At 59.5% G+C, this 457,564-nt stretch carries 426 protein-coding genes, 4 tRNA genes, 2 pseudogenes and 1 riboswitch (2 of these 433 only partly in view); of the genes and pseudogenes, 202 read left to right on the top strand and 230 right to left on the bottom strand.

Translation table 11 applies throughout. The annotated features are described in order from the left end of the window. From flgK to ACA055_RS07540, 7 genes are all read right to left on the bottom strand, one after another. Positions 1-1,996, bottom strand: partial view of a flagellar hook-associated protein FlgK gene (gene flgK / locus ACA055_RS07570; protein WP_497683064.1) — the 5' portion only. It extends 65 nt beyond the left edge of the window; the window shows 1,996 of its 2,061 coding nt (coding positions 1-1,996); the start codon lies at positions 1,994-1,996; its stop codon lies beyond the left edge, outside the window. Between the two features lie 23 nt (positions 1,997-2,019). Then, complete coding sequence (gene flgJ, locus ACA055_RS07565; RefSeq protein ID WP_497683063.1) at positions 2,020-3,318, bottom strand: flagellar assembly peptidoglycan hydrolase FlgJ; 1,299 nt, start codon at positions 3,316-3,318, stop codon at positions 2,020-2,022. An 11-nt stretch (positions 3,319-3,329) separates the two neighbouring features. Continuing rightward, positions 3,330-4,403 (bottom strand): flagellar basal body P-ring protein FlgI, encoded by a 1,074-nt coding sequence (locus tag ACA055_RS07560; protein WP_497684367.1) that lies wholly within the window; start codon positions 4,401-4,403, stop codon positions 3,330-3,332. Positions 4,404-4,445: 42 nt separating this feature from the next. After that, complete coding sequence (gene flgH, locus ACA055_RS07555) at positions 4,446-5,141, bottom strand: flagellar basal body L-ring protein FlgH (RefSeq protein ID WP_497683062.1); 696 nt, start codon at positions 5,139-5,141, stop codon at positions 4,446-4,448. 52 nt (positions 5,142-5,193) lie between these two features. Next, positions 5,194-5,979, bottom strand: a complete 786-nt coding sequence (gene flgG, locus ACA055_RS07550; RefSeq protein ID WP_497683061.1) for a flagellar basal-body rod protein FlgG — start codon at positions 5,977-5,979, stop codon at positions 5,194-5,196. A gap of 45 nt (positions 5,980-6,024) precedes the next feature. Then, positions 6,025-6,765 carry a flagellar basal body rod protein FlgF gene (locus ACA055_RS07545; RefSeq protein ID WP_497683060.1) on the bottom strand — a complete coding sequence of 247 codons (741 nt, stop codon included), beginning with the start codon at positions 6,763-6,765 and terminating at the stop codon, positions 6,025-6,027. A 320-nt stretch (positions 6,766-7,085) separates the two neighbouring features. After that, the gene (locus tag ACA055_RS07540; RefSeq protein WP_497683059.1) at positions 7,086-8,645 is read right to left on the bottom strand and encodes a sigma-54-dependent transcriptional regulator; all 1,560 of its coding nucleotides are present in this window, start codon (positions 8,643-8,645) and stop codon (positions 7,086-7,088) included. Positions 8,646-8,925: 280 nt separating this feature from the next. Here ACA055_RS07540 and phhA point away from each other — a divergent pair, with 280 nt between their 5' ends. From phhA to ACA055_RS07510, 6 genes are all read left to right on the top strand, one after another. Next, positions 8,926-9,717 carry a phenylalanine 4-monooxygenase gene (gene phhA, locus ACA055_RS07535; protein WP_497683058.1) on the top strand — a complete coding sequence of 264 codons (792 nt, stop codon included), beginning with the start codon at positions 8,926-8,928 and terminating at the stop codon, positions 9,715-9,717. Positions 9,718-9,821: 104 nt separating this feature from the next. Continuing rightward, entirely contained in the window at positions 9,822-10,178 is a 357-nt protein-coding gene (locus ACA055_RS07530) for a 4a-hydroxytetrahydrobiopterin dehydratase (protein WP_008030478.1), read from the top strand. After that, positions 10,178-11,371 carry an amino acid aminotransferase gene (locus ACA055_RS07525; RefSeq protein ID WP_497683057.1) on the top strand — a complete coding sequence of 398 codons (1,194 nt, stop codon included), beginning with the start codon at positions 10,178-10,180 and terminating at the stop codon, positions 11,369-11,371. The genes ACA055_RS07530 and ACA055_RS07525 overlap by 1 nt, the downstream gene beginning before the upstream one ends. Before the next feature lie 277 nt (positions 11,372-11,648). After that, a complete protein-coding gene (locus ACA055_RS07520) occupies positions 11,649-11,780 on the top strand; it encodes a hypothetical protein (RefSeq protein ID WP_010461912.1) in 132 nt (43 codons plus the stop codon). A gap of 77 nt (positions 11,781-11,857) precedes the next feature. Next, positions 11,858-12,055 (top strand): hypothetical protein, encoded by a 198-nt coding sequence (locus tag ACA055_RS07515; protein ID WP_497683056.1) that lies wholly within the window; start codon positions 11,858-11,860, stop codon positions 12,053-12,055. Positions 12,056-12,159: 104 nt separating this feature from the next. Then, positions 12,160-13,374, top strand: a complete 1,215-nt coding sequence (locus ACA055_RS07510) for an MFS transporter (RefSeq protein WP_497683055.1) — start codon at positions 12,160-12,162, stop codon at positions 13,372-13,374. Here the strand turns inward: ACA055_RS07510 and arfB are convergent. From arfB to ACA055_RS07490, 4 genes are all read right to left on the bottom strand, one after another. After that, positions 13,371-13,784 (bottom strand): alternative ribosome rescue aminoacyl-tRNA hydrolase ArfB, encoded by a 414-nt coding sequence (gene arfB / locus ACA055_RS07505; protein ID WP_008010994.1) that lies wholly within the window; start codon positions 13,782-13,784, stop codon positions 13,371-13,373. The two genes, ACA055_RS07510 and arfB, sit on opposite strands and share 4 nt — an antisense overlap. 428 nt (positions 13,785-14,212) lie before the next feature. Beyond that, the gene (locus tag ACA055_RS07500) at positions 14,213-14,911 is read right to left on the bottom strand and encodes a DUF4225 domain-containing protein (RefSeq protein ID WP_497683054.1); all 699 of its coding nucleotides are present in this window, start codon (positions 14,909-14,911) and stop codon (positions 14,213-14,215) included. Further along, complete coding sequence (locus tag ACA055_RS07495; protein ID WP_497683053.1) at positions 14,904-15,404, bottom strand: Hcp family type VI secretion system effector; 501 nt, start codon at positions 15,402-15,404, stop codon at positions 14,904-14,906. Before ACA055_RS07495 ends, ACA055_RS07500 begins: the two co-directional genes overlap by 8 nt. Before the next feature lie 232 nt (positions 15,405-15,636). Continuing rightward, complete coding sequence (locus ACA055_RS07490; RefSeq protein ID WP_497683052.1) at positions 15,637-17,049, bottom strand: amino acid permease; 1,413 nt, start codon at positions 17,047-17,049, stop codon at positions 15,637-15,639. A gap of 930 nt (positions 17,050-17,979) precedes the next feature. On the opposite strand from ACA055_RS07490, the gene ACA055_RS07485 reads away from it, so the two are divergent. Continuing rightward, a complete protein-coding gene (locus tag ACA055_RS07485) occupies positions 17,980-18,117 on the top strand; it encodes a hypothetical protein (protein ID WP_010461921.1) in 138 nt (45 codons plus the stop codon). A 68-nt stretch (positions 18,118-18,185) separates the two neighbouring features. Further along, positions 18,186-19,151 (top strand): M29 family metallopeptidase, encoded by a 966-nt coding sequence (locus ACA055_RS07480; protein ID WP_497683051.1) that lies wholly within the window; start codon positions 18,186-18,188, stop codon positions 19,149-19,151. Positions 19,152-19,346: 195 nt separating this feature from the next. Here the strand turns inward: ACA055_RS07480 and rluB are convergent, their stop codons facing one another. From rluB to ACA055_RS07450, 6 genes are all read right to left on the bottom strand, one after another. Then, on the bottom strand, positions 19,347-20,615 hold the full coding sequence (gene rluB / locus ACA055_RS07475; RefSeq protein WP_497683050.1) for a 23S rRNA pseudouridine(2605) synthase RluB: 1,269 nt from the start codon (positions 20,613-20,615) through the stop codon (positions 19,347-19,349). Positions 20,616-20,758: 143 nt separating this feature from the next. Then, positions 20,759-20,950: a DUF1289 domain-containing protein gene (locus tag ACA055_RS07470; RefSeq protein WP_497683049.1), complete on the bottom strand. Its 192-nt coding sequence runs from the start codon at positions 20,948-20,950 to the stop codon at positions 20,759-20,761. A 150-nt stretch (positions 20,951-21,100) separates the two neighbouring features. Then, positions 21,101-22,087: an SMC-Scp complex subunit ScpB gene (gene scpB, locus ACA055_RS07465; protein WP_497683048.1), complete on the bottom strand. Its 987-nt coding sequence runs from the start codon at positions 22,085-22,087 to the stop codon at positions 21,101-21,103. 11 nt (positions 22,088-22,098) lie between these two features. Further along, the gene (locus ACA055_RS07460) at positions 22,099-22,917 is read right to left on the bottom strand and encodes a segregation and condensation protein A (RefSeq protein WP_497683047.1); all 819 of its coding nucleotides are present in this window, start codon (positions 22,915-22,917) and stop codon (positions 22,099-22,101) included. Continuing rightward, the gene (locus ACA055_RS07455; RefSeq protein ID WP_461951362.1) at positions 22,918-23,547 is read right to left on the bottom strand and encodes an L-threonylcarbamoyladenylate synthase; all 630 of its coding nucleotides are present in this window, start codon (positions 23,545-23,547) and stop codon (positions 22,918-22,920) included. A gap of 13 nt (positions 23,548-23,560) precedes the next feature. Then, a complete protein-coding gene (locus ACA055_RS07450; RefSeq protein WP_497683046.1) occupies positions 23,561-24,424 on the bottom strand; it encodes a PHP domain-containing protein in 864 nt (287 codons plus the stop codon). A gap of 87 nt (positions 24,425-24,511) precedes the next feature. On the opposite strand from ACA055_RS07450, the gene ACA055_RS07445 reads away from it, so the two are divergent. From ACA055_RS07445 to ACA055_RS07420, 6 genes are all read left to right on the top strand, one after another. Beyond that, positions 24,512-25,108, top strand: coding sequence for a septation protein A (locus tag ACA055_RS07445; protein WP_497683045.1), 597 nt, complete (start codon positions 24,512-24,514; stop codon positions 25,106-25,108). 1 nt (position 25,109) lies between these two features. After that, a complete protein-coding gene (locus ACA055_RS07440; RefSeq protein WP_128871749.1) occupies positions 25,110-25,409 on the top strand; it encodes a YciI family protein in 300 nt (99 codons plus the stop codon). Positions 25,410-25,520: 111 nt separating this feature from the next. Continuing rightward, positions 25,521-25,934 (top strand): SH3 domain-containing protein, encoded by a 414-nt coding sequence (locus ACA055_RS07435; protein WP_497683044.1) that lies wholly within the window; start codon positions 25,521-25,523, stop codon positions 25,932-25,934. 7 nt (positions 25,935-25,941) lie between these two features. Next, on the top strand, positions 25,942-26,619 hold the full coding sequence (locus tag ACA055_RS07430; protein ID WP_497683043.1) for a response regulator transcription factor: 678 nt from the start codon (positions 25,942-25,944) through the stop codon (positions 26,617-26,619). 125 nt (positions 26,620-26,744) lie between these two features. Next, a complete protein-coding gene (locus tag ACA055_RS07425) occupies positions 26,745-27,191 on the top strand; it encodes a Spy/CpxP family protein refolding chaperone (RefSeq protein ID WP_497683042.1) in 447 nt (148 codons plus the stop codon). A gap of 175 nt (positions 27,192-27,366) precedes the next feature. Further along, positions 27,367-28,707: a sensor histidine kinase gene (locus tag ACA055_RS07420; protein ID WP_497683041.1), complete on the top strand. Its 1,341-nt coding sequence runs from the start codon at positions 27,367-27,369 to the stop codon at positions 28,705-28,707. Positions 28,708-28,816: 109 nt separating this feature from the next. Here the strand turns inward: ACA055_RS07420 and ACA055_RS07415 are convergent, their stop codons facing one another. Beyond that, positions 28,817-29,383 carry an NAD(P)H nitroreductase gene (locus ACA055_RS07415; protein WP_497683040.1) on the bottom strand — a complete coding sequence of 189 codons (567 nt, stop codon included), beginning with the start codon at positions 29,381-29,383 and terminating at the stop codon, positions 28,817-28,819. Positions 29,384-29,505: 122 nt separating this feature from the next. Here ACA055_RS07415 and ACA055_RS07410 point away from each other — a divergent pair, with 122 nt between their 5' ends. Beyond that, entirely contained in the window at positions 29,506-30,960 is a 1,455-nt protein-coding gene (locus ACA055_RS07410) for a TrkH family potassium uptake protein (protein ID WP_497683039.1), read from the top strand. Here the strand turns inward: ACA055_RS07410 and ACA055_RS07405 are convergent. Next, entirely contained in the window at positions 30,917-31,978 is a 1,062-nt protein-coding gene (locus tag ACA055_RS07405; protein WP_497683038.1) for an AraC family transcriptional regulator, read from the bottom strand. The genes ACA055_RS07410 and ACA055_RS07405 overlap by 44 nt on opposite strands. 160 nt (positions 31,979-32,138) lie before the next feature. Here ACA055_RS07405 and ACA055_RS07400 point away from each other — a divergent pair, with 160 nt between their 5' ends. Both ACA055_RS07400 and ACA055_RS07395 read left to right on the top strand, forming a co-directional pair. Next, positions 32,139-32,450 (top strand): Mpo1-like protein, encoded by a 312-nt coding sequence (locus ACA055_RS07400; protein ID WP_497683037.1) that lies wholly within the window; start codon positions 32,139-32,141, stop codon positions 32,448-32,450. Positions 32,451-32,549: 99 nt separating this feature from the next. Beyond that, on the top strand, positions 32,550-33,140 hold the full coding sequence (locus tag ACA055_RS07395) for an HD domain-containing protein (RefSeq protein ID WP_497683036.1): 591 nt from the start codon (positions 32,550-32,552) through the stop codon (positions 33,138-33,140). A 65-nt stretch (positions 33,141-33,205) separates the two neighbouring features. Here the strand turns inward: ACA055_RS07395 and ACA055_RS07390 are convergent, their stop codons facing one another. Beyond that, complete coding sequence (locus tag ACA055_RS07390) at positions 33,206-34,021, bottom strand: UDP-2,3-diacylglucosamine diphosphatase (protein WP_497683035.1); 816 nt, start codon at positions 34,019-34,021, stop codon at positions 33,206-33,208. Positions 34,022-34,156: 135 nt separating this feature from the next. Here ACA055_RS07390 and ACA055_RS07385 point away from each other — a divergent pair, with 135 nt between their 5' ends. Together ACA055_RS07385 and ACA055_RS07380 are read left to right on the top strand one after the other, a co-directional pair. Then, positions 34,157-34,915 (top strand): helix-turn-helix transcriptional regulator, encoded by a 759-nt coding sequence (locus ACA055_RS07385; protein ID WP_497683034.1) that lies wholly within the window; start codon positions 34,157-34,159, stop codon positions 34,913-34,915. A 78-nt stretch (positions 34,916-34,993) separates the two neighbouring features. After that, complete coding sequence (locus tag ACA055_RS07380; protein WP_497683033.1) at positions 34,994-35,887, top strand: DMT family transporter; 894 nt, start codon at positions 34,994-34,996, stop codon at positions 35,885-35,887. Here the strand turns inward: ACA055_RS07380 and ACA055_RS07375 are convergent. The 4 genes from ACA055_RS07375 to recQ form a co-directional block, all read right to left on the bottom strand. After that, positions 35,881-36,168, bottom strand: coding sequence for an Rdx family protein (locus ACA055_RS07375; protein ID WP_497683032.1), 288 nt, complete (start codon positions 36,166-36,168; stop codon positions 35,881-35,883). The two genes, ACA055_RS07380 and ACA055_RS07375, sit on opposite strands and share 7 nt — an antisense overlap. 178 nt (positions 36,169-36,346) lie before the next feature. Beyond that, positions 36,347-38,107, bottom strand: a complete 1,761-nt coding sequence (locus tag ACA055_RS07370; protein ID WP_497683031.1) for a motility hub landmark protein FimV — start codon at positions 38,105-38,107, stop codon at positions 36,347-36,349. 127 nt (positions 38,108-38,234) lie between these two features. Further along, positions 38,235-38,669 (bottom strand): MarR family transcriptional regulator, encoded by a 435-nt coding sequence (locus ACA055_RS07365; RefSeq protein WP_497683030.1) that lies wholly within the window; start codon positions 38,667-38,669, stop codon positions 38,235-38,237. A 119-nt stretch (positions 38,670-38,788) separates the two neighbouring features. Then, a complete protein-coding gene (recQ, locus tag ACA055_RS07360) occupies positions 38,789-40,915 on the bottom strand; it encodes a DNA helicase RecQ (RefSeq protein ID WP_497683029.1) in 2,127 nt (708 codons plus the stop codon). Between the two features lie 400 nt (positions 40,916-41,315). Here recQ and ACA055_RS07355 point away from each other — a divergent pair, with 400 nt between their 5' ends. The 4 genes from ACA055_RS07355 to lapD all read left to right on the top strand — a co-directional run bounded on the left by ACA055_RS07355 (position 41,316) and on the right by lapD (position 45,053). After that, positions 41,316-41,903 carry a UPF0149 family protein gene (locus ACA055_RS07355; protein ID WP_038979493.1) on the top strand — a complete coding sequence of 196 codons (588 nt, stop codon included), beginning with the start codon at positions 41,316-41,318 and terminating at the stop codon, positions 41,901-41,903. 10 nt (positions 41,904-41,913) lie between these two features. Then, on the top strand, positions 41,914-42,300 hold the full coding sequence (locus ACA055_RS07350; protein ID WP_497683028.1) for a YbaN family protein: 387 nt from the start codon (positions 41,914-41,916) through the stop codon (positions 42,298-42,300). A gap of 85 nt (positions 42,301-42,385) precedes the next feature. After that, positions 42,386-43,093: a cysteine protease LapG gene (gene lapG / locus ACA055_RS07345; protein ID WP_497683027.1), complete on the top strand. Its 708-nt coding sequence runs from the start codon at positions 42,386-42,388 to the stop codon at positions 43,091-43,093. Between the two features lie 19 nt (positions 43,094-43,112). Next, a complete protein-coding gene (lapD, locus tag ACA055_RS07340) occupies positions 43,113-45,053 on the top strand; it encodes a cyclic di-GMP receptor LapD (protein WP_497683026.1) in 1,941 nt (646 codons plus the stop codon). A 226-nt stretch (positions 45,054-45,279) separates the two neighbouring features. Here the strand turns inward: lapD and ACA055_RS07335 are convergent, their stop codons facing one another. Then, positions 45,280-52,434, bottom strand: a complete 7,155-nt coding sequence (locus ACA055_RS07335) for a retention module-containing protein (protein ID WP_497683025.1) — start codon at positions 52,432-52,434, stop codon at positions 45,280-45,282. Between the two features lie 594 nt (positions 52,435-53,028). On the opposite strand from ACA055_RS07335, the gene ACA055_RS07330 reads away from it, so the two are divergent. Genes ACA055_RS07330 through ACA055_RS07320 form a run of 3 tightly spaced genes read left to right on the top strand, consistent with a single transcriptional unit; the run spans position 53,029 to position 57,931 of the window. Beyond that, entirely contained in the window at positions 53,029-54,387 is a 1,359-nt protein-coding gene (locus ACA055_RS07330; RefSeq protein ID WP_497683024.1) for a TolC family outer membrane protein, read from the top strand. Positions 54,388-54,406: 19 nt separating this feature from the next. Further along, positions 54,407-56,566, top strand: a complete 2,160-nt coding sequence (locus ACA055_RS07325; protein ID WP_497683023.1) for a type I secretion system permease/ATPase — start codon at positions 54,407-54,409, stop codon at positions 56,564-56,566. Between the two features lie 9 nt (positions 56,567-56,575). After that, positions 56,576-57,931, top strand: a complete 1,356-nt coding sequence (locus tag ACA055_RS07320) for an HlyD family type I secretion periplasmic adaptor subunit (RefSeq protein WP_497683022.1) — start codon at positions 56,576-56,578, stop codon at positions 57,929-57,931. 147 nt (positions 57,932-58,078) lie between these two features. Here the strand turns inward: ACA055_RS07320 and ACA055_RS07315 are convergent, their stop codons facing one another. Then, positions 58,079-58,675, bottom strand: coding sequence for a tRNA-uridine aminocarboxypropyltransferase (locus tag ACA055_RS07315; RefSeq protein WP_497683021.1), 597 nt, complete (start codon positions 58,673-58,675; stop codon positions 58,079-58,081). Positions 58,676-58,689: 14 nt separating this feature from the next. Continuing rightward, entirely contained in the window at positions 58,690-59,586 is an 897-nt protein-coding gene (locus ACA055_RS07310; protein WP_497683020.1) for a LysR family transcriptional regulator, read from the bottom strand. A 366-nt stretch (positions 59,587-59,952) separates the two neighbouring features. On the opposite strand from ACA055_RS07310, the gene speB reads away from it, so the two are divergent. From speB to ACA055_RS07280, 6 genes are all read left to right on the top strand, one after another. Continuing rightward, a complete protein-coding gene (gene speB / locus ACA055_RS07305; protein ID WP_497683019.1) occupies positions 59,953-60,903 on the top strand; it encodes an agmatinase in 951 nt (316 codons plus the stop codon). A 9-nt stretch (positions 60,904-60,912) separates the two neighbouring features. After that, positions 60,913-61,335 carry a YybH family protein gene (locus tag ACA055_RS07300; RefSeq protein WP_497683018.1) on the top strand — a complete coding sequence of 141 codons (423 nt, stop codon included), beginning with the start codon at positions 60,913-60,915 and terminating at the stop codon, positions 61,333-61,335. A gap of 54 nt (positions 61,336-61,389) precedes the next feature. Further along, on the top strand, positions 61,390-62,901 hold the full coding sequence (locus ACA055_RS07295) for a purine-cytosine permease family protein (protein ID WP_497683017.1): 1,512 nt from the start codon (positions 61,390-61,392) through the stop codon (positions 62,899-62,901). A 153-nt stretch (positions 62,902-63,054) separates the two neighbouring features. Then, positions 63,055-64,434: a sodium:solute symporter family protein gene (locus ACA055_RS07290; RefSeq protein ID WP_497683016.1), complete on the top strand. Its 1,380-nt coding sequence runs from the start codon at positions 63,055-63,057 to the stop codon at positions 64,432-64,434. An 85-nt stretch (positions 64,435-64,519) separates the two neighbouring features. Further along, positions 64,520-65,245, top strand: a complete 726-nt coding sequence (locus ACA055_RS07285; RefSeq protein ID WP_497683015.1) for an MBL fold metallo-hydrolase — start codon at positions 64,520-64,522, stop codon at positions 65,243-65,245. Between the two features lie 50 nt (positions 65,246-65,295). Further along, positions 65,296-65,547, top strand: coding sequence for an acyl carrier protein (locus ACA055_RS07280; protein WP_497683014.1), 252 nt, complete (start codon positions 65,296-65,298; stop codon positions 65,545-65,547). Positions 65,548-65,708: 161 nt separating this feature from the next. Here ACA055_RS07280 and ACA055_RS07275 read toward each other — a convergent pair whose 3' ends face one another. Both ACA055_RS07275 and ptrR read right to left on the bottom strand, forming a co-directional pair. After that, complete coding sequence (locus ACA055_RS07275) at positions 65,709-65,837, bottom strand: PA1414 family protein (RefSeq protein WP_007914492.1); 129 nt, start codon at positions 65,835-65,837, stop codon at positions 65,709-65,711. A 139-nt stretch (positions 65,838-65,976) separates the two neighbouring features. Continuing rightward, a complete protein-coding gene (ptrR, locus tag ACA055_RS07270; RefSeq protein WP_497683013.1) occupies positions 65,977-66,870 on the bottom strand; it encodes a putrescine utilization regulator PtrR in 894 nt (297 codons plus the stop codon). A gap of 103 nt (positions 66,871-66,973) precedes the next feature. Here ptrR and ACA055_RS07265 point away from each other — a divergent pair, with 103 nt between their 5' ends. Beyond that, positions 66,974-68,155 carry an MFS transporter gene (locus tag ACA055_RS07265; protein WP_497683012.1) on the top strand — a complete coding sequence of 394 codons (1,182 nt, stop codon included), beginning with the start codon at positions 66,974-66,976 and terminating at the stop codon, positions 68,153-68,155. Here the strand turns inward: ACA055_RS07265 and ACA055_RS07260 are convergent. Further along, complete coding sequence (locus ACA055_RS07260; RefSeq protein WP_497683011.1) at positions 68,100-69,032, bottom strand: DMT family transporter; 933 nt, start codon at positions 69,030-69,032, stop codon at positions 68,100-68,102. The genes ACA055_RS07265 and ACA055_RS07260 overlap by 56 nt on opposite strands. A gap of 199 nt (positions 69,033-69,231) precedes the next feature. Then, positions 69,232-70,068, bottom strand: a complete 837-nt coding sequence (locus ACA055_RS07255) for a CvfB family protein (protein ID WP_497683010.1) — start codon at positions 70,066-70,068, stop codon at positions 69,232-69,234. A gap of 352 nt (positions 70,069-70,420) precedes the next feature. Between ACA055_RS07255 and ACA055_RS07250 the strand changes: the two genes are divergently transcribed. From ACA055_RS07250 to ACA055_RS07240, 3 genes are all read left to right on the top strand, one after another. Continuing rightward, on the top strand, positions 70,421-70,609 hold the full coding sequence (locus tag ACA055_RS07250) for a PFL_1563 family small protein (RefSeq protein ID WP_017337097.1): 189 nt from the start codon (positions 70,421-70,423) through the stop codon (positions 70,607-70,609). Positions 70,610-70,826: 217 nt separating this feature from the next. Further along, entirely contained in the window at positions 70,827-71,543 is a 717-nt protein-coding gene (locus tag ACA055_RS07245) for a TorF family putative porin (protein WP_497683009.1), read from the top strand. Between the two features lie 66 nt (positions 71,544-71,609). After that, on the top strand, positions 71,610-72,476 hold the full coding sequence (locus ACA055_RS07240) for a DUF6279 family lipoprotein (protein WP_497683008.1): 867 nt from the start codon (positions 71,610-71,612) through the stop codon (positions 72,474-72,476). Between the two features lie 127 nt (positions 72,477-72,603). Here the strand turns inward: ACA055_RS07240 and ACA055_RS07235 are convergent, their stop codons facing one another. Next, complete coding sequence (locus ACA055_RS07235; RefSeq protein WP_497683007.1) at positions 72,604-72,993, bottom strand: transcriptional regulator; 390 nt, start codon at positions 72,991-72,993, stop codon at positions 72,604-72,606. A gap of 176 nt (positions 72,994-73,169) precedes the next feature. On the opposite strand from ACA055_RS07235, the gene ACA055_RS07230 reads away from it, so the two are divergent. Together ACA055_RS07230 and ACA055_RS07225 are read left to right on the top strand one after the other, a co-directional pair. Further along, positions 73,170-73,904, top strand: a complete 735-nt coding sequence (locus tag ACA055_RS07230; protein WP_497683006.1) for a DUF899 domain-containing protein — start codon at positions 73,170-73,172, stop codon at positions 73,902-73,904. Between the two features lie 686 nt (positions 73,905-74,590). Beyond that, positions 74,591-74,866 carry a hypothetical protein gene (locus tag ACA055_RS07225; protein WP_497683005.1) on the top strand — a complete coding sequence of 92 codons (276 nt, stop codon included), beginning with the start codon at positions 74,591-74,593 and terminating at the stop codon, positions 74,864-74,866. A gap of 73 nt (positions 74,867-74,939) precedes the next feature. Here ACA055_RS07225 and ACA055_RS07220 read toward each other — a convergent pair whose 3' ends face one another. After that, complete coding sequence (locus ACA055_RS07220; RefSeq protein ID WP_150745821.1) at positions 74,940-76,286, bottom strand: DEAD/DEAH box helicase; 1,347 nt, start codon at positions 76,284-76,286, stop codon at positions 74,940-74,942. A 193-nt stretch (positions 76,287-76,479) separates the two neighbouring features. Here ACA055_RS07220 and ACA055_RS07215 point away from each other — a divergent pair, with 193 nt between their 5' ends. Next, on the top strand, positions 76,480-77,778 hold the full coding sequence (locus ACA055_RS07215) for a mechanosensitive ion channel family protein (protein ID WP_497683004.1): 1,299 nt from the start codon (positions 76,480-76,482) through the stop codon (positions 77,776-77,778). Between the two features lie 110 nt (positions 77,779-77,888). On the opposite strand, the gene ACA055_RS07210 is transcribed toward ACA055_RS07215, so the two are convergent. The 3 genes from ACA055_RS07210 to ACA055_RS07200 form a co-directional block, all read right to left on the bottom strand. Further along, positions 77,889-78,755 carry a carboxylate/amino acid/amine transporter gene (locus tag ACA055_RS07210; RefSeq protein ID WP_497683003.1) on the bottom strand — a complete coding sequence of 289 codons (867 nt, stop codon included), beginning with the start codon at positions 78,753-78,755 and terminating at the stop codon, positions 77,889-77,891. Between the two features lie 262 nt (positions 78,756-79,017). Then, positions 79,018-79,617 carry an FMN-dependent NADH-azoreductase gene (locus ACA055_RS07205; RefSeq protein ID WP_497683002.1) on the bottom strand — a complete coding sequence of 200 codons (600 nt, stop codon included), beginning with the start codon at positions 79,615-79,617 and terminating at the stop codon, positions 79,018-79,020. Between the two features lie 229 nt (positions 79,618-79,846). Beyond that, positions 79,847-80,161, bottom strand: a complete 315-nt coding sequence (locus tag ACA055_RS07200; protein ID WP_497683001.1) for a 3-phosphoglycerate kinase — start codon at positions 80,159-80,161, stop codon at positions 79,847-79,849. A gap of 48 nt (positions 80,162-80,209) precedes the next feature. On the opposite strand from ACA055_RS07200, the gene ACA055_RS07195 reads away from it, so the two are divergent. The 4 genes from ACA055_RS07195 to ACA055_RS07180 all read left to right on the top strand — a co-directional run bounded on the left by ACA055_RS07195 (position 80,210) and on the right by ACA055_RS07180 (position 84,438). Next, complete coding sequence (locus ACA055_RS07195; RefSeq protein ID WP_258697054.1) at positions 80,210-81,133, top strand: PA3225 family LysR-type transcriptional regulator; 924 nt, start codon at positions 80,210-80,212, stop codon at positions 81,131-81,133. Between the two features lie 14 nt (positions 81,134-81,147). Beyond that, entirely contained in the window at positions 81,148-81,951 is an 804-nt protein-coding gene (locus ACA055_RS07190; RefSeq protein ID WP_497683000.1) for an alpha/beta fold hydrolase, read from the top strand. Between the two features lie 3 nt (positions 81,952-81,954). Further along, the gene (locus ACA055_RS07185; protein WP_497682999.1) at positions 81,955-82,512 is read left to right on the top strand and encodes a peptidylprolyl isomerase; all 558 of its coding nucleotides are present in this window, start codon (positions 81,955-81,957) and stop codon (positions 82,510-82,512) included. Between the two features lie 93 nt (positions 82,513-82,605). Continuing rightward, entirely contained in the window at positions 82,606-84,438 is a 1,833-nt protein-coding gene (locus ACA055_RS07180) for an ABC transporter ATP-binding protein (RefSeq protein ID WP_497682998.1), read from the top strand. 126 nt (positions 84,439-84,564) lie between these two features. Here ACA055_RS07180 and ACA055_RS07175 read toward each other — a convergent pair whose 3' ends face one another. Then, positions 84,565-85,689, bottom strand: coding sequence for a GNAT family N-acetyltransferase (locus tag ACA055_RS07175; RefSeq protein ID WP_497682997.1), 1,125 nt, complete (start codon positions 85,687-85,689; stop codon positions 84,565-84,567). 283 nt (positions 85,690-85,972) lie between these two features. On the opposite strand from ACA055_RS07175, the gene ACA055_RS07170 reads away from it, so the two are divergent. Further along, entirely contained in the window at positions 85,973-87,262 is a 1,290-nt protein-coding gene (locus ACA055_RS07170; protein WP_497682996.1) for a putative porin, read from the top strand. 151 nt (positions 87,263-87,413) lie between these two features. On the opposite strand, the gene ACA055_RS07165 is transcribed toward ACA055_RS07170, so the two are convergent. From ACA055_RS07165 to aceK, 3 genes are all read right to left on the bottom strand, one after another. Further along, the gene (locus ACA055_RS07165) at positions 87,414-88,535 is read right to left on the bottom strand and encodes a beta-ketoacyl-ACP synthase III (protein WP_497682995.1); all 1,122 of its coding nucleotides are present in this window, start codon (positions 88,533-88,535) and stop codon (positions 87,414-87,416) included. A gap of 311 nt (positions 88,536-88,846) precedes the next feature. Then, a complete protein-coding gene (gene hrpA, locus ACA055_RS07160) occupies positions 88,847-92,758 on the bottom strand; it encodes an ATP-dependent RNA helicase HrpA (protein ID WP_497682994.1) in 3,912 nt (1,303 codons plus the stop codon). Positions 92,759-92,944: 186 nt separating this feature from the next. Next, on the bottom strand, positions 92,945-94,663 hold the full coding sequence (gene aceK, locus ACA055_RS07155) for a bifunctional isocitrate dehydrogenase kinase/phosphatase (protein ID WP_497682993.1): 1,719 nt from the start codon (positions 94,661-94,663) through the stop codon (positions 92,945-92,947). Positions 94,664-95,243: 580 nt separating this feature from the next. Between aceK and ACA055_RS07150 the strand changes: the two genes are divergently transcribed. Next, entirely contained in the window at positions 95,244-96,419 is a 1,176-nt protein-coding gene (locus tag ACA055_RS07150; protein WP_497682992.1) for a polymorphic toxin type 44 domain-containing protein, read from the top strand. A 523-nt stretch (positions 96,420-96,942) separates the two neighbouring features. Beyond that, a complete protein-coding gene (locus tag ACA055_RS07145) occupies positions 96,943-97,851 on the top strand; it encodes a DMT family transporter (protein ID WP_497682991.1) in 909 nt (302 codons plus the stop codon). Positions 97,852-97,974: 123 nt separating this feature from the next. Here the strand turns inward: ACA055_RS07145 and ACA055_RS07140 are convergent, their stop codons facing one another. The 6 genes from ACA055_RS07140 to ACA055_RS07115 all read right to left on the bottom strand — a co-directional run bounded on the left by ACA055_RS07140 (position 97,975) and on the right by ACA055_RS07115 (position 105,439). Continuing rightward, entirely contained in the window at positions 97,975-99,555 is a 1,581-nt protein-coding gene (locus ACA055_RS07140) for an aldehyde dehydrogenase (NADP(+)) (RefSeq protein ID WP_497682990.1), read from the bottom strand. A 42-nt stretch (positions 99,556-99,597) separates the two neighbouring features. Further along, positions 99,598-100,593, bottom strand: coding sequence for an AraD1 family protein (araD1, locus tag ACA055_RS07135; RefSeq protein ID WP_497682989.1), 996 nt, complete (start codon positions 100,591-100,593; stop codon positions 99,598-99,600). Between the two features lie 51 nt (positions 100,594-100,644). Next, positions 100,645-101,820 carry an L-rhamnonate dehydratase gene (locus ACA055_RS07130; RefSeq protein ID WP_497682988.1) on the bottom strand — a complete coding sequence of 392 codons (1,176 nt, stop codon included), beginning with the start codon at positions 101,818-101,820 and terminating at the stop codon, positions 100,645-100,647. A 313-nt stretch (positions 101,821-102,133) separates the two neighbouring features. Further along, complete coding sequence (locus tag ACA055_RS07125) at positions 102,134-103,138, bottom strand: 4-hydroxythreonine-4-phosphate dehydrogenase PdxA (RefSeq protein ID WP_497682987.1); 1,005 nt, start codon at positions 103,136-103,138, stop codon at positions 102,134-102,136. Further along, positions 103,135-104,106 (bottom strand): amidohydrolase family protein, encoded by a 972-nt coding sequence (locus ACA055_RS07120; RefSeq protein WP_497682986.1) that lies wholly within the window; start codon positions 104,104-104,106, stop codon positions 103,135-103,137. Before ACA055_RS07120 ends, ACA055_RS07125 begins: the two co-directional genes overlap by 4 nt. Beyond that, positions 104,099-105,439 (bottom strand): MFS transporter, encoded by a 1,341-nt coding sequence (locus tag ACA055_RS07115; RefSeq protein ID WP_497682985.1) that lies wholly within the window; start codon positions 105,437-105,439, stop codon positions 104,099-104,101. The genes ACA055_RS07120 and ACA055_RS07115 overlap by 8 nt, the downstream gene beginning before the upstream one ends. 391 nt (positions 105,440-105,830) lie before the next feature. Here ACA055_RS07115 and ACA055_RS07110 point away from each other — a divergent pair, with 391 nt between their 5' ends. The 4 genes from ACA055_RS07110 (at position 105,831) to ACA055_RS07095 (ending at position 109,968) form a co-directional block, all read left to right on the top strand. Further along, on the top strand, positions 105,831-106,844 hold the full coding sequence (locus tag ACA055_RS07110) for a Bug family tripartite tricarboxylate transporter substrate binding protein (protein ID WP_497682984.1): 1,014 nt from the start codon (positions 105,831-105,833) through the stop codon (positions 106,842-106,844). A 53-nt stretch (positions 106,845-106,897) separates the two neighbouring features. After that, entirely contained in the window at positions 106,898-107,431 is a 534-nt protein-coding gene (locus tag ACA055_RS07105; RefSeq protein WP_497682983.1) for a tripartite tricarboxylate transporter TctB family protein, read from the top strand. Continuing rightward, complete coding sequence (locus ACA055_RS07100) at positions 107,428-108,957, top strand: tripartite tricarboxylate transporter permease (protein WP_497682982.1); 1,530 nt, start codon at positions 107,428-107,430, stop codon at positions 108,955-108,957. The genes ACA055_RS07105 and ACA055_RS07100 overlap by 4 nt, the downstream gene beginning before the upstream one ends. Before the next feature lie 69 nt (positions 108,958-109,026). Then, the gene (locus ACA055_RS07095; RefSeq protein ID WP_497682981.1) at positions 109,027-109,968 is read left to right on the top strand and encodes a LysR family transcriptional regulator; all 942 of its coding nucleotides are present in this window, start codon (positions 109,027-109,029) and stop codon (positions 109,966-109,968) included. A 36-nt stretch (positions 109,969-110,004) separates the two neighbouring features. Here the strand turns inward: ACA055_RS07095 and ACA055_RS07090 are convergent, their stop codons facing one another. The 3 genes from ACA055_RS07090 to cysK form a co-directional block, all read right to left on the bottom strand. Next, a complete protein-coding gene (locus ACA055_RS07090; protein WP_497682980.1) occupies positions 110,005-110,868 on the bottom strand; it encodes a DMT family transporter in 864 nt (287 codons plus the stop codon). 654 nt (positions 110,869-111,522) lie between these two features. Next, positions 111,523-112,461: an aspartyl/asparaginyl beta-hydroxylase domain-containing protein gene (locus ACA055_RS07085; RefSeq protein ID WP_497682979.1), complete on the bottom strand. Its 939-nt coding sequence runs from the start codon at positions 112,459-112,461 to the stop codon at positions 111,523-111,525. A 206-nt stretch (positions 112,462-112,667) separates the two neighbouring features. Beyond that, entirely contained in the window at positions 112,668-113,645 is a 978-nt protein-coding gene (gene cysK / locus ACA055_RS07080) for a cysteine synthase A (RefSeq protein WP_497682978.1), read from the bottom strand. Positions 113,646-113,772: 127 nt separating this feature from the next. Between cysK and ACA055_RS07075 the strand changes: the two genes are divergently transcribed. After that, a complete protein-coding gene (locus tag ACA055_RS07075; RefSeq protein WP_497682977.1) occupies positions 113,773-114,849 on the top strand; it encodes a DUF748 domain-containing protein in 1,077 nt (358 codons plus the stop codon). Here ACA055_RS07075 and ACA055_RS07070 read toward each other — a convergent pair. Beyond that, the gene (locus ACA055_RS07070) at positions 114,846-115,349 is read right to left on the bottom strand and encodes a DUF2442 domain-containing protein (RefSeq protein ID WP_497682976.1); all 504 of its coding nucleotides are present in this window, start codon (positions 115,347-115,349) and stop codon (positions 114,846-114,848) included. The two genes, ACA055_RS07075 and ACA055_RS07070, sit on opposite strands and share 4 nt — an antisense overlap. Next, positions 115,337-115,567 carry a DUF4160 domain-containing protein gene (locus tag ACA055_RS07065; protein ID WP_497682975.1) on the bottom strand — a complete coding sequence of 77 codons (231 nt, stop codon included), beginning with the start codon at positions 115,565-115,567 and terminating at the stop codon, positions 115,337-115,339. Before ACA055_RS07065 ends, ACA055_RS07070 begins: the two co-directional genes overlap by 13 nt. A gap of 202 nt (positions 115,568-115,769) precedes the next feature. On the opposite strand from ACA055_RS07065, the gene ACA055_RS07060 reads away from it, so the two are divergent. Beyond that, positions 115,770-116,615, top strand: a complete 846-nt coding sequence (locus tag ACA055_RS07060; protein ID WP_007984829.1) for an AAA family ATPase — start codon at positions 115,770-115,772, stop codon at positions 116,613-116,615. Between the two features lie 11 nt (positions 116,616-116,626). Next, the gene (locus ACA055_RS07055) at positions 116,627-117,805 is read left to right on the top strand and encodes a vWA domain-containing protein (RefSeq protein ID WP_497682974.1); all 1,179 of its coding nucleotides are present in this window, start codon (positions 116,627-116,629) and stop codon (positions 117,803-117,805) included. 105 nt (positions 117,806-117,910) lie between these two features. Here the strand turns inward: ACA055_RS07055 and ACA055_RS07050 are convergent, their stop codons facing one another. The 4 genes from ACA055_RS07050 to ACA055_RS07035 form a co-directional block, all read right to left on the bottom strand. Next, positions 117,911-118,837, bottom strand: a complete 927-nt coding sequence (locus tag ACA055_RS07050; protein ID WP_497682973.1) for a 5-oxoprolinase subunit C family protein — start codon at positions 118,835-118,837, stop codon at positions 117,911-117,913. Then, the gene (gene pxpB, locus ACA055_RS07045; protein ID WP_497682972.1) at positions 118,834-119,538 is read right to left on the bottom strand and encodes a 5-oxoprolinase subunit PxpB; all 705 of its coding nucleotides are present in this window, start codon (positions 119,536-119,538) and stop codon (positions 118,834-118,836) included. The genes ACA055_RS07050 and pxpB overlap by 4 nt, the downstream gene beginning before the upstream one ends. After that, entirely contained in the window at positions 119,535-120,287 is a 753-nt protein-coding gene (locus tag ACA055_RS07040; RefSeq protein WP_497682971.1) for a 5-oxoprolinase subunit PxpA, read from the bottom strand. The genes pxpB and ACA055_RS07040 overlap by 4 nt, the downstream gene beginning before the upstream one ends. Before the next feature lie 65 nt (positions 120,288-120,352). Further along, entirely contained in the window at positions 120,353-121,639 is a 1,287-nt protein-coding gene (locus ACA055_RS07035; protein ID WP_497682970.1) for an MFS transporter, read from the bottom strand. Positions 121,640-121,799: 160 nt separating this feature from the next. On the opposite strand from ACA055_RS07035, the gene ACA055_RS07030 reads away from it, so the two are divergent. Further along, entirely contained in the window at positions 121,800-122,735 is a 936-nt protein-coding gene (locus tag ACA055_RS07030) for a LysR family transcriptional regulator (RefSeq protein ID WP_497682969.1), read from the top strand. Positions 122,736-122,877: 142 nt separating this feature from the next. Here ACA055_RS07030 and ACA055_RS07025 read toward each other — a convergent pair whose 3' ends face one another. Genes ACA055_RS07025 through ACA055_RS07015 form a run of 3 tightly spaced genes read right to left on the bottom strand, consistent with a single transcriptional unit; the run spans position 122,878 to position 124,736 of the window. Then, positions 122,878-123,420, bottom strand: coding sequence for a DUF2937 family protein (locus ACA055_RS07025; RefSeq protein ID WP_497682968.1), 543 nt, complete (start codon positions 123,418-123,420; stop codon positions 122,878-122,880). 12 nt (positions 123,421-123,432) lie between these two features. Further along, a complete protein-coding gene (locus tag ACA055_RS07020) occupies positions 123,433-124,209 on the bottom strand; it encodes a class II glutamine amidotransferase (protein WP_497682967.1) in 777 nt (258 codons plus the stop codon). A gap of 29 nt (positions 124,210-124,238) precedes the next feature. Next, positions 124,239-124,736, bottom strand: a complete 498-nt coding sequence (locus ACA055_RS07015; RefSeq protein WP_497682966.1) for an MFS transporter — start codon at positions 124,734-124,736, stop codon at positions 124,239-124,241. A gap of 216 nt (positions 124,737-124,952) precedes the next feature. Here ACA055_RS07015 and ACA055_RS07010 point away from each other — a divergent pair, with 216 nt between their 5' ends. Then, positions 124,953-127,007 (top strand): S9 family peptidase, encoded by a 2,055-nt coding sequence (locus tag ACA055_RS07010; protein ID WP_497682965.1) that lies wholly within the window; start codon positions 124,953-124,955, stop codon positions 127,005-127,007. Positions 127,008-127,224: 217 nt separating this feature from the next. Further along, complete coding sequence (locus ACA055_RS07005; protein WP_497682964.1) at positions 127,225-127,698, top strand: cyclic nucleotide-binding domain-containing protein; 474 nt, start codon at positions 127,225-127,227, stop codon at positions 127,696-127,698. Here ACA055_RS07005 and ACA055_RS07000 read toward each other — a convergent pair. Continuing rightward, the gene (locus ACA055_RS07000) at positions 127,695-127,985 is read right to left on the bottom strand and encodes a hypothetical protein (protein WP_497682963.1); all 291 of its coding nucleotides are present in this window, start codon (positions 127,983-127,985) and stop codon (positions 127,695-127,697) included. The two genes, ACA055_RS07005 and ACA055_RS07000, sit on opposite strands and share 4 nt — an antisense overlap. 93 nt (positions 127,986-128,078) lie before the next feature. Here ACA055_RS07000 and ACA055_RS06995 point away from each other — a divergent pair, with 93 nt between their 5' ends. The 4 genes from ACA055_RS06995 (at position 128,079) to ACA055_RS06980 (ending at position 130,333) form a co-directional block, all read left to right on the top strand. Continuing rightward, positions 128,079-128,765: a spermidine synthase gene (locus tag ACA055_RS06995; RefSeq protein ID WP_497682962.1), complete on the top strand. Its 687-nt coding sequence runs from the start codon at positions 128,079-128,081 to the stop codon at positions 128,763-128,765. Positions 128,766-128,811: 46 nt separating this feature from the next. Then, positions 128,812-129,186: a YajD family HNH nuclease gene (locus ACA055_RS06990; protein WP_462002359.1), complete on the top strand. Its 375-nt coding sequence runs from the start codon at positions 128,812-128,814 to the stop codon at positions 129,184-129,186. A gap of 207 nt (positions 129,187-129,393) precedes the next feature. Continuing rightward, a complete protein-coding gene (locus tag ACA055_RS06985; protein WP_497682961.1) occupies positions 129,394-129,864 on the top strand; it encodes an RNA methyltransferase in 471 nt (156 codons plus the stop codon). Between the two features lie 91 nt (positions 129,865-129,955). After that, positions 129,956-130,333: a YgaP family membrane protein gene (locus ACA055_RS06980; RefSeq protein ID WP_497682960.1), complete on the top strand. Its 378-nt coding sequence runs from the start codon at positions 129,956-129,958 to the stop codon at positions 130,331-130,333. 132 nt (positions 130,334-130,465) lie between these two features. Here ACA055_RS06980 and ACA055_RS06975 read toward each other — a convergent pair whose 3' ends face one another. Together ACA055_RS06975 and ACA055_RS06970 are read right to left on the bottom strand one after the other, a co-directional pair. Then, entirely contained in the window at positions 130,466-131,695 is a 1,230-nt protein-coding gene (locus ACA055_RS06975) for a hypothetical protein (RefSeq protein ID WP_497682959.1), read from the bottom strand. Positions 131,696-131,713: 18 nt separating this feature from the next. Further along, positions 131,714-132,163, bottom strand: coding sequence for a YcgN family cysteine cluster protein (locus ACA055_RS06970; protein ID WP_497682958.1), 450 nt, complete (start codon positions 132,161-132,163; stop codon positions 131,714-131,716). A 278-nt stretch (positions 132,164-132,441) separates the two neighbouring features. Here ACA055_RS06970 and ACA055_RS06965 point away from each other — a divergent pair, with 278 nt between their 5' ends. After that, the gene (locus ACA055_RS06965; RefSeq protein WP_497682957.1) at positions 132,442-133,035 is read left to right on the top strand and encodes a nitroreductase family protein; all 594 of its coding nucleotides are present in this window, start codon (positions 132,442-132,444) and stop codon (positions 133,033-133,035) included. A 126-nt stretch (positions 133,036-133,161) separates the two neighbouring features. On the opposite strand, the gene ACA055_RS06960 is transcribed toward ACA055_RS06965, so the two are convergent. The 6 genes from ACA055_RS06960 to ACA055_RS06935 form a co-directional block, all read right to left on the bottom strand. Beyond that, the gene (locus tag ACA055_RS06960) at positions 133,162-134,094 is read right to left on the bottom strand and encodes a D-2-hydroxyacid dehydrogenase (RefSeq protein WP_497682956.1); all 933 of its coding nucleotides are present in this window, start codon (positions 134,092-134,094) and stop codon (positions 133,162-133,164) included. A gap of 120 nt (positions 134,095-134,214) precedes the next feature. After that, positions 134,215-134,508: a YcgL domain-containing protein gene (locus ACA055_RS06955; protein ID WP_007898694.1), complete on the bottom strand. Its 294-nt coding sequence runs from the start codon at positions 134,506-134,508 to the stop codon at positions 134,215-134,217. Further along, on the bottom strand, positions 134,505-135,638 hold the full coding sequence (gene rnd / locus ACA055_RS06950; RefSeq protein ID WP_497682955.1) for a ribonuclease D: 1,134 nt from the start codon (positions 135,636-135,638) through the stop codon (positions 134,505-134,507). The genes ACA055_RS06955 and rnd overlap by 4 nt, the downstream gene beginning before the upstream one ends. 123 nt (positions 135,639-135,761) lie before the next feature. Then, entirely contained in the window at positions 135,762-136,415 is a 654-nt protein-coding gene (locus ACA055_RS06945) for a class I SAM-dependent methyltransferase (RefSeq protein WP_497682954.1), read from the bottom strand. Positions 136,416-136,489: 74 nt separating this feature from the next. Then, positions 136,490-138,139 (bottom strand): phosphoethanolamine transferase, encoded by a 1,650-nt coding sequence (locus ACA055_RS06940; protein ID WP_497682953.1) that lies wholly within the window; start codon positions 138,137-138,139, stop codon positions 136,490-136,492. 167 nt (positions 138,140-138,306) lie between these two features. Beyond that, positions 138,307-139,689 (bottom strand): glutamine synthetase family protein, encoded by a 1,383-nt coding sequence (locus ACA055_RS06935; protein WP_497682952.1) that lies wholly within the window; start codon positions 139,687-139,689, stop codon positions 138,307-138,309. Between the two features lie 511 nt (positions 139,690-140,200). Here ACA055_RS06935 and ACA055_RS06930 point away from each other — a divergent pair. The 3 genes from ACA055_RS06930 to ACA055_RS06920 all read left to right on the top strand — a co-directional run bounded on the left by ACA055_RS06930 (position 140,201) and on the right by ACA055_RS06920 (position 143,386). After that, the gene (locus ACA055_RS06930; RefSeq protein ID WP_497682951.1) at positions 140,201-141,385 is read left to right on the top strand and encodes a cyanate transporter; all 1,185 of its coding nucleotides are present in this window, start codon (positions 140,201-140,203) and stop codon (positions 141,383-141,385) included. 15 nt (positions 141,386-141,400) lie between these two features. Next, positions 141,401-142,318 (top strand): DMT family transporter, encoded by a 918-nt coding sequence (locus tag ACA055_RS06925; RefSeq protein WP_497682950.1) that lies wholly within the window; start codon positions 141,401-141,403, stop codon positions 142,316-142,318. A 132-nt stretch (positions 142,319-142,450) separates the two neighbouring features. Further along, positions 142,451-143,386: a LysR family transcriptional regulator gene (locus ACA055_RS06920; protein WP_497682949.1), complete on the top strand. Its 936-nt coding sequence runs from the start codon at positions 142,451-142,453 to the stop codon at positions 143,384-143,386. A 3-nt stretch (positions 143,387-143,389) separates the two neighbouring features. Here ACA055_RS06920 and ACA055_RS06915 read toward each other — a convergent pair whose 3' ends face one another. The 8 genes from ACA055_RS06915 to dapA all read right to left on the bottom strand — a co-directional run bounded on the left by ACA055_RS06915 (position 143,390) and on the right by dapA (position 149,073). Next, a complete protein-coding gene (locus tag ACA055_RS06915) occupies positions 143,390-143,755 on the bottom strand; it encodes a 5-carboxymethyl-2-hydroxymuconate Delta-isomerase (RefSeq protein ID WP_497682948.1) in 366 nt (121 codons plus the stop codon). A 57-nt stretch (positions 143,756-143,812) separates the two neighbouring features. Further along, positions 143,813-144,739, bottom strand: coding sequence for a LysR family transcriptional regulator (locus ACA055_RS06910; RefSeq protein WP_497682947.1), 927 nt, complete (start codon positions 144,737-144,739; stop codon positions 143,813-143,815). A 114-nt stretch (positions 144,740-144,853) separates the two neighbouring features. Next, entirely contained in the window at positions 144,854-145,045 is a 192-nt protein-coding gene (locus ACA055_RS06905) for a YegP family protein (RefSeq protein ID WP_497682946.1), read from the bottom strand. 338 nt (positions 145,046-145,383) lie between these two features. Beyond that, positions 145,384-145,473 (bottom strand) — tRNA-Ser (locus ACA055_RS06900). Between the two features lie 83 nt (positions 145,474-145,556). Continuing rightward, the gene (purC, locus tag ACA055_RS06895) at positions 145,557-146,270 is read right to left on the bottom strand and encodes a phosphoribosylaminoimidazolesuccinocarboxamide synthase (RefSeq protein WP_497682945.1); all 714 of its coding nucleotides are present in this window, start codon (positions 146,268-146,270) and stop codon (positions 145,557-145,559) included. Between the two features lie 28 nt (positions 146,271-146,298). Continuing rightward, the gene (locus tag ACA055_RS06890) at positions 146,299-147,057 is read right to left on the bottom strand and encodes an MBL fold metallo-hydrolase (protein WP_497682944.1); all 759 of its coding nucleotides are present in this window, start codon (positions 147,055-147,057) and stop codon (positions 146,299-146,301) included. 4 nt (positions 147,058-147,061) lie between these two features. After that, a complete protein-coding gene (gene bamC / locus ACA055_RS06885) occupies positions 147,062-148,177 on the bottom strand; it encodes an NlpB/DapX family lipoprotein (protein ID WP_497682943.1) in 1,116 nt (371 codons plus the stop codon). 17 nt (positions 148,178-148,194) lie between these two features. Further along, a complete protein-coding gene (dapA, locus tag ACA055_RS06880; protein ID WP_497682942.1) occupies positions 148,195-149,073 on the bottom strand; it encodes a 4-hydroxy-tetrahydrodipicolinate synthase in 879 nt (292 codons plus the stop codon). Between the two features lie 329 nt (positions 149,074-149,402). On the opposite strand from dapA, the gene ACA055_RS06875 reads away from it, so the two are divergent. Both ACA055_RS06875 and ACA055_RS06870 read left to right on the top strand, forming a co-directional pair. Further along, positions 149,403-149,963 carry a glycine cleavage system transcriptional repressor gene (locus tag ACA055_RS06875; protein ID WP_150579860.1) on the top strand — a complete coding sequence of 187 codons (561 nt, stop codon included), beginning with the start codon at positions 149,403-149,405 and terminating at the stop codon, positions 149,961-149,963. A 10-nt stretch (positions 149,964-149,973) separates the two neighbouring features. Beyond that, positions 149,974-150,447: a peroxiredoxin gene (locus tag ACA055_RS06870; protein ID WP_497682941.1), complete on the top strand. Its 474-nt coding sequence runs from the start codon at positions 149,974-149,976 to the stop codon at positions 150,445-150,447. Positions 150,448-150,588: 141 nt separating this feature from the next. On the opposite strand, the gene ACA055_RS06865 is transcribed toward ACA055_RS06870, so the two are convergent. Both ACA055_RS06865 and ACA055_RS06860 read right to left on the bottom strand, forming a co-directional pair. Then, positions 150,589-151,659 (bottom strand): AI-2E family transporter, encoded by a 1,071-nt coding sequence (locus ACA055_RS06865; protein WP_497682940.1) that lies wholly within the window; start codon positions 151,657-151,659, stop codon positions 150,589-150,591. Positions 151,660-151,690: 31 nt separating this feature from the next. Beyond that, a complete protein-coding gene (locus tag ACA055_RS06860; RefSeq protein ID WP_028621876.1) occupies positions 151,691-151,930 on the bottom strand; it encodes a sulfurtransferase TusA family protein in 240 nt (79 codons plus the stop codon). 98 nt (positions 151,931-152,028) lie between these two features. Between ACA055_RS06860 and ACA055_RS06855 the strand changes: the two genes are divergently transcribed. Then, complete coding sequence (locus tag ACA055_RS06855; protein WP_497682939.1) at positions 152,029-153,462, top strand: M48 family metalloprotease; 1,434 nt, start codon at positions 152,029-152,031, stop codon at positions 153,460-153,462. Positions 153,463-153,554: 92 nt separating this feature from the next. Here ACA055_RS06855 and ACA055_RS06850 read toward each other — a convergent pair whose 3' ends face one another. The 4 genes from ACA055_RS06850 to rpoE form a co-directional block, all read right to left on the bottom strand. Beyond that, complete coding sequence (locus tag ACA055_RS06850) at positions 153,555-154,982, bottom strand: DegQ family serine endoprotease (RefSeq protein ID WP_497682938.1); 1,428 nt, start codon at positions 154,980-154,982, stop codon at positions 153,555-153,557. Positions 154,983-155,189: 207 nt separating this feature from the next. After that, positions 155,190-156,152: a MucB/RseB C-terminal domain-containing protein gene (locus tag ACA055_RS06845; protein ID WP_497682937.1), complete on the bottom strand. Its 963-nt coding sequence runs from the start codon at positions 156,150-156,152 to the stop codon at positions 155,190-155,192. A gap of 8 nt (positions 156,153-156,160) precedes the next feature. Continuing rightward, positions 156,161-156,748 carry a sigma-E factor negative regulatory protein gene (locus tag ACA055_RS06840; protein WP_497682936.1) on the bottom strand — a complete coding sequence of 196 codons (588 nt, stop codon included), beginning with the start codon at positions 156,746-156,748 and terminating at the stop codon, positions 156,161-156,163. A 30-nt stretch (positions 156,749-156,778) separates the two neighbouring features. Continuing rightward, a complete protein-coding gene (rpoE, locus tag ACA055_RS06835) occupies positions 156,779-157,360 on the bottom strand; it encodes an RNA polymerase sigma factor RpoE/AlgU (protein ID WP_007944079.1) in 582 nt (193 codons plus the stop codon). A 566-nt stretch (positions 157,361-157,926) separates the two neighbouring features. Here rpoE and nadB point away from each other — a divergent pair. Then, complete coding sequence (gene nadB / locus ACA055_RS06830) at positions 157,927-159,543, top strand: L-aspartate oxidase (RefSeq protein WP_497682935.1); 1,617 nt, start codon at positions 157,927-157,929, stop codon at positions 159,541-159,543. Here the strand turns inward: nadB and ACA055_RS06825 are convergent. Together ACA055_RS06825 and ACA055_RS06820 are read right to left on the bottom strand one after the other, a co-directional pair. Continuing rightward, positions 159,512-159,964: a protein YgfX gene (locus tag ACA055_RS06825; protein ID WP_497682934.1), complete on the bottom strand. Its 453-nt coding sequence runs from the start codon at positions 159,962-159,964 to the stop codon at positions 159,512-159,514. The genes nadB and ACA055_RS06825 overlap by 32 nt on opposite strands. Then, a complete protein-coding gene (locus ACA055_RS06820; RefSeq protein ID WP_007944081.1) occupies positions 159,948-160,202 on the bottom strand; it encodes an FAD assembly factor SdhE in 255 nt (84 codons plus the stop codon). Before ACA055_RS06820 ends, ACA055_RS06825 begins: the two co-directional genes overlap by 17 nt. Before the next feature lie 149 nt (positions 160,203-160,351). On the opposite strand from ACA055_RS06820, the gene ygfZ reads away from it, so the two are divergent. Both ygfZ and ACA055_RS06810 read left to right on the top strand, forming a co-directional pair. After that, positions 160,352-161,293: a CAF17-like 4Fe-4S cluster assembly/insertion protein YgfZ gene (gene ygfZ / locus ACA055_RS06815; RefSeq protein WP_497682933.1), complete on the top strand. Its 942-nt coding sequence runs from the start codon at positions 160,352-160,354 to the stop codon at positions 161,291-161,293. Between the two features lie 34 nt (positions 161,294-161,327). Next, a complete protein-coding gene (locus ACA055_RS06810) occupies positions 161,328-162,149 on the top strand; it encodes an HDOD domain-containing protein (RefSeq protein WP_497682932.1) in 822 nt (273 codons plus the stop codon). A gap of 120 nt (positions 162,150-162,269) precedes the next feature. Here the strand turns inward: ACA055_RS06810 and ACA055_RS06805 are convergent, their stop codons facing one another. Both ACA055_RS06805 and ACA055_RS06800 read right to left on the bottom strand, forming a co-directional pair. After that, positions 162,270-163,658 (bottom strand): sensor histidine kinase, encoded by a 1,389-nt coding sequence (locus tag ACA055_RS06805; protein ID WP_497682931.1) that lies wholly within the window; start codon positions 163,656-163,658, stop codon positions 162,270-162,272. Then, the gene (locus ACA055_RS06800) at positions 163,651-164,322 is read right to left on the bottom strand and encodes a response regulator (protein WP_497682930.1); all 672 of its coding nucleotides are present in this window, start codon (positions 164,320-164,322) and stop codon (positions 163,651-163,653) included. Before ACA055_RS06800 ends, ACA055_RS06805 begins: the two co-directional genes overlap by 8 nt. Positions 164,323-164,728: 406 nt before the next feature. Between ACA055_RS06800 and ACA055_RS06795 the strand changes: the two genes are divergently transcribed. The 4 genes from ACA055_RS06795 to ACA055_RS06780 are packed head-to-tail and all read left to right on the top strand — an operon-like array spanning position 164,729 to position 168,773. Further along, positions 164,729-165,706: a Bug family tripartite tricarboxylate transporter substrate binding protein gene (locus ACA055_RS06795; protein WP_497682929.1), complete on the top strand. Its 978-nt coding sequence runs from the start codon at positions 164,729-164,731 to the stop codon at positions 165,704-165,706. Between the two features lie 59 nt (positions 165,707-165,765). Further along, positions 165,766-166,224: a tripartite tricarboxylate transporter TctB family protein gene (locus ACA055_RS06790; RefSeq protein WP_497682928.1), complete on the top strand. Its 459-nt coding sequence runs from the start codon at positions 165,766-165,768 to the stop codon at positions 166,222-166,224. A 1-nt stretch (position 166,225) separates the two neighbouring features. Then, positions 166,226-167,740 (top strand): tripartite tricarboxylate transporter permease, encoded by a 1,515-nt coding sequence (locus tag ACA055_RS06785; RefSeq protein ID WP_497682927.1) that lies wholly within the window; start codon positions 166,226-166,228, stop codon positions 167,738-167,740. Further along, complete coding sequence (locus tag ACA055_RS06780; protein WP_497682926.1) at positions 167,733-168,773, top strand: AbrB family transcriptional regulator; 1,041 nt, start codon at positions 167,733-167,735, stop codon at positions 168,771-168,773. The genes ACA055_RS06785 and ACA055_RS06780 overlap by 8 nt, the downstream gene beginning before the upstream one ends. A 101-nt stretch (positions 168,774-168,874) precedes the next feature. Here ACA055_RS06780 and ung read toward each other — a convergent pair whose 3' ends face one another. Next, positions 168,875-169,567 carry a uracil-DNA glycosylase gene (ung, locus tag ACA055_RS06775; protein ID WP_497682925.1) on the bottom strand — a complete coding sequence of 231 codons (693 nt, stop codon included), beginning with the start codon at positions 169,565-169,567 and terminating at the stop codon, positions 168,875-168,877. A gap of 132 nt (positions 169,568-169,699) precedes the next feature. Here ung and dspII point away from each other — a divergent pair, with 132 nt between their 5' ends. Then, on the top strand, positions 169,700-170,812 hold the full coding sequence (gene dspII / locus ACA055_RS06770) for an enoyl-CoA hydratase/isomerase DspII (protein WP_497682924.1): 1,113 nt from the start codon (positions 169,700-169,702) through the stop codon (positions 170,810-170,812). Between the two features lie 119 nt (positions 170,813-170,931). Here dspII and ACA055_RS06765 read toward each other — a convergent pair whose 3' ends face one another. After that, a complete protein-coding gene (locus ACA055_RS06765; RefSeq protein WP_497682923.1) occupies positions 170,932-171,384 on the bottom strand; it encodes a hypothetical protein in 453 nt (150 codons plus the stop codon). A 326-nt stretch (positions 171,385-171,710) separates the two neighbouring features. Next, positions 171,711-171,811: riboswitch (guanidine-I (ykkC/yxkD leader) on the top strand. A 62-nt stretch (positions 171,812-171,873) separates the two neighbouring features. Here ACA055_RS06765 and ACA055_RS06760 point away from each other — a divergent pair. The 16 genes and pseudogenes from ACA055_RS06760 to ACA055_RS06685 all read left to right on the top strand — a co-directional run bounded on the left by ACA055_RS06760 (position 171,874) and on the right by ACA055_RS06685 (position 187,871). Beyond that, positions 171,874-172,941, top strand: coding sequence for a putative urea ABC transporter substrate-binding protein (locus ACA055_RS06760; RefSeq protein ID WP_497682922.1), 1,068 nt, complete (start codon positions 171,874-171,876; stop codon positions 172,939-172,941). A 17-nt stretch (positions 172,942-172,958) separates the two neighbouring features. After that, positions 172,959-173,774: an ABC transporter permease gene (locus tag ACA055_RS06755; RefSeq protein WP_497682921.1), complete on the top strand. Its 816-nt coding sequence runs from the start codon at positions 172,959-172,961 to the stop codon at positions 173,772-173,774. Next, complete coding sequence (locus tag ACA055_RS06750; protein ID WP_497682920.1) at positions 173,771-174,559, top strand: ABC transporter ATP-binding protein; 789 nt, start codon at positions 173,771-173,773, stop codon at positions 174,557-174,559. The genes ACA055_RS06755 and ACA055_RS06750 overlap by 4 nt, the downstream gene beginning before the upstream one ends. 13 nt (positions 174,560-174,572) lie before the next feature. After that, the gene (locus tag ACA055_RS06745; RefSeq protein WP_497682919.1) at positions 174,573-175,298 is read left to right on the top strand and encodes an urea amidolyase associated protein UAAP1; all 726 of its coding nucleotides are present in this window, start codon (positions 174,573-174,575) and stop codon (positions 175,296-175,298) included. Between the two features lie 11 nt (positions 175,299-175,309). Further along, on the top strand, positions 175,310-175,951 hold the full coding sequence (locus ACA055_RS06740) for an urea amidolyase associated protein UAAP2 (protein ID WP_034150081.1): 642 nt from the start codon (positions 175,310-175,312) through the stop codon (positions 175,949-175,951). 306 nt (positions 175,952-176,257) lie between these two features. Further along, positions 176,258-179,902 carry an urea carboxylase gene (gene uca, locus ACA055_RS06735; RefSeq protein WP_497682918.1) on the top strand — a complete coding sequence of 1,215 codons (3,645 nt, stop codon included), beginning with the start codon at positions 176,258-176,260 and terminating at the stop codon, positions 179,900-179,902. 25 nt (positions 179,903-179,927) lie between these two features. Beyond that, positions 179,928-181,706 (top strand): allophanate hydrolase, encoded by a 1,779-nt coding sequence (atzF, locus tag ACA055_RS06730; RefSeq protein ID WP_497682917.1) that lies wholly within the window; start codon positions 179,928-179,930, stop codon positions 181,704-181,706. 190 nt (positions 181,707-181,896) lie between these two features. Continuing rightward, complete coding sequence (locus ACA055_RS06725) at positions 181,897-183,384, top strand: sensor domain-containing diguanylate cyclase (RefSeq protein ID WP_497682916.1); 1,488 nt, start codon at positions 181,897-181,899, stop codon at positions 183,382-183,384. Positions 183,385-183,390: 6 nt separating this feature from the next. Beyond that, positions 183,391-183,609, top strand: a complete 219-nt coding sequence (locus ACA055_RS06720) for a cysteine-rich CWC family protein (protein ID WP_497682915.1) — start codon at positions 183,391-183,393, stop codon at positions 183,607-183,609. 33 nt (positions 183,610-183,642) lie between these two features. Beyond that, positions 183,643-184,335, top strand: coding sequence for a pseudouridine synthase (locus ACA055_RS06715; RefSeq protein WP_497682914.1), 693 nt, complete (start codon positions 183,643-183,645; stop codon positions 184,333-184,335). Between the two features lie 312 nt (positions 184,336-184,647). After that, on the top strand, positions 184,648-185,532 hold the full coding sequence (locus ACA055_RS06710; RefSeq protein WP_497682913.1) for an alpha/beta fold hydrolase: 885 nt from the start codon (positions 184,648-184,650) through the stop codon (positions 185,530-185,532). 183 nt (positions 185,533-185,715) lie between these two features. Then, positions 185,716-185,789 (top strand) — tRNA-Gly (locus tag ACA055_RS06705). Between the two features lie 405 nt (positions 185,790-186,194). Beyond that, complete coding sequence (locus ACA055_RS06700) at positions 186,195-186,374, top strand: type II toxin-antitoxin system HicA family toxin (protein WP_497682912.1); 180 nt, start codon at positions 186,195-186,197, stop codon at positions 186,372-186,374. A 36-nt stretch (positions 186,375-186,410) separates the two neighbouring features. Then, positions 186,411-186,818 carry a type II toxin-antitoxin system HicB family antitoxin gene (locus tag ACA055_RS06695; RefSeq protein ID WP_149417810.1) on the top strand — a complete coding sequence of 136 codons (408 nt, stop codon included), beginning with the start codon at positions 186,411-186,413 and terminating at the stop codon, positions 186,816-186,818. A gap of 21 nt (positions 186,819-186,839) precedes the next feature. Next, positions 186,840-186,943 (top strand): annotated as a pseudogene (locus ACA055_RS06690) (short-chain dehydrogenase); the annotation flags it as partial. Positions 186,944-187,142: 199 nt separating this feature from the next. After that, a complete protein-coding gene (locus ACA055_RS06685; RefSeq protein WP_497682911.1) occupies positions 187,143-187,871 on the top strand; it encodes a class I SAM-dependent methyltransferase in 729 nt (242 codons plus the stop codon). A gap of 29 nt (positions 187,872-187,900) precedes the next feature. Here ACA055_RS06685 and tam read toward each other — a convergent pair whose 3' ends face one another. The 3 genes from tam to ACA055_RS06670 all read right to left on the bottom strand — a co-directional run bounded on the left by tam (position 187,901) and on the right by ACA055_RS06670 (position 190,239). Then, entirely contained in the window at positions 187,901-188,671 is a 771-nt protein-coding gene (tam, locus tag ACA055_RS06680) for a trans-aconitate 2-methyltransferase (RefSeq protein WP_497682910.1), read from the bottom strand. A gap of 169 nt (positions 188,672-188,840) precedes the next feature. Continuing rightward, entirely contained in the window at positions 188,841-189,926 is a 1,086-nt protein-coding gene (locus tag ACA055_RS06675; protein ID WP_497682909.1) for a type I restriction endonuclease, read from the bottom strand. 172 nt (positions 189,927-190,098) lie between these two features. Continuing rightward, a complete protein-coding gene (locus ACA055_RS06670) occupies positions 190,099-190,239 on the bottom strand; it encodes a hypothetical protein (RefSeq protein WP_497682908.1) in 141 nt (46 codons plus the stop codon). A 180-nt stretch (positions 190,240-190,419) separates the two neighbouring features. Here ACA055_RS06670 and ACA055_RS06665 point away from each other — a divergent pair, with 180 nt between their 5' ends. After that, positions 190,420-190,830 carry a low affinity iron permease family protein gene (locus ACA055_RS06665; protein ID WP_497682907.1) on the top strand — a complete coding sequence of 137 codons (411 nt, stop codon included), beginning with the start codon at positions 190,420-190,422 and terminating at the stop codon, positions 190,828-190,830. A gap of 66 nt (positions 190,831-190,896) precedes the next feature. Here ACA055_RS06665 and ACA055_RS06660 read toward each other — a convergent pair whose 3' ends face one another. From ACA055_RS06660 to ACA055_RS06640, 5 genes are all read right to left on the bottom strand, one after another. Then, entirely contained in the window at positions 190,897-191,400 is a 504-nt protein-coding gene (locus tag ACA055_RS06660; RefSeq protein WP_497682906.1) for a DUF4142 domain-containing protein, read from the bottom strand. 75 nt (positions 191,401-191,475) lie between these two features. Then, entirely contained in the window at positions 191,476-191,634 is a 159-nt protein-coding gene (locus ACA055_RS06655) for a KGG domain-containing protein (RefSeq protein WP_429529210.1), read from the bottom strand. A gap of 116 nt (positions 191,635-191,750) precedes the next feature. After that, positions 191,751-193,100 (bottom strand): sensor domain-containing protein, encoded by a 1,350-nt coding sequence (locus ACA055_RS06650; RefSeq protein ID WP_497682905.1) that lies wholly within the window; start codon positions 193,098-193,100, stop codon positions 191,751-191,753. Between the two features lie 85 nt (positions 193,101-193,185). After that, the gene (locus tag ACA055_RS06645; protein ID WP_497682904.1) at positions 193,186-193,824 is read right to left on the bottom strand and encodes a LysE family translocator; all 639 of its coding nucleotides are present in this window, start codon (positions 193,822-193,824) and stop codon (positions 193,186-193,188) included. Positions 193,825-193,939: 115 nt separating this feature from the next. Next, positions 193,940-194,839, bottom strand: a complete 900-nt coding sequence (locus ACA055_RS06640; RefSeq protein WP_497682903.1) for a LysR substrate-binding domain-containing protein — start codon at positions 194,837-194,839, stop codon at positions 193,940-193,942. Positions 194,840-194,916: 77 nt separating this feature from the next. Between ACA055_RS06640 and ACA055_RS06635 the strand changes: the two genes are divergently transcribed. Beyond that, on the top strand, positions 194,917-195,405 hold the full coding sequence (locus tag ACA055_RS06635; protein ID WP_497682902.1) for a DMT family transporter: 489 nt from the start codon (positions 194,917-194,919) through the stop codon (positions 195,403-195,405). 210 nt (positions 195,406-195,615) lie between these two features. On the opposite strand, the gene ACA055_RS06630 is transcribed toward ACA055_RS06635, so the two are convergent. The 4 genes from ACA055_RS06630 to ACA055_RS06615 all read right to left on the bottom strand — a co-directional run bounded on the left by ACA055_RS06630 (position 195,616) and on the right by ACA055_RS06615 (position 200,400). Beyond that, on the bottom strand, positions 195,616-196,947 hold the full coding sequence (locus ACA055_RS06630; RefSeq protein ID WP_497682901.1) for an MFS transporter: 1,332 nt from the start codon (positions 196,945-196,947) through the stop codon (positions 195,616-195,618). 187 nt (positions 196,948-197,134) lie between these two features. Then, on the bottom strand, positions 197,135-198,061 hold the full coding sequence (locus ACA055_RS06625; RefSeq protein ID WP_497682900.1) for a hydroxymethylglutaryl-CoA lyase: 927 nt from the start codon (positions 198,059-198,061) through the stop codon (positions 197,135-197,137). Further along, a complete protein-coding gene (locus ACA055_RS06620; protein ID WP_497682899.1) occupies positions 198,058-199,251 on the bottom strand; it encodes a CaiB/BaiF CoA transferase family protein in 1,194 nt (397 codons plus the stop codon). The genes ACA055_RS06625 and ACA055_RS06620 overlap by 4 nt, the downstream gene beginning before the upstream one ends. Positions 199,252-199,491: 240 nt before the next feature. After that, complete coding sequence (locus ACA055_RS06615) at positions 199,492-200,400, bottom strand: LysR family transcriptional regulator (protein WP_497682898.1); 909 nt, start codon at positions 200,398-200,400, stop codon at positions 199,492-199,494. Positions 200,401-200,639: 239 nt separating this feature from the next. On the opposite strand from ACA055_RS06615, the gene ACA055_RS06610 reads away from it, so the two are divergent. Both ACA055_RS06610 and ACA055_RS06605 read left to right on the top strand, forming a co-directional pair. Next, a complete protein-coding gene (locus ACA055_RS06610; protein WP_497684366.1) occupies positions 200,640-201,875 on the top strand; it encodes an aminotransferase class I/II-fold pyridoxal phosphate-dependent enzyme in 1,236 nt (411 codons plus the stop codon). Between the two features lie 16 nt (positions 201,876-201,891). Next, complete coding sequence (locus ACA055_RS06605; protein WP_497682897.1) at positions 201,892-203,058, top strand: MFS transporter; 1,167 nt, start codon at positions 201,892-201,894, stop codon at positions 203,056-203,058. Here ACA055_RS06605 and yiaY read toward each other — a convergent pair. After that, positions 203,055-204,203 (bottom strand): L-threonine dehydrogenase, encoded by a 1,149-nt coding sequence (gene yiaY, locus ACA055_RS06600; protein WP_497682896.1) that lies wholly within the window; start codon positions 204,201-204,203, stop codon positions 203,055-203,057. The two genes, ACA055_RS06605 and yiaY, sit on opposite strands and share 4 nt — an antisense overlap. 156 nt (positions 204,204-204,359) lie before the next feature. Here yiaY and ACA055_RS06595 point away from each other — a divergent pair, with 156 nt between their 5' ends. Further along, positions 204,360-205,379 carry a DUF4917 family protein gene (locus tag ACA055_RS06595; RefSeq protein WP_497682895.1) on the top strand — a complete coding sequence of 340 codons (1,020 nt, stop codon included), beginning with the start codon at positions 204,360-204,362 and terminating at the stop codon, positions 205,377-205,379. A gap of 110 nt (positions 205,380-205,489) precedes the next feature. On the opposite strand, the gene ACA055_RS06590 is transcribed toward ACA055_RS06595, so the two are convergent. Further along, on the bottom strand, positions 205,490-206,032 hold the full coding sequence (locus ACA055_RS06590; RefSeq protein ID WP_497682894.1) for a helix-turn-helix domain-containing protein: 543 nt from the start codon (positions 206,030-206,032) through the stop codon (positions 205,490-205,492). Between the two features lie 159 nt (positions 206,033-206,191). On the opposite strand from ACA055_RS06590, the gene ACA055_RS06585 reads away from it, so the two are divergent. Beyond that, a complete protein-coding gene (locus ACA055_RS06585) occupies positions 206,192-206,974 on the top strand; it encodes an aldolase (RefSeq protein WP_497682893.1) in 783 nt (260 codons plus the stop codon). Positions 206,975-207,003: 29 nt separating this feature from the next. Continuing rightward, on the top strand, positions 207,004-207,891 hold the full coding sequence (locus tag ACA055_RS06580; RefSeq protein ID WP_497682892.1) for a dihydrodipicolinate synthase family protein: 888 nt from the start codon (positions 207,004-207,006) through the stop codon (positions 207,889-207,891). A 135-nt stretch (positions 207,892-208,026) separates the two neighbouring features. Here ACA055_RS06580 and ACA055_RS06575 read toward each other — a convergent pair whose 3' ends face one another. From ACA055_RS06575 to ACA055_RS06555, 5 genes are all read right to left on the bottom strand, one after another. Continuing rightward, positions 208,027-208,548: a hypothetical protein gene (locus tag ACA055_RS06575; RefSeq protein WP_497682891.1), complete on the bottom strand. Its 522-nt coding sequence runs from the start codon at positions 208,546-208,548 to the stop codon at positions 208,027-208,029. Next, positions 208,548-209,192 carry a hypothetical protein gene (locus ACA055_RS06570; protein ID WP_497682890.1) on the bottom strand — a complete coding sequence of 215 codons (645 nt, stop codon included), beginning with the start codon at positions 209,190-209,192 and terminating at the stop codon, positions 208,548-208,550. The genes ACA055_RS06575 and ACA055_RS06570 overlap by 1 nt, the downstream gene beginning before the upstream one ends. 151 nt (positions 209,193-209,343) lie before the next feature. Continuing rightward, the gene (locus ACA055_RS06565; protein WP_497682889.1) at positions 209,344-209,688 is read right to left on the bottom strand and encodes a YegP family protein; all 345 of its coding nucleotides are present in this window, start codon (positions 209,686-209,688) and stop codon (positions 209,344-209,346) included. A gap of 173 nt (positions 209,689-209,861) precedes the next feature. Beyond that, complete coding sequence (locus tag ACA055_RS06560) at positions 209,862-210,167, bottom strand: ribbon-helix-helix domain-containing protein (protein ID WP_226298756.1); 306 nt, start codon at positions 210,165-210,167, stop codon at positions 209,862-209,864. A 14-nt stretch (positions 210,168-210,181) separates the two neighbouring features. Further along, the gene (locus ACA055_RS06555; RefSeq protein ID WP_497682888.1) at positions 210,182-210,763 is read right to left on the bottom strand and encodes a DJ-1/PfpI family protein; all 582 of its coding nucleotides are present in this window, start codon (positions 210,761-210,763) and stop codon (positions 210,182-210,184) included. 275 nt (positions 210,764-211,038) lie between these two features. On the opposite strand from ACA055_RS06555, the gene ACA055_RS06550 reads away from it, so the two are divergent. Beyond that, positions 211,039-212,013 carry a DMT family transporter gene (locus ACA055_RS06550; protein WP_497682887.1) on the top strand — a complete coding sequence of 325 codons (975 nt, stop codon included), beginning with the start codon at positions 211,039-211,041 and terminating at the stop codon, positions 212,011-212,013. Here ACA055_RS06550 and ACA055_RS06545 read toward each other — a convergent pair. The 3 genes from ACA055_RS06545 to ACA055_RS06535 all read right to left on the bottom strand — a co-directional run bounded on the left by ACA055_RS06545 (position 212,004) and on the right by ACA055_RS06535 (position 213,994). Then, entirely contained in the window at positions 212,004-213,218 is a 1,215-nt protein-coding gene (locus tag ACA055_RS06545; RefSeq protein ID WP_497682886.1) for a class I SAM-dependent methyltransferase, read from the bottom strand. The genes ACA055_RS06550 and ACA055_RS06545 overlap by 10 nt on opposite strands. Before the next feature lie 131 nt (positions 213,219-213,349). Then, positions 213,350-213,712, bottom strand: coding sequence for a hypothetical protein (locus ACA055_RS06540; protein ID WP_497682885.1), 363 nt, complete (start codon positions 213,710-213,712; stop codon positions 213,350-213,352). Positions 213,713-213,715: 3 nt separating this feature from the next. Beyond that, positions 213,716-213,994 (bottom strand): Ogr/Delta-like zinc finger protein, encoded by a 279-nt coding sequence (locus tag ACA055_RS06535; protein ID WP_497682884.1) that lies wholly within the window; start codon positions 213,992-213,994, stop codon positions 213,716-213,718. Positions 213,995-214,294: 300 nt separating this feature from the next. Between ACA055_RS06535 and ACA055_RS06530 the strand changes: the two genes are divergently transcribed. Continuing rightward, positions 214,295-214,720, top strand: a complete 426-nt coding sequence (locus ACA055_RS06530; protein ID WP_497682883.1) for a helix-turn-helix domain-containing protein — start codon at positions 214,295-214,297, stop codon at positions 214,718-214,720. Between the two features lie 24 nt (positions 214,721-214,744). Here the strand turns inward: ACA055_RS06530 and ACA055_RS06525 are convergent, their stop codons facing one another. The 6 genes from ACA055_RS06525 to ACA055_RS06500 form a co-directional block, all read right to left on the bottom strand. Then, complete coding sequence (locus tag ACA055_RS06525; protein ID WP_497682882.1) at positions 214,745-215,011, bottom strand: phage holin family protein; 267 nt, start codon at positions 215,009-215,011, stop codon at positions 214,745-214,747. 11 nt (positions 215,012-215,022) lie between these two features. Then, on the bottom strand, positions 215,023-215,379 hold the full coding sequence (locus ACA055_RS06520; protein WP_497682881.1) for a putative holin: 357 nt from the start codon (positions 215,377-215,379) through the stop codon (positions 215,023-215,025). Next, complete coding sequence (locus ACA055_RS06515; protein WP_497682880.1) at positions 215,366-215,656, bottom strand: response regulator transcription factor; 291 nt, start codon at positions 215,654-215,656, stop codon at positions 215,366-215,368. The genes ACA055_RS06520 and ACA055_RS06515 overlap by 14 nt, the downstream gene beginning before the upstream one ends. Before the next feature lie 133 nt (positions 215,657-215,789). After that, a complete protein-coding gene (locus ACA055_RS06510) occupies positions 215,790-216,407 on the bottom strand; it encodes a TPM domain-containing protein (protein WP_497682879.1) in 618 nt (205 codons plus the stop codon). A 42-nt stretch (positions 216,408-216,449) separates the two neighbouring features. Further along, positions 216,450-217,205, bottom strand: a complete 756-nt coding sequence (locus ACA055_RS06505; protein ID WP_497682878.1) for a TPM domain-containing protein — start codon at positions 217,203-217,205, stop codon at positions 216,450-216,452. Between the two features lie 43 nt (positions 217,206-217,248). Further along, positions 217,249-217,860, bottom strand: coding sequence for a LemA family protein (locus tag ACA055_RS06500; RefSeq protein ID WP_497682877.1), 612 nt, complete (start codon positions 217,858-217,860; stop codon positions 217,249-217,251). Between the two features lie 268 nt (positions 217,861-218,128). Here ACA055_RS06500 and bglX point away from each other — a divergent pair, with 268 nt between their 5' ends. Further along, positions 218,129-220,420, top strand: a complete 2,292-nt coding sequence (gene bglX / locus ACA055_RS06495; protein ID WP_497682876.1) for a beta-glucosidase BglX — start codon at positions 218,129-218,131, stop codon at positions 220,418-220,420. Positions 220,421-220,560: 140 nt separating this feature from the next. Here the strand turns inward: bglX and ACA055_RS06490 are convergent, their stop codons facing one another. From ACA055_RS06490 to ACA055_RS06470, 5 genes are all read right to left on the bottom strand, one after another. Beyond that, positions 220,561-221,718, bottom strand: a complete 1,158-nt coding sequence (locus tag ACA055_RS06490) for a phospholipase D-like domain-containing protein (RefSeq protein ID WP_497682875.1) — start codon at positions 221,716-221,718, stop codon at positions 220,561-220,563. A gap of 1 nt (position 221,719) precedes the next feature. Continuing rightward, entirely contained in the window at positions 221,720-222,310 is a 591-nt protein-coding gene (locus ACA055_RS06485) for a YceI family protein (protein WP_497682874.1), read from the bottom strand. Between the two features lie 78 nt (positions 222,311-222,388). Next, a complete protein-coding gene (locus tag ACA055_RS06480; RefSeq protein ID WP_497682873.1) occupies positions 222,389-222,718 on the bottom strand; it encodes an amidase in 330 nt (109 codons plus the stop codon). Next, the gene (locus ACA055_RS06475) at positions 222,715-223,809 is read right to left on the bottom strand and encodes a serine hydrolase domain-containing protein (RefSeq protein ID WP_497682872.1); all 1,095 of its coding nucleotides are present in this window, start codon (positions 223,807-223,809) and stop codon (positions 222,715-222,717) included. The genes ACA055_RS06480 and ACA055_RS06475 overlap by 4 nt, the downstream gene beginning before the upstream one ends. A 172-nt stretch (positions 223,810-223,981) precedes the next feature. After that, positions 223,982-224,869, bottom strand: a complete 888-nt coding sequence (locus tag ACA055_RS06470) for an acyl-CoA dehydrogenase middle domain-containing protein (RefSeq protein WP_497682871.1) — start codon at positions 224,867-224,869, stop codon at positions 223,982-223,984. 154 nt (positions 224,870-225,023) lie between these two features. Between ACA055_RS06470 and olsB the strand changes: the two genes are divergently transcribed. Both olsB and ACA055_RS06460 read left to right on the top strand, forming a co-directional pair. Further along, the gene (olsB, locus tag ACA055_RS06465) at positions 225,024-225,779 is read left to right on the top strand and encodes an L-ornithine N(alpha)-acyltransferase (protein ID WP_497682870.1); all 756 of its coding nucleotides are present in this window, start codon (positions 225,024-225,026) and stop codon (positions 225,777-225,779) included. After that, positions 225,776-226,567, top strand: a complete 792-nt coding sequence (locus ACA055_RS06460; RefSeq protein ID WP_497682869.1) for a lysophospholipid acyltransferase family protein — start codon at positions 225,776-225,778, stop codon at positions 226,565-226,567. The genes olsB and ACA055_RS06460 overlap by 4 nt, the downstream gene beginning before the upstream one ends. A gap of 101 nt (positions 226,568-226,668) precedes the next feature. On the opposite strand, the gene ACA055_RS06455 is transcribed toward ACA055_RS06460, so the two are convergent. Continuing rightward, positions 226,669-227,244, bottom strand: coding sequence for an acyl carrier protein phosphodiesterase (locus ACA055_RS06455; RefSeq protein WP_497682868.1), 576 nt, complete (start codon positions 227,242-227,244; stop codon positions 226,669-226,671). Between the two features lie 169 nt (positions 227,245-227,413). Between ACA055_RS06455 and ACA055_RS06450 the strand changes: the two genes are divergently transcribed. The 3 genes from ACA055_RS06450 to ACA055_RS06440 are packed head-to-tail and all read left to right on the top strand — an operon-like array spanning position 227,414 to position 229,976. Then, the gene (locus ACA055_RS06450; RefSeq protein ID WP_497682867.1) at positions 227,414-227,734 is read left to right on the top strand and encodes an ArsR/SmtB family transcription factor; all 321 of its coding nucleotides are present in this window, start codon (positions 227,414-227,416) and stop codon (positions 227,732-227,734) included. A gap of 3 nt (positions 227,735-227,737) precedes the next feature. After that, the gene (locus ACA055_RS06445; protein WP_497682866.1) at positions 227,738-228,904 is read left to right on the top strand and encodes an MFS transporter; all 1,167 of its coding nucleotides are present in this window, start codon (positions 227,738-227,740) and stop codon (positions 228,902-228,904) included. 22 nt (positions 228,905-228,926) lie between these two features. After that, positions 228,927-229,976, top strand: coding sequence for an alkene reductase (locus tag ACA055_RS06440; protein ID WP_497682865.1), 1,050 nt, complete (start codon positions 228,927-228,929; stop codon positions 229,974-229,976). A gap of 241 nt (positions 229,977-230,217) precedes the next feature. Here ACA055_RS06440 and emhR read toward each other — a convergent pair whose 3' ends face one another. After that, positions 230,218-230,850 (bottom strand): efflux system transcriptional repressor EmhR, encoded by a 633-nt coding sequence (gene emhR, locus ACA055_RS06435; protein ID WP_497682864.1) that lies wholly within the window; start codon positions 230,848-230,850, stop codon positions 230,218-230,220. Positions 230,851-231,115: 265 nt separating this feature from the next. Here emhR and ACA055_RS06430 point away from each other — a divergent pair, with 265 nt between their 5' ends. The 4 genes from ACA055_RS06430 (at position 231,116) to ACA055_RS06415 (ending at position 238,587) form a co-directional block, all read left to right on the top strand. Then, entirely contained in the window at positions 231,116-232,273 is a 1,158-nt protein-coding gene (locus tag ACA055_RS06430; protein ID WP_497682863.1) for an efflux RND transporter periplasmic adaptor subunit, read from the top strand. Between the two features lie 3 nt (positions 232,274-232,276). Continuing rightward, on the top strand, positions 232,277-235,438 hold the full coding sequence (gene emhB, locus ACA055_RS06425; protein ID WP_497682862.1) for an efflux RND transporter permease subunit EmhB: 3,162 nt from the start codon (positions 232,277-232,279) through the stop codon (positions 235,436-235,438). Next, positions 235,438-236,898, top strand: a complete 1,461-nt coding sequence (emhC, locus tag ACA055_RS06420; RefSeq protein WP_497682861.1) for an efflux RND transporter outer membrane subunit EmhC — start codon at positions 235,438-235,440, stop codon at positions 236,896-236,898. The genes emhB and emhC overlap by 1 nt, the downstream gene beginning before the upstream one ends. 429 nt (positions 236,899-237,327) lie before the next feature. Beyond that, positions 237,328-238,587: an OprD family porin gene (locus ACA055_RS06415; RefSeq protein WP_497682860.1), complete on the top strand. Its 1,260-nt coding sequence runs from the start codon at positions 237,328-237,330 to the stop codon at positions 238,585-238,587. A 142-nt stretch (positions 238,588-238,729) separates the two neighbouring features. On the opposite strand, the gene pcaC is transcribed toward ACA055_RS06415, so the two are convergent. From pcaC to pcaR, 11 genes are all read right to left on the bottom strand, one after another. Next, positions 238,730-239,122, bottom strand: coding sequence for a 4-carboxymuconolactone decarboxylase (gene pcaC / locus ACA055_RS06410; RefSeq protein ID WP_497682859.1), 393 nt, complete (start codon positions 239,120-239,122; stop codon positions 238,730-238,732). A gap of 10 nt (positions 239,123-239,132) precedes the next feature. Beyond that, the gene (gene pcaD, locus ACA055_RS06405) at positions 239,133-239,924 is read right to left on the bottom strand and encodes a 3-oxoadipate enol-lactonase (protein WP_497682858.1); all 792 of its coding nucleotides are present in this window, start codon (positions 239,922-239,924) and stop codon (positions 239,133-239,135) included. Between the two features lie 11 nt (positions 239,925-239,935). Further along, complete coding sequence (locus tag ACA055_RS06400; protein WP_497682857.1) at positions 239,936-241,300, bottom strand: 3-carboxy-cis,cis-muconate cycloisomerase; 1,365 nt, start codon at positions 241,298-241,300, stop codon at positions 239,936-239,938. 45 nt (positions 241,301-241,345) lie between these two features. Continuing rightward, on the bottom strand, positions 241,346-242,647 hold the full coding sequence (locus tag ACA055_RS06395; protein WP_497682856.1) for an MFS family transporter: 1,302 nt from the start codon (positions 242,645-242,647) through the stop codon (positions 241,346-241,348). 207 nt (positions 242,648-242,854) lie between these two features. Beyond that, a complete protein-coding gene (gene pcaG, locus ACA055_RS06390) occupies positions 242,855-243,421 on the bottom strand; it encodes a protocatechuate 3,4-dioxygenase subunit alpha (protein WP_497682855.1) in 567 nt (188 codons plus the stop codon). Position 243,422: 1 nt separating this feature from the next. After that, positions 243,423-244,127 (bottom strand): protocatechuate 3,4-dioxygenase subunit beta, encoded by a 705-nt coding sequence (gene pcaH / locus ACA055_RS06385; protein ID WP_497682854.1) that lies wholly within the window; start codon positions 244,125-244,127, stop codon positions 243,423-243,425. A gap of 34 nt (positions 244,128-244,161) precedes the next feature. Then, on the bottom strand, positions 244,162-245,367 hold the full coding sequence (pcaF, locus tag ACA055_RS06380; protein WP_497682853.1) for a 3-oxoadipyl-CoA thiolase: 1,206 nt from the start codon (positions 245,365-245,367) through the stop codon (positions 244,162-244,164). After that, positions 245,364-246,143 (bottom strand): CoA-transferase subunit beta, encoded by a 780-nt coding sequence (locus tag ACA055_RS06375; protein WP_497682852.1) that lies wholly within the window; start codon positions 246,141-246,143, stop codon positions 245,364-245,366. The genes pcaF and ACA055_RS06375 overlap by 4 nt, the downstream gene beginning before the upstream one ends. Next, positions 246,143-247,000, bottom strand: coding sequence for a CoA transferase subunit A (locus ACA055_RS06370; RefSeq protein WP_149417863.1), 858 nt, complete (start codon positions 246,998-247,000; stop codon positions 246,143-246,145). The genes ACA055_RS06375 and ACA055_RS06370 overlap by 1 nt, the downstream gene beginning before the upstream one ends. 271 nt (positions 247,001-247,271) lie before the next feature. Beyond that, the gene (gene pcaK, locus ACA055_RS06365; RefSeq protein WP_497682851.1) at positions 247,272-248,618 is read right to left on the bottom strand and encodes a 4-hydroxybenzoate transporter PcaK; all 1,347 of its coding nucleotides are present in this window, start codon (positions 248,616-248,618) and stop codon (positions 247,272-247,274) included. Positions 248,619-248,908: 290 nt separating this feature from the next. After that, on the bottom strand, positions 248,909-249,751 hold the full coding sequence (gene pcaR, locus ACA055_RS06360; protein ID WP_497682850.1) for a pca regulon transcriptional regulator PcaR: 843 nt from the start codon (positions 249,749-249,751) through the stop codon (positions 248,909-248,911). A 681-nt stretch (positions 249,752-250,432) separates the two neighbouring features. Here pcaR and ACA055_RS06355 point away from each other — a divergent pair. Then, positions 250,433-250,633: a hypothetical protein gene (locus tag ACA055_RS06355; RefSeq protein ID WP_007935837.1), complete on the top strand. Its 201-nt coding sequence runs from the start codon at positions 250,433-250,435 to the stop codon at positions 250,631-250,633. Between the two features lie 378 nt (positions 250,634-251,011). Continuing rightward, the gene (locus ACA055_RS06350) at positions 251,012-252,487 is read left to right on the top strand and encodes an inorganic phosphate transporter (RefSeq protein ID WP_497682849.1); all 1,476 of its coding nucleotides are present in this window, start codon (positions 251,012-251,014) and stop codon (positions 252,485-252,487) included. Between the two features lie 269 nt (positions 252,488-252,756). On the opposite strand, the gene ccoM is transcribed toward ACA055_RS06350, so the two are convergent. Both ccoM and ACA055_RS06340 read right to left on the bottom strand, forming a co-directional pair. Beyond that, a complete protein-coding gene (gene ccoM, locus ACA055_RS06345; protein ID WP_497682848.1) occupies positions 252,757-252,867 on the bottom strand; it encodes a cytochrome c oxidase subunit CcoM in 111 nt (36 codons plus the stop codon). Between the two features lie 145 nt (positions 252,868-253,012). Continuing rightward, positions 253,013-253,174: a hypothetical protein gene (locus tag ACA055_RS06340; protein WP_167355728.1), complete on the bottom strand. Its 162-nt coding sequence runs from the start codon at positions 253,172-253,174 to the stop codon at positions 253,013-253,015. Positions 253,175-253,358: 184 nt separating this feature from the next. On the opposite strand from ACA055_RS06340, the gene ACA055_RS06335 reads away from it, so the two are divergent. Continuing rightward, a complete protein-coding gene (locus ACA055_RS06335; protein ID WP_497682847.1) occupies positions 253,359-254,231 on the top strand; it encodes a LysR substrate-binding domain-containing protein in 873 nt (290 codons plus the stop codon). 88 nt (positions 254,232-254,319) lie between these two features. Then, the gene (locus ACA055_RS06330; RefSeq protein WP_497682846.1) at positions 254,320-254,790 is read left to right on the top strand and encodes a RidA family protein; all 471 of its coding nucleotides are present in this window, start codon (positions 254,320-254,322) and stop codon (positions 254,788-254,790) included. A gap of 28 nt (positions 254,791-254,818) precedes the next feature. Here ACA055_RS06330 and ACA055_RS06325 read toward each other — a convergent pair whose 3' ends face one another. Beyond that, positions 254,819-255,160 carry an aspartate-semialdehyde dehydrogenase gene (locus ACA055_RS06325; RefSeq protein ID WP_497682845.1) on the bottom strand — a complete coding sequence of 114 codons (342 nt, stop codon included), beginning with the start codon at positions 255,158-255,160 and terminating at the stop codon, positions 254,819-254,821. A gap of 218 nt (positions 255,161-255,378) precedes the next feature. On the opposite strand from ACA055_RS06325, the gene rapA reads away from it, so the two are divergent. The 3 genes from rapA (at position 255,379) to ACA055_RS06310 (ending at position 259,948) form a co-directional block, all read left to right on the top strand. Then, positions 255,379-258,225, top strand: a complete 2,847-nt coding sequence (rapA, locus tag ACA055_RS06320; protein WP_497682844.1) for an RNA polymerase-associated protein RapA — start codon at positions 255,379-255,381, stop codon at positions 258,223-258,225. Between the two features lie 366 nt (positions 258,226-258,591). Continuing rightward, positions 258,592-259,422 (top strand): lipid II-degrading bacteriocin, encoded by an 831-nt coding sequence (locus tag ACA055_RS06315; protein ID WP_497682843.1) that lies wholly within the window; start codon positions 258,592-258,594, stop codon positions 259,420-259,422. Between the two features lie 103 nt (positions 259,423-259,525). Continuing rightward, positions 259,526-259,948 (top strand): hypothetical protein, encoded by a 423-nt coding sequence (locus ACA055_RS06310; protein WP_497682842.1) that lies wholly within the window; start codon positions 259,526-259,528, stop codon positions 259,946-259,948. An 18-nt stretch (positions 259,949-259,966) separates the two neighbouring features. Here the strand turns inward: ACA055_RS06310 and ACA055_RS06305 are convergent, their stop codons facing one another. Further along, complete coding sequence (locus tag ACA055_RS06305) at positions 259,967-261,316, bottom strand: spinster family MFS transporter (RefSeq protein ID WP_497682841.1); 1,350 nt, start codon at positions 261,314-261,316, stop codon at positions 259,967-259,969. Positions 261,317-261,591: 275 nt separating this feature from the next. Here ACA055_RS06305 and ACA055_RS06300 point away from each other — a divergent pair, with 275 nt between their 5' ends. After that, positions 261,592-263,874 carry a putative bifunctional diguanylate cyclase/phosphodiesterase gene (locus ACA055_RS06300; protein ID WP_497682840.1) on the top strand — a complete coding sequence of 761 codons (2,283 nt, stop codon included), beginning with the start codon at positions 261,592-261,594 and terminating at the stop codon, positions 263,872-263,874. Here the strand turns inward: ACA055_RS06300 and ACA055_RS06295 are convergent. Then, complete coding sequence (locus ACA055_RS06295; protein ID WP_497682839.1) at positions 263,765-264,661, bottom strand: NAD(P)-dependent oxidoreductase; 897 nt, start codon at positions 264,659-264,661, stop codon at positions 263,765-263,767. The two genes, ACA055_RS06300 and ACA055_RS06295, sit on opposite strands and share 110 nt — an antisense overlap. A 198-nt stretch (positions 264,662-264,859) precedes the next feature. On the opposite strand from ACA055_RS06295, the gene ACA055_RS06290 reads away from it, so the two are divergent. Next, on the top strand, positions 264,860-267,055 hold the full coding sequence (locus tag ACA055_RS06290) for a hypothetical protein (RefSeq protein WP_497682838.1): 2,196 nt from the start codon (positions 264,860-264,862) through the stop codon (positions 267,053-267,055). A 307-nt stretch (positions 267,056-267,362) separates the two neighbouring features. Here the strand turns inward: ACA055_RS06290 and ACA055_RS06285 are convergent, their stop codons facing one another. Continuing rightward, positions 267,363-267,668, bottom strand: a complete 306-nt coding sequence (locus tag ACA055_RS06285; RefSeq protein WP_497682837.1) for a DUF2288 domain-containing protein — start codon at positions 267,666-267,668, stop codon at positions 267,363-267,365. Between the two features lie 338 nt (positions 267,669-268,006). Between ACA055_RS06285 and ACA055_RS06280 the strand changes: the two genes are divergently transcribed. The 5 genes from ACA055_RS06280 (at position 268,007) to ACA055_RS06260 (ending at position 273,010) form a co-directional block, all read left to right on the top strand. Next, entirely contained in the window at positions 268,007-269,134 is a 1,128-nt protein-coding gene (locus tag ACA055_RS06280; RefSeq protein WP_497682836.1) for a branched-chain amino acid ABC transporter substrate-binding protein, read from the top strand. Positions 269,135-269,367: 233 nt separating this feature from the next. Then, positions 269,368-270,291 carry a high-affinity branched-chain amino acid ABC transporter permease LivH gene (livH, locus tag ACA055_RS06275; RefSeq protein WP_497682835.1) on the top strand — a complete coding sequence of 308 codons (924 nt, stop codon included), beginning with the start codon at positions 269,368-269,370 and terminating at the stop codon, positions 270,289-270,291. Next, positions 270,288-271,544, top strand: a complete 1,257-nt coding sequence (locus ACA055_RS06270) for a high-affinity branched-chain amino acid ABC transporter permease LivM (protein ID WP_497682834.1) — start codon at positions 270,288-270,290, stop codon at positions 271,542-271,544. Before livH ends, ACA055_RS06270 begins: the two co-directional genes overlap by 4 nt. Next, positions 271,541-272,308 carry a high-affinity branched-chain amino acid ABC transporter ATP-binding protein LivG gene (livG, locus tag ACA055_RS06265; RefSeq protein ID WP_497682833.1) on the top strand — a complete coding sequence of 256 codons (768 nt, stop codon included), beginning with the start codon at positions 271,541-271,543 and terminating at the stop codon, positions 272,306-272,308. Before ACA055_RS06270 ends, livG begins: the two co-directional genes overlap by 4 nt. After that, positions 272,309-273,010: an ABC transporter ATP-binding protein gene (locus tag ACA055_RS06260; protein ID WP_497682832.1), complete on the top strand. Its 702-nt coding sequence runs from the start codon at positions 272,309-272,311 to the stop codon at positions 273,008-273,010. A gap of 185 nt (positions 273,011-273,195) precedes the next feature. Here ACA055_RS06260 and ACA055_RS06255 read toward each other — a convergent pair whose 3' ends face one another. After that, entirely contained in the window at positions 273,196-274,104 is a 909-nt protein-coding gene (locus tag ACA055_RS06255; protein ID WP_497682831.1) for a LysR family transcriptional regulator, read from the bottom strand. Between the two features lie 105 nt (positions 274,105-274,209). Here ACA055_RS06255 and ACA055_RS06250 point away from each other — a divergent pair, with 105 nt between their 5' ends. From ACA055_RS06250 to ACA055_RS06240, 3 genes are all read left to right on the top strand, one after another. Beyond that, on the top strand, positions 274,210-274,809 hold the full coding sequence (locus tag ACA055_RS06250; protein WP_497682830.1) for a short chain dehydrogenase: 600 nt from the start codon (positions 274,210-274,212) through the stop codon (positions 274,807-274,809). 59 nt (positions 274,810-274,868) lie between these two features. Further along, a complete protein-coding gene (locus ACA055_RS06245) occupies positions 274,869-275,534 on the top strand; it encodes a COG3650 family protein (protein WP_497682829.1) in 666 nt (221 codons plus the stop codon). 113 nt (positions 275,535-275,647) lie between these two features. After that, complete coding sequence (locus tag ACA055_RS06240) at positions 275,648-277,261, top strand: NAD(P)/FAD-dependent oxidoreductase (protein ID WP_497682828.1); 1,614 nt, start codon at positions 275,648-275,650, stop codon at positions 277,259-277,261. 116 nt (positions 277,262-277,377) lie between these two features. On the opposite strand, the gene ACA055_RS06235 is transcribed toward ACA055_RS06240, so the two are convergent. Next, positions 277,378-278,472: a PLP-dependent cysteine synthase family protein gene (locus tag ACA055_RS06235; RefSeq protein ID WP_497682827.1), complete on the bottom strand. Its 1,095-nt coding sequence runs from the start codon at positions 278,470-278,472 to the stop codon at positions 277,378-277,380. Between the two features lie 250 nt (positions 278,473-278,722). Here ACA055_RS06235 and nhaA point away from each other — a divergent pair, with 250 nt between their 5' ends. Then, entirely contained in the window at positions 278,723-279,910 is a 1,188-nt protein-coding gene (gene nhaA, locus ACA055_RS06230) for a Na+/H+ antiporter NhaA (RefSeq protein WP_497682826.1), read from the top strand. Between the two features lie 746 nt (positions 279,911-280,656). On the opposite strand, the gene ACA055_RS06225 is transcribed toward nhaA, so the two are convergent. Beyond that, positions 280,657-281,121 (bottom strand): outer membrane lipoprotein, encoded by a 465-nt coding sequence (locus ACA055_RS06225; RefSeq protein ID WP_064676178.1) that lies wholly within the window; start codon positions 281,119-281,121, stop codon positions 280,657-280,659. 170 nt (positions 281,122-281,291) lie between these two features. On the opposite strand from ACA055_RS06225, the gene ACA055_RS06220 reads away from it, so the two are divergent. Beyond that, complete coding sequence (locus ACA055_RS06220; protein ID WP_497682825.1) at positions 281,292-281,528, top strand: hypothetical protein; 237 nt, start codon at positions 281,292-281,294, stop codon at positions 281,526-281,528. Positions 281,529-281,533: 5 nt separating this feature from the next. On the opposite strand, the gene pdxH is transcribed toward ACA055_RS06220, so the two are convergent. From pdxH to dinG, 5 genes are all read right to left on the bottom strand, one after another. Further along, positions 281,534-282,181, bottom strand: a complete 648-nt coding sequence (gene pdxH, locus ACA055_RS06215) for a pyridoxamine 5'-phosphate oxidase (RefSeq protein ID WP_497682824.1) — start codon at positions 282,179-282,181, stop codon at positions 281,534-281,536. 24 nt (positions 282,182-282,205) lie between these two features. Continuing rightward, positions 282,206-283,336 (bottom strand): OmpA family protein, encoded by a 1,131-nt coding sequence (locus tag ACA055_RS06210; protein ID WP_497682823.1) that lies wholly within the window; start codon positions 283,334-283,336, stop codon positions 282,206-282,208. A gap of 116 nt (positions 283,337-283,452) precedes the next feature. Next, a complete protein-coding gene (locus tag ACA055_RS06205; RefSeq protein WP_497682822.1) occupies positions 283,453-284,598 on the bottom strand; it encodes a serine hydrolase domain-containing protein in 1,146 nt (381 codons plus the stop codon). Positions 284,599-284,834: 236 nt separating this feature from the next. Next, positions 284,835-287,300, bottom strand: a complete 2,466-nt coding sequence (locus tag ACA055_RS06200) for a beta-galactosidase (RefSeq protein ID WP_497682821.1) — start codon at positions 287,298-287,300, stop codon at positions 284,835-284,837. A 96-nt stretch (positions 287,301-287,396) separates the two neighbouring features. Continuing rightward, the gene (gene dinG, locus ACA055_RS06195; RefSeq protein ID WP_497682820.1) at positions 287,397-289,541 is read right to left on the bottom strand and encodes an ATP-dependent DNA helicase DinG; all 2,145 of its coding nucleotides are present in this window, start codon (positions 289,539-289,541) and stop codon (positions 287,397-287,399) included. Positions 289,542-289,639: 98 nt separating this feature from the next. Between dinG and ACA055_RS06190 the strand changes: the two genes are divergently transcribed. Continuing rightward, positions 289,640-290,104: a CopD family protein gene (locus tag ACA055_RS06190; protein WP_497682819.1), complete on the top strand. Its 465-nt coding sequence runs from the start codon at positions 289,640-289,642 to the stop codon at positions 290,102-290,104. A gap of 106 nt (positions 290,105-290,210) precedes the next feature. On the opposite strand, the gene ACA055_RS06185 is transcribed toward ACA055_RS06190, so the two are convergent. The 4 genes from ACA055_RS06185 to ACA055_RS06170 form a co-directional block, all read right to left on the bottom strand. Further along, a complete protein-coding gene (locus ACA055_RS06185) occupies positions 290,211-290,969 on the bottom strand; it encodes a collagen-like triple helix repeat-containing protein (RefSeq protein ID WP_497682818.1) in 759 nt (252 codons plus the stop codon). After that, on the bottom strand, positions 290,962-291,240 hold the full coding sequence (locus ACA055_RS06180) for a DUF1145 domain-containing protein (RefSeq protein WP_497682817.1): 279 nt from the start codon (positions 291,238-291,240) through the stop codon (positions 290,962-290,964). Before ACA055_RS06180 ends, ACA055_RS06185 begins: the two co-directional genes overlap by 8 nt. 147 nt (positions 291,241-291,387) lie before the next feature. Beyond that, a complete protein-coding gene (locus ACA055_RS06175) occupies positions 291,388-292,101 on the bottom strand; it encodes a PA1041 family peptidoglycan-binding anchor lipoprotein (protein ID WP_497682816.1) in 714 nt (237 codons plus the stop codon). A 90-nt stretch (positions 292,102-292,191) separates the two neighbouring features. After that, positions 292,192-292,887, bottom strand: a complete 696-nt coding sequence (locus ACA055_RS06170; RefSeq protein ID WP_497682815.1) for a PA1041 family peptidoglycan-binding anchor lipoprotein — start codon at positions 292,885-292,887, stop codon at positions 292,192-292,194. Between the two features lie 189 nt (positions 292,888-293,076). On the opposite strand from ACA055_RS06170, the gene ACA055_RS06165 reads away from it, so the two are divergent. The 4 genes from ACA055_RS06165 to ACA055_RS06150 all read left to right on the top strand — a co-directional run bounded on the left by ACA055_RS06165 (position 293,077) and on the right by ACA055_RS06150 (position 294,817). Further along, complete coding sequence (locus tag ACA055_RS06165; protein WP_497682814.1) at positions 293,077-293,574, top strand: DUF6231 family protein; 498 nt, start codon at positions 293,077-293,079, stop codon at positions 293,572-293,574. A gap of 4 nt (positions 293,575-293,578) precedes the next feature. Then, a complete protein-coding gene (locus ACA055_RS06160; RefSeq protein WP_497682813.1) occupies positions 293,579-294,055 on the top strand; it encodes a YchJ family protein in 477 nt (158 codons plus the stop codon). Between the two features lie 61 nt (positions 294,056-294,116). Then, on the top strand, positions 294,117-294,611 hold the full coding sequence (locus ACA055_RS06155; protein WP_497682812.1) for an LEA/WHy family protein: 495 nt from the start codon (positions 294,117-294,119) through the stop codon (positions 294,609-294,611). After that, a complete protein-coding gene (locus ACA055_RS06150) occupies positions 294,608-294,817 on the top strand; it encodes an SEC-C metal-binding domain-containing protein (RefSeq protein WP_064676164.1) in 210 nt (69 codons plus the stop codon). Before ACA055_RS06155 ends, ACA055_RS06150 begins: the two co-directional genes overlap by 4 nt. A 202-nt stretch (positions 294,818-295,019) precedes the next feature. Here the strand turns inward: ACA055_RS06150 and ACA055_RS06145 are convergent, their stop codons facing one another. After that, positions 295,020-295,577 (bottom strand): cysteine hydrolase family protein, encoded by a 558-nt coding sequence (locus ACA055_RS06145; RefSeq protein ID WP_497682811.1) that lies wholly within the window; start codon positions 295,575-295,577, stop codon positions 295,020-295,022. 146 nt (positions 295,578-295,723) lie between these two features. Here ACA055_RS06145 and ACA055_RS06140 point away from each other — a divergent pair, with 146 nt between their 5' ends. From ACA055_RS06140 to pdeM, 11 genes are all read left to right on the top strand, one after another. Next, a complete protein-coding gene (locus ACA055_RS06140) occupies positions 295,724-296,368 on the top strand; it encodes a glutathione S-transferase N-terminal domain-containing protein (RefSeq protein WP_497682810.1) in 645 nt (214 codons plus the stop codon). Between the two features lie 147 nt (positions 296,369-296,515). Then, positions 296,516-298,966: a penicillin acylase family protein gene (locus tag ACA055_RS06135; protein ID WP_497682809.1), complete on the top strand. Its 2,451-nt coding sequence runs from the start codon at positions 296,516-296,518 to the stop codon at positions 298,964-298,966. A gap of 199 nt (positions 298,967-299,165) precedes the next feature. After that, entirely contained in the window at positions 299,166-300,200 is a 1,035-nt protein-coding gene (locus ACA055_RS06130; RefSeq protein ID WP_497682808.1) for a ligase-associated DNA damage response exonuclease, read from the top strand. Further along, positions 300,197-301,885: an ATP-dependent DNA ligase gene (locus ACA055_RS06125; RefSeq protein WP_497682807.1), complete on the top strand. Its 1,689-nt coding sequence runs from the start codon at positions 300,197-300,199 to the stop codon at positions 301,883-301,885. Before ACA055_RS06130 ends, ACA055_RS06125 begins: the two co-directional genes overlap by 4 nt. A gap of 310 nt (positions 301,886-302,195) precedes the next feature. Beyond that, positions 302,196-302,978 (top strand): transporter substrate-binding domain-containing protein, encoded by a 783-nt coding sequence (locus ACA055_RS06120; RefSeq protein WP_497682806.1) that lies wholly within the window; start codon positions 302,196-302,198, stop codon positions 302,976-302,978. Between the two features lie 56 nt (positions 302,979-303,034). Beyond that, entirely contained in the window at positions 303,035-303,763 is a 729-nt protein-coding gene (locus ACA055_RS06115; protein WP_497682805.1) for an ABC transporter permease, read from the top strand. Beyond that, positions 303,760-304,470: an ABC transporter permease gene (locus ACA055_RS06110; protein WP_497682804.1), complete on the top strand. Its 711-nt coding sequence runs from the start codon at positions 303,760-303,762 to the stop codon at positions 304,468-304,470. Before ACA055_RS06115 ends, ACA055_RS06110 begins: the two co-directional genes overlap by 4 nt. Before the next feature lie 12 nt (positions 304,471-304,482). Next, positions 304,483-305,601: a succinylglutamate desuccinylase/aspartoacylase family protein gene (locus tag ACA055_RS06105; RefSeq protein ID WP_497682803.1), complete on the top strand. Its 1,119-nt coding sequence runs from the start codon at positions 304,483-304,485 to the stop codon at positions 305,599-305,601. A gap of 13 nt (positions 305,602-305,614) precedes the next feature. Beyond that, positions 305,615-306,379 carry an ABC transporter ATP-binding protein gene (locus ACA055_RS06100; RefSeq protein WP_497682802.1) on the top strand — a complete coding sequence of 255 codons (765 nt, stop codon included), beginning with the start codon at positions 305,615-305,617 and terminating at the stop codon, positions 306,377-306,379. A gap of 174 nt (positions 306,380-306,553) precedes the next feature. Further along, positions 306,554-309,043 carry a ligase-associated DNA damage response DEXH box helicase gene (locus ACA055_RS06095; protein ID WP_497682801.1) on the top strand — a complete coding sequence of 830 codons (2,490 nt, stop codon included), beginning with the start codon at positions 306,554-306,556 and terminating at the stop codon, positions 309,041-309,043. Further along, positions 309,040-309,696 (top strand): ligase-associated DNA damage response endonuclease PdeM, encoded by a 657-nt coding sequence (pdeM, locus tag ACA055_RS06090; RefSeq protein WP_497682800.1) that lies wholly within the window; start codon positions 309,040-309,042, stop codon positions 309,694-309,696. Before ACA055_RS06095 ends, pdeM begins: the two co-directional genes overlap by 4 nt. A gap of 49 nt (positions 309,697-309,745) precedes the next feature. Here pdeM and ACA055_RS06085 read toward each other — a convergent pair whose 3' ends face one another. Beyond that, entirely contained in the window at positions 309,746-309,955 is a 210-nt protein-coding gene (locus ACA055_RS06085) for a hypothetical protein (protein ID WP_150630745.1), read from the bottom strand. A gap of 105 nt (positions 309,956-310,060) precedes the next feature. Beyond that, complete coding sequence (gene dcd, locus ACA055_RS06080) at positions 310,061-310,627, bottom strand: dCTP deaminase (protein WP_028622498.1); 567 nt, start codon at positions 310,625-310,627, stop codon at positions 310,061-310,063. 354 nt (positions 310,628-310,981) lie between these two features. Between dcd and ACA055_RS06075 the strand changes: the two genes are divergently transcribed. Next, positions 310,982-311,191, top strand: coding sequence for a cold-shock protein (locus tag ACA055_RS06075; RefSeq protein WP_002554837.1), 210 nt, complete (start codon positions 310,982-310,984; stop codon positions 311,189-311,191). Positions 311,192-311,303: 112 nt separating this feature from the next. Here ACA055_RS06075 and ACA055_RS06070 read toward each other — a convergent pair whose 3' ends face one another. Then, positions 311,304-312,311, bottom strand: a complete 1,008-nt coding sequence (locus ACA055_RS06070) for a DUF481 domain-containing protein (RefSeq protein WP_497682799.1) — start codon at positions 312,309-312,311, stop codon at positions 311,304-311,306. A gap of 135 nt (positions 312,312-312,446) precedes the next feature. On the opposite strand from ACA055_RS06070, the gene ACA055_RS06065 reads away from it, so the two are divergent. From ACA055_RS06065 to ACA055_RS06050, 4 genes are all read left to right on the top strand, one after another. Continuing rightward, positions 312,447-312,827, top strand: coding sequence for an MGMT family protein (locus ACA055_RS06065; RefSeq protein WP_497682798.1), 381 nt, complete (start codon positions 312,447-312,449; stop codon positions 312,825-312,827). Between the two features lie 44 nt (positions 312,828-312,871). Next, positions 312,872-314,431 carry an AmpG family muropeptide MFS transporter gene (locus tag ACA055_RS06060; protein ID WP_497682797.1) on the top strand — a complete coding sequence of 520 codons (1,560 nt, stop codon included), beginning with the start codon at positions 312,872-312,874 and terminating at the stop codon, positions 314,429-314,431. A 141-nt stretch (positions 314,432-314,572) separates the two neighbouring features. Beyond that, positions 314,573-316,288: a proline--tRNA ligase gene (locus ACA055_RS06055; RefSeq protein ID WP_497682796.1), complete on the top strand. Its 1,716-nt coding sequence runs from the start codon at positions 314,573-314,575 to the stop codon at positions 316,286-316,288. 17 nt (positions 316,289-316,305) lie between these two features. Further along, positions 316,306-317,259, top strand: a complete 954-nt coding sequence (locus tag ACA055_RS06050; RefSeq protein ID WP_497682795.1) for a hypothetical protein — start codon at positions 316,306-316,308, stop codon at positions 317,257-317,259. A 113-nt stretch (positions 317,260-317,372) separates the two neighbouring features. Here ACA055_RS06050 and dinB read toward each other — a convergent pair whose 3' ends face one another. Continuing rightward, entirely contained in the window at positions 317,373-318,434 is a 1,062-nt protein-coding gene (gene dinB / locus ACA055_RS06045) for a DNA polymerase IV (RefSeq protein ID WP_497462735.1), read from the bottom strand. A gap of 302 nt (positions 318,435-318,736) precedes the next feature. Between dinB and ACA055_RS06040 the strand changes: the two genes are divergently transcribed. The 4 genes from ACA055_RS06040 to ACA055_RS06025 all read left to right on the top strand — a co-directional run bounded on the left by ACA055_RS06040 (position 318,737) and on the right by ACA055_RS06025 (position 323,319). After that, positions 318,737-318,813: transfer RNA gene (locus tag ACA055_RS06040), tRNA-Met, on the top strand. Between the two features lie 219 nt (positions 318,814-319,032). Further along, positions 319,033-319,109 (top strand) — tRNA-Met (locus ACA055_RS06035). A 278-nt stretch (positions 319,110-319,387) separates the two neighbouring features. Further along, positions 319,388-322,030 carry a bifunctional lysylphosphatidylglycerol flippase/synthetase MprF gene (mprF, locus tag ACA055_RS06030; protein ID WP_497682794.1) on the top strand — a complete coding sequence of 881 codons (2,643 nt, stop codon included), beginning with the start codon at positions 319,388-319,390 and terminating at the stop codon, positions 322,028-322,030. Continuing rightward, positions 322,030-323,319, top strand: coding sequence for a virulence factor family protein (locus ACA055_RS06025; RefSeq protein ID WP_497682793.1), 1,290 nt, complete (start codon positions 322,030-322,032; stop codon positions 323,317-323,319). Before mprF ends, ACA055_RS06025 begins: the two co-directional genes overlap by 1 nt. A gap of 62 nt (positions 323,320-323,381) precedes the next feature. On the opposite strand, the gene ACA055_RS06020 is transcribed toward ACA055_RS06025, so the two are convergent. Next, the gene (locus ACA055_RS06020; protein WP_497682792.1) at positions 323,382-325,283 is read right to left on the bottom strand and encodes a potassium transporter Kup; all 1,902 of its coding nucleotides are present in this window, start codon (positions 325,281-325,283) and stop codon (positions 323,382-323,384) included. A 444-nt stretch (positions 325,284-325,727) separates the two neighbouring features. On the opposite strand from ACA055_RS06020, the gene rimO reads away from it, so the two are divergent. The 6 genes from rimO to tsaA all read left to right on the top strand — a co-directional run bounded on the left by rimO (position 325,728) and on the right by tsaA (position 330,876). Beyond that, positions 325,728-327,065 carry a 30S ribosomal protein S12 methylthiotransferase RimO gene (rimO, locus tag ACA055_RS06015; RefSeq protein WP_497682791.1) on the top strand — a complete coding sequence of 446 codons (1,338 nt, stop codon included), beginning with the start codon at positions 325,728-325,730 and terminating at the stop codon, positions 327,063-327,065. 124 nt (positions 327,066-327,189) lie between these two features. After that, positions 327,190-327,663: a GNAT family N-acetyltransferase gene (locus ACA055_RS06010; protein WP_497682790.1), complete on the top strand. Its 474-nt coding sequence runs from the start codon at positions 327,190-327,192 to the stop codon at positions 327,661-327,663. 180 nt (positions 327,664-327,843) lie between these two features. Then, positions 327,844-328,554: an rRNA pseudouridine synthase gene (locus tag ACA055_RS06005; RefSeq protein ID WP_497682789.1), complete on the top strand. Its 711-nt coding sequence runs from the start codon at positions 327,844-327,846 to the stop codon at positions 328,552-328,554. Between the two features lie 76 nt (positions 328,555-328,630). Continuing rightward, positions 328,631-329,101 (top strand): YehS family protein, encoded by a 471-nt coding sequence (locus tag ACA055_RS06000; RefSeq protein ID WP_083374900.1) that lies wholly within the window; start codon positions 328,631-328,633, stop codon positions 329,099-329,101. Between the two features lie 136 nt (positions 329,102-329,237). Further along, a complete protein-coding gene (locus ACA055_RS05995; RefSeq protein WP_497682788.1) occupies positions 329,238-330,008 on the top strand; it encodes an SDR family oxidoreductase in 771 nt (256 codons plus the stop codon). A 169-nt stretch (positions 330,009-330,177) separates the two neighbouring features. After that, positions 330,178-330,876 (top strand): tRNA (N6-threonylcarbamoyladenosine(37)-N6)-methyltransferase TrmO, encoded by a 699-nt coding sequence (tsaA, locus tag ACA055_RS05990; protein ID WP_497682787.1) that lies wholly within the window; start codon positions 330,178-330,180, stop codon positions 330,874-330,876. 175 nt (positions 330,877-331,051) lie between these two features. On the opposite strand, the gene fpr is transcribed toward tsaA, so the two are convergent. Further along, positions 331,052-331,831, bottom strand: a complete 780-nt coding sequence (gene fpr / locus ACA055_RS05985) for a ferredoxin-NADP reductase (RefSeq protein WP_007947184.1) — start codon at positions 331,829-331,831, stop codon at positions 331,052-331,054. A 151-nt stretch (positions 331,832-331,982) separates the two neighbouring features. On the opposite strand from fpr, the gene ACA055_RS05980 reads away from it, so the two are divergent. Continuing rightward, positions 331,983-332,909, top strand: coding sequence for a LysR family transcriptional regulator (locus ACA055_RS05980; protein WP_497682786.1), 927 nt, complete (start codon positions 331,983-331,985; stop codon positions 332,907-332,909). Here the strand turns inward: ACA055_RS05980 and ACA055_RS05975 are convergent. From ACA055_RS05975 to ACA055_RS05965, 3 genes are all read right to left on the bottom strand, one after another. Beyond that, positions 332,906-333,268 carry a diacylglycerol kinase gene (locus ACA055_RS05975; protein ID WP_008030027.1) on the bottom strand — a complete coding sequence of 121 codons (363 nt, stop codon included), beginning with the start codon at positions 333,266-333,268 and terminating at the stop codon, positions 332,906-332,908. The genes ACA055_RS05980 and ACA055_RS05975 overlap by 4 nt on opposite strands. A 77-nt stretch (positions 333,269-333,345) precedes the next feature. Then, on the bottom strand, positions 333,346-333,996 hold the full coding sequence (erdR, locus tag ACA055_RS05970) for a response regulator transcription factor ErdR (RefSeq protein ID WP_497682785.1): 651 nt from the start codon (positions 333,994-333,996) through the stop codon (positions 333,346-333,348). A gap of 210 nt (positions 333,997-334,206) precedes the next feature. Continuing rightward, positions 334,207-334,965, bottom strand: coding sequence for a tRNA-uridine aminocarboxypropyltransferase (locus ACA055_RS05965; RefSeq protein ID WP_497682784.1), 759 nt, complete (start codon positions 334,963-334,965; stop codon positions 334,207-334,209). A gap of 189 nt (positions 334,966-335,154) precedes the next feature. Here ACA055_RS05965 and ACA055_RS05960 point away from each other — a divergent pair, with 189 nt between their 5' ends. Next, the gene (locus ACA055_RS05960) at positions 335,155-335,580 is read left to right on the top strand and encodes a PA3611 family quorum-sensing-regulated virulence factor (protein ID WP_497682783.1); all 426 of its coding nucleotides are present in this window, start codon (positions 335,155-335,157) and stop codon (positions 335,578-335,580) included. Here ACA055_RS05960 and ACA055_RS05955 read toward each other — a convergent pair whose 3' ends face one another. Beyond that, a complete protein-coding gene (locus ACA055_RS05955) occupies positions 335,581-335,775 on the bottom strand; it encodes a hypothetical protein (RefSeq protein ID WP_497682782.1) in 195 nt (64 codons plus the stop codon). Between the two features lie 485 nt (positions 335,776-336,260). On the opposite strand from ACA055_RS05955, the gene ACA055_RS05950 reads away from it, so the two are divergent. Beyond that, a complete protein-coding gene (locus tag ACA055_RS05950; protein ID WP_497682781.1) occupies positions 336,261-337,379 on the top strand; it encodes an LOG family protein in 1,119 nt (372 codons plus the stop codon). Between the two features lie 44 nt (positions 337,380-337,423). Here the strand turns inward: ACA055_RS05950 and recX are convergent, their stop codons facing one another. The 5 genes from recX to ACA055_RS05925 all read right to left on the bottom strand — a co-directional run bounded on the left by recX (position 337,424) and on the right by ACA055_RS05925 (position 340,973). Then, complete coding sequence (gene recX / locus ACA055_RS05945) at positions 337,424-337,891, bottom strand: recombination regulator RecX (RefSeq protein ID WP_258620344.1); 468 nt, start codon at positions 337,889-337,891, stop codon at positions 337,424-337,426. A gap of 8 nt (positions 337,892-337,899) precedes the next feature. Continuing rightward, a complete protein-coding gene (gene recA / locus ACA055_RS05940) occupies positions 337,900-338,952 on the bottom strand; it encodes a recombinase RecA (RefSeq protein ID WP_007947175.1) in 1,053 nt (350 codons plus the stop codon). Positions 338,953-339,035: 83 nt separating this feature from the next. After that, positions 339,036-339,536, bottom strand: coding sequence for a CinA family protein (locus ACA055_RS05935; protein ID WP_497682780.1), 501 nt, complete (start codon positions 339,534-339,536; stop codon positions 339,036-339,038). Positions 339,537-339,661: 125 nt separating this feature from the next. After that, the gene (locus ACA055_RS05930) at positions 339,662-340,009 is read right to left on the bottom strand and encodes a phage holin family protein (RefSeq protein WP_497682779.1); all 348 of its coding nucleotides are present in this window, start codon (positions 340,007-340,009) and stop codon (positions 339,662-339,664) included. A 229-nt stretch (positions 340,010-340,238) separates the two neighbouring features. Continuing rightward, positions 340,239-340,973 (bottom strand): LexA family transcriptional regulator, encoded by a 735-nt coding sequence (locus ACA055_RS05925; RefSeq protein ID WP_497684365.1) that lies wholly within the window; start codon positions 340,971-340,973, stop codon positions 340,239-340,241. A gap of 201 nt (positions 340,974-341,174) precedes the next feature. Between ACA055_RS05925 and mutS the strand changes: the two genes are divergently transcribed. Then, a complete protein-coding gene (gene mutS, locus ACA055_RS05920; RefSeq protein WP_497682778.1) occupies positions 341,175-343,754 on the top strand; it encodes a DNA mismatch repair protein MutS in 2,580 nt (859 codons plus the stop codon). 142 nt (positions 343,755-343,896) lie between these two features. Beyond that, positions 343,897-344,220, top strand: a complete 324-nt coding sequence (fdxA, locus tag ACA055_RS05915) for a ferredoxin FdxA (RefSeq protein ID WP_007908827.1) — start codon at positions 343,897-343,899, stop codon at positions 344,218-344,220. 485 nt (positions 344,221-344,705) lie between these two features. Here fdxA and rpoS read toward each other — a convergent pair whose 3' ends face one another. The 8 genes from rpoS to ACA055_RS05875 form a co-directional block, all read right to left on the bottom strand. Then, a complete protein-coding gene (gene rpoS, locus ACA055_RS05910; protein WP_008154012.1) occupies positions 344,706-345,713 on the bottom strand; it encodes an RNA polymerase sigma factor RpoS in 1,008 nt (335 codons plus the stop codon). 105 nt (positions 345,714-345,818) lie between these two features. Beyond that, positions 345,819-346,673 carry a peptidoglycan DD-metalloendopeptidase family protein gene (locus ACA055_RS05905; protein WP_497682777.1) on the bottom strand — a complete coding sequence of 285 codons (855 nt, stop codon included), beginning with the start codon at positions 346,671-346,673 and terminating at the stop codon, positions 345,819-345,821. A 211-nt stretch (positions 346,674-346,884) separates the two neighbouring features. Beyond that, positions 346,885-347,520, bottom strand: coding sequence for a protein-L-isoaspartate(D-aspartate) O-methyltransferase (locus ACA055_RS05900; protein WP_497684364.1), 636 nt, complete (start codon positions 347,518-347,520; stop codon positions 346,885-346,887). A 41-nt stretch (positions 347,521-347,561) separates the two neighbouring features. Next, complete coding sequence (gene surE / locus ACA055_RS05895) at positions 347,562-348,311, bottom strand: 5'/3'-nucleotidase SurE (protein ID WP_497682776.1); 750 nt, start codon at positions 348,309-348,311, stop codon at positions 347,562-347,564. Next, the gene (gene truD, locus ACA055_RS05890; protein ID WP_497682775.1) at positions 348,299-349,357 is read right to left on the bottom strand and encodes a tRNA pseudouridine(13) synthase TruD; all 1,059 of its coding nucleotides are present in this window, start codon (positions 349,355-349,357) and stop codon (positions 348,299-348,301) included. The genes surE and truD overlap by 13 nt, the downstream gene beginning before the upstream one ends. Next, entirely contained in the window at positions 349,354-349,827 is a 474-nt protein-coding gene (ispF, locus tag ACA055_RS05885; protein ID WP_137808032.1) for a 2-C-methyl-D-erythritol 2,4-cyclodiphosphate synthase, read from the bottom strand. The genes truD and ispF overlap by 4 nt, the downstream gene beginning before the upstream one ends. A gap of 43 nt (positions 349,828-349,870) precedes the next feature. Beyond that, positions 349,871-350,716 carry an S-formylglutathione hydrolase gene (fghA, locus tag ACA055_RS05880; protein WP_497682774.1) on the bottom strand — a complete coding sequence of 282 codons (846 nt, stop codon included), beginning with the start codon at positions 350,714-350,716 and terminating at the stop codon, positions 349,871-349,873. Between the two features lie 8 nt (positions 350,717-350,724). Then, positions 350,725-351,837: an S-(hydroxymethyl)glutathione dehydrogenase/class III alcohol dehydrogenase gene (locus ACA055_RS05875; RefSeq protein WP_497682773.1), complete on the bottom strand. Its 1,113-nt coding sequence runs from the start codon at positions 351,835-351,837 to the stop codon at positions 350,725-350,727. A 107-nt stretch (positions 351,838-351,944) separates the two neighbouring features. On the opposite strand from ACA055_RS05875, the gene ACA055_RS05870 reads away from it, so the two are divergent. Then, positions 351,945-352,841, top strand: coding sequence for a LysR family transcriptional regulator (locus ACA055_RS05870; protein ID WP_497682772.1), 897 nt, complete (start codon positions 351,945-351,947; stop codon positions 352,839-352,841). Positions 352,842-352,998: 157 nt separating this feature from the next. Here the strand turns inward: ACA055_RS05870 and ispD are convergent, their stop codons facing one another. From ispD to rpsB, 23 genes are all read right to left on the bottom strand, one after another. Beyond that, the gene (gene ispD / locus ACA055_RS05865) at positions 352,999-353,706 is read right to left on the bottom strand and encodes a 2-C-methyl-D-erythritol 4-phosphate cytidylyltransferase (RefSeq protein ID WP_497682771.1); all 708 of its coding nucleotides are present in this window, start codon (positions 353,704-353,706) and stop codon (positions 352,999-353,001) included. Next, a complete protein-coding gene (ftsB, locus tag ACA055_RS05860) occupies positions 353,703-353,981 on the bottom strand; it encodes a cell division protein FtsB (protein ID WP_008028992.1) in 279 nt (92 codons plus the stop codon). The genes ispD and ftsB overlap by 4 nt, the downstream gene beginning before the upstream one ends. A gap of 170 nt (positions 353,982-354,151) precedes the next feature. Continuing rightward, positions 354,152-355,441, bottom strand: a complete 1,290-nt coding sequence (eno, locus tag ACA055_RS05855) for a phosphopyruvate hydratase (RefSeq protein ID WP_497682770.1) — start codon at positions 355,439-355,441, stop codon at positions 354,152-354,154. 156 nt (positions 355,442-355,597) lie between these two features. Then, positions 355,598-356,443, bottom strand: a complete 846-nt coding sequence (kdsA, locus tag ACA055_RS05850) for a 3-deoxy-8-phosphooctulonate synthase (protein ID WP_046054578.1) — start codon at positions 356,441-356,443, stop codon at positions 355,598-355,600. Between the two features lie 5 nt (positions 356,444-356,448). Next, positions 356,449-358,080: a CTP synthase gene (pyrG, locus tag ACA055_RS05845; RefSeq protein WP_497682769.1), complete on the bottom strand. Its 1,632-nt coding sequence runs from the start codon at positions 358,078-358,080 to the stop codon at positions 356,449-356,451. 274 nt (positions 358,081-358,354) lie between these two features. After that, on the bottom strand, positions 358,355-359,683 hold the full coding sequence (gene tilS / locus ACA055_RS05840) for a tRNA lysidine(34) synthetase TilS (protein WP_497682768.1): 1,329 nt from the start codon (positions 359,681-359,683) through the stop codon (positions 358,355-358,357). Between the two features lie 130 nt (positions 359,684-359,813). Then, on the bottom strand, positions 359,814-360,761 hold the full coding sequence (locus ACA055_RS05835; protein ID WP_497682767.1) for an acetyl-CoA carboxylase carboxyltransferase subunit alpha: 948 nt from the start codon (positions 360,759-360,761) through the stop codon (positions 359,814-359,816). 140 nt (positions 360,762-360,901) lie between these two features. After that, positions 360,902-364,423 carry a DNA polymerase III subunit alpha gene (gene dnaE, locus ACA055_RS05830; protein WP_497682766.1) on the bottom strand — a complete coding sequence of 1,174 codons (3,522 nt, stop codon included), beginning with the start codon at positions 364,421-364,423 and terminating at the stop codon, positions 360,902-360,904. A 216-nt stretch (positions 364,424-364,639) separates the two neighbouring features. After that, complete coding sequence (rnhB, locus tag ACA055_RS05825) at positions 364,640-365,266, bottom strand: ribonuclease HII (protein ID WP_033056287.1); 627 nt, start codon at positions 365,264-365,266, stop codon at positions 364,640-364,642. A gap of 11 nt (positions 365,267-365,277) precedes the next feature. Then, complete coding sequence (lpxB, locus tag ACA055_RS05820) at positions 365,278-366,408, bottom strand: lipid-A-disaccharide synthase (RefSeq protein ID WP_497682765.1); 1,131 nt, start codon at positions 366,406-366,408, stop codon at positions 365,278-365,280. Between the two features lie 2 nt (positions 366,409-366,410). Next, entirely contained in the window at positions 366,411-367,187 is a 777-nt protein-coding gene (gene lpxA, locus ACA055_RS05815; RefSeq protein ID WP_497682764.1) for an acyl-ACP--UDP-N-acetylglucosamine O-acyltransferase, read from the bottom strand. After that, positions 367,184-367,624, bottom strand: coding sequence for a 3-hydroxyacyl-ACP dehydratase FabZ (fabZ, locus tag ACA055_RS05810; protein ID WP_007907157.1), 441 nt, complete (start codon positions 367,622-367,624; stop codon positions 367,184-367,186). Before fabZ ends, lpxA begins: the two co-directional genes overlap by 4 nt. 108 nt (positions 367,625-367,732) lie before the next feature. Further along, positions 367,733-368,788 (bottom strand): UDP-3-O-(3-hydroxymyristoyl)glucosamine N-acyltransferase, encoded by a 1,056-nt coding sequence (lpxD, locus tag ACA055_RS05805; RefSeq protein ID WP_497682763.1) that lies wholly within the window; start codon positions 368,786-368,788, stop codon positions 367,733-367,735. Positions 368,789-368,791: 3 nt separating this feature from the next. Then, the gene (locus tag ACA055_RS05800; RefSeq protein ID WP_010462812.1) at positions 368,792-369,295 is read right to left on the bottom strand and encodes an OmpH/Skp family outer membrane protein; all 504 of its coding nucleotides are present in this window, start codon (positions 369,293-369,295) and stop codon (positions 368,792-368,794) included. Positions 369,296-369,340: 45 nt separating this feature from the next. After that, on the bottom strand, positions 369,341-371,716 hold the full coding sequence (gene bamA / locus ACA055_RS05795; protein ID WP_497682762.1) for an outer membrane protein assembly factor BamA: 2,376 nt from the start codon (positions 371,714-371,716) through the stop codon (positions 369,341-369,343). Between the two features lie 74 nt (positions 371,717-371,790). Next, positions 371,791-373,143, bottom strand: a complete 1,353-nt coding sequence (gene rseP, locus ACA055_RS05790; protein WP_497682761.1) for a sigma E protease regulator RseP — start codon at positions 373,141-373,143, stop codon at positions 371,791-371,793. 54 nt (positions 373,144-373,197) lie between these two features. After that, the gene (ispC, locus tag ACA055_RS05785) at positions 373,198-374,388 is read right to left on the bottom strand and encodes a 1-deoxy-D-xylulose-5-phosphate reductoisomerase (protein WP_497682760.1); all 1,191 of its coding nucleotides are present in this window, start codon (positions 374,386-374,388) and stop codon (positions 373,198-373,200) included. Further along, positions 374,385-375,191, bottom strand: a complete 807-nt coding sequence (locus ACA055_RS05780) for a phosphatidate cytidylyltransferase (RefSeq protein ID WP_497682759.1) — start codon at positions 375,189-375,191, stop codon at positions 374,385-374,387. Before ACA055_RS05780 ends, ispC begins: the two co-directional genes overlap by 4 nt. Then, positions 375,191-375,946: a polyprenyl diphosphate synthase gene (uppS, locus tag ACA055_RS05775; RefSeq protein WP_497682758.1), complete on the bottom strand. Its 756-nt coding sequence runs from the start codon at positions 375,944-375,946 to the stop codon at positions 375,191-375,193. The genes ACA055_RS05780 and uppS overlap by 1 nt, the downstream gene beginning before the upstream one ends. 13 nt (positions 375,947-375,959) lie before the next feature. Next, positions 375,960-376,517, bottom strand: a complete 558-nt coding sequence (gene frr / locus ACA055_RS05770; RefSeq protein WP_008028968.1) for a ribosome recycling factor — start codon at positions 376,515-376,517, stop codon at positions 375,960-375,962. Next, positions 376,514-377,257 (bottom strand): UMP kinase, encoded by a 744-nt coding sequence (pyrH, locus tag ACA055_RS05765; protein ID WP_003172271.1) that lies wholly within the window; start codon positions 377,255-377,257, stop codon positions 376,514-376,516. The genes frr and pyrH overlap by 4 nt, the downstream gene beginning before the upstream one ends. A 211-nt stretch (positions 377,258-377,468) precedes the next feature. After that, the gene (tsf, locus tag ACA055_RS05760) at positions 377,469-378,332 is read right to left on the bottom strand and encodes a translation elongation factor Ts (RefSeq protein WP_497682757.1); all 864 of its coding nucleotides are present in this window, start codon (positions 378,330-378,332) and stop codon (positions 377,469-377,471) included. Between the two features lie 191 nt (positions 378,333-378,523). Continuing rightward, complete coding sequence (gene rpsB / locus ACA055_RS05755; RefSeq protein WP_007907989.1) at positions 378,524-379,261, bottom strand: 30S ribosomal protein S2; 738 nt, start codon at positions 379,259-379,261, stop codon at positions 378,524-378,526. A gap of 373 nt (positions 379,262-379,634) precedes the next feature. On the opposite strand from rpsB, the gene map reads away from it, so the two are divergent. The 7 genes from map (at position 379,635) to ACA055_RS05720 (ending at position 387,985) form a co-directional block, all read left to right on the top strand. Continuing rightward, positions 379,635-380,417 (top strand): type I methionyl aminopeptidase, encoded by a 783-nt coding sequence (gene map / locus ACA055_RS05750; protein WP_497682756.1) that lies wholly within the window; start codon positions 379,635-379,637, stop codon positions 380,415-380,417. Between the two features lie 45 nt (positions 380,418-380,462). Next, positions 380,463-383,165, top strand: a complete 2,703-nt coding sequence (locus ACA055_RS05745) for a [protein-PII] uridylyltransferase (RefSeq protein ID WP_497682755.1) — start codon at positions 380,463-380,465, stop codon at positions 383,163-383,165. 121 nt (positions 383,166-383,286) lie between these two features. Continuing rightward, on the top strand, positions 383,287-384,486 hold the full coding sequence (gene dapC / locus ACA055_RS05740) for a succinyldiaminopimelate transaminase (RefSeq protein WP_497682754.1): 1,200 nt from the start codon (positions 383,287-383,289) through the stop codon (positions 384,484-384,486). A gap of 323 nt (positions 384,487-384,809) precedes the next feature. Continuing rightward, complete coding sequence (locus ACA055_RS05735) at positions 384,810-385,172, top strand: ArsC family reductase (RefSeq protein ID WP_007949322.1); 363 nt, start codon at positions 384,810-384,812, stop codon at positions 385,170-385,172. Between the two features lie 32 nt (positions 385,173-385,204). After that, positions 385,205-386,239, top strand: coding sequence for a 2,3,4,5-tetrahydropyridine-2,6-dicarboxylate N-succinyltransferase (gene dapD / locus ACA055_RS05730; protein WP_497682753.1), 1,035 nt, complete (start codon positions 385,205-385,207; stop codon positions 386,237-386,239). A 139-nt stretch (positions 386,240-386,378) separates the two neighbouring features. After that, positions 386,379-387,584 carry an aminotransferase class V-fold PLP-dependent enzyme gene (locus ACA055_RS05725; RefSeq protein ID WP_497682752.1) on the top strand — a complete coding sequence of 402 codons (1,206 nt, stop codon included), beginning with the start codon at positions 386,379-386,381 and terminating at the stop codon, positions 387,582-387,584. Continuing rightward, positions 387,581-387,985, top strand: a complete 405-nt coding sequence (locus ACA055_RS05720) for a SufE family protein (RefSeq protein WP_497682751.1) — start codon at positions 387,581-387,583, stop codon at positions 387,983-387,985. The genes ACA055_RS05725 and ACA055_RS05720 overlap by 4 nt, the downstream gene beginning before the upstream one ends. An 86-nt stretch (positions 387,986-388,071) precedes the next feature. Here the strand turns inward: ACA055_RS05720 and tcdA are convergent, their stop codons facing one another. After that, entirely contained in the window at positions 388,072-388,884 is an 813-nt protein-coding gene (gene tcdA, locus ACA055_RS05715; RefSeq protein ID WP_497682750.1) for a tRNA cyclic N6-threonylcarbamoyladenosine(37) synthase TcdA, read from the bottom strand. 287 nt (positions 388,885-389,171) lie between these two features. Between tcdA and ACA055_RS05710 the strand changes: the two genes are divergently transcribed. The 4 genes from ACA055_RS05710 to ACA055_RS05695 all read left to right on the top strand — a co-directional run bounded on the left by ACA055_RS05710 (position 389,172) and on the right by ACA055_RS05695 (position 394,432). Next, entirely contained in the window at positions 389,172-391,763 is a 2,592-nt protein-coding gene (locus ACA055_RS05710; protein ID WP_497682749.1) for a glycosyltransferase, read from the top strand. A 240-nt stretch (positions 391,764-392,003) separates the two neighbouring features. Continuing rightward, positions 392,004-393,155 (top strand): succinyl-diaminopimelate desuccinylase, encoded by a 1,152-nt coding sequence (dapE, locus tag ACA055_RS05705; protein WP_497682748.1) that lies wholly within the window; start codon positions 392,004-392,006, stop codon positions 393,153-393,155. After that, the gene (locus tag ACA055_RS05700; protein WP_497682747.1) at positions 393,155-393,964 is read left to right on the top strand and encodes a putative RNA methyltransferase; all 810 of its coding nucleotides are present in this window, start codon (positions 393,155-393,157) and stop codon (positions 393,962-393,964) included. The genes dapE and ACA055_RS05700 overlap by 1 nt, the downstream gene beginning before the upstream one ends. An 84-nt stretch (positions 393,965-394,048) precedes the next feature. Further along, positions 394,049-394,432 (top strand): hypothetical protein, encoded by a 384-nt coding sequence (locus ACA055_RS05695; protein ID WP_497682746.1) that lies wholly within the window; start codon positions 394,049-394,051, stop codon positions 394,430-394,432. A gap of 135 nt (positions 394,433-394,567) precedes the next feature. Here ACA055_RS05695 and ACA055_RS05690 read toward each other — a convergent pair whose 3' ends face one another. Next, positions 394,568-394,777, bottom strand: a complete 210-nt coding sequence (locus tag ACA055_RS05690) for a cold-shock protein (protein WP_010462862.1) — start codon at positions 394,775-394,777, stop codon at positions 394,568-394,570. 165 nt (positions 394,778-394,942) lie between these two features. Here ACA055_RS05690 and plsB point away from each other — a divergent pair, with 165 nt between their 5' ends. The 4 genes from plsB to ACA055_RS05670 all read left to right on the top strand — a co-directional run bounded on the left by plsB (position 394,943) and on the right by ACA055_RS05670 (position 399,402). Beyond that, the gene (gene plsB, locus ACA055_RS05685; protein ID WP_497682745.1) at positions 394,943-397,426 is read left to right on the top strand and encodes a glycerol-3-phosphate 1-O-acyltransferase PlsB; all 2,484 of its coding nucleotides are present in this window, start codon (positions 394,943-394,945) and stop codon (positions 397,424-397,426) included. A 115-nt stretch (positions 397,427-397,541) separates the two neighbouring features. Then, entirely contained in the window at positions 397,542-398,144 is a 603-nt protein-coding gene (locus ACA055_RS05680) for a hypothetical protein (RefSeq protein WP_497682744.1), read from the top strand. Positions 398,145-398,286: 142 nt separating this feature from the next. Beyond that, positions 398,287-398,685 (top strand): YbaY family lipoprotein, encoded by a 399-nt coding sequence (locus ACA055_RS05675; RefSeq protein WP_497682743.1) that lies wholly within the window; start codon positions 398,287-398,289, stop codon positions 398,683-398,685. Between the two features lie 27 nt (positions 398,686-398,712). After that, positions 398,713-399,402, top strand: a complete 690-nt coding sequence (locus ACA055_RS05670; RefSeq protein WP_497682742.1) for a DUF4197 domain-containing protein — start codon at positions 398,713-398,715, stop codon at positions 399,400-399,402. A 14-nt stretch (positions 399,403-399,416) separates the two neighbouring features. Here the strand turns inward: ACA055_RS05670 and ACA055_RS05665 are convergent. The 3 genes and pseudogenes from ACA055_RS05665 to ACA055_RS05655 all read right to left on the bottom strand — a co-directional run. Further along, positions 399,417-399,575 (bottom strand): annotated as a pseudogene (locus ACA055_RS05665) (Fic family protein); the annotation flags it as partial. Between the two features lie 168 nt (positions 399,576-399,743). After that, entirely contained in the window at positions 399,744-402,815 is a 3,072-nt protein-coding gene (locus ACA055_RS05660; RefSeq protein WP_497682741.1) for an efflux RND transporter permease subunit, read from the bottom strand. A gap of 6 nt (positions 402,816-402,821) precedes the next feature. Then, positions 402,822-403,922 carry an efflux RND transporter periplasmic adaptor subunit gene (locus tag ACA055_RS05655; RefSeq protein ID WP_497682740.1) on the bottom strand — a complete coding sequence of 367 codons (1,101 nt, stop codon included), beginning with the start codon at positions 403,920-403,922 and terminating at the stop codon, positions 402,822-402,824. A gap of 93 nt (positions 403,923-404,015) precedes the next feature. Here ACA055_RS05655 and ACA055_RS05650 point away from each other — a divergent pair, with 93 nt between their 5' ends. Further along, positions 404,016-404,651 (top strand): TetR/AcrR family transcriptional regulator, encoded by a 636-nt coding sequence (locus tag ACA055_RS05650; protein WP_497682739.1) that lies wholly within the window; start codon positions 404,016-404,018, stop codon positions 404,649-404,651. Positions 404,652-404,795: 144 nt separating this feature from the next. On the opposite strand, the gene ACA055_RS05645 is transcribed toward ACA055_RS05650, so the two are convergent. Next, on the bottom strand, positions 404,796-405,578 hold the full coding sequence (locus tag ACA055_RS05645; RefSeq protein WP_497682738.1) for a class I SAM-dependent methyltransferase: 783 nt from the start codon (positions 405,576-405,578) through the stop codon (positions 404,796-404,798). A 93-nt stretch (positions 405,579-405,671) separates the two neighbouring features. Here ACA055_RS05645 and ACA055_RS05640 point away from each other — a divergent pair, with 93 nt between their 5' ends. Further along, positions 405,672-406,292: an energy transducer TonB gene (locus ACA055_RS05640; protein ID WP_497682737.1), complete on the top strand. Its 621-nt coding sequence runs from the start codon at positions 405,672-405,674 to the stop codon at positions 406,290-406,292. Positions 406,293-406,295: 3 nt separating this feature from the next. Here ACA055_RS05640 and ACA055_RS05635 read toward each other — a convergent pair whose 3' ends face one another. The 7 genes from ACA055_RS05635 to ppc all read right to left on the bottom strand — a co-directional run bounded on the left by ACA055_RS05635 (position 406,296) and on the right by ppc (position 413,571). Next, the gene (locus ACA055_RS05635; protein WP_497682736.1) at positions 406,296-406,991 is read right to left on the bottom strand and encodes an extensin-like domain-containing protein; all 696 of its coding nucleotides are present in this window, start codon (positions 406,989-406,991) and stop codon (positions 406,296-406,298) included. A 2-nt stretch (positions 406,992-406,993) separates the two neighbouring features. Beyond that, positions 406,994-407,815, bottom strand: a complete 822-nt coding sequence (locus tag ACA055_RS05630; protein ID WP_497682735.1) for an isocitrate lyase/PEP mutase family protein — start codon at positions 407,813-407,815, stop codon at positions 406,994-406,996. Positions 407,816-407,848: 33 nt separating this feature from the next. After that, entirely contained in the window at positions 407,849-408,709 is an 861-nt protein-coding gene (locus tag ACA055_RS05625) for a DUF72 domain-containing protein (protein WP_497682734.1), read from the bottom strand. Next, entirely contained in the window at positions 408,709-409,014 is a 306-nt protein-coding gene (locus ACA055_RS05620) for a hypothetical protein (RefSeq protein ID WP_497682733.1), read from the bottom strand. Before ACA055_RS05620 ends, ACA055_RS05625 begins: the two co-directional genes overlap by 1 nt. A 217-nt stretch (positions 409,015-409,231) precedes the next feature. Next, the gene (tsaB, locus tag ACA055_RS05615) at positions 409,232-409,906 is read right to left on the bottom strand and encodes a tRNA (adenosine(37)-N6)-threonylcarbamoyltransferase complex dimerization subunit type 1 TsaB (RefSeq protein ID WP_497682732.1); all 675 of its coding nucleotides are present in this window, start codon (positions 409,904-409,906) and stop codon (positions 409,232-409,234) included. Positions 409,907-410,000: 94 nt separating this feature from the next. Next, positions 410,001-410,651 carry an adenylate kinase gene (gene adk, locus ACA055_RS05610; RefSeq protein ID WP_497682731.1) on the bottom strand — a complete coding sequence of 217 codons (651 nt, stop codon included), beginning with the start codon at positions 410,649-410,651 and terminating at the stop codon, positions 410,001-410,003. Positions 410,652-410,940: 289 nt separating this feature from the next. Beyond that, complete coding sequence (gene ppc / locus ACA055_RS05605; RefSeq protein WP_497682730.1) at positions 410,941-413,571, bottom strand: phosphoenolpyruvate carboxylase; 2,631 nt, start codon at positions 413,569-413,571, stop codon at positions 410,941-410,943. A 201-nt stretch (positions 413,572-413,772) separates the two neighbouring features. On the opposite strand from ppc, the gene ACA055_RS05600 reads away from it, so the two are divergent. The 3 genes from ACA055_RS05600 to lptF all read left to right on the top strand — a co-directional run bounded on the left by ACA055_RS05600 (position 413,773) and on the right by lptF (position 415,643). Beyond that, entirely contained in the window at positions 413,773-414,117 is a 345-nt protein-coding gene (locus ACA055_RS05600; protein WP_497682729.1) for a pilin assembly protein, read from the top strand. A 274-nt stretch (positions 414,118-414,391) separates the two neighbouring features. Next, positions 414,392-414,805 (top strand): DUF4398 domain-containing protein, encoded by a 414-nt coding sequence (locus ACA055_RS05595; RefSeq protein WP_010462902.1) that lies wholly within the window; start codon positions 414,392-414,394, stop codon positions 414,803-414,805. A gap of 49 nt (positions 414,806-414,854) precedes the next feature. After that, positions 414,855-415,643: a lipotoxin F family OmpA-related lipoprotein LptF gene (lptF, locus tag ACA055_RS05590; protein ID WP_497684363.1), complete on the top strand. Its 789-nt coding sequence runs from the start codon at positions 414,855-414,857 to the stop codon at positions 415,641-415,643. Between the two features lie 177 nt (positions 415,644-415,820). Here the strand turns inward: lptF and ACA055_RS05585 are convergent, their stop codons facing one another. The 15 genes from ACA055_RS05585 to ACA055_RS05515 form a co-directional block, all read right to left on the bottom strand. After that, complete coding sequence (locus ACA055_RS05585; protein ID WP_497682728.1) at positions 415,821-416,150, bottom strand: PA3694 family proteiin; 330 nt, start codon at positions 416,148-416,150, stop codon at positions 415,821-415,823. Then, complete coding sequence (locus tag ACA055_RS05580; RefSeq protein WP_497682727.1) at positions 416,147-417,061, bottom strand: alpha/beta hydrolase; 915 nt, start codon at positions 417,059-417,061, stop codon at positions 416,147-416,149. Before ACA055_RS05580 ends, ACA055_RS05585 begins: the two co-directional genes overlap by 4 nt. Positions 417,062-417,207: 146 nt before the next feature. After that, complete coding sequence (locus tag ACA055_RS05575; protein ID WP_497682726.1) at positions 417,208-418,485, bottom strand: flavohemoglobin expression-modulating QEGLA motif protein; 1,278 nt, start codon at positions 418,483-418,485, stop codon at positions 417,208-417,210. A 36-nt stretch (positions 418,486-418,521) separates the two neighbouring features. Continuing rightward, positions 418,522-419,076: a hypothetical protein gene (locus tag ACA055_RS05570; RefSeq protein ID WP_497682725.1), complete on the bottom strand. Its 555-nt coding sequence runs from the start codon at positions 419,074-419,076 to the stop codon at positions 418,522-418,524. A 148-nt stretch (positions 419,077-419,224) separates the two neighbouring features. Next, positions 419,225-419,941, bottom strand: a complete 717-nt coding sequence (locus ACA055_RS05565) for a TetR/AcrR family transcriptional regulator (RefSeq protein ID WP_497682724.1) — start codon at positions 419,939-419,941, stop codon at positions 419,225-419,227. Between the two features lie 102 nt (positions 419,942-420,043). Then, positions 420,044-421,546, bottom strand: coding sequence for a lysine--tRNA ligase (lysS, locus tag ACA055_RS05560; RefSeq protein ID WP_497682723.1), 1,503 nt, complete (start codon positions 421,544-421,546; stop codon positions 420,044-420,046). A 112-nt stretch (positions 421,547-421,658) separates the two neighbouring features. After that, a protein-coding gene (gene prfB, locus ACA055_RS05555) for a peptide chain release factor 2 (RefSeq protein ID WP_401360828.1) occupies positions 421,659-422,754 on the bottom strand; the annotation gives its coding sequence in 2 pieces (ribosomal slippage) (positions 421,659-422,681 and positions 422,683-422,754; 1,095 coding nt in all). A 139-nt stretch (positions 422,755-422,893) separates the two neighbouring features. Next, positions 422,894-423,895 (bottom strand): diguanylate cyclase domain-containing protein, encoded by a 1,002-nt coding sequence (locus ACA055_RS05550; protein WP_497682722.1) that lies wholly within the window; start codon positions 423,893-423,895, stop codon positions 422,894-422,896. Between the two features lie 49 nt (positions 423,896-423,944). After that, the gene (locus ACA055_RS05545; protein ID WP_497682721.1) at positions 423,945-424,955 is read right to left on the bottom strand and encodes a chemotaxis response regulator protein-glutamate methylesterase; all 1,011 of its coding nucleotides are present in this window, start codon (positions 424,953-424,955) and stop codon (positions 423,945-423,947) included. Next, positions 424,952-427,249 (bottom strand): hybrid sensor histidine kinase/response regulator, encoded by a 2,298-nt coding sequence (locus tag ACA055_RS05540; RefSeq protein WP_497682720.1) that lies wholly within the window; start codon positions 427,247-427,249, stop codon positions 424,952-424,954. The genes ACA055_RS05545 and ACA055_RS05540 overlap by 4 nt, the downstream gene beginning before the upstream one ends. Beyond that, the gene (locus ACA055_RS05535) at positions 427,246-427,929 is read right to left on the bottom strand and encodes a chemotaxis protein CheW (protein WP_497682719.1); all 684 of its coding nucleotides are present in this window, start codon (positions 427,927-427,929) and stop codon (positions 427,246-427,248) included. Before ACA055_RS05535 ends, ACA055_RS05540 begins: the two co-directional genes overlap by 4 nt. Further along, positions 427,926-429,191, bottom strand: coding sequence for a CheR family methyltransferase (locus ACA055_RS05530; RefSeq protein ID WP_497682718.1), 1,266 nt, complete (start codon positions 429,189-429,191; stop codon positions 427,926-427,928). The genes ACA055_RS05535 and ACA055_RS05530 overlap by 4 nt, the downstream gene beginning before the upstream one ends. Next, complete coding sequence (locus tag ACA055_RS05525) at positions 429,188-429,724, bottom strand: chemotaxis protein CheW (RefSeq protein WP_497682717.1); 537 nt, start codon at positions 429,722-429,724, stop codon at positions 429,188-429,190. The genes ACA055_RS05530 and ACA055_RS05525 overlap by 4 nt, the downstream gene beginning before the upstream one ends. Further along, positions 429,724-431,346 (bottom strand): methyl-accepting chemotaxis protein, encoded by a 1,623-nt coding sequence (locus tag ACA055_RS05520; protein ID WP_497682716.1) that lies wholly within the window; start codon positions 431,344-431,346, stop codon positions 429,724-429,726. The genes ACA055_RS05525 and ACA055_RS05520 overlap by 1 nt, the downstream gene beginning before the upstream one ends. Positions 431,347-431,619: 273 nt before the next feature. Continuing rightward, positions 431,620-432,342: a tellurite resistance TerB family protein gene (locus tag ACA055_RS05515; protein ID WP_497682715.1), complete on the bottom strand. Its 723-nt coding sequence runs from the start codon at positions 432,340-432,342 to the stop codon at positions 431,620-431,622. 194 nt (positions 432,343-432,536) lie between these two features. Here ACA055_RS05515 and ACA055_RS05510 point away from each other — a divergent pair, with 194 nt between their 5' ends. From ACA055_RS05510 to ACA055_RS05475, 8 genes are all read left to right on the top strand, one after another. Next, entirely contained in the window at positions 432,537-433,451 is a 915-nt protein-coding gene (locus tag ACA055_RS05510) for a LysR family transcriptional regulator (protein ID WP_192228470.1), read from the top strand. A gap of 129 nt (positions 433,452-433,580) precedes the next feature. Further along, entirely contained in the window at positions 433,581-435,038 is a 1,458-nt protein-coding gene (locus ACA055_RS05505) for a gamma-aminobutyraldehyde dehydrogenase (RefSeq protein WP_497684362.1), read from the top strand. Positions 435,039-435,121: 83 nt separating this feature from the next. Beyond that, the gene (ydcS, locus tag ACA055_RS05500; RefSeq protein ID WP_497682714.1) at positions 435,122-436,273 is read left to right on the top strand and encodes a putative ABC transporter substrate-binding protein YdcS; all 1,152 of its coding nucleotides are present in this window, start codon (positions 435,122-435,124) and stop codon (positions 436,271-436,273) included. Positions 436,274-436,504: 231 nt separating this feature from the next. Beyond that, entirely contained in the window at positions 436,505-437,542 is a 1,038-nt protein-coding gene (locus tag ACA055_RS05495) for an ABC transporter ATP-binding protein (protein WP_497682713.1), read from the top strand. 1 nt (position 437,543) lies between these two features. After that, positions 437,544-438,491, top strand: a complete 948-nt coding sequence (locus tag ACA055_RS05490; protein ID WP_497682712.1) for an ABC transporter permease — start codon at positions 437,544-437,546, stop codon at positions 438,489-438,491. Then, complete coding sequence (locus ACA055_RS05485) at positions 438,481-439,308, top strand: ABC transporter permease (protein ID WP_497682711.1); 828 nt, start codon at positions 438,481-438,483, stop codon at positions 439,306-439,308. The genes ACA055_RS05490 and ACA055_RS05485 overlap by 11 nt, the downstream gene beginning before the upstream one ends. A gap of 188 nt (positions 439,309-439,496) precedes the next feature. Continuing rightward, a complete protein-coding gene (locus tag ACA055_RS05480) occupies positions 439,497-440,921 on the top strand; it encodes a gamma-aminobutyraldehyde dehydrogenase (protein ID WP_497682710.1) in 1,425 nt (474 codons plus the stop codon). A gap of 617 nt (positions 440,922-441,538) precedes the next feature. After that, the gene (locus tag ACA055_RS05475; protein ID WP_497682709.1) at positions 441,539-442,024 is read left to right on the top strand and encodes a BRO-N domain-containing protein; all 486 of its coding nucleotides are present in this window, start codon (positions 441,539-441,541) and stop codon (positions 442,022-442,024) included. Positions 442,025-442,119: 95 nt separating this feature from the next. On the opposite strand, the gene ACA055_RS05470 is transcribed toward ACA055_RS05475, so the two are convergent. Next, positions 442,120-442,281: a hypothetical protein gene (locus tag ACA055_RS05470; protein WP_497682708.1), complete on the bottom strand. Its 162-nt coding sequence runs from the start codon at positions 442,279-442,281 to the stop codon at positions 442,120-442,122. A 98-nt stretch (positions 442,282-442,379) separates the two neighbouring features. Further along, entirely contained in the window at positions 442,380-442,565 is a 186-nt protein-coding gene (locus tag ACA055_RS05465; RefSeq protein ID WP_497682707.1) for a hypothetical protein, read from the bottom strand. Positions 442,566-442,982: 417 nt separating this feature from the next. On the opposite strand from ACA055_RS05465, the gene ACA055_RS05460 reads away from it, so the two are divergent. The 7 genes from ACA055_RS05460 (at position 442,983) to aauR (ending at position 451,531) form a co-directional block, all read left to right on the top strand. Then, positions 442,983-444,608, top strand: coding sequence for a glucan biosynthesis protein D (locus ACA055_RS05460; protein ID WP_497682706.1), 1,626 nt, complete (start codon positions 442,983-442,985; stop codon positions 444,606-444,608). A gap of 277 nt (positions 444,609-444,885) precedes the next feature. Next, the gene (locus tag ACA055_RS05455; protein ID WP_497682705.1) at positions 444,886-445,800 is read left to right on the top strand and encodes a glutamate/aspartate ABC transporter substrate-binding protein; all 915 of its coding nucleotides are present in this window, start codon (positions 444,886-444,888) and stop codon (positions 445,798-445,800) included. A gap of 193 nt (positions 445,801-445,993) precedes the next feature. Then, on the top strand, positions 445,994-446,740 hold the full coding sequence (locus ACA055_RS05450; RefSeq protein WP_497682704.1) for an amino acid ABC transporter permease: 747 nt from the start codon (positions 445,994-445,996) through the stop codon (positions 446,738-446,740). Then, on the top strand, positions 446,740-447,411 hold the full coding sequence (locus ACA055_RS05445; protein WP_149419884.1) for an amino acid ABC transporter permease: 672 nt from the start codon (positions 446,740-446,742) through the stop codon (positions 447,409-447,411). The genes ACA055_RS05450 and ACA055_RS05445 overlap by 1 nt, the downstream gene beginning before the upstream one ends. Continuing rightward, positions 447,408-448,142: an amino acid ABC transporter ATP-binding protein gene (locus ACA055_RS05440; RefSeq protein ID WP_497682703.1), complete on the top strand. Its 735-nt coding sequence runs from the start codon at positions 447,408-447,410 to the stop codon at positions 448,140-448,142. The genes ACA055_RS05445 and ACA055_RS05440 overlap by 4 nt, the downstream gene beginning before the upstream one ends. A 162-nt stretch (positions 448,143-448,304) precedes the next feature. Continuing rightward, the gene (gene aauS, locus ACA055_RS05435; protein WP_497682702.1) at positions 448,305-450,206 is read left to right on the top strand and encodes a two-component sensor histidine kinase AauS; all 1,902 of its coding nucleotides are present in this window, start codon (positions 448,305-448,307) and stop codon (positions 450,204-450,206) included. Continuing rightward, positions 450,203-451,531: a two-component response regulator AauR gene (gene aauR / locus ACA055_RS05430; protein ID WP_497682701.1), complete on the top strand. Its 1,329-nt coding sequence runs from the start codon at positions 450,203-450,205 to the stop codon at positions 451,529-451,531. Before aauS ends, aauR begins: the two co-directional genes overlap by 4 nt. Positions 451,532-451,703: 172 nt before the next feature. Here the strand turns inward: aauR and ACA055_RS05425 are convergent, their stop codons facing one another. Together ACA055_RS05425 and ACA055_RS05420 are read right to left on the bottom strand one after the other, a co-directional pair. Then, positions 451,704-452,369 (bottom strand): DsbA family oxidoreductase, encoded by a 666-nt coding sequence (locus ACA055_RS05425; RefSeq protein ID WP_497682700.1) that lies wholly within the window; start codon positions 452,367-452,369, stop codon positions 451,704-451,706. A gap of 244 nt (positions 452,370-452,613) precedes the next feature. Further along, positions 452,614-453,633, bottom strand: a complete 1,020-nt coding sequence (locus ACA055_RS05420) for an alpha/beta fold hydrolase (RefSeq protein WP_497682699.1) — start codon at positions 453,631-453,633, stop codon at positions 452,614-452,616. A 226-nt stretch (positions 453,634-453,859) separates the two neighbouring features. Here ACA055_RS05420 and ACA055_RS05415 point away from each other — a divergent pair, with 226 nt between their 5' ends. Continuing rightward, positions 453,860-457,564 carry the 5' portion of a dermonecrotic toxin domain-containing protein gene (locus ACA055_RS05415; RefSeq protein WP_497682698.1) on the top strand. The gene runs 1,494 nt beyond the window's last position, so 3,705 of the gene's 5,199 nt are visible here — the first part of the coding sequence; its start codon is at positions 453,860-453,862; its stop codon lies beyond the right edge, outside the window.

The raw sequence follows: 457,564 nt of genomic DNA, 5'->3' as shown, positions 1-457,564 counted from the left end.
TGTAGTACTGCTGATATTTGACCAGGTTGCCGGTTTCCTCATCGAGGTCGACCCCCGACAGCGAATCGCGAGCCCCTTTGGCGTTGGCCAGAATCGCAGTGGTCGCGGCGCTGTCGAGCTTGCCTTGAGCCGCCTTGGAACCGACGCCCTCGACCAGTTTGCCGTAGGCATCGGTCAGGGAAATGCCTTTGCTGGCGGAACCGGTGTCCACGGTCTGCTTGGTCTGCAGGTCGGCCAGTACGGTGCCGTTGCGGTTGTCCAGCGTGCCCGGTTGACTGAGCGAGACATTGATCGCCGTCGACGTGCCCGGCGAGCCCGCGACGGTCATTTCGAACGCTGCGGTACGCTGCACCGCAGGCGGGCCGGGGTCCATGATCGGTGCACCGGTGCCATCCACCAGCGGGATGCTCAGGGACATCGTATTGTTCTGGCCCGGCACGATGGTGCCGCTGCTGAGCGCGTTGCCCTGGGCATCGAGCATCTGGTAAGTCTGGGTCGCACCGCCCGCCGCACCGAACACAATTTTGACCGGGGTCGAAGTCTTCAGGCCGTTCTGAATGGCCAGGGTGGTGGCCGAGTCGTAGATATCCAGCGGCGTCTTGAGCGTCGGCTGACCGCTGGCCGGAATCGTCAGCGTGCCGCTGCCGCCCGGTGCGATGGCCGCACCCAGTGGCGCCGCGATAGCCAGACGCTTGGAGTCGGTCATCTCGGTCTTGATGTTGGTCGCCGCGTTGCGGGTCGGGGTGATCTTGAAGGTATCACCCGCCGCCGCGGTACCACCGCTGAGTTTCAACGAGAAACCATCGATCACCGGCGGCGGCGTGGTCAGCGTGCTGAAACTCCCCATCGCGGTGTTATCCGGCAAGCGCTGAACGGTGTAGTCGGTGGCGCTGGTAAACGTCACCTTGTAATCGTTAATGGTCAGCTTGCCGGTGTCTTTGATGCTCACATCGAAGTTGCCGGAGCCGACGCTGTTGCTGGTGGAAGCGATGCTGCGCTGAGCCATCTGGGCAGCACTGTTGATGCTGTTGAACAGGTTCGAACCGAAGTCACCGTTCTTGTCGATGCCTTGGGCCTGAATGCGGTTCATCTGGTCAGCGACAACCAGTGCGACCCGACCCAACTCGTTCATGGCCGGGTCCAGGACGGTGCTGCGATAACGCAGCAGACCACCGATCTCGCCACCGGTCATGATCGACGTGATTTCGATGGTGCTCGAACCACGGTTGAGCTGCAGCGACAAGCGTCCCGGATCGTCTTTGCCCGGAACCACTTCCAGTTTGTTGACGGTATTACCCATCACCAGCGGCTGACCGCTGCCCAGATAGATGTCGATGTTGCCTTCGCGTTCGACGATCTGCGCGCCGGTAAAGGTCGAGAGCTGGCGAACCGTCTCGTTACGGGCGTCAAGCAGCTCGTTCGGCATGCCGCCGGCGCTGGAGATCTCGGCAATCTTCTGGTTCAACTGCGCCACGGTGGCGGCCAGTTTATTGACCTGATCGGCCATGTTCGTCAGGTTGCCGTTGATGGTCGCGTTCTGCGCATTCAACTGGCTGGACACTGAATTGAAACGATTGCTCAGGGCCTGGGCATCGCTGAGCAGCAACTGGCGGGAAGCGTCGTCACCGGGTTTGGCATTGACGTTCTGCACCGAGGCGAAAAACTTGGTCAGGGCGCCGTTAAGGCCGGTGCCGCTGTCCGACAGCATTTTATCAAGTGGCGTGACCTGGCCCAGATACGCCGCCGAATCGCTGTTGAGCGAAGTGGTGGTCTGCAGTTGGGCATCCAGGTAGCTGTTGTACACCCGGCGCACATCGGCCAGGGTCGTGCCGGTACCGATGAAGACATTGCCGAACTGCTGCGAGGCTTTGGTGCCCTGCACGGTTTGCTGACGCGAGTAACCTGCGGTATCGGCGTTAGCGATGTTGTTACCCGTAGTCATCAACGACGCTTGGCTGGAGGACAGCCCTGACATCCCGATATTGAGCAAACTCATGGTTCAGACCTTATAGCTTATGCCTATAAAGGCGTGGTGGAAGCGCCCGCCGCAGCGTAGTTCTGGTAACTCGTCATCTGCTTGGCTATCTGCGAAATCTTGCTTGCGTAGTCCGGGTCGGTTGCGTAACCGGCCTTTTGCAACTCGCGCACAAACTGTTCTGGGTTATCGGCCGACTTCACAACATCTTGATAGCGATTGTTGGTTTGCAGCAGCGTCACAAGGTCATGGAAGCTGTCCTTGTAAGAGGCATAGGAACGGAACTCAGCCGCCTCCTTGACCATCTCGCCATTTCTGAATTCGCTGGTGATCGCGCGCGCCGAATCGCCCTTCCAACTGCTGCTGGCCTTGATGCCGAACAGGTTGTGGCTACTGCTGCCATCCTGAGCGCGCATGACGGATTTGCCCCAGCCGGTTTCGAGGGCGGCCTGGGCCACCAGATAACGCGGGTCGACACCAATGCGATCCGCTGCTTCCTTGGCCATGGGCAGCATGGCGCTGACGAACTCGTCGGCGGAACTGAAGGCTTTCTTCGGCGGTGCCAGGGGGATCTGCGCCATCGAACGACCATGAATCTGCATGCCCCCGCCGCTAGCCGAGGCTTGCGCATTCGCCAGCCAGTCGCCATTGAACAGAGGCCCTGAACCGGTCACGACAGGCGTGGTGCGCTCTGGCAATTGAGTCTTGTTGACCGTCGCAGCGGTTGTCGGAGCGGAAGGCACCAGGCCGGCCAGCAAGCGATCCGCCAATTTCGGCGGCAACGCCAGGCGCCGCTGATTGATCAGCGCCATGTCATTGCGGTGCACGCCCTCACCCGCCGACTGCGGCGCATTGATCGAGCGCGAAGCCCACAATGGACGCTGACCGTTCAGGCGCGACAACGGCCCATTAGTGGCCACCGTACCGGCGGCCACCGGCGTTTCCACAGCCGCTTTCGCGGCGGCTTGCTTGGCCGCCGAAGCAGCAGCGGCTTCGCCCGGCGCCAGCGGTTTGTTCTTCGACATCTGCCGCATCAGCACGTCGGCCAGACCGATACCGCCGCCCTCACGGGACATGGAAACCGCCAACTGCTGGTCGTACATTTCCTGGTATTGCTTGGCGGCCGGCGTGTTGAGCGGATTGTCCTGGCCCAACGCGTCGGTGGCCGAACGCATGGACTTGAGCATTTCACCGAGGAACAGCGACTCGAATTCCTGCGCGACTTTGCGCATGTTGCCGTCACTGTCCTTGTCGCCGACCTTGAGCTGGTTCAAGCGATTTAAGTCCGAATAGGAACCCGAATCGTTGCTGCTGACACCCAAGCCGCCCTTGCGCATATCCATGGTCGCCGTCCTCAGATCACGATCAGGTCGGCTTGCAACGCGCCGGCCTGTTTCAGTGCTTCGAGGATGGCCATCAAGTCACCCGGCGCCGCGCCGACCTGGTTCACCGCACGGACGATTTCGTCGAGGGTGGTACCCGGGCCGAACTTGAACATCGGCTTGGCTTCTTGCTGGGCGTTGACCCGCGAACGCGGCACGACCGCCGTCTGACCATTGGACAGAGGACCGGGCTGGCTGACGATCGGGTCTTCGGTGATGGTCACGGTCAGGCTGCCGTGGGTCACGGCGGCCGGGGACACCTTGACGTTCTGGCCGATCACGATAGTGCCGGTGCGGGAGTTGATGATGACTTTCGCCACCGCCTGGCCCGGATCGACTTCAAGGTTTTCGAGGATCGACAGGTAGTCGACCCGTTGGCTCGGATCGAGTGGCGCACTGACGCGAATCGAACCGCCGTCGATGGCCTGGGCAACGCCAGGGCCGAGCATGTTGTTGATCTTGTCGACGATGCGCTTGGCAGTGGTGAAGTCGGAACGGTTGAGGTTCAGGGTCAGGCTGTTGCCCTGGTTGAAACCGCTCGGCACCGAACGCTCCACCGATGCGCCGCCAGGGATGCGACCGGCCGACGGAACGTTGACAGTGATCTTCGAACCATCGCGACCTTCGGCATCAAAACCGCCGACCACCAGGTTGCCCTGGGCGACGGCGTAGACGTTGCCGTCGATACCCTTGAGCGGCGTCAGCAGCAAGGTGCCGCCGCGCAGACTCTTGGAGTTACCGATGGACGAAACGGTGATGTCGACCTGCTGACCCGGCTTCGCGAACGCCGGCAAGTCGGCACTGATCGATACGGCGGCGACGTTCTTCAACTGCACGTTGCCCGAACCCGGCGGCACCTTGATACCGAACTGCGAGAGCATGTTGTTGAAGGTCTGCAGGGTGAACGGCGTCTGGGTCGTCTGGTCACCGGTACCATTAAGCCCGACCACCAGGCCGTAGCCGATCAATTGGTTGGACCGCACGCCGGAGATACTGGCGATGTCCTTCAGCCGCTCGGCTTGAGCATTGAAGGCTGCGGACAGCATCAGGGCGGCCACCAGAAGGTGCTTAAGATTCAACGTGACCACCTAGAAAGGGAACAGCGGGCTGAGGAAGAAACGGTCGAACCAGCCTGGCTGACTCGCATCGGCAAAGGCACCGGTGCCCGAATAGGTGATGCGCGCATCGGCGACACGGGTCGACGAAACGGTGTTGTCGGTGGCGATGTCATCAGCACGAACGAGCCCGGCAATCCGCACCAGTTCATCACCGGTATTGAGGGTCAGCCACTTCTCGCCACGCACGGCGATGATGCCGTTGGGCAACACGTCGGCGACGGTCACCGTGATCGAGCCGGTCAGGCTGTTGCTCTGGCCGGACTTGCTGTCGCCCTTGGTCGCGCGATCGCCTTCATAACCGACGTCCAGGCTCAGGTCGCCACCGCCCACCGGGTTATTGGTGCTCAGGCCACCACCAAAAAACGAGCTCAGGCCAATGTCGGCCTTGCTGTTCTTGGCCACTTGCGAGTTGGCGTTTTTGCTGGCCTGGGTCCGCTCGTTCAGGGTGATGGTGATGATGTCACCGACCCGGAACGCCTTGCGGTCGCTGTACAGGTTCTGTTCGAAACCGGCCTGGTAGATCGAGCCGTTATTGGCGGCAGCCGGCAGCGGCGTGCGCGGCAACACCGGGGCGTAGTAAGGGTCATTGGGCTTGGGCGTCGGGGCGACGCAGCCCGCGAGTGCAGTGATGCCACTCAGTGCCAGAACAGATACAAAGCGATTCATGACCCTACCTCACGGTGTTGCAGGCGGCCTCATGGCCGCCTCATAGACTTGATTACAGATTCTGCGTTACGAACGAGAGCATCTGGTCGGCGGTGGAGATCACCTTGGAGTTCATCTCGTAGGCGCGCTGAGTGGTGATCATGTTGACCATCTCCTCAACGGTGCTGACGTTGGAAGTTTCCAGGGTGTTCTGCAGCGTGGTGCCGAACCCGGCCAGGCCTGGCGTGCCGACTTGCGGCGCACCACTGGCAGCGGTTTCCAGGAACAGGTTGTTACCCACCGCTTGCAGGCCGGCCGGGTTGATGAAGTCGGCGGTTTGCAGGTTGCCGATCACCTGGGCGGCCGGGTTGCCGGCAACGGTGACGGACACGGTGCCGTCGCGACCGACCGTGAAGGTCTGGGCGTCGTTCGGGATGACAATGGCCGGTTCCAGGGCGAAGCCGCTGGCGTTCACGATCTGACCGTTGGAGTCGAGGTGGAACGTACCGTCACGGGTGTAGGACGTGGTACCGTCCGGCTGCAGAATCTGGAAGAAACCGCGACCGTCGATGGCCATGTCCAGCGGCTGTTCGGTGGTTTGCAGGCTGCCGGCGGTGAAGTTTTTCTGGGTGCCGACAATGCGCACACCGGTACCCAATTGCAGACCCGACGGCAGTTCGCTGTCCTGGGTCGACTGGGCGCCTGGCTGGCGCTTGATCTGGTAGAGCAAGTCCTGGAACTCGGCGCGATCACGTTTGAAACCCGTGGTCGACACGTTGGCCAGGTTGTTGGAAATAGTCGTCAGGTTGGTGTCCTGGGCGGACAGACCTGTTTTGGCAACCCATAGAGCCGGAAGCATTCGATTCTCCTCGTGCGCCTGTTTTACGGCGCGACGTTCTGATAATTAGCTGATCTGCAAGACCCGAGCCATGGCCTGGTCGTCTTCTTTGGCGGTGTTCATCATCTTGATGTGCAGCTCGAACTGCTTGGCCAGGGCCAGCACCGAGGTCATCTCTTCCACGGCATTGACGTTGCTCGACTCGAGGAACCCGGACACCAGCTTGACGTTGGCATCGGCTTGCGCCGGCTTGCCGTCCTTGGTGTGGATCGAACCGTCCAGGCCTTTGGTCATGTTCCTGAAGTCAGGGTTGACCAGTTTGATGCGGTCGACTTCCGCCATCACGCGAGGACCTTCGCCCATCGCACGAATGCTGATGGTGCCGTCCTCGCCCACTTCGATTTGCTGCTCGGGTGGCACGGCAATCGGCCCGCCATTGCCCAGCACCGGCATACCGTTGCCGGCCCGTAGCACGCCGAGGGCGTCAACGTTCAGGCTGCCGGTACGCACGTAGCTTTCACCGCCGTCAGGGTTCTGTAGCGCGATCCAACCGTTGCCCTGCACCGCGACATCCAGATCACGGCCGGTTTCCACCAGCGCGCCAGGAGAGAAGTCGGTGGCCGGGCGTTCGGACATGGCAAACGCACGCGCCGGAAAGCTGTCACCGAACACCGGCATCGAACGCGCCTGCTCCAGGTCTTTCTGGAAACCGTTGGTGGAGATGTTCGCCAGGTTGTTGGCATGAGCCTTCTGCGCCAGTGCATTCTGGCTGGCGCCGGTCATTGCCACATAAAGGTACTTGTCCACGCTCTTTCCTCTGCATGCCGGACGTTTGCCGCCCACCGCTTTACTGCTGAGCCACAAGCAATTTGCAGACCAACTTTTTTCTGGCGACGCGGGGCCCGGCAAACAAAGGACTTGAGGGGTTCAGAGGGGGATTGGGGATTGTGTCGAAGACGAAAAACCGGCGGTGTTATGCCGGTAAGTGGCAACGGCTGACGTTGAGGTGGACTGGACTACCGCCTTCGCGAGCAAGCCCGCTCCCACATTTGATCGAGCCAAACACAAATTAAATGTGGGAGCGGGCTTGCTCGCGAAGGGTCCATCACAGGCAAAACAGCTATCGGCTATGACTCGCTCTTGCCGACTTCATACTCACGCAACTTATTGGCAATAGTCGTATGCGAAACCCCCAACCGCTTACCCAATTGCCGACTGCTCGGATGCTCGGAATACAAGCGCTCCAGCACAGCTTTCTCGAAGCGCCCAACAATCGCATCCAACCCACCCTCGAGCGAGAAGTCGCCAAGGGGCTGACGCACGCCGTAATCCGGCAGACGAATATGCTCGGCCTTGACCGTCCCGCCTTCGCACAGGGAAACCGCCTGGAACAGCACGTTTTCCAGCTGTCGCACATTGCCCGGCCAATGGTAGTGACTGAGCCGCTCCATCGCCGCCGGTGCCAGCTTCGGCAGCGGGCAACCAATCTGCCGACTGGCCTGATCGAGGAAGTGTTCCACCAGCGGCGTCAAACCATCGAGGCACTCGCGCAGTGGCGGAATGTGCAAGGACAACACGTTCAAGCGGTGATACAGATCCTGACGAAACTCACCGCGCGCGCACAGCTCGGAAAGATCGACCTGCGTTGCGCAGATCACCCGTACGTCCAGATAAACCTCTTCATCGCTGCCTACACGCCGGAAGCAACCGTCCTGCAAAAAGCGCAGCAATTTCACCTGCAAGCGCGGGCTCATTTCCCCGACGCCATCGAGAAACAGCGTACCGCCCGCCGTCAGCTCCAGCAGCCCAAGCTTGCCTTCGGCCCGCGCGCCTTCGAAGGCGCCGGGGCCATAGCCGAACAGTTCGGTCTCGGCCATCGACTCCGGCAGACCAGCGCAGTTGAGTGCCATCAATGGCGACTGCCCCCGCGGACTCGCCAGGTGACAGGCTCGCGCCAACAACTCTTTACCGGTGCCGGTTTCGCCTTCTATCAATAGCGGCGCATCCAGCGGCGCCATGCGCCGGGCTTCGCGCACCACCGCGGCCATTACCTTCGAGCTCTGGAAGATGCTGTCGAACCCGCGCAATTCCTGCTTGCGCACGTTATAGATGCGCTCCCCCACCCGATCGGCGCGGTGCAACGTCAATACGGCACCGGCCATGGCCTCACTGTCGTCATGCTCCGATTGCAGCGGCGCGATGTCGGCGAGAAACACATCACCCTTGACCTTGACCCGCAACCCGTTGATCCGCGACTTGTTGGCGCGCACCAGTTCCGGCAAGTCGAAATCCTCGGCGTAGCGCGACAACGGAATGCCCGGCACCTCATCGACCCGCACCCCGAGCAACTGCGCCGCCGCGCGGTTGGCCGCAACGATCGAGCCGCCCATGTCGATCGACAGCACCGGGAACTCCAGCGCACCGAGCAAGGCATTCAGCTCCATGTGCCGACGCTCGCTGGGCATCAGCCCTACGCGCTTGACGCCGAAGACCCCGGCAATTGATTCGAATTTCGGACGCAACGCCTGGAACTGAATGTTGATCAGGTTCGGGCAGTGCAGGTAGATGGCATTGCCATGTTCACCGCCGACCTCGCCGCGAGCGACGTTGATTCCGTACTCCACCAGCAGGTTGAGAATGTCGCGCAGGATGCCGATGCGGTTCTGGCAGTGAACTTTGATACGCATATAAAAGCCCGAAACAGGAGTGATCGAGGTCCTGAGCACGGATTTTTCTGCGCAGGCGCCAAGTTAGTCGTCAAGATTATGTGACACCTGCCAGGCATTTCAAACCTGTGAATCTCAATCCCTGCGCCACAGCCGCCAATCCGTAACGAATACTTTACGAAAAACGCAGAATTTTCCTACGAGCGGCGTGATCCACCTGCTGCAACGTCGCACACCTTGGGGTATTCCTAGGTCCATAGCAGGACATAACAAGAACGAAATCCCCTAGCAGGAGAGCAGCATGAAGCAGACGCAATACGTGGCTCGCGAGCCCGATGCGCAAGGTTTTATCGACTACCCCGCCGAAGAACACGCGGTGTGGAACACGCTGATCACTCGCCAACTGAAAGTGATCGAAGGGCGTGCGTGCCAGGAATACCTGGACGGTATCGAAAAACTCGGTCTGCCCCACGACCGCATCCCGCAACTCGGTGAGATCAACAAGGTCCTCGGTGAAACCACCGGCTGGCAAGTTGCCCGGGTTCCCGCACTGATCCCCTTCCAGACCTTTTTCGAATTGCTCGCCAGTAAACAGTTTCCGGTGGCGACGTTTATTCGTACCCGCGAAGAGCTGGATTACCTGCAAGAACCGGACATTTTCCACGAGATCTTTGGCCATTGTCCGCTGCTGACCAACCCTTGGTTTGCCGAATTCACCCACACCTACGGCAAACTCGGCCTACAGGCTTCCAAGGAAGAACGCGTGTACCTGGCGCGTCTGTACTGGATGACCATCGAGTTCGGCCTGGTGGATACCCCTGAAGGCCAGCGCATCTACGGCGGCGGCATTTTGTCCTCGCCGAAAGAAACCGTTTATTGCCTATCGGACGAACCTGAGCATCAGGCTTTCGATCCGCTGGAATGCATGCGTACGCCGTACCGCATCGACATTCTGCAGCCGCTGTACTTTGTCTTGCCGAACCTCAAGCGCCTGTTCGACCTGGCTCATGAAGACATCATGGGCATGGTCAAGCAAGGCATGCAGTTGGGTCTGCACGCTCCGAAGTTTCCGCCAAAACCAAAAGCTGCGTGATCCGCGACTTTTACGATCAAGTGAATCTGTCAGGAACCGACGCTTTGCTTTAGCGTGGTGACACTGACAGCCGATTTTCAATCATTCGATTTCAGGAACCCATCATGTCCACATTGAACCAAGCCCACTGCGAAGCCTGCCGCGCCGATGCCCCGCAAGTCAGCGACGAAGAACTGCCGGTATTGATCAAGCAGATCCCGGACTGGAACATCGAAGTACGCGACAGCGTGATGCAGCTGGAAAAAGTTTTCCTGTTCAAGAACTTCAAACACGCCCTGGCGTTCACCAACGCCGTCGGTGAAATCTCCGAAGCTGAAGGTCACCACCCGGGCCTGCTGACTGAATGGGGCAAAGTCACCGTGACCTGGTGGAGCCACTCCATCAAGGGCCTGCACCGCAACGACTTCATCATGGCCGCGCGCACTGACGAAGTGGCCAAGGACGCCGAGGGCCGCAAATAATGCATTTCGACGCCATAGGTCGAGTACCCGGCGACCCGATTCTCGGCCTGATGGAGGCCTATGCGCAGGACCCCAACCCGCGCAAATTCGACCTCGGCGTGGGCGTCTATAAAGATGCCTTTGGCCTGACGCCGATTCCTCAAGCGGTGAAACTCGCCGAAGCGCGGCTAGCGGAACGTCAGACCACCAAGACCTACATCGGTGGCCACGGCGAACCGGCGTTCGGCAAAGTCATCAATGAGCTGGTGCTGGGCGCCGATTCTTCGCTGATCGCCGAACAACGGGCTGGCGTCACCCAGACCCCGGGCGGCACCGGTGCGCTGCGCTTGAGCGCGGACTTCATCGCCCAGTGCCTGCCGGGCCGTGGCGTGTGGCTGAGCAACCCGACCTGGCCAATTCACGAAACCATCTTCGCGGCGGCCGGGGTCAAGGTCAGTCACTACCCTTACGTGGGCAGCGACAATCGCCTTGACGTCGAAGCGATGCTGGCGGTGCTCAATGAAGCGCCAAAAGGCGATGTGGTTCTGCTGCACGCCTGCTGCCACAACCCGACCGGTTTCGATCTGTCCCATGACGACTGGCGTCGGGTGCTGGACGTGGTGCGCAAGCGTGACCTGCTGCCGCTGATTGATTTTGCCTACCAGGGCTTCGGCGACGGGCTGGAACAGGACGCCTGGTCCACCCGGCTGTTCGCCGCCGAGCTGCCGGAAGTGCTGATCACCAGCTCCTGCTCGAAGAACTTCGGCTTGTACCGCGACCGCACGGGTGCGCTGATTGTCTGCGCGAAAACCGCTGACAAGCTGGTGGATATCCGCAGCCAATTGGCGAACATCGCCCGTAACCTGTGGTCGACACCACCGGATCACGGTGCCGCTGTTGTCGCGACCATCCTTGGCGATCCGGAGCTGAAAAGCCTCTGGGCCGACGAAGTGGAAGCCATGCGTTTGCGGATCGCCCAACTGCGCAGTGGTCTGGTGGAAGCCCTTGAGCCCCATGGCTTGCGCGAACGTTTTGCGCACATTGGCGTGCAACGCGGAATGTTTTCCTACACCGGTTTGACGCCGGAGCAGGTTAAACAACTGCGTGATCACCATAGCGTTTACATGGTCGGTACTGGCCGGGCGAACGTTGCCGGGATTGATGCAACGCGTCTGGATCTGTTGGCCGAAGCCATCGCCGACGTCTGCAAATAACCATCAAGCACTGCGATTCCCCTGTGGGAGCGGGCTTGCTCGCGAATGCGGAGTATCAGTCGACATCAACATCGACTGACACACCGCATTCGCGAGCAAGCCCGCACCCCCATTTCATTGGTGCTGCGCGCTCTTCCAGTCCTGTCTAGACAACCCCATCCGTCGCAACAAATGGATATAAAAGTCTATTTGTCATTTCTCCTGCTGTATCCTGCCCAGGCTTTTTTGAAAGCGCGGATCTACCAGATCTATCAACAGACTTTGCGAGGAGCGCGATATGCACGAGATCCCTAATCTCCCCTTCCCAAGCCTGCACGAAACTGAGCAGACGACCACGCAACAAGCCGGTGCCCAACAGCCCGAGCCGAAAGAAGCCACTGAACGCCGCCAGGCCGACAGCGAAGACTGAAACACCTGCAATGCCAGACCGTGTGGAAAGCGCTAACATGCGCTTTCCACACCGCCTGAACCCTTGAGTTGCACACCATGACCGATGACTTCAGTCCTACTTTTAACGAAGAGCAGCAGGCCAGCGTTCTGATCGGCACCGCCGAGAAAATGATCGAGATCTGGAATCGCCTGTCCCCCGAGAAACAAGCCGCTTTGCTCGCCCGCTTCGGCAGTGAAGAAAATGCGCTGGCCGCCCTGGTCACCACGCAACTGGTCGCCCCCGCCAAGCCCTGATTCACCTCGTCCGGCAAATAGTTTTACTTTTTCCACGACCCACGGCCGCTCACGCCGCTATCATAAGCAGCCTATCTATCCTGCTTTCCCGTGGACTTTTACCCATGCCTGAAAACCAGCGCCCCCTGGCGGTCACGCTGCAAGTCGTTTCCATCGTCCTCTTCACCTTCATCGGCTACCTCAACATCGGCATTCCCCTGGCCGTGTTGCCGGGTTACGTCCACAGTGACCTGGGCTTCGGCGCGGTGATCGCCGGCCTGGTCATCAGCGTGCAATACCTGGCCACCCTCCTCAGCCGTCCTTACGCCGGGAAAATCATCGACAACAAGGGCAGCAAACTGGCGGTGATGTACGGCCTCGCCGGCTGCGGTTTGAGTGGCGTATTCATGCTGATTTCCGCCTGGACCCAAAGCCTGCCGACCTTGAGCCTGATCAGTTTGTTGATCGGCCGCCTGGTGCTCGGCAGCGCGGAAAGCCTGGTGGGCTCCGGTTCGATCGGCTGGGGCATCGGCCGGGTTGGCGCGGCGAACACCGCCAAGGTCATCTCCTGGAACGGCATCGCCAGTTACGGCGCACTGGCCGTCGGCGCACCGCTGGGGGTGTTGTTGGTGAGTCAATTCGGGTTGTGGAGCATGGGCGTGAGCATCGTGTTGCTGGCCGTTCTCGGTCTTTTGCTGGCCTGGCCGAAAACCGCTGCACCGATCGTTGCCGGTGAACGCTTGCCGTTCATGCATGTGCTGGGGCGCGTGTTGCCGCATGGGTGCGGCCTGGCGCTGGGCTCCATCGGTTTCGGCACCATCGCCACTTTCATCACGCTGTATTACGCGACGCAACACTGGGAAAACGCGGTGCTGTGCCTGAGCCTGTTCGGCGCCAGCTTCATCGGTGCGCGACTGCTGTTCGGCAACCTGATCAACCGCTTGGGCGGCTTTCGCGTGGCGATTGCTTGCCTGTCGGTTGAAACGCTCGGCTTGCTGTTGCTGTGGTTGGCACCGGATGCCAACTGGGCGCTGGCGGGCGCGGCGTTGAGCGGGTTTGGGTTTTCGCTGGTATTCCCGGCGCTGGGCGTGGAAGCGGTCAACCTGGTGCCGGCCTCCAGCCGTGGCGCGGCGGTCGGGGCTTATTCGCTGTTCATCGATTTGTCGCTGGGGATTACCGGACCGCTGGCCGGTGCGATTGCGGCGGGATTCGGTTTTGCTTCGATCTTCCTGTTCGCCGCACTGGCCGCGTTGAGCGGTTTGGCACTGAGCGTTTATTTGTACCGGCAGGCGCCAAGGCACCTTAATGAAAAGTATCGTGAAGAACGCAACACCCGCTAAAAGTCGACCTTGCCGCGCCCGGCCTTGATGCTGCCGCGTTTGGTCTTGGATTCGAGACGACGTTTCTTCGAACCAAGAGTCGGCTTGGTCGGGCGGCGTTTCTTTTCTACTTTAGTGGCGCTGAGGATCAGCTCGGTCAAACGCTCCAACGCATCAGCGCGATTGGCCTCCTGCGTGCGGTATTGCTGAGCCTTGATGATCAACACCCCTTCGCTGGTGATGCGACTGTCCCGTAGCGCCAGCAGCCGTTCCTTGTAAAACTCGGGCAAGGACGAGGCCGGGATGTCGAAACGCAAGTGCACGGCGCTGGAGACCTTGTTGACATTCTGCCCACCGGCGCCTTGGGCGCGAATGGCCGTCAATTCGATCTCGGCATCCGGCAGATGCACGTTGTTGGAAATCACCAGCATGGAAAAGCGTCCGGGTTCGGGGGCGTTCAGGATACCGCGAATATTGGTCTGAATAGCAGGTACTCACTGAAACAGACCAGATCAAGAAGATATGCCAGACTTTTCTTACAGCGTGTTCGTATTCGCAATATCGAGAGTTGCTTTGCTTTGAACGGCTATATTAATCTCAGATCTCACACCAACGAGATACATCATTTTATGTCATTTGAAAACATTCGATACCATTTGGCAGTGACCTGCTTGGTTTTAGGCTGTTCAATCCCTATTATGGGAGCCGTTGTCTGGGCAATAACCGAAGTAATACCACTAGAAGGACGCGCCTTAAATATTGCCTACATAGCAACGTATATACCTATTGCATTATTTGGATTGCGCTTTTACATCCCAAGACTGCGAGGAATTGCATAACGTCGTTATGCCGCACAATATCAATTGCCACGCGCCATCGACTGCCCCTCCTTAATCATTGAATTTAAAGTTATAGAATCAACCAAACTCTCAAAAAACAAAGCTAGAATACCCGATTGCTGATAAGCCCGTTCATTACTTATAGGATCATACCTAAAAAGTTGCGAAGAGCCGGGCTTGCGTACTGTCCTAAACATGCCATACCCAGACAAAAGCAAATCGGTCGAGTAATACGCCATATTACCTTTATAACTACCCCTAAAAAGTGCTTGATAGCCGCGCCTAATAGGACCTTTAGCACTAGGCGCATCGGGACCATTATAAATATTCGCCACCCCTTCAGCGATGTTATTTGCCCCATGACCGATTAGCAGCATACCTGGCACGACTCCGATCCCCCATGACGTACCCGTAATCGCGATGCCAACTTCAATTTGCATCCCGCCTGCCAAAACACCAATACCGTTTTGAGTATAAAAAAACGCCTTCGACAATAGCTCTTCGTGCTCGGCTCTTAATTCCTGCAGGCCCTGCCACGCGCTTATGAGACCCTCATCAACGGCCTGAATAACCTCATTGGCAAAGGATGAAATTATCGAACTGAAGCGAAGACGGGTAATACCATCAGGAAGATGAGTCATGCCGATGCTGCATCCCGTCGCAACGAGGTCGGAGGCGGCCTTAGTCACATCATGAATATCGCACGATGTTTCATTCATCCTCATTACCCCAAGTACTATAGGCACTCGTTGCCCCAGGAACATGCGCCCAGGCAATCTCTTTATAACGAATGGACACCAGCTCTTGCGGCTCCGCATCGTTCATACGAATAGCGTGAGGAACTTGTTGACTGATATGCGCAATACGCGCCCCAGTAAGATGGATTGAATAATATCGCTCTTGCCCCCCAGCCGAAGCAGTACGGTAGAGATTGATAATACACTCCACCTCTTCACGCTCATGCAATGCACTCGCCAACAGAGGTGATGATTTATCGATACTTTTGGTAATCACGATAGGCAAGTGCCTGCCGCGCCCCCCGACGACGCTGCCTTCATTACCCGTCACCATATCGTGCGAGTAAGCCAACACCATGATTTCGTCCTGGTGACCAAACTGGCATTTATTACCAATAGAGCTATGACCGGAACAGCCCGCAGAAATCAAACCTTGCCGCTTACCGGTAATAGTCATGTAGCTGTGACTGGCCATAGATGCCACTCCTGATGTATTGGGAGCGCCAGCCTATGACAAAAATAACCAGTAAGGTTGTAGTCCGCTTCTGAAATAACGAGCCTGTTTCTGCTTATATAAAAATTCCGAAATCACTGTAGTAAACAAAGACTGTCCATGTAGGAACTAGACTTCAGCACATTTGCAGAGTTAGCGCTTCAAAAACAACAAACCCGGCACATGGCCGGGTTTGTTGTTTCTGCGTTCTGCGTTATTTTACGGCAGCTTGAAGTGCATGCTGCGCGCTGCGCTTGTTCTTGATGCCGTAGCAGATCCACATGAACGCGACCCACACCGGAATCGCGTACACCGAGATCTGAATCCCCGGTATCAGCAGCATCACGCCGAGAATGAACACCACGAACGCCAGGCAGACATAGTTCCCGTACGGGTACCACAGAGCCTTGAACAGCGGCGTTTGCTTGGTTTTGTTCATGTGCTGGCGGAACTTGAAGTGCGAGAAGCTGATCATCGCCCAGTTGATCACCAGGGTAGCCACCACCAGCGACATCAACAATTCCAGCGCGTTTTGCGGGATCAGGTAGTTCAACAGCACCGCGATTAGCGTCACCGCCGCCGAGGCGAGGATCGAACGCACCGGCACGCCGCGTTTGTCGATCTTCGACAAAGCCTTCGGCGCATCGCCCTGCTCGGCCATGCCCAGCAGCATGCGGCTGTTGCAGTAAGTACCGCTGTTGTACACCGACAACGCCGCGGTCAGGACCACGAAGTTGAGGATGTGCGCGGCGGTGTTGCTGCCGAGCATCGAGAACACTTGCACGAATGGGCTGCCGCTGTAGGAATCACCCGACGCGTTCAGGGTCGCCAACAGGCTGTCCCATGGCGTCAACGACAGCAGAATGACCAAGGCACCGATGTAGAAAATCAGGATCCGGTAGATCACCTGGTTGATGGCTTTAGGGATCACGGTTTTCGGCTTGTCCGCTTCAGCTGCGGTGAAACCGAGCATTTCCAGGCCGCCGAAGGAGAACATGATGATCGCCATGGCCATCACCAAGCCACTGACACCGTTCGGGAAGAAGCCGCCGTGGGCCCACAGGTTGGTCACCGACGCTTGCGGGCCACCGTTGCCACTGACCAGCAGGTAGCTGCCCAGGGCAATCATGCCGACGATGGCGACGACCTTGATGATCGCGAACCAGAACTCGGCCTCACCGAAGACTTTGACGTTGGCCAGGTTGATCAGGTTGATCAGCACGAAGAACCCGGCGGCCGATACCCAAGTCGGAATGTCCGGCGCCCAGTAGTGGATGTATTTGCCGACCGCGGTCAGCTCCGACATGCCCACCAGGATATAAAGAATCCAGCAGTTCCAGCCCGACAGGAAGCCCGCGAACCCGCCCCAGTATTTGTGGGCGAAGTGGCTGAAGGAACCGGCCACCGGCTCTTCGACGATCATCTCGCCGAGCTGGCGCATGATCATGAAGGCAATGAAGCCGCAGATGGCGTAGCCGAGGATCATCGACGGGCCGGCGGATTTCAGGACGCCGGCAGAGCCGAGAAACAGCCCGGTACCGATCGCGCCACCGAGGGCGATCAGTTGAATGTGGCGATTTTTCAGGCCGCGTTGAAGCGTACCGGAATGCGAGTTTTGTCCACTCATAAAAAGGGTCTCACGCAAGGTTTGATGATGTTCTGTAGACGTAGCTGCTCGGTTGCGATTTCAAGCAGCGCCGATCAAACCCCAGCGCAGGCACCAGGAGTTCAGCGTATTTGCAACGGTCATGCGTCACCTGTTTGTTTTTATCTGTGACGAAATCGAACCCGACACGCTCGTGACGCGGCGGAGTGAACAAGGCGGATAGCCTTGAGGTTTGCGCAGATGCGCAGGAGGTCACAGTTAAAACGCGGCGCATTGTACACCTGTAACCCCCTGCTGCCAGACACCACTGGATCAGCGTGTCGGTTGCCGGGATAGCCTGTGTCCGCCTCGAGGGTCTCGGGCGGCTGCAAAAAAGGAGTCAGACCTTTGCGGGTCTTCGACGGGGGCGGCGGAAAAACCACCCTTTGGGGAGAGATGGAGATAAGTCACGGCGTACATTGCGCCTCCTTCTTGTTATGCACCTGCACGACAGGCATGGCGCGCATCTCACCCTTCATGGGCGACTGAAACAAGCGCGCCAGAGCCTTGCGCCTGACTTGAAGGACTCATTGACGGCAGGTTTTCCTTACATCCTTTACGCAAGCGTCAATCCATAGGCTTTTAGGGCGGATTTCGTCAGCATTTCTTTACAAGCCGTAACGTAAATTTTCCGAATCAGATCAGGTTGCAGGCTGCCTGCAAATTGACGGTAGTTCGCTTGCTAACGAAAAAATCGGGCTAGTTTTTTGTTTTTTATTAAAAAATTCGTTCTCAAAAAACAGAATAAATAGTTCAAATAAATCTTATTTAATTATTTTTTTGCATTCTAAAAACCCTTGAACTAGGTTTTCAGCGACTTGCCGAACTGCATCGACCGGCAAGCCAGTGTTGTATTCACTGATTGAAAACAACACCGCTGCACTTACCGAAAAGTCATCTAGGAGATTCACAATGCAAGCACTTGAAAAAGACTTGGAAACTGAACTGCAACTGGACGATTGGTTTGAAGCCCCCACCCATGAAGCCGCCGTGGAAATGATGCAAGCCGATGCGGTTGTTCCGTTCGGCACGGCGATGTGGCCTTTGTAAGACATCCCGGCAGGCACGATCCGGCCGGTCGTGCCTGCCACTTTTTCCGGTTTGTCAGGGAGGACCGCATGGATAAGCCACGCGCCATTTCGCATTTCCTTTACTACCTCGAACATCACCCAGCCCTTGTCGGGATCAACCCGGCGAAGGTCCTGCTCGGCCACACCGCTGATTACGAGGCACTGACCGGCGCTATCGCCGAGCAGGCAGGTCTAAGCCAACGGTTCAGCTTCAGCGCGATGCGCCTGGATCTGGAACCCACCGATTTGCTGGCCCAGGCGATTGCCGACAGCGATCTGTACATTTTCTTCTACGACTCTTCCACCCTGCCCAACCCACGCCCCGACGGCCCGGAGTTTGTCCGTGCGCTGCAAGGCGTCATGGCCGAGAACTGGAAGAAGTCGCTGCTGTTCAAGGATTACGGCGATTATTTCTACGACACCTTCAGTGTCACCCCGCAGCGGATTGCCGGGTTGAACAGCCACCTGATCCAGCGCATGTCCCACGCCACAACCTTGAGTTTCAAGGATGATCACGGCTCCTGGTTTGAAACACCGTTGAGCAGTATCAAGAAGTGGACCGACATCAACGGCGTCGGCAACTTCGACCTGGCGCCCGGGGAAATCGCGACCCACAGCGAGGCCATCAATGGCCGGGTCAGTTTTGTCGGGACTTTTCTCAGTACGATTCCCTTCGCCCGCAAATATGGCGTGCTGGAATCACCGCTGGAGTTGTGGATCGAGAACTCGACCATCAGCAAAATCGCCACCGAAGTGCCGGGGCTGGAACATGACTTCAACAAGTACCTGGAGGCCAATCCGTCTAATCGGCGGATCGAGGAACTGGGCATCGGCACCAACGAAGGCGTGAAAGCGTTGTATGCGCGCAATGCCGGATTCGAGGAGCGCCACTGCGGGCTGCACCTCGGGTTGGGAGGTGGCGCCAAGGGCAGCCATCATTTGGACCTGATCTTCTCCAGCGGGGTGTTGGCGCTGGATGATGAGCCGGTGTTTGATGGGCGGTTTGTGTTTTAGCCCTTACCTGCAGTGATGCGACTGGCGCCTTCGCGAGCAAGCCCGCTCCCACAGGTGACTGGGCTCTATCAGAGGAATGCGATCCAATGTGGGAACGGGCTCGCGAAGGGGACCTCAAAAACACCCCATCACTAGAGCCAGACCAAAAAAAACGCCAACCCGAAGGTTGGCGTTTTTTTATTTAGCGCTTACCGATTACTCAGGCTTGCGACGACCAAAGCCAGGACGCTGGCCGGAACCGGCTGGCGCACCGCGGCGTTTGCCCGATGGCGCATCCTTGTCGACCAGGACGATGCCTGGACGTTTTTTCGGCGCTGGCTTGGCCGGGCGCTTGGTATCGGAAGGACGGTCAGCCACTGGCGTACCGCGACCGGCTGGAGCACCGCGATCGCTGCGACCACCACTTGGCGCACCGCGACCTTCGCCGCGCTCGGTGCGGCCATTGGCCGGACGCGGCGTGCGTGGACCGCGCTCGCCATCAGCACGTGGCGCTGCTGGCTTGCGGGCTGGACGCTCGCCTTCGATCTGCGGCTCACGCGGTGCGCGTGGACCGGCAGCCGGAGCAGCGGCGGCTGGACGCAGGGTGCGAACGCGCTCGGTCTTGCCCACCGGACGGGACGATTTGCGCTGCATACGCTCGAGCTTGTCTTTGCTCTTGGCGTTCATCTGCGGCATGGCCACCGGAGTCAGGCCCACTTCAGCACTCAGAATGTCGACTTCGTACTGGCTCATTTCGCGCCAGCGGCCCATCGGCAGGTCGGAGTTGAGGAACACCGGACCAAAACGCACGCGCTTCAGACGGCTGACCACCAGGCCCTGGGATTCCCACAGACGACGGACTTCGCGGTTGCGACCTTCCATCACCACGCAGTGGTACCAGTGGTTGAAACCTTCGCCGCCCGGAGCCTGCTTGATGTCGGTGAACTTGGCCGGGCCGTCTTCAAGAACAACGCCAGCTTTCAGACGCTCGATCATCTCGTCATCGACTTCGCCACGCACACGTACCGCGTATTCGCGGTCCATTTCGTAGGAAGGGTGCATCAGACGGTTGGCCAGTTCACCGTCGGTGGTGAACATCAGCAGACCGGTGGTGTTGATGTCCAGACGACCGATGTTGATCCAGCGACCTTCTTTCGGGCGCGGCATCTTGTCGAACACGGTCGGACGGCCTTCAGGGTCGTCACGGGTGCAGATTTCACCGTCGGGTTTGTTGTACATGATCACGCGGCGTACCGACTCGGCGGCTTCTTCGCGCTTGATCACCTTGCCATCGATGGTGATGGCGTCATGCAGGTCGACGCGCAGGCCGAGGGTGGCGTCTTTGCCATTGACCTTGATGCGGCCGTGGCTGATCCAGGCTTCTACGTCACGGCGCGAGCCGACGCCGATACGGGCGAGGACTTTCTGCAGTTTTTCGCCTGCTGGGCCGATTTCCTGGTCGTCTTTCTGGTCTTTGATACTCATCTGGGCACCTCCCGGTGTGGTCTGTTCAGGCTATGCCTGAAGCGATGTAAATCTGGTCACTTGGCGTAGGGATCGCCGAAGGGTCGCGAATCATACGCTCATGAGAGCATTCGCGCATCAGAGACTAGCTGATCAGTCGCGGCTTATTTGCTTTTCCGCCGACCGGTGGCGCCCAGCTTGATCAACCGCAGCGCCGCTTCGGCCAGCACCGTGCGCTTGTCGACCTTGTCGAGCTTCTTCCAGGCCTTGATCTCGCGCTTGCTGCGACCGCAGCCGACGCAGATGTCGTCGCTGAATTTGCAGACGCTGATGCAGGGGTCTTTGGTTGAGCTCATTACCAACTCCAGGAAACACCACAAACCTTTGTGGGAGCGGGCATGCTCGCGAATGCGGTGGATCAGACAGCAGTGATGTCGGCTGACACGACGCCTTCGCGAGCAAGCCCGCTCCCACAGGGGATCTAACAGATTGCCCACAGGTCCGGGTCAGTCGTCGAACTCGCGGCGTTCGGCCTCAATCGCTTCGGCGAGGGCCCGGGCTTCGGCTTCTTCGTCACTCAGTTCAGGTTCGGGTTTCGACTGTTCAAGAGCAGCGACGGCAGCCAGGAGTTTCTCGCGTGCTTCGGCAACGCCAAGCACGTCGTCTTCCTGCTCTTCTTCCTGCTCTTCTTCGACTGTGGCTTCGGGCTCGACCTGAAGTTCAACTTCGATCTCAGGCTCGAGCTGATCCTGAATCTCGTCGCCCTCAGTCATCGCGCCATCGCGCAGAATGTCGTCGAAATCGGTCTTGAGCCCCTCTTCCATGGTGTCCAGTTCCAGCAACAGCGTGTGGAAACTGGTTTCTTCCTTCGGTTCTTCCGGCTCGGCACTGGCATCCGCCAACTCTTGCAACCCGGCCGGCACGGGTGCGTCGTCAAAGTCGAGCACCGGATCAGGCTCCAACTCACGCAGTTCGGCGAGCGGCGGCAAATCGTCGAGGTTCTTCAGGTTGAAGTGATCGAGAAAGGCCTTGGTGGTGGCAAACATCGCGGGTTTGCCGGGGACGTCGCGGTAGCCGACGATGCGAATCCACTCCCGTTCCAGCAAGGTCTTGACGATGTGGCTGTTGACCGCCACGCCACGCACGTCTTCGATTTCGCCCCGGGTGATCGGCTGGCGATAGGCGATCAGCGCCATGGTTTCGAGCATGGCGCGGGAATAGCGCTGCGGGCGCTCTTCCCACAAACGTCCTACCCACGGCGAGAACTTTTCGCGGATCTGCAGGCGATACCCCGAGGCGACTTCCTTCAGTTCAAAGGCCCGACCGTCGCAGGATTTGGCCAGAATCGTCAGCGCTTTCTTGAAGACCGGCGGCTCCGGCCGCTCGCCCTCTTCGAAGAGTTCGAACAGGCGTTCCAGAGATTGCGGTTTTCCCGAGGCCAACAGAAAGGCTTCAAGCAGTGGCGCCAGCTCGCGGGGTTCAGTCAGGTTCATGATTCAACTCGTTATTCGGCTCGGGCCCGCACGTGGATCGCTGCGAACGGCTCATTCTGCACCAGCTCGACCAAAGATTCCTTGACCAGTTCGAGGACAGCCATAAAGGTCACAACCACGCCCAGACGTCCTTCTTCGGCGGTGAACAGCTCGACGAAGGGCACGAATCCACCGCCCTTGAGCCGTTCCAGCACATCGCTCATGCGTTCGCGGGTGGACAGCGCCTCGCGGCTGACCTGATGGCTTTCGAACATGTCGCCACGGCGCAACACCTCGGCCATAGACATCAGCAACTCTTCCAGGCTCACGTCCGGCAACAGCTTGCGCGCTCGGGCTTCCGGCGCATCGAGCTTGGGCACCACCACATCGCGACCGACGCGGCTCAGGCCATCGATGCCTTCGGCGGCGGCCTTGAAGCGTTCGTACTCCTGCAAGCGGCGGATCAATTCGGCGCGCGGGTCGTCTTCTTCGTCTTCGATCGTTTCGGCACGCGGCAGCAGCATCCGCGACTTGATCTCGGCCAGCATCGCGGCCATCACCAGGTACTCGGCGGCCAGCTCCAGTCGCACCGATTGCATCAACTCGACATAGCCCATGTATTGGCGAGTGATTTCCGCCACCGGGATGTCGAGGATGTTGATGTTCTGTTTGCGGATCAGGTACAGCAGCAGGTCGAGGGGGCCTTCGAAGGCTTCGAGAAACACCTCGAGCGCGTCCGGCGGGATGTACAGGTCCAGCGGCATTTCCATGACCGCCTGGCCATAGACCATGGCGAAGGGCAGCTCTTGCTGGGCTCCGGCCTGACTGTCGACGGGTTCTACTGCGGACATCTAGGCCTCGGCCATGAACGGCGTTGGGTCGCCGCAACCGACGCGGATCACTTCTGGCTCACCGTCGGCGAGGCTGATCACGGTGGACGCCTTGATCCCGCCGAAACCGCCGTCGATGATCAGATCGACCTGATGCTCGAGCAATTGGCGCATTTCGTAAGGGTCGGTCAACGGATCGGTGTCGCCCGGCATGATCAGCGTCACGCTCATCAGCGGCTCGCCGAGTTCTTCCAGCAACGCCAGGGCAATCGGATGGCTTGGCACCCGCAGGCCGATGGTGCGTTTTTTCGGATGCAACAACAGCCGCGGGACTTCGCGGGTGGCGTTGAGAATGAACGTGTAAGGCCCTGGCAGGTGGGCTTTGAGCAAGCGGAAGGTGCCGGTGTCGATCTTGGCAAACAGCCCCAGTTGCGACAGGTCGCTGCAAATCAGCGCGAAGTTGTGCTTTTCATCCAGCTGTCTCAACCGGCGCACGCGCTCCACGGCATTCTTGTCGCCGATCTGGCAACCAATGGCGTAGGACGAGTCTGTGGGATAAATCACCACCCCGCCGCTGCGGATGATCTCTACAGCCTGTTTTATCAGGCGCGCTTGCGGGTTTTCCGGATGAATCTGGAAAAATTGACTCACATTCTCTACCTGTTCAGACGGCGGCAATAATTGGGTCATGTTTGAATCGACACCACAGTGGTGGCAGATCCTCCGGGAGCGGGCGGTATTCGCCGATCTCGGACCAGCCTCCAGGGCCATGAAAATCACTGCCGGCGCTGACCAGCAGACCGAACTCGCGGGCAAGAATGGCCAGGCTGCCCACTTGCTCGGCGGGCTGATGACCATTGACCACTTCGATAGCGTGGCCCCCAGCTTGAATATAGTCGGCAATCAGCCGACGACGTTTGCTGCGAGTGAAATCGTAGTGCCAAGGATGCGCCAGACTGATCCAGGCACCCGCTGCGCGCAGGGTTTCGACCGTGTCTTCCAGGGTTGGCCAGTGTTGTTTGACGTCCCCCAGTTTGCCGGCGCCCAGCCATTTGCGGAATGCTTCGGCGCGATCCTTGACGAAACCTTCACGCACCATCCAGTCGGCGAAGTGCGGACGGGCTGGCGCGTTGCCGCTGTCGCCCAGTTCCTGCTGAATCGCCCGAGCGCCTTCCAACGCCCCCGGCATGCCTTTCAACGCCAGCTTGCGGCTTATTTCTTCGGACCGTAGCCAGCGGCCATCGTGCAATCGGGCGATCGCCTCGACCAATGGCGCAGCATTGACGTCGAAACCGTAGCCCAACACATGAATGGTCGCGCCGCCCCAAGTGCAGGACAATTCGACGCCGTTGACCAGTTGCATCCCCAGCGCGGTCGCCGCGTTGCGGGCCTCGTCGAGGCCCTCGAGGGTGTCATGATCGGTCAAGGCCAGGACTCGCACGCCTTTCTCGAACGCACGCGCAACCAGAACCGCAGGCGCCAGGGCGCCATCGGAGGCCGTGCTATGGCAGTGCAAATCAACATTCACGGGGATGTGTTACCTCAAATCAGCTGGCGCTATCGCGCGCCCATATGTTTGTTATTATGCCGCCACATCCTGCTTCTGGCTGCCACTGTGAAACAATTCATCGATTTCATCCCGCTTCTGCTGTTTTTCATTGTCTTCAAAATCGATCCACGGGTCGTCGACATCGCCGGTCATCAACTGACTGTAGGCGGCATCTACAGCGCCACGGCGATGCTGATCATCAGTTCCCTGGTGGTGTACGGCACGCTCTATATCAAGCAGCGCAAGCTGGAGAAGAGCCAGTGGCTGACCCTCGTCGCCTGCCTGGTCTTTGGTAGCCTGACCCTGGCGTTCCACAGCGAGACCTTCCTGAAATGGAAAGCCCCGGTGGTCAACTGGCTGTTCGCCCTCGCGTTCATCGGCAGCCACTTCGTCGGTGAGCAATTGCTGATCAAGCGCATCATGGGCCACGCGCTGACTCTTCCGGACCCGGTCTGGACGCGTCTGAACATCGCCTGGATCGCATTTTTCCTGTTTTGCGGTGCCGCCAACCTGTTCGTCGCGTTCACCTTCCAGGAGTACTGGGTCGACTTCAAGGTCTTCGGTAGCCTGGGCATGACTGTGCTGTTCCTGATTGCCCAGGGCATCTACTTGTCCCGTCACCTGCACGACGCCGATACCACAACACCAAAAACCGAGGACTGACATGCTTTACGCAATCATTGCCACAGACGTCGCCAACTCCCTGGAAGCCCGCCTGGCTGCACGTCCTGCGCACCTTGAGCGCCTGCAAGTGCTCAAAGGCGAAGGTCGCATCGTATTGGCCGGTCCACACCCGGCGGTCGACAGCAATGATCCGGGTGCCGCGGGTTTCACCGGCAGCCTGATCGTCGCCGAATTCGATTCCCTGGGCGCCGCGCAGGCCTGGGCCGACGCTGATCCGTATATCGCCGCAGGCGTCTACGCCAACGTTTCGGTCAAGCCGTTCAAGCAAGTCCTGCCCTAGTGTCCTGTCTCTCACGATGAACCTTCCCGGTTCATCGTGCTCTCATCGCTCATTATTCTCGTTTACCGGCCGACAACCTGCCCAATACTCGTATTGGAATCAGGAGTTGCGATGCGCAAAGGTCCGTTGTGTCTGATGTTGGTCACGTTGTCGATCGTGGCGCCCGCCCACGGTGAAGAAAGCGCCGATGGCGGGCATTCGACCCCGCTGTCCTTGAGCGCCGGCGGCCAGATCACCGAGTTGCAGCAGCGTTTGAAAGAGAGCGAACGGCAACGAGAAGAACTGGGCAAACAATTGCAAAGTGCCGATAGCGAACGCGAAAGCGCCCAGCTGAGCCGGTTGCGCCAGGAGAATCAGCGTCTCAAGCTGCAACTCAAGGAAGCCCAGGCCAGCAGCCCGCTACCGCGTCTGTTGACCGATCAGCAACAATGGTTCGTCATCGGCGCCGGAGTAGCGCTATTGGCCCTGCTCTGCGGTATCTTTGCCAGCGGTGCAAGCAGAAAACGTCGGCAATGGCTAAATTGAGTGATTCATGAGCGAGCTGTTACTAATTGATGATGACCAGGAGCTGTGCGAGCTCCTGAGCAGTTGGTTGAGCCAGGAAGGCTTCCACGTCCGCGCCTGCCACAATGGCCAGAGCGCCCGTCGTGCGTTGGCTGAAACCTCGCCGGCGGCCGTGGTGCTGGATGTCATGCTGCCGGACGGCAGCGGTCTGGAACTGCTCAAGCAACTGCGCAGCGATCACCCGGACTTGCCAGTGCTGATGCTTTCGGCCCGCGGTGAACCGCTGGACCGCATCCTCGGCCTGGAACTCGGTGCCGATGATTACCTGGCCAAACCCTGCGATCCACGGGAACTGACAGCCCGCCTGCGCGCGGTCCTGCGCCGCAGTCATCCGACTGCGGTGTCCAGCCAGCTGGAACTGGGCGACCTGTGTTTCAGCCCGGTGCGCGGTGTCGTCAGCATTGACGAACAGGAATTCACCCTCACCGTTTCTGAAAGCCGTCTGTTGGAGGCCTTGCTCAAGCAACCCGGCGAGCCGCTGGACAAACAGGATCTGGCGCAGATCGCCCTCGGTCGCAAGCTGACGCTGTACGACCGCAGCCTGGACATGCACGTCAGCAACCTGCGCAAAAAGATCGGCCCGCACCCCGACGGCCGCCCGCGCATCGTGGCCCTGCGTAGCCGCGGCTATTACTACAGCCTGTAAGTTTTGTCAGGTCGCCAAGAAATCGTCTTTACCCAAGCTTTACGCTCCGCTGACCGCCGCTGACCTTGATCTCCGTAATCTGTACTCATCCGGAACGTACCGGGAACGAGACAAGGAGATTCACCATGCGCAAGACTCTTATCGCTCTGATGTTCGCTGCCGCCCTGCCGACCGTTGCCATGGCCATGCCTGAAGGCGCCGGCCCTATGGGACCGATGGACGGCTCGCGCCACGGCGGTCAGATGCACGGCATGCACGGTAAAGGCCCGTACAGCCAACTGGACCTGAGCCGCGAACAGCGCGAGCAGATCCGCAAGATCATGGGCGAGCAGATGCATTCGCGTAAGCAAGTGGTCGACAAGTACCTGGAGAAACTCTCGCCAGCCGACCAGAAGGCCATGAAAGACGAAATGGCGGCCAACCACAAAAAAGCTGAAGCCGATGTGCGCGCCTTGCTGAAACCGGATCAACAGAAGCAATTCGACGAGATCCAGAAGAAAAAGGCTGAGCGTCGCGCAGAATGGGCCGAGTTCAAGGCCTGGAAAGCGCAACAACCGCAAAAAGCGCAATAATGCGCTAACTCCGGACCCAACGGCTGACACCGTTGGGTCTGATGCCACTCAGTCTAATGTGGGAGCGGGCTTGCTCGCGAAGGCGGTGTGTCAGGTAAAGCATTTGCTGACTGACACACCGCCTTCGCGAGCAAGCCCGCTCCCACAGGAATTTGTGTTTGTTTGAGGATTTTCTGTGCGCTCATTGTTCTGGCGTATTCTGGCCAGCTTCTGGCTGGCCATCACTCTGGTTGCAGGGCTTTCCATTCTCCTTGGGCACATGCTCAACCAGGACGCGTGGATTCTCAGTCGCCATCCGGGCCTCAACACCCTGGCCGAACAGTGGACGCAAACCTACGAAGCCCAGGGTGAAGAAGCCGCCCAGGACATTCTGGAACAGCGCAAGCGCCAGTACCACATCGACGTTCAGGTACTCAACGAGAGCGGCGATCCGGTGGTGCGCGGCACCTTCCCACGCCGGGCGGCTGCCTTCGAAGCGCGGCAGAACAATGACGATCGGCGCCTGCCATGGCGTCGTCTGACAGATGAGTACACCAGCGCAAAAACCGGCGACACCTACCTGCTGATCTACCGTATTCCGCACCCGGAACTGGACGCCTGGCACCGCGAAAGCCTGCTCTGGCCATTGAGTGCGCTGGGGATCGCGCTGGTGGTGCTGACTCTGTTCAGCTTGCTGGTAACCTTTTCCATCACCCGCCCCCTCAGCCGTTTGCGTGGCGCAGTGCATGACCTGGGGCAAACCACCTACCAACAAAACAGCCTGGTCAAACTGGCCAACCGCCGCGATGAGTTCGGTGTGCTGGCCAACGACTTCAACCGCATGGGCGCACGTCTGCAAAGCTTGATCGGCAGTCAGCGGCAACTGCTGCGCGATGTATCCCACGAATTGCGTTCTCCACTGGCGCGGCTACGCATTGCGCTGGCACTGGCTGAGCGGGCCAATCCTGAAGAGAGGGAAAAACTCTGGCCGCGCCTGACTCGTGAATGCGACCGCCTGGAAGCATTGATCAGCGAAATTCTGGTCCTGGCGCGAGTCGATGCCGACAACGCCAGCGCCGAAGAGGTTGATCTCAATGCCTTGCTCAACACCCTGCAAAAGGATGCTCAATTGGGTTCACCGGAGCAGAACGTCTGCCTTGAGGTTGAGCCGCAACTGAACCTCAAAGGCTGGCCGACCATGATCGAGCGCGCCGTGGACAATTTGTTGCGCAACGCCCAACGCTTCAACCCGGTGGGGCAGCCGATTGAAATGCAGGCGTCGCGTCAGGGCGAGCGGATTGTGGTCAGCGTGCGTGACCATGGGCCCGGTGTAGAGACCGAGCATTTGAATCAGTTGGGCGAGCCGTTCTATCGGGCACCGGGACAGACAGCGGCCGGGCATGGTTTGGGATTGGCCATTGCGCGGCGTGCGGCGGAACGGCATGGCGGGAGCCTGGTGCTGGCCAATCACCCGCAAGGCGGGTTTGTTGCCAGCCTGGAATTGCCGTTGGTGCCGGGGGCGGTGGTCCAGCCTTGAACCCAGTGTGGGAGCGGGCTTGCTCGCGAAGGCGTCGGCACAACCAGCATCGCAGCGCCTGATACTCCGCTTTCGCGAGCAAGCCCGCTCCCACATTTGATCGGCGGTGTCAGGCCTTTCCGGGCCAGGCGCTGACGAACTCGGCCAATTCAACCTTCTCCGCCACACGGGGCTCCTTCTGCGGAGTGCCCAGGTAGAGGAACGCAATCACCTCTTCCCCTTCAGCCAAGCCCAACCCTTTGGCCACATGCGCCGAATAGGCCAGCTCACCTGTGCGCCATACCGCGCCAATCCCTTGCGCATACGCCGCCAGTAAAATTCCGTGAGCCGCGCACCCCGCCGCGAGCAGTTGCTCGGACTTAGGATATTTGACGTGATCCTGCAAACGAGCAATCACCACCACAACCAGTGGCGCGCGCAGCGGGCCGTTGCGCGCCTTGTCCAGCGCGGCTTCAGATACCTCGCTGTCCTGCAGCTTCGCGGCTTCGGCCAGCAGCTCGCCCATTTGCTCACGCGCCGCGCCTTCGACTGTCAGAAAGCGCCAAGGCTGCAAGTGACCGTGGTCCGGTGCACGCATCGCGGCGGCAAACAGCACTTCGCGCTGCTCTGCGGTGGGTGCCGGTTCGAGCAGTCGTGGAACGGAAACACGGTTGAGCAAAGCGTCGAGAGCCTGCATCGGCCACCTCCTGAAAAAAATGTTTGGCTATTCTAGCTGCAAGTGCCATAGAGGTGCCGGTTTACATGCCCTGCCCCACAGGTAGAATGGCGCCCTTCCCACTATCAGCCCGAGCGGACTTCATGGCGTTGCCGACCTTACGTCTCATTGGTTTTATCATCGGCATCTTCCTGATAACCCTGGCTATCGCCATGGTCGTGCCCATGGCCACACTGGTAATCTTCGACCGCACCGGCGACCTGCCGTCGTTCCTTTGGGCGAGCATGATCACCTTTGTCGCGGGCCTGGCCCTGGTCATCCCCGGTCGCCCCGAGCACGTGCACCTGCGCCCGCGGGACATGTACCTGCTGACTGTCAGCAGTTGGCTGGTGGTGTGCATCTTCGCCGCGCTGCCGTTCCTGCTGACCCAGCACATCAGCTACACCGACTCGTTCTTCGAGAGCATGTCCGGCATTACCGCCACCGGTTCGACGGTACTCAACCGCCTGGACGACATGTCCCCCGGCATCCTGATGTGGCGCTCATTGCTGCACTGGATCGGTGGTATCGGTTTTATCGGCATGGCGGTAGCGATTCTGCCACTGCTGCGCATCGGTGGCATGCGGCTGTTTCAGACCGAGTCGTCGGACCGTTCCGAAAAGGTCATGCCCCGTTCGCATATGGTGGCGCGTTTGATCGTTGCGGCCTACGTCGGCATCACCATTTTCGGCAGCCTGGCGTTCTGGTGGGCCGGAATGAGCCCGTTCGATGCGATCAACCATGCGATGTCAGCGATTTCCACCGGCGGTTTCTCCACTTCCGATCTGTCGCTGGCCAAGTGGCAGCAACCGGCGGTGCACTGGGTGGCGATCGTCATCATGATTCTCGGCAGCCTGCCGTTCACCCTTTACGTAGCGACCTTGCGCGGTAACCGTAAGGCCCTGATCAAAGATCAACAGGTTCAAGGCTTGCTCGGCATGTTACTGGTGACCTGGCTGGTGCTAGGCACCTGGTACTGGTGGACCACCCAGCTGCATTGGCTGGAAGCACTGCGGCATGTGGCGCTGAACGTGACCTCGATCGTGACCACCACCGGTTTTGCGCTCGGGGACTACAGCCTGTGGGGCAATTTCTCGCTGATGCTGTTCTTTTATCTGGGCTTTATCGGTGGCTGCTCAGGATCGACCGCCGGCGGGATCAAGATTTTCCGCTTCCAGGTCGCCTACATCCTGCTCAAGGCCAACCTTAACCAGTTGATTCACCCGCGCGCGGTGATCAAGCAGAAATACAACGGTCACCGTCTCGACGAAGAAATCGTGCGTTCGATTCTGACTTTTTCGTTCTTCTTTGCCATCACCATCTGTGTGATTGCGCTGTTGCTGTCTTTGCTTGGTGTGGACTGGATGACGGCCCTGACCGGCGCGGCCAGCACCGTCTCCGGTGTCGGTCCGGGATTGGGCGAGACCATCGGCCCGGCGGGTAACTTCGCCTCGCTCCCGGATGCTGCCAAATGGATTCTTTCATTCGGCATGCTATTGGGCCGACTGGAGATCATTACGGTGTTCGTTCTGTGTATTCCGGCGTTCTGGCGTCACTGACAAGCGCCGGCGCCGCCATCAGCCGCACCCGGTACTCGCCGGGCGTGGCGTCGAACCAGCGTCGGAAGGCGCGGAAGAAGTTGCTCGGATCAGCGAACCCCAGCAAGTAGGCAATTTCCAGCAGGGTCATGCTCGGCTGCGCCAGATACTGCTCGGCCAGTTCGCGCCGGGTGTCGTCGAGCAACGTCTGAAAACTCGTGCCCTCTTCCTGCAAACGTCGCTGCAAGGTGCGTTGTGACAGGTGCAACGTCTGCGCCACGGTATCGCGCTTGGGTTCGCCCTGGGGCAGCAAACGGCACAGCACCTGCCGCGCCTTGTGGGTCACGCGGCTTTCGGAAAACCGCGCCAGGTATTCGCCGGCAAACCGGTCATGCAGCAGCGCCATTGCTTCGTTGGCGGTCGGCAGCGGCGCCTCCATGTCGGCTCGCTCGAAGATCAACGCGTCATACGGTGCGTTGAACACCAGCGGTGCATGGAAGGCTTGTTTGTAGGGTTCGAGATTGGCGGGCTGATCGCCCTGCAGCAGTACCTTGCGCGGGTGCAGCATCCGCCCGGTCAACCAGCCGCACAGTGCCAGCGCACAGGCCAGCGACGCTTCGGCACTCTGTCGGGTCGGTGGCAGGTGATCGCCATGGACCGTCAGAATCAGTGCGTAATCCTCATCCAGCAATCGGAAACTCAGGTCAGCACTTTCGGCAATGATCCGCTGATAACGCACCAGTCGTTGAAAGCCTTCGGCCAGCGTTCGGCTGGACATCAAGGCGTACCCGGCCACATGGAAGGAAGCCGGCCGCACCACCTTGCCCATGTTCAGGCCGATCGCCGGGTTGCCGGACAGCTCGACCGCGCGCTGCCAGAGTCGTGTCATGGAATCTTGCGGGAACCGCGCATCCGGATCATCCAGTGCCGCGTAGTCGAGCCCCAGCTGCTTGAACAGTACCCGGCAATCCAGGCCGTCCATTTCCAGTGCTTTGACAATCCCCATCGCCCAGCTTGCAGAAGTCGTTCGTTCGCTCATGGCGTTTACTTATTTGTTGAGCCGTCTACCGCGGCAAATTTGCGAAGGATACTAAAGTGGCGCCTATTGTCACTGGCTGATGCCAATGATCACTCTAGACTTAAATAAGCTGCCCGCAGAACAACTTGCAGTCAGAACAATAACCACAGAGATCGCAGTCGTGGAAAACACCAAGCGTTTCAATAGCTTCGCTGAGTTTTACCCGTATTACCTCAGCGAACACAGCAACAGCACCTGCAGACGATTGCACTTCATCGGTACGACGCTGGTTATTTTCATTCTGGCCCTGACCATCGGCAAAGGCGCGTGGCTACTGTTGCTGGCCCTTCCCCTGGCCGGTTACAGCTTCGCCTGGGCCGGGCATTTCTTCTTCGAGAAGAATCGTCCTGCAACCTTTCAACATCCGTTTTACAGCCTGCTCGGTGATTTCGTCATGTATCGCGACATGATTCTGGGCCGCGTGCCGTTCTAGGCTCGATTCGTCATAAAAGCGTCCTGCGCAGCCAGTGCGCTCATGGCTCCAAGCCCTACACTCAAAAAATCCCTTTCGATAAGAACAAGAGGATAGCCGATGAATGCCAATGCCCGTTTCACCCACATGCAGGACGGCACGCAGGAAGACTGGGCGATCATTGCCGCAGACTTCAGTGCCTACGCGAGGCAATTGCCGACACGGATTGTGGCGCACCTGAAGTTACTGGAGGGTGATTTTGGCGGCTTCCCGGTGGATCGCCTGACCCACTCCCTGCAAACCGCCAGCCGCGCCTGGCGCGATGGCCGCGACGAAGAATATGTGGTCTGTGCGCTGCTGCACGACATTGGCGATACCTTGGGTTCCTACAACCATCCGGACATCGCCGCGGCCATCCTCAAACCGTTCGTCAGCGACGAGAACCTGTGGATGGTGGAGAAGCACGGGATTTTCCAGGGTTACTACTTCTTCCATCATCTGGGCATGGATCGGCATTTGCGCGAGCAATTCAAGGGCCATCCGCAGTATCTGGCGACTATCGAATTCTGCGCAAAGTATGACGCGGCGGCGTTTGATCCGGCGTATGACACGCTGCCGCTGAGCTTCTTCGAGCCGATGATGGAGCGGCTGTTTGCGCAGCCTAAGAATTCAATTTACAAGGCGGCGATGCAAGAACACGCGCCCGCCTGAAGATCCAAGAGACTTTGTGGGAGCGGGCTTGCTCGCGAAGAGGCCGCCCCAGACACCGTATCTGTTTACGCCGGCTCTGGGATTTTCACCGCCTTCAACTCCGCCTCCCGCGCCTGGGCATCCGCCAACCGGTACAACTCGATCGAACCGTCCCAATGTTCGATCAACGCCGTGCACGACTCCACCCAATCCCCACAATTGAGGTAATCCACCTCGCCGACCTTGCGAATTTCGGCATGGTGAATGTGCCCGCACACCACCCCATGCAACCCGCGCTTGACGCATTCATGGGCGATGGCTTCTTCGAAGTCGCTGATAAAACTGACGGCGGTTTTCACCTTGTGCTTGAGGTACGCCGACAGTGACCAGTAGCCATAGCCATACCGGGCACGCCAGTGATTGAGCCAGCGGTTGAGCGTCAGGGTGAATTCGTAGGCCGAGTCGCCGAGAAAGGCCAGCCAGCGGTGATACCGGGTGATCACATCGAACTGGTCGCCGTGGATCACCAACAAATGACGACCATCGGCGGTCACGTGCACCGCTTCATCCACCAGTTGGATATTGCCCAGAATCAGCTTCGAGTAGCGGCGCAGGAATTCGTCATGGTTGCCGGTGACGTAGATCACTTCTGTGCCGCGCTTGCTCATGGTCAACAGGCGCCGAATCACATTCGTGTGTGCCTGGGGCCAGTACATGCCGCCGCGCAGTTTCCAGCCGTCAATGATGTCGCCGACCAGGTAAATCCTGTCGGCGTGGTAGCCCTTGAGAAACTGCGACAGGTGTTCGGCCTGGCAATCCCGGGTGCCCAGATGCACGTCGGAAATCCATAAGGTCCGCACACGTTGCTTACGACTGGGTTTGGCGAGCTCGGCGCTGGTCATGGGCAACCCTCTGGAAAAGTTTTCGCAAGCTTGCGCCGGCCCGGTTAATGGCCCATGACAAAGGCAAGTCAGTCCTGTGACAACGCTGGCGAGTTCCCGAGGTGTAGACTGACGGCCTTAACTGGGAGACCTGCGATGAGACCGATCCTCACGCTACGCCAATACACTCGCGACCTGATCGTCCACAGCCACGACCACGCGCAACTGGTGTTCGGGCTGTCGGGCGCGCTGGATTTCGAGGTCGACGGGCGTGGCAGTCAGGTGATTCAGCAGAGTTTCGTGGTGGTGCCGTCCGGTTTCCATCATGCCTGCGGCAGTAGCAATGGCAGCCGTTGCCTGGTGCTGGATGTGCCGAGCGATCAATGGGTTTCTCAATCCCTTGGCGACCACGCCGAAGCCAGCCGTCGCTTGCTCGACAACGCCGGGCGCCTGCCGCTCGATGCCGGGCAAAGCCAATTGGTGAGTTGGCTGGCGGGCAGCCAGGTCAGTGATCCGCTGATTGCCCAGCAAGGCGCGGTGCTGTTGCTGGCCAGCCTCAACAACGCCAAACCGCAGGTCGTGGGCGGTCGACGTCTGCCGTATGCCGCGCTCAATGCACACATTGATCAGCACGCGGCCTACCCGCTGCAAGTCGCTGATCTGGCGCGCATCGCCGGATTGTCCAGCGCCCGGCTGCACGCGCGGTTCGTTGCCGAATGCGGACAAACACCGATGGACTACATCCGCAGCCGACGCCTGCACATGGCCGTGGGCATGTTGCGCAATTCGGCGTTGCCCATCGGCGAGATTGCCAGTCGGGTCGGTTACAGCTCTCAGAGTGCATTTGCCGCGGCGGTATTGCGCGAGTTTGGCACCTCGCCCGGCACATTGCGGCGCGAGGCTGGCAACAAATGACGCGAGTCTGGCGACAGACATAGGCGGCGCTACACGGTTCAATGTAGGCCTCTGTTCGTTTGGTTGTTAAGGATTGCAATGACTCCCCGTACCGCCCTTGGCGCCCTGCATATCGGCGCACTGATGTTTGGCCTGACCGGCGTGTTCGGCAAACTCGCCGCCGCCTCCCCCGCCATCATCGTTTTCGGGCGTGCCGCGTTTGCGGTGCTGGCACTGGCGTTTTTTGCGCGGTTCGCCAGCAACACTCGCTGGTACAAACTCGAAGCCGTGGACTGGCGTCGGCTGCTGCTCAGCGGCTTGCTGCTGGCCGGGCACTGGGTGAGTTTCTTCATTGCGGTGAAAGTCGCGGGGGTGGCAATCGCGACCCTGGGCTTTGCCAGCTTCCCAGCGTTTACCGTGATCCTCGAAGGGCTGATCTTTCGCGAGCGAATCCGCGCCAACGAAATCCTGTTGGTGGTGCTGGTGAGTATCGGACTGGTACTGGTCACCCCGGACTTTGATCTGGCCAGCGGCGCCACCATTGGCCTGCTCTGGGCGGTGGGTTCCGGTTTGTTGTTCGCCCTGTTGTCCCTGACCAACCGCGCCAGCTCCGGGCGTATTCCACCCGTGCAGGCAGCGCTGTGTCAGAACATCGTGGTTGCGCTGTGCCTGCTGCCGGTGGCGGCACCGCAGTTGAGCGAAGTGCGCGCCCTCGACTGGCTGTGGATCGGCTTGCTTGGCGTGTTCTGCACTGGTGTCGCTCACAGTCTGTTTGTCGCCAGCCTGGCAGTGATCAAGGCACGGACTGCGGCGGTGGTGTTTGCCCTGGAACCGGTTTACGGGATCACGGTGGCCTGGCTGCTGTTCGATGAGAATCCGACCCCGCGCATGTTGATCGGCGGCGCGTTGATCATCGTGGCGATCGTGGTCTCCAGCCGCCTCTCGGGCGGTTCAAGCAAGAAGACCGTGGCGGCAGAAGCGGCGTCTCACTGAGTGCGGTCGTTGTGTCCCAGGTCGCGGTCCGGATCGATCTGATCGCGGACCCGTTGCTTGAGCACCTTGGCCTCGGGAAAACCGCCGTCCGCCTTGCGTTCCCATATCTGCACATCGTCACAGAAAATGTGGAAGACCCCACCGGTGCCGGGCACCAGCGACACTTTGCCCAGGTCGTCGCCGAAGGTACTGAGCAGTTCCTGGGCCAGCCAGGCAGCGCGCAACAACCACTGACACTGCGTGCAATAAGTGATGACGATTTCGGGTTTGCGTGTGGTCATGTTGAGCAACATTCCTGAGACAGAGGGGCGTCGCTATCATAGCCGTCTTTTTTGGCTCGACCTGCCAAATGTGGGAGCGGGCTTGCTCGTGAAGAGGGAGTGTCAGTCGACATAAAAGTCGCCTGATACACCGCTTTCGCGAGCAAGCCCGCTCCCACACTGAATTGTCGGTGCAGTACTATCGGATTCCGGCCAATAGACTTCGGGCCGTTTGCTTAAGCGGTTCGTCGCCATCCTTGAGCAACTCGTTGAGCAACTCGATGGCGCTGTCGAGATCACCGTCATCGATGCAGGTCTGGGCCTGTTCCAGTTTGCCTGCCGAGGTTGATTCGGCCGGCTCCAGGCTCAGCGGTTCATCCAGCGACAGGTCGGAGTCGCTGAACTCATTGAGGAAAGCGTCATCCAGAGGCTGTGAGTCAGGTTCGGCAACCCATTCAAGTTCCGGTTCGTCCAACGTCGGGTCGTCGGGCATTTCGAAGACGTCCGGCAGTACGTGCAGGTTCGAGGTAAATGGCGATTCGGTCGACTCGGGTTCGCTCGGCGGTTTGGCGGCGGATGGTGCGTTGTCGAAGGGGCTGATCAGATCCCAATTCGAATCCATCGACAAGTCATCCAGGTTCAGCTGAAATTCATCGTCGGGCGCTGCCGTCTGAGCCGCTGCAGCGGTCGACGGAATAACGACTGCTGCGGCCGACACCGGTGCAGCGCTGGTCAATTTCGGGTGGCGCGCACGGATATCCTGAAGCTTTTGCTCATCGAACCCGGCTTCGCGCAGACTGTTTTCCTGCGTTTCATAGGCCGGCACGTCGCCCTGTTTACCCAGGACTTCCAGCAGTTGCACGGCCAGATCCGTACGTTGCGGCTCCTTGATCAGCGCCTCTCGCAGCAAACCGGCCGCTTCGGAAAAACGACCATAGGTCAAATAGATACCAACCCCTTCAAGCACATCGCCGGCTGGAGTCTCTTCACGCGGTTCGCTGGCGGGTTGTAGCTGCGTAACCGTTTTCAGGGCCGGCTCCTGGCGCGATGGCAACACAGGCAAAGGCTCGGGCAATGCCTGAACCTGCTGTCGTTGACGGCGAACAAACAGCCCCAGCAACACCAACGCCACCAGTGCCAGCACCCCAAAGATCAGCGGCCAGTGGCTAGCCTCGGGCTCTTCCACCACCACTGGCGCAGGCGCCACGGCAGCTGGAGCAACTGGTTCCGCTGGTGCCTCTTTGACTTCTGCCAATCGGGTCTGCAGTTCAGTCACCTGCTTTTTCTGGCCGGCGATCTGCTCGTCCTGAGCCTGAAGCTTCGCCTGCAGCTCATCGAGGGTGGTTTGCAACTGCTGGTTTTGCAGCACGCTGGCGGCCAGTTGTTCGGCAACGGGATCAATTGCAGGTGCAGCGGCAGGTTGATCGACACGGGGCTTTGGCGGCTTCTTGGCCGGTGGCGGCGCAATGGCCGGCTCGACCGTCGGGAATGGAGAAGTCCAGGCCTCGGCAGCAGGCTCATCACTGACCGGAACAATCCCCGGTGAACCGGGCGGATCGATCAGTACCGTGTATTCGCGCAGCAAACGACCGTTGGGCTGTTTGAGCTGCACCAGGAAATTCAGGAAAGGTTCGTTGACCGGTTTGTTGGAACTCACCCGAATCAGGCTGCGGTTGCCCCGCAGGATCGGCGTGAACTTCAGGTCATTGAGGAAAAACACACGCTCGACGCCGGCGCGGCTGAACTCGTCCGCCGTCGCCAGGCTGATGAAGAGGTCGCCCTCTTCCAGACCAGCGGCGTCCACCAGGGCAATATCGGCGCGCAGCGGCTGATTCAGCGCCGAATGGAGGGTAATCTCACCCAGGCCCAACGCGGGCGCCAATGCCGAGTAAGTGACAGCACCACCGACCAGAAGCAGCCTGGCGCCACACCGCAAAACGAATTGCCAACTCTCGAGCATGAGCATCCCTTAGATAAGCAGAACCAACTTGTACGTATTCGCACATCCGGTACGAACACGATATTGCCGAGTAGTTCTTATAGTCAGCCCAACGCGTTTTCTCAAAAGCCTGGCGTGCGGTTATGCCTCAAGATTTTTCAAGGTTGGCCAGAATATGCCCGTGGACACGCATGCAGACCTTCAAATCCGCCTCATCGACGCCGTCGAACAGTTCGTGGCGCAATTGGGTGGCAATGGTTTCAATTTGTTCGATCAGGGGGCGGGCCGGAGCACAGAGAACGATTTTTTTCGCCCGACGGTCTTCCAGCACCGATTGGCGCTGGACCAGGCCTTGGCTCTCCAGGCTGTCGAGCAGCCGGGCCAGGGTCGGCCCTTCGACGCCGACGCTTTGCGCCAGTTCACGTTGGGTCGGGGCCTCGTCGAAACGTGCCAGATGCAGCAGCACCAGCCAGCGCGCCTGGGACAGCCCGAGACCGGCCAAACGGCGGTCCAGTTCGGCACGCCAGCCGCGCGACATCTGGGCCAGTTGCATGCCAAAGCGGTGTTGATCGGTTAACGGCATAAAAAACTCATGATTAGACTGAAATAGAGAAAAACTAATTATTAGTCAGCTAAGCATGACCCTTGGCTGGAGGCAAGGCTTGCTCTGTACTGAATCGTTACATCTATGCGATCGATCACTCAAATCTCGAATTCGGACTGCAGCGCCGCCCGAACACAGTACAAAACCCCTTCCGGCACGCGACCGGCGAACAGTGCGGCAATCTCCGCCACGGGTGGCAATTCGCCTTCGCCGTCGAGGAACGCATCCTGGACTTCGCCCATCAAGTCTTCGGGAAGATCCAGCGCCTGCTCCAGAGACAACTGCTGCTTGCCAATGGCTTCGGCGAGCATGGTGTAGACGTTCTTTTCCGAGCATTGCAGCTGGCCGGCGATCTGCAGCGGCGTCATGCCCGCGCGCGCCAGGGTGATCAGTTCGTGGCGCACGTCGGCCACCACTTTCGGCGCTTCGACCTGCCCACCTAGGACTTCCAGGAAGGCCTCGCCGTAACGTTCCAGTTTGCGCGCGCCGACGCCGCTGACCGTGGCCATTTCCGCCAGCGAGGTCGGCTGGCTGCGGAGCATTTCCAGCAAGGTCGAATCGGGGAAAATGACGTACGGCGGCACGCCATGTTCTTCGGCGAGCTTGCGACGCAGGGCGCGCAAGGCTTCCCATTGTTCGCGCTCTTCGCCACGGACCAGTTGGCTCGCCTGGCTTTTGCTGCTTTTCGCCGTGGTTTGCGGCTTGAGGTCGCGGCGCAGTTCGAGGGTCACTTCACCCTTGAGCAGCGGTCTGCACGTATCGCTCAGGCGCAAGCCGCCGTAGCCTTCGAGGTCGATGTCTGCCAGACCGCGAGCAACAAGCTGTCGGAACAAGGAGCGCCATTCGCCCTCGGCCATCGCTTTGCCTACACCGTATACCGACAGATGCTGATGGCCGAAGCTGCGGACCTTTTCGTTGTCCTTGCCCAGCAACACGTCCACCAGATGCCCGACGCCGTAGCGCTGGCCGGTGCGGTAGATCGCCGAGAGTGCCTGACGGGCCGGCTCGGTGGCGTCCCAGGTCTGTACGCCGTCGACGCAGTTGTCGCAATGACCGCACGGCTCGGGCATGTCTTCATCGAAATAGGCCAGCAGTGTCTGGCGGCGGCAGCGGGTTTCTTCGCAGAGCGAGAGCATGGCGTCGAGTTTGTGCTGCTCCAGACGCTTGTGGCGCTCGTCGCCTTCGGAGTTTTGCAGCATCTGCTTGAGCATCACCACGTCTTGCAGGCCGTAGGCCATCCAGGCATCGGCCGGCAGACCATCACGGCCGCCGCGACCGGTTTCCTGGTAATACGCTTCGAGGGATTTCGGCAAGTCGAGGTGCGCGACAAAACGAACGTTGGGTTTGTCGATGCCCATGCCGAACGCCACGGTGGCGACCATGATCAGGCCTTCTTCGTTGAGGAAGCGCTTCTGGTGATGGGCCCGGGTGTCGTTAGGCAGGCCGGCGTGGTACGGCAACGCCGGGAAGCCTTGTTCGCTGAGGAACACCGCCACTTCGTCGACTTTCTTGCGCGACAGGCAGTAAACGATGCCGGCATCGCTGCGTCGTTCCGCGAGGAACGCCAGCAACTGCTTGCGCGGCTGCTCCTTGGGCACGATGCGATAGAAAATGTTCGGTCGGTCGAAGCTCGACAGGAAACGCTCGGCATCCTGCAGATGCAGGCGATCGACGATTTCTTCCCGGGTGCGCTTGTCGGCGGTGGCGGTCAGGGCGATACGCGGGACGTTGGGGAACAGTTCCGCCAACTGGCCCAGTTGCAGGTATTCGCGGCGGAAGTCATGCCCCCATTGGGATACGCAGTGAGCTTCGTCGATGGCGAACAGGGCGATTTCCAGGCTTTGCAGGAAAGCCAGCATGCGGGGCTGAACCAGACGCTCGGGGGCGAGGTAAAGCATTTTCACTTCACCGCGCTTGATCCGCGCCGCCAGATCGCGCTGCTGCTCGGCGCTAAGCGTCGAATTCAACGCCGCCGCGGCGACGCCCAGCTCTTCGAGGGTGGCGACCTGGTCGTCCATCAAAGCGATCAACGGCGACACAACCACTGCCAGGCCTTCACGCAACAGCGCAGGCACCTGGAAGCACAAGGATTTGCCACCACCGGTAGGCATCAGCACCAAGGCGTCGCCGCCACTGGCCACGCGCTCAATGATTGCACCCTGACGGCCACGGAAACTGTCGTAGCCGAAGATGTCCTTGAGAACGCGTTGAGCCTGTTCGAGCATAAAAACTCCAAAAATCACCGAAACATCCCTGCAAGGCTGGTTCAGAACCCTGCAGGCTGCACCGACAAATCGTAAGTGCGCATTGCATGACGCTTCACATTTCAGCCGTGACGCCAGCAGGGCATCACAAAACGCGCGAGTATACCCGACCCCTGTGCGGCAAAGGGTGCCGCTGAGAAGACACACGAGAACCAACCTGTGGGAGCGGGCTTGCTCGCGAAGACGGTGTACCAGGTAAACCGATACCGACTGACACACCGCTTTCGCGAGCAAGCCCGCTCCCACAAGGATTGCGCTGTTCTGTGAAGTCACAACGGCGCAAATATGCCGCGCGGCTGGCCTGAGTGCTCAAGAAGGCCTAGAATTCCCGCATCTGTTTAATTCCCAAGGTAGCCCTTTAATGTCCTTCGCTGAGCAACTAACCCGCCTGCAAGTCTTCCTCGACGCCGATGAACTGCATGACGAGGCGCTGGACTACGTGGCCGCCCACGGCTACCTCACCGCGCTGTCGATCTGCTCCGAAAGCGTTCCCGACCGTGAATGGATCGACGCTCTTTTCGCCGAAGAGCCGCATTACGCCGACGACACCGAGCGTGAAGCGATCGAATCCACCCTGCTGCTGCTCAAGGCTCACATCGCCCGCCAACTGGCGTCCGACGAAGAATTCGAGCTGCCATGCGACCTGGACTTGGGCGAAGAGCCGGATGATTCCGATCTGCGCGGCTGGTGCATCGGCTTCATGGAAGGCGTATTCCTGCGCGAAGCGGCCTGGTTCGAAACCGCCGAAGACGAAGTCAGCGAAATGCTGCTGCCGATCATGGTCGGTTCCGGTCTGTTCGACGAACAGCCAGAGTTCGAAGACATCGCCAAAGATGCCAACCTGATGGACGACATGATCGTACAGATCCCGGAAGCCCTGACCGCGCTGTACCTGCTGTGCCAGGCGCCAGACGAAAAACCGGCGATCCTCAAGCCACGTCACCACTAAGGTTTTGCCTATGGACAACCCCATAGGCAACCGCTCCCTGATGTTGCGCTACGTGCTGCTGGCCATCGGCTGGCTGAGCGTAGCGCTGGGGGTGATCGGGATTTTCCTGCCGGTATTGCCCACCACACCCTTCCTGCTGCTGGCGGCCGCCTGTTTCGCCCGCAGTTCGCCACGTTTTTATCAATGGCTGGTGGGGCACCCACGGCTTGGACCGTGGATTCGCGACTACCTCGACGGCAACGGCATCCCGCTCAAGGGCAAGGTCTACGCCATCGGGCTGATGTGGGCGAGCATCCTGCTTTCCTGCTACCTGGTGCCGCTGCCTTGGGCACGCGGGTTCATGCTCACCAGCGCGGTGCTGGTGACGATCTATATCCTCCGACAGAAAACCCTGTAGCACGTCCGCGTACCGTCCGACGACTTGTCCTCCCTCGCCGAAAACACCGCCTAGACTTCAGGCATCTGCATGTGAGCAGCCAGACATGTCCCGTCGTCCGCGTAGTCCAGGATGGTCAACGCTCCGACGTCGGCTCGGCAGGTGGCTGCTGCCGACGGGTTTGCTGCTGAGCGGGTTGGGCAGTGTCTGGGCCGACTGGGACTTCACGCAGATTGTGCAAGCCGCTGAAAACCGCTACGGCCCGCTCGGCCCGGCTCAGGGACGGATCGAGGCCTGGAGCCGGATGCTGCGAAGCGAAGCCGACGCGCCTGCAAGCGAGCAACTCAACGCGGTCAATCGCTTCTTCAATCAGCACTTAAGCTTTCAGGACGACACCCGCATCTGGCGGCAAACCGATTACTGGGCCACGCCCGTCGAATCCCTGATCAAGGGCGCCGCCGACTGCGAGGACTACGCCCTGGCCAAATATTTCAGCCTGCGCCACCTCGGGATTCCCAGCGAGAAACTGCGCATCACCTACGTCAAAGCCCTGAACCAGGATCAGGCGCACATGGTGTTGACCTTCTACAGCAACCCCACCGCCGAGCCGCTGGTGCTGGACAATTTGATCGGCGACATCCGCCCCGCCTCCCAACGCAAAGACCTGCTGCCGGTGTACGCCTTCAACGCCGAAGGCCTGTACTTGCCAGGCGCCAAGGGTGGCACACGCAGCAGCGACTCGAAAAAGCTGTCGCGCTGGCAAGACGTACTGAAAAAAATGCAGGCCGAAGGGTTTGCCGTGGGCGAAGGCTAGCCACAGCAAGGAGCGATTCATGTCACTGCGCAAACAGTTGTTTCTCGCCATTTGCCTGTTTTTGCTGGTGGCGTTCAGCGGCAGTTTTTTTGTCAGCCTGGAAAGCTCTCGCGAGCAGATGCTCGGCCAGTTACGCTCCCACGCCCAGGACGCGGCCACTGCACTGGGCTTGTCGTTGACGGCGCAAATCGATGATCCGACGATGATCGAATTGATGGTCAGCTCGATTTTCGACAGTGGCTACTTCAACAGCATCCGGGTCATCACGATCGTGGATGAGCAACTGCTGGTGGAGCGTCGTGCGCCAGGGCAAATCGAAGGTGTTCCCGGTTGGTTTGTGAGCCTGGTCAACCTGCATCCGCAAAGTGGCGAAGCGCTGATCATGCGCGGCTGGGAGCAAGTCGCTCGCGTCGAAGTGCTGAGCAATCCGCAGTTCGCCGTGGCGAAACTCTGGGACAGCACCGTCGGCAGCCTGATCTGGCTGGTGCTGTGCGGCCTGCTCAGTGCAGTGTTCGGAGGCTGGTTGTTGCGCCGGCAACTTCGTCCGCTCGAGAGCATGGTCAGACAGGCCGAAGCCATCAGCAAACGCGAGTTTTCCAGCCTGCCGAAACTGCCGCGCACACCGGAATTGAAACGGGTGGTGCTGGCCATGAACCAGATGGTCGAGAAGCTCAAAGCGCTGTTCGCCGAAGAAGCTGCGCGCAGTGAGCAACTGCGGGCAGACTCGTATCAGGACAGCCTGACAGGCTTGGCGAACCGGCGTTTGCTGGATGAACAACTGGCCGATCAATTGCTGGTCTGCGAGCAGAGCAGCGATGGCCATTTGCTGATGCTGCGGATCAACGACCTCGTCGGCCTCAACCAACGCCTGGGCGGCCAACGCACCGATGACTTGATCAGCGCGGTCGGCGAATTACTCAAGCGCCTGACCCAACCGCCGGAGCGTCGCACCTGGCTCGCGGCGCGCAATCGCGGCGGCGAATTCAGCCTGCTGACGCCCGGCCTGGACAGTCAGGACGCCGAGCGCCTGGCCGCCGAAATCAGCGCCACCCTGGAAAACATGCGCCTGACCGGTGCCAGCGATTGCATGCCGGTCGCCCATTTGGGCGTCGTCGCTTACCATCCCGGCGAGCCGGCCAGTGATGTGCTGATGCGACTGGATCAGGCGTTGGCGCAAGCCCGGCAACACCCGGAACGGCCGTGGATTCATTTGAGCGGCTGCGACCTGGCGCCGAACCAGTCCCCGCACGACTGGCGAACCTGGATCGACGAGGCCCTGACCGAGGGCAAGATGCAGCTGTATTTTCAGCCGGTGGTGCAATGCGCCGACACCAGCCAGGTGCTGCATCACAAAGTGCTCGCGCGCTTGCTCGACCCTCAGGGCGAAGCGATTGCCGCCGGGCATTTTCTGCCGTGGATCGAGCGACTTGGCTGGGCCGCGCGGTTCGATCTGGCCATGCTCGAGGCTACCCTCGACTACCTCGTGGTCAATCGTTGGCCGCTGGCATTGAGCCTGTCGGGCAGCACCTTGCGCGATGAGGCGCAGCTGCAACACATCCTCGACATGCTTGACTCCCTGCCCGACCTGGCTCCCCTGCTGACCCTGGAAATCGACGAACGCCAACTGCCGCCTCCGGAACTACTGCAACGCCTGAGCCGCAGCCTGCTCGACACCGGTTACCGCATCGGCCTGCAACATTTTGGCGGCAGCTTCAGCCAGATCGGCAACCTGACTCAGCTCGGCTTGGCTTACTTGAAAATAGATGGCGCCTACATACGGGGTATCGATGAGCAGAGTGACAAGCGTCTGTTCATCGAGGCGATTTTCCGCGCCACCAACAGCATTGATTTGCCGTTGATTGCGGAGATGGTCGAGACCCAGGGAGAGTTGGAGGTGATCAGGGCATTGGGATTGTTTGGGGTGATGGGACGATTGATCGGGCCGCCGGAGCCGATGTGAGTTTGCTCGATGGACCGCGTTATCGTTCTTCGCGAGCAAGCCCGCTCCCACATTGGACCTGCCTCAATCACACAATCAAGTAGACCAAAGATCCCCCTGTGGGAGCGGGTTTGCTCGCGAAAGCGCCAGAACCGGCAACAGATCACGAACGTTCAGCCACCTAACAACAGACAACAAAAAACCCGCCATCTCTTTTCTCAGAGATGGCGGGTTTTGTCGTTTTAGATCAAACGGTATCCACCTTCAACGAATGGTCATTGAGCATCCCGTTGATGATGGTCGCCGTGTCGTGGCCACCGGCAACCACACCACCCGCCCCTGGCGTCACACCGTAATGACTGGCGAGGTTCACACCCGCCAGGTCAATGGTCTGGTTCGGCGCCGCGCCGGCCATGCCGCTGACGTCGATGCTGGTGATCAGTGAGTCGCCACTGCCAGAGATTTTGAAGTGCAGGTAGTCATCCAGCGAGGCCGCGGTGCCGTTTTCCCCTTGCAGCAGTTGCGACAGGTCGAGTTTGTCGGTGCCCGGCGTGAAGTCGGTGACCACGTCATGACCGCTGTTGCCTTTGAGCCACTGGAAGGTGTCCGAGCCGCTGCCACCGGTGAGGGTGTTGTTGCCCAGGCCGCCGATCAGGAAATCATCGCCGTCCCCACCATTGAGCACGTCATTGCCCAGACCGCCGTTGATGATGTTGCTGTGGCCGTCACCGGTGAGGCTGTCGTTGAAGTTCGAGCCCGTGAGGTTTTCGATCGCGGTCAGGGTGTCGGTGCCTGCGCCGAGGGTGTTTTGCGGAGTAAGCAGGCTCAGGTCGACTTTGACGCCGGCCGTGGCGTGAGCGTAGCTGGCGGTATCGTTGCCGGTGCCGCCGTCGAGCAGGTCGTTGCCCGCGCCACTGAAAAGCAAGTCATTACCGGCGTCGCCGTGCAGGGTGTTGTTGCCCGAACCTGCAGTGAGCACGTCGTTGCCGTCGCCGGCATTGATGATGTTGTCGCCAGTGCCCGCCACCAACACGTCGTCTCCCGCTGTGCCGGTGAGGGTGTGGCCTTCCTGATAACTGATGGTCACTGCCGCACTGTCGCTGCCGCCGTGGCTATCGTTGGCGGTGTAAGTACCGTGGTGGTCCGGGGCGAAGTCGTGGGCGCCGCTGTAGTTGACGGTCATGGTCAGCTTGTAGCTTTCCGCGTTGTTGACGCCGCTGCCGCTGGGGTTGGTGATATTGGTTACGTGGATCTGGTATGTGCCGTCCGATGTCGCGGTAATGGTCTGGCCGTCGGCGATGGCAATGAAGGCGCCACCGTTGATGGAGTACTCCATGGCGATGTGACCGGCCGCCAGGTTGTGATCCAGGTTGAGGGTTTCACCCTGCTTGAGGTTGACGGTGATGCGGTCCTCATCATTGCCATTGGCGTTGTCGACTTTGCCCAGATAACCGCTGACGACCAGCACGGCCGTCATGGTTGCCGCGTTCGCGGTAAAGGCGCTACGCACATTGGCCAACGTCTGGTTCGCCGCGTTGTTGCCGGTACCGGAGAAGTTGATCTTCCCGCTGCCGGTAAAGTCCGCGCCTTTGGGCATCCAACCGGTATTGAAGGTGGTCGGCGAGGCCGTGAGCGGATCGCCATTGGGGTCGGTGTCGTTAGCCAGCAGCAGCTCGCCCGGTATCACGACGCTACCCGATAGCACGTTGGTGATGACATGGTCATCGACCGCCACCGGTGGCGCGTTGGGAATGACCTTGACCACCAGCGTGGAGCTGGCCAGGTCGCCATCGTTGTCGCTGACCGTGAAGCCGATGTTTTCGGTGATCACCACGGCGGTGGTTTTCTGCGAGACGTAGCTGAACTCGCCGGTGTCGAGGTTCACCAGCAGGGTGCCTTTGTTATCGGTGGCGATGCTCAGGGTGTTGTTGGCCGTGTTGAACGTGCCGTGGTTGATACCGCCGCTGAAGTTCAGCGAGCCCTGGTTGCTGTTGCCTTTGGGGTCATAGGTGTAAGTGGTGCCGTCGACCGTGATGGTTTTGATGAAACCACCATCGGCACCGAACGTACCGCCCTCGCCCAGCAGCGAGCCGGTGACCGGCGCACCGATCACGGTGCCTGACAGCACCGAGTTGAGTTGCCCAAGGTCGGTCACGATCACGGCGTTGGTGTTGGTGTGGGAACTGCCGTCATAGGCCAGTGGGTCGAGGTTGGCATTGCTGACGTTACTGCCCAGGCCAATCGCGTAGTTCTTGATGCCATTGGCGTCGAGGAACGCTTTCCAGGCCACCTCGTCCGACGTACCGATCGCTCCTTCGTTGGGTTTGCCGTCGGAGAAGAAGTAGCCGACGTTCTGCGCCCCCGTCAGTTTGCCGCTGGTGTTGAACGCGGTTTGCGCGACGTTCACAGCCGCGTCGTAGTTGGTGCCGCCGCCCGCCGTGAGACCGGCGATGATCGACTTGGCTGTCGCCACATCCACCCAGACCGAGGTCTTGTCGGAGGCGTTGCTGCTGAAGGTGACAATCTGCACTTTCACGTCGCCCAGATCGTCGTATTTGTCGAGCAAGGCGCTGATCGCCTGTTTGGCCAGCCCGAGTCGTGACAGTCCACCCACGCCGGAACCGTCGGCCATGCTGCCGGACACGTCGATTACCAGCAGCAGGTTTGAATCGATCTCCACGGCGGCCACCGAACGGTCCGAGGCGACGGCTTTGGGCACGTCATCGACGATGTTGACCAGGATGGTGCTGGTGGTGCTGTTACCCAACGCATCAGTGGCTTTGTAGGTGAAGCTTTCGCTCAGGGTATTGGGCCCGTCGTTGGCGTTGGGCGCAGTTTTCGGCGCCGATGTCAGCGTGTAGGTGTAGGTGCCGTTGGGGTTGAGCAGGATTTGCCCGTAGGTTCCGGTGGCGCTGCCGACCAGGGTGTACGTGACCGCGCCACTGGCACCGCTGACCGATCCAACCAGCGTACCGGACGCGGTTTCGCCAGTGTTGCCGGGCTCGCTGCCGGTGACGCTGCCCGCCGCCAGATCCTGACCTCCCTTGCTCAAGTCCAGGGCTTTTTCGTAGACGGTCACGTCGCTGTCGGTGACCGCTTTGATGCAGCTGTTGTTGACGTCGATGGTGATGGTGGTGGTGCTTTGATCGCCATCGGCATCACGTATGGTGTAGGTGAAGGTGTCCGTGGCCCCCGGCGCGCCCACCGAGTTCGGGTTGCTGTGATAGACCGCGTTGCCGTTGGCATCCAGGGTCAGATAACCGTAGGTGCCGTTGATGTGCGAACCCAGGCCGCCAATGGCCGAAGTCGAGGTGTCCGAGCCTGCGCGCACGCCGACCACCGCGCCACCGGCTGCCGGACCATCGGCGCCGCGGATGTCGTTGTCCAGCACGTTGCCGCTGACCGTACCGCCCTCCACCACCGAAGCCATGTCGGCTTTGGCGGTCGGCAAGTCATCGACAATGTTGACGTTGATCTGCCCCGAGGCCGTGCTGCCATCACTGTCGGTAGCGACCACATTGATGTTGTCGCTGATGCTGTTGGCACCATTGGCATTGGGGTGGGTTTCGTTATCCACCAAGGTGTAGCTGTAGCTGACGACGCCGGTGGCCGGGTTGAAACCGGTGATGGTCAGCGTACTGCCCAACGGGGTGACGATCGATTGCGGGAAGCCAGCAGCCACGCCACCGCTGATGATCGCAATACCCCCCACGGTCAGGGTTTGCAGTCCGTCGAGGGCGGTGACCGTGAAGGTGCCGCTCTGGGTCAAGGCCGGCGCGTTGGGGTTGGTGCCGTCGCTGAGATTTTTCTCGTAGACCGTCAGCTCGCCGCAATCGATGTCCAGCCCCTTGATGATGACCGGATCATTGTTGTTGTGGATATTCAGCACCAAGGTGGCGGTGCTGGTATCGCCGTCCGAATCGGTGAGGGTGTAGGTGAAGTTTTCCGTGCCGTTACCGCCACCGTGCAAGGCTTTGAAGTCTGCGTCGCTGGTGTTCAGGGTGTAGGTGTAGGTGCCGTTGGCATTCAATACCAATGTGCCGTAAGTACCGGTGAACGTGCCGGGCGTGACCGGGCCGGAGCTGGGTCCTGTCGGCACACGGTCCGCACCTTGCACGTCGTTGGTCAGCACGTTGCCGTTGAGGGTCAGCAGGGTTTCCGAGGCGGTGTGGACGTTGTTGTCGTTCACGGCTTTGGGCACGTCATCGACGATGTTCACCACGATGGTGCTGGTGGTGCTGTTGCCCAGCGCATCAGTGGCTTTGTAGGTGAAGCTTTCGCTCAGGGTATTGGCACCGTCGTCGGCATGGGGCGTCGTGCCCGGCGCCGACGTCAGGGTGTAGGTGTAAGTGCCGTTGGGGTTGAGCAGGATCTGCCCGTAGGTTCCGGTGGCACTGCCAACCAAGGTGTAAGTGATCGCGCCAGTGGCGCCGGTGACCGAACCGACCAAGGTGCCGGAGGCGGTTTCGCCGGTGCTGCCAGGCTGGCTGCCGGTGACAGTACCTGGCGCCAGGTCCTGGCCATCCTTGATCAGGTCCAGGGCTTTTTCATAAACGGTCACGTCGGTATCGCTGACCGCTTTGATGCCGCTGTTGAACACGTCGATGGTGATGGTGGTGGTGCTTTCATCACCATCGGCGTCGCGCACGGTGTAGGTGAAAACGTCGATCGCACCGGGACCGCTCACGGCGTTCGGGTTGCTGTGATAGACCGCGTTGCCGTTGGCATCCAGGGTCAGGTAACCGTAGGTGCCGTTGATGTTCGAACCCAGGCCGCCAATGGCCGAGGTCGAGGTGTCCGAGCCTGCGCGCACGCCGACCACTGCGCCACTGAGCGCCGGCCCATCGGCGCCGCCGATGTCGTTGTCCAGCACGTTGCCGCTGACTGTCCCGCCTTCGGCCACACTGGCCGAATCCGGTTTGGCGGTGGGCAAGTCGTCGACGATGTTGACGTTGATCTGCCCCGACGCGGTGCTGCCGTCAGTGTCAGTCGCCACCACGTTGAAGTTCTCGGTGATGCTGTTGGCACCGTTGGCATTCGGATGGGTTTCGTTGTCCGCCAGGGTGTAGGTGTAACTGACCACGCCGGTTGTCGCGTTGTACCCGGTGATGGTCAGGGTGCTGCCCAACGGCGTCACGATCGATTGCGGGAAACCGGCGGCCACGCCACCCGTGACCACGGCGATACCACCGATGGTCAGGGTTTGCAGGCCATCGAGGGCGGTGACGGTGAAGGTGCCGCTTTGCGTCAGGGCCGGTGCGTTGGGGTTGGTGCCGTCGCTGAGGTTTGCTTCGTGGACGGTGAGTTCGCCGCCGCTCACATTGAGGCCGTCGATAGTGACCTGGTCATCGTTGTTGTGGATGTTCAGCACCAGGGTCGCGGTGCTGGTATCGCCGTCGGCATCGGTGATGGTGTAGACAAAGTTTTCCGTGCCGTTGCCATTGCCGTGCAAGGCTTTGAAGTCAGCATCGCTGGTGTTCAGGGTGTAGGTGTACGTGCCGTTGGCGTTGAGTACCAACGTGCCGTAAGTCCCGACGAACGTACCGGGGGTGATCGGGCCGGCACTCGGGCCGGTCGGCACGCGGTCGGCGCCTTGCACGTCGTTGGTCAGCACGTTGCCGTTGAGCGTGAGCAAGGTTTCAGACGCGGTTCCGGCGTTACTGTCGTCCACGCCTTGAGGCTGGTCGTCGACGATGTTCACGTCCAGGTTGCCATTGGCCGTGGTGCCGTTGTCATCGACCACGGTCACTGCAAACTGCTCGGAAATGCTGTTGGCGCCATTGGCGTTCGGATGCGTTTCGTTATCGGCCAGCGTGTAGCTGTAACTGACCACGCCCGTCGCGCTGTCGAACCCGGTGATGGTCAGGGTGCTGCCCAGTGGCGTAACGATCGATTGCGGGAACCCGGCGCTCACGCCGCCAACCACCACGTTGATACCGCCGACGCTCAGGGTTTGCACGCCGTCGAGGGCGGTGATGGTGAAGGTGCCGCTTTGGGTCAGCGCAGTAGAATTCGGCGCACTGCCGTCACCGAGGTTTTTCTCGTAGACCGTCAGCTCACCGCCTTCGGCGTTCAGCCCACCGATGATGACCGGGTCATCGTTGTTATGGATTTGCAGCACCAGGTTCGCGGTGCTGGTGTCGCCATCGGCATCCGTCAGGGTGTAGGTGAAGGTTTCGGTGCCGCTGCCGCCGCCGTGCAAGGCTTTGAAATCGGCGTCGCTGGTGTTAAGGGTGTAGGTGTACGTGCCGTTGGGATTGAGCACCAGGGTGCCGTAAGTACCGGTGAAGGTGCCGCCGATCACGGGCCCGCTGTTGGGGCCGACAGGAATGCGATCAGCGCCCTGGCTGTCGTTGGGCAGCACGCTGCCGGTCAGGGTCAGCAGGGTTTCCGAGGCGGTGTTGGCGTTGCTGTCATCGACTGCTTTGGGCACGTCGTCGGTGATGTTGACGTCCAGCGTACCGGTGGCGGTATCGCCATTGCTGTCGCTGGCCACCACGGTGAACTGTTCGCTGAGGTTGTTGATGCCGTCACCGGCCGAATGGGTTTCGTTGCCGTTGAGGGTGTAGCTGTAACTCACCACGCCCGTGGCCGGGTTGTAGCCCGTGATGGTCAGGGTGTTGCCCAACTGGGTGGTGATCGATTGCGGGAAGCCTGCGGCCACGCCGCCGCTGATCACGTTGATCCCGCCGATGCTCAGGCTGGTCAGGCCGTCGGGGGCGTTCACCGTGAACGTGCTGTTCTGGGTCAACGCAGCGGTGTTGCTGGCGGAGCCATCGCTCAGGTTCGCTTCATTGAGCTTCAGCTCCCCCCCTTGCACGGACAGGCCGTCGAGGGTAACCGGATTGTCCGCCGCCGGAGGCACCGGCACGCCCAGATCGTCATCACCGTTATCCGGATCACCGGCCAAACGCTCCAGGGGAAACTCGGGAATGCCGTTAAACCCTGCAGTGGGGAAACCAATGATCGGATCGACCCGCCCGCCGACTTCCTCCAGCAGCACAAACGAGTGACCGCCACCCCCATCGGATGCACCAGGCGAATTCGGACCGGCTGCAGTGGCTTCCGCTGTTTGGGTCGGGTCATCGCCGGCAGCAATTGCTTTTTGCAGTTTCTCGACATCAGTCAGCTGCGCCTGGCTCGGCGTCACGGCTTCAGCGGTGTCCACATGGGGCACCTGATTCGCCAGCAGCTGAGGCGTCATTTGCAGACTGCTGCCACGCCCGAGGGTCAGTTCCTGGCCATTTTGCAAATGCACCGCCACCGCGCCTTCAGCCCCGGTGACTAATTGATCGCCGGCGAACAACCGGTCTCCCTCGATCAGTGCACGTCGTGTGCCGTCGCTCGCGACCGCAAACACCTGACCAATAACCTTACTGACGATACCGATGAGCGTAGCCATGTGCACTTCCTCCGCTGCCAACCACTGTCGGCGCCCTGTGTGTGCGAAGAACTGCAAAAGGCTCAGGGAGGTCATCTGACGGATTGTCTGCCGGGACAGTGGCTACCGAAAAGTAAGCCGCTGCCCCGGCGACAGTCTCGCCAAGCGTGTCGCTCGCGGGGCGAAGTGTCCGGTTCTGGATAAAGCCCATGCAATCAATGACATGGGGATCCATTTGCGCAACACCCTGCCCATTGAGCGATGCGTAACAGTAATGAAGCACTAGAGTGACAAAAAACCGTCGCCTCCAGACTGTCACGCTTCCCTCCCCTCCAGCACTTCCCCGCCCTATATCGATAAGTGGATTGGAACTTTCCTTGCGCCCTGAAGAGCTCCCTAAGGCTCATAAATCAAGGGCTTTCGCAGTGAACAATGTGCTGGATTTTTCAGAGCGCATAAGTTTTTTTTGGCATAGCGATTATGAGAAATACTTCTTAGGTTCTCTCCAGAATGTTCTTAGCTCTGTTGTTACAAGCATGAAACGGTTTTACCTATAAATGCCGTCAAATATTTGGCGACTGATAAGCACCATAAGGACTTCAGGGAGATGTACCCATGCGCGTTTTAACCCCTTTATGCAGCGCAATTCTTTTGGCCATGGCCTGCTCATCTCAGGCTCAAGCCATGTCATTGACCGAAGCGATCCAGAGCACCATCGCGACTCACCCGGAGCTGGCGTCGCGGGTGGACAGCCGTCTGTCGGCCGATGAAGATGTGAAAGTCGCCAAAGGGGGCTTTTATCCATCAGTTGATCTGAATGCCGCCTACGGGCGCGGGTACAGCGACAACACCAACACTCGGGCCTTCGGCAATCACCACACCGAAATCCTCACCTACACCCAATCGGAACTGCGTCTGCGCCAGATGCTCTTCGATGGTTTCAACACCGCCAATGAAGTCGAACGCACCAAAGGCGTGGTCAACTCCCGGGCCTATTACGCTCAGGGCACCGCTCAAGACCTGGCCCTGCGCACCATCGAGGTCTACCTCGAAGTGCTCAAGCGCCGGGAACTGGTGACGCTGGCCAAGAACAACCTGCAAGCCCACCTGCGGGTCAACGACCAGATCGGCCTGCGTACCCAACGGGGCATCGGTAGCAACGCCGACGCCGATCAGTCGACCGCTCGTCGGGCACTGGCGGAAAACAACCTCGACACCGCCGAAGTCGACCTGGCCGATGCCGAATCGAACTTCTTCGCCGTCGTGGGGCGCATGCCCGATGAACTCGAAACGCTGCCATCGATTCGCGGCGAATTGCCCGCCAGCCTGCCGGAAGCCCAGCAGAGCATGGTGGACAACAACCCATACCTGAAATCGGCCCAGGCCGACGTGCAATCGGCCGAGAGCCAGTACGAAGTTTCCAAGTCGCCGTTCTACCCGCGCTTCGACGCCGAAGCCGCGGTGGGTGCGAACAACAACGTGCAAGGCGAGGAAGGTCACGACAACGAATGGCGCGTTGGGATCGTGATGAACTACAACCTGTTCCGCGGCGGCAGCGACAAGGCCCGTCTTGCCGGCAACGCGCACCGGATCAACCAGGCGATGGACATCCGCAACAACGCCCTGCGCCAGCTCAACGAGAACATCCACCTGGCCTGGAACGCCATGGTCAACGCCAAGAAACAAACCCCGACCGCCCGCGAATACGCTGAAACCACCACCCGCGTGCGTGCCGCCTACCAGGATCAATTCGGCCTCGGTCAACGGACCCTGCTCGACGTGCTGGACAGTGAAAACGAACTCTATAACGCCAACCGCCGCTACACCGAAGTGCGCTACGTCGAGGAGTACTCGATGTACCGGGTGCTGGCGAACATGGGCCAATTGCTGAGCAAACAACGGGTGGTGCTGCCCGCCGATGCGATTGCCCAAACCGAAGTGAAAAACGAAGCCCGTCTGCCTGAACTGAGGTAATACAACTGGAGCGATCAATGTGACCAGCATGGAACCCGGCAACATCGGTGTCGATCCTCGGCTGAGCTTCGATGACCCGCTTCTGGACGGTCTGTTGATTCTCTGCAAACTTCATGGCGCGACGGTCAGTCGTGCCAGCCTGAGTGCCGGGCTGCCAATGGCACACCAACGCATGAGCCTGGACCTGCTGCCGCGCGCAGCGGCCCGGGCCAGCTTGCAGGCGCGCTTGCTGCGCCGCGACCTAGCGGATATTTCCGCCCTCAACCTGCCCGTACTGTTGATCCTGAACGACGGCCGCACCGCCGTTCTGCGCCGCTTCGGCGATGACGGCAAGGCGCTGATTCTGCCCAGCGAAGCCGATGGCGGCGAGCAATGGGTCAGCCGTGAAGAGCTGGCCGAAAACTACAGCGGCCAGGCCTTGTTCGCCCGGCCACGCCACGAACTCGAAGACTTGCGCTCGCCTCTGGTGCCGCGTGTGGAGGCGTGGTTTCGCGACACGTTGAAGCTGTCGAAATGGCTGTACAGCGATGCGATCCTGGCGAGTTTCCTGATCAACCTGCTGGGGCTGATGGTGCCGCTGTTCGTGATGCAGACTTACGACCGCGTGGTGCCGAACCAAGCCACGTCGACCTTGTGGGTATTGTCCATCGGCCTGCTGATCGGCACGGGGTTCGAACTGGTGCTGCGGGTGGTTCGCGCCCATTTGCTGGACACCGCCGGGAGGAAAACCGACGTGATCCTTTCCGCCACCCTTTTCGAACGCATCACCGGCATGTCGATGAAAGCGCGGCCGGCAACCATTGGTGGTTTCGCCCAGAGCATCCATGACTTCCAGGGCCTGCGGGAGTTTCTCACCGCCGTCACGTTGACCAGCCTCATCGACTTGCCCTTCGCTGTGTTGATGCTGGTGGTGATCGGTCTGCTCGGTGGCTGGCTGGTGGTGATTCCGCTGCTGGCGTTTCCGATCACGATCATTTTTGCGATGGTGATTCAGTCCCGTTTGCGCGACACCGTGCAAAAAAGTCTGAGCCTCGGCGCCGAACGCCAGGCCCTGCTGATCGAAACCCTCGGCGGCCTGGAAACCCTCAAGGCCTGCAGCGCCGAAAGCGAACGCCAGCACAAATGGGAAAGCACCCACGGCGCCCTCACCCGCCTCGACAGCCATGCACGCAACCTGTCGGCGCTGGCCACCAACGGCACGTTGTTCATCCAACAATTCTCCGGCATGGCAACGATCATCGCCGGGGTCTACAGCATCATCGCCGGCAACCTCAGCGTCGGCGCGCTGGTGGCGACCTACATGCTCGGCAGCCGTGTGCTCGCGCCGCTGGGGCAGATTGCCGGTTTGATCACGCGCTACCAGCAAGCGCAACTGACGATGAAAAGCACCGATGCGCTGATGTCCTTGCCCCAGGAACGCGATGCCAAACAACGGCCGCTGGAACGCACTCAACTGCAAGGCGCGCTCGACGTCAACGGCGTGACGTTCCACTACAACGGCCAGAATGCTCCGGCGCTGGCCAACGTCAGCTTCAGCGTGAAACCCGGCGAGCGGATCGGCATCATCGGGCGCAGCGGCTCGGGCAAAAGCACGCTGGCGCGGCTGGTGATGGGGTTTTATGCACCGGAAGAAGGCCAGCTACTGCTCGATGGCCTGGATCTGCGGCAACTGGACGTCGCCGACTTGCGCCAACAGATCGGTTATGTCGCCCACGACCTGCCGCTGCTGGCCGGCAGCCTGCGTGACAACCTGACCCTCGGCGCACGTTACATCAGCGACTCACGAATGCTCGAAGTGGCGGAACTCACCGGCGTCACCGAGCTGGCCCGTCAGCATCCTCAGGGCTTCGATCGTCCCGTGGGCGAACGCGGGCAGTTGCTGTCCGGCGGCCAACGTCAGGCGGTATTGCTGGCCCGCGCCTTGTTGCTCGACCCGCCGATCATGCTGCTCGACGAACCCACCAGCGCCATGGACAACAGCAGCGAAGACGTCCTGCGGCAAAAACTCCACGGCTGGGTCCAGGGCAAAACCCTGCTGCTGGTCACCCATCGCACCTCAATGCTCAGCCTGGTGGATCGGCTGGTGGTGCTGGACAACGGGCGGATCGTCGCCGACGGTCCGAAAGAAGCGGTCATCGATGCATTGCGCAAGGGCCGTGTCGGCTCTGCGACCGTCTAGGAGTCGCTTATGTCTGCTTCACAAGGTTCACGCGGCTACTTCGACAGTTTCAGCAAAAGCGCCGAAAGCGAATTCATGCCGGAAACCGCCGGCGCCGCGTTACAGGATTCCCCTCGCTGGTCGCGCATCACCGTGTGGCTGGCCGCTGCGCTGATCATTACGGCAGTGGTCTGGGCCAAATTCGCGGTGCTGCAGGAAGTCACCATGGGTGAAGGCAAGGCAATTCCGTCGAGCAAGGTTCAGGTCATCCAGAACCTGGAGGGCGGCATCGTCACCGAGATCTTCGTGCGTGAAGGGCAAATGGTAAACAAGGGCGATACGCTGCTGCGCCTGGATGACACGCGATTCCTCTCGAACAAGGGCGAAAGCGAGGCGGATCGTTATGCGTTGACCGCCCAGGTCGAACGGCTTTCCGCCGAAGCCGAAGGGCGGCCGTTCAAGCTGTCCGCCGAAGTGATCGCCAAGTCACCGCAAGTGGCCGAAGACGAACGCTCACTCTACGAACAACGGCAACGTCGACTGGCCAGCGAGCAGCGCACCCTGTCCGAGCAACTTCGGCAAAAAACCCAGGAACTGGCAGAGTTCCGCTCCAAACAGGGCCAATACAGCTCAAGCCTGGCGTTGCTGCAACAAGAAATGAACATGTCGGCGCCCCTGGTGGGCACCGGGGCGGTTTCGCCGGTGGAAATCCTGCGGCTCAAACGCAGCGCGGTGGAAATTCGCGGTTCGCTGAATGCCACGACCCTGGCGATTCCCCGTGCCGAATCGGCGATCAACGAAATCAAAAGCAAGATCGACGAGTCGGAACAATCCTTTCGCTCGGACGCTGCGAAAGAGCTGAATGAGAAACGCACCGACCTGTCGAAAATCACCGCATCGAGCATCGCCATCGACGACCGCGTCACCCGAACCACAGTGGTATCACCGGTGCATGGCATTATCAAATTGCTGAAGGTCAACACCATCGGCGGCGTGGTTCAGCCGGGTAGCGACATGGTGGAAATCGTGCCGATTGAAGACAACCTGCTGATCGAAGCCAAGGTCCGGCCACAGGATGTGGCGTTCCTGCATCCGGGCCAGAAAGCCATGGTCAAGTTCAGTGCTTACGACTACACGATTTACGGCGGATTGAGCGCCAAACTTGAGTTGATCGGCGCCGACACGACCACTGACGACAAAGGCAACAGCTTTTATCTGATTCAGGTACGGACCGATAAGAACCACTTGGGCGGGGATTTGAAACCGTTGCTGATCATTCCGGGGATGGTGGCGACGGTGGACATCATTACCGGGGAGAAGAGCGTGTTGGATTACTTGCTTAAGCCGGTTCTGAAAGCGCGGACTGAGGCGATGCGCGAGCGCTAGACATCCTCCCAAGTCTGCGGTGTTTGATGCTCCGCCTTCGCGGGCAAGCCCGCTCCCACAGGGATCTGCGTCGTACACAAATAATGTGAACACCACGAAACACTGTGGGAGCGGGCTTGCTCGCGAAGAGGCCCTTACAGACAACAACTATTTCGGCCCGTGATTCCGCAGGAAAATCTCCTCCCCCATCGCCGTAATCTGCCCCTCGATCAACGCTTCGAACGGCCGTAACAAAAGCTCGAAAGAGGTCGGTGCCTCGAGGGTCTGCAACGCCTGGACAATCGCCTCCACCGTCGACAACGCCCCAGGCCCCGGCGCCTTGCGCAAGCGGTAACGGGACACGCCTCCATCAACCAGCGTCACCCTCGGTAACGCCGCCAACAGCGGGTTGAGGTGCAGCATCTTGCGCGCCTTGCGCCAGGTTCCGTCCGGAACCACCAGCAGCAGTGGTTCATCGGTTTCGGTGTAAGCCCGCATCGGTTGCGCATCCTCGGCAGGAAACAACAAGCGCGCCCGATAACCTGGCTGATTCAACAGGGCCGGCAAATCCTCGAACACCTCGCCCACGATCAACTCGGCATTCTTCAACCCCAGCGCCGCCAAACGCGCGGTGTTCAACGCGTGATTCACTTCACTCGGATGCTGCAACAACAGCACCCGGGTGCGGCTGTCGAGGTTCGGTATCAGTGGGCACAGGCAATGGGTTTGCGGGCGCAGGCAGCGGGGACACTGGATTCTGGACATCGCTTCTTTTTCCTTTAAGCCGCCTGGTTCAGTTGCGCTTTGAGCAGGTCGCGGAAGGTCTGGATCAGCGGCTCGCGGCTTCGGCCCCGGCGCACGATCATCGAAAACGGCGCCTGATAACCGAAGGTCGCCGGCAGTAGCACCCGCAAATCACCCTTGTCGGCCCATGCTTGGGCGTAGTGCTCCGGCAAATATCCGATGTAGGCGCCCGACAGCACCAAAATCAGCTGGGCTTCCATACTTTCCACGGTGGCGGCGCTGTGTTTGAAGCCATGACGGGCCAGTTCAGCCTGGCTCCAGTAACCGCGACCGACCATGCGCTGCTGGGTGATCACTTGCTCGGGGATGCGCCGCTCGGTGAACAGCGGATGCCGGCTGCTGCAATACAACCAATGTTGCTCGCGGTACAGCGGCATATAGACCAGCCCGCTCATGCGCGTGGAAAACGCACCGATGGCCAGGTCGAGGCGGTTGTCCTGCACACCGAGTTGCAGTTCGTAGGGGCTCATGACCGACAGGTGCAAATGCACCGCCGGGTGTTCCTGGCTGTAGGCGCCGATGGCTTCGGCGAAGGGCAAGGCCTTGTCGCTGACGGTGGAGTCGATCACCCCAAGGTTGAGTGTGCCGCGCAACTCCCCCTTCAGCGCCGCAGCGTACTGCTCGAACCCTTCGAGCTCACCAAGCAGGCGCAGGGTTTCCTGATGGAACAGCTCGCCCTTGCTGGTCAGGCTGAAACCACCGCGACCGCGATGGCACAGCACCAGGCCGAGGGCGCCTTCGAGCTGGCTCATGTAAGTGCTGATGGCCGACGTCGAGAGGTTGAGTTCCTGCTGGGCGTTGGCGAATCCCTGATGGCGGACCACGCTGACGAAGATGCGCAACAGTTTCAGGTCGGGTAAAGCGTTGGCCATGATTGCTCCGATGACAAAGTAACGCGCGGTGCTTCTGTGGAAACACACTCCTTGTGGGAGCGGGATTGCTCGCGAAAGCGCTGTGTCAGGCAACATTGCCATGGACTGACACGACGCCTTCGCGAGCAATCCCGCTCCCACATGGGTTGCGGTGTCTGGCCTCTGAATGCCAGCCATCAGCGATTCCGTACAGAACGGGAAGTCTATCGCTGCACCGGCCATTAGTTTAGAAAAATCTGAACTAAGTATTTGCCCGTAGCGATTCTTCCCGGCCACTACATTTCGCAGAATCGGCCCACAGCGGTGCCCGCCTCTCCCCGAGCGGTCAACCGACATAAATAAAACAACGACGATGAGGCCTTACCCGTGGACAAGATTCTTCACCAACCACTGGGCGGCAACGAAATGCCGCGCTTCGGCGGCATCGCCACCATGATGCGACTCCCCCATTTGCCAACCGCTGCCGGCCTGGACGCTGCTTTTGTCGGCGTGCCGCTGGACATCGGTACTTCCCTGCGCCCCGGCACCCGTTTCGGGCCTCGTGAAATTCGCGCTGAATCGGTGATGATCCGCCCGTACAACATGGCCACCGGCGCTGCACCGTTCGACTCGCTGTCAGTTGCCGATATCGGCGACGTGGCGATCAACACGTTCAACCTGCTGGACGCCGTACGGATCATCGAAGAGTCCTACCACGCCATCCTCGAACACAATGTGATCCCGCTGACCCTCGGCGGCGATCACACCATCACCCTGCCGATTCTGCGTGCCATCCATAAAAAGCACGGCAAGGTCGGCCTGGTGCACATCGACGCCCACGCCGATGTGAACGATCACATGTTTGGCGAGAAAATCGCCCACGGCACCACCTTCCGTCGCGCCGTTGAAGAAGGTCTTCTGGACAGCGACCGCGTGGTGCAAATTGGCTTGCGCGCCCAGGGTTACACCGCTGACGACTTCAACTGGAGCCGCAATCAAGGCTTCCGTGTGGTTCAGGCCGAAGAGTGCTGGCACAAATCCCTGGCCCCGCTGATGGCCGAAGTTCGCGAGAAAGTCGGCGGTGGTCCGGTGTACCTGAGTTTCGACATCGACGGTATTGATCCAGCCTGGGCGCCAGGTACGGGCACCCCGGAAATCGGTGGTCTGACGACCATTCAGGCGATTGAAATCGTTCGTGGCTGCCAAGGCCTCGACCTGGTCGGTTGCGATCTGGTAGAAGTCTCGCCCGCCTACGACACCACCGGCAATACCTCGCTGCTGGCCGCCAACCTGCTGTACGAAATGCTCTGCGTACTGCCTGGCGTGGTCCACCGCTGAGGATCGGTCATGAACGAACGTGACCAGGTATTAAAAGCCGCCGCCGATCTGGTGACAGCCTTTGCCCGTAACGATCGCGAAGCCTACTTCGGCGCGTTCAGCACCGATGCCAGTTTCGTGTTCTACACCCTCGAGCAGCCTCTGCTGTCGCGCGATGCCTATCAGGCGTTGTGGGACACCTGGCGTGCCGAGGATGGCTTCGAGGTGCTCTCGTGCACCTCAAGCAACGCCTTCGTCAGCCTGCAGGGTGACGTGGCGATTTTCATCCATGACGTGGCCACCGAGCTGCGCATGCAAGGGGAGCAACACTTCAGCCAGGAGCGCGAGACGATTGTTTTCAAGAAACAAGCGTCTGGCCAAGAACAACAAGGCCTATGGCTGGCCTGCCACGAACATTTGTCCGCGATGCCGGAAGGGCTGCCACCCCCTTAGCCAAACAGGTGACGCTCACACACGATGAGCGCGCCTATATGATCGGAGCAGATCATGAATAACAACAACAAAGAAAAAAGCCTTAGCAGCATTGAAACAAACGGGGTCGAACAGATCCCGGATCATGAGCGCGACGCCAAACCCAGCGACCTGTTTCGCTTGATCTTCGGCGGCGCCAATACCTTTGCCACAGCGGTGCTCGGCAGTTTTCCCGTGCTGTTCGGCCTGTCTTTCCAGGCGGGCGTGTGGGCGATTGTGCTGGGCGTAGTGCTCGGCGCGCTGATCCTTGCGCCGATGGGCCTGTTCGGTCCACTCAACGGCACCAACAACGCCGTGTCCTCTGGTGCGCATTTTGGTGTGCATGGGCGGATTGTCGGTTCGTTCCTGTCGCTGCTGACCGCCATCGCCTTTTTCTCACTGTCGGTGTGGAGTTCGGGTGATGCGCTGATCGGTGGTGCCAAACGCCTGATCGGTCTGCCGGAAACCGATCTGACTTTGGGCCTGGCCTACGGACTGTTCGCGATCCTCGTGCTGACCGTATGCATCTACGGCTTCCGCTTCATGTTGTGGGTCAATCGCATCGCGGTGTGGGCCGCCAGCCTGCTGTTCCTGCTCGGCATCTTCGCGTTCGCCCCGACCTTCGACAGTCAGTTCGCCGGCACCGTCGCCGTGGGTCAGGCCGGTTTCTGGGCTGCCTTCATCGGCGCCGCGCTGGTCGCCATGAGCAACCCGATTTCCTTCGGCGCGTTCCTGGGCGACTGGTCGCGATACATCCCGCGTGAAACGCCGAAGGGTCGCATCATGCTGGCGGTGATTGCCGCGCAAATCGCAACGTTGATCCCGTTCCTGTTCGGCCTCGCCACCGCCACCATCGTGGCGATCAAGGCACCGGACTACATCGCGGCCAATAACTACGTCGGCGGTCTGCTGGCGGTCTCGCCGAGCTGGTTCTTCCTGCCGGTGTGCCTGATCGCGGTGATTGGCGGCATGTCCACCGGCACCACCTCGCTGTATGGCACCGGGCTGGACATGTCCAGCGTGTTTCCACGGGTGCTGTCGCGGGTCAAGGCGACGCTGCTGATCGGCGTGATGTCGATTGCCTTCATCTTCATCGGACGCTTTGCGGCGAATCTGGTGCAGAGCGTGTCGACCTTCGCCGTGCTGATCATCACCTGCACCACCCCGTGGATGGTGATCATGATCATCGGTCTGCTGGTGCGTCGCGGCTTCTACTGCCCGGATGACCTGCAAGTCTTCACCCGTGGCGAGAAAGGTGGTCGCTACTGGTTCACCCACGGCTGGAACTGGCGTGGGCTGGGTGCCTGGATCCCGAGTGCGCTGGTGGGTTTGTGCTTTGTGAACCTGCCGGGGCAGTTTGTCGGCGTGCTGGGCGATCTGGCGGGCGGCATCGATATCAGCCTGCCGGTCACCCTCGGCCTGGCGTCGCTGGTGTACCTGGCGCTGCTGAGCCTGTTCCCGGAACCGGCCGCGGTGTTCGGCCCCAACGATCCACGCAGCAAGAGCACGGACCCGCTCGCTAAACCGGCGCTGAGAACAGCCGCCTGATTAAACGCATTACCTGTAGGAGCGGGCTTGCTCGCGAAGAACGATGACGCGGTTTATCTGACAGATCGCAGCGCCTGATTCGCGAGCAAACCCGGCTCCCACAGGGATTGATTTCAGCCTCACCATAAAAAAGACAATCGGAGACACGCCATCATGGCTTTGGATTTATTCGTCGTACTCATATACGCCGCCGCGATGCTGGTACTCGGCTACTTCGGCATGCGCAAGGCCAAGACCAACGAAGACTACTTGGTCGCCGGTCGTAACCTCGGCCCGACCCTGTACATGGGCACCATGGCCGCCACCGTTCTGGGCGGCGCTTCCACCGTCGGCACCGTGCGCCTGGGCTATGTCCATGGCATCTCCGGTTTCTGGCTCTGCGCTGCACTGGGTTGCGGGATCGTGGCGCTGAACCTGTTCCTCGCCAAACCGCTGCTGAAACTGAAAATCTACACCGTCACCCAGGTACTGGAAAAACGCTACAACCCGATGGCCCGCTCCGCGAGCGCGGCGATCATGCTGGCGTACGCGCTGATGATCGGCGTGACCTCGATCCTGGCAATCGGCACCGTGCTGCAAGTGCTGTTCGGCCTGCCGTTCTGGATCTCGGTCCTGCTCGGCGGTGGCGTGGTGGTGGTCTATTCGGCCATCGGCGGCATGTGGTCCCTGACCCTGACCGACATCGTCCAGTTTGTGATCAAGACCGTTGGCCTGATGTTCATCCTGTTGCCGATCTGCCTGTACCGCGTCGGCGGCTGGGATGAGTTGGTGATGAAACTGCCGGAAGCCGCTTTCAGCTTCACCACCATCGGCTGGGACACCATCATCACCTACTTCATGATCTACTTCTTCGGGATCCTGATTGGTCAAGACATCTGGCAACGGGTGTTCACCGTCAAGAGCGCCAAAGTCGCGCAGTACGCCGGTACTTTCGCGGGTCTCTACTGCATCCTCTATGGCCTGGCCTGCGCCCTGATCGGCATGGCGGCTCACGTGCTGATCCCGGATCTGGACAACGTCAACAACGCCTTCGCCGCCATCGTCAAACTGTCCCTGCCGGACGGTATCCGTGGCTTGGTGATCGCCGCTGCACTGGCCGCCATGATGTCCACCGCCAGCGCCGGTCTGCTCGCCGCTTCCACCACCCTGACCGAAGACCTGCTGCCGAAACTGCGCAGCGGTAAACAGTCGAGCCTGGGCATCAACCGCCTGTTCACCCTGCTGACCGGCATCGCCGTACTCGGCATCGCGCTGGTCGTCAACGACGTGATCAGTGCGCTGACCCTGGCCTACAACCTGTTGGTGGGCGGCATGCTGATCCCGCTGATCGGTGCAATCTTCTGGAAACGCGCCACCACCGCCGGCGCCATCGCCAGCATGGGCCTGGGCTTTGCCACCGCGCTGGTGTTCATGATCAAAGATGGTATGGACGCCAACACCCCGATCTACTACAGCCTTGGTGTTGGTCTGGTGAGTTTCGTTCTGGTGAGTTTGCTGTCCCGTCGCCCGGCACCGATGGCGAGCGCGATCTAAGCTTTCTATAACGACTTGATGCTTTCTTCGACGAGTGTGGCGTCGGTTGCCACACTCGTTTTTTTTCGCCTGAAGGAAACTGCTTATGAAGATCGTCAGCCGCGACCAGTGGTTCGAGGTCCGACAGCTCAGTGACGGCATCCGATTGATTCACGAGCCTTACATCCGTCCCTTCTACCGCTGCAACCTCTGGCACATTCAGGGCCGCGACAAAGACTTGCTGCTGGACAGCGGCTCGGGGCTGGTAAGCCTGCGCGAGCAACTGCCGTGGATCACCGAGCGGCCGTTGGTGGCGGTGGCCAGTCACTGCCATTTCGACCACATCGCCGGCCATCACGAATTCCCCGAACGCCTGGTGCACCCGGCCGAGGCTGACATCCTTGCGGCACCTGACGGTGATAACGATTTAAGCCGGGCATTCGTCGGCGACGATATGTTCGAAGCTCACCCCGATTGCCCGTTGTGCTACGCCGAATACCGGGTCAAAGCCGCGCCGGCCACCGGGCTGATTGAAGAAGGCGACGTGCTGGACCTGGGCAACCGCGTCCTGCAAGTGCTGCACACGCCGGGGCATTCACCGGGCGGCATCAGCCTGTTTGAAGCCGCGACCGAAACCTTGTTCAGCGGCGACATCATCTACGACGGACCGCTGATCGAAGACGCCTACCACTCCAACCTCGACGACTACGCCCGCAGCCTGCAGCGCTTGCGCGCGCTGCCGATCCGCACGGTGCATGGCGGGCATTTCGGTAGTTTCTCTGGGGAATATTTACGCACGATGATTGACGAGTGGCAGCGCTCACACGGCTGAAGCCTGCTGTACTCAGCGCAGGGACAAAATAACGCCCTCGAAGAACAACCATGAAAAAAGCCGACGTTCGCGCCACCGTGCATCGCTTCATCAGTCGCCTGCTGGAGGGTCGTGAGGACTTCGACGACAACACAAGCCTGGCGCAGCTGGGATTGGATAAAGAAGAAATCGAAGAGCTGATCTTCCATCTGGAGGATGAGCTGGGTTTGACGGCGTTTACCGCCGAGGAAGACCGGATGCTCAAGACAGCCAGGACGGCGAATGACTTGAGTCGGTTTTTGATGGAGATCGGGCGGCATTGAGGCAAGGAAGCTTGCCCTCGTTGGGCCGCGAAGCGGCCCCAAAACCAATTATCCGAACTGTATCAGGCAGATCGCACCAGCCGTTTCACGACTGCTGCGCACTCGAACGGGGGTAAACCCCCTCGCCATAGCAAGCCCGCCATTGGCCGCGTGCCGGTCGTTTACCGGCGGCGCTGCTGGCGTCGACGTTGTTCGTCGTCAGTGCGAATAGGCACAGGTTGCAGAGGCGGTTCGATCAAACCGAGTGCAACACCCAGGTCATGCAGCCAGTTTTGGATTTTCTCTTTCATGGTGCCCCCTTCAGGGTAGTGCCGAGCGGCTGAAATTCTGTAGCCCCTTCGCACTGATAATAGTCCGAAGTCCTACGCATTGCTCGCCCAAAGTCGCAATGATCTGTTACTGAATGGATCAAAATACCTGACCGATAGTTCAAGCAATCGCCTGGGCCTGAATCGGAGCCGAGGGAAATACCGTCTGTTGCTGCTCGATCCACGCATTCAGATTGGCCCCGACCATACCCTTGCGCCACATCAGCCACGTTGTTGCGCTGGCAAACGGTTCGGCCAACGGGTGCACCGCAACGCTTTCGCGTCCAGGCAGGCTGGCGAGCATCGATTCCGACATCAGAGCCACGCCCGAGCCGGCAATCACACAAGCGAGCATTCCCGGATAGGACTCGATTTCCATCGCCCGGCCCATGGCCGCGTGGTCGTGGGCGAACCAGGCCTCCAGGCGCATCCGGTAGGAACACCCCTGGCGGAAGGTGAATACCGACCGTCCTTCCACATCGAGTGCACTGCGCACAGGAGGGTGATCGGCCTCGCTGATCAATACCAGCCGTTCGTCGCACAACGGCACGCCGTCGAGCCCGGCCAGTTCCAGCGGCCCGTCCACCAGCGCCGCATCGAGTCGGCCGGTGAGCAGGCCTTCCAGCAATTCGCCGCTGGGCCCGGACTGCACTTGCAGGTTCACCGCAGGGTAGCTGCGGTGATAACGCGCCAGCAGTCCCGGCAAATGGATCGCCGCCGTGCTGTACATGGTCCCCAGTACAAAATCGCCTGCCGGCTGTCCGCCCTGCACCGCCGCCTGGGCTTCGTCGTGCAGATTGAACAGCTTGGCGGTGTAGTCCAAAAGGACTTTTCCCGCAGGCGACAACTGCAAACGCTGACGCTCGCGTACGAAGAGTTCTACACCGAGTTGTTCTTCAAGTTGTTTAAGCCGCGTCGACAGGTTCGATGGCACCCGGTGCAAACGTTCGGCAGCACGGGTGATCGAACCCTCCTGCGCTACTGCCTGGAAGATCCGCAATTGGCTGAATTCCACGCCATTCTCCAAACAAGAACAAGTTACTCACTATTATTCATTTTTAAAGAAAGTCAATCAGCCCTAGCCTGACGGTCATTGATCCTCTGCCGGAACTCAGACCATGTCCCCTCTGATTCGCTTACTCGCCAGCTTTATTGCCCTGATGATGGCCATGGGCATCGGGCGTTTCGCCCTCACCCCGCAACTGCCGCACCTGCTCAGTGAAGGTCAGATTGACCTGACCGCCGCCGGTCTGATTGCCGCTGCCAACTACCTCGGCTACTTCGTCGGTGCCGTCGACGCGATGTTTTCCCGCCGGCCCGAGCAGGTTCGCCGTCGCCTGCTGGGTGGTTTGTGGCTCTGTGTGTTGTTGACCCTGGCATCGTTCTGGGCCAACGGCTTCTGGTCGCATCTGCTGCTGCGTTTCGGCACCGGAGTGGCCAGCGCCTGGGTGTTGGTGATGATCACTGCGCTGAGCCAGCCGTTGGCAGCGGCAGCGGGTCGTCCGCGACTCGGTGCCCTGGTATTTGCCGGACCGGGCCTGGGGATTTTTCTGACAGGGTTATTGGCCTTGGGCTCGAACCTGCTGGGTCAGACCTCCGCCACCTTGTGGCTGGTGTATGCCGTCGTAGGCCTGGTGATGCTGCTGGGGATTCTGCCGTTCCTGCCGCAACCGGCCACGACCGTGACCGTCGCGCCCAGCGCCGCTGGTTCGGGCAACAAAGGCATTGGCCGTTTAGGCCTGATTTATGGGTTGTACGGTTTGGGCTACATCATCCCGGCCACTTTCCTCTCGCAAATGGCCAACGCACAGTTCCATGGCCAATGGCAGGCTGATCTGTTCTGGCCGTGCTTTGGCTTGGCGTCGGCCATCGGGGTGGTGCTGGTGAGTTTGCGTCGACAACGCCTGAATGGCACTCGCTATTGGCTGACGGCGACGTTGTGGCTGCAAGCCGCCGGTGTGTTCGCCTGCCTGTTGGGCAGCGGTCCGGGACTGGCATTGGGGGTGATTCTTTGCGGCACGCCGTTCCTGGCCTGCATGCAACTGGTGATGCAACGCTCCCGTGAACTGGCGCCCCACGCGACCCAGCGCAATGCCGGTCTGCTGACGGCGTGCTTTGCCGTGGGTCAACTCAGCGGGCCGTTGCTGGCAGCACTGAGCAGCCATTTCAGTGGTGGTTTGCAGCCAGCGCTGGTGTTCGCCGGCAGTGGCTTGCTGATTGCGGGCGGTTTGCTGCTCAGTCCGGTCAGGGCTGCCCGAGGGCTTTGCGCAAACGACGGCGCACCCACTGTTCAGCGCTGACAAAGGTGATGCCCAACAGCACCAGCACGGCGCCGATGACGAAGTTGAGGCTCAGCGCCTCCCCCAGCAACACCACGCCGAACGTGACGCCGAACAGCGGCGTCATGAACGAAAATACCGCCAGGTTCGCCGCCAGATAACGGCGCAACAGCCAGAACCAGGTCAGGTAACTGAAGAACGACACCACCAGTCCCTGGAACAGCACGCTGGCCACCGCAACGGTGGTCAGGCTGACATGGGTGACCTGGCCGCTGAGCATCGCAATCAGCAGCAGGCCGACGAAACCGACGATCAATTGGTAGAACAGAGTCAAGGTCACTGGGGCCTCCGACAGACGCGAAGCGCGCACCACCACCGTCGTCGCCCCCCAAGAGGCACCGGCCAGTACGCCCAAGGCATCACCCATCAACATGCGTCGGTCAAGATTGTCCCAGGACACCCCGCCGGCAAATGCGATGGCAATGCCGACGAAGGCGAGGAAGATGCCCAGCCATTGGACGGGCCTCAAACGTTCGCTCGGCAACAGCCAGTGCACGCCTAACGCAGTGAAGATCGGCGCGGTGTAGAGGAACACCGACATGTGCGCCGCCGTGGTCAGTTGCAGGCCTTCGGAAATGAAGAAGAACTCCAGGCCAAACAATGCACCGGCCAGTAGTCCACCGCGCCAGGTATGACTGACTTGATCCCAGCCACCCTTCCAACAGATCAACAATCCTACGAGCAACGCGGAAATACCCGACCGCCCCGCCGCTTGCATGACCGGCGCTATGTCGGGCGCCGCCCACTTGATCATGACCTGTTGAATCCCCCAGATCAGGCACAACCCGATCATCACTTGCAGGGCAAACCCATCGGCGCTGCGCCGGGTAGCGCTCACCGGAACACCTCGACAACACAAAACATGGCAGTGACTCGACAGTAAAAGCAAAGCCCCGGCCTTCGTGCTGAACAGAAAGCGCCGGGGCGAAAAATGATGCTGTCGATTATTAACCAGATGGACAGAAAATGCCGCTTGGCAGAGACCTTTAACTTCCCGGTTGCGTCATCCCTCCGTGGGCAGCGCAGCCGGATGCCCGTCAGCTTAGTTCAATGCGATCGGCATGAATCACGATCTGGCCGTTCTTGTACAACGCACCAATGGCCTTTTTGAAGTTGCCCTTGCTGACACCGAACATACTGCTGATCACCGTTGGGTCGCTCTTATCGCTCACCGGCAGGGTGCCGTTGTTATCGCGCAACTTGGCGAGAATCTTCGAGTTCAGGCTGGTCGCAGCCTCTTCGCCCACCGGCTGCAGGCTCAGGCTGATCTTGCCGTCGGCGCGGACTTCTTTGATAAAGCCCTTCTCTTCTTTACCGGCGCGCATGAACTTGAAGATTTCGTTCTTGTGGATCAAGCCCCAATGCTTGTTGTTGATGATCGCCTTGAAGCCCATATCGGTGGCTTCGGCAACCAGCAAATCAACTTCCTGGCCTGGGGTGTAGCTGGCCGGGGTCTTGTCCAGGTAGCGGTCCAGACGTGCAGTCGCGGTGATGCGGCGGGTGTGCTTGTCGAGGTAGACGTGCACCACGACATATTCGCCGGCGGTCATCTGGCGTTTTTCTTCGGAGTACGGCAGCAACAGATCCTTCGGCAAACCCCAATCCAGGAAAACACCGATGCTGTTGACTTCAACCACTTTCAAACTGGCGAATTCACCGACTTGAACTTTCGGCTTTTCGGTAGTTGCGATGAGTTTGTCATCGCTGTCCAGATAAATAAAAACGTTGAGCCAATCTTCATCTTCGCTGGGAATATCTTTGGGAATATAACGATTAGGCAGGAGGATTTCGCCATCCGCGCCACCGTCAAGATATAAACCGAAGTTAGTGTGTTTAACCACTTGCAAACTGTTGTAACGCCCGACTAAAGCCATTTCCAATACCCTCATTGCGTGGGCGGCATTCTACCCGGTTTTGCAGGCGGTGTTCGGCGGCCAGTCGGGTGGCGATCGAAAATCCTCTGAAGGCCTTAATTTTCCTGGATTTTATCGACCCGCTCCTGGCCGCTCGTCAGACCAATCCAGCTACCCGAGCCAGCACATGCCGAACCGGCCGCGCTTTTTACCGTCCCATGTTCTTAGTTAAAACAGCAGCTTAGCCGGATAATTCGAACAATAACTTGTAAATAATCGAGTGACGGCCTCGATGATTTCAGGAGGATATTTACCAAGCAATTGTCAAGTATTTCCTGTACGATGCCTGGCCAAGTTAATTTTCTACAGGTTAATGGCCGCCATGCGTGTAAAAGCATCCAACAGCAAAGCAAAGCCAGCTCCAGCCGTTGAAACCAGCGAATCGATCAACAACCAGATTGCTGCGTTCCTCAAGTCCGGTGGAGAGATCCAGCAAATTGCCAAAGGCGTCAGCGGCCAGACGTTCGGCCCGTCCAAGCAGATCACCCTGGGCAAGAAGTAACACCCCCAAGACCTGCCGCATCACCTGGTCCGTAAGCGCTTTGAGCTTCGAAGCGCTTGGACTGGAACCCTCTCGCAACACCCACTAAACCATCAATATCTCATAAATCGACGAACGGCCCTCAATGCCGAGCATTCGCCGGTATGCTTGCACACGTCTAGATCAAGCGTTCCAGCAGGTTTTTGCTTCCTGCTCCTCGCTGTTCATGGAGTGACGCATGCTCAAGCCCCTTCTTTTCCTGCTCGCCAGCCTGCTGTCGTGCTCGGTTGCCAATGCGCAAATCTTTCAGCGTGAACTGGGCGACTTCGACCTCAAACTCGGCACCACCCCCAGCCGTAGCATGGCCCAAGGGCTGGTCAAACCTTCCAGCACCGGTTCATTCCACGGCGGTCTCGACTTAAGCCATGACAGCGGCTTCTACGTGGGTCAATGGTCACCGAGCGTAGGGTTGAGTCCAGGGAGCAATCTTGAAGTCGATTCCTACATCGGCTTTAAACAGCCGTTCGATCACACCCTCGGTTATGAAGTCGGCATGATCCATTACAGCTATCCGAAAGTGGACACCCTCGACACTCAGGAACTGTTCGGTGGTTTGACCTTTCTGGGCAGCCGTTTCGGCGCTGCGTTCAGCAACGACCCGGATAAACAGAACAGCACCCTGTTCGCCGACCTGAGCGGCAATCAGCCGTTCGGCATCGGGATCAGCATGAAATACACCACACACCAGCTCAATGCTCCGGTGTCCGTTGATGGCGGCTATGTAGGCAGTTTCACCGATTGGTCAGTGACATTTTCCCGACCGTTCATGGGCATCGACCTGGACCTGATCTACAGCGATTCGAGCCTCAGCGGCAGCGACTGCTCCGCCTATTCCGGGCACAACAGCCAGTGCGACGGCCTGGTAACCTTGAAGGCAGAACGCGCCTTCTATTGATCGGCTGAACTGCCGGGCTCATCCTGCGTTCCACATGAGAACCTACGCTTTCGCAAGGACTCGCCCATGTCGCGCTGGTTGAAATGTATTGCCATCGTTATCACCCTAAGTCTGGCGCTCGGTGCGTGCAGCCGCGTAGGGCTGGCCTATCGCAATCTCGACGTGATCATTCCGTGGACGCTCAGTGATTACCTGGAAATGAACGGCGAGCAGAAAGGCTGGTTCAACGAACGCCTCAAGGAGCACCTGAGCTGGCACTGCACCACGCAATTGCCGGGCTACCTCGACTGGCTGGACCGCTTGCAGGTCATGGTCGAGACCAATCAGGTCACCGACGCCGAACTGCAAGCGCGCACTGCTGAAGCCAAGGAAGCCATCGCCCAGACCGCCCGGGAAATCACCCCGTCGGCCATCGAGTTGTTGCAGGGGCTGGATGACAAGCAAGTGGCGGAAATGAACGACGCCTTCGCCAAGGACCAGCGCAAACGCCAGGAGCAATATCTCAAACCGTCTCTCGATCAGCAGATCAAGCAGCGTAGCGAACGCATGGAAAAACGCATGAATGACTGGCTCGGCCCACTTAGCCCGCCCCAGCAACAACGCGTGGTCGCATGGTCGAATGCCCTGGGTGACCAGAATAAACAATGGATCGCCAATCGCGCCCACTGGCAGAAGCAGTTCAGTGCGGCAATCGAGCAGCGCCAGAGTCCGGAATTCCCACAGCGCATCGAGACGCTTCTGGTGAATCGCGAGAGTTTGTGGACTCCCGACTATCGCCAGGCTTTCGCCCGCACCGAAGCTCAGGCTCGTGGACTGTTTGTGGATTTGATGGCGGAAAGTACACCGGTCCAGCGTCAGCGATTGCTGAAGAAAATCGAAGGGGTGCGCAAGGACTTTAACGATTTGAAGTGCCTGAAAGCAGCGCAGAGTTAATCCAAATGTGGGAGCGGGCTTGCTCGCGAATGCGGAGTGTCAGGCGACGAAAATGTCGACTATTCCACCGCATTCGCGAGCAAGTCGGATCGCCGCGCCGCCGCTCCCACAAGGGAAATGCGTGACTTCAGGCTATCTGCGCCTTCGACGCCACTTCATCAAATGTCACCTCATCCAGCGCATCTTCCTGCTCATCCAGCACCTGCCGCGGATGGTCATTACCCGGAATGCTGCTGTCGATCAGGCTCAATAAACTCGAGCCCCGAGGTGTCAAAATGTAATTCGAGCCGGTGCCACCCTGTTCCTCAGGACGAGGCTCGATATAGCCGCGCTCAAGCAGTAACTTTTCGTACTCACCCGCCACCGCTTTCAGGTGGTCCAGGTTTTCCGTCTCCTCGCCCTCCGTAGCTTTCTCCGCCGCATACTGCTCGGCATAGGGCCGTGGCGTGAAGCTGGCTTCACCGTGCTGCACTTCGTGGAGCAAGCGTTCAATCAAATCCCAGTTATAAGTCGTCATCCTGATCAACCTCCAGTGCCTGTGAGTGAGATGGCCTTCATAAGTTGTGACCCGCAGCGGCCACAGCCGTTCAGCCGAGGTTTTGAACAGCACCGACCGGCGGTATGTCGAATTCGACGAAGGTCAAACGACTAGGTTGTGTAAGTCACCTCCCAGCACTCAGCAGGAGAAATCCAATGAACATTCAGAATCATCCCGTCGTGTCCCGGGAAGAATGGCTCGCCGCCCGCAAACAACACCTGGCCCACGAAAAAGCTTTCACCCGTGAACGGGACAAACTCAGCGCCGAACGCCGCGCCCTGCCCTGGGTGAAAATCGACAAGGGTTACCGCTTCCAAGGCCCGAACGGCGAACTGAAGCTGGCCGACCTGTTCGGCGGTCGCAGCCAATTAGTCATCTACCACTTCATGTTCGCCGACGGTTGGGACGAGGGCTGCTCCGGTTGCTCGTTCCTCTCCGACCACATCGACGGGGCCAACCAGCATCTGGCCCACCATGACGTAGCTGTGGTCGCGGTTTCCCACGCACCGTTCGCCGAATTCCAGGCATTCAAACGGCGCATGGGCTGGAAATTCGATTGGGTGTCATCGGCAGGTTGCGACTTCAACTACGACTTTGGCGTCTCCGCCCGAGCTGAAGACGTCACCGCCGGCAAAGCCACCTACAACTACGAAAAATCCGACGGCGCCGAAGAGGAACTCCCTGGCCTCAGCGTGTTTTATCGCAACGAAGCTGGTGAGATTTTTCACACTTATTCAACCTATGCCCGGGGTCTGGACATGTTGGTCGGTGCGTATAACTACCTCGATCTAACGCCCAAGGGGCGTAATGAAGAGGAAATCATGGAATGGGTGAAGCATCACGACCGGTATGGAGAGGAAGCCTCGGCCAGTTGCTGCCATGGGGGATAGACTGCAGAGAACTCTTTCATGGGGCACAGTATCCTGAACACCACCAATCCCATGTGAGAGCGAGCTTGTTCGCGAAGACTGACTAACATTCAACATGGATGTCGACGGACCAACCGCTTTCCGCGAGCAAACCCGCTCCCACATTAGCTCAGTGGTGCTATGAAAATTGCATTCAACCATCCGACTGCAATAGTGCCTTTGTGTCGCCCGTTTGATGTAGTAAGCAATAGATAAATTCCTTTCACACACCAGGTACGCTCGTCACGGGAACACGCCGTGGAGGCTGGGTGACATCGTAAACATGTTGCTCACAGCGCTCACCAATAAACTGGAATTCCATCAGATAGACCTTGCTTCGTTCTGGCGTAAAGGTGCTTTTCAGCGGGCCGCAGCGATAGGGGAAAAAAGTGGACAGATTTATTTTCTGCCCTCTTCATCGATAGCCAAATAAATAAATCCGCCCCCCTTCCCCCCTTACCCCTGACTGCCACGCGGTGCCAGTCAACATCGCCTCGCTGTTCGGCCTCTTTCAATTGACAGAAACGTCTTGAAGGAATGCGGGAATAGACGTGTGCAAGTAGGACGCTTCCGAACGCCCTCGTTCACCGTGCTTGTGCACAAGTGAACTTTCGCATTAACGCGGCCTCAACCGATTAACCGCCCGACACGGAACCGAGGCCCGACCGATGAAAACCCTAATGAAACTCACCCTCGCCGCCACCCTCGCCTGCGCCCTTCCCGCTTGGGCCTGCACACCCGAGGAAGCCACCATCAAGCGCGAACAATTGGCCAGGGAAGTCACCAAACTCACCGAGCAGAACCCGGCCAAGGCAAAAGAGATCAACGCAGAGTTGCAGAAAATGGATTTAGGCACGGCCAGCGCCGATCTGCCGGACAAGTGCCAGTTGATCGATCAGCGATTGAAGGAGTTGGGAGCGGCGGAGAAGAAAGCCGACAGTTGAGAGGTTTCGGCAAATCCCGAACATAAAAAAACCGGACACGTGTCCGGTTTTTTATTGGGCAAACTACGGTGCTTTATTCAGCTGCCGGTGCTTCTGGCTTGCGGCGCTTGAGCGGGGCCATGCCGTCCTTGCTGACCAGCGACAGGGCGTCGGTCTTCGGGCGGTTGGCGATCTTGCGCTTGGTCGGTGCCTTGGCGCCGGTTTTCTTCTTGTCGCCTTTGGCGTCGACCTTTTTCTTCTTCACGCCAACGGCTTTGCCCGAGGCCTTGACCTTTTTCGGTCCGCCGTAGGTGCCTTTGACTTCCTTGATGGTGCGGCGCTCGAAGCTTTGCTTGAGGTAGCGCTCGACGCTCGACATCAGGTTCCAGTCGCCGTGGCAGATCAGCGAGATCGCCAGGCCGTCGTTGCCGGCGCGGCCGGTACGACCGATGCGGTGAACGTATTCGTCGCCGCTGCGCGGCATGTCGAAGTTGATCACCAGATCCAGGCCGTCCACGTCCAGGCCGCGAGCGGCCACGTCGGTGGCCACCAGGATTTTCACACCGCCCTGCTTCAGGCGGTCGATGGCCAGTTTGCGGTCCTTCTGGTCTTTGTCACCGTGCAGCACGAACGCTTTGTATTCCTGCGCCACCAGACGGCCGTAGATACGGTCGGCCATGGCCCGGGTGTTGGTGAACACGATGGCCTTCTGGTAGGTCTCGTTGGCCAGCAGCCAGTTCACGATCTGTTCTTTGTGCTGGTTGTGGTCAGCGGTGATGATCTGCTGACGGGTGGTGGCGTTCAGGTCGCTGACGTTGTTGAGCTGCAGGTGCTCAGGGTTGTTCAGCACCTTGGCAACCATCTCGCGCAGGCCCGAACCGCCGGTAGTGGCGGAGAACAACATGGTCTGCTGACGGTTGGTGCACTCTTCCACCAGTCGCTGGACGTCTTCGGCAAAGCCCATGTCGAGCATGCGGTCGGCTTCGTCGAGCACCAGCACTTCAACTTCTTTCAAGTCGAGATTGCCGGCGTTCAGTTGCTCGATCATCCGGCCCGGCGTACCGATCAGGATGTCCGGCACCTTGCGCAGCATGGCGGCCTGGACCTTGAAATCTTCCCCGCCGGTGATCAGGCCGGACTTGATGAAGGTGAACTGGGCGAAGCGCTCGACTTCCTTGATGGTCTGCTGAGCCAGCTCGCGGGTCGGCAGCAGGATCAGGGTCTTGATGCTGACGCGGACTTTGGCCGGGCCGATCAGACGGTTGAGGATCGGCAAAACGAAGGCCGCGGTTTTACCGCTACCGGTTTGCGCTGTCACCCGCAGGTCACGCCCTTGGAGCGCCAGCGGAATAGCCGCTGCTTGCACAGGCGTTGGCTCGACAAATTTAAGCTCGGCCACGGCTTTGAGCAGGCGTTCGTGCAGGGCGAATTGGGAAAACACGGGTGCTACCTCGAAGAAATACAAAAAAACAGCTGCATAGGGTAACGGTTTCGAGCGCGAAGGCCGAGTTTCTTTATACAAACGGCGCTAAAGAGTGGTTTTTTTGTTGCGTCTTTTGTCCTCAAACGTCATCCAAAGCGTCTTAAATGCTCTAATCGCCCCGTCGCGTCCTACAGAAGAACCGTTTTTACCCATGGATATCAAACAGCTCTGGCTCAACGTCCAAGACCTCTGGGGAGCGCTCGATCAGCATCCGCTCCTGCATTCCAGCCTGGCGCTGATGGTGTTGCTGGTGATTGCGCTGGTCCTCGGACGAGTGGCGCGTTACCTGATTCTGCACGTCAGCAAAATCCTCGGCCGTCAGCCGGCGTTGCACTGGATCAACGACTTCCGCCACAACAAGGTGTTTCAGCGTCTGGCGCAAATGACGCCGTCCCTGGTGATCCAGTTCGGCCTGCACCTGGTGCCGGAACTGAACAAGACCAGTCTGATCTTCCTCGGCAACGTAGCGTTGGCGTTCACCATTCTGTTCCTGGTGCTGGCGATCAGCGCCCTGCTCAATGCGCTGCTGGACATCTACGCGCGCACCGAACATGCCCGCACCCGCTCGATCAAAGGCTACGTGCAACTGGCGAAGATGGTCTTGTACGTGTTCGGCGCGATCATCATTGTCGCCACCCTGATCGACCGTTCGCCGCTGTTGCTGCTGTCGGGCCTGGGCGCCATGTCGGCGGTGATTCTGTTGGTCTACAAGGACACCCTGCTGTCGTTCGTCGCCAGCGTGCAGCTGACCAGCAACGACATGTTGCGAGTCGGCGACTGGATCGAGATGCCGCAAGTGGGCGCCGATGGCGATGTGGTGGACATCACCCTGCACACGGTCAAAGTGCAGAACTTCGATAAAACCATCGTTTCGATTCCTACCTGGCGCCTGATGTCCGAGTCGTTCAAGAACTGGCGCGGCATGCAGCAGTCCGGAGGAAGACGGATCAAGCGCAGCCTGTTCATCGACGCCAGTGGCGTGCGGTTCATACGCGATGACGAAGAGCAGAAGCTGTCCCAGGTTCATCTGCTGACCGATTACATCGGTCGCAAGCAGGCCGAACTCAAAGCCTGGAACGAAGCCCAGGGCAACGTCGCGGCGATGTCGGCCAACCGGCGACGGATGACCAATATCGGGACGTTTCGCGCCTATGCACTGGCGTACTTGAAGAGCCACCCGGAAGTCCAGCCGAACATGACCTGCATGGTCCGCCAGATGCAGACCACCGGCCAGGGCATTCCGCTGGAAATCTACTGCTTCACCCGCACCACCGCGTGGGCCGACTACGAGCGGATCCAGGGGGATATTTTCGATTACCTGCTGGCGGTGTTGCCGGAGTTTGGGTTAAGCCTGTATCAGCAGCCCAGCGGAACGGATCTACGCGCCGGGTTGCTGCCGGCGGTGCTCGGTGCAAGCCACATCTCCGAGCCCGAGAAACAAATCATGTAACACCGCCTATCCCTTGTGGGAGCGGGCTTGCTCGCGAAGAGGGCGTGTCAGGCAACATTGTTGTCGACTGACACTCCGCCTTCGCGAGCAAGCCCGCTCCCACAGGGAGGTTAGTGTGCGACTGCAGGTTGGCGTATACCCAACCGACTGATCCACACCGCCGCCAGAATCACCATCCCGCCAAAGAACAACCGCCCCAACTCCTCATGCTGATTCCAGATCAGCAGGTTGATCAGCAACCCTACCGGCACATGCAGGTTGTTCATCACCGCCAGAGTCCCGCCATTGACCAGGCACGCGCCTTTGTTCCACCAGTACAGTCCCAGCGCAGTCGAGACCAGGCCGAGGAAGACCAGCACGCCCCATTGCAGTGGTGCTTCGGGCAGGAAGTTTTGTTTTCCGAACAGCATGAACGCCGGCAACGCCACCGCCAATGCGCCGAGATAGAAGTAACCGAATCGTCGGTAATGCGGCAGATCGCTCGGATGGCGAGCCACCAGATGTTTATAGAGCACCTGCCCGGCGGCGTAGGTGAAGTTGGCCAGTTGCAGCAGCAAAAATCCCATGAAGAAGTCCGGGTTGATCCGGTCGTAGCGAATCACTGCCGCGCCGAGCACCGCCACCAATGCCGCGATCAGCGCCCACGGATTGAAGCGCCGGTTCAGCGCGTCTTCGATCAGGGTCACGTGCAGCGGAGTGAGGATGGTGAACAGCAACACCTCCGGCACCGTCAGCACCCGAAAGCTCAAATACAGACAAACGTAGGTCACGCCAAACTGCAACGCGCCGATCACCAGCATGCCGCGCATGAACGCCGGTTCGACCGAACGCCAACGCGTCAGTGGAATAAACACCAGCCCCGCCAGCAGCACGCGCACCAGCACCGCGAAGTAACTGTCGACATGACCGGCCAGGTATTCCCCGATCAGACTGAAGGAAAACGCCTGGATCAGCGTGACAAAAAGTAGGTAGCCCATGGTCGCCTCGTATCGAATGGCGGCGACGATAGCGGTTTTTGCCCGTTATCAACAGTCGGTCAATACGCAAAAGCTTGTGGGAAAACTGTGGGAGCGGGCCATCGACAAATCCCAGGCAAAAAAAAGCCCGATCTCGCTAAAGCGTTCAATCGGGCTACAGCACTCAGGAGCAACAAGTGCAAAGGGAGGTCGATGCGCGTACTGGCTTGAAGGGTTGCGCCAGGTCACTAGACCATCCAGCGATTATCTGGCGATTAACGGGTCAGGCGACCTGGGAAAGCTTGGCGTTCGCCTGGTTCAAGCCTTTCTCCTGGAAGTCACCACCCAGGTTCATGCCTTCGGCATGGATGAACGTCACGTCATGGATACCGATGAAGCCCATGACCTGGCGCAGGTACGGTTCCTGATGATCCGTCGGGCTGCCGGCGTAAATACCGCCGCGAGCCGTCAGCACGTATGCGCGCTTGCCACTGAGCAAACCTTGAGGACCGGTTTCGGTGTACTTGAAGGTCACGCCGGCACGCAGCACGTGGTCGAGCCAGGCTTTAAGGGTGCTCGGGATGGCGAAGTTGTACATGGGCGCTGCCATGACCAGCACATCGGCGGCCAGCAGTTCGTCGGTCAACTGGTTGGAGCGATCCAGGGAAACCTGTTCGATATCGTTGCGCTGTTCGGCGGGTTTCATCCAGCCGCCCAGCAGATTGATGTCCAAGTGCGGCACCGGGTTGACGGCCAGGTCACGCACGGTGATCTGGTCGTTCGGGTGAGCCGCTTTCCACTGGCTGATGAAGGTCTGGGTCAGTTGACGGGAAACCGAGTCTTGCTGACGGGCACTGCTTTCGATGATCAGAACGCGTGACATGGGATGTAGCCTCCATCTGAGAATGCTGTAAGTCGATGGAGTGAAGGTTAAACAGAGTCATATCGATGAAAAAGCGCAAATAACTGCTACAACCCATCAATAAATTCGTTTATAAGCTGAGCATCCCTTATGGGAGCGGGCTTGCTCGCGAAAGCGGTGCTTCATTCAACATTGATGTCGACTGACACACCGCTTTCGCGAGCAAGCCCGCCTCCCACAGGGTTGTTTCTCATTTCGGGGTGCAATTCAGCTTGATACGCATCTTGATGATGGTCCGGGTGAACTTGGCAGTGGCATTTGTGTGCTTGCCGGCGGGCACTTCGATGGTGCGGGTGCGCGGCGCTTCCGGGCCATTGTTGAAAACCACCTTACAGATCGCATCGGTGGTGCCGTAGTTGTTCACCTGAATGGAGGCGATGTCGCTGTCCGTGTCATAGGCGTTGTAGTCGATCTTCAATCCGTTGAGGTCTTTCTGCACGTCGATCGGGTAAGCAAACGCCGTCAACGGCAGCAGCGCCAACACCACACAACAGAATTTTTTCATTCAGCAGTCTCCAATAAGGACTGCCAGCTTAGACAAGAGGAGCTATTCATGAAAGCGCCCCGCGTGACCCTTGATCAATGGCGAACGTTACAGGCCGTGGTCGACCACGGCGGTTTCGCCCAGGCCGCCGAAGCGCTGCACCGCTCGCAATCGTCGGTGAGCTACACCGTGGCGCGCATGCAGGACCAGCTCGGCGTGCCGCTGCTGCGCATCGACGGCCGTAAAGCGGTGCTGACCGAAGCCGGCGGCGTGCTGCTGCGCCGCTCGCGGCAATTGGTGAAACAGGCCAGCCAACTGGAAGACCTGGCCCATCACATGGAACAAGGCTGGGAAGCGGAAGTGCGGCTGGTGGTTGACGCCGCTTACCCGAGCGCCCGCCTCGTGCGCGCCTTGACGGCGTTCATGCCACAGAGCCGTGGCTGCCGCGTGCGCCTACGCGAGGAAGTGTTGTCGGGCGTGGAAGAAGTGTTGCTCGAAGGCGTGGCCGATCTGGCCATCACCGGTTTCAGCATTCCCGGGTATCTGGGGGCGGAATTGAGCGACGTCGAATTCGTCGCGGTCGCCCACCCGGAGCATGCCCTGCATCGCCTGAACCGCGAATTGAGTTTCCAGGACCTGGAAAGCCAGATGCAAGTCGTCATCCGCGACTCCGGTCGCCAGCAACCACGGGACGTCGGTTGGCTTGGCGCCGAACAGCGCTGGACCGTCGGCAGCCTGGCCACTGCGGCGACCTTCGTCAGCAGTGGCCTGGGTTTCGCCTGGTTGCCCCGGCACATGATTGAACGGGAATTGAAGGAAGGCACGCTCAAGCTGCTACCGTTGGACCAGGGCGGCAGTCGCAACCCGAGCTTTTATCTGTATTCGAACAAGGACAAACCGCTGGGGCCGGCAACGCAGATTCTCATCGAACTGCTCCGCACCTTCGACACCGCGCCGCTGGATGCGCCTTTCGCCGCCCCTGAACAAGCCTGACACGGAGTAAATGCATGGCCTATTTCGAACACGAAGGTTGCAACCTGCACTATGAGGAATATGGTCACGGTACGCCGTTGCTGCTGGTCCACGGTTTGGGTTCCAGTACCCTTGACTGGGAAAAACAGATCCCGGCCCTGTCCGCCCACTATCGGGTGATCGTCCCGGATGTTCGCGGCCACGGCCGTTCCGATAAACCCCGCGAGCGCTACAGCATCGCCGGCTTCAGCGCCGACCTGATCGCGCTGATGGAGCATTTGAACCTCGGCCCGACCCACTTTGTAGGGCTTTCCATGGGCGGGATGATCGGCTTTCAACTCGGCGTGGATCAGCCTCAACTGTTCAAAAGCCTGTGCATCGTCAACAGCGGGCCCGAGGTCAAACTGCGCAGTCGCGATGATTACTGGCAGTGGTTCAAGCGCTGGAGTTTGATGCGCGTCCTCAGCCTGGGCGCCATCGGCAAGGCCTTGGGCGCCAAGCTGTTCCCTAAACCCGAGCAGGCTGATTTGCGACAAAAAATGGCCGAGCGCTGGGCAAAAAACGACAAACATGCTTATCTCGCCAGCTTCGATGCGATCGTTGGTTGGGGGGTTCTGGAACGACTATCGAAGGTGTCCTGTCCAACCCTCATCGTCAGCGCCGACCGTGACTACACACCGGTCTCGCTGAAAGAGGCCTATGTAAAACTGCTGCCCGATGCGCGGCTGGTGGTGATCGCCGATTCACGCCACGCCACCCCGCTGGATCAACCCGAACGCTTCAATCAAACCCTGCTTGAGTTTCTCACCGCAGTCGACACCACCACTCAGGATCATTGACCCATGCTGAAAAAAATCGCCCTCGTCGCTGGCTCCGTTCTGTTTGCCGCCAACCTGATGGCCGCCACGCCTGCCAAGGCGCCGCACGTGCTGCTGGAAACTACCAATGGCCAGATCGAAATCGAACTGGACGCGGTCAAGGCCCCGATCAGTACCAAGAACTTCCTTGAGTACGTGGACAGCGGCTTCTACAACAACACGATTTTCCACCGCGTGATTCCGGGCTTCATGGTCCAGGGCGGTGGTTTCACTAAAGAAATGAAGCAAAAAGACACCAAGGCGCCGATTACGAACGAATCGAAAAACGGCCTGCATAACGTCCGTGGCACCTTGTCGATGGCCCGCACCTCTAACCCGAACTCGGCCACCAGCCAGTTCTTCATCAACGTCAAGGACAACGACTTCCTCGACCAGGGTGACGGTTATGCGGTGTTCGGCAAAGTCGTCAAAGGCATGGACGTGGTGGACATTATCGTCAACTCGCAAACCACCACCCGCGGCGGCATGAAGGACGTGCCGGCCGATCCGGTGTTCATCAAGTCGGCCAAGCGCATCGACTGAGACTAAGCTGGACAGGGATGTCAGAGCCGTTGCCGGTGATGCCGGCAACGCTCAAACCGTTTAAAGGAGAACCCGTGCGCGGGTGAAAAACCAATGCTTTATCGCCGTTTTGAAAAACTGATCGACATATTCCGTGATGCCCCGACGGCAGCGCCGCCGAGCCAGGTTCTTTCCTTCTATACCTATTACCTGAAGCAGGTCTGGCCGATCTTCGCCGTTTTGTTGATCGTCGGCCTGTTTGGTGCGCTGATCGAAGTGGCGCTGTTCAGCTATCTGAGTCGCATCATCGACTTGACCCAGGGCACACCCAACGTCGACTTCTTCAAGATCCACGGCGTAGAACTGGCCTGGATGGCCGTGGTCGCGCTGGTCCTGCGGCCGCTGTTTCTCGCGCTGCATGACATGCTGGTGCACCAGACCCTGAGCCCCAGCATGACCAGCATGATCCGCTGGCAGAATCACAGTTACGTGCTCAAACAGAGCCTGAATTTTTTCCAGAACGACTTCGCCGGGCGCATCGCCCAACGCATCATGCAAACCGGCAACTCGCTGCGCGACTCAGCGGTGCAAGCCGTCGACGCGCTGTGGCACGTGCTGATCTATGCGATCAGTTCGCTGGTGCTGTTTGCCGAAGCCGACTGGCGCCTGATGATCCCGCTGCTGACGTGGATTGCAGCGTATATCGGCGCCCTCTGCTACTTCGTGCCACGGGTGAAAGAGCGCTCGGTGGTGTCATCCGATGCGCGCTCCAAGCTCATGGGGCGGATCGTCGATGGCTACACCAACATCACCACCCTGAAGCTGTTCGCCCACACCAATTTCGAGCAGCAGTACGCCAAGGAAGCGATCGAAGAACAGACGGTAAAAGCCCAACTGGCCGGCCGCGTGGTCACCAGCATGGACGTGGTCATTACCAGCATGAACGGCCTGCTGATTGTCGGCACCACCGGCCTGGCGCTGTGGCTGTGGACGCAATCGCTGATCACCGTGGGCGCCATTGCCCTGGCGACTGGCCTGGTGATCCGCATCGTCAACATGTCCGGCTGGATCATGTGGGTGGTCACCGGTATTTTCGAAAACATCGGCATGGTTCAGGACGGTTTGCAGACTATCGCGCAACCGGTCGGCGTCACTGACCGCGAGCAGGCCAAACCTCTGGCGGTAGCCCGTGGCGAAGTGCGTTTCGAGCACGTGGATTTTCACTACGGCAAGAAGAGCGGGATCATCGGCGACCTCAACCTGACCATCAAGCCAGGCGAGAAAATCGGCCTGATCGGCCCGTCCGGCGCTGGCAAATCGACCCTGGTCAATTTGCTGCTGCGCCTCTATGACGTGCAAAGCGGGCGAATCCTCATCGATGGCCAGAACATCGCCGAAGTCGGCCAGGAAAGCCTGCGCGAGCGCATCGGCATGATCACCCAGGACACGTCCCTGCTGCATCGCTCGATCCGCGACAATTTGCTGTACGGCAAACCCGACGCCACCGACGCAGAACTCTGGGAGGCGGTGCACAAGGCCCGCGCCGACGAGTTCATCCCGTTGCTGTCGGACTCCGAAGGCCGAACCGGTTTCGATGCGCATGTCGGGGAGCGCGGGGTAAAACTCTCCGGCGGCCAGCGTCAGCGGATCGCCATCGCCCGAGTGCTGCTCAAGGACGCGCCGATCCTGATCATGGACGAAGCCACTTCGGCGCTGGATTCGGAAGTCGAAGCGGCGATCCAGGAAAGTCTGGAAACCCTGATGCAGGGCAAAACCGTGATCGCCATCGCCCACCGGCTCTCGACCATCGCCCGGATGGACCGGCTGGTGGTGCTGGAAAAAGGCAAGATTGCTGAAACCGGCAGCCACGCCGAACTGCTGGCCCATGGCGGTTTGTACGCACGGTTGTGGCAACACCAGACGGGCGGGTTTGTCGGCATCGATTGACGCCTGAACACCACTGACCCTGTGGGAGCGGGCTTGCTCGCGAAGAGGGAGTGTCAGTCAGCATCGTTGCTGCCTGAATCCCCGATTTCGCGAGCAAGCCCGCTCCCACATTTCATATCCAAAAAATCAGTCTTGCCGGTAGGGCAACGCGGTCCTCGCTTCCTCGGCATACGCCAGTACGCCAACGCGTTCCTGGTGCAGGAAGTCTTTGACGGCGGCTTTCAGTCCGGGATGGCGCAAGTAGTGCCAGGAATGAGTAATCACCGGTTCGAAGCCACGAATCAGCTTGTGCTCGCCTTGAGCTCCGGCATCGAATCGCTGGAAGCCGTTGGCAATCGCGTAGTCCATGCCTTGATAGAAACAGGTCTCGAAGTGCAGACGGTCGAACTCCGCCAGGCACCCCCAATATCGCCCGTAAAAGCTGTCACCGCCGACCAGGCTGAACGCCATCGCCACCGGCCGTGAACCCTGTTTGGCCAGCACCACACGAATCGATTCCGGCATGCGCTCGGCCAACAGGCTGAAAAAATCCCGCGTCAGATAGGGTCGTTGCCGACGCACTGCGTAGGTATTGGCATAGCAGGCGTAGACAAAATCCCACTGTGCCTGATCCAGTTGCCTGCCTTCAAGCCACTCGAACTCAATTCCCTGCCCTGCCACTTGCTCGCGCTCCTTGCGCATCTGCTTGCGTTTGCGCGAACTGAGGACGTCGAGGAAGTCCTGAAAATCCCGATACCCACGGTTCTGCCAGTGGTACTGACAACCGACTCTCTGCAACCAACCGGGCTGTTCGGCCAACGCTGCGTCGGTGAACGGGTCGGTGAAGTTGATATGGGCACTGGAGAGGTCTTCGATTTCCAGGTAACCCGGCAGGCTTTTCAGTAACTCGAAGCCGTCTTCCACTCGGGCCGCCAGCAATCGCGGCCCAGTGACCGGGCTGAACGGCACGGCGCTTAGCAACTTGGGGTAGTAATCAATATCGGCACGCTCGCAGGCATCGGCCCAGGCGTGATCGAACACGTACTCGCCGTAGGAATGCCACTTGCGGTAAGCGGGCAATGCGGCGATCAGCCGACCGCCCTCAATGTGCAACAAATGTTCGGGCTGCCAGCCGGAATGAGGGCTGACACTGCCACTGTCCTCCAGCGCACTGAGAAAGGCATGGCGCAGAAACGGCTGAGCATCCGGAACCAAGGCATCCCAGGTGTGCGGACCGATATCGGACAGACTTTCCAGACGTTGCAGCGGCATCAACTTCCTCCCCACTTCTTTGCGTGAACGCCCTGCGAGTATCGCTTATCACCGTGTGCTCCACACGCTCTATCCGACCGCAGCGCTCTGCAAAAGGGTGTTGACGTTGATTTGTATCGTCATCGAGACGCCATCACTTTGCCACTGCTCTGTCATAAACCATCGCGATACTGGCGCCAGTTTTTAGAGCGCTGGGTTCTAGCCCGGCCACTGTTTTCCGTCCGTCAACGGTCGGTTGTGCCCTGGATGGCTCAGTCATCCCCTCTCATCTTCGGAGATTGATATGCGTCTTGCTTCCACGAAAACTGCGGCGGCCCTGTGTGGTGGCCTGCTTCTGGCCATGAGTGTTCCGGCCAGCGCCGCAGTCGACGCCAAACTGCTCGACATGCTCAAGGCGAACGGCTCGATTACCAACGCGCAGTACAGCGAACTGCAAGCCGAGCTGGCGAGGGATCAGAAAGAGCAGCAAATCGCCCGTCAGGCTCAGCAAGAAACCAACGAGCAAATCGCGGCGACTGCGAAGAAAACCAATGAGCTGAGCACCTTCGACCAGAAACTGGCGTGGGCTGCCAAGACCCAGTTCAAGGGCGACGTTCGTTTCCGCCAGGAAACGGTCAAGAACGATGGTGTTTCCAACACCGGCGACCAGGATCGTCAACGTATTCGTGTCCGCCTGGGTGCCTACACCGAAATCAACCCGCAAGTGGACACCGGCATTCGTATCGCCACTGGCAGCGACAACGATCCTCGCTCCACCAACCAGAGTCTGGACAACAACTTCACCAAGAAGGACATCTGGCTGGACCAGGGCTACGTGGACTACCACCCGACTGCCATCAAGGATCTGCACTTGATCGGCGGCAAGATGCCGCAACCCTGGGTGAGCACCGGCGACATCATCTGGGATAGCGACATCAGCCCGGAAGGTCTGGCAGCGACTTACAAGCATTCGCTGGGCGGCGTCGAGCTGTTCGGCAGCGCCGGTCACTACACGCTCAAGGACAACGTTGACGGCGAAGGCAAGCAGTTCCGTCATGACCTGCGCCTGTACGCTGGCCAGTTGGGCGCGCGCTTCGCTCTCACCGATAACCTGAAAATGACGCTGGGTGGCAGTGTCTACGGTTATGACAACGACAACGACACCACCACCCTGGCCGTCAACGGTAACAGCGCGGGCGAAGAGTTCAAACTGTACGAAGGCTTCGGTCAGCTCGACATCGGCGGCCTGCCAATGCCGCTGTCGCTGTACGGCCAAGTCGTCAACAACGACGATGCCAGCAACGATCAGGACATGGGCTGGCTGGCCGGCGTCAAGACCAAGGTCTTTGGCTTCGGCGTGGACTACAACTATCGCGACGTACAGCGTAACGCGGTGGTCGGCGCCTTCACCGACTCCGACTTCGCCAACGGTTTCACCGGCTCGCGCGGCAGCAAGTTGAAAGTCAGCTACGAGTTGGACAAGAACTTCGCCCTCGGCGCGACGTACTTCATGGCTGACTCCGACTACACCAACGCCACCTTGCGCGACTCGAAGATCAACACCCTGCAACTGGATGCAGAAGCCAAGTTCTGATCCCCGCTACACGGCTCGGGCAAGGAAGCCCGAGCTGCATTTACACACTCGCGTTGGTGTATCGGTCCCCATCATCCGTCCGATACAGCAACGCGAGTTTTTTTGTGCAAAAAAAAAGATCGTCCGAACCCGGACGATCTTTTAGGCGAACTCAGCGCTTGCGCAGAATCACACTACCAATCGAGTAACCCGCGCCGAACGAGCTGAGCACCGCCAGCGAACCGGCCGCCAGATCATCCTGATGCTTGTGAAACGCAATCACCGAACCCGCAGAGCTGGTGTTGGCGTAGGTGTCGAGAATCACCGGGGCTTCTTCTTCGGTGGCTTCGCGACCCAGCAATTTCTTGACGATCAATTGGTTCATGCTGAGGTTGGCCTGGTGCAACCAGAAGCGCTTCACGTCACCGACGTTGAGCTGATTTTCTTCCAGGTGCGTAGCGACCAGTTCGGCAACCATCGGGCACACATCGCGGAACACTTTGCGACCTTCCTGGACGAACAGTTTGTCCTTGGCGCCGATGCCCTCTTCCGCCGCGCGGTTGAGGAAGCCGAAGTTGTTACGGATGTTGTTGGAGAACTTGGTCAGCAGTTTGGTGCTGACGATGTCGAACTGGTAGTTGGAAGTCGCCAGGTCAGCGCGTTCAATGATCACAGCAGTGGCGGCGTCGCCGAAGATGAAGTGACTGTCGCGGTCGCGGAAGTTCAGGTGACCGGTGCAGACTTCCGGGTTGACCATCAGGATCGCCCGGGCCTGGCCTAGTTGCACGCTGTTGGCGGCGGTCTGAATGCCGAAGGTCGCCGAGGAGCAGGCGACGTTCATATCAAAACCGAAACCCTGGATGCCCAGCGCTTCCTGGACTTCAATGGCGATAGCCGGGTAGGCACGTTGCAAGTTGGAGCAAGCGACGATCACGCCGTCGATGTCCGCGGCGGTCTTGCCGGCGCGCTGCAAGGCTTGTTCGGCTGCCCCGATGGCCATCTGGCAGAGCACCGACCATTCGTCGTTGGAACGCTCCGGCAAGCGTGGCGCCATGCGTTGCGGGTCGAGGATGCCGTCCTTGTCCATGACAAAACGGCTTTTGATGCCCGATGCTTTTTCGATAAACGCCGCGTTGGACTCGGTCAACGCTTCGATTTCGCCGCGCGCGATAGCGTCGGCATTGTCGGCGTTGAACTGCGTCACGTAAGCATTGAAAGATTGCACCAGCTCTTCATTGGAGATGCTGTTGGCCGGGGTGTACAGGCCGGTGCCGCTGATGACGACGTTATGCATGGTCGTTTCTCTAATCTGTTCAGGCAGAAAGCGTTGGTACCGACGTACCAACGCACAAAGGGATCTATTCCCGTCACGGGAAGCAAATCCTGGCATCGCTTTATTCCGATCCGCCCGAACCTGTAGAGGCTCAAAACCGCGGGGCCGGCGTTTATAGGCGCGAAGTTTGCCATAAACGTTAGGTTTTGGCGCCTTTTGCGAGCGCTGCGGCGTACCTGATGTGAGCGGGCTGGCTCGCGAATGGGCCGTCAGCTTCAACATTAATGTTGACTGACACGACGCCTTCGCGAGCAAGCCCGCTCCCGCAGGGTTTATGGCTCGACTTGCGTCCATTGTTTGTTCAGGCGCTTGTCGGAGATGGGCACCCTGGTCCCCAACTGCTGGGCGAACAGCGAAACCCGGTATTCCTCCAGCCACCAGCGGTAGAGTTCCAGCTGCGGATCGCGCTTGCCTTCCTGAGCATGCTTGTTGGCACGGGTCTGGTATTGACTCCAGAGACCGGACAATTCGCCACTCCAGACCCGATCCCTCTGCACCTGAGCACCGATTTTTTCGAAGCGCTGCTCGACTGCTTTCAGATAGCGCGGCAGTTCCTTGAGCCACTGCATCGGCGTTTCGCGCACGAAACCCGGATAGACCAGATGACTGAGCTGCTGCTTGATGTCGTTCAGCGCCACGGCTTGCGCCAGGTCGATCTTGCCCTTGAAGCGCTTTTGCAGGCCGTGCCAGAGCTTGAGAATCTCCAGCGTCAGCTTCGCCAGCCGCTCGGCATGTTCGGTCCAGCCGCCACGCTTGCGCTCGGCCAGTGATGCCAACCCGGCGCCATCGCGCGGCAACGGGTCTTCGCCATCGAGGATGCAGCTGTCGAGACTGGCCAGCAGAATGTCCTCCACCAGAGCATCAATACGCCCCAGCTCGCGATACATCAGGCCCAGTTCGGTCAGCCCCGGCAACTTGCCGCGCAGGAACTTCGCCGGTTCGGCCAGTTGCTGCATCAGCAGACGCTGCAAGGCGCGCCGATGCTGGAACTCGGCTTCGGCCGGGGTCGAGAAACGCCCTTCCTTGACCGTACCGCTCTCTTCCACCAGCGCCGGATAAACCGTCATCGACAGCCCGGCGATCTTCTGTTGAGTTTTCTCGGCGACGGCGGCAAAGACTTTCGGCTCGACCGGCTGCTGGTTTTTCGCAGTTTGCGGAACAGCCAACGCCGCTTGGCTGGCCTCGGCAAAGCGTGCGGTCAGTTCCGCCAGATCTCGTCCTTCGCCAAGGAACTTGCCTTGGCCGTCAACGATTTCCAGGTTCATCCGCAAATGACTTTCGACCTGCTGCGCCGCTTCGGCCCAGGCTTCGTCGCTGACCCGCGCCCCCGTCATGCGCAGCAACTCGCGGCCCAACGCCTGAGGCAATGAGCCCTCGGCAAAGGTCATGCGCTGCAACGCCGCTTTGACGAAGTCCGGCACCGGCACAAAATTCTTGCGCAGGGCCTTGGGCAGGTTACGGACCAACGCGATGCACTTGGCCTCGATCACGCCGGGCACCAGCCATTCCAGACGTTCCGGCGGCAGCATCGGCAACAACGGCGCCGGCACGCGCAAGGTCACGCCGTCGCGCGGGTGATTCGGCTCGAAGTGATAGCTCAGCACCAACTCCAGATCACCGATGTGCAAGGTGTCCGGGTAATGCAGAGCGGTGACTTCACTGGCCTCGCGGGCCAGCACGTCTTCTTCGCGCATGATCAGCAGCTGCGGGTCTTTCTGGCTGTTGACCCGGTACCAGCTGTCGAAGGTCGCAGTCTGGTGGATTTCCGCCGGCAGTCGCGCGTCGTAGAAGGCGAACAGGGTTTCTTCGTCGGCGAGGATGTCGCGACGACGGGCCTTGGCTTCCAGTTCGTCGAGCTGCTCCAACAACTGCGCATTGGCCGACAAACATTTGGCTTTGGATTGAATCTCGCCGCGCACCAAACCTTCGCGAATGAAAAATTCACGAGACACCACCGGATCAATCGGCCCGTAATGCACCGGCCGGCGACCGACCACGATCAGCCCGAACAGGGTGATCTGCTCGAACGCCACGACCTGGCCGCGCTTCTTCTCCCAATGGGGTTCGAAGTGGTTTTTCTTGATCAGGTGCCCGGCCAGCGGCTCGATCCAGTCGGCGTCGATCTTGGCGACCATGCGCGCATAAAGCTTGGTGGTTTCCACCAGCTCGGCAGCCATCAGCCATTGCGGACGCTTCTTGCCGAGGCCCGATGACGGATGAATCCAGAAGCGCCGCTGACGGGCGCCGAGGTAATCACCGTCTTCGGTTTTCTGGCCGATCTGACTCAGCAGCCCCGACAGCACGGCTTTGTGCAGTTTCGGGTAATCCGCCGGCTCTTTATTGAGGCTCAGCTGCATGTCGCGGCAGATCAGGCTCAACTGGCGATGGGAGTCGCGCCACTCGCGTAAACGCAGGTAATTGAGGAAGTTCTTGCGGCACCAGTTGCGCAATGGACTCGCCGTCAGCGCCTGGCGCTGTTCTTCGAAACCCCGCCACAGATTGACCAGCCCGGCGAAGTCCGAGTCCACGTCCTTCCACTGCGCGTGGGCCTGATCGGCGGCTTGCTGACGCTCCGGCGGGCGCTCGCGCGGGTCTTGAATCGACATGGCGCTGGCGACGATCAGCACTTCCTGCAAGCTGCCGAGTTTCGCCGCTTCCAGCAGCATGCGGCCCATGCGCGGGTCCACCGGCAGCCGCGCCAACTGGCGACCGAGCGGGGTCAGTTGACTGTTGCGATCCACTGCCGAGAGTTCTTGCAGCAGGTTGAAACCGTCGCTGATGGCCTTGCCATCCGGCGGCTCGATAAACGGAAAATCGGTGATCTCGCCCAGGCGCAGATGCAGCATCTGCAAAATCACCGCCGCGAGGTTGGTACGCAGGATTTCCGGGTCGGTAAATTCCGGGCGACCGATGAAGTCTTCTTCGCCGTAAAGACGGATGCAAATGCCCGGCTCGACCCGTCCGCAACGGCCTTTACGTTGGTTGGCGCTGGCTTGGGAAATGGCTTCGATGGGCAGGCGCTGGACCTTGGCGCGGTAGCTGTAGCGACTGATGCGCGCGGTGCCGCTGTCGATTACATAACGAATGCCCGGCACCGTCAGCGAGGTTTCCGCGACGTTGGTCGCCAGTACCACACGGCGTCCTGGGTGCGACTGGAAAATCCGCTGCTGTTCCGCCGGCGACAATCGCGCGTACAGCGGCAGGATTTCGGTGTGCTTGAGCTGGGCCTTGCGCAGCATGTCGGCGGCGTCGCGAATCTCGCGCTCGCCAGGCAGGAACACCAGCACATCGCCGGGGCTCTTGCGCTCGCTGCGCTCGAACGCGGCGATTTCGTCGAGGGTGGCGAGGATCGCCTGATCCACAGTCAAGTCGTCCTCGACGCGGTTGCCCTCTTCGTCCTGCTCCAGGGTCAGCGGGCGGTACCAGGTTTCCACCGGGAAGGTGCGACCGGAGACTTCGACAATCGGCGCGTCATCGAAATGCTTGGAGAAACGCTCCAGGTCGATGGTCGCCGAGGTGATGATGACTTTCAGGTCCGGGCGACGCGGCAGCAGGGTTTTCAGGTAGCCGAGCAGGAAGTCGATGTTGAGGCTGCGCTCGTGGGCTTCGTCGACGATGATCGTGTCGTAGCGTTCGAGGTAGCGGTCATTCTGGGTTTCCGCCAGCAGGATGCCGTCGGTCATCAGTTTGATCAGCGTGTTGGAATCGCTCTGATCCTCGAACCGCACCTGATAGCCGACCAGCGCGCCCAGCGGCGTCGCCAGTTCTTCAGCGACCCGGCTCGCCACGCTGCGGGCGGCGATTCGACGGGGCTGGGTGTGGCCGATCAAGCCATGCTGGCCGCGACCGATTTCCAGGCAGATCTTCGGCAACTGGGTGGTTTTACCCGAGCCGGTTTCGCCAGCAATGATCAGCACCTGATGCTTGAGCAGCGCTGCTTTGATTTCGTCGCGCTTGGCGGCGATCGGCAGGCTGTCATCGTAACGAATCACCGGCAGGCTGGCCCGCCGCGCCAGCACCTGATCACAGGACGCCTGCATGCGCGTCACCCACTGGGCCAGTTTGGCCTCGTCAGGTTTTTTGCGCAGCTCAAGCAACTGCCGCCGCAGCCGGTGGCGGTCGGCGAGCATGGCGTGATCGAGGTTTTTCAGCAGTTTGTCGATGGAAGGCGATTCGTCAGTCATCAGGTACGCAAAAGTCGTTTAGTGGCGCAGGGGGCGGATTGTCGCAGATTTTACGACCGCTGCGCGGCCGATCGCGGGCAAGCCCGCTCCCACAGGGTTTTCGGTTGCTCACAAAACTGTGGTTCACACAGGTCCACTGTAGGAGCGGGTTTGCCCGCGAATCGATTGCGCAGCAATCGCAGAGAACTACTCGTTGTCGAGGCCCTTGCGCCGATACGGGAACACATCAATCACCTTCCCCTCCCGAATCGCCTCTTGCAGGCTTTTCCAATAATCAGCGTTGTACAACTCACCATGCAACTGATCGAACAACTTGCGCTGCCCGGAATCGGCAAACAGGAACGGCGGGAATTCCTCGGGGAACACATCCAGCGGCCCGATCGAGTACCACGGCTCGGAGGCCATTTCGTCTTCCGGCGTGCGCGGCTGCGGGATGTGGCGGAAGTTGGCTTCGGTCAGGAAGCAGATTTCGTCGTAGTCATAAAACACCACGCGCCCGTGACGGGTAACGCCGAAGTTCTTCAGCAGCATGTCGCCGGGAAAGATGTTCGCCGCCGCCAGTTGCTTGATCGCCAGGCCGTAATCTTCCAGCGCCTCGCGAACCTGCGCGTCGTTGGCGTTTTCCAGGTACAGGTTCAATGGCGTCATCCGCCGTTCGGTCCAACAGTGGCGGATCAGCACCGTGTCGTCCTCCACCGAGACCGTGGACGCGGCCACTTCCAGCAGCTCCTCCAGGCACGCCGGGTCGAACTTGCTCAACGGGAAGCGGAAATCGGCGAACTCCTGGGTATCGGCCATGCGCCCGACGCGGTCGACGCTCTTCACCAACCGGTACTTCTCGATCACCGTGGCGCGGTCGACGTTTTTCGACGGCGAGAAACGGTCCTTGATGATTTTGAATACGGTGTTGAAACCCGGCAGGGTGAACACGCTCATGACCATGCCGCGCACACCGGGGGCCATGATGAACTGGTCATCGGTGTTGGCCAGGTGATTGATCAGTGCGCGGTAGAACTCGGACTTGCCGTGTTTGTAAAAGCCGATTGAGGTGTACAGCTCAGCAATGTGCTTGCCCGGCAGGATGCGCCTGAGGAAACCGATGAACTCCGCCGGCACCGGCACATCCACCATGAAATACGAACGGGTGAACGAGAAGATGATCGACACATCCGCTTCATCGGTAATCAGCGCATCGATCTGAATCCCGCGCCCTTCGCGGTGCAGCAGCGGAATCACCAGTGGCCATTGTTCGTCCTGGGTGTAGATGCGCCCCACCAGGTACGCGCCCTTGTTGCGGTAGAGCACCGAGGAAAACAGTTCGACACTCAGCTCCGGGTCCTTGCAGACCCAATCCGGCAGGTTTTCGCGCAATTGGGCTTCGAGGCGGCGCAGGTCGCCGGCCAGGTCGGCGTAATCCTCGCTGAAGCGATAGTCGGAAAAAATGCTCGCAAGCATGCCGGACAACTGGCCCTGAGGCTTATACGTGCGGGTTTGCGCAGCGCGAGCCCGGCGCAGGCTTGGCCGGGTGGTGTGGATGAACATGCAGCCGTCGCTGATCAGGTCATGGCTGAACAGCCCGCAGAAGATCGAGTTGTACCAGGTTTCGGACAGTTCATCGTCGAAGCGCAGGTCGATCAGCGTGATGTACGCGCTTTTGACCAGCGGCCAGCAGCTGACGTCCAGCGTTTCGGTGTCAAACGCGATGCGCAGGCGCTCCACCGTTTCGCTGACTTTTTCTTCGTACAGATTGATCCGCGCGGCCGACGCGATTTGCGTCTCCTGCCACTTGGCCTGTTCGAAACGGGCCCGGGCACCGTCGGTGATCTGACGGAAATGCTCGCGGTAATCGTCAAAGCCATCGAGGATCAGTCGGGCGATATCGGCGGCTGGCCATTGCTGCGGCATAGGTGAGACCTCAACGGGAATTCCGGAAGGCCTGAGCTTAGCCAGTGAACCGGGTGCAGGAGAAGCGTAATTTTGCGCCGATGCTGCATCACAGCAGCCACATGAAAACAGGAAAGCGGAGCACTGCAATTCGGAATCGCCCTACAGCCGCTCATTAAACCTCCCGTTAGGGTGCGTTTTCTCGACGAATGTATGGACGCATTTATCATGTGTGGTTGCCCCGCCTGTACTCCCCGCAAACCGACCGCCGAAGACCTGCGCCGTCAAGCGACCGACATACTCCGGTATGAACAAGGGCTGGCCCGCGACGAAGCCCGACGCAACGAACACCGCCCGCAGCCCGTACCAAAGCCCGACACCAAGGGTTGTGTGTTCGCCAAGAGCGGCTCGTTGCCAGACGGCTTAATCAATAACAGCAACCCCGGAGGATTCATCCCCGTAGAGTTGCTGACACAGTACGGAGCCTTTGCAGTGTTGGGCAGCGGTTCAGCGATGCCTGCGGCTGACACGCCGTTAACGTGGATAGGTGGGTCTGGCAGCGCCACGGCACTAACCAGCCGTTTGGGGGGGCACTTTGGCGATGGCCCCGCCGAATCTGAATATCCTCGCCGCTGTACTCATACCGAACACGACCTCACCCGACCGCGCGCTTTATACACTCGATCAATTCGCCATGCTCACCACTGCCAAAACACGGGTGCGGGTTCACGTTGAACACCTCCCAAACGATTCTGTTCGCGCTTACGGGTTCTACACCGGCAAGAACAAAGATTGGGAAAACGTGCCGGTCGTCGCGGCTACGGCAGACGGTGAAAGATTTGTCGTCGAGCTGGTTCAAGGCATCAAACTGATCTGGACACCCGCAACTGAATCAAGCGCCACGGCGAAAATAACCGCCCTGAAAGACGCGCCAACGCTTCCGCCTGTGTGGGTGTACCCGCCAACTGAAACCGCCAACAAGATTCTGGTTAACCCGGTGCATCCGCCGGAGTATCAAGACATGATTGTCTGGTTCCCTGAAACCGCAATCCCGCCGTTCTATATCGCCTTTCGAAAGACTCAAAAGGTCTGCCCTCATCCAGACATGATGGAAGAGTTGGCGAGTTACATTGCTGGGGAGATGAATCGAAACATCCATGATCCGGCTGTTCTGGAGATGAGAAAGTTGATTGACTACGATCCCCGCGCGGCGGCGAAAGAGTATACGGAGTTACCGTTGCTCGCACGCATGAGTGGACCACCGAACTTCGCCAGCATTGCAAAAGCGAAGAAAGTTGCAGCGGCGGCGATATGGACCAAAAAAGTTGGCCAGGACCAAGTGTGGGATCACAAGCCGAAGCTCCGTCGGCTATTCCCCGGTGTGCGTCATAAGCAGGGGCAGTACGATTATTACTACGACATCTGGTTGAACGTCCATTACGGATACGTCGGGATCATCGGTGGGCTTTCAGAAAGTGTGCTACTGGATGGTGCCGAGGCTGAACAGATTGCGTCTGACATCCTGAGAAAAATTGAGGAATTAAAAAATAAACGGAAAGCGGAAAGGACACTTCCCGGCCCTCATCCTTCGGCTAGCCCATGGACCGCTTTGCGATCATGGGACGATGTCGCTGATAGGGTATCGATCAGCATAGGTGTGAAGCTCGCTAACAAATACCCAAACGGCGGAATAACACCAAAAATGGTGATGGATGAAGTGTTGGCAGTAGGACCAAATGATTGGGGAGACGGCGTCAGTGTCCACGACTGCAAATAAAATGAGAAATCAATTTAGATGGTGGTTATTGGTTCCATTGCTGCCTCTGGTAGGGATTGCCATGTGGCAGAGCGTACTACCCACTGTAACCGTCCACTATCCCAAGGAAGGGCGGGAAGAACTGCGATACGTCTGGAACGTCAAGGATCGGATCTACAGGGGGCGCATGCCACCAGGAAGTTCCGTAAGTGACAACGGATATCTATTTCCCAATAGCCAGTTCTTCATGGAATTTTCCTGGAAAAGCGAACTAGGCCGTTGGCATTGCATTAGCGTCACGCCAGAGTGGCCCGAGACACACGTATACCTAGACAAAAACGGCGATATCAAAACCCGAAATGGCACTGACAATGATCGGTTGAAACAATGCGAGTGGGATTTAGCGAGGCCATAGACAGCTTGTAAATACCACGTCCTAAAACCTCAACTTAAGATCGAGCTTGTGGTTTCAATGCCCAGTTAGCGGTTGCGATCGCCAGAACTCTCGGCAACACTCTCGGCCCCATAAAGAAAGGAGTGCACCGTGAACCCCGTCGATATTTTTCGATTGCTGTCGCTGGCGGCGATCTGGGGCGCGAGTTTCTTGTTCATGCGCATCATCGCCCCAGTGATTGGCACAATCCCCACCGCGTTTTTCCGGGTGTCGATTGCGGCGGTCGGGTTGCTGGTGATCCTCGGGCTGATGCGCATCAGCTGGGATTTCAAAGGCAAACTCAAAACCGTGATGCTGCTCGGGGTGATCAACTCCGGGATTCCGGCGACTCTGTATTCAGTCGCCGCGCAAGTGCTGCCGGCCGGCTATTCGGCGATTTTCAACGCCACCACGCCGCTGATGGGGGTGTTGATCGGCGGTCTGTTCTTCCATGAAAAACTCACGGGCGCCAAGCTGGGCGGGGTGTTTCTCGGGCTGTTTGGCGTCGGCATCCTGACGCGTGCCGGTCCGGTGGCGTTCGACATGGAACTGCTGATGGGCGCCCTTGCCTGCTTGCTCGCCACGACCTGCTACGGTTTTGCCGGGTTCCTGGCTCGTCGCTGGCTCGATCACGCGGGAGGTCTCGACAGTCGTCTTTCGGCGGTGGGCAGTATGCTCGGGGCGACTTTGTTTTTGTTGCCATTGTTCGGTTACAGCGTGATCAGCCAGCCGCCGGCGAGCTGGGGCGGCTGGAATGTCTGGTTATCGTTGCTGGGGTTGGGATTGGTGTGTACGGCCTTGGCGTACATTATTTACTTCCGTCTGCTCAGCTCGGTCGGGCCGGTGAAGTCGATGACTACGACCTTCCTGATCCCGCCGTTCGGGGTGTTGTGGGGGGCGCTGTTGCTGGATGAGCCGCTGTCGATGGCGCACATCTATGGCGGGGTGTTGATTGCGGTGGCGCTGTGGTTGGTGTTGAAGCCTGCAGCGGTGAAGTCGGCTGAGGTGTCTGCGCGGTAGTGTTGTGGTGTGGCTGACGGCCCCTTCGCGAGCAAGCCCGCTCCCACATTGGATCTTCGTCGTGACACAGATCCAATGTGGGAGCGGGCTTGCTCGCGAAGGCAATAGTCCAGACACCAAAAATCACAAAGCCTGGTCACTCACCTCCCCATCCAACAACCGCCGAATCCCCAGCGGATTAGCGTTCTGCAACGCCTCAGGCAACAACCCATCCGGATAATTCTGGAAGCACACCGGCCGCAGGAAGCGATCGATAGCCAACGTTCCGACCGACGTCCCCCGCGAATCCGAAGTCGCCGGGTACGGCCCGCCATGCACCATCGCCTCGCACACCTCGACCCCGGTCGGATAGCCGTTGAGCAGAATCCGGCCGACCTTTTCCTGCAACGCCTCCGCCAGCCAACGGTATTCCAACAACTCCTCGGCCTCGCCAATCAACGTCGCCGTCAGTTGCCCGCGCAAGCCGTGCAACGCCGCCGCCAGCTGCGCCTGATCCTCGACTTCAATCACGATGGTGGTCGGCCCGAACACTTCTTCCTGAAGCAGTTCATCGCCCTTGAGCAACAGACTGACGTCAGCCTGGAACACCTGTGGCTGGGCTTGATTGCCCTGTTGCGGTTTGCCCGCCAGGTGCGTCAGCCCCGGATGTTCATGCAGTTCGCCCAGGCCTTTGCTGTAACTGAGCAACGCGCCGGCGTTGAGCATGGTCTGCGCCGGTTGCTGGTTCATGCTGGCGCAAAACGTTTCCAGAAACAGGCTGAACTGCGGTGAACGCAGGCCAATGACCAGACCCGGATTGGTACAGAACTGACCGCAACCCAGCGTCACCGAACCGGCCAGTTGCGCGGCGATCTGCTCGCCCCGCTCCGCGAGAGCTTTGGGCAGCAGGAACACCGGGTTGATGCTCGACATCTCGGCAAACACCGGGATCGGCTGCGGGCGGGTCGCGGCCATGTGGCTCAGGGCATTGCCGCCCTTGAGCGAACCGGTGAAGCCCACCGCCTGAATCGCCGGGTGCTTGACCAGCCACTCACCGACCCCGCCGCCGTAAATCATGTTGAATACGCCGGCCGGCATCTCAGTGCGCTCGGCAGCGCGGATGATCGCGTCCGCCACCCACTCGGCCGTCGCCATGTGTCCGCTGTGTGCCTTGAATACCACCGGGCAACCGGCGGCCAGTGCCGATGCCGTGTCGCCGCCAGCAGTGGAAAACGCCAGCGGAAAGTTGCTGGCGCCGAACACTGCGACAGGTCCCAGGCCGATGCGGTACTGACGCAGATCCGGACGCGGCAACGGTTGGCGGTCCGGCAACGCCCGATCAATCCGCGCCCCGTAGAAATCACCGCGACGCAGAACCTTGGCGAACAGACGCATCTGGCCGCTGGTGCGACCGCGTTCGCCCTGGATACGGCCGGCCGGCAATGCGGTTTCGCGGCACACCGTTGCGACGAAGTCATCGCCCAAGGCATCGATTTCATCAGCGATGGCGTCGAGAAACTGCGCGCGTTTCTCGGCACTCAGGTTGCGGTAGATCGGGTACGCAGCGGCAGCCGCGTTGGCGGCAGCGTCCACTTCCGCCTCAGTGGCCTGGAAGAAACTGCCGGGCAATGGTTCGCCGGTTGTGGCATCCAGGCTTTGCAGTTGCAGCGTTCCGTTGGCGCTGCGACGACCGCCGATGTAGTTGTGTCCAAGTGGCAATGTCATGAGTGATTCCTTGACCGGCCAACATCGCCGGTAATTGAAGGCTTAGAGCGCACGAACCTGGCCGATGGCCAACGGCTGGGCGCTTTCGCCAATACCGTTTTCCAGCGGTGCACCGAACTCATCGAGGCTGATCTGAAAACGATCCCCCGGCTGGGTTTTCACGCCGTCGGCAAACGACAATGTGGCAGTGCCGAAGTAATGCACGTGAACATCGCCCGGACGCAAAAACTGCGCGTACTTGAAGTGATGAAATTCGAGGTTGGCAAGGCTGTGGCACATGTTGTCTTCGCCGCTGAGAAACTCCTTTTCCCAGATCGTTTCGCCGTTGCGTTTGATCCGGCTGGTGCCGGCCAGGTGCTTGGGCAATTCGCCGACACGCAGCTCCGGGCCGTAGGCGCAGAAGCGCAGTTTCGAGTGCGCGAGGTACAGGTAATTGCGTCGCTCCATCACATGGTCGGAGAACTCGTTGCCCAAGGCATAGCCGACGCGGTATGGCTGGCCGTCGTCGCCGATCACATAGAGGCCGGTGAGTTCCGGTTCTTCCCCGGCGTCTTCGGCAAACGGTGGTACCGGGAAGTCCGCGCCGGGGCGCACGACGATGCTGCCGTCACCCTTGTAGAACCATTCCGGTTGCGCTCCGACCTGCCCGGCCGCAGGTTTGCCGCCCTCCAGGCCCCACTTGAAGATGCGCATGGTGTCGGTCATGCCAGCTTCGACCGCGCCATCCTGCTGGTGCATTTTGTCCCGCGCCGATGCGCTGCCCAGGTGAGTCAGGCCGGTGCCGCTGATCAGGCAATGGGCCGGATCTTCGTGATCCAGCGGCGGCAGGACTTGGCCCTGCTGCAACAGTTGCGCGTAGTCCGGGCCTGGCTCGGTGCCGCGTTGCGCGACTTCTTCTTGCAGGCTGCGCTGGGCGCGGATCGCCGCGAGTGCCAGTTCACGGGTGCTGCGAGTGTCGCGCAGCACCTGGACCTGTGGACCCTCGACGAGACCGACCTGGCGCTCCCCGGCAGCGTTTTCGAATTGAATCAGGCGCATGTCAGCCCTCCAGAAAGTCGTGGATGGCGCCGCCCGCGCGGCGCCTGAACATCATTCGATGATGTTGAAGTCGCTCAGGTATTCATCGGAGATTTCCAGGCCCAGGCCCGGCTTGTCATCGTCGAGCTGGATGTAGCCGTTGACTGGTTGCGGCTCGCCCTTGAACACGTAGTAGAAAAGCTCGTTGCCGACCTCGACGTCGAACACCGGGAAGAACTCGGCCATCGGCGAGGCGGTGGTGGACATGGTCAGGTGATAGTTGTGCATCTGCCCGGCGTGCGGGATCACTGGCACCGACCAGGCTTCGGCCATGGCGTTGATCTTGCGCGCGGCGGTGATGCCGCCGACGCGGTTGGTGTCGTACTGGATCACGTCGATAGCGCGGCGTTCCAGCAGATCCTTGAAGCCGTAGGAGGTGAATTCATGCTCGCCGCCGGAGATCGGCATGATCCCCATTTTCTTCAGCTCGATGTAGCCTTCGATGTCGTCGGCGATCACCGGTTCTTCGAGCCAGCGCGGTTCGAAATCGGCGAGTTTGGGCAACATGCGGCGCGCATATTCCAGGGTCCAGCCCATGTAGCACTCGAGCATGATGTCGATGTCGGGGCCAGCCAGATTGCGCAGGGCGCGTACTTGCTCGATGTTCTTGCGCATGCCCGCCGGGCCGTCTTTCGGACCGTAGCCGAAACGCATTTTCAACGCGGTGAAACCCTGGTTCAGATAACCCTGGGCTTCTTCGAGGAACAGGTCGAGGTTATCGTTGGCGTAGAGCTTGGAGGCGTAGGTCCAGATTTTTTCCTTGGTGCGGCCGCCGAGCAGCTTGAACACCGGCTTGTTGACCGCTTTACCCATGATGTCCCAGATGGCGATGTCGATCGCCGAGATCGCCGCCATGCCAATGCCTTTGCGCCCCCAGGCGTGGCTCTGGCGATACATTTTCTGCCAGATGTATTCGTTGTCGAACGGGTCCTCGCCAATGGCGATCGGCGCCAGATAGGTGTCGATAATTTCCTTGGCCACACGCGGCGCCAGGGCGCAGTTACCGATGCCGACAAGACCGGTGTCGGTCTCGACTTCCACCACCAGCCAGCCGTGGAAGCGGAACGAGCCCATGGCATCGCCGCGCTCGAACAGGATGTCGCTGGCGTTGGTGCAGAAGTGCGCCTGAGGTGGAACGACTTTGCCTTTCCACTCGAAAACGCGGGTACGGATCGCTTTGATTTTCATGAATACAGTTCCTTGTGCTGCCGGCTTCTTGTAGTTGTTGAGTCGCTGCGCAGAACCGATCGTGTGGCCGGTTGCGGGCATTCGATGGAGCGACTTTAGCCAGCGCAAAGGGGTGGCGGATAATCACTTATGCGTATCCGGCGATAACCTGGGGTGATAGGAAAAATGGATTAATGGGTAGATAGGGTTATCAGGCTTCACACAAAAAAATGTGGGAGCGGGCTTGCTCGCGAAGGCGGCCCGACAGTCACCTTTGCAGTGACTGAAAGACTGCTTTCGCGAGCAAGCCCGCTCCCACAGGAATAGTGTTGTGTCAGTAGCTGTTGGCGCCCATCCGGCAGGCGATTTCGAACGCTTGGCGAATCGCGCCGACATTTGCCTTGCCCTGCCCCGAGATGTCGAACGCAGTGCCATGGGCCGGGGTGGTAATCGGAATCGGCAACCCGCCCTGCACCGTCACCCCTCGCGAGAAGCCCATCAACTTGATCGCGATCTGCCCCTGGTCGTGATACATCGTCACCACCGCATCGAAGGCACTGGCGTCGCCCTGCACCTTGAGGAAAATCGTGTCCCCCGGATACGGTCCTTCGGCCGCGATCCCCAGCGCCTGCGCCGAGCGCACCGCCGGGCCGATGATGTCCAGTTCTTCGCGGCCGAACGAGCCGTTGTCACCGTTATGCGGGTTCAAGCCACACACGCCAATGCGCGGTTTTTCCAGGCCGTTGCGCTTGAGGGCGGTATCGATCAGTTGAATCGCTTCCACCACCCGCGTCTGGCTGAGCATGCCCGGCACGTCGGCCAGGGCCACGTGGGACGTCACCCGTGAAGTCCACAGATTGTCGAGCACGTTGAATTCGCAGAACGGCCCATGGAAATCCAGCAGTTCGGCAAACCAGTGCAGTTCGTCGCTGTGGGCCATGCCGGCCATGTGCAGCGAGGTCTTGTTCAACGGCCCGAAGAGCACCGCATCAGTGGTGCCGATCTCGGTCAGGCGCAGGGCTTTTTCCAGGGTGTCGAGGCTGTAGCGACCGCCGATGACGCTGGCTTCACTGCGGGGGAATTCGCCAATGGTGTCGCCGCGAAAATCGTAGAACAGCGGCGTGTCATCGCGGAAATCCAGCTGATCCAGAGACTCCACACGACGATAAGGAAACTCCGTCCCGGCGATGCGCATGCCGCGGCGCATTTCCGCCTCATCGGCGATCAAAATCACGTTGGCCTGACGGCGCACGTCGGGCTCGGCGAGCAGGCGTGCGATCAGTTCCGGGCCGATGCCTGCCGGGTCACCCAGGACCATGGCGATGGTTGTCTTGTTCATGCTTCACTCCTCAAGGGTTCAGGCCAGGTTCGGTCAATGGCGCAAGGCTCGCAGCGATAAACCCGCTGCGCGTTGCTGTAGAACAGTCGCTCCTGATCGGCCTCTGGCAAATCAGCAACGATGGATTTGAAACCGCTGTAAATGTCGTCGAACGAGCCGCACAGGCTGTCCACGGGGAAGTTGCTGGCGAACATCGCCCGGTCGCTGCCGAATATCGCGATCACTTCGCGCACGATCCAGGCGTTGTTTCTGGCGCGCCACGGCTGACCGCCCTGTCCCAGGCCAGAAATTTTCACCTGCACGTTCGGCCACTCGGCCAGCCGCGCCATCGCCAAACGCCAACCCGCCAGGCCTTCGGCACTGCGATCATTCGGCAGCCCGGCGTGATTGAGAATCAGCGTGGTGCCGGGAAAGTCCCGGGCCAGCCGTTCGGCCTCGTGCAGGTTCCACCAGGGTGTCTGCAAATCGAAATGCAACCCCAGCCCTTGCAGTGAGGCAAAACTGCGGCGCCAGTGTTCGTCGCTCATCAGGCTGCGTACATGGCCAACTTGGGCAGGCGTGGTCGGCCCGCCGGGTTTGTGGCGAACGCTGCGCACATGCTTGAAGCGCGCTTGTTCGGTGAGCACCGCGATGGCGTCCGGGTGATCGAGCCAGGCTTGCGCGACCACTGCATTCGGTACGCCGTATCGCGCCGCCAGTTGTTCGATGAAACGGGTTTCGCCAATCGGATCCTGCGGGTTCCATTCGGTCTCGACGTACACCGTTTGCACCACCCGGTGTTCACCCGCATCGGCGAAGTAATCCTCGGGAAAATAGCGGCGCTTGATCGCGCTGTAATCGCCGTAACGGAACGGGATGTTGGCGTCGGAAGCCAGCCAGGGGTGGTCGTTGATGGCCGGGTCCCAAAAGTGATGATGAGCATCGATGATCGGGCCGTTCCATGCCTTACCGGATAAGCGTTCAGTCATAACGCACCTCATCGAGACTGATGAACAACGTGGCCAGAACAAACACCGCCGAGCACGCCGCGAAGAAGCCCAACACCGGCGCAAAACCACCGGTCATTTGCAGAATGATCCCCACCAGAATCGGCACCGCAATGCCACCGGTACTGCCGGCCATGTTCATCACGCCACCGATCAACCCGACTCGCGCGGGTGCCGCCAGCAACGCCGGGAAGCTCCAGTAGAGGCTGCCCCACATCAAGAAAAACGCGGTCATGGCCAACAACGCCACGGCCGCAAAAGGATCGCTCAGGGTCGGCAGCAACAGGAACGCGCCGAGGGCCACCAGACCGGAAAACGCCAGCAGGCTCTTGACGGCTACACCGCGACTGACGCCTTTGCGGATCAACCCGTCGCAGAGGAAACCGCCGGTCAACGAACCCAGCGCACCGCAGACGAAGATCACGAACGTCGCCGCGCCGATGCCCTTGATATCGAAGCCACGTGCCTGGGCCAGATAACTCGGGCCCCAGGTCAGTAGGCCGAAGTAAACCATCGCCCAACTGGCACGACCGATCAGCAAACCCGTCAGGGAACGTGCGGCAATGCCCAGGCCTTTGACCGGCGCGCGGGCGGCTTCGGCAGCAGGTGTGGCACGTCCGGCGTTGATTTTCTCCAGTTCCGCCGCATTCACCTGCGGGTGGCTGGCCGGATCATCACGCAGATAACGCCGCGCCAGCCAGGCCAGCACCAATGTCGCGATGCCGGCGATCACGAACGCCAGGCGCCACGAATCCAGCGAAGCAATCAAATAAGCAATGATCAACCCGCCAAGCGCCACGCCCAACGGGCTGCCGCTGTCCATCAGCACCGCGCCGCGACTGCGCTCACTCGGGGCCAGCCACAGGGAAATCAGCTTGCCGCCGGAGGGAAACAACGGCGCCTCGGCCGCACCGAGAGCAACCCGCGCAAACAGCAACGACAAGCCGCCGGTCGCAAACGCCGCCAGCACCTGAAACGTGCCCCACAATCCGGTAGACCAGCTGATGACCCGGTGCGGGCCAAAGCGATCAATCATCCAGCCGCCAGGGATCTGCAACAGCGCATACGCCCAGAAGAAGCTGCTGAGAATCAGCCCTTGCGTGCTGGGCGACAGGGAAAACTCATGGGCAATGGTCGGCATCGCGATAGACAGCGAGACCCGGTCGATCAGGTTGACCATGGTCAACGCGAAGATGATCGCAAAGATTCGCCAGCGTACGCTGCTGGCCTTGGTGGCGCCGGTCAGCGGGGTTGCCGCTTCCGCTGGCTGAACATCTGCGCCGGGCAGATGCAGGGAAGCACTGGGACGAGCCATGGTGCGTACCTCTTTTATTATTGTTGTCGATGCAGCTTTCTATGTTTGGAGCAGTGCCGCTCCCTGGCGCCGCTGGTAAGCACTATCGAAGGCTCAGTGATAACCGTCTAATCAAAACTTGAAATAAGGCGATAGCCTCGGGTTATGGCATGCCCTGCTTTCAGGGCGCTTTCAATGGATCGCGTTAACCCGACTTTCCTCGCAAAAGGCTCTGGCGCAAAGCCTTGAGCGATAAGCGTCGTTTTGCCTGTCGCGACCTATAACCCCAGGCTATCGGTGTATGTATTGTTTTGACTAGACGCGGCGCGTGGTCCTTCCCACACTCAATCCAGACTTGCGGCTTTCGAGCGCAGACAAGTCACTCATAACAACTACAAAAACGAGGCCTTCCATGCGAAATGCATTCGTCCGTCGCACATCCCGTCTGTTTCTCGGCTGTACCCTGGTCGCCGCCGGTGCCCTTCCGGCCCTCGCTCACGCCTGGCAACCGGACAAGAACGTCGAAATCGTGGTTGCCGGCGGCCCCGGTGGCGGCACCGACCAGCTTGGCCGGCTGATCCAGTCGATCATCACCACTCACAAATTCCTCGACGTGAATACCATCGTCCTGAACAAGGGCGGCGGCAACGGCGCCGAAGCCTTTCTCGACCTGAAAATGAACAAGGGCGATCCGGAAAAACTGGTGATCGGCACCAACAACATCTACCTGTTGCCGCTGGTGTCCAAGCTCGGTTATCAATGGCAGGAACTGACCCCCGTTGCCGCCGTGGCCGAAGATGACTTCATTCTCTGGAGCTACAAGGGTGCCCCGTGGAAAGACGCCAAAAGCTTCTACGAAGCGGCCAAGGCTGACCCGTCGAAACTGCGCATGGGTGGCAGCCAATCCAAGGACGTCGACCAGACCCTGACCCTGCTGCTCAACCAGACCAACAACAGCAAATTGGTGTACATCCCGTTCAAGAGCGGCAGCGAAGCCGCGACGCAACTGGCGGGCAAACACATCGCCGCCAACGTCAACAACCCCAGCGAAAGCATCAGCCAATGGCGCGGTGACCAGGTCGAACCGCTTTGCGTGTTCAGTAAAGAGCGCATGACCTACACCGAGAAAGTCGCCGGTGACAAATCCTGGGCCGACGTACCGACCTGTCACGAACAAGGCCTGGGCATCGATCAGTATCGGTTCCCGCGCACCGTGTTCATGCCCGGCGAAGTCACCGCCGAACAACGGGCGTTTTATGTCGAGCTGATGCGCAAAGTTACCGAGACTCCGGAGTTCAAGGCCTACGTCAAGCAGAACGCGCTGGTGCCTACCTTCCTCGAAGGCGAGCCGCTGACCGCCTACATTGAAAAGGACACCGCCCGCGTCACGCCGGTGTTCAAGGAAGCCGGCTGGCTGAAAAACTGAGTTGCCTGCGGCCGTTCGCCTGCGTACGGCCGTCACCTTCTGGAGGTTTTTTCATGTCCCATTCTTCGGATTCTCCCACGCTGGTCGGCACCCGCTGGGTCGAACTCGGCCTGACACTCTTCACCACGCTCATCGGCGTGGTGGTGATGTTCGGCAGCATCGAACAAGGTATCGGCTGGGGCGATTCCGGCCCCGAGCCGGGTTACTTTCCCTTCTACATCGGTTTGATGCTGAGCGCCGCAAGCGTGGCCAATGGCGTATTGACCGTGGTGCGCTGGCAAGCGCTGAGCGTTGCGTTCGTCAGCCGCAGTGCGTTCAAGCAGGTGTTGTCGGTGTTCATCCCGATTGCGCTGTTCGTCGCGGCCATGCCGTTTACCGGCATCTATGTGGCCTCGGCGGTGTTCATCGCTTGGTTCATGTGGCGTGACACGGTCCGCGCCAAACCTTACGGCAAGTGGATGATCGGCACCGTGTCCCTGGGCGCAGTGCTGGCCAGCTACCTGATTTTCGCATTGTGGTTCAAGGTCCCGCTGGATGCCGGCCCGATGGGCGACTGGATTACTCTGGCCGGGAGAAGTTTCAAATGAGCGAGTTCGATTCCCTGCTGCAAGGCATGAACCTGATCCTGACCCCGGGCCATATCGGCCTGATGGTGATCGGCGTGCTGCTGGGCATCCTGGTCGGCGTATTGCCCGGCCTCGGCGCCCCCAATGGCGTGGCATTGTTGCTGCCGCTGACGTTCACCATGTCGCCGGTGTCGGCGATCATTCTGTTGTCGTGCATGTATTGGGGCGCGCTGTTCGGCGGCTCGATCACCTCGATTCTGTTCAACATTCCCGGCGAGCCCTCATCGGTGGCGACCACCTTCGACGGCTACCCGATGGCCCGCGAAGGTCGCGCCGCCGAAGCCCTCACCGCCGCGTTCAGCTCGGCGCTGATCGGTGCGTTGGCCGGTGTGCTGTTGCTGACATTCCTGTCGACAAAGATTGCCGCGTTTGCCATGTCTTTCAGTTCACCGGAGTTCTTCGCGGTGTACTTGCTGGCGTTCTGCACGTTCATCGGCATGAGCAAAAATCCGCCACTGAAAACCGTGGTGGCGATGATGATCGGCTTCGCCATGGCCGCCGTTGGCATGGACACCGTGTCCGGCAACCTGCGCCTGACCTTCGACCAGCCAGCCCTGATGACCGGCATCAGCTTTGAAGTCGCGGTGATCGGCCTGTTCGGCATTGGCGAAATCCTCTGCACCGTGGAAGAAGGCCTGGTGTTCCGTGGCGAGCATGCGCGCATCACACCGATGATCATCCTGCGTACCTGGGCCAAACTGCCGCGCTACTGGTGGACCATTGTGCGCAGCACCCTGGTCGGTTGCTGGATGGGCATCACGCCCGGCGGTCCGACTGCGGCATCGTTCATGAGCTACAGCCTGGCGCGACGCTTCTCGAAGAACCGCGAGAACTTCGGCAAGGGTGAACTCGAAGGCGTGATCGCCCCGGAAACCGCCGACCACGCTGCCGGCACCAGCGCCCTGCTGCCGATGCTGACCCTGGGCATCCCCGGCTCGGCCACGGCGGCGGTGATGCTTGGCGGGTTGATGATCTGGGGCCTGCATCCCGGGCCGACGCTGTTCGTCGAACAGCATGATTTTGTCTGGGGCCTGATCGCCAGCATGTATTTGGGCAACGTGGTGAGCCTGATCGTGGTGTTGGCCACCGTGCCGTTGTTCGCGTCGATCCTGCGCATTCCGTTCTCGATCATCGCGCCGATTATCATCATGGTCTGCGCCATCGGCGCGTACTCGGTGCACAACTCGTTCTTCGACGTAGTGCTGATGCTGGGCTTCGGCGCGCTGGGTTATCTGTTCAAGAAACTCGGCTACCCGATTGCTCCGCTGGTACTGGCGGCGGTGTTGGGTGACAAGGCGGAAGATGCGTTCCGTCAGTCAATGCTGTTCTCCGACGGGCAACTGGGAATCTTCTGGTCCAACCCATTGGTGGGCAGCCTGACCACGGCGGCGCTGCTGATGCTGTTCTGGCCGCTGATTTCCAAGGCGTTGCAAACCTTGATGGGCCTGCGCAAACCCCACGTCGCCAAGCCAAAATCGGTGCTGTGACACAGCAATGCTGGCAACGCCTGACATTTATTGTCAGGCTTGCCGCAGTCCTTTTTGCGAGTGCGGCCCATGACCCGAATTCCTGATGCCAATGTGATCCACAGTCGACTGCGTCTGCGCCAACTGCGGCTGATGCTGGCGCTGCAGGAATTCGGCTCGTTGCGCCGCGCCGCCGACCACATCGGCATGACCCAACCGGCGGCGACCAAGATGCTGCACGAAGCCGAGGACCTGCTCGGCGTCGAACTCTTCGAGCGCTTGCCCCGCGGCATGCGCTCTACCCCATTCGGGGAAACCGTTATTTATTACGCGCGCATGGTGTTCGCCGAACTCAGCGGCATGCGTGAGGAACTGGTAGCGCTCGAATCCGGCAACCTTGGTCGGGTGGCGGTCGGTGCGATTCCGGCACTGGCCTCGGGGTTGTTGACCCGGACCATCGCGACCTTGAAACAAAGCCATCCACGGTTGTCGATGAGCATCCAGGTCGATACCAGCGACGTGCTGGTGCAGGCGCTGTTGCAGGATCAACTGGATATCGTTTTGGGGCGGATTCCACCCGGTGCGCGGGCCGAAGAGTTGCTGTTCGATAGCCTCGGTGAAGAAGCCCTGTGCGTGATCGCCGGCGCGCAAAATCCACTGGCGCAGGAGAAGCAGTTGAGCTGGGCGGAATTGCAGCACATGACCTGGGTGCTGCAACAACATCCAAGCCCGATGCGCGCGATCATCAATCAGGTGTTCCACAACGCTCGGGTCGACATCCCCAGCAGTATTGTCGAAACCACCTCGATCATGACGTTGCTTTCGTTGGTGCAGCAAACCGACATGCTCGGTGTCACGCCGGTGTCAGTGGTCGAGGATTATCCCGGCCGCGACCTGCTGGCGGTGTTACCGATCAAGTTCGAAGCACGACTGCCGCCGTTCGGACTGATCACCCGGCGTCATCGCATTCAATCGTCGGCGATGCAGGCGTTCATGAATTCGGTGCGGGCCGAGCATGCGCTGACCCAATGAAAAAGGCCCGGAGCAATGCTCCGGGCCTTTTCGGGTTCAAGCGGTTTTACGGAATACGAATACCAGGCCGACGATGATCAGCAGCATCCCGAGCATGCTCAGTGCCGCCAATCGGTTGCCAAAAATCAGGTAGTCCATGATCGCTGTGACCGCGGGCACCAGGTAGAACAGACTGGTGACATTCACCAGATTGCCCCGGGCGATCAAGCGATACAGCAACAAGGTCGCCAGTACCGACACCACCAGTCCCATCCACAACACCGGCACGATAAAACCGGTGCCGTGTTCAAAATGAAACGGCTGGAACGGCACGAAAATCCCGCAGAGCAACAACCCCGCCAGGTATTGAACCGGCAGTGTGCCGAGGGGATTGTCGGTGATGCGCTTCTGCATGATCGAGCCGAACGTCATGCTCGCCAGCGCCAGCAAACCGAAGAGCATTCCAGCCAACGACATGCCGGCCAGACCGATACCCTGGTAAACCACCATGATCAACCCGGCCAGGCCCAGGGCCAGACCGAACATTCTGCTGATTGATCGCTGACGCTCCATGATCACCACGGTGAGAATCGGCTGCACGCCCATGATGGTTGCCATCACCCCCGGCGTGACCTTCAGATCCAGGGCCAGCAGATAGAAAATCTGATAAGCCCCCAGCAGCACCACGCCCGTGGCCATTGCAAACAACATCGGCCTGCCGCCCTTGGGCAACTTCAGCTTGAGCAACGGTACCAATAACACCAGACCGCACAGTGCGATGGCAAAGCGAAACAGCAAAAACGCAAAGGGTGACGCATGGGCCAGCCCCCATTTTGAGAAGATCGCCCCGCTGCTCCACAGCAGGACGAACAGGCTCGTGGACGCCGCCGCGAGTGCGGACTTTTTCGAAAGGACAAACATGAATACCACCTGTAGTCAGGCAAAAAGCCAACTCAGCCGAAGCTGAAATTCAGTAGTTTTTTCAAGCGGGCGTTTTTCAGACGGGCATGGGAACAGCAGAAAAACGCTGATCAGCCCGAGAAGCCAACGCTTGGCGGTGATACGACTGCGCACACCGGCGTGCTACTGACAGGTGGGGGGTAATGACTGATCTGCACAGGCTGCTGATTCCCGCACGGCACGACGCCAGCGTTGACCGCTGAATCGACTACCGCTTTGATGAGGGAAGCTGGCATGGGCTGATCTTTATACGAGGGATAAAAAAGCGAATCCTGAAACTCACTGTGCGCCGACTATAACCAGCGCTCGACATGGATTGCAATGACTTGGTCAAAGGGCCAGTAACGACAGGCTGAGTTCAGATGCCTAGGCTTGGGAGAAACTGCAACGCCCGCTGTAGGGGACATGGAATGCAAGAGATCGTATGCCAAGGGAACGGACGTATCTTCGGTATCAACTGTATAGGTCAAAGGCTAGAAAGCTTGCTGGCGTCAGCATTGCCCAGCTACGAGATGAACTGGAAGAGCTCTGATCAATAGCGGAGGAAAGATGGGTAAATCAATGAAAAAGTCCCCTAAAAAAAAACTCCGAAGAGCGGTTTTTTGTTGCCGACAATCACCCAAATAACCAATACCCCAACAACACTAACACCACCACCGCCAGCACCGGCCGCATCACGCGGTAGGCTTTGGGATTGCGACGCTTCCACCGTTTGATCACATCGGTGAACCTGTCACTGGAGTTCTTGCTCCAGGCATAGGCCCGGTTGATCCCGCCCACACGTTCGTCATCAAGGTTCTGGGGCGCGGTGGCGCGGCCCAAAAAAGCGCTGATCCAACGGTTGATGCGAGTCATGAAGCAGTTGCTCAGCGGTCGTTCGACGTCGCAGAACAGGATGACCCGGGTCTTCTCTGTTTCGTTCTTGACCCAGTGCACGTAGGTTTCATCGAACATGACGTCTTCGCCATCGCGCCAGGCATAAACCTGGCCGTCGACGAAGATGCGGCAATCGTCAGAGTTGGGTGTCGACAGCCCCAGGTGATAACGCAGGGAACCGGCGAATGGGTCGCGGTGCGGGTTGAGGTGACTGCCGCCAGGCAGCAACGCGAACATCGCGCCTTTGATGTTGGGAATGCTGCTGACCAAGGCCACGGTTTTCGGGCACAGGGCTTCAGCCGATGGCAGGGGTTGGTCGTACCACTTGAGGTAGAAACGCTTCCAGCCCTTCTTGAAGAACGAGCCAAAACCGGCGTCATTGTTCTTTTGCGCGGCGCAGATGTAACCCTCGTCAAACAAGTGCATCGCTTCGTCGCGAATGACTTGCCAGTTGTCCCTGAGCACATCAAGTTCGGGAAACCTGCTGCGGTCCAGATAGGGTTTGGACGGCACGCTGGAGAACAGGTACATCAAGGCGTTATAGGGGGCGAACAGTGCCGAATGGTTGACGAATTGACGCAGGACGGGCAAACGCGCCTTGCCGCGCAGGTGCACATAAAGTGTACTGCCGAGAAACAGCAGCAATAGCGACGCCTTCGCGACTAAGGAAAAGGTCATCAACAGCTCCTTGAAAAAAAACAACTCTGCACAACGCCATTTACCCGACGTGGCAGCCGGCATGATAAACATTGCCGGCTACGGGAATAACCCGCAGTTCTCACATTCAGTGTTAAGGATCGCGCAATAAAGCACTTCTTAACATAAGGTTCCTGAACAGGGGCTGACCTGAGTCAACCCACTGTCCCAGCCCGGTCCAGAGCTTGTTATTGCTGGTTCTCCTGGTCGGTAAACAGATCACTGAACAGCATGCTCGACAGGTAGCGTTCACCGGAGTCAGGCAGGATCACCACGATGGTCTTGCCCTGCATTTCCGGCGTTTCCGCCAAGCGCACCGCCACAGCCATCGCGGCGCCGCAGGAGATGCCGCACAAAATCCCTTCCTCCTGCATCAAACGCAGGGCCATGGCCTTGGACTCGTCGTCGCTGACCAACTCGACCCGGTCGACCATCGACAGGTCCAGATTCTTCGGCACGAAACCGGCGCCGATACCCTGGATCTTGTGCGGGGCGAGCGGTTTGATCTCTTCCCCGGCCCGCGCCTGGGTGATCACCGGCGAAGAAACCGGCTCCACCGCCACCGAGAGAATCGGTTTGCCCTGGGTATTCTTGATATACCGCGAAACCCCGGTAATGGTTCCGCCTGTTCCGACGCCTGCCACCAAGACGTCGACCGCACCGTCGGTATCGTTCCAGATCTCCGGACCCGTGGTTTTTTCATGGATGGCCGGGTTGGCCGGGTTATCGAACTGCGCCGGCATGAAGTAGGCTGACGGGTTGCTGGCGACGATTTCGCCGGCCTTTTCAATCGCGCCTTTCATTCCTTTGGTCGGCTCCGTCAGAACGAGTTCGGCGCCGAGCGCCTTCAGCACTTTGCGTCGTTCAATACTCATGGACGCCGGCATGGTCAGCATCAGTTTGTAACCACGGGCAGCCGCCACGAAGGCCAGTCCGATGCCGGTGTTGCCGGAGGTGGGTTCGACGATGGTCATTCCCGGCTTGAGTTTGCCGGTGCTTTCGGCGTCCCAGATCATGTTCGCGCCAATCCGGCACTTGACCGAATATCCGGGGTTTCGCCCTTCGATCTTGGCCAGGATGGTCACACCGCGGGGGGCGATCCGGTTGATCTGCACCAGCGGCGTATTGCCGATGGAATGGGCGTTGTCAGCGAAAATACGGCTCATGGCTGGGTCCTTATACAGCGTTGAATAAGCCCTCCAAGGTATGCCTGTTGCCGGTAGTCGTCCAGTCAGGTCGAACGTCCGGTTGTCAGCGCAGTCAATGGCTTTACATCGCCTGAGATTTGCCATCATGAAACGTAGATACAGTTGGCCTCTTTGGATTTTCGCCGGCGTCGCTGTGCTGCTGATTGCGCTGCACATCGCCCTGCCTTACATCGTGCGCGACTACTTGAACGACAAACTGGCGGACATGGGTGACTACCGCGGCCAGATCACCGACGTTGACCTGGCCCTGTGGCGCGGCGCCTACAAAATCAACGGACTGAAAATCGTCAAGGTCGATGGCAAGGTCCCGGTGCCTTTCGTCAATGCGCCACTGATCGACCTCTCGGTCAGTTGGCATTCGCTCTGGTACGACCACGCGGTGGTGGCCGAGGCGCAGTTCATCAACCCCGAAGTGAACTTCGTCGACGGTGGTGCCAACAAGCAAAACTCCCAAACGGGTGAAGGCACCGACTGGCGGGCTCAGTTAAGCAAACTGGCACCGATCACCTTCAATGAAATACGCATTCATGAGGGCAAGATCAGTTTTCGAAACTTCAATTCCAAGCCTCCCGTCAACATGAACGCCACCCAGGTCAACGCGAGCATTTACAACCTGACCAATGTGGTCGACACCGAAGGCAAGCGTGATGCCCGGTTCGAAGGCAAGGCACTGCTGCTTGGGCATGCGCCACTGGAAACCACGGCCACCTTCGATCCGCTGAGCAACTTCGAAGACTTCGAGTTCCGGCTGCGGGCCAGGGACATCGAACTCAAACGCATGAACGACTTCGCCTCGGCCTACGGCAAGTTCGACTTCAATGCCGGCCATGGCGACGTGGTGATCGAGGCCGAAGCCAACAAGGGACAACTCAAGGGCTATATCAAACCCTTGCTGAAGGACGTCGACGTGTTCAATTGGCAACAAGATGTGGAGAACGAGAAGAAAGGACTTTTCCGCTCCGTCTGGGAGGCCCTCGTCGGCGGCACCGAGACGGTGCTCAAGAACCAGCAGAAAAACCAGTTCGCAACGCGCGTGGAACTGAGCGGCAACGTGCACCAGCAAGATATCAGCGCGTTCCAGGCGTTTTTGCAGATTTTACGCAACGGTTTCATCCAGGCGTTCAATGCCCGCTATGAACGGCCCAAGCCGGATGCCGGTTAACGTTTGCGTGTGACGGTATAGCGACCGGATTCTTCAGCCGCCCGGCAGGAACCCGACTGCTGCTGCAGGAAGTCCCAACCCAGGCAGGCCAATGCCAGCGATCGGGGCACCACTTCACGGCCACTGCTGTAGCGGGTGATGCTGCGGGCACTGACCCCCAGAGCCTCGGCGGCCTTATTGAGCGGCAACCCGGTGCGCGCACGCCAGTCGATGAAGATCCGGGTGTTTTCGTCCGATGCATTTTGCGCGAGCGCATCCAGATAAAGCGTGTCTGCGCCAATCTGGATATCCGGCTCAGGCCATTCAACACTCCAGCCATCATCGCCCAGGGTTGCACCTTCAAACGCGCGCCCTTCCAGCAATGGCTGCAACCCGGGAAAGGCCTGCACATCGCGACTCAAATCCAGGGTCAGTTGCTGGCCATCGATGAAGGTCAGCGCCAGATGGAAATCCGGCAGCGCCTGCACGGCTGATAGCCGTGGTCGTTTCATGGGTAACATCGTTTCCAATCCTCCAGCAATTGCACTTGATGGGCCCTGACCCACGCCAGTGCTTCCTTGATAATCAGCGGTGGTGCCTTGCCCGCCATTACTTCGACGGTTTCCAGGCAGAGCATGACGTCCAGCCCGCCACCGGTCAGGTGGACATGAGGCGGCGGATGATCCTTCTCGTGCAACTGAATGCGGTATGTATCGCGAAATCGATATTCAGTAGACATGCTCGGCAAGCTATCGCCAATATGGCGATAGCTAAATACTGGCCAACCGCTGAGACTGAGTCAAGATGTGACGCCCCATTCAGAGACTGAATAAGCCGTCTGCGTTCACAGTCGACCGGCCTGCGCGTTATAGTCGGGCATCACACTTATTGCGCCCCGCCCTGCCTCGTTCAGGTCGGCATTACCGTTCGAGGATTAGCAGATGAAGTTCGAAGGCACCCAGGCCTATGTCGCCACCGATGACCTGAAGCTGGCAGTCAATGCCGCCATCACCCTGGAGCGTCCGCTGCTGGTCAAGGGCGAGCCGGGCACAGGTAAAACCATGCTTGCCGAGCAACTGGCCGAGTCCTTTGGTGCCAAGCTGATCACCTGGCACATCAAGTCCACCACCAAGGCGCATCAAGGCCTGTACGAGTACGACGCGGTCAGCCGCCTGCGTGACTCGCAGCTGGGCACGGAAAAGGTCCACGACGTTCGCAACTACCTGAAAAAAGGCAAGCTGTGGGAAGCCTTCGAGTCCGAAGAGCGGGTGATCCTGCTGATCGACGAAATCGACAAGGCCGACATCGAGTTCCCTAACGACTTGCTGCAAGAACTCGACAAGATGGAGTTCTACGTTTACGAGATCGACGAGACCATCAAGGCCAAGAAGCGCCCGATCATCATCATTACCTCCAACAACGAGAAAGAGCTGCCGGACGCCTTCCTTCGCCGCTGCTTCTTCCACTACATCGCCTTCCCGGATCGCGTCACGATGCAGAGGATCGTCGACGTGCACTACCCGGACATCAAGAAAGACCTGGTCAGCGAAGCGCTGGACGTGTTCTTCGACGTGCGCAAAGTGCCGGGCCTGAAGAAGAAGCCATCAACTTCCGAGCTGGTGGACTGGCTGAAATTGCTGATGGCCGACAACATCGGCGAAGCGGTACTGCGCGAACGCGATCCGACCAAGGCCATTCCGCCGCTGGCCGGTGCCCTGGTGAAGAACGAACAGGACGTGCAATTGCTTGAGCGTCTGGCGTTCATGAGCCGTCGCGGCACTCGATAAGGGCAAACGCCATGCTGCTCAACCTGTTCAATGAAATGCGTGCAGCCAAGGTGCCGGTCTCGGTACGCGAGCTGCTGGACCTGATCAACGCGCTGAAACAGCGCGTAACCTTCGCCGACATGGACGAGTTCTACTACCTGTCCCGAACGATTCTGGTGAAGGACGAACGGCATTTCGACAAGTTCGACCGGGCGTTCAGTGCTTACTTCAATGGCCTGGAAAAACTCGACGATCATCTCCAGGCGTTGATCCCGGAAGACTGGCTGCGCAAGGAATTCGAGCGTTCCCTGACGGATGAAGAGCGGGCCGCGATCCAGTCTCTCGGAGGCCTGGACAAGCTGATCGAAGAGTTCAAGAAACGCCTGGAAGAACAGAAGGAACGCCATGCCGGCGGCAACAAATGGATCGGCACCGGCGGCACCAGCCCGTTCGGCTCCGGCGGCTTCAACCCGGAAGGCATTCGGGTCGGGGATGCCGGCAAGCGCCAGGGCAAAGCGGCCAAGGTCTGGGATCAGCGCGAGTACAAGAACCTCGACGATTCGGTCGAACTGGGCACGCGTAACATCAAGGTCGCCCTACGCCGGTTGCGTAAATTTGCCCGCCAGGGTGCGGCGGAAGAGCTGGACATCGATGGCACCATCGACCACACCGCTCGCGATGCCGGCCTGCTGAACATTCAGATGCGGCCGGAGCGGCGCAACACCGTCAAGCTGTTGCTGCTGTTCGACATCGGCGGCTCGATGGACGCCCACGTGAAGATCTGCGAAGAACTGTTCTCGGCCTGCAAGACCGAGTTCAAGCATCTTGAGTATTTCTACTTCCACAACTTCGTTTATGAATCGGTGTGGAAGAACAACATGCGCCGCACGTCCGAGCGCACCTCCACCCAGGACCTGCTGCACAAGTACGGCGCCGACTATAAAGTGATCTTCATCGGCGATGCCGCCATGGCGCCCTACGAAATCACCCAGGCCGGCGGTAGCGTCGAGCACTGGAACGAAGAAGCCGGTTACGTATGGATGCAGCGTTTCATGGAGAAATACAAGAAAGTCATCTGGATCAACCCGTATCCGAAAGACACTTGGGGCTACACCTCGTCGACCAACATCGTGCGGGATTTGATCAATGACCAGATGTACCCGCTGACGTTGCGGGGGTTGGAGGAAGGGATGCGGTTTCTTTCCAAGTAGAGATCTTTGTTGCCTGTGATGCCGTCTTCGCGAGCAAGCCCGCTCCCACATTGAATCTCTGTCGTACACAGATCCAATGTGGGAGCGGGCTTGCTCGCGAAGCTTTTAGCGAACTGAAAGTCGCCGCAAATACTCAACCTGTTCGCGATGCGCCACGTCCTGCACCACCGGCCTCAACCGTACCTGCGCCCCCGGCAGGCATTGCGCCAGCCGCGCCAGCGCCAACGGCGTCAATGCCCCCAATCGCGGATAACCGCCAATGGTCTGCCGATCATTGAGCAACACAATCGGCTGCCCGTCCGGCGGCACCTGCACCGCGCCCAACGGGATGCCTTCGGAAATCATCGGTTTACCCTGGTACTCCAACGCCGTTCCCAGCAGACGAATCCCCATGCGATCGGCACGACTGTCGAGGGTCCAGGCATTGTTGAACGCGTCGAACAAACTCTGCCCGCTGAACTCACCAATCTGCGCGCCCAACACCAGTTCCAGCGGCGGATTGAATTGGAGATCCGGCACCTGATCACGGGATAACTCACGCAGCAGTAGCAGCGAACTCCCCGAGTAGTTCAACGACGCACCTTTGGCTAACGCCCGGCCCATGCCATCCAGACCACCGAGTTCCTCGCGGACCACCGTCGCACTGCTCCCCAACACCTTCGGCGCGTCGAATCCGCCCGGTGCAGCGAGATAAGCCCGAGCCCCGAGCAGCGGCTGATTGAATTGCAATCGCTGACCTTTATGCAGCCTGAAACTGCGCCACGGTGCCAACGCTTCGCCATCCACGTGCGCGCCAAGATTCGCCCCGGTCAGGGCCAGTACGCAATCGTCCTCGGCAACGACGGTGAACCCGCCGAGGGTGATTTCGATCACCGGCGCATCCAGCCCGTTGCCCAACAGCCAATTGGCCCACGACATCGATCGCCAATCCGCTGCCCCGCCCTGGGTCACGCCCAAATGTCTTACGCCGAAACGGCCTGCGTCCTGCAACAGGCACAGCGGTGTACTGGCTTCAATCGATAGACGGCTCATACCTGCGCCTCCAACGGCGTGTCGTCACCGCCCAGGTTGATGAACTCGGCATGGTCGACCGCTTCGAAGCGCACGGTGTCGCCCGGCTGCATCAGGCTGTAGCCGTCGCGATTGCGGTCGAACAATTTGGCCGGGGTGCGGCCGATCAGATTCCAGCCACCGGGGGACACCACCGGATAAGCGGCTGTCTGCCGCTCGGCGATGCCGACACTGCCGGCGGCGACTTTTTTGCGCGGGGTGTTCAGACGCGGGGCGGCGAGCACTTCTTCCACCAGCCCCATGAAGGCGAATCCCGGCGCAAAGCCCAGGGCGAACACCTGATACTCGCGCTCGCTGTGACGACGAATCACGTCATCCACCGTCAGTCCGCTGCGTTGCGACAACAGGCTCAGTTCCGGGCCGACGCTCAAGTCGTACCACACCGGCAGCACATGGCATTTGCCGCCGGTACGGGCGTTGGGCGACAAATCGATAAAGGCTTCGGCGATCAATTCTCGCGCTTGCGCCGGGTTCAGTGCGGTCAGATCGTAATGCACCATCAACGTTGTATAAGACGGCACCAGATCGATCAGATGCGAACCGAATGCTTCCCGCAGGCGTTCGCTGGCAGCGAGCATCCACGGCATGTTGGCCTCGGCAATCTCATCGAACAGACGCACCATCAGGCAATCCAGCGCGACCACTTCCACCCGAAGCTTCATGGTGCGCTCTGCCGATTCAAGGCGTCACGAATGCGCCGCACAGCGGCCACCGAACTGGCATTGTCGCCGTGTACGCACAAGGTGTTGGCCTGCAAGTGCAAGGCACTGCCGTCGCTGGCGATGAGGTCGCCGCCCCGGGCAATGGTCAGCGCCTGTTCGATGATTGTCTCGGGATCGTGATGCACCGCCCCCGGCAATCGGCGCGAGACCAGCATACCGGCGTTGTCGTAGGCGCGATCGGCGAAGGCTTCGAACCACAGGGTCACACCGTATTCATCACCCAACTGCTGGGCGGCGCTGTTGTCTCGCGTGGCCATCAGCATCAACGGCAGTTGTCGGTCATAGGACGCCACCGCCTGAAGCACGGCGCGCAACTGCGCCGGGTTGGCCATCATGTCGTTGTACATCGCGCCGTGAGGTTTAACGTAACTCAGGCTCCCGCCCTGGGCCCGGCAGATGCCGTCGAGGGCGCCGATCTGGTAGTGCAGAATGTCCTGAAGTTCCTCGGCGCTGTAGGCCATGGAACGGCGGCCGAACCCCACCAGGTCCTGATAGGCCGGGTGGGCACCGATCTGCACGCCGTGGCTCAGGGCCAGGCTGACAGTCTTGCGCATGATGCTCGGGTCGCCGGCATGGAAACCGCAGGCGATGTTGGCGCAATCGATGAAGGGCATGACCTCGGCGTCCAGACCCATGGTCCAGTTGCCGAAACTCTCGCCGATGTCGCAGTTCAATAGCAGGCGGTTCACGGTGAACACTCCTGTAGGTTTTGTTCTTTTTTAACTGAAGGACATTTTGCCCCGCAGATTATCAGTTACTCGGCGACGAGTTGCTTGCCACGGGTTTCCGGCAGGCTCAGGGCTGCAAGGATCACCACCCCGTAGGACACCGCCGCAAAGGCACCGATACCTACGCTCAAAGGCACCTTCTGGCTGAGCAAACCGATGAACAAGGGGAACAATGCCGCCAGCGCCCGGCCGATGTTGTAGCAAAAACCCTGGCCCGAACCACGAATCCGCGTTGGAAACAGCTCGGTCAGAAACGCCCCCATGCCGCTGAAGATGCCCGAGGCGAAGAAGCCTAGCGGGAAGCCCAGCCACAGCATCACGCCGTTGCTGACCGGCAATTGGGTGTAGAGCAGCACAATGGTGAACGAGCCGACCGCAAACAGGATGAAGTTCTTTTTACGCCCGAGGATGTCAGTCAAATACGCGCTGATGACGTAGCCGACGTAGGAACCGACGATCACCATCGCCAGATAACCGCCCGTGCCGAGTACGCTCAAACCGCGTTCATTCTTCAGAAAAGTCGGCAACCAGGAGGTGATTGCGTAGTAGCCACCCAGTGCGCCTGTGGTCAGTATCGACGCGCGAATCGTGGTGAAGAGAATGCCGGGAGCGAAGATCTCGTAAAACTTCGCCGGGTTGCTTGGCTCTTGCTTGGCTTTGGCTTCGCGGTAGATTTCCGGGTCCTTGACCAGTCGACGGACGAAAATCACGAAAATCGCCGGCACGATGCCAAGGATAAACAGCGCACGCCAGGCGTCTTCCGGCGGCAATACCGAGAACAGCAGCGCATACAGAATCGCCGTCATCCCCCAACCCAGCGCCCAGCCCGATTGCACCATGCCCACGGCCTTGCCGCGGTCCTTGGCGCGAATCACTTCGCCCATCAGCACGGCACCGGCGGTCCATTCACCACCAAAACCGAAGCCCATCAGCGTGCGGCTGATCAGCAGTTGTTCGTAATTCTGGGCGAAGCCGCAAAGGAAGGTGAAGAAGGCGAACCACAGCACTGTCAGTTGCAGCGTGCGCACGCGACCGATGCGGTCGGAGAGAATCCCCGCCACCCAACCACCGATGGCCGAAGCGATCAGCGTACTGGTGTGAATCAGCCCGGCCTCACCGGTGGTAATGCCCCACATGGCAATCAGGGTCGGCACCACGAAGCTGAGCATCTGGGTGTCCATGCCGTCCAGGCCATAGCCGATCTTGCAGCTCCAGAAGGTGCGACGTTCTTGCTGATTGATGTTGCGGTACCAGTCGAAAGGTCCCGGGCGGGTCGTGGCTTTGGGGATGTCGAGCGTGTCGGGCGCACTCATGGCAAATCTCCGCGCTAATTTTATTGGTATTGTTCTGAGCCCCGACGACGCCTATCGTGGGAACCGGATGGCCTGATTTTTAGGCCGCGGCCCCCGCTACGTCCAACTAATAAAAACCCGGCCTAGACATAAGAAAAATTTTTATCCCAGAGCAGATTCCATGAACCTGAAGTTTCTCGAGACCTTTGTCTGGGTCGCCCGACTCAAGAGTTTTCGCCTGACGGCCGACAAGCTCTTCACCACCCAGGCGTCGATATCCAGCCGTATCGCCGTGCTCGAAAGCGAGCTCGGGGTGAAGCTGTTCCTGCGGGATTCGCGCGGCGTGAGCCTCACGCCGGAAGGATTGAAAGTGCTCGACTATGCCGAGCAGATGATGGACACGATGCAGGCGCTCAAACAGTCGATCGAGACCCGTTCGAGCAAGGTTGGGCGCGTGCGGATCGGCGTGATGGACACGGTGATCCATACCTGGCTAAGCCCCTTGGTGGCGCAGATGATGGATCACTACCCGCTGGTAGAAATCGAGCTGGTGGCCGATACCTCGCTCAACCTCTGCGATCAACTGCAAAAAGGCTTTCTCGACCTGATCCTGCAAACCGATCTGCTGCGCCAGGAAAGCGTGCGCAGCCTGGAGCTGGCCAGTCATCCCATGGGCTGGATCGTGGCCAGCAATTCCCTCTACAACCGTGAGTATTCGGGCATCGCCGATCTGGCGCGGGAACGGATCATTACCTACTCGAAAAACTCACATCCGCATCAGGACATCTTGAGTTTGATGCAGGCCAACGGCGTCATGGCGCCACGGCTCAATTGCGTGAATTCGGTGTCGGCGATTACCCGCTTGCTGCGGGACGGCTTCGGCATCGGCGCGTTACCGCCGGTGCTGGTAGCCGAGGAACTGGCGCGGGGCGAATTGACTTTGCTGGCCATCGATCAACGACCACCGAATCTGCAGGTGGTGGTGTCGTGGCGGATTGGCGTGGAATGGGTCGAGGAGATCGTGGCGTTGTGTCAGCAGGTGTTGGAGGGGTATGCGCGCAAGGTGGGTGAACACTACATCGTCCTCAGCAAGGCGGGTTTCGGTGGCCAGGCCTGAAACTCGCACGGCCTGACAGAACGCCTTCGCGGTGCAAGCCCGCTCCCACATGGGATCTCCTGTGAACACATAATGAGTGAACATCCCGGATCAAATGTGGGAGCGGGCTTGCTCGCGAAGCCGCCGTTGGCCTAACCCTTATTTACAACCCACGCACATCCCGGTCTTCAATCGGCCGGCTCTGGCGCAAACGCTTGCCGCCCAACACCACCCAGTCGATCAGTCGGAACAGGCATTCAATGCCGAACGACAGCAGCAATGCGCCGCTCATGCCCCAGATCATCGCTTCGGGCGTCAGCAGAATCTGGTAGCTGTAGCCATTCCAGGTTTCCTTGCGGATATCCGGGTCGGCGGCCAACACCACTTGCAGCAAGCGGATGTACCACGGGCCTTGCATGGCCTGGTGTTGTTTATCGAGGGCGATCTGGCGGGTGAGCAAGGTGTTCAGGCTGTCGGCATCGCTGCGAAAGATCGGGTCTTCGCTGGCACGGTAATGAGCGACCAGCGCCTGCATATCACCTTTGAAAAACTGATTGGCCGTGCCCTGAAAACCGCTCAGACCGGTCTGCGCCTCAATCAGATGCGCTTCGACCCGCTGGGCGTAATCGTTGATGAACCCCGGCACCTGGACACCGATCAACAGGCCCGCCGCAAACAACACCAGCCGTAGATAACTGAGCAACATGGGGGAGAATCCTTATTCGGTCTTGCCCTGGCTGACGCATTCACCGCGTCGCCACAGGCTCCATTGGCCCGGTTCGTAGCGGGTCCAGGTTTCGTTTTCGGTCAAGGGTTCGGTGGCGATCACCGTGACCACGTCGTTGGGCGTGGTTTCAGCCTGGAAGTCGACAATCACATCGACATCCTTCAAGCGCGCCGGGCCAAACGGTGCGCGACGGGTGATCTGCGCCAGTTTGGTCGAGCAATAACAGAACAGCCAGTCGCCATCACTGAGCAGGCAGTTGAACACGCCTTTGCTGCGGTATTCGGCGCAGGCGGCCACCAGGTCCGGCAGCAGTTCTTCGACCTCGACCGGCTCGGGAAACGCCGCACGCACCCGGTTGAGCAAATCGCAGAACGCCGCTTCGCTGTCGGTATCGCCCACAGGACGGTAAAAGCTGGTGATCGGTTGAAAGTCCGCGAGCTGGCCGTTGTGGGCGAAACACCAGTTGCGCCCCCACAGCTCGCGCACGAACGGATGAGTATTGGACAGGCAGACTTTTCCGACGTTGGCCTGGCGGATGTGGCCGATCACCACTTCACTCTTGATCGGATAGCGCTGCACCAGGTTGGCCACTTCGGACTCGCTGCTGGCCGCCGGGTCCTGAAACAGGCGCAGGCCTCGGCCCTCATAGAAGGCGATGCCCCAACCATCACGGTGCGGACCAGTGCGACCACCCCGTTGCATCAGCCCGGTGAAGCTGAACACGATATCGGTCGGGACATTGGCGCTCATGCCCAATAACTCACACATGCTCGGACTCTCGCTGAATTGCAGGGGCGTTACAGACGCGGCTCGACTCGCAGCCGCTGAGGGTTGCTCGGGACGGGCGGACGACCGTAACGGTCATCACCGGCACCGCCAAAAGGTTGATCGTGTTCCGGTTCGTCAGCCATGGCCGCAGCCTTGGCGGCGGCAGCCTGTTCCTTGCGAGCCTTGGACGCGCGCTCGATCGGGAAACGGATCGCCACGAAAACCAGGTAGATGCCGAAGACGATCAGGCCGTACATGAACAAATCGGAAACCGCCCGCCAGGCGTTGTTGCCGACCTTGAACAGCAAATCCAGGGCGGTAATGGCGATGGCCGGGGCAACCTTTTCCTTCACCGGATCGATGATGGTCGGGCTGAAAAGCAGCACAGCCACCAATAGCCGCAACGGCTCGCGCAGCCAGCGCCACATCCAGCGAGTCATGCGCATCCATACCAACAGGCAGCCTAAAGCGGCAAAGGCGTAAAGGCCCCAAGCGATCAGATAGTCGTTCTCGGTCATGGTGTCCATGGCAAGGCAGGCAAAGAGGCGCTTATAGTAACGACTTTTCGCACATCAGGCTTGCCCCAATACCAGTCAGCCAAGCACACCCCCTGTGGGAGCGGGCTTGCTCGCGAAAGCGATGTGTCGGCCAACAGAGATGTTGAATAGGCTGGCCTTTTCGCGAGCAAGCCCGCTGCCACAGGTTGCGAACCCCCTAATCCCTACATTGTTCGAGAGCCATTCATGCCCTTATCCGCCAACATCACCAGCGCCCCGATTGCCCACAAGGCTGAAGGTTCTGACCCGTATGCCTGGCTGCAAGAGCGCGACACCGCTGCAGTGCTCGACTACCTGAAGGCTGAAAACCGCTACCAGGAGGCGCAAACCGCCGATCAGGCTGAACTGCGCGAGACCCTGTTCGAAGAGATCAAGGGCCGGATTCTGGAAACCGACTTGTCCTTGCCCTCCCCTTGGGGCCCGTACCTGTATTACACGCGCACCACCGCCGGCGATGAATACGCCCGTCACTACCGTTGCCCGCGACCGGCCGATGACAGCCTGCAACTTGACGAGAGCCGTGAAGAACTGCTGCTGGACCCAAATGAGCTGGCCAAGGGTGGTTTCTTCTCCCTCGGCGCTTTCAGCATCAGCCCCGACCACCAGCGCCTGGCCTACAGCCTCGACACCACGGGCGATGAGATTTACACGCTGTTCGTGAAGGAATTGTCCGACGGCCGGGTCAGCGAACTGGAGTTCCAGGACTGCGACGGCAGCATGACCTGGGCCAACGACAGCCTGACGCTGTTCTTCGGTGAACTGGACGACACCCATCGCCCGCACAAACTATTCCGCTATCGGCTGGACGGCACGGCGGCCGAAGAAGTGTTCCATGAGACGGATGGCCGATTCTTCATGCACTGCTACCGCTCAAGCTCCGAGCAGCAATTGCTGCTGTCCCTGGGCAGCAAGACCACCAGCGAAGTCTGGGTGCTTGATGCTTTCCAGCCGCATCAGGCGTTTACCTGCATCGCGCCGAGGGTTGAAGACCATGAGTACGACGTCGACCACGGCGCGCTCGACGGCCAATGGACCTGGTTCATCCGCACCAACCGCGACGGCATCAACTTCGCCCTGTACACGGCTGTCGATACGGGCGTAGCCCCAAGCGAAGCCGACTGGCAAAACCTGATCCCCCACAGCGACACGGTGATGATCGAAGGCATGAGCCTGAACGCCGGGGCCATGACCCTGAGCCTGCGAGAGGGGGGATTGCCGATCATCCAGGTTCACCCGCAAGACCTGCCGAGCTACCGCGTGCAACTGCCGGATGCGGCCTACAGCCTGCACGTGCAGAACAGCCTGGAGTTCGTCAGCGACAGGATCCGCCTGCGTTATGAGGCGTTGAACCGTCCGGCGCAAATCCGCCAACTGGAACTGGCCAGCGGCGAACAAAAAGTTCTCAAGGAAACCCCGGTACTCGGCCCGTTCGATGCCGATGCCTACGTCAGCCAGCGTCTTTGGGCGACGGCACCGGACGGTACGAAAGTGCCGATCAGCCTCGTGGTCAAACGCGAAGCGCTGGGTAAGCCGACGCCACTTTATCTGTACGGTTACGGCGCTTACGGCGAAAGTCTCGACCCGTGGTTCTCCCACGCACGCCTGAGCCTGCTGGATCGCGGCGTGGCGTTTGCCATCGCTCATGTGCGCGGTGGCGGTGAACTGGGTGAAGCCTGGTATCGCGCCGGCAAACAGGAGCACAAGCACAACACCTTCAGCGACTTCATTGCCTGCGCCGAACACCTGATCGGCAACGGCTTCACGACTGCGCCGCAACTGGCGATCAGCGGCGGCAGTGCCGGTGGCCTGTTGATCGGCGCGGTGCTCAATCAGCGTCCGGAGCTGTTCGGCGCAGCGATTGCCGAAGTGCCGTTCGTCGACGTACTTAACACCATGCTCGACCCGGACCTGCCGTTGACCGTCACCGAATACGACGAGTGGGGTAATCCTGAAGAACCGGACGTCCATGATCGGATCAAGGCCTACGCCCCGTACGAAAACGTCACCGCGCAAGCCTATCCGGCGATGCTGGTGATCGCCGGCTACAACGACAGTCGCGTGCAGTACTGGGAAGCGGCCAAGTGGGTGGCGAAATTGCGTGCGACCAAAACCGATACCCGTCCCTTGCTGCTCAAGACCGAATTGGGCGCCGGCCACGGCGGGATGAGCGGTCGTTATCAGGGATTGCGTGACGTAGCACTCGAATACGCATTTTTGTTCAAGGTTTTAGGCATCGCCTGAGGAACTTGGCCCGGCGTCCCGGTCTTAACACCTGACGCCGGGGGCCAATACACCACATTTCCCCTGTGGGAGCGGGCTTGCTCGCGAAAGCGATTGATCATTCAACATTGATGTTGGCTGATACACCGCTTTCGCGAGCAAGCCCGCTCCCACAAGGGATTTGCGATGATTCCAGGTCCGAAACAGCAACAGACCACAAGAAAAAGACCGTTACGACATGTCAGAACCGACCTTACTGAACAACGAAATTCGCGACTGGCTGATGGACTGCGGCCTGTTCGACCAACTGCTGCCAGCGGACTTCGCTGCAGCCTCGGGTTACTTCAGCATCAGCACGATTGCCCAGGGCGAAGAGATTTTCCATGAGGGTGATGCCGGCAGCTTCATGTGCATCATCCACACCGGCCAGGTGGCCGTGCAGAAGACCAACGCTGACGGGCAACGGGTGACCATTGCCACGTTGCGCAGTGGTCGGGCGTTCGGCGAAATGGCCGTGCTCGACGGCGAACGGCGCTCGGCCAGTTGCGTGGCCGCGAGCAACTGCCAGTTGCTCAACCTGGGCAAGGATTCGCTGGAAAAGATGCTCAACGACGCGCCGAAAATCGCCGCCAAGATTATTCGCGCCCTCGCGGTCTCCCTCTCCAAACGCTTGCGCATGGCCGATGGGCAACTGCTTTCGCAGCAGGTCTAACCGCCCGGCGATTTGATTTTCGTGCTGTTCGGCTCAAGGCCCGGCAGGGGCTGGTCCTTGGTCGGTGGGCTAGGCATTTCGATGGGCACCAATGGAGGACCGCCACTGCCGGGGCCGACTTTAGGCAATGGCGCAGGGCTGATTTGCGGGTACGGCGTTGGCGTCGCGGTGCCAGGTGAACCGGGCAGCGGCCCCGGGCTGGTGGGAATGGTGGGTTGATCCTGGGCCTGCACTGCAGTTATCGAGAGCGCGGCCAGGACAATGACCGTTAGAATGGTGCGCTTCATCAATGCCTCCGTTGGCCTTGTTGTCATTTTTGCAGGCTACTCCCAACTGCGTCTGTTTGCCCCCCTTATGCCCATTCTTCTCAAGAGAGCTCCATGAAACGTTTCGTTCTGCTCGACACCACTCCTATTCCTGAAAACGGCGGTGCCCTGTGCCTGTTCGAATACGGTGAGGATTTCGTCATCAAGATCCAGGGCGGCGACGGTGGGCAGCTGATGAACACCCGCATGCACGGCTCCGAAGATGCATTGGCCGAGATTCCCTGCCGCAAAGTCGCCGGGCGACCGGACTCGCGCGTATTGATTGGCGGCCTGGGCATGGGCTTCACCCTCGCCTCGGCGCTCAAACACTTGGGCAAGACCGCCGAAGTGGTCGTCGCCGAACTGGTGCCGGGCGTCGTGGAGTGGAACCGTGGACCGCTGGGTGAAAAAGCCGGGAACCCGTTGCTCGACAAACGCACGGTGATCCGCATGGAAGACGTGGCCAAGGTCCTGCAAGCCGAACCGCAAGGTTTCGATGCGATCATGCTCGACGTCGACAACGGCCCCGAAGGCCTGACCCAGAAGGCCAACAGCTGGCTCTACTCCGCTGGGGGCCTGAGCGCTTGCGCCAAAGCCCTGCGGCCAAAAGGCGTGCTGGCGGTGTGGTCGGCCAGTGCCGACCGGCAGTTTTCCGACAAACTGAAAAAGGCCGGTTTCAAGGCCGAAGAGGTGCAAGTCTTCGCCCACGGCAACAAAGGCACCCGCCACACCATCTGGATTGCCGAGAAGCTCAAGGGCTGAGCTAAACTGCGTTTAACCGTCATTAGTCTTTTACAAAGGTGAACCCATGAGTTCGTCAACGCCTCCGTCCAACACGTCGAAACTGGACCGCATCCTTGCCGACAACCAGCGCGACAAGGAAATGGGTTACCGCGACAAGGCCCTGAAAATGTACCCGCACGTGTGCGGCCGCTGCGCCCGTGAATTCTCCGGCAAGCGCCTGAGCGAACTGACCGTGCACCACCGCGATCACAACCACGACAACAACCCGCAGGACGGTTCGAACTGGGAACTGTTGTGCCTGTATTGCCACGATAACGAACACTCGCGCTATACCGATCAGCAGTATTTTGGTGAGGGCTCTCTGAGTTCGCCAAAAATTGCCAAGGCGACGCACAACCCGTTTGCGGCGTTGGCGGGGCTGATGAAGAAGGACGAGTAACCTCTTCAGCGCCTGATGCGGCCCCTTCGCGAGCAAGTCGGATCGCCGCACCGCCGCTCCCACATTAGATTTCGGGTGTTCTCAAATCCAATGTGGGAGCGGGCTTGCTCGCGAAGGCGATCGACCAGTCACCACCAATCCCCAAACTGAACACCCCTCCCCCAATCCCCGTATAATCGCCGTTTTTTCCCCGAAGGCACCCCGCTCGTGGCAGACAAACGGTACAGCTGCATTGGTTTGTATAACCCCAAATCACCGGAAAACGTCGGCTCGGTGATGCGCGCCGCCGGCTGTTATGGCGTGGCGTCCGTGTTCTACACCGGCAAACGTTATGAACGCGCCGCCGACTTTGTCACCGACACCAAGCGAGTCCACTACGACATTCCGCTGATCGGCATCGACGACCTGAAAAAAATCCTGCCCCTGGGCTGTGTACCGGTCGCCGTGGAGCTGGTCGAGGGCGCCCGCTCGCTGCCGGAGTACACCCACCCGGATCGCGCGCTGTACATCTTCGGCCCGGAAGACGGTTCGTTGGATAAAGAGATCCGCGACTGGTGCGAAGACGTGGTCTACATCCCGACCACCGGCTGCATGAACCTCGCTGCCACCGTCAACGTCGTGCTCTACGACCGGATGGCCAAAGGCAACAACACCCGGTCGGGGCCGAAATTCCGCTGAATCACCGCACATCCGATGGAACAAGCCGCCCGCCTCGGCAGTCAGCTTAATATCTATTGTTGAAGCAGCCATCCCAGTCAGGAGACAGATCATGAGCGAACTCAAACGCGTAGAGCGCATTGAATCCACCCCATTCCAGACTCATACCGAACAGAACGTCCAGGGTTGGGAGCGCATCGGCTCACTGGCCGGTGGTGTGGTGATGGTCGGCAAGGGCCTGCGTCGTGGCGGTGTGTTCGGTTTGATTCAAATAGCGATCGGCGGCGTGGCCCTGGCCCGTGGCATCACCGGACACAGCTCGGCCAAGAGCCTGCTGGAGAAAAGCCGTCAGGACATGAACAACGTGCGGGCGAAGATTCAGCGAGCAGGTGAGGAATTGAACCGGCTGAAGGCGAATGCCGAGGCGGCGACCAACACCGCTACCGTCACTGGCAATGATTCTTTGAAGTCGCCAAAAACCGGGGTTTGATCCGGAATATGTACCGGGGCTGAAGGCCTCTTCGCGAGCAAGCCCGCTCCCACATTGGATCTTCGGTGTTTCACAAATAGTGTGCTCACAGAAGATCCAATGTGGGAGCGGGCTTGCTCGCGAATGGCGGTGTTACTGAAGCAACCCGGTATCAAGGACCTTGGAAGACTCGCCAATCACGCTCTCACTGAGCTGCACAAACTCCTTGGTATCGACACTCTCCAAGCGCATCGCCCCAACCAACACATCATCCAGCGAACGCTTGTTACGGGTCTTCAAGCGAATCTCGCGATCCAGTTCCTGTAGCAACACCACCGCTTTGGCCACCTGCGCCGGGCTGACCTGTTCACCGCGCAAGGTCGTGACTTTCTGGCTGTCCTTGGCCAACTTGCCCTGCAAACTCTCATAACGTTCATCGCTCATGCCACCGGCACGGCGCATCAGTTCGATGGCGTAATACTCGGCCAGACCTTCGCCGATCCAGTCGCTGCGCTGTTGGTCGTTGATCCGTCCGAATACCTGGACCAACTCACGCACCAGTGCACTGGTGCCGCTTTCGCTGACCAGCGGCAGGCGGCTGTTCAGATAGATCGATTCCCGCGCAGCGAGGCTGCCGCGCCACATCGGGTCGTTGGCGCCGACGATCAGCAATTTGCCGGGATGACGGGGGAACACAGCTTGTACTTGCGGCCAGACAAACGTCAGCAGCGTCAACACATCCATGCGGCGCATGCCCTGGCCCTGAGGCGAAGTGACGGTGACTTCGGTTTCCCCCAGCCGCGTACGTCGGCTACCAAGGTGGCCGGCGAGCATCCAGCCCGTTGGCCGGTCAAACAGGCGAGAGACATTATCGATGCGGAATTTGTTCTTGCCGATCCGTGGCCAGGCGGTTTCGACGCTTTTCCAACCACTGGGCAATTCGAACTCAAGACGTGAAACCAGCTCGATGCCATCCTGCTGATCAAGTCTGGCGGGCGGCACGAGATCGTCGCCACGCATCAACGCCCACGTCGGGGTCATGCGGGTGTCGAAGCTGCCGCTCTTGCGCCCGTGGCTGATGCGCACGCGGTAGGTCAGGCTGGCCTTGTCGGCGGCCGGACGCCAAACACCGCGGGCCTGCTTGCCCGGTGTGAGTTGCCATTGGCCGTCGGCCTTGAAATCGCTGTAGTGACTGCCATCACCGAGGTCGAAATCCAGGCTGCGCACCGCCGAGCCCTGGGCCAGGGTCAGGCGCACTTCAGCCTGATCGCTTTGCGGCAACAGGCGCACGTGGTAATCCAGATCGACTTTCTTCGCCGCCCACACGGGCGCACTCAAGGCCAGCAGCCCGATGGCCAACGCCCGCCGCAATCCCCCAGCCATACACACTCCTTGGTGAAACTAACCTGCCCGGAAAATCAGATGATCTTCCCAATCATCTTCGGCGACGCTGCCCTCGGCCAGCATGCGCCCGGATTGGGAAATACGTTCGTGGTGCACCGCATCGCGATCGCCGCACACCAGGTGATGCCAGAGCGGCAGATCCTTGCCTTCGCTGACCAGCCGATAACCGCAGGTCGGAGGCAGCCACTTGAACTCATCGGCCTTGCCCGGTGTGAGCTGGATGCAGTCCGGTACGAACTCGCGACGGTTGGGGTAATCGGTGCACTGACAGGTTTTCAGGTCCAGCAGTTTGCAGGCGATGCGCGTGTAATAGACGCTGTTGTCGTCTTCATCTTCGAGTTTTTGCAGGCAGCACAGGCCACAGCCGTCGCACAGCGATTCCCATTCCTGCGGATCAAGTTGATCGAGGGTTTTGCGTATCCAGAACGGTTCGACTTTGGCGGCCATGGTTCAGCATCGACATCAGGTGGTGAAAAGGCCGCCAGTCTAGTGTGCACAGCCCCGCGGGCCAAGCATTGGCGACTGCCGGTAGAACAGCACTTGTCAGTTTATGCGCCGCCAAGTAGCTTTGCCGTCGCAAGGAGCCAGACCTGCGTGCCATTAACGCTCAACCGCGTTGCATTCCGGTGAACTGCCCAGGCTCTCGAAAAACCTCATCGCTCAGCCCAACTGCGCCCGCAGGTTTCAGACGACCCTCACTTTCAAACGTAGCAAGGAATCTATTGATGAGTGCAAATGAACGCGTTGCCGACTATGCCATCCACCCTCAGTTCACCGAGCGCTGGTCGCCCCGCGCCTTCACCGGCGAACCCATCGCCATCGAGACCCTGCTGAGCTTCTTCGAAGCCGCACGCTGGGCGCCTTCGGCGTACAACTCGCAGCCTTGGCGGTTTCTGTACGCGCGTCGCGACACGCCGAACTGGGAGCGTTACCTCGGCCTGCTGAACGAATTCAACCGCAGCTGGGCGCAACACGCCTCGGCGCTGGTGATCGTGGTATCGAAAACCACCTTCGCGGTGCCTGGCACCACCGAAGAAACCCCGGCCCTGTGGCACACCTTCGACACCGGTTCCGCCTGGGGCCATCTGGCGTTGCAAGCCAGCATCAGCGGCTGGCACACCCACGGCATGGCCGGTTTCGACCAGGAACTGACCCGCAAGGAGCTGAACATTCCTGAAGGCTACGCGCTGCATGCAGCCGTCGCGGTCGGCAAGTTGGGCGACAAAGCGACGCTGGCGGACTACCTGCAAGCCCGTGAAGCACCAAGCCCGCGTCGTCCGCTGAGTGAGTTGGCCGCCGAAGGCGACTTCACCCTCTAAGCCACACTGCAAAACCCAATGTGGGAGCGGGCTTGCTCGCGAATACGGTGTGTCAGTCGATGCATAGGCTGACTGATATACCGAATTCGCGAGCAAGCCCGCCCCCACATTTTTATTGCGGCGTCCTTAATACCCGCGACTGAAATCCACTTCCCCGCGCAACGCCTCACCCGCCTGATACGCCCGCAGGTTCTGGACAAACAGGTTCACCATCATCGAGGGCGAAGTCGGTGCCGAGCTGTGGCCGGTCAGCAGCAAGCCCCAGGCGGTCCAGAACGGATGGCGCTGCGGCAGCGGTTCCTGACGGCAGACGTCGATCACCGCGCCCGCCAGATGCCCTTCTTTCAAGGCTTCCACCAGGTCCGCATCGACCACCGCGACGCCGCGCCCGACATTCATGAACAGGCCGGTCGGCTTGAATTGCTTGAACAGCGCTGCGTCGTACAGGTCGTGGGTATTCGGCGTGTTCGGCAGCAGATTGATCACGTAATCCACTTCACCAACCAGACGCGGCAAGTCGGCCAGCACGCCGACTTCCACAAACGGGGCCTGCTGGCGAGCTTCACTGGCGATGCCATACAACTCGACGCCAAATGGCACGAGGAACTGCGCCACGGTCTGACCGATGTCACCGGTGCCGACAATCAACACCTTGCGACCCGACAGGCTTTGACCCTGGCGGTTATCCCATTTGCGCTCGACCTGGCTGACCAGGCGCGGCAACACCTCGCGCTCGTGACCGAGCATGTAGGTCAGTACGTACTCGGCCATGACCTGACCGAAAATACCCACCGCCCGGGTCAGGCGATAGTGGCGTGGCAAGCCGTCGGCCAGCAGCGGCGTAATGCCCGCCCAGGTCGATTGCAGCCATTGTGGCTCGTGGCCCTGACGCAGCAGGGTCGCCAGCAAATCCGGCTGACCGAGCCAGATCGGGCAGTCAGCGGCATGGCTGGCCAGTTCGGCAGAATCACCACTGGTCAGCACTTCCAGATCAGGCGCCGCCTGACGCAACAATTGGGCATACACAGGGTGGTCGTGTTCAGCAATCAGAACGCGCATGGTTCAAACCTTTCAAAAGCAGTGCAGACGATCGCGGACGGAGTATCGCTCCATCGTCGCGGCCATCGCCAAAAATCAATTCCAGTGTTTCAAGGAGGCTCCGGACAGAGCCCCTTCCGATCACATCGGGTCGTTGCGACGCAGCAATTCTTCCGGCAAGTGTTCGATGTATTCGTCTTCGGCCGGCGGCATTTGCAAGTGGTAACCCTGCTTCTCAAGGTTTTCCAGCACCACGGTAATGTCCTCGCGCGACAGTTTGCGCTCGGGGGTCAGCACCAGGTCGAAGGCGTGATGGGGTTTGCCGAAGGCGGCCATCAGACTTTCCGGAACGCGCTCCAGTGCATCGCTTTTGAGCACATAGAGGTACATCTCGTTTTTCTTCAGGCTTCGGTAGATGGAGCAAATACGTTTCAAGGCTGTTCTCCGGCGGTGGCCAGGCTGTCGAGCAGCGCCTGGCCCATCAATTCGCGGCGCCAGCCACGCAGCGAATCAGGCAATTGGTAAGGACCATTGGGGTAGCCGCTCTTGAGCAGCGCTTCCAGGGTTTTCTTGCGCAGCATCAGCTCGGGCGCGATGTTCAGGCGCTCGGCCTCGGCCTGGCCGATCGCTCGTAGCTGCTTGACCAGCGTGGCGGCGTCCACCGGCAACGGCTCCGGCACGGCAGGCGGCCATTGATCTGGCGACACACTGCCAGAGCGCTTGATCAGATCAAGCAGAAATTCGCCGTCCTGACGCACGGTACGCGGGTGCATGTCTTCGATTTTCGCCAACGCACCGAGGTTGTCCGGCTGGGTCCGCGCCAGCGGCCACAGGGAATGCTCACGAACGATACGGTTGCGCGGCAGATCACGGGCGCGGGCTTCGCGCTCGCGCCAGGCGCACAGCTCACGCAGCACCGCAAGTTGAGCGCGGGAGAGTTTCCAGGCCAGCTTGGCGTCGCGATAGACCTCGTACGGGTCGACCTCCCGGCGCAGGTTGGCCACCAGTTCGGCGCCATCTTCCAGAACCCAGGCGTACTTGTCGTCAGAAAGCTTCGGACGCAGCTGTACGAAAACTTCCGCAAGATGCAGAGCATCTTCGGCGGCATAGCTGATCTGGGTGTCGGATAGCGGACGTTGCAGCCAGTCGGAACGGGTCTCGCCCTTGGGCAGGTCAATGCCGAGAACTTCCTGCACCAGCCGCGAATACCCCATGGAGAAACCCAGGTTCAGGTAAGCGGCGGCCAGTTGCGTATCGAACAGCGGCGCTGGCAGGCTGCCGGTCAGGCGCAGCAGGACTTCGAGGTCTTCACTGCACGCATGCAGAACTTTGACCACGGCCGGGTTTTCCAGCAACGCAGCCAGGGGCTGCCAGTTGTCGATGGTCAGTGGGTCTATCAGGTAAGCGCGTACGCCATCGCCGATCTGCAGCAGGCCGGCGATCGGGTAAAAGGTGTCGACCCGCATGAATTCGGTGTCGAGGGCAACGAATGGCAGCTGCTGCCACTCGGCGCAAAACTGACCGAGGCTATCGTTGTCGCGAATCCAGTGAATATCGATGGCCACACGGCTCTCCCTTGAAGAATGGCGCGCAGTATATATCGCCACCGGCAATTTCCGCGCATCCACTGAACAAGAGCTTTAGCGAAATTACCCGCCAGATAGCAAGAATTGTCTGACAAAGGGAGGTTATCCAGCCTTACGCAGCACATAGACCCGCAGCCGCGCGCAACCGGGCAGGAAGTCCTGATGACTGAGCAAACGGAAACCCGCTTGCCTGAACTCGGCCTCAACCTCAGCCTTGCGGGTCAGCTGCGGGCCATGAGCACCGGGTGACCGGATCTTGAAATGAGCATCGACCCGTACCGCCACAATCACCGTATCGCGACTGACCCGGTGGAATTCGCCAAGCATCGCCAAACGATGCTCGGGGCTTGGGATGTATTGAAACAGTTGCATGCAAAAAATGCAGTCCACTGCATTGGCTGACAAACCGATGGTGAACGCGGAACTCTGAAAGGTCTTGATCCGTTCCAACAGGTTCTGCGGATGATGGGTGCGGGCATGATCGAGGATGTCCTGGGACGGGTCGGCCGCGAGGATCACCCGGTTCGCATGCTCGGCCAATACCGGCCAGAAGCGCCCGACACCGCACGCCACATTGAGAATCAGGCCCGGCTCGCCGGCGATCTTCAACGCATTGCGCACCAACTGCTCGTCACGCCAGAACGTCAGGCGCCTGGCCAGGCCACGGGGTCGCGGCTGAAGGCAGACCCGGGCGTGTTCCTGGTCGTAGCGCCGGGCGAACTCAAGTTCGATGGCCGATGGGGGTTGGGCGGACATTTCAATGGCTCTTGTAGGAAAATATACCGGCCGCGCAGGTTAGCGGCAGGTACGTGAAAAAAAGGTCGAAGGATTCACTGTTTGGCCAACACGCCGTCGATCACGGCACCGCGGCAGCCGGCAAACAGGTCCAGATCCTGGTTATAGACCTTGCTGTTGACCTCCAGCAGACCGAGCATCGAATGGAACAGATTGTCCTGGCTCAACGGTTTGTCACGGCTCAACTGCAGGCAATGGGTGTCCACCGAGAACGACTTTTGATAGCTGTCGGAAAACCACGCCAGCATGGCGACGTGCTTCTGCTGTTCCGGCGCCAGCATGTAGGGCGTGCCATGGAGGAACAGGTTGTATTCGCCCAAGGATTCGCCGTGATCCGACAAATAGAGCATGGCGGTATCGACTTTGTCCTGATTGCTGCGTAACAGGTCGATCAGGGTCGAGAGCACATGGTCGGTGTACACCAGCGTGTTGTCGTAGCCGTTGACGATGCTTTCCCGACTGCAGTTATTCAGCGCGTTGCTTTCACAGACCGGTGTGAAGTGCTCGTACTCTTTCGGATAGCGTTTGAAGTATTCCGGGCCGTGACTGCCCATCTGGTGCAGAACCAGCACGGTGTCTTTATCCAGGGTGTCGATAAAGTGCTGCAAACCCTGCAGCAGAATTTCATCGCGGCATTCGCTGTTAGCGCACAGTGCCGGGTCTTTCAAGTTACTGACGTCGTCGAGGGTGACCCGATCGCAAGTACCTTTGCAGCCCGACTGATTGTCACGCCAGATCACCTCAAGGCCCGCGCGCTTGAGCACGTCCAACAGGCCTTCTTCATTCTTTGCCGTGCTGGCGTTGTAATCCTTGCGGCCCATGTTCGAGAACATGCACGGCACCGATACCGCCGTTTCGGTGCCGCAGGAATGTACATCGGTGAATGCGATCAGGCCGGCTTCTTTATCCAGTGTTGGCGTGGTATCGCGGTCGTAACCGAGGATGCCGAAATTCTCGGCCCGGGCGCTTTCGCCCACTACCAGCACCGTCAGGGATTTACGACCGTGGGTTTGCCAGGCTGGGTTTCGCTGGGCGTCTTCTCCGAGTTTGACGAAGGGTTGCTGCGCCGACACGACCTGCTCATGCAAGTAGCTGGCGGAGGCACCAATGTAGTTGCTCGGCACTACCATCAGGCGTAACTCATGGTGATTGCGAAACAACGAAGACAGGCCTTGATAGTTCATCAGGGCAATACCACCGACCAGCGCAACAGTCACAACACTCACGACAACTTTGCTGAGTAACTCACGGTGCCAGCGACGGTAATTAACGGGCGTCGCCCACAATAACCATGACGGCAGAATACCGAGCAGAACAATATAAACAAATAACTTTAGCGAGAGTAAGTCGCGCACTTCCGTGACATTAGTTTCGGCGAAGTTACGCAACATGCCAGCGTCGATCAAAACACCGTATTGACTCATGAAGTAAGCAACACCGGCACTGACCATAAAGAGCAGCGTCAAGAGCGGTTTCATCACGGGCCGGAACGCCAGCAGGGTCAGCACCAGGTTGAAGGCCGCAAGCAGCATCACCCCGAACGCCACGCGCATGACCATGCCTTTGGCGTCAGACGCCGTGATGGCGAACAGGTGTTGCCAGAGAACAAAATTGAAGCCTGTTAATAAAAAGACGCTGGCAATCAGTGTCACCCACTCTGGGCGCACGGCTTTAATCTTCAACATGATGATCAACTGTTCCTGTAAAGAAGTGCCTGCGGCAAATGTGAAATTTCATTTACCGCGACAACACTAACTTTAGGCAGCCAACCATCAATTTTTTGTGAAAAAGAAGCCAACGATTAGTTGGCTCCTGACACTAGGTCGTCACTATTAACTTATTTGAGAATGGTTCAGGCCTGGTTCAGGTACCAGCGCCAATCCTGCTCACCGACCTCACCCATGAACTGTCGGTATTCCGCGCGTTTGACCGCCAGGTACACACCGAGAAATTCATCGCCGAACGCCTCACGCGCCCAACTCGAACCTTCCAGCGCCCGCAACGTGGTCAACCAGTCAGTCGGCAGCAGCTCCGTGGCCTGGGCGTAACCATTGCCCTCCACCGGCGCGCCAGGGTCAAGTTGTTCGCGAATACCACGATGAATACCGGCCAGGATCGCCGCAGCCGCCAGATACGGGTTGGCGTCGGCGCCGCAGATGCGGTGTTCGATATGCCGCGAAAACGCCGGCCCACCCGGCACGCGCAAACTCACGGTACGGTTGTCCACACCCCAGGTGGCCGCCAAGGGTGCGTAACTATTGGTCTGAAAGCGGCGGTAAGAGTTGGCGTTCGGACAGAACAGCAGCAACGAATCGAGCAAGGTGTTGAGCATTCCGCCGACCGCATGCTTGAGCAGCGGCGTGCCGTCCGGGGCTTCGCTGGCGAACAGGTTGTTACCGTCCTTGTCCGCCAGGCTGACGTGCATGTGCATCCCGGTGCCCGCCAGGTCATCGAAGGGCTTGGCCATGAAGCACGCGGTCATCCCGTGTTTGTGGGCGACGCCTTTGACCAGCCGTTTGTAGCGCACCGCTTCGTCCATCGCCTGCAACGCATCAGTGCGGTGTTCGAGGGTGATTTCCACCTGCCCCGGCGCGTATTCGGAAATCGCCGTGCGCGCCGGAATGCCCTGGAGTTTGCAGGCACTGTAGAGATCAGCCAGAAATGGTTCGATCTGCTCCAGCTCACGCAAGCCGTAGACCTGAGTCCCACGCGGGCGCCCACCATCGACATCTCGTGCCGGCTGCGGTCGACCGTTGCTGTCGCGCTGCTGATCCAGCAGGTAAAACTCCAACTCCGCCGCCATGACCGGGTAATAACCCTCGGCCTGCAAGCCTTCGATGACGTTGGCCAACAGATGCCGTGGGTCGGCGATGGTCGCGGGCATGCCTTCCTGAGGGTGCATGCTGACTTGTACCGCCGCCGTAGGAATCAATCGCCAAGGCATGCGCGTCAAACTGCCGCTGATCGGGTAAGCCCGGCAATCGATATCGCCCACATCCCAGACCAGCCCCGAGTTTTCCACGTCATCGCCGTTGATGGTCAAGCCGAGAATCGTACTCGGCAATGGCCGCCCGCTTTCGTACACCGCCAGCAACTCGTCGCGATGCAATAACTTGCCCCGAGGTACGCCGTTGTTATCGAGGATGAACAACTCGAACATCTCGATATCCGGGTTCTGTTCAAGAAAAGTCAGGGCTTCTTGCTTCGCGGCGAAAGCGGTCGTGGCAAAACTCATGGGAATTCTCTTATTTTCGCGTCAGGCAAACGCACAGGCGCTGCCACTTTGATCCCCACGCACAGCGCGGGACCTGTAAGAACAATCAACGGAAAATGCAGGAATCCGGTGGGCGTGCGTGACGACAATGCCACAACGCCCAGAAGGCGAGCTCGGAAGGAAGTGCAGCAGGCCAACCGTCCATAGAGAAAACCGCAGAAAACAGATGAGCAGCAGCGTCACACGGGAGGTTAAGTCGTTAAATCTGGATTTGAAGAACCTTGGTTGTGGTTTGGCTAAACATTCTTTAACGCACACTGGTTCTAATGTGGGAACGGGCTTGCTCGCGAAAGCGGCGCAACAGTCACCATGAATGTTGAATGTGCATCCGCTTTCGCGAGCAAGCCCGCTCCCACAGGGTTCTGTATCGCGGCAGAAGTATTTAATTTCTAAATACCACGCCGGATTTTCTGATTTGCGGCCTCCGAACCTCACGCATCTAATCGAGCCCTTGTCACTCAAGGTCCGATTGATGGAAAACGTTCGCGCCACCGCCCGCCCTGCTCTCTGGCTGATGTTCAGCATTATTCTCGTCGCCCTGAACCTGCGCCCCTCCATGGCTGCTGTCGGTCCTTTGCTGTCGGCCATTCGTGGCGACATCCCGCTGAGTTTCAGCCTGGCTTCGTTACTGACCATGCTGCCAGTGATGGCGATGGGGTTGGCGATGTTCGTGGGACTCAGCGTCAGCCAACGTCTCGGCGAGCAGCGCACGGTGGTGCTTTCACTGCTGATCATCGGCCTGGCTACGGTGTCGCGCCTGTTCCTCGATTCGGCCGCTGGGCTGATCCTCAGCGCAGTTTTGGCGGGTATTGGTATCGCGCTGATCCAGGCATTGATGCCGGTGCTGATCAAGTCCCGCTTCAGCGATAACGTTTCCGTGTACATGGGGATCTACGTCACGTCGATCATGGGAGGCGCGGCGATCGCCGCTTCGTTTTCGCCGCTGGTGATGATCCGCACCGGTAGTTGGCGCACAGGCCTGGCGATCTGGGCGGTGCTTGCGCTGATGGCGTTGCTGTTCTGGTGCGCGCAGCGCTCGGGGATGCCGACACAGGTTTCGAAATCATCACGTAACGAATCCTTCTTCACCAATTCCCGCGCCTGGTTACTTGCGATCTTCTTCGGCCTGGGCACCGCGTCCTACACCTGTGTCCTGGCCTGGCTCGCGCCGTACTACGTCGAAAAGGGCTGGAGCGAACAAAACGCCGGGTTGTTGCTGGGCTTCTTGACCGCCATGGAAGTGTTGTCCGGCCTGGTGACACCCGCAATCGCCAACCGTAGTCGTGACCGACGGCTGGTGCTGGTGGTGTTGCTGGTACTGATCATGGCCGGTTTCTGCGGGCTGATTCTCAGCCCGCAACACCTGAACCTGTTGTGGCCGTGCCTGCTGGGGCTGGGTATCGGCGGATTGTTCCCGATGAGCCTGATCGTGTCGCTGGATCACCTGGACAATCCCCGGCGGGCCGGCGGACTGACCGCATTTGTACAGGGCATCGGTTATCTGATCGCCGGACTCTCGCCACTGATTGCTGGGATGATCCGTGATCAGCTCGGCAGCTTCGAGTGGGCCTGGTGGTCCCTCACGGGGGTCATGGCACTGATGATCCTGATGGTCCTGCGCTTCAATCCGCAGCACTACGCCAAACACATTCACTGACCCGGAAACCCCATCATGAAACACACCGGTTTCACTGCCGCCCATGTCGGCATGCTGCTTTGGGCACTGTTGATTGCCGCCTCGTTTTCCGCGGCGGCACAGGTCAGTCAGGCCATCGACCCGATCCTGCTGACCGGTTTGCGCCTGCTGTTTTGCGCCCTGGTTTTCTTACCTCTGCTGCTGCTCAAGGGCGATACCGCCATGACCGCTCGCGGGTTGCTCGGCCATGCCGTACTCGGCTTGTTGCTGGCGGTGTATTTCGGCTCGTTGTTCGAGGCACTGCGCTACACCTCGGCCGTCAACACCGGGACGATGTTCACGTTGGTGCCCTTGCTCACACTGCTTTTCGAAGCCGTGTTGATGCCCGACAGCAGCCTGAAACAACGGGTGTTGCCGATGTTGATTGCCGCTGCCGGCGCCGTGTTGCTGGTCCTGAAAGGCGCAGGCCTCGGTGAACTGCCATCGCTGTATGCCGTCTCGGTGTATGGGCTCGGTTGCCTGGCGATGGCGCTCTATTCGCCTCTGAGTCAACGACTCAAGGCCCACAGCTTCAAGGGTCGCGGCCCGGTGGGCATGACTTTCTGGAACATGCTGTTCGGAGCGCTGTTTTTATTGGCGTTCTCTGGGTTCAGTGGCGGCTGGCGATCGGCGTCATTGCTGACTCTGAATGACTTTTGGTGGCTGATCTACTTGGCGCTTTTCGCCACGCTGGCCACCTTCTGGCTATTGCACCGGGCCATCGGCGTCATCGCCCCGTCCTCAGTCATTTCCTACATTTACCTGAGCACGCTGTTCATCACGTTGTTTCACTGGATGTGGTTACGCCAGCCGCCGCAGCTCCTGGAAATCATCGGCGCACTGCTGGTGGGCGTCGGTATGTTGGCGTTGCTGATGTCCAGCCGCCGCGCGCTACCTGCAGCGGTTCAGAGCTGAAGGACTTCGGCATTGCCTCACAACTTTCTACGAAAATTCCTACGAGGCATTCTCCTGGCACCATCGTTCCGTTAGGATCGATCGCACAAGTTTGCGCACAGTCAGCGCAAGGAGCACAGCGAGACGGAATGGATGCTGAACAGTAACTTGCTTAGAAAGCTCGATATGCAGGACCTCATGGTGTTTATCGCCGTGTATGAGCAAAGCAGTGTCACCGGTGTATCCGAGGCGCTCTGCGTCAGCCAGTCCACCGTGAGTTACTGCCTGAAAAAGCTGCGCAACAGTTTCGAAGACGAGCTGTTCATCAATACTCGCGCGGGTATGCGCCCCACCTACAAAGCCAGCACCATGTACACCCATGTGCTGAAGATCCTCGAACACATCAACCTGTGTCACGCCGGCGCCCAGGCCTTCGACCCGACCTTGCAAGCGGTTACGTTCAATATCTGCGCGCCCGAATATTTCGAGCAACTGATCTTGCCGCGCCTGTTGAAGCGTTTCGATTTCGCCGACCTGCCAGTGATGGTCAATATGCACAAGTTCGAAACCGACATCCCGGCCGAAGAACTGCGCGACGGCAGCCTCGACCTGGTGATCTGCTTCGGCCCGAACTTTCACCGCCACCACGGCGACTTCAAATCCCGGATGCTGCTGGAGGATGACCTGGTCTGTGTCTTCGATAAACGCGCCACCCCACTGGAGCCGCGCTTAAGCCTGCAAGCCTTCGTCGAACGTCGGCATGTGTTTCCGACACCCTGGACATCCAACACCAACATGGTCGACGGTTGGCTCGCACAACAGGCGCAAAAACGGCAGATCGTCGCCCGCTCCAACAGCTACAGCGCCGCACTGAAGATGATCACCGGCACCGATTTTATCGTGACGTTGCCCCGGCGCATCCAGCAACTGCTGGCCAATGAGGCGATCTTCAATCACTGCGAAGCACCAAACGGCTTGCCCGGTTTCACCCTCGATATGCAGTGGAGTCAACGTGTCGACCAGGACAGCGCCAATACCTGGTTGCGCGAGCAAGTGATCAAGGCCTGCACGGAACAGGAAATGGCCTGAGACTCAGTGGCTGATAGCAATCTTGGTGTAAGACTCTCGATCGATGTCTAGGATTTCCACGGCCAGTTGGACTTCAACGTCAGCCGGCCATTCACACAGCTCTTTCACGACCGCCAGAAGGTTCTCGGACAATTGCTTCTTGATTTCTGGCGAGCGGCCGCTCAACAACGCCAGTTTCACATGCACAAACCCCCGCTCACCCAACGCAGTACCAACCTTGAAGGTTTCGACCTTCACCGCACGGCTCTTGATGTCAGATTCGGCAGCAAACTGACCGGAAGCCACCAGCGTATTGTTGAGCCGGATCAACGCCACGTCGGCATTCAGACCGGGCAGATTGGCGGTGTATTCCATGTGCAGGTGGGGCATGAGGTTTCTCCTGAAGGTGGATGGAGGGGTTGTACATATAACACAGGGTGGTCTTGCTCACGGGGACAGCGGCAGTGAATTGCGCTCACTCATGAACGTCTCAAGTCGCGAGCGTAACCAGCGTTCAGCGGGGTCGCTGTCGACATGGCTGAGCCAGACCATGGACAGATCCAGGGTCGGTGTCTTGAACGGGAACGGTTCCTTGAACAATAGACCGGACGCTGCCATAGCCTCCGCAGCGTAGTCCGGCAGGCTGGCGATCAGATCCGTTCCGGCGAGCAAGGCTGGCAATGAACTGTACTGCGGCACCGAAAGAACTACCTGACGCGTACGACCGATTTCTGCCAGCCACTCATCGGCAAAGCCACTGATGTTAGCGCTATGGGACACCAGCACATGTGGTCGCGAACAATATTCATCGAGAGTCAGCGGTGTGTCAGAGGCATCTGCACGCAACACGCTGGGCTGGATGTGCCGCAACAACTTGCGCTTGGCATTGGCCGGCAATCCGCGCGTTTGACTGATACCGACCGTAATATCGCCAGATGCCAGCAAGTCGGGAATCCGCCAGTAATCGACATGCTGCACCACGAACACCACATTCGGTGCTTCCTGGCGCAAGGCTCGCAGCAATGGCGGCAGCAGGCCAAACTCGACATCGTCCGACAGCCCGATACGAAACGTCATGGTGCTGTTGGCGGGGTCGAAATCATGGGTCAGGCTCAACGCCACCGACAACGAATCCAGCGCTGGCGACAGATGCCGAATAATTTCCTCGGCCCGCGCCGTCGGTTCCATGCGATGGCCGACACGAATGAACAGCGGATCGTTGAACATCGCACGCAAACGGTTGAGCGCCGAACTGATGGTTGGCTGTCCGAGAAACAACTTCTTCGCCACCCGAGTGACATTGCGCTCGAGCATCAGCGTTTCAAACACCACCATCAAGTTAATATCGGCCTTGCGTAGTTCGTTGCGATTCATCCACTGCCCCCACTTCCCAAATCTGCCGACAGTGTAGGTAGGTGTCGCAATCGGCGTCTATGCGACCAGGTTAAAACGAAGCTGCTCCGACCGAGCAGCTTCACAGCCTGGAGCCTAGATTTCCTTGATTGGGGTCTGATCGCGAGTCCCCTTGATCAAACTGATCGCATGCACGCAATCAGCCTTGTTCACGTACGCCTCCCCACTGGCAATCGTTTCATTGTTCCCCGCCCTCAACCGCCACCGCCATTGGCCTTTGCCAGTCTGCGGAGTGCCACGGGTTTGTCTGTAAATCTCAAAATACATTGATCGCTCCTTGCGATTGATGGTTACGGCAGATTGGTGATCTGCGAAAGCCAGAGTAGATGAGGATTTTTTGCGGCGAAGTCTTTCAATGTCAGGGGATATTTCGGGGACAAACCCTTGATTCGCGGCGCGGCCAATGGATATGGGAGTGGGTAAATAGAGAGACTCTGTTGAGTAACTTTTCGCGTGAAGAGGCATATTTTTCTTACGCTTCGATATTGCTTCATCCGACGTCAAAAACTCAGAGCACAGGTAGGATGGATTTCAATCTCCCAGCGTAAATGCTGCGAAAACAAAAAAGCCCCGTAGCTTATTCAGCTACGGGGCTTTCATTTGTATGGCGGAGAGATAGGGATTCGAACCCTAGGTACCGGTGAAGGTACAACGGATTTCGAATCCGTCCCATTCGGCCACTCTGGCATCTCTCCAACGGCGCGCATCATAACAACACTTTTGCGGGAAGCGAACCCCCTAAGCGAAATTTTTCCGTGCTATCAGATGCTTGCGTCGGTTAAAGCGGTACGCCCAGACGATTGGCAACTTCTTCATAGGCTTCGATGACGTCACCGAGGCCTTGGCGGAAGCGGTCTTTGTCCATTTTCTTACCGGTCGCCTTGTCCCACAGACGGCAGCCGTCCGGGCTGAATTCGTCGCCCAGGACGATGGTGCCGTCGGAGAAAACGCCGAACTCAAGCTTGAAGTCGACCAGCAGCAGGCCGGCGTCGTCGAACAGTTTGCTCAGGACTTCGTTGACCTTGAGCGACAGTTCTTTCATGCGAACCAGCTGCTCGGCGGTGCCCCAACCGAATGCCACGACGTGGGATTCGTTGATGAACGGGTCGCCCTTGGCGTCGTCCTTCAGGAACAGTTCGAAAGTGTAAGGGTTGAGCTTCATGCCCTCTTCGACACCCAGGCGCTTGACCAGGCTGCCGGCAGCGTAGTTACGCACGACGCACTCGACCGGGATCATGTCGAGTTTTTTCACCAGGCATTCGTTGTCGCCCAGCAGTTTGTCGAATTGGGTCGGCACGCCGGCTTCTTCGAGTTTCTGCATGATGAAGGCGTTGAACTTGTTGTTCACCATGCCTTTGCGGTCGAGCTGCTCGATGCGCTTGCCGTCGAACGCCGAGGTGTCGTTGCGAAACAGCAGGATCAAGCGGTCAGCGTCGTCGGTCTTGAAAACCGATTTGGCTTTGCCGCGGTAGAGTTCTTCACGTTTTTCCATGATGGGCTCCGCTTGCTAAGTAGGTGGGCTAGGCGATGTGTCGCCAGTCGAGCCCTGAATCTTGATCGGCCAGTTGCAGCCAGTCCGGGTCGCACCCGAGGGTGTCGACAAAACATTGCCGGGCCAGCTGCGGCAGGTTGTTCTTGCTGCTCAGATGGGCCAGGACCAGGTGTTGCAGGCCTTGCCAGCCCAACTCGGCCACCAGGAATGCCGCCTGATGGTTGTTCAAATGTCCCAATTCACCGCCTACCCGCTGCTTGAGAAAGTACGGATAGTGACCGCGAGCCAGCATGTCACGGCAATGGTTGGACTCGATCATCAACGCATCGAGGTCCCGATAGCCGTCCAGCACCTTGTTGCAATACGACCCCAGGTCAGTCAACAGGCCGAAACGCCGCTCACCGTCACTGAAGACGTATTGCGTCGGTTCCTGTGCATCGTGGGCCACGGCAATGACGCCGATGCTCAAGTCGCCGATCTGCAGTTGCTCGCCGCCAGCCAGAAGGCCCGCGGGTTCAATGGGTTTGCGCATCCCGCGCAAGGTACCGCGACTGAGGTAGACAGGCAGATTGTAGCGCCGAGACAGCAAACCCACGCCATGCACGTGGTCGGCATGTTCGTGGGTCACGAGTATCGCGCTCAACTGCGCAGGGTTCACACCCAGACGCAGCAAGCGTTTTTCGGTTTCCCGCAGGGAGAAACCACAATCCACCAGCACATACGTGTCAGCGCTGGCTATCAGCGTGCCGTTCCCTTGGCTACCGCTGCCGAGAACGGCAAAACGCATGTGATCAGCCCAGGTTGTCCTGAATCACGCTCAACACTTTGCGCGCCACATCTGCTGGCGCCACGGTATTGATGTTTTTCTCGACGGTGACCTGGACGCTGTCGCCCACCTTGCTCAGGCGAACCTGATAACGCTCGGCACGAGCTTCAACTGCTTCCTTGTCCGGCGCACTGCCAAACAGGCTGCTGAAGAAACCTGGCTTCTCGTCTTTCTTCTCGGCTTTTTCAGCGAGGTTGATGTAGTACAGGCCCAGGCTGCGGTTGATGTCTTCAACGCGCCATTCACCCTGCTCCAGCGCACGACCGACGCTCGACCAGGCACGATCCAGGTCCGCACCGACGTTCAGTACCGGGTTGCCGCTGCCGTCTTCGCTCAGGCTGACACGACTTGGGGCATCGGAATCACGCGAAGCCAACATGGAGACCGAACCGCCCTTCTCCGAGATACGGCTCATGCTCGCAAGCATGTCGTCGACCAGTGCCGCGTCCAGGCCAGTGTTGACCGAACGGTTGGTGAAGGCGACGTCGGCGGTGCTGCCGGCAGGACGCTCGGCGGTGACCACATAGACTTCACTGGTGTTGCGCTGCACGCCTGGCTCGATGCGGACCCGCACGCGGGTTTCACTGTCGGTGCTGACACCTGCCGCGCTCAGGCGCTTGGCCATCGCTGCGGACAGTTCGTCGGAATGCTGCCAGGTGGTGGTGAATTCACCGGTTTGCGGGCGTTGTTCGTCCAGACGGAAACCGTTGTCCTGGAAGAACTGCACAGCCACTGGCCAGACTTCGGCCGGCGGGTTCTGCGCCACGATCCAGCGCGTATCACCGCTCTTCTGCAGCGAATAGGCGCTGACGTCGGCACCTGCGGTCAGCGGTTGCGGACGAGGCACGATGTACTCGCCCTTGACGGTGTCATCGGCCACGTTACGTGGGATCGGCAACAGCGGGTCCAGACGTTTGGCGGTGCTTACATCTGTTGGCAGTTGCATCGGTGCAGTCTGTTGCGCTTCCAGGTAATCGCTACCACGGTCACGGAAGTAACCTTCCGGGCCCCAGATCCATCCGCAGCCACTGGTGCTGGAGATAATCAAGGCAAGTGCGGAAAGTCCGGCCATTCGCTTCATGCGTAGTACTTCCTCAATTAAACCAGGACGCCGGACTGGCGCAGGGCCTGCCGCAGCGGTTCGTGACAGGCAGCACTGAGCCAGGTGAGCGGCAGACGGATACCGTCCGGCATCAAGCCCATTTCATGCAGTGCCCATTTCACGGGGATAGGGTTGGATTCGATAAACAGGGTTTTATTGAGCGGCATCAGCTTTTCATGAATCGCGCGGGCCGTGACGGCGTCGCCTTTCAGAGCAGCGTTGCACAGGTCGGCCATATCGCGCGGGGCAACGTTGGCGGTCACCGAGATGTTGCCTTTGCCGCCGAGCAGCATCAGCTCGACCGCAGTGGCGTCGTCACCGGAGATCACCAGGAAGTCTTTGCTGACGCCATCGATGATGGCTTTGGCACGGCTCAGGTCGCCGGTGGCTTCCTTGATGCCGATGATGTTTTTCACGGTCGACAGGCGGATCACGGTTTCGGCCAGCATGTCGCATGCGGTGCGGCCGGGCACGTTATAAAGGATCTGCGGGATGTCGACGGCTTCGGCGATGGCCTTGAAGTGCTGGTACAGGCCTTCCTGGGTCGGCTTGTTGTAGTACGGCGTCACCAGCAGGCAGGCATCGGCGCCGGCGATCTTCGCATTGGTGGTCAGCTCGATGGCTTCGCGCGTCGAGTTGGCGCCGGTACCGGCGATCACCGGGATCCGCCCTGCAACCTGCTTGACCACGTAACGAATCACTTCGATGTGCTCGTTCACGTCAAGGGTGGCCGATTCACCTGTGGTGCCGACCGCCACGATGGCGTGGGTGCCGTTTTGCAGGTGAAAGTCCACCAGTTTGCTCAGGCTGTCCCAGTCGAGACGACCTTGTGCATCCATGGGTGTGACCAGTGCCACCATACTGCCCGCAATCATGCAACCGCTCCTGCCGGAAAAAGAGAGCGGTAATGGTACTGGCGCCAAGATGCTTGTACAAGCGAAGTACTGCGCTGCTGCCATTCCCCTTGGCGCTGCTTTTCGCTACCCTTCAGACTTTGATCGGTACTGATAAGCTCGTACGCCGGGTTCCAGCCTCCATTTTCGGCATCACAAGCCCCGATCCAGCGTTGCCACCCCTCGCTCTTGCCACTCTGGAGCACGTTGCAACCTTGCGGCTCGGGTTTTCTGAATTCGCATCCGCAGGCTCGCTCCCGGCAAAAAAAGCCCGTAGAAGTATCGACCGCTCATCGCTTTAGGAATGCTGCATGTCCACCCCCACAGTTCGCGAACAATTCCTTGTCATCAGTGCCCTCGGCGCCAACCCCATGGAGCTGACTAACGTCCTGTGCCGCGCCAGCCATGAAAACCGCTGCGCCGTGGTCACCTCTCGCCTGACCCGTCATGGCGAGTGCAGTGCGCTGGTCCTCGAGATCTCCGGTAGCTGGGACGCCCTGGCGCGCCTGGAAGGCAGTCTGCCGACCCTCGCCAAGAAGCACGCCTTCACGGTCAACGTGGTGCGCAGCGCAGCCTTGGAGAACCGTCCCCAGGCCCTGCCTTACGTCGCCTATGTCAGTTCGGCTTACCGCTCGGACATCATCAACGAGCTTTGCCAGTTCTTCATGGACCACAACGTCGAGCTGGAAAACCTGACCTGCGACACCTATCAGGCGCCACAAACTGGCGGCACCATGCTCAATGCCACGTTTACCGTGACCTTGCCGGCCGGCGTGCAGATCAGTTGGCTGCGCGATCAATTCCTCGATTTCGCTGACGCGCTGAACCTGGATGCCCTGATCGAACCGTGGCGCCCACAAAACCCAATGTAAGGAAGCTTTCATGGCCGTTGCCATCGACCAACCGGTTGCCGACTTCGAAGCACCCGCCACCAGTGGGCAGACCGTCAGCCTCGCGAGCCTCAAAGGCAAGCAGGTGGTGATCTACTTTTATCCGAAGGACAGCACACCGGGCTGCACCACGCAGGGCCAGGGTTTTCGCGATCAGCTTGAAGCTTTTAAAGCCGCTGACACTGAGGTCTTCGGCGTGTCCCGAGACAGCTTGAAATCCCACGAAAACTTCAAGGCCAAGCAGGCGTTCACCTTCGAGCTGATCAGCGACAAGGAAGAAGCACTGTGCCAGCTGTTCGACGTGATCAAGCTGAAAAAGCTCTACGGCAAGGAATACATGGGCGTTGATCGCAGCACGTTCCTGATCGACAAGAACGGTGTGTTGCGTCAGGAATGGCGCGGCGTGAAGGTGCCGGGGCATGTTGATGCTGTTTTAGCTGCGGCTCAGGCGTTGAACAAGGCCTGATTCTTGAGGCGTCTGTTCTGACGCCTTCGCGGGCAAGCCCGCTCCCACAGTTGACCGAATTGTCCCGACGGACGCGGTCTAACGTGGGAGCGGGCTTGCTCGCGAAGAGGCTCTCTGCTCGCTAAGTAATCTGGCCTGACATTAAAGCAGCGGCGCTACCACCGGCTCCTTGCGCGGCCACGCATCCAGCACGGCTTTGAACAACGTCGCCAGCGGAATCGCAAAGAACACGCCCCAGAACCCCCACAACCCGCCAAACAACAGCACCGCGCAGATGATCGCCACCGGGTGCAGGTTGACTGCTTCCGAGAACAACAACGGCACCAGCACATTGCCGTCCAGCGTCTGGATGATCCCGTAGACCGCCATCAAATAGATGAACTGATCGCTCCAGCCCCACTGGAACAACGCAATCAGCAGCACCGGCACGGTCACCACCACGGCTCCGACGTATGGCACTACCACCGAAATCCCCACCAGCAAGGCCAACAGCGCCGAGTAGTTGAGCCCCAGCGCGACGAAAGCGATGTAGGTGACGCCACCGCAAATGAAGATCTCGATGACCTTACCGCGAATGTAATTGGCAATCTGCCGGTTCATTTCCTGAGCGACACGAGTAAGCAGTCCACGTTCGCGCGGCAGGTAACCACTCACCCACTGGCCGATCATTTCCCGATCCTTGAGAAAGAAGAACACCAGAATCGGCACCAAAACCAGGTAGATCATGATGTTCACCAGCAACGGCAAACTCGACAGCGAGAACGTCAACGCCCACTGCCCGAACTTGCCGATCTCGCCCCGCGCCACTTCGATGGCCCGCAGCACCTGCTCGTCGGACACCAGATGCGGGTAGCGCTCGGGCAGCAACAGCAGCAGCGACTGCCATTTGGCGAGCATGCCCGGCAACTCGTTGAACAACGTGATCAGCTGATGCCAGAGCAACGGGACCACGACGACGATGAACACCAGCAAAAGCCCCATGAACAAGGCGAAGACCAGCCCCACTGCCGCCCCGCCTGGCATGCGCAAGCGTTCGAGGGTGACCACCAGCCCCTGCATCAGATACGCCAACACCATCCCGGCGAGTACCGGCGCCAGCATGCCGCCCAGCGTAAGCACGGCGGTAAACGCCAGAAACAGCAAGACCGCCAGCACCACGGCTTCTTCATCGGAGAAGTAGCGCTGAATCCAGTCGCGTAACACTTTGAACATCAATAATCCTTAAAAACGAACGCAGCAGGTTTCAGGCTTTTTTCAACCAGTAGCGGTAAACGCCCGCTTCATCTTCTTCGCGAAGCAGCGTATGACCGGCCAATCGGGCAAAGGTGCGGAAGTCGCGCTGTGAGCCCGCATCGGTGGCGATCACCTTGAGCACCGCGCCGCTGGCCATTCGGTTGAGTTCCAGCTTGGCCTTGAGCAATGGCAACGGGCAATTCAGGCCGCTGGCGTCAAGTTCGGCGTCATGGGCTACAGCGTCGGTCATTACGTCACTCCGGGTCAGGTGGTTGAGCGGCTTAGAATATCTGGTCCCAAGCGTAGTGTCCGGCTACAGTAAGGTCTTTGTCGACTAAGGCTTTGTGCATGACTTTTTTGCGCCCTACCCTGCTGACGCTCGCTTGCCTGCTCGCCTCACCGGGCTTCGCCGACGACCTGCCGTCACTCGGCGACGCCAGTTCTGCCATCGTCTCGCCGCAACAGGAACATCAATTGGGCCGAGCGTGGCTGGCGCTGTTGCGCAGCCAGGTTTCTCAGCTCAACGATCCGCAGCTCAAGGACTACGTCGAATCCAGCGTCTACCGACTGGTAGAGACCAGCCAGGTCAATGACCGACGCCTGGAGTTCATCCTGATCAACAGTCCGCAGCTCAACGCCTTCGCCGCACCCGGCGGGATTGTCGGGGTCAACGGCGGTTTGTTCCTCAATGCCCAGACCGAGGGTGAATATGCTTCGGTGCTGGCTCACGAATTGGCTCACTTGTCGCAGCGCCACTTCGCCCGTGGCGTTGAAGCCCAACAGCGTATGCAAGTGCCAATGATGGCTGCACTGCTGGCCGGGATCGTTATTGCCGCGGCGGGCGCCGGCGATGCCGGGATCGCGGCTATTGCCGGTACGCAGGCGGCGGCCATTCAGGAACAACGGCGGTTCTCTCGCCAGAACGAACAGGAAGCCGACCGCATCGGCATCCTCAATCTGGAAAAAGCCGGTTACGACCCGCGCTCGATGCCGACCATGTTCGAGCGGTTGTCGCGTCAATATCGCTTCGACGCCAAGCCACCGGAATTTCTGCTGACTCACCCGGTTACCGAATCGCGGATCGCTGACACCCGCAACCGTGCCGAGCAAGCCAAACAGGGCGGCATCGAAGACACCATGCGGTACCAGCTGATTCGTGCGCGGGTCCAACTGATCTACGAAGAAACTCCAGGGTTGGGCGCCAAACGCTTTCGCGCCCAGCTTGATGAAAATCCGAAAAACGATGTCGCCCGCTATGGCCTGGCCATCGCTCAAATCAAGGGTGGTCAGCTGAACGAGGCACGGGAAAACCTCAAGTTGCTGCTGGCCAAGTCGCCGAATGAGATCATCTACAACCTGGCGCAGATCGATCTGGACATCACCAACAACCGTCTGCCGGACGCGCAGACTCGGGTCGACCGGATGCTGACGCAGTATCCGGGCAACTACCCCCTCAATCAGGTGCGTGTCGATCTGCTGCTCAAGCAGAACCGTGCACCTGAAGCGGAAAAGGCGCTGGAGAATTTACTCAAAAGCCGTCCGGATGATCCTGACGTCTGGTACATGGTGGCCGAAACCCGTGGCCTGTCAGGCAATATCATTGGTCTGCACCAGGCTCGCGCGGAATATTTCGCGCTGGTTGGAGACTACCGCCAGGCCATCCAGCAACTGGACTTTGCCAAGCGCAAGGCCGGTACCAATTTCCCGCTGTCTTCGCGGATCGACGCGCGGCAACGTGAGTTGATGGAACAGGAACGCATGATCAAGGACATGATGGGCTGACGCCTATCAGACAAAAAAGCTCGGAAACAAAAAATCCGGGCACAAAAAAACCGCCTCTTTCGAGGCGGTTTTTTATTCAGCCAACAACCGGATTATTCAGCCAGTTTGAAGGTGATGAAGCTGGCGCGATTTTGACGTAGAACCCGCATCGACACCGAGCGGTTCTTCGGCAGTGCCTTGGCGATATCCGTGAACTCCTTGGCGGAACCGATCGCCTGATTGTTCAAGTGAGTGATCACATCACCTGGCTGCAAACCGATCAGGGAAGCAGGGCCGTCCTGGACCTCCTTGATAACCACGCCGCCTTTGAGGTCGTAGGTTTTCTTCTGCTCGTCGGTCAGCTCGGCCACCGAAACGCCCAGGCGGTTGCTGCTGCGCTCGACACTGGACTTCGGCAAGGCATCCAGCTCTTTGCCTTCTTCCGGGATAGCGCCAACCGTCAGCTCGACATTCTTGCGCTTGCCTTCACGGATCACTTCCAGATCAGCTTTCGAGCCGGCCTTCAGTGCGCCGACCAGATGTGGCAGATCGGCGGACATGACAATCGGTTGACCGTTCATGGTCAGGATCACGTCGCCCACTTGCAGGCCACCCTTGGCAGCTGGGCCGTCATCCTGGATCTGGGCCACCAGCGCACCGGCCGGCTTCTCAAGACCGAACGACTCGGCCAGATCCTTGTTCACTTCCTGGATGACTACACCCAGCCAGCCACGACTGACTTTGCCGCCGCTTTTCAACTGATTGGAAACGTCCATCGCTACATCGATCGGGATTGCGAACGACACACCCATGAAGCCCCCGGAACGGGTGTAGATCTGCGAGTTGATCCCGACCACTTCCCCAGCCAGGTTGAACAGCGGACCGCCGGAGTTACCCGGGTTGATCGGCACGTCGGTCTGGATGAACGGCACATAGTTTTCGTTCGGCAGGCTGCGACCGATAGCGCTGACGATGCCTTGGGTCACAGTATGGTCGAAACCGAACGGCGAGCCGATGGCCACGACCCATTGGCCGGCCTTAAGGTCCTGGGACTTGCCGAGCTTGAGCACCGGCAGATCCTTGCCTTCGATTTTCAGCAGCGCAACATCGGAACGTGGATCGGTGCCGACCAGCTTGGCCTTCAATTCGCTACGGTCGGCGAGACGCACGAGGATTTCGTCGGCATCTGCGATCACATGGTTGTTGGTCAGAATGTAGCCGTCAGGCGAGATAATGAAACCCGAACCCAAGGATTGGGCTTCACGCTGACGATCACCACGAGGCGTACGCGGCTGTGGCGGCATGCCGCGCTCAAAGAACTCGCGCAACATGGGCGGCAAGCCTTCAAGGTCTGGCATCTGCTGGTTCACTTTGCGATCCGGCAGCTTCTGCGTGGTGCTGATGTTCACCACCGCAGGCGAGGCCTGCTCGACCAGTTGCGTGAAATCAGGCAGTTCGACCGCTTGTGCAGGAACAGCCTGACCCAGCACCAGTACGGTGGCAAAAACGGAAAGATAAGACTTCAAACTGAGTATCGACATACAGCTCCCATTACGACGAGCAGGGTTAAGCGATATGGAGCAAGGAACACCGGGAACAATACGCCGGCATTTTTGTTCCGGGAACAACAAACAAGGCCAGAGCCGAGACGCTCTGACCTATAAAAAATTTTCGGGATATTTGCAAATGAAAATGCTCAGCAAACATTTCGACGTCTCGACGACGAGTTGGGAATGGCTGAAATCAGCTCATTGCTTGCTGGTTGCAGCGCCATCGTTGCGCATGGACAGTGCAATCCGTTCGGCGGTACCGATTGGAATCTCGCCGACCACCGTCACCATCATCTCGCCCTGGGGAGTAGTCAACCGACGGGAAACCGCCGCGGTTGGCCCCAACTGGGTACGGGTATCGGTTACTTTTGCGCCATTCAACGGCTCGAGGAATACCGAGAAACGGGCCAGCCCATCGTCATACATCAGACTATTGACCTGGGCTTTAGTCTCTGGATCCTTGCGTGAGGTACTGCTTGTCAGTTCAAAGCCTGCTGGCAACCAATCCGAATGCCAGGTTTGAGCCACCTTGGCTGCAGAAGCCTTGTCGCTATCGAGGGCGAGGGTCTTGCAATCATCACCTGGCTGCAAGTCTGCATCCGATGGCACACCGGTAGTATTCAGCTGCGTGAACTGGAATCGCTCCAGCAACTGCCCTTTCTCATTAAGCAGCAATGACTTGAGGGGCAAGCCGGTTTCTTTATCCAGATGCAATTCAAAACCGTAGCGATGCTGATCGCGGGGCGTCAGTGACACAATCACTGCCGAACGACCAGCCACACGTGACTTGCCGATAACGGCAAGGTCGTACCAATTCTTGAGTTTTTGCGGATCAAGTGCACGAGCAGCGGAATTGGGGGAGTCCCCAAGCCCTGCTATCAGGGTGCCGCTGACGCATTGAGTATGCCCATCAATGCGCACGACTTCCTGTGCCGAGCCGTCGAGCTGGAGTAAACGCTCGCGGACCTTGCCATCCTGGACACGGTGCCAGATGTTGTGGGTAGAAAAACTACCGTTACGCTCGTAGACAAAAGTACCGTGAAAGCTTTGCTGTTGCTCGGCCTGGCCAAGACGTGTCAACCAGTCCTGGGCTTCATCGGCATGGGCTGGAACAACGAACCAGCCACCGAGCAGAAGCGTGAGTAGAGGTATGGCGCGCATGATCCTCCTTAGCGGTTTTCCAGGCTTGCTGCACGAGCGTAAGGCAGAGCGCTCTCAGTACCTTTCAGTGCAGCCTGTTGAGCATGTTGGCGCAAGTAGCTTGGCAGACGCTGATCGTGCCAGCCCGGCTGACCTTGCAATACGCCGTTGGCCATAGGACCAGTGGCTTCCGAACTCTCATTGTAGCCTGCCAATACAGCTGGACCCTTGACCTGAGGAACGGCGAGAGTCGATTGACCGGCTTGCTGTGCCAGTTCGACACCAGCGATTTCGTCCTGATTGTACAGACGAACACCCGCCAGTACGGCAACGGTTACCGAAGCGGCAACTGCCAGACGACCCAGGCTGCGCCATGGACCACGGGAAGCTTTTGCCGGTACGGCTTCGTCAGCCAGCGCAGCAGAGACTGCCGCAGCGATGTCCAGACGTGGAAGCAGAAGATCCTTGTGCATCACTGCCCGAGCGATCTGATAACGAGCCCAGGTTTCACGGGTTTCAACATCGTCGAAGGCATTCAACACCCGACGCAATTCCAATTCGTCCGCTTCGTTATCCATCACTGCGGACAGCGATTCCTGCAGGGCTTCACGACTCATGGCGTTCCTCTCTTGGCTGTCGCCGCTGTCTCAGTTTTCCTGCAACAACGGCTGCAGGGCTTTATCGATGGCCTCCCGGGCGCGGAAGATCCGGGAGCGCACGGTACCCACCGGACATTGCATGACGGCCGCAATGTCCTCGTAACTCAGACCATCGAATTCACGTAAAGTTAAAGCCGTACGCAAATCTTCTGGCAGTTGCTGAATGGTTCGATGGACGGTGCCTTCGATCTCATCCCGCAGCAATGCACGTTCTGGCGACTCGAGATCCTTGAGGCCATGATCGCCATCGTAGAACTCTGCATCCTCGGAACTGACATCGCTATCCGGCGGCCGACGGCCGCGTGAAACCAGATAGTTTTTCGCCGTGTTAATGGCGATGCGGTAAAGCCACGTATAAAACGCGCTGTCTCCGCGAAAATTTCCAAGTGCACGGTACGCCTTGATAAAGGCTTCCTGCGCCACATCCTGGGCTTCATGGGTGTCGTGCACGAAACGCACGATCAACCCGAGAATTTTGTGCTGATATTTCAGCACTAGCAGATCAAAGGCTCGCTTATCGCCGCGTTGAACGCGTTCGACCAGCTGCTGATCCTCTTCCTGGGTTAGCATGAACACTCCTCGATAAGCTCGGAGGAGGCTTGCATAACTAAACGACCAGGCTTGCAAACATAGACTCGGGCTTTTCGCAAAAGTTCTCCCCCTCCAGGCAAGTTTCCTGCGGGCTCTGATTTGGCACGCACGAAAAGCGCAGCGCGGGTTGACCCGGCTGCGCGAATAATCTTGTCATCGGATTCGACAGCAAGGATCAAACCGCAATCCTGCACTGAAACCGACACTGTCCCTTGATTCAAGCAACGGTCTATTGATCTTGGGCCTTTGGCAAAAGTTCCAAATATTTATAGCTGCGCGAAACCGACATTGTGCAACTGTAGGCGCAAAAAGACTGTTAAATCCACGATACAGTCTCCTTGTCGCCGAACCGGTGGAAAAAACTTCCGACGAAGCGTCCGGTCTTTTCCGTCACAGTAGTTTCACAATGCCATATAGGCCCGGCTATTGTGCCGATCCACCCCTCTATATACTAGTGGGCTGTGTGGCTGCCTGACTCGCCGATCTCGCCGATCCAGGTGTCTTGCGCCAACCCCGTCCCGGGTCGCTTTGAGCGGAATCCTGAAATGAGCCAACAGTTTCAACACGATGTTCTGGTAATTGGCAGCGGTGCTGCCGGCTTGAGCCTTGCGCTGACCTTGCCCGGTCATTTGCGCATCGCCGTACTGAGCAAAGGCGACCTCGCCAACGGCTCGACTTTCTGGGCCCAGGGCGGCGTCGCGGCCGTCCTGGATGACACCGACACCGTTGAATCCCACGTCGATGACACCCTCAATGCCGGCGGCGGCCTGTGTCATGAAGACGCCGTGCGCTTTACCGTCGAACACAGTAAAGAGGCCATTCAATGGCTGATCGACCAAGGCGTGCCGTTTACCCGCGATGAACAGTCCGGAACCGAAGACGGTGGATTCGAGTTCCACTTGACCCGTGAAGGCGGCCACAGCCATCGGCGCATCATTCACGCCGCCGATGCCACAGGCGCTGCAATTTTCAGGACCTTGCTCGACAAGGCCAGACAAAGACCCAATATCGAACTGCTGGAACAGCGGGTTGCGATCGATCTGATCACCGAGAAACGCCTGGGCCTTGAAGGCGATCGCTGCCTCGGTGCTTATGTGCTCAATCGCAGCACCGGTGAAGTCGACACCTACGGCGCCCGCTTTGTGATCCTCGCGTCCGGTGGCGCCGCCAAGGTCTACCTCTATACCAGCAACCCCGACGGTGCTTGCGGCGATGGCATCGCGATGGCCTGGCGTTCGGGCTGCCGGGTGGCGAACCTGGAGTTCAACCAGTTCCACCCGACCTGCCTGTATCACCCGCAAGCCAAGAGTTTCCTGGTCACCGAAGCCCTGCGCGGCGAAGGCGCGCACCTGAAGCTGCCGAACGGCGAACGGTTCATGCAGCGCTTCGACCCGCGAGCCGAACTGGCGCCACGGGACATCGTCGCCCGGGCCATCGACCATGAAATGAAACGCCTGGGTGTCGACTGCGTCTACCTGGACATCAGCCACAAGCCGGAAGAGTTCATCAAGACTCACTTCCCGACGGTGTATGAACGCTGCCTTGAGTTTTCCATCGACATCACCAAGCAACCGATTCCGGTGGTTCCGGCGGCGCACTACACCTGCGGCGGCGTGATGGTCGATCAGCACGGCCGCACCGACGTACCGGGTCTTTACGCCATTGGCGAAACCAGCTTCACCGGCCTGCACGGCGCCAACCGCATGGCCAGTAACTCGTTGCTGGAGTGTTTCGTTTACGCGCGCTCGGCGGCAGCGGACATTCTGCAACAGCTGCCTCAGGTTTCGATCCCGATCGCCCTGCCCGTCTGGGATGCGAGCCAGGTCACCGACTCCGATGAAGACGTGATCATTGCGCACAACTGGGATGAACTGCGGCGATTCATGTGGGACTACGTCGGCATCGTGCGCACGAACAAGCGCCTGCAACGTGCACAGCATCGCGTGCGGCTGTTGCTGGACGAAATCGACGAGTTCTACAGCAACTACAAGGTCAGTCGGGATTTGATCGAATTGCGCAACCTGGCCCAGGTGGCCGAGCTGATGATCCAGTCAGCCATGGAGCGCAAGGAAAGTCGCGGCCTGCATTACACCCTCGACTACCCGAACATGCTGCCGGTCGCGCTGGACACTATTCTGGTGCCGCCCACCTACGCCGACTGAACGTGAGCCGAACTCGCAGGCGACGGTGCAGATCCGCCGCCTGCGAATCCCGGGGAACACAAATCGCCCGGACCCGTCGCTCGCCCAGCAACCGAAATCGCAGCACCACGACCAGCGGTAGCGCCAGGCTGTCTGGTCGCAGCTGCACCGGTTGCCAGCCCTGCGCCTGATTCCACAACTGCCAGCCATCGGCATCGCGTCGCAAGCCGCGGAATGCCTTCGGGTGCCTCAGCAGAATGTGTCGCGGCAGCGCCCAAACGCCGTGAGCCAGGCAGCAAGAAGCGCCCAGCAGACTGGCCCAGACCGGTATAGAAAGAAGAAACAAAGAACCCAGCGCGAACAGCTGGGCCAAAAGATACACCGCCAGCAACTGCCGTGAGGCATGCCAGCGGCATTCAAATGCATTACTTGGGCTGGACACGATCCAGGATCATGCGAACCATGCGCTGCAGTTCCGGATCTTCCGATTCGGCGCGTTCCATGAACCAGCCGAACATGTCCTGATCCTCGCACTCGAGCAGCTTGCGGTAGCAGTCGCGGTCGACATCATTGAGGTGCGGATAGACCTCTTTCACGAACGGCACCAGCAATACGTCAAGCTCAAGCATGCCGCGGCGGCTGTGCCAGTAGAGGCGATTCAGTTCAACATCTTCGACCATGGAGCGCTCCTCAAATAGGCGGCAAGTATACAGCCCCAGGCCTGGTCGAACACTCGGCTTTGGTCGGGCAATCCCGATCCTTTGTGAACTACCCATTTCATGGGCGCCCCCTTATGATGTCCCCCAGACTCTTTTACCTGCGATGACCCATGGCCGATTCTGCTTTTTTCTGCACCCTGATTCACGAAGGCGTTCTCGCGGTCCGCGGCGCGGATGCCAGCAAATTCCTGCAAGGCCAATTGACCTGCAACCTTAATTACCTGAGCGATACCCAGGCCAGCCTCGGCGCCCGCTGTACGCAGAAAGGCCGGATGCAGTCGAGTTTCCGCATCCTGCTGCAAGGTGACGGTGTTTTGATGGCCATGGCCACCGAACTGCTGGAGCCACAACTGGCGGACCTGAAAAAATACGCGGTGTTCTCCAAATCCAAATTGACTGATGAAAGCGCCGCGTGGGTCCGCTTCGGCATCGCGCATGGCGATGCTGCATTGATCAGCCTCGGGCTCGAGTTGCCGGCAGACACCGACAGCGTTGCACGCAATGACGACCTGATTGCCATCCGCGTTTCGCCGGACCGCGCCGAACTCTGGGCCGCCGCCGATCAAGCCGAATCCATCAAGGGCAAGTTGTCCGCCCTGTTGGCCGAAGGCGATCTCAATCAATGGCTGCTGGGCCAGATCCGCGCAGGGATCGGCCAGGTCATGCCGAGCACCCGCGAGTTATTCATCCCGCAGATGCTCAACCTGCAAGCCGTCGGTGGCGTGAGCTTCAAAAAGGGTTGCTACACCGGCCAGGAAATCGTCGCGCGCATGCAGTACCTGGGCAAACTCAAGCGTCGCTTGTATCGCCTGAAACTGGATGCCAGCGAATTGCCGGAGCCCGGCACACCGTTGTTTTCCCCAACCCACGGCAGTTCCATCGGCGAAGTGGTGCTTGCTGCCCGCAGCGAGCAAAACATTGAACTGTTGGCCGTGCTGCAAGCCGAAGCTGCTGAGGGTGGCGATATCCATCTGGGCACGCTCGAAGGGCCTGCCCTGCACCTGCTCGACCTGCCTTATCAACTGGATCGCGATCGCGAAATCCAGCGTTGACAGCAGCACTTGTCGCAACACCTAGAGATACGAAATGAGCGAGCTGGCGGATAAGGTCCAACAGGATTTGGTTGAGGCCATCGATAACGATGACCTGGTTCTGCCAACGTTACCGGAAGTGGCCCTGCAGATTCGCAAGGCCGCCGAAGACCCGGAAATCAGTGTCAGCACCCTGAGCAAAGTGATCGGCCGTGATACCGCGCTGTCGGCGCGCCTGATCAAAGTGGTCAATAGCCCGCTGCTGCGCGCGACCCAGGAAGTCACCGACCTGCACACGGCAATCACTCGCCTGGGCGTCAATTACAGCAGCAACCTGGCCATCGGTCTGGTCATGGAACAGATTTTCCATGCCCGCTCCGAAGTGGTGGAACACAAAATGCGCGATGTCTGGCGCAAAAGCCTGGAAATTGCCGGTATCAGCTATGCGTTGTGCCGCAGTTACACGCAACTCAAGCCCGATCAGGCAGCCCTTGGCGGGCTGGTGCATCAGATCGGCGTGCTGCCGATCCTGACCTATGCCGAAGATCACTATGAACTGCTGTCTGACCCGGTCAGCCTCAACCATGTGATCGACCAGATTCATCCGCTGATCGGCGACAAACTGCTCAGGGTCTGGGAATTTCCGGAAATGCTGGTGCAGTTGCCGGGCCTGTATCTGGACTTTAAGCGTGAGTCCGAACGTGTCGACTATGTCGATGTGGTGCAGGTGGCCAGCCTGTATTGCCACAAGGACACCGACCATCCCCTCGGCCGTATTGACGCGTTCAGCGTGCCGGCTTTCAAGAAACTGGGGATTGATCCGCAGAACGAGGTGATGTGTCGTGATCTGGAAGAATCGCGGTCGATGTTTTACTGATCAAGACCGCATCGTTCCATTCGCGAGCAAGCCCGCTCCCACACCTGACCGAGTTCGTCCTGGAGAAACGCGATCAAGTGTGAGAGCGGGCTTGCTCGCGAATAGGCCGGCACGGACACATCACTCTCCGGCAATAAAACTCACCCGCACCTTCAACCCCGCCTGCTCGCCATCGTGCAGGCTGATTTGCGCCAGGTGCGCGCGGCAGATTTCGCCGACAATCGCCAATCCCAATCCCGAGCCGGCGACCTGCTGGTTGCGCCGGTAAAAACGCTCGAACACCCGATCGCGCTCTTCAAGGGGAATCCCCGGGCCGTCGTCCTCGACCTCCAGCACCGCCGGCGCCGTGACGCGCAGAATGACGTTGCCACCGGACGGCGTGTGGGCCAACGCGTTATCCACCAGATTGCTTAGCAGTTCGTTCAACAGCGTCGGCTCACCGCGCAGCCACACCGGTTCGTCCGCTTCCAGCGCCAGTGCCACGCCACGTTTGTGAGCCAGCGGCGCCATGGCCATGCCGAGTTCTCGGGCCAACTGGCTCAGATCGAGCAACTGCGCCCCGCCCTCGGCGATGGCCCGAGCGCCGTTTTCGACGCGTGCCAGGGAAAGCAATTGATTGGCCAGATGGGTCAAGCGATCCGTGCCCTGGGCGGCAGTTTCCAGGGTGCTGCGCCAGGTGTCGGGTTCGGTTGAGCGCAAGCCAAGTTCGAGTCGTGCCTTGAGCGCCGCCAATGGCGTACGCAGTTCATGGGCTGCGTCGGCGATGAATTGCGCCTGACGCTCGAACTGCCCACGCAAGCGCTCGGTAAAGTGATTGAGCGCGCGCACCAAGGGCCACAATTCGTGCTGCACTTCTACCAGCGGCAACGGCCGCAAATCGTCGGACTGCCGCTCTTCCACCGCTGTGCGCAAGCGCTCCAGCGGGCGCAGCGCCGCGCTGACCGCAAACCACACCATCAACAACGCACCCACCGCCAGCATGCCCAGGCGTAACAACGTGTCCGCTGCCAGGCTGCGGGCCATGCTGACCCGCGCTTCATCGGTTTCCGCCACGCGAATTTCCGCCATGCCGTTCATGTTCGGCTCGCTCACGGGCTTGAGCAGGCTGACCACCCGCACGTTCTGCCCCTGATACGTCGCGTTATAAAAACGCGCCAGCGCCGGATAATCATCGGTGCGTGGCGTTCCCGGTGGTGGTGGCGGAAGATTTTCGTAACCAGAAATCAGCTTCTGATTGATGTCGTTGACCAGATAGAAAATCCGCCCGGCGCTGTCGTACGCGAAGGTATCGAGGGCCACGTAAGGCACATCCGCGCTCAGCGAGCCGTCGCGCTGGGAGACACCCGCCGCGATGGTTCGGGCCGAGGCCAGCAAGGTCCGGTCATAGGCAGTGTCGGCGGCTTCGCGACCGTTCCAATACGCGCTCAATCCACTGGCCAGCATCAACACCACCAGCAACAGCGCCAGGTTCCACAGCAACCGCCAGCGCAGGCTGCTGGGCTTATGCATCGCGGCTTTCCAGCAAGTACCCGAGACCACGGAAAGTCACGATGGCGACCGGCTGGCCATCGAGCTTCTTGCGCAGGCGGTGGACGTAGATTTCGATGGCGTCGGGGCTGGCTTCTTCATCCAGGCCGAAGACCTGGGAGGCCAGTTGTTCCTTGCTCATCACCCGACCGGGGCGAGCGATCAGCGCTTCGAGTACGGCCTGTTCGCGGGAGGTCAGGGTCAGCAATTCTTCACCGAGGGTGAAGCGTCGGGTGTCCAGATCGTAAGCCAGTACGCCGCAGGTCTGCAGGCGTTCACCGCCGAGCACACTGCGGCGCAACAAAGCTTTGACCCGGGCTTCGAGTTCGGTCAGTTCGAAAGGTTTGGCCAGGTAGTCGTCGGCGCCGAGATTGAGGCCGTGGACCCGGTCCTTGACGTCGCTGCGGGCGGTCAACATCAACACCGGCAGGTTCTTGCCCCGCGCCCGCAATCGCGCGAGCACTTCGAAACCATCCATGCGCGGCAGGCCGACGTCGAGGATCGCCATGGCGTATTCCTCGCTGCCCAAGGCCAGGTCGGCCGCCACACCATCGTGCAGCACATCCACGGTCAGACCGGTGCTCTTGAGCGCCTGGGCGACACTTTCGGCAAGCTGCAGATGGTCTTCGACGAGCAGAACACGCATGGATCTTTACCTCATTTCAGGGATGGTCGACGCCATTCTTTGGCGCGGAGTTTACAGCCGCTTGTGCCGCTGTGAAGCCCGAAAACCGTGAAAGTCCGCTGAAAGGTTAGTGAAAGGTTCGACCGTTAGAGTCTGCCCACGGATGGTTTCGACTGCAGACCATTCAATCGTAGTTTGAAAAACGGCTTGAACCGTAGTTACCGAAAAACGCCTTGAAGCGTTTTCGCCAATAAGAACAATAAATCGAGGTACTGCACCATGCTGTCCACACAGCTTCAGGCTTGCCCGCACCACCCCTTCTTCCGATTCCCATCGTTTACGCTTGCCAGCGCCAATGCCGGCTGCATGACGCGAAACCGTCGCACCTGAAACATCCCCAACAACAAAAACTCCCGTGGAGACAACAATGAATCGATCACTGCGCCGCTTCGCCCTTGCCGCCGGCTGTGTACTGTTTGCCGGTCAACTGATGGCCGAACCAAAACGCCCGGAATGCATCGCCCCAGCCTCCCCAGGCGGCGGTTTCGACCTGACCTGCAAACTGGTGCAAAGCGCGCTGGTGAATGAAAAACTGCTGACCAAACCGATGCGCGTGACCTACATGCCCGGCGGTGTCGGCGCGGTGGCGTACAACGCGGTGGTCGCTCAGCGTCCGGCCGATGCAGGCACGCTGGTAGCGTGGTCCAGCGGTTCGCTGTTGAACCTGGCCCAAGGCAAGTTCGGTCGTTTCGATGAAAACGCCGTGCGCTGGCTGGCGGCCGTTGGCACCAGCTACGGCGCCATCGCGGTGAAAAGCGATTCGCCTTACAAAACCCTGGACGATCTGGTCAAGGCGCTGAAGAAAGATCCGAGCTCCGTGGTCATCGGTTCCGGCGGCACCGTCGGCAGCCAGGACTGGATGCAAACCGCCCTGATCGCCAAGGCTGCCGGGATCAACCCGCGTGACCTGCGTTACGTCGCCCTCGAAGGCGGCGGCGAGATCGCCACCGCACTGCTTGGCGGCCACATCCAGGTCGGCAGCACTGACATCTCTGACTCCATGCCGCACATCCAGAGCGGTGACATGCGCCTGCTGGCGGTGTTCTCCGAGAAGCGCCTGGAAGAGCCGGAAATGAAAGACATTCCGACGGCCAAAGAGCAAGGCTACGACATCGTCTGGCCAGTGGTTCGCGGTTTCTACCTCGGGCCAAAGGTCAGCGACGAAGACTATGCCTGGTGGAAAGACTCATTCGACAAACTGCTGGCTTCCGAAGAGTTCGCCAAGCTGCGCGATCAGCGTGAACTGTTTCCGTTCGCCATGACCGGCCCGGAACTGGACACCTACGTGAAGAAGCAGGTCGCGGACTACAAAGTGCTGGCCAAAGAGTTCGGCCTGATCCAGTGATCGTCTCTGTCTAGCGGCTGTGGTCCCGCGCTCGCGGGGCCGTGGCACAGGAGTTTTCCATGCTCTTACAACGCATTTTCGCTTCGGTGCTGTTGCTGGCCTGTATCGGCCTGACACTGATGGCGTGGCCGTATCAAGCGGCTTTTTCCTACGAACCGGTCGGCCCCCGAGCCTTTCCGCTGTTGATGCTCGGCCTGATGGGCCTTGGTCTGCTGTACATGGTGTTTCGTCCGACGCCGATTGTGCACAGTGACGATGACCCGAAACTCGACCGCGAAACCCTAACCAAAATCGGCCTCTGCGTGCTGCTGTTGCTGGTGTTCGCCGGGAGCTTCGAACCCCTTGGTTTCATCGTCGCCAGCATTCTGATTGGAATCCCTATGGCACGCCTGTATGGCGGCCGCTGGCTACCCAGCACGGTGATCATCAGCCTGATGGCTATCGGTCTTTATCTGCTGTTCGACAAGGTGATGGACGTGCCACTGCCGCTGGGCGTGCTCGACGTTCTGGAGAACTGATATGGATACTCTTGGCTATTTGGGTCAGGGCTTCGGCGTCGCGCTGAGCCCGTACAACCTGGTGACCGCGCTGTGCGGCACCCTGATCGGCACCGTCGTCGGGCTGTTGCCAGGCTTGGGGCCGATCAACGGCGTGGCGTTGCTGATTCCGATTGCGTTCGCCCTCGGCCTGCCGCCGGAGTCGGCGCTGATCCTGTTGGCGGCGGTGTACCTGGGTTGCGAATACGGCGGCCGGATCAGCTCGATCCTGCTGAACATTCCGGGCGAAGCCTCCACCGTAATGACTACCCTCGACGGCTACCCGATGGCTCGCAAAGGCTTGGCCGGTGTGGCGTTGTCGCTGTCCGCCTGGAGCTCGTTCATCGGCGCGTTCATCGCCACGTGCGGCATGGTGCTGTTCGCCCCGCTGCTGGCGAAATGGGCGATTGCCTTCGGACCGGCGGAATATTTCGTGTTGATGGTGTTTGCGATTGTCTGTCTAGGCGGCATGGCCGGTGATCGCCCGCTGAAGACGTTTATCGCGGCGCTGATCGGTCTGTTTCTGTCGACCGTCGGGATCGATGCCAACAGCGGCGTGTACCGTTTCACCGGGGACAACATCCATTTGACTGACGGCATTCAGTTCGTCGTGTTGGTGTTGGGTCTGTTTTCCATCAGCGAAATTCTCCTGCTGCTGGAGAAAACCCATCGCGGCCAGGAAGCGGTGAAAGCCACCGGCCGCATGATGTTCAACTTCAAGGAAGCGTCTTCGGTGTTCGTGGTGAACATCCGTTGCGGCCTGCTCGGTTTCATCATGGGCGTTCTGCCGGGTGCCGGCGCAACACTGGCCAGTGCCGTGGCCTACATGACCGAAAAACGTATCGCCGGCGCCAATGGCACGTTCGGACAAGGCGACATGCGTGGCCTCGCGGCGCCGGAAACCGCCATCGGCGGCGCAGCCTGCGGTGCCCTGGTGCCGATGCTGACGCTCGGCGTTCCGGGTTCCGGTACCACGGCGGTGATGATCGGCGCGCTCTCGCTGTACAACATCACCCCCGGTCCGCTGTTGTTCCAACAGCAACCAGACATTGTCTGGGGCCTGATCGCTTCGTTGTTCGTCGCCAACATCATGCTGGTGATTCTCAACATCCCGATGATCCGCATCTTCACGCGCATCCTCGCCGTGCCTAACTGGGCGCTGGTGCCGGTGATCGCAATCATTACCGGGATCGGCGTCTACGCGGTGCATGCCACCACCTTCGACCTGTTCCTGATGATCGGCATTGGCATCTTCGGCTACATCCTGCGCAAGCTGGATTTCCCTTTGTCGCCGGTTCTGTTGGGCTTCATCCTTGGTGGCCTGATGGAGCAAAACCTGCGTCGCGCCCTGTCGATTTCCAACGGTGCGCTGGAAATCCTCTGGTCGAGCCCGATCACCTTCGGTGTCTGGGTACTGACCGCAATCATGTTGCTATTGCCGATCCTGCGGATCTGGCGCAAACGTTCGGTCGCCCAACGCGCCATCGCCGATGTCTGATCGAACACCGTTCAAAGACTGGTGGGGAACTCCGCTGGTCGGTCTGCTGGGCGGTTACCTCGCCAGCCAGATCGGCTGGCCACTGCCGTGGATGGTCGGCTCGTTGCTGGCGATCATCCTCGTGCGCTGCTTGACCCCCTGGCAATTGGCGGAAATCCCTGGCGGCCGCAAGTGCGGCCAGTGGATTGTCGGCATCGGCATCGGCCTGCACTTCACTCCGGTGGTGATGGAGCAGGTACTGAGCCACTTCGGTCTGATCTTCTTCGGTGCGTTGGTCACCAGCCTGTCCGCAGTGGTCGGGGTCTGGTTGATGCGACGTACCGGCGAGGATCGCGCCACCGCATTTTTCTCCAGCATGCCCGGCGGTTCCGGGGAGATGGTCAACCTCGGCGCGCGTAATGGCGCGGTGCTCAGTCGCGTGGCGGCGGGGCAAAGTCTGCGGGTGTTGGTGGTGGTGCTCTGTGTGCCGGCGGCATTCAAGTATTTACTGGGCGACGGAGCGCCGGTTTTTCATCCTTCGGCCGTCAACTGGTGGTGGCTGGCCCTTCTATTCCCGGCGGGCGCCTTGGCGGCGTGGCTCTGGGAACGTCTTCGTCAACCCAATCCATGGTTGTTCGGGCCGCTGCTGGTGAGTGCGGCGGTGAGCATCGGTTGGGATCTGCACATCGGTTTGCCCAATGGCGGCAGCCAGATCGGTCAATGGTTGATCGGCAGCGGGTTGGGCTGTCATTTCAATCGGCAGTTTTTCCGTCGCGCCCCGTCGTTCATGGGCCGGACCTTGATCGGGACGGTGTTGACCATGCTGATAGCAACGGCGGCGGCGTTGGGGTTAAGTGCGCTGACCCATCTGGATTTGCGTTCGCTGACGCTGGGCATGATGCCTGGCGGGATTGCGGAGATGAGCCTGACGGCTGAGACCCTGCAATTGTCGGTGCCGCTGGTGACGGCAATGCAGGTGATGCGGTTGTTGTTTGTGTTGTTTCTGGCGGAGCCGTTGTTCAAGTATTGGAATCGAAATCCGGATTCTGTCTGATAGACCGAGGCGACTGCTTCGCGAGCAAGCCCGCTCCCACAGGGTTCGCGTGATCCTTGTGGGAGCGGGCTTGCTCGCGAAGGGGCCCTACCGGTAACCCATCACACCGGCGGCAACCGCCACTCGATCGGCGTCTCGCCATTCTGCTCAAGAAACTTGTTGGTCCGGCTGAAATGCCCGCACCCGAGAAAACCGCGATAAGCAGACAACGGCGACGGATGCACCGACGTCAGCACCAGATGCTTGGTGGCGTCGATCAGTTTCTGTTTGCTCTGCGCATGAGCGCCCCACAGCATGAACACCAGATGCGGTTGCTGTTCACTGACCACTTGAATGATTCGATCCGTGAAAAACTGCCAGCCCTTGTCCTTGTGCGCATTGGCATTGGCGCGCTCCACCGTCATGGTGGTGTTGATCATCAGCACACCCTGGTCGGCCCAGCTTTGCAGGTAGCCGTGACTCGGGATGTCGATGTTCAGGTCGCGTTTCAACTCTTTATAGATGTTCACCAGCGACGGCGGCGCCGGCACCCCCGGTTGCACCGAGAAGCACAAGCCGTGGGCCTGGCCCGGGCCGTGATACGGGTCCTGGCCGAGAATGACGACTTTGACCTTATCCAGCGGCGTGGAATTGAGCGCGTTGAAAATCATTGGTCCCGGCGGATATATTTCCTTTCCCGCAGCGCGCTCCTCTTGCAGGAAGTTGCGCAACTCTGCCATGTAGGGCTGGTCGAATTCGGCACGCAGTGCCTCCTTCCAGCTCGGTTCGAGTTTGATACGGTCGTCAGCAGTCATGGTTACATCCGGCAAAAACAATGGGGCGAACCCTAGGAAAGCTGGCCATGCTTGTCAATTGATCTGACGCAGATCCGGCACTTTCCTGCATAGCGATCATACTGAACGCTCAAATTCCCGATCGAGGTCACGATGAATCTGCACTTCGAAGAACTCACTGGCACCGATGGCGCACGCATCGGCGTCGCCAGCCTGGATGCCGAAAAGTCCCTCAACGCCCTCTCCTTGCCGATGATCAACGCCCTGCGCGATCAACTGGACGTGTGGGCCAAAGAGCCGCAAATCGTTTGTGTGGTGTTGCGCGGTAACGGTGCCAAGGCTTTTTGTGCCGGCGGCGAAGTGCGCAGCCTGGTCGAAGCCTGTCGCGCTCATCCGGGCGAAGTACCGCCCTTGGCCGCGCACTTCTTTGCGGCGGAATATCGCCTGGACTTCAATCTGCACACCTACCCGAAACCGTTGATCTGCTGGGGGCATGGTTATGTGCTGGGCGGAGGCATGGGGCTGCTGCAAGGGGCGAGCATCCGGATTGTCACGCCGAGCAGCCGTTTGGCGATGCCGGAGATCAGCATTGGTCTGTATCCGGATGTCGGCGCCAGTTGGTTTTTGTCGCGGTTGCCCGGCAAGCTCGGAATGTTCCTCGGACTGACCGGCGCCCATATGAACGGTCGCGATGCGATCGATCTGGACCTGGCCGACCGCTTCCTGCTCGATGAACAGCAAGAAGAGCTGATCGAAGGCTTGTTGCAGTTGAACTGGCAGGAACAGACGGCGATGCAGCTCAACAGTCTGCTCAAGGCCTTGCAGCAGGAAGCCGTCGCGCAGATGCCCGAAGCGCAGTGGCTGCCGCGACGCCAGCAAATCGACGAGCTGCTGGATGTCAGTGATGTGCGCTGCGCCTGGAAGGCCATCAGTCAGCTGCGCGACAACACGGATCTGCTACTCAGCCGTGCCGCGAAAACCATGAGCGAAGGCTCGCCCGTGACCGCTCATCTGGTGTGGGAACAAATCATCCGCGCCCGGCACCTGTCGCTCGCACAAGTCTTTCAGATGGAATACACCATTAGCCTCAATTGCTGTCGTCACCCGGAGTTCAGCGAAGGGGTGCGTGCGCGGTTGATCGACAAGGACCAGAAACCCCGCTGGCACTGGCCGGACATCAACAACGTGCCGGACGCCGTGGTGGAGGCGCATTTCCACAAGGTCTGGGAAGGTCGGCATCCGCTGGCTGATCTGTCGGAATACTGAACAAAACTGTGGGAGCGGGCTTGCTCGCGAAAAGGGCGTGTCAGGCGACATAACGTTGTCTGACACGCCCTCTTCGCGAGCAAGCCCGCTCCCACATGATTTAGCTTTATTGATTGGTTTTAGCGGTGGCCGCCTCGGCCATTGTTATCGCCACGACCGTTGTGGTCGCCTCGTCCGCCATGATTGTTGCGTCCACCTCGATAGTCTTTGTTCCCACCGTTACGGTTACGACTGTCCCAACTGCCACGGCTATGACCATCCCAACCGCGATTCTGATGGGCCCGGTAGTCGGCTCGTGGCGACGGCTGGTAGTAACGCGGGGCCGGTTGATAAACCCGCGGCTGGTGGTAATACCGCGGCGTTGGCTGGTAATACCGGGCAGGTGGCGAGTAATACCTGCGCGGCGCCGTGTAATAACCGCCATCGGAGTAATAAGACCCGCCACCGGAGTAGTACGGCGCAGGGGATGTGTAAACGTCGGAACGGTAGTAACTGGCTCCTCCATCGGAATAGGGCACGCACGCACCAAGAGACAATCCCAATACAGCAATCAGAAGAATTCGACAGAGCATGGCGGCCTCCTGGACCGCGAGTGAGCCACACCAGCGACGCTGGCAGGCGACAGTCAATTATTCGGTGACTGTCGAAAGATCAGACATCGATTTCGAAATCTGGTGCGCCCTCGCAACAAGTTGAAACATGTAGCCGATGAAAGGTTTTTCATCTTTCTCACGTCCCATTGCGGTGCACTTGCGCACCACGACAAGGCAACCGCGCCGCCCCTTCTCCTCGAACCAAACCCGCAACCCCTATGCCAGAGCGCTCCGGGAGACTTGGCACGGCTCTCGCTTTAACAAAGTCGTGCAGGAGTCATCACAGGTTCGCGGCACCACAATTTGCAATGGCTGACTAGGGTTCCGGCTCGCTAAGGCGAGTGGCTGGTCCGAGAGTTGGCGACCTCCAGTTGAGGTTACACGGCGGGACAAAAGCCCGGGAGACAAGCCACCGTTCGCGGTGCCGCGTTGACTCCTGCCCGCCCTTGATCAACTGGAGAACCACCCATGCTCAAGCTTCGTTTACCCGCCCTGCTCGCCGCTGCTTTCGCAGCCTTCGTAAGCGTCTCATCCCAAGCCGCCCAGAAAGACCACTTCAGCGTCTGCTGGACCATCTACGCCGGTTGGATGCCGTGGGAATACGCCGGCAGCCAAGGCATCGTCGACAAATGGGCGAAGAAGTACGGCATCACAATTGATGTGGTGCAGCTCAATGACTACGTCGAATCCATCAACCAATACACCGCCGGCCAGTTCGACGGTTGCACCATGACCAACATGGATGCGCTGACCATTCCGGCGGCCGGTGGCGTCGACAGTACCGCGCTGATCGTCAGCGACTTCTCCAACGGCAATGACGGCATCGTGCTCAAGGGCGCAGGCAAGAAAGTCACCGACCTGAAAGGCATGGACGTCAATCTGGTGGAGCTGTCGGTTTCCCATTACCTGCTGGCCCGCGCCCTGGATTCGGTGGACCTCACCGAGAAAGACCTGAAAGTGGTCAACACCTCCGACGCCGATATCTCGGCGGCCTTCAACACCGATCAGGTCAATGCTGTCACCACCTGGAACCCGATGCTCTCGGACATCAAGGCCAAGCCTGCCGTGACCGAAGTGTTCAACTCCAGCCAGATCCCCGGCGAAATCATGGACATGATGGTGGTTAACAGCGCCACCCTCAAAGACAACCCGGCCCTGGGCAAAGCGCTGACCGGTGCGTGGTTCGAAGTGGTCGAGTTGATGAACGCGAAAAACGCCGCGAGCAAAGCCGCCCTGGAACACATGGCCAAAGCTTCTGGCACCGATCTGGCCGGTTTCCAGGCGCAACTGGATACCACCAAACTGTTCGCCACCCCCAAGGAAGCCCTGGCGTTCTCCACCAGCAAGCAACTGCCGGAAACCATGCGCAAAGTCGCCGAGTTCTCGTTCCAGCACGGCTTGCTGGGCGAAGGCGCCAAGGACACCAGCGCCGTCGGCATGGCCTTCGCCAATGGCGTGACCAGCGGCGACAAGAACAACCTCAAGCTGCGCTTCGACCCAAGCTACGTGCAGATGGCTGCCGACTCCACGTTGTAACAACGGAGGACCAGGACATGCGCCTGATCAATCGCCACCCGGATCGCCCGAGTCGCCTGCTGTTGGTGATCCTGCCATTTGCCTTGGTGCTGTTGGCCTATTTCATGGGTTCGGCCGAACGGCTGACGGAAAACCCAAACGACAAGCTGCTGCCGAGCGCCGTGCAGATGACCGACGCGGTGAAACGCCTGGCCTTCAACGCCGACAGTCGCACCGGCGAATACCTGCTCTGGCAAGACACCGCATCCAGCCTGCGACGCTTGGCCATTGGCCTGGGCATCAGCGCGTTGGCCGGGCTGTGCCTGGGCATGGCCGCTGGCACCCTGCCGCTGTTCGGTGCGCCGTTGTCGCCGCTGCTGACGGTACTGTCGATGGTGCCGCCGCTGGCGATCCTGCCGATTCTGTTCATCGTGTTCGGGCTGGGGGAATTGTCGAAGGTGATGCTGATCGTGATCGGCATCACCCCGTGCCTGGCCCGCGATCTGGAACAACGCGCCCGGGAAATACCGGTCGAGTTGCTGATCAAGGCCCAGACCCTCGGCGCGTCGACCTGGACGTTGATGCTGCGTGTGGTATTGCCGCAATTGCTGCCGCGTCTGCTGATCTCGCTGCGGCTGATGCTCGGCTCGGCGTGGTTGTTCCTGATTGCCGCCGAGGCTATCGCTTCCACCGACGGCCTCGGTTACCGGATCTTCCTCGTGCGCCGCTACCTGGCGATGGACGTGATCTTGCCATACGTGGTGTGGATCACCCTGCTCGCCTGGTTGATGGACTGGGGTCTCAAGCGCCTGACCCAACGGGCCTTTCCTTGGTACGAAGGAGCCCGCGCATGAGCTTCATTACGGTTAAAAACGTCTGGCAGCAATACGCCGACCAGGTGGTGCTCGAAGGCCTGAATCTGAACGTCAACGAAGGTGAGTTTTGTACCTTGGTCGGCGCGTCGGGTTGCGGCAAGTCGACCTTCCTGCGCCTGTTGCTCGGCCAGGAACGGGCCAGTCGCGGTGAGATTCTGCTCGACGGCCAAGCCTTGGCCGGCGAACCGGATTCCAGCCGTGGCGTGGTGTTCCAGCGCTACTCGGTGTTCCCGCACCTGACCGTGCTGGATAACGTCGCCCTCGGCCTCGAACTGCCCCGCTCGCCGCTGCTTGGACGGTTGTTCGGCAGCGCCAAACGCGAGGCACGGGAACAGGCTTCGGTGCTGCTGCACAAAGTCGGTCTGGGCCACTCGCTGGACAAGTACCCGGCGCAACTCTCCGGCGGCATGCAGCAACGACTGGCCATCGCCCAGGCGTTGATCATGAAGCCGCGAGTATTGCTGCTCGACGAACCGTTCGGCGCGCTCGATCCGGGCATCCGCAAGGACATGCACGGCTTGTTGCTGGAGCTGTGGCGCGAGACGCAACTGACGGTGTTCATGGTCACCCACGACCTGTCCGAAGGTTTCAGCCTCGGCACGCGTCTGCTGGTGTTCGACAAAGTCCGCGTCGACCCGCACGCCCCCGGCGCCTATGGCGCCCGCATCACCTACGACATCCCTTTGAACAGCGACCGCCGCGCCCACCGTGCCGCCGTCGATGCCTTGCCGGCTCAGCTGGCAGGCACGCTTCGCACCGCTTAAGAGGATTTTGCACATGACTGATTCGATCCAATTGTTCCCGCCCTTCGCCGAAGAAATGCTCCCCGGCGGCGGTCATCGTTCCTTCGTTTTGAAACGCGGCCAATTGCTGCGCCTGACCGACCTGCGCGGTGGCGCCAACGTCAGCCTGACGCTGCTCAACGCCAATGAAAAAACCGAACGCCTGAACCTGCCCGACAGCCTCAAATGCCAACACACCGCCAAGCTCACCAGCGGCCATTGCCTGTACTCGGACATGGGCCGGGTGCTGGCGGCAATCACCGCCGACACCTGCGGCTGGAGCGACAGCCTTGGCGGTGTGCTCTGCGCTGAAGAAGTCGCGGAAAAATACGGCGCAGGCCGCTACCAGGAACTGCGTAACGGCTTCTTCCGCAACGGCACCGACAACCTGTTGGTGGAACTGGGCAAGTGGAGTTTGGGCCTGTCGGATTTGCTGATGACCCTGAACCTGTTCAGTCGGGTGAACGTCGATGAGGCCGGGCGGTTCCACTTCGTCGAAGGCAATTCCAGGGCCGGTGATTACATCGAACTTTACGCACCGATGGACACGCTGGTGGTGCTCACCGCCCTTCAACATCCGATGGACCCGTCGCCGGAATACGCACCCAAACCCCTGAAGCTCAGCTGGATGAACGCCGACGCCAGCGTCGCCGAACACTGCCGCACATCGCGCCCGGAAAACGAGCGCGGCTTCATCAACACCGACCGTTTGTTCGCCTGAGGATCGCTGCCATGTCACTCGCAATCGTCACTGCTGAAAAGCAGCCAGAAACCGCGATCTACCGCGCCACCATTCCCGCCGGCGAACCCTGGCTGATGGAGGTCAAGGCCGGCCAGACCCTGCGCATCCTCGATCTCGAAGGCAACCAGGCCGTCGATACCTTGTTCTACAGCGTCGCCAACCCGAAGGAACGCTATGACGTGCAACGCACCTTGCGTCGGCAGAACAGCGTGTACCTGAGCACCGGCAGCGTGCTGTATTCCAACCTCGGCAAACCGATGCTGACCATCGTCGCCGACACCTGCGGCCGTCACGACACCCTCGGCGGCGCCTGCGCCCAAGAGAGCAACACCGTGCGCTACGCCCTGGAGAAACGCTACATGCACAGCTGCCGCGACAACTACCTGCGCGCCTGCGTCCACGACGGACGACTGGGCAAAGGAGACATCGGGCCGAACATCAATTTCTTCATGAATGTGCCGGTCACCGCTGACGGCGGGCTGACCTTCGAAGACGGGATTTCCGCGCCGGGCAAATACGTGGATCTGCGGGCCGAGATGGACGTGATCGTGCTGATCTCCAACTGCCCGCAACTGAACAACCCGTGCAACGCCTACAACCCAACTCCTGCGGAGCTGCTGGTATGGAACTGAAATTTTCGCGGTTGCGTAGATGGTTATTTGCCCTGTGCCAGGCCCGTTCAGGCCAGTGCCTCAAAAAGTAAAAACACCACAATCCAATGTGGGAGCGGGCTTGCTCGCGAAGAGGCCGTCACATCCAGCATTGATGTCGACTGACACTCCGCTTTCGCGAGCAAGCCCGCTCCCACAGGGGTTCAGTGGTGTTCTGAAGTGAACTGATTTTGCCGCCCGGGACGACCTCGGCGCCTATCGAAAAACTGCGGGACGGCCCGCATCCCAGGTCGAGGCTGATGCGCTATCGCCTCCGGGGGTTATGCCATGTTTGAAAAAGTCCTGATTGCCAACCGTGGCGCCATCGCCTGCCGCATCCTGCGCACCTTGCGCGAGTTGCAGGTCAAGGGCGTCGCCGTTTACTCCGAAGCCGACGCCGCCAGTTTGCACATCCTGCAGGCCGATGAAGCCCACAGCCTCGGTGAAGGCGCAGCCGCCGGCACCTATCTGGCGGTGGAGAAAATCCTCGCCATCGCCAAAGCCACCGGCGCCACGGCGATTCATCCCGGCTACGGTTTCCTCTCGGAAAACGCCGCGTTCGCCGAAGCCTGCGAAGCTGCCGGTATTGCCTTCATCGGCCCGACGCCGCAGCAGTTGCGCGTGTTCGGCCTCAAGCACACCGCGCGGGCCCTGGCCAAGCAACACGGCGTGCCGATGCTCGAAGGCACCGAACTGCTCGACAGCCTCGACGCAGCGCTGATCGCCGGCGAACAGGTCGGCTACCCGGTGATGCTCAAAAGCACCGCTGGCGGTGGCGGTATCGGCATGCGCGTATGCCGCAGCGCGGCCGAGCTGAGCGAATCCTTTGAAGCGGTCAAACGCCTGGGCCAGAACAATTTCAGCGACGCCGGTGTGTTCATCGAGAAGTACATCCAGCGCGCGCGACATCTGGAAGTGCAGGTGTTCGGTGACGGCCAGGGGGAAGTGATTGCCCTCGGCGTGCGCGACTGCTCGGTGCAGCGCCGCAACCAGAAAGTCCTCGAGGAAACTCCGGCGCCGAACCTGCCCGACGGCATGGCCGAAGCCCTCTGTGCAGCGGCGATCAAACTGGCCAAAGCGGTGAATTATCGCAGCGCCGGGACCGTTGAATTCGTCTTCGACAGCGACGCCCAGCGGTTCTACTTTCTTGAAGTGAACACCCGTTTGCAGGTGGAGCACGGCGTCACCGAACAAGTGTGGGGCGTGGATCTGGTGCGCTGGATGATCGAGTTGGCGGCGGGTGATTTACCGCCGTTGAGTGAGTTGCGCCAAGGACTGAAAGCCGACGGTCATGCGATTCAGGCGCGGTTATACGCTGAAGATCCGGGTCGGGATTTTCAGCCGAGCCCCGGCCTGCTCACCGCTGTCAATTTCCCCGTCGCCGATGGCAAACACCTGCGTATCGACACCTGGGTCGAGGCCGGTTGCGAGATCCCGCCGTACTTCGATCCGATGATCGCCAAGGTCATCAGTTGGGCGCCGACTCGCGAAGAGGCCGCTGCCGATCTGCATCAGGCCCTGGGCGACAGCGTGCTCTATGGGGTGGAAACCAACCGCGACTATCTGCGCCAGATTCTGCTCGATGCGCCTTTCGCAAACGGCCAGCCATGGACCCGCTGCCTCGAAGGTCTGGTCTATCGCGCCAACACTTTTGAAGTGCTCAGCGCCGGCACCCAGACCAGCGTTCAGGATTATCCCGGACGCCTCGGTTATTGGGCGGTGGGCGTGCCGCCGTCGGGACCGATGGACAGCCGCGCATTGCGTCTGGGCAATCGACTGCTGGGTAACGACGAGGGTGCGGCGGCGCTGGAAATCACCATGAGCGGACCGTTGTTGCGCTTCAATTGCGATGCGGTTGTGGCCGTGACCGGTGCGGTGATTCCGCTGACGTTGAACGGTGAAGTGGTGCCGATGAACACCGCGTTGCTGATAACGGCGGGCGCTACTTTGAGTTTCGGCACGATTGCCGGGGCAGGCGCCCGCAGCTATCTGTGCCTGCGCGGAGGCCTGCAAGTGCCGGATTATCTGGGCAGCAAAAGCACCTTCACCCTTGGCCAGTTTGGCGGTCATGGTGGTCGTGCCTTGCGGGCCGGGGATGTGCTGCATGTGCCGGCCTTGAGTGACCGTAGCGTTGGTGTAGAACTGTCTAAGGTTCAGGTCACCGAGTTGCCCGATGTTCGGCAGATCCGGGTGATCTACGGTCCCCATGGCGCGCCGGAATACTTCACCGAAAACTACATGGGCACCTTCTTCGCCACCCAGTGGGAAGTGCATTTCAATTCCAGCCGCACCGGCGTGCGACTGATCGGGCCAAAACCGGAATGGGTGCGCGCGGATGGCGGCGAGGCCGGGCTGCATCCGTCGAATATTCATGACAATCCGTATGCCATCGGCGCGGTGGATTTCACCGGCGACATGCCGGTGATCCTCGGCCCGGATGGCCCGAGCCTGGGTGGGTTTGTGTGCCCGGTGACGGTGATCGAGGCGGATCTTTGGCAGCTTGGGCAACTCAAGGCTGGGGACAAAGTTCAGTTCCTTCCAGTCAATCTGAAAACTGCCCGACATCTCGCCCTGAAATGGGATCAATGTGGGAGCGGGCTTGCTCACGAAAGCGATGCGTCAAACACAGCAATACCGACTGACACGCCCTCTTCGCAAGCAAGCCCGCTCCCACAGGGGATAGTGTCGCCGGTGGTGTTGGATATCGGGCAGGGAGATACGCGCCTGGTGGCGAGATTGTCGGGGGACACTCACCTGCTCCTGGAAATCGGCGCCCCTGAACTGGACCTGGTCCTGCGCTTTCGCGCCCACGCATTGATGCAGGCGCTGGAAAGCAAAAATCTGCACGGCGTGATCGACCTGACACCGGGCATCCGCTCGCTGCAGGTGCACTACCAACCCGAGCAACTGCCGCTAGCCGATCTGCTCGGTATCGTCGCCGGTGAATGGGACGCCGTGTGTGCCGCCAAAGACCTGCAAGTGCCTTCGCGCATCGTGCATCTGCCGCTGTCCTGGGACGATCCGGCGTGTCAGTTGGCAATCGAAAAATACATGACCACCGTGCGCAAAGACGCGCCGTGGTGCCCGAGTAATCTGGAGTTCATCCGCCGCATCAACGACCTGCCGAACCTCGACGAAGTGCAGCGCACGGTGTTCGACGCCAGCTACCTGGTGATGGGCTTGGGTGACGTCTACCTCGGCGCACCGGTCGCCACCCCGCTCGACCCGCGCCATCGTCTCGTGACCACCAAGTACAACCCGGCGCGCACCTGGACCGCCGAAAATTCGGTGGGGATCGGCGGCGCTTATATGTGTGTGTACGGCATGGAAGGCCCCGGGGGTTATCAGTTCGTCGGGCGCACTCTGCAGATGTGGAATCGCTACCGCGAAGTCGCTGCGTTCGACGGCAAACCGTGGCTGCTGCGCTTCTTCGACCAGATCCGTTTCTACCCGGTAAGCGCCGATGAACTGCTGCGCATTCGCCGGGATTTCCCGCTCGGACGCTTCGATCTGAACATCGAGCACAGCCAGTTGAACCTGGCGGATTACCAGGCGTTCCTGACGAAAGAAGCCGAGACCATTGCTGCGTTTCGCGCCCAGCAAAACGGCGCGTTCAACGCCGAACGCGAGCGTTGGATTGCCAGCGGCCAGGCGCATTTCGACAGCGAAGAACCGGCCCCGGAAGCGACCGAAGACGCGCCGCTGGCCAGCGGTCAACAGAGCGTCGACAGCCACATCGCCGGCAACCTCTGGCAGGTTCAGGTGGAGACCGGAAGTCGGGTGGCCGCTGGTGATGTGCTGGTGATTCTGGAATCGATGAAGATGGAAATCCCGCTGCTCGCGCCCACGGCCGGCGTGGTGCGGGAGATTCGCGTGCAGCCGGGTTCGGCGGTGCGTGCCGGACAGCGCGTCGTGGTGCTGGAACTCGAGTGAACCCATTTCAACAAGGATTAACGCCATGAACATCAATCTGCAACTCGACGCCCTGCGCAGTGCTTACCGCGACGGCAGCATCACGCCCCGACAACTGCTGCTGAACCTGCGGGATAAAGCCGCGGCGCTGAACCCGGACTATCACCTGTTTATCCATTTGCTCAGCGTCGAGGAAATGGAACCGTACCTCGTCGCATTGGACGGTCGCGATCTCGACAGCCTGCCGTTGTACGGCGTGCCGTTCGCGATCAAGGACAATATCGATCTGGCGGGTATTCCCACTACGGCGGCGTGCCCGACGTTTGCCTATGTGCCGCAGCGTTCGGCAACCATCGTTGAACAACTGTTGGCGCTGGGTGCGATTCCACTGGGCAAGACCAACCTCGACCAGTTCGCCACCGGTCTCAACGGCAGCCGCTCACCGTATGGCGCTTGCCCGAACAGCGTGTTACCGGAATATCCGTCGGGCGGCTCCAGCGCCGGGTCTTCGCTGGCGGTGGCGCTGGGGGTGGCAAGTTTTTCGCTGGGCACCGACACCGCGGGCTCCGGGCGCGTGCCGGCGGCGCTGAACAATCTGGTCGGGTTGAAGGCCAGCAAAGGCTTGATCTCCACGGCAGGCGTGGTGCCGGCCTGCCGCACACTGGATTGCGTGACCACCTTTACCGCGACCGCTCGGGAAGCCAGTCAGTTGCTGGCACTGACGGCGCACCTCGATCCACGGGACGAATACAGTCGCAGCAATCCGCTGTGGAATGACGGCGCGGCGTTTGGCGCACCGCGTCCCTTCCGTTTCGGCGTGCCTCGGGCCCAGGACCTGGAGTTCTTCGGCTGCCCTGAAGGCCCGTTGTTGTTCGGCGATGCTATCGACCGGCTCAAAGCCTTGGGCGGCGAAGCCGTGGAACTGGATATGTCGCCGTTCCTTGAAGCGGCACGCTTACTCTATGAAGGCCCGTGGGTGGCCGAGCGCTACAGCGTGGCCGGCGAGTTGATGGAGCAAAATCCCGAAGCCGTGCTGCCGGTGATTCGCGCTGTACTGGCCAAGGCCCCGGCTGTCAGCGGCGTGCAGACCTTCCGCGCGCAATACCGGCTGCAAGCCCTGAAAGCCCTGTGCGACACCGCGCTGGAAGGGCTGGATTGCGTCGTCACGCCCACCCTCGGCCGCCCTGTGACATTGGCGGAACTGGAGGCCGAACCGGTGCTGCGCAATTCGGAACTGGGCTACTACACCAACTTCATGAACCTGCTCGATTACGCCGCCGTCGCCGTGCCCAGCGGTTTCATGGGCAATGGCCTGCCGTGGGGCGTGACGCTGTTTGGCCGGGTTTTTACGGATCAGTACTTGTTGAGCGTGGCGGATGCCTTGCAACGCCAGCAAGGTTTGGCGACGCCTGAGCCGACGACTGTTGCGCGCAATGACCGGGCGCGATTGGTGGTTTGTGGGGCGCACCTGGATGGGCTGGCGCTCAACTGGCAACTCAAGCGACGCGGGGCCCGGCTGGTCGAGTCGACGTTTAGCTCACCTGACTATCAACTGCATGCACTGGCCGGCGGGCCACCGTTTCGTCCCGGGATGGTTCGGGTGAAGGAAGGTGGTGTGTCGATCGCTGTTGAAGTGTGGGAACTGCCGAGCAGTGAACTGGGTTCGTTCCTGACCGGAATTCCGGCGCCGCTGGGGTTGGGCAAGGTGCAGCTGGCGGATGGGCGTTGGGAGAGCGGGTTTATCTGCGAGGGGTATGGGTTGGAGGGTGCGGTGGATATCAGTCATTTGGGCGGATGGCGGGCGTACCTGAAAACTCTGGGGTGATCTCTCGATTCGCGAGCAAGCCCGCTCCCACAAGGTCCGCGCATGACAAGTGGGAGCGGCTTGCTCGCGAAGGCGTCGCCCCAAACGCTACTGACCTCAATCCTTGCCGATTCACCCCACAAATGCCGCAGTTATTTCCCCGCCATGCCACTAGAATGCTTGCCATCGGATTACTGCCAACGGAATCGTCATGCCGCTTCGCTCGCCGCTGTATTCGCAACGTTCGTTGGTCCTCACGCTCATCGCATTGCTGGGTGCAGGCTTCCTCGCCACGTCCTTCCTCAGTTACTACGCCTCGCGAGCGTCGATCCGTGACAGCATCGTCAATACCGAACTGCCGCTGACATCGGACACGGTCTACTCGGAAATCCAGAAAGATCTCGTCAGACCGATCCTGATTTCCTCAATGATGTCCCGCGACACCTTCATGCGTGACTGGGTGGTAAACGGCGAACAGAACCCCGAGCAAATGACCCGATATCTCAACGAGGTCATGACCCACTACGGTGCCTACACCGCGTTTTTCGTCTCCAATGGAACGCTGACCTATTACCACGCCAAAGGCGTTCTCAAACAGGTCAAGATCGACGAACCCCGCGATGCCTGGTATTTCCGCGTGCGTGACATGGCCGAGCCCTACGAGATCAACGTCGACCCGGACATGGCCAACAAGGACAACCTGACTTTCTTCATCAACTACAAGGTCTACGACTACGACAACCGTTTCATCGGCGCGGCGGGCGTCGGGCTGAAGGTCGATGCGGTGATCAAGCTGATCGACAAGTACCAGCAGCGCTACCAGCGCAGCGTGTATTTCGTCGACAACTTCGGGCGCCTGGTGCTCACCGGTGCCGAGGGCGGCCCGCAAGGCGCGCGGGTCGGGCAGAGCCTTAGCGAACTCGAGAGCATGAAAACCCTGGTCAGCCAGCTGCCCAAACCCCACAGCGGCAGCTACGAATATTCCGTCCAGGGCCAGGGACATTTCCTCAACGTGCGGTACATTCCGGAGCTGAATTGGTACCTGTTTGTGGATAAACGCGAAGACGGTGCCCTCAGTGAAATCCGCCAGTCGCTGTACCTCAACCTGCTGATCTGCCTGATCGTCACGCTGATCGTGCTGGCCTTGCTCAACCGGGAGATCAAACGCTACCAGGGCAAGATCCAGGCCCAGGCCACCCTCGACAGCCTGACCGAATTGCCGAACCGTCGCGGCTTCGACCTGCTGGCCGCACAAGCCATGCATGAAGCCCAACGAGAGCCCAAACCGCTGACCGCGCTGCTGCTGGATCTGGACCACTTCAAGGTCTTGAATGACACCTACGGTCACCTGGCCGGCGATCAGGTGCTGATCGGCTTCGCCCGGGATCTGGAGAGCTGTTTGCGGCATTCCGACATCGTCTGCCGTTGGGGCGGTGAAGAATTCATCGTGCTGCTCAAGGACACCGATGGTGAGACCGGCCAGATGATCGCCGAGAAAATTCGTCAGCATGTGGAGCAACAGCGTTATGCCTACAACGGAAATGCATTGCAGCTGACCGTGAGCATCGGCGTTACCACGCTACAAGCCGAAGACACCTTGCATACACTGCTCTCGCGGGCTGATCATGCGATGTATCGCGCCAAGCAATCCGGCCGCAACCGCACCTGCATGGAAATGCCTCACTCCAGTTATGCATGACCCTTCATGAAAAAGCCTGACTTCTGCCCGGCCTGCGGCGCACCCAACGACTGCACCCTGGCCGACCCGCGAACCGTCGATCGCGCCTGCTGGTGCTACGGCGTCAGTATCGATCCGGCGGTGCTCGAAGCGCTGCCCGCGGAACTGCGCGACAAATCCTGCCTGTGCCCACGCTGCGCGCAGGTCGAGGCGCAGTTGCAAGCAGCGGCCCGGCCGATCACGTAAGATACGCGGCCCTTTTCTCTCTGATCCCTAGCCATGCGCGTTGACCGTTTCCTCAGCAACCTGCCCTGCTTCAACCGCAAGCAGGTGCGTCTGTTGCTGGTGGAAAAGCGCGTCAGCGTCGACGGAAAAATCGTCAGCGACCCTCACACCGAAGTCAGAGAATTCAGCCGCGTCGAAGTCGACGACGAAGTGTTGCAAGTCGGTAAACAGATTCGCCATTTCATGCTGCACAAGCCCGCCGGTTACGTCAGCGCCACCCGTGATCCGCAGCACCCGACCGTCCTCGACCTGATCCATGAACCGGACAAGGACGAGCTGCACATCGCCGGTCGGCTGGATTTCAACACCACCGGTCTGATGCTGATCACCAACGACGGCAGCTGGTCGCGACGCCTGACCCAGCCGCAGACCAAATTGCCCAAGGTCTATTACGTCGAAACCGAGCAAGACATCGGCCCCGAATATGCAACCACGTTCACGGAAGGGCTGTACTTTGCCTTCGAAGACCTCACCACCCAACCCGCCGAGCTTGTGGTGCTCGGGCCGAAAGCCGCGCGCCTGAGTATCGTCGAGGGTCGTTATCACCAGGTGAAGCGAATGTTCGGCCACTTCGACAACAAGGTGCTGCGCCTGCACCGCGAACGCATGGGCCCACTGGTGCTCGATAGTGCGCTAAAACCGGGCGAGTACCGTGCGTTGCGCACCGAAGAGATCCAATTGATCTAAGCAGGCGACCGCTCAGCAGAAGTTGTCGAACAATTTACGAATGACACTTGCGCGAAGACGTGACCCCTGCTTGAATCAGGACGTCGGCCGAAATGTGACCGACGAGTCACAATATACTTCTAAGAAACTTTTTGCCGGTAGAGAACCCTCAGGTTCCGCTTTCCCCCGGCAGACTGCCCGCCAATAACAATACCCGTCGACCGGACTGTTTGGATCGACATGGGCCTCTCAAATTCCAGGCGTATGCCTACCTGTCACAAAGCTCGTGCAATCTCATTTGCGCGCATACCCGCTTGCTTGGAGTCTTATGACATGAGGCCAGAAATCGCTGTGCTGGATATACAGGGTCAGTATCGGGTTTACACGGAGTTCTATCGCGCAGACGCCGCAGAGAAGACCATTATTCTGGTCAACGGCTCGATGGCCACGACTGCGTCGTTTGCACAAACCGTGAAAAACCTTCACCCGCAATTCAACGTGGTTTGCTACGACCAGCCCTACGCGGGCAAGTCAAAAGCTCACAACCTGCATGAGAAATTGCTGACCAAGGAAGTAGAAGGGCAGATCCTACTGGAGCTGATCGACCACTTCGCCGCCGAACACGTGCTGTCGTTTTCCTGGGGTGGCGCCGCGACCCTGGTCGCCCTGGCCCATCAGCCACGGCGCATCGAAAAAGCCGTGATCAGCTCGTTCTCCCCGGAGATCAACATGCACATGCGCGACTATCTCGAACGCGGTGTCGATTACCTCGGCAGCCGGGACGGCGACCGGGTCGGCAACCTGGTGAACAGCACCATCGGCAAACACCTGCCGACCCTGTTCAAGCGCTTCAACTATCGGCACGTCAGCAGCCTGGCCGATCATGAATACGGGCAGATGCACTTCCACATCAGCGACCTGCTGCACAGTGATCGCCAGTGCTTCCTGAAGGCAGCGGAGAAAATCAAAGTACCGGTGCTGTTCATGAACGGCGAATGGGACGAATACACCGCCGCCGATGGCGCCCGGTTGTTCGCCAACCACGTGCAGGACGCCACCTTCAGCACCCTGCAGGCCACCGGCCACTTTCTCGACATGGAACACAAAGCCGCCTGCCGAGACAGCCGCAACGCTCTGCTGGGCTTCCTGAAACCGGCGCAACACGCCAGCCGACCGCGTTACCACTACGTCCAGGACCAACATGCATTGGCCATCTGAAACAGAGTCATCGCGAGCAAGCCCCGCCCTACAACGTTAAATGCATTCCTGTAGGAACGAGGCTTGCCCGCGATAGACCGCCATGCGGTCCCATTTCAGTGATGCCGTGCGAGCTAAACCCGTCGCACGTAAAGAAAAACTTCAAATCCATGCGCACATCTGGTACAAAGTCAGCCGCTCTGAGCGGGTGTCGTATAATGGCATTACTCCAGCTTCCCAAGCTGATAACGAGGGTTCGATTCCCTTCACCCGCTCCAATCGAATTTTCAGTCTCTCGTGGTTTTTTGACGGGGGATGCAGGAAAAGAAAAAACCGGCCTTGATGGCCGGTTTTTTTGTGTCTGGGGTTTGGCTTCCTGAGGCAATGACTTCCGTTAGCGTTTTACTTGCAAAACCCGGATTTATTATCAAATTTCTTCCCGGATTAACGTTTTTTATACCTATGAACACACGAGCGTGGCGAGCTGAGTGCTGTCGGAAAAACCTCGCAATACACAAAACACTTCAATTCAAGCCTGCTAAGCCATCGCCGCAGCGCCCTCCTAGACTCGTCGCCTATCGCCTATCGCCTATCGTCATCGAACCTGGAAGGTTTTGGTGGTTATAGTGTTGATTACAAAATATCAGTAGGTATAGTAACCACAAGCACACCACACGGAGGTGATGAGTAGCCGATTTTTGATAAGCAAAATTATTGCGGACGGTTGGTATCTGGTGCGTATCAGAGGCAGCCATCATCACTTCAAGCATCCGATCAAGCCGGGGCTAGTGACGGTCCCTCATCCGAAAAAAGATCTGCTCAAGAAAACGGCCATCAGTATTTTGCAACAAGCGCTGCTCTAACGAGCCGATGCGCTGAGTCCTCGGAGGACCACGAACATGCTTTACCCGATAGCGATTTCAATGGGCGACGACGAGCACGCCTGGGGCGTGGAAGTCCCCGACATTCCGGGATGCTTTTCCGCCGGGGAAGATCTGGATGATGCGATGGCCATGGCCCGAGAGGCTATTGAAGGCCACTTCGAGATTCTGGCCGAAGACGGTTCACCCATTCCGCCCGCTAACAAAGTGACCTTGCATGCAGCCAATCCAAAGTACGCGGGTTGTGCTTGGGCACTGGTGGACATCGACGTTACCAAATACCTGGGCAAAGCCCAGAAGCTGAACATCACATTGCCTGGCTACCTGCTCAACCGGATTGATGAGTACGTGCTGCATCACCCGGAGGAGAAAAGCCGTTCGGGTTTTCTGGCCTCGGCAGCGCTCAAGGTGCTGCAGCAGAGCTGATGACGTTGTTTTAGCGATGTATCAGTCATCCTCAGCGACTTCGCATTACTCTGCTGTATCCCCTTGCGCGCTGGCTGCGACGTACTGATGTCATCGCTCGGCGCATGGATGCAGAACCGTCCTGACGTTACTGTGGGAGCGAGCTTACAAACCCACAACGTACAACTCATTTCCCCTCATCGCCCGACCCGCTAGCATTTCCCTCATCTTCAACCACCCTCCACCGCGCGGCCATCAACGAAAACGCGCTACCACTCTTCGAGGGAGCCCAAACGGCGCACATCCGGAGCCGCCAATGAACGATCCAAACAGAGCACCTCGCCCATGACTCAAAACATCTACGACGATCCGGAATTTTTCCAGGGCTACAGCCAAATGGGACGCTCCATTGACGGGCTCGACGCAGCACCCGAATGGCCTGCACTCAAGGCAATGCTGCCACCCATGAAAGGTCTGAAGGTGGTGGACCTCGGCTGCGGGTATGGCTGGTTCTGTCGCTGGGCTGGTGAACAAGGCGCCGATAGCGTGCTCGGTCTGGACGTCTCGGAAAAGATGCTGGAACAGGCTCGCAAAACAGCGACGATTTCTAACATTCAATATGCCCCTGCCGACCTGGAACACCTCGACCTGCCCGCCGACTGTTTCGACCTGGCCTATAGCTCCCTGGCGCTGCACTACATCAAAGATTTGCCGGGGCTGTTCGCCAAGGTCCATATGGCGCTGACACCCGGTTCACGTTTCGTGTTCTCCATCGAGCATCCGATATTCATGGCACCGCGTAATCCGGGCTGGCTGATCGATAGCGAAGGAAACAAGCGCTGGCCGGTGGACAGCTATCAACTGGAAGGTGAGCGGGTGACTAACTGGTTGGTCGAAGGCGTGATCAAGCAGCACCGCACCATCGGCACTTTGCTCAATATGTTGATTGCCGCAGGGTTCAGCATCCAGCATGTGAACGAATGGGGGCCGACCGATGCAGAGGTGATGGCGCAACCGGCGTTGGCGGAAGAGCGGGAACGGCCGATGATGATGTTGGTGGGGGTTAAGCGCTGACGCCAGACCAGCGCTTCCCCCTTTTTGCACTAGCGCGTCGCGACGATAAACAACCGCGGAAACGGCAGCAACACCGAACCATCGGCCAGTGTCGGATACGCCCGCTCGATGGCCGCCTGATACTGCTTAAGATACTGAGCGCGCTCAGGCTCATCCAGCGGATCGAGAAACGGCCGCAAACCACTGCCCTTGAACCACTCGACCACCCCGGATGCGCCGCCCGCGAGCGGATGATGGTAAGTCGTGCGCCATACGTCGACACGGGAACAGTGAGCACGCAGCATCGAGTAATAGCCGCTGGCACTCTCCATTTCCGTTCGCTGCCCGGCGGCACCCGCCAGTTTGCCGACCCAAGGTCCATCGGCTGCCACTTCGCGCATCAAGCGGTGCGACGGTTCGTTGAGGTTGTCCGGCATCTGGATCGCGAGGCTGCCACCGGGCGAAAGCTTGCTCGCCAGTGCCGGCAGCAACGTCGCGTGGTCAGGCAGCCACTGCAACACCGCGTTGGCGAAAATCACATCGAACGGGCCGCTCTCGTCCCAGGTATCAATGTCAGCCGTATCGAATTGCACCTGAGGTAAACGCTTGCGGGCGGCTTCGATCATGTCGGTCGAACTGTCCAACCCACGCACCTTGGCGCTGGCGAAGCGCTCCACCAGCAACTCGGTCGAGTTACCGGGGCCACAACCGATATCGATGGCCGAGCGCACGTCTGTGCCGGGAATGGCAGCCAGCAAGTCACGGGCCGGGCGCGTGCGTTCATCTTCAAAAGCGACGTATTGTTTGGCGGACCAACTCATTGCGTTCTCCTGTCGGTGCGTTGTCGTGATGCGGACAAGCGGTTCGCTACGATACCTCGACAGGTTGACTCTGCCCTATCCCGACATTTGGTGCAGAACGTTAGCGAGCCCTCCAGCCCAGAAAAAACCGGCTTTATTGGCCGGTTTTTTTCGTCGCGACGATTACTCTCTATTCGTAATATCCAACGGTCTTCTTCAGATGATCTGAATAGTCGTAGATGTCGTCTATCGAATTTATTGCATGCCGGGTTTCATTCTTCTCTTCGTCGAAAATACCGATGTACTTCTGTGAACGATTGAAGTGCAGACGGCAGATTGGTTTACGGTTGTTGTCGTCGAGCAAAATACCGAAATAACTTTGGGTGTCACGTTGAACAATCCGCTTCGCATCGACAACAGATCGAACCACGGCACGGACGATGTGATACCCCTCTAGCTCTTCCAATGTCGTCAGTACTTTGTCTTCTAATTCATCCCGCACATCTGCTGGTTGAGCACCGCCAGAAGACACCGGCAAAGACGCTAACGCAGGCTGGATGGTTCCGCTCATCGCCGACTTGAGCCGATCATTGATTTGATCGTTGAGAAACTGCACGACAGCTTTCCTCGTCAACTCATGAAACTGCTCGCGGACTTTCTGCGTTATGACGCCGTCGTACACCCGGGAAGCGAATACTTTGACGAAGTCGTCATCGGGTTTACTGACCTGCGAAGCAATGACCTTTTTGATTTGGCTGACGTACTTCAACTCACCCGCGGCGCTGATGATCGAATCCACGTCGAATGCAGATTTGGTGAGCTTCACCAGTTCAGGGACGGAGTACTCGTCGATATCGAGAAGATCGAGTTCAAGAAACGGCTTCTCGTCCATTTTATTGGGTGCATCCAGGTCAGTGAAAAACTTGTAGACCTGGCCGTTGGTGAGAATGGAGATTCGGGCGCTGGTGACATGAAAATAGCGAAACAACTGAGAGGCATGATTGATGTGCAGCGGCTCACCTATTTTTTTGCACTCGATGAGGATCTGAACCTCTCCTCCTTTCATGATTGCGTAATCGATTTTTTCTCCCTTTTTCGTTCCGATATCGCAAACAAATTCCGGGGTCACTTCGGTTGGATCAAAGACATCGTAGCCCAGCACAGTGCTGATAAAAGGCATGACAAACGCGTTCTTGGTCGCTTCTTCCGTTTGAATTGCAGCGCTCTGCAAACGAACTTTGGCGGCTAAGCTTGCTAACTTTTCGAAGAATTCCATGAGTGGCCTCTTATCTGGTTTCGATCCGTGTGTTTGCATGCTGGCAAATTGACTGCCATAGATACTAGTCACAAACCGTCACAAAGATAGATTCACGGCAAAGAATCAGAAACCAATCGGCGCCCCTCGCAAATTGGGGCGCCGACCACTCAATAACCCGCGTTCACGACCACTACTTATCTCCCTTCTCCTGCATCTGCACCGAAGACTTGGTGCCATCCGTATTGTCCTTGGTTTCGTTATCCGAATTGTCGAAGCAGCCTTGCAGCGTGAAAAAGCAGCAGCAAAGGCAAAGTGTGCGGGCAAGGTTCATGTCGTTCTCCGGGTGCTCAGGGGCTTGATGTAGTGACCCGCCCCCGCCGAGTTGGTGCCATTGATCGCACCTGTCGCGACGAGCGTGGATGGCCCGCCGAGGCGATTTGAAATGTAAGCAGAATTTTCATCATGCCCGCGCTGTCACAAAATCAGGCGCATCTCTAGAAGGAACACGGCAATGAAATTCGCAAAAATCTCGCAGAAGCTCGCTCTGTGGGCAGGGAGTCCCAAGACGTTTATGAGCGCGTTGATTCTGATTGGTCTGTGGGGTCTGAGTGGGCCGATTTTTGGTTACAACGATACCTGGCAACTGATTATCAACACCTCGACCACCATCATCACCTTCCTGATGGTGTTTTTGATCCAGAATACGCAGAACCGCGATACCGACATTCTGCATCTGAAAATCGATGAACTGCTGCGGGTTAACAAGGAGGCGAGGAACGCGATGTTGGGCCTCGAATTGCTGGATCTCAAGCAGCTGGAAGCCTTGCGCAAACATTATCGCGCCATGGGCGAAAATGAAGTGTTCGAACTTGAAGGCCTCGTATCCAAGGGCAAGCACAAACAAAAGTGGGATGAATGCTGAGCCATAAAAAACGGCGCGTAACCTGAGTTACGCGCCGTTTTCATTGCACACCGTTAAACGCTTGGTCTAGCGACTGGCTTGCAGTTCCCTGGCCATTTGCAGGTGGTTCTGCAGTTTGGGCAGGTTTTCTTCAGCGAAGGCTTTGATTTCCGGCACATCTGTCGTTTGCGCTACCTGTTGAAGCTGTTCGATGGCTTCCTGGGTGGTTTTGATCTGGCTGGCCGTGTAGGCCTGGTCGAAGGTTTCGTCGTCCTTTACCTCAGGCATCAAAGCTTTGGCCTTGTCGACCACTTCTTCCCGTGGGGCCACCGGCAAATCGAGCTGTTTGGCGATTTTCGCCAGATGCTGGTTGGCGGTGGTGCGGTCGTTGATAACGACGATGGTGTAATCCTTGACCTGTTTGGATTCGGATTTCTGGTGCGCCAGGCGACTGGCTTCGATTTCGGCCATGCCTTTGGCCGATGCATCGTTGATGAATTCGGCGGGCGACTGGGCAAAGGCACTGCTGGCGCACAGGCCCAGTAACATGGCAAAACTGGCATTGCGTAATCGGGTGGCCATCCGGCTCATGGTCGCGCCCTCCTTAAAATAAAATTCAAACGGGAGCTTTCGCTCCCGCCTCTCGATCAAAACTACCTGCACCCACTACTTGGATTTCTGACCACCTTTGCGGCCCATATCGGGTTTTGCTGGGTCTTTATCGACAGTCGTGGTGGTAGTTTTCCCACCTTTGCGACCTGTTTCCGACGCCTTCGTTCGATCGTTGGCGAAGTTTCCCGAGTTCGAGTTTCTTGAATTAGGCATGATTCTCTACCTCTTGGTGATGATCGCGGCGAGCAGGAGCCCGCATAGAATCTGAATTTCGATCCCTGCAAAGGTTTAGAAAAATTAGGATCGCCACGACGAACGGTGGCGAACGCTCAGACCCCGAGTCGCAGGTGATGCTGGCGTTTGGCGGTGTACATCGCCTCATCGGCGTGTCTGAACAACTGGTTTTCTTCGGTACCGTGTTCGGGGTAACGCGCAACGCCAATACTTGGCTGGATATGCAGGCTGTGCCCGTCCAGGCGCAGAGGCTGAGCCAAAACCTGACGGATTTTTCCCGCCACGCTATCGGCATCTTCCGACGAATGGATGCTGTGTAACAACACCACAAACTCATCCCCGCCGATACGCGCCACGGTGTCGGTTTCGCGCACGCAGCCCTTGAGCCGATTAGCGACCGCTTGCAGCAGCATGTCGCCGACCGCATGGCCGTGGGTGTCGTTGACTTGTTTGAAGCGGTCGAGGTCGACGTAGAGCAGCGCCATATGGCCGCTTTGCGCACGAGCCAGCGTCAGCGAGGCTTTGAGCCGGTCACGCAGTAGCTCGCGATTGGGAAGTTGCGTCAGCTGGTCGTACTGCGCCATGCGTTGCAGGCGCGCGTGCAATTGCTTGCGCTCGATCGCGGTCGCGACTTGTGCGCAGACATACTGCAGCAGTTCCTTGTCCTGTTCGGTGTAGCGTTCACCGCCGGCAACGCTTTTAACGATCAGCGCGCCGATGGTGCCGTTTTGCGAGTTCAATGGCACACCCAGCCAGCAGGGTGAATGCTGGCCCGCGACCAGCAATTCGAACCCGGCCGGCGGATTGTCCTGATCCGGGGTGAGCAGAATAGGCTGGCCGCTGCGAATCACTTCGGCACACAGACGTCCGGTGACCGTCCCGGGCTGCTCCGGTTGCGGCTCATGGTCGTCGACGTGATAGGGAAAATTCAGTTGTGCGCAGTGTTCGTCATATAACGCGACGGAAAAATTCAGGGCCGGTAGCCATTCACCGATGATCAGGTGGATGCGTTTGAACAGTGCCAGTAAATCTTCCGCGGCGTGGGCGGCTTCGGAGATCGCATACAGCGCCGCTTGCCGGGACTCGGCCTGCTTGCGTTCGGTGATGTCGCGGGCCACGGCGATACGCAACTGATCGACCTCCGACCAGCGCGCCGACCAGAGGATGTGCACCACCTGGCCGTCCTTGCGCAGGTATCGGTTTTCGAAGTTGAGCTTGGGCTCGCCCCCCATGATTTCCCGTGCGGCGTCGAGGGTGCGCTGGCGATCGGCGGGGTGCACCAGATCGATCATGGGCTGGCCGATCAGTTCGTCCGGTGTGTAACCGAAAACGCGCTCGCAGGCCGCGCTGACAAAGACGAAGCGACCTTGCTTGTCGACCGCACACACGGCGTCCAGCAACAGATCGATGTAACTCGCCAACGGTGCGGAATTTCTGGTGGCCATAGTGCGGTGAGCGTGTCCGGACAATGCAGCAATAAAAAACCATCCCTGACCGACCCGTACAACCGACGCATCCTTGCAATCAGCCTCAAGCCTTGTTCGTCACCAACCCTGGCAAAGCATGCGCCAGGGCGTTGATGGCGAAACCGATGAACATGACGCCACACAGCCGGGTGATCGCCAGCTCATGCCGTTGATACAACGTGCGCACCTGCCGCGCCCCCACAATGCCAATGAGGATAGCGTAGGCCATAAGGCCGCCGACAAAGCTCAGGACGATCAGCCAGGGCAACATTGACCAATGCAACAATTCCGCGCGACTGGACAACAGCGCGGTAAAGGTTGCCACCGCCACGGGATAAGCCTTCGGATTGGTCAGGCCAAACAGGATGCCGTGCCAGAACGGCTGCCGCGCCGGGCCCTGAGGCGCCTCGGCACTGCTGCGTTTAGCCCGTATTGCGCGCAAACCAAGCCAGAACAAATACAGCCCGCTTATGACACCCAACACATCGAATGCGGTGCTGCCGATTTCCCGAGCACCGACAATCGCGATCAGCGCCGTGCTGCACCAGACCACGTCCCCCAGCAAATGCCCGCAAAGAAACCCCGCCCCGGCCCGCCGACCACGGGCCGCGCCGATCCCGAACACTGCCAGCACACCCGGCCCCGGTGTAATGCCATAAATGAAGCCCGAGGCGAGAACGGCCATTAGCAGCGATGGGGTCATTGGAGGTCCTTTTTAACGACTGGGTGAAAGCACGCAAGTCTATCTCAGCTCCCCGGACATAGGCCTACTGATCGTCGAACAACTTCATCCCCGCATACGGCCGTTGCCGACAGCTCTATCCCCTCCCAATCCGCCCATTCAACCAGTTCAACGCCTGATCCCCGCCCCGCCGTTTATGCCAGGCCAACACAAAGTTGAACGAAGGAATGTGGAACGGCGGCGGGACCACGATCAATGACGGCTCGTCAATGTTGCGCAAACCTCGGGAAGCGACGGTGAGGATCAGGTCGGTGCCGCTGATGAGTTCCGGGGCGACGCTCCAGTGAGGCAGGCTGATGGCGACGCGGCGGCGTTCGCGCAGGGCTGTCAGGGCCCGTTCGATTTCCGGGGTGCCGCTGCCGCGCATTTCCAGCAGGACGTGGGGGCGGGCCAGGTACGTCGGCAGGTCGAGGACGCCATCGGCGGACAGGCTGTTGCGGTCCACCAGACAGGCGTAGTGCTCTTCGAATAAAGGCGTGCTGCGCAACTCGTGGGGCAACTCCGGAAATACCCCCGCCGCGATATCGATATCGCCGTTGAGGATACCGTCCAACATGCCCTCGCGACTGGCGTGGCTGATTTGCAGGTCGATGCCCGGTGCTTCACGGCGCAACGTACGGATCAGCCCCGGCAAGACGATTGCCGCGCCGTAATCGGACATCGCCAGGCGGAACGTGCGCTTGGCGGTCGCCGGATCAAAGGTATTCGGCGCCAGCAGCGATTGCACCTGGGCGAGGGCTTCGGCCAAGGGTGAAATCAATTCCAGCGCTCGCGGTGTGGGTACGAGACTGGCGCCAGCGCGCACCAGCAATGGATCATTGAGCAGGTCGCGCAAACGCGCCAGCGCATGACTAACGGCCGGTTGACTCAGGTGCAAGCGCTCGGCCGCACGGGTCACGTGTTGCTCGCTGAGCAAGGCGTCGAGGATCACCAGCAAGTTAAGGTCGATGCGCCGTAGATCATTCATCTGATGCATGTTCTGGATAGCAATTCGGAATTTAAATCTGCGCGACGAATACTCTAGAGTCCAGCAAAACCTGTTGGAGAACGATCATGAGTACATTGCATTGGGCCGGCCTGTTGTTGCTGGCCGTGATTGCCGGGGCGGTGGTGCCTTTTCAAAGCGCGATCAACGCCAACCTCACGCGTGGGTTGGGCCATCCGTTGTGGGCGACCCTGGCGTCGTTGCTGGTGAGTATTCTGGTGTTGCTGCCGATCATGTTGGCGATGCGACTGCCGCTGCCGTCACTGGACTTCATCACGAAGGCGCCGTTGTGGATGTGGGCAGGCGGGGCGTTCGGGGTGTGTTTTATTTCGTTGGCGCTGATGCTGTTGCCCAAGCTGGGGGCCTCGGGGTTTATTGCGCTGGCGTTAGCGGGGCAAGTGGTTGCATCGCTAGTGTTGGATCACTTCGGGTTGTTTGGGTTGGTGGAGCGGCAGATGACGATGCCGCGGGTATTTGGGGCTTTGTTGTTAGTGGCAGGCGTGGTGCTGATTCAGTTCAGTGCCACACCGGCCAAGACTTTGGTGACGATGGGTTGAGGTACAACCGACAGTGCTTTGGCGAGTGTCAGTCCGTCTTCGCGAGCAAGCCCGCTCCCACACTGGATCTTCAGTGCAACACAGATCCAATGTGGGAGCGGGCTTGCTCGCGAAAGCGGTCTGTCCAGCGCCACAGATTCAGATCACAGCCTTCGCCAGCCCCTGCAGGGATGCGTGGTCGATGCAGGAGCTGGCGGAGCCCGCGAACCTTTAGAACTTGTCGAGGGTGCGCAGCTTCTGCGGCAACCCCCACATCAGCAGCGCAACGGCGATCAGCGCGCAGATGCCAATGACGTACAGCGCCGGTGTGGTGCTGCCGGTCAGGTCTTTGATCCGGCCGACCATCACCGGGCTGACGATGCCGCCGAACTGGCCGAGGGTGTTGATCACCGCGATTCCGCCTGCCGCCCCTGCACCTGCCCCGGCCAGCAGTTTCGGTGGCAAGGTCCAGAAGCTCGGGATGGACGCGATGATGCCGGCACCGAGCAAGCCCAGGGCGACGATCAGGAAGGTCGTGTGGGTGGCGAAGATCCCCGCGCAGAAGAACCCTACCGCGCCCACCGCAACCAGGCCGGCGACAAACTTGCGTCGCTCGCCGGTCGAGTCCGACAACCGCCCGATCACTACCATACTGATCGCACCGCAGATGTAGGGAATCGCCGTCAGCAAACCAATCATCACCGGGCTCTCGGTACCGGCGCTGCGGATCAGCTGCGGTGCCCAGAAATTCAAGCCGTAGGACGCGACCTGAATCAGGAAGTAGATCAGCCCGAGCGTCAGGAAACCCGGGATGCGCAGCGCGGCGAGCAACGAGCCGCCACTCTTGTGCGGTTCATGGTGCGCGATACGGCTGGCCAGCAGCGTCTTCTCCGACGGCGTCAGCCAATGGGCATCTTCGATGCGGTCCTTGAGCAACGTCAGCACCAGCAAACCGAGGCCGATGCAGGGCACACCGCCGAGCAGAAACAGCCAGTGCCAGCCGCGCATGTCCATAAAGCCGTCGAGGTGTTGCAGCACCAGCCCGGAGAACGGTGCCCCGACCAGGCCGGCAAACGCCGACGCGAGAAACAGCATTGAGGTGATACGCCCACGATAGTGCTGCGGGAACCACAGCGTCAGGTAATACAGCACGCCCGGGGCGAAACCCGCTTCCATCGCGCCGATCACGAAGCGCAGCGCGTAGAACTGCCATTCGCTGTTGACGAAGACCATGGCGGCCGTCGCAAGGCCCCAGGACATCATGATCCGGGCGATCCAGCGCCGCGCGCCGACCTTGTACAGCATCATGTTGCTGGGCACTTCGAAGATCACATAGCCGACCACGAACAGGCCGGCGCCGAGGCCGTAAGCGGTGTCGCTCAGGCTCAGGTCAGTCTGCAGCTGGAACTTGGCGAAGCTGATGTTGATGCGGTCAAAAAACGCGAACAGGTAGCAGACCATGATCAGCGGCATCAACCGCCAGGCAACTTTGCTGACCAGGGCTTTTTCTTCGTCGTGGTTAACGGACGGGCTCGCGCCCGCCTCCAGTACATTAAGGCTCATAGTGTTTCTCCAGGCGGACTTCCCGTGGGGTGTCCGATTGTTTTTGTTGTCTGGTTGAGATGATCGTTGTGAATGTTTTTATTGTGGGAGCGAGCTTGTTCGCGAAGGCGGTCTGACATTCATCAATGATGTCGACTGACACTCCGTCTTCGCGAGCAAGCCCGCTCCCACACGGTGTTCGGTGTGGTCAGGAAGGGCTCGGGTGCAGATCGCAATTGCGTCCGGCTTTGGCCAGCTGGCCGGGGACTTCATGGCCCAGCAGCGTAGGCAGTCCTCGGGACAACTTCAGCAACAGCGGCAAATCGATGCCGGTGTGAATGCCGATTTCATCGCACAGGTTGACCAGGTCTTCGGTGCAGATATTGCCCGAGGCACCCGGTGCAAACGGACACCCACCGAGCCCGCCCAGCGCCGCGTCGAAGCGTCGGGCACCGGCCTCGTAGGCGGCCAGCACGTTGCACAGACCGAGGCCGCGAGTGTTGTGGAAATGCAGGGTCAGGTCCGCTGGCGAAACCCGCTGCAACACCCTTCGCACCAGCCGATCAACCTGTCGCGGATTGGCCATGCCGGTGGTGTCGGCCAAGGTGATGCCTTGAATCCCGAGTTCCTGATAGGCCTCGACAATCTCTAGCACGCGGTCCTCATCGATCTTGCCTTCGAACGGGCAACCGAAGGTGGTGGCGATGCTGCCGTTGAGTCGCACCTGAGTACCGCGGGTGAATTGTACGATCTCGCCGAACGCCGCCAGCGAGGCTTCGCAACGCATGCGCATGTTTGCCAGATTGTGGGTCTGGCTGGCGGACATCACCAGGTTCAGCTCGTCGGCCCCCGTCGCCAGCGCCCGTTGCGCGCCTTTCAGGTTGGGGATCAACGCAACGTAGATCACCCCCGGTTGCCGGGCGATGCCTTTGAACACCAGCTCACCATCGCGCAGCGCCGGAATGGCTTTGGGCGACACGAACGAACCCGCTTCGATGCGACTGAAACCGGCCAGCGACAGCTGGTCGATCAGGGCAATTTTGTCGACGGTTTCGACCCAGGTCGGCTCGATCTGCAAGCCGTCACGGGGGGAGACTTCCTGAACGATCAGGGTCTGGGAGTAATCAGTGATCATTGCACTACCCCTTCGGTTTTCAGCCGTTCGATGTCCGAACCGGTCAGGCCCAGCTCCGCGAGAATACTGTCGGTGTGCTGGCCCAACGCAGGTCCCGACCAGTTCACCCCGCCGGGGGTTTCGGAGAGTTTTGGCACGATGCCCGGCATCTTCACTGTGGTGCCGCCGGGCAGGTCGGCACTGAGCAGCATGTCCCGCGCCTGATAGTGCGGATCGGCGACGATGTCGGCCACGGAATAGATGCGCCCGGCCGGCACTTCGGCGGCTTCCAGCGCTGCCAGCACGTCGTCGATCGGCAGGCTGCTGGTCCAGTGAGTGATGGCCGCGTCGAGCACATTGCTCTTGGCGGCGCGACCGTCGTTATGGGCAAATTCCGGGGCTTCGGCCAAGTCACTGCGACCGATCACTTCCATCAAACGCTTGTAAATCGGATCACTATTACCGGCGATCACCACGTAAGCGCCATCGGCGGTCAGGTAAGTGTTGGAGGGGGCGATACCCGGCAATGCGCCGCCGCTGCGTTCACGAACATGGCCGAGCAGGTCGTATTCCGGCACCAGGCTTTCCATGACATTGAACACGCTTTCGGCCAACGACACGTCGACCACTTGTCCACCACCCTGGCCGGTCTTGACCCGCAACAGCGACATCAGCGCACCGATCACCGCGTGCAGCGAAGCGAGGGAATCGCCGAGGCTGACGCCGACCCGGGCCGGTGGCGAACCGGGGGTGCCGGTGGTGTAGCGAATCCCGCCCATGGCTTCGCCGATGGCGCCGAAACCCGGACGATCGCGGTACGGGCCGGTCTGGCCATAACCGGAAATCCGTACCAGGGTCAGGTTGGGATTGAGGGCGTGCAACACGTCCCAGCCCAGACCGAGTTTCTCCAAGGCACCCGGGCGCAGGTTCTCGATCAGCACATCGGCGCTGGTCGCCAGTTGCTTGACCAGCTCGATGCCTTCGGCGGATTTCAGATTCAGCGCCAGGGACTTCTTGTTTCGCGATTGCAGGTACCACCACAGCGAAGTGCCTTCGTGCAGTTTGCGCCACTTGCGCAGGGGATCGCCCTGGCCCATGGCTTCGATCTTGATCACCTCGGCGCCAAACTCGGCGAGCATACGGGCGGCGAACGGCGCGGCTATCAGTGTGCCGATCTCGATCACCTTGATTGCACTCAGGGGGGCAGTCATCGCGGGGTACCTCTGTTGTTCTTGGAATATGAGAAGGCTAGAGGACCGGTGGCTAAGGAATCCAACCTTCAGTTGGCAACGGGCGTTCGCGAAATGCGAACGGCCGGTGGGAGAATGGGCGCGGCCTCAGGTCAGTCATCGCGGGCAAGCCCGCTCCCACACTGGATCTTCAGTGCAACACAGATCCAATGTGGGAGCGGGCTTGCTCGCGAAGAGGCCGGCCCATTCAATCGAGAATAATCAGACCTGACCACGCAACTGCTCAAACAACATCCGGCTCACCGGCGACAACGCCGCTTCATCGCGCACCACCAGAATCAGCGCACGATCAGACCAGTCATCGGTCAACGGCACCGCATGCAAACCCAGCGCCCGGCCAAACAGTTCATAGGCCTTTTGCGGCAGGATGCCGATGCCCATGTTGGCCTGGACCATCCGGCACATGGCGTCGAAGCCTGGTACATGAATGCGCAACCGCAACACCTTGCCAGCCTTGCGCGCCGCGGCGTGGGTGCGCATGTTGATCGAACTGGCGGAATGCAGGCCGACGTAATCGCTGTCCAGCGTGTCGGCAAAGGCCAGGCTGGATCGAATCGCCAGCGGATGATTGGCGGGCATCAGCACCACCAGTTTGTCCTGTCGGTAAAGCACGCTGTGCAAACCCTTGGCGTCACTGTCGATGGAGCAGATGCCCAAGTCCGCCACGCCATCGAGCACCCCCTGAATCACCCCGCTGCTGGGACGTTCTTCGAGGTCGGTCTTGACCTGGGGATGACGCTCGGAAAAATCCCGCAGATCTTCAGGCAGAAACTGAATGATCGCCGACAGGTTGGCGAGCATTCGCACATAACCGCGAATGCCGTGGCTGTGTTCGCCGAGCTCAAGGCCCATTTTCTCGACGTTGAACAACATCTGCCGGGCATGGTGCAACAGGGTTTCACCGGCCGGCGTCAGGGTCATGCCCTTGGCCTGGCGCACGAACAGACTGATGCCGAACGCTTCTTCCAACTCCATCAGCCGCTTGCTTGCCGCCGACACCGCGATCGCTTCGCGGGTGGCGGCCCGGGTCAATGTGCCCTCTTCGTGGACGGCCACGAACAGTTGCAACGTGATCAGGTCGAGGCGGCGGATCAAGCTTTTTTGCAGCATGGGAGGGCTCGATGACTGGGGGTCGATTGAATCGGCAGGATAGCCCGGTTTCTACAAGACCTGGCAAAGCAAATACCCCACAACGCCACAAGCATCGCCCTACACACATATCTCTTGTAACACTCAGCCTTACCAGAAACAGCCGATTCAAGACCCGCACCGTACGCTGTAAAGTCTGGCAACACACACGGATTGCTACACACCAATGGAACGCTTCACTCAGGGAAAGACATTTACAGATGGATCAGACAACGTGCGCTGCAAACACCTACACCAACTATCGCAAAGTCATCTCGCTGGCCGACCACGACTGGGAGACCGCTGAAACCGGAAAAATCGCCGGCCTCAATGTCGAGATCAAAAGCGCAAACCGGATGGCCGACCAATACGGACGTGCATTCCATCACTTCTGCACCACCTCATACCTGGGACTGGATCATCATCCCGCTCTTCTTGACGGTGCCATGAACACCTTGTGGGAAATCGGCTCGCTGCGTATTCCAAACTCGAAGAACCGCTGCAAACTGGCGATTCTTGAACAGTACGAAACTGAATTGTCCGCGTTGTTCGAGGCCAGTTGCCTCAGCACGTTGTCGTGCAGCGCAGCCAGTGCCGGGATTCTGCCTTTGTTGGCCAGCGGCGTGTTCACGCAGAACCGTCCGCCCGTGATGGCTTTCGACAGGCTGGCGCATTACTCGATGAACCACCTCAAAGCCGCCTGCGCAGATGAAACCCGGGTAGTGACGTGCCCCCACAACGACATGGCTTACCTTGAATACTTGTGTAAAAAACACGCCAGAGTTGCCTATGTTGCCGACGGTGCCTACAGCATGGGTGGCGTCGCCGACATCGACAGCTTGCTGTATCTCAAACAGCGTTATGGGCTGTTTCTCTATCTGGATGATTCCCACGCGCTTTCCGCGGTAGGAAATTCCGGCGCCGGACTTGTCCGCCCCCGACTGCGCGCACTGGACGAAGACACCTTGATCGTTGCCTCGCTGGCCAAATCATTCGGCGCCAGTGGCGGGCTTGTCATGTTGGGCTGCGAGCGGCAGAAAAAACTCGTTGAACGTTACGGAGGTCCCAGCAACTGGTCGCAAAGCCTCAACAGTGCGGCCATCGGCGCTGGCAGAGCCTCCATACAGCTGCATCGCACACCGGAATTTGCTGCGTTGCAGGAAAAACTTCAGGCTAATATCCGGCTCTTTGACAGCCTCATACGAACCGAACAACACAACAGCAACATGGCCATTCGGCTGATCAGCTGCGGCAAGGCAACGCTTGCCAACCGCATCGCCATCGAACTGGCCAACCAGGGTTTCTTCACGTCGGCGGTGTTTTTCCCGGTGGTCGCGCAAGGCAAGGCGGCTATCAGAATCACCTTGCGTGCCGATATGGAACCGGTGCTAATTCGCCACTTTTGTGAACTCACCACCGAACTTTTACGCACACACGGCCAGGACGTCGGCTGCTGAAATCCAGGAAGATTCAATGAAAAGCAGCACCACCCTCCTCGTCACCTGCAGCACGGTTTTTCTCGCCCAATTGGGCATGAGCATTTACCTGCCGGCACTGCCGGAAATGGCCAGGGATCTGTCCGCCAACGCGTCGCAGGTGTCATGGGGGCTGGCGGTGTATCTGATTGGCATGGCGTTGCCGATGTTGTTCTGGGGCAGCCTCGGCCAGCGCATCGGCCGTAAGCCGGTGTTGCTCGCGGCGCTTGGTATCTATGGGGTGGGCAACCTCGCGCTGCCACTGGGCCAGACGCTTGAATCATTCCTGGTTTTTCGCCTGGTTCAGGGAATTGGTGCCAGTGGAGTTTCAGTCATGGCCCGGGTGTTGATTCGCGACAGTTTCCGTGGTGACCTGCTGGCTAAGGCGTTGTCCTGGATATCGATTTCCTTTGTGGTGGCGCTGGGTATCGGCCAGTACCTGGGATCGCTCATTCAGATAGCGCTGGGCTGGCCGGCGATCTTTTACGGGTTGGGGGGTGTGAGCCTGTTGATGGCAATGGTCGTGGCGCGAATCACGTTCCCGCTGCTGGTCGAGGAGCATGTTCAGTCGGCCGCCTGGCCGAGCTACTGGCGCATTCTGCGGCATCGAGCCTTTCTGTTACCGGCCCTCACCGGTGGCCTTGGTTACGGGGTGATCGTCGCGTTCAACACCGCGGCGCCGCTGATTCTGCAAGGGCCGTTCAACTGGTCGGCAGTGGAATACGGTTTATTGGGCTGGCCCATCAGCGCTGCATATTTTCTGGGGGCATTGGCGGTCAATGGTTTGGTGCTGCGCACCGGTCAACGCGGGTTGATGACCGCAGGCGTGGGGTTGGTGCTGGCCGGCAGCACAGTCATGTTATTGGGTAGCGCCGCTGGCACTTCGATCGCGTTGCTGTTCTGGTTGCCCTATTGCGGTGCGGTGTTCGGCCAGTCTCTGAACTACCCCATCAGCCTGTCCCTGGCCAACGACGGTTCGCCCGTCGGCGGTGCTTACGCCATGGCGTTGAGCGGTTTCATTCACCAACTGATGGCCGCGGCCATTGGTGGGGTGGCCAGCTTGATAGCCAGCCACCAGGCCTGGCCCTTGTCGCTGTTATGCACCTTGCTGGCGGTGGGCGCGATGCTGTGCGTGATGCTCGCGCCGGGTCGTAGTACCGATTAAAACGCGTTGCGAAAAATCTCCTCGATTTGCCGCTGATCCGCCCGCCGTGGATTAGTCAGGCCACACGCATCTTTCAAGGCGTTGGTGGCGAGGATCGGGATGTCGTTGAGCTTGGCGCCGAGCTCACGCAAACCGGCGGGAATTTCCACGTCTTTGGACAGGCTGCGGATCGCCGCGATGGCCGCTTGGGCGCCCTTTTCCGGGCTGAACCCGCGGATGTCGGCGCCCATGGCAAGTGCCACGTCGCACAGGCGATCGGCGCAAACCAGGGCATTGAAGCTCTGCACGTGGGGCAGCAGCACGGCGTTGCACACGCCATGGGGCAAGTCATAGAAACCGCCCAACTGGTGGGCCATGGCATGAACGAAACCCAGGGACGCATTGTTGAACGCCATGCCCGCGAGGAACTGCGCGTAAGCCATGTTTTCCCGTGCAGACATGTCGCCGCCGTCGCGCACGGCCAAGCGCAGGTTGTTGCTGATCAAAGTAATGGCCTTCAGCGCGCAGGCATCGGTGATTGGATTGGCAGCGGTGGACACGTAGGCTTCGATGGCGTGGGTCAGCGCGTCCATGCCGGTGGCAGCGGTCAGGCTGTTGGGCATGGCGACCATCAGCGCCGGGTCGTTGACCGACAGCAGCGGCGTGACATTGCGGTCGACGATGGCCATTTTCACGTGCCGCGATTCGTCGGTGATGATGCAGAAACGGGTCATCTCGCTGGCGGTGCCGGCAGTGGTGTTGATGGCGATCAGCGGCAATTGCGGCTTGGTCGATTGATCGACGCCTTCGTAGTCACGAATCTGCCCGCCGTTGGTCGCGCACAAGGCGATGCCCTTGGCGCAGTCGTGGGGCGAACCGCCACCCAGGGACACCACGAAATCACAGCGACTTTCCTTGAGCAGGCCCAGTCCAAGCTCGACGTTGGCAATGCTCGGGTTCGGTTTGGCGCCATCGAAGATCACCGAGTCGATGTCCTGCATCGCCAGTTTCTCGGCAATCATCTTCGCTACACCCGCCTTGGCCAGTCCAGCATCGGTGACGATCAGTGCCTTGCGAAAACCGTACTTGCCGATCGCGTCCATGGCTTCGTCCAGGCAGCCGATGCCCATGATGTTCACGGCGGGGATGAAAAACGTGCTGCTCATGAGCGGATCTCCTGACGGGAGCCGAATCAGCGGTGCCGATCCAGCGGGTACCCACAGGATCGACCCATCAGTCGTGCGGTAACTTGATCTGGCTCAAGTCCGTGTCGTGATAAAGTCGCCGCCCATCAGACCTTTTGCTTTGAGACGACGAACGCAATGACCGATTTCCAGGATGTCGATGCCCAACTTGAAGACTGGAACGCCTTGCGCACCACCGCTTCGTTCAGCGGCCTGCTGGTCGGTAACGGCGCCAGCCGCGCGGTGTGGGACGACTTCGGCTACGACTCGCTGTTCGAAAACGCCCGCACCGTCGAAGAGAAACCCTTGAGCCAGTCCGAGCTGAGCGTGTTCGACGCCATGCAGACGCGCAGTTTCGAGCAGGTGCTCAGCGCGCTGAAAATCACCAGTCGCGTGAACAAAGCCATGGCCGTCAGCTCCGCGGCCCCGCGCAATCGCTACTACGCGATCAAGGAAGCGCTGATCAACACCGTGCACGCAGTGCATATTCCGTGGCGGCTGGTTGAAGCGCCGACCCTGGCGACAATCAATCAGGAACTCGGCTGCTACCGGACGGTGTTTACCACCAACTATGACCTGCTCAACTATTGGGCGATCCAGCATAAGCCTGACGCGATCACCGACCTGTTCCACGGCGCCGAACCCAGCTTCGACCTGAGCGCCACGGCGACCGATAAAACCCGGCTGCTGTACCTGCACGGTGGCCTGCATCTGGTACGCAATCAGGACGGCACGGCGCGCAAACTGATGTCGACCGAGGGCACGTTGCTTGGCAGTTTCGCCATCAACAACACGATCAAGACCCTCGACGACGTGCCACTGTTCGTCAACGAAGGTCCGGCCCAGGACAAGCTCAAGACCATTCGCAGCTCGGATTACCTGTCGTTCTGCTACGACCAGTTATTGGGTCATGGCGATGGGTTGTGCCTCTTTGGTCATGCGCTGGGCGATCAGGACAGTCACATCATCCATGCCTTGCGCCTGGCGAAACCGAAGACGGTGGCGATCTCGATTTACCCGCGCAGCAAGGCGTTCATCCAGCATCAGAAGCGGCATTACGCGAAGGTGTTTGAGGGAACGGGGGTTGAGTTGCGGTTTTTTGATTCGAAGACGCATGCGTTGGGAGCCCCGAAGCTCACTGTTCCTGTCGAGGTTTAGCGGCGACGGGGCTGACGTCTTCGCGAGCAAGCCCGCCCCCACAGGGGATTTTCAGCGCGACAAAGATCCAATGTGGCAGCGGGTTTGCTCGCGAAGCTTTTGCAGTCAACTCACTCTTCCGCGCTATGGACCACCACCAGCAACTGCGCCTGAACCTCCCCCACTGACCGAATCCGGTGGGGTTTCTGCGCATTGAAATGCAGCGCATCCCCACGATTGAGCAGCACTCGCTCGTTCATGAAGTCCACTTCCACCTGCCCTTCGTGGACGAACAAAAACTCTTCCCCCAAGTGTTCCTTGAAGGCTTTGTCGGTGAACTCCTTCGGCGGATAAATGATGAACGGCAGCAAACTGCGCTCACTGACCTGATGGGCCAGCACTGCATAGCCGGGACTCTGGTCATTGGCGGCCAGGGACTGGCGTTCGTCACTGCGCACCAGGCTGTAGCTGTCGAGGCCGACATTGTCTTCGGAGAACAACTCCTCGACCTTCACGTTCAACGCCTTGGCCAGTTTCAGCGCAGCCGCGATCGACGGCGTGTTCAGCCCACGCTCGACTTTTGACAGATAACTCTTGGTCATGCCGGACTTTTCGGCCAAGCCTTCCAGCGTCACGCCAAGTTTTTTCCTGAGTAATTTCAAACGGATAGACATTTAGAGCGATTAATCCATCAATGAGGCGACGATTCGCGCTTGCCAATGACACCTTGTGTCATATAGTCTTTTTTGTGTCATTTGCATTCACCCAAGACCTTGCGAGCAACAGGTGACCGGCAAACCTGACGCCTGTTGTACGAACCAGAGGACACCGATATGGCGAAGACATTAGCACTACCCAAAGACCAACTGGTCAAGCAAGCGCTGACCCAGATGCAAAACACCCTGGCGGATAATACGTGGACCGATCGGCAAAAGCTGGCCCTGACTTGCCGCATTCTGTTCGAGAACGGCCACGACTCCGGCCTGGCGGGGCAAATCACCGCCCGCGGCCCGCAGCCCGGCACCTACTACACTCAACAATTGGGCCTGGGTTTCGACGAGATCACGGCCAGCAATCTGCTGCTGGTCAACGAAGACCTGGAAGTACTTGAAGGCCACGGCATGCCCAACCCGGCCAACCGCTTCCACAGTTGGGTGTACCGCGCCCGGCCGGATGTGAACTGCATCATTCACACGCACCCGACCCACATCGCGGCCCTATCGATGCTCGAAGTGCCGCTGCAGATTTCCCACATGGACCTCTGCCCGCTCTATGACGACTGCGCATTTCTCGAAGGCTGGCCAGGTGTGCCAGTCGGTAATGAAGAAGGCGATCTGATTGCCGGCGCCTTGGGTGACAAACGCGCGGTCCTGCTTTCTCACCATGGCCAATTGTCCACCGGCACCACCATCGAGGAAGCGTGTGTCATTGCGCAACTGATCGAGCGCGCCGCGAAACTGCAACTGCTGGCGATGAGCGCCGGGACCATCAAGCCGATCCTCCCGGAGCTGGGCCGTGAAGCCCACGACTGGATTGCCAGGCCAAAACGTCACGCCGCCGCTTTCAACTACTACGCTCGGCAAAACCTGCGTCAACACGCCGATTGCCTGAACTGAACCCACTCATTCCTTATAGGAGAGACAGCATGTCTACCCCAACCATTCACGGCATCATCGGTTACACCATCACCCCTTTCACCGCCAATGGCGAAGGCGTTGATCTCGACGCGCTCGGGCAATCCATCGACCGACTGATCGACAGCGGCGTGCACTCCATTGCGCCCTTGGGCAGCACCGGCGAAGGCGCTTACCTGAGCGACGCGGAATGGGATCAGGTCAGCGAATTCAGCATCAAACATGTGGCCAAACGCGTACCGACCATCGTCAGCGTGTCCGACCTGACCACCGCCAAGGCAGTGCGCCGCGCACGTTTCGCCGAAGCCCACGGCGCCGACGTGGTGATGGTGCTGCCGACGTCCTACTGGAAACTCAGCGAAGCGGAAATCCTCGCTCACTACCGCGCCATCGGCGACAGCATCGGCGTGCCGGTCATGCTCTACAACAACCCGGCCACCAGCGGCACCGACATGTCGGTGGACTTGATCCTGCGGATCGTCAACTCCGTAGAGAACGTGACCATGGTCAAGGAGAGCACAGGCGACATCCAGCGCATGCACCAACTGCAACGGCTCAGCGAAGGTCAGGTGCCGTTCTACAACGGCTGCAATCCATTGGCGCTGGAAGCCTTTGCGGCAGGTGCGAAAGGCTGGTGCACGGCGGCGCCGAACCTGATCCCGCAGCTCAACCTCGATCTGTACGAAGCGGTATTGGCCAACGATTTGAGCAAGGCCCGTGAACTGTTCTACCGCCAGTTGCCGTTGCTGGACTTCATTCTCAAGGGTGGCTTGCCGGCGACCATCAAGGCCGGCTTGCGTTTGACCGGGCTGGAAGTGGGTGATCCACGCTTGCCGGTGTTTCCGTTGGGCGAGGCTGGTTGCAGCCAGCTGCAAACGTTGATCAGCGCATTACGTTAAGGCGAAAATTCAAGCTCGATGCGGAACCTGTGGGAGCGGGCTTGCTCGCGAAGAGGGAGTGTCAGTAGGCGAAGTTGTCGCCTGGCACCCCGCTTTCGCGAGCAAGCCCGCTCCCACATTTTTTATCCGCGACAGTTACAGTTTTGCTGCTTTTTTCATCGCTTCACGGTGGAACGGCTGATCCTTCAATACCTGCGCAATAAAGGTGTCTGCAATCAACTGCACGTGCTCGAACTGACCACCGGATGAGTTGAACGCGCCGCGCCAGGATTCGCTGTGGTTGCGCACGGTATAGACACCCAGCACCTCTTTGCCATGGCTGAGGCTGAAGATCACCGTACTGTCCCAACTCACTGGCACCGGAACCAGAAACAGCGTGAAGGCACTCAAGAACAGCTGCGGCTGCAACCCGCCGATGTCGCTGTTGGCAATCACCAGCACGTTATAGCCGTCTTCGCTTCGACCAGCCTTTACCTCGTCAAACGTACCGCGACGGCGCAGTTCGTCGCGCAGCATCCAGCTCGGCAGTCCGAGGACGCTGACGTTGATTGCCGGCAGTTGCTGGTTGTAATCAACCTCGGGGGCCTTGAGCGTATGGGTGGCCTGACAGCCGCCGAGCAGCAGGGTCAGCCATAGAAACAGTACCTTGACGCGCATTAAAGTTTTCCTGAAAGCATGGATTTGTAAACGGACGCACTCGCTCCGCTCTCTTCGCGGATAAAGGGTGTTGCCGTGTACAGGTTTGGCAGGTCCAGCCGTTGCAGACCCGGTACTTGTGGGTATTTCGCCCGAACCAACGCCGCGTCGCGCTCAAGGTGATCGCTGTGCAGAAAGAGGCACGTGGAGTCTCCGGGGGTCACGCAGCCGGCGCGGAAATCACCGATGTAGTAAGCCTTGCCGGCCTCAATCTGGAGGGGAATGGTGAAATCTTCGCGGCTCCAGGACACCGAAGACCCGCGATCGAAGCGCAGGTTGTAGAGCTCGTAACGTCCGGGTTTGAGTGGCATGACGAACAGTGTGCCGATGCCGCGCCCGGTCTCGCGTACGTCTCGCGGCGTGCGGGCATAAAACTCGTTGTGCAGACGCGCCGTGGCAAAGTTGTCGCTGCCACGCTGGCGAATCATCAGCATTTGTTCCTGGGCGGTGTTGACTGCCTTGGGCCAGATACCGACCACGCCCACCAGATACGCCACGCCGGAATCGGCTGTTGGGGTGAGTTCGTCGTCGATGTGAATCGGGGACATGCTGTGGCAACCGCTCAGGCAGAGCAGCAGCGTCAGTAGGGCAAAGCAACGGAGCATGGGAAGGAATTCTCTTCGGTGAATACGTCACGAAAGAGGTCTTGGGCAACCACTTCCATGTAGTGGCCGCGGAGAATAATCGAAATGATGGCACTTGGCCAGAATTCGGTCGCCAATGATTTGGCGACCGCTTAAGAAGGGGCGTTCAGATTCAAAGTACCGGCAAAGTCTTGTCCTTGATCACTTTGCTCGGGCCGTTCGCCTTCACACTGGCGATGCCTTTTTCCATTGCAGCCGCCGAGGCGTATGACTCGCTGCTGCCGATCACTTCGTGGTTACCCGCCTTGAGGTTGAAGTAGGGGTGACCATCCTTGGTGGTTTTCTTCTCGTAGCGCTCATCCAGCGGGCTGTTGGTCTGGACCGAAGCGATGCCGTTGTCGGCGGCGCTGCGGGAGGTGTACAGCTCGCTGGTCAGAATGGTTTCGGCGTTGGCGGCCTTCAGCACAAACCGGAACTGACCGCTGCTGCTTTTACTCACTTCGTACCATCCGGACATGCTCGTTCTCCTTGGCAATTGAGAGGTTTCGCGCTTCAGAGTAAAGACCACCCTACTGTTTCTGTCGCCTGTGCCCGCGCCTTCGCGAGCAAGCCCGCTCCCACAACGGAACGCATTCCAATGTGAGAGCGGGCTTGCTCGCGAAGAGGCCGGTCGGGTTAACACAAACCTGTCTACTTCACCGCCGCACGCACCACCGACAACTCCGGCGTCTGCACCCGTCGCTGGCTCAAATACCGGGTACAACTCACCCGCAAGAACGAAGCAAAATTCACCACTTCGCCGCGGTAATCCATCACCTCTTCATACAACTTGGCGATCAACTGGTTGGTGGTCATGCCGTCGACCTCGGCGATTTCGCTGAGGATGTCCCAGAACTGATTCTCCAGCCGCAGGGTGGTCACCACCCCGCAGATGCGCAGCGAGCGGGAGCGCGATTCGTAGAGAATCGGATCGGCTTTGACGTAGAGCTCGCACATGGACAGGTCCCTCGTTACAGCGTGATTTTGGTGCCCAGCAATCCAAGGAAACCGGCCAGCCAGCTCGGGTGGGCCGGCCAGGCTGGAGCCGTGGCCAGATTGCCTTGAACGTGACCTTGCGTCACCGGGATATCGATGAACGTACCGCCCGCCAGACGCACTTCCGGGGCGCAGGCCGGGTAGGCGCTGCACTCGCGACCTTCGAGAATGCCCGCGGCTGCCAGCAATTGCGCACCGTGGCACACGGCGGCGATCGGTTTGCCGGCCTTGTCGAATGCTCGCACTAACTCCAGGACTTTTTCGTTCAGCCGCAGGTACTCAGGTGCCCGACCGCCCGGCACCAGCAGCGCGTCGTAGTCCGCGGCATCGACGTTGGCGAAATCGAAGTTCAGGGCAAACAGGTGGCCAGGTTTTTCGCTATAGGTCTGGTCGCCTTCAAAGTCATGGATTGCCGTGCGCACGGTCTGGCCAGCGGTCTTGTCCGGGCAAACGGCGTGCACCGTGTGACCCACCATCAGCAGTGCCTGAAACGGCACCATCACTTCGTAGTCTTCGACGTAATCGCCGACCAGCATCAGAATTTTTTTAGCTGCCATGGGGAGGACTCCTCTGGGAAATACGTGGGCATGCAGGAGTATTCAAGGTAGTCCTTATCTGCAGGGGTGGGTAATAACCAGCTACTACGGCGTCATCGTTCTTCGCGAGCAAGCCCGCTCATACAGGGGAACGCATTCCAATGTGGGAGCGGGCTTGCTCGCGAAGAGGCCCTCAAACTGTACGGATAACTCTGCACCTAGCTGTAACAGCGCCATCGCGCTGATTTATGGCTAGATAAAGACTCTTCCCGCCACCCTCGATTCTGGTTGCCATCATGTCCTCGCGCGAAAACACCGGCATGGCCCTCGGCCTGCTCGGCGTTGTGATCTTCAGCCTCACCCTGCCCTTCACGCGAATCGTCGTGCAGGAACTGCATCCGCTGCTCAACGGCCTGGGCCGTGCGCTGTTCGCGGCGGTGCCGGCGGCGATGTTGTTGCTGTGGCGTCGAGAAAAATGGCCCACCTGGAAACAAGTCAAAGGCCTGACGCTGGTGATTGCCGGGGTGATCCTTGGCTTCCCGGTGTTGTCCGCCTGGGCCATGCAAACCTTGCCGGCGTCCCACGGCGCACTGGTCAACGGTTTGCAGCCGCTGTGCGTGGCGCTCTATGCCGCCTGGTTGTCCCATGAGCGACCGTCGAAAGCTTTCTGGGCCTGCGCCGCGTTGGGCAGCGCCCTGGTGCTCGGTTATGCGTTGATCAGCGGGGCCGGCAGTGTTCAGGCCGGTGACTTGCTGATGCTCGGGGCAATTGCCGTGGGTGGCCTGGGTTACGCCGAGGGCGGCCGATTGGCCAAGGAGATGGGCGGCTGGCAGGTGATCTGCTGGGCGCTGGTGTTGTCGACGCCGCTGCTGATCGGGCCAGTGGTTTACCTGGCGCTGCAACATCAGGGAGAGATTTCGGCCAAGACCTGGTGGGCGTTCAGTTACGTCTCGCTGTTCTCGCAGTTCATCGGGTTCTTCGCCTGGTACGCCGGGCTGGCCATGGGTGGCATCGCTCGGGTCAGCCAGATCCAGTTGCTGCAGATCTTCTTCACCATCGCCTTTTCAGCGTTGTTCTTCGGTGAACACGTCGAGCCGATCACCTGGCTGTTTGCCGCCGGGGTGATCGTCACGGTGATGTTGGGGCGCAAGACTGCGATCAATCCCAATGTGGGAGCGGGCTTGCTCGCGAAGGCGGCTTCACATTCAACAGAGATGTTGGCTGAACCAACGCCTTCGCGAGCAAGCCCGCTCCCACAGGATCAGAGGTAGCCGTCAGCTCGGAGCAGGGTTTCCAGGCAATGTTCGCTGATGTGGTAGAAATCCTTCAGTTCCTGAATCTTCACCAGCAGCCGGGCCGGATCAACCGGTTCGGCGCGTTTGACCGCCAGGATCATCTTGTTCTTGTTGGTGTGGTCCAGCGAGATGAACTCAAAGACCTTGGTCTCGTAACCACACGCTTCCAGGAACAACGCACGCAAACTGTCGGTGACCATTTCCGCCTGCTGCCCGAGGTGCAAACCGTATTGCAGCATCGGCTTGAGCAGTGCCGGGCTCTGGATTTGCAGACGGATCTGTTTGTGGCAGCACGGCGAGCACATGATGATCGAAGCGCCGGAACGGATACCGGTGTGAATCGCATAATCGGTGGCGATGTCGCAGGCGTGCAGGGCGATCATCACGTCCAGTTCACTCGGCGCCACACTGCGCACATCCCCGCACTTGAACACCAGCCCCGGATGCTCAAGTTTTGCGGCAGCGGCATTACACAGGTTGACCATCTCTTCACGCAGTTCGACACCGGTGACCTCGCCCTCGGCTTTCAAGGTATTGCGCAGGTAATCGTGGATGGCGAAAGTCAGGTAACCCTTGCCCGAACCGAAATCCGCAACGCGCACCGGTTTGTCCAGGGCCAGCGGTGACGAGGTCAGCGCATGGCTGAAGACTTCGATGAATTTGTTGATCTGCTTCCACTTGCGCGACATCGCCGGGATCAGCTCGTGCTGCTTGTTGGTCACGCCGAGGTCGGCGAGAAACGGCCGGCTCAAGTCGAGGAAGCGGTTTTTCTCGCGGTTGTGCTCGGCGGACGGCACTTCGCGCAATTGCTGAGGTTTGCTCTTGAACAGCGACGGCTTGCCCTTTTTGCTGTATTCGAGCTGGGCTTCGTCGGTCAGCGACAATAAATGCGCATTTTTGAATGACGTCGGTAACAGCCCGGCGATGGTCGCCACGCCTTCGGCAAGCGGCAGGTTCTTGGTGATGTCCCGCGTCTTGTAGCGATAAACGAAAGACAGGCAAGGCTGATCCTTCACCGTCAGCTGCTTGATAATCAGCCGTTGCAGGTCCGCCTCGGTGCCGACGTACTTGGCCAGCACCAGTTTGATGAAAGCGTTTTGATCAAGACTCGATTGCAGCAGATCAATGAACTGGGCGTGGTGATCCGGCGCGAGGCTGGCGGGAGTGGCGGTGACGGACATGGAAAAACGGCCTCGGGCGGTGCGAAACGGGAATGACCGGTATTTTAGGGGGGATGAGGGTTTCGGGCACGGAGTTATTTTGTGACAGGTCCCGGTCACGCCACCCAAGACCTGAAATCACCCACTCAAACCTAAGGTTCCACCAGTCGAAGTTTACGATTGGTCGGTGAATTAATGACGTATTTGACAATCAGCCCCACCGGCACTGCCCAGGTCAGGCCGTTGGCCGGGTCAGTGACCACGGCGACGGTTTCGGAACTCGCAGCGATGTCCAGACGCCGGCGATCGTGGCTGGATTTGAGTATTCCATAGGCATGGCTGACCAGCCGTTCCGCCATGTGCATCGGTACATCAATACCTTGCAAATGCTTCACTGCGCGACAGAACAGCACCTGATCATCCATCGCCCCATCGCTGTCATGACGGAAAAGAAACGCCTCGGCGATGGCCAATAGCTCCTCATTCAATTCCTGGTTCTCATCGACTCCTTTCATACTTCACGACTCCAGTGGTGTTTGCGTCGATGAGTCACTCACCGCAACAGGGCGGGCGGCGCGACGCAGGTCGGGGCTGGCGCAAGGCAAGTGCACGGCCGGGTTGGGCATGCCACTGGGCGAAAGTTCATGGGTCATTTCGAACTCGGCCCGCACCGACCAGCCGCAGGCTTCCGATGTGCACTGCAAATACGCCACCCGCAGGAAAATATGACGGCCCTCGCTGGTGCGAATGCGCATCCGGTTCAGGCAGTGCGGACACACCATTTTGTAAGTACTCATGCTTGATTCCCGGCGGTGATCTGGTGGTAATCGACTTGATCAAACGCAATACTGCTTGACGCGTTGATCGCCCCGGTCCGGTCTTGCGAAAAACGTCTGCCAGACAGAAGGAAGTGCAACAGGCAGCCGCGTAATGGGTAAGAACCAAGCTCGTAGGAAATCACCCTGATACCATTAGGAAGTTTCGACATCGTATTCTTCTGATTCATAGTTGACGATTGATTACTCACAAGAAAAAAAATACTCATTTCGCATACATTAAGCACTCAAAAAGCATATGTCAAAAGGAAGAGGCTCAAATTGCGTAGCAAAAAATCACAAGCTGTTCTGGCGCGTCTAAAGCAGATCACCGGTACAAAAACCGATGCCTCCTTGTCTTCCGCGCTGCAGATCAGCCCCCAAACCCTCAGCAGCTGGAAAGGCCGCGACAGCACGCCATACTCATTATGCGTAGACATTGCACAAGCGCGTGGCATCTCGCTTGATTGGTTGCTGCTGGGTGAAGGGCCGATCCTGCGGCATACACCTGACGAATCCCCAGAAGACAATCAAGAAAGCACAACACGGGAAAACACGATTCTCGCGCTGTGGAGATTGCTCAACGAAAGTGATCGCAGTGCCATACAACACGCATTGGAGGAAAAGAAGCGATTGCGCGACATGGAACTTAAACTTGCGGAAATGACCTCTATCCTGGCAACACTTCAACACTCGAATGACACATGAATGTGTATGTAATTCGAAGTTTCGTTACTTCAATGCATGCCACAAGAACATGATGTTGCCGCCGCTGCGAATAATCAGTGCACATGACAATGCACTCACGACCGCATGCCATGGACTCACCGGCACAAATGTCAGCAATACATCCATGCCGGCCAGGCAAAACACCCCTCCGCACAGGCTGGTCAATAGTCCGTCACGCCAACAATGATGTGCCTCGTCACGCTGATAACAGGCAAGCCTGAACGCACTGAGCAAATGAGCAACACCCGTTATCAAGACCAGCGCGATCATTTCATTCCCCATCATCCCCGCCCCCTCAGGTGTCGAACGATTTCGCCCAGGCCGGCACCGTCAATCCACTGCATGAGTTTGATGCTGACGGGAATGACGATCAGCGCGCAGAGAAAAGCGGTCACGCCTGCGGTCAGGAAAGGCGCCAGCGGCAACGCAACCGGGGTAAACAGATAGCCCACGCCCGCCGACAGTATCCAGGAGCCGATCCGCTGCCAGGCCTTGTAGTTCGTGCGAGTGGTCGTGACGAGCCACGCCCCGAGCGCGGCACCGAACAGTGCCTCGCCATCTATCGCGGGTAGCGTCGAGATACCCAGCCCTAGCAAAAGTCCGCCGATGCTGTTGTAAGTCGAATCAGTCAGGCTCATGGGCGCCCTCTCCTACCGAAATGACGCCCATCTCAATGGCTTTGAGCAAGGCAGCACTGCGGGATCTGACGTCGAATTTGCGCCGGATGTTGGAGAAGTGAAAATTGATCGTGGCTTCCGAGCAATTCTGAATTCTGGCGATTTCCCAGGACGTTTTGCCTTGTGAACACCACGTCAGGGTTTGTATCTCCTTCGCCGTCAGCCGCGCCGACGGTGTATTTGCCCCGCCACTACGCGCGGCACAAGCAAAAGAGTCGAGCGTTTGATGCGTTGACATAAGAACTCCCTCTTCGTCAGAACGCCCGTCGCAGGCGCTCGCTGTTAGAGAGAGATGTTGAACAGAGGCCCGCACTCAGACAATGCGCGGCAGTTGTAGCGTCGAGGGATACATAATCGGCCCAGGACCGCGCTTAGCCGAGCACCACCAACCGGTTCGGCAATTCATTGCGCACATGCGTCACCGGCACATGCACCTTGAGCAACTCACCGCACGCCTCGACGCAACTGACAAATCCCTGCAAGGTCTGGCCCTGTTTCACCTGCTGTGTGAACGCCGCGACGATCGCATCCCAGTTCTTGTTATCCAGGCGCTTGGAAATGCCCTCATCCACCAGAATCTCCACATAGCGCTCGGCCTCGGAGACGAAAATCAGCATGCCGGTGCTGCCGACGGTGTGGTGCAGGTTCTGCTCCAGAAACTGCCGACGTGCCAGGTTCGACGCACGCCAGTGACGCACCGAGCGCGGGATCAGGTGGGTGGTGACTTTCGGAATCCGGAACACCAGGCACAACACGATGAAGGTGATCCATTGCACCAGCAGCAGGCTGTGCATGGTCAGCCAACCGGTGAGGTAATGCACGATACCCGGCACCACCAGCGCCAGCAGACTGGCCCAGAGTAGCGGGATGTACGCATAGTCGTCGGCGCGGGCCGCCAGCACCGTCACCAGTTCGGCGTCGGTGTCACGCTCGACCCGGGCAATCGCCTCGGCGACTTTGCGTTGTTCGTGTTCAGTCAGTAATGCCATGTTTATGAATGCCTGCTCGCTATTGTTTTTACCTGCACATTCTCACCAGCCGCCCGAGGAACCGCCGCCCCCGAAACTGCCCCCGCCGCCGCTGAAGCCCCCGCCTCCACCGCCACCAAAACCGCCACCGCCGAAACCACCGCCCGAACCGCCGCGACTGCTACCGCCGCCGCTGGGCAGGATGCCGAGCATCTGGCAGACGAAAATCGTCAGGATGAACAGCATCACCAGAAACACGAACAATCCGGGATGGCGCGAAAAGAAGTCATCTTCCTGATTACCGCCGGAGTCATACACCGTGGACGGCTCGTCCAGCGGATTGCCGCCCAGCACCACCAGCATCGCTGCGACGCCGTCGCTGATGCCCTTGCTGAAATTGCCGGCCTTGAATGCCGGGGTGATCACTTGATTAATGATCACCGAGCTCTGCGCATCGGTCAGGCGATCCTCCAGACCATAACCGACTTCGATCCGCAGCTTGCGATCATCGCGCGCGACGATCAGTAAAGCGCCGGTGTTCTTGTCTTTCTGGCCAATGCCCCAGTGGCGCCCCAACTGATAACCGAAGTCGGCGATGTCGTTGCCCTGCAAATCCGGCAACGTGACCACCACGAGCTGCTCGCCGGTGGCTTTTTCGTGGGCCTGGAGTTGCTGCGTCAGCTGCTCGCGCACGGCAGGCTCGATCATCTGGGCGTTATCCACCACCCGTCCGGTCAGCTCCGGAAACTTCAACTCGGCCTGGGCTGCCAGGGCAAACACCCAGAACATCAGCACCAGGCCCACTTTCAACACGCGCATTGGCAACCTCATCCGTGGTGACGCTTCAAACTCGTCCCGCTGCTTACTTGAACTTCACTTCTGGCGCTTTTTCCGCATCGGGACTGGTGGCCTCGAAGGTTTCGCGGATCGGCAGATCGCTGTACATCACCGTGTGCCACAGGCGGCCGGGGAATGTACGGATTTCGGTGTTGTACTTCTGCACCGCGAGAATGAAGTCACGACGCGCCACGGCGATGCGGTTCTCAGTGCCTTCGAGCTGCGATTGCAACGCCAGGAAATTCTGATTGGCCTTGAGGTCCGGGTAACGCTCGGAGACCACCATCAAACGGCTCAAGGCACCGGTCAATTGATTCTGGGCCTGCTCGAACTGCTTGAGTTTTTCCGGATTGTCCAGGGTGCTGGCATCCACTTGAATCGACGTTGCCTTGGCCCGTGCTTCGATCACCGCCGTCAGGGTTTCTTGCTCATGCTGGGCGTAGCCCTTGACGGTTTCCACCAGGTTGGGAATCAGGTCGGCACGGCGCTGGTATTGGTTCTGCACCTGGCCCCAGGCGCCCTTGGCCTGTTCGTCGAGGGTTGGAATATTGTTGATGCCGCAGCCGGCCAGCAGTGAGGTCAGCCACATCAAGGCTGCAACCTGCAGGCTCGACCGATAATGGTGTCGTACATTCATTTGGTTGATGCTCCCTTGCACATTCCGTTGAAAAACAACCTGCGACCCTTTGACCGGACTCTTGGGGCATAATCTGCCGCCGCCCACTGGATTGCATCGAGCCGATGGGCTAAAAGATGCCCCAGCGTTGAAACATGATTCAGAACTACTGACTCACAAGCATGAATGCAGAAGTTTGCTGCATTTACCTGAACAACAATAGTCGCTCCCTAAATTTTGGCTGACCGGCGCGTATTCACTGCCGTTTAGGCCTTTGAGAAAACTATTCATGAAGAAGCTGTGTTTGCTGGGCCTGCTCGTCAGCCTGGCCAGTCATAACGTACTGGCCGCCACGACGCCCGCACCTCTGGAAAACAAGGACGCCTTCATCAGCAACCTGATGAAGCAGATGACCCTCGATGAAAAGATCGGCCAACTGCGCCTGATCAGCATCGGCCCGGAAATGCCTCGCGAGCTGATTCGCAAGGAAATCGCGGCCGGCAACATCGGCGGCACGTTCAACTCGATCACCCGCCCGGAAAACCGTCCGATGCAGGACGCGGCCATGCGCAGCCGGTTGAAGATCCCGATGTTCTTCGCCTATGACGTGATCCACGGCCACCGCACCATTTTCCCGATTCCCCTGGCCCTGGCCTCGAGTTGGGACATGAACGCCATCGGTCTGTCCGGGCGCATCGCCGCCAAGGAAGCCGCGGCGGACAGCCTCGACATCACTTTCGCGCCGATGGTCGATATTTCCCGCGACCCACGCTGGGGCCGCACGTCCGAAGGTTTCGGCGAAGATACCTATCTGGTGTCGCGCATCGCCGGCGTGATGGTCAAGGCCCTTCAGGGCACGGGCGCGAACACGGCCGACAGCATCATGGCCAGCGTCAAGCACTTTGCCTTGTACGGTGCAGTGGAAGGCGGTCGCGACTACAACGTGGTCGACATGAGCCCGGTCAAGATGTACCAGGACTACTTGCCGCCGTACCGCGCCGCCATCGACGCCGGTGCTGGCGGGGTGATGGTCGCGCTGAATTCCATCAACGGCGTGCCGGCCACCGCCAACACCTGGCTGATGAACGACCTGCTGCGCAAGGAATGGGGTTTCAAGGGCCTGGCGGTCAGCGACCACGGGGCGATTTTCGAGCTGATCAAACATGGCGTCGCACACGACGGTCGCGAAGCGGCGAAGCTGGCGATCAAGGCCGGCATCCACATGAGCATGAACGACACCCTGTACGGCAAGGAGCTGCCAGGGCTGCTGAAGGCCGGTGAAATCGAGCAGAGCGACATCGACAACGCCGTGCGTGCCGTGCTGGACGCCAAGTACGACATGGGCCTGTTCAAGGACCCGTACCTGCGAATCGGCAAGGCCGAGGATGACCCGGTCGACACCTACGCCGAGAGCCGCCTGCACCGCGCCGAGGCCCGCGATGTCGCGCGTCGCAGCCTGGTGTTGCTAAAAAACCAGAACGAAACCCTGCCACTGAAGAAAACCGCGAAAATCGCCCTGGTCGGCCCGCTGGCCAAGGCGCCGATCGACATGATGGGCAGCTGGGCTGCCGCTGGCCGACCGGCACAATCGGTGACCCTGTTCGACGGCATGACCCATGCGCTGGGAGATAAATCGACACTGATCTACGCCCGTGGCGCCAACATCACCAGCGACAAGAAAATCCTCGATTACCTGAACTTCCTCAACTTCGATGCACCGGAAGTGGTGGACGATCCGCGTTCGGCCCAAGTGCTGATCGACGAGGCGGTGAAAGCCGCCAAACAGGCCGATGTGGTGGTGGCCGCTGTGGGCGAGTCCCGTGGCATGTCCCACGAATCGTCGAGCCGCACCGACCTGAACATCCCGGCCAACCAGCGCGACTTGATCAAGGCCTTGAAAGCCACCGGCAAACCGCTGGTACTGGTGTTGATGAACGGCCGTCCGCTGTCGATTCTCGAAGAGAAGGAACAGGCTGACGCGATCCTGGAAACCTGGTTCAGCGGCACCGAAGGCGGCAACGCCATCGCCGACGTGCTGTTCGGCGACTACAACCCGTCGGGCAAACTGCCGATCACCTTCCCGCGTTCGGTGGGCCAGATTCCGACCTACTACAACCACCTGAGCATTGGCCGGCCGTTCACGCCGGGCAAGCCGGGCAACTACACCTCGCAGTATTTCGACGACACGACCGGGCCGCTTTACCCGTTCGGTTTCGGCCTGAGCTACACCGATTTCAGCCTGAGCGACATGGCGTTGTCATCGACCACGCTGAACAAGACCGGCAAGCTCGACGCCAGCGTCATGCTCAAAAACACCGGCAAGCGTGACGGCGAAACCGTGGTGCAGCTGTACATCCAGGACGAGACCGGTTCGATGATCCGCCCGATCAAGGAACTGAAGAACTTCCAGAAAATCATGCTCAAGGCAGGTGAACAGAAAGTCGTGCACTTCACCATCACCGAAGACGACCTGAAGTTTTTCAACGCCCAGCTCAAGTACGGCGCAGAACCGGGCAAGTTCAATGTGCAGATCGGCCTGGATTCCCAGGACGTGACGCAGCAGAGCTTTGAATTGCTGTAACTTTTCAGGCAACACAAAAACCTGTGGGAGCGGGCTTGCTCGCGAAGAGGGAGTGTCAGTCATCGATGATGTGACTGACAGACCGCCTTCGCGAGCAAGCCCGCTCCCACATTGGGTTTGCGGTGTTTGAAAAGTCGGGTTCAGCCCCGCCGATCCAGCAGATTCACCACCAGCCGATCCACCCAGCCCCACACCCTTTGCTTGACCCGTCGCCACAGCGGGCGGCGTTGCCATGCCTCGAGGCTGACTTCCTGGCTCAAGGCAAAGTCCTTGTCGAAACTCGCCACCACCGCCTGGGTCAGTCCCTCGTCCAGCGCTTCCAGATTGGCTTCCAGGTTGAAGCGCAAATTCCAGTGATCGAAGTTGCACGAGCCGATGCTCACCCAGTCATCGACCAGGACCATTTTCAGGTGCAGGAAACACGGTTTGTACTCGAAGATCTTCACCCCGGCCTTGAGCAGTCGCGGGTAGTAGCGATGCCCGGCGTAACGTACGGAGGGATGATCGGTGCGTGGCCCGGTCAGCAACAAGCGCACGTCAACGCCTCGGGAGGCCGCGCGGCGCAGTGAGCGACGGACTTTCCAGGTCGGCAGGAAATACGGCGTGGCCAGCCAGATCCGCCGCTGGCCGCTGTTCAATGCACGAATCAGCGATTGCAGAATGTCCCGGTGCTGACGGGCGTCGGCGTAGGCCACCCGGCCCATGCCTTCGCCCATGGACGGCACGCGCGGCAGACGCGGCAAGCCGAAATGCGACGCGGGTTTCCAGGCGCGCCGATGGCGGTTGGCGATCCATTGGCGGTCGAACAACAACTGCCAGTCGATGACCAAAGGGCCGGTGATTTCCACCATCACTTCGTGCCATTCGCTGGTGTCTTCGCCCGGCGTCCAGAATTCATCTGTGACCCCGGTGCCGCCAACCACTGCCATGCACTGATCCACCAGCAACAGCTTGCGGTGATCGCGGTAAAAGTTGCCCACCCAGCGCCGCCAGCTCAGGCGATTGTAGAAACGCAGTTCGACACCGGCGGCCATCAAGCGCTGGCGCAGGGTCAGGGTGAACGCCAGGCTGCCGTAATCATCGAACAGGCAACGCACGCGCACACCACGCTCGGCGGCCTGGACCAATGCCTGAACCATGGCCTCGGCGCAGGCGCCCGCCTCCACCAGATACAGCTCCAGCTCGACCTGTTCCTCGGCGCGAGCAATCGCGACCAGCATCCGCGGGAAGAACTCCGGGCCGTCAATCAGCAGTTCAAAGCGGTTGCCTTCACGCCAGGGAAAGATCGCACCGGCCATGTCAGCGCGCCGTGAAAATCAGTACCGCACCCACCGGCACCGACAGACTGATCGCCGATAACCCGGCGACCTTGCGCAAATTTTCCAGACCAGGTGCCAAGTCGAAATCCGCGGCATTGATCACCACCGGCTCGAGCGTCACCACTTGAAAGCGTCGATCATCCAGACGGGTCGCCAGCAATTCGGCGTTGTATTGGTGTTGCTTGCCATGGAGGTTGACGGTCAGCGGCAGGCGCAACTCCAGTTGCGCACCGGGCGCGAGGTCGTTGATCGGGCGCAGATCGATTTGCGCGGTGATCAACGCTTCGGGAAATGTCTGGATCTCGAACAGGTCCTTGCGCATGCGCTCGTCGCGCAAAGGGATGCCGCTGTTCACCGACTCCAGCTCGACTTCCACCTCAGCCAGGCCCTTGGAACTGACCTTGCCGTGCAGCACCAGAAAGCGCTGCACTTCGGAAATGTTGGTGTCTTTGGTGCTGATAAACGACAGCCGAGAGGACTCGCCGTCCAGATACCAATTGGCCTGGGCCGGCAGTGTGGCGCCAGCCAAGAGCACGAGGGCGAGGGTTTTGCAGAGGGAGCGGTTGAACATAGAAACTCGTGGGGGCAGATAAACCTGAGCGAACCTTAACCGTCCGTGAGTCAATTGCAAACTTGTAGCCGCTGGCGCTCAGGGAATCAGGCGACATCCCTGGCGCTCGCCGACCCACACGGCGCTGTTGCTGCGCCCCACGCCACTGACCATTACGCGTTTGGTCGCGACGTCATCGGTAAAACCGCTGGTGGGCAGCCACTGCTTCACGTAGCTGTGACAATACTCGGCGTCGTTATTCATCACGTAGCGGCACGAGCAATACTCCTTGGCGGTGTAGGCACTGATGATGTCCGGAAACGCCCACAGCGCCACCCGCTCGTGCCAGCCCCAGCCGAGCAAGGCGATCAGCAGAATCAACAGCAGCGTGCTGAACGGTCGGCGACGAACAAAACTTCGACGGGTCATGGTTGCACCTTCGCGGCGAACGTCTTGAGCGCAAGGTTGAGCAGCTGGTTGTGTTTATAGGTGCCGTCGCGGTCATCGCCATAGCGGACGATCACCAGGTTTTCGCTGGGGATCACGTACATCGCCTGCCCCCAATGACCCAGCGCGGCGAAGGTATCGGCGGGCGCATCGGGCCAGGGTTGTGCCGCCTCATCCACCGTGCGATTGAGCCACCAGTGCCCCCCAGGCACCGCGTCGTCCTGGTTGGCTTGATAGCGGGCGAATGGCTCACGAGTGAGGGCGACCCAGTCCTTTGGCAGCAATTGGCGCTCGCCCCAACGCCCCTCGCGGGCCATCAACAGGCCGATTCGTGCCAGGTCCCTGGCAGTCAGGTAGGCGTAGGAGGACGCGACGAAAGTGCCCGTGGCATCGGTTTCCCAGACGGCGCGGCGAATGCCCAAAGGGTCGAACAACGCCGTCCATGGATAGTCTGGATAGCGACTTGGGCCGACGATGGTTTTCAGCGCTGCGGATAACAAATTGGTGTCGCCGCTGGAATAACGGAATGCCTGACCGGGCTTGGCGTAATCGTCATGGCCTGCGGTAAATGCAGCCATGTCCTGGTGACCTCGGGTGTAAAGCATGGCCACCACCGAGGACTTCAACGGTGCGTATTCGTAGTCTTCCTGCCAGTCCAGGCCCGAGGCCCAGTGCAGCAGATTGGCCATGGTCAGGGACGGGTGTTTTTCCAGCGGTGGATAAAATTTCCGCACCGGGTCCTGGAGCTTGAACAGGCCTTCGCCATAGGCCACGCCCAGGACTGTGGCCATCAGGCTTTTGCTGATCGACCAGGTCAGGTGCGGCGTGTTGGCAGTGGTTGGGCCGGCGTAGCGTTCGTAGATCAACTGCCCGTCGCGGATCACCAACAAGGCATCGGTGCGGATGCCTTGGCGGGTGGTGTCATCACGGGGTGGGAAGGCGTAGCTCTCCAAGGCTTGAAGCGCCGGCCCGGTGATGGTCGGGCCGGTAGACCATTGCTCGGCGGGCCAGTGTTCGGCGTGGGCTGTGAGGCTCAGCAGCAGGATGAAAATCGGGGACCAGCCTTTGAACATGGTGGAGGCTCTTGGGGATTAACCTGCAGAGCCTAGTCGAGCTTCATGACAGTTTTGGAATGGGTGTCGCTCATGACGACGCCTTCGCGAGCAAACCCGCTCCCACATTTGATTGCATTCTTTCTGGAGGCACTCGGTTAAATGTGGGAGCGGGTGCCCGCGAAGAGGCCCGTCAATTCAGTGAAGATCCAGAAAGTGCCTTGGCCAGCCGCTTGCCCCGCGCGCCCGCCGCTAAATCCATCACCGCCTGATCCCGCGTCCACATCGCCGCCCAGTGCGGCGGTCCGCCGGCCAATGCCTCACTCACCTCGGTCTTGAGCCCATCGAACTGCGCAAACAATCCCCCCAGCAACACATGCCCGGCCGGGTTATTCGGCGCCTGCCGACTGACTTCCGAACACCCGGCCAGCAGCGCCAGCAAGCGCAGTTGCAAAGATTGCGGCCAGTCGCTGTCCTCACCGACGCCATACAGCCAGGCCGTCATGGCGCTCAGCACATAGATGTCTTCCAGCGTGCGGAACGGTTTGACGTAAGCATCCCAGCCGTCCCCCGCCAGCAATTCGCATAACGCGCCATCGAGAAACAGCCGGCCGTGGCTGATGTCCGGCATCAACGGGATCGCCGGCGTTTTCTCCACACGCACGCCCGGTTCATCGGGAAAGACCACCGCCAGACTCAGGCGCGGGGTCTCGCCGGGTTCTTCACTGCGGGCCGCGATCAGCAGCCAGTCGGCAGCATCGCCGGCGGTGACGAAATCCTTGCGCCCGCTCAGGCGCAAACCACTCAGGCGAGTCTGCATATCCGCCACCCGCAGGCTGCGCTGCTCGGTGGCGCACAAGGCGCCGAGGCTCAGTGGCGCGCTCGGCCAGAGCATGCGCAACGCCGCCTGATACCCCACCAGAAACGCCAGCCCCGGTGTTGCCATCAACCGTCCACCGAGCACTGCCAGCTCAAACGGCGTGACCGTGCCTATCTGGTGCAGCAAGGTCGCGAATCCTTCGCCCAGGTCCGGGTTGGCGGGCAGGCGATCACGGCGGTTCAACAGGGTTTGCCAGGGCATTAGAGGCTCCTTGTGGGCTGTCATATAAGCATCACCAAAGCTTCATGGCGATGACACCGGGGCTACATAGCCTGACTTTGCACAACACGGCTGCATAAAGAAAGTCGATCGGCTGCAACCCAAGGCGGGTGAACGGCCCGCACGGAGATTCGCAATGACTCAGATCGCCCGCATCAGCGACACCGGCAACGAACGCCGCCTGCAAGCCGAACGCCTGGTGGGCGCCGAGGCCTTGCAGGAAGCCCAGGCCCTGCGCTTCAACGTGTTCAGCGGCGAATTCAACGCCAAACTGAAAGGCGCGGAGCTGGGTCTGGACATGGACGACTATGATGTTCACTGCGCCCACATCGGCGTGCGTGACTTGAACACCGGGAGGCTGGTGGCGACCACCCGTTTGCTCGATCACACGGCGGCCAGCAGCCTGGGCAAGTTCTACAGCGAAGAAGAATTCAGCCTGCATGGCCTGGTCCACCTCAAAGGCCCGATCCTGGAAATCGGCCGCACCTGCGTCGACCCGGCCTACCGCAATGGCGGCACCATCGCCGTGCTCTGGGGTGAACTGGCCGACGTGCTGAACCAGGGTGGCTACAGCTATTTGATGGGGTGCGCGAGCATCCCGATGCAGGACGGCGGGATCCAGGCTCACGCAATCATGCAGCGCCTGCGCGAACGCTACTTGTGCACCGAACACCTGCGGGCGGAACCGAAAACACCGCTACCGACCCTCGACATCCCGTCCAACGTCATCGCCGAAATGCCACCGCTGCTCAAGGCCTACATGCGCCTGGGTGCGAAGATCTGCGGCGAGCCGTGCTGGGATGAAGACTTCCAGGTCGCCGATGTGTTCATCCTGCTCAAGCGCGACGAACTCTGCCCGCGTTATGCCAAACACTTCAAGGCGGCCGTATGAGCCGTTTGCGGGTGTACGCGCGGATTGCGCGAGTGCTTTTCGTCGTTGCGCTGGGCTTGACCATGGCCGGTGTGTTCGGGCTGTTCGAACGCTTGGGGATTGCCCATTCGATGGTCCGACGCCAGCGCTGGTCGCGATTTTTCATGGCACGCCTGAGCAATGCCCTGCCCTTTCGCGTGACGGTGCGTGGTGAATTGCCGAAGACGCCGATGCTGTGGGTCAGCAACCACGTGTCCTGGACCGACATCCCGCTGCTGGGCATGCTCACGCCGCTGTCGTTCCTGTCCAAGGCCGAAGTGCGCACCTGGCCGGTAGCGGGCTGGTTGGCGGCGAAGGCCGGCAGCCTGTTCATCCGTCGCGGGTCGGGCGACAGCCAGTTGATCCGCAAACAGATGACCCGCCATCTGGAGCAGGAACATCCGCTGCTGATGTTCCCGGAAGGCACCACCACCGACGGCCGTTCGTTGCGCACCTTTCATGGGCGCTTGCTGTCAGCGGCGATCGATTCGGAAGTGGCGCTGCAACCGGTGGCGATTCGTTATCTGCGTGACGGTGAACTCGATTCACTGGCGCCGTTCATTGGCGATGATGATTTGCTCTCGCACCTGATGCGCCTGTTCGCCAATGATCGGGGTGAGGTGGAGATTCATCTGCTCAAGCCGATCGCTTGTGAAGGTCGCGAACGTGCCGCACTGGCGTTCGACGCGCAGCAAGCGGTGCAGAAGGCGTTGTTTGGCGCGATTCCGGAAACACAGCAAGCGCCAATGCGTCCGGCGATTGCAGCTTAAACACATTTCCCTGTGGGAGCGGGCTTGCTCGCGAAAGCGGTGTATCAGCCAGAATCAATGGTGACTGACAGACCGCTTTCGCGAGCAAGCCCGCTCCCACATTAGATTCGCGGCGTTGCAGCGAACGTCTGCAACTGCGGATAAAACAACCGAAAATCCTCGCTCAACGGTTCATACAACACCCGCAATTCCTGCATCGCCGCCGCCAATTCCTCTGGCCGGGTCAACCGGCGAGAAATCCCCCCCAGTACCTGCTCCAGCACCGCGAATTCCCGGTAAGAACCCAACCAGTCGTTGGCCACCATGTGCGGCGCAATTCGCGCCAGGCGTTCCGGCAGCTGTGGCTCCGTGGACAGCACCCGGTACACATCCGTGGTGAACTGTTCAAGCGGTCGATCCGAGTACAGCGTCCAGTCCCGGGCCAGGCAGTGATCGAAAAACACGTCGAGCACAATCCCGGCATAACGCCTGCGCGTCAGGGAAAACCGCGACAACGAGACATCCACCAACGGATGGCGGTCGGTAAACACGTCGATGCTGCGATGCAGCTGGATGGCCGCTTCGATTTCCGGTTCGAACTGCCCTTGCAGCCGCCCTTTGACGAAATCGCCATACAGACTGCCGAGCAATTGACCGGGGCGCTGGCCACCGAGGTGCAGATGTGCGAGATAGTTCATGGGCGCAGCTTAGCACTGCACCTTTGTATCTTTACAATCACATATCGTTATAACCCGATATACCGATTTATCCGGTCGTCAGACCAAAATCATATTGGTATATCGCGAAGTACCGATTTAAAGTTCGCCTCATCGCGATATAGCGTTTTACTCATCACGAGCCCAAACCATGACCCTTGACCTCGACGAAATAATAAAAGCCCTGGCTCACCCAGTACGCCGAGACATTCTCATCTGGCTGAAAGACCCGAAAACCCAGTTCCCGGAACAACTCCACAACCACGAGTACGGCATTTGCGCCGGACAGATCGATCAACGCTGCGGCCTGTCGCAGTCGACCGTGTCCGCTCACTTGGCGACTTTGCAACGTGCGGGACTGATCAGCAGCCAGAAGGCCGGTCAATGGCACTTCTTCAAGCGCAACGAGGACGTGATTCAGGCGTTCCTCGACGCCATCGTCAAGGAGCTCAGCGCTCCGACAAGGAATTAAACAATGCCCCTCTCGCTACTCATATTGGCCTTGAGCGCCTTCGCCATCGGCACCACCGAATTCGTCATCATGGGCCTGTTGCCCGATGTGGCGGCCGACCTCGGTGTGTCAATCCCTGGCGCCGGCTGGCTGGTGACCGGTTACGCCCTGGGCGTGGCCATCGGTGCGCCGTTCATGGCACTGGCCACCGCCAGACTGCCGCACAAGGCTGCATTAGTAGCGTTGATGGGGATTTTCATCATCGGCAACCTGCTTTGCGCACTGGCCAGTGACTACAACGTGCTGATGTTCGCCCGTGTGGTGACGGCTCTTTGCCACGGCGCATTCTTCGGTATCGGTTCGGTGGCGGCGGCCGGCCTCGTGCCAGCCAACAAACGCGCCTCGGCCGTGGCCCTGATGTTCACCGGTCTGACCCTGGCCAACGTCCTCGGTGTGCCGCTGGGCACCGCGCTCGGTCAACAAGCCGGCTGGCGTTCGACCTTCTGGGCAGTGACCGTGATCGGTGTGATCGCGCTGATCGGCCTGATCCGCTTCCTGCCGGCCAAGCGTGATGAAGAAAAACTCGACATGCGCGCCGAACTGCGCGCCCTCAAAGGCGCCGGGATCTGGCTGTCGCTCAGCATGACTGCATTGTTCGCCGCCTCGGTCTTCACCTTGTTCACCTATGTCGCGCCGCTGTTGGGCGAGGTCACGGGTGTCTCGCCGCGCGGCGTCACCTGGACCCTGATGCTCATCGGCCTGGGCCTGACAGTCGGCAACATCATCGGCGGCAAGCTGGCCGACAAAGGCATGGCGGCGACGCTGATCGGCGTGTTCATCACCATGGCAGTGGTTTCCACCGTGCTGACCTGGACCAGCGTTGCCGTGATCCCCACCGAAATCACCCTGTTCCTCTGGGCCACCGCGTGTTTTGCCGCCGTCCCTGCCCTGCAAGTCAATGTGGTGACCTTCGGCAAAGCGGCACCGAACCTGGTATCGACCCTGAATATCGGCGCTTTCAACGTCGGCAACGCACTCGGTGCCTGGGTCGGCGGCAGCGTCATCGCCCATGGCTTCGGCTTGACCAGCGTGCCGCTCGCAGCCGCTGTACTGGCGGTACTCGCCCTGCTGGTGACCCTGATTACTTTCCGTCAGGGCGGCAATGCCGAACTGGCCCCTGCTACTCACTGATCTTTAACGAGGGTTGTATTTCATGACGACTATTTTTGATCCGATCAAACTGGGCGACCTCGAGTTGGCCAACCGCATCATCATGGCTCCACTGACTCGCTGCCGCGCCGACGAAGGCCGTGTGCCGAACGCGCTGATGGCCGAGTACTACGTGCAGCGCGCCTCTGCCGGCCTGATCCTCAGCGAGGCCACTTCGGTCACGCCGATGGGCGTCGGCTACCCGGACACTCCGGGCATCTGGTCCAACGACCAAGTGCGTGGCTGGAGCAACGTGACCAAAGCGATCCACGGCGCGGGCGGCAAGATCTTCCTGCAATTGTGGCACGTCGGCCGGGTTTCCCACGGGTTGTACCTGAACGGTGAAGCGCCGGTCGCACCGAGCGCCATCCAGCAAAAAGGCCACGTCAGCCTGGTTCGTCCACTGGCCGACTACCCAACCCCGCGCGCCCTGGAAACCGCTGAAATCGCCGACATCGTCGACGCGTATCGCACCGGTGCCGAGAACGCCAAGGCCGCCGGTTTCGACGGCGTGGAAATCCACGGCGCCAACGGTTACCTGCTCGACCAGTTCCTGCAAAGCAGCACCAACCTGCGCACCGACAACTACGGCGGCTCCCTGGAAAACCGTGCTCGCCTGCTGCTGGAAGTGACCGATGCCGCGATCGAAGTCTGGGGCGCCGGCCGCGTTGGCGTGCATCTGTCACCACGCGCGGACTTGCATGACATGGGCGACGACAACCTGTCCGAGACGTTTACCTACGTCGCTCGCGAACTGGGCAAACGTGGCATCGCCTTCATCTGCTCACGCGAGAAAGAAGGCGGTGACAGCCTCGGCCCACAACTCAAGGAAGCCTTCGGCGGCCCGTACATTGCCAACGAACGTTTCACCAAGGACAGCGCCAACGCCTGGCTGGCCAGCGGCAAGGCCGACGCAGTCGCCTTCGGCGTGCCGTTCATTGCCAACCCGGACTTGCCTGCGCGCTTGAAGGCCGACGCGCCGCTTAACGAGGCGCGTCCTGAACTGTTCTACGCCAAGGGGCCGGTCGGCTATATCGACTACCCCATGTTGTAAGCATCATCCGTTGAAACGCAAAAGCCCCGACTCGAAAGAGCCGGGGCTTTTTGTTGCGCCGGGATTGGTTAACACACCTTCACGTTGCGAAACAAAATCCCTACAAAATACTGTAGTTCACTACCTATCAACCTGGCCGTCGCACGTATATAAAAGCACCCCATTGCAACAACGAGCGCGAAAAAGGGATTTCGCCCCTGGCTCAAGTGTTGACATGACCGGACCCTATACGCATGTTGTTTCATTTGCGCAGGCTGGGGCTGAAGCGCAGCAGATCCAACCCTGTATCGACCCAACGCTCGGCTTCGGTGTGCAGTTCAAAACTGTCCGGAGCCAACAACCACTGATACAGGATGCCATCGATGTAAGCATGCAGGCTGATGGCCGCGCGGGCCGTGTCGAGGTTTTCCGGCAATTGCCCCCGATTCACCGCGTTACGCAGGGCCAGGGCGATCCGCACATTGCAATCGAGGCTGACCTCTCGGCGTTGTTGGCGCAGGTCGCACATTTCATCGGTGAATTCGCACTTATGAAACAGAATCTCATTGATGCGTCGGGTTTTCGGGTCCAAGGCAACTTGGTGAAACAAATGAACCAGCAGCTTGCGCATGCACCCCAGCGGGTCGAGTTCGTCTTCGCTCTCACTGGCCTTGGCCATTTCATCCAGCGGCTCCTGCAACGTATCGAGCATGGCCTGCACCAGGTCCGCCTTGTTGCTGAAATGCCAGTAAATGGCCCCGCGAGTGACGCCGGCCAGGGTAGCGATATCCGCCAGCGTCGTGCGGGCTACGCCCCGCTCGTAAAAGGCTTTTTCTGCCGCTTCGAGTATCTGGCTGCGGGTTTCTTGAGCTTCCTCTTTTGTACGACGGACCATGGCAGTACAACCTCAATCAGGATGCTTCAGCGATGGCTGAACATCCGCTGAATAAAAGTGGAGCGAACGCTCTTGGGCGTCGTCCCCGGCTTACAATTCAAACCTTTCAATGGCTTTTGTAACGAAGTGGGTACGCAGCCAAGGTGTTTACAAACAACCATGAACGTAAGTATATTCCTTAGCAAGCTACTTATCCACTCAGCGCACATTTTTTACCCTTCCACATTTCGAGTGCGCATTTTGCGCGCCTGACCCGAGGATCTTCATGCAATTCAAGCCAGCTGTTACCGCTCTGGTCACTGCCCTCGCCTTGGCATCGCTGCTCAGCGGATGCAAAAAGGAAGAGGCAGCACCTGCCGCACCACCCCCTCAGGTCGGCGTCGTAACCCTGCAACCTCAAGCCTTTACCCTGACGTCCGAGCTTCCAGGCCGTACCAGTGCGTACCGCATCGCCGAGGTTCGCCCACAGGTCAACGGCATCATTCTCAAGCGTCAGTTCAAGGAAGGCGGTGACGTCAAGGCCGGCCAGCAGCTGTATCAGATCGATCCGGCCGTTTATGAAGCCACCCTGAAAAGCGCTGAAGCCAACCTGCAACAGACCAAGTCGATCTCGGATCGCTACAAGCAACTGGTCAACGAACAGGCGGTGAGTCGTCAGGAATACGACACAGCCCTGGCCAACCGGTTGCAATCGGAAGCCACCCTGCAAACCGCCCAGATCAACGTGCGCTACACCAAGGTTTACGCGCCGATTTCCGGGCGTATCGGTCGTTCCAACGTGACCGAAGGCGCGCTGGTCACCAGCGGCCAGGCGGATGCCATGGCGGTGATTCAGCAACTCGATCCCATCTACGTTGACGTGACTCAGTCGTCGGTCGATCTGCTCAAGCTGCGCCGCGAACTGGAAAGCGGCCGCCTGCAAAAGGCTGGCGAAACCGCAGCCGCGGTCAAGCTGACCCTCGAAGACGGCAGCGAATACAAGCAACCCGGCAAGTTGGAATTCTCCGAAGTGTCAGTTGATCAGACCACCGGTTCCGTCACCCTGCGTGCCGTGTTCCCGAACCCTGACCACACGCTTCTGCCGGGCATGTTCGTTCACGCCCAGTTGCAGGCTGGTGTCAACGCCGCCGCGATCCTGGCCCCGCAACAAGGCGTGACCCGCGATCTCAAAGGCACGCCGACCGCACTGGTCGTCGGCCCGGACAACAAGGTTGAACTGCGTCAGCTCAAGGCCAGCCGCACCGTCGGCAGCCAGTGGCTGATCGAAGACGGCCTCAAAGCCGGCGATCGCCTGATCACCGAAGGACTGCAATTCGTGAAACCTGGCATCGAAGTCAAGGCCAGTGAAGCGACTAATGTTGGCGCAAAGAACCCGGCCCCCGCACAGGCAGCCACTAAGGCTTCCAGCGGCAAAGGGGAGTAAACCATGTCGAAATTTTTTATCGACCGTCCGATTTTCGCCTGGGTAATAGCCCTGGTGATCATGCTGGTCGGGGCACTCTCGATTCTCAAACTCCCGATCAACCAATACCCGAGCATTGCGCCTCCGGCCATTGCGATCCAGGTGACTTATCCAGGCGCGTCCGCACAAACCGTGCAGGACACCGTGGTGCAAGTGATCGAACAACAGCTCAACGGTATCGATAACCTGCGTTATGTCTCCTCGGAAAGTAACTCCGACGGCAGCATGACCATTACCGCGACCTTCGAGCAGGGCACCAACTCCGATACCGCGCAGGTTCAGGTCCAGAACAAACTGAACCTGGCCACCCCGCTGCTGCCGCAAGAAGTGCAGCAACAGGGTATCCGCGTGACCAAGGCAGTGAAAAACTTCCTGATGGTGATCGGCGTGGTCTCGCGTGACGGCAGCATGTCCAAGGACGACCTGTCCAACTACATCGTGTCGAACATGCAGGACCCGATCTCCCGGACCGCCGGTGTCGGTGACTTCCAGGTCTTCGGTGCCCAGTACGCGATGCGGATCTGGCTCGATCCGGCCAAGTTGAACAACTTCAACCTGACCCCGGTGGACGTGAAAACCGCCATCTCGGCGCAGAACGTCCAGGTCTCGTCCGGTCAACTCGGCGGCTTGCCTGCTGTGCAAGGCCAGCAACTGAACGCGACGATCATCGGCAAGACCCGTCTGCAAACGGCTGAGCAGTTCAAGGCGATCTTGCTCAAGGTCAACAAGGACGGCTCGCAAGTGCGCGTCGGTGATGTGGCCGATGTTGCCCTTGGTGGCGAGAACTACGCCATCAGCGCCCAGTTCAACGGCAGCCCGGCGTCCGGTCTGGCGGTGAAACTGGCCAACGGTGCCAACGCCCTCGACACCGCAAAAGCCCTGCGCACCACCATCAACAACCTCAAGCCTTTCTTCCCGCAAGGGATGGAAGTGGTGTTCCCGTACGACACCACGCCGGTGGTGACCGAATCGATCAAGGGTGTGGTTGAAACCCTGGTCGAAGCGGTCGTGCTGGTGTTCCTGGTGATGTTCCTGTTCCTGCAGAACTTCCGCGCCACCGTCATCACCACGATGACCGTGCCGGTGGTATTGCTGGGTACGTTCGGCATCCTCGCGGCGTTTGGTTTCAGCATCAACACCCTGACCATGTTCGGCATGGTGTTGGCCATCGGCTTGCTGGTGGACGATGCCATTGTCGTGGTGGAAAACGTCGAACGGGTCATGAGCGAAGAAGGCCTGTCACCCAAGGAGGCCACCCGGAAATCCATGGGGCAGATCCAGGGTGCGCTGGTCGGTATTGCCCTGGTGTTGTCGGCGGTACTGCTGCCGATGGCGTTCTTCGGGGGTTCTACCGGTGTGATCTACAAGCAGTTCTCGATCACCATCGTCTCGGCCATGGCCCTGTCGGTGCTGGTGGCGCTGATCTTCACCCCGGCGCTGTGCGCCACCATGCTCAAACCCATTCCCAAAGGTGAGCACGGCGTCCCGAAACGTGGATTCTTCGGTTGGTTCAACCGCAGCTTCGACCGTAGCGTGAAAAGCTACGAACGTGGCGTCGGCAATATCCTGCGCAACAAGGCACCGTACCTGCTGGCCTACGTGATTATCGTCGTCGGCATGATCTGGTTGTTCATGCGTATTCCATCCTCGTTCCTGCCTGAAGAAGACCAGGGTGTTCTTTTCGCCCAGGTGCAGACACCGGCCGGTTCCAGTGCCCAGCGCACCCAGGTGGTCGTGGACCAGATGCGGGAATTCCTGCTGCGTCCAGGCGCGGATGGCGGTGAAGGCGATGCGGTGAATTCGGTGTTTACCGTGACCGGCTTCAACTTCGCCGGCCGTGGCCAGAGTTCGGGTATGGCGTTCATCATGCTCAAACCGTGGGACGAACGTAACGCCGACAACAGCGTGTTCAAAGTTGCGGCCCGGGCCCAGCAGCATTTCTTCACCTTCCGTGACGCCATGGTGTTCGCCTTCGCGCCACCGGCGGTACTGGAACTGGGTAACGCCACCGGTTTCGACGTGTTCCTGCAAGACCGTGCCGGTATCGGTCACGACGCGCTGATGGCTGCCCGTAATCAGTTCCTCGGCCTGGCGGCGGAGAGCAAAGTGCTGTCGCAGGTGCGTCCGAACGGTCTGAACGACGAACCGCAATACCAACTGGAAATCGATGACGAGAAGGCCAGTGCCCTGGGCATTACCATCGCGGACATCAACAACACCCTGTCGATTGCCCTGGGCAGCAGCTACGTCAACGACTTCATCGACCGCGGTCGGGTGAAGAAGGTTTACGTGCAAGGCCAGCCGGGTGCTCGCATGAGCCCTGAAGACGTCAAGAAATGGTACGTGCGCAACAGCGCCGGCACGATGGTTCCCTTCTCCGCGTTCGCCAAGGGTGAGTGGATCTACGGTGCGCCGAAGCTGTCCCGTTACAACGGCGTAGAAGCGATGGAAATCCTCGGCGCCCCGGCACCGGGTTATTCCACGGGTGAAGCCATGGCCGAAGTCGAAGCCCTGGCGCAGAAACTGCCGGCCGGTGTCGGTATTTCCTGGACCGGCCTGTCGTATGAAGAACGACTGGCAGGCTCCCAGGCGCCGGCGCTGTTTGCGCTGTCGATCCTGATGGTGTTCCTGTGTCTGGCGGCGTTGTATGAAAGCTGGTCGATTCCGATTGCCGTCGTGCTCGTGGTGCCGCTGGGGATTATCGGTGCACTGATGGCGACCAGCCTGCGCGGTCTGTCCAACGACGTGTACTTCCTGGTGGGTCTGTTGACCACCATCGGTCTGGCGGCGAAAAACGCCATTCTGATCGTCGAGTTCGCCAAGGATCTGCATGAACAAGGCAAGAGCTTGCAGGAGGCTGCCATCGAGGCTTGCCGTATGCGTTTGCGGCCGATCATCATGACCTCCCTGGCGTTTATCCTCGGCGTTGTGCCCCTGGCGATTTCCAGCGGCGCCGGCTCGGGCAGTCAACACGCCATCGGTACAGTGGTAATCGGCGGTATGATCACCGCCACCGTCCTGGCGATCTTCTGGGTCCCGCTGTTTTTCGTCACCGTGTCGGCCATGGGTCAGCGTAAAAACGTCGACCAGGATGACGCTCTTGAACCTTCTAAAGAGGCTGGCTAATGAGCAAGTCGCTACTCTCCATCGCAGTCGCCGTGTTCGTGTTGAGCGGCTGCTCGCTGATACCCGATTATCAGCAGCCTGAAGCACCGGTGGCGGGCCAATACCCGCAAGGCCCGGCGTATTCGCCGGCCCAGGCGCCTGCGCAGGCTGCCGCCGAACAAGGCTGGAAGCAGTTTTTCCATGACCCGGCGCTGCAACAGCTGATCCAGGTCGCCCTGGAAAACAACCGTGACCTGCGCGTCGCGGCCCTGAACATCGATGCGTTCGCGGCTCAATACCGCATCCAGCGTGCCGACCTGTTCCCGGCCGTATCGGCCAATGGCACCGGCAGCCGCCAGCGAGTCCCGGCTCGGGCCTCGCAGACCGGTGAAGCGGGCATCACCAGTTCCTATTCAGCCACCGTCGGCATCAGTGCGTATGAACTCGACCTCTTCGGCCGAGTTCGCAGCCTGAGCGAACAAGCGCTGCAGCAATACTTCGCCACTGAAGAAGGGCGTCGCAGCACCCAGATCAGCCTGGTGGCCAGCGTGGCCAATGCCTACCTGACCTGGCAGGCCGACAAAGAGTTGCTGAAACTGACCCAGGACACCCTCGGTGCGTTCGAGGAGAGCTTCAAGCTCACCGCGCGCAGCAACGAAGTAGGTGTCGCTTCGGCCCTGGACCTGGCCCAGTCGCGTACCTCGGTGGAAAACGCCCGTGCGCAAATGGCCCGTTACACCCGTCAGGTCGCCCAGGATGAAAACAGCCTGGTGCTGCTGCTCGGCACTGGCATCCCGGCCAACCTGCAAGCCGCCAAGCCGCTGGCGGACGATCTGCTGAGCGAAGTGCCGGCCGGCCTGCCATCGGACTTGCTGCAACGTCGTCCGGACATCCTTCAGGCCGAATACAACCTCAAGGCTGCCAACGCCAACATCGGCGCCGCACGGGCTGCGTTCTTCCCGAGCATCAGCCTGACGGCCAACGCCGGCTCCCTGAGCCCGGACCTGTCCGGTCTGTTCAAGGGCGGTTCGGGGACCTGGTTGTTCCAGCCGCAGATCAACCTGCCGATTTTCAACGCCGGCAGTCTGCGCGCCAGCCTGGATTACTCGAAGATCCAGAAAGACATCGGCGTGGCGAATTACGAGAAGTCCATTCAAACGGCCTTCCAGGAAGTCGCCGACGGCCTGGCCGCCCGCCAGACCTACACCGATCAGTTGCAGGCTCAGCGTGATTTCGTTACCGCCAACCAGGACTACTACCGTCTGGCCGAGCGTCGTTACCGCATTGGTGTCGACAGCAACCTGACCTTCCTCGATGCCCAGCGTCAGCTGTTCAGTGCCCAACAGGTGCTGATCACCGATCGTTTGGCGCAGCTGGTCAGCCAGGTCAATCTGTACAAGGCACTCGGTGGTGGCTGGAACGAACAGACCGCGAAAAACGAACCGCAGAAAGAAGAAGCGCCGAAGATGAAGTTGTTCTGATAGCGCTGTAAACAAGAAGCCCACCTTTTGGTGGGCTTTTTGTTGTCTGCAGGGAAAGGTGCGTTGCCAGTTCCAGCCTCTTCGCGAGCAAGCCCGCTCCCACATTCGACCGCATTCTGTCTGGAAGAACTTGATCGAATGTGGGAGCGGGCTTGCTCGCGAAGGGGCCCACACAGTCAGCATAAAACCCAATCCAATCTTACGTTCGATAATCGCCCAAAACCCGCTTTTACCAATTGAACCATCCGGTCCATTCCCCGCACCATTCGTCGCACAAGACCAATAACAACAGGTTCGACACCATGCCCCCGCGCCCTGCCCTGTCCGGTTGATCCCACCCCGTTTGTTTTGAATTCGAATCTTTTGTCTGCGACGTCAAGTTGCGGCATCGCACCGTTGCATCCCCAAGAATTAGAGAGACCCCAGCCCATGACGCCTTCCACCGCGCAGTATTTTTTCCCCAGCCTGATCACCATCGCTCTGGCCGGCGCGGCCCTGCCCGCCATGGCCGAGGAATCGGGTTTTGTCGAAGGCGCCAAGGTCAACCTGAACCTGCGTAATTTCTACATCAACCGCAACTTCACCAACCCGACCAAAGCTCAGGGCAAGGCTGAAGAATGGACACAAAGCTTCATCCTCGACGCCAAGTCCGGGTTCACCCAGGGCACGGTCGGGTTCGGCATGGATGTGCTCGGGTTGTACTCGGTGAAACTCGATGGCGGTAAAGGCACGGGAGGAACGCAGTTGCTGCCGTTGGATAGCGACGGCCGCCCAGCGGACAACTTCGGTCGCACCAACGTGGCGTTCAAGGCCAAGCTGTCCCAGACCGAAGTCAAGGTCGGTGAATGGATGCCGGTGTTGCCGATCCTGCGTTCGGACGATGGTCGTTCGCTGCCGCAAACCTTCCGTGGTGGCCAGATCACCTCGAAGGAAATCGCCGGCCTGACGCTCTACGGCGGCCAGTTCCGCGCCAACAGCCCGCGAGACGACAGCAGCATGAGCGACATGTCGATGACCGGCAGACCGACGTTCACTTCCGACCGTTTCAACTTCCAGGGCGGCGAATACGTCTTCAACGACAAGCGCACCCAGATTGGCCTGTGGAACGCCGAACTCAAGGACATCTACAGCCAGCAATACGTGAATCTGGTGCACAGCCAGCCCATCGGCGACTGGACCCTGGGCGCCAACCTCGGTTTCTTCTACGGCAAGGATGACGGCAGCGCCCGGGCCGGCGAGTTGGACAACAAGACCTGGTCAGGCATGTTCTCGGCAAAATACGGCGGCCATACCTTCTACGTCGGCCTGCAAAAGCTCACCGGCGACAGCGCCTGGATGCGGGTCAATGGCACCAGCGGCGGCACCCTGGCCAACGACAGTTACAACGCCAGCTATGACAACGCGAAAGAAAAATCCTGGCAGCTGCGCCACGACTACAACTTCATCGCCCTCGGCGTACCGGGCCTGACCCTGATGAACCGCTACATCAGCGGCGACAACGTGCACACTGGCACCATCACCGATGGCAAGGAATGGGGCCGCGAAAGCGAATTGGGCTACACCGTACAGAGCGGCGCGTTCAAGGACCTGAACGTGAAATGGCGCAACTCGACCATCCGCAGGGACTTCAGCAACAACGAGTTCGACGAAAACCGGCTGATCGTCAGCTATCCGATCAGCCTGTTGTAAATTTCACCACCGCCTTCGCGAGCAAGCCCGCTCCCACATTGGATCGGCTGTGAACACATAATTTGTGAGCACCACCGATCAACTGTGGGAGCGGGCTTGCCCGCGAATGCGTCAGTTCAGTCGCCGCAGATATACCGAGGGGTTACTCCCGCGATTCAACCCCCAACTCATCCCACACCGACTCGGCCAGGTGGAACGTCGCATTGGCCGCCGGAATGCCGCAGTAGATCGCGCTTTGCATGATCACTTCCTTGATCTCGCCACGGGTCACGCCGTTGTTGGCGGCGGCACGCAGGTGCAGTTTGAGTTCATCGTTGCGGTTCATGCCGATCAGCATGGCCATGGTAATCAGGCTGCGGGTATGGCGTGGCAGACCAGGGCGGGTCCAGATGTCACCCCAGGCGTGGCGGGTGATCATTTCCTGGAACTCCGAGTTGAACTCGGTCAGGGCGTTCAGGCTGCGGTCGACATGGGCGTCGCCGAGTACCGCGCGACGGACTTCCAGGCCCTCGTCGTAGCGTTGTTTCTCGTCCACAACAACCTCCTTAACGAGCTGATAAAAACGCCAGCACCCGCTCGCTGAACGCGCTGCCGGCCTGAACGTTGGACAAATGCGCGGCGTAGAACTCGGCGTACTCGGCGCCCTGCACGTGCTCCCGAATAAAGTGACCACCGGACGGCGGCGTGACCGCGTCTTCGGTGCCGGCGATCACCAGCAGCGGCACGTTGATCGAGGACAACTGATCGCGGAAATCGGCATCGCGCACGGCCGCGCAATTGGCCGCATAACCTTCAGGCGACGTGGCCGCGAGCATGTCGGTAATCCGCTTCGCCGCCGCCGGATTGGCTTCGGCAAAGTCGGGGGTGAACCAGCGCGCAATCGACGCATCGCGCAGGGCGACCATGGCAGCCGAACCGTCGCGCAGCACGGTTTCGATGCGCGGGTTCCACACCGACGGATCGCCGATTTTCGCTGCGGTGTTGCACACCACCAGTTTGATCAATCGATGACCGGCGTTGATCCCCAGCCACTGGCCGATCAAGCCGCCCATGGACAAACCACAGAAATGTGCACGCTCAATGTGCAACGCATCCAGCAGCGCCAGCACGTCGTGGCCCAGTTGCTCGATGCTGTACGGGCCCGGCGTCACCAGCGACTTGCCGTGACCCCGGGTGTCAAATCGCAGCACCCGGAAATGCTCGGTGAACGCCGCAATCTGCGCGTCCCACATATGCAGGTCGGTGCCCAGCGAGTTGGACAGCACCAGCACCGGCGCCTCGGCAGGACCATCGAGTTGGTAATGCAGTTCGCCCTCGGCGAGTTGTACGAATGCCACAGCAATCTCCTTCAGGCAGATAACGCAGAATGTTCGGCCACCGCTCGCTCGACCCAGGTATGGGCCTGACCGAGATAATGGGCGGGGTCCAGCAGACGATCGAGTTCGGTATCGGAAAGCTCGGCGGTCACTTGCGGCTCGTCGCCGAGCACCGCTCGCAAATGGCGCTGTTCGGCCACTGCGCGTTTGCAGCATTGCTCCAGCAGATGATGCGCGGTATCACGGCCGACCCGTTGCGCCAGCACGATGCTCACTGCTTCGGCCAGCACCAGGCCTTGGGTCAGGTCGAGGTTGCGGGTCATGCGATCCGCATCCACTTCCAGGCCATCCGCCACCAGCAGCGCTTGCTGCAGGCTGCCGGACACCAGGCAGCAAATCTCCGGCAGGGTTTCCCACTCGGCATGCCACAAACCGAGGCTGCGCTCGTGTTCCTGCGGCATGGCGCTGAACAGCGTCGACAGCAGCCCCGGCACGCGAGTCGCCGCACCGATCAGCACCGCCGCGCCCACCGGGTTGCGCTTGTGCGGCATGGTCGAGGAACCGCCCTTGCCCGGCGCCGACGGTTCGAACACCTCGCCGGCTTCCGTCTGCATCAGCAGGCTGATGTCGCGACCGAGCTTGCCGAGGCTGCCGGCGATCAATCCAAGGACCGAGCCGAACTCCACGAGGCGATCACGCTGGGTGTGCCAGGGTTGATCGGGCAAGCTCAGTTGCAGCTCCTCGGCCAGCGCGTGGGCAACGGGCATCGCCTGCTCGCCAAGGGCGGCCAGGGTTCCGGAGGCACCGCCAAATTGCAGCACCAGCAGTCGAGGTTTGAGTTCACGCAGGCGCTGTCGGCTGCGAGTAACCGCGCCGAGCCAACCGGCGATCTTCATGCCGAGGGTGACTGGTGTCGCGTGTTGCAACCAGGTACGGCCGGCCAGCGGCGTGGAGACGTAGCGTAACGCCTGAGTCGCCAGGGTTTCCCCCAACTGCGCCAGATCACTTTCGATCAGCGCCAGTGCGTGGCGCAGTTGCAGCACCAGGCCGCTGTCCATCACGTCCTGACTGGTCGCGCCCAGATGCACATAACGCTCGGCTTCGGCATCGTTCTTTGCGATCTGCTTGCCCAGCGCCTTGACCAGCGGAATTGCCGAATTACCCGCCGTGGCAATCGCCTCGCCGAGGGCAGCGAAATCGTAATGCCCGGCCCGACAAGCCGCTTCGATCGGTGCGACAGCCGTCTGCGGAATCAACCCGACCCGCGCTTCGGCCCGAGCCAGTGCCGCTTCGAAATCAAGCATGGCCTGAACCCGGCCCTGATCACAGAACACGTCACGCATGTCGCGGGCGGTGAAATAGGCATCGAACAATTGATTGCCCGGTCGCTGGTTCATAAACAATCCCTGAAGGCGTGGGCCGGTCAGGCCCACGGGTAAAGATCAAAGGTCGTGGTGCAAATACTTCGCCTGCTTCGGCAGACGCAGGCTGAACAGGAACGCTACCGCCATCATCACCGTCACGTACCAATAGAAGGAGTTTTCCATGCCCACGGCTTTGAGGCTCAAGGCTACATACTCCGCCGAACCACCGAAGATCGCATTCGCCACCGCGTAAGCCAGGCCGACACCCAATGCACGCACCTGCGGCGGGAACATTTCGGCTTTCACCAGGCCGCTGATGGAGGTATAGAAACTCACGATCGCCAGCGCCAGGGTAATCAGCACAAACGCCAGGAACGGACTGGTGACGCTTTTCAGGCTCAACAGAATCGGCACGGTGAACAACGTACCAAGGGCGCCGAACCAGAGCATCGAGTTACGTCGGCCGATCTTGTCCGCGAGCATGCCGAAGAATGGCTGCATGCACATATAAAGGAACAACGCGCCGGTCATGATGTAACTGGCGGTCTTGGCGTGCATGCCGGCGGTGTTCACCAGGTACTTCTGCATGTAGGTGGTGAAGGTGTAGAAAATCAGCGAGCCACCGGCGGTGTAACCGAGCACGGTGATGAACGCGGCTTTATGGTCGCGGAACAGCGCCAGGATGCTGCCGGCGTCTTTGTTTTCGCGCATTTCCTTGCTGCTGGTTTCCTTGAGCGAGCGGCGCAGCAACAACGAAATCACCGCGGCAGCCGCGCCGACCACGAACGGAATCCGCCAGCCGTAAGCGCGCAGTTCGTCTTCATTGAGGAACTGTTGCAGGATCACCACCAGCGACACCGCCAGCAACTGCCCGCCGATCAACGTCACGTACTGGAACGAGGCGAAGAAACCGCGCTGGCCCTTGAGCGCGACTTCGCTCATGTAGGTCGCGGTGGTGCCGTACTCCCCACCCACCGACAGGCCCTGGAGCAAGCGCGCGAACAGCAGCATGATTGGCGCCCAGACTCCAATGTCCTTGTAGGTCGGCAGGCAGGCGATGAGCAACGAGCCGAAGCACATCATCAGCACCGAAATCATCATCGAATTCTTGCGCCCGTGCTTGTCCGCGACGCGGCCAAAGATCCAGCCGCCAATCGGTCGCATCAGAAACCCGGCGGCGAACACCCCGGCCGTGTTTACAAGTTGCACCGTTGGGTTGTCGGACGGGAAAAACGCAGGGGCGAAATAGATCGCGCAAAAGGCGTAGACGTAGAAGTCGAACCATTCGACGAGATTGCCGGACGAGGCGCCGACAATCGCAAAGATGCGTTTGCTGCGCTCTTCACCGGTGTAGTGAGAGGTGAGGGTTGTCGTTGTCATCGTTGTTCACTCTTTGGGGAATGTCAGAGTCTAGACACACTTTGCAACAATCCCGTTCCGCAGATACATCAGCAATACGAATCCCTGTGGGAGCGAGCTTGCTCGCGAAGGCGTCGTGTCAGTCGACATCAATATCGCCTGACACACCGCTTTCGCGAGCAAGTCGGATCGCCGCACCGCCGCTCCCACAGGTTTTGTGGCGCTCAATCAGTAATCGAAAAACACCGTCTCGGCATCCGTCCCCTGCAGAATTACATTCCACTGGTAAACACCCGCCGCATCCTTCTTGGCCAGCAACGTACTGCGGCGCTCGGCTGGCACGCATTCGAGCAGCGGATCGGCCACGTTGGCCGGCTCGCCGTCAAAGTAGATGCGTGTCAGCAAGTGCTTCACCAACCCACGGGCGAACACCAGCACCACCAAGTGCGGCGCCTGGGTCGTGCCGCTCAGGCCTTCCACCGTGCCCGGCTTGATCGTGGTGAAACGGAAGCGCCCTTCGGCATCCACTGGCACCCGGCCAAACCCTTCGAAGTTCGGGTCCAGAGGCTTGTCCTGGTCGTCTTCGGGGTGGTCATACTTGCCGGCGGCGTTCGCTTGCCAGACTTCCAGCATGGCGTCGTTGACGAAGTCGCCATTGCCATCGACGACTTGACCGGTGATCGCCACGCGCTCGCCGAGGGTTTGTTCGACGGTCAGGTCTTCGCGGTTCAGCCAGGTCAGGCCAATGTGGTAATACGGCCCGACGGTGTGGGACGTGGTCGCGTTCAGCGTCATCTTATTTCTCCATCGGCGTGGCTTCACGGCCGCGCAAGACGATGTCCCAGCGATAACCGAGGGCGTAGGAAGGGATGGTTTTTTCCAGGTCGAAACTGGCGATCAACCGCTCTTTGGCACTCGTATCCGGCACGCAGTTGTAAATCGGGTCGTAGGCCAGCAGCGGGTCGCCCGGGAAATACATCTGCGTGACCAGCCGCGTCAGAATACTCGGCCCGAACAGTGAGAAATGGATATGCGCCGGGCGCCAGGCGTTGTGGTGGTTGCCCCACGGATACGCACCGGGCTTGATGGTCTGGAACTGGTACCAGCCATCGGCGTCGGTCACGGTGCGGCCGGTGCCGGTGAAGTTCGGGTCCAGCGGCGCGTCGTGCAGGTCACGATCATGGTTGTAACGACCGGCGGCATTGGCCTGCCAGATCTCCACCAGAATCCCCGGCACCGGCAAGCCGTCTTCATCCAGCACGCGACCATGAATGATGATGCGCTCACCCAACGGTTCACCCGTGTGCTGGGCCGTCAGGTCGTTGTCCTGCTCTTTAATGCGCTCGGCGCCGACGGTCGGGCCGGTAATTTCCGACAACGAATGAGGCAAAAACACCAACGGCTTGGACGGCGCGCGACGGTTGGTGGATTGATAGGCAGGGTGCAGGTATTCCGGCTGAGTGCCCTCCTGGGGGCGACGGTAACCAGGCTTGTCAGTCATTGCGCTTTCCTCTGTTCTTATTTGTCTGCGGCTGTCAGACGCGTTCGATCGCCAAGGCCAGACCTTGGCCGACGCCCACGCACATGGTCGCCAGACCTTTCTTGCCGCCGGTCTTTTCCAGTTGATGCAAAGCCGTCAGCACCAGACGCGCCCCGCTCATGCCCAATGGATGACCCAAGGCAATGGCGCCCCCGTTCGGGTTGACCTGGGCCGCGTCGTCCGCCAGCCCCAGTTCACGCAACACCGCCAGACCCTGGCTGGCGAAGGCTTCGTTGAGTTCGATCACGTCGAAATCGCTGACCGCCAGACCGAGGCGTTCGGTCAGTTTGCGCACCGCCGGAACCGGGCCGATGCCCATGACCCGAGGTGCGACACCGGCGCTGGACATGCCCAGCACTTTGGCGCGAGCCGTCAGGCCGTGTTTTTTCACCGCCTCGCCGGAGGCCAGAATCAACGCCGCCGCACCGTCGTTCACACCGGAAGCATTACCGGCGGTGACGGTTTTATCTGGACCGTTGACCGGTTTGAGTCTGGCCAGGGTTTCCAAAGTCGTGTCCGCACGAGGATGTTCATCCTGGCTGACGACACTTTCCCCTTTCTTGTGGGCAATGCGCACTTCAACGATTTCTTCGGCGAAAAATCCTGCGGCCTGCGCGGCTGCGGTCCTTTGCTGACTGCGCAGTGCGAAAGCATCCTGGTCTTCGCGAGAAACTTCGTAATCGTCGGCCACGTTGTCGGCGGTCTGCGGCATCGCATCCACGCCGTACTGGGCTTTCATCAACGGGTTGATAAAACGCCAGCCGATGGTGGTGTCTTCGAGTTTCATGTTGCGCGAGAACGCCGCGTCGGCCTTGCCCATCACGAACGGGGCGCGGGACATCGACTCGACGCCGCCGGCAATCGCCAGCTCCATTTCACCACTGGCGATGGCGCGGAAGGCCGTGCCAATGGCGTCCATACCCGAAGCGCAGAGGCGATTGAGGGTCACGCCGGGAATGGTTTCCGGCAGCCCCGCCAGCAGCAGCGCCATGCGCGCCACGTTGCGGTTATCTTCGCCGGCCTGGTTGGCGCAACCGAGAAACACCTCGTCTACCGCGTTCCAGTCCACCGAGGGGTTGCGCGCCATCAAGGCTTTGATCGGCACGGCGGCCAGGTCGTCGGCCCGAACCGCCGACAAGCCACCGCCGAAACGGCCGATGGGGGTGCGAATCGCGTCGCAGATATAAACGTCACGCATCACGCTTCTCCGGGGGCTTGGCCGTGGGCTGCGGCGGTGCGGGCTTCCAGATCACGCAGCGCGGTCAGCTCGACGTCGGTCGGCTCGGCGGTGTGCTCAACATGGTCGGCGAAGCGAATCGCCCAACCGGTGGCGGCGATCACTTGCTCGCGGGTCACGCCAGGGTGCAGCGCGGTGACCACGAACTCATGGGTGTCCGCTTCCGGCTCCATGATGCACAGGTCGGTGATGATGCCGACCGGACCGGCGCCCGGCAGGCCGAGACGCTTGCGCGAATCACCGCCCTCGCCATGGCCGACCGAGGTGATGAAGTCGAGCTTGTCGACAAACGAACGCGCCGATTGCTTGAGGATGATCAACACGCTTTTGGCCGAGCCCGCGATCTCTGGCGCACCACCGGCGCCCGGCAGGCGGACTTTTGGCAGATGGTAGTCACCGACCACGGTGGTGTTGATGTTGCCGAAGCGGTCGACTTGCGCGGCGCCGAGGAAACCGACGTCGATGCGCCCGCCCTGCAGCCAGTAGCGAAAAATCTCACCGGTCGGGACGACGGTGTCAGCGGTTTCCGCCAGCTCGCCGTCACCAATCGATAGCGGCAGTACGCTCGGCTTGGCACCGATCGGACCCGATTCGTAGATCAGGACTACATCCGGCGAGGAAGTCAGCCGCGCCAGGTTGGCCGCTTTCGACGGCAGGCCGATGCCCACGAAACACACCGAACCGTTTTTCAAACGGCGGGCAGCGGCGACGGTCATCATTTCATTGGTGGTGTAAGTCATTACTTCGCCTCCGAAGCAGCGGCCAGCTTGGCCTGGAACTCGCTGAAGTCAGCGCAGCCGTGGATGTACTCGTTGATCCACGCGGTGAAGGTTTCACGGTCGCGGGCAATTGGGTCCCACGCCTGGTAGAAACGGTTATCACGCTCGTTGTAACCGTGAGCGTAGGACGGATGCGCGCCACCAGGAACGTGGCAGACCGCGCTCAAGGCCCAGGTCGGCAGAACACAGGAGTTCATCGGTGCATTGAGGTCGTCGACAATTTCTTCGACGGTAACGATGCAACGCTTGGCCGCGAGCGCGGCTTCTTTTTGCACGCCGAGAATGCCCCAGAGCAGCACGTTGCCTTTACGGTCGGCTTTCTGTGCGTGAATCACGGTGATGTCCGGGCGCACCGAAGGCACGGCGGCCAATACTTCGCCGGTAAACGGGCAGGTGACGGTTTTGATCAGCGGATTGACCTTTGGCAAGTCAGAACCGGCGTAGGCACGCAGCACCGCAAACGGTAGGCCGGAAGCGCCAGCGACGTAGGCATTGGCCAGGTCGGCATGGCTGTGCTCTTCGATTTCCAGTGCGTGCGGCCACTGTTTTTCCACGGCATCACGCAGACGGTGCAACGAACCGACACCCGGGTTACCGCCCCAGGAGAAAATCAGCTTGCGGGCACAACCGGCACCGATCAATTGGTCGTAAACCAGGTCAGGCGTCATCCGCACCAGAGTCAGATCTTTCTTGCCCTGGCGAATGATTTCATGACCCGCCGCCGTAGGAATCAGGTGAGTGAAGCCTTCGAGCGCGACCGTATCGCCGTCGTTAACGAATTGCTTCACCGCGTCGTGCAGCGAAAGGATTTCAGCCATGGGGCAGGCTCCCGTTTTGTTGTGAACCGACAGTGGTAGAAAAAGGCGCCGATGCGCAGCGCCGGAATGACTGAAGAGTAAGCCCCTGAAAAACCCCAAACAATCCGATAATCGACTGAGTGTTCGTTTATCGAACACATTGTTGTCTCCCTACCGACCTCAAAAAAGCTTCGCGAGCAAGCTCGCTCCCCAGGAATCACGCAATCACCTGTGGGAGCGGGCTTGCCCGCGAAGAGGCCATCGAACGCGCTGAAAAATCGGGATCATGTCCTCAGGTCGCATCCGCATGACTGACCATGCCCTTGATCACCACCGCCGTCGTCGCCAAGGCCGCCGGAATCACCAGCGCCGTCAGCACTTGTTCGAAGTTCCAGCCCAGGCCCAGCAGCGTTGCGCCCATCCAAGCACCAAGGATCGCGCCGAAGCGGCCGATCCCGAGCATCCACGACACACCTGTCGCCCGGCCCTGGGTCGGATAGAACCGCGCCGCCAGTGAAGGCATCGCCGATTGCGCGCCGTTGACGCACATCCCGGCCACCAATACCAGGGTCGCCAAAAGGGTGATGTTGCCCAAGCTCTGCCCTACCGCGTAGGCAAACACCCCGGCCAACAGGTAGAAAATGCCGATGACCTTGTGAGGATTGAACCGGTCCATCGCCCAGCCCACCCCCACTGCGCTCAACACCCCGCCGAACTGAAACAATGCGCCGATGAACGCCGACTGCTCCATGCTCGCGCCGCTGTCGCGCATCAGCGTCGGCAGCCAACTGGTCAACAGGTAAACAATCACCAGGCCCATGAAGTAGGTCAGCCACAGCAACAAGGTGCCGGCGCTGTAGGTGCCGGAGAAGATCACCGCGAACACGTTGCGTGCCTTCACGGTTTTCTGTTCCGGCACGCTGAAGCTGGAAGCCTGGGCCACGACAAGCGGATCAATCGGTGCCAGGGTCTTGCGCACCTTGTCGGTGCCGCGATTACGGACTACGAGGTAACGCGCCGATTCCGGCAGCCAGAACAGCAGGACGACGGCAAGGATCAACGGCAGAATCCCACCGATCAGCAGCAGACTGTGCCAGCCGAACGCCGGAATCAGTTTGGCCGAGATGAATCCACCGCCGGCCATGCCGAGGTTGAAGCCACAGAACATGCTGGTCACCAGCAAGGATTTTTTGCGCTCCGGGGTGTATTCGGACAGCAGCGTCGTGGCGTTCGGCATTCCGGCGCCAAGTCCCAGGCCGGTCAGAAAACGCAGCACCAGCAACTGGTCGACGTTGGTGCTGTAGGCCGACGCCAGGCTGAAAGCGCCGAACAACAGCACCGCACCCACCAGTACGACTTTTCGCCCAAAGCGGTCAGCCAATGGGCCGGAACCCAGTGCGCCGAACACCATGCCGATCAACGCCGCACTCATCACCGGGCCGAGACTGGCGCGGTCGATGCCCCAATCCTGGGACAGGGCCGGCGCAATGAAACCCATCGCGGCGGTGTCGAGGCCATCAAGGAAGACAATCAGGAAGCACAGGATCACTACTCGCCATTGGTAGCGCGAAATGGGTTGAGCGTTGATGAAGGACTGCACATCGAGGCAGTTCCCTACAGCAGACTGAGGCTGGTTCATTATTTTTATTCCATGCAAAGAATGCAGGCGAACAGGTGTCAGACAAAGCTGACGCTGTCACAGGAAAGAGTGATCGGGATCAAGCGAGCCGGGTTCGGCAGGAAAACCGGTGGGAGCAGCGACAGTCGGGAAACGTACGCATGGGGGCGCCTCTTCTCATTATTATTGGGGGCGTCGTCCGGCGACGATTAGCACCGGATGACGCTGCCGCGACATTAATGAGCCGGGGGAAAGAGCGTCAATTCGATAAACGCGACTCTGTGCGTTTATCGAACAGCTTAGGTAAATGCCTAGGCGAAGAGTTGTGCGCTGAGGTCGCGGCTGGCACTTAGAAGACCAGGCAGGAAACGCTGTTCCAGCTCGTTGCGGCTGACCCGACCGGCATGGGTACTGACGTTCAGCGCCGCCACCACTTGCCCGGAAGCGTCGTACACCGGAACGGCAATCGAGCGCAGGCCCTGCTCCAGTTCCTGATCGACGATGCACCACCCTTGCTGTCGCACCTCTTGCAGGCATTCGAGCAACGCCTCGGGGGTATGCAGGGTGCGACTGGTTTTGGCTTGCAACTCCGCGTGGTCGAGGTATTCGCGCAGCGAAGTGTCGTCCAGTGCAGCGAGAAGAATCCTGCCCATCGAGGTGCAATAGGCTGGCAGACGTCCGCCCACCGACAGGTCGACGGAAATCAGCCGTTGGGTGGTGGCCGAGCGGGCGATGTACAAAATGTCATCGCCTTCCAGGGTGGCCATGTTGCAGGCCTCATGGAGTTGCTCGCTCATGCGGTCCAGGTACGGCTGTGCTGAAACAGCCAACGGCGTCGAGGATAAATAGGCATGGCCCAGGGTCAGCACTTTGGGCAGCAACGAATAGGTGCGGCCGTCAGTCGTGGCATAGCCCAGCTTGATCAGGGTGTGCAGGCAACGTCGCACAGCGGCGCGAGGAATTTCCGTACGGTGGCTGATCTGAGCGATGGTCAGGTGCCGTTTACGCTCCTGGAAGGCTTGCACCACGGCCAGGCCACGGGCCAGGGACGTCATGAAATCCGGATCGCCGGTCATCGCCTGGATCCGCTTGGCGGGCGATGCGACGATCGGCGGCGCCACTGAAGCGAAGGAATTGCGCATTTGATCGTTCATATCAGGTCCTTTTCCACACGGATCAGCGGCTATTACAAGCGGCAGCCGGTTCGCATACAAGCCCGGGCAGCCAAGATCGGGCGATTATCGAACCATCGACCGATAATCGCAATTGACTGCCTCCAATGCCATCCGGCTATTGGAAGGGCTTGGCAGACCGTTACGTCTTTTTTCAGATTGGATGGGACACAGAATGAAATGGCGATGTAGTTGCCAACTTGTGCGACTTAATGACGTCAGAAAGACATCGCTGCAAAGTGGTGTCACCGTGCGCCATAGTTAGCGGTAAAGTTGCGAGTACCAAAACAATCACACATTCAGCTCCACTTTTAACTCTTTGGAGATAGTGTTCTTCGGCTCGCCCGCTATAATGCAATTGAGTGGCGGCCGGTTTTTTTACTTGCCGTTTCCGTCACCCGGTAGCGAGATGTTCAATCGCCGCTGCCCTCAGCAAACGCCTGACGCTCATTTCATATGCTTCGCCAACGCGCGCGCTGAAACAGGAAACTGATGCTACGTCAGCTGTTTTTCTCTGGTGCCGTGGCCGCCTGCAACATGGAAGTATTGATCGCACTGCCGCAAAAGCGAAGCCTTTACGGGTTTTGTCCTTTCGACGCGTGCGGTCAATGATTTGTGCAGCGCGTTTCACCAGAATTTATCTCAACTCAAACAGGTAGCACTGTGACGAAAGACGAACTGCGCGCGGAACTTGAGCGCCAGGAACAACGTTACAAGGAAGTTTACGGCGGGGAAGTCACCACCTACGCCGCTCAGCCCGAACCGGAACGCAAACCCTGGCGTAAACGCGCCACCGTTCAGGATCAGGCATTCACCCAGGAATTGCAGAAGATGGAAAAGGAACTCAAAGCCGAAGAGCCATGATCGCCTCGGCCTGAATCCTTTCCATGGGCCTGCGTCGGCACTCGTTAAAAGCGGGGTGCTCTGATGTTGCCATTCGCGCCCGCTACGAGCGGGCAGCGGCCACCTCACGCACCGTGATGAGGTAAATGGCTTGTTTCCGGCCCTCTTCTCAGAAATTTCACACAAGCGTTCGAGCCTCTCGCCTTCACGAGAGAAACCCTTGTGGCCACGGCTTTTCAAAGAAATTCAATGACTTGTAAAACCCGGTAAAAACCTCGGGCTTTGGGTACGGCTGCCAATTAATTCGTTGAAGAATGTTACCGATGAGCAGCAGGTGCATCGATTTTCAGTCTTTTCTGGCATAATCGCGCCCCCTTACGACCGGGTCAGAAAACCTTCATGATCGATTTATTCAGCGGACTTGATGCTTGGGTGCTTGTGAGCCTCTTGCTCGCCCTGGCCTTTGTCCTCGCCTTCGAGTTCATCAACGGCTTTCATGACACCGCAAACGCGGTGGCCACTGTTATCTACACCAAAGCCATGCCGCCCCATCTGGCGGTGTTCTTTTCCGGTGTGTTCAACTTTCTTGGCGTGCTGCTGGGCGGTGTTGGCGTGGCGTACGCCATCGTCCACCTGTTGCCGGTAGAGCTGCTGATTAATGTGAACACCGGTCACGGACTGGCCATGGTGTTCTCGCTGCTTGCCGCCGCCATCACCTGGAACCTGGGCACCTGGTACTTCGGTATCCCGGCTTCCAGTTCCCACACGCTGATCGGTTCGATCCTCGGCGTAGGCCTGGCCAATGCGTTGATCAACGACATCCCGTTGGGCGATGGCGTGAACTGGCAGAAGGCAATCGATATCGGTGCCTCCCTGGTGTTCTCGCCGATGGCCGGCTTCCTGGTCGCCGCCCTGATACTGATCGGCCTGAAATGGTGGCGTCCACTGTCGAAGATGCACAAGACACCGGAACAGCGCCGCAAGATCGACGACAAGAAGCATCCACCTTTCTGGAACCGCCTGGTGCTGGTGATCTCGGCCATGGCCGTGAGCTTCGTGCACGGTTCCAACGATGGCCAGAAAGGTATCGGCCTGATCATGCTGGTACTGATCGGTATCGTGCCGGCACAGTTCGTACTTGACCTGAGCAGCACCACCTACCAGATCGAACGGACTCGCGATGCGACCCTGCACCTGAGCCAGTTCTACAAGCGCAACGCCGATACGCTGGGCGAGTTCCTGGCCTTGGGCAAAAGCGTGGAAGGTGATCTGCCGGAGAAATTCCGTTGCAACCCGCAACAGACCGAACCGACCATTACCGCCCTGCTCGGCACGCTTAAGGGTGTAGCTGACTACCATTCGCTGCCGTCGGAAAGCCGAATCGAAGTACGTCGCTACCTGCTCTGCCTGGACGACACGGCCAAGAAAGTCGGCAAGTTGCCAGGCCTCGCTGCCCGTGAAAAGGCTGATCTGGACAAACTGCGCAAAGACCTGACCGCCACCACCGAATACGCTCCGTTCTGGGTGATTCTGGCGGTTGCGCTGGCACTGGGCCTGGGCACCATGGTCGGCTGGAAACGCGTGGTACTGACCATCGGCGAGAAGATCGGCAAGCAAGGCATGACTTACTCCCAAGGCATGTCGGCACAGATCACTACCGCGAGCCTGATCGGCATGGCCAACATCTTCAGCCTGCCGGTGTCCACCACCCACGTACTGTCCTCGGGCGTTGCCGGCACCATGGTCGCCAACAAAAGCGGCCTGCAAGGCGGTACCGTCAGAACCATCCTGCTAGCCTGGGTCCTGACCCTGCCAGCGACCGTGGCCCTGTCGGCCGGCCTGTTCTGGCTGGCTTCCAAGGCACTGGCCAGCTGATACACAGCTGCAACGAAAAAGGCGCGCCTCGTTAGAGCCGCGCCTTTTTCATGCCTACGTATTTCCGAACACCACAAATCCGCTGTGGGAGCGGGCTTGCTCGCGAAGGCGGAGTGTCAGTCAATATTGATGCTAGCTGTCACACCGCTTTCGCGAGCAAGCCCGCCCCAACGTGATTCGGTGTACTCCTCAAGAATCGGGCAAAAAAAAAGGCAACCGAAGTTGCCCAAAATGCCTTGCGTGCTCATTGCTTCCAGAAAGACTTACGGCTATTTCCGCTTATGCGAATCCTTCCAGATAAAAAATCCAAACCCTGCGAAAAACAGAACCATGAGGCCGACTGTCAGCACTCCGGCGATCACCACGTTGTCGATGAACATGACGGCTCTCCTGCACTTGCCCTGTTGCGATGGGGCTAAGTTAACCAATCAGGCAGGAGAAAAAATTGACCGGGATCAATGTCGCCCGAGACTGGGCGTAAAGGAGGGAAATAACTGACCTGCATCAAGGGATGCAGGGGGGGTATCAACGCTTTTTCGGTTTGCTTTTCGGCTTTTTCTTCGCTTTCCCCAACGGCATGGCTTGTTCAAATGCCTGGCGCACTTCATTCAGGCGCTTTTCGTTGAGGTCATGAACACGTTTGGCGCGTTCGGTATTGAGGTCGATCAGTTTGTCGTCTTGGCTCATGGCGTTCAGTGCATCGCGTGAATGAAATTGAGGTGCCGCATCGCTCGGCAGGATTGCGTCAATAATGCGGTCTGGCGCCAGCGCTGACCAGTCACCCGCGCAACGACGCCTCAACAAAACATGTGCTCAAGCCGGTTTTTCACCGCACAATCGCGACTTTGCGATGGACCAAAGGACCCGCGCCGTGGAATTGCACCAGGATCTGCCACCCTTGATGGCCCTGCGCGCCTTCGAGGCCGTGGCGCGTCATTTGAGTTTCATCAAGGCCGCCGATGAGCTGTCAGTGACCCAAAGCGCAATCAGTCATCAGGTGCAGAAACTTGAGCAGTTCCTGAACCAGCGGCTGTTTATCCGTCGCACACGGGCCATCGATCTGACGCCAGCCGGCGAAACTTACTACCGCAAGATTCAACCCGCCCTGGAATCCATTGCCCTGGCCACCCGCGAACTGCGCGGCAATGAACAGCAGGAAACCACCCTGCGCATCGGCCTCCTCGCTTCATTCGCCACCCTGTGGCTAGCACCGCGCCTGGCCGGTTTCAATGCGCGCTACCCACACATCCATGTGGAACTGTTGCCTTCGGTGCAACTGGCCGATGTCGGCGGTGGCGAAGTGGACCTGGCGATCCGTTACGGCAAGGGTGGCTGGCCCAAGGTCCAGGCCCGGCGCTTCATGGTGGAAAAACTGACGCCCGTTTGCAGCCCGGCCTTCAAAAACCAAGGCGTCGGCAACGGCCCGCTGCTCATGGCCAAGTCCTATCAACCGTTCGAGTGGGCAGACTGGAGCGCGCACAACGGCATCGAACTTGCCCATTACCCCAGCGTGATGCTCCACGACTACAACATCGTCGTCGAAGCTGCCGTGGCCGGCCAAGGCATCGCCATGGGCCGTCATCACTTGATTGAACGCCGGTTCAAGGAAGGTGCGCTGGTGGAAGCCTTCGATACTCCGCTGTTCATGAGCGACATCGGTTATTGGCTGGTCACTCCCGACCGTCCGCTAAACCACGCAGCAGAATGTTTTAGTCAGTGGCTGAATGAAATCGCCAACGCATGAATTATTTGAATACGTCGGATTAAATCTATCCGTTTGTCGCGCTATTGAGAGCACACCAAGCTGAACCCTTCATTCAGGAGGATTCACCATGACCGACTCACTCGTCCACCGCGTCCAGCAACTGGGTTTGATTCTGCCGACTCCGAGCCAGCCGATCGCCAATTACGTGAACCACGTGGTCAGCCAAAACCAACTGTTCATTTCCGGGCAGATCCCGATGCTGGAGGGTAAACCGGTGTTTATCGGTCGCCTAGGCGAGTCGATCTCCGAGGAAGAAGGCGCCAACGCCGCCGAAATCGCCGCTCTGGGTCTGCTTGCGCAATTGAGCAATGCCCTGGGTGATGACCTGTCGAAACTGGTGCGCATCATCCGCCTCGGCGTGTTTATCGCCAGCACCCCGGACTTCCAGCGCCAGGGCGCGGTCGCCAATGGCGCATCCAATCTGCTGGTCAACGCCCTCGGCGAGAAAGGCCGGCATGTGCGCACGGCTGTCGGCGTGTCGAGCCTGCCGGGTGGCGTGGCGGTGGAGATTGATGCGATTTTCGAACTGAAGGCATGAATCTCGGCGAGCAAGCCAACAGCCAGGACTAAATCTCGATATCGACCCAAAGCCCCTGGCGTGGCTGATCTTCCATCAGCGGCGCCACCGGCACGGTGTTGTCAGCATTGAGCTCGTCACCGGGAATCGCCAGGTGGGCTTCGGGATCTTCATCAGCTTCACGACGACGCTTGTCCCGTTGCTGCTGTCGGCGCTGTTCCTCGCGCAGCTGCAGGGCCGCTTCTTCGGGATCACGCTTTTGCAGGTCGATGGTGCTTTCGTTGGAGCTGTCCTGCACAGGCACCACGGGCGGAATATCCGGGCGCTGGCGGATCGGGTCATGCTGTGAGGTGATCGGTACGGCACTCAAGGGGAGCATCGGGGGCAGCATAATTATTAGTCTCCTGTCAGCAGGCTGTCGGCTGCGCGGATGGCGACTTGAGCCATCGGTCGCAAACTGTGACCCGGTTGGCACTTACAAGTGCCCCGACCAACATCCTGTACATCGTTGGACTAACGTAATTCTGCGAGTTTTTATGAGAGTCCTTTGGCCCTGAAGGCCTCATTCCGTTAAGATAGCCCGCTTTTTCAAGGTGGGAGTCAGGCAGCATGGCGCAGCAGTATCAACCGGGGCAACGCTGGATTAGTGACAGCGAAGCCGAGCTGGGTTTGGGCACCGTTCTGGCACAGGACGGCCGCTTGTTGACCGTGCTCTATCCGGCCACTGGCGACACTCGCCAGTACGCGCTACGGAATGCGCCCCTCACTCGTGTGCGGTTTTCGCCGGGTGACTCGATCACTCACTTCGAAGGCTGGAAACTGACCGTGCGTGAAGTCGACGATGTCGACGGCTTGCTGGTCTACCACGGCCTCAACGCGCAGAACGAAGTGGTCACCCTGCCGGAAACCCAACTGTCGAACTTCATCCAGTTCCGTCTGGCCAGCGACCGTCTGTTCGCCGGGCAGATCGACCCGCTGGCCTGGTTCTCCCTGCGTTATCACACCCTGGAACACACCAGCCGCCAGTTGCAATCCGCGCTCTGGGGCCTGGGCGGCGTGCGTGCGCAACCGATCGCACACCAGTTGCACATCGCCCGTGAAGTCGCCGACCGCATTGCGCCGCGGGTTCTGCTGGCGGACGAAGTGGGTCTGGGCAAGACCATCGAAGCCGGCCTGGTGATCCATCGCCAACTGCTCTCGGGCCGCGCCAACCGTGTGCTGATCCTGGTTCCTGAGAACCTGCAGCACCAATGGCTGGTGGAGATGCGCCGCCGCTTCAACTTGCAAGTCGCGCTGTTCGACGAAGAACGCTTCATCGAAAGCGATGCCGCCAACCCGTTCGAAGACACCCAGCTCGCACTGGTTGCACTGGAGTGGCTGGTGGAAGACGAGAAAGCCCAGGACGCGCTGTTTGCGGCGGGCTGGGACATGATGGTCGTCGACGAAGCGCACCACCTGGTGTGGCACGAAGAAAAGGCCAGCCCCGAGTACTCGCTGGTGGAGCAACTGGCCGAAGTCATTCCCGGCGTATTGCTGCTGACCGCAACCCCGGAACAACTGGGCCAGGACAGCCACTTCGCCCGTCTGCGCCTGCTCGACCCGAACCGTTTTCATGACCTGCACGCCTTCCGCGCCGAGAGCGAAAACTATCGCCCGGTGGCCGAAGCCGTTCAGGAATTGCTGGACAAGGGGCGCCTCTCGCCGGAAGCGCACAAGACTATTCATGGTTTCCTTGGCAACGAAGGCGAAGCGCTGCTGGCCGCGGTCAACGATGGCGACACCGAAGCTGCCGCCCGTCTGGTCCGCGAACTGCTTGACCGCCACGGCACCGGCCGCGTGCTGTTCCGCAACACCCGTGCCGCCGTGCAGGGTTTTCCGGAGCGCAAACTGCACCCATACCCGCTGCCGTGCCCGGACGAATACCTCGAACTGCCGCTGGGCGATCACGCCGAGCTGTACCCGGAAGTCAGCTTCCAGGCCCAGCCGGACGCCAACGAAGAAGAGCGCTGGTGGAAATTCGACCCGCGCGTCGAGTGGCTGATCGATACGCTGAAGATGCTCAAGCGCACCAAAGTCCTGGTGATCTGCGCCCATGCCGAAACCGCCATGGACCTGGAAGACGCCCTGCGCGTGCGTTCCGGCATCCCGGCCACGGTGTTCCACGAAGGCATGAACATCCTCGAACGTGACCGCGCCGCTGCCTACTTCGCCGACGAAGAATTTGGCGCGCAAGTGCTGATCTGTTCGGAAATCGGCAGTGAAGGTCGCAACTTCCAGTTCTCCCACCACCTGGTGCTGTTCGACCTGCCGTCCCACCCGGACCTGCTGGAACAACGGATCGGTCGTCTGGACCGGATCGGCCAGAAGCACATCATCGAACTGCACGTGCCGTACCTGGAAACCAGCCCGCAAGAGCGCCTGTTCCAGTGGTACCACGAAGCGCTGAACGCATTCCTCAACACCTGCCCGACCGGCAACGCCTTGCAGCATCAGTTCGGTTCGCGCCTGCTGCCGCTGCTGGAAAACGCCGACGACGGCGAGTGGCAAGCGCTGATCGACGAAGCCCGCGGCGAGCGTGAGCGTCTGGAAGCCGAGCTGCACACCGGCCGCGACCGTTTGCTGGAGCTCAACTCCGGCGGCGCCGGCGAAGGCGATGCGCTGGTCGAGGACATCCTCGAGCAAGACGATCAGTTCGCGCTGCCGATCTACATGGAAACCCTGTTCGACGCCTTTGGCATCGACAGCGAAGACCATTCGGAAAACGCCCTGATCCTCAAGCCGAGTGAAAAAATGCTCGACGCCAGCTTCCCGCTGGGCGACGACGAAGGCGTGACCATCACTTACGACCGCAACCAGGCGCTGTCTCGCGAAGACATGCAGTTCATCACCTGGGAGCACCCGATGGTTCAGGGCGGCATGGACCTGGTCTTGTCCGGTTCCATGGGCAACACCGCCGTGGCGCTGATCAAGAACAAGGCCCTCAAGCCTGGCACCGTGCTGCTGGAACTGCTTTACGTCAGCGAAGTGGTTGCCCCGCGCTCCCTGCAACTGGGCCGTTACCTGCCACCGGCCGCCCTGCGCTGCCTGCTCGATGCCAATGGCAACGACCTGTCGTCCCGGGTGTCGTTCGAAACCCTGAACGATCAATTGGAAAGTGTGCCGCGTGCCAGCGCCAACAAGTTCATCCAGGCCCAGCGCGATCAACTGACGCCACGGATCAACGCCGGCGAAGAGAAGATCTTCCCGCGTCACGCCGAGCGTGTTGCCGAGGCGCAGCGTCGCCTGGCCGCCGACACCGACGAAGAACTGGCGCGCCTGACCGCATTGCAAGCGGTCAACCCGACCGTACGCGACAGCGAACTGGTTGCCCTGCGCAAACAACGCGAGCAAGGCCTGGCCATGCTCGACAAGGCTGCGCTGCGACTGGAAGCGATTCGGGTGTTGGTGGCGGGTTAAGTCCCCTGCTCCACCCCTGAAACAAAAAAGGCCCGCAGCGATGCGGGCCTTTTTTATTGGATAAGTGATTGATACAAGCATGCATAGGGGTTACCAAGCCAATGCGCAGGATATTTCCGACAGTTGCATAGGAGACTTCGGCAACTTGCACACCACAGTAGCAATTATATTTTATTTCGGCTTTTTCCTACTTTCGAAAAGAGATTTCCGACTCAGCTCTCAGACGCACTCCGTCAATTAATCAATTAGCATGGAAATGCGGAAAACATACCACCTCCAAGGCCAACGATCTCCAAGGAAGAAAATACAGCCCTGTGAGCGAATGAAACTCAGCTCCCCACAGTAACAACTACAAGGAATTTACCTATGAGTAATGGAATTACGCTACCACCTCTTAAAGTTACCACTACAGCACCTGGTTACTCTCCACCATCAGGCGGCGGTGCTTGGCCAGCCCCGAATCCTGCAATGATTTTTATTGCACAGCAACAAGAGCGAAATGAATTCTACGGCCAAGGACTATGGCGAGAGATGATCATAAAGATCACCAATGAGCAACAAGCCTCTATTAGAAACGGGGTCGCCTTGGGCATTGTTCAATCCATAGTGCGAGATATGCAGGCGATCCCTTTCGCTGACAACTATATTTGTTTGAACCCAAACATGTCTCCGGCGCAAGCACTAAACTATACCTCACGCAACTTCAAAGCGGGGTCTGTTCCGGAATCTACTGGCCTGTCTGGCGGCACTTTAACTCCACTTGCTGCATTTGGTCATTTTCTTTATGGGAAAGGTGCTACTGCAGAGACGAACATCAATAGCTTGGGCTTAAACCTGTCCAGCACGCCAATTCCGATGCTGGAGTCGGCGCTTGCTCGTGCTCCCCTAGGTTGGACAACAATTGCTTTGGATAAAGTCCCGTACAACACAGGCTCGAACTCCTGGTTGACCGAAGTTTGGCTTGGCAATATCACTCTAAAAATCGAAGGCACAATCACGAAGCATGAAAACGGAAAATTATCTTTCAATGGCGGGGCACGAGCCTACAACGATATATATGATGCAAATGCGGGCACATGGCGCTCCGTAATAGGCGAGAGTTCCACCAGCGTACTCGCAGCCGTTGAGAAATATTTAAACGCCCAACCCTATCAAATCGCCATCACAGGCACTAACGTGATAACTATAGAACGCTAATTTTCACTTATACTGATCTACGATTTACTGCATTAGACCATTCATATCAATTGGTCGCGCACACACTGGCGACCAACCCATTTCATCAGGACAAATACTACTTATGCGCCCGCACCTACGCCTACTGGCTTCTATTGTACCGTTCATCGCGGCTTGGTTCTGTTTGCTTTATGCAGCGGCCCAGCTTCCAATCAACTCGGAAGACCTTTCTGACACCGAAGGTTTATCTATCGTAGTGATACTGACGGTAGCCTTACAGGCCATAGGTATTGCAGCCATTGCACTTACAATTTTGGGTATGTTTTTGTCAACCATGATGAAAGCCAAGTCGTTTGTTATAAGACTGTCTATTTTCTTTATATCCAACTTTCTTTTATTGCTTGCCTCACTTTTGGGGATACTTCTGATTTGTGCATTTGTGCTCGATACATTACTCAGTATCGCTGGCATCATCCTTTATATAGGTGTGATCGGCTTGGTACTGTCTGCCACCCCAAAGCGGGCAGCAGACAAAAACCAGAAATAATCATTCCTTCAAGGTCACTCACGCCGACGCCGCAGCAACCCCAGGCTCAACCACCGCCACCAGCCCTTCCTTCATTCGTTTGGCATCCCTCACAAAACACCGCGACGCCAGGACCAGGAACACCATGGTGAAAAACAGTGCCACCGGGATCAGGTACATCGCGTCATGCAAGCCAACCGCCTTGAATGCCTCGGTCATCTGCCCGGCACCGGCCGCCAGCATCGCTGCATGAGCAAAGTGATCGGACAGAGCGCCCACCACAACTGGCCCCAGACCACCGCCCAACAAATACAACCCGGCAAAGAACAGCGCCATGGCCGTGGCCCGCAAGCGCGGTTCGACCACGTCCTGAATCGCCGTGTAAACGCAGGTGTAGAAGTTGTAGGCAAACAGCCAACCCAAGCTGAATACCGCCACGAACACGCCGATTTCGATCCGCCCCGAATGCAGCGCCCATGCTGTGCACACGGTCGAAATGATCAGGCTGAACGCCGCAAACAGCAGACGGCCGTTGGCCACTCGCTGGTGAATCTTGTCCGCGACCCAACCGCCCAGTGTCAGGCCGAACAGCCCGGTCACGCCAACAATCACCCCGGTCGCCACCGCTGCGTCCTGCAACGGCATCAGGAAATAACGCTGCAGCATGGGCACCAGGAATGAGTTGCAGGCATACGTCGCGAAGTTGAAGCACAGCCCCGCCATCACCAGCCACAGGAAGGTTGGCACTGCCAACACCCGACGGATCGGCCGGTCCACGCGTTCTTGCGAGACTTGCACACTTTCCGCCGCGCCGCGCTTGGGTTCCTTGATGTAGAACATGAAGACCGCCAGGATCAGCCCCGGCACCGCTGCGATGAAGAACGGCGCACGCCAGCTGTCGAACACCTTGACCATCCAGCCGATGGTGAAGAACGCCAGCAGCAGCCCCAACGGCAGACCCAGCATGAAAATGCCCATGGCCCGCGCCCGACGGTGGGCCGGAAACAGATCGCCAATCAGCGAGTTGGCCGCCGGTGCGTAACTGGCTTCACCGATGCCAATGCCCATGCGCACGATCAGGAAACTCCAGAAACTGCCCACCAAGCCATTGACCGCCGTCAGTCCGCTCCACGCCGCCAGGCCCCAGCCCATCAATTTGCTGCGCGAACCGGTATCGGCCATCCGCCCCAAGGGCAGACCGGCAATCGCGTAGACGATAGTGAAAGCTGTACCGATGATCCCCAGCTGAAAGTCGCTGAGGTGCCATTCCATGCGGATCGGCTCGATGATGATGGCGGGGATGGTGCGGTCGAAGAAGTTGAACAGGTTGGCCAGGAACAGCAGGAACAAAATGCGCCAGGCATTCGCCGCTTGGGTCGAGTTCTGCATGGGTCCGTCTCTTTTATTGTTATGAGGCCTCACTGCCCCCGGAACCTGCAATCTAGTCAGGGCCGCAAGAGCTGTCTGTAATTATTCGTAAAGCTGATACCCCCCCATGGAAGCTGGCGCTGCCGGTGCAACAATTTATTTCTAAAGAAGCCAATGTTCATTCCAAAATGATTGACGTCAATGTGCCACTATTTCTTGCGCTCTGTACATGACCTCTATACTCCAATGCATTCGCCAGGGTTTATGGCGTCGGGATGACAAAGACGGGGCATGCTATGGAGTGGCTTGGTTTGCATTTCATTACCGAGCTTCCAAAAAGCGGGCAGGTAATACTCAATTGTGCACATGACCCTTTCCTGGTGTTGCTGGCGTATGTAGTCGCGTGTGTCGGCGGCTTTGCCACACTGGACATGGCCGAACGGGTCGGTAATGCAGAAAAGTCCGCCTCCCAGCGGCTCTGGCGCCTGGTCGGTGCCGCGTGCCTGGCGGGCGGGATCTGGGCCATGCACTTCATCAGCATGCTTGCGTTCCAGGCGCCGATCGAGATCCATTACGAACTGCCTGTCACGCTCCTTTCGCTGTTGATCGCCCTGCTCGCCTCGTGGCTGGCAATGCACACCCTCAGTCACCCTCGACTGAGTTTCCGGCAGTACCTTCAAGCTTCGATCTGCATTGGCCTGGGCATTGCCTGCATGCATTACACCGGCATGGCCGCCATGCGTTCGAATGCAATCACCTACTACCACCCCGCGCTGTTCACCCTCTCCATTGTTATCGCTATTGGTGCCAGCCTCGCAGCCCTATTGATATCGAGCCATCTGCGCGACGGCGCCGGTCTGGCCCATCAGTTGCTCAAATACATCGCCAGCCTGGTGCTGGGGGCGGGCATCGTCAGCATGCATTTCACCGGCATGGCCGCCCTCAATCTGGTGCTGCCCGACGGCGCACTGCAGACGCTGCCCGGCGACAACAATCACCTGCAACTGGGGCTGGCGGTGGCGGTTATCACGCTGCTGATCATCGGCAGCAGCATCAGCGCGGCACTGGCGGACAAGAAGCTGCAAATCAAGGAGCGCGACCTGCAACGGGTCAACGCCCTGCTCAGTCAACTGGACCAGGCGCGCATGTCACTGCAGCAAGTGGCGCACCACGACGCCTTGACCAACCTGCTCAACCGCCGAGGCTTCAATCAACTCTTTGCCGAAAAGCTCATCGAGAAGACCAACGAAGGCGGCATGTTGGCGGTGCTGTTCCTGGACATCGACCATTTCAAGCGCATCAACGACAGCCTCGGCCATGATGCCGGCGACGAATTGCTCAAAGTCCTCGCCAGCCACATCAAGGGATCGGTGCGCAGTCATGAAGATGTGGTGGCACGCTTCGGCGGCGACGAATTCTGCATCCTCATCGGCCTGCACGATCGTGAAGAAGCGCGGCACATGGCCCAGCGCATCATGTTGAAAATGAAGGAGCCCATCGAGCTGTCCGGGCGGCACATGGTGATGACCACCAGCATTGGCATCAGCCTGTTTCCCGAAGATGGCAAGACGTGCGAGGAGCTGCTGAAAAACGCCGACCTGGCGCTGTATCAGTCCAAGGGCAACGGCCGCAACAGCCTGAATTTTTTCAGTGAGAACCTGAAAACCCGCGCCACGCTGGAGCTGCAACTGGAAGAAGAACTGCGTCATGCCCTGCGCGAAGACACCGGGCTGATGCTCTATTACCAACCGATCTACGAACTGAAAACCGGCAAGGTCAGCAAGCTTGAAGCGCTGATTCGCTGGCAACATCCGGTGCACGGATTGCTGGCACCGGATCGCTTCATCGCCATTGCCGAGGCCAACGGCCTGATCACCGAACTGGACAATTGGGTGCTGCGCAAGGCCTGTGACGACCTGGGTGAGTTATCACACCATGGCTGCGAAGAACTCAAGATCGCCGTGAACTGCTCGCCCCTGAGCATGGCGCGCGCAGAGCTGGTCGATGAAATCGAACACGCGCTGCGAATCTCCGGGGTGGCGCCGCAGCGGCTGGAACTGGAAGTGACCGAGAATGCGGTGATGAACAACATCGCCAATTCGCTGGTGTTGCTGCGCCAGATTCGCGCCCTCGGGGTTTCTCTGTCGATCGATGACTTCGGCACCGGTTACTCATCCCTGGCTTACCTCAAGCGCCTGCCGCTCAACACGTTGAAGATCGACCGCTCGTTCATCCAGGACATTCCCAAGGCCACCCAGGACATGGAGATAGTCCAGGCGATTATCGTCATGGCCCATACCCTGCACTTGCAGGTGGTGACCGAAGGTGTGGAAACCTTCGAGCAATACGAATTTCTCGAACGCAATGGCTGCGACTTCGTCCAGGGCTACCTGCTCAGTCGTCCGGTGCCGCTGACCGAATTGCGTCCGGTGCTGAACGAAATCAATCAGCGCAAGCACTCGCGTTGCATCAGTCCTTTCGGTCTGGCGCTCGGTACAGCTGCACTAACGTCGACGGATCTTTTTCCAGGAAACCCTGGCCCCCATGCAGCCGCATCAGCTGTGCGGCCAATCCACTGATCGGTGTGGCTGAACCCTGTTCACGGGAAAACTTCACGGCCGTGTCCAGATCCTTGAGCAACGTGCGTACGTGCCATTTCACCGGTTCGAAACGACTCTCGGCCATTTGCGGGGCGAGAATCTGCAACGGTTTTGAATCAGCAAAACCACCGGCCAGGGCCTCGGCAATCAGACTGGCGTCGACACCGGAACGCTCGGCCAAGGCCACCACTTCGGCAATCACCAGCGCGTTGCAGGCAACGATCATCTGGTTACACGCCTTGGTCACCTGGCCTGCCCCGACAGCGCCCATATGGGTCACGCGCTGACCAAGACTCAGTAGAACCGGTTTGACACGCTCAAGGTCCGCCGCGTCGCCCCCCACCATAATCGCCAGGCTGCCCGCCTCGGCGCCGACCACTCCGCCGGACACCGGTGCATCCAGCCATTTCATAGCGCTTTTGCTGGCCAGCTCTGTCGCCATTTCCCGCGTGGCGGTGGGTTCCAGGCTGGAAAAATCCACCAGCAATTGACCACTTTTCGCACCCTCGGCAACCCCGGCCGGACCAAAAACCACCTCGCGTACCACCGATGTGTCCGCCAGACACAACATCACTACATCGGCGTGCTGGCACAACTCGACAGGCGTAGCGACTTGCCGGGCGCCGGCCTCAACCAGAGGCGCGCACTTGGCCGGATTGCGGTTCCACACGGTCAGCGGGTAACCCGAAGCCAGCAAGCGCCGGCACATGGGTAACCCCATCAAACCGATTCCGGCAAACCCGAGCGAAGGTAGCGTTGCCATCATTTAGCCTCCTTTTGATTAAAGATCGTCGAATATTGGCCGATTCATCATGACTTAGGAAAGGATTCCCCCGAGCGATGCTCAGGCCAAGGCTCTGACGCTTGGGCCTAATACGCGCTGCAAAAAGACGCGAGTTCCCATTCCGTGATGGTTTGACGACAGCCTGTCGCCCAACCAACCAGTTCAGGTATATGGCGCACAATGACTTCTAAAAACAATCCGGCCACTGCGATATCCGATCTGACGCTGAGCCCCGCGGCGAACAGCCCCGCGCCGTCGAAGTCATCGACGCCGTCGCGCCCGCTGGCGACTCAGCAATACCTGTACTTCACCGAAACCAACACCGACCGCATCCTCGATAACCTCGACGGTCTACGCGACATGGTGTTCCCGCGCCCGCCGCATCTGGAAGGCGACAACGAACAGCACAACGACCAGGAATTCCCGTCGGTGTGCTTGATCGGCCTGGGTCGCTGCGGTTCGAACATCGCGCTGGACGTCGCGGAACTGGTGTACAACGCCCGCAAGTTTTACCTCAACGAATTCAATAACGAAGACCGCCTGTCACCGGACAAGCGCTATGCCGAAAAGGGCTACAGCCCGGCACAGTGGATTCGCAATAACCTGCGCCTGGGGCCGAACAAATCTTCAAAACCCGTGTTCCTGGTGGAACCGCTGGTGATGCTCGGCGACCTGGACAAAGACATCGCCGGGCGTATCCGCTTCTCGCGCAAGGGCGAAAAAAGCGGCTTCCTGCGCGACTACAGCAAAATGAAAATCATGGACCTGTCGGAAGTCCATGCCGGTGGCGCCGGTAACGCGCCGATCCTCGGACAGTACCTGGCCAAGATCATCCTGAACAAGGACACCCAGCGATTCTCCAGCCCCGACTGGAAGATGATTCACTCGTACCTGATCGACAGCTGCGGCATCAAGGCCAACCAGTCGCGCCTGTATTTCTCGATCTTCAGTGCCGGCGGCGGTACCGGTTCGGGCATGGCTTCGGAGTTCGGCCTGGCCCAGCAGCACTCGTACATGAACAAGACGTTCGACACCAAGCCGATGGATGAACACGACGGCAAGAGCGGTCATTCCTTCGTTTTCGAGCCGATTTTCACCAGCGGCATTTGTGTACTGCCGAACATTTCCGATCACCGCAGTGAAATGTCCGAGGCGCTGCACATCAACGCCGGTCGCCTGCTGTGCAAATACCTGTCGGAAGAGTGGGACTTCTCTTACAACTTCGCCAACGAAGACAGCAGCGAAGCCAGCGTCATGGGACGTATCCGCCCATGGAACGCAATGATGCTGATCTCTAACGACATCATGCGTTACGCCGAAGAAAGCGATGACGGCAACATCCAGAACATCGATGTCAACGCGATGGAAAAACACGCCAACCAGTACATCTCGCAGCAGATCTTCAACATTCTTACGGCGCAGGCGGTTACGACTGACTACGACCAGAACTATTTCCGTCGTGCGGGCATCGACATCGGCGAAACCATTCGCCTCGACGCCAACGACTTGTTCATGAGTCTGGCCGGCCCGGTGGCGATTGCCTACGCCGAGTCCGTGGTGCCGGAAACCCCGCCGCCAAGCAACGACAAGTTCAAGGTGTTCGAGAAAGAGCCGCAGCGGCTGAATATCGACGATCTGTTCTTCCGCTCCATCGACCTGCCGCACTTCAACAAGGTCACTCAGGCAATCGAAGGCATCAGCCTGTTGCCGATCGAGTCCAAGCGCTATCGCGCTTCGCTGGAGCAGTACAAGAATTCGGGTTATGACGCGGCAGCCCTGCACGACCTGCACTTCTTCAAGAACTGCTCGTCGGTGGTGTCGATCGTTTCGTTGCCCAAGGACTACAAGCTGTCCTACATGGACCTGAACCGGTTGAAGACACACCTCAACAGCCTGTTCCCCAACACCACGCTCAAGCGTTACGCGCTGGTGATCGGCGCCTCGGCCAACCTGTCGTTGACCACGCTGATCGCCAAGAGCCCGTGCCTGTCGGACGACTTCTTGACGCTGATCGTGGCCTTTATCAAGCGTTGCTTTGCGAAGAACCCGTATCGTTTTGATGACACCCTGGACAACTCGATCCTGGACTTCATCATCAACGAAGAATTCGACGAAGACCTGATCGACGACCTGCTCAACGAGTTCGAGAACCCGGCGAAGATTCTCGATACCAACTGGTATGCGATCAAACCGATGTACGAGAAGAAGTACCGCGAGTTGATCAACGACAAAGACAAGTTCGTCTCGATCAACGACATTCGCCTGTCCCGGGACTGCGTGAAGAAGGCAATCAAGTACCTGCGCGAGATCTACCGTCACCGGATTGGCAAGACCAAGGTTATTTCCTTGAATAACCATACGGGTAAAACCGCTTAATCAGCGGCGCCCCCTTCGCGAGCAAGCCCGCTCCCACTTTTTGATCGCATTTCTTCTGGAAATACTCGATCGAGTGTGGGAGCGGGCTTGCTCGCGGAAGCGGCCTGACATTCACCTCAAAACCTACCGTCCCTCATAATCAGAAACAATTAAGCAGCCAATCGGCTGCTCATAAAACTGTTCCCGTTACGTTTACGTCACCCTCGCCAAGACCCTTCTGTGGCCTTTCTCTACGGCAACATGCCATCACGCTACTCGGCTACACACTTTTTCTGGACAACGCCAAGCACCAAATCGGTGCATGACTTTAGGCCTGCGCCCTTTCCTGGATCAAAATCCATGGCGAAACAACCACTGCCCACAGCTCCGGATCCCGTTCGAATAGATCCAGCGCCCGCGTTTCAGACAGCTTGGCGAGCTTGTCCGCGGCCAGCCAGGCAGCCACTTTCTCGCCTTCATCCGTGGCCACGGCTTCGGCTGCAGCGATCAAATCCAGACCCGGGTCGACCCATAACAGGGCACCCTTGGCGAAGAACGGCTCCAGCTCCTTCCAAGTAATAGATGCGGTTTCACCAAGCAGCTTGGCATAGAGGGTGCTAGGTTCTTGAGTCATGGGTCCTGTCCGGAAAAGAAATCGACGTCATCATAACGTTGGTGGTCTGGCAGAAAAACCCGGATGCAATTGAGTTACCGAACGAAAAGAGCAGGAAAGCCAAGGATTGCTGATAGTTCAGCTATAACCCCCGCCGCGATTCTGTCTTTTTCTTTCAATAAAGCGACACCCTCAGGTTTTGCCCCCTGGCGCCAGCTTCCCAGGCTAACAATCGGCGCTCTACACTGTACCGGTACAGTTGCCGGGGGCATTTTCCGGAGGATATCGAAGATATCTGACCCGGTTCTGCTGCTACGGCGCCAGGACTATAAAAACTACAACAGTAAGAGTGGAGCACTATGACTAAGGCTACTAAGCAGATTTCCAAACTGTTTGCCGCTATGGTTCTGGCCGGGGTTGCCAGCCATTCGTTCGCAGCTGACACCATCAAGATCGGCATCGCCGGCCCCAAGACCGGCCCTGTAGCCCAATACGGCGACATGCAGTTCAGTGGCGCCAAAATGGCCATCGAACAAATCAACGCCAAGGGCGGCGTAGACGGCAAGAAACTCGAAGCCGTCGAATACGATGACGCCTGTGATCCAAAACAAGCGGTAGCGGTCGCGAACAAAGTCGTCAACGACGGCGTCAAGTTCGTGATTGGTCACCTGTGCTCCAGCTCCACCCAACCGGCTTCGGACATCTACGAAGACGAAGGCGTGATCATGATCACCCCGGCTGCCACCAGCCCGGACATCACTTCCCGTGGTTACAAAATGGTGTTCCGCACCATCGGTCTGGACAGCGCCCAGGGCCCTGCCGCCGGTAACTACATTGCCGACTTCGTAAAACCGAAAATCGTTGCCGTTCTGCACGACAAACAGCAATACGGTGAAGGCATCGCCACCGCCGTGAAAAAAACCCTGGAAGGCAAAAACGTCAAGGTTGCCGTGTTCGAAGGCATCAACGCCGGCGACAAAGACTTCTCGTCGATGATCGCCAAGCTCAAGCAAGCCAACGTCGACTTCGTCTACTACGGCGGCTACCACCCGGAGCTGGGCCTGATCCTGCGTCAAGCCAGTGAAAAAGGCCTGAAAGCCAAGTTCATGGGTCCGGAAGGCGTGGGTAACGACTCTATTTCGCAGATCGCCAAAGATGCTTCCGAAGGTCTGCTGGTGACCCTGCCGAAATCCTTCGACCAGGATCCAGCCAACATCGCCCTGGCTGATGCGTTCAAAGCCAAGAAAGAAGACCCGAGCGGTCCGTTCGTGTTCCCGGCCTACTCGGCTGTGACCGTGATCGCCGACGGTATCAAGGCTGCCAAGAGCGAAGACACTGCCAAAGTGGCTGAAGCTATCCACGCTGGCACGTTCAAAACCCCGACTGGTGACCTGAGCTTCGACGCCAAGGGCGATCTGAAAGACTTCAAATTTGTGGTTTACGAGTGGCACTTCGGCAAACCTAAAACTGAAGCAAAACCTCAGTAAGGCGTTGCCTGACTGACTGCCAACAAAGCCCACGGCGTGCCGTGGGCTTTGTTTTACGAACGTAATTGGGCCGCGCTGGCGTGATCCGCCAGTCTCCCCACCTGAAAATCTCAAAACCGTCATCAGCGGTTCGCTGGCAAACCTCGCGTTCGAAGTGGGTGCAGATCCACGGGGCTCGAGCGGGAAAATGACTCCACCAGTGAAATGCGTATCAGGTTTTTAGGAGCGCTGTAATGCCTGACATCTATCACTTCTTCCAGCAGCTGGTTAATGGTCTGACCATTGGCAGCACGTATGCCCTGATCGCCATCGGCTATACGATGGTTTACGGCATCATTGGAATGATCAACTTCGCCCACGGCGAGGTGTACATGATCGGCTCTTACGTGGCGTTCATCGCCATCGCCGGGCTGGCAATGATGGGACTCGACAGTGTTCCACTGTTGATGACCGCCGCTTTCATCGCGACCATCGTCGTGACCAGTGCCTACGGTTACAGCATTGAACGGATCGCCTACCGCCCATTGCGCGGCAGCAACCGTCTGATTCCGCTGATTTCCGCTATCGGCATGTCGATCTTCCTGCAGAATACGGTTCTGCTGGCGCAAGACTCCAAGGACAAATCCATCCCCAACCTGATCCCCGGTAACTTTTCCTTCGGACCAGGTGGCGCACAAGAAGTGCTGATTTCTTATATGCAAATCGTGGTGTTCGTGGTGACGCTCGTCGCCATGCTCGGCCTGACGCTGTTCATCTCCCGCTCTCGCCTGGGTCGCGCCTGCCGCGCCTGTGCCGAAGACATCAAGATGGCCAACCTGCTGGGTATCAACACCAACAACATCATCGCCCTGACCTTCGTCATCGGTGCCGCACTGGCGGCCATCGCGGCCGTGCTGCTGAGCATGCAATACGGCGTGATCAACCCCAACGCCGGTTTCCTTGTCGGCCTCAAAGCCTTCACCGCAGCAGTACTGGGCGGTATCGGCAGCATCCCTGGAGCCATGCTCGGCGGGATCGTGCTTGGGGTGGCAGAAGCCTTTGGTGCCGATATCTTCGGCGACCAGTACAAGGACGTCGTGGCGTTCGGTCTATTGGTCCTGGTGTTGTTGTTCCGGCCAACCGGCCTGTTGGGCCGTCCGGAGGTTGAGAAAGTATGACTAGGAATCTTAAACAGGCGTTGTTCAGCGCCTTGCTGGTGTGGGCCGTTGCCTACCCGGTACTGGGTCTGAAACTGACCATCGTCGGCATCAACCTCGAAGTCCATGGCACCAGTGACGCCACACTGATCACCATCGCCGTTTGCTCGGTGCTGATGTTCCTGCGGGTGCTGTTCGACCAGCAGATCAGCTCGGCCTGGCGCTCCTCGCCAAACATGCCGCTGATTCCGGCCAAGGCCAGTAACTTCCTGACCCTGCCGAACACTCAGCGCTGGATCATCATTGCGTTGATCGCCGGTGCGCTGGTCTGGCCGTTTTTCGGTTCTCGCGGGGCGGTGGATATCGCAACGTTGGTGCTGATCTATGTGATGCTCGGCCTGGGCTTGAACATCGTGGTCGGCCTGGCCGGTCTGCTGGACCTGGGTTATGTCGGCTTCTACGCCGTCGGCGCCTACAGTTATGCGTTGCTGTCGCATTACTACGGCCTGAGCTTCTGGATCTGCCTGCCGATCGCCGGTCTGATGGCGGCCACTTTCGGCTTCCTGCTCGGGTTCCCGGTGCTGCGTCTGCGTGGCGACTACCTGGCGATCGTGACGTTGGGCTTCGGTGAAATCATCCGTCTGTTCCTGCGTAACCTGACCGGCCTTACGGGCGGTCCGAACGGCATCAGCAACATCGAGAAACCAACTTTCTTCGGCCTGACCTTCGAACGTAAAGCCGCCGAAGGCATGCAAACCTTCCACGAGTACTTCGGCCTGGCCTACAACTCGATCAACAAGGTGATTTTCCTTTACCTGGTTGCGTTGTTCCTGGCACTGGCGGCACTGTTTGTCATCAACCGCTTGCTGCGCATGCCATTGGGCCGCGCGTGGGAAGCGTTGCGTGAAGACGAAATCGCCTGCCGTGCCTTGGGTCTCAATCCTACGGTCATCAAGCTGTCGGCCTTCACCCTGGGCGCCAGCTTCGCCGGCTTTGCCGGCAGCTTCTTCGCCGCCCGCCAGGGTCTGGTGACACCGGAGTCCTTCACCTTCATCGAGTCGGCGATCATTCTCGCTATCGTGGTGTTGGGTGGCATGGGCTCGCAGCTGGGCGTGATCCTGGCGGCCGTGGTGATGATCCTGCTGCCGGAAATGATGCGTGAGTTCAGTGAGTACCGCATGTTGATGTTCGGCGCCTTGATGGTGCTGATGATGATCTGGCGCCCTCAGGGTCTGCTGCCCATGCAACGTCCTCACATGGAGCTGCGCAAATGAGCCGCGAGATCCTTAAAGTAGAAAATCTGAGCATGCGCTTCGGCGGCTTGCTGGCGGTCAACGGCGTAGCCCTGAGCGTAAAAGAAAAACAGGTCGTGGCATTGATCGGCCCCAACGGCGCCGGCAAGACCACCGTGTTCAACTGCCTGACCGGTTTCTACAAACCGAGCGGCGGCAGCATCCTGCTGGACGGCGAAGCGATCGAGGGCCTGCCCGGCCACAAGATCGCTCTCAAAGGCGTGGTGCGGACCTTCCAGAACGTGCGGCTGTTCAAGGACATGACCGCGGTCGAGAACCTCTTGATCGCCCAGCACCGTCACCTGAACACCAACTTCCTGGCGGGCCTGTTCAAGACGCCGGGGTTCCGCAAGAGCGAGCGCGAGGCGATGGAATTCGCCGAGTACTGGCTGGACAAGGTCAACCTCACGGCGTTTGCCAACCGTCCGGCCGGCACCCTGGCCTACGGTCAGCAGCGTCGCCTGGAAATTGCTCGCTGCATGATGACCCGCCCGCGGATCCTCATGCTCGACGAACCGGCCGCCGGCCTGAACCCGAAGGAAACCGAGGACCTCAAGGCGCTGATCAGCATGCTGCGTGAAGAGCACAACGTGACTGTGCTGCTGATCGAACATGACATGAAACTGGTCATGAGCATTTCCGACCATATCGTCGTGATCAACCAGGGCACGCCCCTGGCCGACGGCACGCCGGAACAGATCCGCGACAATCCTGAAGTGATCAAAGCCTACCTGGGGGAAGCGTAAATGCTGCAATTCGAAAACGTTTCCACCTTCTACGGCAAGATCCAGGCCCTGCACAGCGTCAACGTGGAAATCCGTCAGGGTGAAATCGTCACCCTGATCGGTGCCAACGGCGCGGGCAAATCCACCCTGCTGATGACGCTTTGCGGCTCGCCGCAAGCCCACAGCGGCAGCATCAAGTACATGGGTGAAGAGCTCGTCGGGCAGACCTCGGCGCAGATCATGCGCAAGAGCATCGCCGTAGTGCCGGAAGGTCGTCGGGTGTTTGCCCGTCTGACCGTGGAAGAAAACCTTTCCATGGGCGGTTTCTTCACCGAAAAGGGCGATTATCAGGAACAGATGGACAAGGTTCTCGGACTTTTCCCACGCCTGAAAGAACGCTTCAACCAACGCGGCGGCACCATGTCCGGTGGCGAACAGCAAATGCTCGCCATCGCCCGCGCGTTGATGAGCAAGCCCAAGCTGTTGCTGCTCGACGAGCCTTCGCTGGGTCTGGCGCCGATCATCATCCAGCAGATCTTCGACATCATCGAACAGCTGCGCAAGGATGGGGTGACGGTGTTCCTCGTGGAGCAGAACGCTAACCAGGCGCTGAAAATCGCTGACCGTGCGTACGTTCTGGAGAACGGCCGCGTCGTGATGCAAGGCACCGGTGAAGCACTGCTGACCGATCCGAAAGTGCGTGAAGCGTACCTCGGTGGTTGAGCCTTAGCGGTAACAAAAAAACGGCCTGCGGGCCGTTTTTTTATGCCTGGCCCCACTTCAACAACAATGAAGATCCAATGTGGGAGCGGACTTGCTCGCGAATGCAGATTATCAGCCGGCATCAATGTTGAATGTGAAACCGCCATCGCGAGCAAGCCCGCTCCCACTGGGGTTTATGTGATCAGTTAAAGCCTGTCCAACGCCTCACCACTACGCTTGAACCAGCCAATCAAATAATCCGCCAACACTTGGGTGCGCTTCGGCAACCCACCCTGATAAGGATGCACGAGGTACATCGGCATAGTACGGGTCTGATAATCACGCAGGAGCCAGCGCAAACGCCCGTCAGCCAATTCCGCCTGCAGCAAGTAAGACGGCAGCCGTGCAATGCCGGCCCCGGCCAATGCAGCTTTTTTCAACAGGCTGTAATGATTGCTGGCAAACGGTCCCGATACCCGCACCCGCAGCAGTTCATGTTGCTGGTGATACAGCCATTCTTCGCGGCCGCTGTAATGACTGTTGAGCAGACACCGATGCTCAGCCAGCTCATGGGGCGACAGCGGTTCGCCGTACTGCTCAAGGTAAGCCGGGCTGGCACAGGTCATTTCGTGCCATGCCAGTAGCGGACGCGCGACCAACCGCTGGTCGTTGGCCACTTCGGAACGAACGGCCAGGTCAAAACCGTCGCGGGACAAATCCCGATAGCTGTTGCTCAGGTCGAGCTCAATCTGCACCTGCGGATACTGGCCAGAGAACTCCAGCAGCAAACCATCGAAGAAGGTTTCCCCCAGCGAAACCGGAACCGTCATACGCACCGGGCCGGCCATGTCGTCCTTCAACCGCGCCAATGCCTGACGCGCCCTCTCCACTTGAACTACAAGCGCCTGGGCCTGCGGCAGCAATGCAGCGCCTGCCGCCGTCAGGCTCAAGCGCCGCGTCGTGCGTTGCAATAGGACCACGGAAAACCGCGTTTCCAGCAGGCTGATGCGCTTGGACAACTGGCCTTTGCTGCAACCCAATTGCTGCGCCGCCAAGGTGAAACTCCCCGCTTCGATCAACACCGCGAACGCCGCCAGATCATCCATCTCGCTCATGGACTGTTTCCATTTGAAAACCAAAGGTTGCCTATTAGCGCGCTTATCAGCAGAAAAAACCACTCTAGACTGAAGCCTCATTCATTCCACCCGAGGATCAGCAGCATGAAAGTTCTTTTGATAGGCGCAGGCGGCACCATTGGTTCGGCGGTCGACAAGGAGCTGTCCGAACGTCACGAGGTCATTCGTATTGGCCGCAACAGCGGTGATTTTCATGTGGATATCAGCGACAGCGCCTCGATACGCAAACTGTTCGAGCAGACCGGTAAGTTCGACGCGCTGGTTTGCGCCGCCGGCAACGTGACCTTCGCGCCGTTGAGCGAAATGACAGAAGACAGTTTTGCCCTGGGCCTGAAAGACAAACTGATGGGCCAGGTCAACCTGCTGCTGATCGGCCGCGAATTCGCCAATGACGGCGCCTCGTTCACCTTCACCACCGGCGTGCTCAGCCACGACCCGATTCGCAGCGGTGCCTCGGCAGCGCTGGTCAACGGCGCCCTCGACAGTTTCGTCCGCTCGGCGGCCATCGAACTGACCCGCGGCCTGCGGGTGAACTCGGTCAGCCCGAACGTACTGGTCGAAGCCATGGGCAGCTATGCGCCGTACTTCCGTGGCTACAAACCCGTTCCAGCGGCTGATGTGGCATTGGCCTACGCAAAAAGTGTGGAAGGCTTGCAGACAGGTCAGACCTTTCACGTGGGCTAAACCCTTGTGATGAACGGTCAGGCTGCGTAACGTGGCGACACTTGTCAGGAGACCCAAAGATGCGTGTTGCCCGTTCCTTAGTCCTTGTTGCCCTGCTGCCGTTGTTCGCCGCCTGCCAGTTGCTCGATGGCCCCCGGGAAAATGCCTCCCACGTGGGCCAGACCCGCATGCAGGGCCAGTTGACGGCGGCTGACGGCAAGCTGCTGTTCCAGCCGTGCAATGAACAGCGCAGTTATGTGGTCAACGACACCGGCGGCACCAGCGTCCTGCAAGAGGCCGCGACCCTGGCGGATGCCCAAGGCAAGCTGTTCGCCGACGTCCGTGGCCGCATCGTTGCCAGTGGTGCCGATAGCCGACTCGATCTTGCGCAGTTGTACCGCGTCGAGCGCTCTGGCATTGCGTGCAACGATCCCATTTTTAAACAGCTGATCCTGCGCGCCGCCGGGCATGGGCCGGAGTGGAGTGTCAAAGTCAGCGGCAAAGGCATGGTCATCGACCGCGCCGGTCAGCCACCCTTGGCCCTGCCCTACGTCGAAGAGCAACTGGGTGATGGCCGTTTCAACCTCAGCACCGAAGCCAATAACCAGCGCATCGAACTGTGGGTCGCGCCACAACGTTGCGTCGACAGCACCACCGGCAGCGTCCAGCACATGAGCGCCGAACTGCGCATCGACGGCCAGGTTCAGCGCGGCTGCGGGTATTTCGGCGGGTCGCGTGACGACTGATCGTTTTAGCCTCACGGACATCCGTCTTTGGGGCTTATAATCGCCGGTTTGTGCTCTTGTCTGTACACCTTCCGCCCTGGCGCAGTTGTGCGCCCCGCGAACCGGATCCCGTCATGTTACGAATCACCGAACTCAAGTTGCCGATCGACCATCCCGAAGAAGACCTGCGCCCTGCCATCGTGCAGCGCCTGGGCATCGCCAGCGATGACCTGCTCGATTTCACCTTGTTCAAGCGCAGCTACGATGCGCGCAAAAAGTCCTCCGAACTGTGCTTCATCTACACCATCGACCTCAACGTTCGCGATGAAGCTTTGGTCCTGCATAAGTTCGCCGATGACCGTAACGTCAACGTGGCGCCGGATGTCAGCTACAAAGTGGTCGGCCAGGCGCCGGCCGATCTGGAACAACGGCCTGTGGTCGTCGGTTTCGGTCCATGCGGGATTTTCGCTGGCCTGCTGCTGGCGCAAATGGGCTTCAAGCCGATCATTCTCGAACGCGGCACCGAAGTGCGTCAGCGCACCAAGGACACCTGGGGCCTGTGGCGTAAAAGCGTGCTCAACCCCGAATCCAATGTGCAATTTGGTGAAGGCGGCGCGGGGACGTTCTCCGACGGCAAGCTCTACAGCCAGATCAAGGACCCGAAGTTCATCGGGCGCAAAGTCCTGCATGAGTTCGTCAAGGCCGGCGCGCCGGAAGAAATCCTCTACGTCAGCAAGCCGCACATCGGTACGTTCCGCCTGACCGGCGTGGTGGAGAACATGCGTGAGCAGATTCGCGCGCTCGGCGGCGAAGTGCGCTTCCAGCAGCGGGTCACCGACGTGTTGATCGAAGACGGCCAACTGGTCGGCGTCGAACTCAACGGCGGCGAACAAATTCATTCGAAACACGTGATTCTTGCCTTGGGCCACAGCGCCCGGGACACTTTCCGCATGCTCCACGGCCGTGGTGTGTTCATGGAAGCCAAGCCGTTCTCGGTGGGTTTCCGCATCGAACACCCGCAGTCGCTGATCGACCGCGCGCGCCTGGGCAAGTACGCCGGCCACCCGAAACTGGGTGCCGCCGATTACAAACTGGTGCACCACGCCAGCAACGGACGTTCGGTCTACAGCTTCTGCATGTGCCCGGGCGGCACCGTGGTGGCGGCGACTTCCGAGCCGGGCCGCGTGGTCACCAACGGCATGAGCCAGTACTCGCGTAACGAACGCAACGCCAACTCCGGGATCGTCGTCGGGATCACCCCGGAAGTCGATTACCCGGGCGGCCCGCTGGCTGGCATCGAGTTGCAGGAACGCCTGGAATCCCACGCCTATGTGCTCGGCGGCAGCAACTACGAGGCACCGGCGCAGCTGGTCGGCGACTTCATTGCAGGCAAGCCGTCCACTGAGTTGGGCAGTGTTGAGCCGTCCTACAAACCGGGGGTTGCCTTGGGCGATCTGGCGCTGGCCTTGCCGGCGTTTGCCATCGAAGCGATTCGCGAAGCCTTGCCGGCGTTCGAGAAACAGATTCGTGGTTACTCGCTGCACGATGCGGTGTTGACCGGGATCGAAACGCGCACATCGTCGCCGCTGCGTATTACCCGCGATGAGTCGATGCAGAGCCTGAACGTGAAAGGCTTGTTCCCGGCCGGTGAAGGCGCAGGTTATGCGGGCGGGATTCTGTCGGCAGGTGTGGACGGGATTCGAATTGCTGAAGCGGTAGCCCGAGATATCCTCGGCCTCAAAGACTGACGCAAATCCCCCTTGTGGGAGCGGGCTTGCTCGCGAAGGCGGCTTAACCTTCAACAGAAATGTTGGCTGGCCTACCGCTTTCGCGAGCAAGCCCGCTCCCACATTTGATGTCGGTGTCAGATATTGGCGCGCAACACCGTATCCGGCAGCGGCTCGCCACGCTCGGCACTCGCCGCAACGGCATCAATCAAACCACTCAGCTCATACCCTTGGGCTTTGAGCCAGGCCTGATCGTAATAGCTGGTTTCATAGCGCTCGCCGCCGTCACACAGAATCGCCACGATTGACCCCGATTCCCCCGCCGCCACCATCTGCAGGGCCGCCATCAAGGCGCCGATCAAGTTGGTCCCGCTCGATCCGCCCACCCGCCGGCCCAAATGCTGCGCCAGGTAATGCATGGCCGCCAGCGACAACGCGTCCGGCACTTTGACCATCGCATCAATCACCTTGGGCAGGAACGACGCCTCAACCCGTGGCCGACCAATGCCCTCAATCCGCGAGCCGTGGTCCAGACGCAGGCTGGCATCGCCGGTCTGGTAGTAATCGAAGAACACCGAGCGCTCGGCATCGGCACAAAGCACGCGGGTGCAATGCTGGCGATAACGCACATATCGACCGAGGGTTGCGGTGGTGCCGCCGGTGCCGGGGCTGGAAATCAGCCAGCTCGGCTCGGGGTGCTGTTCAAAGCGCATCTGTTGGAAGATCGATTCGGCGATGTTGTTGTTCGCTCGCCAGTCGGTGGCGCGCTCAGCGTAAGTGAACTGGTCGATGAAGTGACCATCATGCTCGCGAGCCAGACGTTCGGATTCGGCGTAAATCTGCGTCGGATCATCTACCAGGTGACTCTTGCCGCCGTAGAACGCGATCTGCGCGATCTTCTCTTTGGAGGTACTCGCCGGCATCACCGCAATGAACGGCAGGCCCAGCAACCGGGCGAAGTACGCCTCAGAAATCGCCGTCGAACCGCTGGACGCTTCAATCACCGGCGCACCAGGCTTGAGCCAGCCATTACACAGCGCATAGAGGAACAATGAGCGGGCCAGCCGATGCTTGAGGCTGCCGGTGGGGTGGCTGGACTCATCCTTGAAATACAACTCGATACCCGGCAAACCTGGCAGCGGCAAGGGAATCAGGTGGGTGTCGGCGCTGCGCTGGAAGTCGGCTTCGATAATCCGGATGGCTTCGCGGGCCCACTGTCGATTGTCGCTCATGGTGGTTTTCTCGTTGAATCAGGCAAGAGTCGGCCTTATCGCAAGGCTCAATTCACAAGCTTAGGAAAAAACCTACATCACGCACAGGTACAGCTGAGGTTCAATACGTCCGGCAACTGCTAGGCTCTGCTCCGTGGTGGGCGCTGGCGTCGTAATGGCATATAACAAAAAAGAATATAACTTTTGTTTTAACAACTAACGGTACGGGTTAGGGTGTGCCACCTTTTGAACTCATCGATGGAGAGCGACCTTGCCTCTGCGTAGCACTTTCACGCGTTTCTTTCAGTTGGAAGCTGCCAGCGGTCTGTTACTGATCGCCGCTGCAGCCCTGGCTTTGATCATCAACAATTCCCCGCTGGCATGGCTCTACAACGGCCTGCTGGACACGCCCGTCGTCACCCAGATCGGCGCGCTGCAGATCGCCAAACCTTTGCTGCTGTGGATCAACGACGGCCTGATGGCGTTGTTCTTCCTGCTGATCGGCCTGGAAGTGAAGCGTGAAGTCCTCGACGGTCAGCTGTCCAAGCCTTCGCAGATCGTCCTGCCCGGCGCGGCTGCCATTGGCGGCATGGTGGTGCCGGCGCTGCTGTATTGGTTCTTGAACCGCGATGATCCGACAGCTTTGAGTGGCTGGGCCATTCCGATGGCCACGGACATCGCGTTCGCCCTCGGCGTGCTGGCCCTGCTCGGCAAGCGCGTGCCCGTCTCGTTGAAGTTGTTCCTGATGACCCTGGCGATCATCGACGACCTCGGTGCCATCATCGTTATTGCGATCTTCTACTCCGGCGCGTTGTCGACCCTGTCCCTGGCGCTCGCCGCGGCCTGCATCGTGGCGCTGATCGCGATGAACCGGCTGGGCGTGGTCAAGCTCGGGCCGTACATGATCATTGGGTTGATTCTTTGGGTTTGCGTACTCAAGAGCGGTGTCCACGCGACATTGGCCGGCGTGACCCTGGCCTTCTGCATCCCGCTGCGTACCAAAAACGCCGAGCCGTCACCTTTGCTGACCCTGGAGCACGCCCTGCATCCGTGGGTGGCCTACGGCATCCTGCCGCTGTTCGCCTTCGCCAATGCGGGCCTGTCCCTCAGCGGCGTCACCCTCGAAAGCTTTACCCACCACGTACCGATGGGCATCGCGGTCGGCTTGCTGCTGGGCAAGACCCTCGGTGTCTTCGGCCTGACCTGGCTGGCGGTAAAAATCGGCATCGCCGCCCTGCCCCAAGGCGCCAACTGGGGCCAGGTGCTGGGTGTGGCCATCCTTTGCGGCATCGGCTTCACCATGAGTCTGTTTGTCGGCTCCCTGGCGTTTGTGCCGGGCGCCAGTGAATATGCCGGGATGGATCGAATGGGGATTTTGACTGGATCGATACTGGCGGCGTTGATCGGTTATGCGGTGACGGCGGTGGCGAGTCGCAAGAGTATTAGCTCGGCGGTTTAGTTTTGATCGTGTACATATCCGTTGCTTCGGTAACGGCTGCTGGCGGTTTCGCTTTTACAGCGAGTCACTTGGAAGAGCCCCAAGTAACCAAGGGCTTTTGCCCCTTTCGTTCGGCCCTTCGCCTAGGCTCAGGGTGCCCTCGCTCCGGTCCTGCTCCGTGGGCCCGCCGCCATCGGCCATCCATGGCCGGGGGCGGGTAACCCGGCATCCATGCCGGGTTGCCCACTGCGCAGAACCTCCACTCTGTCTCTCGAGGGGGCGTGCACCGCAAAAGCGAGGCGGCCTACCGGCCGGCCTGATCTTTCAAGCGCACGCGTTCCCCTGTGGGAGCGGGCTTGCTCGCGAAGCTGTTGATCTTGATCTTGCCGTTGCCATTGCCGTTGCTTTGCTTCGGCTTCAGATCTGCCGCCCCTTTCCCAGAGGCCGAACGCAGGCGTTGCGCAGGGGGCACCGCGGCAGGGATGCCGCGGTAGCCGCCCCCGGCCATGGATGGCCGATGGCGGCGGGCCCCCGGAGCAATGCCTTCGTTACGGCATGCCGAGCCTGGGCGAGGCACCGAATGGCGGGGCAAAAGCGCTTTGGTTACTTTCGCGCTTTTCGAAAGTGACTCGCTGTAAAAGCGAAACCGTCAGCAGCCATTACCGCAGAAACGGATATGCCCCCCCAGTCAGGCTCCATCTCTCACTGCATGCGAAAAAAAACCCCGACCAGTCACCTGATCGGGGTTTTCTTTTACCCGCTTGCGCTTAGTGCGATACGCGGCTCGTGCCATCAACCGTAGCAATCCGCACCCGCTCGCCAACACGGAAAACTTCGTTTTCCTGAACCTGTTGTACATAGGCGCGCATGCTGCCGTCGTCCTCGCGGACGGTGATTTCCACGCCCTGGGTGCGGGTCAGGCCTTCTTCGGTGGCCGAACCCAGCAGGCCGCCGGCGACTGCGCCGATGACCGCTGCGACGATGCTGCCGCGACCGCCGCCGATGGCGCTACCGCCGACACCACCAACCACAGCACCTGCGGCGCCGCCGATCGGGGTTTTGGTACCTTCGATTTTTACCGGACGCAACGCTTCGATGGTGCCCATGCGAATCGTCTGTACGCGACGCGCTTCGTCACGGGAGTAGGAGTCACCGGTCAGGTTCGATTGGCAGCCAGTGAGCAACATCGCCATGGTGGAAAAGGAAGCAACCAACAGAACAGACTTACGCATAGCATCAACTCCAAAAGGACAGGTATTCATTAAACTCCGCAGCTTGACGCCTGTCACGGCATCGCCCGGATAAAATTGGTTTCATTCAGTTCCGGTACAGGCCGCCTTCACGAACTCACCACACAGTAGCGTCATATTCCGGAATCTGCGCCGCTGACCCAAGGATTCTCATGGATTACTTCATCATTGTCGTCACCACTGTCGCCGGTCTGTACTTCCACGGGTGGTTGTACGTGCGCATCAAACGCTGGATGGACCGCGACCTGGCGTTAGCCCTGGCGGGTAACGACGAGCACAAGAAGGCCTTCATGCTCCAGCAACTGGCGAACGCTCAAGCGCAGAAGATTAAGCGTCGGGACCTGCCGCAGTGGCTGGAGGCCGCTGCGGCAGGCTATCCCGGTCGGTAGACTGCCTAGGGTGCCAGACGTTCAAGAAACCAATCGGCGCCCTGCAAGCGGTAGTTGAGGCGATCGTGCAGACGGCTCGGACGGCCCTGCCAGAATTCGATGCGCTCAGGCAGCAGACGATATCCGCCCCAATGTTCTGGGCAGTGCGGCTGGGTATCGCTGAAGCGTTGCTCGGTGTTCTTGAGCAGCCCTTCCAACTCGGCGCGATCGGCGATCACCCGGCTCTGGGGCGAAGCCCAGGCACCGAGGCGGCTGCCCAGTGGCCGGACTTGAAAGTAGGCGTCGGATTCCTCCGGCGTGACCTTCACCACCCGCCCTTCGATGCGCACCTGGCGCTCCAGGGCGGGCCAGAAAAAGGTCATGGCCGCGAACGGATTCGCGGCCAGGTGCTGGCCCTTGGCGCTGTCGTAATTGGTGAAGAAAGTGAAGCCCTGCTCGTCCAGCCCCTTGAGCAACAGAATGCGGCAATGCGGTCGACCGTCCTGATCGACGGTGGCCAGGGTCATGGCATTGGCTTCCACCGGTGCCTGCTCGGTTTTTACCGCGTCGGCAAACCACTGATGGAACAGCCCGAACGGTTCGGCCGGGGCTTGTGCCTCGGTCAGGCCATCTCGGGTGTAATCGCGACGCATATCAGCCAGGCCCTGGGTCATGGCGCATTCCTTTTGGTTAACGAATCACTTCTTTGCGGCATCGTCTGCGACGGCGACTTTTTTCGAGTCAGCAGCGGCTTTGGCCGGAGCAGTCTTTTTCGCCGGGGTGGCGGTTTTAGCTGGGGCTTTCTTGGCTGGAGCCTTGGCGGCTTTCTTGGCCGGGGCCTTCTTCGCCGCAGGTACATCGGCTTTCTTCGCGGCGGGTGCCGGGGTAACTGGCTTGGCCACTGGCTTGACGTCCTGGGCAGCAACCAATTTGACTGGCGCCGGAGCCGGCATGTTGTACTTGCTCAGCAACGCAACCATGGTGTTTTGCGGGGTGACCAACAGTTCCACACGACGGTTCAAGGCACGGCCTTCATTGCTGTCGTTGGCTGCACGCGGGGCTTCGCCACCCATGCCGCGCAGCATCAGGCGATCACGCTGCAGACCGCTGAGACGGAAGATCGCCGCGACCGACTGCGCTCGTTCCTGGCTCAATTTCACGTTGGCCGGCACGGCGCCCGAGGTATCGCTGTGACCGAGCACCAGTACGGCAGTTTTCGGATCGACTTCGAGGATTTTCGCGACGCGGGTGAACGGACCGAGAACGACCGGCAACAACATGGCCGGACGATCCGGGTTGAAAGAACCTTCTACCGGCGCAGTGACTACCAATACGTTTTCACGGCGTTCAAGTTGCAGATTGCTGCCCTTGATCGCCTCGCGCAGGCGCGGCTCGTAGTCGTCGAGCCAGGCCTGGGTGACTTTGGGGTCAGGCATTGGCACGGCTTTGGCGGTGCTCTGCTCCTTGCCACCGAACGGCCACCACCATTTGCCACCGGCTTCTGCCTCAGCCTTGGCCACTTCGACGGGCTTGGCTTCAGGCTTGGCTTCAGCCTTTACCTCTGGTTTTTTGTCGAGGACTTCCTCGGAGCCGAACGGCCAGTACCAAGGGCTGGAGCTTTCAGTCTTGGCTACCGGTGCGGTGGCGGCAGGCTTGAGAGGTGCTGGAGCCGGAGCTGGAGTTGAGCCTTTAGCCGGGTCTTTGGCCGCGACTTTGTCGGAGGAACCGAACGGCCACCAGCTGCCGCCGTCTGCGTCATTTTTTGGGGTTTGTGCGCAACCGGTGATAGCGAAGCACAGTGCCAAAGCGAGGGTTTGTTTGGTTGACATTGGATATCCACAAAAAATGAAGAAATGAAAAAATCAGACCGGGCTGGCCCGCATAAACAGACGCTTTGAAACCGAAAAGGCTTTCAGGTTCCGGTTCTGGAACCCTTGAGCGGGTTTTACAGACAAGTGGCCAGTACGCGCACCAGCCTTTGTGCGCGCGGATCCATCAAGACGTACGGCCCCAGGGTGTTTGTCACAAAGCCGAAGGCCACATCGTGTTCCGGGTCAGCAAAACCGATGGAACCGCCGGCGCCGGGATGGCCGAACGCACGAGGGCCGAGGCCGTAGGTCGCGTTGGGCACGTCCGGTTGATCGAGCATGCAACCCAGGCCAAAACGGGTCCGGGTCAGTAAAGTCTTGTCTTCGCCGATGCTGTGTTCACGGGTCAGCTCGTCGAGCATTTCGCCTTCCAGCAAGCTACCGTCGAGCAGTCCGGCATAGAACCCGGCCAGGCTGCGGGCATTGCCGTGGCCATTGGCGGCGGGTTGCTGCATCCGGCGCCACTCGGGTTTGTTGGTGCTGGTCATGATCGACGGCGGGTTGGTGAAGGCCCGGGTGCTCATGGCCGTCGGCTCGCGCATGGTCACTTGCAGCAAGCGCTGGGCGGCGGCATCGCCGACATTGCCCTTGCCACGGGCGATGTGCGCCACACGATGGAACTCTTCTTTGGCCAGGCCGACATGAAAATCGAGCCCCAAGGGCTTGGCTACCCGTGCCACGATGGATTCACCTGGCCCGCGACCGTCGACCCGACGCAGTAACTCACCGACCAGCCAGCCGTAGGTAATCGCCGCATAACCGTGGCCTTGACCGGGCGTCCACCACGGTTCTTCGGCGGCCAGGGCGTCCACCATGGTTTGCCAGTCGTAAAGCGCTTCCGGAGCCAGCAACTCGCGCAGCGCCGGCAGACCGGCTTGATGGCAGAGCAATTGGCGCAGGGTCACGGAGCCTTTGCCGGCGGCGGCGAACTCGGGCCAGTAGCGAGCAACGGGTGCATCCAGTTGCAGCTTGCCTTCGGCCACCAGCTGCAGGGCAGTGACGGCGGTGAAGGTCTTGGTGCAGGAGAACAGGTTGGCGATGGTGTCGCTGTGCCAGGCTTCAAAGCCATCCTTGTCGGCGGTACCGGCCCAAAGGTCGACAACCGTTTCGCCGCCGATCCGGATGCACAACGCTGCGCCACGTTCCTGAGGATCGTCGAACAACGCCGTGAAAGCCTCACGCACCGCTTCGAACTTCAGCTCGTAATAACCCTGAATCTGCACCCGCCACTCCCCTGGATATATGCACTAAGTGGCCCGCATTGTTCCAGCCCTTGAGGGTTTTGGGAACAGGGGCGGGCTGGGCGGTCGCCCGGTTATCCGCTGGAAACCAGCGGTGATGCTGCTGATGCCTTCGCGAGCAAGCCCGCTCCAACATTGAACCAGCGTCCGTCTGGACACCTCGGTCAACTGTGGGAGGGGGCTTGCTCGCGAAGAACGATAACGCGGTCCGTCAGGACTCAGTGGCCATTACCGGCATCACCTTTTTTGCCGCCCGCTGCGTCATGGCTGGCTTTCTCCGCATTGGCCTGAACCTTCCCGGCCTCTTTGCCCAACTGATCGACAGTCGCCAGGTTGCTCTTGCGCACGCTGTCGACAAAGCCCTGGAACGGCAGATCCGTAATGCCCACCAGCCCGAAGTGTCCGTTCTCACCATCCAGCAGGCGCCCGGTCACAGGCTGATCGAGATACTGGAACCAGTGCACCCCGACAATCGACGGTTCGCTCAGCGCTTGTTTGAGAAAATTCGCATAGGCCGGGCCGCGGTCTTCTTCCTTGGCCAATTGCGTCACGCCGCCCCAGAACGGACCGCGATCCTTAGATCCGAAGTTGAATTCGGTGATCAACACCGGTTTGTCGAGGCTGCGCAGTTTGGCGAAGTCGTATCCGTCCTGCGGTTGCAGGGTGTACATGTTGAAGCTCACCACGTCGCAATACTGCGCACAGGACTCAACCGCTTCCGGGGTGCTGATGGCAAACCGGCCGCCCAGCAACAGCTGGTTTGGCGCGTGCCACTTGAGCGAGTCGGAAATGGTTTTGAAGTACGTGTCGGCGAAAACCTTCTGGAAATATTTGAAGTCGGCTTCGATTTCCGGGTATTCGGCGCTTGGCAGCGGCGGCACGAAGCCTGGGTCTTCCATCAACTCCCAGGCCGGCAGATCAATGCCCCAGGCTTTCGACAGACCGGCCTGATTGCGATATTTGTCCCGCAGTTGCTTGAGGAACGCACGCTTGGCCGGCACGTCAGTGGTCATTTTCAACGTGCCATACGCCAAGGCGTAGCGGGCCTTCGGGTCATCACCGGGTCCGGCCCAGGCCAGTTCGTTATCGGCGAAGTAACCGATCACCCACGGATCGTCACGATGATCCCGAGCGGCAATGGCCACGGCGCGTTCGGTGGCCATGGCGAAGCGCGGGTCAAACGGGTCGGGCATGCCCCCCCACCAATCGGTGCCAGTGCTGATGCTGGCGTAATCGCCGACGATCGACAACGGCAAGGTGTAGGGCACGCGGTCAGCTTTGCTCAGCGCCGGAGCGCTCCAGTTGCCAAGGGTGTTGAAGCCCCAGGCTTGCAGGCGATCGAGGGTATGGCTGGCCCAACGTTGTTCATCAAACACCGCTTTGCAGGGTTCGGCTGCTGGCTGTTCAGCCGTTTTCGCGACCGTCGCCTGGGCTGCGTCGGTCCTGGCGGCTTCAGCGACGCCGGATTCGGCCGTCGAAGGAACAACAGGCGGTTCAGCGGCCTTATCGGCCGTTGCCTCGACAGCGTCGGCCTTGGCTGCTTCGGCGACTCCGGCCTTGGTGTCGCTGCCCAGGGTGCAAGGTTCGCCATACAAACGCTGCAAGTTGGCGCCATAGAAATCGTACCAGCGACCGGCGTTAAAGCCTCGGCCCCGATCGGCACCGTTGCCGCCACGGTTGTCGCCTTCGCCGTAATGGCTGGCCAGAGGCTCGTCAGGGGTTGGCAGGGACTGGAACATCCATTCGCGACCGGCAATGTAGGTCTGGTTGACGTCCGGGGTCACGGTGTTGACGCCCAGGGAATAGAACGGATGCCCTTCCGGGGTCACCAGGTACCAGCGACCGTCACGTTTCTCGGTGCGGAAAAAACCGCTGGCCTTGAAGGTCGGGCCTTTGTTCAAGCCACCGAACTTGTCCAGGGACGACTTCCCGCGCTCGGCCAGCCAGGTTTTCAGTTGTTGCTGTTCTTTGGCGGCGGCAGATTTCAGCTGGTCGTCGTTGCTGACTTTCTCCGGCCATTTCGCGCGGGTCGATTGACCGTAAGCGTCCACCAGACCGCCATAGACCACTTTGCTCACAGCCTCGCCGTCCTGCACGCCAAAGCGCTCCAGCAGGATGCTCTGGGCGACTTTCGGCTGATCCATCGACAAGGTCACCGACACCACCTGGCTGCGATCCAGTTCCCCGGCACTGCTGGCCAGCAATACGCGCTGACCGTCGACATTCATCGGCATCGGCGGGCCGGCTTTCATGCCCTGGCTCAACGGCGAACTGGCGACCAACGGCACCAACAGGGTTTGCGCCGGGCCAGCGGGCAGATCCACGCGACTGATCAGGGTTTTGCCGTCGTTGCTCTGGATTTTCACATACAGGGTCAAGGCCCAATTCATCGCGCTCTGGATCCGCAGGCTCATGACGCCTGACTGCGACCAGTCCCAGGCACCGGTTTGCGGGGTCAAGCGCAACGTCGGCTGGGCCACCGGATTGAAGGTCACCCGACGCAACACTTCGCCTTCGGCCGTTTGTTCGGCATTGGATTGCGGCAGGCTGGCGTCCTGAGTCGCCACCTGGACCACGTCGGCGGGGCGCACAAAGTTGAATAGCGTCTGTTGGCTGGCAGGCGCCGCCAGCAAAGGGGCCGCGAACATCAGAGCAAATACAGCGGGCAGCGAACGGCGAATCATGAGAACGAAATTCTCCCTAACGACCATCAATGGGCCAGTGGAAAAGCGGTGGCTGTGAGATAGACAACGGGGCGGGCAAAAATGCCCAGCCCTGTTTCAGGAAATTTCACGACGGAATGGAGGCAACGCATTGAGGATCGCTTTGCCGTAACGCTGAGTGACCAGGCGCCGGTCGAGCAAGGTGATGGTGCCGCGGTCTTCTTCGGTGCGCAGCAAGCGACCGCAGGCCTGGACCAGTTTCAGCGAGGCATCCGGCACCGAGATTTCCATGAACGGATTGCCGCCCCGGGCTTCGATCCATTCGGCCAGGGCCGCCTCGACCGGATCATCGGGCACAGAGAACGGAATCTTGGCGATCACCACGTGTTCGCAATACGCACCTGGCAAATCGACACCTTCGGCGAAACTCGCCAGGCCGAACAGCACGCTGGAATCCCCGCCATCGACCCGCGCCTTGTGCTTGTTCAGGGTTTCCTGTTTCGACAGGTTGCCTTGAATGAACACTTGCTTGCGCCAGTCGCGATCCAGGCCGTCGAACACGTCCTGCATCTGTTTACGCGAAGAAAACAGCACCAGCGTACCGCGCGAGCCTTCCACCAGTTGCGGCAGGTCGCGGATGATTGCGGCGGTGTGTGCCGGCGCATCACGGGGATCGGCTTTCAGGTCCGGCACCCGCAGCACACCGGCGTCGGCGTGATGGAACGGGCTCGGGACCACGGCGGTCACGGCTTTTTTCGGCAGCCCGGCGCGCATGCGGAAGCGGTCGAACGTGCCGAGAGCCGTCAACGTGGCCGAAGTCACCAATGCCCCGTAAGCCACGTTCCACAGATTGCGCCGGAGCATTTCCGCCGCGAGGATCGGGCTGGCGTTGACCTCGATGTCGAACAGCGAACCGCTTTCTGCCAGGGTCAGCCAGCGGGCCATGGGCGGGTTGTCTTCCGGGTCTTCAGCGGTGAACGCGCCCCACAACTCCCAATTGCCCGAAGATCGGGACAACAGGCTGCCGAACAGCGGATACCACTCTTCGGCCTGGTTACTGGCGATGCCGATGTTGACCTCGCCGTCCATGCCTTCCTTGAGCAATTCAGTGAGCCGGGTGAACAGGTCGGTCAGACGGGCAAAGCCTTTCTTCAACTCGATGCCCATTTCACGCATGTGCTCGGGAATCACCCCGCCGACGAAACGGTGACGCGGTCGCTCGCGACCTTCGACGTCTTCGCCGGGTTTGAAATCGGCGACCTGTTCGCAGGCGGTGAACATGAACTGCTGCTGGGTCTTGATCTCCCGTGCCAGCTCCGGCACCTGTTCGATCAACTTGCCCAGGTCCCCCGGCAGCGGGTGTTGGGCCAGCAGTTTGGTGAGGTTCTTGGCGGTGGTTTCCAGCCAGTCGGCGGTGGAACGCAGGCGCGTGTAGTGAGCGAAGTGGCCGATGGCCTTGTCCGGCAGGTGGTGGCCTTCGTCGAACACGTAGATGGTGTCGCGCGGGTCCGGCAGGACCGCGCCGCCACCCAATGCCAGATCGGCCAGAACCATGTCGTGGTTGGTGACGATCACGTCGACCTTGCCCATGCCTTCGCGGGCCTTGTAGAAGGCGCACTGGCCGAAGTTCGGGCAATGGCGGTTGGTGCACTGGCTGTGATCGGTGGTCAGGCGCGCCCAATCGGCGTCTTCCAGGGCGGTGGACCAACTGTCGCGGTCGCCGTCCCATTTATTGCCGGCCAGCTTCTCGATCATGCTGGTAAACAGCTTCTGGCTGGCCTCATCGACTTCGATCTTGAAACCTTCTTCTTCGAACAACTGCGCCGTGGCGGTTTGCGCGTGACCTTCCTGGAGCAGCATGTCGAGCTTGGACAGGCACATGTAGCGCCCGCGCCCCTTGGCCAGGGCAAAGCTGAAATTCAGCCCGCTGTTGCGCATCAGGTCGGGCAAGTCCTTGTAGACGATCTGCTCTTGCAGGGCCACGGTGGCCGTGGCGATCACCAGGCGTTTGCCCGCGGCCTTTGCAGTGGGGATCGCTGCCAGGCTGTAGGCCACGGTTTTACCGGTACCGGTGCCGGCTTCCACCGCGACAATCGCGGGGTCGCCACTGCGCCGGCCTTCGTCGTCGGTGTCGATGGCACCGAGGACTTTGGCAATTTCGGCAATCATCAGGCGTTGGCCGTAGCGCGGCTTGAGGCTCTTGGCTTCGAGAAAACGCGAGTAGGCGCCCTGGATCGTGGTTTTGAGTTCGGTGCTGATCATGGATTGTCGGCGCAAAAAACGCTGGATAAATTTTCAGTGGTTCGGATCGGCCGCTATCATACCCCGCTAATTAATCCCGCGCAGAACGGAGTATCTCAATGACACCTTTTGGCCTTGTTTACACCCTGCATGTCCTGTCCGCCCTGGTGTGGGTCGGCGGCATGTTTTTCGCTTGGATGGTCTTGCGCCCCGCAGCAATGAAGGCTCTGGAAGGCCCTGCACGATTGAAGCTGTGGGTAGAAGTGTTTCAAGGTTTTTTCCGTTGGGTCTGGATCGCGGTGGTGCTTTTGCCGATCAGCGGCGTGGGCATGATTCATCTGCAATACACCGGTTTTGAAACCGCGCCGAATTACGTGCAGGTGATGATGGGGTTGTACGTGGTGATGACGGCGCTGTTTATCCGGATTCAGGCATTGATGTTGCCGGAATTGCGCACGGCGGTGGCGGCGCAGGATTGGCCGACCGGTGCTGCGGTGCTGGGGAGAATTCGCAAGTTGGTGGGGGTCAATCTGATTGTCGGGATGGTGCTGGTGGCGATTGCTGCTGCTCGGCCTATGTTCTAAAAGCTTCGCGGGCAAGCCCGCTCCCACAATGGATCATTGAAACCCTGTGGGAGCGGGGCTTGCCCGCGAAGACAATCGACTAGACGACACATATTTCAGAAGCTGATTACAACCGCTGAACAGTCACCGAACCCGTTGCACCCGCTGGCCCCGGCTGGCCATCGGTGCCAGGGCGCCCGCTCTTGCCGCCATCAGCCTTGTACACGAAGCAGCCCTTGGCCTTGCCGCCCGCCCCCGGTTTACCGCCAGGCCCGGCCACGCCACCAGCACCGCCGGCCACTTGGACCTTGATCTGTTCTGCCGGGTAATCCCGCGGCACTTCCAATCGAACCAGCGCACCGGGCGCACCCGGCTGTCCGTCGCTGCCATTACTGCCATCGGCACCGCGACCGGCCTGGCCCCAGGTACAACCGGGGGCCTGACCGTTGGCGCCGTCGAGACCGACAAAACCCGGTGCGCCCGCGCCACCGCGAGCATCTACCGACAATTGCGGCGCGTTCAGTGTCTTGATCTGCAAATTCAGGTTACGGCCGGAACGGGCGGCCTTGAGATAAGTCCCCGGCGCACCGCGCGCGGTAATCTGGCTGCCTTCGGACAATTCGGCACGGCTGACCTTCAGCTCCAGCGCCTGTTCGCTGGGCACGATGGCGATCCGCGCTTCACGGCCAAGGTGCAATTCGCCGACCGTCACTTCAGTCACGTTCGAGGGAATCAACAAAGTGCCGTAGTCGGCGACTTCCAGGCGTTCCAGCTGCAAGGTGCTGGCGGTGTTGGGCAAGCGCATCAAGGAGTTGGTTTCGACACTCACCACCTGCGCGCAGGCCAATGGGCTGATAAATGCAGCGAGCAGACAGAGTTTACGCATGGGAAGCCTTCGATGCGGTCGGAGCCGGGATGGTTTGCAGGTGATAAACGCCGAAAAACAGGATCTTCAAGCGATCACGCCAAGGGTGAGCGCGGCCTCTGAGGCTACGGAAGCAGAACACCGCCTCAAGAAGATGGATAAACGCCAGCAAGGCGCCGGCCAGATCGACCAACAGATGCAGAGGATTGATAAACGGCATGAGCTGATTGGCCAGCACCACCAGCCAGAACAGCAGGGTCAACAGCTTCCAGAACCCCCAAAACACCTTCATACGCCCCCCGATGAGAATTATTCTTTGCGCGCACAGTACCGGCATCCACGCGGGATAAGCCAGAGGGCAACTGAAAATTCTTCATGAAGATCGCCGAATAGCCGCCAGAACAACCGAAATCGTTGCCCGACGGCTCTATCTCGCGACTCAGCGATTGACGTGCAACTCCACGCGACGGTTTTGCGCGCGCCCTTCCTCTGTATCGTTTTCGGTCACCGGCTCACTCTCACCCCTGCCTTCACTGGTGAGTTTGTCGGGCGCCAGGCCCCGGCGCAACAGATAGGCCGCCACGCTGCTGGCGCGTCGTTCCGACAATGCCTGGTTATAAGCGTCGTCGCCCACGCTGTCGGTATGGCCGATCACCTTGATGCCCACCACATCGGCGCTTTGCAGTTTGGCCATCATCGAATCCAGCTGACTCTGCGCGGCGGGACTCAGTTCGTACTTATTGAAGGCAAACAGCACGTCGCTGGACAGGGTGATGACTTCGGGTTGCGCAGGTACGACAGGGCTTACGCTGGGCGGGTACTGCGGCAGCGGGCAACCGTGATGTTCGACGGGGGTATTGGCGGGCGTGTCTGGGCAACGATCACGTCGATCGAAGACGCCATCGTCGTCTTCGTCGCCGTCCTGGGCGTAACAGATCAAGCCACCGGTCAAGATTCCGAGCGCTGCTCCGCCGGCCGCCCAACCGCTACTCTGGATCGCGCCAAGGCCTCCACCGACCAGCCCGCCGATTACGCTGCAGATCGGCCAGGTTCGTTGATTGAGAGGAGCAGTGCCATCGCTGTGGGTAGCGCAACCGGTCAACACGCTGCCAAGCAGCAGAACCGGCAAGACGGTCCGTGTGAGAACGCTCATGGTGAAACCTCCTGTGTTACCGGCCAATGCCGGTTACACAGGAGTAAAGACCCGACTCCGCGACTGCACAAGCCGCAGAGTGCGAGGGGCCTAGCGGTTGATTTTGATTTCCGTGCGACGGTTCAACGCACGGCCGTCAGCGGTTTTGTTATCCGCCACTGGCTGGCTTTCACCGGCACCGGCGACAGACACGAAGCTGCTGCGTGGCACGCCTTGGGAAATCAGGTACTCGACCACCGAGTGCGCACGACGGTCCGACAGTTTCTGGTTATAGGCATCACTGCCCACGCTGTCGGTGTGACCGGTCACGGCCAATTGGGCGGTGCTGGATTCCTGTTTCAGGCGAGTGGCGATTGTGTTGAGTACATCTTTATCGGAAGGGGTCAGTGTGGCTTTGTCGAACTGGAAGTGCACATCGCGGATAACAATGACTTCTTCCTTGACCACCACGACCTCTTCGACAACAGGTGCAGGCACCGGTGGAGGGCAACCATCGGCATCGACCCTCACGCCTTTAGGCGTGCCCGGGCACTTGTCGCGACTGTCCGGCACGCCATCGCCGTCTTCATCGCCATCACCGTGAACCCAGCAATAGGCCGCAGCCGTGCCGCCGACGAGCAGCGCGCCATACCCCGCCCATGACGAGGCCTCGGTAGCGCCAAGCCCTGCACCCACGACACCACCGACTGCCGCACAGGTCGGCCAGTCGGTTTTCTGCAAACCTGCGCAACCAGTCAACACACTGGTTAGCAGAACCAAGGGTAATGCTGTCCGAACTATGCTCATCTAGTTTTCTCCTGAGGGATCGGCTTGAAACCGATTCAGGTAGTAAAGACCCGAGTTTTAATCTCCGCCAGCAATAGGCCATTGCTGTTTCGTCCTGTGTTCGCGGGAGTTCGCTGCATTTTGCGGTAAGACGCTCTAGGCCCGAACCTGCGAGCAGGCTAGTCTTGGCGCTCTGATTGAGGATCTTCGATGATTGCAGGTATTTCTTCTCGCACGCCCCAGCAGGCGCTGGCCGCTTTGCTGGACCGTTACGCACCCGCGCGTTTGTTGCTGATCGGTGCCAGTGAGTTTCCGGCACTGGAGGCGTTCAAGCTGGCTCACCCCGACACCTGTGTCGCTCACGCGGCACCCGGGCCGCTGCCTGCCGAACTGGCGGCACGCCGGTTCGATCTGGCGCTGGTGGTCGATTGCCTGGAACATTTACCCAAGCGCGATGGCCTTAACCTGTTAGGCGGGATTCGAAACCTGAATGCCAGTCGCATCGCGGTGCTGGCGGACTTGCCGGCCAGCGGCTGGCAGGAGACTGATTTTTTCTCCCTGGCCCTGCAAGCCAGCGAACGTTTCCAGCGCGATGAACAGGTGCTGACCCTATTCACCTATGATCTGCTTGACTACAAACAGGTACCCGACTGGCTCAACTCGCGTTTCTGGGCCAATCCGGAAAACTTCGGGAAATACTGGTGGTAATGCAATGAGTACATCCATTTGCCCGTGCGGCAGCGGCACCCTGCTCGAGGCCTGCTGTGGTCATTACCATTCGGGGCATCCAGCCCCCTGCGCCGAAGCGTTGATGCGTTCGCGCTACAGCGCTTATGTGCTGGGCCTGATCGACTATCTGGTGGCGACCACCCTGCCCGCGCAACAGGCCGGCCTTGATCGTCAGTCCCTCAGTGACTGGAGCGCCCAAAGCACTTGGCTGGGTCTTGACGTGGAAAGCTCCGAAGTCTTGGGAGGTCAGCCGGAACACGCCTTCGTGACCTTCACCGCGCGCTGGCACGACGGCAGCGGCGAACACAGCCACCGCGAGCGTTCGTCGTTCGTGCAGAACGCCGGCCACTGGTATTTCATTGACCCCACCGTACCCCTCAAGGCCGGGCGCAACGATGCCTGCCCGTGCGCCAGCGGACAGAAATTCAAGAAGTGTTGCGCGGGGTATTTCGGCAGTTGAGTGACCTGTAGCAGCTGCCAAACGCAGGCTTTGCCAGCTGCTATAAGGGAGGAACATCACCATGGCCACCCAGCGGCGTGCCTTGCAGATGCTGACCCTGCTCCTGTTTCTCGGGCTCGGCGGCTGTGTGTCATGGTTCAGCAACGATCAGCCCGACCCCGCAGTCCATCTGGTCAGGGTCGAAGTCGTCCAGGCCAAGTTGCTGGAGCAGAAATTCCTGCTGCACTTTCGCGTCGACAACCCCAACGACAGCGAGCTGACGGTGCGCGGTCTCGAATACCGGATTCACCTCGGCGACCTGCTGCTGACCGAAGGCGAGCACGAACACTGGTTCTCGGTCGGTCCCAACCGCAGCGCCTACTTCAAGGTGCCGATCCGCACTAACCTGTGGCCCAAGGTACGGGATCTGGTGAAGATGCTGAAAAAACCTGACCAACCCATTCCCTATCGTCTGGAAGGTGAACTGGAAACCGGTTTATTCATCGCGCACTACGTGCACCTGGCGCGTAATGGCGTGATAATCCCCGCCGATTTAATTCCGGAGCAAACCCGATGACACAGCAACCCCATGTCCATGGCCCTGACTGCAACCACGATCATGACCATCACGAGCACCATGATCACGACCATGGCCATGTCCACGGCCCGAACTGCGGCCACGCCCATCAGGAACCGGTGCGCAACGCCCTGAAAGACGTCGGTCGCAACGACCCTTGCCCGTGCGGCAACGGCAAGAAATTCAAGAAGTGCCACGGCGCTTGATGCTGCGGGCGGAGAACTTCTTCGTCTGTTGAATCGAATTCGCGAGCAAGCCCGCTCCCACACTCGATCTGTGCCAGACATACATTTTGTGTCTACAGCAGATCCAATGTGGGAGCGGGCTTGCTCGCGAATACGGTCTGACATCCACTGTTAATGTCGACTGACACACCGCCTTCACGAGCAAGCCCGCTCCCACGGGATTTCAGTCGGCCTTCAATATCTGCGCGCAGCTGATGACAGTGGCGTACTCGCCATGCAAATTACCCAAAGACATCGCGTGCACTTCCTCGGCCGAATGCGCGTTGCCGAAGTAATCGGCCTTGTCGAAGGTAAAGCACGCATCCTCCACCACCCACGCTTCAAACCCCAGATTGCCGGCCGTGCGCGCCGTGGATTCCACCGAGTTGTGAGTCGCCACACCGACAATGATCAACTGCTCGATCCCCGCCCCTCGCAATCGCTGCTCCAGCCCCGTCGAACAAAACGCATCCGGCACCTGCTTCTGAATCAGTTGTTCGCCAGCCATTGGTTGGAATCGCTGTTGAAACTCCACCCCTGATTGCTCTGGCCAAAACACCGAGTCTGGGGAACGAGACAGATGCTGCACGTGGATCACCGGGCGCCCGGTGCCACGCCAATGCCCCAGCAACTCCAGCATGCGCGCCTCGGCCTGGGGATTATTTCGGCGACCGAGCCTGGGATGCAGGATGCCTTTTTGTTGATCGATGATGATCAGCGCCGCGTTCGTCTTGAGCTCCATGCCGACTTTTCTCATGCTGTGTCATTGAATTTCACTCACTTCAGCATCACCTCTTCCTACAGGCAAGCTATCGAACGCAAACAGGACGACCTGATGCCGGCGTTTGCTGTCCGCAAGTAACGACGTCTCTTGATTTGGAGTACTCCATGATCGACCTGTATTACTGGACCACCCCCAACGGCCACAAAATCTCGATATTCCTGGAAGAAGCCGGCCTGCCGTACAACGTGTACCCGATCAACATCAGCCAGAACGACCAGTTCAAACCCGAATTCCTGAAAATCTCCCCCAACAACAAGATCCCGGCCATCGTCGATCATGAGCCGGTCGATAACGGCGAACCGCTGGCACTGTTCGAGTCCGGAGCCATCTTGCTGTACCTGGCGGAGAAAACCGGCAAGTTCCTGCCCAAGGACCTGCGTGGTCGCCAGCAAGCGCTGCAATGGTTGTTCTGGCAAATGGGTGGCCTGGGGCCGATGGCCGGGCAGAATCATCACTTCAGCCAGTTTGCCCCGGAGAAAATTCCCTACGCGATCAAGCGCTACATCGACGAGACCGCGCGTCTGTATGGAGTGCTCGACAAACAATTGGCCAACAACGAGTTTGTCGCCGGCAGCGAATACAGCATTGCCGACATGGCGATCTACCCGTGGATCGTTTCCCACAAGTGGCAGAGCCAGAACCTGGAAGACTTCCCCAACGTGCTGCGCTGGTTCAACCACATCCAGAACCGCCCGGCGACGGTGAAGGCGTATGCGCTGGTGGATAAGATCAACCCGCCGAAATCCTGACCCTCACCGCTGATCGTTCCCACGCAGAGCGTAGGAACGATCAGCGACAGACAAAATCCTGAAATAACCCGATACCCCGCTTGCGCACCCACCTCCTGCTCACTAACGTAGCGCCTTTACTGACGCTACCCCCGCAGGAGCTTTGCCATGGCCTCGCCAGCCCTCACACATTTTCTTCCCCGGTTCGGCGTTGCCGCAGCAGTGGCCGGTGTTTTGAGCCTGACCGGTTGTCAGACCTGGAACACCCAGGACACCCTCCCGCCGACCTCCGGTGTGCAGCCGCTCAAGGGACTGGCGCAGAACGTTTCCATTCGCCGAAATGCCATGGGCATGCCGCTGATCGAAAGCAACAGCTTCCACGACGCACTGTTCGCCCTCGGCTACGTGCACGCCAGCGACCGCATCACGCAAATGGTTACCTTGCGTCTGCTGGCCCAGGGCCGTTTGGCGGAAATGTCCGGCGCCGACCTGCTGGACGCCGACCGCTACATGCGAGCGGTCAACCTGAAGAAAAACGCCGGCGAGCTGTACAAGGCGTCTTCGCCACGCCTCAAGCGCTTTTTCGAAGTCTATGCGCGCGGGGTCAACGCCTACCTGTTCCGCTTCCGCGACAAATTGCCGGCAGACCTCGTCGCCAGCGGCTACAAGCCTGAATACTGGAAGCCGGAAGATTCGGCGCTGATTTTCTGCCTGTTGAATTTCAGCCAGTCGGCCAACTTGCCGGAAGAAATTGCTTCGCTGGTGCTGGCCCAGACCGTCACCACCGACAAACTCCCGTGGCTGACGCCGTCCACTCCCGACGAAAAATTGCCAGTGGCCGAAGCCGAGAAACTTCAGGGCATCAAGCTTGCCGGGCAAATCCCGGGGCTGACCGAAATCAGCAAAGCCACTGGTCAACTGTCCGATCTGAATCTGTTGGGCGCCACGTCCTCGAACAACTGGGCAATCGCCCCGCAGCGCAGCCGCAGCGGTAAAAGCCTGCTCGCCAGCGACAGCCACGGGCCAATGGGCGTGCCTTCGCTGTTCAGTTACGTGCAGATTCGCGCGCCGAAATACCAAGCCTCCGGCGTCACCATTGCCGGTTTGCCGATGGTGCTGGGCGGTTTCAACGGCAAAGTGGCGTGGAGCATGACGTCGGTCATGGGCGATAACCAGGACCTGTTCCTGGAAAAAATCAAACGTCAGGGCAACGGTCTTTCCTACGAAACGGGCGGCAAATGGCAGCCAGCCATCGTCCGTAATGAAACCTACTTCGTCAAAGGCCAGCGGCCGATTCGCGAAGTGGTGTACGAAACTCGCCACGGGCCGCTGCTCAACAGCGCCCAGGGCATGACCATGGCCAATGGTTTCGGCCTAGCCTTGCAGACGCCGAACTTCACCGACGACAAGACCCTGGACGCGTTTTTCGACCTGTCCCGGGCGCAGAACGTCGAGAAAGCTTCGGATGCCAGTCGGGAAATCCGCGCGATTACGCTGAATCTGGTTTTTGCCGACGCCAGCAACATTGGCTGGCAGGTTACCGGTCGCTATCCCAATCGTCGCGAAGGCGAAGGCCTGCTGCCGTCGCCGGGCTGGGAAGGTCGCTACGATTGGGATGGTTACGCCGACCCGATGCTCCACCCCTATGACCAGGACCCGGCCCAAGGCTGGCTCGGCACCGCCAACCAGCGGGTCATTCCCGATGGTTACGGCATGCAGCTGTCGAATTCCTGGTCGGCACCGGAACGTGGCGAACGCATGGCGGAACTGGCCAGCGTGGGCAAACACGACACGCGCAGCCTGATCGCCATGCAGTACGACCAGACCACCACCTTCGCCGCCAAACTGAAGAAAATGTTCGAAGCGCCGGGCATGTCCCAGCCACTCAAAAAAGCCATCGAAGCGCTGCCCGAGGCTGATCGTGGCAAGGCGCGCGAGGCTTACACGCGTTTGATGGCCTTCGACGGCAAACTCAGCCCGACCTCCGCCGACGCAGCTATTTACGAACTGTTCCTGCAGCAAAGCACCCGGCAGATTTTCCTCGATGAACTCGGCCCGGAAAGCAGCCCGGCGTGGAAAGCCTTTATCGCCAACGGTAAGTTGTCCTACGCCGCACAGGCTGATCACCTGCTGGGCCGTGAGGACAGCCCGTTCTGGGATGACGCGCGCACGCCGCAAAAAGAAGACAAACCGGCGATCATCGCCCGTAGCCTGGCAGCGGCGATCAGTGCTGGCGACAGCCAGTTGGGCGGCGATCACAAGGCCTGGCAGTGGGGCAAACTGCACCGCTATGAGTGGAAGAATGCCAGCGGCCAGACCGTGCGCGGTCCGCTGCCGGCGGGCGGCGATCACACCACGCTGAACACCGCGGCGTTCGCCTGGGGCCAGGACTTCAACACCACGCTGGCGCCGGCGATGCGCTTTATCGTCGACTTCGGCCAGGCTGAACCGCTGATGGGCCAGAACGGCACCGGCCAGTCCGGCAACCCGGCCAGCCCGAACTATCTGGACAGCGTCGATCCGTGGCTCAAGGGTCAGTACATGAGCTTGCCGATGCAGCCGCAGAACTTTGACAAGGTCTACGGCAAGACGCGCTTGACCCTGACACCGGGCAAGTAAGGGCTCAACACCACCCTATGTGGGAGCGGGCTTGCTCGCGAAGACGGCGACACATTCACAATTAATGTGTCAGTTAAACCGCTTTCGCGAGCAAGCCCGCTCCCACATTTGCATGGCGTTTTTTTCTATAAAAATCGATAGAACTTCTCGCCTCGCGCAAACCTCATAGCTAACAAGTACCCCCATTTTGGTAACAAACATGGACCTTGTTATCGCTCGTCCCGAAGGTTTGTACTGCCCTGCCGGGGATTTCTATATTGACCCCTGGCAACCCGTCGAGCGCGCGGTGATCACCCACGCCCACGGCGATCATGCGCGCACCGGCAACCGGCACTACCTGGCAGCCGCACCCGGCGCGGGCATCCTGCGCTCTCGCCTGGGCGCGGACATCAACCTGCAAACCCTGCCTTACGGGCAGACGATGACCCATCAGGGTGTCACCCTGAGTTTTCATCCTGCCGGTCATGTCCTTGGCTCGGCCCAGGTGCGGCTGGAATATGGCGGTGAAATCTGGGTGGCCTCGGGGGATTACAAGATCGAACCCGACGGCACCTGCGCGCCTTTCGAACCGGTGCGTTGTCACACTTTCATCACCGAATCGACCTTCGGCCTGCCGATTTATCGCTGGCAGCCCCAGGCGCAGGTGTTTGCCGAGATCAACCAGTGGTGGCAAGCCAATGCCGCTGTCGATAAAACCAGCGTGCTGTTCTGCTATTCGTTCGGCAAGGCACAGCGAATTCTCCACGGCATCGACGCCAGCCTCGGCCCCATTCTGGTGCATGGCGCCGTTGAACCGCTCAACCGGGTGTATCGCGAGGCAGGCATTTATTTACCGCCAACGATCTATGCCGGCGACATCCAAAAGAGTGACCCCATGATGCGCAGAGCGTTGGTCCTGGCCCCTCCTTCGGCTGGCGGCAGCACCTGGATGCGGCGCTTCGGCGACTACAGCGATGGCTTCGCCAGCGGCTGGATGCGATTGCGCGGCACGCGACGGCGGCGCGGGGTGGACCGTGGCTTCGTGCTGTCCGACCATGCCGACTGGCCAGGTTTGCTCTGGGCCATCGGACAGACCGGCGCCGAACGAGTAATCGTCACCCATGGCTCAGTCGGAATATTAGTGCGCCACCTGCGCGAACAAGGTCTCGATGCCATGAGTTTCAGCACCGAATACGGTGACGATGAAGAAGAAATTCCAGCCGTCGAACCTGAAAGCGCCGAGGTGCTGCCATGAAGGCCTTCGCCGAGTTGTACGCCGAACTCGACGCGACGACCTCAAGCAACGCCAAACTGGCGGCGATGCAACACTACTTCACCGAGGCTGCGCCGGAAGACGCCGCGTGGGCGGTGTACTTTTTGTCCGGCGGGCGACCTCGGCAATTGGTCCCCGTGCGCATCCTGCGCGAGCTCGCCGTGGAGTTTTCCGGGCTGTCGCCATGGTTGTTCGAAGAAAGTTATCAGGCCATCGGCGATCTGGCGGAAACCATTTCGCTGGTACTGCCCGAAACGCCTCATACCTCCAGCGACGGACTCGCGGCGTGGATCGAAGACAAACTGCTGCCACTGCGTGGCGAATCCCCTGAAGTACTCGCCGAACGGCTGCCCAAACTGTGGTCGCAACTGGACCGCCCCAGCTTGATGCTGTGCATCAAACTGATCACCGGCAGTTTCCGCGTCGGGGTTTCCAAATTGTTGGTGACCCGCGCATTGGCTTCCATGGCGCACCTGGACAGCAAACGCGTGGCCCAGCGGCTGGTGGGTTATACCGATCTGTCTAACCGCCCGAGTGCGGCCAGTTATTTGAAGCTGATCGCCGCCGAATCGTCCGATGAACATGCCCAACGCGGCGGCCAGCCTTATCCGTTTTTTCTCGCCCACGCGCTGTCGCAACCGGTTGAACAGTTCGAAGCCTTGCTCGGCCCGGCCAGCCACTGGCAAGTGGAATGGAAGTGGGACGGCATTCGCGCCCAAGTGGTCAAGCGCGGCGGGCGTCTGTGGATCTGGTCGCGAGGTGAAGAACTGGTCACCGAGCGCTTTCCCGAACTCGAGAGCCTGGTTCACTGTTTGCCCGACGGCACGGTCATCGACGGCGAAATCGTTGCATGGAAAGCCGCCCGCCCCGAAACAGCGGACGCCTTCAATCCACAATCGCCTGCCGCACCGTCGGTGAAACCGTTCGCCCTGCTGCAACAGCGCATTGGTCGTAAAACCCTCGACAAGAAGATCCTCGATGAGGTGCCGGTGGTTGTCCTCGCCTACGACCTGCTGGAATGGCACGGCGAAGACTGGCGCAACCAGCCTCAGGCCACGCGGCGCGCGCAGCTGGAACAGGTGATTGCCACCTGCGCAAACCCGGTGTTACTGCCCTCGCCGGTATTGACCGGTGAAGATTGGTTCGACCTTGCCCGCCAACGGGAAGCGTCTCGCCGACTGGGTGTCGAAGGCATGATGCTCAAGGCCCGGGACGCGCTGTACGGCGTCGGGCGGACCAAGGACATGGGCGTCTGGTGGAAATGGAAAGTCGACCCGTTCAGCGTCGACGCAGTGTTGATCTATGCGCAACGTGGCCATGGTCGCCGGGCCAGTCTCTACAGCGATTACACCTTCGCCGTCTGGGACGCCCCGCCCGACGCCAGCGAACGGACGCTGGTGCCGTTCGCCAAGGCCTATTCCGGGCTCACCGATGAAGAAATGCGCCAGGTCGACAGCATCGTGCGCAAGACCACCGTCGAAAAATTCGGCCCGGTCAGCAGTGTGAAACCGAGCCTGGTGTTTGAACTGGGGTTTGAAGGCATTGCACTGTCCAAACGGCACAAGAGCGGGATTGCGGTACGGTTTCCGCGGATGTTGCGCTGGCGGCAGGACAAGTCGGTCGAAGAGGCTGACAACCTGGGAACGCTGCAGGATTTGTTGGGCTAACCCGATCTCCTTGTGGGAGCGGGCTTGCTCGCGAAGAGGCCGTGTCAGTCGATATAAATATTCCTGACCCACCGCTTTCGCGAGCAAGCCCGCTCCCACAGGAATTTGTGCCACTCTGAACCGAATTGGTGCGGTCTTTTCACCCTGCCCGTTTTCGTGCATAAATCCCGCTCAGCCATTTCTTGAATCACCTTTTAAACGCTTGTTCGGCACTCTGGTTCGGAAATTGCTACTTTCATTAGGTCTTACGCTTTCCAGTAACAATAATTCTGCGCCACAAGCGCTCATATTGGTTTTTAGGGATTGAATAATGAAAAAAGCATTGCTGACCCTTTCTGCACTGGCGTTGTGCATGGCTGCCGGCTCCGCGCTGGCCAAGGAATACAAAGAATTGCGTTTTGGCGTTGACCCTTCCTACGCTCCATTCGAGTCCAAAGCGGCCGACGGTAGCCTGGTAGGTTTCGACATCGATCTGGGTAACGCAATTTGTGCCGAGCTGAAGGTCAAGTGCAAATGGGTCGAAAGCGATTTCGACGGCATGATTCCGGGCCTGAAGGCCAATAAATTCGACGGTGTGATCTCTTCGATGACCGTCACCCCGGCTCGCGAAAAAGTCATCGATTTCTCTGACGAGCTGTTCTCCGGCCCAACCGCCTACGTATTCAAGAAAGGTTCCGGCCTGACCGCAGACCCCGCTTCGCTGAAGGGCAAAACTGTCGGTTACGAGCAAGGCACCATTCAGGAAGCCTACGCCAAAGCCGTGCTGGACAAGGCTGGCGTGAAAACCCAGGCCTATCAGAACCAGGATCAGGTGTATTCCGACCTGATGTCCGGCCGACTCGACGCGGCAATCCAAGACATGCTGCAAGCCGAACTGGGCTTCCTGAAGTCGCCAAAAGGCGAAGGCTACGAAGTCAGCAAGCCGGTCGACAGCGAATTGCTGCCGTCCAAAACAGCTATCGGTATCTCTAAAGGTAACAACGACCTCAAGGCCCTTTTGAATAAAGGTATCAAAGCGTTACACGACGATGGCACCTACGCCACCATTCAGAAGAAACACTTTGGCGATCTGAATCTGTACAGCGGCAAATAATGCCCGGCGCCCATCTCGCGATGGGCGCTTTTTTCATCCGATCAGGTTGCTGATTTATGTTCGAAAACCTACTACAAAATCTGGGGCTCTCAGCCTTCAGCCTCAAGGGCTTCGGTCCGTTGCTGATGGAAGGCACCTGGATGACCATCAAATTATCGGTGTTGTCACTGTTGCTGGCCGTTTTGCTCGGCTTGCTCGGTGCCAGTGCCAAGCTGTCAAAAGTCAAACTGGTACGGATCCCGGCCCAGCTTTACACCACGCTGATCCGCGGCGTGCCGGACCTGGTGCTGATGCTGTTGATCTTCTACAGCCTGCAAACCTGGTTGACGACCTTTACCGATTTCATGGAATGGGAATACATCGAGATCAACCCGTTCAGCGCCGGGGTCATCACCCTGGGCTTCATTTATGGTGCGTATTTCACCGAAACCTTCCGTGGCGCGATCCTCGCAGTACCACGAGGCCAGGTCGAAGCCGCCACTGCTTATGGCCTCAAGCGCGGTCAACGTTTTCGAATCGTGGTGTTCCCGCAGATGATGCGTTTTGCCCTGCCGGGTATCGGCAACAACTGGATGGTGATGCTCAAGGCCACCGCGCTGGTGTCGATCATCGGCCTCGCCGACCTGGTCAAGGCTGCCCAGGACGCCGGTAAAAGCACCTACCAACTGTTTTACTTCCTGGTGCTGGCCGCGCTGATTTACCTGTTGATCACCAGTGCGTCCAACGTCGTTCTGCGCTGGCTCGAACGCCGCTACGCCGCCGGATCCCGGGAGGCCGTACGATGATTGAGCTCTTGCAGGAATACTGGAGACCCTTCCTTTATACCGACGGCTACAACATCACCGGCCTGGCCATGACCATGTGGCTGCTCAGCGCGTCGATCTTTATCGGTTTTCTGGTGTCGATTCCGCTGTCCATTGCCCGGGTTTCGCCGACCTTCTATATCCGTTGGCCGGTGCAGTTCTACACCTACCTGTTTCGCGGAACGCCGCTCTATATTCAGCTGCTGATCTGTTACACCGGGATCTACAGCCTGGCCGCCGTACGCGCCCAACCTGTACTTGATGCGTTCTTTCGCGATGCGATGAACTGCACCATCCTGGCTTTCGCCCTGAACACCTGCGCGTACACCACGGAGATTTTCGCCGGGGCGATTCGCAGCATGGCCCATGGTGAAGTCGAGGCAGCCAAGGCTTATGGTCTGACAGGCTGGAAGCTTTATGCCTACGTGATCATGCCTTCGGCCCTGCGTCGCTCGTTGCCTTATTACAGCAACGAAGTGATTCTGATGCTGCACTCGACCACCGTGGCGTTCACCGCGACCATCCCGGATGTCCTGAAAGTCGCTCGGGACGCCAACTCGGCGACCTTCCTGACCTTTCAGTCGTTCGGCATCGCCGCGCTGATCTACCTGACCATTACCTTTGCGCTGGTCGGCCTGTTCCGTCTCGCCGAACACCGATGGCTGGCCTTCCTCGGGCCGACCCACTAGGACATTTTGCAAATGCGCCACCAGATACATGACCTGCTGGCCCCGCTGCCGGGGACCGCACGACAGATCCACAGCTTCCACTTCGGGCCGACGTCGGCCCAAGGCAAGATCTACATCCAGGCTTCCCTGCACGCCGATGAAATGCCCGGCATGCTGGTGGCCTGGCATCTCAAGCAACGTCTGGCAGAGCTGGAAGCCGCCGGCCGCCTGCGCAGCGAAATCGTGCTGGTGCCGGTGGCCAACCCGGTCGGCCTGGAACAGGTGCTGATGGATGTGCCGCTGGGCCGCTACGACCTGGAAAGCGGGCAGAACTTCAATCGCTGGTTCGTCGACCTGAGCGAAGAGGTCGGCAACGAAATCGAAGGCCAGCTCGGCGACGATGCGCAACGCAACCTCGAACTGATCCGCAGCAGCCTGCGCAATGCGCTGGCTCGGCAGACCGCCGCCACGCAACTGCAATCCCAGCGTCTGGTGCTTCAACGGCTGGCGTGCGATGCGGAAATGGTGCTGGACCTGCATTGCGATTTTGAAGCCGTCGCGCACCTCTACACCACGCCCGAGGCCTGGCCTCAAGTCGAGCCGCTGGCCCGCTACATCGGTGCCGAAGCGAGCCTGCTGGCCACTGATTCCGGCGGCCAGTCGTTCGACGAATGCTTCACGCTGCTGTGGTGGCAGTTGAAAGAACGCTTCGGCGAGCAATTCGACATTCCACTGGGGAGCTTTTCGGTCACCGTCGAACTGCGTGGCCAGGGCGACGTCAATCACCCGCTGGCCAGCCTCGATGGCCAGGCGCTGATCGATTACCTGACTCACTTCGGCGCCATTGCAGGCGAACCGGCGCCCCTGCCCGACCTGCCCTTCCCGGCCACGCCGCTGGCCGGTGTAGAACCGGTGGCAACGCCCGTCGGTGGGCTGCTGGTGTTCACTGCGCTACCGGGGCAATACCTGGAAGCCGGGCAACTGATCGCCGAAATCATTGACCCGATCCATGATCGCGTCACCCCCGTTCATTGCACCGCCGCCGGGTTGATGTACGCCCGTTCGCTGCGCCGCATGGCCACTGCCGGCATGGTGATTGCCCATGTCGCGGGCACCGAAGCCTATCGCAGCGGCTACCTACTTTCGCCTTGAGGATGCATGTCCCATGTACAAACTGACCATCGAAGGCCTGCACAAAAGCTATGGCGATCATCATGTGCTCAAAGGCGTTTCGCTCAAGGCCAACACTGGCGACGTGATCAGCCTGATCGGCGCCAGCGGCTCGGGTAAAAGTACCTTCCTGCGTTGCATCAACTTTCTCGAACAACCCAACGAAGGCAGCATGAGCCTCGACGGCCAGGACATCCGCATGGCCAAGGATCGCCACGGCATCCACGTGGCCGACCCCGATGAACTGCAACGGATCCGCACCCGCCTGGCCATGGTGTTCCAGCACTTCAACCTATGGAGCCACATGACGGTGCTGGAAAACATCACCATGGCCCCGCGCCGGGTGCTGGGCTGCGACAAGAAAGAAGCCGAAGACCGCGCCCGCCGTTACCTCGACAAAGTCGGACTGGCGGCGCGCGTGGCAGACCAATACCCGGCGTTTCTCTCGGGCGGCCAGCAGCAGCGTGTAGCGATTGCCCGCGCGCTGGCCATGGAACCGGAAGTCATGCTGTTCGACGAACCGACTTCGGCGCTCGATCCAGAGCTGGTGGGTGAAGTACTCAGAGTGATCCAGGGCCTGGCCGAAGAAGGCCGGACCATGATCATGGTCACCCACGAAATGAGCTTCGCGCGCAAGGTATCGAGCCAGGTGCTGTTCCTGCATCAGGGCTTGGTGGAGGAAGAAGGTGCGCCGGAGGATGTGTTGGGTAATCCGAAGAGTGAGCGGTTGAAGCAGTTCCTGAGCGGTAACCTGAAGTAAGACACGCCCCTGTGGCAGCGGGCTTGCTCGCGAAAGCTGAGTCACATTCAACATTGAAGTCGACTGACACAGCGCTTTCGCGAGCAAGCCCGCTCCCACAAAAACAACGCTATTAAACTTGTCACATTCCCCCGTGGTCACTGAAAGAAGACTTTCAGAGCGCACAGTCACGGCATGGGAACCACTCCCGACTACGCAAAACAATGGTTCACCGCCCGCGACTGGAAGCCGTTCACCTTTCAGAAACAGGCGTGGGCGGCCGTCAAACGCGGGCAATCCGGATTGCTGTATGCCAGCACTGGTGCCGGTAAAACCTACGCTGTCTGGTTCGCCGCACTCAATCGCTTCGCTCGCTCTATCCCACCTGTTGAAAAGCCTCGCAAGCGCAAACCGCTAGCCGAACCACTGACCGTGCTGTGGATAACCCCCATGCGCGCGTTGGCCGCCGATACCGCCCGCGCGCTGGAAGCGCCGTTGCACGACTTGCAGATCCCGTGGAGCGTCGGCCTGCGTACCGGCGATACCAGCAGCAGCGAACGAGCACGACAAAGTCGACGCTTGCCCACCGCGCTGATCACAACCCCTGAAAGCCTGACCCTGATGCTGGCCCGTGCCGATGCGCGCACAGCGCTTTCAACCTTGCGCATGGTGGTAGTCGATGAGTGGCACGAATTGATCGGCAACAAGCGCGGCGTGCAACTGCAACTGGCCCTCGCCCGCCTGCGCCGCTGGAATCCCGGGTTGATTGTCTGGGGCGTTTCCGCAACGCTGGGTAATCAGGCCCACGCCGAGCAGGTATTAATCCCACAGGGCGGAGGCATCAGCATTCAGGGCCAAGCCTCCAAGGAACTTAAAGTCGACACGCTGCTGCCGCCCGCCATCGAACGGTTTCCATGGGCCGGGCATATCGGACTGAAGATGTTGCCGCAGGTCGTCGCCGAAATCGATTCAAGCCCCAGTAGCCTGGTGTTCACCAACACGCGGGCGCAATCGGAGATCTGGTACCAGGCCCTACTGGAAGCACGCCCCGATTGGGCCGGGCTGATTGCCTTGCATCACAGCTCGCTGTCACGGGACACCCGGGACTGGGTCGAACGGGCGCTCAAGGACGGTCAGCTTAAAGCGGTGGTCTGCACATCCAGCCTGGACCTTGGCGTGGACTTCCTGCCGGTGGAGCGGGTCCTGCAAATCGGCTCGGCCAAAGGCGTGGCGCGGCTGATGCAGCGTGCCGGTCGCTCCGGTCATGCACCGGGGCGGATGTCGCGGGTCACGCTGGTGCCGACCCACAGTCTGGAATTGATCGAAGCGGCTGCCGCGCAGGACGCCGTAACGCAACGACGCATCGAACCTCGCGAATCGCCCTGTAAACCGCTGGATGTGCTGGTTCAGCACCTGGTCAGCATGGCCTTGGGCGGTGGTTTTCTGCCTGATGAACTGTACGAAGAAGTACGCGGGGCATGGGCGTATCGCGACCTCTCCCTTGCCGAATGGGCCTGGGCATTGGCTTTCGTACGACATGGCGGACATTCTCTGACCGCTTATCCGGATTACCGCCGGGTCGAACCGGATGAATCCGGCGTCTGGCGTGTACCCGATGCGCGTTTGGCCCGACGGCATCGCATGAGCATTGGCACCATCGTCAGCGACGCGAGCATTCAGCTGAAGTTCTGGAGCAAGGGCGGCGGTGGCAAGACCCTGGGCAATGTCGAAGAAGGGTTTATTGCCCGGCTCAAACCGGGGGACGGTTTCCTGTTCGCAGGTCGCTTGCTGGAACTCGTACGCGTGGAAAACATGACCGCTTACGTCAGACGCAGCACCGTGAAAAAGGCTGCAGTGCCACGATGGAATGGTGGTCGCATGCCCCTGTCCAGCGAGTTGGCACAAGCAGTGATCGCGCGTTTCAGTGCGGCGCAACACGGCCATTTCATCGGCACTGAAATGCAGGCGCTGCGGCCGTTATTAGCGGTACAAAAACGTTGGTCGGGATTGCCCACCGAGAGCAGCCTGCTGGCGGAAACACTTAAATCCCGCGAAGGCTGGCATCTTTTCCTCTACCCCTTTGCCGGGCGCCAAGTGCATTTGGGGCTGGCGAGCCTACTGGCGTGGCGGGTCAGTCAACGGCTGCCAGTGACATTTTCCATTGCGGTCAACGATTACGGACTGGAACTGCTCAGTCCCACCTTCGTGGATTGGCCTGACCATCTGAATCCCGGACTGCTGAGTCCAGAGCACTTGCTCGAGGATGTGCTCGCCAGTTTGAACGCCGGCGAGCTCGCACTTCGTCGCTTTCGCGAGATCGCGCGAATTGCCGGGCTAGTGTTCGCCGGCTACCCCGGTGCGCCGAAAAGCACACGCCAGGTTCAGGCTTCGAGCGGGTTGTTCTTTGAAGTATTCAAACAATATGACGCCGGGAATCTGCTGCTGGCTCAGGCGGGGGAAGAAGTCTTACGGGTAGAACTGGATATTCGTCGCCTGGAGCAGACGTTGGAGCGGCTCAATCGACTGAAACTGGACCTGCATCACATCAAACGCCCTACACCTCTGGGATTTCCCCTACTGGTGGAACGTATGCGCGAAAGCATGAGCTCGGAAAAACTTGCGGATCGGATCCGGCGCATGGTCAGTGACCTGGAAAAAAACGCCGAAAACGGGAACCCCCTATGAGCACTCCCTATCCTGTGCGACTGGCGGGTGAAGAACTTTGGCTGTTGCCGGAAAAAGCCATCTACTGGCCCGCTCAACAAGCATTGCTGATCGCCGACGTTCATTTCGGCAAGGCCGCCGCCTATCGAAGGCTCGGTCAGCCGGTGCCTCAGGGCACCACCTCCAGCAATATCGCCGTACTCGACGGGTTGCTGGCCACCCTGCCCTGTCGTCAGCTGATTTTCCTCGGTGATTTTCTTCACGGCCCCGGTTCCCATGCAACCGCCACGCTTAGCGCACTGGTGGAGTGGCGTGCGCGGCATCCTGATTTACCCATGACGCTGATCCGCGGCAACCACGACAAACGTGCCGGTGATCCGCCCGCCTCGCTGAACATGCGTGTGGTGCCTGAGCCTCTACTGCTGGGACCGTTCGCCTTGCAGCACGAACCCGAGCCGCATCCGTGCAGGCATGTGCTGGCCGGCCATGTGCACCCGGTCTACCGCCTGCACGGCAAGGGCCGACAGAGCCTGCGACTGGCGTGTTTCAAACTCGGTGTTGAAGTCAGCCTGCTACCGGCCTTTGGCGCGTTCACGGGGGGCTATCAGGTTGAGAGGGAGGACAGCTGTCGGATCTTTGTCATAGGCGACAACGAAATATGGCCAGTCAGCTGAAGTCTTTGCAGACATCAGCTGACTGGCCATTCATTTTCGGCGTTAACAATCAGGCGACAGGCGCGGGAGGCGGCTCATCCGGCAATGTCGGTTCACCGGGTTCGGTGGGTTGTTCGTTGGGGGTATCGGGATCAGGCTGACCGGGGATGCCCCCCGCCATGCTGATGGGCGGGTGTGCCAACAAGGACCAGGCCAAGACGCCAACCTGATTGGGCTCAAGCCTTGCCAGTTCGGCACTTATTTGCGGATCGATCTTCATAGAGCACTCCTGAGCAATGGCCCGTCCGCTGTACGCGAACCGGGCAGTACACCCAATAGAGTGTCTACCCGCCCAAGAATTCCCGCTAGTTGCCAGATGGATGGATCAGGTGCGTGGCAGAGTGACGCCGCGCTGGCCCTGATACTTGCCGCCACGGTCTTTGTAGGAGACTTCGCACTCTTCGTCGGATTCAAAGAACAGCATCTGCGCCACGCCTTCGTTGGCGTAGATTTTCGCCGGCAGCGTGGTGGTGTTGGAGAACTCCAGGGTCACGTGGCCTTCCCACTCAGGTTCAAGCGGCGTCACGTTGACGATAATGCCGCAACGAGCGTAGGTGCTTTTACCAAGGCAGATGGTCAGCACATTGCGCGGGATACGGAAAAACTCCACGGTACGCGCCAGGGCGAAAGAGTTTGGCGGAATGATGCAGACGTCGCTCTTGACGTCGACGAAGCTCTTCTCGTCGAAGTTCTTCGGATCAACGGTCGCCGAATTGATATTGGTGAACACTTTGAATTCATCGGCGCAACGAACGTCGTAACCGTAGCTCGACACACCGTAGGAAATCACTCGCTCGGCGCCTTCGCCGCGCACCTGGCGCTCGACGAAAGGTTCGATCATGCCGTGCTCTTGCGCCATGCGGCGAATCCACTTGTCCGATTTGATGCTCATGGCGGGTGTCCTGAATAGCGAGGTGGAAAAAATCTGTCCGGCATCTTACCGGGCGCGCGCTTCGGGTTCAAAGTCCGGGGCACAATTCTCGCCGATCCCCCGCAAATTCCGGTCCTTGCCAGCAATACGGTGCACCGTCAGTCACGAAAACAGAGAAACCTTCGCAAGAAGCATTGGCACGTTCCGGAAAAAGGGTTAAGGTGGCGCCACTGTGCTGCTTGTGTCACTGAGAATCTCTACACGATATGTTGAATTTCGATCCAACCATCTACAAGAATTTTTCCTGCTCTTTGCACTCAGTCTCGGCCAGGGTTCTTCCTGCGTCGCAGTTATCTTTGTTCAAGGAGTTACACCATGTCTAATCGCCAAACCGGTACCGTTAAGTGGTTCAACGATGAAAAAGGCTTCGGCTTCATCACTCCACAATCCGGTGACGACCTGTTCGTTCACTTCAAAGCTATCCAATCCGACGGCTTCAAAAGCCTGAAAGAAGGCCAACAGGTTTCTTTCATCGCTACCCGCGGTCAGAAAGGCATGCAAGCTGAAGAAGTTCAAGTTATCTAACTTGTACTTGCTTTAGTAAAAAGCCCCGCCCTCAAAAGCGGGGCTTTTTTGTGCCTGTATGTTTTTGCCAGGCAAAAAAAAATCGCAGCCGAAGCTGCGATCTTTTGTTGTCTTACCAGGTCACGCCAAATCCTGCGGTGTAGCGGGTCTTGCTCAAGTCAGCCTCATCGCTACCGGTGATGATGTCTTTCTCGGCCTTCAGGTTAAGCGAAGCCCAATCCGTCACCTTGTAGCGCAGTCCAACCTCGGCATCGAGCGCGTAATCCGCCACGCCGCCCAGCGGCTTGCCCACTTCGCCGTTGGTGAAGAACTCCACCTTCTTGCCAATCAGGTAACGGTTGTAGTCCCACTTCATGGCGACAGAGTAGAAGTTGTCCTTGCCACCATCGCTATATTGGTAATCGGTGCGATTGAGCAGCGAGCCCAAGGAGAACGCACCCAGCTCGTCATCCCAGAACTGATAACCAGGACCGGTACCGACGGTGCGCTGGCGGGAAAGGTCTTCGACCTTGTCACGCTTATAGACCAGACGACCTTGCCAGAACCATTTTTCGGTCAGGAAACGGTCGAGCGAGTATTCACCCCCCCAGTTGTCCGTGGTGACCACGTCATCCTGGAATTCGCGGTTGTACTCACCTTCCGCCGTGTGCCGCCATCTGCCATGACGCGCACTGGTCTTGAAGTCGACGTCGTAGTCATCGGTGTCTTTTTCCGCTCGCTGATAATCCAGCGCCACGTCGATATTGCCCTTCCACACCAAATCCTCGACCACCGGCTTGGGCTTGAGCATTTGCTGAATACTGGCCAGCTCCACGGTCTTGGGGCCGTCGCCGTTGGCGAGGGTCACTTTGCCGTCTTCTGCCGCATGGAGCGCCTTGGCCTTTTCGCCGGTGTAGGCATCCTGCTTGACCAGCAGCTGCTGATCGCTCTCCAGGGTTTTGACCTGTTTCCAGTCGATCGGCACCGCACCGGCGTACTCGGTCTGAATCAACAGTTTGCCGCCGTCGAACAGCGTGATCTTGCCGCTCAATTTGTCACCGTTCTTCAGCCAGACGGTATCAGCGAGCAAGGGCGTGGAAGCACTCAGGACAGCGAGGCACAGCAGGGTTCTGGACACCATAAGCAAATACAGGCTCAAGATTGCGAAAAAAAGTCGGCATTATCCATACGAATAAGACCCTAGCAAGGACTGACCCGACTATTTCTATTGAGTTCATTTCTCAACTGGCAATTCAGGATTTACTCTACGAACGGTATGGCGAACTTTTCAGGAACTGCGGACGTGACCGACTCAACCACTGAAACCGAAAGCCCGGCGCAAATCCGACGCACGGCACTCTACCTGACACTCGCGCAAGTTCCCGAGGGCAAAGTGGTTAGCTACGGGCAACTCGCCGAGCTGGCAGGGTTGGGGCGAGCCGCCCGCTGGGTCGGACGGACACTGAGCCAACTGCCGGGTGACAGCAAACTGCCCTGGCACCGCGTACTCGGTGCCGGCGGGCGTATCAGCCTGCCCGTTGGCAGCCCTTCGGGGGACGAACAACGCGCGCGATTGCGCCTGGAGGGCATCAGTATCCTGAATAATCGTGTTGATATTCAGCGCCATGGCTGGCGCCCGGTAGAGCACAGCGGTTAGAGTGCGCGCTTTGTTTCCGTAATTCTTGAGGCAGACTTCAGCCCATGCCCCGTAAAACCTGGCGCGCCGCGCTCGCCGCCTATGCCAGCCCCTCAACACTTGTACTGTTGCTGCTTGGTTTCGCTGCCGGCCTGCCCTACATGCTGGTGTTTTCGACACTCTCGGTCTGGCTGCGCGAAGCCGGCGTGGCTCGTGAAACCATCGGCTATGCAAGCCTGATCGGTCTGGCCTACGCCTTTAAATGGGTCTGGTCACCGCTGCTGGATCAATGGCGCCTGCCATTCCTCGGCAAGCTCGGTCGACGACGCTCCTGGCTGGTGCTTTCTCAGGCATTAGTAATCCTCGGCCTCGTCGGCATGGGCTTCTGCGACCCGCAAAAGCATTTGTCCTGGCTGATCGCTATCGCCGTGGTCGTCGCGTTCGCCTCGGCGACCCAAGACATCGCGGTGGACGCCTATCGCCTGGAAATCGCCGACGACAGCCGTCAGGCCGCGCTCGCCGCCAGTTACATGTCCGGCTATCGGATTGCGGCGCTGCTGGCCACCGCTGGTGCCCTGTTCTTCGCCGAAGGTTTCGGCTCCACCGGTTTCAACTACAAGCATTCGGCATGGGCCGGCACTTACTTGCTGTTCGGCGCCTTGATGGTTCCGGCGCTGCTGACCTCGTTTTTCATGCGCGAACCGCCAGTGCCGCTGCGCACGCAACTGCAGGCCGGACGCTACAGCTTCGTGCATCAACTGGCGTCGGTGTTCGTGTTGATCGTGCTGCTGGTGTCCGTGCCGGCCATGTTCACCCAGCTCTACAACACCGATTTCGCCAGCGTGCTGTTTGAAGGCGCGAGCCTGCTCGACCTGCTCCTCGAAGACCGCGCATTCCTGCGGGCGATTCTCTACACCACGCTTACCGCCCTGTGCCTGTCGGCCATGGGCCGCCGAGGACTTGCGCCGGTGCTGACGCCGGTCAACGACTTCATTCTGCGCTACCGCTGGCAAGCGTTGCTGCTGCTCGGCCTGATCGCCACCTATCGGATGTCCGATACGGTCATGGGCGTGATGGCCAACGTGTTCTACATCGACCAAGGGTTCACCAAAGATCAGATTGCCAGCGTCAGTAAGATATTCGGCCTGATCATGACCCTGGTCGGCGCCGGCATGGGCGGCCTGCTGATCGTGCGCTTCGGCATTCTGCCGATCCTGTTCATCGGCGGTATTGCGTCGGCCGGCACCAACCTGCTGTTTTTGATGCTCGCCGATATGGGCGCCAACCTGAATATGCTGATTGGCACCATCTCCCTGGATAACTTCAGTTCGGGCCTGGCGACCTCGGCATTCGTCGCCTACCTGTCGAGCCTGACCAACCTCAAATTCTCGGCGACCCAGTACGCCCTGCTCAGCTCGATCATGCTCCTGCTGCCACGCCTGATCGGTGGTTACTCAGGGGTCATGGTGGAGAAATACGGCTATCACGACTTCTTCCTGATCACTGCGCTGCTGGGCGTTCCGACGCTGTTGTTGATCGCGTTGCACTGGTTCCAGGAGAACCGCCGCGCAGGGCCGACACCGACGCCAGAACCGGTCCCGACCCAGGTTGCGGAAGAATCGTAGATTCTTTGTAGGAAGCATCGCTGAGGGCGTGGAGAATCCCGCCCTCCTGCCACACCGCCGACCGCACGCCTGTACGCCAGCAGATCTCGCCCGTACAATGCTCCGTCATTTCTCGTCATCAGCAACCGACAACGGCCAACCATGCGCACCAGTCAATTTTTGCTCGCCACACAGAAAGAAACGCCTTCCGATGCGGTCGTGATCAGCCATCAGCTGATGCTGCGCGCCGGCATGATCCGCAAACTCGCCTCGGGCCTCTACACCTGGCTGCCGATGGGCTTGCGAGTGATGCGCAAGGTCGAGGCCGTCGTTCGTGAAGAAATGAACGCCGCCGGTTCTCTCGAAGTGTTGATGCCGAGCACCCAACCGGCTGAGCTGTGGCAGGAATCCGGTCGCTGGGAAGAGTACGGCCCTGAATTGCTGCGCTTCAAGGATCGCCACGGTCGCGACTTCTGCGCCGGCCCGACTCACGAAGAAGTGATCACGGACCTGATGCGTAACGAGTTGAGCAGCTACAAACAGCTGCCGATCAACCTGTACCAGATCCAGACCAAATTCCGTGATGAAATCCGTCCACGCTTCGGCTTGATGCGCGGTCGCGAATTCATCATGAAGGACGCGTACTCGTTCCACGCCGATCAGCCATCGCTGCAGGTCACCTACGACCGCATGCACCAGGCGTACTGCAACGTGTTCACCCGTCTGGGCCTGAAGTTCCGTCCTGTTGAGGCCGACAACGGCTCCATCGGCGGTGCCGGTTCCCACGAGTTCCACGTGCTGGCCGAGTCCGGCGAAGACGATATCGTCTTCAGCAACGGTTCCGACTACGCCGCGAACATCGAGAAAGCCGAAGCCGTGCCGCGCGAAACCTCCCGTGCCGCACCGACTGAAGAGCTGCGCCTGGTTGACACACCGAACGCCAAGACCATCGCGCAACTGGTCGAAGGCTTCAACCTGCCGATCGAAAAGACCATCAAGACGCTGGTGGTCCACGCTGAAGAGAAAGGCAAGCTGATTGCTCTGATCATCCGTGGCGACCACGATCTGAACGAAATCAAGGCTTCCAACCAGCCTGGCGTTGCCAGCCCTCTGGTCATGGCTTCCGAAGCCGAACTGCGCGACGCCATTGGCGCTGGCGCCGGCTCCCTCGGCCCGCTGAACCTGCCACTGCCGATCATCATCGACCGTTCCGTCGAGTTGATGAGCGACTTCGGCATCGGTGCCAACATCGACGACAAGCACTATTTCGGCGTGAACTGGGAGCGCGACCTGCCGGTTCCGACCGTTGCTGACCTGCGCAACGTCGTGAGCGGCGACCCAAGCCCGGATGGCAAGGGCACCCTGGAAATCAAGCGCGGCATCGAAGTCGGGCACATCTTCCAGCTGGGCAACAAGTACAGCAAAGCGATGAAGTGCGAAGTGCTGGGCGAGAACGGCAAGCCGGTGACCCTGGAAATGGGTTGCTACGGCATTGGCGTATCCCGCGTGGTAGCAGCCGCTATTGAGCAGAACAACGATGAGAACGGGATCATCTGGAGCGACACCCTGGCGCCATTCCAGGTTGCCCTGGTGCCACTGCGCTACGAAACCGAACAGGTTCGCGAAGCCACCGACAAGCTGTATGCAGAACTGACTGCAGCCGGTTTCGAAGTACTGCTGGACGACCGCGACAAAAAAACCAGCCCGGGCATCAAGTTCGCGGACATGGAGCTGATCGGCATTCCTCACCGGATCGTGGTCAGTGACCGCGGCCTCGCCGAAGGCAATCTGGAATACAAGAGCCGCACCGAGCCCGAGGCGCATGCGCTACCGGTCGCTGACGTGCTGTCTTTCCTCCAGGCCCGTATCCGCCGCTGACACCAGATAGAGAAGTCATGTTCAAGCGAAACACCTTAGGCCTCGGTGGTGCCGCCCTGTGCGGCACCCTGCTGGTCAGCGGCTGTGCCAATCACATGTCGCAACGCAGTGAGCACGAGGAACGCGTCGAGCGCAAATTGCTCGATCACAGCCTGCAGATCGATGTTGGTGAGCCCAAGGTGCTTGAGCTGCCGCAACGCCGGGTGAAAATCCACGAGCAGAAGACTTTCGAAGTCACCGAATTCGAAGTCACGCGTCACTACGATCGCTACACGCCTTACCAACCCTGGCGGGAGGCTTACGAGATCCCGCTGGGCGCGGTGGCGGTGGTGGGCGGTGTGGGCGCGAACGTGGCCAACGTGTTCGCCCTCGGCAATCTGCCGGACAGCATGACCAAGGACTGGCTCAGCTACGGTTTCGCCGGGCTCAACCCGTTCATGAACGTGCAATCCAACGGTCGCGCGCAGCAGAACCTGGCCGGTATCGACGAAGTCCAGCTCGACAAGCGCACGGAGTATTCGAGCCTGCCGTGGAGCGAGCGTCCGGTTCAGGTCAAGGCGGGCAAGGAAACCTTCGAGCTGAGCACCGACAAAAACGGCGTATTGCGCTTGAACCTGCTGGACAGCCCGTTCGCCGAACATGACATCAATCATCTGGGCAAGCTGCAGATCAGTGTTGAAGATTCCAAGGACGACGTGCACACCGACTCTTCCCTGGCGCTCAGCAACACCTTGCGCGGCAAGCTGCTCGAAGCTCACGGGCTGATTTACGACGACCTCGAAGATGACGAAGTGAGCCAGTGGGTACATCGGGTCAAGCGCCTGTCGGAACTAGGCCTGGAAGAAGAAGCCAGCGAGCTGGAACAGAGTCTGATCGAACTGACCCGCAACGACCCCGAGCTGCAGAGTGAATTCCTGAAGTCATTGACCAAGGATGGCGGACGATTGGTCGCAGATCCGGGACCGAACTAAGCCTTAAAAGCTTCGCGAGCAAGCCCGCTCCCACAAGGACGATGCAGCACCTGTGGGAGCGGGCTTGCTCGCGAAGGCTATCTGACAAGCACCGCTGAATTCAAACCAGACAGCTACCGCTCAAACAACTCCATCTGCTCAAACCCGCCCCGCAAATCCTCCAGCCGCACCCCGATTCCCAATAGCCGCACCGGCTTCCCGCCGCGATTGAAGGCCTGGGTCAGCAATAACTGATAACTGCCCAGATCCCGCCCTGCCCCGGCCTGCTCCAGTGTGGTCTGGGTGAAGTCATGAAACTTCACTTTGACGAACGGCTTGCCCGGCCGATAGCTGCTGTCGATCCGCGCCATGCGGCCACTCAGTGTTTCCAGCAATTCGGGCAATTTATCGAGGCAACTCACCAGATCCGGCAGATCCACGTCGTAGGTGTTTTCGACACTGATCGACTGTCGACGACTGTCGTTGTGCACCAACCGATCATCGATCCCACGCGCCAGACTCCAAAGCCGCTCGCCAAAACTGCCGAATTCTCGCACCAGCGCCAACTTGTCCCATTCGCGCAAGTGCGAGCAATCAACGATGCCGAGCCTGCCCAGCTTGTCGGCGGTCACTTTGCCTACGCCGTGCAGCTTGCTGACGGGTAAACCGCTGACAAAATCCTCGACCTGATCCGGGGTAATGACGAACAAACCGTTGGGCTTCTTCCAGTCGCTGGCAATCTTGGCGAGAAACTTGTTCGGCGCCACGCCGGCCGAGACCGTGATGTGCAACTGATTGGACACGCGCCGACGAATATCCTGGGCAATTCGCGTGGCGCTACCGCCGAAATGCGCGCTGTCCGACACATCAAGGTAGGCCTCGTCGAGGGAAAGCGGCTCGATCAGGTCGGTGTAATCGCGAAAGATCGTGTGAATTTCCTTCGACGCTTCTCTATAGGCGTCCATGCGCGGCTTGACGATGGTCAGGTCGGGGCACAGTTTCAAGGCGTGCCCGGAAGACATCGCAGAACGCACGCCGTAGGCCCGCGCCTCATAATTGCAGGTGGCGATCACTCCGCGACGATCCGCCGACCCGCCCACAGCCAGTGGCTTGCCAGCCAGGCGCGGGTCGTCACGCATCTCGATGGCGGCGTAGAAGCAGTCACAATCGACGTGGATGATTTTTCGCTGCGTCATATAAAAGCGCTGTTCATGGTGAAGAAACGGCCTCATGGAGAGCCGGATCAGCAGTATCTCACTGACACCTGTATATAGCACCAGTAGTCTGAATGTTCTTTGCAACGCGTAGGAAGAGTGCCGGATGAATTTATTTTCTCAATCGAAAAGCACCTCTCGATAGAGCTGAAAGCCTTGCCACGTCTGGCCCGCAGGCGTTCTGACCCACCTCCCCATCAAGCTAAGCGATTGAACCTGAACAGGTTTTCTCAGGATCTAAGGTTGACAGCCCTGCGATCCTCTGTAGAATGCCGACACACAGACGCGGGATGGAGCAGTCTGGTAGCTCGTCGGGCTCATAACCCGAAGGTCGTCGGTTCAAATCCGGCTCCCGCAACCAAACATCAAAAAAGGCTACTCGAAAGAGTGGCCTTTTTTGTGCGTGTCTGTTTTGCAAAACGACGCACACAGCTTTCCCAGGGGAGAAATGAGAAATCGTTCTGATTCCGAAACTTAGCTCTCCTCTGCAACCGTTCGATGCTCATTTATACTTATTTGACCCGGTTCAGGATTAACGGTTGACACTCCGGCGTTCGCCTGTAGAATGCCGCCACACAGACGCGGGATGGAGCAGTCTGGTAGCTCGTCGGGCTCATAACCCGAAGGTCGTCGGTTCAAATCCGGCTCCCGCAACCAAACATCAAAAAAGGCTACTCGAAAGAGTGGCCTTTTTTGTGTCTGTTGAAAAAGTCCTTTCGCAACAATGACCTGTCACTGTGCCGTGAACTGTTCGGGACCACCTGTACTCCGAGCTCAGACTATGCTGAACCGCGGGCAAACGCTTCTCGACTGATGACATGCCCTCGCAGAATTCCAGCGAGAGGCGTTAACATTTTGTGATTATTTTTTTCTACAGGGATTGGTAACTTGGCTGGATACCCCCATCCTGTCGCGCACAATCCAAGAGGTGATTGATGCGCGCCAACTCGTCTGATCCACAAGACACCGTCACAGCGACACAACCGATCAAAGCCGAGCGTTTGCGCCTGCTGGATCTGGTCAGCAAGTATCGTCAGCCCATCGGCCTGGCGGTGACGCTGCTGTTGTTCACGATCGCGCTGATTGCCTGTCGCCACCTGCTGAGCGAACTCGATCTTTACGCCCTGCACGACTCGATTCTCGACGTTCCGAAACCGGCGTTGCTGGGTGCGCTGGGCGCGACCCTGGTCGGCTTTATCATTCTGCTGGGTTATGAATGGTCGGCCAGCCGTTATGCCGGCGTAACGCTGCCGCCGCGAATCCTGGCCCTGGGCGGGTTCACCGCATTCGCCATCGGCAACGCCATCGGTCTCTCGATGCTTTCAGGGGGCTCGGTTCGCTACCGTTTATATGCACGTCATGGTCTGGGCGCTTCGGAAGTCGCCCACATGACGCTGTTTGCCAGCCTCTCCCTCGGCTGCGCCCTGCCCCCGTTGGCCGCTCTGGCAACCCTGAGCAACCTGCCCGCCGCCTCTGCGGCCCTGGGTCTGTCCGAGACGTTGCTGGGCGCGATTGCCGTGGCCGTGCTGCTGCTTGTCGCGGCTCTGGCCATCGGCATCTATCGCCGCCGACTGGCAGACCAACCTTACCCGGACAACCTCCTGGTCAAGGCCGGGCGCCGCACTCTGCGCCTGCCGGGCCGTCGCCTGACGTTCCTGCAACTGGTCATCACGGCCCTGGACGTGGCCGCCGCCGCGACCGTGCTCTATTTGCTGCTGCCGGAAGCGCCACCGTTCGGCGCGTTCCTACTGGTGTATTTGCTGGCCCTGGCCGCCGGCGTGCTCAGCCACGTGCCTGGCGGTGTCGGAGTGTTCGAAGCGATTCTGCTGGCCGCCTTCGCCGACCAGCTCGGCGCCGCGCCACTGGCTGCCGCCCTGCTGCTCTATCGCCTGATCTATGTCGTGCTGCCGCTGCTGGTGGCCTGTTTGCTGCTGTTGATCAACGAAGGTCAGCGACTGTTTCAGACGCGTCAGTCGCTGCGCGCCGCTTCGGGTTTGGCCGCACCGATTCTGGCGGTGCTGGTGTTCTTGTCCGGCGTGGTGTTGTTGTTCTCCGGCGTGACCCCGGAAATCGATACGCGCCTGGAACACATCGGCTTTCTGATCCCACATCGACTGGTCGACGCCTCGCACTTCGGCGCCAGCCTGATCGGCGTTATTTGCTTGCTGCTGGCGCAAGGCCTGCGTCGCCGACTATCGGCGGCGTGGATGCTGACCACTATTCTGTTGCTGGTCGGCGCCCTGCTCTCTCTGCTTAAAGGCTTCGACTGGGAAGAAGCCTTCCTGCTGACCCTGACGGCGAGTTTGCTGGGGGTTTTCCGGCGCTCGTTCTACCGCCCCAGCCGCCTGACCGAACTGCCGTTCTCGCCGCTGTATCTGGTGGCCAGCCTGTGTGTTCTAGGTGCGTCGATCTGGTTGTTGCTGTTCGCCTATCAGGACGTCCCCTACAGCCATCAACTCTGGTGGCAGTTCACCCTCGACGCCGATGCACCCCGTGGCTTGCGTTCACTGCTCGGCGCCGCGGTTCTGCTGGTGGTGGTGTCCTTGACCTGGCTGTTGCGCACAGCGCGCCCGGTGATCCATCTGCCGACACCCGATGAACTGGACCGCGCAATAAAAATCCTCATGGCCTCCGCGCAACCGGACGGTGGCCTGGTCCTGACCGGTGACAAGGCGTTGCTGTTTCACCCTAACGACGAGGCGTTCTTGATGTACGCCCGCCGTGGTCGCAGCCTGGTGGCCTTGTATGACCCGATCGGGCCAAGCCTGCAACGGGCGGAGATGATCTGGCAGTTCCGCGACCTGTGCGACATCCACCACGCCCGTCCCGTGTTCTATCAAGTCCGCGCCGAGAACCTGCCGTACTACATGGACATCGGCCTGACGGCGATCAAGCTCGGCGAGGAAGCCCGGGTCGATCTGCAGCGCTTTGATCTCGAAGCCAAAGGCAAAGAGATGAAAGACCTGCGCTACACCTGGAACCGCGGCACCCGCGATGGCTTGTCGCTGGAGATCTTTGATCCGGGACAAGCGCCGATGGATGAGCTCAAGGTGATTTCCGATGCCTGGCTGACCGGCAAGAACGTGCGCGAGAAAGGCTTCTCCCTCGGCCGCTTCAGCGATGATTACCTCAAACATTTCCGTGTTGCGGTGATTCGTTTCGAAGGACGTCCGGTGGCCTTCGCCAACCTGCTTGAGACCTACGGCCATGACCTGGCCAGCCTCGACCTGATGCGCGCACACCCGGACGCGCCCAAGCTGACCATGGAGTTCATGATGGTCGGCCTGATTCAACATTATAAAAATCATGGATACGCGCGCTTCAGCCTGGGCATGGTGCCGTTGTCGGGGTTGCAACCCCGTCGCGGCGCGCCACTGACCCAGCGCCTGGGCTCGATGGTCTTCCGCCGTGGTGAGCAACTCTACAACTTCCAAGGCTTGCGCCGCTTCAAAGACAAGTTCCAGCCTGACTGGGAACCCCGTTATATGGCCGTGCCCGCCGGACTCGATCCGCTGGTTGCCCTGGCCGACACTGCTGCCCTGATTGCGGGCGGTTTGACTGGATTGGTGAAACGCTGATGATGCAACGCTCCCTGCGGTACGTACTGGCCACACTGGTAGTGCTGGCCCTGATTCTCGGTGGCGGTTACTGGTACCTGAAACGCCCGGCACCCGAACCGACCCTCGAACAGCTGACGCCGGCCAATGGCGCCGCGATGACTCGCGTCATTCCCGGCAACACGCCACGCGCCCAGGTGCTGGTGGCGGTCAATGAAGAGCAGAAACTCAGCGACAAACAATTGATGACCCTGAGCCGCGCCGGCTCGGCGCAGATCGTCCAAGTGATCCTGCCCAAAGACTGCTTGCTGCAAAGTCGCGCCTTGCAATCGGGCCTGAGAGAACTCAAAGGACCGGCAACCCTGGTCAGCGGTATCGGCCCTGGCGCCGTGCTGGCGTGGCGCTGGTTGTCCGAGCAGAAGGACGAAAAGGCCCAAGCCGTTTCGGTCGACCTGGCCCTGGAAAAACCCGGCTGCACGCACCTGCTGCCAAAAAGTGCCGCCCACGGTCACTGGCTGGTGGCGTGGAACGACAACCCGGACGACACCAGCGCCGGCTTCGTGCGAGACCAACCCAACGCCGAAACCAGCATCAGCGACTACGACATCAACCTGCCGCAAGTGCTGAACAATGAACTGCGCAAGCTCCTCGTCGGCGGTGATAAAGCGGCTGGCGGGCTGCAGATTCCGGTCGTCGAAGTCCCGGCCGGGCAGGCCAAGGACACCGTGACGCTATTCCTTTCCGGTGATGGCGGCTGGCGTGACCTGGACCGAGATGTTGCGGGCGAAATGGCCAAGATCGGCTATCCGGTAGTCGGCATCGACACCCTGCGCTACTACTGGCAGCACAAGAGCCCGGAGCAAAGCGCGCTGGACCTCGCCGAGCTAATGCAGCACTACCGGCAGAAATGGGGCACCAAGCGCTTCATTTTGACCGGTTACTCCTTCGGCGCCGATGTACTGCCAGCGATCTACAACCGCCTGGAGCCATCGGAGCAGCAGCGCGTCGACGCAATCATCCTGCTGGCCTTCGCCCGTACCGGCAGCTTCGAAATCGAAGTCGAAGGCTGGCTCGGCAACGCCGGCAAAGAAGCCGCCACCGGCCCGGAAATGGCCAAGCTGCCAGCGGCCAAAGTTGTGTGCATCTACGGCGAAGAGGAAACCGATGAGAGCGGCTGCACCGACAAGACCGCGGTGGGCGAGGCGATCAAACTGCCTGGCGGCCACCACTTCGACGAGAACTATCCGAAACTGGCCCAACGCCTGGTGGATGTGATCGAGAAGCGCCAGAGCAACGTCGCGCAAGAGTGAGCTGAACCGCCCTACTAAAAAGCCCCCGCTGCCGCCATGGCAACGGGGGTTTTTGATGGGGCTTACATTTCTACCTGAGTACCCAGCTCAATCACCCGGTTCAGCGGCAGATTGAAGAAACGCAGGTTGCCGTTGGCGTTCTGCAACATGAAGGCGAACAGTGCCTCTCGCCAGCGCGCCATGCCTTCGAGCTTGGAGGCGATGACTGTCTCGCGACTGAGGAAGTAGGTGGTGCGCATCGGGCTGAAGTCCAGGTCATCGAGATGACATAGCTTCAGTGCCTCCGGCACGTCCGGTTCGTCGACAAAGCCAAAGTGCAGGATCACCCGGAAGAAACCTTCACCGTGGGACTCCACCTCGAAGCGCCGTTGCGGCGGTACCCGTGGGATGTCTTCGTACACCACCGTCAGCAGCACCACCTGCTCATGAAGCACCTGGTTGTGCAGCAGGTTGTGCAACAGCGCGTGGGGCACGGCGTCCGGTCGCGCGGTGAGGAACACGGCGGTGCCCTGGACGCGATGCGGCGGTTGCACGCGAATACTCCCGATGAAGATTGGCAGCGGCAATCCACCCTCGTCGAGACGCTCGACCAGTAGCTGCTTGCCACGTTTCCAGGTGGTCATCAGCACAAACAGCACGATACCGGCGATCACCGGGAACGCGCCGCCCTGAATGATTTTCGGCACGTTGGCGGCGAAGTACAGACCGTCCACCAAGAGGAATCCGAGCAACACTGGAACCGCGAGGATCGGTGGCCATTTCCACAACAGCAACATCACCGCCGACACCAGGATGGTGGTCATCAGCATCGTGCCGGTTACCGCCACACCGTAGGCCGAGGCCAGGGCGCCTGAGGACTCGAAGCCCAGCACCAGCAGAATCACACCAACCATCAGCGACCAGTTCACCGCACCGATGTAGATCTGACCTTGCTCGGCACTGGAGGTGTGCTGGATGTGCATGCGCGGAATGTAGCCAAGCTGAATCGCCTGGCGGGTCAGGGAGAACGCGCCGGAAATCACCGCTTGCGAAGCAATCACCGTGGCCAGCGTCGACAGCCCCACCAGCGGAATCAACGCCCAACTCGGCGCCAGCAGATAGAACGGGTTACGCGCCGCTTCCGGATCTCCGAGCAGCAAGGCGCCCTGGCCGAAGTAGTTCAGCACCAGTGCCGGCAGCACGAGAATGAACCACGCGCGGGCAATCGGCTTGCGACCGAAATGGCCCATGTCGGCGTACAGCGCCTCGGCACCGGTCAGTGCCAGCACGACCGCGCCGAGGATGGCCACGCCCATGCCGGGATGCACGACAAAGAAGCGCACGCCCCACACCGGGTTCATCGCTTGCAACACTTCCGGGTGCTGCAGGATGCCGTAGACGCCGAGCGCCCCCAGCACCACAAACCAGGTCACCATGATCGGCCCGAACAGAATGCCAATGCGCGCGGTGCCGTGACGTTGAATCAGAAACAGCGCCACCAGCACGATCAGCGACAGCGGCACCACCCAATGGTCGATGCCTTCGAACGCCAGCCCCAAGCCTTCAATTGCCGAAAGCACGGAAATCGCCGGGGTGATCATGCTGTCGCCGTAAAACAGCGCCGCACCGATCAGTCCGCAGATGACCAGCAAGGTGCGCAACCTGGCGTGCCCCGCCGCCGCCCGCCGAGCCAGCGCGGTGAGGGCCATGATCCCGCCTTCGCCCTGGTTGTCGGCGCGCAGCACGAACAGCATGTATTTGATTGAGACGACCCAGATCAGCGACCAGAAGATCAGCGCCAGAATCCCCAGCACCCCGTCATGGGTGACGGGCACGCCATAACCACCGGAAAACACTTCTTTGAGGGTGTACAGCGGGCTCGTGCCGATATCGCCGTAAACCACCCCGACCGCCGCGACCAGCATGCCGATCGGTTTCGCCGCCGAATGCTCGGCGCACGCCGCCTGACTACTTGCCTGACCCATCCACCACTCCCACTACCCAGACCGGACTTCCTGAAAAAAGCACTATGCTTTGCCAGTCAGCATGCGCTGTTTTACTTGTTGTTACAGACGTTTTGTTGACTATAAAGAATCTGCAAAGCGTAACGGCGCGAAGCATAGCGCAGCACTCGTCGTATTTCCCTGCATAAAGCTGGTCAAGTGCGCCTCCCATCGCTAGAATTGCGCACTTTTTGATCAGAGGCAAAGCGTCCTGCCTCGCGAATCACTGCCGCTTTTTGACGACGCCTGTTGTTGCCATGCTGCGTTGCCGCTTCTCGCCATAGCGAGCTATGACTCGGCGCGGCGCCTTGCCTGGCAAAAACAGTCACTCGTCAAAAAGCAGCGTATTCACGAGGCAGGACGCCAAGCGCCCGTCAGTCGCCTTGCCGCTATCGGCTGGAGGCGTCACAAATACCGAGGTTAGACATGTCCACCACTCCTGCGCCGGCCAATCCCAAGGTTGGCTTCGTATCCCTGGGTTGCCCAAAAGCATTGGTCGACTCCGAGCGCATCCTTACCCAGCTGCGCATGGAAGGCTATGACGTTGTGTCCACCTATCAGGACGCCGACGTCGTGGTGGTCAACACCTGCGGCTTCATCGACTCGGCCAAGGCTGAGTCTTTGGAAGTAATCGGCGAAGCCATCAAGGAAAACGGCAAGGTCATCGTGACCGGCTGCATGGGCGTCGAAGAAGGCAACATTCGCAAGGTGCACCCAAGCGTGCTGGCCGTGACCGGTCCGCAACAGTACGAGCAAGTGGTCAACGCCGTGCACGACGCCGTGCCGCCACGTCAGGATCACAACCCGCTGATCGACCTGGTGCCGCCGCAAGGCATCAAGCTGACCCCGCGCCACTACGCCTACCTGAAGATTTCCGAAGGCTGCAACCACAGCTGCAGCTTCTGCATCATCCCGTCGATGCGCGGCAAACTGGTCAGCCGCCCGGTCGGTGACGTGCTCGACGAAGCCCAGCGCCTGGTCAAGGCCGGCGTCAAAGAGCTGTTGGTGATTTCGCAAGACACCAGCGCCTACGGTGTCGACGTGAAGTACCGCACCGGTTTCTGGAACGGTGCGCCGGTGAAAACCCGCATGACCGAACTCTGCGAAGCCCTGAGTACCCTCGGTGTCTGGGTTCGCCTGCACTACGTTTACCCGTACCCGCACGTCGATGAGCTGATTCCACTGATGGCCGCCGGGAAAATCCTGCCGTACCTGGACATCCCGTTCCAGCACGCCAGCCCGAAAGTCCTCAAATCGATGAAGCGTCCGGCCTTCGAAGACAAGACCCTGGCCCGCATCAAGAACTGGCGCGAGATCTGCCCGGACCTGATCATCCGCTCGACCTTCATCGTCGGCTTCCCCGGTGAAACCGAGGAAGACTTCCAGTACCTGCTGAACTGGCTGACTGAAGCCCAACTGGACCGCGTTGGCTGCTTCCAGTACTCGCCAGTCGAAGGCGCACCGGCCAACCTGCTGGACGCGGCCATCGTGCCGGACGACGTCAAGCAAGACCGCTGGGATCGCTTCATGGCGCACCAGCAGGCCATCAGCTCGGCTCGCCTGCAAATGCGCGTCGGCCGTGAAATCGAAGTCCTGGTCGATGAAGTCGACGAGCAAGGCGCAGTCGGCCGCTGCTTCTTCGATGCCCCGGAAATCGACGGCAACGTGTTTATCGACAACGGCAGCAACCTGAAGCCGGGCGACAAGGTCTGGTGCAAAGTGACCGACGCCGACGAATACGACCTGTGGGCTGAACAGATCTAAACGCAAAAAATACCCAAAGCCCCGCTCTCTTGACGAGATGCGGGGCTTTTTTACGTCTATCGTTTTGTGGAGAAAGGACTCGCCTCATTGCCAGCCACGGCTAATAAAAAAGGAGCAGCCGGCCATGCGCCAACATTCGGTCATCCACACACCGAAACAGAGCGACTACGAAGAACTCACACGGGTCTGGGAAGCCTCGGTGCGCGCCACCCATGACTTCTTGCCGGACAGCTACATTGAACTGCTGAAGAACCTGGTGCTGACCCGCTACCTCGACGCGGTAATGCTGATCTGCACCAAAGACTCGCGCCAGCGCATCACCGGGTTTGCCGGGGTGGCAGCGGGCAAGATCGAAATGCTCTTTATCGACCCGGCTCATCGTGGCCAAGGTCTGGGCAAGCAATTGCTGCGCTATGCCATGGAACACCTGAATGCCGATGAATTGGACGTCAACGAGCAGAACCCGCAAGCCTTGGGGTTCTACTTCAAGCAGGGTTTCGAAGTGATCGGCCGCACCGAGCATGACGGCATGGGCCAGCCTTATCCGCTGCTGCACATGCGGTTGCGTCAAAACCGGCAACAGGCCCGCAATGGCTGACACAAATGTGGGAGCGGGATTGCTCGCGAAGGGGCCATCAGTTTCAACATCAATGTTGACTGATAAATCGCTTTCGCGAGCAAGCCCGCTCCCACAAAAAGCCACACGACGCAAATGGACCCGCGATTAACCGGCGCCAGGCAGGTACAATGCCCACCCCTTTTTTGTTACGGCCCTGTCATGACTGACCCGATACGTCTCTCCAAACGCCTCATCGAACTCGTCGGCTGTTCCCGTCGGGAGGCTGAGCTGTTCATCGAGGGCGGCTGGGTCACCGTGGACGGTGAAGTCATCGACGAGCCGCAATTCAAGGTCGACACCCAGAAAGTCGAGCTCGACCCAGAAGCAAAGGCCACTGCGCCGGAGCCGGTGACCATCCTGTTCAACGTCCCGGCGGGCATGGATGCGGATACTGCGATGGCGACCATCAGCGCCGAGACCCTGAGCGAAGAACACCGCTTCAGCAAACGTCCGCTCAAGGGCCACTTCCTGCGCCTGACCGCCAGTACCGACCTGCAGGCCAATGCCAGCGGTTTGCTGGTGTTCACCCAGGACTGGAAGATCCTGCGCAAACTGACCGCCGATGCCAGCAAGATCGAGCAGGAGTATGTGGTCGAGGTTGAGGGCGACATGGTGGCTCACGGCCTCAACCGCCTGAACCACGGCCTGACCTACAAGGGCAAGGAACTGCCGCCGGTCAAAGCCAGCTGGCAGAACGAAAACCGTCTGCGCTTTGCAATGAAAAACCCACAACCGGGCGTGATTGCCCTGTTCTGCCAGGCCGTGGGCCTGAAGGTTGTCGCCATCCGTCGCATCCGCATCGGCGGCGTGTCCATCGGCAAAGTGCCTTTGGGGCAATGGCGCTACCTGTCCGGCAAAGAGAAGTTCTAAGACCTCTCACGCCGCCACACATTTCGGCGCCGCTGTTTTATGCGGCGCCCACTGCTGAATATCAGGATTGCACACCATGATTCATAACGACGTACTGCGCAGCGTGCGCTACATGCTCGACATCAGCGACAAGAAAGTCATCGAGATCATCAAGATCGGTGGCATGGACGTGTCCCTGGAAGACCTGCTGACCTACCTCGACAAGAAAGAGGAAGACGAGGAAGGCTTCGTGCGTTGCCCGGACGAAGTCATGGCACACTTCCTCGATGGCCTGGTGATCTTCAAGCGCGGCAAGGACGAAAGCCGTCCGCCGCAGCCGATCGAAGTACCGGTGACCAACAACATCATCCTGAAAAAGCTGCGCGTAGCCTTCGAACTGAAAGAAGACGACATGCACGCGATCCTCAAGGCGTCCGAGTTTCCGGTGTCCAAGCCTGAGTTGAGCGCACTGTTCCGCAAGTTCGGCCACACCAACTACCGCCCGTGCGGCGACCAGTTGCTGCGCAACTTCCTCAAGGGCCTGACCCTACGCGTTCGCCCGCAGTAATCGCCTGCCAGCCTTGAACTGCAAACCTGCAGTTCAAGGCCAGGCTGTATAGATCCTCATTCCTCGCAAAAATAGTGGCTCCGCTTCAGGCGGCTGACGACTAGGGTGTATTGACCCTCAGCTCTCAGGATTCGCCATGCACCCTTATTTTTCCCTGCAAGGCCGCACCGCTCTGGTGACCGGTGGCACCCGCGGTATCGGCAAAATGATCGCCAAGGCCTATGTCGAGGCCGGCGCTACCGTGTACGTCTGCGCCCGGGACGCCGAAGCTTGCCAACAGACCGCAGCTGAACTCAGCACCTTCGGGACTTGCCACGCCGTGGCCGCCAACCTTGCCAATGAAGAAGGCGTGCAGCAATTGGCCGCACGCCTGGGAGAACAGATCAGCCATCTGGATATTCTGGTGAATAACGCCGGCACGACCTGGGGCGCGCCGCTGGAGAGCTACCCGATCAAAGGCTGGGAAAAGGTCATGCAGCTCAATGTGACCTCGGTGTTCAACTGCATTCAGCAGTTCCTGCCGCTGCTGCGCAAAGCCGGTTCCGAAGCCAATCCGGCGCGAATCATCAACATCGGCTCGGTCGCCGGGATTTCGTCCTTCGGCGAACAGGCGTATGCCTACGGGCCGAGTAAAGCGGCCCTACATCAACTGTCGCGGATTCTGGCGCGGGAACTGGTGAGCCAGCACATCAACGTCAACGTGATTGCACCGGGGCGTTTTCCAAGCAAGATGACGCAGCACATCGGCAATGATGAACAGGCGTTGGCCGAAGATACGGCGTTGATTCCCATGAAGCGCTGGGGTCGAGAGGAAGAGATGGCGGCGTTGGCCATCAGCCTGGCGAGTACGGCCGGAGCTTACATGACCGGGAATATCATTCCGTTGGATGGTGGGTTTAGTCTCTGAAATCGGCGGCGCGGCCTTCGCGGGCAAGCCCGCTCCCACATTGGATTTGTGAACGACATAGATCAAATGTGGGAGCGGGCTTGCTCGCGAAAAGCGCCCTGTCAGTCACCACCGGCTCTAAGGTCGATCGGGTTATCATGCCCACCCTCATCCCGCCTCGACCCAGACCATGACCTACAGCGTTTCCCCCATCGGCTTCGTGCGCTCCTGCTTCAAAGAGAAGTTCGCCATCCCGCGCCAACCGCAACTGGCCCCGGCCGCTCGCGGCGTTCTGGAACTGGTGGCGCCGTTCGATCAGGGCGACGCGGTGCAAGGGCTGGAGCAGGTCAGTCATGTCTGGTTGCTGTTTTTGTTCCATCAAGCACTGGAAGAAAAGCCACGACTGAAAGTCCGCCCGCCTCGCCTCGGCGGTAACAAATCCATGGGCGTGTTTGCCACCCGTGCAACGCATCGACCCAATGGCATCGGGCAGTCGGTGGTCAAACTGGACAAGGTCGAAGCCAATCGCCTGTGGATATCCGGCATCGACCTGCTGGACGGCACGCCGATTCTCGACATAAAACCCTACGTGCCCTACGCCGACATCATCGATACGGCCTCCAATAGCATCGCCAGCGCCGCGCCGCAGCTGATTCCCGTGCAGTGGGCGGACGCAGCGCTGCAACAGGCTCACGGGCATGCTCAGCGCCTTGATGAGCCGCTGGTGGAGTTGATCGAGCAATGCTTGGCCCAAGACCCTCGTCCCGCTTATCAGACGCCCGCCCCGGAAAGAGAATATGGCGCGCAGTTTTGGGATGTCGATGTGCGCTGGCATTACCCCGCGCCGGACCTGATCCGCGTCCTCGAAGTCATCCCCGCGAACACCTGAACGCCGGAAACGAAAAAGCCCGCGCTGCCTTCTCAGGCAACGCGGGCTTTTTTTGAGCAATGCAAAACCAATGTGGGAGCGAGCTTGCTCGCGATTGCAGCCTGATATTCAACATCTATGTTGGCTGTCAGTCCGTCATCGCGAGCAAGCTCGCTCCTACAGGATTTGGTGAAGCTTATTTCTCGACGAACGCACGCTCGATCAGGTAATCACCCGGCTCGCGCATCCGCGGCGAAACTTTCAGGCCGAAGCTGTTCAACACTTCGCTGGTCTCGTCGAGCATGCTCGGGCTGCCGCACAACATGGCGCGGTCGTCCTGCGGGTTGATCGGAGGCAGACCGATGTCGCTGAACAGCTTGCCGCTGCGCATCAGATCAGTCAGGCGGCCTTCGTTCTCGAACGGCTCGCGGGTCACGGTCGGGTAGTAGATCAACTTGTCACGCAGGGACTCGCCGAAGAACTCGTTCTGCGGCAGGTGCTCGGTGATGAACTCGCGGTAAGCGACTTCGTTGACGTAACGCACGCCGTGGCACAGGATCACTTTCTCGAAACGCTCGTAGGTTTCCGGGTCCTGGATGACGCTCATGAACGGCGCCAGACCGGTACCAGTGCTGAGCAGGTACAAATGTTTGCCAGGCTTCAAGTCGTCCAGCACCAGCGTGCCGGTAGGCTTCTTGCTGATGATGATCTCGTCGCCTTCCTTCAGATGCTGCAACTGGGAAGTCAGCGGACCATCCGGCACCTTGATGCTGAAGAACTCGAGATGCTCTTCCCAGTTCGGGCTGGCAATCGAGTAAGCGCGCATAAGCGGGCGGCCGTTGGGCTGCTGCAGGCCGATCATCACGAACTGACCGTTCTCGAAGCGCAGGCCCGGATCACGGGTGCACTTGAAGCTGAACAGAGTGTCGTTCCAGTGATGAACACTGAGGACACGCTCGTGGTTCATGTTGCTCATGTACGTGGGACTCCTGGAAATTTGGTCTGCGCGTGCTCTGCGCCTGCTCCGGGAAAAAATGAGCTGCTGTGCGCAATTGCATCGCATTCTAATGGCAGCGACAATATCTGTTAACTGGATTATTAAGATAAGGGTTATCGGTTATATAGATATGCGATTTACTCTCCGTCAACTTCAAGTATTCGTCGCCGTCGCCCAGCAGGAAAGCGTATCCCGTGCTGCGGGTCTGCTCAACCTCTCGCAGTCGGCGGCGAGCACCTCGATCACCGAGCTAGAGCGCCAGTCCAGCTGTCAGCTGTTCGATCGCGCCGGCAAGCGGCTGAGCCTCAACGCCCTCGGCAAACAGCTGTTGCCCCAGGCGGTGGCGTTGCTCGATCAGTCCAAGGAAATCGAAGACCTGCTCAACGGCAAGTCCGGTTTCGGCTCCCTGGCGGTCGGTGCGACCCTGACCATTGGCAATTACCTGGCCACCTTGCTGATTGGCGGCTTCATGCAGCGCCACCCGGAAAGCCAAGTAAAGCTGCATGTGCAGAACACCGCCAACATCGTGCAGCAAGTCGCCCACTATGAAATTGATCTGGGTCTAATCGAAGGCGACTGCAACCACCCGGACATCGAAGTGCAGAGTTGGGTCGAGGATGAATTGGTGGTGTTCTGCGCGCCTCAGCATCCGTTGGCCAAGCGCGGAACGGCGACCATGGAAGAACTCACCCACGAGGCCTGGATTCTGCGTGAACAAGGTTCGGGGACGCGGCTGACCTTTGACCAGGCCATGCGTCACCATCGCAGCGCACTGAACATCCGCCTGGAGCTGGAACACACCGAAGCGATCAAGCGCGCGGTGGAATCAGGTTTGGGGATTGGCTGCATTTCGCGTCTGGCATTGCGCGACGCGTTCCGCCGCGGCAGTCTGGTTCCGGTGGAAACACCGGATCTGGACTTGGCGCGGCAGTTCTATTTCATCTGGCACAAACAGAAATATCAGACGTCGGCGATGCGCGAATTCCTCGACCTGTGCCGGGCGTTCACCGCTGGGGTGCAGCGCAGCGACGAGATCGTGCTGCCCACCATCGCTTAAAGCAGAATCACCGCCCACACCAGCGCAATCATGGTCAACGCCACGAGTTGCGCGGCACTGCCCATGTCCTTGGCATTCTTCGACAGCGGGTGCAGCTCAAGGGAAATGCGGTCGATGGCCGCTTCCACCGCCGAATTGAGCAACTCGACGATCAATGCCAGCAGGCAGACGGCAATCAGCAACGCCTGCTCGACACGGCTGACGTTCAGGAAGAACGATATCGGGATCAGGATGACGTTGAGCAACACCAGTTGCCGAAAGGCGGCTTCGCCTGTGAAGGCTGCGCGCAAGCCGTCCAGCGAATAGCCGGAGGCGTTGAGGATGCGTTTGAGGCCGGTCTGGCCTTTGAAAGGTGACATATGAGTGGGCAACTGACCAAAAAAGGAGTGGGAAAGCTAGATTAACCAAAGTCAAAAAAGCGTGAAGGCGCCAACCCTTAGTGGCTTGAAATTGACTCAAGTTGTTGCAAGAGCAACGCCGCCTGGGTGCGGGTCCGCACATTCAGTTTACGGAAAATCGCCGTGACGTGAGCCTTGATTGTCGCTTCGGAAACGCTCAGTTCGTAGGCAATCTGTTTGTTCAGCAAGCCTTCGCAGACCATGGTCAACACCCGGAACTGCTGGGGTGTCAGGCTCGCAAGGCCTTCACTGGCCGCCTTGGCTTCAGCGGAAACGCTGACGGCTTCGAACGCTTGGGGAGGCCAGAAGACGTCGCCATCGAGTACCGCGCGTACGGCTTTTTGAATGACGGTCAGGTCGCTGGACTTGGGGATGAAGCCACTGGCGCCGAACTCACGGGACTTGACCATGATCGAGGCCTCTTCCTGCGCCGAGACCATGACCACCGGAATTTGTGGGTACTGCCCGCGCAGCAGCACCAGCCCGGAAAATCCGTAGGCCCCCGGCATGTTCAGGTCCAGCAGCACCAGATCCCAGTCGGACTTCTCGTCCAGACGGGTTTCCAGTTCGGCAATGCTCGCCACTTCCACCAGACGGACATCCGGGCCAAGGCCCAGGGTCAACGCTTGATGCAGGGCGCTACGAAAAAGAGGGTGGTCATCGGCAATCAGGATTTCGTATGTGGCCATTTTTCTAATGATCCTGTTTTTCTAACAACTCAAGGCACAGCCACGGAGCTGCACCAACAGGGCACGTTCAACGCCAATCACGTGGCTATTCACGTAAAGAATACGGCGTATCAAACTTTGGCCGCGCCCTAATCGGCGCCAAGCATGCCCAGCGAAGCCGGGGTGGTCAAGCGACGTAGCCAGTCCTGTTGCTTGCAGTATGGGCGACTCTCAGCACATCACCGGGGCCGCGTTCTGCACGAAGGGCAGCAGCTCGGCGTGAGCCGGCGTTGAAACGTTCATGTCCAGCTGATGTTTCGCATCGAGGTAGTGCTGACTGAAGACGTCGAAATAAGCGTCCAGTGCCGATGCGGCCTCGACATCGCCTGCCAGATCGAGACACAGCGCCGCTACTTCGGCGGTGCACAGGTGTTCGCTGCGGGTCGAGCGGCGCAACCGGTACCGGGAGAGTTTCTCGGGAAGCAGACTCAGGATCGGCAATGCATCGAAATAGGGACTTTTGCGGAAAATCTTCCTGGCTTCCGTCCAGGTCGCGTCCAATAGAATGAACAACGGGCGCTTGGCGCTATCGACCTCGACGCTGTTTGTCACGCGCTCGGGTTCGACGTACTCACCCGGAAACACCAGGTAGGGCTGCCATTGCGGGTCGGATAACAGCTGCAACAGTTGTTGATCGACTTCGGTCCGTGACCAGATGAACGCATGGTTATCGCGCACCACGTCGGCAATCAGCCAACCGGTATTACTCGGCTTGAACACTTCCTTGTTGGTCATGATCAGGCACACACCGGAGCGGGTCTCGACCTGTGGGCGCCAGGCACACAGGCAATGACTCTCGATCACACGGCAGGCACGGCAACGCGGCGCTCTCCAGCCACGGGCCTGAATCGGCTTGATACCCTCCTCCTCGCGCTCGTCGCGCAGGCGGGCGACGGCATTCAATGCAAAGGGCTTGATTGCATGGCTCATCGCAGGCAACACCGGAAGGGGAAGAAAGTCGACACGAAAAACACTCGGCAGGGCATAAAGAGCTGGCAGTTTATCAGAGCGGACGGCACAAGCCTGTACCGTCCAGGCCACCTCCCCTATAATTCGCCGCCACTGAACGCACAGTCATGTGACTGGTCGAACCACCAGTCACTGAACCAGGAGAGTTTCATGTTGCGCCTTATCGTTCCCACCGCTGCCATTTTGCTGGCGTCGTCTTTCAGCGCTCAGGCTGCGTCCTTGAGTGAGCAGAATCTCAACAGAGAGCTGCAAAACGTCGCCACACAAAGCAGTGTTGGCACTCCACGGGCGATCAACGAAGACATACTTGATCAAGGCTACACCGTCGAAGGCAACGTGCTGATCAACCACCTGAGCGTGCAAAGCAGCCACGCCAACAAGATGCGTGCCGACCCGAAAGCCGTGTATTTCCAGCTTGGTGCCTCTGTATGCAACAACCCATCGTTCCGCAAACTGATGGCCAAGGGCGCGGTTATGCGTTACGACTTCACTGAGGTGAAGACCAACCGCTCAGTCGGCTCGGCCAGCTATCAGGAATCGGACTGTCCGAAAGCGACACCGACCAAGAAGAAGTAATCATCGGGATTTGGCGCGCCGCTGTTCATCCTCGGCGCGTAGTTCTGCCAACAGTGCCTGCAAGTAACGTGAACGCCGCTCGCCCCCCTCCAAACGCCGGCAGCACTCCTCTTCGAGACTCAAATGATTGGTCTCGGCTGATGACTTCAGCAATCGATACAGTTGCGTATCGATCTCCAGAATGACTCTGGCCATGGTGTCCCGCCTCCCTGCACCTCGCCCTTGCTTGAGCGATAAAATCCTTGAACCGCTTGTGCTGTGCGCCCTGCCTTTGACGCAAAGTTGTCGTGTCACGCCTGTAACTTAGTAAATCAGAGTGGCGGGCGCTCGGACTTGGTTCAGACGAACGGTGAAACCACCTTGCAAATCGTCAATAAGCAGTTGCCAGGAAAGACTTTGCGGCGCAATGATCAAAGCAGCGCGAATCACCGCGAGGGTCTAGATTCAGAGTGTTCACGTTCACTTTTCGGGGCAGGAAAGGGGCTGCCCGACACGCGTCTTGTTGTGCGAACGTTTCTTTCATCCAAGGGAAAAACAGAGCCTGTATGGATGACTCGATTGCAATTCGGGTCAAGTGGATCGCCCAGGCATGGGCCTGGGCAGACAGCGACACACGAAGTGTCGTGGCGTCGACGACTGCTTTGTCGGGGCCTAGGGTTCTGTGCAGAAGGAGAAGTTGAATGCCTTACCAACCGAATGACCTCCTGAGCCGTCATTTTGAAGAAAGCGGCCACGACCTCATCAGCAAGGTCGAAGAACAACTCAACCTGGTTTCACCCAACAGCCCGAACATTCCGATCTACCGCGACATGATCCTGACCGTGCTGCGCATGGCCCAGGAAGATCACAACCGCTGGAACGCCAAGATCACCCTGCAAGCACTGCGTGAACTGGAGCATGCCTTCCGCGTGCTCGAGCAATTCAAGGGGCGACGCAAAGTCACTGTTTTCGGCTCTGCCCGAACCCCGATCGAACACCCACTGTATGGTCTGGCCCGAGAGCTCGGCGCCGAGCTGGCGCGCTCGGACCTGATGGTCATCACCGGTGCCGGTGGCGGCATCATGGCGGCGGCCCACGAAGGTGCCGGTCTGGCACACAGCCTGGGATTCAACATCACCCTGCCCTTCGAGCAGCATGCCAATCCCACCGTCAATGGCACCACCAACCTGTTGCCCTTCCACTTTTTCTTCACCCGCAAGCTGTTCTTCGTCAAGGAAGCCGATGCGCTGGTCCTGTGCCCCGGCGGTTTCGGCACCCTGGACGAGGCGCTGGAAGTGCTGACACTGATCCAGACCGGCAAAAGCCCGCTGGTACCGGTGGTGCTGCTGGACGCGCCGGGCGGCAAGTTCTGGCAAGGCGCGCTGGATTTCATTCATCATCAACTGGAGGAAAATCGCTACATCCTGCCCACCGATATGAAGCTCGTGAGCCTGGTCTACAGCGCCGAAGAGGCAGTAGAGCAGATCAACCAGTTCTACAGTAATTTCCACTCCAGCCGCTGGCTCAAGCATCAGTTCGTGATTCGCATGAATCACACGCTCAGCGATCAGGCACTCGAACACATGCAGGAGGCATTCGCCGACCTGTGCCTGAGCGACCATTTTCATCAGCACGCCTACAGTGGTGAAGAACACGATGAGGCGCAGTTCAGCCACCTGACGCGGCTGGCCTTCACCTTCAACGCCCGTGATCATGGGCGCCTGCGGGAACTGGTGGACTACATCAACCTGCCGGAAAACTGGGCGCAGTCCAAACCCCAGGCGCAACAACGCACGCGGGAACCGTCAAAGGTTACGTGAGGCGAAAAAAAACGGCCCGCTATCGAAATAGCGAGCCGTTTCAGTCAATCGTCCATCTCTCGGCCGCTGAACAAGCGGCTGATCATTTCCATGGAATATCCCCGATAACTCAGAAACCGGCCTTGTTTGGCTCGCTCCCTGGCGTCTATCGGTAAATGCCCGGCGAACTTGCGTCGCCAGGTGTCTTCCAGTTGTTCCTGCCAGTTGATACCGCTCTCGCGTAACGCCAGTTCGATGTCAGTGCGCTGCAGGCCCCGCTGACTCAACTCTTCGCGAATGCGCAAAGGGCCGTAGCCGGAACGGGCACGGTAGGAAACGAAGCTTTCAAGGTAACGGGATTCGGACAGCAAGCCCTCTTCCGTCAAACGGTCGAGTGCGGTGTCGATCATTTCAGGGAGAGCGCCGCGCTGACGCAGTTTACGCGTCAGCTCGACTCGACCGTGCTCGCGTCGCGCGAGCAGGTCCATTGCGGTTCGCCGCACCGCGACGAGTGTATCGAGTACGGCGGTCATCGCTTCAATCAGATATCAGCGTCTGCCAGGTCATCAGCAGTCTCTTTGACTGGCGATGCTTTGACGTCCGGCGCTGGGGTCAGCAGTTTGTCGCGCAGTTGCTTTTCAAGGGTCGCTGCGATTTCCGGGTTGTCCGCCAGGAACTTGGCCGAGTTGGCTTTGCCCTGACCGATCTTGGTGCCGTTGTAGGCATACCAGGCACCGGATTTTTCAACGAAACCGTGCAGAACACCCAGGTCGATCATCTCACCGTTGAGGTAGATGCCCTTGCCGTAAAGAATCTGGAACTCAGCCTGACGGAACGGCGAAGCGACCTTGTTCTTCACAACCTTGACGCGGGTTTCGCTACCGACGACTTCATCACCTTCTTTCACCGCGCCAGTACGGCGGATGTCCAGACGAACCGAGGCGTAGAACTTCAGCGCGTTACCACCGGTGGTGGTTTCAGGGCTGCCGAACATCACGCCGATTTTCATACGGATCTGGTTGATGAAGATAACCAGGCAGTTGGCGTTCTTGATGTTACCGGTGATTTTACGCAACGCCTGGGACATCAGACGGGCTTGCAGGCCCACGTGCATGTCACCCATTTCGCCTTCGATTTCAGCCTTTGGAACCAGAGCTGCCACGGAGTCGACGATGATCACGTCAACCGCGTTGGAACGCACCAGCATGTCGGTGATTTCCAGGGCTTGCTCGCCAGTGTCCGGCTGGGAAACCAGCAGGTCGTCGACGTTGACGCCGAGCTTGCCGGCGTACTCAGGATCGAGGGCGTGTTCGGCATCGACGAATGCGCAGGTCGCGCCGGCTTTTTGAGCCTGGGCGATCACCGACAGTGTCAGCGTGGTTTTACCGGAGGATTCAGGACCGTAGATTTCAACGATACGGCCTTTTGGCAGACCGCCAATGCCGAGCGCGATGTCCAGACCCAGAGAGCCAGTGGAGATAGCCGGGATCGCCTGACGGTCTTGATCGCCCATACGCATTACGGCACCCTTGCCGAATTGACGTTCGATCTGACCCAGGGCCGCAGCCAAGGCTTTCTTCTTGTTGTCGTCCATTAAAGTCCTCACGTAATCAATAAGGCCTGACGGCCAACACCTGTATAAGTAGCCAGTATTATTCCACAGCGTTTGAGGATCGCCTACCCCTGATTTGAGATTTCTCCAGTGGCATGTCGAAGCAGCCCCTCTAGCGCGGCCTTCACCGTCTGTCGGCGGACCTCATCGCGGTTGCCGGGGAAGTGCTGCACCTCGCTGAACACCCGCTCACCGACCCCCCAGGCCAGCCAGACAGTGCCCACCGGCTTGCTCGGTGAACCGCCATCGGGACCGGCTACGCCGCTGACCGCCACGGCAAAATGCGCCCGGCTTTTTTCCTGCGCGCCACGGACCATGGCTTCGACCACCTCGCGACTGACTGCCCCCACCGCCGAAAACAACTCGGCGGGTACATGCAATTGCTCGGTTTTCTGACGGTTGGAATAGGTGACATAGCCCGCCTCGAACCACGCCGAACTGCCCGGAATGCGGGTGATCGCCTCGCAAATTCCGCCGCCGGTGCAGGACTCGGCCGCAGTGACGTGGGCATTGAGAACCTGCAAGCGCCTGCCAAGCTCAGCGGCCAGCTGGGTGATTTCTTTCACGGTCCTCTCCTGATCGGGCTGAATGGAACTACCGTACACGAGCGAATCGCGCTTGCAAGACGCAGGATCGATCAAAATGTTAGCGGGTTGACCAGATGCTGCTCGCCAATTCCTTGGCCTGGGTTTCAGTGATCCTGGCCGGTATCGCGCGGCGGCACTTCGCACACGCCGATCCGCTTGGCCGCCCAACGCTCATAAAGGCCGATGGCAACGTCGGCACCGGCCATTGCCGTGAGGCAACCGAACGCGCCAGCCACCCAGATCGACAGGCCAGCGGCGTACAGCAGCAGGATGGCCGAGACTCCGCAGATCATGCACGCCCCGGAGCGCAAGGCCAGACGTCGCAATAATGACCAGCCGCGAGCCCCCTCCTTGTCAGCGCGCCACATTTCGCCGGACACCCCGCTCACCAGGGCCAGTACGATGACCAGCCAGATCGGCATGTCCAGCAACGCCAGTTGCTCGTTTGTCATGTCACGCTCCTTGCGGGGTTGATGAGGTGTCTTTCTAACGGTGCCTGTTCGAGCCGCTTGTTGAGCGGCTTGAAGCAAAGAATATGCATGGATGCATATACAGTCAATGCATAAACGCATTTATTTTGACGCCAGAATTGCGCTTACGCATGGATACTCCCTGGCAGGAGGCATTCGTCGGGCGAAAAAAAACCCACCGAGCGGAGGGTTCTATCTGACAGCGGTGAGGTCAACGGGCGTACATACCCCACCAGAATACGTGACCGAGGATGACAATCTGCTCTTCCTGGATTTCCTGGAAGGTGTAGTCCTCGTCCGGATGCTCATCGCGATTGAAGCTGCGCAGACGAATCCCGATAGGCAGGCGATAAAGTTGTTTCACCCTCAATTGGCCGTTGTGGTTGATTGCATAGAGGTCACCGTCAACGATATCGCCAATGGCGCATTTGCCGGCATTTACCCCGACAGTGGCGCCGTCGCGCAGCACCGGCAACATGCTGTTGCCACGCACCGTCACGCATTTGGCCTGGTCGAACTGCACGCCATTGTGGCGCAAGCTGCGCTTGCCAAAGCGCAAGCTAGAGCGCTCGCTCTCTTCGATGACGAATCTTCCTGATCCCGCAGCCAATTCCACCTCGCGAAGAAAGGGGACCGACACCTCATCGTCATCGACGGGCGTATCGTCGTCCCACAGACTTATATCCTTGAGTTCCGAATGCAATTGATTGCGCCCGGCATTGGCAGCCGGCGCGACATCCGCACGGCCACGCAACTGGTCGGTACTCATGGCAAAGTACTCGGCGACTTTCGAAATGTGCTTATCCGAAGGATCGACGATCTTCCCGCTGAGAATCCGCGAGAGCGTGGACTGAGGCACGCCGGTGCGACGGTGAAGCTCCGTGGGGGAGATCCCGTGCTGATCGAGCAGCGCTCTTAAAACGGTAGAAACAGTGCGTTTTTGCATAACGCGCATAGTGCTTGTTCTTTTGGCCCAAGACAAATGCAGTTTTGCATAACAAGCGCATAAACAGCAGAAATGTATCGCGCGGCTTTCATGCCTGCGTCGGGCAGACCGCCCATGGTAACCTTGCGCCCATCGCGGAAAAGCCGGGCCAATGTCCCTCCTTTTGCCCTACACCTTTCAACGAATCTGCCTAATTATCCGATGAATAAAGCCCTCTCCGATCTGTCCTCTCACACGCCAATGATGCAGCAGTACTGGCGCCTGAAGAACCAACACCCCGACCAGCTGATGTTCTATCGCATGGGCGACTTCTACGAGATCTTCTATGAAGACGCGAAGAAGGCCGCCAAGCTGCTGGACATCACCCTGACCGCCCGCGGGCAGTCGGCCGGTCAGGCGATTCCGATGTGTGGGATTCCTTACCACGCCGCGGAAGGTTACCTGGCGAAACTGGTCAAACTTGGCGAGTCGGTGGTGATCTGTGAGCAGGTTGGCGATCCGGCCACCAGCAAAGGGCCGGTGGATCGCCAGGTGGTGCGGATCATCACGCCGGGCACGGTCAGTGATGAAGCATTGCTGGATGAGCGTCGGGATAACCTGATCGCCGCCGTTCTGGGTGACGAGCGCCTGTTTGGTCTGGCCGTGCTGGATATCACCAGCGGCAACTTCACCGTGCTGGAAATCAAGGGCTGGGAGAATCTGCTGGCAGAACTGGAGCGGGTGAATCCTGTGGAGCTGATGATTCCGGATGACTGGCCAAAAGACCTGCCAGCGGAGAAACGTCGTGGCGTTCGTCGTCGCGCGCCGTGGGATTTCGAGCGCGATTCGGCGCTGAAAAGTCTTTGTCAGCAATTTTCCACCCAGGACCTCAAAGGTTTTGGCTGTGAAAACCTGACCCTGGCCATTGGCGCTGCCGGTTGCCTGCTCAGCTACGCCAAGGAAACCCAACGCACCGCCCTGCCCCATTTGCGCAGCCTGCGTCATGAGCGCCTGGACGACACCGTGGTGCTGGACGGCGCAAGCCGTCGCAACCTGGAACTGGACACCAACCTGGCGGGCGGTCGCGACAATACGCTGCAATCGGTGGTCGATCGTTGCCAGACGGCCATGGGCAGCCGCCTGCTGACCCGCTGGCTGAACCGACCACTGCGTGACCTGACTATTTTGCTGGCGCGCCAGACCTCGATCACCTGCCTGCTCGACAGCTACCGTTTCGAAAAGCTGCAACCACAGCTCAAGGAAATCGGCGACATCGAGCGGATTCTGGCGCGGATCGGTCTGCGCAATGCCCGACCTCGTGACCTGGCGCGCCTGCGCGATGCGCTCGGCGCACTGCCAGCATTGCAAGTGGCGATGACCGAACTTGAAGCCCCGCACATCATTCAACTGGCGGCGACCACCAGCACCTACCCGGAACTGGCGGCACTGCTGGAAAAAGCCATCATCGACAATCCGCCAGCGGTGATCCGTGACGGTGGGGTATTGAAAACCGGTTACGACAGTGAACTCGACGATCTGCAATCGCTCAGCGAAAACGCCGGGCAATTCCTGATCGACCTCGAAGCCCGCGAGAAGGCGCGCACTGGCCTGTCTCACTTGAAGGTCGGCTACAACCGCATTCACGGTTATTTCATCGAGTTGCCGAGCAAGCAAGCCGAATCGGCGCCGGCGGATTACATCCGCCGCCAGACGCTCAAAGGCGCCGAGCGTTTTATCACGCCAGAACTCAAGGCTTTCGAAGACAAGGCGTTGTCGGCCAAGAGCCGCGCCCTGGCTCGCGAGAAGATGCTTTACGAAGCGCTGCTCGAAGACCTGATTTCGCAGTTGCCGCCGTTGCAGGATACCGCCGCCGCACTGGCTGAACTGGACGTGCTGAGCAATCTCGCCGAACGCGCGCTGAACCTCGATCTGAACTGCCCGCGTTTCGTCACCGAGCCGTGTATGCGTATCACCCAGGGGCGTCACCCGGTGGTGGAGCAAGTGCTGACCACGCCGTTCGTAGCCAACGACCTGAGCCTCGATGACAACACCCGCATGCTGGTGATCACCGGTCCGAACATGGGCGGTAAATCCACCTACATGCGTCAGACCGCGTTGATCGTGTTGCTGGCGCACATCGGCAGCTTCGTGCCGGCGGCCAGTTGCGAATTGTCCCTGGTGGACCGGATCTTCACCCGGATCGGCTCCAGCGATGACCTGGCAGGCGGACGCTCGACCTTCATGGTCGAAATGAGCGAAACCGCGAATATTTTGCACAACGCCACAGAGCGTAGCCTGGTGCTGATGGACGAAGTCGGTCGCGGCACCAGCACCTTCGACGGCCTGTCCCTGGCTTGGGCTGCCGCCGAGCGCTTGGCACATCTGCGGGCTTACACGCTGTTCGCCACCCACTATTTCGAGCTGACCGTACTGCCGGAGGCCCAGCCGCTGGTAGCCAACGTGCACCTCAATGCCACCGAGCACAACGAGCGCATCGTGTTCCTCCACCACGTGCTGCCGGGGCCTGCCAGCCAAAGTTACGGCCTGGCGGTTGCGCAACTGGCCGGGGTGCCGAGCGAAGTGATCGTGCGTGCTCGCGAGCACTTGGGCCGACTGGAAGCCACCGCCCTGCCCCATGAGGTTCCCAAGCCAACCAAAGGCAAGCCGGCCGCGCCGCAGCAGAGCGATATGTTCGCCAGCCTGCCGCATCCAGTACTCGATGAACTGGCCAAACTCGATCTGGATGACCTGACCCCACGCAGAGCGCTCGAAATGCTCTATACACTTAAGACACGGATCTAACGCACTTGCCTGCAAGCTGTTAGAATCTCGCGCGGTTTGGGATGCTGCAGGCTAATAGCCTGGCCTGCAGACTATCGCTCCCGAACCTGGCGACCCCGTCCTGAAGGGGCTCCGCTGCCGCCGCCTGAGGAGAAAATTAGAAATGACCTTCGTCGTCACCGACAACTGCATCAAGTGCAAGTACACCGACTGCGTAGAAGTCTGTCCGGTGGACTGCTTTTACGAAGGCCCGAACTTCCTGGTGATTCACCCGGATGAGTGCATCGACTGCGCACTGTGCGAACCAGAATGCCCTGCTGTGGCCATCTTCTCTGAAGATGAAGTCCCGGAAGAGATGCAGGAATTCATTCAGCTGAACGTTGAGCTGGCGGAAATCTGGCCCAACATCACTGAGAAGAAAGAATCGTTGCCCGATGCCGAAGAGTGGGATGGCGTCAAAGGCAAGATCAAAGACCTCGAACGCTGATTACCCCCGCGTTCTCGAAAAGGCCCCTTGCGGGGCCTTTTTGCTTTTCTACAGGCAAAAAAAGGGGCGGTTTGACCCGCCCACGTTTATTCCCTATTCCCTGTGTTCCTTTTCATCGTCCTGATGAATCGCTTCCTGCGATGTCCTTTCCCCTCATCCTTGAAGGGCGTGTCTATCCGTCGACACAATCCAAATACTAGACAGTTCCCAGCCAAGAGCAATCGACCGCCGGCGCAGAAATCGCCTGTAACACGCCCTTAACCTAATAAAATATTCTTATAAATCAGTTAGATAAATGGTGACCAGTACAAACATGGACGACTGCCACTGTGTAAAAATAGTGAACACTTACGAAAGAGTAAGCAAAGACTTACAGTGCAAGACTACAAACCTGCGGTGATACCAGAGGCATTCAAAAACCCGTTCTCCAGACAACAAAAAGCCCCGACCAGTCGGGGCTTTTTACTGACCATCGGGCAACTTGCTTATTGAAACAGCGACTCGCTAGACAGGCCATTTTTCTCGAGAATTTCCCGAAGACGTTTAAGGCCTTCAACCTGAATCTGTCTGACCCGTTCACGGGTCAGGCCGATTTCCAGGCCTACGTCTTCAAGGGTACTACTCTCGTGACCGCGCAGGCCGAAGCGGCGGATCACCACCTCACGTTGCTTGTCTGTCAGTTCCGAGAGCCACTGATCGATGCTCTGTGACAGGTCGTCATCCTGTAGCAGTTCGCATGGATCGGTTGGTCGGTCGTCGGTAAGGGTGTCCAGCAGGGTTTTATCCGAATCCGGACCCAGCGAGACGTCGACCGAAGAAACACGCTCGTTCAGGCCTAGCATGCGCTTGACCTCTCCCACCGGTTTTTCCAGCAGGTTGGCGATTTCTTCGGGTGAGGGTTCATGATCGAGTTTTTGCGTCAGCTCCCGTGCAGCCCGCAGGTACACGTTAAGCTCTTTGACCACATGGATCGGCAACCGGATGGTCCGGGTCTGATTCATGATCGCACGCTCGATGGTCTGACGAATCCACCAGGTTGCGTAGGTCGAAAAGCGGAAGCCACGTTCGGGGTCGAACTTCTCTACCGCCCGGATCAGCCCCAGGTTGCCCTCTTCGATCAGGTCCAGCAGCGACAGCCCACGATTGACGTAACGCCGGGCGATTTTCACCACCAGCCGCAGGTTGCTTTCAATCATGCGTTTGCGCCCGGCCGGATCTCCACTTTGCGACAAGCGTGCAAAGTGAACTTCTTCTTCGGGGGACAGCAGAGGGGAAAAGCCGATTTCATTGAGGTACAGCTGCGTGGCATCGAGTGCCCGCGTGTAGTCAATGTACTTGTGTTGCTTTAACGAAGCGGAGTGTTTGGATTTGGCACGAACGGAAGGTGGAGCAGCCCCTTCATCATTCGACATCGAATCCGTACCGATGCCGGTCTCCATCAGGAGAACCTCATCGTCGATGTCAAACTCCGGCACTTCTTTACTGAGAGCCATTGTTATAGTCCTTTGGTGAGTTCGACCTCAGGCTCAAGCGGCGCCTTTATCCTTGGCAACGCTGGAGCCTGTTCCCTCTACGTGACGGAACAGGCTGGTAAGCGATCAACGACGTGGCAGGAATTGCAGCGGATCTACAGGTTTACCTTGGCGGCGAATCTCAAAATGCAGTTTCACCCGGTCTGTACCCGTTGACCCCATTTCGGCAATTGTCTGTCCGACTTTGACCTGCTGCCCCTCCCGAACCAACAGCCTGCGGTTATGTCCGTAGGCACTGACGTAGGTGTCGCTGTGTTTGATGATGACTAATTCGCCGTAGCCCCTTAAGCCACTCCCGGCGTATACCACCGTCCCATCAGACGCAGCTAAAACAGGCTGTCCCAAATCTCCGGCGATATCAATTCCTTTATTCAAACTGCCGTTTGAAGAGAATTTACCAATGAGAATGCCATTAGATGGCCACCCCCAGCCGGTCGGGGCCGGACCTGCTGGAGGCATCGGAGCGGGTGCCGGCTTGTTCGCGACAGACGGTACAACCACCGCCGTACCCGTGGTCGCACCTGTTACCGGGCGACGGAATACCGTGGTTTTACTCGATGACGAAGGCGTTGAATTGGCAGAACTCACCGTTGCCGGCGTTGAACCGGTGCGACCATCAAAGCGAATCGTCTGACCCGGATGGATCGTATAGGGCGCAGGAATGTTGTTACGTGCCGCGAGGGCTTTGTAGTCCCAGCCGTAGCGAAAGGCGATGGAGAACATCGTGTCTTTAGGTCGAACGACATACTGACCCGTGGTCACTGCCGGACGCTGGGCTACGGCATTGTTGCGATCGAGGACGCGTACGTCGCTCGATTTATTGCTGGAACAACCAACCAGCAAGGTGCTCAAGACAAGGCCAGTCACCAGGCGCTGAAAGCTCGTTATACCCATTCGCTGCGCAATGACTGTGAGACTCACCCGCCGCTCCCTTTGTGGTGGCTGAAAATGTGGATTGCCGTGTTACGGCATGAATTGTCGCAAGTATATCGGGCCGTACAGGCTTTACCCTTAATGAAGCGAAATGGCTTCGCGCACACGTTTGCTGCCTGACGATAAATCCCGTTTAACTGATCGACGCCGCTGTAAGACAGAGGCAATCGAAGAGAATTCAGCGCACTTAAACAAATGCTCAGGCCAGTGGCCCGTTGAGCAATGGCACGAAGCGCACCGACCCCAGGACACGCCTGGAAAAGCCCTGCTCTTCCCGGACGATCAGCATCAATTGCTGCACCTCGCCAGCCCCTACCGGAATCACCAGCCTTCCTCCCGGCGCCAATTGATCGAGCAGCGCCTGCGGGACATCGGTGGCCACTGCGGTCACTATGATGCCGTTGTACGGCGCCAGTGCCGGCCAGCCTTCCCAGCCATCACCCCAGCGAAATACCACGTTGCGCAGGTTCAACTCGACCAGGCGTTCCTTGGCCCGGTCCTGCAAAACCTTGATGCGTTCGACCGAGAACACTCGCTCGACCAGTTGCGACAGCACCGCAGTCTGGTAACCCGACCCCGTGCCGATTTCCATCACCTTGTCCAGAGGGCCCGCCTCGAGCAGCAACTCGCTCATGCGAGCCACCATGTACGGTTGGGAGATCGTCTGGTTGTGTCCGATCGGTAGCGCCGTGTCTTCGTAGGCGCGGTGCGCCAGCGCCTCGTCGACGAACAGGTGACGTGGTGTACGGCGAATGACTTCCAGCACCTTGGCGTTGGAAACCCCTTCTTCATATAACCGTTGAATGAGGCGTTCACGGGTCCGTTGAGAGGTCATCCCGATGCCGCGTCGCAGCATATCGTCTTGTTCACGAGCCATTAGCGCAACCCCTCCAGCCAGCCATCGAGACTACTGAAGGCATCATTGAAGGTGCGATCCAGTTGCAGTGGCGTGATGGAAACATAGCCCTGCATCACGGCATGGAAATCCGTACCCGGGCCACCGTCTTCAGCGTCCCCCGCGGCGGCGATCCAGTAACCGGATTTACCACGCGGATCGACCACCTTCATCGGCGCAGCAGCGCGAGCGCGGTGGCCGAGGCGGGTCAGCTGGATTCCGCGGATATGGTCCAGCGGCAAATTGGGAATATTCACGTTCAGTACCGTGCGCGGTGGCAGGTCGAGGTCGGCGTGCGCCTCTACCAGTTTGCGCGCAAACCAGGCAGCTGTAGGAAGATTATCGACTTGCCGTGAGACCAACGAAAAGGCGAACGAAGGACGCTCCAGGAAACGCCCCTCAAGGGCCGCTGCCACAGTGCCGGAATACAACACATCGTCACCCAGGTTGGCACCCAGGTTGATACCGGAAACCACCATGTCCGGTTCACGCTCCAGCAAGCCATTGAGACCCAGGTGTACGCAATCGGTCGGTGTGCCATTAACACTGATAAAGCCGTTGGCCAGCGTTTGCGGGTGCAACGGACGGTCGAGCGTCAGCGAGCTGCTGGCGCCGCTTTTGTCCTGGTCCGGGGCGATAACCACGCATTCGGTGTAATCCGCCAGCGCAGCATAAAGCGCGGCGAGACCGGGTGCGGTTACCCCATCGTCGTTAGAAATCAGAATACGCATGGGCTGTCCGTCTGCCCCACCGGCACCAGATCGACGAGTTCGCGCACCAATACGGTGGCGAAGCATCCGGCCGGCAGGACGAATTCCAGTTGCAGAATGTCAGGCTCGGGATAATGCCACGTCAACCCACCAATGGGCAGCCGCAGGATGCGACGTTCGTGGCTCATTCCGGCGTTAATCAACCAATCGCGAAGATCCGCTTCGCGAGCGGCGATTGCCTGCTCCAGTTCATGGACAGCGCCCGTGGCCGGCGAGTCACCTTCGCCCCACTGCGGACCGGTCGGGTGCAGGTCGAGAATCGCCAGGCGCGGGTCGCTGCACTCGGATTCGCCTGCCGGAAAAAAGCTGCGGCTGTCAGTGAATGCCAGCAGATCACCGACCTGGGCACGTTGCCAGGTTCCATCGGCGACGCGCGCCGCCAGCACCTGATTAAACAGAAAACTGCGGGCGGTGGAGAGCAGCCGCGAACGCACGTTGCGCTGCTCCGGCAACGCTTTACGCGCCGCCCAGGCACGAGCATCGACCACGTTGCCGCCGTCAAACCCGAAACGCTGGGCACCGAAATAATTGGGGATACCTTGCTTTGCGATCAGTTGCAGACGCTCTTCGATCGCCGCTTTGTCACCGGCGAATTGCGTCAGGCGCAAGGTGAAGCCGTTGGCCGAGTGGGCGCCGCGCTGCAACTTGCGTTTGTGCCGACCGGTCTTGAGGATCTTCAGCGTGTCGTTTTCCGCCGCCGACAGATCAGGATCAGCCTTGCCCGGCAGTTGCACACTGAACCACTGGCGGGTCAGCGCCTGACGATCCTTGAGGCCCGCATAACTGACGGTGCGCAATGGCACGCCCGCTGCCTTGGCAATTCGCCGTGCCGCTTCTTCGGTATTGAGCCCGCGCTTTTCAACCCAGATCCACAGATGCTCCCCATCGCCACTGAGAGGGATATTGAGGACTTCATCGACCTGGAAATCTTCCGCCGTCGCTTTCAATACCGCGGTGCCGAGAGCTTCACCATAGGCCCGCGGGCCGAGCAATTGCGCCTCGTTCATGCGCGCAGCAACAAGGCAACGGAATGCACGGCAATGCCTTCTTCGCGACCGACAAAGCCAAGCTTTTCGGTGGTGGTAGCTTTCACGTTCACTTGATCCAACTCAACTTGAAGATCCGCGGCAATCAGCGCGCGCATCGATTCGATATGCGGGGCCATTTTCGGCGCCTGGGCGACGATGGTGTTATCGACGTTGCCGACTTTCCAGCCCTTGGCGTGGATCAGTGCGACGACGTGACGCAACAGCACACGGCTGTCGGCGCCCTTGAATTTTGGGTCGGTGTCCGGGAAATGCTTGCCGATATCACCCAGCGCAGCAGCGCCGAGCAAGGCATCGCTCAAGGCGTGCAGCAGGACGTCACCGTCGGAGTGAGCGAGCAGCCCGAAGCCGTGTGCAATCCGCACGCCGCCCAGAGTAATGAAATCGCCTTCAGCGAAACGGTGCACATCATAGCCGTGGCCAATACGCATAAAAAAACGCCCCGATTTTTGTCAGGGCGTGATTCTACCTGCATTAGACGCCTAGGGCGCGTCCGTGATGTTGCAAGTGGTCGCCGATGAAGCTGGCGATGAAGAAATAGCTGTGGTCGTAGCCCGGTTGCAAGCGCAACGTCAGCGGATGACCTGCCAGTTTGGCGGCCTGTTGCAAGGCTTCAGGCTTGAGTTGGGTGGCCAGAAAATCGTCACGATCACCTTGATCGACCAGCAACGGCAGCTTCTCGTCCGCCTCGGCAATCAGCGCACAGGCATCCCATTCGCGCCACTTCGAGCGGTCTTCACCCAGGTAGCGGGAGAAGGCCTTTTGACCCCATGGGCAGTCCATCGGATTGTTGATCGGCGAGAACGCCGACACCGACAGATAACGCCCCGGATTGCGCAACGCGCAGACCAACGCACCGTGACCTCCCATGGAGTGGCCGCTGATGCCACGCTTGTCCGAGGCAGGGAAATGGGCTTCAACCAATGCCGGCAATTCCTGCACAACATAGTCATGCATCCGATAGTGCCTGGACCACGGTTCCTGCGTGGCATTCAGATAAAAGCCGGCACCGAGACCGAAGTCCCAGGCGCCATCTGGATCACCTGGCACATCGGGACCGCGCGGACTGGTGTCCGGTGCAACGATGATCAGCCCCAGCTCGGCGGCCATGCGCATGGCACCAGCCTTTTGCATGAAGTTTTCGTCGGTGCAGGTCAGGCCGGACAACCAGTACAGCACCGGCAGCTTGCCGCCCTGCTCCGCTTGCGGCGGCAGGTACACGGCGAACACCATGTCGCAGCCGAGCACATCGGAGCGGTGCCGATAGCGTTTGTGCCAGCCGCCGAAGCTTTTCTGGCAGGAGATATTTTCCAGGCTCATGACCGACCTCAGAAATGGATGACGGAACGGATGCTTTTTCCTTCATGCATCAGGTCGAATGCCTTGTTGATGTCTTCAAGGCCCATGGTGTGGGTGATGAAAGTATCCAGCGGGATTTCTCCGGTTTCGGCCATTTCCACGTAGCTCGGCAATTCGGTACGACCACGCACGCCGCCAAACGCCGAACCGCGCCAGACGCGACCGGTCACCAGCTGGAATGGACGGGTGGCGATTTCCTGTCCGGCACCGGCGACGCCGATGATGACCGACTCGCCCCAACCCTTGTGGCAGCACTCAAGGGCAGCACGCATCAATTGGACGTTTCCGATGCACTCGAAGGAAAAGTCGACGCCGCCATCGGTCATGTCGACGATGACTTCCTGGATCGGACGGTCGAAATCTTTCGGGTTCACACAATCGGTTGCACCCAACTGCTTGGCAATCTCGAATTTTCCCGGGTTGATGTCGATGGCAATGATGCGACCGGCCTTGGCTTTGACCGCGCCGATGATTGCCGACAGACCGATGCCGCCGAGACCGAAAATAGCAACGGTATCACCCGGTTTCACCTTCGCCGTATTGATGACCGCACCGATGCCAGTGGTCACACCGCAGCCCAGCAGGCAGACTTTTTCCAGCGGCGCTTCTTTAGGAATTTTGGCGACGGAAATTTCCGGCAGTACGGTGTACTCAGAGAACGTCGACGTCCCCATGTAGTGGAAAATCGGTTCGCCCTTGTAGGAAAAACGCGAAGTGCCGTCCGGCATCAGGCCTTTACCTTGAGTCGCGCGAATTGCCTGGCAGAGGTTGGTTTTGCCCGACAGGCAGAATTTGCACTGGCGGCATTCCGGGGTGTACAGCGGGATCACATGATCGCCGACCGCCACGGAGGTCACGCCCTCGCCGATCGCTTCAACCACCGCGCCACCTTCGTGACCGAGGATCGACGGAAAGATGCCTTCCGGGTCAGCGCCCGACAGGGTGTAGGCATCGGTGTGGCAGACGCCGGAAGCAACCACACGCAGCAATACTTCACCGGCCTTGGGCATGGCGACATCGACTTCAACAATCTCGAGGGGTTTCTTGGCCTCGAAGGCAACGGCGGCGCGCGACTTGATCATGTTGATTCTCCAGCGAATAAAAACGAGACAGGGAGTGTAATACAGCGCCATACGGTGAATAATCCGGGCAAAAGCAAAACATTATTGCTGTACAGGGATAATCCTATATGTCGGAAAACCGCTGGGAAGGGATCGACGAGTTCGTCGCCGTCGCCGAGTGCAGCCAGTTCACCGCCGCCGCGGAACGCCTTGGTGTTTCGTCCTCCCACATCAGTCGACAAATAGTACGCCTTGAAGAGCGCCTTCAGACGCGACTGCTTTACCGCAGTACCCGTCGGGTCACATTGACCGAGGCCGGGCAAACTTTTCTGCAACATTGCCAGCGTTTGCAGGACGGTCGAGAAGAAGCGCTGCGAGCAGTCGGCGACCTGACCAGCGAACCCAAAGGCATGTTGCGCATGACCTGCGCGGTGGCTTACGGTGAGCGATTCATCGTTCCGCTCGTGACGCGCTTCATGGGGCTTTATCCACAACTTCGAATCGACATTGAACTGAGCAACCGTCAACTCGACCTGGTCCATGAAGGCCTGGACCTGGCGATCCGCCTCGGTCGCCTCCAGGATTCGCGACTGGTCGCCACCCGCCTTGCGCCACGGCGCATGTACCTGTGCGCATCGCCGTCCTACGTGGAACGCTACGGTCGCCCACACAGTTTGTCGGAACTGAGCCGCCACAATTGCCTCATCGGCAGCTCGGACATCTGGCAACTGGAACAGAACGGGCGGGAATTTTCCCAGCGAGTACAGGGAAACTGGCGCTGCAACAGTGGGCAGGCAGTATTGGATGCTGCGCTACAAGGCGTCGGGTTGTGTCAGCTGCCGGACTATTACGTGCTGGAGCACTTGAACAGCGGCGCGTTGATTTCGCTGTTGGAAGCCCATCAACCGCCGAACACTGCTGTGTGGGCGCTTTATCCGCAGCAGAGGCATCTGTCGCCAAAGGTGCGCAAGTTGGTGGACTACTTGAAGGAGGGGTTGGCGGAGAGGCCGGAGTATCGGAGCTAAAGTATTTTCAGTGTCAGCGTTTGTTGGCTGAGCCACCGCTTTCGCGAGCAAGCCCGCTCCCACATTTAATCCCGAGAGGGCGCAAATAAAATGTTCACTGAGATCCAATGTGGGAGCGGGCTTGCTCGCGAAAGCAATCCGACAGACACCACAGCAGTCAGCGGCGATTCGCCCAACGCTGGCGCAACCACTCCAGGTCTTCGGGGCGAGTGACCTTGAGATTGTCGGATCGCCCTTCGATCAAACGTGGAGCCATCCCTGCCCATTCCATCGCCGAAGCTTCATCGGTGATGACAGCGTCGGCCACCAGACTGTCAGCCAATGCCCGGTGCAATGCACCAAGACGAAACATCTGCGGTGTGTAGGCCTGCCAGATCACACTGCGATCCACGGTTTCAACAACACGGCCCTGTTTGTCGACCCGCTTGAGCGTATCGCGTGCCGGAACCGCCAGCAGGCCGCCGACCGGATCGTCCGCCAGTTCACCCAGCAATTTGTCCAGATCGTCACGACTCAGATTTGGCCGCGCGGCATCGTGAACCAGCACCCAATCCTCATCGTCAGCGCCCTGAGCATGCAAATGCAGCAACGCATTGAGCACCGACCCGGAACGCTCGGAGCCACCCTCAACCCGCTGAATACGAGAATCGGCAGCACACTTGAGGTTCGGCCAATAAGGATCATCGATAGCAAGACTGACCACCAACCCCTTCAGGGACGGATGATCAAGGAAACAGCCAAGGCTGTGTTCGAGAATAGTGCGCCCGCCCAGCTGCAAATATTGCTTGGGACGGTCCGCGGCCATACGGGCACCAACGCCCGCGGCAGGAATTACAGCCCAGAAGGCCGGTAACGACGGGATCATTGAGCCAACTGGTAAAGGGTTTCACCATCCTTGACCATGCCCAACTCATGGCGAGCCCGCTCTTCAACGGTCTCCATGCCCTTTTTCAATTCACTGACTTCAGCGTCCATCACCCGATTGCGCTCCAGCAGGCCCTCGTTTTCAGCGTGTTGATCCGCGATCTGCTGAGTCAACTCGGCCACTTGCGCCAGACTGCCATTACCCACCCACAGACGGTACTGCAGGCCAGCCAGCAGCAGGAGCAAGACGAGGAACAACCAATTGGGACTGCGCATCGAATATCGGGTATCCAGTGAAAAAAGACAGCCATGCCAAACTTTGAAGCTTCTGATAGCACGAAGCCTGGAAGAACCAGGCTTGTACTCTAAAGGCATCAGATTAGTGGCAAAAACGTCGCTGTCGCGATTTTTCCGACACAATCCGGTGTCTTTTTACCAATCAGCAATCAGCCGCGGAATTCGCTGCGACCGTTGTACTTGGCTTTGCCGTTCAACTGCTCTTCGATACGCAGCAGTTGGTTGTACTTGGAAACGCGATCGGAACGGCACAGGGAGCCGGTCTTGATCTGGCCAGCCGCAGTACCCACAGCCAGGTCGGCAATGGTCGAATCTTCGGTTTCGCCGGAGCGGTGCGAGATCACGGCGGTGTACCCAGCGGCCTTGGCCATCTGGATGGCTTCCAGGGTTTCGGTCAGGGTACCGATCTGGTTGAACTTGATCAGGATCGAGTTGGCGATCTTTTTATCGATGCCCTCTTTCAGGATCTTGGTGTTGGTCACGAACAGGTCGTCGCCTACCAGTTGAGTCTTCTCGCCGATTTTGTCGGTGAGGATTTTCCAGCCTGCCCAGTCGGACTCGTCAAGGCCATCTTCGATGGAGATGATCGGGTAACGCTCGGTCAGACCTTTCAGATAATCAGCGAAACCTTCAGCGGTGAACACCTGGCCTTCGCCGGACAGGTTGTATTTACCGTCTTCGTAGAATTCGCTGGCAGCGCAGTCCAGTGCCAGGGTCACGTCGGTGCCCAGCTTGTAACCAGCGTTGGCCACGGCTTCGGAGATCACTTTCAAAGCGTCTTCGTTGGAGGCCAGGTTCGGTGCGAAACCACCTTCGTCACCCACGGCAGTGCTCAGGCCACGGGCCTTCAGAACAGCTTTGAGGTGATGAAAAATCTCGGTGCCCATGCGCAGACCTTCCGAGAAAGACTTGGCGCCAACCGGCTGAACCATGAACTCCTGGATGTCGACGTTGTTATCGGCGTGCTCGCCACCGTTGATGATGTTCATCATCGGAACCGGCATCGAGTAAACACCCGGGGTGCCGTTCAGGTTGGCGATGTGAGCGTAAAGCGGCAGGTCCTGGTCCTGTGCTGCTGCCTTGGCCGCGGCCAGGGAAACGGCGAGGATCGCGTTGGCGCCCAGGGAACCTTTGTTTTCAGTACCGTCGAGCTTGATCATCGCGTGATCCAGCGCTTTCTGGTCGCTTGGGTCTGCACCTTTCAACAGGTCGCGGATCGGACCGTTGATGTTGCCTACGGCTTTGAGTACGCCCTTGCCCAGGTAACGGCTCTTGTCGCCATCACGCAGCTCGAGCGCTTCACGCGAGCCAGTGGAAGCACCGGACGGCGCGCAAGCACTGCCGATGATGCCGTTATCGAGAAGCACGTCCGCTTCCACGGTGGGGTTGCCACGGGAGTCGAGAACTTCACGACCTTTGATGTCGACGATTTTTGCCATTGTTGTAAACACTCCAAAGTTGACGAAAACGACGCAGCTGAAGGAAATCTTGTATCGCCGGCAAGTGATGTGCAGCGGGCAGACTTGCGGACGATAAGGCTCAGGCCCGAGGGCCTGAGCGTTAATTCGTGCGGTACTTTACCGGAGAAACGAGGGTTACGCGGTTTCTACCGTCGGAAAACTCTTCACCAGTTCGTCCAAAGCCTTGAGCTGGGCCAGGAATGGCTCCAGTTTGTCCAGGCGCAAGGCGCAAGGGCCGTCGCATTTGGCGTTATCCGGATCCGGGTGCGCTTCGAGGAACAGACCGGCCAGGGACTGACTCATACCAGCTTTCGCAAGGTCAGTGACCTGGGCGCGACGACCGCCGGCGGAATCGGAGCGACCGCCGGGCATTTGCAGCGCGTGGGTCACGTCGAAGAACACCGGGTATTCGAACTGCTTCATGATGCCGAAGCCGAGCATGTCGACGACCAGGTTGTTGTAGCCGAAACTCGAACCGCGTTCGCAGAGGATCAACTGATCGTTACCCGCTTCCACGCACTTGCTCAGGATGTGTTTCATTTCCTGAGGCGCGAGGAACTGGGCCTTCTTGATATTGATCACCGCGCCGGTCTTGGCCATCGCGACCACAAGGTCGGTCTGGCGCGACAGGAAGGCTGGCAACTGGATGATGTCGCAGACTTCAGCGACGACCGCGGCCTGGTCAGGCTCGTGGACGTCGGTGATGATCGGCACGCCGAAGGCTTGCTTGATGTCCTGGAAAATCCGCATGCCCTCTTCCAGGCCGGGGCCACGGTAAGAGGTCACGGAGGAACGGTTGGCCTTGTCGAAGCTGGCCTTGAACACGTAAGGGATACCGAGTTTCTCAGTGACCTTTACGTATTCTTCGCAGACCTGCATCGCCATGTCGCGGCTTTCCAGCACGTTCATGCCACCGAAAAGCACCATTGGCTTGTCGTTGGCAATCTCGATATCGCCTACACGGATGATCTTCTGCGCCATTGGATTTACGCCTTCTTCTGGTGTTGGACCAAAGCAGCTTTAACGAAACCGCTGAACAACGGGTGACCGTCGCGTGGTGTCGAAGTGAACTCAGGGTGGAACTGGCAAGCGACGAACCATGGATGATCCGGCGCTTCAACCACTTCTACCAGTGCGCCATCACCGGAACGACCGGAGATTTTCAGACCGGCCTCGATGATTTGCGGCAGCAGGTTGTTGTTCACTTCGTAGCGATGACGGTGACGCTCGACGATCACGTCCTTGGCGTAGCAATCATGCACCAGGGAACCTGGCTCAAGCAGGCAATCCTGAGCGCCGAGACGCATGGTGCCGCCCAGATCGGACGCTTCGGTACGGATTTCAACAGCGCCGGTGGCATCTTCCCACTCGGTGATCAGACCCACGACCGGATGACCGCTTGCACGATCGAACTCGGTGGAGTTGGCGTCTTTCCAGCCCAGCACGTTGCGAGCGAACTCGATCACGGCCACTTGCATGCCCAGGCAGATGCCGAGGTAAGGAACCTTGTTTTCGCGAGCGTATTGAACGGCGGTGATCTTGCCTTCCACGCCACGCAGACCGAAGCCGCCAGGTACCAGGATTGCGTCCACACCTTCCAGCAGCGCGGTGCCCTGGTTTTCGATGTCTTCGGAATCGATGTAGCGCAGGTTGACCTTGGTGCGATTGCTGATGCCGGCGTGACTCATCGCTTCGATCAGCGACTTGTAGGCATCCAGCAGTTCCATGTACTTGCCGACCATGGCGATGGTGACTTCGTGCTCCGGGTTCAGCTTGGCATCAACCACAGCTTCCCACTCGGACAGATCGGCGCCGCCACATTGCAGGCCGAAACGTTCGACAACGAAATCATCCAGGCCCTGGGAGTGCAGGATGCCCGGGATCTTGTAGATGGTGTCGGCGTCTTCCAGCGCGATGACCGCACGTTCTTCAACGTTGGTGAACTGAGCGATCTTGCGACGCGAAGAGATGTCGATCGGGTGATCGGAACGGCAGACCAGCACGTCTGGCTGCAGGCCGATGGAACGCAGTTCCTTGACCGAGTGCTGGGTTGGCTTGGTTTTGGTTTCGCCAGCAGTGGCGATGTACGGCACCAGTGTCAGGTGCATCAGCATCGCGCGCTTGGCGCCGACTTCGAAACGCAATTGACGGATCGCTTCGAGGAACGGTTGCGATTCGATGTCACCGACAGTGCCACCGATCTCGACCATGGCCACGTCGGCATCGCCGGCGCCCTTGATGATACGGCGCTTGATTTCGTCGGTGATGTGCGGGATCACCTGGATGGTTGCGCCCAAGTAATCACCACGGCGCTCTTTGCGCAGGACGTGTTCGTACACACGGCCAGTGGTGAAGTTGTTGTTCTGGGTCATGGTCGTGCGGATGAACCGCTCGTAGTGGCCCAGGTCCAGGTCGGTCTCGGCGCCGTCGTGGGTGACGAACACTTCACCGTGCTGGAACGGGCTCATGGTGCCCGGGTCGACGTTGATGTACGGGTCCAGCTTCAGCATGGTGACCTTAAGTCCCCGCGCCTCCAGGATGGCCGCCAATGAAGCCGATGCAATGCCTTTCCCCAATGAAGAAACAACACCGCCCGTGACGAATATGTAGCGCGTCATGAAAAACCCTAGAAGTCTGCGTTAAAGCGGTCCGAGCCGCCGGGGAAAGCGAAGGAAGGCCGAAGCCCCCGATCACCTGCATTAATCACAGTGCACCTTTCAAAAAAACCGCCGCGTTGGGACAGACCGGGAGATGAAACACCGGTACGTTGCTCGCTACACATTTTTTGGAATCGCCCAGCAAAGACTGCTTGGTAATCGGCAACTCCTGCAATTCGTGGGAATCCACAGAAGTTGTATCAAGAAGGGAGCGTAGTCTACCGGAAAGCCCCTTTCAGCTCAAACCTTGATCTTCGGTCGGTGGCTGCCAATGCAAATTCCAACCGTCCTCCTCGCTGCCGTTCAAGCCCCGCAGGTTCGCCACCGCCAGCAATTGCTCGCCTCGGTACAGCAGCGGCAATCTGCCACGGACAAACAACGGCACCCCGCTTTCGTTGAGCAATCGCTTCAGATCGCGATGGCCACGATTGGGCAGATTCATGACCTCACCTCCCTCACGATAGCGGATATGCAGCGGGCCATCGGGGATTCGGCCGCTGAGCATGACTGCACCGTTGTCCGGCAACACCAGCGAGATCGAGGGATCAGTCCACGTTGCGATGCCGGGCGAAGTGCGTAACCAGCTACCGGACAACCACCAGATACACCCACCCGCCCGGTGCAGTTCGCCATCAGCCAGCCGCCAGACCGGGCGGGCATCACCCGTGGCATCACGCAAATCCTCCCAACCCGACCAATGGTCACTGTCAGGTAGCCGTGTCAGCGGTTCAAGCCAATGGCTTAATGCATTGCGCTGGCGAGCGGCGGAGAGTGTGTCCAGCGGTGCCAGCTCCAGAGACGGCAACCCCAGCCAATCGAACTCGCTGACCGTACGGGCTTGCGCCAGGTCGATTTGCGCCAGCTCATCGAGCAATCCCTGCGCTTCGCTCAGATGCGCAGCACTGCGGGCCATCGTCGCCACCGCTTGCGGCCAGCGCTCGGTCAATACCGGGAACACCTGATGACGCAGGTAATTGCGCGAGAACTGTCGGTCTTGGTTCGAAGGATCTTCGATCCAGCTCAATTGATGCTCAGCCGCATAGGCCTCCAGCTCGGCGCGCGTGATATCGAGCAACGGCCGAAGCAGACGTCCTTTGCCCAGCGGGCGTTGGCGCGGCATCCCCGACAATCCCCTCACCCCGGCCCCGCGCATTAGTCGAAACAGCAACGTCTCCGCCTGGTCGTCGCGGTGCTGGCCAGTCAGCAGTACTTCATTGGCCTGCGTGGCCTCGATGAACGCATCGTACCGAGCATCCCGGGCCGCACGCTCAAGGCTGGCGCCGGGTTGAACCTGCACGCGAACCACCTGTAACGGCACACCCAGCGCCTCACAGACCGAGCGGCAATGCGCCGGCCACGCGTCAGCCGCAGCCTGAAGGCCATGATGGACGTGGATGGCGCTCAGCGCCGGCAGGGATTCGGTTTTTGCGAGGGTCGCGAGAAGGTGCAGCAGGACGGTGGAATCGAGACCACCGGAAAAGGCGATGCGCCAGGTTGCAGCGTTGCGCCAAGCGTCCAGATTCAGGAGAACTTTGGTCGGCAGATCAATCGCAGGCTGATTCATATCGATCACTTCGCACAAATAAAATGTGGGAGCGGGCTTGCTCGCGAAGGCGGCTCAACATTCAACAAATCGATTGACTGTTATACCGCTTTCGCGAGCAAGCCCGCTCCCACATTGAAGTGAGATCAGATCAGAGACCGTAGCTCATCAGACGCTCGTAACGACGAGCCAACAGCGCTTCGTTGTCGAAGTTCTTCAGCATCGCCAGTTGCGAGCTCAGCTCGGCACGGATCGATGCAGCTGCCGTAGCTGGATCACGGTGAGCGCCGCCCAACGGCTCGCCGATCACTTTGTCCACGATACCCAGGCCTTTCAGGCGCTCGGCGGTGATGCCCATCGCTTCAGCGGCATCCGGTGCTTTCTCGGCGGTTTTCCACAGAATCGAAGCGCAACCTTCCGGCGAAATCACCGCGTAGGTCGAGTACTGCAGCATGTTCAGCTGGTCGCAGACGCCGATTGCCAGCGCACCACCGGAACCACCTTCACCGATCACGGTGGCGATGATTGGGGTTTTCAGGCGGGCCATCACACGCAGGTTCCAGGCAATCGCTTCGCTCTGGTTGCGCTCTTCAGCGTCGATGCCAGGGTAAGCGCCCGGGGTATCGATGAAGGTCAGGATCGGCATTTTGAAACGCTCGGCCATTTCCATCAGGCGGCAAGCCTTGCGGTAGCCTTCCGGACGCGGCATGCCGAAGTTGCGGCGAACTTTCTCGCGCACTTCGCGGCCTTTCTGGTGACCGATGATCATCACCGGCTGATCATCCAGGCGGGCAACACCGCCCACGATTGCGGCGTCGTCGGAGAAGTGACGGTCGCCATGCAATTCATCGAACTCGGTGAAGATGTGTTCGATGTAGTCCAGGGTGTATGGACGTTTCGGGTGACGCGCCAGACGCGCGATCTGCCAGCTGGTCAGCTTGCCGAAGATGTCTTCGGTCAGCGTGCTGCTTTTGTCCTGCAGGCGGGAGATCTCATCGCCGATATTCAGCGAATTGTCATTACCGACCAAGCGCAACTCTTCGATCTTGGCTTGCAGGTCGGCGATCGGCTGTTCGAAATCTAGAAAATTCGGGTTCATAGGCGTCCGTCTTGGGTCGACGTCCAAGAGAGCTTGGGCCGGCCGGTTGTCTATTCGCGCCCTACCTTAAGGGAGAGGCGCGTTCAGGTCGAGATTAAAAATTCGGGTCGAGATCAGGGCGTACTAATGACACCTGACCGTCAACGGTATTGGAGGAAGACGTTGTCTCTTCCGAACTGGTCACGCAGGGCTTGAATCAAGGCATCCGCCGGGTCGATTCGCCAGGTCTCGCCGAACTGCAGCAAGGCCTTTGCATCGGGACTGGTGTACTCCATGGTGATCGGGCACGCACCGCGGTGACGCTTGAACAGCTCACCCAGCCAGCGTAGCTGATCACCCTTCAGGTCCTTGGTGTGCAACTTCAGGCGCAGGCTCTCAGCCAGGTTGGTGCGCGCATCCTCCATGCTCATCACGCGCTTGACTCGCAACCGCAAGCCGCCGGAGAAGTCGTCGTTGCTGACTTCGCCTTCGACCACGACCATCGCGTCGGTCTGCAACAGCGACTGCGCGGAATGGAAGGCGTCAGCGAACAGCGACGCTTCGATCCGGCCCGAGCGGTCGTCCAGGGTGATGAAACCCATCTTGTCGCCCTTTTTGTTCTTCATCACCCGCAGGGCGATGATCATGCCCGCAACCGTCTGCGTGTCGCGCGCCGGTTTCAGGTCGATGATGCGCTGACGGGCGAAGCGACGGATCTCGCCTTCGTATTCGTCGATCGGGTGACCGGTCAGGTACAGGCCCAGGGTGTCTTTCTCACCTTTCAGGCGTTCCTTGAGGGTCAGTTCCTTGGCCTTGCGGTGATTGGCGTAGACGTCGGCGTCGTCCTCGACGAACAGCCCGCCAAACAGGTCGGCATGGCCACTGTCGTGGGTTCGAGCCGTTTGTTCAGCGGCCTTGATCGCCCCTTCCATGGCGTTCAGCAAGACAGCCCGGTTGCGGTCGATATTGGCCTGATACGCTTTCTGCTCGTCATGGAAGTAAGGACCCAGACGATCCAGCGCACCGCTGCGGATCAAACCGTCCAGGGTGCGCTTGTTGATACGCTTGAGATCGACACGGGCGCAGAAATCGAACAGGTCCTTGAACGGACCGTCCTGACGCGCCTCGGTAATCGCTTCGACCGGCCCCTCGCCAACCCCCTTGATCGCGCCGAGGCCATAAATAATGCGGCCTTCGTCGTTTACCGTGAACTTGAACTCCGAGGTATTCACATCCGGCGCGTCGAGACGCAGCTTCATGGTGCGAATTTCTTCGATCAAGGTCACGACCTTGTCGGTGTTGTGCATGTCCGCCGACAGCACTGCCGCCATGAACGGTGCCGGGTAGTGGGTTTTCAACCACGCCGTTTGGTATGACACCAGACCGTAGGCGGCGGAGTGGGATTTGTTGAAACCGTAACCGGCGAATTTTTCTACCAGGTCGAAAATGTTACCGGCCAGGTCGGCGTCGATGTTGTTAGTCGCGCAGCCCTCAATGAAACCGCCGCGTTGCTTGGCCATTTCTTCGGGCTTTTTCTTACCCATGGCCCGACGCAGCATGTCCGCACCGCCGAGGGTGTAACCGGCCATGACCTGGGCAATCTGCATCACCTGTTCTTGATACAGGATGATGCCGTAAGTCGGTGCCAGCACCGGCTTGAGGCCTTCGTACTGGTAATCCGAGTGCGGGTACGCGAGTTCGGCGCGACCGTGCTTACGGTTGATGAAGTCGTCCACCATGCCCGATTGCAGCGGGCCCGGACGGAACAGCGCCACCAGTGCGATCAAGTCTTCCAGGCAGTCAGGCTTGAGCTTTTTGATCAGCTCCTTCATGCCTCGGGATTCAAGCTGGAATACCGCCGTGGTTTCAGCTTTTTGCAGCAGCGTGTAGGTCGGCTTGTCATCCAGCGGGATGAACGCGATGTCCAGCGGTGGCTCATCCACCTTCGCGCGGTCGCGGTTGATGGTCTTCAACGCCCAGTCGATGACCGTCAGCGTCCGCAGGCCGAGGAAGTCGAACTTCACCAGACCGGCGGCCTCGACGTCATCCTTGTCGAACTGGGTCACCAGACCGTCACCGGCCTCATCGCAATAGATTGGCGAGAAGTCGGTCAGCTTGGTCGGCGCAATTACCACACCACCGGCGTGCTTGCCGACGTTACGCACCACGCCTTCCAGCTTGCGCGCCATTTCCCAGATTTCCGCGGCTTCCTCATCGACCTTGATGAAGTCACGCAGGATTTCTTCCTGTTCGTAGGCCTTTTCCAGCGTCATGCCGACTTCGAACGGAATCATCTTCGACAGACGATCCGCCAGGCCGTAGGACTTGCCCTGCACTCGCGCCACGTCACGGACCACAGCCTTTGCTGCCATGGAACCGAACGTAATGATCTGGCTTACCGCGTTGCGACCGTATTTCTCGGCCACGTATTCGATGACTCGATCGCGACCGTCCATGCAGAAGTCGACGTCGAAGTCGGGCATCGATACCCGTTCCGGGTTAAGGAAACGTTCGAACAGCAGGTCATATTCCAGCGGGTCGAGGTCGGTGATCTTCTGCACGTAGGCCACCAGCGAACCGGCACCCGAACCACGGCCAGGACCGACCGGTACGCCGTTGCTCTTGGCCCACTGGATAAAGTCCATAACGATCAGGAAGTAACCGGGGAACCCCATCTGGATAATGATATCCAGCTCGAAATTCAGCCGATCGACGTAGACCTGACGCTTGGCCTCGTAGTCTTCGGTGGTGTCTTTGGGCAGCAAGACGGTAAGGCGATCTTCCAGACCATCGAAAGACACCTTGCGGAAATACTCGTCGATGGTCATGCCATCGGGGATCGGGAAGTTGGGCAGGAAGTGCTTGCCCAGTTTCACTTCGATGTTGCAGCGCTTGGCGATTTCGACGGTGTTTTCCAGCGCCTCGGGCAAGTCGCTGAACAGCTCGGCCATTTCCTCGGCGCTTTTGAGGTATTGCTGATCGCTGTAATTCTTCGAACGCCGCGGATCGTCGAGGGCGCGGCCCTCACCGATGCAAACGCGGGTTTCGTGGGCTTCGAAGTCTTCCTGCTTGATGAAGCGCACGTCGTTGGTCGCCACCAGCGGCGCACCGATCTTCTCGGCCAGGGCTACGGCACCGTGCAGTTGTTCTTCATCGTTGGGACGGTTGGTACGCTGAATTTCCAGATAGAAGCGATCCGGGAACACCGCCATCCACTCACGCGCCAGGGTTTCGGCTTCGGCCGGGTTGCCGCCGAGCATCGCCAGGCCGATCTCGCCCTCTTTCGCCGCCGACAGCATGATCAAGCCTTCGCTGGCTTCGGCCACCCACTCGCGCTCGATGATGATCGAGCCATTGCGTTGGCCGTCGATAAAGCCGCGGGAGATCAGTTCGGTGAGGTTGCGATAACCCACGGCGTTCATCGCCAGCAGGCTGATCCGGCTCAACGGGTTGTCCGGATCCTTGTTAGACAGCCACAGGTCGGCGCCGCAGATCGGCTTGATCCCGGCACCCATGGCAGCTTTATAGAATTTGACCAGGGAACACATGTTGTTCTGATCGGTGACCGCTACGGCAGGCATGTTCATGCCGACCAGGGTCTTGACCAGCGGTTTGATCCGCACCAGACCGTCGACCAGGGAATATTCAGTGTGCAGGCGTAGATGAACGAATGAAGCCGGCATAGTGATCCTGTCTGTAAACGTGAAGACAACAAGGCCCGGAAATCCGGCGTTTAAAGCTACTGCGCTTGGTAAGCCAGCGTTGAACGGCAGTTCGAAATGCTCATTGACTAACGTCAACTCCGCTTTCTCGCTGCCGTTCGCCTTGTCTGACCTGCGCTCGTGAAGCTTTAAATCGCCGGATTGTACCGGGCCTTGAGTAAAACATCAGCCTTGCGACTAACTCTCGATCAGGTTTTCCCGTGCTTCGTACGCCAGGCGAACCGGGGCGAAGGAGCGGCGATGAATCGGCGTCGGCCCCAAGCGGGCTAGCGCTTCCAGATGAACGGGCGTCGGATAGCCTTTGTGACCGCCGATGCCGTAACCCGGGTAAATCAATTCAAACGCGGCCATCTCGCGGTCGCGACTGACCTTGGCCAGAATCGACGCCGCGGCGATGGCCGGAACCTTACCGTCGCCCTGCACCACCGCTTCGGCGCGCATGGACAGTTTCGGGCAGCGGTTGCCGTCGATCATCGCCAGTTTTGGCGTGATGTGCAGGCCTTCGACGGCGCGCTGCATGGCCAGCATCGTGGCGTGGAGAATGTTCAGCTCATCGATCTCTTCGACTTCAGCCCGAGCGATGCACCAGCTCAAGGCTTTTTCGCAGATTTCGTCGTAGAGCTTTTCGCGACGGGCTTCGGTGAGCTTCTTCGAGTCGTTCAGGCCGAGGATCGGGCGGCTCGGATCGAGGATCACAGCCGCAGTCACCACCGCGCCACAGAGCGGGCCGCGACCGACTTCATCAACACCGGCAACCAAATCTTCGACTTCAGCGACCAAGGTGAAATCCAGCCCCATCTGCATGCTTGTTTTACTCATTGTACTTGGCCGATCAGATTCAGCACTGCATCCGCAGCCTGGTTGGAGGCATCCCGACGCAACGTCCGGTGAATTTCGTCGAAGCCGCGGGTCTGTTCCTGGCCATCCCCGATCAGTGGCGACAAGGTCCGGGCCAAGGCTTCGACCGTTGCGTCGTCCTGCAGCAACTCGGGCACCAGCAAGCGCTGGGCCAGCAGGTTCGGCAAGGAGACGTACGGGCTTTTCACCATGCGTTTGAGAATCCAGAACGTCAGCGGCGCCAGGCGGTAGGCAACCACCATCGGCCGCTTGTACAACAGCGCCTCAAGGGTCGCCGTGCCGGAGGCAATCAACACCGCGTCGCAGGCCGCCAGGGCCAGATGAGAGTTGCCATCGAGCAAGGTCAGCGGCAGATCGCGACCGGCCAGCAACTCCTCAAGCTGCTTGCGGCGCTCGGGGCTGGCGCAAGGCATGACGAACCGCACGCCAGGGCGCAGGGCTCGCAGGCGCTGGGCGGTATCGAGGAACAACGCACCAAGACGGCCGACTTCACCGCCACGGCTGCCAGGCATCAACGCAACCAGTGGGCCGTCCGACAAGCCGAGCTCGGTCCGGGCGGCGGCACGATCAGCTTCGAGCGGGATCGCATCGGCCAGAGAGTGACCGACAAACCGTACCGGCACGCCCTTCTCTTCATAGAATTTCGCTTCGAACGGGAATAGCGTCAGCATCAGGTCGCAGCCTTCGCGAATCTTCAGCACCCGCTTCTGCCGCCAGGCCCAGACCGACGGGCTGACGTAATGCACGGTCTTGATCCCGGCCTGACGCAGCTTGAGTTCGATATTGAGGTTGAAGTCCGGGGCATCGATACCGATGAACACGTCTGGCTTCGCGGCGATCAGGTCCGCGATCAGCTTCTTGCGCCGTTTCAGTAACTCGCGCAACCGGCCCAGCACTTCCACCAGGCCCATGACAGAAAGGCGTTCCATGGGGAACAAGGAGGTCAGGCCCTGGGCCTGCATCAGCGGACCGCCAACACCGATGAACTCGACTTCAGGATGCCGAGCCTTGAGCGCGCGCATGAGGCCCGCGCCCAGAATGTCACCGGAAGCTTCTCCCGCTACCAGCGCAATACGCAAATTAGCCATGATTAACGAGTGATGCCGCGGGTCGAAGACTGAATGGAATCACGGAACACCGCGACTTCCGGGAACTGAGCCGAAGGGTCGGCCAGCTCGGCGAGTGCTTGCTCAACTGTCAGGCCCTGGCGGTAAACCACCTTGTAGGCACGACGCAGGGCGTGGATCGCATCTTCGCTGAAACCGCGACGGCGCATGCCTTCGAAATTCATGCTGCGAGCTTCGGCCGGGTTGCCGAACACCGTGACATACGCGGGCACATCCTTGCCGATGGCGGTACCCATGCCGGAGAAGCTATGGGCGCCGATGTGGCAATACTGGTGAACCAGGGTAAAACCGGACAGGATCGCCCAGTCTTCAACGTGCACATGACCGGCCAACGCGGTGTTGTTGACCAGGATGCAGTGGTTGCCGATGACGCTGTCGTGGCCGATGTGGGCATAGGCCATGATCAGGTTGTGATCGCCCAGGGTTGTTTCCGAACGGTCCTGAACCGTCCCACGGTGAATCGTCACGCCTTCACGGATGACGTTGTGGTCACCGATGACAAGGCGGGTTTCTTCACCCTTGTATTTCAGATCGGGCGTGTCCTCGCCTACCGAAGAAAACTGGTAGATGCGGTTGTGCTTACCGATTCGGGTCGGGCCTTTGAGAATCACATGCGGCCCGATCACTGTCCCCTCGCCGATTTCCACACCTGCGCCGATGATCGACCAAGGGCCGACCTCGACGTCGTCGGCCAGAATGGCCGCCGGATCGATGATTGCGCGAGGGTCAATCAAACTCATAGTTTGCGTTCCGCGCAGATGATTTCAGCGGAGCAGACTGGTTTGCCATCGACCGAAGCCTGGCATTCGAACTTCCAGATCTGACGCTTGCAGCTCAGGAACTTGGCTTCAAGGATCAGTTGATCACCCGGCAATACTGGCTGGCGAAAGCGCAGCTTGTCCGAGCCGACGAAGTAATAAAGCGTGCCATCGGCCGGCTTCACGTCGAGCATTTTGAAACCAAGGATCCCGGCAGCCTGAGCCATCGCTTCGATGATCAACACGCCCGGCATGATTGGATGCGCAGGGAAGTGACCATTAAAGAACGGTTCGTTGATGCTGACATTCTTGTAGGCGCGAATGCGCTTGCCTTCCACATCCAGATCCACGACCCGGTCCACCAGCAGGAACGGGTAACGGTGAGGCAGGTATTCGCGAATCTCGTTGATGTCCATCATTTCGGGGGGAAGCCTATGTAAAGATTGGGAACGCGCGACTGACGCGCGCTCCTCTAGCAAATCAAGGAGGCAGTCTAGCGGCTGTGCACACTTGATATGGAAATGGTATCAGCCATCTGATGAAGCATTACCGTCAGGGGTCACTTCCCCTACACGCTTTTCCAGCTGTCGCAGACGCCGCGCGATGTCATCGAGCTGACGGATGCGTGCCGCGCTTTTGCGCCATTCGGCAGCCGGTTGCATGGCCGTACCGGAAGAATAGGAACCCGGTTCGGTAATCGAATGGGTCACCATGGTCATCCCGGTGATAAAAACGTTGTCGCAAATCTCGATATGCCCCACCAGCCCTACGCCACCGGCGAGCATGCAATGCCTGCCGATTTTGGTGCTGCCGGAGATCCCCACGCACGCAGCCATGGCCGTGTGATCACCCACCTGGACGTTATGGGCGATCTGAATCTGATTGTCGAGCTTCACACCGTTTCCGAGGACAGTGTCGGCCAGGGCGCCGCGGTCGATGGCGGTATTCACGCCAATCTCCACATCATCGCCGACCAGAACACCACCGATCTGGGCGATTTTCTGCCAGACACCTTTCTCGTTGGCAAAACCGAAACCTTCGCCACCCAGTACCGCACCCGACTGGATCACCACCCGCTTGCCAATGCGAACATCGTGATACAGCGTCACTCGCGGGGCCAGCCAGCCGCCCTCGCCAATCTCGCAACGGGCACCGATGAAGCAGTGCGCGCCGACGGTCACGCCCGCAGCAATACGAGCTGCGCTTTCGATCACTGCAAAGGCGCCAATACTCGCCGCCGGATCGACCATTGCATCCGCTGCCACAACCGCTGTCGGATGAATACCGGCAACCGCTTTAGGCTTGGGATCGAACAGATGGGAAACCCGCGCGTAGGCCAGATACGGATCAGGCACTACCAATGCATTACCGGCAAAACCTTCAGCGTCAGCAGCCTTCAGCAACAAAGCTGCGGCATGGCTGTCAGCCAGGTACTTACGGTACTGAGGATTTGCCAGAAAGCTCAACTGAGCTGGGCCAGCCTCTTGCAAAGTGGCTAGCCCAGTGATTTCTTTCTCCGGGTCGCCACGCAGGGTGGCGCCGAGGAACTCGGCCAGCTGGCCGAGCTTCATAGTCGCTGTCATGGATTACTTCAGCTGATTCATGCGCTCGATAACCTGGCGAGTGATGTCGTACTGAGGTTTGACATCAATCACTGCGCCACGCTCGAAGACCAGGTCAAAAGCACCTTTCTTGATGACTTCTTCCACAGCGCTGTCCAGTTTCGGCTTGAGCTGCTTCAGCATTTCACGGTCAGCAACGGCTTTGGCTTCGTTCAATTCCTTGGACTGGAACTGGAAGTCACGGGCCTTTTGCTTGAATTCAAGCTCCAGACGTTCACGTTCGCCTTGCTGCATCTTGTCGCCACCGGCCATCAGACGATCCTGGATGCCCTTGGCGCTGCTTTCCAGCGTCTTGAGCTTGCTCAGTTGCGGACCGAACTTCTTCTCGGCATCGACGGCGTATTTCTTGGCCGCGTCGGATTCAAGCAGAGCCATCTGATAGTTCAGAACGGCGATTTTCATGTCGGCAAAAGCCGGACCTGCTACCAGTACGGTCGCCAGGAGAACCAATTGAGTCAACTTACGCACGATGCACTCCTACAAAATCCATTGTCGTTATCTTGGGTCAGACACTTAGAACGTCTGGCCGAGGGAGAATTGGAACACTTGAGTCTCAGCGTCATCCGGTTTCTTGATCGGCATGGCCAACGCGAAGCTCAGAGGACCCAGCGCGGTAACCCAGGTCACGCCGACACCGACGGAACTGGCCATGTTGCTCAGGCTGATGTCGTTGCACTTCGTATTGGACGACGAACCGTTTGCGTTGGTGGTCTCTTTGCACGTTGAGTCGAATACGTTACCCACATCCCAGAATACCGAGGTACGCAGGGACCGCTGGTCCTTGACGAATGGCAGAGGGAAGAGAAGCTCCACACCACCCTGGATCAGGACGTTACCGCCGAATGGCAGAGGATCCTGGTCCGGATCTTCTGCAGTGCCCGGGTTCGTACCACGGCTTGGGGTACTACGAGGACCCAACGTACTGTCCTTGAAGCCACGAACCGAGTTGAAACCACCAGCATAGTAGTTTTCATAGAATGGCAAGCCATCGGTCGAACCGTAACCATCGCCATAACCCAATTCGGTGTGCAGGCGCACGGTGTAGTTTTCGCTCAGCGGCTGGAACACCTGGCCACGGTAGTCGAGCTTGAAGAACGACAGGTCGCTGCCTGGCGTGGTGGTTTCCAGCACCAGGCTTTGGGAACGACCACGGGTGGCGAGTACGCCCTTGTTCAGAGTGGATTCGGACCAACCGGCCGAGGCCTTGAAGTTCAGGTAGTTGTCGCCTTCCTTGTTAACGAAGTCGAAAATCTCGTCAACGGTGTAGACGCCAGTCTTGATCTTGTCTTGTTGCGCAGTCAGGCCGAAGGTCAAACGCGAAGTCTCACTGATCGGGTAACCGACGCTCACGCCCGCACCGAGGCTGTCTACCGCATAGCTGGCTACGTCGACGTCGAGATCGTCATAGTCGGTCGTGCGATAGAACGCGTTGTAACCCAGGCTCACGCCATCGGCGGTCCAGTACGGGTCGACATAACCGAAGTTATAGCGGCTCTGGTATTCACTACGGGTCAAACCAACGCTGACCTTGTTACCAGTACCCAGGAAGTTGTTCTGAGTGATCGAACCACCGAGGATCAGACCGGCGCTCTGGGCGAAACCGACACTGGCGGTAATCGAACCGGAAGCCTGTTCTTCGACGCTGTAGTTCACATCCACCTGGTCATCGACACCCGGCACGGCCGGTGTTTCGACGTTGACTTCCTTGAAGAAGCCCAGACGCTCAAGACGAGTCTTGGATTGGTCGATCAGGTAGGTAGAAGCCCAGCCGCCTTCCATCTGACGCATCTCACGACGCAGCACTTCGTCTTCGGACTTGGTGTTGCCGCGGAAGTTGATACGGTTGACGTAAGCACGCTTGCCCGGATCAACGGCGAAAGTGATGTCTACCGTATTATCTTCGTCGTTAGGCTGAGGCACACCGTTGACGTTGGCGAAGGTGTAACCCTCGTTACCCAGGCGGCGGGTGATCAGCTCGGAAGTGGTGGTCATCAACTTGCGCGAGAACACCTGGCCTTTCTGGACCAGCAGCAGGGACTTGACCTGATCTTCGGGGACTTTCAGGTCGCCGCTCAGCTTGACGTCACGAACGGTGTATTTCTCACCTTCGTTAACGTTGACGGTGATATAGACGTGCTTCTTGTCCGGGGTGATGGACACCTGGGTCGAAGCGATATCCATGTTGATGTAGCCACGGTCCAGGTAGTAGGAACGCAGACGCTCCAGGTCACCGGACAGTTTCTCACGGGCATACTTGTCGTCGTTCTTGAAGAACGACAGCCAGTTGGTAGTCTTGAGTTCGAACAGGTCGATCAGGTCTTCATCAGGGAATACGGTGTTACCCACCACGTTGATGTGCTGGATAGCAGCGACGGTGCCTTCGTTGATGTTGACCTTCAGTGCAACGCGGTTACGCGGCTGCGGTACCACTTCAGTGTCGACGGTGGCGGAGTAGCGACCCTGGGCAACGTATTGGCGCTGCAGTTCGTTACGCACACCTTCAAGAGTGGCACGCTGGAAGATCTCGCCTTCGGCCAGACCGGATTGTTTGAGGCCCTTCATCAGGTCTTCAGTGGAGATCGCCTTGTTACCCTCGATCTCGATACTGGCGACCGACGGACGCTCGACTACCGTGATGACCAGGACGTTGCCATCGCGGCCCAGCTGGATATCTTGAAAGAAACCGGTTTTGAACAACGCACGAGTGGATTCCACCAGGCGACGATCATCCGCCTGTTCACCGACGTTCAACGGCAAAGCACCAAAGACGCTACCCGCGGAGACCCGCTGGAGGCCATTGACGCGAATATCAGAGATAGTGAAGGACTCGGCGTGAACTTCGGCGATCATCAATACGGTGAGAACCGCAGTTAGCAGCAGACGTTTCATGAAGTCCTTTCTTATTCCAACTGGCAATAAACAAACTGCCGCAAAATGCGGCAGATTCGCAATTCAGCGAAGCGTTACAGTCGACCCAGATCATTGACCAGAGCAAGCAACATCACCCCGACCACCAAACTGATACCGATCTGTATCCCCCAACCCTGCACCCGATCTGACAAGGGGCGACCACGCACCCACTCGATCAGATAAAACAACAAATGCCCCCCATCCAGTACAGGAATGGGCAGCAAATTCAGAACACCCAAGCTAATACTCAGATAAGCAAGGAAATTCAGGAAATCAGCGACGCCCGACTGGGCAGAAGCGCCCGCCACTTTAGCAATGGTTATCGGTCCACTCAAGTTTTTTACCGAGAGCTCGCCGAACAACATTTTCTTGAGCGAATCGAGGGTCAGTATGCTCATGGTCCAGGTGCGTCGAGCACCCTCCCCAATCGCTGCCACAGGACCGTAACTGACCTCGCGAATCATCTCTGGCGGCCAATCGACTGCTTTCACCCCAGCACCCAGATAACCACTGGGCGCCTTCTTCTCGCCGCGAGCCGACAGTGTCACAGGGACGTCGATTTGAGCACTATCGCGTTCGATGCGCAGCATGATTTTGGTATCAGGGTGCATACGCACCGTGTCGACCACCTGCTGCCAGTCATCCAGCGACTTGCCATCGAGCGCCAGCAACCGGTCACCGGTCTTCAGGCCAGCAGCCTGGGCCGGGCCTTTCGGATCAATTTCGGCCAGTACCGGTGGCAGCGCAGGACGCCAAGGACGTATACCCAGCGAGCGAATCGGATCCGGCTCATCGGCCCCCTTGAGCCATTTATCCAGCGCCAGCTCACGGGGCGAATCCGCAGTGGAACCCTGTTCGCGGACAAGCAATTGCAGGGAACCACTCTCGCCAAGGCGTCGGACCAGCTGCAGGTTTACCGCGCCCCAGCCTGAAGTTGGCTCACCATCAATGGCAATGATTTCCTGACCAGCACTCAAACCGGCCTTGGCGGCGATGCTGCCGGATTCGACGGCACCGATGACCGGGCGCACCTGCTCGCTGCCGAGCATGGCGAGCGCCCAGAAAAAAATCATCGCCAACAAGAAGTTGGCAATCGGGCCAGCCGCAACGATAGCAATACGCTGACGGACAGATTTGCGATTGAAGGATTGATCGAGCTGATCGGCCGGCACATCACCTTCGCGCTCGTCGAGCATCTTCACATAGCCGCCCAGCGGGATGGCAGCGACGACGAACTCAGTGCCTTGCTTGTCGTGCCAGCGCAGCAGAGGCATCCCGAAGCCCACGGAGAAACGCAGCACTTTGACCCCACAGCGACGTGCGACCCAGAAATGGCCGAATTCGTGGAAGGTGACCAGCACGCCCAAAGCTATCAGGGTGCCGACAATCATATAGAGCGCGCTCATCTACTTTCTCCGCAATCCTATCCGGTGCTGCATTGGGCCAACGTATTGCAGCACTTACCGCCCGTGACGACTCAACCATTGTTCGGCCAGCACACGCGCCTTCGCATCTGCCGTGAACACCGCCTCGAGATCATCCACCGCTACAACAGGCTCGAGATTCAACACTTCCTCGATGATACTCGCGATTTCCGGGTAACGAACCCGTCCGTCGAGAAAGGCCGCGACAGCCACTTCATTCGCCGCATTGAGCATGGCCGGGGCACTATTCCCCGCTTCGGCTGCTTGACGTGCCAGACGCAGGCAAGGGAAACGCTCCTCATCGGGTGCCTGGAAGTCCAGGCGCGCGATGGCAAACAGGTCTAGCGGTGCAACACCCGAATCGATACGCTCCGGCCAAGCCAAGGCATTGGCGATCGGCGTGCGCATGTCCGGATTACCCAGCTGGGCCAATACCGAACCATCGATATAGTCGACCAGCGAATGAATCACGCTCTGCGGATGGATCACCACTTCCACCTGGGATGGTTTGGCGTCGAAAAGCCAGCAGGCTTCGATCAGCTCCAGCCCTTTGTTCATCATGCTGGCCGAATCGACCGAAATCTTGCGCCCCATGGACCAGTTCGGGTGCGCACATGCTTGCTCAGGGGAAACATGCGCCAGCTCGGCCATCGGCGTCTGCCGGAACGGACCACCGGAGGCTGTCAGTAAAATCCGACGCACACCGACCGCACCGAGACCGCGAGCGAAATCCTGTGGCATGCACTGGAAAATCGCGTTGTGCTCACTGTCGATCGGCAGCAGCACCGAACCGCTTTTGCGCACGGCCTGCATGAACAGCGCACCGGACATCACCAGGGCTTCTTTGTTAGCCAGGAGGATTTTCTTGCCGGCTTCGACCGCCGCCAGGGTCGGACGCAAGCCTGCCGCACCAACGATGGCTGCCATGACTGCATCGACCTCAGGATCGGAAGCCACCTGACACAGGCCCTCTTCCCCCACCAACACCCGGGTCGACAGGCCCGCTGCACGCAAGTCGTCCTGCAAGCCTCGCGCGACACCCGCCTCGGGCACGACCGCAAACCGCGGCGCATGACGCGCGCACAGCGCCAGCAGCTCACTCATACGAGTGAAACCGCTCAAGGCGAAAACCTGATAACGCTCGGGATGGCGAGCGATGACGTCGAGAGTGCTCAGACCGATCGAGCCAGTCGCCCCCAGAACCGTAATCTGTTGTGGGCGGCTCACGGTGCCGCCATCCACAACAGTACGGCAAACACTGGAATCGCCGCCGTCAGGCTGTCGATACGATCCAGCACACCACCGTGACCCGGCAGCAGATTGCTACTGTCCTTGATCCCGGACTGGCGCTTGAACATGCTTTCGGTGAGGTCACCCACCACCGAAATGAATACGATCACTGCGGCCCCCGCCAGCCCCATCAGCATCTGAGCGAAACTCCAGTCACGCACGAAACCGACGATGGCCGTAATCACCAGACTCAGCAACAAACCGCCATAAACGCCTTCCCAGCTTTTGCCCGGGCTGACGTGTGGTGCCAGTTTGCGCTTGCCAAAGGCCCGACCGGAAAAGTAGGCACCGATATCGGCTCCCCAGACCAACACCATCACCGCCATGATCAGCCAGTTACCCAAAGGGTACTGCTTGATCTGGACCAGACCTTGCCAGGCCGGCAACAGGATCAGCAAACCGATCACCAATTTGCAGGCAGCACTGGACCAATATTCGCTGGAGCGCGGATAGGTCAGCACCAAATAGGTCGCAACGCCCCACCAAAGCACCGAGGCACCCAACACCCAGGGCGCGAGCCCCGGCACGATGTGCATGACAAACAGCATCAACGCCACCACCGCCGCATAAGCAACTCGGACTGGCTGGGCAGCAAAACCCGCCAGGCGCGCCCACTCCCAGGCACCCAGAGTCACGACCAGCCCGATGAACAGTGCAAAACCGGAACCCTCAAGCAGGAAAAACCCGCACAGAGCAATCGGCAGCAAAATCAGCGCGGTAATGATTCGTTGTTTAAGCATTAAACCCGGGCCCCAGCCTCGACCTGCTCGCTCGTTTTACCGAAGCGGCGCTGGCGAGAAGCGAAATCGGCCAGCGCGTTGCGCATGGCGTCGTGTTTGAAGTCCGGCCAGAACAGGTCGGAGAAGTACAACTCGGCGTAAGCCAGTTGCCACAGCAGGAAGTTACTGATGCGATGTTCGCCACCGGTACGGATGCACAAGTCCGGCAACGGCAGATCACCGGTGGCCAGACAGGTTTGCAACAGTTCAGGGGTAATGTCTTCCGGGCGCAGATGCCCGGCCTGAACTTCCCGTGCCAGGCGCTGCGCGGCTTGCGCGATGTCCCACTGACCGCCGTAATTGGCGGCGATCTGCAGAACGAAGCGGTTGGCGCCCGCGGTCATGGCTTCAGCTTCACGCATGGCAGCCTGCAACTCAGGATGAAAGCGCGAACGGTCACCAATAATGCGCAACGTGATGTTGTTGTCGTTCAGGCGCTTGGCCTCGCGACGCAATGCCTTGAAGAACAAATCCATCAAGGCACTGACCTCATCGGCCGGGCGCTGCCAGTTCTCGCTGGAGAAGGCGAACAGGGTCAGCACCTCGACCTTGGCTTCGGCACACACCTCAATGACGGCACGCACGGCATCCACGCCCGCTTTATGCCCGGCGACACCCGGCATAAAGCGCTTTTTCGCCCAGCGATTATTACCATCCATGATGATCGCGACATGGCGCGGCACCGCGGACGGCGCAATCTGCTTGGTCTTATCCATGAAAACGCGACCCTTATACGGCCATCAGGTCTTTTTCTTTCTGCGCCAAATTCGCGTCGATTTCAGCCACGTACTTTTTGGTCAGATCATCAATTTCGCCAGTGGCGCGACGTTCTTCGTCTTCGCTGATTTCTTTTTCCTTGACCAGATCCTTGAGCTGGCTGTTCGCATCACGACGAATGTTGCGCACCGCAACACGGGCATCTTCAGCGACATCGCGAGCCTGCTTGGTGAAGCCCTTGCGGGTTTCTTCGGTCAGGGCCGGCATGGAGATCAGCAGCAACTCACCCAGGTTGGTCGGGTTGAGGTTCAGACCCGCGCTACCGATGGCTTTGTCGACCGCGCCCAGCATGTTGCGCTCGAAGGCAACGACTTGCAGGGTGCGGGCGTCTTTAACGGTGATGTTCGCCACCTGCTTGATCGGAGTGTCGGAACCGTAATACGGCACCATCACGCCTTCAAGAATGCTTGGGTGCGCCTGGCCGGTACGAATACGGCCGAAGTTGTGCATCAGCGATTCGACGGATTTCTGCATACGCTCTTTAGCGTCTTTCTTGATTTCGTTGATCATTGTTGGCCTTCCTCGATCAGGGTCCCTTCAGCGCCGCCATGCACGATGTTCAGCAGGGCGCCGGGCTTGTTCATGTTAAATACGCGCAACGGCATCTTGTGGTCGCGGCAAAGACAAATGGCGGTCAGATCCATCACGCCCAGCTTGCGATCCAGCACTTCATCGTAAGTCAGATGATCGAACTTCTCGGCATGCGGGTCTTTGAATGGGTCAGCGGTGTAGACGCCATCGACCTTGGTCGCCTTGAGCACGACATCGGCATCGATTTCGATTGCACGCAGGCAGGCTGCCGAATCCGTGGTGAAGAACGGATTACCGGTACCGGCCGCGAAAATCACGACTTCCTTGGCGTTCAGGTGGCGCATGGCTTTGCGGCGATCATAATGATCGGTCACGCCAACCATGGAAATGGCCGACATCACGATTGCCGAGATATTGGCACGTTCCAGCGCGTCGCGCATGGCCAGGGCGTTCATCACAGTGGCCAGCATGCCCATGTGGTCGCCAGTGACACGATCCATGCCGGCCGCGCTCAGTGCCGCACCGCGGAACAGGTTGCCGCCGCCGATCACCAGACCGACCTGGACGCCGATGCCGACCAACTGGCCAACTTCCAGCGCCATGCGATCCAGAACCTTCGGATCGATCCCGAACTCTTCCGAGCCCATCAGGGCCTCGCCGCTAAGCTTGAGTAGAATGCGTTTATAGCGAGCCTGATAACCACTGCCCTGCTGAGCCATTGCGAATCTCTCCTGCGGCGTATTTTAAAAAATTCTTTGCGAGCTGTTTACAGCTGGCGTTCACTCTAGCTTGGCGCTGCTTCAGCGCCATCGGAACATGGCTTTGTAAGCCAGTTCCAAACGGAAACCAATTAAAAGTTGGTATCCCATCTGAAAAGAGGCTGCGCGCGTAAGCGGGCAGCCTCTTCAGGGCGACAGTTATAAAACCGTCTTATTGCTTGGCGGCAGCCAGCTGGGCAGCAACTTCTTCAGCGAAGTTGTCGACCGGCTTCTCGATGCCTTCGCCTACTTTGAAGTAGGTGAAGGAAACGATTTCAGCACCGGCTTTCTTGGCCAGCTCGCCGACCTTGATTTCAGGGTTCTTGACGAACGCCTGCTCAACCAGGCTGGCTTCGGCCAGGAACTTGCTGATACGGCCTTTGACCATGTTTTCAACGATGTTTTCCGGCTTGCCGGCGATCTTGTCAGCGTTGAGAGTCAGGAACACGCCCTTCTCACGCTCAACCGCCTCATCGGAAACTTCCGATGGCAGCAGGAATTCAGGGTTGGTCGCCGCTACGTGCATGGCGATGTCCTTGGCCAGCTCAACAGTGCCGCCTTTCAGGACAACTGCAACACCGATCTTGTTGCCGTGCAGGTAGCCACCAACAACGTCACCTTCAACGCGTGCCAGGCGACGGATGTTGACGTTTTCGCCAACCTTGCCGACCAGTACCAGGCGATCTGCTTCTTGAGCTTCGATCAGCGGAGCAACGTCAGTCAGTTTGTCGGCGAACGCTTTTTCAACGCTTGCAGCAACAAATGCCTTGAAGTCGTCCTGCAGAGCCAGGAAGTCGGTCTGCGAGTTCACTTCCAGCAGAACGGCGGATTTGCCGTCTTCTTTCAGAGCGATAGCGCCTTCAGCGGCAACGTTGCCAGCTTTCTTGGCAGCCTTGATGGCGCCCGAAGCACGCATGTCATCAATGGCTTTTTCGATGTCGCCGCCAGCCTTGGTCAAGGCCTTTTTGCAGTCCATCATGCCTTCGCCAGTACGCTCGCGCAGTTCTTTGACCAACGCTGCAGTAATCTCTGCCATTTCAAAATTCCTCTTGGATAGGTTTTCAACCATTCCACCCGATCGAACGGGCGATCAATTCTTCCCGAACCACCCTTGTAGGCCGCTGCACGTTACAGATCTGTAGCTGCGCTGCCGACAAATGGTTTTCGAGGTGGCAAAAAGGGGGCCAAGCCCCCTTTTTGCTTACTGAGTCAACGCCAAGGCGTCAATTACTCAGCTGCAGCTGCCGGAGCTTCTTCGACGAACTGCTCGGTGCCACCAGCAACGTGGTTGCGACCGCGGATTACTGCGTCAGCCATCGAACCCATGTACAGCTGGATAGCGCGGATTGCGTCATCGTTGCCTGGGATGATGTAGTCAACGCCTTCCGGGCTGCTGTTGGTATCGACTACGCCGATAACCGGGATGCCCAGCTTGTTGGCTTCGGTGATCGCGATGCGCTCGTGATCAACGTCGATAACGAACAGAGCGTCTGGCAGACCGCCCATGTCCTTGATACCACCCAGGGAACGATCGAGCTTCTCAAGATCGCGAGTGCGCATCAGCGCTTCTTTCTTGGTCAGCTTGGCGAAAGTACCGTCTTCGGCTTGCACTTCAAGGTCACGCAGACGCTTGATGGAAGCACGGATGGTTTTGAAGTTGGTCAGCATGCCGCCCAACCAGCGGTGATCGACGTACGGCGAACCGCAACGTGCTGCTTCTTCAGCAACGATCTTGCCAGCGGAACGCTTGGTGCCGACGAACAGAATCTTGTTTTTGCCCTGGGCCAGACGCTCTACGAAAGTCAGAGCTTCGTTGAACATTGGCAGGGTTTTTTCAAGGTTGATAATGTGGATCTTGTTACGCGCGCCGAAAATGTACTTACCCATTTTCGGGTTCCAGTAACGGGTCTGGTGACCGAAGTGCACACCGGCCTTCAGCATATCGCGCATGTTGACTTGGGACATGATAGTTCCTTAATAAGTCGGGTTTGGCCTCCACGTATCCCAATGACCAACCAGCAGCATCAGCTGAAGGCACCCAGGTCATCGTGTCGACACGTGTGTGGATTTAGGCTTTTCAGGGGATACCCGGAAAGCGGCGCATTTTATATCACAAGGCAGGCGAAAACGGAACCCGGATTCTGAAATCCTGGCGGGCGCATATGTCCTGCCCCTTGGAATCCGCCAAGAATGCACCATTCTATATAGAGAAGCGACGTACAGAGGCTCAGATTTGCGCTGATCGTCTGTTAGAATCGCGTTTTTCAGGGTCGCGAAGATCGATCGCGCAACGCCCTTTTCGTTTTAGAAAGCGCCATCGAGCGCAGAGAGAGCCTGTATGACCGTCACCCTCAAAACCCCCGAGGACATCGCTAAAATGCGTGTCGCCGGCAAACTGGCCGCCGATGTGCTGGAAATGATTGCCGAACATGTCAAGCCGGGCATCACCACCGAAGAACTGGATCGCATCTGCCACGACTACATCGTCAACGTGCAGCAAGCCATCCCTGCCCCGCTCAACTACAAAGGCTTCCCCAAGTCGATCTGCACCTCGATCAACCACGTGGTCTGCCACGGCATCCCGAACGAGAAAGCGCTGAAGGATGGCGACACGCTGAACATCGACGTCACCGTCATCAAGGACGGTTACCACGGCGACACCAGCCGCATGTTCCACGTCGGCACCGTGCCAGTCTGGGCCGAACGCCTGTCACAAGTGACCCAGGAATGCATGTACAAGGCGATCGAAATCGTCAAACCCGGCTGCCGCCTGGGGGATATCGGTGAAGTGATTCAGAAGCACGCCGAAAAGAACGGTTTTTCGGTGGTTCGCGAGTTCTGCGGTCACGGCATCGGCAAAGTCTTTCATGAAGAGCCGCAGATCCTGCACTACGGCCGCGCCGGCACCGGCATGGAACTGAAAGCCGGCATGACCTTCACCATCGAGCCGATGATCAATCAGGGCAAGGCCGACACCAAGGTATTGGGCGACGGCTGGACCGCAATCACCAAGGACCGCAAGCTGTCTGCACAGTGGGAACACACCCTGCTGGTGACCGACACCGGTTACGAGATCTTCACCCTGCGCGCCGATGACACCATCGCGCGCGTTTCGGCCTGATCCGACCCGCTCCGTTCCCAGCCTTATAGATAGGAAAGCCAATCGATGCCGCAGGTGGATCCAGAACTCTTCGACCGAGGCCAGTTCCAGGCTGAACTGGCCCTGAAGGCGAGCCCGATCGCGGCCTTCAAGAAGGCGATCCGCCAGGCCCGCGAGGTGCTCGACGGGCGCTTTCGCAGCGGCCGGGAGATTCGCCGGCTGATCGAGGATCGCGCCTGGTTCGTCGACAATATCCTGCAAAAGGCCTGGGAGCAGTTCAACTGGAGCGAAGATGCCGACATCGCGCTGGTTGCGGTCGGTGGTTATGGACGCGGTGAGTTGCACCCTTATTCCGACATCGATCTGCTGATCCTGCTGGACAGCGCCGATCATGAAGTTTTCCGTGATTCCATCGAGCGTTTTCTGACGCTGTTGTGGGACATCGGCCTGGAAGTCGGCCAGAGCGTTCGCTCGGTGGACGAGTGCGCCGTTGAGGCCCGCGCCGACCTGACGGTAGTCACCAACCTGATGGAAAGCCGCACTATCTGCGGCCCCGAGCGTCTGCGTCAGCGCATGCTGGAGGTCACCAGCACGGCGCACATGTGGCCGAGCAAGGATTTCTTCCTGGCCAAGCGTGCCGAACAAAAGGCCCGTCACCACAAGTACAACGACACCGAATACAACCTGGAACCCAACGTCAAAGGCTCGCCCGGCGGCCTGCGGGATATTCAGACGATTCTGTGGGTTGCCCGTCGCGAATACGGCACCCTGAACCTGCGGGCACTGGCCGGCGAAGGTTTCCTGGTCGAAAGCGAAAACGCCCTGCTCGCCTCTTCCCAGGAGTTCCTGTGGAAAGTGCGTTACGCCCTGCACATGCTCGCCGGTCGCTCTGAAGACCGCCTGCTGTTCGATCACCAGCGCACCATCGCCGGGCTGCTGGGTTTCAAAGGCGATGACGCCAAGCAGGCCATCGAAAACTTCATGCAGCAGTATTACCGGGTGGTCATGAGCATTGCCCAGCTCAGTGACCTGATCATCCAGCACTTCGAGGAAGTCATCCTCGCCCCGGAAGACGAAGCGCCGCCGCAGCCGATCAACTCGCGATTCCAGCTGCATGACGGCTACATCGAGGCGCGCAACGACAACGTGTTCCGCCGCACACCGTTCGCCATGCTCGAAATCTTCGTGCTGATGGCCCAACAGCCGGAAATCAAAGGCGTGCGCGCCGATACCATTCGTCTGTTGCGCGAGCACCGTCATCTGATCGACGACGACTTCCGCAATGACATTCGCAACACCAGCCTGTTCATCGAACTGTTCAAGTGCAAGATCGGCATCCACCGCAACCTGCGCCGGATGAATCGTTACGGCATTCTCGGGCGTTATCTGCCGGAGTTCGGCTTCATTGTCGGGCAGATGCAGCACGACCTGTTCCACATCTATACGGTCGACGCTCATACGCTGAATCTGATCAAACACCTGCGTAAGTTGCAGTACACCCAGGTGTCGGAAAAATTCCCGCTGGCCAGCAAGCTCATGGCCAAGCTGCCCAAGCCCGAGCTGATCTACCTGGCTGGTCTGTACCACGACATCGGCAAGGGCCGACATGGCGATCACTCGGAAATCGGCGCGGTGGATGCCGAGGCCTTTTGCCAGCGCCACCAGCTGCCTATCTGGGACAGCCGCCTGATCGTCTGGTTGGTGCAGAACCATTTGGTAATGTCGACTACGGCCCAGCGCAAGGATTTATCCGACCCGCAGGTGATCCACGATTTCGCGCAGATCGTTGGCGATGAAACTCACCTCGATTATCTGTACGTACTGACCGTTGCCGACATCAACGCCACCAACCCGACGTTGTGGAATTCCTGGCGCGCCAGCCTGTTGCGCCAGCTCTACACCGAGACCAAGCGCGCCTTGCGTCGTGGCCTGGAAAACCCGGTGGACCGCGAAGAGCAAATCCGCCAGACACAGAGCGCCGCCCTGGACATCCTGGTGCGCGGGGGTACCGACCCGGACGACGTCGAACAACTGTGGGCGCAATTGGGCGATGACTATTTCCTGCGCCACACTGCCGGCGATGTGGCCTGGCACAGCGACGCAATCCTCCAGCAACCAGCCGACGGCGGACCGCTGGTGCTGATCAAGGAAACCACCCAGCGCGAATTCGAAGGCGGCACGCAGATCTTCATCTATGCGCCGGACCAACACGACTTCTTCGCCGTGACCGTGGCCGCAATGGACCAGCTCAACCTGAACATCCATGACGCCCGGGTCATCACCTCCAGCAGCCAGTTCACCCTCGACACCTACATCGTGCTCGACACCGACGGCGACTCGATCGGCGATAACCCGGCGCGGGTCAAGCAGATCCGCGAAGGTCTCACCGAAGCCCTGCGCAACCCGGACGACTACCCAACCATCATTCAGCGTCGGGTGCCGCGCCAGCTCAAGCATTTTGCGTTTGCACCGCAGGTGACGATCCACAACGACGCCCAGCGTCCGGTAACTGTATTGGAGCTCAGCGCTCCCGATCGCCCCGGCCTGCTGGCGAGGATCGGCACGATCTTCCTCGAGTTCGACCTGTCGCTGCAGAACGCCAAGATCGCCACTCTCGGCGAACGGGTGGAAGACGTGTTCTTTATCACCGACGCCAACAATCAGCCGTTGTCCGACCCTCTGCTGTGCAGTCGCTTGCAGGATGCGATCGTCGAGCAACTGACCGTCAGCAACGAGCCCGATATCAAACTGTCGCGCCTGAGTATCTGAATTAACAAATTCCCCCTGTGGGAGCGGGCTTGCTCGCGAGAAGGGAGTGTCAGTCGACATCCACGCTGCTGACACACCGCTTTCGCGAGCAAGCTCGCTCCCACATTAAAAGAGGCCCCTTATGAACAACGCTCTGAACCAGTTGCAGCCCTACCCGTTCGAAAAGCTCCGCGCCCTGCTCGGCAGCGTCACGCCTAACCCGGACAAGCGCCCTATCGCGCTGTCCATCGGCGAGCCGAAACACCGTTCGCCAAGCTTTGTCGCCGAAGCTCTGGCGAGCAATCTGGATCAGATGGCCGTGTACCCGACCACCCTCGGCATTCCAGCCCTGCGTGAAGCCATCGCCGCGTGGTGCGAGCGTCGCTTCGGCGTCCCGAGCGGCTGGCTCGACCCGGCGCGCAATGTGCTGCCGGTCAACGGCACCCGCGAAGCGCTGTTCGCCTTCACCCAGACCGTGGTCAACCGTGGCGAAGATGCCTTGGTGGTCAGCCCGAACCCGTTCTATCAGATCTACGAAGGTGCGGCGTTCCTCGCCGGGGCCAAGCCACATTACCTGCCATGCCTGGATGAAAACGGCTTCAACCCGGATTTCGACGCCGTGTCACCGGAAATCTGGAAACGCTGCCAGATCCTGTTCCTGTGCTCGCCAGGCAACCCGACCGGCGCCTTGATCCCCGTTGAAACCCTGAAAAAACTGATCGCCCTGGCCGACGAATACGACTTCGTGATCGCCGCGGACGAGTGCTACAGCGAACTGTACTTCGACGAACAGACGCCGCCGGCCGGCCTGCTCAGCGCCTGCGTAGAACTGGGTCGCAAGGACTTCAAGCGTTGCGTGGTGTTCCACAGCCTGTCCAAGCGCTCCAACCTGCCGGGCCTGCGCTCGGGCTTTGTGGCCGGTGATGCGGACATTCTCAAAGGCTTCCTGCTCTATCGCACCTATCACGGCTGTGCGATGCCGGTTCAAACGCAACTGGCCAGCGTTGCCGCGTGGAACGACGAAGTGCACGTGCGCGCCAACCGTGCGCTGTATCGCGAGAAATACGACGCGGTGCTGGAAATCCTCAGCCCGGTGATGGATGTGCAGCGCCCGGATGGTGGTTTTTATCTGTGGCCGAATGTTGAAGGTGATGACGAGGCGTTCTGCCGTGATCTGTTTGTTCAGGAACATGTCACCGTAGTGCCCGGCTCCTATCTGTCCCGTGAAGTAGCCTGTTTTAATCCGGGTGCAGGTCGGGTAAGGATGGCCTTGGTTGCGCCGCTGGCTGAATGTGTGGAGGCCGCCGAGCGGATTCGCGCATTTGTTACCCGCAACAAGTAACGCGCTCTCCCCGCATTGCGCAATGTAATGCGGGTATTTTTATAAGCAGCGATGCTACGGTTCATCAAAGAAGCTACTCACTTATTTGACCTGAGCCAGGTTTGCCTCACTCAAATCCAGCTCACCCTAGACTTCCCCGCAACTACAGCATTGAAGTGCCATATTAGCCGCTTAGACTGCGCACTGACCGTTGCACCAAGGCCACACGACCCGACTGATTGCCCAAACAAAGGGACAAACCCGACCACGGCCGACGCGAAACCGTCCGGTCATGGCATAATCCTTCACCTTTTTTTTCCAGCACCTGCAAAGGGGGCAATTCCTTGACCGTTTCAAGCAAAACGTTGCACCTTTTCGGCATCAAAGCCTGCGACACCATGAAAAAGGCGCGCACCTGGCTCGATGAACACGCTGTCAGCTATGACTTTCATGATTACAAGACGGCCGGAATCGACCGTGAACACCTGACCCAATGGTGCGACGAGCACGGCTGGCAAGTGGTGTTGAACCGTGCAGGCACGACCTTTCGCAAGCTCGACGACGAACGCAAAGCCGATCTCGACCAGCCGAAAGCCATCGAACTGATGCTCGCGCAACCCTCGATGATCAAGCGCCCGGTGCTCGATCTCGGTGACCGAACCCTGATTGGCTTCAAGCCAGATATCTACGCGGCAGCTCTCAAGTAAGCAGCCCGTTCAATTTTGTTAGAGGTATAGACATGTCCACTACCCTGTTCAGCCTGGCCTTTGGTGTCGGCACTCAAAACCGTCAAGGCGCATGGCTGGAAGTGTTTTACGCGCAGCCATTGCTCAACCCGTCGGCCGAACTGGTCGCGGCCATCGCGCCGATTCTGGGCTACAGCGACGGCAATCAGGCCATCGCCTTCAGTACCGCTCAGGCTTCGCAACTGGCTGAAGCGCTCAAAAGCGTCGACGCAACCCAGGCTGCCTTGCTGACTCGCCTGGCCGAGAGCCACAAGCCGCTGGTCGCCACGTTGCTGGCCGAAGACGCGCAGCTGTCGTCCACCCCTGAGGCCTATCTCAAGCTGCATTTGCTGTCCCATCGTCTGGTCAAGCCCCACGGCCTGAACCTGGCCGGGATCTTCCCGCTGCTGCCCAACGTGGCCTGGACCAGCCAGGGTGCGATCGACCTGGCCGAACTGGCCGAGCATCAACTCGAAGCCCGCCTGCGTGGCGAGCTGCTGGAAGTGTTCTCGGTGGACAAGTTCCCGAAAATGACCGACTACGTAGTCCCGGCCGGCGTGCGTATCGCTGATGCGGCACGTATTCGCCTGGGCGCTTACGTCGGTGAAGGCACCACCGTCATGCATGAAGGTTTCGTCAACTTCAACGCCGGCACCGAAGGCCCGGGCATGATCGAAGGTCGTGTGTCGGCTGGTGTGTTCGTCGGCAAGGGTTCGGACCTGGGCGGCGGTTGCTCGACCATGGGCACCCTGTCGGGTGGCGGCAACATCGTGATCAAGGTCGGCGAAGGCTGCCTGATCGGCGCCAACGCCGGTATCGGTATTCCGTTGGGCGACCGCAATACCGTTGAATCGGGCCTGTATGTGACCGCTGGCACCAAAGTGGCGCTGCTGGACGAGAACAACAAACTGGTCAAAGTCGTGAAGGCCCGTGAACTGGCCGGTCAACCTGACCTGTTGTTCCGCCGCAATTCGGAAACCGGTGCCGTGGAATGCAAAACCCACAAATCGGCTATCGAACTGAACGAAGCGCTGCACGCTCACAACTAAGCGTTGCGGGCAACGAAACTGAACCTGTGGGAGCGAGCTTGCTCGCGAAGGGGCCCTTGAGGCCGCTAAAAGCTTCGCGGGTAAGCCCGCTCCCACAAGGTCAGGCGCATATCCGCCCATGTCACCAGGGCCGAACAACATGATGATTGCCTCTCCCTGGCGCGCCGATTTTCCGGCCATCGCCGCATTGCAACGGCAAGACCAGACCTATCTGGACAACGCCGCCACTACGCAAAAACCTCAAGTCCTGCTGGATGCCCTGGCGCATTACTACGCCAACGGCGCGGCCAATGTGCATCGGGCACAACACTTGCCCGGCGCCCACGCCACCCAAGCGTTCGAGGACAGCCGCAGCAAAGTCGCCCACTGGCTCAATGCCGGCGATTGCGGGCAGATCATCTTCACCCACGGCGCGACGTCCGCGCTGAATCTCCTGGCTTATGGCCTGGAACATCTTTTCACTCCAGGCGACGAGATTGTCATCAGCGCTCTGGAGCATCACGCCAACCTGCTGCCGTGGCAGCAACTGGCTCATCGTCGCGACCTTAAGCTGGTGATCCTGCCGCTGGATGCCGACGGCGTAATCGACCTTGAAGCCGCCACTCGATTGATCGGCCCGCGCACCCGCTTGCTGGCGGTCAGTCAGCTGTCCAATGTGCTCGGCGCCTGGCAACCGTTGCCCGCGCTGTTGGCGCTGGCCCAGGCGCACAACGCGCTGACCGTGGTCGATGGCGCCCAGGGCGTGGTCCATGGCCGCCATGACGTGCAGGCGCTGGGCTGCGACTTCTATGTGTTTTCCAGCCACAAGCTCTACGGCCCCGATGGCTTGGGCGTGCTGTTCGGGCGCAACGACGCGCTGCACCAGCTGCGCCCGTGGCAATTCGGTGGCGAGATGGTGCTGGATGCCAATTACCACGACGCACGCTTTCGCCCTGCTCCGCTGGGCTTCGAAGCTGGCACACCGCCGATCGCGGGTGTGATTGGTCTGGGGGCGACCCTGGATTATCTCGCCGGGCTCGATCAGGACGCCGTGTCTGCCCATGAAGCGGCGTTGCATGACTATCTGCTCAAGGGGCTTGAGGCACGCAACGGCATTCGTCTGTTGGGCAAACCTCAATTGGCACTGGCCAGTTTTGTCGTCGAGGGTGTGCATAACTCTGATCTGGCGCATCTACTGACGGAACAGGGGATCGCGGTGCGCGCCGGTCATCACTGCGCCATGCCGTTGCTCAAAAGCTTCGAGCTGGCCGGAGCGATTCGGGTGTCGCTGGCGCTGTACAACGATTCCGAAGACCTGGAACGGTTCTTTGAGGCGCTGGATCAGGCGCTGGAGTTGCTGCGATGAGCTTGCCCGTGAATGCCGTGGCAGCACTGGAAGCCTTTCAGAACGTGCCAGGCTGGGAGCAACGGGCACGTCTGTTGATGCAGTGGGGCGACCGTCTGCCCGCGCTGAGCGATGTGGATAAGGTCGACGCCAATCGAGTTCATGGCTGTGAAAGCAAGGTGTGGCTGGTGGGTGCGTTGCACGACGGTCACTGGCAGTTCAGCGCCAACAGCGATGCGCGGTTGATTCGCGGATTGGTGGCTTTATTGCTGGCGCGGGTTAACGGGTTGTCGGCGGCTGAGTTGCAGCAGGTGGATTTGCCGGACTGGTTTAATCAGTTGGGTCTGTCGCGACAGTTGTCGCCATCGCGCAGTAATGGGTTGAATGCGGTGTTACAGCGGATGAATGAGTTGGCTGGTTAATCGCCTTCGCGAGCAAGCCCGCTCCCACAGGATTCACCTAGCTCTGTGGGAGCAGCTTGCTCGCGAAGAGGCCATCAGTCACGCCATCAAACCTGAGGCTTGACCCGATCCGCCGGCCGCCGCACACCCGCCACAATCTTATCCACAGCCTTGGTCGCCGCGACCATGCCGAACGTCGCCGTCACCATCATTACCGCGCCGAACCCACCGGCGCAGTCCAGCTTCACGCCATCCCCGACAAAACTCTTCTGCAAACAAATGCTGCCATCCGGTTTCGGGTAGCGCAGTTGTTCGGTGGAAAACACACACGGCACGCTGTAATGGCGGGTCACGGTGCGGGAGAAACCGTAATCACGGCGTAATGTGGAGCGCACTTTTGAGGCCAGCGGGTCATTGAAGGTGCGATTGAGGTCGCAAACCTGGATCAGCGTCGGGTCAATCTGCCCGCCCGCGCCACCGGTGGTGATGATCTGGATCTTGCGGCGTTTGCACCAGGCGATCAGCGCCGCTTTCGCGTTGACGCTGTCGATGCAGTCAATCACGCAGTCGATATTCGGCGTGATGTACTCGGCCATGGTCTCGCGGGTGACGAAATCCGCCACCGCGTGCACCGTGCAGTCCGGGTTGATCCCGCGCAGGCGCTCGGCCATCACCTCGACCTTCGGTTTGCCGACGGTACTGTCCAGTGCGTGCAACTGACGGTTGGCGTTGCTGACGCAGACGTCGTCCAGGTCGAACAGCGAAATCTCGCCGACGCCACAACGGGCAATGGCTTCCGCCGCCCAGGAACCGACGCCACCGACGCCAACAATCGCCACGTGGGCCGCGCGCAAGCGCTCAAGGCCTTCGATGCCATACAAACGGGCGATGCCAGCAAACCGCGGATTTTCTGTACTCATGACCATAACCCCAAAAACCGGCGCGCATTATAGGGCCGTCGGCGGCCAAGAGCATCTTTGGGCTATGAACGGGCGTTTTTCGCTCTAGCAAGAACTACACAGAACCAAGATTTAACCTACAAGGTCCAACGAAAGAACTTAAGTCGACTTGGATTGCCCAACGTCCGGCATTTCCCTGTCCGCTGTACGGTCAGTGAACGCCCGGTGTAGGATGCGCGCCCCCTGCCTCTTGGCAACCGGCCGCCGACCGTTCCTTCGTTCAGCAGCCTCTGGAACCTGAAAAAGCTATGTCATCGCGTAAATTTGGACTCAACCTGGTGGTGGTGCTCGCCATCGCTGCCTTGTTTACCGGCTTCTGGGCGCTGATCAATCGCCCGGTCACCGCCCCCAACTGGCCTGAACAGATCTCCGGCTTTTCGTACTCGCCGTTCCAGCAAGGGCAGTACCCACAGAAAGAGCAATATCCGACCGACGATGAAATGCGTCGCGATCTGGAGATCATGAGCAAGCTGACGGACAACATCCGTACTTACTCGGTCGATGGCACCCTGGAAAACATTCCGAAACTGGCCGAAGAGTTCGGCCTGCGGGTGACACTGGGGATCTGGATCAGCCCGGACGAGGAGCGCAACGAGCGCGAGATCACCCGTGCCATCGAGATCGCCAACAGCTCGCGCAGTGTGGTTCGCGTCGTTGTCGGTAACGAGGCGATCTTCCGTAAGGAAATTACCGCCCCGGAACTCAGCATTATTCTGGATCGCGTCCGCGCTGCCGTGAAAGTGCCGGTGACCACCTCCGAGCAATGGCACGTATGGGAAGAAAACCCGAGCCTGGCCAAGCACGTCGACCTGATCGCCGCGCACGTCCTGCCGTACTGGGAACACGTTCCGATGGAGCAGTCCGGGCAGTTCGTCCTCGACCGCGCCCGCGATCTGAAAAAGATGTTCCCGAAAAAACCGCTGCTGCTGTCGGAGGTTGGCTGGCCGAGCAACGGTCGCATGCGCGGTGGCGCCGATGCGTCGCCGGCAGACCAGGCGATTTATCTGCGTACGCTGGTCAACAAGCTCAACCGCCAGGGTTTCAACTACTTCGTGATCGAAGCGTTTGACCAACCGTGGAAGGCCAGTGACGAAGGCTCGGTAGGCGCCTATTGGGGCGTTTTCAACGCCGCACGCCAGCAGAAATTCAACTTCGACGGCCCGGTTGTCGCGATTCCGCAGTGGCGCGTGCTGGCGGTCGGATCGGTGGTGCTGGCCCTGCTGTCACTGACCCTGCTGATGATCGACGGCTCGGCCCTGCGTCAACGCGGCCGGACCTTCCTGACCTTCATCGCGTTCCTCTGCGGTTCGGTGCTGGTGTGGATCGGTTACGACTACAGCCTGCAATACAGCACCTGGTTCAGCCTGACGGTGGGCTTCTTGCTAGCCCTCGGCGCACTCGGGGTGTTTATCGTGCTGCTGACCGAGGCCCATGAACTGGCCGAAGCGGTGTGGACCCACAAGCGTCGGCGTGAATTCCTGCCGGTGGTGGGCGATTCGGACTACCGACCGAAAGTGTCGATTCACGTACCTTGCTACAACGAGCCGCCGGAGATGGTCAAACAGACCCTCAACGCGCTGGCCAATCTCGATTATCCGGACTTCGAAGTCCTGATCATCGACAACAACACCAAGGACCCGGCGGTCTGGGAACCGGTGCAGGCCTATTGCGAAACCCTCGGCCCGCGCTTCAAGTTCTTCCACGTCGCGCCGCTGGCCGGCTTCAAGGGCGGCGCGCTGAATTACCTGATCCCGCACACCGCCAAGGATGCCGAAGTCATTGCCGTGATCGACTCGGACTACTGCGTCGACCCGAACTGGCTCAAGCACATGGTGCCGCACTTCGCCGATCCGAAAATCGCCGTGGTGCAGTCACCGCAGGATTATCGCGACCAAAACGAAAGCACCTTCAAAAAGCTCTGCTACGCGGAATACAAAGGCTTCTTCCACATTGGTATGGTCACCCGCAACGACCGTGACGCGATCATCCAGCACGGCACCATGACCATGACCCGACGCTCGGTGCTCGAGGAGCTGGGCTGGGCCGACTGGTGCATCTGTGAAGACGCCGAACTGGGTCTGCGTGTATTTGAAAAAGGCCTGTCGGCAGCGTATTACCACACCAGCTACGGCAAAGGCCTGATGCCCGATACCTTTATCGACTTCAAGAAACAGCGTTTCCGCTGGGCCTATGGCGCGATCCAGATCATCAAGCGTCACACCGCAAGCCTCTTGCGCGGCAAGGACACCGAGCTGACCCGTGGCCAGCGCTACCACTTCCTCGCGGGCTGGTTGCCGTGGGTGGCGGATGGCATGAACATCTTCTTCACCGTGGGCGCCTTGCTGTGGTCGGCGGCGATGATCATCGTGCCGCAACGGGTCGATCCGCCGCTGCTGATTTTCGCGATCCCGCCGTTGGCGCTGTTCGTGTTCAAGGTGGGCAAGATCATCTTCCTTTACCGTCGTGCGGTCGGGGTCAACCTCAAGGATGCGTTCTGCGCGGCGCTGGCCGGCCTGGCGTTGTCGCACACCATCGCCAAAGCGGTGCTGTACGGTTTCTTCACCAGCAGCATTCCGTTTTTCCGCACACCTAAAAACGCCGATAATCACGGCTTCTGGGTGGCGATTTCGGAGGCGCGTGAAGAGGTGTTCATCATGTTGCTGTTGTGGGGCGCGGCGCTGGGGATTTACCTGGTGAACGGCATGCCGAGCAATGACATGCGCTTCTGGGTGACCATGTTGCTGGTGCAGTCGCTGCCGTACCTGGCGGCACTGATCATGGCGTTCCTGTCTTCGCTGCCAAAACCAGCAGCCGAGGCGCAAACGCTACCAGCGGTCTAAATCAATACAGATGCACTAAACGGCGGCCAATGGCCGCCGTTTTGCTTTAAGATAACCGCCATTTTGCAGGGCTTGGCGTGATATACGGTCTTTCTGACCGTACTCAAAACCTGTAGGAGCGGGCTTGCTCGCGAATGCGGTGTAACAATCAACATTTATGGTGACTGACACACCGCATTCGCGAGCAAGCCCGCTCCCACATTTAGTCCGCGCCCAAATTCATGTTTACCGGAGTTTTCCATGACGGCCCACGCCGACCTTTCGCCGACCCTTCAACTCGCCATCGACCTGATCCGCCGTCCGTCCGTGACGCCGGTCGACGCCGATTGCCAGAAGCAGATGATGCAGCGCCTGGGCGATGCCGGTTTTGCGCTTGAACCGATGCGCATCGAAGATGTGGATAACTTCTGGGCCACCCACGGCAAACACGACGGCCCGGTGCTGTGCTTCGCCGGCCACACCGACGTGGTGCCAACCGGCCCGGTAACCGCCTGGCAGATCGATCCGTTCAATGCGCTGATCGATGAACACGGCATGCTCTGCGGTCGCGGCGCCGCGGACATGAAAGGCAGCCTCGCCTCCATGACTGTGGCAGCCGAGCGCTTCGTCGCCGACTACCCGGACCACAAGGGCAAGGTCGCTTTCTTGATCACCAGCGACGAAGAAGGCCCGGCGCATCACGGCACCAAAGCGGTAGTCGAACGCCTCGCAGCCCGTAAAGAGCGTCTGGACTGGTGCATCGTTGGCGAACCATCGAGCACCACCCTGGTGGGTGACGTGGTCAAGAACGGTCGTCGCGGTTCCCTTGGCGCCAAGCTGACCGTGCGCGGAGTGCAAGGTCATGTGGCCTATCCGCACCTGGCTAAGAACCCGATCCACCTCGCCGCCCCGGCCCTGGCCGAACTGGCCGCCGAGCATTGGGACCACGGCAACGATTTCTTCCCGCCGACCAGCTTCCAGATCTCCAACGTCAATTCCGGCACCGGCGCGACCAACGTGATCCCGGGTGACCTGGTGGCGGTGTTCAACTTCCGCTTCTCCACCGAGTCCACCGTCGAAGGCCTGCAAAAGCGTGTCGCCGATATCCTCGACAAGCATGGCCTGGACTGGCACATCGACTGGGCGCTGTCCGGCTTGCCGTTCCTCACCGAACCGGGCGCGCTGCTGGATGCCGTCGCGTCGAGCATCAAGGACGTGACCGGCCGCGAGACCAAAGCCTCCACCAGCGGTGGCACCTCCGACGGGCGCTTCATTGCAACCATGGGCACTCAAGTGGTTGAACTGGGCCCGGTCAACGCGACCATCCACCAGGTCAACGAGCGCGTACTGGCGGCAGACCTCGATGTGCTGACCGAAATCTACTACCAGACCCTGATCAAGTTGCTCGCCTGATGCTGGCCTGCCCGATCTGCAGCGAGCCGCTGAACGCGGTGGACAACGGCGTGGCCTGCCCCGCCGGGCATCGTTTCGACCGCGCGCGGCAGGGCTACCTGAACCTGCTGCCGGTGCAGCACAAGAACAGCCGCGACCCTGGGGATAACCTGGCGATGGTCGAAGCCCGGCGCGACTTCTTGAACGCCGGCCATTACGCACCGGTGGCCAAGCGCCTGGCGGAACTGGCGGCTGAATATCAGCCCCAGCGCTGGCTGGACATCGGTTGTGGCGAGGGTTACTACACCGCGCAAATCGCCGAGGCCTTGCCGAACGCTGACGGTTACGCACTGGATATTTCCCGGGAAGCGGTCAAGCGCGCCTGCAAACGCAACCCGCAACTGACCTGGTTGATCGCCAGCATGGCGCGGGTGCCGTTGGCCTCAGGCAGTTGCCAGTTTCTCGCCAGCGTATTCAGCCCGCTGGACTGGGAAGAAGCCAAACGCCTGCTCAGCCCCGGCGGCGGCCTGATGAAAGTCGGACCGACCAGCGGCCATCTGATGGAACTGCGCGAGCGTCTGTACGACGAAGTGCGTGAATACACCGACGATAAGCATCTGGCACTGGTGCCGGATGGCATGGCGTTGCAGCACAGCGAAACCCTGGAATTCAAACTGATGCTGGCCAGTGGTCAGGACCGTGCGAACCTGTTGGCCATGACACCCCACGGCTGGCGCGCCAGTGCCGAACGCCGGGCAGCGGTCATCGAACAGGCCGAGCCGTTCGAGGTCACCGTCTCGATGCGCTACGATTATTTCGTTCTTCAGTAATTATTAATTTTTTGGTCTCGAGCAAACGGCTTGAGGCCGGCTAAATCCGCGAATGGATTTTTCAGACCCGCAGTGAGGACATCCATGCGCCAACCCGATATCGAGATTTACCTGAAAGACGCCGACGTCGACTACAAGGCCATTGCGGCCTGGCTCGGCACAGCGTTGGGCCCGTGCACCGACTGGGTTCAGAAAGGTCAGACCTACAAGTGCAAGGCCGGTAACGTGCCGGTCACCTGGCTGCCAAAAGCCGTCGGCAAATGGAACAGTCTGTTCCTCGACAGCGACCAAACCCCGTGGGAAGACGACATCGCCTGCGCCCGTGCTGCGTTTGCCGCGCTGAACGTCGAAGTGCGTTGTGCACCGGGCAGCTGGGTCGAGGAAGAAGGTGAAGAGTCAGCGGATCGCTGGATGCGCATCAGCGCCGATGGTGAAGAAGAGATCACCTGGAAAACTGCTCAACAATAGAGCGACGCCGATCAAATGTGGGAGCGGGCTTGCTCGCGAAGGCGGTGTGTCAGTCGATATCAACGTTGACTGACACACCGCCTTCGCGAGCAAGCCCGCTCCCACATTGGTTTTGTGTGATCTGAAAGATCGGGTTTACAGCCCCACCACATCCTCAGCCTGCAAACCCTTCTCGCCAGTCACCACCGCATATTCAACCTGCTGGCCTTCGGCCAACGAACGATGGCCTTCGCCTCGGATCGCGCGGTAATGCACGAACACGTCCACCCCGTCTTCGCGCTGAATAAAGCCATAACCCTTGGCGTCGTTGAACCACTTCACATTGCCGGTTTCGCGCGTAGCCATGTCTCGTTACCCCCTTCTTTTTATTTTGAGCGGTCGAGTATATGACAGGCGCCAAAACTCTCAACTCACTTTACTTAGCCGCTTTTTTGCCGATTTTCGATGAATACGGCACACTATCGGCCGCCCGAGCATTTGCTCGGTTTTACTTACTCACGCAGAAGCCGTATGACCCGTTCTCCGCTCCGCCGTCTTGTGTTTGGCACCCTGCGCCGACTGTTGTACCTCTGGGTTCGCTCGGAGACGATCAACCAGTCGTCGTTCACCCTCAACCTCGATCGCAGTCGTCCGGTGTTCTACGTCCTGCAAAGCCCTTCGCTGACTGACCTGGCCGTGGTCGACGCCGAATGCAGCAAGGCCGGCCTGCCCCGCCCGGTTTTGCCGGTATCGGTGGGTAACCTGCTCGAACCTGCCGCGTTCTTCTACCTGACACCAGAGCCCGACTGGCTCGGCCGCCAGGACAAACGCGGTGCCCCGCCGACCCTGACCCGCCTGGTCAACGCCCTGAGCCAGAATGCCGCCGAGGACGCGCAGATCATCCCGGTCAGCGTGTTCTGGGGTCAGTCGCCGGACAGCGAGTCGAGCCCGTGGAAACTGTTGTTCGCCGATAGCTGGGCGGTCACCGGGCGTCTGCGCCGGTTGCTCAGCATCATTGTGTTGGGACGCAAGACCCGCGTGCAGTTCTCCGCGCCGATTCACCTGCGCGAACTGATCGACCACGACAAGGGCCACGAGCGCACCGTGCGCATGGCCCAGCGGATTTTGCGGGTGCATTTTCGCAACCTGAAAGCCGCCGTCATCGGCCCGGACATTTCCCACCGCCGCAACCTGGTCAAAGGCCTGCTCAATCAGCCACTGGTCAAGCAAGCGATCCTCGACGAAGCCGAGCGCGAGAACATCTCGCCGGAGAAAGCCAAGGCCCAGGCCCTGCGCTACGGCAATGAGATCGCCTCGGATTACACCTACACCGCGATCCGCTTTCTGGAAGTGGTGCTGAGCTGGTTCTGGAACAAGATCTACGACGGCATCAAGGTCAATCACATCGAAGGCGTGCAGAAAGTCGCCCAGGGTCACGAAGTGATCTACGTGCCCTGCCATCGCAGCCATATCGACTATTTGCTGCTCTCGTATCTGCTGTTCCGCAACGGCCTGACCCCGCCGCACATTGCCGCCGGGATCAACCTCAATATGCCGGTGATCGGCAGCTTGTTGCGCCGGGGCGGTGCGTTCTTCATGCGCCGCACCTTCAAGGGCAACCCGCTGTACACCTCGGTGTTCAACGAATATCTGCACACGCTGTTCACCAAGGGCTTCCCGGTCGAATACTTTGTCGAGGGTGGCCGGTCACGCACCGGGCGCATGCTGCAACCGAAGACCGGGATGCTGGCGATCACCCTGCGCAGTTTCTTGCGTTCGTCACGGATGCCGATTGTATTCGTGCCGGTGTACATCGGTTATGAGCGCGTTCTGGAAGGTCGGACTTACCTCGGCGAATTGCGTGGCGCGAGCAAGAAGAAAGAATCGATCTTCGATATTTTCAAAGTCATCGGTGCGCTCAAGCAGCGCTTCGGTCAGGTAGCGGTGAACTTCGGCGAGCCGATCAAGCTGGCGGAGTTCCTCGACAGTGAACAGCCCGACTGGCGCCAACAGGAGCTCGGTCCGCAGTTCAAACCGGCCTGGCTCAACGAAACCACCAACCGCCTCGGCGAGAAAGTCGCACAGCACCTGAACGAGGCGGCGGCGATCAACCCGGTCAATCTGGTGGCCCTGGCGTTGTTGTCCACCAGCCGCCTGGCCCTGGACGATCGCGCCATGGCGCGGGTGCTCGACCTTTATCTGGCGCTGCTGCGCAAGGTGCCGTATTCGCCGCACACCACGTTGCCGGACGGTGATGGCCGGGCGTTGATCGAACATGTGAAGGACATGGATCTGCTGTCCGAACAGAGTGACGCTTTGGGCAAGATTCTGTATCTGGACGAGCAGAACGCCGTCCTGATGACTTACTACCGCAACAACGTGCTGCACATCTTCGCGTTGCCCGCGCTGCTGGCGAGTTTCTTCCAGAGCGCGTCGCGCATGAGCCGCGAACAGATCCTGCGCTACACCCGCGCGCTGTACCCGTACCTGCAATCGGAGCTGTTCATTCGCTGGACGCTGGACGAGCTGGATGCAGTGATCGATCAATGGCTTGAAGCGTTCGTCGAGCAAGGCCTGCTGCGTTTCGAGAATGACGTTTACCTGCGTCCGGCGCCAAGCTCGCGGCATTTCGTGTTGCTGACGCTGCTGTCGAAAAGCATCGCCCAGACCTTGCAACGCTTCTATATGACCGTGTCCCTGCTGCTCAACAGCGGTCAGAACAGCATCAGCGCCGAAGAACTGGAAGACTTGTGCACGGTCATGGCCCAGCGCCTGTCGATCCTCCATGGTCTGAACGCCCCGGAATTCTTCGACAAAAGCCTGTTCCGCCACTTCATCCAGACGATGCTCGACCTCGACGTGCTCAAGCGCGATGAAGCGGGCAAGCTGGGCTATCACGAATTGCTCGGCGAACTGGCCGAAGGCGCGGCAAAACGGGTATTACCGGCGGAAATTCGCTTGTCGATTCGTCAAGTGGCGCTACATCGCAGTGAAGATGCGGCGGATCAGGTGTGATCAACTTCGCTTGAAACTTCCGGATAACGACTATAGGAACAAGGATGTTCTTTTAGTTGCTCAGTTATGAATTAATAGAGTTCTAATTCCAGCCAATCACGATAAGGATATCGCGATGAACTCATCAACAGGCACTGACCAATACATCACACTCACCTTTAGTTTACCGGAGGACTTTCTCCCACCCAGCGATGGTGAAGGTGAAACGCGCATCAGTGTTCAAACCGCAAATACTGCTTCCCCGATCAATATAGTGCAATCGCGTCTTCCGGTACTAAACAGCGGCCGCTGGAGTTTTTCATTCCCGCACAACTACGTCGACATCAGCGTCAAATACCTTATCAAGGTCAACATGACCCACAACGGCATTCCACTGCTGATAGACCTGGATTATTTCGTCGTTGTACATCGTGCGCCGCACCGACAAACCCTGCACTTGAGCCCGATTGGTCGTCTTTACATCGAAGCGCAAGAGCCTCGCATCGTTGAGCCCGAGCACGCCGTGACGCTCATCGCACACGAGCACGAAGATACGAGCGGGCCAGTGACGCAAATTCATGTCAGCGAAAAAATGGCTGAGGCATTTTATCTGGAGTACGACCCGGAGACTGTCATTCCAGGAAAGCGCTATACCCTGACGGCCAATGAAAACAAATATCGCAACTCAATCGAGGTCTACCCGCGATCTGTTGTATTGAAGCCACTTCCAACGCTCTAAAGTTTTTACTTGCAGCTTCTTGAAAAACTTTCAACTCAGCCTGGCGAGCATTCTCTGTTTTCCAGACTGACGTCCGACCAAAAATCCGCTAAATTCCCTTGGGCGTCAGGCTTCTTCTGGCGCCCAAGTCTTAGAGGCCCCGATGAAAAAAATCACACTACTCGCCGCCGTGGCACTCCTGGCGGGTTGCCAGACTCTGTCCTCGCCAGCGAAAACCTCCCTCGACGGTGAAGTGTTCTACTTGCAGCGCATCGCCCTGCCACCGACCGCCACCTTGAGCGTCAGCTTGCAGGACGTGTCCCTGGCCGACGCGCCCGCCGTGGTCCTCGACGAACAGAAAGGCCCGGTCAAAGGCCAGGTGCCGCTGCCGTTTCATCTGAGTTACGATCCGGCCCAGGTCAAACCCGGCCATCGCTATTCGGTCAGCGCAAGGATCGAAGTGGACGGCAAGCTGATGTTCATCACCACCGAACATCACGCCGTGCAGCTGGATGGCAAAGATCCGCAGCCACTGAAAATCCGCGTCGACGCCGCCCGCTAATTTCCTCTTTCAAACAAGGAAGCCACCATGCTTCGCCCTACCCTTCGCTTCGCCGGCCTGTGCGCAGGTTTGATGATTTCTGCCAGCGCCCTGGCCCTGTCCCTCAGTGACCTGTCGCAAAAAGACGCCACCGGCGGCCTCAAGGACGCCCTGACCCAAGGCGCGCAACTGGCCGTGAAACAACTCGGCACACCGGGCGGTTTCAGCAACAACCCGGAGGTAAAAATCGAACTGCCGGGCAAGTTGGGCAAAGTCGCCAGCAAGATGAAAGCCTTCGGCATGGGCGCCCAGGTTGATCAACTGGAAACCAGCATGAACAAAGCGGCAGAAACCGCCGTGACGCAGGCCCAGCCGATCCTGGTGGATGCCGTGAAGAAAATGAGCGTGGAGGATGCCAAGGGGATTCTCAGCGGTGGCAATGACTCGGCCACTCAGTACCTGAACAAAACCAGTCGCGAACAGATCCGCGCCAAGTTCCTGCCGATCGTCAAGCAAGCCACCGACCAGGTTGGCCTGGCCAAGCAGTACAACTCGTTCGCCGGTCAGGCGGCGACGCTGGGCGTCGTGGATGCGAAAAGTGCCAATATCGAAAGCTACGTCACCGAGCAGGCGTTGAACGGATTGTTCGAGATGATTGGCAAGCAGGAAGAAACCATTCGCCAGAATCCAGCCGCTGCGGCGACCAGCCTGGCCAAGAAAGTGTTCGGTACTCTTTAAATTTCAATACGCTCCCAGCGATAGCGCAACTCATCGAAAGGCAGATAGCGCCCTTGATCGTCCAGAGGCTTGAGCAACGCGAGGTAGCCCGAGAGACGTTCCTTGTGGGGGGATTTGCCGAGCAGGTCAAAAACCGGGTCAGACTTGCCCTTCGGCGTGGGTGGCTTTTTCATTGGCGCTGGTTCAAAAATCTCGTGAACAGGGTCTTGAGTACAGCATTCAGCGTCCCCTGACTCAATATCGGAAGGTTCTGAAACAGACGTAGGAACCGCCGCTGGCTGCAATCTTTTGATCTTGAATCTGAAGATCAAAAATTGCAGCCTGCGACGGCGCCTGCAGGGTCAGGCTGGCTCCTTCTTGATCCTGAACCACGCTGCATACAGCGCCGGCAGGAACAACAACGTCAGGGCCGTCGCGACGATCAACCCACCCATGATCGCCACCGCCATCGGCCCGAAGAACACACTGCGTGACAGCGGGATCATCGCCAGCACCGCGGCGAGTGCCGTCAGCACAATCGGGCGGAAACGCCGGACCGTCGCCTCGATGATCGCTTGCCACGGTTTGAGCCCGGCGGCGATGTCCTGCTCAATCTGGTCGACCAGAATCACCGAGTTGCGCATGATCATCCCGGACAGGGCGATGGTCCCGAGCATGGCGACGAAGCCGAACGGTTGACGGAACACCATCAGGAACAACGTCACCCCGATCAACCCCAAAGGCGCGGTCAGAAATACCATCACAGTGCGTGAGAAACTACGCAGTTGCAGCATCAGTAAAGTCAACACGACCACAATGAACAGCGGTACGCCAGCCTTCACCGAATTCTGCCCGCGGGCCGAATCTTCCACGGTGCCACCGACGTCCAGCAAGTACCCGTCCGGCAGTTCGGCGCGAATCGGATCGAGGGTCGGCATGATCTGTTGCACCAGGGTCGCCGGTTGTTCCTTGCCATAGATATCGGCGCGGACGGTCACGTTGGGCAAGCGGTTACGGTGCCAAATGATGCCTTCTTCGAAGCCATACTCCAGCGTCGCAATCTGTGACAACGCCACGCTGCGACCGTTATCGGTCGGGACCGCCAGACTCGGCAGCAACGACAGCTGGGTGCGCTCGTGCAACGTGCCGCGCAGGAGGATCTCGATCAATTCGTTGTCTTCACGGTACTGGCTGACGCTGGAACCGGTCAGCGAGCTTTGCAGAAACCGCGACAGGTTCGCCGTGCTCACGCCCAGCGCCCGCGCGCGGTCCTGATCGACGTTCAAGTACACGACTTTGCTGGGTTCTTCCCAATCCAGATGGACATTGGCCACATGGGGATTTTCACGAACCTTGACCGCCACTTTGCGCGCCAGTGCACGGACTTCCTCAATGTGTTCACCGGTGATACGGAACTGCACTGGATAACCAACCGGCGGGCCGTTTTCCAGACGTGTAACCCGCGAGCGCAGGGCCGGGAACTGTTCGTTGAGGGTTTCGATCAGCCAGGTCCGCAGGGGTTCGCGATCCTCGATGGTCTTGGCCAGGACGACAAACTGCGCAAAGCTCGCCGCAGGAAGTTGCTGATCCAGCGGTAGGTAAAAACGCGGCGACCCGGTACCGACGTAGGCCACGTAGTTGTCGATTCCGGCGTGATCCTTGAGCAATGCTTCGAGGCGCTTGACCTCTTCGGCGGTGTTGCTCAGAGACGCGCCTTCGGCCAGTTTCAGGTCGACCATCAGTTCCAGTCGACCCGATGCCGGGAAGAACTGCTGCGGCACAAAGCGGAACAACACGATGGAGGCAACAAACAAAACCACCGTCAATACGATCACGGTCTTGCGCCACCGCACGCACCATTCCACCAATCGTCTGACGCGCTGATAGAACGGCGTGCCGTACGGATCAGGCTGGCCATGGCCAGTGCCGTGTTTGGCTGCATGAATCTTCGCCAGATCCGGCAGGAGTTTTTCCCCGAGATAAGGCACAAAGACCACGGCGGCAATCCAGGATGCCACCAACGCGATGGTCACTACCTGGAAGATCGAGCGGGTGTATTCGCCTGTTCCTGATTGCGCCGTGGCAATCGGCAGGAAGCCGGCCGCGGTGATCAGCGTACCGGTGAGCATCGGGAACGCGGTGCTGGTCCAGGCATAACTGGCGGCTTTGATCCGATCGAAACCCTGCTCCATTTTGATCGCCATCATTTCCACGGCGATGATCGCGTCGTCTACCAGCAAGCCCAGCGCCAGGACCAGTGCGCCAAGGGAAATCTTGTGCAGGCCGATGCCGAGGTAATACATGCAGGCGAAGGTCATCGCCAGCACCAGCGGAATCGCCAGGGCGACCACCATGCCAGTGCGCACGCCGAGGGAGAAGAAACTCACCAACAGGACGATGGCCAGGGCTTCAACCAATACTTGAACGAACTCGCCAACGCCGGTTTTTACCGCCGCCGGCTGGTCGGATACTTTTCGCAGCTGCATGCCGGCCGGGAGGTTTTTCTGGATTCTGGCGAATTCGACTTCCAGCGCCTTGCCCAGTATCAGAATGTCGCCACCGTCCTTCATCGCCACGGCCAGACCGATCGCGTCTTCAGCCATGAAGCGCATGCGCGGTGCTGGCGGATCGTTGAAACCACGACGCACGTTCGCCACATCGGAGATGCGGAACGTGCGATCACCTACGCGGATCGGGAAGTTCTTGATCTCGTCGACCGTCTGAAAATTCCCCGATACCCGTAGCTGCAATCGCTCGCTGGTGGTTTCGAAGAACCCCGCCGTGGACACCGCGTTCTGCTCTTCAAGCGCTTGCTGCACCGCCGCCAAGGGCAGGCCGAGGGTGGCGAGCTTGACGTTGGAGAGTTCGATCCAGATCTTTTCGTCCTGCAGCCCGAGCAGGTCGACCTTGCCCACATCCTTGACCCGCTGCAGCTGGATCTGGATACGGTCGGCGTAATCCTTGAGTACCGCGTAGTCAAAACCATCGCCGGTCAGGGCGTAGATATTGCCGAACGTGGTGCCGAACTCGTCGTTGAAGAAGGGTCCCTGGACGCCCGGCGGCAGCGTGTGGCGAATGTCGTTGGTCTTCTTGCGGACCTGATACCAGAGCTCGGGAATGTCCACGGAATGCATGGAATCACGGGCAATGAACGTCACCTGGGATTCGCCGGGGCGGGAGAACGAAACGATGCGCTCGTACTCGCCGGTTTCCATCAGTTTCTTTTCAATTCGCTCGGTGACCTGACGCGACACTTCCTCCGCCGTCGCCCCCGGCCAGATGGTGCGAACCACCATGGCTTTGAAGGTGAACGGCGGGTCTTCACTTTGGCCGAGCTTGGTGTAGGAAAGAGCACCAACGACTGCAAGCAAGATCATCAGGAACAGTACGATCTGGCGATTACGCAGCGCCCATTCGGAAAGATTGAAACCCATCGGGAATTACTCCTTGTCCGCCAGATTGACCACGCGGTTGGAGCGATCCACCGGACGCACCTGCTGCCCTTCGAGAAGCACATGGACACCGGCCGCCACCACCCAGTCACTGGCGTTCAAGCCTTCGAGCACCGGCACGGTTTTCTCGCCGAACGCACCGACCCGCACCGGAGTCTTCTTCAAGGTGTTATTGGCACTGACGACCCAGACGTAGGTCGCGCCGTTCTCCGCGGTCAGTGCGGAAAGCGGTACCGAGAGCGGCACCGCTTCGGCAGTTTGAACGAACACCCGGGCACTCTGACCGAGTTCGGCGGGGACCTTGCCGGCAGTGAACGCTATGCGCGCGGCAAAGGTGCGGGATTTTGGATCGGCAGCGGGCGACAACTCACGGATGCGCCCGGCGAAACGCTGGTCGGGTTGGGTCCAGAGTTCCACCGACACCAGCTGCCCGACCTTGAAACGGCCGAAGCTTTGCTCCGGCAGACTGATCAATACTTCGCGCTCGCCATCGGTGGCGAGGGTGAACACCGTTTGCCCCGCAGCCACGACTTGCCCGACTTCCACCGACCGTTTGGCCACCACCCCGTCCTGAGGCGCGCGCAGCACGGCGTAGCTGGCTTGATTAGTCGAGACGTTGAACTCGGCCTTTATCTGCTTCAGGCGCGCTTCACCGGATCGGTAGAGGTTTTCGGAATTGTCGTACTGCGAACGGCTGACCATCTGACGGTCCATCAGGGTCTTGTAGCGATCGCGCTCGGCGCGCACCAGGCTCAGGTTAGCCTCGGCAGCGGCGACTTGGGCTCGGGTTGCTTCCAGTTGCAAGCGCACGTCCTGAGGATCGAGCTCTGCAAGCGGCTGGTCAGCCTTGACTCGCTGCCCCTCCTCGACCAGTCGTCGGCTGACTTTGCCGCCAATGCGGAACGCCAGGTCCGGCTCATAGCGCGCGCGGACTTCACCCGGATAGCTTTCCATTGCCTGGGCCGCAGGCTCTGGCTGCACCACCATGGCCGGGCGCACGGTGACTTGAGGTGCCTCTTCGTGACCACACGCAGACAATAAAAACGCCAGACTGACTGGCAATGCGAGGGGCAAGGCATAGCGGAACATGGTGAAGGACCTTTCGCTAATGGTGCTTGGAATAATTATACTGACCAGTATGTTATTAATAGCAAACTCACCAGTCCAGTATTAAAGCGAAGAATGACCAATAATCTTTCAGCACCCAATGGTCCGGGCCGTCCCAAGGATCTGGCCAAGCGCCAGGCGATCCTCGACGCGGCGAAAATCCTGTTTCTGAGTAATGGTTATGCCAACACCAGCATGGACGCGGTGGCGGCCGAGGCTGGCGTGTCGAAGCTGACGGTCTACAGCCATTTCAACGACAAGGAGACGCTGTTCTCCGCCGCCGTGATGGCCAAGTGTGAAGAGCAATTGCCTACGCTGTTTTTTGAATTGCCGGACGGCGTCGCGGTGGAAACGGTGCTGCTGAACATCGCCCACGGTTTTCATCAACTGATCAACAGCGACGAATCGGTGAACCTGCACCGGCTGATGATGACCCTGGGCAGCCAGGACCCGAAGCTCTCGCAGATTTTCTTCGAGGCCGGGCCGGAGCGCATGCTGCATGGCATGGAGCGATTGCTGACCAAGGTCGATCAGAGCGGCGCGTTGAGCATCGACAAACCGCGCAATGCGGCCGAGCACTTTTTCTGTCTGCTCAAGGGCGCGGGGAATTTCCGGTTGCTGTATGGCTGCGGCGAACCGCTGACTGGCGATGCAGCCGAGAGCCATGTGCAGGAAGTGGTGGGGTTGTTTATGCGGGCTTATCGGCCTTAGGCGGCCTGATGGATTTGTTGTGTCTGGGCCGACGCCTTCGCGAGCAAGCCCGCTCCCACATTGAACCTGTGTCGTTCACAAATTTTATGAACGCTGGAGATCAAATGTGGGAGCGGGCTTGCTCGCGAAGCAGGCGACTCGGTCTTAAGGCTTAAGCGCCTTCTTCGGATAAATGTCATACCGGCTGGATTTGCCGTCCAGCGCATGACTCGGCTTCGGCCCCGCAATGCACGGCGCCTTGCGCGGGCGCTTGACCACCACCCGGTGGCTGGCCAGCGCCAGTGCCGCTTCGAGCAGCGCCGGCGCGTCCGGATCATCGCCCACCAGCGGTCGGAACAGGCGCATTTCCTTTTTCACCAACGCGGTTTTCTCACGATGCGGGAACATCGGGTCGAGGTAGATCACCTGCGGCGGCTCCCCTTCCCAATTTTTCATCACTTCGATCGAATTGCCCTTGAGCAAACGCATCCGCGCCACGATCGGCGCCACGTCGAAATCTTCCGCACCTCGGGCCAGGCCATCCTCAAGCAAAGCGCCAATCAGTGGCTGACGTTCGATCAGGCTCATCTCGCAGCCCAGGCTGGCCAGCACGAACGCATCCTTGCCCAGTCCTGCCGTGGCATCCAGCACGCGTGGACGCACGCCTTGGGCAACTCCGACAGCCTTGGCGATCATCTGACCCGTGCCACCCCCGAACAATCGACGATGGGCCGCGCCGCCTTCGACGAAGTCCACCCGCACCGGCCCCGGCGCATCAGCACCCAGTTGTTGCAGTTGCAGACCCTGCTCGCCCACCTGCAAGGCAAACTCGCCGTCAGCCACCTGCATGGGCAAACCCAGGCGTTCGGCCCATTGCTCCGCCTGCGGCTGAAAGGTCGTGGCCAAGGCCTCGACATGAATGCGGCAGGCCGCAGGTTGCTCAATCATGGGAAAACACGCTCAAAAAATTAATGATCGGCAAAAACGGCCGATAACAAAACTATCGAGCATTTTGCCAGAGCTGAGCGTCGACCGAGAGAAATGTCAGACATTCAACCCACATTCACAGGCTTCATCTCGCCCTACGGCGACTACAGCCTGCGAAATACCCAAGCACTGAGCGGTGTCAGTCACCTCTGGCAGGATTTTTTTGCCCGGGCGCTGGCCGATCAGTCGGGCGAAGTGCTGCCGGAATCTCTCAACTTTCCACCGGCCGATCTCGACAGCCCGGTCGAACCGACGGTTGGCAGCGATCTGCTGGCGCACATCGTTTCCCAGCGCGAATGCGACGTGAAGGACAATGAAGTTCGCCCGCCCGAGCCGCTGTTCCTGCCGATTGCCGAGTTCGAAATGGACCTGGCCGACAAACCTTTCCCACCGTTCCCGACAGAAGAAATCGTCGCGCAACAGCAGCAACAGGATTTCGACAGCAGCTGGGTCCGCCCGATCGTGCTGACCGCAGGCCAACCTGTGCCAGAAGCCGGCCCGGCGCCGCAACCACGTCCGTTGCATCTGCCGATTGCCGAGTTTGAACTCCATCTGCTGGACAAGCCGTTCCCACCCTTCTCGCCCGAAGAACTAATAGAGCAACAGAAACAATTCGATTTCGACAGCGGCTGGGCTCGCCCGATCATCCTGCAGAACCTGCGCATCGCCGCATAATCCTCAGCGACACACCCACCACGGCCCGACATCCACGTGAAAATGATTGCGATGGGCGGCGTTGTAGTCCGGGCTCAACACCACACTGAACATGTCGCAGGCGCTGTCGCGAACCTGGCGTAGAAACTGCGCGTCCTGATTATCCTTCGGCCAGTCCTTGAGCACATTGATGGCGCGGCCATCAGCCAGGCGGAAACCGGCGATATCCAGTGCATTGGCGGTGGCATGTTGGCTGAGTCTGCCATTCTCGCGACCGTAGACGTTGCGACAGGCGAAACTGCCGAGATGATCGACGCGAGTCACCGCCTGGCCATAGACAGCCTGAGCCGCCGGTTGCAGGGCGTGGTGTTCGAACAGGGCAAATGACACCGCGAGGCGGCAACTGGCGAGAAAACTGCTGTTCAGGGCCACTTCGCCGCCCTGCACGCGCAAGGTGTTGGTCAATGGGCACTTCGCGTCGGGGCTATCGGCCAGAGGAGTCACGCGCAATCCTGAGCTGCTCAGGGCTTGATCACACAACTGCGGATCATCGCGCAGGCGCATCAGTTTGTAGCGAGTCAGCAGATTCGGGGCGGCCTTCACATCCAGCGGCGCCCAAGGGTTCCACTGCGCCGGCACTGAGATCCAGCCACGCCAGACACTCACCGCCGCCGTGCCGATGATCAGCACCAGCACTAGCAGCACCCTCGAAAAACCCATCGTCAGCCTTTGAACAATTGATTGGCCTGCTGGTACGGCATGGACCGCGACGTGAATCCGAATGTGCCGGACTTCTGGATTTCCTCGGCAGCGCGGAAGAACTCGCCATACGCCGCCAGGGCAAGCGCTGAACCGACGCTGATCCGTTTGACGCCCATCTCGCTCAGTTGCTCGACCGTCAACTTCAAGCCGCCTGACATCAGGATATTGACCGGCTTGGGCGCTACTGCGCGCACCACTGCCAATACATCTTCGGCGTTGCGCAGAGCCGGCGCGTAAAGCACATCGGCACCGGCCTCGGCGAACGCCTGCAAGCGGCGAATCGTGTCGTCCAGATCAGGATTGCCATGCAGGAAGTTCTCGGCTCGAGCCGTCAACGTGAAGGGGAAAGGCAAACTGCGGGCTGCCGCAACGGCAGCTTCGATGCGCGCCACGGCGTGTTCGAAGCAGTAGATCGGGCTGTCTTTGCGCCCCGTGGCATCTTCGATCGAACCGCCGACCGCGCCGGCTTCGGCTGCCCGCAAGATGCTTTGGGCGCATTCGGCAGGATCGTCGGCAAAGCCGTTTTCCAGATCGACCGCGACCGGCAGGTCGGTGGCCGCGACAATCGCCCGAACGTTTGCCAAGGTCTCATTCAGCGTCAATCCGCCATCGGGACGGCCTTGTGAAAAGGCATAACCGGCACTGGTGGTCGCCAGCGCCCCGAAGCCCAGGCTGGCGAGCATTTTCGCCGAGCCAGCATCCCAGGGGTTAGGAATGACAAAAGCGCCGTCGCGTTCATGCAGGGCTTTGAACGCTTGGGCTCGTTGGGTTTGCGCATCCATTGGCAGGCTCCTGAAAAGGGCAACGAAGCCGCTTCAGAGCAAACCAAGTTGCTCGGCGGCGGGCTCTCTGTATAGCTCAGGCAGCGGCGGCAGGCCAGGCAAACGCAGCATCAGTTTTGCGTGAAACCGTTGCGCCAGTCTGGCGGCCAGCAGGTTGTCAGCGGTATGCAGGAAGATGTAAGGCGTTCGGCCTTCTTCGATCCACAGGGCGATTTTCTCCACCCATGGCACCAGGAACGGGTCGTTGGCCTCCAGTTGCGGATGGCCGATGAAGCGCACCTGCGGAAACTGGGTGAACGCCGCGGGACGGGGCGGAACCTTAGGCTTTTTCGATTGGGCGTGGAGTACCGAGGGATCGGTCGAGGTACAGCTGAACAAGGCGCGCGGGTCAAGACAGATGCGTTCGACACCGCGATCCAGCAGCAGACGATTGAGCCTGCGCTCGCTGTCACCTTTGGCGAAGAACTCGCTGTGGCGCACTTCTACTGCCAGCGGTCGCTCCAGGGCATCGATGAAACCCGCCAGTTCGGGCAGTCGTTGCGGCGTGAAGCCTTTCGATAACTGCAGCCACAGCGGCGAAACCCGTTCGCCAAGGGGGCTGAGCAATTGCAGGAAGGTTTCAGCGGCGGTCAGTTGTTCGCGCAGGTCCCCGCTGTGGCTGATGTCGCCGGGGAACTTGGCGGTGAAGCGAAAGTGTTCGGGCATCGTCTCGGCCCAGCGCTGCACGGTGGCGGCAGACGGGCTCGCGTAGAAGGTCGTATTGCCTTCCACGGCGTTGAACACTTGGGAATACAGATTCAGGAATTCGGCGGGTTTGGCGTCTTGCGGATACAGGTACTCGCGCCAGGCATTTTCACTCCAGGACGGGCAACCAAGGTAGTAAGGCAACAGCATCAGATGTACAGGTCGAGACCCAGCACATCCGCATCCCAATCGACAAAACCGGCGGTGCTCAGGTAGCTGGCCAAGGCCATCGCTACGCTTTTTTTCATGGCGCGGTGGTAAATCATGTCTTGTTGACGGGCGGGGAGATTGCTCAAGCGTTGCGCGGAGGCTTTGGCGGCGCGGGCGGCCAGTTGCTCTTCGGAGGGAAATTCCAGCTCGCCGTCGATATCGACGGATTCGTCCTCAACCACACGGCCTTTGCGAGGCTGGCGCTTGATGGGGTAGGACTGAGAGGAAAGGCCGTCTATGCGCATAAGTACATGCTCGGTATCAGTGATGGCAGTTTAGTGGCGCATGGTCCACTTCGCAAACCGCCGAGTGATAACTAGAACACAGAAAGGCGAAAAGGTTTAAAAGCCGGGGTTAAAACTGACGATTGGCTATATCTGTTAGATCGTTTTCGCGGGTAAGCCTCGCTCCTACAGGTTTTGCGCAATGCCTGTGGGAGCTTAAGGCGACTCGTACTACGGTTTAACGCGCTTTCGGCGTCGCCACTTTATCGCGCAAATAAACCGGCTGCGCCTCATCCGCCACGATCGCTTCGCCACGGGCCCAGGCAAAACGCGCCAGGGTCAGCAGGTCTTCGGCGTGAGGCAACATCCCCGCGTCCTGACCGGTCAAGCTGACGGCGATGCGTTCGGCATAGCCCCAACCGGTGCCCGCGCCGAACCACTCGCCGCTGGCATCGGCCGGCAATGCAGCCGACTCCGGTGGCAACACGGCTTCTTTGCCGACCAGCCGCATCTCCCCCGCCGTTTCGCGGTAGCAACCCCAGTACACCTCATCCATCCGTGCGTCGATGGCGGCCGCGACCTGGCTTGCGCCGTGTTCGCGAAATGCCCGCTGCGCCAGCACGGCCAGGTTCGACACCGGCAACACCGGACGATCCAGTGCAAACGCCAGCCCCTGCACCACGCCGATGGCAATCCGCACGCCGGTGAACGCACCCGGCCCACGGCCGAACGCGATGGCATCCACCGCTTGCAGGGTGGTCCCGGCATCCGCCAGCAATTGCTGGATCATCGGCAGCAGCTTCTGCGCATGCAGGCGCGGGATCACCTCGTAATGGCTCGTGACTTTGCCGTCATGCAGCAAGGCAACGGAGCAAGCTTCAGTCGCGGTGTCCAGGGCCAGCAAGGTACTCATCGATGTTTCCGTAAGAGAGGGTCATAAAAAGTGCGCCAGTATAAACAACTACGGCCCGCAAGCGGGCCGTAGAAGATGAAGCCGATCAGTCTTTTCAGCTCAGCGCTTCAAGCACCTTGCCGGTGATCGCTTCAACCGAACCGACGCCAGCAATGTGGCTGTACTTCGGCTTGCCGTCAGTAGCAGCAGACAGCTTCTGGTAGAACTCCACCAGTGGCTTGGTCTGCGAATGGTAGACCGACAGGCGATGACGAACGGTTTCTTCGGTATCGTCCTTGCGCTGTACCAGTGCATCACCGGTGATGTCGTCTTTACCGGCGATTTTCGGTGGGTTGTAGACGGTGTGGTACACACGGCCGCTGGCTTCGTGAACACGACGACCGGCGATACGCTGCACGATTTCTTCGTCGTCGACAGCGATTTCAACCACGTGATCCAGCTCTACGCCGGCTTTCACCAGGGCTTCAGCCTGAGGAATGGTGCGCGGGAAACCGTCGAACAGGAAACCGTTGGCGCAATCGGCCTGGCTGATGCGTTCCTTGACCAGATTGATAATCAGGTCATCGGAAACCAGACCACCGCTGTCCATGACGCTCTTGGCGATCAGGCCCAGCTCGGTGCCGGCCTTGACCGCTGCACGCAGCATGTCGCCGGTGGAGATTTGCGGGATGCCGAACTTTTCGGTGATGAACTTAGCCTGAGTACCTTTACCGGCCCCGGGAGCTCCCAGCAGAATGACGCGCATCGATGTGCTCCTCAATTTTTTATATAGATAACAAAGGATTCGCCTCGTGGGGCCAATCTTAAAAACAGGGTCGTGACCGCCCAAACGGTCAAAGGCTGATCAAGATACACAGCAGGCCCGGACCACACAAGCCGCCGAAAGTCGGAGAAACCCGCGCTTCATGTGACCTTGTGACGGGGTACCCCAAGTCGCAACCCCATCATTAACTGTCGCCTGGCAGCACTTTTTAGCCCCCTCGCCCACAGGCACTCGACGCTCGCATCGAGTGCCCATCCCCACGGCAAAAACCTTAGCCGGTATTTCGCAAACCGGCGGCAATCCCCGCCACAGACACCAGCAGCGCCTGTTCTACCGGGCTGCCCTGTGCAACATCCTGTTGCCGCGAACGTGCCAGCAATTCGGCCTGCAATAGATGAAGAGGGTCGAGGTAAGTGTTGCGCAAGCGGATGAATTCAAGGGTGGCAGGGCTATGTGCCAGTAGTTGAGACTGACCAGTCAGCCCCAGGACCACCGCGCACGCCTGCGACAATAGGTCGCGTAAATGCGCCCCCAAAGGAAGCAGATCCGGCTCGACCAGACGTTCGTCGTAGGACCGGGCGATATCGGCGTCGGCCTTGGCCAGGACCATTTCCAGCATATCGATGCGCGTGCGGAAAAACGGCCACTGTTCGCGCATCTGCCCCAGCAGCTCGCCTTCGCCGCGCTCCAGCGCCTTGCTCAGGGCCGCTTCCCAGCCAAGCCAGGCCGGCAGCATCAGGCGCGTCTGAGTCCAACCGAAGATCCACGGAATCGCCCGCAGGCTTTCGATCCCACCGGCACGGCGTTTGGCCGGTCGACTGCCCAGTGGCAAGCGTCCCAACTCCTGTTCCGGGGTGGACTGGCGGAAATACTCGACGAATTGCGGATTTTCCCGCACTACGGCGCGGTAAGCGCTGACACCATCTGCCGCCAATTCGTCCATCAAATGCCGCCACGCAGGCTCCGGTGGTGGCGGTGGCAGCAGCGTCGCTTCGAGCACCGCCGCCAGGTACAGATTGAGATTCTGCTCGGCGATGTCCGGTAGGCCGAATTTGAAACGAATCATTTCCCCCTGCTCGGTGGTACGGAAACGTCCCGCCACCGAACCCGGCGGCTGCGACAGGATCGCCGCGTGCGCCGGGCCGCCGCCACGGCCCACGGTGCCACCTCGACCGTGGAATAACAGCAGTTCCACTTGCTGCTCGCGACAGATATCGACCAAGCGTTCCTGCGCCCGATACTGCGCCCAGGCCGCCGCCGTGGTGCCGGCGTCCTTGGCCGAGTCGGAATAGCCGATCATCACTTCCTGCGGCCCTTGCAGGCGTGCGCGATAACCCGGCAGCAGCAACAGTTTTTCGATCACCGGACCGGCGTTGTCCAGGTCAGCGAGGGTTTCGAACAGCGGCACCACGCGCATCGGCCGCAACACGCCGGACTCTTTGAGCAACAATTGCACGGCCAGCACGTCGGAAGCGGCACCGGCCATGGAAATCACATACGAACCGAGTGAAGCCCCCGGTGCAGCGGCGATTTCCCGGCAGGTCGCCAGCACTTCGGCGGTGTCGGCTGAGGGCTTGAAATACGCCGGCAGCAGTGGCCGACGGTTGTTCAGTTCTCGCATCAGGAAGGCGATGCGCTCTTCCTCGCTCCAGTCTTCGTAGCGGCCGAGGCCAAGGTAATCGGTGATTTCGGTCATCGCTGACGAGTGTCGCGACGAATCCTGACGCACGTCGAGACGCACCAGGAACAACCCGAACGTGACCGCCCTGCGCAGGCAATCGAGCAGCGGTCCGTCCGCGATCACGCCCATGCCGCATTCATGCAGCGAGTGGTAGCACAGCTCCAGCGGATCGAGCAGGTCGCGGTTGTTTTGCAGCACATCAGCCGGTGCCGGCGTGACCGTGGTCAAGGACGCATGGGCCCAGTTACGGGTCGCGCGCAGGCGTTCGCGCAACTGTTTGAGCACCGCGCGATAAGGTTCGGCGCTATCCCCGGCCTTGGCCCTCAACGCGTCGCTGGCCTGCTGCATCGACAATTCTGCCGCCAGATGGTCGACATCGCGCACGTACAAATCGGCGGCCATCCAGCGCGCCAGCAGCAGGACTTCACGCGTCACCGCAGCCGTCACATTCGGGTTGCCGTCGCGGTCGCCGCCCATCCACGAGGCGAAGCGAATCGGTGCCGCCTCCAGTGGCAGGTGCAGGCCGGTGGCCTCATGCAGGGCTTTATCAGCCTTGCGCAAATAGTTGGGGATCGCCTGCCACAGCGAATGTTCGATCACCGCGAAACCCCATTTGGCTTCGTCCACGGGCGTCGGGCGGGTACGGCGGATTTCTTCGGTGTGCCAGGCTTCGGCGATCAGGCGCTGCAATTTCGCCTGGATCTGCTCGCGCTCGGCGCTGGTCAGGTCGCGATGATCCTGGGCGGCCAGTTGTGCGGCGATGGCGTCGTACTTCTGGATCAGCGTGCGACGCGCCACTTCAGTCGGGTGCGCCGTCAAGACCAGTTCGATTTCCAACCGTCCCAATTGCCGGGCAAGGGACTCGGTGTCATGCCCTTCGGCGATCAGGCGAGCCAGCAGCTCCGGCAGCACCCGTGCTTCGAACGGCGCGGGTTGCGCCTCTTCGCGACGGTGAATCAGCTGGTATTGCTCGGCGATATTGGCCAGGTTCAGAAACTGGTTGAACGCCCGCGCGACCGGTAGCAACTCGTCTTCGCTCAATTGGTTGAGGCTGGCGCTCAGCTCGGCGTCCATCGAACCGCGACGGTCGGCCTTGGCGCCCTTGCGGATCTGCTCGATCTTGTCGAGAAAGCCGTCCCCGTACTGTTCACGAATGGTGTTGCCCAACAGTTCACCCAACAGGTGAACGTCCTCGCGCAAGCGTGCATCAATATCGGTCATCAGCAGTTCTCCAGCGAAAATCCGGGCGGCTAAGAACTTAAAGAGTGCCGCGCCAGACCGGTTCTTACAAGCAAGACGACGAAGGGCCGGTAAACCCCGGGCGTTGGGGCTAGTCTGAACAGTAAGCCGTACAACGGCTGCTGCCGGCTAACGCCGGACATTCACCTTTCCTGCCACGAGCAGGAGCGTAATGAGGTCACTATGAAAATCCGCGAGCTTGCCCATCATTGGGAAGAAAACGCCAAGGGTCGCCTGACCGACACCGGCTACTCGATACATCTGGATATGGAGGCCGCCGCACGGTTGGCGGCGATTGTCGAGATGTACCCCAAACGGCATCCGGAAGAACTGCTCGGAGAGCTGATCGGCGCCGCTCTAGAAGAGTTGGAAAAGAGCTTCCCGTACGTGAAAGGTACAACCATTGTGGCTACCGATGAAGAAGGTGATCCGCTGTACGAAGACATCGGCCCGACCCCACGTTTTCTGGCGTTATCCCGTCGTCATCTGCACGATCTGTCGTCCGTGGACGACAAGCAAAAACACTGATTTTCGCGCGTCTTTTCCCTTCCAAAAACAGGTATCCCCAGGCTGATCAAAAGCTGGGGATACCGCTTTGCATCGCCAAAGTTCCCGATTTAGAGCCCTGTCCGCTCGATCAAAGTTTTTTCGGGCATTGGGCCATCTTCTCTGAACTTTTGAAAAAAGCCTCGGGTCACACCCAGTAACCACGCCTGGGACGGCCGTTTCAAAACACCCCCGAAAATTTGCGGTTGCGGCTCCTTGCCCAGGATGGATTTTTAGTTTTTCAGGAGTTATTCCAATGGAGTTGAAAACCATGAAGACCCGAACTGCCAAATCCTCGTTTACCCACCTGCGCAGCCTGAAACTGGCGGCTCTGGCAATCGGCAGCAGCTTCGTTCTAGCCGGTTGTGCCGGTAACCCGCCGACCGAGCAATTCGCCGTGACCCAATCCGCCGTGAATGGCGCGGTCAGTGCCGGCGGTACCGAATTCGCCGCAGTGGAAATGAAGTCCGCCCAGGACAAGCTCAAACAAGCCGAAATCGCCATGCACGACAAAAAGTATGCCGAGGCCAAAGTGTTGGCCGAACAGGCTGAATGGGACGCTCGCGTGGCCGAGCGTAAAGCTCAGGCGATGAAAGCCGAGCAGGCTGTGAAGGACTCTCAGAAAGGGGTTCAGGAACTGCGTCAGGAAAGCCAGCGCACCGTTCAATAAACGACGCGGCACGACGTACTTCTTACTCGACTAAAAGGACGAAACCATGATGCGCAAACATTTGATGATCCCTGCTCTGCTGGCTGCAAGCGTTGCACTGGCGGCTTGCTCCACCCCACCGAACGCGAACCTGGAACAGGCCCGCACCAACTACACCGGCCTGCAGGCCAACCCGCAAGCCAGCAAAGTCGCGGCGCTGGAAACCAAAGACGCCAGCGATTACCTGGACAAGGCCGATAAGGCCTACATGGACAAAGAGGACCAGAACACGGTCGATCAACTGGCTTACCTGACCAACCAGCGTGTTGAAGTGGCGAAGCAGACCATCGCCCTGCGCACCGCTGAAGCCAATTTGAAAAACGCTTCCGCGCAACGTGCCCAGGCGCGCCTGGATGCTCGCGACGCGCAGATCAAGCAGTTGCAGGACAGCCTGAACGCCAAGCAAACCGATCGCGGCACACTGGTCACGTTCGGTGATGTGCTGTTCGCCACCGACAGGGCTGACCTGAAATCCAGCGGTTTGGTGAACATCAACAAACTGGCTCAGTTCCTCCAGGAAAACCCGGATCGTAAAGCGATCGTCGAGGGTTACACCGACAGCACGGGCACAGCGAGCCACAACCAGTCGCTGTCCGAGCGTCGTGCCGGCTCCGTGCGCATGGCACTGGTGAAAATGGGCGTTGATCCAGCGCGCATCGTTGCCCAGGGTTATGGCAAGGAATATCCGGTAGCGGAGAACTCCAGCGTCTCGGGTCGTGCGATGAACCGTCGGGTGGAAGTGACCATTTCCAACGACAACCAGCCGGTGATTCCGCGTTCGGCGATCAGCTCGAACTAAACTGATCCTGCTGTCACTTAAAAGCCCCGCCTGATTACTCAGGTGGGGCTTTTTTATTGGGCGTGTCACTCAACTCCTGTGGGAGCGGTGTGTCAATCAATGGAGATGTTGAATGTCAGGCCGCTTTCGCGAGCAAGCCCGATCCCACAGTTGATCTCTGTTGCAGCCAGGATTGAGTTATTGCTCCAGCTTCTGCGGTGTTTCTTGACCGATGCAGCGCACGGCTTTTTTCTTGTTGTTCACCAACACTCCGGTCAGGCCTTTCTGTTCGGTGTCGAACATCACCAGTACGCCATCGATGCACTGGGCCACTTGCGGGGCCGGTTCCAGGGAGACTTTGTAGTCTTCACCCGGCACGGTCTTGAGCATGGTGAACTCGCTGAGCAGCAATGCATCTTCGGGTTTGGCAAAGTGCAGATAGCCGTACCACCACAGGGCGGCGACGGTGCCGAGGATGCTGCAAATACCGGTAATGATCAGCGGGATGGCGTTACGTTCTTCACTCATTGCGGACTCTCTGGTGGTTCATCTTCAGAATTTTTGGACGGCGGGTAATTGGGGATTTCACCCAGGCGGCGCAGACCATTGAAATGCTGCGGGTCGTCGAGATAGCGCAGCATGACTTTGCGCCAGACCGGGTCGGCGAAGGTTTGCACATGACCGCCACGGGTCAATTGCAGCACCCGCGGCGGCGGCGCAGCTTGATACAGACGGATGCCATTGGAAAGGGGCACGATCGGATCGTCGATGCTGTGGTAGATCAGTTTCGGCACGCCGTTCAACTGCGCCATGGAGTTGATCGCGCTGTCACCGTCCGGCACCAGCCACGATAGTGGCACCTGGAACGCCCAGAACAGCCATGAATTGCTCAACGCGAAGCGGCCGACACTGCGATAACTGGCGGGCACACCGTCGAGCACAAAAGCCTTGAGTTGTTTTTGCCGCTCCGGGTGTTGAACCAGGTAGTGAACGGCCATCGAACCGCCAAGGCTCTGGCCCAGCAGGATCAGCGGTTTACCCCTGACTTCGGGTGCCTGATCGAGCCATTTGAAGGCGGCATCGATGTCCTGATAGATCGCCGGCAAACTCGGCTCACCTTCGGACAGGCCATAGCCGCGATAGTCCACCAGCAGCACCTGATAACCCTCCTCCGGCAACCACCAACTTCCGCCCAGATGCATGGGCAGGTTGCCGCCGTTGCCGTGCAGATGCAGCACGGTGCCTTTGACCTCGACGCCTTTCTTGGCCGGCAGCCACCAGCCGTGCAGCTTGAGGCCGTCGGCGGTGGTCAGCGTCACGTCGCGGTATTCGAGTTTGGCTTTTTCCGGGGTGAACAGCTGGCCGGGCTCGGGGTAGAACAGCAGCGAGCTGCAACCGCTCAGCGTCAGGAGAAGGCACAAGATGCCGAGGATTCTCATCCGTTGAAACCTCGCGTTAATAAGGGGTGAAATACGGACCAAATGTGGGAGCGGGCTTGCTCGCGAAAGCGGTTTAACATTCAACATCTCTGCTGTCTGACACACCGCTTTCACGAGTAAGCCCGCTCCCACAGGGGATTCGCTGCTCACAAAATATTCGAGTAATCCGCTTCGATCCGGTCCAGGCTCAGGTGGTTGAGGAAGTTGGAGAAGCACATCCACGCCGACAGTGCGTTCATGTCGCGGAACTGTTCCGGCAGGTATTTCGGCGGCACCACCAGCCCTTCATCCACCAACTGGCGCAATGTCCGCATGTCTTCCAGTGTGGTCTTGCCGCAAAACAGCAGCGGTATCTGCTCAAGCTTGCCCTTACGCACGGCCAACTGAATGTAGTTGTAAACCATGATAAAGCCCTTGAGGTAGGACAAGTCTTTGGTAAACGGCAGACCGTTCGGCACCGAGCCACGGAAAACCCGACTGGCGTTGCCATAGCTTTCCGCCATTTCGAAGCCCTGTTCGCGGAAGAAATCGAAGATCTGCAGGAAGTCGGCGCCCTCCTCCACCATGTGAATGGCGCGGGTGCGGTTGGTCAGTTTGCGCAGACGGCTCGGGTAGGAGGCGAACGTGATGATTTCCATCAGGATCGCCAGGCCTTCCTGAGTCACCGTCGACGATGGCGGACCTTTGGAAAGGAAGGTGCAGATCGGCTGGTTCAGACCGTTGAGCGTGGTGCCGACATGCACCAGGCCTTCATGGACTTCCAGGGCGCGCACGTCACGGTCGTTGAACATCGCGTCAGCGCGGATCTTGATGTAGTCGGCACCAGCCGCCGCATCGGCGACGATCCCATCGGACTCGAACACCCGAATGGTTTCCTCGGCCTCGCCAAACACCTTGTTCAGCCGGTGTTGCAGCAGGCTGACGGCTTCCTTGGCGGTGAGAATTTTCGGCTCGTCCTTCAAATCGCCACGGCCATCAATGTTATTCAGGTAATCGGAAAGCATCAGGCCCAGGTCGGACAGGGTCGGGTCGCCAGCGTGGAACGCATCGGAGGCGGCACCGTACAACTCCTGGGAAATCAGGCCGAAATCCTCAGTGCCGCGCGCTTCAAGCATGCGCACCACCATGCGATATTCCTTGCACATGCGCCGCATGATCTGGCCGACCGGGTTGAACTGGCCGAGCTGACGGGTGATGTCGCGCTCGATGTTCTGGAATTCCAGTTTCACTTTGCTGGAGTCGAAGGCCAGCGGCCGGTTCAGGTAGTAATCGCGATCCACCGCCGGCATTTCCTTGCCCTTGGCCTTGAGGAAACCCTTGCGAATGCTGTCGTCCCATTTGACCGCATCGAGGACGCGAATCGGCGTCTGCGCCAGCACAATCCGATCGGACAATATGCGTATCGACTGCTGGTAATCGTCCACCCGAAACTCCTGTAGAAAAACCGTTACGTGCTGGGTTTATTTGGCTTTGGCCAGGCGCTGATAGCGCACTGCTTCGACGAATACATCGGAATTGGCCGGATCGTCGAGGTAGACGAACACCTGGTCCATGCTGTTGTTGATCAGCACGCCGTCGCCGTCGTCAGTCTGGAAACCTTCGCCACTCAGGACTTTTTGCCCCTGGGCCTGTTTGATCTGCTCGAGGTCAAGGTTGTAGACCACCAGTTCATGCTTATCGTTGAGTTCGAAACCGGCGATGATGAAATGCCCGCCGAATTGCGCCGGCACCTTCGCCGACAAGTACCAGCGACTGCCATGGCGCGACACCGTGAACGGATAGGCCTCGCGCTCCTTGGGCCTGGCCTTGAAGTAGCTGACCGCCTGATAGCGATTGTCACCGATGCGCTTGAGTTCAAGGTTCATCGGCTCGCCCCAGGCGTTGGTGCTGGTCCATTTGCCGAGCAACCCTTTTGGCGCAGGGTCGCTGGCGGGCAGCGGCTCCTTGAAGGTCACCAGACAGCCACTGAGCAGCAGGAACGACAAGGCGATCACAACGACACGCCAGGCTTTCATTCAACACTCCCTTTGGAACATGTGTCGATCTAATGTGGGAGCAGACTTGCTCGCGAAAGCGGGACAACATTCAACATTAATGTCGACTGACACACCGTCTTCGCGAGCAAGCCCGCTCCCACAGGGGTTGAGCGTCCAACCCCGAGGATTACACCGACGCCAATACCAGATGCATGTACCGCGTGAGGATGCCGAGCATTTCCTCTTCGGCGACAGGCTCGGCGTCGTTGAGCAGGCCCTGATATTCCATCCGTCCGATAATCGCCGTCAACACTTTGGCATCCTGTTGTGGCTCACGGGAACCCAATACCTGGAAAAACTGGCAAGTACCCTGTAGGAGAATTTGCTGATGCGAGCGTACCAGCTCGGCCAGACGCGGGTTCAACAGCGCCTCCTGACGGAACGCCTGCTCGGCCATCAAATGCTCGCGACGGGTCTGCAACTGACGGTGTACATAGTCGGACGTCAGCCGGGCAATGTCGTCGGCCAGTTGTGAACGAGACTCCGGACTGCCATCGCCATAGGCAACCATCTCGCGCAGCAAGCCTTCATTGCTGGCCCACAACTTGGCCATGAAGGCCGCACTGCGTTCCACGTATTGAGCGAAGGTATCGGTGAGCAGGTCATCGATGTCCTTGAAATAGTAAGTGGTGGCCGACAGTGGCACACCGGCCTCGGCGGCCACCGCTCGGTGACGCACGGCCCGCACGCCATCGCGCACGACAATGCGCATCGCGGCATCGAGAATGTCCTGTCGACGTTGCTCGCTGCCCTGTCGGCTGGCCTTACGGCCCTGGTACTGAACACTTTCAGCGACCGCAGTGGCGACGCCCGCTGCACCTTCTTGAGCCATTGCACGGTTCACGACAGGTATTCCTCTCTTACTTCAAAAGTAACCAATTGATACGTTTGTACCAGACAGGCAATAAAAAGCCGCCTGTTTTAGGCGGCTTTTTAATTGAAACACTTACGCTTGCGGCCGCATGTGCGGGAACAGGATCACGTCGCGGATCGACGGTGAGTTGGTCAACAGCATCACCAGACGGTCGATGCCGATCCCTTCACCCGCCGTTGGCGGCATGCCGTACTCCAGGGCGCGAACAAAGTCAGCGTCGTAGTGCATGGCTTCGTCGTCGCCGGCGTCCTTGTCGGCCACCTGCGCCATGAAGCGCTCGGCCTGGTCTTCCGCGTCGTTCAACTCGGAGTAGGCGTTGGCGATTTCACGGCCGCCGATGAACAGCTCGAAGCGGTCAGTGACGTTCGGGTTCTCGTCGTTGCGACGGGCCAGCGGCGACACTTCGAACGGGTACTGGGTGATGAAGTGCGGCTGCTCCAGCTTGTGCTCGACCAGTTCCTCGAAAATCATCACCTGCAGCTTGCCCAGACCTTCGAAGCCCAGCACCTTGGCGCCGGCCTTCTTGGCGATGGCCCGCGCCTTGTCGATGTCGGTCAGGTCGTCAGCGGTCAACTCAGGGTTGTACTTGAGGATCGAGTCGAACACCGACAGACGCACGAACGGCTCACCGAAGTGGAACACCTTGTCGCCGTACGGCACGTCGGTGCTGCCCAGAACCAGTTGAGCCAGTTCGCGGAACAGTTCTTCGGTCAGGTCCATGTTGTCTTCGTAGTCGGCGTAGGCCTGGTAGAACTCCAACATGGTGAATTCAGGGTTGTGACGGGTCGAAACGCCTTCGTTACGGAAGTTGCGGTTGATCTCGAAGACTTTCTCGAAACCGCCCACAACGAGGCGCTTGAGGTACAGCTCCGGCGCGATACGCAGGAACATTTCCATGTCCAGTGCGTTGTGGTGAGTCTCGAACGGCTTGGCCGCCGCACCACCCGGAATGGTTTGCAGCATCGGCGTTTCGACTTCCAGGAAGTCACGCTGCATCAGGAAGCTGCGAATGTGCGCAATCACTTGCGAACGCACGCGGAACGTCTGGCGCACGTCTTCGTTGACGATCAGGTCGACGTAACGCTGGCGATAGCGTTGCTCGGTATCGGACAGGCCGTGGTGCTTGTCCGGCAGCGGGCGCAGGGATTTGGTCAGCAGACGCACGCTGGTCATTTCGACGTACAGGTCGCCCTTGCCGGAACGGGCCAGGGTGCCTTCGGCGGCAATGATGTCGCCCAGGTCCCAGGTTTTCACCGCGGCCAGGGTTTCTTCGGACAGGGTTTTACGGTTGACGTAGACCTGAATGCGCCCGGACATGTCCTGGATCACCATGAACGAGCCACGGTTGAGCATGAGACGACCGGCAACCTTGACCGGGATTGCAGCCTCTGCCAGCTCTTCCTTGGTCTTGTCCGCGTACTGTTTCTGCAAGTCTTCGCAGTAAGCGTCGCGGCGGAAGTCGTTGGGGAAGGCCTGGCCCTTGGCGCGCTCGGCAGCCAGCTTTTCCTTGCGCAGGGCGATCAGGGAGTTTTCTTCCTGTTGCAGGGCTTGCGGGTCGAGTTCTAGGTCGCTCATGTCTTTAAAAATTCCATCACAGGTTCGTTGCCCCCGGCTGTCTGCCGGGGTTCGCGGGCAAGCCTCGCTCCTACAGGATCGCGGTGAGTCCGCAGATCCTGTAGCGCGTGCCTTAGAGCCCTTGTTTCAGGCTGGCTACCAGGTATTCGTCGATGTCGCCGTCCAGCACCTTGTCGCAGTCACTGCGTTCGATGTTAGTGCGCAAATCCTTGATTCGCGACGCATCGAGTACGTAGGAGCGAATCTGGTGACCCCAGCCGATGTCCGACTTGGTGTCTTCCAGGGCTTGGGAAGCGGCGTTGCGTTTCTGCACTTCCTGCTCGTACAAGCGCGCCCGCAACATTTTCATCGCGGTGTCTTTGTTGGCGTGCTGGGAACGTTCGTTCTGGCAGCTGACCACGGTGTTGGTCGGTACGTGCGTGATACGTACGGCCGAGTCGGTGGTGTTTACGTGCTGACCACCGGCGCCGGAGGAGCGGTAGGTGTCGATGCGCAGGTCCGACGGGTTGATGTCGATTTCGATGTTGTCATCGATTTCCGGCGATACGAACACGGCCGAGAACGAGGTGTGGCGACGGTTGCCGGAGTCGTACGGGCTCTTGCGCACCAAGCGGTGCACGCCGATTTCGGTACGCAGCCAGCCAAAGGCGTATTCGCCCTTGATGTGGACAGTGGCGCCCTTGATCCCGGCGACTTCACCGGCCGACAGTTCCATGATGGTCGCGTCAAAACCGCGTTTATCAGCCCAGCGCAGGTACATGCGCAGCAGGATGTTGGCCCAGTCTTGAGCCTCGGTACCGCCGGAGCCGGCCTGGATGTCCAGGTAGGCGTTGTTGGCGTCCATCTCACCGCTGAACATGCGACGGAATTCGAGTTTTTCCAGGGATTCGCGCAAACGCTCGACTTCGGTCGCGACGTCGTCGACGGCGGCCTGGTCTTCTTCTTCGGCGGACATCAGCAGCAGTTCTTTGGCATCGGCCAGGCCGGTGTGCATTTCGTCGAGCGTTTCGACGATCTGAGCCAGCAGCGACCGCTCGCGGCCCAGTTCCTGAGCGTACGACGGGTTGTTCCAGACATTCGGATCTTCAAGCTCGCGATTGACTTCAGTCAGACGCTCATGCTTTTGATCGTAGTCAAAGATACCCCCGAATAGTTTCGGAGCGCTCGGACAGGTCCTTGATACTGTTAAGGATCGGGTTGATTTCCATGGCGGGCAGCACTCGTTGGCGAACTTTTGAAAGCCGGCGAGTATAACGTAATCAGGCTGCCGCGGCAGCCCGCCTGGCGGCTTTAGCGGCGAATGGTTTTAGTCGCCAAGCCTGGAATCACGCTTGTAGCGGCTGCGCGTCACTCGATCCCCACCTGATTGCGCCCATTGTTCTTCGCCAGATACAGCCCCTTGTCCGCCGCCGAGATCAATTGCCGACAATCACTGCCCGCCTGCGGGATCATGGTCGACAGGCCGATGCTGATGGTCAGGCTCGAACCTTCGGCCGGGAAAATGTGCGGAATCTTCAGCGCGGCCACGGTCTGGCGCAGTTTTTCCGCCACCAGTCGGGCCCCGCCCGGCGAGGTGTTGGGCAAAACCAGCACGAACTCTTCACCGCCGTAACGGGCCGGCAGGTCCGACGGCCGGGCGCTGGCGTCCCGGATCGCTGTCGCGACTTTGCGCAGGGCTTCATCGCCTTCGAGGTGGCCGAAGCTGTCGTTGTAGGATTTGAAGTAGTCCACATCGATCATCAATAGCGACAGTTGGGTCTGGTCGCGCAGCGAGCGCCGCCATTCCAGCTCCAGGTATTCATCGAAATGCCGGCGGTTCGACAACCCGGTCAGGCCGTCGGAGTTCATCAAGCGTTGCAGCACCAGATTGGTGTCGAGCAACTGCTGCTGGCTGACCCGCAAGGCCCGATATGCCGCGTCACGCTGCAGCAACGTCATGTAGGAACGCGAGTGATAGCGGATGCGCGCCACCAGTTCGATGTTGTCCGGCAGCTTGACCAGGTAATCGTTGGCTCCGGCCGCAAACGCCGCGCTCTTGATCAGCGGGTCTTCCTTGGTCGACAGGACGATGATCGGAATATCCTTGGTCGCCGGGTGATTACGGTATTCGCGCACCAGGCTCAGGCCGTCGAGTCCGGGCATGACCAGGTCCTGCAGGATCACCGTTGGCTTGATGCGAATCGCCTGGGCGATGGCCTGGTGCGGGTCCGCGCAGAAGTGGAAGTCGATATTGTCTTCATTCGACAACCCGCGCCGCACGGCCTCGCCGATCATCGCCTGATCGTCCACCAACAACACCATGGCGGCGTTTTCGTCGGTCTTGAAGTCATCGAGCTGTAAATCATTCATGTGCGGTCACCTGAATACTGCCTTGGGCCAGGACTGCTGTTAAAAGTCATCATTTGGTGAAAATCTCCAGCAATCGTGGCGCTATCTTTTCCAACGGGCGAATTTCCACCGCTGCATCGATGGCCGCAGCCGCCTTCGGCATGCCGTACACCGCACTGCTGTGTTGGTCCTGAGCGATAGTCAGGTAGCCCTGTTGGCGCATGAGTTTAAGCCCCTGTGCACCATCGCGCCCCATGCCAGTGAGCAAAACACCCACCGCATCGCCGTTCCAATAACTGGCCACGCTCTCGAAAAACACATCGATCGAGGGCCGGTAGATCTCGTTGACCGGTTCGGCGGTGTAGGCCAGCGTGCCGTTTTTCAACAAGCGAATATGGTGATTGGTGCCGGCCAGCAACACCGTACCGCTTTGCGGCGGTTCGCCTTCCTGGGCCAGGCGCACGTGCAGGCCGCTGGCGCTGCTCAGCCATTCGGCCATACCGGCGGCGAACACCTGGTCCACATGCTGCACCAGCACGATGGCGGGCGAAAAATCCCGGGGAAGGCCTTTGAGCAAGACTTCCAGTGCCGCCGGCCCGCCAGCGGATGAACCAATGGCAATCAGGTGCTGGCGCGAGCCCGAATGGCGCAGCGGGCTCGGTGCCGATCGCACCTGATTGCCCTTGTCGCCGATCAGCCAACCGATGTTGAGGATCTTGCGCAGCAGCGGCGCCGCAGCCTCTTGGGCATTGCCGGCACCGAGGGCCGGCGTGTCGACTACATCCAGCGCACCATATCCCATGGCTTCGAACACCCGATGCACGTTCTGCTGTCGGTCGACGGTGACGATCACAATGGCGCACGGGGTTTCGGCCATGATCCGCCGGGTCGCCTCGACGCCATCCATTACCGGCATGATCAAGTCCATCAGGATCAGATCCGGGGTGTTTTCGGCGCAACGTTGCACGGCCTCGGCCCCGTTGCTGGCGACCCAGACCACCTCGTGCGCCGGCTCGAACGCCAGGGCGCGGCGCAGGGCCTCCACCGCCATGGGCATGTCGTTGACGATTGCGATTTTCATGCCCGCGCTCCCCCGATGAGCTCAACCACTGCATCGAGCAGGGCATCGTCATGAAAACTGGCTTTGGCTAGATAATAGTCGGCTCCGGCGTCCAGTCCACGACGACGGTCTTCTTCACGATCCTTGTAGGACACCACCATAACCGGAAGCGATTGCAGGCGATTGTCCCGGCGCAATAAAGACACCAGTTCGATGCCGTCCATGCGCGGCATATCAATGTCGGTGATCAGCAGATCGAAATCCTCCGAACGCAGGGCGTTCCAGCCATCCATGCCGTCCACCGCCACCGCGACGTCATAGCCGCGATTGAGCAGCAGTTTGCGTTGCAGTTCGCGCACGGTCAGGGAATCGTCGACCACCAGGATCCGTTTGCGAGCGGCTTCAACCACCTGGCTGCCCTGCCGTGCGATGCGTTCCAGGCGCCCGGTGTTCAGCAGTTTATCCACTGAACGCAGCATGTCTTCGACGTCGACGATCAGCACCACCGAACCATCGTCGAGCAATGCCCCGGCGGAAATGTCCTGCACCTTGCCCAGACGTTCGTCCAGCGGCAACACCACCAACGTCCGCTCGCCGATAAATCGCTCCACCGCCACGCCGTAGATCGCATCGCGCTCACGGATTACCACGACTTTGAGGGTTTGCTGACTGCTCTGGCTCGCCGGACGCTGCAATAGTTGACTGGCCGCGACCAGCCCGACGTGCCGGCCCTCGTACCAGAAGTGCTGGCGGCCTTCGACCTGAACGATGTCCGCTGGCTCCAGATCGCACATCCGCTCAATGTGGGCCAGCGGAAAGGCATAGGCTTCGTCGCCGACGGCCACCACCAGACTGCGCACCACCGACAGGGTCAACGGCACCTCGAGGTGGAAGCGACTGCCCTCGCCCGCCGTCTGCTCCAGCACCACCGCGCCACGCACCTGCCGAACCATGTGCTGAACCGCGTCAAGACCGACCCCGCGTCCAGAGACTTCGGTGACCTTGTCGCGCAGGCTGAAGCCGGGCAGGAACAAGAAGGTCAGCAATTCTTCTTCGCTCAACTGCGCAGCGGTTTCGGCTGGCGACAATTGCCGTTCGATGATGCTGCGGCGAACCTTCTCCAGATCGACGCCATTGCCGTCATCGCTCAGTTCCAGCACCAGCAAACCGGCCTGATGAGACGCACGCAAACGGATCAAGCCCTCAGCCGGTTTGCCGGCCAACAGCCGTAGTTCCGGGGATTCGATGCCGTGGTCGACGGCGTTGCGCAGCAGGTGCGTCAGCGGCGCTTCGAGTTTTTCCAGTACGTCGCGGTCAACCTGGGTTTTCTCGCCCTCGAGCTCCAGCCGCACCTGTTTGCCGAGGCTGCGGCCGAGGTCGCGGACCATGCGCTCCTGCCCGGTCAACACATCGGCAAACGGTCGCATGCGACAGGCCAGCGCCGTGTCGTACAACACTTGCGCCCGTTGACTGGCCTGCCAGGCGAATTCGTCCAGCTCGGCGTTTTTTTCCACCAACAGTTGCTGGGACTCGGCCAGAAGCCTGCGGGCATCGTCGAGGGCCTCCCGGGCTTCCAGACTCAGGGCCTGTTCCTTGAGATGGACGTTGAGGTTTTCCAGCGCCCGCAGGCTGTTGTTCTGCATGCGCTTGAGGCGCTGCATCGTGGCCAGGTGCGGTTTGAGCCGCAGGGTTTCCACCAGGGATTTGCTCGACAGGTCGAGCAGGCTGTTCAAGCGCTCGGCGGTGACCCGCAGCACCCGCTCACCGCTTTCGGTGGTGCGGCTGGTCTTTTTCGGTGACCCGGCCGGCGCCGCGGGAAGTGGCTCGACAATCGGGGTTGGCACTTCGACCATTGGCGCGGGCGCTTCGAGTTCAGGCTCGGACATAAACGGCGCGATTGGTGTGCTGATCGGCACGGCCAGGGCCAACGGATCCAGCAACCGCGTCATCAGCGCTACATACGCCTCGATATCCGCAGGCTCAGGATTGTTATCCGGCGTCGCAATGCGCATCAGCAGATCGGTGCCTTGCAGCAAGGCATCGATATGCTCGGGTCGCAGGTACACGCGCCCTTCCTGGGCACTGACCAGGCAATCTTCCATGACATGGGCGACGCTGACACCGGCATCCACGCCGACAATCCGCGCCGCACCCTTGAGCGAGTGCGCCGCGCGCATGCACGACTCGAGGTGATCGGCCTGGGTCGGGTCGCGCTCCAGCGCCAAAAGCCCCGCGCTCAGCACTTGGGTCTGGGCCTCGGCTTCCAGGCTGAACAGCTCCAGCAAAGAGGCGTCGCGCATTTGCTCGGGGGTCATGTGAGGCTCCGGGTCACGGCGGACAGCAGCTGTTCTTCATCCAGCCAACGCAGGCTGCGACCTTTGAATTGCAATATGCCACGGGTGTATTTGGCGCTGGCCTGGCTACCAGAGCGGGACGCCGCCTCAAGGATGCGTTCGTCGATGGCGTGAATCCCGTCCACTTCATCCACCGGCACCACCACTGGCCCGCCGTGGGCGGCGATGATCAGCATGCGCGGCATGACCCGCGCGCCGGTCGCTACGCTGCTGGTGCCGTCCAACCCCAGCAACTCGACCAAAGACAGGCACGCCACCAATGCACCGCGCACATTCGCCACGCCGAGCAAAGCCTGGGAGCGCTGGTGCGGCAGGGAATGAATCGCTTGCAGCGGTGCTACTTCCACCAGACTGCGGGTGGCCAGTCCCAGCCATTCCTCACCGAGACGGAACATCAGCAGCGAACGGGTTTTCACCTCGCTCTCCACCGCGACAGAGACTTGCCCTCGGTCTTCCTGTTGCAACGCGTAACGATCAAGCAAACGCGTAGCGGCCGCTGAATACACCGCGCAATTGCGGCAATGAATGTGCTCGATCAGCAACGGGCAGGACTTGTCGCCGTGGATACCGATACGGTTCCAGCAGTCGTCGATGGCCTGTGCATCTTCATGGGTCAGGCTAAAGGTGTCGGAGGCGTTCATCGTTTGCGCTCACTGTCAGCGGCACGGTCGCTGCGGGCGGCACGCTCCTGCAATCGTCTGGCACCCGCCGTGTCGCCCTGGGATTGCAGCAAGGCAGCCAGGTGCATCAGCGCGTCGGGATGTTGCGGTTCGAGGTACAACGCCTTGCGATAGAACCCCTGGGCTTCGAGGGCGCTGCCCGCAACATCGCTGAGCAGCCCCAACCAATAAAACACCTGGGCCACCGGCTCGTGACTGCGCAAATAGTTTTCGCACGCCGCCCGGGCCTCTGCGCTTTTGCCTTCGTTGGCCAGCGCGGCGATGTTTGCCAGCAACGTGGCAGCGTCCGGGTTGGCGGTTGTTTTCACGACAGGAAGCGGCGCTACCGTTGTGAAGGGACGGCTGCGAACGGCTGGCGGTGACACGCTGCGCACTGGTTGGCGCACCGGCAGCGGCGGCGGAACGAAGGTCGGAATCGGTTCAGGCGTACTTTGACGACTGAAGGCAAACGACTGCGGGATGCCAATTGAACGCATGCCGAAGCGCCCTAGCAGACTGCCCTCCGCCGGGCCGATAAACAGCACGCCGTCGACATGGGTCAGCCGCTTGAGCACTTCGAAGACTTGCTGTTGCGTCGGCAGGTCGAAGTAGATCAGCAGGTTGCGGCAAAACACGAAATCATAAGGCGCCTCATTGGCCAGCAACGCCGGATCCAGCAGATTGCCGACCTGCAAACGCACTTGTTCAAGCACTTGCCCACTGAGGCGATAGCCCTCGCTTTCGGCGGTGAAATGCCGCTCGCGAAACTCGATGTCCTGACCGCGAAAGGAGTTTTTGCCGTACACCGCGCGCCTGGCTTTTTCCACCGACAGCGGGCTGACGTCCATGCCTTCGACCTTGAACTGGTGCGGCTTGAAACCGGCGTCGAGCAGCGCCATGGCGATTGAATAGGGTTCTTCGCCGGTGGAACACGGCAGGCTGAGAATGCGCAGGGCGCGCATGTTGTTGATTTCAGTAAGACGCCGGGTGGCCAGTTTCGCCAGGGTGGCGAAGGATTCCGGATAACGGAAGAACCAGGTCTCGGGAACGATCACTGCTTCGATCAACGCCTGCTGCTCGTCCCGCGAGCCCTGCAACGTGTGCCAATACTCATCGGCCGTCGACGCCTTGGACGCCGTGCTGCGCTGGCGCACCGCGCGCTCGATGATCGCAGGTCCCACCGAGGTCACGTCGAGGCCGATGCGCTCCTTGAGGAAATCGAAAAACCGCTGATCGCTGCTCATGATGGCACCTCAAGCAGCGCCAGATTCATCGGCGGCGATGGAAACAACAGCGTACGAACCTGTTCGTCGAGCAAGTCGGCGACCCGCACCCATTGCAGCAGACCCTGAGCGTCCTCGCGCACCGGGCCGAGATACGGCGCCTGGCGATTGTCCAGGCCGTAAGGCTGAAAGTCCGCAGGATTACAACGCAAGGTATCGGTGGCCTGCTCCAGAATCAGCCCGAGCAACTGCGCCTCAGCGGTTTCATCCGCACGGTAATGAACCAGCACCAATCGCGTACTGGTGCGGGCCTGGGCCGGTTGGCCGAAGGTCAGCGCGCTGAGGTCGATCACCGGCACCACCACGCCGCGATAGGCGAACACCCCGGCGACCCAGTCCGGCGCGCGGGGAATCGGTTTCAACGGCAGACGCGGCAATACTTCCGCCACCTCGATAGCCTGCAAGGCATAGCGCTCGCTGCCGATGCGAAACACCAGAAACAACGCTTGCAACGCCGGCTTCACGGCGGTGCGTTTGGCCGTGAGTTCGCTCATCAGACTTTGAATCGCGAGACACCGCCACGCAGCCCCACGGCCACCTGGCTCAGTTCGTCAATGGCGAAACTGGCCTGACGCAGGGATTCGACGGTCTGGCTGCTGGCATCACCCAACTGCACCAGCGCGTGGTTGATCTGTTCGGCACCGGTGGCCTGGGCCTGCATGCCTTCGTTGACCATCAACACCCGCGGCGCCAGCGCCTGAACCTGATGGATGATCTGCGACAGCTGCTCGCCCACCTGCTGCACCTCGGACATGCCACGGCGCACTTCTTCGGAGAATTTGTCCATGCCCATGACCCCGGCCGACACCGCCGACTGGATCTCGCGCACCATCTGCTCGATGTCATACGTGGCGACGGCCGTCTGGTCCGCCAGACGCCGCACTTCGGTGGCGACCACGGCAAACCCGCGACCGTATTCACCGGCCTTTTCAGCCTCGATGGCCGCGTTGAGGGACAGCAGATTGGTCTGGTCGGCAACCTTGACGATGGTCACCACCACCTGGTTGATGTTGCCGGCCTTCTCATTGAGGATCGCCAGTTTCGCGTTGACCAGATCGGCCGCGCCCATCACCGAGTGCATGGTCTCTTCCATGCGCGCCAGGCCCTGCTGCCCAGAACCAGCCGCCACCGAGGCCTGATCGGCAGCGGTGGAGACTTCGGTCATGGTGCGCACCAGATCCCGGGAAGTGGCCGCGATTTCACGGGACGTCGCGCCGATTTCCGTGGTGGTCGCAGCGGTTTCAGTGGCGGTGGCCTGTTGCTGCTTGGACGTGGCGGCGATTTCGGTGACCGAGGTGGTGACCTGCACCGACGAGCGCTGGGCCTGGGACACCAGGGAGGTCAGCTCGGTCATCATGTCGTTGAAGCCGTTTTCCACGGCGCCGAATTCGTCCTTGCGGGCGAGATCCAGGCGACGGCTGAGGTCGCCGGTGCGCATGATTTCGAGAATTTCGACGATTCGGTTCATCGGCGCCATGATCGCGCGCATCAACAGCAGACCGCAGAGGCCGGCGGCCACTACCGCGACCAACAGGGAAATGCCCATGATGACTTTCGCGGTGATCACGGCGTCATCGATGGCCGCAATATCCTCGTCTGCCACCGCTTTGTTTTCGCGGATGATGTCATTGAGTTTCATGCGCCCCGCGGTCCAGGCCGGGGTCAATTGTTCATTGAACAACTTGATGGCTTCGACTTCCTGATTGCGCTGATGCAAGTCGAGTACAGCGGTCAGGACCTTGTCGTAATCCTCATGGAGTTTTTCGAAGGCAGCGTACTCGATCTTGTCTTCATCCGTGGTGACGGTGCCGAGATAGTTATTGACCTGCTCGTGCAGACGCGCATCGAAGGTTTTGAAATCGGCGGCATCTTCAGCGCTGATGCCCTGCCCTTCCCTGAAGCCAAGCATTTCCTGGGTCTGAAGGTAACTGTCGACCCAGGCCCCGCGAATCATCGAGCTGTAATACAACCCGGGAAGCGCGTCTTCACGAACGCTGGCTTCGCTGGTTTCGATCTTCAACAGCCGGGAGTAGGAGATGACGACCATCAGCAACATGATGGCGATTATTACCGCAAAGCTCGCCAAGATCCGTTGGCGCAACGTCCAGTTCTTCACAGTCAGTCCTCGGGGGGGCATTTCGAATGCTGCGGAGTATAGCCGAGGGTGCGATTGCATCTAGAAAGGGTTGCGCACTCGTTCTCGCATTAGGCAGAAATAGCGGGGATTGGCTCTGGGGTGGGGATTTGAGCTTTCTTGAGAGCATGCAGCGGTGCTGAAGACGCCTTCGCGAGCAAGCCCGCTCCCACATTTGATCTGCGTCGTACACAAATTCTGTGTTCGCAAGATTTACTGTGGGAGCGGGCTTGCTCGCGAAAGCGGTTTAAAGGCTTACACCGAAGCCTGACGCACCTGTTTTTCCAACTCGGCCTTCAACCCCGGCTCAAGCTTGAGCTGGCGCGCCAATTCATCGAGGTAGGACTTCTCCATGAAGTTCTCCTCGTCCACCAGCATCACGCTGGCGATGTACATTTCAGCGGCCATTTCCGGCGTGCTGGCGGCGCGGGCGACATCGGTCGGGTCCAGGGGTTTGTTGAGCTCGGCGTGGAGCCAGTGTTGCAGTTCCTGATCGTTGTCGAGTTTGGTGAATTCACCTTCGATCAGCTGACGTTCGCGCTCGTCGACATGACCATCAGCCTTGGCCGCCGCTACCAGCGCCTTGAGAATCGCCTGGCTGTGCTGTTCAACTTGCGCTGGCGGCAAGCGATCAACAGTTTGTGGTTCAGTCTTCGGCGCAGTGCCCTGCTGGGCCTGCCAATTGCCATAAGCCTTGTAGGCAATCACGCCCAACGCGGCGAGGCCGCCGTAGGTCAGGACCTTACCGCCGACATTGCGACCCTTTTTGCTGCCCAGCAACAGGCCCATCGCACCGGCTGCCAAAGCACCGCCACCCGCGCCCGAGAGCAGGCTGCCGAGGCCGCCCGAACCACCCGCGCCGCCGAGCAATCCGCCCAAGCCACCGCCAGACGCCTTGTTTTGAGCCCCGCCGGCCTTGTTCTGCAACATGTCCTGGCCGGATTTGAGTAACTGATCGAGCAATCCACGGGTGTTCATTTTTCACCTCCAAAAATGGGGTTAACCGGATCATTAAGGCCTCCAGCCTAGTGCGAAGTGCCGCGAGGCTGTCACCGAGTGTGCTTCCAGATGTTGCTCAGCGCTTGCGCGGCACCACAGGATCAGACTGGGCCATCGATTAAAACGATATAGACTCGAATAAATCGATAAAAACCGCCCACCGGGTAATTCCCATGATGACTTTGCGTCAAATCCGTCATTTCATTGCCGTGGCCGAGACCGGCTCGATCTCCGCCGCCGCGCAAACAGCATTCATTTCTCAATCGACACTGACACTGGCCATCCAGCAACTGGAGCAGGAAATCGGTGTCGGTCTATTCAACCGCCACGCCAAGGGTATGACCCTGACCCATCAGGGGCACCAATTCCTGCGCCAGGCGCACCTGATTCTGGCCACCGTGGACAACGCCAAACGCAGCCTGCAACAGAGCACCGATCAGGTGGCCGGGCAGTTGATCATCGGCGTGACCAGCCTGGTGGCCGGCTATTACCTCGCAGATTTGCTCACCCGTTTCCAGCGTGCCTACCCGAACGTCGAAATCCGAGTGATGGAAGACGAGCGCCCCTACATCGAGCATCTGTTGGTCAGCGGCGAAATCGATGTCGGCGTGCTGATCCTCTCCAACCTGGAAGACCGTCACGCCTTGCAGACCGAGGTGCTGACCCATTCGCCCCATCGCCTATGGCTGCCGGCTCAACACCCGTTGCTGGAGCACGACAGCATCAACCTTGCCGATGTGGCCCGTGAGCCGCTGATTCAACTGAACGTCGATGAAATGGACCGCAACGCCCAGCGCATGTGGTCGGCTGCATCCCTGCAACCGCGCATCACCTTAAAAACGGCCTCCACCGAAGCGGTGCGAAGCCTGGTGGCCGCAGGATTGGGCGTGTCGATTCAGCCAGACATGACGTATCGCCCGTGGTCCCTGGAGGGCGACATCATCGAGGCCCGGCCGATTGCCGACTTGAGCCAGACCCTCGACGTCGGCCTGGCCTGGCGCCGTGGCACTGCGCGGCCGGCGCTGGTCGACCCGTTCCTGACCGTCGCCCGCGAGCAACCCCACGGCGGGCGCAAGCCATCTATTTAATCGAATGCCACCTTCAGTATTTAGTATTTGTCGACCTCGGGTCCGCGCACTAGTCTTGCTCCATCTATAAGACGGCCGGCCCCAGTCACAGGGAGCACCATGGCCACACAAGAAAAGAGAACCCGAAAAATGGCTGGCGCGCAGACCCCGTTGTTCACCGCCCTGCTGATCGATGGTGAACTGGTCGCTGGCCAGGGCTTTGTCGAACCGATTCTCAACCCGGCCACCGGGGAAGTCCTGACGCACATCGCCGAAGCCAGCACCGAACAAGTCGAAGCCGCGATCCTCGCCGCCCACCGCGCATTTGCCAGTTGGTCACGGACCACACCGCAACAACGCTCAAACCTGCTGCTGGACATCGCCAACGCCATCGAAAAAAACGCCGACCTGCTCGCTCGTCTCGAATCCCTGAACTGCGGCAAGCCCTTGCACCTGGCGCGTCAGGACGACTTGAGCGCCACTGTCGATGTATTCCGTTTCTTCGCCGGCGCCGTGCGTTGCCAGACCGGCCAGCTCAGCGGCGAATACCTGCCGGGCTACACCAGCATGGTGCGCCGCGATCCGATTGGCGTGGTGGCGTCAATTGCGCCGTGGAACTACCCGATCATGATGGCCGCCTGGAAAATCGCCCCGGCCCTGGCCGCTGGCAACACGTTGGTGTTCAAGCCGTCGGAACACACGCCGCTGTCAATTCTGGCGCTGGCGCCAGCGCTGGCCGAGATCCTGCCGCGCGGGGTGATCAACATCATTTGCGGCGGCGGTGAAGGCGTCGGCAGCCATTTGGTCAGCCACCCGAAAGTGCGCATGGTGTCGTTGACCGGCGATATCGTCACCGGGCAGAAAATCCTTCAGGCCGCGGCGAAAACCCTTAAACGCACCCACCTCGAACTCGGCGGCAAGGCCCCGGTGATCGTCTGCAACGATGCGGACATTCAGGCCGTGGTCGAAGGCGTGCGCACTTACGGTTACTACAACGCCGGGCAGGACTGCACCGCTGCCTGCCGGATTTATGCACAGGCCGGGATTCACGACAGGTTGGTGGCAGAACTCGGCGCGGCGGTGAGCAGCCTGCGCTTTGCCGGCAAGCGTGACGCCGACAACGAAATCGGCCCGCTGATCAGCACCCGCCAGCGCGACCGCGTGGCCAGTTTTGTCGAGCGCGCACTCGGCCAACCGCACATCGAGCGTGTGACCGGCGCAGCGGTGCATTCCGGCGCCGGCTTCTATTACCAGCCGACGTTGCTGGCCGGTTGCAAGCAGAGCGATGAGATCGTCCAGCGTGAAGTGTTCGGGCCGGTGGTCACCGTGACCCGTTTCAACGAGCTCGAACAAGCGGTGGACTGGGCCAACGATTCGGAATACGGCCTTGCCTCTTCGGTCTGGACCCAAAACCTTGATAAGGCGATGCAGGTGGCGGCGCGGTTGCAGTACGGCTGCACCTGGATCAACAGCCATTTCATGCTGGTCAGCGAAATGCCCCACGGGGGGCTGAAACGCTCGGGCTACGGCAAAGACTTGTCCAGCGACTCGCTGCAGGACTACAGCGTGGTGCGGCACATCATGGCCCGCCACGGACAACATCTCTGACTAAGCTAATAACAAGCCGCTAACGGCATGCTTCACCACGTTCACAACTGCCCCGACCATAATTTAAAAAAGAGGGAAACCCCATGTTCGTGCACAAGACCGCACTGCTCAGTGCAATCACCACCGCACTGCTGGCCAGTGCCAGTATCCAGGCCGCCGAACCGCTGAAAGCTGTCGGTGCCGGTGAGGGTCAGCTGGATATCGTCGCCTGGCCTGGTTACATCGAACGTGGCGAGACCGACAAGGCCTACGACTGGGTCACCGGCTTCGAAAAGGAAACGGGCTGCAAGGTCAACGTCAAGACTGCCGCCACTTCCGATGAGATGGTCAGCCTGATGTCCAAGGGCGGTTACGACTTGGTGACCGCGTCCGGCGACGCCTCCCTGCGACTGATCGTCGGCAAGCGTGTGCAACCGATCAACACCGCGTTGATCCCGAACTGGAAGAACATTGACCCACGCCTGAAAGACGCGCCGTGGTACGTGGTCAACAACCAGACCTACGGCACCCCGTATCAGTGGGGCCCAAACGTGCTGATGTACAACACCAACGTATTCAAAACCGCGCCAACCAGTTGGGGCGTGCTGTTCGATGCGCAGAACCTGCCGGATGGCAAGCCGAACAAAGGTCGCGTGCAGGCCTATGACGGCCCGATCTACATTGCCGACGCGGCGCTGTACCTGAAAACGACCAAGCCTGAACTCGGGATCAAAGATCCGTATCAACTCAACGAAGCCCAGTACAAGGCTGTGCTCGATCTATTACGCGCCCAGCAGCCCTTGATCCACCGCTACTGGCACGACACCACCGTGCAGATGAGTGACTTCAAAAACGAAGGCGTGGTTGCGTCCGGAGCTTGGCCGTATCAGGTCAACGGCTTGATGAACGAGAAGCAGCCGATCGCTTCGACCATCCCGAAAGAAGGCGCCACCGGTTGGGCCGACACCACCATGCTGCACGCCGAAGCCAAGCACCCCAACTGTGCCTACAAGTGGATGGATTGGTCGTTGCAACCGAAAGTCCAAGGTGACCTGGCGGCATGGTTCGGTTCGCTGCCGGCGGTTCCTGCAGGGTGCAAGGAAAGCGAATTGCTGGGTGCCGAGGGCTGCAAAACCAACGGTTTCGACCAGTTCGAGAAGATCGCCTTCTGGAAAACCCCGCAGGCCGAAGGCGGCAAGTTCGTGCCGTACAGCCGCTGGACTCAGGACTACATCGCGATTATGGGCGGTCGCTAGTCTGTGAAGTAGCGCAGATCCCTTGTGGGAGCCGGGCTTGCCCGCGATAGCGGTGTGTTAGTTGGCAGAGAGGGTGTCTGACATTCCGCTATCGCAGGCAAGCCAGCTCCCACATTGGGCCATCTTTGTTGCCGCTGCCGAGTTCGACTTTACAGATAACCGATACCCCGCTTTTTCAGAAGTCCAGGCAGGGCCGCTGCGACGGCCCTCGCTTTTTCGGAGCACCGCACCATGACGCTTGCAGTCCAGTTCACCAACGTTTCCCGTCAGTTCGGCGAGGTAAAGGCCGTTGACCGGGTTTCCATCGACATACAGGACGGCGAGTTCTTCTCCATGCTGGGCCCTTCCGGCTCGGGCAAAACCACCTGTCTGCGCCTGATCGCCGGTTTTGAACAACCGAGTGCAGGCTCAATCCGGATTCATGGCCAGGAAGCCGCCGGGGTGCCGCCGTATCAGCGTGACGTAAACACCGTATTCCAGGATTACGCACTGTTCCCGCACATGAACGTACTCGACAACGTCGCGTACGGCTTGAAGGTCAAAGGCGTCGGCAAGGCCGAACGCCAGAAGCGCGCCGAAGAAGCTCTCGATATGGTTGCCCTTGGCGGCTACGGCGAACGCAAGCCGGTGCAACTCTCCGGCGGTCAGCGCCAGCGTGTGGCCCTGGCCCGCGCGCTGGTCAATCGCCCTCGCGTGCTGCTGCTCGACGAACCCCTGGGCGCTCTGGATTTGAAGCTGCGCGAGCAAATGCAGAGCGAGCTGAAGAAGCTGCAACGCCAACTCGACATCACCTTCATCTTCGTCACCCACGACCAGACCGAAGCCTTGTCGATGTCCGACCGCGTGGCCGTGTTCAACAAGGGTCGCATCGAACAGGTCGACACACCACGCAACCTCTACATGAAACCGGCGACCACGTTCGTCGCTGAATTCGTCGGCACTTCCAACGTGATCCGCGGTGACCTGGCGAAGCAGTTGAGCGGCAATCCACAGCCGTTTTCAATTCGCCCCGAACACGTTCGTTTCGCTGAAGGTCCACTGGCCAGTCACGAGATCGAAGTCAGCGGTTTGCTGCACGACATCCAGTACCAGGGCAGCGCCACCCGCTACGAACTCAAACTGGAAAACGGCCAGATCCTGAACATCAGCCAGGCCAATGTCCAGTGGCTGGACGTCAGCGCCCGGCACCAGACCGGGCAGCGCATCAGCGCGCGCTGGGCACGGGAAGCAATGATTCCACTGCACGACAACGTTGTCGGTGGGGTGTGAAATGACCACCGTGGCTATCCCTCAAACCCCGGCCAGCGGCTCGCCGTTGCGCAGGTTTTCCAACCTGTTGTATCGCCGGCCGAACCTGTACCTGTCGATGCTGCTGGTGCCGCCGCTGCTGTGGTTCGGCGCGATTTACCTCGGCTCGCTGCTGGTTTTGCTGTGGCAAGGCTTCTACACCTTCGATGACTTCACCATGGCGGTCACGCCCGACCTGACCCTGGCGAACTTCGCAGCGCTGTTCCAGCCATCGAACTTCGACATCATCCTGCGCACCCTGAGCATGGCGATTTTCGTGTCGATCGCCAGCGCCATCGTCGCGTTCCCGATCGCCTACTACATGGCGCGCTACACCAGCGGCAAGACCAAGGCGTTTTTCTACATCGCGGTGATGATGCCGATGTGGGCCAGTTACATCGTCAAGGCCTACGCCTGGACGTTGCTGCTGGCCAAGGGTGGCGTGGCGCAGTGGTTCGTTCAGCACCTGGGGCTGGAGCCGGTGTTGCAGTTTGTGCTGGGCATTCCGGGCGTCGGTGGCAGCACCTTGTCGACCTCGAACCTGGGGCGCTTCATGGTGTTCGTCTACATCTGGCTGCCGTTCATGATCCTGCCGATTCAGGCTTCTTTGGAACGCTTGCCGCCATCCTTGCTGCAAGCCTCTGCCGACCTTGGCGCCAAGCCGCGCCAGACCTTCATGCAGGTGATTCTGCCGCTGTCGATTCCGGGGATTGCCGCCGGATCGATCTTCACGTTTTCGCTGACCCTCGGTGACTTCATCGTCCCGCAACTGGTGGGCCCGCCGGGGTACTTCGTCGGCAGCATGGTGTATGCCCAGCAAGGCGCGATCGGCAACATGCCGATGGCGGCAGCCTTCACGCTGGTGCCGATCGTGCTGATTGCCATCTACCTGTCCATCGTCAAACGACTGGGGGCCTTCGATGCGCTCTAAATCAGAAAAGCAGGGAGAGCAAGCTTCACTGGGTCTGCGCATCGCAGCCTGGGGCGGGTTGGTATTTTTGCACTTCCCGATCCTGATCATCTTCCTGTACGCCTTCAACACCGAAGACGCAGCGTTCAGCTTCCCGCCCAAGGGCTTCACCCTGAAGTGGATCGGCGTGGCGTTCTCGCGGCCGGACGTGCTGGAGTCGATCAAACTATCGTTGCAGATCGCTTCCATCGCCACCTTGATTGCCATGGTGTTGGGTACGCTCGCTTCGGCGGCGTTGTACCGGCGGGATTTCTTCGGCAAGCAAGGCATCTCGCTGATGCTGATCCTGCCGATCGCGTTGCCGGGGATCATCACCGGCATCGCGCTGCTGGCGACCTTCAAGACGCTGGGGATCGAGCCGGGGATGTTCACCATCATCGTCGGCCACGCGACCTTCTGTGTGGTGATCGTCTACAACAACGTCATCGCCCGTCTGCGCCGCACCTCGCACAGTTTGATCGAAGCGTCGATGGACCTCGGCGCCGACGGTTGGCAGACCTTCCGCTACATCATCCTGCCCAACCTTGGCTCAGCGTTGCTGGCCGGCGGCATGCTGGCGTTTGCGCTGTCGTTCGACGAAATCATCGTTACCACCTTCACCGCCGGCCATGAACGCACCTTGCCGCTGTGGCTGCTCAACCAGCTCAGCCGCCCACGGGACGTGCCGGTGACCAACGTCGTCGCGATGCTGGTGATGATCGTGACCATGCTGCCGATCCTTGGCGCCTATTACCTGACCCGTGGCGGTGAAAGTGTTGCGGGGAGTGGTGGGAAGTAACGGACAACTCATTACCACTGCAGAAACCGAATCAATGTGGGAGCGGCGGTGCGACGATTCGACTTGCTCGCGAAGAGGCGATCACATTCAACATTTGTGTTGGCTGACACACCGCTTTCGCGAGCAAGCCCGCTCCCACAAGGGCCCGGTTTCCATAGAAGAACAATAGCTTCGAAGAGGACAAAACAATGCAGACCAAACTCTTGATCAACGGCCAACTGATCGACGGCGACGGCCCCGCCCAACCGGTGTTCAACCCGGCCCTCGGTCGGGTGCTAGTGGAAATCAACGAAGCCAGTGAAGCCCAGGTCGACGCCGCCGTGCGCGCCGCCGACAGTGCCTTCGAAGGCTGGTCGCAAACGACGCCAAAAGAACGCTCGCTGCTGCTGCTCAAACTCGCCGACGCCATCGAAGCCCATGGCGAAGAGCTGGCCAAACTGGAATCGGACAACTGCGGCAAACCCTACAGCGCCGCGCTGAACGACGAGATTCCGGCGATTGCCGACGTGTTCCGCTTCTTCGCCGGCGCCAGCCGTTGCATGAGCGGTTCGGCGGGCGGTGAATACCTGCCGGGCCATACCTCGATGATCCGCCGCGACCCGGTGGGCGTGATCGCCTCCATCGCGCCGTGGAACTACCCGCTGATGATGGTCGCCTGGAAAATCGCCCCGGCCCTGGCCGCGGGTAATACCGTGGTGCTCAAGCCGTCGGAACAAACCCCGCTGACCGCGCTGCGCCTGGCCGAACTGGCGTCGGAAATCTTCCCGGCCGGCGTGCTCAACCTGGTGTTCGGTCGGGGGCCTACGGTCGGCAGCCCGCTGGTCACCCACCCGAAAGTGCGCATGGTGTCGCTGACCGGTTCGATCGCCACTGGCGCAAACATCATTTCCAGCACCGCCGACAGCGTCAAACGCATGCACATGGAGTTGGGCGGCAAGGCGCCGGTGATCATCTTCGACGACGCGGATATCGACGCCGCGGTGGACGGCATCCGCACCTTCGGTTTCTACAACGCAGGGCAAGACTGCACCGCCGCCTGCCGCATCTATGCTCAGGACGGTATCTACGAAAAATTTGTCGAGAAGCTCGGCGCAGCGGTCAGCAGCATCAAGTACGGGTTGCAGGATGATCCAGCGACCGAACTCGGGCCGCTGATCACCGCGCAGCATCGCGACCGCGTGGCCGGGTTTGTCGAACGCGCCGTGGCACAGCCGCACATTCGCTTGATCACTGGCGGCAAGGCGGTGGACGGCAATGGTTTCTTCTTCGAACCGACGGTGCTGGCGGACGCGCAACAGGATGACGAGATCGTCCGTCGCGAAGTGTTCGGGCCGGTGGTGTCAGTGACCAAATTCACCGACGAAGCGCAAGTGCTGGGTTGGGCCAACGATTCAAACTATGGCCTGGCGTCGTCGGTGTGGACCTCGGATGTCGGCCGCGCCCATCGCCTGTCGGCGCGGTTGCAGTACGGCTGCACCTGGGTGAACACGCACTTCATGCTGGTCAGCGAAATGCCCCATGGCGGTCAGAAACTGTCCGGGTATGGCAAGGACATGTCGATGTACGGGCTGGAGGACTACACCGTGGTGCGGCATGTGATGTTCAAGCACTAAAAGCTTCGCGAGCAAGCCCGCTTCCACAGGTGACCGCATTCCCCTGTGGGAGCGGGCTTGCTCGCGAATGGCGTCACTGCGAAATCAAGGAAGAAAGCGGCAACACGTACCACCAGGCTCCATCCCCAAGAAACCATTCCTTGGATTCGAATAAATAAAGGCAAAACTGCGCCTCAGGTGCCGCTTCTCTGCACCCATTGCAAAAACAGGAAAATCCTACAGATAGAGCCTTCCGGAGAAGGCACCGATTCCTACAACAAGCGTCGCCAGAGTAGACTTGGCGCCGCGAGCGCCTGAACGATAGGCTTCACCTCGTCGCTGCCAAAATCAGCGATCCGGAGTCGAAGCCGGGAAATGTCAGAACGGTGCTTACGTGCCCCCATAGAACTGTGGCTTTTTTTGCCATTAGTTCTGCTTTATGGCGGGCCGTGTGGCGCGGGCCTTTCGGCTTCCGTTTTGACTGGAAGTGTCCCGACTTCGAACGCCACTCGGTTCGCCACCCAACCTATCGAAGGGCTGGTGGCGACTTTCCCTATCAAAACGGAAGTTACCTTCATGCATTCGCACGCTCAAAATTCATTCAGTAACTCTTCAAGCCGTCTTCTCGGAGGCAGGCCATGACGCATCCTCACTTCACCCCAACCGTCTTCACCCGCCACAACCGCTTCCTCCACGCCTTCATTCAGGACAATCAAGCCTGGTTCTGTGCCCAGGACCTCGGTCGCTTGATGGGCAGATCACTGAATGAACGGCTAACCCTGAAGCTCGACCCCGATCAGCGTCGCAATGTCTGGTTGCTCAAGGACGGTAGAACAGTCGAATCAATGATGGTCAGCGAGTCAGGGATGTACGCCCTTCTCGTTCACCATTTCGTGCCGGAAAACCGAAACCTGCGCCAGTGGCTGAGCAACGAAGTCATACCTACGCTGCGTGCTTCGAAAGCGACATCTGTGGATAACACTCCCAGCCTGAGTTCGCTGCAATGGGCCGGCATCTCGGTTCCGCTGCTGCACTGGCAGCATCAGGCCTGGATCAAGTGGCGGGATATGCCTGATCTGATGCTGGCACATCGGCCGTTCACCATCGTGGGCACTTGCAGTTGAAGGTAGGGTGAATAAACGAAAAGGGGCGGACTTTATAGTCCGCCCCGTTGGTTAATCAGCCCCTAAAAAACTTCCGCGTTTAACCTTCCAAAACTTCAATCCTCACCTCGCAGCAGCGTCATCAATTCATGGGGGCGCCATTTGATATCCGCTTTGCCTCGCGCGGCTTCGAACTGATCGGGAGCGCCAGTCTTGAAAGACTTGTCTTTTGGCTCCGGAATCGTGATGTCTTCCTCGTTGCTCATGATTGTAGACATGATAATTCCTGAATTTGCCCCGCCGCTGTCGTAGCCGGATTCTTCCCGCTCTATAGGACCCGACCGCAACACATCGTCACGGCCAAATCCCCTCCTCTTCAAAACCGCGAAACACTCCTCATCGCATCCACCAGATACCGCATCGCTATCCGGTCACTCTCCGACAACTCCCGATAGCGCTCCACCAGTTTCATTTCCTCCGAATTGAGCCGACGCCTGCGCCGCGCCGTGGCCAGGAATGGAAAAATCCCCAACAGTTCGGTGATGCCTTGTACTTTCGACATGGACGATGTCCTTCTATACGTCAAAGAAAACTGCAGAAAACCGCATCGCCCTACTACACTTTCAGTCGTCGCTTGGTGCGCGCTGAACCCACCGGCCTGAAGGGCCGCGAAACCGGTCATGTCCATAGAATAGAAATTTATCGGGCGCTGAAAAGCGGTTTTTAGAGTAATTAGTCGAAAAAAGCAGAAATGCCCTATAAATCAGAAAGTGCTGTCGGAAAACTTGCCTGACATTTCTTGTTTCATTGCTGCGCTATTGCTATGCCATCAATCATTTTTTCTCTGTAACCGAACGGTTTAAGCTATTTGGCATCTGTTTAAAGTCCGTTGCGTTTGGCCGAAGGCATGTCCGAACCGATATTTCTGATCCAGCACGTGCCAGGAACGGCGCGGGATTGTTCACGACAGGTTGTACTTATGCATCGCAGGAATTTGCTCAAAGCGTCCATGGCCATCGCGGCCTATACCGGTCTATCGGCTACTGGCCTCTTGGCCGCTCGTGCCTGGGCGGGCAGTGGCGCAGCGGATGGCGAGGCTCAAGCCTTCGATTTCGAAGCCCTGAAGATCCAGGCCAAGCAGCTCGCCGGCAGTCGTTATCAAGACACCAAGCAGGTGTTGCCGCCGACGCTGGCCACCATGACGCCGCAGAACTTCAATGCGATCCGCTACGACGGCAATCATTCGTTGTGGAAGGAGTTGAATGGTCAGCTGGACGTGCAGTTCTTCCATGTCGGCATGGGTTTCAAGCAGCCGGTGCGCATGTACAGCGTCGATCCCAAGACGCGTCTTTCGCGGGAGGTGCATTTCCGCCCTTCCCTGTTCAACTATGAAAAAACCACGGTCGACACCAAGCAGCTCACCGGCGATCTGGGCTTCTCCGGATTCAAGCTGTTCAAGGCTCCGGAGCTGGACCGGCACGACGTGTTGTCCTTCCTCGGCGCCAGCTATTTCCGTGCGGTAGATGCCTCCGGCCAGTACGGCCTGTCGGCGCGTGGTCTGGCGATCGATACCTACGCCAAGAAGCGTGAGGAATTCCCGGACTTCACCAAGTTCTGGTTCGAGACACCGGACAAGGACAGCACCCGCTTCGTGGTCTACGCCCTGCTGGACTCGCCAAGTGCCACCGGCGCTTACCGTTTCGACATCGACTGCCAGGCCAGTCAGGTGGTCATGGCCATCGACGCGCACATCAATGCGCGCACCGCCATCGAACAACTGGGCATCGCGCCGATGACCAGCATGTTCAGCTGCGGCACCCATGAGCGGCGCATGTGCGACACCATTCACCCGCAAATCCATGACTCCGACCGCCTGGCCATGTGGCGCGGCAATGGCGAATGGATCTGCCGTCCGCTGAACAACCCAGCCACCCTGCAGTTCAACGCCTTCGCCGACTCGGACCCGAAAGGTTTCGGCCTGGTGCAAACGGATCACGAGTTCGCCAGCTATCAGGACACCGTCGACTGGTACAGCAAGCGTCCGAGCCTGTGGGTAGAACCTACAACCGCGTGGGGCGAAGGCTCTATCGATTTGTTGGAAATTCCTACGACCGGTGAAACCCTCGATAACATCGTCGCCTTCTGGACGCCGAAAAAACCGGTCGCGGCCGGTGATTCGCTGAACTACGGCTACAAGCTCTACTGGAGCGCTCTGCCGCCGGTCAGCACGCCACTGGCACGGGTCAACGCGACTCGGTCGGGTATGGGCGGCTTCATCGAAGGCTGGGCGCCGGGCGAGCATTATCCGCCAGTCTGGGCACGTCGCTTCGCCGTGGACTTTACCGGGGGTGGTCTGGACCGCTTGCCAGAAGGCACGGGGATCGAGCCGGTGGTCACGTGCTCGAACGGCGAGGTCAAGGATTTCAACGTGTTGGTGCTCGATGACATCAAGGGCTACCGCATCACATTCGACTGGTACCCCACCAATGACAGCGTAGCGCCCGTGGAACTGCGGCTGTTCATCCGCACCAATGACCGGACGTTGAGCGAAACCTGGTTGTACCAGTATTTCCCACCGGCGCCGGACAAGCGCAAATACCCCTAAGCTTCGCCAAGCCTCGACATTTCATTCGGTTTTCCGAACGCGACCTGCCGGTCGGTTCGGTTAACCGGATCATCCCGCCTAAAAATCTCCGCCATAAATTTTTAATCCCCTTACAAATCAAGCATTTGACCTATTTCGTCTGGCCTGGCACGAGTCATGCTCTACACTCTTGAACGAATGCTTTGTTGCGCCAACCCTTCAGGAGCCGGCAGACATTCGAAGCACAAAAGGGCCGATGAACTGGCTCCATAAAAAAAACAATGTCGAGGAAAATTTGATGCGCATCGTTCCCCATCTCCTGGGCGCAGCCATTGCTGCCGCTCTGATTAGCACTCCAGTTTTCGCAGCCGAGCTCACCGGCACACTGAAGAAGATCAAAGAGTCCGGTGTGATCACCCTCGGGCATCGTGACGCTTCCATTCCGTTTTCCTATATCGCGGATGCTTCCGGCAAACCGATCGGCTACTCCCACGATATCCAGCTGAAAATCGTCGAAGCCATCAAGAAAGACCTGGACATGCCGAATCTCCAGATCAAATACAACCTGGTGACTTCGCAAACCCGTATCCCTCTGGTGCAAAACGGCACCGTGGACGTCGAGTGCGGTTCCACCACCAACAACGTCGAGCGTCAGCAACAAGTTGCCTTCTCCGTCGGCATCTTCGAAATCGGTACCCGCCTGCTGTCCAAGAAAGACTCCGCGTACAAGGATTTCGACGACCTCAAAGGCAAGAACGTCGTGACCACCGCCGGCACTACGTCCGAGCGCATCATCAAATCGATGAACGCCGACAAGCAGATGGGCATGAACGTCATCTCCGCCAAAGACCACGGTGAATCCTTCCAGATGCTGGAATCGGGCCGCGCTGTTGCGTTCATGATGGATGACGCCCTGCTGGCCGGTGAAGCCGCCAAAGCCAAGAAGGCGGATGACTGGGCCGTGACCGGTACTCCACAGTCCTACGAAATCTACGGCTGCATGGTTCGTAAGGGTGACGAGCCGTTCAAGAAGGCAGTCGACGATGCCATCGTGGCGACCTACAAGTCGGGCGAGATCAACAAGATCTACGAAAAATGGTTCATGCAGCCAATCCCGCCTAAGGGCCTGAACCTGAACTTCCCTATGAGCGAAGAGCTCAAGAAGCTGATCGCCAATCCGACCGACAAAGCGGCTGACGAAAAGAAATCCTGATTTCTGACTAACCTTATCTCCTGAGAGGGCCTCTGCCCTTTCAGGAGGTTGTCACTCCCTGCTGGCATTTTTGGAAACACTCGAACCGGTGGCTATCGAGCCGCTCGTGTGTGCCTGACTCTCAAGGTCGGGGCGGGAACGGAGTTTCCCCAGGCGGGCATTTGTACATCGAACGATCTGAGGGGAGACCCTAATGAATTACAACTGGGACTGGGGCGTGTTCTTCAAGTCCACCGGCGTGGGCAGCGAAGTTTATTTCGACTGGTACGTCTCCGGTTTGGGCTGGACCATCGCCATCGCCGTCGCTGCCTGGATCATTGCCTTGCTGCTGGGTTCGATTCTGGGCGTCATGCGCACCGTGCCGAACCGCATCGTATCGGGCATCGCGACCTGCTACGTCGAACTCTTTCGTAACGTGCCGCTGCTGGTTCAACTGTTCATCTGGTACTTCCTGGTACCCGACCTGCTGCCGGCAAACCTGCAAGAGTGGTACAAGCAGGACCTGAACCCGACCACTTCGGCTTTCCTGAGTGTCGTCGTGTGCCTGGGTCTGTTCACTGCCGCGCGGGTTTGCGAGCAAGTGCGCACCGGTATCCAGGCGCTGCCTCGCGGCCAGGAAGCCGCCGCTCGCGCCATGGGTTTCAAACTGCCGCAGGTCTACTGGAACGTGCTGCTGCCCCAGGCCTACCGGATCATCATTCCGCCGCTCACCTCGGAATTCTTGAACGTGTTCAAGAACTCGTCCGTGGCGTCGCTGATCGGTCTGATGGAGCTGCTCGCGCAGACTAAACAAACCGCCGAGTTCTCCGCCAACTTGTTCGAAGCGTTCACCCTGGCGACGCTGATCTACTTCACCCTGAACATGGGCCTGATGCTGCTGATGCGCGGCGTCGAGAAGAAAGTTGCCGTACCGGGCCTGATCTCCGTAGGGGGTAAATGATGGAATTCGACTTCTCGGGCATCATCCCGTCCCTGCCGGGTTTGTGGAACGGCATGGTCATGACCCTGCAACTGATGGCGCTGGGCGTGATCGGCGGGATCATCCTTGGCACGATCCTCGCGCTGATGCGCTTGTCCCACAGCAAACTGCTGTCGAACATTGCCGGCGCCTACGTTAACTACTTCCGTTCGATCCCGCTGCTGCTGGTCATCACCTGGTTCTACCTGGCGGTGCCGTTCGTGCTGCGCTGGATCACCGGCGAAGACACCCCGATCGGCGCATTCGCCTCGTGCATCGTGGCGTTCATGATGTTCGAAGCGGCGTACTTCTGCGAAATCGTCCGGGCCGGCGTGCAGTCGATTCCCAAGGGCCAGATGGGTGCAGCCCAGGCCCTGGGCATGAACTACGGCCAGATGATGCGCTTGATCATCCTGCCGCAAGCGTTCCGCAAGATGACCCCGCTGCTGTTGCAACAGAGCATCATCCTGTTTCAGGACACCTCGCTGGTCTATGCGGTCGGCCTGGTGGATTTCCTCAATGCTTCGCGCGCCAGTGGCGACATCATCGGCCGCTCCAATGAGTTCCTGATCTTTGCCGGTTTCACATACTTCATCATCAGCTTTGCCGCCTCGCAGCTGGTCAAGCGTCTGCAAAAAAGGTTCGCCGTATGATCTCTATCAAGAACGTCAACAAGTGGTATGGGGACTTCCAGGTACTGACTGATTGCAGCACCGAGGTCAAAAAAGGCGAGGTGATCGTGGTGTGCGGGCCGTCCGGTTCCGGCAAATCCACCTTGATCAAGTGCGTCAATGCCCTGGAACCGTTCCAGAAAGGCGACGTGGTGGTCGATGGCACATCCATCGCCGACCCGAAAACCGACCTGCCGAAACTGCGTTCGCGCGTTGGCATGGTGTTCCAGCATTTCGAGCTGTTCCCGCACCTGAGCATCATGGATAACCTGACCATCGCACAGATCAAGGTGCTGGGTCGGAGCAAGGAAGAAGCCGGCAAAAAAGCCCTGCAACTGCTCGAACGCGTCGGTCTTTCGGCCCACGCCAAAAAGCATCCGGGGCAGCTCTCCGGTGGTCAGCAGCAGCGCGTGGCGATTGCCCGTGCGCTGGCGATGGACCCGATCGTCATGCTGTTTGACGAACCGACCTCGGCGCTGGACCCGGAAATGGTCAACGAAGTGCTGGACGTGATGGTGCAACTGGCCCACGAAGGCATGACCATGATGTGCGTGACCCACGAAATGGGCTTTGCCCGCAAAGTGGCCGACCGCGTGATCTTCATGGACCAGGGCAAGATCATCGAAGACTGCAAGAAAGAGGATTTCTTCGGCGACATCAGCCACCGCGCCGAGCGTACACAGCACTTCCTCAACAAGATTCTGCAGCACTAAGAAAGGCACCGCTCCCCAATGTGGGAGCGGGCTTGCTCGCGAATGCGGTGTGTCAGTCATATTAATGCTGAATGTGCCGCCGTCTTCGCGAGCAAGCCCGCTCCCCCATCAGGTTGGTGGTGGCTTGTAGGTAAGTGTTGTGGTTGACCCAAGGCATCTGTGATGAAATGCGACCCCACTCTCTATCGCGCCGCGCCGCCATCACTCGCCGTGAAACCCCGTCTGATTCGCCACCTGTTCCTGCCGCCGCTGGTCATCGCCTTGATGGTCGGATTGGGTTACCTCGGCTTCTGGGTCAGTGAACACTACGGCATCCGCAATCTCAGCGAGAACGGCCAACGTCAGTTGGAACTGCACGCCCGGGCCGTCGAGAGCGAGATCAGCAAGTACACCTACCTGCCCAGCCTGCTGGAACTCGAATCCAGCGTTTCAAAGCTGTTGGCCGACCCGTCGCCGGAATACCGGCAAACGGTCAATGAATACCTCGAAGGCCTGAACCGGCGCAGCCGCAGTCGGGCCATCTACGTGATGGACACCACCGGCCGTGTCATGGCCACCAGCAACTGGCGCGATGTCGACAGTTACCTCGGTGAAGACTTGTCCTTCCGTGCCTATTTCCAGAATGCCGTCCGCGGTCAGCCGGGGCGTTTCTATGGCATCGGCAGCACCAGCGGCGAACCCGGTTACTACCTGGCCCACGGCCTGGAAGAACACGGCAAGATTATCGGCGTCGCGGTGGTCAAGGTACGTCTTGAAGCCATGGAAGAACGCTGGCAGCGGGCGCGTCTGGAAGCCTTTGTCAGCGACGAAAACGGCATCATCATTCTCTCCAGCGATCCGGCGCGACGGCTGAAGTCGGTGGTGCCGCTAAGCGACGAGACCAAGGAAAAACTCGCCCGCAGCCTCCAGTACTACTGGTTCCCGCTGAATGAACTGCAACCGCTGGCCCGGGAGAAACTGGCTGAAGGCGAGGAAAAACTCACCTTCCCCGCCAACAGCGAGGTGGAGTCCGATGAAGAAGACATCAGCTACCTCTCACAAACCCGCCCGCTGAGCGACACCCCGTGGAATTTCACCCTGCTCACGCCTCTGCAGGATTTGCGCCGCGAAGCGATCAACCAGGGGATTCTGGTGGCGGTGGCGTTTGCGCTGGTGGCGTTCCTGCTGATCGCCTGGAACGAGCGGCGCAAGGTGATCGCCACCCGCCTCGCCGCCCGGGAAGCCCTGCAGGAAGCCAACAATCAACTGGAGCGTCGGATTACCGAACGCACCACCGACCTGCGCGCCAGCAACGAACGGCTCAAGGGCCAGATCCGCGAACGCCGCCACGCCGAAGAGACGTTGCGCCGGGCCCAGGATGAACTGGTGCAGGCCGGCAAACTCGCCGCCATCGGCCAGATGTCCACCAGCATCGCCCACGAATTGAACCAGCCACTGGCGGCGCTGCGGACGTTGTCCGGCAACACCGTGCGCTTTCTTGAGCGCGGGCAACTGGACGTGGCCAGCACCAACCTCAAGACCATTAACGAACTGATCGACCGCATGGGCCGGATCACCGCGAGCCTGCGCTCGTTCGCGCGCCGCGGCGATGACAAAGGCCAGGCCAGCCTCAGCAAAGCCGTGGACGCCGCGTTGCAACTGCTGAGCAGCCGAATGGACAGCGTGCATTTGCAACTGCATCGCGATTTCGCCGATGTGCAGGTGATGATCGACCAGACCCGACTGGAGCAGATTCTGGTCAACCTGGTCGGCAACGCCCTCGATGCGATGCAGGCGCAACCGCTTCCGGAGTTGTGGCTTGAAGGCGAAGTGTTCGATGGCAAATATCGCCTTCGGGTTCGCGACAACGGCCACGGCATCGACGCCGAAGCGCGCAAGCATCTGTTCGAACCGTTCTTCACCACCAAACCCGGCGAACAGGGCCTGGGCCTCGGCCTGACCCTGTCAGCAAGCCTTGCCGCCGCCACCGGCGGGCATCTGGGTGTCGAACACCCGGCCAGCGGTGGTACCACCTTCGTCCTCAGTTTACCGTTGGTAAGCCTCACTTCCGCCGAGCCAATATGAACAACGACCTTAGTGTGCTGATCGTCGAAGACGACCCCCATGTACTGCTCGGCTGCCAACAGGCGCTGACCCTGGAAGACATTCCCTGCGTCGGCGTGGGCAGCGCCGAAGAAGCGCTGGAACGGGTCGGCGACAACTTTGCCGGGATCGTCATCAGCGACATTCGCCTGCCCGGCATCGATGGCCTGGAACTGCTGACCCGGCTCAAGGCCCGCGATCGCAGCCTGCCGGTGGTGCTGATTACCGGTCACGGCGACATCTCCATGGCTGTCGGTGCGATGCAGAAAGGCGCCTACGATTTCATGGAGAAACCCTTCTCCCCCGAACGCCTCGTGGATGTTGCCCGCCGCGCGCTGGAGCAACGCAGCCTGGCCCGGGAAGTCTCGTCATTGCGTCGGCAATTGGCAGAGCGGGATTCCTTGGAAGGCCGGATCATCGGCCGCTCGCCGGCCATGCAGAACCTGCGGGAATTGATTGCCAACGTCGCCGATACCTCAGCCAACGTGCTGATCGAAGGTGAAACCGGCACGGGTAAAGAGCTGGTCGCTCGGTGCCTGCATGACTTCAGCCGCCGGCACACCAAACAGTTCGTCGCGCTGAACTGCGGCGGCCTGCCGGAGAATCTGTTCGAAAGCGAAATCTTCGGTCACGAGGCCAACGCCTTCACCGGCGCCGGCAAACGGCGGATCGGCAAGATCGAACACGCCGACGGCGGCACGCTGTTCCTCGACGAAGTGGAAAGTATGCCGTTGCCGTTGCAGATCAAACTGCTGCGGGTGTTGCAGGAACGCACCCTCGAACGCCTCGGTTCGAATCAGAGCGTGGCGGTGGATTGCCGGGTGATTGCGGCGACCAAATCCGACCTGGATGAGTCGAGCAAGGCCGGTGAATTCCGCAGCGACCTGTATTACCGCCTCAACGTGGTAACCCTGGAACTGCCGCCACTGCGCGAGCGGCGCGAAGACATCCTGCAGCTGTTCGAACACTTTTTGCAGCAGTCATCCCTGCGCTTCGACCGCGCGGTGCCGGAGCTGGACAACCAGACCCTGTCGACTCTGATGAGCCACGACTGGCCGGGCAACGTGCGGGAACTGCGCAACGTGGCCGAACGTTTTGCCCTTGGCTTACCAGCCTTCAAGAAAACCGGCGCCACTGGCAGCAACCAGGGCCTGGCCTTCGCCGAAGCGGTGGAAGCCTTCGAACGCAACCTGCTCAGCGATGCCTTGCAGCGCAGCGGCGGCAACCTGACCCAGGCCAGTCAGGAACTGGGCATGGCCAAGACCACGCTGTTCGACAAAGTGAAGAAGTACGGGCTGAGCCATTAATTGATCTGATGCTCAAAGCGCCTTGGGCTCAATTCCTTGTGGGAGCGGGCTTGCTCGCGAAAGCGGTGTGTCAGTCACATCAATGTTGAATGTGCCGACGCCTTCGCGAGCAAGCCCGCTCCCACAGGTTCCGTTCAACACAGCTAGACCCCCACGGCTGATGCCGATTCTGTCAACTGACCGTTCCGCCCTTCGCCTCGCTCATGATCTGCCTGATCGCCGCGACAAATGTCTCCACAGGCTGCCCGCCCGTGACCGCGTACTGCCCGTTGAAGACAACGGTCGGCACCGAGCTCACGCCACGGGACAGCCACAGTTGTTCCTCTTCGAGCGTTTCCTTGGCGAACTCATCCGAAGCCAGAATCGCCTCGGCCCGCTGCTGCTCCAAACCAACACTTGCGGCGATCTGCGCCAACTGAGCGTGGTCGGACGGATTGCCGCCGTCGGTAAAATACGCCTTGAACAGCGCCTCCTTCAGGTTGAACTGCAACCCCTCCAGCCCCGCCCAGTGCAGCAAGCGATGGGCATCGAAAGTGTTGTAGATGCGGCTGTTACCGTCCGTGCGAAAGGCAAACCCGACCTCGGCTCCGCGGGCGCGGATCATTTCGCGGTTTTTCTGGGATTGCTCGGGTGTCGAGCCATATTTCTCGGTGATGTGTTCGGTGATGTTCTGCCCTTCAGGACCCATCTTCGGGTTCAGCTCGAACGGCTGGAAACGGATCTCGGCCTGGACTTCGTCCCCCAGCAGATCCAGCGCCCGCGTCAGGCCGTACAGGCCGACGACGCACCAGGGGCAGGACACGTCGCTGACGAAATCGATTTTCAGGGGGGTACTCATCACTCACCTCGCAGACTGGAACGTGCCGGAAAGCTTGCACGATACACCTGTGCAGATGGCTTTGTACGGGAGTGGGTTTTGCTTGCGAAAGCGCTGGGTCAGGCGGCTTCGACGTTGAAGGTGATGCCGCCTTCGCGAGCAAGCCCGCTCCCACATTCGACCGTATTTCTCTATGAGAGCTCGGTCACCTGTGGGAGCGGGCTTGCTCGCGAAGAGGCCCGACCGAACACAGCGAGTTCAATGACTACAGCAGATTATGCTCAGCCACCGGCTCGATCTGCGCCCAATGCGAAGTGTCTTCCCGGTGAGCCCGCAAGTACGGCAACACCGCCGCCAGCAACGGCGCCTTGAACGCCTCCTGAAAGCGATGGGCCAGCCCCGGGATCAATCTCAACTCGCTGCCACGCAGATGCGCCGCCAAATGCACCCCGTGCATCACCGGCAACAACGGATCCGCCGTGCCATGCACCACCAGCGCCGGTACCCGCAATTGGTTGAGCAACGCCACCCGACTTGGCTCGGCGAGAATCGCCATGATCTGACGCTTCACGCCCTCGGGATTGAACGCTCGGTCATAAGACAGCGCCGCCTGATGCAACAGCGCCTGCCGGTCATCACTCACCGTCGGGCTGCCCAGCGCCGCCAGCAGGTCGGCCTGTTGTTCGAGGGCGGCTTCACGATTGGGCGCCCCGCGGCGCGCGAGCAACTGCACCAACGCCGCACTGGGCGCCGGCAAGCCTTCGGCGCCGGAACTGGTCATGATCAGGGTCAGGCTCTCGACCCGCTGCGGTGCCATGGCCGCCATATGCTGGGCGATCATCCCCCCCATGCTCGCGCCCAACACGTGGAATTGCTCGACGTGCAACGCACTCATCAGGCCGAAGGCGTCGTCGGCCATGTCGGTCAAGGTATACGGCGCCGACACGGGCAAACCGAGTTTGTAGCGCAGCACTTCGAAGGTCAGGTTGGCGTCGACCGGCGTTTGTCGCCAAGTGGACAGGCCAACATCGCGATTGTCGTAGCGAATCACCCGAAAACCTTGCTGACACAGGGCAACCACGACTTCGTCCGGCCAGTGAATCAACTGTCCGCCCAGGCCCATCACCAGCAGCAGCGCCGGGTCCGAGGCACGGCCGATGCTCTGGTACGCCAGGCTCACCTGCGCCAGATCGACCCGTTCGGTCGGAACATTGATATCGCATCGCGACGCCGCCAGGGACGGCAGGCCAAACAACAACGCGGCCAAAAATAAAAATACACGCATGAAAAACACCGAAACGCAGAACCCCAGTAGAGCGCGAGTCTGATGAAGTTTGTTCAAGCGCGCTGCCACAGTTACGTGACAGTTTGATGAAGAGTGCTGAACGGTCATCGGCATCGGAAATGGCATAGCGCGATAACTATGTACCACCACCCTCCAATCCTCCCGATCTCTAATGCCCTGAACGCCGGCACAGCCCGGCCTTCCTGCCATCTGGAGACCCGTCGCCATGCTCGATGTACCCGCCCCCATACCGGCCGACTTTGGCCTTGCCCACCCTTTGTTCGCCAACCCGGATCTGAATCTGTTTCTGCTGGCGTCGGCGCGCTGGAATGATTGCCACGAGCAGTGGATCGAACTCATGGCGCAGAGTCCGGCGCCCGATGCTGACTGGATCGGTTGGTGGAGCGCACGCGCACCCGGCACCGCCCTGTCGCGCAAAGCGCTGGCCATCCAGTTGTACCGTCAGCATTTCGAGGCCTCGAGTCAGTTGGCTTTTGCCGAAGGAACCTTGTCTGACGAACAGATGAACGCGCTGCAGGTAATCGTCGATCCGGACCTTGAGCCGACGCTGCCCGACGCCCGCAATACCCGTGTCGAACAACCGCTGCTACATAGCACCGATGACCGACGCGTCGAACTGTCGGGGGCGTTGATCATCAGCCGGGATACGGACGCGGCCCTATTGTTGTATGTGCCCTTTCAGCCATCAGCCTGGATGAATTTTACAAACCGCAACGAGCTGGAACGCTGGTTGATCGAACATCATCCGCAAACTGCCGGGCAGTTCAACGTCGACTACACCCCGTTCGAAAACTCTGCGCTGGAGAGGAGTGCCGACTCCCTGCTGTCGCGATGGTCCTCCGAGCCAGTCGATCAACAGTGGCGCAGCGAAGCTGTTTTTGCCCCGGCCCCCGAACTGCCGATAGACGACACGACCGAAAGCCCTTCTCTGTTCGGCCTGTTGAACCCGGACATTCCGCTGGGCATGCGTCACAGCGCTTTGGCACAGCAACATATGGCACTGGACAACTTGCTCGGCGAAGACTTTCAGGGTCAGCACATTCTGAAGCAGCAACTCGACGCGCTCATCGCCGCAGAGCAGGCCAGCACCACGGCGGCCTCCGCGCTGCTCAATGCGGACCACCCGCTGAAGATGCTCGAACTGCGTCGACAACCGAATGAGCACTACAGCGCCCTTTACCAGGCACGTCTGGCCGGCCTGCTGGCCGAAGCCGACGTGCAATTGAGCCTGAAGCAGATCAGCGCCGAAGAGCATCAGTGGCTCAAGACGGTGCTGGAGTCGCCCGATCAAATGGATCGGCATGCGGACGTGGTGGCCGCGCGGCTGACCCTGTCGGCGAACGATACGGATGGCGTTGACACCACCACTCAGACCGAGGAGCTGGACGGCGTGTTGGTGTTCACCCATCCGTCGGCGCTGTTGACGTCCTCGTCCTACAGCCTGCTGTTGTACTGGCCGGGGCGCTTCGGCGGCTTGCAGCGTTTCGCCTCTCGCCAGGACTTGGAACAGACGCTGTTCAAACTGACGGCCACCGACAACACGCAGACGCTGCACCTCGCGGCACTGACCGGTAACCCATTCGAATACGCGTTCCAAATTCAGCTCTACAACTGCGAAGAGCAGGCTGCCCGGCTGATCGCGACCAACCCCGTCCCCTCCCATGCGCGCCAGCGTTCGGTGGCGTTGGAAACACTGCGCGAGCAAACGCTTGGCCGCCTGACGGTACCGATACCGGCCGCCCGGGAGCGGGCTTACGCGCAAATTATCGAGCAACAAAACAGCAGCGCTCTGGCGGGTGAACTGCCGCCGTGGCTCGGTTCACTGTCCGACACGCAACGGGCTCGGCTCAAGCGTCTGTTCACCTCTTACATCAAGGCGATGAAACGCTCCCATGCGCTGCTCGAACGCGAACTGCCGCCCCGGGATGCCTTCAGCGAAAAAGCCATCATTGCACGCCTGCGTCAGGACTTCAGCCTCACGCAAGGTTTTGCGGTGAGGTTGGACGTGCCCGACTCAACCACTTGGCAAAAAGTCGTGAGCGACGGCGCCGCACCGGGAACGCCCCAGCAAAACGCGCTGATCGCCAGTCAGCAACGAAGCTTGTTATCGCTCGCCGAGCTGGCGCAGAGCAATATCGATCAATCGATGTGGTGGCGACTGTCGCTGATGAAGGCTGAGATCACGGTGGATGACGAGGCCGTGCGCAAGACACTGAAAGCCGGCATCACGCTGCCCTATCTGCGCCAACTCGTCACCGAACTGGACCTGGCAGGACGTTATGAAACCCTGATACGTGACACCTTTCTCGGTACCTCGACCGCGTCAGCCTTCAGTAACCAGCACCGTCGTGAATGCCTGAGCGAACCCTGGCGCCTGATGCTCAAGCTGCAAGGCGAATTTGCCCTGCTCAGACGAGAGATCGATGCCGACGGTCGGCAAGTGCTGGAGATCGCCATCGACGCCAATAGCCGCGAGGCGTATGAGGTCAACGGCAAGCGCATCGTGTTGTGGCCGGCGCATCTCAGCGTGGGTGGTGCCGATACGGACAATCAAGGGCCGAGCACCTTGTCCGGCATTACCTTCATTCACGAGCGCAACACCGGTCTTACCCTGCTCTACTTGCCCGACAGCCCCGACGAAGTATTTCTGCGCCAGTACGACAGCCTTGAACGGGCACGAAAGGCCCTGTTCAACCTGTGCTTGCACAGCAACATGGCCAACTATCTGGCCGGGCGTGCGCTCAAGGGTGATTTCGCTCGCCATGTCAGCCGCATCAACCAGGCGCTGCTGAAAAACTTCGATGGGATGATCGGAATCGGCACCGCTTGGCCACCCACCACGTCCATGGCGAGCCACCTGTTGAATGTGCATATGGGCCGTCTGCTGGAAGCCCATCGGGCGACCTCCCGTTCCAACGACGCGTTGTACCTGGAGCGCTACGCCCTGCAATCCGGAGTCTTGTTCAATTACTTGAAGATGGCCATTGGCATGTTGCCTTTCATGGGCAGTGCCATTGCCTTGTACGACGCCTGGAGCAGCGCCAATCGGGCGGTGGCAGCCGCTCTGCACGGCGATGTTGGCCAAGGTCTGGCCGAGGTTGAAGCGGTGTTGCTGGCATTGATCGACGCGGCGATGGACGTTCTTCCTGGCACTTTTGCGGCGCCCGCTGCCGCTCGCCTGGCAACACGCCACCGTCAGCTCGGGACATTAGGAAAGAGTGTCGGTGCCATGCAGGTATCAACTGGGCGACAGGCCCGGCGCACCCGCGATTACTTCAAGGGATATGAATACGAAAAGGAGATTTCCCTGGCCGGCCTGCAACCTGGCACCGATGGCCTTTACCGCCAGGTTTATCGACACGCCGAGGGTGACTTCATGATCAGCCAGGGGCGCCTCTACCAAATCGAGTTGAGTGGCAGCCCGCCGCGCTGGCGTTTGAGCGGGTCCGGCACGCGCACCTACAAGCAACCCATCGCCCTTGATGAGGCAGGCAACTGGAACACCCACTACGCGGTGTACGGCACCCTGATCGAGGGCGGCGGAGTGGGAGGTGGTGCCGCGCTCGGTCACATGGCTGACGGGCTCGATCCGCTCTGGCCCGCCGCCATCCGCCGCTGGCTACCGCGCTGGTGGACGGATCGAACCTTGCGTCGCCAGCAGGCCCTGACCAACACCGCCGATGCGTACACCCGGCAACTCGATACGCAGACTCGCCGTACCAACAGCGCTCTGGATCACTATTACAACCTTGAACCGAGTCAGCGTCAGGCACGCAGGGCGCAGCTCGATGGCGCCTGCTCAACCGACATCGACATCGCACAAAGCCAATACCGGAATCTGGAAGAGCTCAAGCTATTGACCCATGGCAGAAAACGCACTCAGGCCGAGGCCATACAAAGCACCTGCGCC

It is taken from the genome of Pseudomonas sp. LBUM1657, from assembly GCF_059716075.1.
This window is presented reverse-complemented; position numbering and strand designations above follow the sequence as displayed.

Excerpts from the sequence above, each read along its gene's own strand:
- flgJ (WP_497683063.1), bottom strand. The coding sequence starts at position 3,318 with ATGGATATGCGCAAGGGCGGCTTGGGTGTCAGCAGCAACGATTCGGGT.
- ACA055_RS07560 (WP_497684367.1), bottom strand. The coding sequence starts at position 4,403 with ATGCTGTCCGCAGCCTTCAATGCTCAAGCCGAGCGGCTGAAGGACATC.
- flgH (WP_497683062.1), bottom strand. The coding sequence starts at position 5,141 with ATGAATCGCTTTGTATCTGTTCTGGCACTGAGTGGCATCACTGCACTC.
- flgG (WP_497683061.1), bottom strand. The coding sequence starts at position 5,979 with ATGCTTCCGGCTCTATGGGTTGCCAAAACAGGTCTGTCCGCCCAGGAC.
- ACA055_RS07540 (WP_497683059.1), bottom strand. The coding sequence starts at position 8,645 with ATGCGTATCAAAGTTCACTGCCAGAACCGCATCGGCATCCTGCGCGAC.
- phhA (WP_497683058.1), top strand. The coding sequence starts at position 8,926 with ATGAAGCAGACGCAATACGTGGCTCGCGAGCCCGATGCGCAAGGTTTT.
- ACA055_RS07530 (WP_008030478.1), top strand. The coding sequence starts at position 9,822 with ATGTCCACATTGAACCAAGCCCACTGCGAAGCCTGCCGCGCCGATGCC.
- ACA055_RS07525 (WP_497683057.1), top strand. The coding sequence starts at position 10,178 with ATGCATTTCGACGCCATAGGTCGAGTACCCGGCGACCCGATTCTCGGC.
- ACA055_RS07520 (WP_010461912.1), top strand. The coding sequence starts at position 11,649 with ATGCACGAGATCCCTAATCTCCCCTTCCCAAGCCTGCACGAAACTGAG.
- ACA055_RS07515 (WP_497683056.1), top strand. The coding sequence starts at position 11,858 with ATGACCGATGACTTCAGTCCTACTTTTAACGAAGAGCAGCAGGCCAGC.
- ACA055_RS07510 (WP_497683055.1), top strand. The coding sequence starts at position 12,160 with ATGCCTGAAAACCAGCGCCCCCTGGCGGTCACGCTGCAAGTCGTTTCC.
- arfB (WP_008010994.1), bottom strand. The coding sequence starts at position 13,784 with ATGCTGGTGATTTCCAACAACGTGCATCTGCCGGATGCCGAGATCGAA.
- ACA055_RS07500 (WP_497683054.1), bottom strand. The coding sequence starts at position 14,911 with ATGAATGAAACATCGTGCGATATTCATGATGTGACTAAGGCCGCCTCC.
- ACA055_RS07495 (WP_497683053.1), bottom strand. The coding sequence starts at position 15,404 with ATGGCCAGTCACAGCTACATGACTATTACCGGTAAGCGGCAAGGTTTG.
- ACA055_RS07490 (WP_497683052.1), bottom strand. The coding sequence starts at position 17,049 with ATGAGTGGACAAAACTCGCATTCCGGTACGCTTCAACGCGGCCTGAAA.
- ACA055_RS07485 (WP_010461921.1), top strand. The coding sequence starts at position 17,980 with ATGCAAGCACTTGAAAAAGACTTGGAAACTGAACTGCAACTGGACGAT.
- ACA055_RS07480 (WP_497683051.1), top strand. The coding sequence starts at position 18,186 with ATGGATAAGCCACGCGCCATTTCGCATTTCCTTTACTACCTCGAACAT.
- rluB (WP_497683050.1), bottom strand. The coding sequence starts at position 20,615 with ATGAGTATCAAAGACCAGAAAGACGACCAGGAAATCGGCCCAGCAGGC.
- ACA055_RS07470 (WP_497683049.1), bottom strand. The coding sequence starts at position 20,950 with ATGAGCTCAACCAAAGACCCCTGCATCAGCGTCTGCAAATTCAGCGAC.
- scpB (WP_497683048.1), bottom strand. The coding sequence starts at position 22,087 with ATGAACCTGACTGAACCCCGCGAGCTGGCGCCACTGCTTGAAGCCTTT.
- ACA055_RS07460 (WP_497683047.1), bottom strand. The coding sequence starts at position 22,917 with ATGTCCGCAGTAGAACCCGTCGACAGTCAGGCCGGAGCCCAGCAAGAG.
- ACA055_RS07440 (WP_128871749.1), top strand. The coding sequence starts at position 25,110 with ATGCTTTACGCAATCATTGCCACAGACGTCGCCAACTCCCTGGAAGCC.
- ACA055_RS07435 (WP_497683044.1), top strand. The coding sequence starts at position 25,521 with ATGCGCAAAGGTCCGTTGTGTCTGATGTTGGTCACGTTGTCGATCGTG.
- ACA055_RS07430 (WP_497683043.1), top strand. The coding sequence starts at position 25,942 with ATGAGCGAGCTGTTACTAATTGATGATGACCAGGAGCTGTGCGAGCTC.
- ACA055_RS07425 (WP_497683042.1), top strand. The coding sequence starts at position 26,745 with ATGCGCAAGACTCTTATCGCTCTGATGTTCGCTGCCGCCCTGCCGACC.
- ACA055_RS07415 (WP_497683040.1), bottom strand. The coding sequence starts at position 29,383 with ATGCAGGCTCTCGACGCTTTGCTCAACCGTGTTTCCGTTCCACGACTG.
- ACA055_RS07410 (WP_497683039.1), top strand. The coding sequence starts at position 29,506 with ATGGCGTTGCCGACCTTACGTCTCATTGGTTTTATCATCGGCATCTTC.
- ACA055_RS07405 (WP_497683038.1), bottom strand. The coding sequence starts at position 31,978 with ATGAGCGAACGAACGACTTCTGCAAGCTGGGCGATGGGGATTGTCAAA.
- ACA055_RS07395 (WP_497683036.1), top strand. The coding sequence starts at position 32,550 with ATGAATGCCAATGCCCGTTTCACCCACATGCAGGACGGCACGCAGGAA.
- ACA055_RS07390 (WP_497683035.1), bottom strand. The coding sequence starts at position 34,021 with ATGACCAGCGCCGAGCTCGCCAAACCCAGTCGTAAGCAACGTGTGCGG.
- ACA055_RS07385 (WP_497683034.1), top strand. The coding sequence starts at position 34,157 with ATGAGACCGATCCTCACGCTACGCCAATACACTCGCGACCTGATCGTC.
- ACA055_RS07380 (WP_497683033.1), top strand. The coding sequence starts at position 34,994 with ATGACTCCCCGTACCGCCCTTGGCGCCCTGCATATCGGCGCACTGATG.
- ACA055_RS07375 (WP_497683032.1), bottom strand. The coding sequence starts at position 36,168 with ATGACCACACGCAAACCCGAAATCGTCATCACTTATTGCACGCAGTGT.
- ACA055_RS07370 (WP_497683031.1), bottom strand. The coding sequence starts at position 38,107 with ATGCTCGAGAGTTGGCAATTCGTTTTGCGGTGTGGCGCCAGGCTGCTT.
- ACA055_RS07365 (WP_497683030.1), bottom strand. The coding sequence starts at position 38,669 with ATGCCGTTAACCGATCAACACCGCTTTGGCATGCAACTGGCCCAGATG.
- recQ (WP_497683029.1), bottom strand. The coding sequence starts at position 40,915 with ATGCTCGAACAGGCTCAACGCGTTCTCAAGGACATCTTCGGCTACGAC.
- ACA055_RS07355 (WP_038979493.1), top strand. The coding sequence starts at position 41,316 with ATGTCCTTCGCTGAGCAACTAACCCGCCTGCAAGTCTTCCTCGACGCC.
- ACA055_RS07350 (WP_497683028.1), top strand. The coding sequence starts at position 41,914 with ATGGACAACCCCATAGGCAACCGCTCCCTGATGTTGCGCTACGTGCTG.
- lapG (WP_497683027.1), top strand. The coding sequence starts at position 42,386 with ATGTCCCGTCGTCCGCGTAGTCCAGGATGGTCAACGCTCCGACGTCGG.
- lapD (WP_497683026.1), top strand. The coding sequence starts at position 43,113 with ATGTCACTGCGCAAACAGTTGTTTCTCGCCATTTGCCTGTTTTTGCTG.
- ACA055_RS07335 (WP_497683025.1), bottom strand. The coding sequence starts at position 52,434 with ATGGCTACGCTCATCGGTATCGTCAGTAAGGTTATTGGTCAGGTGTTT.
- ACA055_RS07330 (WP_497683024.1), top strand. The coding sequence starts at position 53,029 with ATGCGCGTTTTAACCCCTTTATGCAGCGCAATTCTTTTGGCCATGGCC.
- ACA055_RS07320 (WP_497683022.1), top strand. The coding sequence starts at position 56,576 with ATGTCTGCTTCACAAGGTTCACGCGGCTACTTCGACAGTTTCAGCAAA.
- ACA055_RS07315 (WP_497683021.1), bottom strand. The coding sequence starts at position 58,675 with ATGTCCAGAATCCAGTGTCCCCGCTGCCTGCGCCCGCAAACCCATTGC.
- ACA055_RS07310 (WP_497683020.1), bottom strand. The coding sequence starts at position 59,586 with ATGGCCAACGCTTTACCCGACCTGAAACTGTTGCGCATCTTCGTCAGC.
- ACA055_RS07300 (WP_497683018.1), top strand. The coding sequence starts at position 60,913 with ATGAACGAACGTGACCAGGTATTAAAAGCCGCCGCCGATCTGGTGACA.
- ACA055_RS07295 (WP_497683017.1), top strand. The coding sequence starts at position 61,390 with ATGAATAACAACAACAAAGAAAAAAGCCTTAGCAGCATTGAAACAAAC.
- ACA055_RS07290 (WP_497683016.1), top strand. The coding sequence starts at position 63,055 with ATGGCTTTGGATTTATTCGTCGTACTCATATACGCCGCCGCGATGCTG.
- ACA055_RS07285 (WP_497683015.1), top strand. The coding sequence starts at position 64,520 with ATGAAGATCGTCAGCCGCGACCAGTGGTTCGAGGTCCGACAGCTCAGT.
- ACA055_RS07280 (WP_497683014.1), top strand. The coding sequence starts at position 65,296 with ATGAAAAAAGCCGACGTTCGCGCCACCGTGCATCGCTTCATCAGTCGC.
- ACA055_RS07275 (WP_007914492.1), bottom strand. The coding sequence starts at position 65,837 with ATGAAAGAGAAAATCCAAAACTGGCTGCATGACCTGGGTGTTGCACTC.
- ACA055_RS07265 (WP_497683012.1), top strand. The coding sequence starts at position 66,974 with ATGTCCCCTCTGATTCGCTTACTCGCCAGCTTTATTGCCCTGATGATG.
- ACA055_RS07255 (WP_497683010.1), bottom strand. The coding sequence starts at position 70,068 with ATGGCTTTAGTCGGGCGTTACAACAGTTTGCAAGTGGTTAAACACACT.
- ACA055_RS07250 (WP_017337097.1), top strand. The coding sequence starts at position 70,421 with ATGGCCGCCATGCGTGTAAAAGCATCCAACAGCAAAGCAAAGCCAGCT.
- ACA055_RS07245 (WP_497683009.1), top strand. The coding sequence starts at position 70,827 with ATGCTCAAGCCCCTTCTTTTCCTGCTCGCCAGCCTGCTGTCGTGCTCG.
- ACA055_RS07240 (WP_497683008.1), top strand. The coding sequence starts at position 71,610 with ATGTCGCGCTGGTTGAAATGTATTGCCATCGTTATCACCCTAAGTCTG.
- ACA055_RS07235 (WP_497683007.1), bottom strand. The coding sequence starts at position 72,993 with ATGACGACTTATAACTGGGATTTGATTGAACGCTTGCTCCACGAAGTG.
- ACA055_RS07230 (WP_497683006.1), top strand. The coding sequence starts at position 73,170 with ATGAACATTCAGAATCATCCCGTCGTGTCCCGGGAAGAATGGCTCGCC.
- ACA055_RS07225 (WP_497683005.1), top strand. The coding sequence starts at position 74,591 with ATGAAAACCCTAATGAAACTCACCCTCGCCGCCACCCTCGCCTGCGCC.
- ACA055_RS07215 (WP_497683004.1), top strand. The coding sequence starts at position 76,480 with ATGGATATCAAACAGCTCTGGCTCAACGTCCAAGACCTCTGGGGAGCG.
- ACA055_RS07210 (WP_497683003.1), bottom strand. The coding sequence starts at position 78,755 with ATGGGCTACCTACTTTTTGTCACGCTGATCCAGGCGTTTTCCTTCAGT.
- ACA055_RS07205 (WP_497683002.1), bottom strand. The coding sequence starts at position 79,617 with ATGTCACGCGTTCTGATCATCGAAAGCAGTGCCCGTCAGCAAGACTCG.
- ACA055_RS07200 (WP_497683001.1), bottom strand. The coding sequence starts at position 80,161 with ATGAAAAAATTCTGTTGTGTGGTGTTGGCGCTGCTGCCGTTGACGGCG.
- ACA055_RS07195 (WP_258697054.1), top strand. The coding sequence starts at position 80,210 with ATGAAAGCGCCCCGCGTGACCCTTGATCAATGGCGAACGTTACAGGCC.
- ACA055_RS07190 (WP_497683000.1), top strand. The coding sequence starts at position 81,148 with ATGGCCTATTTCGAACACGAAGGTTGCAACCTGCACTATGAGGAATAT.
- ACA055_RS07185 (WP_497682999.1), top strand. The coding sequence starts at position 81,955 with ATGCTGAAAAAAATCGCCCTCGTCGCTGGCTCCGTTCTGTTTGCCGCC.
- ACA055_RS07180 (WP_497682998.1), top strand. The coding sequence starts at position 82,606 with ATGCTTTATCGCCGTTTTGAAAAACTGATCGACATATTCCGTGATGCC.
- ACA055_RS07175 (WP_497682997.1), bottom strand. The coding sequence starts at position 85,689 with ATGCCGCTGCAACGTCTGGAAAGTCTGTCCGATATCGGTCCGCACACC.
- ACA055_RS07170 (WP_497682996.1), top strand. The coding sequence starts at position 85,973 with ATGCGTCTTGCTTCCACGAAAACTGCGGCGGCCCTGTGTGGTGGCCTG.
- ACA055_RS07165 (WP_497682995.1), bottom strand. The coding sequence starts at position 88,535 with ATGCATAACGTCGTCATCAGCGGCACCGGCCTGTACACCCCGGCCAAC.
- hrpA (WP_497682994.1), bottom strand. The coding sequence starts at position 92,758 with ATGACTGACGAATCGCCTTCCATCGACAAACTGCTGAAAAACCTCGAT.
- aceK (WP_497682993.1), bottom strand. The coding sequence starts at position 94,663 with ATGCCGCAGCAATGGCCAGCCGCCGATATCGCCCGACTGATCCTCGAT.
- ACA055_RS07150 (WP_497682992.1), top strand. The coding sequence starts at position 95,244 with ATGGCCCCGCCGAATCTGAATATCCTCGCCGCTGTACTCATACCGAAC.
- ACA055_RS07140 (WP_497682990.1), bottom strand. The coding sequence starts at position 99,555 with ATGACATTGCCACTTGGACACAACTACATCGGCGGTCGTCGCAGCGCC.
- araD1 (WP_497682989.1), bottom strand. The coding sequence starts at position 100,593 with ATGCGCCTGATTCAATTCGAAAACGCTGCCGGGGAGCGCCAGGTCGGT.
- ACA055_RS07130 (WP_497682988.1), bottom strand. The coding sequence starts at position 101,820 with ATGAAAATCAAAGCGATCCGTACCCGCGTTTTCGAGTGGAAAGGCAAA.
- ACA055_RS07125 (WP_497682987.1), bottom strand. The coding sequence starts at position 103,138 with ATGAACAAGACAACCATCGCCATGGTCCTGGGTGACCCGGCAGGCATC.
- ACA055_RS07120 (WP_497682986.1), bottom strand. The coding sequence starts at position 104,106 with ATGACTGAACGCTTATCCGGTAAGGCATGGAACGGCCCGATCATCGAT.
- ACA055_RS07115 (WP_497682985.1), bottom strand. The coding sequence starts at position 105,439 with ATGGCTCGTCCCAGTGCTTCCCTGCATCTGCCCGGCGCAGATGTTCAG.
- ACA055_RS07110 (WP_497682984.1), top strand. The coding sequence starts at position 105,831 with ATGCGAAATGCATTCGTCCGTCGCACATCCCGTCTGTTTCTCGGCTGT.
- ACA055_RS07105 (WP_497682983.1), top strand. The coding sequence starts at position 106,898 with ATGTCCCATTCTTCGGATTCTCCCACGCTGGTCGGCACCCGCTGGGTC.
- ACA055_RS07100 (WP_497682982.1), top strand. The coding sequence starts at position 107,428 with ATGAGCGAGTTCGATTCCCTGCTGCAAGGCATGAACCTGATCCTGACC.
- ACA055_RS07095 (WP_497682981.1), top strand. The coding sequence starts at position 109,027 with ATGACCCGAATTCCTGATGCCAATGTGATCCACAGTCGACTGCGTCTG.
- ACA055_RS07090 (WP_497682980.1), bottom strand. The coding sequence starts at position 110,868 with ATGTTTGTCCTTTCGAAAAAGTCCGCACTCGCGGCGGCGTCCACGAGC.
- ACA055_RS07085 (WP_497682979.1), bottom strand. The coding sequence starts at position 112,461 with ATGACCTTTTCCTTAGTCGCGAAGGCGTCGCTATTGCTGCTGTTTCTC.
- cysK (WP_497682978.1), bottom strand. The coding sequence starts at position 113,645 with ATGAGCCGTATTTTCGCTGACAACGCCCATTCCATCGGCAATACGCCG.
- ACA055_RS07075 (WP_497682977.1), top strand. The coding sequence starts at position 113,773 with ATGAAACGTAGATACAGTTGGCCTCTTTGGATTTTCGCCGGCGTCGCT.
- ACA055_RS07070 (WP_497682976.1), bottom strand. The coding sequence starts at position 115,349 with ATGTTACCCATGAAACGACCACGGCTATCAGCCGTGCAGGCGCTGCCG.
- ACA055_RS07065 (WP_497682975.1), bottom strand. The coding sequence starts at position 115,567 with ATGTCTACTGAATATCGATTTCGCGATACATACCGCATTCAGTTGCAC.
- ACA055_RS07060 (WP_007984829.1), top strand. The coding sequence starts at position 115,770 with ATGAAGTTCGAAGGCACCCAGGCCTATGTCGCCACCGATGACCTGAAG.
- ACA055_RS07055 (WP_497682974.1), top strand. The coding sequence starts at position 116,627 with ATGCTGCTCAACCTGTTCAATGAAATGCGTGCAGCCAAGGTGCCGGTC.
- ACA055_RS07050 (WP_497682973.1), bottom strand. The coding sequence starts at position 118,837 with ATGAGCCGTCTATCGATTGAAGCCAGTACACCGCTGTGCCTGTTGCAG.
- pxpB (WP_497682972.1), bottom strand. The coding sequence starts at position 119,538 with ATGAAGCTTCGGGTGGAAGTGGTCGCGCTGGATTGCCTGATGGTGCGT.
- ACA055_RS07035 (WP_497682970.1), bottom strand. The coding sequence starts at position 121,639 with ATGAGTGCGCCCGACACGCTCGACATCCCCAAAGCCACGACCCGCCCG.
- ACA055_RS07030 (WP_497682969.1), top strand. The coding sequence starts at position 121,800 with ATGAACCTGAAGTTTCTCGAGACCTTTGTCTGGGTCGCCCGACTCAAG.
- ACA055_RS07025 (WP_497682968.1), bottom strand. The coding sequence starts at position 123,420 with ATGTTGCTCAGTTATCTACGGCTGGTGTTGTTTGCGGCGGGCCTGTTG.
- ACA055_RS07020 (WP_497682967.1), bottom strand. The coding sequence starts at position 124,209 with ATGTGTGAGTTATTGGGCATGAGCGCCAATGTCCCGACCGATATCGTG.
- ACA055_RS07015 (WP_497682966.1), bottom strand. The coding sequence starts at position 124,736 with ATGGACACCATGACCGAGAACGACTATCTGATCGCTTGGGGCCTTTAC.
- ACA055_RS07010 (WP_497682965.1), top strand. The coding sequence starts at position 124,953 with ATGCCCTTATCCGCCAACATCACCAGCGCCCCGATTGCCCACAAGGCT.
- ACA055_RS07005 (WP_497682964.1), top strand. The coding sequence starts at position 127,225 with ATGTCAGAACCGACCTTACTGAACAACGAAATTCGCGACTGGCTGATG.
- ACA055_RS07000 (WP_497682963.1), bottom strand. The coding sequence starts at position 127,985 with ATGAAGCGCACCATTCTAACGGTCATTGTCCTGGCCGCGCTCTCGATA.
- ACA055_RS06995 (WP_497682962.1), top strand. The coding sequence starts at position 128,079 with ATGAAACGTTTCGTTCTGCTCGACACCACTCCTATTCCTGAAAACGGC.
- ACA055_RS06990 (WP_462002359.1), top strand. The coding sequence starts at position 128,812 with ATGAGTTCGTCAACGCCTCCGTCCAACACGTCGAAACTGGACCGCATC.
- ACA055_RS06980 (WP_497682960.1), top strand. The coding sequence starts at position 129,956 with ATGAGCGAACTCAAACGCGTAGAGCGCATTGAATCCACCCCATTCCAG.
- ACA055_RS06975 (WP_497682959.1), bottom strand. The coding sequence starts at position 131,695 with ATGGCTGGGGGATTGCGGCGGGCGTTGGCCATCGGGCTGCTGGCCTTG.
- ACA055_RS06970 (WP_497682958.1), bottom strand. The coding sequence starts at position 132,163 with ATGGCCGCCAAAGTCGAACCGTTCTGGATACGCAAAACCCTCGATCAA.
- ACA055_RS06965 (WP_497682957.1), top strand. The coding sequence starts at position 132,442 with ATGAGTGCAAATGAACGCGTTGCCGACTATGCCATCCACCCTCAGTTC.
- ACA055_RS06960 (WP_497682956.1), bottom strand. The coding sequence starts at position 134,094 with ATGCGCGTTCTGATTGCTGAACACGACCACCCTGTGTATGCCCAATTG.
- ACA055_RS06945 (WP_497682954.1), bottom strand. The coding sequence starts at position 136,415 with ATGTCCGCCCAACCCCCATCGGCCATCGAACTTGAGTTCGCCCGGCGC.
- ACA055_RS06940 (WP_497682953.1), bottom strand. The coding sequence starts at position 138,139 with ATGTTGAAGATTAAAGCCGTGCGCCCAGAGTGGGTGACACTGATTGCC.
- ACA055_RS06935 (WP_497682952.1), bottom strand. The coding sequence starts at position 139,689 with ATGAGTTTTGCCACGACCGCTTTCGCCGCGAAGCAAGAAGCCCTGACT.
- ACA055_RS06930 (WP_497682951.1), top strand. The coding sequence starts at position 140,201 with ATGGAAAACGTTCGCGCCACCGCCCGCCCTGCTCTCTGGCTGATGTTC.
- ACA055_RS06925 (WP_497682950.1), top strand. The coding sequence starts at position 141,401 with ATGAAACACACCGGTTTCACTGCCGCCCATGTCGGCATGCTGCTTTGG.
- ACA055_RS06920 (WP_497682949.1), top strand. The coding sequence starts at position 142,451 with ATGCTGAACAGTAACTTGCTTAGAAAGCTCGATATGCAGGACCTCATG.
- ACA055_RS06915 (WP_497682948.1), bottom strand. The coding sequence starts at position 143,755 with ATGCCCCACCTGCACATGGAATACACCGCCAATCTGCCCGGTCTGAAT.
- ACA055_RS06910 (WP_497682947.1), bottom strand. The coding sequence starts at position 144,739 with ATGAATCGCAACGAACTACGCAAGGCCGATATTAACTTGATGGTGGTG.
- ACA055_RS06905 (WP_497682946.1), bottom strand. The coding sequence starts at position 145,045 with ATGTATTTTGAGATTTACAGACAAACCCGTGGCACTCCGCAGACTGGC.
- purC (WP_497682945.1), bottom strand. The coding sequence starts at position 146,270 with ATGGAAAAACGTGAAGAACTCTACCGCGGCAAAGCCAAATCGGTTTTC.
- ACA055_RS06890 (WP_497682944.1), bottom strand. The coding sequence starts at position 147,057 with ATGCGTTTTGCCGTTCTCGGCAGCGGTAGCCAAGGGAACGGCACGCTG.
- bamC (WP_497682943.1), bottom strand. The coding sequence starts at position 148,177 with ATGAAGCGAATGGCCGGACTTTCCGCACTTGCCTTGATTATCTCCAGC.
- dapA (WP_497682942.1), bottom strand. The coding sequence starts at position 149,073 with ATGATTGCGGGCAGTATGGTGGCACTGGTCACACCCATGGATGCACAA.
- ACA055_RS06875 (WP_150579860.1), top strand. The coding sequence starts at position 149,403 with ATGTCCACCCCCACAGTTCGCGAACAATTCCTTGTCATCAGTGCCCTC.
- ACA055_RS06870 (WP_497682941.1), top strand. The coding sequence starts at position 149,974 with ATGGCCGTTGCCATCGACCAACCGGTTGCCGACTTCGAAGCACCCGCC.
- ACA055_RS06865 (WP_497682940.1), bottom strand. The coding sequence starts at position 151,659 with ATGTTCAAAGTGTTACGCGACTGGATTCAGCGCTACTTCTCCGATGAA.
- ACA055_RS06860 (WP_028621876.1), bottom strand. The coding sequence starts at position 151,930 with ATGACCGACGCTGTAGCCCATGACGCCGAACTTGACGCCAGCGGCCTG.
- ACA055_RS06855 (WP_497682939.1), top strand. The coding sequence starts at position 152,029 with ATGACTTTTTTGCGCCCTACCCTGCTGACGCTCGCTTGCCTGCTCGCC.
- ACA055_RS06850 (WP_497682938.1), bottom strand. The coding sequence starts at position 154,982 with ATGTCGATACTCAGTTTGAAGTCTTATCTTTCCGTTTTTGCCACCGTA.
- ACA055_RS06845 (WP_497682937.1), bottom strand. The coding sequence starts at position 156,152 with ATGCGCGCCATACCTCTACTCACGCTTCTGCTCGGTGGCTGGTTCGTT.
- ACA055_RS06840 (WP_497682936.1), bottom strand. The coding sequence starts at position 156,748 with ATGAGTCGTGAAGCCCTGCAGGAATCGCTGTCCGCAGTGATGGATAAC.
- rpoE (WP_007944079.1), bottom strand. The coding sequence starts at position 157,360 with ATGCTAACCCAGGAAGAGGATCAGCAGCTGGTCGAACGCGTTCAACGC.
- nadB (WP_497682935.1), top strand. The coding sequence starts at position 157,927 with ATGAGCCAACAGTTTCAACACGATGTTCTGGTAATTGGCAGCGGTGCT.
- ACA055_RS06820 (WP_007944081.1), bottom strand. The coding sequence starts at position 160,202 with ATGGTCGAAGATGTTGAACTGAATCGCCTCTACTGGCACAGCCGCCGC.
- ygfZ (WP_497682933.1), top strand. The coding sequence starts at position 160,352 with ATGGCCGATTCTGCTTTTTTCTGCACCCTGATTCACGAAGGCGTTCTC.
- ACA055_RS06810 (WP_497682932.1), top strand. The coding sequence starts at position 161,328 with ATGAGCGAGCTGGCGGATAAGGTCCAACAGGATTTGGTTGAGGCCATC.
- ACA055_RS06805 (WP_497682931.1), bottom strand. The coding sequence starts at position 163,658 with ATGCATAAGCCCAGCAGCCTGCGCTGGCGGTTGCTGTGGAACCTGGCG.
- ACA055_RS06800 (WP_497682930.1), bottom strand. The coding sequence starts at position 164,322 with ATGCGTGTTCTGCTCGTCGAAGACCATCTGCAGCTTGCCGAAAGTGTC.
- ACA055_RS06795 (WP_497682929.1), top strand. The coding sequence starts at position 164,729 with ATGAATCGATCACTGCGCCGCTTCGCCCTTGCCGCCGGCTGTGTACTG.
- ACA055_RS06790 (WP_497682928.1), top strand. The coding sequence starts at position 165,766 with ATGCTCTTACAACGCATTTTCGCTTCGGTGCTGTTGCTGGCCTGTATC.
- ACA055_RS06785 (WP_497682927.1), top strand. The coding sequence starts at position 166,226 with ATGGATACTCTTGGCTATTTGGGTCAGGGCTTCGGCGTCGCGCTGAGC.
- ACA055_RS06780 (WP_497682926.1), top strand. The coding sequence starts at position 167,733 with ATGTCTGATCGAACACCGTTCAAAGACTGGTGGGGAACTCCGCTGGTC.
- ung (WP_497682925.1), bottom strand. The coding sequence starts at position 169,567 with ATGACTGCTGACGACCGTATCAAACTCGAACCGAGCTGGAAGGAGGCA.
- dspII (WP_497682924.1), top strand. The coding sequence starts at position 169,700 with ATGAATCTGCACTTCGAAGAACTCACTGGCACCGATGGCGCACGCATC.
- ACA055_RS06765 (WP_497682923.1), bottom strand. The coding sequence starts at position 171,384 with ATGCTCTGTCGAATTCTTCTGATTGCTGTATTGGGATTGTCTCTTGGT.
- ACA055_RS06760 (WP_497682922.1), top strand. The coding sequence starts at position 171,874 with ATGCTCAAGCTTCGTTTACCCGCCCTGCTCGCCGCTGCTTTCGCAGCC.
- ACA055_RS06755 (WP_497682921.1), top strand. The coding sequence starts at position 172,959 with ATGCGCCTGATCAATCGCCACCCGGATCGCCCGAGTCGCCTGCTGTTG.
- ACA055_RS06750 (WP_497682920.1), top strand. The coding sequence starts at position 173,771 with ATGAGCTTCATTACGGTTAAAAACGTCTGGCAGCAATACGCCGACCAG.
- ACA055_RS06745 (WP_497682919.1), top strand. The coding sequence starts at position 174,573 with ATGACTGATTCGATCCAATTGTTCCCGCCCTTCGCCGAAGAAATGCTC.
- ACA055_RS06740 (WP_034150081.1), top strand. The coding sequence starts at position 175,310 with ATGTCACTCGCAATCGTCACTGCTGAAAAGCAGCCAGAAACCGCGATC.
- uca (WP_497682918.1), top strand. The coding sequence starts at position 176,258 with ATGTTTGAAAAAGTCCTGATTGCCAACCGTGGCGCCATCGCCTGCCGC.
- atzF (WP_497682917.1), top strand. The coding sequence starts at position 179,928 with ATGAACATCAATCTGCAACTCGACGCCCTGCGCAGTGCTTACCGCGAC.
- ACA055_RS06725 (WP_497682916.1), top strand. The coding sequence starts at position 181,897 with ATGCCGCTTCGCTCGCCGCTGTATTCGCAACGTTCGTTGGTCCTCACG.
- ACA055_RS06720 (WP_497682915.1), top strand. The coding sequence starts at position 183,391 with ATGAAAAAGCCTGACTTCTGCCCGGCCTGCGGCGCACCCAACGACTGC.
- ACA055_RS06715 (WP_497682914.1), top strand. The coding sequence starts at position 183,643 with ATGCGCGTTGACCGTTTCCTCAGCAACCTGCCCTGCTTCAACCGCAAG.
- ACA055_RS06710 (WP_497682913.1), top strand. The coding sequence starts at position 184,648 with ATGAGGCCAGAAATCGCTGTGCTGGATATACAGGGTCAGTATCGGGTT.
- ACA055_RS06700 (WP_497682912.1), top strand. The coding sequence starts at position 186,195 with ATGAGTAGCCGATTTTTGATAAGCAAAATTATTGCGGACGGTTGGTAT.
- ACA055_RS06695 (WP_149417810.1), top strand. The coding sequence starts at position 186,411 with ATGCTTTACCCGATAGCGATTTCAATGGGCGACGACGAGCACGCCTGG.
- ACA055_RS06685 (WP_497682911.1), top strand. The coding sequence starts at position 187,143 with ATGACTCAAAACATCTACGACGATCCGGAATTTTTCCAGGGCTACAGC.
- tam (WP_497682910.1), bottom strand. The coding sequence starts at position 188,671 with ATGAGTTGGTCCGCCAAACAATACGTCGCTTTTGAAGATGAACGCACG.
- ACA055_RS06675 (WP_497682909.1), bottom strand. The coding sequence starts at position 189,926 with ATGGAATTCTTCGAAAAGTTAGCAAGCTTAGCCGCCAAAGTTCGTTTG.
- ACA055_RS06670 (WP_497682908.1), bottom strand. The coding sequence starts at position 190,239 with ATGAACCTTGCCCGCACACTTTGCCTTTGCTGCTGCTTTTTCACGCTG.
- ACA055_RS06665 (WP_497682907.1), top strand. The coding sequence starts at position 190,420 with ATGAAATTCGCAAAAATCTCGCAGAAGCTCGCTCTGTGGGCAGGGAGT.
- ACA055_RS06660 (WP_497682906.1), bottom strand. The coding sequence starts at position 191,400 with ATGAGCCGGATGGCCACCCGATTACGCAATGCCAGTTTTGCCATGTTA.
- ACA055_RS06655 (WP_429529210.1), bottom strand. The coding sequence starts at position 191,634 with ATGCCTAATTCAAGAAACTCGAACTCGGGAAACTTCGCCAACGATCGA.
- ACA055_RS06650 (WP_497682905.1), bottom strand. The coding sequence starts at position 193,100 with ATGGCCACCAGAAATTCCGCACCGTTGGCGAGTTACATCGATCTGTTG.
- ACA055_RS06645 (WP_497682904.1), bottom strand. The coding sequence starts at position 193,824 with ATGACCCCATCGCTGCTAATGGCCGTTCTCGCCTCGGGCTTCATTTAT.
- ACA055_RS06640 (WP_497682903.1), bottom strand. The coding sequence starts at position 194,839 with ATGCATCAGATGAATGATCTACGGCGCATCGACCTTAACTTGCTGGTG.
- ACA055_RS06635 (WP_497682902.1), top strand. The coding sequence starts at position 194,917 with ATGAGTACATTGCATTGGGCCGGCCTGTTGTTGCTGGCCGTGATTGCC.
- ACA055_RS06630 (WP_497682901.1), bottom strand. The coding sequence starts at position 196,947 with ATGAGCCTTAATGTACTGGAGGCGGGCGCGAGCCCGTCCGTTAACCAC.
- ACA055_RS06625 (WP_497682900.1), bottom strand. The coding sequence starts at position 198,061 with ATGATCACTGATTACTCCCAGACCCTGATCGTTCAGGAAGTCTCCCCC.
- ACA055_RS06620 (WP_497682899.1), bottom strand. The coding sequence starts at position 199,251 with ATGACTGCCCCCCTGAGTGCAATCAAGGTGATCGAGATCGGCACACTG.
- ACA055_RS06615 (WP_497682898.1), bottom strand. The coding sequence starts at position 200,400 with ATGCTGCAAAAAAGCTTGATCCGCCGCCTCGACCTGATCACGTTGCAA.
- ACA055_RS06610 (WP_497684366.1), top strand. The coding sequence starts at position 200,640 with ATGGATCAGACAACGTGCGCTGCAAACACCTACACCAACTATCGCAAA.
- ACA055_RS06605 (WP_497682897.1), top strand. The coding sequence starts at position 201,892 with ATGAAAAGCAGCACCACCCTCCTCGTCACCTGCAGCACGGTTTTTCTC.
- yiaY (WP_497682896.1), bottom strand. The coding sequence starts at position 204,203 with ATGAGCAGCACGTTTTTCATCCCCGCCGTGAACATCATGGGCATCGGC.
- ACA055_RS06595 (WP_497682895.1), top strand. The coding sequence starts at position 204,360 with ATGACCGATTTCCAGGATGTCGATGCCCAACTTGAAGACTGGAACGCC.
- ACA055_RS06590 (WP_497682894.1), bottom strand. The coding sequence starts at position 206,032 with ATGTCTATCCGTTTGAAATTACTCAGGAAAAAACTTGGCGTGACGCTG.
- ACA055_RS06585 (WP_497682893.1), top strand. The coding sequence starts at position 206,192 with ATGGCGAAGACATTAGCACTACCCAAAGACCAACTGGTCAAGCAAGCG.
- ACA055_RS06580 (WP_497682892.1), top strand. The coding sequence starts at position 207,004 with ATGTCTACCCCAACCATTCACGGCATCATCGGTTACACCATCACCCCT.
- ACA055_RS06575 (WP_497682891.1), bottom strand. The coding sequence starts at position 208,548 with ATGCGCGTCAAGGTACTGTTTCTATGGCTGACCCTGCTGCTCGGCGGC.
- ACA055_RS06570 (WP_497682890.1), bottom strand. The coding sequence starts at position 209,192 with ATGCTCCGTTGCTTTGCCCTACTGACGCTGCTGCTCTGCCTGAGCGGT.
- ACA055_RS06565 (WP_497682889.1), bottom strand. The coding sequence starts at position 209,688 with ATGTCCGGATGGTACGAAGTGAGTAAAAGCAGCAGCGGTCAGTTCCGG.
- ACA055_RS06560 (WP_226298756.1), bottom strand. The coding sequence starts at position 210,167 with ATGTGCGAGCTCTACGTCAAAGCCGATCCGATTCTCTACGAATCGCGC.
- ACA055_RS06555 (WP_497682888.1), bottom strand. The coding sequence starts at position 210,763 with ATGGCAGCTAAAAAAATTCTGATGCTGGTCGGCGATTACGTCGAAGAC.
- ACA055_RS06550 (WP_497682887.1), top strand. The coding sequence starts at position 211,039 with ATGTCCTCGCGCGAAAACACCGGCATGGCCCTCGGCCTGCTCGGCGTT.
- ACA055_RS06545 (WP_497682886.1), bottom strand. The coding sequence starts at position 213,218 with ATGTCCGTCACCGCCACTCCCGCCAGCCTCGCGCCGGATCACCACGCC.
- ACA055_RS06540 (WP_497682885.1), bottom strand. The coding sequence starts at position 213,712 with ATGAAAGGAGTCGATGAGAACCAGGAATTGAATGAGGAGCTATTGGCC.
- ACA055_RS06535 (WP_497682884.1), bottom strand. The coding sequence starts at position 213,994 with ATGAGTACTTACAAAATGGTGTGTCCGCACTGCCTGAACCGGATGCGC.
- ACA055_RS06525 (WP_497682882.1), bottom strand. The coding sequence starts at position 215,011 with ATGATCGCGCTGGTCTTGATAACGGGTGTTGCTCATTTGCTCAGTGCG.
- ACA055_RS06520 (WP_497682881.1), bottom strand. The coding sequence starts at position 215,379 with ATGAGCCTGACTGATTCGACTTACAACAGCATCGGCGGACTTTTGCTA.
- ACA055_RS06515 (WP_497682880.1), bottom strand. The coding sequence starts at position 215,656 with ATGTCAACGCATCAAACGCTCGACTCTTTTGCTTGTGCCGCGCGTAGT.
- ACA055_RS06510 (WP_497682879.1), bottom strand. The coding sequence starts at position 216,407 with ATGGCATTACTGACTGAACACGAACAACGCAAAGTCGCCGAGGCGATT.
- ACA055_RS06505 (WP_497682878.1), bottom strand. The coding sequence starts at position 217,205 with ATGCGCGTGTTGAAAGTGGGCCTGGTGCTGATGTTCTGGGTGTTTGCC.
- ACA055_RS06500 (WP_497682877.1), bottom strand. The coding sequence starts at position 217,860 with ATGAATGTACGACACCATTATCGGTCGAGCCTGCAGGTTGCAGCCTTG.
- bglX (WP_497682876.1), top strand. The coding sequence starts at position 218,129 with ATGAAGAAGCTGTGTTTGCTGGGCCTGCTCGTCAGCCTGGCCAGTCAT.
- ACA055_RS06490 (WP_497682875.1), bottom strand. The coding sequence starts at position 221,718 with ATGGCCGGTGCGATCTTTCCCTGGCGTGAAGGCAACCGCTTTGAACTG.
- ACA055_RS06485 (WP_497682874.1), bottom strand. The coding sequence starts at position 222,310 with ATGTTCAACCGCTCCCTCTGCAAAACCCTCGCCCTCGTGCTCTTGGCT.
- ACA055_RS06480 (WP_497682873.1), bottom strand. The coding sequence starts at position 222,718 with ATGACCCGTCGAAGTTTTGTTCGTCGCCGACCGTTCAGCACGCTGCTG.
- ACA055_RS06475 (WP_497682872.1), bottom strand. The coding sequence starts at position 223,809 with ATGTTCAAAGGCTGGTCCCCGATTTTCATCCTGCTGCTGAGCCTCACA.
- ACA055_RS06470 (WP_497682871.1), bottom strand. The coding sequence starts at position 224,869 with ATGCCCTGGCAAACCCTGTTGAACCGCCGTGATCGCCTGCCCGCCAAC.
- olsB (WP_497682870.1), top strand. The coding sequence starts at position 225,024 with ATGACTCAGATCGCCCGCATCAGCGACACCGGCAACGAACGCCGCCTG.
- ACA055_RS06460 (WP_497682869.1), top strand. The coding sequence starts at position 225,776 with ATGAGCCGTTTGCGGGTGTACGCGCGGATTGCGCGAGTGCTTTTCGTC.
- ACA055_RS06455 (WP_497682868.1), bottom strand. The coding sequence starts at position 227,244 with ATGAACTATCTCGCACATCTGCACCTCGGTGGCCAGCGCCCCGGTCAA.
- ACA055_RS06450 (WP_497682867.1), top strand. The coding sequence starts at position 227,414 with ATGACCCTTGACCTCGACGAAATAATAAAAGCCCTGGCTCACCCAGTA.
- ACA055_RS06445 (WP_497682866.1), top strand. The coding sequence starts at position 227,738 with ATGCCCCTCTCGCTACTCATATTGGCCTTGAGCGCCTTCGCCATCGGC.
- ACA055_RS06440 (WP_497682865.1), top strand. The coding sequence starts at position 228,927 with ATGACGACTATTTTTGATCCGATCAAACTGGGCGACCTCGAGTTGGCC.
- emhR (WP_497682864.1), bottom strand. The coding sequence starts at position 230,850 with ATGGTCCGTCGTACAAAAGAGGAAGCTCAAGAAACCCGCAGCCAGATA.
- ACA055_RS06430 (WP_497682863.1), top strand. The coding sequence starts at position 231,116 with ATGCAATTCAAGCCAGCTGTTACCGCTCTGGTCACTGCCCTCGCCTTG.
- emhB (WP_497682862.1), top strand. The coding sequence starts at position 232,277 with ATGTCGAAATTTTTTATCGACCGTCCGATTTTCGCCTGGGTAATAGCC.
- emhC (WP_497682861.1), top strand. The coding sequence starts at position 235,438 with ATGAGCAAGTCGCTACTCTCCATCGCAGTCGCCGTGTTCGTGTTGAGC.
- ACA055_RS06415 (WP_497682860.1), top strand. The coding sequence starts at position 237,328 with ATGACGCCTTCCACCGCGCAGTATTTTTTCCCCAGCCTGATCACCATC.
- ACA055_RS06400 (WP_497682857.1), bottom strand. The coding sequence starts at position 241,300 with ATGAACCAGCGACCGGGCAATCAATTGTTCGATGCCTATTTCACCGCC.
- ACA055_RS06395 (WP_497682856.1), bottom strand. The coding sequence starts at position 242,647 with ATGACAACGACAACCCTCACCTCTCACTACACCGGTGAAGAGCGCAGC.
- pcaG (WP_497682855.1), bottom strand. The coding sequence starts at position 243,421 with ATGACGCTGAACGCGACCACGTCCCACACCGTCGGGCCGTATTACCAC.
- pcaH (WP_497682854.1), bottom strand. The coding sequence starts at position 244,127 with ATGACTGACAAGCCTGGTTACCGTCGCCCCCAGGAGGGCACTCAGCCG.
- ACA055_RS06375 (WP_497682852.1), bottom strand. The coding sequence starts at position 246,143 with ATGACTTACACCACCAATGAAATGATGACCGTCGCCGCTGCCCGCCGT.
- ACA055_RS06370 (WP_149417863.1), bottom strand. The coding sequence starts at position 247,000 with ATGGCTGAAATCCTTTCGCTGCACGACGCGGTGAAGCAATTCGTTAAC.
- pcaK (WP_497682851.1), bottom strand. The coding sequence starts at position 248,618 with ATGAACCAGCCTCAGTCTGCTGTAGGGAACTGCCTCGATGTGCAGTCC.
- pcaR (WP_497682850.1), bottom strand. The coding sequence starts at position 249,751 with ATGAACGATCAAATGCGCAATTCCTTCGCTTCAGTGGCGCCGCCGATC.
- ACA055_RS06350 (WP_497682849.1), top strand. The coding sequence starts at position 251,012 with ATGATCGATTTATTCAGCGGACTTGATGCTTGGGTGCTTGTGAGCCTC.
- ccoM (WP_497682848.1), bottom strand. The coding sequence starts at position 252,867 with ATGTTCATCGACAACGTGGTGATCGCCGGAGTGCTGACAGTCGGCCTC.
- ACA055_RS06340 (WP_167355728.1), bottom strand. The coding sequence starts at position 253,174 with ATGAGCCAAGACGACAAACTGATCGACCTCAATACCGAACGCGCCAAA.
- ACA055_RS06330 (WP_497682846.1), top strand. The coding sequence starts at position 254,320 with ATGACCGACTCACTCGTCCACCGCGTCCAGCAACTGGGTTTGATTCTG.
- ACA055_RS06325 (WP_497682845.1), bottom strand. The coding sequence starts at position 255,160 with ATGCTGCCCCCGATGCTCCCCTTGAGTGCCGTACCGATCACCTCACAG.
- rapA (WP_497682844.1), top strand. The coding sequence starts at position 255,379 with ATGGCGCAGCAGTATCAACCGGGGCAACGCTGGATTAGTGACAGCGAA.
- ACA055_RS06315 (WP_497682843.1), top strand. The coding sequence starts at position 258,592 with ATGAGTAATGGAATTACGCTACCACCTCTTAAAGTTACCACTACAGCA.
- ACA055_RS06310 (WP_497682842.1), top strand. The coding sequence starts at position 259,526 with ATGCGCCCGCACCTACGCCTACTGGCTTCTATTGTACCGTTCATCGCG.
- ACA055_RS06305 (WP_497682841.1), bottom strand. The coding sequence starts at position 261,316 with ATGCAGAACTCGACCCAAGCGGCGAATGCCTGGCGCATTTTGTTCCTG.
- ACA055_RS06300 (WP_497682840.1), top strand. The coding sequence starts at position 261,592 with ATGGAGTGGCTTGGTTTGCATTTCATTACCGAGCTTCCAAAAAGCGGG.
- ACA055_RS06295 (WP_497682839.1), bottom strand. The coding sequence starts at position 264,661 with ATGATGGCAACGCTACCTTCGCTCGGGTTTGCCGGAATCGGTTTGATG.
- ACA055_RS06290 (WP_497682838.1), top strand. The coding sequence starts at position 264,860 with ATGACTTCTAAAAACAATCCGGCCACTGCGATATCCGATCTGACGCTG.
- ACA055_RS06285 (WP_497682837.1), bottom strand. The coding sequence starts at position 267,668 with ATGACTCAAGAACCTAGCACCCTCTATGCCAAGCTGCTTGGTGAAACC.
- ACA055_RS06280 (WP_497682836.1), top strand. The coding sequence starts at position 268,007 with ATGACTAAGGCTACTAAGCAGATTTCCAAACTGTTTGCCGCTATGGTT.
- livH (WP_497682835.1), top strand. The coding sequence starts at position 269,368 with ATGCCTGACATCTATCACTTCTTCCAGCAGCTGGTTAATGGTCTGACC.
- ACA055_RS06270 (WP_497682834.1), top strand. The coding sequence starts at position 270,288 with ATGACTAGGAATCTTAAACAGGCGTTGTTCAGCGCCTTGCTGGTGTGG.
- livG (WP_497682833.1), top strand. The coding sequence starts at position 271,541 with ATGAGCCGCGAGATCCTTAAAGTAGAAAATCTGAGCATGCGCTTCGGC.
- ACA055_RS06260 (WP_497682832.1), top strand. The coding sequence starts at position 272,309 with ATGCTGCAATTCGAAAACGTTTCCACCTTCTACGGCAAGATCCAGGCC.
- ACA055_RS06255 (WP_497682831.1), bottom strand. The coding sequence starts at position 274,104 with ATGAGCGAGATGGATGATCTGGCGGCGTTCGCGGTGTTGATCGAAGCG.
- ACA055_RS06250 (WP_497682830.1), top strand. The coding sequence starts at position 274,210 with ATGAAAGTTCTTTTGATAGGCGCAGGCGGCACCATTGGTTCGGCGGTC.
- ACA055_RS06245 (WP_497682829.1), top strand. The coding sequence starts at position 274,869 with ATGCGTGTTGCCCGTTCCTTAGTCCTTGTTGCCCTGCTGCCGTTGTTC.
- ACA055_RS06240 (WP_497682828.1), top strand. The coding sequence starts at position 275,648 with ATGTTACGAATCACCGAACTCAAGTTGCCGATCGACCATCCCGAAGAA.
- ACA055_RS06235 (WP_497682827.1), bottom strand. The coding sequence starts at position 278,472 with ATGAGCGACAATCGACAGTGGGCCCGCGAAGCCATCCGGATTATCGAA.
- ACA055_RS06225 (WP_064676178.1), bottom strand. The coding sequence starts at position 281,121 with ATGCGTAAGTCTGTTCTGTTGGTTGCTTCCTTTTCCACCATGGCGATG.
- ACA055_RS06220 (WP_497682825.1), top strand. The coding sequence starts at position 281,292 with ATGGATTACTTCATCATTGTCGTCACCACTGTCGCCGGTCTGTACTTC.
- pdxH (WP_497682824.1), bottom strand. The coding sequence starts at position 282,181 with ATGACCCAGGGCCTGGCTGATATGCGTCGCGATTACACCCGAGATGGC.
- ACA055_RS06210 (WP_497682823.1), bottom strand. The coding sequence starts at position 283,336 with ATGTCAACCAAACAAACCCTCGCTTTGGCACTGTGCTTCGCTATCACC.
- ACA055_RS06200 (WP_497682821.1), bottom strand. The coding sequence starts at position 287,300 with ATGATTCGCCGTTCGCTGCCCGCTGTATTTGCTCTGATGTTCGCGGCC.
- dinG (WP_497682820.1), bottom strand. The coding sequence starts at position 289,541 with ATGATCAGCACCGAACTCAAAACCACGATCCAGGGCGCCTACTCGCGT.
- ACA055_RS06190 (WP_497682819.1), top strand. The coding sequence starts at position 289,640 with ATGACACCTTTTGGCCTTGTTTACACCCTGCATGTCCTGTCCGCCCTG.
- ACA055_RS06185 (WP_497682818.1), bottom strand. The coding sequence starts at position 290,969 with ATGCGTAAACTCTGTCTGCTCGCTGCATTTATCAGCCCATTGGCCTGC.
- ACA055_RS06180 (WP_497682817.1), bottom strand. The coding sequence starts at position 291,240 with ATGAAGGTGTTTTGGGGGTTCTGGAAGCTGTTGACCCTGCTGTTCTGG.
- ACA055_RS06175 (WP_497682816.1), bottom strand. The coding sequence starts at position 292,101 with ATGAGCGTTCTCACACGGACCGTCTTGCCGGTTCTGCTGCTTGGCAGC.
- ACA055_RS06170 (WP_497682815.1), bottom strand. The coding sequence starts at position 292,887 with ATGAGCATAGTTCGGACAGCATTACCCTTGGTTCTGCTAACCAGTGTG.
- ACA055_RS06165 (WP_497682814.1), top strand. The coding sequence starts at position 293,077 with ATGATTGCAGGTATTTCTTCTCGCACGCCCCAGCAGGCGCTGGCCGCT.
- ACA055_RS06160 (WP_497682813.1), top strand. The coding sequence starts at position 293,579 with ATGAGTACATCCATTTGCCCGTGCGGCAGCGGCACCCTGCTCGAGGCC.
- ACA055_RS06155 (WP_497682812.1), top strand. The coding sequence starts at position 294,117 with ATGGCCACCCAGCGGCGTGCCTTGCAGATGCTGACCCTGCTCCTGTTT.
- ACA055_RS06150 (WP_064676164.1), top strand. The coding sequence starts at position 294,608 with ATGACACAGCAACCCCATGTCCATGGCCCTGACTGCAACCACGATCAT.
- ACA055_RS06145 (WP_497682811.1), bottom strand. The coding sequence starts at position 295,577 with ATGGAGCTCAAGACGAACGCGGCGCTGATCATCATCGATCAACAAAAA.
- ACA055_RS06140 (WP_497682810.1), top strand. The coding sequence starts at position 295,724 with ATGATCGACCTGTATTACTGGACCACCCCCAACGGCCACAAAATCTCG.
- ACA055_RS06135 (WP_497682809.1), top strand. The coding sequence starts at position 296,516 with ATGGCCTCGCCAGCCCTCACACATTTTCTTCCCCGGTTCGGCGTTGCC.
- ACA055_RS06130 (WP_497682808.1), top strand. The coding sequence starts at position 299,166 with ATGGACCTTGTTATCGCTCGTCCCGAAGGTTTGTACTGCCCTGCCGGG.
- ACA055_RS06125 (WP_497682807.1), top strand. The coding sequence starts at position 300,197 with ATGAAGGCCTTCGCCGAGTTGTACGCCGAACTCGACGCGACGACCTCA.
- ACA055_RS06120 (WP_497682806.1), top strand. The coding sequence starts at position 302,196 with ATGAAAAAAGCATTGCTGACCCTTTCTGCACTGGCGTTGTGCATGGCT.
- ACA055_RS06115 (WP_497682805.1), top strand. The coding sequence starts at position 303,035 with ATGTTCGAAAACCTACTACAAAATCTGGGGCTCTCAGCCTTCAGCCTC.
- ACA055_RS06110 (WP_497682804.1), top strand. The coding sequence starts at position 303,760 with ATGATTGAGCTCTTGCAGGAATACTGGAGACCCTTCCTTTATACCGAC.
- ACA055_RS06105 (WP_497682803.1), top strand. The coding sequence starts at position 304,483 with ATGCGCCACCAGATACATGACCTGCTGGCCCCGCTGCCGGGGACCGCA.
- ACA055_RS06100 (WP_497682802.1), top strand. The coding sequence starts at position 305,615 with ATGTACAAACTGACCATCGAAGGCCTGCACAAAAGCTATGGCGATCAT.
- ACA055_RS06095 (WP_497682801.1), top strand. The coding sequence starts at position 306,554 with ATGGGAACCACTCCCGACTACGCAAAACAATGGTTCACCGCCCGCGAC.
- pdeM (WP_497682800.1), top strand. The coding sequence starts at position 309,040 with ATGAGCACTCCCTATCCTGTGCGACTGGCGGGTGAAGAACTTTGGCTG.
- ACA055_RS06085 (WP_150630745.1), bottom strand. The coding sequence starts at position 309,955 with ATGAAGATCGATCCGCAAATAAGTGCCGAACTGGCAAGGCTTGAGCCC.
- dcd (WP_028622498.1), bottom strand. The coding sequence starts at position 310,627 with ATGAGCATCAAATCGGACAAGTGGATTCGCCGCATGGCGCAAGAGCAC.
- ACA055_RS06075 (WP_002554837.1), top strand. The coding sequence starts at position 310,982 with ATGTCTAATCGCCAAACCGGTACCGTTAAGTGGTTCAACGATGAAAAA.
- ACA055_RS06070 (WP_497682799.1), bottom strand. The coding sequence starts at position 312,311 with ATGGTGTCCAGAACCCTGCTGTGCCTCGCTGTCCTGAGTGCTTCCACG.
- ACA055_RS06065 (WP_497682798.1), top strand. The coding sequence starts at position 312,447 with ATGGCGAACTTTTCAGGAACTGCGGACGTGACCGACTCAACCACTGAA.
- ACA055_RS06060 (WP_497682797.1), top strand. The coding sequence starts at position 312,872 with ATGCCCCGTAAAACCTGGCGCGCCGCGCTCGCCGCCTATGCCAGCCCC.
- ACA055_RS06055 (WP_497682796.1), top strand. The coding sequence starts at position 314,573 with ATGCGCACCAGTCAATTTTTGCTCGCCACACAGAAAGAAACGCCTTCC.
- ACA055_RS06050 (WP_497682795.1), top strand. The coding sequence starts at position 316,306 with ATGTTCAAGCGAAACACCTTAGGCCTCGGTGGTGCCGCCCTGTGCGGC.
- dinB (WP_497462735.1), bottom strand. The coding sequence starts at position 318,434 with ATGACGCAGCGAAAAATCATCCACGTCGATTGTGACTGCTTCTACGCC.
- mprF (WP_497682794.1), top strand. The coding sequence starts at position 319,388 with ATGCGCGCCAACTCGTCTGATCCACAAGACACCGTCACAGCGACACAA.
- ACA055_RS06025 (WP_497682793.1), top strand. The coding sequence starts at position 322,030 with ATGATGCAACGCTCCCTGCGGTACGTACTGGCCACACTGGTAGTGCTG.
- ACA055_RS06020 (WP_497682792.1), bottom strand. The coding sequence starts at position 325,283 with ATGGGTCAGGCAAGTAGTCAGGCGGCGTGCGCCGAGCATTCGGCGGCG.
- rimO (WP_497682791.1), top strand. The coding sequence starts at position 325,728 with ATGTCCACCACTCCTGCGCCGGCCAATCCCAAGGTTGGCTTCGTATCC.
- ACA055_RS06010 (WP_497682790.1), top strand. The coding sequence starts at position 327,190 with ATGCGCCAACATTCGGTCATCCACACACCGAAACAGAGCGACTACGAA.
- ACA055_RS06005 (WP_497682789.1), top strand. The coding sequence starts at position 327,844 with ATGACTGACCCGATACGTCTCTCCAAACGCCTCATCGAACTCGTCGGC.
- ACA055_RS06000 (WP_083374900.1), top strand. The coding sequence starts at position 328,631 with ATGATTCATAACGACGTACTGCGCAGCGTGCGCTACATGCTCGACATC.
- ACA055_RS05995 (WP_497682788.1), top strand. The coding sequence starts at position 329,238 with ATGCACCCTTATTTTTCCCTGCAAGGCCGCACCGCTCTGGTGACCGGT.
- tsaA (WP_497682787.1), top strand. The coding sequence starts at position 330,178 with ATGACCTACAGCGTTTCCCCCATCGGCTTCGTGCGCTCCTGCTTCAAA.
- fpr (WP_007947184.1), bottom strand. The coding sequence starts at position 331,831 with ATGAGCAACATGAACCACGAGCGTGTCCTCAGTGTTCATCACTGGAAC.
- ACA055_RS05980 (WP_497682786.1), top strand. The coding sequence starts at position 331,983 with ATGCGATTTACTCTCCGTCAACTTCAAGTATTCGTCGCCGTCGCCCAG.
- ACA055_RS05975 (WP_008030027.1), bottom strand. The coding sequence starts at position 333,268 with ATGTCACCTTTCAAAGGCCAGACCGGCCTCAAACGCATCCTCAACGCC.
- erdR (WP_497682785.1), bottom strand. The coding sequence starts at position 333,996 with ATGGCCACATACGAAATCCTGATTGCCGATGACCACCCTCTTTTTCGT.
- ACA055_RS05965 (WP_497682784.1), bottom strand. The coding sequence starts at position 334,965 with ATGAGCCATGCAATCAAGCCCTTTGCATTGAATGCCGTCGCCCGCCTG.
- ACA055_RS05960 (WP_497682783.1), top strand. The coding sequence starts at position 335,155 with ATGTTGCGCCTTATCGTTCCCACCGCTGCCATTTTGCTGGCGTCGTCT.
- ACA055_RS05955 (WP_497682782.1), bottom strand. The coding sequence starts at position 335,775 with ATGGCCAGAGTCATTCTGGAGATCGATACGCAACTGTATCGATTGCTG.
- ACA055_RS05950 (WP_497682781.1), top strand. The coding sequence starts at position 336,261 with ATGCCTTACCAACCGAATGACCTCCTGAGCCGTCATTTTGAAGAAAGC.
- recX (WP_258620344.1), bottom strand. The coding sequence starts at position 337,891 with ATGACCGCCGTACTCGATACACTCGTCGCGGTGCGGCGAACCGCAATG.
- recA (WP_007947175.1), bottom strand. The coding sequence starts at position 338,952 with ATGGACGACAACAAGAAGAAAGCCTTGGCTGCGGCCCTGGGTCAGATC.
- ACA055_RS05930 (WP_497682779.1), bottom strand. The coding sequence starts at position 340,009 with ATGACAAACGAGCAACTGGCGTTGCTGGACATGCCGATCTGGCTGGTC.
- ACA055_RS05925 (WP_497684365.1), bottom strand. The coding sequence starts at position 340,973 with ATGCAAAAACGCACTGTTTCTACCGTTTTAAGAGCGCTGCTCGATCAG.
- mutS (WP_497682778.1), top strand. The coding sequence starts at position 341,175 with ATGAATAAAGCCCTCTCCGATCTGTCCTCTCACACGCCAATGATGCAG.
- fdxA (WP_007908827.1), top strand. The coding sequence starts at position 343,897 with ATGACCTTCGTCGTCACCGACAACTGCATCAAGTGCAAGTACACCGAC.
- rpoS (WP_008154012.1), bottom strand. The coding sequence starts at position 345,713 with ATGGCTCTCAGTAAAGAAGTGCCGGAGTTTGACATCGACGATGAGGTT.
- ACA055_RS05900 (WP_497684364.1), bottom strand. The coding sequence starts at position 347,520 with ATGACCTCTCAACGGACCCGTGAACGCCTCATTCAACGGTTATATGAA.
- surE (WP_497682776.1), bottom strand. The coding sequence starts at position 348,311 with ATGCGTATTCTGATTTCTAACGACGATGGGGTAACCGCACCCGGTCTC.
- truD (WP_497682775.1), bottom strand. The coding sequence starts at position 349,357 with ATGAACGAGGCGCAATTGCTCGGCCCGCGGGCCTATGGTGAAGCTCTC.
- ispF (WP_137808032.1), bottom strand. The coding sequence starts at position 349,827 with ATGCGTATTGGCCACGGCTATGATGTGCACCGTTTCGCTGAAGGCGAT.
- fghA (WP_497682774.1), bottom strand. The coding sequence starts at position 350,716 with ATGAGCCTGGAAAATATCTCCTGCCAGAAAAGCTTCGGCGGCTGGCAC.
- ACA055_RS05875 (WP_497682773.1), bottom strand. The coding sequence starts at position 351,837 with ATGATCAAGTCGCGCGCCGCCGTTGCCTTCGAGGCCAAGAAACCCCTC.
- ACA055_RS05870 (WP_497682772.1), top strand. The coding sequence starts at position 351,945 with ATGTCGGAAAACCGCTGGGAAGGGATCGACGAGTTCGTCGCCGTCGCC.
- ispD (WP_497682771.1), bottom strand. The coding sequence starts at position 353,706 with ATGATCCCGTCGTTACCGGCCTTCTGGGCTGTAATTCCTGCCGCGGGC.
- ftsB (WP_008028992.1), bottom strand. The coding sequence starts at position 353,981 with ATGCGCAGTCCCAATTGGTTGTTCCTCGTCTTGCTCCTGCTGCTGGCT.
- eno (WP_497682770.1), bottom strand. The coding sequence starts at position 355,441 with ATGGCAAAAATCGTCGACATCAAAGGTCGTGAAGTTCTCGACTCCCGT.
- kdsA (WP_046054578.1), bottom strand. The coding sequence starts at position 356,443 with ATGGCGCAGAAGATCATCCGTGTAGGCGATATCGAGATTGCCAACGAC.
- pyrG (WP_497682769.1), bottom strand. The coding sequence starts at position 358,080 with ATGACGCGCTACATATTCGTCACGGGCGGTGTTGTTTCTTCATTGGGG.
- tilS (WP_497682768.1), bottom strand. The coding sequence starts at position 359,683 with ATGAATCAGCCTGCGATTGATCTGCCGACCAAAGTTCTCCTGAATCTG.
- ACA055_RS05835 (WP_497682767.1), bottom strand. The coding sequence starts at position 360,761 with ATGAACCCGAATTTTCTAGATTTCGAACAGCCGATCGCCGACCTGCAA.
- dnaE (WP_497682766.1), bottom strand. The coding sequence starts at position 364,423 with ATGCCGGCTTCATTCGTTCATCTACGCCTGCACACTGAATATTCCCTG.
- rnhB (WP_033056287.1), bottom strand. The coding sequence starts at position 365,266 with ATGCAGATGGGGCTGGATTTCACCTTGGTCGCTGAAGTCGAAGATTTG.
- lpxB (WP_497682765.1), bottom strand. The coding sequence starts at position 366,408 with ATGGCTAATTTGCGTATTGCGCTGGTAGCGGGAGAAGCTTCCGGTGAC.
- lpxA (WP_497682764.1), bottom strand. The coding sequence starts at position 367,187 with ATGAGTTTGATTGACCCTCGCGCAATCATCGATCCGGCGGCCATTCTG.
- fabZ (WP_007907157.1), bottom strand. The coding sequence starts at position 367,624 with ATGATGGACATCAACGAGATTCGCGAATACCTGCCTCACCGTTACCCG.
- lpxD (WP_497682763.1), bottom strand. The coding sequence starts at position 368,788 with ATGACAGCGACTATGAAGCTCGGCCAGCTGGCCGAGTTCCTCGGCGCC.
- bamA (WP_497682762.1), bottom strand. The coding sequence starts at position 371,716 with ATGAAACGTCTGCTGCTAACTGCGGTTCTCACCGTATTGATGATCGCC.
- rseP (WP_497682761.1), bottom strand. The coding sequence starts at position 373,143 with ATGAGCGCGCTCTATATGATTGTCGGCACCCTGATAGCTTTGGGCGTG.
- ACA055_RS05780 (WP_497682759.1), bottom strand. The coding sequence starts at position 375,191 with ATGCTTAAACAACGAATCATTACCGCGCTGATTTTGCTGCCGATTGCT.
- uppS (WP_497682758.1), bottom strand. The coding sequence starts at position 375,946 with ATGGATAAGACCAAGCAGATTGCGCCGTCCGCGGTGCCGCGCCATGTC.
- frr (WP_008028968.1), bottom strand. The coding sequence starts at position 376,517 with ATGATCAACGAAATCAAGAAAGACGCTAAAGAGCGTATGCAGAAATCC.
- pyrH (WP_003172271.1), bottom strand. The coding sequence starts at position 377,257 with ATGGCTCAGCAGGGCAGTGGTTATCAGGCTCGCTATAAACGCATTCTA.
- tsf (WP_497682757.1), bottom strand. The coding sequence starts at position 378,332 with ATGGCAGAGATTACTGCAGCGTTGGTCAAAGAACTGCGCGAGCGTACT.
- rpsB (WP_007907989.1), bottom strand. The coding sequence starts at position 379,261 with ATGTCCCAAGTCAACATGCGCGATATGCTGAAGGCCGGTGTGCACTTC.
- map (WP_497682756.1), top strand. The coding sequence starts at position 379,635 with ATGACCGTCACCCTCAAAACCCCCGAGGACATCGCTAAAATGCGTGTC.
- ACA055_RS05745 (WP_497682755.1), top strand. The coding sequence starts at position 380,463 with ATGCCGCAGGTGGATCCAGAACTCTTCGACCGAGGCCAGTTCCAGGCT.
- dapC (WP_497682754.1), top strand. The coding sequence starts at position 383,287 with ATGAACAACGCTCTGAACCAGTTGCAGCCCTACCCGTTCGAAAAGCTC.
- dapD (WP_497682753.1), top strand. The coding sequence starts at position 385,205 with ATGTCCACTACCCTGTTCAGCCTGGCCTTTGGTGTCGGCACTCAAAAC.
- ACA055_RS05725 (WP_497682752.1), top strand. The coding sequence starts at position 386,379 with ATGATGATTGCCTCTCCCTGGCGCGCCGATTTTCCGGCCATCGCCGCA.
- ACA055_RS05720 (WP_497682751.1), top strand. The coding sequence starts at position 387,581 with ATGAGCTTGCCCGTGAATGCCGTGGCAGCACTGGAAGCCTTTCAGAAC.
- tcdA (WP_497682750.1), bottom strand. The coding sequence starts at position 388,884 with ATGAGTACAGAAAATCCGCGGTTTGCTGGCATCGCCCGTTTGTATGGC.
- ACA055_RS05710 (WP_497682749.1), top strand. The coding sequence starts at position 389,172 with ATGTCATCGCGTAAATTTGGACTCAACCTGGTGGTGGTGCTCGCCATC.
- dapE (WP_497682748.1), top strand. The coding sequence starts at position 392,004 with ATGACGGCCCACGCCGACCTTTCGCCGACCCTTCAACTCGCCATCGAC.
- ACA055_RS05700 (WP_497682747.1), top strand. The coding sequence starts at position 393,155 with ATGCTGGCCTGCCCGATCTGCAGCGAGCCGCTGAACGCGGTGGACAAC.
- ACA055_RS05695 (WP_497682746.1), top strand. The coding sequence starts at position 394,049 with ATGCGCCAACCCGATATCGAGATTTACCTGAAAGACGCCGACGTCGAC.
- ACA055_RS05690 (WP_010462862.1), bottom strand. The coding sequence starts at position 394,777 with ATGGCTACGCGCGAAACCGGCAATGTGAAGTGGTTCAACGACGCCAAG.
- plsB (WP_497682745.1), top strand. The coding sequence starts at position 394,943 with ATGACCCGTTCTCCGCTCCGCCGTCTTGTGTTTGGCACCCTGCGCCGA.
- ACA055_RS05680 (WP_497682744.1), top strand. The coding sequence starts at position 397,542 with ATGAACTCATCAACAGGCACTGACCAATACATCACACTCACCTTTAGT.
- ACA055_RS05675 (WP_497682743.1), top strand. The coding sequence starts at position 398,287 with ATGAAAAAAATCACACTACTCGCCGCCGTGGCACTCCTGGCGGGTTGC.
- ACA055_RS05670 (WP_497682742.1), top strand. The coding sequence starts at position 398,713 with ATGCTTCGCCCTACCCTTCGCTTCGCCGGCCTGTGCGCAGGTTTGATG.
- ACA055_RS05660 (WP_497682741.1), bottom strand. The coding sequence starts at position 402,815 with ATGGGTTTCAATCTTTCCGAATGGGCGCTGCGTAATCGCCAGATCGTA.
- ACA055_RS05655 (WP_497682740.1), bottom strand. The coding sequence starts at position 403,922 with ATGTTCCGCTATGCCTTGCCCCTCGCATTGCCAGTCAGTCTGGCGTTT.
- ACA055_RS05650 (WP_497682739.1), top strand. The coding sequence starts at position 404,016 with ATGACCAATAATCTTTCAGCACCCAATGGTCCGGGCCGTCCCAAGGAT.
- ACA055_RS05645 (WP_497682738.1), bottom strand. The coding sequence starts at position 405,578 with ATGATTGAGCAACCTGCGGCCTGCCGCATTCATGTCGAGGCCTTGGCC.
- ACA055_RS05640 (WP_497682737.1), top strand. The coding sequence starts at position 405,672 with ATGTCAGACATTCAACCCACATTCACAGGCTTCATCTCGCCCTACGGC.
- ACA055_RS05635 (WP_497682736.1), bottom strand. The coding sequence starts at position 406,991 with ATGGGTTTTTCGAGGGTGCTGCTAGTGCTGGTGCTGATCATCGGCACG.
- ACA055_RS05630 (WP_497682735.1), bottom strand. The coding sequence starts at position 407,815 with ATGGATGCGCAAACCCAACGAGCCCAAGCGTTCAAAGCCCTGCATGAA.
- ACA055_RS05625 (WP_497682734.1), bottom strand. The coding sequence starts at position 408,709 with ATGCTGTTGCCTTACTACCTTGGTTGCCCGTCCTGGAGTGAAAATGCC.
- ACA055_RS05620 (WP_497682733.1), bottom strand. The coding sequence starts at position 409,014 with ATGCGCATAGACGGCCTTTCCTCTCAGTCCTACCCCATCAAGCGCCAG.
- tsaB (WP_497682732.1), bottom strand. The coding sequence starts at position 409,906 with ATGAGTACCTTGCTGGCCCTGGACACCGCGACTGAAGCTTGCTCCGTT.
- adk (WP_497682731.1), bottom strand. The coding sequence starts at position 410,651 with ATGCGCGTCATTCTGCTGGGAGCTCCCGGGGCCGGTAAAGGTACTCAG.
- ppc (WP_497682730.1), bottom strand. The coding sequence starts at position 413,571 with ATGACCGATATTGATGCACGCTTGCGCGAGGACGTTCACCTGTTGGGT.
- ACA055_RS05600 (WP_497682729.1), top strand. The coding sequence starts at position 413,773 with ATGAAAATCCGCGAGCTTGCCCATCATTGGGAAGAAAACGCCAAGGGT.
- ACA055_RS05595 (WP_010462902.1), top strand. The coding sequence starts at position 414,392 with ATGGAGTTGAAAACCATGAAGACCCGAACTGCCAAATCCTCGTTTACC.
- lptF (WP_497684363.1), top strand. The coding sequence starts at position 414,855 with ATGCGCAAACATTTGATGATCCCTGCTCTGCTGGCTGCAAGCGTTGCA.
- ACA055_RS05585 (WP_497682728.1), bottom strand. The coding sequence starts at position 416,150 with ATGAGTGAAGAACGTAACGCCATCCCGCTGATCATTACCGGTATTTGC.
- ACA055_RS05580 (WP_497682727.1), bottom strand. The coding sequence starts at position 417,061 with ATGAGAATCCTCGGCATCTTGTGCCTTCTCCTGACGCTGAGCGGTTGC.
- ACA055_RS05570 (WP_497682725.1), bottom strand. The coding sequence starts at position 419,076 with ATGAAAGCCTGGCGTGTCGTTGTGATCGCCTTGTCGTTCCTGCTGCTC.
- lysS (WP_497682723.1), bottom strand. The coding sequence starts at position 421,546 with ATGAGCGACCTAGAACTCGACCCGCAAGCCCTGCAACAGGAAGAAAAC.
- ACA055_RS05550 (WP_497682722.1), bottom strand. The coding sequence starts at position 423,895 with ATGAATGATTTACAGCTCGATGACTTCAAGACCGACGAAAACGCCGCC.
- ACA055_RS05545 (WP_497682721.1), bottom strand. The coding sequence starts at position 424,955 with ATGAAAATCGCAATCGTCAACGACATGCCCATGGCGGTGGAGGCCCTG.
- ACA055_RS05540 (WP_497682720.1), bottom strand. The coding sequence starts at position 427,249 with ATGACCCCCGAGCAAATGCGCGACGCCTCTTTGCTGGAGCTGTTCAGC.
- ACA055_RS05535 (WP_497682719.1), bottom strand. The coding sequence starts at position 427,929 with ATGAACGCCTCCGACACCTTTAGCCTGACCCATGAAGATGCACAGGCC.
- ACA055_RS05530 (WP_497682718.1), bottom strand. The coding sequence starts at position 429,191 with ATGAGCAGCGATCAGCGGTTTTTCGATTTCCTCAAGGAGCGCATCGGC.
- ACA055_RS05525 (WP_497682717.1), bottom strand. The coding sequence starts at position 429,724 with ATGAGCGAACTCACGGCCAAACGCACCGCCGTGAAGCCGGCGTTGCAA.
- ACA055_RS05515 (WP_497682715.1), bottom strand. The coding sequence starts at position 432,342 with ATGAACACCCGTGGATTGCTCGATCAGTTACTCAAATCCGGCCAGGAC.
- ACA055_RS05510 (WP_192228470.1), top strand. The coding sequence starts at position 432,537 with ATGATGACTTTGCGTCAAATCCGTCATTTCATTGCCGTGGCCGAGACC.
- ACA055_RS05505 (WP_497684362.1), top strand. The coding sequence starts at position 433,581 with ATGGCTGGCGCGCAGACCCCGTTGTTCACCGCCCTGCTGATCGATGGT.
- ydcS (WP_497682714.1), top strand. The coding sequence starts at position 435,122 with ATGTTCGTGCACAAGACCGCACTGCTCAGTGCAATCACCACCGCACTG.
- ACA055_RS05495 (WP_497682713.1), top strand. The coding sequence starts at position 436,505 with ATGACGCTTGCAGTCCAGTTCACCAACGTTTCCCGTCAGTTCGGCGAG.
- ACA055_RS05490 (WP_497682712.1), top strand. The coding sequence starts at position 437,544 with ATGACCACCGTGGCTATCCCTCAAACCCCGGCCAGCGGCTCGCCGTTG.
- ACA055_RS05485 (WP_497682711.1), top strand. The coding sequence starts at position 438,481 with ATGCGCTCTAAATCAGAAAAGCAGGGAGAGCAAGCTTCACTGGGTCTG.
- ACA055_RS05480 (WP_497682710.1), top strand. The coding sequence starts at position 439,497 with ATGCAGACCAAACTCTTGATCAACGGCCAACTGATCGACGGCGACGGC.
- ACA055_RS05475 (WP_497682709.1), top strand. The coding sequence starts at position 441,539 with ATGACGCATCCTCACTTCACCCCAACCGTCTTCACCCGCCACAACCGC.
- ACA055_RS05470 (WP_497682708.1), bottom strand. The coding sequence starts at position 442,281 with ATGTCTACAATCATGAGCAACGAGGAAGACATCACGATTCCGGAGCCA.
- ACA055_RS05465 (WP_497682707.1), bottom strand. The coding sequence starts at position 442,565 with ATGTCGAAAGTACAAGGCATCACCGAACTGTTGGGGATTTTTCCATTC.
- ACA055_RS05460 (WP_497682706.1), top strand. The coding sequence starts at position 442,983 with ATGCATCGCAGGAATTTGCTCAAAGCGTCCATGGCCATCGCGGCCTAT.
- ACA055_RS05455 (WP_497682705.1), top strand. The coding sequence starts at position 444,886 with ATGCGCATCGTTCCCCATCTCCTGGGCGCAGCCATTGCTGCCGCTCTG.
- ACA055_RS05450 (WP_497682704.1), top strand. The coding sequence starts at position 445,994 with ATGAATTACAACTGGGACTGGGGCGTGTTCTTCAAGTCCACCGGCGTG.
- ACA055_RS05445 (WP_149419884.1), top strand. The coding sequence starts at position 446,740 with ATGGAATTCGACTTCTCGGGCATCATCCCGTCCCTGCCGGGTTTGTGG.
- ACA055_RS05440 (WP_497682703.1), top strand. The coding sequence starts at position 447,408 with ATGATCTCTATCAAGAACGTCAACAAGTGGTATGGGGACTTCCAGGTA.
- aauS (WP_497682702.1), top strand. The coding sequence starts at position 448,305 with ATGAAATGCGACCCCACTCTCTATCGCGCCGCGCCGCCATCACTCGCC.
- aauR (WP_497682701.1), top strand. The coding sequence starts at position 450,203 with ATGAACAACGACCTTAGTGTGCTGATCGTCGAAGACGACCCCCATGTA.
- ACA055_RS05425 (WP_497682700.1), bottom strand. The coding sequence starts at position 452,369 with ATGAGTACCCCCCTGAAAATCGATTTCGTCAGCGACGTGTCCTGCCCC.
- ACA055_RS05420 (WP_497682699.1), bottom strand. The coding sequence starts at position 453,633 with ATGCGTGTATTTTTATTTTTGGCCGCGTTGTTGTTTGGCCTGCCGTCC.